Here is a 461373-nt window from a genome sequence, read left to right as displayed (position 1 = left end):
TGAGAGATATTTAGCATTCCTGCGATCTCCACTGATTTCTTCCCGTCCACATAAGCTAACGTAAAAACCTCTCGGCATCTGTCCGGTAACTTGGCTATTTCCCGGTAAACGGAGTCCAGACGCTCTTTCTCCAGCTCCGCCGCATCCGACTGATTATAATAACCTATCTCCTCTATCTTTAGTCTACGAGCAACCTCATCCGCATAAGTCATTTCTATTGATTTATGCTTTAGGTAATCGAGGCAAGCATTTTGAACGGAACGGAATAGGTATGTCTTCAAGCCTTCTTCCACGGAATAAATCTCTTTCTTTTGCCAGATCTTGATGAATATATCATGCACTAAATCTTCCGCCGTATCGCTATCCACATATTTCGAGGCATAAAAGATCAGTCTGGGGGCATTCTCCAGATATAATAATTTAAATTTATCTAACTCATGGTTCTTAATAATATAGTCTTTCATGCTCAATGTGGACATTTCTTGTATTATATTAGACAATTCAAGGCTTCTCCTTTATCTATATACGATCATAGAAACAGATCTACTTACGCCCACACGAAAAAAATAACACAAAAACAAAAAGCCCTATCCGAACTTAATCAGATAGGGCTTTCAGATTATTCTATCGCTAGATATTATCTCAACGGGATATATTGTACAAACGCCTCGATCGCCTCATAAGAAGCCAAACCTAATTGGCGATACAACTCCGCGGTAGCACGGTTGCGATCTTCGGCACGCTGCCAGAACAAACGCTCGTCGTCACCCAGATACGGAGCGCTCTCGGCCTGCGATTGATGCTTCAAGATAGCGTTACGTTTGAAGCGCAACTCCTCCGGACTGATAGGTACGGCCATCTCGATATGGTCCATTTCCCATTCTGCCCATGCGCCGCGATACATCCATACACGGCAGTTCTTCATCCATTCCTCGTCTTTCACCTCGTCGATAGCGGCCAGTACGGCATCCAGACAAACCTTGTGAGTTCCGTGCGGGTCAGCCAAGTCACCGGCGACAAACATTTGATCCGGCTTGATCTCGAGCAACAGCGCCTTTACGATATCCTTGTCGGCCTCACTCAAATCATTCTTTTTCACTAATCCGGTCTCGTAGAACGGAAGATCCAAGAAATGAACATGATCGTCCTTCACGCCCGAGTAGCGGCAACCGTGACGGGCTTCCTCACGACGGATCGTTCCTTTCATAAAGAGGACATCCTTTCTCTCCGGCTCGCCGTTCTCCACCTTCTCGTAACGCAGGTAGTTGATGATCTCGTTCGCTTTATCCTTTACGGCCGAGTCGGGAGAGTATTTCTCACATACATCACGCAAATACTCGCAATAACGGATTACCTCCTCGTCGCCTACGGCAATATTACCGGAAGTCTCGTAAGCCACATGCACATCATGATGTTGGTCGCACAAACGGCGCAAGGTACCGCCCATGGAGATCACGTCATCATCCGGGTGCGGACTGAATACGATCACTTTCTTCGGATACGGGTTAGCACGCTCCGGACGATTGGAATCGTCGGCGTTCGGTTTACCACCCGGCCATCCGGTAATCGTATGCTGGATATCATTGAATATCTTGATATTTACATTATACGCCGAACCATACAGGGCTAACAACTCACCCAATCCGTGCTCGCTATAATCCTTGTTTGTCAATTTCAAGATCGGTTTGTCCGTCAACTGACACAACCAAACGATCGCACGGCGGATCAACTTATTATCCCACTCGCAGCTAGTCACCAACCAAGGATGGCTGATACGAGTCAAGTCGTAAGCGGCTGAAAGATCGATCACGACCTTGGCGTTCGGATGATTCTGCAAATAGCTGGAAGGAACGGCATCGCTAACCTTGCCTTCAACGGTCTTAGCGACAATGCTAGCCTTATCCTCGCCCCAAGCCATCAAGATCACGCTGCGGGCGTTCATCATCGTAGAGATACCCATCGTGATGATACCTGCCGGGACATTCTCCTGCGAAGGGAACGTACGGGCAGCCTCTTTGCGGGAAGCGCCTTCCAACAAGACCATACGGGTACGCGAGCTGATCGTCGTTCCACCCACGTTGAACATGATATTGCTGGAGTTACCGATACCAAGCAACATGCAATCGATACCTCCCACGGATTGGATCGTCTCCTCATACTGGCGACAGAAATCTAGGATAGCGTCTTTCGGCATGCTTCCGTCCGGGCAATAGATATTCGCAGGATCGATATCGACCTGATCGAATAACTCCTCTTTTAGGCGAGCCAGATTTCCGGCGCTGGGATTAGCCAATGGATAGAACTCATATTCCACGAAAGCAATCACGTTGCGGAAACTTAAATTCTCCTCTTTATGCATACGGATCAACTCCTTGTAAACGCTTAGCGGAGAACGTCCGCCGGGTAAAGCGATCACGAAGGGCTTACCAATATCTTGTTTTTTACGGATTTGTGTTGCTATCTCTTTAGCGATAGCGAAAGAACCTTCCTCGGCCGATTCGTAAATGTTTGTCGGAATCTTTTCCAAACGAGTTAAAACTGAATGCTCGAAAGCATTTTCCGGGCGATAATACCGCAACGGTATACGCGTCAGAGTAATTTGAGAACTAAGGTTCGTTTTCATGTTTAATTATTGATTTAGTATTACAATCTTACTTGAATCACAAATATATGAAATAAGTACTGATTTCGCCATACGTTGATAGAACAAATTTATTAGCCGAAAGGTTTGATCTATATCGCCTAAAAATAAAAAAGAACCGTCCCGGCCAGCCAAGACAGTCCCTTCCTTATATTATTAACGAGCTTAGACCAATGTATTTGTCTCCGGAACTAAGTTTCCCATGCTCCATACCGCACGCACATTCAACTTACGATCCAAGATCACGATATCCGCGTCCTTCCCTCTTTGCAAGGTTCCGGTGCGATCGCTTACCCCCATCAGGCGGGCCGGAGTCTCGGAAGCCATACGGACAGCGTCGGCCAAAGGAATATCGGCCTTCTGCACCATCGTACGTACCAGTACGTCCATCGTGGCGATACTTCCCACCAATGAGGAATGATCCGCCAACTTGCATACGCCATCCTCAATGATAATGCGGGGATCGGATAACGGCTTACCCTCGTTGGCTGCGCAAGAAAGAGCATCCGTAACCAAGCAAGTACGTTCCACTCCTTTCAGCTTATAGACCAATCGGAGAATCGTAGAGGGTAAATGACGCCCGTCAGCGATCACCTCTACCGTCATATCGTCCATCAAGAAAACACTTTCCACCGTTCCCTCGTACTTATATTCACGACGCTTATGGAAACCGGGCATAGCGTTATAGAAATGAGCCGCATGCGTGAAACCGGCATTGTAAGCGGTCTTAATATCATCAAACTCCGCTTCCGTATGCGAGATAGCGGATAGGATTCCCCTCGACTTCAAGTATTGGGCGAACTCAAGCGCACCCGGTATCTCCGGGCTGGAATCCCAACGCTTGATGCAATCCGTACGTTCCAATATCTCTTTATACTCTTTCGGGTCGGCGGGATTCTCCTTATCGATAAATAAACTCGCCGCCATCTTCGGATTCAAATACGGTCCCTCAATGTGCAATCCTAAGATAGGACCGTCTTTTTTCCTCATCATCTCCTCGCATACAGTTACCGCCTTATCGATCACCCCGATTTCTGGAGCCAACACGGTAGGGAATATCGTCGTGGCCCCATGTTTCTGATGAGCAGCTACCGCACCATGGAAAGCCTCTTCCGTACATTCGGAGAAGTCGAAGCCCCCACCGCCATGGATATTCATGGCGACAAAGCCCGGGACGATAGACATGCCTTTCGCATCCACCACCTTGGCGCCAATCACCGCTAAATCGCTATTTGTAACCTCTAAGATCTTCCCGTCGCTAATCAATACGGAACCATCCTTCATCCATCCTTGCGGCGTAAGGATATGGCCATTTATAATCTGTGTCAACATAATCGTTCTTGTTTAGAATAGTTTATTCGTACCTTCAACCAACTTACCCATCGCCCAAACCGCACGGACATTCAAGTCACGGTCCAACAAAACGATATCGGCGTCTTTGCCCCGCTGCAAGGTTCCCTTGCGATCGGATACGCCCATGATACGGGCGGGAGTCTCCGAGGCCATACGCACGGCATCCTCCAAGGGAATCTCGGCCTTTTGCACCATCGTACGGATCAAGCGGTCCATCGTGGCGACACTACCCGCCAAGGCCGAGCGGTCGGCCAACTTACACACGCCATCCTCGATGATGACACGGGGATCGAAAGCGACTTGGCTATCACTGGCGGCGCAAGCCAAGGCATCCGTGATCAGACAAGTGCGTTCCACACCTTTTATCTTATAGACCAGACGAAGGATCGTAGGCGGCACATGGATACCATCCGCAACGACCTCGACGGTCATATCATCGAGCAGATAGATGCTTTCCACCGTTCCCTCATACTTATACTCGCGGCGTTTATGGAAGCCCGGCATGGCGTTATAGAAATGGGTGGCGTGGGTATAACCTACCTCATAAGCGGTCAAGATATCCTCAAACTCGGCTTGGGTATGCCCTACCGAGGCGAGTACGCCTTTCGAGGTGATATATTTACCGAACTGCATCGCTCCCGGAAGTTCCGGAGCGGCGTCCCAGCGCTTGATGCAATGCGTTTCCTCCAACAGAGGGATATATTCCTCGGGATCGGGATTCTTGATGTTCTCCGGGATTTGGCCACCGGCCATTTTCATGTTGAAATAATGTCCTTCTAAGTGAAGCCCCAGAACCGGGCTATCTTTCTCGGCCATCAGTTTCTCGGTGGTCTCGGCAGCGGCACGGATCATCGGGATGGTAGAAGAGGATAAGGTGGGGAAGATACTCGTCGTACCGTGTTTCATGTGCGTGGCTACCGCCGCACGGAAAGCTTCCTCGGTACCTTCCATAAAATCACGGCCTCCACCTCCGTGCACGTGAATTTCCACACCCCCGGGGACGATATACATACCTTTGGCGTCTATCAAGGTTGCCCCTACTACCGCTAAGTCGCAGTTTGTTACTTCTAAAATCTTACCGTCGCTTATCAGTACCGAGCCGTCTTTCAGCCAGCCTTGCGGGGTAAGAATCTTTCCATTAATGATCTGTGTTAACATGATATGTGCTTTAAGCTTTCGCGTTTTTTTGGATAGCAAAGTTAAGGACTTTCTTTTTAAAACGAGTAAGCTATTAAAGGTTATTTTCAAGGAATAATCAAAATGACACTTTGTAATCCGAACCTCCGGAGAACCGAATATTCCGGGCCTAAGTACTGCTCGCCTCCAAATCCGAAAGAAAATTTCAGCAAACAACTAATAGCCAACTCTATACCCAAAAAGAGCCTTTTATTCTAGCGAAATCAATTCATCCTAATTCATATCAAAGGGAAAGATTGGTATCATTTATAGGGTTACAATAGGGTTCTAGCAGGGTAAGAATGCCTATTCACGAGTAGTCATAACCCTATTCTTGAGTAGTCACGATGCCCAACGGCGGCATACGCATCGGCCGATGGCAGTACTGGCGTAGCCCAACGCAGCCTATCACGCATGAGAAAAGGGATATTCTCCCCCTTTAAAAGCCAGCTCTCGTACTCTCCCTTCCGCTATTTTGCGTCATCAACGGCAAGCGCTTGTCACGAAAACAGGAGTATTTGGATCAAAAAGATCAGATAAGCAGTCTTTCACTGACTAGCAGCCTTTTCATGAATCCTGTGTATTCAGCTCTTCCAACTCCATTGTCCGTTCGGTCCATAGATCCATCGCATCGGAAAGTTCTTTTTTTAGGGCAGAATATTCACCGTAGAGAGAAGCGTCGGAGGCACCTTCCGGCGTAGCCAGCTTCGCCTCGATAACGGCAATGCCATTCTCAAGCTCCGAGATACGGGCCTCGGCCTCGGCAACTGCTTTCTCCGCTTTCTTAATCGCTTTACTCAGTTCCTTCCTTGCCTCATAGGAGAGCTTGTTTTGAGATACCTGAGCCTCACCGGTACCGGATGTGGAAGTGCTCGTCCCGGTAGAACGTTCCAATTCACGCAAGCTATCCATTTTCTTATGCTCCAAGAAATTATAGATGCCGCCTAAGTGCTCGACGACTTTCTGGTTACCGAACTCATAGACCTTATCGACTAGGCCATCCAAGAACTCACGGTCGTGAGAAACCACGATCACCGTGCCGTCGAATTCTTTCAAGGCATCTTTCAGCACGTCTTTCGAACGCATATCCAAGTGGTTCGTTGGTTCATCGAGAATCAGCAGGTTGACTGGTTCCAATAACAAGCGGATCATCGCCAAACGGGTACGCTCGCCACCCGACAGGACTTTCACCTTCTTATCGGAAGCCTCGCCACCAAACATGAAAGCGCCTAGGATATCCCGTATCTTCAAGCGGATATCTCCTTGCGCTACGTAATCGATCGTATCAAAAACGGTAAGATTCTCGTTCAATAGTTGCGCTTGGTTCTGGGCGAAGTAACCGATCTTCACGTTATGACCTAATTGGAGCTTTCCGGTGAAATCGGCAATCTCTCCCATGATACATTTCACCAAGGTAGATTTACCCTCGCCGTTCTTTCCGACGAAAGCTACTTTATCGCCCCGGTTGATCGTCAAGGTCACATGGTCGAAGATCAGATGATCGCCATAACGCTTCGCCACCTCCTCACAAATCACCGGATAGGAGCCGGAACGGGGAGCGGGCGGGAATTTCAGCCGCAGCATGGCTGTATCCACATCGTCTACCTCGATACGTTCCACCTTCTCCAATTGCTTGATGCGGGATTGTACCTGTACGGACTTCGTGGCTTTATAACGAAAACGCTCGATAAACGCCTCGGTATCGGCCAATTTCTTTTGTTGGTTCTCATAAGCGCGCTGCTGCTGCTCACGGCGTTCTTGGCGAAGTACGACGTACTCCGAATATTTCACTTTATAATCGTAGACCTTGCCTAATTCGATCTCCAAGGTGCGGAAAGTCGTATTATCAATAAAGGCACGGTCGTGCGAGACTAAGATCACGGCGTTGGCACGGGTAGCGATAAAGTTCTCCAGCCATTGGATGGATTCTATATCCAGATGATTCGTCGGCTCGTCCAGCAACAACACGTCCGGTTGCCGGAGTAAGAGCTTTGCCAGCTCGATACGCATACGCCAGCCTCCGCTGAACTCAGACGTCGGGCGGTCGAAATCGCTACGGCTAAAGCCTAATCCGACCAATGTACGCTCCAACTCCGCATGGTAGTTGTTTCCTCCCATCATCTGGAAATGCTCGGATAGGTACGTGACACGATCGATCAGCTTTTGATAGCTCTCGGAGTCATAATCCGTACGCTCCGCCAATTGGGTATTCAAGCGGTTGATCTCCTCCTCCATCTCATGGATATGCTCGAAAGCGCATTCCGCCTCCTCCCGCACCGTACGGGTATCAACTAATTGCATGTGCTGGGGCAAATACCCGATAGTAACATCTTTCGGTACGCTAACAGTTCCGGAAGTGGGTGATTGCAAACCGGCGAATATCTTCAACATCGTCGATTTACCCGCACCGTTCTTACCTACCAAGGCTATACGATCCTTCTTGTTTACTACAAATGAAATGTCATCAAAAAGCGTAAAACCGCCAAACTCAACTGTTAGTCCTTCAACCGAAATCATACTGTCTCTTTAATTTATGACCGCAAAGATACAACAGTTCAAGGTTTACTCACAAACTTTTCAATTAATATCAGCACATCCTTATGCAACGGAAGGGCGGGATCGGTATAGGTAGCCATTTGCCTCTGCTGGTCCATCGTATCGCAGGTCTTCATCAGATGGTTCATATTTCCAATCAAATGATAATCCGCCGAAGGCTGGGCTTGCTTCAATAGTTCGGCATCTTTTACGGATACTTGCATATCCTTATCCCCTTGTAAGATCAACACCGGCACTTTTAATTTTTTGATGATTTCTTGCGGATTATACGTATACCATGAGATCATATAAGGCTGTACCGACGAACGGAACAAGGATTGTAAGCCGATCGGCACGTCCGGTACGAGCTTCCCTTCCTTCAAGGACGCATTTATCGACTTTACCATGTCCCGGATCACTTCCGGCTGACCCTCCATTTGCTCCTCCACGATCTCATAGGCCGGACGCCCCGCACCCGCCACCGAAATGTATCCTTTCACTTTCGGGTTATCCACCGAAGCCGCCATACCGACCAACGCTCCCTCGCTATGCCCCAACACATAGATTCCGGAAATACGTTTATCCCGGCTCAAATAATCGATCCAGCCTCGTGCGTCCTTGATCCCGTCCTCGAAACGCATGGAATACTCATCCTTTCCCGCTGAGGCGCTGGAGGCGATACCCCGTTTGTCATACCGCAAGGAAGCGATACCTTTTCCCGCTAGCCCTTCCGCCAAGTATTTAAGGGAGTTATTCTTACCCGGCAAGGCGGCGGAGTTCCCGTCCATATCCGTAGGGCCGGAACCGGGTATAATCAATACCACAGGATAACCGGACTCCTGATTGGGAGTTACCATCTTCCCTTTTAATGCCCCGGTAGACGTATTTAGCACCACCGAACGCTCGTTCAACCGTACAGGCAACTGCGGCAAACAAGACAAGGATACGAGAAGAAAGCAGGCAAAAACTATCAGTTTCTTTTTCATAACGGAATCAATTTATATACTTAAGCACATGAGACATACAATCTCAATATTCGCCAAATGTAACTAAAAAAGGGGAGAACCTCTCGGCCTTCCCCCCCTTTTTATCTAACATCTCATAGGAAACTAATACCCCGGATTCTGTTTCAAGTTTGGATTCTTATCCATGCTTGTTTGAGGAATCGGCAAGTAACGGTTACGAGAAGAGAACTGGCGAGTCTCAATAACAGCCGTACCCGTGATTTCCGCACGTTTAGTAGGCTCAGACTCCCCATAATTAATCGTTCCTGTAACACGTAACAAATCACCATTCATGACTTTCTCGGCAAGCATCTTTCCATCTTCCTGCCAACGGACGATGTCCGCACGGCGCAAGCCTTCGCCGGCCAACTCTACCGTACGCTCACGACGGATCAATTCACGAAGTTTATCCTTCGTCCCATATTTAGCCTTATCCACTTCCCCCATTCCTACACGCTGGCGGATCTGGTTCAAATAACCATAGATCTCATCAGAAGGACCGCTCAGCTCATTCGCGGCCTCCGCATACGTCAATAGAACCTCCGCATAACGGAATACGATCGGACAAGCTCCCGAACTCCAAACATCTCCATATTGATCCATCGGATCCAAGTATTTCGCCCAAGTCAAAGCACTCTTGGAAGCATTATCTGTATAAGTCGGGAAGTTCTTGTTGACAGTACCATCTTGAAGTTTCTCATCCAAAGTATTCAAGACATCACCTCTCCAGTCACGTCCCGGATATAAAATGGTCATGGCCATACGAGGGTCGCGATTCGCGAACGGATGCTTTGCGTCATAAGTCTTCGACTCTTCTTTCGTCAATCCATCTGACATTTCATACATATCCACCAAATTCTGGGTCGGGACGATAGAAGACCAACCTTGGTCAACATTATTATACATTTGCCCGATGGTTCCCAATCCGTCCAACGTCTCAATATTCTGATCCGCTAGGATTATCTCTTTAGAATCCACTCCCGATACCTTAAAAAGATTCGTATAATCCGGATCCAACTCATACTGCTTCAAATCAATGATTGCCTTAGCTGCGTCTTTTGCCTTTTGCCAATCACCATAATACAAAGCCTCACGCATCTTGATAGCTAAAACAGCACCTTTAGCGATATAGCCACGAGCCTCCGGAGCCTCCGCAATCCCAGCTAAGGCCTCGTCTAAATCCTTAGCTATATAATCGCGTACCTCTTGTTCCGTATTACGTTCCACTTTAGCCTCGTCCGCACTTGAATAAGAACTAATAATAGGCACACCACCATACCACCAATTCATCAAGAAATACTTATAAGCACGGATCGCTTTAGCTTGAGCCACATAATTAGCTTTTACAGCGTCACTAGAAAACGTCACCTTGTCTACATTCTCCAAGAATGTATTCGCCTTACGAATCGACTTGTAATCATAAAGGATCTGCCCAGGATTAGAACTAGACAATGACCCATCCCCCCACGGGCGGAATCCTTCCCAAGGGAAATTATTATAGCCTATATCTGAGCCACAATCCAGATAAAGCAACGTATTTCCATCTAGCAAATCCTTATAACAGCCTACTATGAAGCCCTTCGCATCCGCCTCTGTCTGCCATGTGGTAGAAGGAGCCAACTGATCCTTAGGCACCGTATCCAGAAAATCCGAACACGAAGTAGATAACGCAGCCATACCAGCCGCCAACATATATATTGATAATCGTTTCATAAAATCTTCTATTTAAATGGTCTTAACTAATTAGAATGTCACATTTACGCCAAAAGAATTTGTCATCACTAATGGGTAGCTAGACAAACGGGAACTAACCGTCTCCGGGTCTACGTTCAATGGCATAGAATCTATCGTAAACAAATTCTCCGCAGAATAATAAACACGTACATTCGACAAACCGATAGCGTTCAGCACACTCTTTGGAAGCGTATATCCCAATTGCAATGTCTTCAGACGCAGGTAACTGGTATTAATTACCCAGAAATCAGACATCACGTTAGAAGCCTCACTCGGAGATTTTCTAGACTCCGCTACACGCGGCATACTTGCATTGGTATTTTCCGGTGTCCAGCTATCCAGCCATGCAGTAGAAGGATGTCCGGCACTACCCGAGAACTCACCAAACGCTTCTTTCGTAAACGCACGGCCTACATTAGCCGCACCGGTGAAGTTCAAAGTCAAGTCAAATGCTTTATAGCCTACATTCAAGTTCAAACCAAATGTAACAACTGGATTGATAGTCTTAGACAATACACGGTCATCCGCATCCAGCTTTCCATCTCCATTCGTATCTACATAACGTAAATCACCGGCTTGGAAATCCTGTCCGAACGGGTAGCCGTCTTTTCCTTTATAGGTATCCATCCATTGTTGTGCCTCCGCGTCAGATTGGAAAAAGCCATCAGCCTTATATACATAGTAAGAATCGATTGGCTTTCCAACAAAACGCCACAAATCACCGTCATCAGGATTTGTCATACGGTCTACACCTCCTAAATCCTCGATCTTGTTCTTATTATAGGCCATATTTCCCATCACATTCAATGACCAGTCATTCCACTTATTGTTATAACCTAGCTGTACCTCGACACCTCGGTTACGCATAGAACCCACGTTGTCGAAATAAGGATCCAAGCCAAACTCAGTCGGGACCGGTACCTCCATGATGATATCCGTAGTCTTGCGATCATAGTAATCAAACGTGAAAGTCACATGATTAATAACCGCATCCAAGCCAATACCCCAAGTCGTAGATTTCTCCCATGACAAATCCTCGATACGATAGGCTTTCTGGTAATATCCCGTCGTCAAGTTGCCTCCCATAGGATAATTACCATCCAAATTATAAGTCTGCATCCAAGGATAATATTGGTTCTCCCAAGGGTTCGATTTATTCAAGGCGTCTTGATTACCTAACATACCCCAAGAAGCACGAATCTTCAAACTGCTCAACCAATCATGCGTACTTTCCATAAACTCCTCCTCGCTGATACGCCAAGCACCGGAGAAAGAAGGGAAATATCCCCAACGATGTCCCGGAGCAAAACGAGAGGAAGCATCCGCACGGAAGTTTGCCTCTAATAAATATTTTCCCGCAAAATCATAATTAATACGCCCAAAATAGGAAAGCATGGCAAGCTCTCGGCTCAAACCATCATTTGTTTGTGTAGAAGCCCCACCGGCATCCATATCATTCAGGCTATTACTCGGGAAATTATTCCTCTGCATCTGATTCTTGCTAACCTCATACTTCTCCGCATGATAACCTACCATCACTTTCAAGCCATGCTGACCAAAGTTCTTGCTGTAATTCAGCAAAGCATCGAAATTATAACGTTTCCAATTCACGAAACGTTCAACCAAGGAAGTGGTACGAGACGCAGATGCCGGATCATCCGGTATGCTCAGAACTCGCTCCGTATGACGTTGGTCCTCGTTCACATAGGCACCCGTCACAGTAGCCTTCAGCCCATCAATAATATCATAATCAACAGAAAGTGCCCCCGTAAAATTCTGGTTACAATTATCCACCGTCTGCCCGGAATCCAACCATGCGATAGGGTTACCATCGTTAGTTTGTCCGTATTTGCCATCCTTATCCTTGACAGGGATCATCGGACTAATAATATTCAATTGACGGATAATCTGGTCGGAAGAACCACCATAATAGCTAGCATTCGGATCCGAGAAGTCATTCTTGATGAAAGACATGTTCATCCGAACAGCCAGTTTCTTCGTCAACTGCATATCCAGATTCGTACGTCCGTTAAACTGTTTACGATCTGAGTTAGGAAGGATACCCGTCTGCCCTAAATATCCGGCCGAAGCCATATACTTCACGTTCTCCGCACCTCCTGTAATACTAACATTGTGCTTATGCAACAAACCTGTCCGATAAGCCTCATCATTCCAGTCCGTATTAGGATGTCCGTAAGGATCAGAGCCATCCTCAAACATCCGGATGTCCTCGTCACTATAACGTCCCGGCTCGAAACGATTCCACAAACGTGCGTAATCGGCTGAGCTGACACGATCAATCATGGAAGTAGCTTTCGAGGCACCCACATATCCGTTATAAGAGATACGAGGAGCACCCGTCTTACCACGTTTTGTCGTGATCAAGATAACACCATTAGAAGCCTTCGAACCGTAAATAGCGGCGGAAGAAGCGTCTTTCAATACAGAAATACTCTCAATATCATTCGGATCGATATCATTCATAGAGCCACTCTCGATACCATCGATCAAGATATATGGGCTGGCAGAGTTCAAAGTACCGACACCACGGATACGGATCGTACTACCATCCTGTCCCGGACGGCCTTGACCCGAGGTAACGGTTACACCCGGCATCATACCTTGAAGACCGGAAGACACGTTGGAGATAGGACGGCTTGTCAACTCCTTGCTATCCAATTGGGCTACCGCTCCCGACAAGTTCGCCTTCTGTTGCGTACCATAACCGACAACGATCACCTCATCTAATTTCTGGGTATCTTCCTGCAAGGATACATTGATGGAAGGCTCTCCATTATATTTGAATTCTTGAGTTAGATAACCGATAAAGGATACTTGGATCACATCCCCTTTCTTCACATCCAACACGAAATTACCATTCATGTCGGTTACAGTACCATTCGTAGTACCTTTTACAACTATTGACGCTCCGGCCACAGGGCCAAAACTGTCACTAACCGTTCCCTTCAAACTACCTTCTTGCTGGGAAATACCTACCCTCGGAGTTATCGCCGCACGATCAGAAGCATGAACCACACCTCCGGAACAAAACGCTGCAGACAATAGAACAAAACTGACAGGTCTTACAATTTTCAACATAAGAATCGTTTTTTGTTTATTAAATAGCTGTTACTATTATAAGACTTAAGGCATACTATTTTAGATCTCGTTTCTTATAATATTCACTCTTCTAAATCATTAATGTATAATTATAAATCCTCGGTTAACTACCATGAAAGCACTTCTTCATCGTTCTGGCGGAACTTATAATCATTAGACGCAGCAAATATAGCACTATTTTTAATTATAAAACAAAAAAGACTAATTTTTTGCATACGAATCTAAAACAACACCACCTAGTTATTAAAATATTTAACAAACAATCTTTCCAACCATAATCTTTTTTAGTATGGAGCTATGGACATCAAAGAGGTATATGGTTTGAAATTCAAACATGAAGTTAGTGTATATGAGTAATAAACGGAGTTCCGCCAGAACTATGATATTTACTTCTACTATGCAAATATGATATAAAACAACAAGGAAACAATATGAATATAGTTAATAAAAGCTAAATATAAAGAGAAGAAGATTGCTACTTTTCTACCGAAGTTCTACCAAAATAATAGGTCGAACATTTGCGGTCTACGACCGATGAGAAAAACGTTATTACTTTCAAAAGTTTGGTTTTGGTTAAATCTAAAAGAGGCGAACGGTAGTGTAAGAGACATACGTAGTACCATTTTCGAACCGAATCAGTATTTTCATGATAGGACGATCATTCAAGAGAATATCCAAACCTTGATACTGCCACAAGTAAATTGAAGGAAGATTGACAAGAAATTCAAATATCTCGCGTAGATCATGAAAGGGAATAGGACACGATTTAATACGATATTCCATACGCTTAAAATAGAATCCTGTCACTTTTCGTATACTAGGACAAGAAAGGAGGACAGCCGAGAATAAAGATTAATCGGCTGCCCTTCGGGAAAGTGACTAAGGTTTCACTTAGATTTACGATTTAAATAACGTATCAAGGCTATTATAAGCCAGCATAAGAGAACAAGAGGAACTAAAACAAACAAAGAGAATAATACAAATAAATAAGGCATCATAACAAAATAGATTAAATAATGCACAAATAAACAAAATATTATTCATATTCATACATATAATCCTTACCGGAAAAAGCAGCACGGCCAATATCATAAAGATGAAATAAACCATTAAAAGCAGGAGTAAAACGACCGGAAGAACCAAAAGGATGAACATCAAAAATAGCCTTGCGCATTTCAGCAATCAACTTATTCTTCTGAAACTTATAGGTATCAGCGAAATACTGCTGTTGTTGAACGGCACCATTATTAGCTATAGAAGTAGCATCCGTTTGCGCACCGATCAAACCACGTTGAGCTATAGTATTAACAATTTTTTCAACTTCATGATCAACCTGTTTCTTAGTTAAATCACGTTGAGCGTACTTAACTGCGATATTAGCGGTTTGCTCAGCAAGAGAATTACGAAGCTGTTGAGGAAGCACCTTAAGCGTCTCAGACTTCATAAGATTGTCTACAGCGGCACCGCGAGCGAGAATAGCGTTATAGGTAGTCTCGCCCTTAACCTTATCCGTCTGAGCACGAATAAGGTCTTTTTGAACACCTGTCATAATAGTCTCTAAAGCAGTCTTAGCGGCTTGAGACTTCGTATTCTGCATCTTATTAGCGATCTCAGCGATCATTGAGGCAGCCTTATACTTACCTTCAATACGGATATTATTTTCCTCAGCGCTTATCTTACCTTGTTGAGCTTTTTGGAGGCGAATCTGATTATAAGCATCAATAGCCTGTCCTACACCTTGAGCCAAGCCGGAGTAATCAGCGGCATAAGGAGAGGCGGTAGGAATATTAACACCTTGTCCAGCGGGAGCGGAGCCGGAAGGAGCAGAATTAGATGTAGCGATACCAGCGTTACCACCAGACATCATAAGGTAGGGATTCAGTCCAGCGGCCTCAAGACGTTCACGTTGAGCGGAGGCGGAATTGTATTCCTTAGTATCCTCATACATCTGCCATTGATTCTCCTTAGCATCATTATAGAAAGACCATTGATCGCCTAACTGCTGCTGATACATTTCCTTATTATAATTCATCTGCTTTTGCAACATCTTCTCATTGAACTCATTATTCATCTGAGCGATCTGCTTATTAGCGTTATTAGTCATAACGGTAGCGGCGGTATTAGCACCGGCGGCAATACCAGCGCCAGCAAGCCCTGTCAAACCTTGTATAACACCCATAATATAAAATATTAAATAAATTAAACTTGATAAAGAAAAGGGCGGTATTAACCGCCCTATCAGAAGTAACATATAAACTTATTCCGCAGAAGACGGAGCAGGATCACCAGCAGGAGCAGAATCATCAGCAGGATCACCATACGAAGCCACAGAAGCCAACTCAAGACCAACCGAATCAACAAGATATTGACTATAAGACATCAATTCGGAAGGAGTCTGAATATAACGAGACTTAACAATAGAACACAACTGATCATCAGAAAGTTTCGCACGCAAATCGGCGAACCGAGAGTCCTGAACAGAAAAAGAGTTAAAATGCTGAAGCAAAGCCTCACGAGACATCTTATCCAAACGCTGCTGATTAAACAGCATAGTAATATCAGTAGTAAAAGTAACCGAATCACAGTCCGAATAGGGAGATTTATTCTTAACGAACAAAAACTCATCAATTGCGGAAGGTTGATAAAACTCACTCTTACTCAAGTCTACAACGCCCTTCTCAAGAGCATTATAGACATGCGGGGTTAAACGTCTTTTAGCAAACATAACATAATCAATTAATAAGGTAAACCATCTACATCAAGATTACGAACCGCTTTCACATCAAAGAAAGCACTACATAAGAACTGATCAGTGTCAACACTTGAATCAGCTTGCACGGCAAATATCGGATCAACCGAGTTCGGATTAACCTTAAAAGCCGAGTAATTCACATAAACATCGGAATAAGGAGGCTCTGGTTTAGTAGCACCGGAACCAATCTGATCAATGAGAGAAGCATTGTTATAGGACATCACCCAAGAGTTCAAAGAACGTTTAAAAGCGCCAACAGAAGAGTCAAAAGCCGTCTTATATTCAATATAACGGGGAGCGTAACCAAGCTTCATATAAGGAGCGGAGGCAACACTACCGGGGGGGTTCGTAGCCCAAACAAGAGGGACAGCCTGCATACCAATACGATCAAATTCCGGAATAGCGTAATCAGTAGCATTAACCTTAGTAAAAGTAGGCTCAACAAAATCAGTAGTATAATCCAAGACAGGCAAACAATGATAAATACACATTAATAAACCATACTTACCACGAGAATCAAAGCGAATATTACCACGAGAAACACCGGTACCTTTACCAGCAATATCAGCGGCATTATCAGAGGTAATATTAGTATTAACAACCTCATTGATATCAATATTCGAGTTAACACCGCCAAGATATTGGCAAACCTCAGAAGCGTAATCACCGACAGAGACATTCCAATGTTTCTGAACTTGATCCTTATAATCCTTATTACCAGATTGAGCTATCTCACGCCATTTCAGTAAAAACTCATACTGACGAAGCATCAAAACATCAAGCGAGGAATGAGTATTACCTGCAACAGTACCACTAGTCACAAGACCGGTGAAATAGCCTTCAATAGGATAAACAGTAGAACCACCTCCATATTGCGCAGAGGGAACAACACCGTGGAATAAATCCTTTTGCCAATTACAATACCGGAGATCAAACATATTATAAGAATTAAAAAAATTCACATCAGGAGTTTGACCTACAGGAAGAGCCATCTGCAAAGTATCAACACCGGTCATGTAATCAACATTAAACGTAGAAGGGCTAATTTTTTCCCATTGAGAATCACGAAAAAAGTCGGCATAAATCTTTTGATAAGCCAACAAGCCAAACACGTTAAGATTTAAATTACTCATAAGAGGATTCTTAGACCAAGTATTTTTCTCAGTATTAGATCCAACATAATCAAAAAAGTTGCCATATCCAAGATATTCCAACAACTTAGCGGAGAGAGGGCCACGCTGATAACCAAAATAATTATTCTTAATAGAAGAAGAAGTAATACCCAAAGAACGCTGTACACTAAAATAATTAGCAATTTGCTCACAGGTGATATAAGGCATCTCACCTTTCAAAGTAAAAGAGTCTGTTGGAAGCAAAGAATTCGCATGCTGGGGATTATCATACATTTGGGTCAAAAGCGTATCAGCCTTGTTCCAAAGTAGATTGTAAGGAACAAAAAAGAAATCATAATACTCACGCATACGAGCGAAAGCGGCGGTATTAACAGGCTGGGTACGTGTAAACGAGGACAAATCAATATTAAAGACATCACCGGGAAGCACTTCCTTTACCATAACGGGAAGAAGCTCACCAGCCTTAGCGGTAAAATTCCGCTTAAACGAAAGATCGAAGCCATTACGAGAAGGTTTATTACGTAACGACTTTAAATTCATAATGTTACTCATTGAAAAATATTTTATTCTTATCGTTAAGATACTTATGCTTAATCCGGTCCTGCGCAAGCCGTAAGGTATTAGACTCAAACAACTTATAAGCGACCAATTCTTTATAACACTTCATAGAATAATTCAAATTATCATAGAAGTAAGGAACAAAACTATTACCATACTGATCAGAAAGCAAAGGTTCATCACCGACAAAATCCGACTCGTAATATTGGGATTGATTCTCAAAAAACTCAGTCAAACGGAGATATTCCAATTGCTTATAAAAATCCTGTATAAGACGAATCTTGCGATTTATCTCGTAGGTAGTCGGATGATCACAAACATAATACAAAAAATGTTTAGAAGTTAATAACTCAATATAAATACGATTAATCCAACGCTGGAAAAGATCTGAATCAATATCCATATCACAAACGGGATCATAAAAATATGACAATAAGTCATTCATTTTAGAAACCTCAGAAAGAGGAAGATCATAAGTAAGACCCTTAACAGAAGGACCAAAAAGGCGAACACAAGAAGCTATCTCACGCGCGAGTTCCGCAGCTGTCTCACAGTAAGGGAACAATTCTTTCGCCGTAGCATAGACTCTGTAAGAGTAAGAAAGATCACGTGCAGATTTATCAGAGAATCCTTTACACTTGGGGTAGAAATAACGGTAACACGACCGCCACAAACGGAATTCCTTATAAGTTCCATTGAACACGACGCTTCTTTGAATAAACTCCGAAGCGGTAAGCGAGTATACTTTCTCTCGTTCACCTTGCAAAAAACCTTGACCCAATTTTTGAGAATGTAAACAGAACCCACGCGTGGAAGGTAACGTAAAAACTTTGGGTACAGACACAGAGCTATTAACGTAACTCGCAACATACGAAGAGCACTTACCTTTGGAGAGCTGACAATCGACACGACCAAATCTCCATGACGAAAGTACAATCTCTGAACATGCCTGTAGGAGGGTCTCAGAGTTGAAGTATAATAAGACATGATAATGCGGTCTGAAATGGACGGGACCATACTCTCCGACAGCAAAGTAACGCACTTTCTCTTTTGTAATTTTTCCTGCATAATAACGAAATCTTTTAAAAAATAGTTGTAAATCAGACTTTCTCAAATAAGGTACATCACCAAACAAATAAAACTTATCCAACAAACGTTGGCGATCCTCTTCTAACATATCGCAAGCGCCGAGTAACTCACCAGTCTCCTTATCATAAAGATCACAGCCAAAAGGGCGATCGGTAGTGTCAATGAAATTAGAACGAGGTATAAAGCGATTAGCATAAGTAAGGGTGATAAACACGCAATACTTATTAGAAACAGATTCCAAGTCACATTGAAAGGCAAGCCGAGAATTCTTATTCAAGAGGCAAGCCTTACAATGACCACAAGGAACAACAAGACTATCCTTGGAATAAGGATTAAAAACCTTGCGAGGTTCAAGACAACGACAATTTAAAGGCAAGACAGACTCCATCACTTAGACTCATTATCCTTACCACCAAAAACAGCCTTAATAGCAGAAAGCAACGCTTCCGCTACGTAAAGAACTACTTTCCAAACAGGTTTCATAATAATCAATGTATTAAATAATTAAATAAATCAATATTAGAAGAATCCATAAGAGAAAAACCAAGATGAGGAGTTTCAACAAGAACAACAGAAAACGACAAAATAGGCGTAGAATCATAATAATAAAGAATCTTACGAACAAGGTAAGAGACTGTGTCAGAGTAAGAAAGAAACTCAACATAAAATGACTCAGTTTCTACCGAATCAAAATTAATTTTTAGACCGAATAATTTAGCTTCCATAAAATCAATAGTTTATATGTTAATAATGTTACTTAAACCATGGTTCCGCCAGAACTACGTACTTATAGAAGCCTGACTAATATTAAGGCACTTATTCCATTTATTCCTTTATAACCACTATTTATCATGAAAAAGTTGTTATCTTCGTCCCTTGTAATAACTAATTATTAAATTATGAAAAAGAAAAGCTTAACTTTATTACTAGCGACTACGGTGGCAAGTAGTATCCTATTTTCGTCCTGTATAGGATCTTTTGGTTTAACAAACAAACTTTTAACGTGGAATAGAAGCATCGACAGTAAGTTTGTTAATGAGCTAGTGTTCATTGCTTTCTGGATTGTCCCGGTTTACGAGATTTCCGCTTTGGCTGATGTCCTTGTGATCAACTCTATCGAATTTTGGAGCGGAAGTAATCCTGTAGCGGATGTAGGTAACGTTAAAACAATCGATGGTAAAGACGGCGTTTATACCGTAGAAACAAAAGTTGATGGATACCATATCCAAAAGGAAGGCGATGAGAAAGCGGTTGACTTAGTTTTCAACGAGGCTGACCAAAGCTGGAATGTAGAAGCTAACGGAGAAAGCACAAAATTATTAAAATTCAATGGTGATGACGAAGTTGTCATGTATTTACCCGATGGCAAGGAAATGAATGTCGAGCTAAACCAAGCAGGTGTTTTAGCTTTCCAACAGGTAGCTGACGGATATTCTTACTATGCAGCTAAATAATTGAAAATTGAGAATTGAGAATTGAAAATTACGTAGAGTCACTTCTAATTCTCAATTCTCAATTTTCAATTCCCCAGTGCTAATCTAAATAAAATACGATGAATATGAACTCTATCAAAAAAATGATGCTTTCCGGAGCATTAGGTTGCCTTATTTCCGGAATGGCTTATGCGGACGGTTCTTCACCCCAACCCGTAAAACCTTATTGGCAAGACATTCAAGTCGTAGCCGTAAACAAGGAAAAACCCAGAAGCTCCTTCATGAGTTATGCGGACCGAGAAACCGCCCTCACCTCTCGATTTGAGAAAAGCCCGTACTATTTCCTATTAAACGGTACTTGGAAATTTTTCTTTGTCGACTCTTACAAAGATCTTCCTCAAAATATCACAGATCCTTCCGTTAATACCTCTTCATGGGATGATATAACCGTTCCCGGAAACTGGGAAGTACAAGGACATGGCGTAGCCATTTATACGAATCATGGTTACGAGTTTAAACCAAGAAATCCCCAACCTCCGTTATTGCCGGAAGCGAATCCGGTTGGCGTATACCGCAGAGACATCGAGATACCCGCAAGTTGGGATAACCGGGATATTTATTTACACATCGGCGGAGCTAAATCCGGCCTTTACGTATATTTAAACGGGAAAGAAGTGGGTTATAGCGAGGATTCCAAAAATCCCGCCGAGTTCCTGATCAATAAATACCTGCAACCCGGAAAGAATGTGCTTACATTAAAGATATTCCGTTGGAGCACCGGTTCTTATTTGGAATGTCAGGATTTCTGGAGAATGAGCGGTATCGAACGTGACGTATTCCTTTGGTCTCAACCCAAGGCCAGTATTCAAGATTTCCGTGTCGTCTCAACCTTGGACGATACGTATACGAATGGAATCTTCAAACTGGCGGTAGACTTAAAGAATCATACCCAAGAAACGAAAAATTTAAATGTCGGATATGAGCTTTTGGACGCAAAAGGTAATCTTGTGACCTCCGAGGCTAATGATATATGGGTAAGTCCTGCAAGTCCTCAAACAGTATCTTTCGAGTATGATTTAAAGAACGTAGCCCCTTGGAGTGCCGAGCATCCGAATCTATACAAATTATTGATGACGATAAAAGAAGAGGGTAAGGTAATCGAGGTAGTTCCATTCAACGTTGGTTTCCGCCGGTTCGAGATGAAGCAAATTGACCAAGTAGCGGAAGACGGAAAACCTTATACGGTCTTATTGTTCAATGGGCAACCGGTTAAGTTCAAGGGTGTCAATATTCATGAGCATAACCCGGAAACCGGACATTACGTAACCGAGGAACTCATGCGTAAGGATTTCGAGCTGATGAAGCAAAACAATATCAACGCTGTCCGCCTATGCCACTATCCGCAAGACCGTAAATTCTATGAACTCTGCGACGAATACGGATTGTATGTTTACGATGAAGCGAATATCGAGTCTCACGGTATGTATTACAGCCTGAAAAAAGGCGGCACTTTGGGTAATAATCCGGAATGGCTGATCCCGCATATGGACCGTACGATGAATATGTACGAACGAAACAAGAATTATCCGAGCGTTACTTTCTGGTCACTCGGAAACGAGGCTGGAAACGGATACAACTTCTATCAAACTTATTTATATCTGAAAGACAAGGAAATAAATAGCATGAATCGTCCGGTGAACTATGAACGTGCCCTTTGGGAATGGAATACGGATATGTACGTACCTCAATACCCGAGCGCTGAATGGCTAGAGGAAATCGGGCGTAAGGGTAGTGATCGTCCGGTAGCTCCTTCGGAGTATTCACATGCGATGGGAAACTCTTCCGGCAACTTATGGGATCAATGGAAAGCTATCTATAAATACCCGAACCTGCAAGGCGGATTCATCTGGGACTGGGTGGACCAAGGTATCTTGGAAAAAGATAAGAATGGACGTGAATATTATACCTATGGTGGTGACTATGGAGTAAACGCCCCTAGTGACGGAAACTTCCTTTGCAACGGTATAGTAAACCCGGATCGTACCCCGCATCCCGCTATGGCAGAGGTTAAATACGCCCATCAAAATATCGGGTTTGAGGCGATCGATTTAGCGAACGGTTTATTCCGCGTCACGAACCGTTTTTATTTCACGAACCTAAAGAAATATATGGTCCACTATAGCGTAACAGCCAATAATAAAGTTGTACGCTCCGGTAAAGTCTCTTTGGACATAGAACCCCAAGCTTCTAAGGAATTTACGGTTCCCATAGGCAACTTAAAGCCACAAGCCGGTACGGAATATTTCGTAAACTTCAACGTAACGACCGTAGAAAAAGAGCCGTTAATCCCTATCGGACACGAAATCGCTTGCGATCAATTCCGCTTACCGATCGAAAGCCCCAAGAAGACGTTTAAGACCAGCGGCCCTAAATTAACGGTTTCGACAAATGGAGATAACTTATCGGCATCCTCCTCAAAGGTAAACTTCATGTTTAACAAGAAGACAGGAATCGTTACTTCTTATAAAGTGGATGGTACGGAATATTTCAGCGAGGGTTTTGGTATCCAACCGAACTTCTGGCGTGCGCCGACCGATAACGATTACGGAAACGGTATGCCAAAACGCTTGCAAGTCTGGAAGGAAAGCAGCAAGAACTTCAACGTGACAGACGCTACCGTCACTATGGATGGCAATAACGCCGTGGTTAACGTGAACTATTTATTGCCGGCAGGAAATCTATACATTGTTAATTATACGATCTATCCAAGCGGAGCCGTAAATGTGGCCGCCCGTTTCACATCCACGAATATGGATGCCGCCCAAACCGAGGTATCGGAATCTACTCGCACGGCAACTTTCACTCCGGGACGTGACGCCGCCCGTAAAGAGGCTTCCAAATTGAATGTTCCCCGTATCGGTGTTCGCTTCCGCTTACCGGCAAGCATGAATCAAGTGGAATATTTCGGACGAGGACCTGCTGAGAACTACTTGGATAGAAACGCCGGTAGTATGGTCGGCTTATATAAATCTACAGCCGAGGAATTATATTTCCCATATGTACGCCCGCAGGAAAACGGTCATCATACCGACACTCGTTGGGTATCACTTAGTACCGGCAAGAAAGGCTTGTTGATCCAAGCGGATAATACGATTGGTTTTAACGCTTTGCGTAATTCCATAGAGGATTTCGATGACGAGGAAGCGACTGGCCTATCCCGTCAATGGAGTAATTTCACACCAGAGCAAGTAGCGAATCATGATGAAGCCGCAGCAAAGAACGTATTACGTCGCCAGCATCATATCAACGATATCACGCCTCGCGACTTCGTTGAGGTTTGCGTCGACTTGAAACAACAAGGTGTAGCAGGTTATGATAGCTGGGGTTCACGTCCGGAACCAGCTTATACATTACCCGCAAACCGAGAATACAACTGGGGCTTTACCCTTATTCCGCTTAAATAAAGAAAAGTCATAACTTATCCATAACAAAGGGAGTGTATTAGGCTTAATCCAATACACTCCCTTTGTTTATACTACTGCAACGGCTTTGCTGTAACGTATCCTTATTTAATCACTTCCTTCAAGGTATTCTGTAAGTCTTCTCCAGTGATATTCTTGGCGATGATCACCCCATTCGGACCCAATAACACATTTGCCGGAATACCCCGTACCCCATAAAGAGCAGGGATCTCAGAATCCCAATATTTCAAGTCGGAAACGTGAGTCCAAGTCAGATGATCGTCTGCGATCGCTTTCTGCCATTTAGCCTTATCCTTGTCCAAGGATATACCTACGATCGTAAAGTTCTTATCCTTATATTGCTGGAAGGCATTTACCACGTTAGGGTTTTCCTTGCGACACGGGGGACACCAAGAGGCCCAAAAATCCAATAACACATATTTTCCCCTAAAGTCCGACAAAGACACAGAAACTCCTGCAGTATCCGGCAAGGAAAACTCCGGAGCGACTTGTCCGATCTGTACGTGTTCTAATTGCTTGATAATACCGTCCAAGTCCTTCACATAAGGACTATTCGCCAATGCCGGGGAAATCTTCGCACGAGTCGCCTTCAAATCATCCAAAGATAATTGGTAGGTAAAATAACGATATAGATAGAACGCCGCCGCCGGAGAATCCGGATATTTCGAGATCAAACTGTCAATATCATACCCTTCCTCAAATACCTTCTCCGCATTTTCTTGAAAGATATCATTCACCGGCGAGTTCCGTACGGTGATGGTCTCCCCGTCATTCCCGATCTTGACATTCATATCCGTATTCTCCAAGAAAAGTTGAACCGGATAGTTCATGCTCTCGGTTGCCAAACCGAATAGTAAAGGCTGATCTACCTCACCCTTAAAGGTGAATTTCCCGTCTTTTACCTCTGCCGTATCCACGTCAAAGAACATTTTATTACGGAATGACCTCAAGTAAATCTTGCCGTCGGGCATATTCTCTACCTCACCATTGATAACATATCCTTTTGGAACTTCTTGGCAACCAACCACCAAAAGGCCGGCAAGCGCCATCATACAAAATTGCTTCATTTCTCTATTCTATTTATTGATTACTTAAACTCTGGGTGATGATAACGTCCCTTTTTCAACGAGATCGTCCCATATTCTATCGCACGCACCGGACAACGATGAATACAGGCAACGCACTGAACGCAAGTATCAGCCCATTCCGGTTTTCCGTCACCCGACAGGGAAATCGTACCGGTCGGACAGACCTTCGCACAAATACCGCAAGAGATACAGGTATCCGTAGCATAAAATCGGTTGCTGCCTATCGCGAAGTGAGTAAATAACGGATAGACCATATAGCTCTTCAAAAGAGGGACACTTCCCACACAATACAAAGAGGGATTTTTCTTCTGCCGGATCGCCTCTACGATCTCGTCTACACGTTCCGGTGCTTTTTTCAGTTTTTCAGTCTCTACCTCCTTACTATCCACGTCGAAGCCGGGCATTAAGATATAATTATTCGGCATTTGTATAGAGAATCCTCCGGTTACGGCAATTCCCCGCCTCGCCAAGATGCTCCGCATGATCCGATCCGTATATCCACAATCATCACCACAAGTACAGACGAAATAAACCTCTTGCCCCTTATATCCGGACAGGATCAACCGGGAAATAAAGCGGGGCACCAATACAGCCGGCCCCCAAGAATGGACAGGGAACACAAAAAACACTTTCTCCCTCTCCCCCAATGGATAAGCATTCTTACCCTCATTCAACGCATCGGCAATGGAAACCAACGGCTCATCGAAAGCCGTCCCTAACGCTTCCGCAACCCAACGGGAGTTTCCTGTCCCTGTAAAGTAGAATATCATGCGCTCATTTTTTAGATGCAAAAATACATAATATCCAAACATATACGCTATCTTTGTCTAGTTTAAGAAACCTAAAAAACAAATCTTATGACAACGATGGAATTAAATTTACGGAAAGAATATCTCTATGACCTGATAAAAGGCATGGATGAGGAAAGATTATCGAAAGTGGAGACCTATATAAAACGTCTATGCCTTGCCAAGCAAAAGGAGAGTCTTTATCCTTGGGCACCAGACGAGGCTGAATTAACTTGTAAGATAGCTGAATCTGAAGTAGATTTCAACAATGGGGATTATTGTACGCAAAAAGCGCTGAAGAAAAAACTACAAAAAAAGTTGGCTTCATGGTAAAAGAAATCCAATGGTCTAAACATGCAGAAGAATCATTTACTGAAATCTTACTTTATTACCATGACGAGGGTAATAATTCTTATGCTTTTTTATTGTTGCAACGGATCCACTCATGCAACGGAACTATTAATAACTAATCCTTATTTAGGATTTATTGAACCATCACTACTCCAACTTAATAAAGAATATCGTTCCTTGATCGAGGGATATTATAAAATCATCTATAGTGTTGAATATGATTGTATCCGTATCTATCAAATATTCGATACTAGGCAATCACCGGATAAACTGATGGATTTATTCAGATAAAATAACAAGGAATAGAAATGTAAGCGTCTTACAATTTATCCCTTGTTACTTTTCTGAATTATAGCGCAAATCAAATCTCAATATCCCAAATACCCGCCGAACGTTCTAATTCGACCAAGGCTGAGCTGTAATTAAACAGCGTCTCGATATACTGAGCTTGTACCTCATCGTAAGTACGCTGGGCGTCCAAGACTTCCAACAAAGAGACTTCCCCCCTATTATAGCTGTAAATCTTGCCATCCATCACCTCACGGGCTTGCCTTAAAAGCCCATCCTCATAATGATTAACTTGCTCGGCGAAAGATTGATAATTACGATATGCCTGCATCACCTCCGTCTGTACTTGCAAAAGAGCCTGCTTATATTGCGCTTCCGCCTGTTGCTCCCGATAACGAGCGGCACGAACCGTTCCCTTATTGAAATTAGAGAATTTCAAAGGAACAGCGATACCTGCCGTCACTCCGGTAAAAGGAGGTGCCGGGGCTTCCTCATTATAAACCCGGGCGTTACGGCTTACGGCGATAGACAAATCCACATCCATATTCCGCTCCCGGCGAGCTACTTTCAAGGCTCTAGCGGCCACTTCCTTGTTTTTTAAGGCAGCTACCAAATCCGTACGCCCCTCGCTTGCCGCCGTGATTAAGTCGGCAAGGATAAAATCCCGAGGCTCCGTACGTAACTCAGCCTCTGGGTGAAATAAAGTATCCGTACTGAAAGTCCCCGTCAAGAAGTTTAAGTTCGAGAAAGCATTCTTTAATTCCGCTCCGGCTTGCAGCAACTCGTTTCGTAAGACCCCGGCCTCTACCCGGCTCTGCGTAGCATCCACCTCACGGATTTGCCCCAATGAGAAACGGATACTGTCGCTCTCCGCCAATGTCCGGATATTCTCATAGGCATTCTCCTTTACTTTATACAACTCATGTTGCTTCAAGGCTTCCATATAAGCAATCGTAGCGTCTGCCCGGAGATTCCGGAAATAATCGGCCAACAAAGCCTCGGTCAACTCACTCTCGCTACGTGCCAATGAGATATTCGCACCCCGTTTTCCAAAAGAGAAAGTTTTGCTCAGTTCTACTTCAACACCTTCTCCCATTTGCAAGGAATTATTCTCATTATTGAAATAAGACACGGAAAGGTTCGGATCGTTAAACACCTTTGCCGCCGTTACCTCAGCCTTAGCGGCCGGCACATTCAATTTCTCCGACGCATACTCAAGGTTGCCTTCCGCAACCCGCTCCATATATTGCCGATACGTAAGCGGAACCATGGTCTGAGCATTCACGGATAAGCATCCGCAGAGTAATGACAGGATTATATATTTCTTCATATCTTCTAATCTAAACATAGTATATCTTTTTAATTCCACCTCCGGATTAAGCGTGCAGCTCTTTTTCCTCCGATACCGGCGTCAAATCCTTCCCCTCATAATGTTTCTCGATCATATAGTATAAAGCGGGAAGTACATAAAGCGTAATAACCGTAGCAAATAAAAGCCCGTAAACGATTACCGTAGCCAAGGGACGCTGCACGTCCGAACCGATACCTGTACTAACAGAGGCAGGAAGCAATCCCAAGACCGCAACCGTAGCCGTCATCAAGATCGGACGGAAACGGTGCTTAGTTCCCGTTATCACCGCATCTTTCAAATCTCGTTCCCTTGTACGTAAGTTATTGATATGGGAAATCATGATCACGCCATTTTGGATAGCGACACCGACCAAGGCAATAAAACCAACCGCCGAGGAAACATTCAATGTCATTCCCCGCACATTCAACGCCAACATACCACCAAACAAAGCCAAGGGAACGACACTCATCATTAAAGCCGCCTGCCGGAATTTACCGCAAGCCGCAAACAACAGAAGCAGCATCAGTCCCAACGCCAAAGGAACCACAGCCCCCAAACGGGCATACGCACGATGCTGGTTCTCGAACTGTCCGGCCCATTTCAAATGCACGGAATCATGATCGTATTTCACCTCTTTATCAATCAACGCATTCGCATTATTCAAGAACGCCGTCAAGTCCACGCCACGTAAATTAACCCGTACCGTCAAGTGCCGCTTATTCATCTCACGGGTAATCGTACTGGCACCGGTTGTCATCTTAATCTCCGCTACTTGCGAAAGAGGAATCTTCGTTCCGGAACCGGTAGTCAGCAATAGATTACCGATACGTTCGGGAGAATTGCGGCTAGCGTCATCGAAACGACAAATCACGTCATAACTTTTACTTCCGACAAATATCTGGGAAATAGAGGCTCCACCGATCGCTAACTCAATCAAATCGGCCACATCCGACACGTTCAAGCCATACTGGGCGATACGGGCACGATCCGCGATAATCTGCAACTGCGGCAACGGAGGCTCTTGATCCACCGCTACGTCGGCAGCACCCGGTATTTCCTTCAACACATTAGCGACTTGATCCGCAATATGGCGACTTTCCGTAATATCATCGCTATAAATCTTCAGCGCCAAATCACTATGAGCCCCAGCGATCTGATCCATCACCATATCGATGATCGGCTGGGAGAAACCGACCGAGTAGCCGGGCATGGTCTCCAACTTAGCCGCCATTTCCTCGATCAGATCCGCTTTCGTCTTACCGAATTTCCATGTACTATAGGGTTTCAATCCCACGCCACACTCCACATGAGAGAGTGAGAACGCTTCCGCCCCCTCATCATCGCGACCGACTTGAGTCATTACATATGAGACTTCCTTAAACTCTTTCAAAGTCTTCCGAAGCTCCGCCCCCATCTCCTTCGATTTCTCAATGGAAATACCCGGAGGAAGCTGTACCTGTATCCAGATCGCCCCCTCATCCAACGGAGGCAAGAAGTCTTTTCCTACGGTATAACTTAAAATCCCCGCTCCCAGCAATATCGCCAGTAACGGTACAATAACCCGTCTTGGCTTCTCCATCAATCGGGCAATTTGTGAATGATAAGCCGTGGAAAGTTTCTCCAACCAACGATTATGGTAAATCTTTCCCGGCTTACGATACGCATAAAAGGCCAATCCCGGAATCAAGAACAAGGCCACGCACAAAGCGCCCAGCAAAGCATACCCTACGGTATAAGCCATCGGCGTAAACAATTTCTTCTCAATATGCTCAAAAGCGAACAAAGGAAGATAGGCCGTTATAATAATTAATGTAGAGAAAAAGATCGGGCGAGCCACCTCAGTCGTACGGCGCAAGATCGAATCTTCCGTCAATACCTCATCCGGATGCCGTTCCCTTTTCTTCAAGACCGTCTCCATCATCACGATCGCTCCGTCTACCAAAATACCGAAGTCTATAGCGCCTAGGGAAAGTAGGTTCGCAGGAATATTCGTAACATGCATCAAGATAAAGGCAATCAATAGAGACAAGGGAATGGTTAAGGCCACCAACAAAGCGCCACGCCAACTCCCCAAGAATAAGATCAGTACTAAGACAACCAGTACCATACCCTCGAACAACGTATGCGATACAGTATGCAAGGTCGTATTAACCAAATCCGTACGATCCATAAACGGATGGATACGGGTTCCCTCGGGAAGTGTCTCGTTATTTAGTTCGTCTACCGCCTTATGCACATCATCCAACACCCGGGACGGATTCTCCCCCCTAAGCATTTGCACGATACCTTCCACGCCATCGGAGTAATCACGGGTATCGTCCGTAAAACCTAAAACGCCCTTACGCTCCAAGTTTCCGTATTTCAGTTTACCGATATCATTCAAGTAGACCGGGACACCATTCACGGTCTTGATCACGATATGTCCCAAGTCTTCCAAGTCCTTAACCAGACCGATTCCACGGATCACATAACTCAAATCCCCCCGGCTTAACATACTACCACCGGCGTTCACGTTATTCTTCTCTATCTTTTCCGTAATATCCCCTAAGGTAATGTCGTATTGCTCCATCTTATAAGGGTTCACCTCGATCTGATATTGGGTAGTGATACCGCCGTAATTACTTACATCCGCTACACCCGTAACCTGTTTCAGTCTCGGAATAATTACCCATTTATGCAAATCGGTCAACTCCCTCAAGTCTAAACGGTCACTTTCCACCACATAACGAAAGATCTCTCCCGTCGGCGAAGTCAAAGGATTTAAGCCGGGAACCGCATTATAAGGAAGCTCCACGTCTACCAACCGCTCTTGTACACGTTGCCGGGCCCAATAATCCTCAATACCATCATCAAAAACCAATACGACCGTAGATAAACCAAACGTATTCTTGCTACGCATTACGTTTAGTCCCGGCAGACCATTCATAGCCCGCTCGATCGGAATACTGATTTGTTGCTCGATCTCCTCGGCGGCCAATCCGGGAACTTGCGTCACGACTTGCACGGTGGTATCGGCGATATCCGGATAAGCATCTATCGCCAACCGCGTCCAAGAATAATAACCAACGATCGCTAAGAACAGAAATAACACGAACATCAGTCCTCGCCGATGTATCGCCAAGTAAATAATCCTTTTCATAATCCGTTAGCGTGCGTCAAGTAAATAAAACGCTCCCGTAGCTACGATCTCGTCACCTACGTTCAAGCCGGATAAAACCACCGTCTTGCCATCTTCAGTAAGGCCGGTCTCGATCTTTTGTTTCCGATAATCGTTATTCCCCAATTCCACCAATACGTACATATTCTCCTCTTCCTGCAAGATAGCGGAAGTAGGTATACGGATTACCTCCGCCTCACGGTCGCTCAACTTGACCGTGCCGTACATCTCCGGTTTCATCAAACGGGTACTGTTATCGCACTCGATCAAGACCTCCACCGAACGGGTATCGGGGTCCAGCATCTCGCTGATATGATAAATCTTTCCCGATATCGGTTTATCCGGCATGGCTACCAACCGAATTTCCACCTCATCCAAAGCCTGTATTAAACTCAAATCCTTCTCTTTTACATGGGCGACCACCCATACCTTGCTCAAATCGGCGATGACAGCTACTGGCTCGGCGTCCTCTTTCATATATTGCCCGATTACGATCCGATCTTTCACGACCTCACCGGCTATAGGCGAGCGAACGATCAATGGTTGCCCCAAAGCCATTTCATCCGGATTAATCTGAAAGACTTTCAATGCGGCTACCATATTCTCATAGTCTTTTTTCTTTAACTCGTAATTCACCTCGGCCTCTTCCAATTCCTTTTGGACACCAACCTTGTTTTTCATCAAGTCTTTCTCCCGATTCAAGCTTTTCAAGGCCAGTTCCATCTCTTGGCGAGCTTGGTAATAAGATTTCCCCGCCTCATAAACAGCGGGAGCGCTAATCTCGAAGATCGGACTACCCGGGGCCACTTTCTGCCCTAAGCGAACGAACGATTTCGTAATTCGCCCGCTTACCGGTGAAGCCACCTCTGCGTAATTAGAAGGAATCGCCTGTACGACCCCCGAGGTGGTAAACTCCATACGGTAAGGTTCCCGTTTAACCGTTTCCTTTGTCAACTTGGATAAAACAGGAGATTCGGAACCGATATGTATAATATCCCCTTTGAGTGTTACGGCATGCGCAGACTCATCCTCTTGCTTTTGGGTATGGCAAGAGCATAGTACTATCGCTGGAAGCAATAGTAAAAATATAGATTTCATATAAGATGCGTAAAATGTTTAGTATAAAAAGTGATTCTAATGCTTGATTCAAATTACTATACCAAACGAGGGAGGCGCACGGGATTCGCCACGCCGCACAAGACGCAAGACAACCTCTTTCTTTAGAAAGACGAGCACTACCATCAAAAGCGCCCAAGCCATAACCAAAGGTAAGTACGGAATTAACTCCATACACAATTCGGTCAGCTCTTCAATCGTATTAAACGCTACCGTACTATGCTCATGATGAGGCAAGCCATCGGCTCCCGGCAGATAGGGATGAGAGTGAGTGATACTATAGTTTAGGAAATGATGCGTATGGGTAAAGGCCGTGCCACCCACGTAGTAACTCATAAAGAGTACTACCAAGAGGGGTCTTAACCACTTCAAGCTACGCATTGTTTTCATTCACCATCTGTTTACTCCGCAAAGTTATAAAAGAAACTGCCATTTCATTTGCAATAAGTCAAAATTTATTCCTTTATTTGCATACACTGAATAATAAACAGTCATATCAATGAAATAAACACTACTTTATGAGAAAAATCTTACTTGTTTGTGCGGCATTAGCCTGCATGACAGTCTCCCCTGTACCAGCTCAGGACGCTGCCGTAAAAAAAATCATCGAGATGGGTCAGAACGATAATCAAGTGATGCATCAGCTGGATATCCTTACAAACCGCTTTGGCGGACGTTTAATAGGTTCCGACGCTTATGAGAACGCCGCCGAGTGGATGGTGCGTGAGTTTAAGAGTTGGGGACTCGATGTCCAATTAGAAGAGGCCGGTACCGTCCCTGTCGGCTTTAATCGAGGACCTTGGTTCGGACGCTTGTTGAGCGACAACGGAATGATCCTGCATTTCGCCACCCCTTCCTACACTTCCGGAACGAAAGGCGTGCAACGTGGGCATGCGGTGATGGAGCCTCGTAACGACGAGGAGTTCCAGCAAATCAAAGGAAGATTAAATGGTGCTTGGGTTCTTATCTCAGGGAAAAATGTAGGTTGGCCTATCGACCGCTCCGCCTCGGGAGATTCCATCCGTGCGGAGATCAAGAAAGAGAACAACGAGATCATGAAGAAAAACAATGATCTAAGACGCCGCAACTGGGAAAACGGGGAGAAAAACGAGATGTTGCCTTATAAAGAATTCCCCGGATTATATTATAAGGAAATGTGCGAGGCCGGAGCTTTAGGTTTTATCCAATCCTCCACCGTACCTATCCGTGCGTTATACGACCGGAAAATGATGAACGACCCGAATACGAACTTCGACAATCTGCCGGAACTTCCGGATATCAAATTAGACGAGCATCAATTCGCGATCATCGAACAAATGGTGAAAGAGAGACGTACATTCGAACTAGAGTTCGATATTCGTAATCATTTTAAATTAGGCCCGGTTAAATACCATAATGTCGTAGCGTCTATCAAAGGCAGCAAATACCCGGACGAATATGTTATTATCAGCGGTCACCTAGATGCTTTCGACGTGGCTACCGGAGGCATCGATTGCGGTACTGGAATCGGACCGATGATGGAAGCCGCTCGCATGATCGCCAAATCCGGAGCCAAGCCTAAGCGCACGATCTTATTTATCGGATTCGCCGGTGAGGAATTTGGCTTATTAGGAGCACAAGCTTGGGTGAAAGCGCATAAGGATAAATTACCCAAAATCGCTAATTTGTTCAATCGTGACGGTGGCCCGGAACCTCCTGTCGGTATCTCCGTCCCTCAAGCCATGTATGATGATTTCGTGAAGATCAGCGAACCCATCCAAAAAATCCGTCCGGACTATCCTTTCGAGGTAAAAGTTCGTGAACCCCGTAAACGCCCGACACGCATGGGGGGAACAGACGCATCAGTTTTCGCCATCGAAGGTGTCCCCACATTAGGTTTCACCACAGAGGATTTCAAAGGATATGATTTTGATTACGGCGAAATCTGGCATACGGAACGGGATTTATACACAAAGAACATCCCCGAATACCAAGAACATACGGCTACTGTTACCGCTATCATAGCCCTCGGTGTAGCGAATCTGGATAAGCAATTATCAAGAGAAGGTTTATATACCGAAGAGTAGGTCAGCACGATCGCTATTATAAGGAGTTTACAATGCCTATTGTAAGCTCCTTATGATGGGCATCATAAAAGACTTACAATGCCCATTATAAGAAATAGAAAAAGGATATGCCCTAATAGACATATCCTTTTCTCATTCTAGGGTGAAAGATGGGGCTCGAACCCACGACCCTCGGAACCACAATCCGATGCTCTAACCAACTGAGCTACTCTCACCATATAAAAAAACCTTTCATTCTTCACAGACGCCTTGGTTCATAAAACCTTGTTTTATTCATAACAAGATTTTTATCTAAAAAACCACAATGGGTGAAAGATGGGGCTCGAACCCACGACCCTCGGAACCACAATCCGATGCTCTAACCAACTGAGCTACTCTCACCATATCCGCCTTTCAAAGGATTCTCCCTTTAAGACGGCGCAAAGATAGGTATAAATTCTGATTACACAAACCTTTTGCGAACTTTTTTATCCATCCACTTACTTATAGATCGCTTTCTTTCCCGCTAACAATGTGTTACGCATCAAAGAAATGATTGTCATAGGCCCTACGCCACCCGGAACCGGAGTGATATAGGAACATTTAGGAGCGACCTCGTTAAACAAGACATCTCCCGTTAACTTAAATCCGCTCTTGGTTACGCTGCTTGGCATACGGGTTGTTCCCACGTCAACGATCACGGCGCCTTCCTTCACCATATCCCCTTTCAAGAATTCAGGAACACCTAAAGCCACGATAATAATATCAGCAGACAAGCACATCTCCTTCAAGTTCTTAGAACGGCTATGGCATACGGTCACCGTACAATCGCCCGGATAAGATTTCTGCATCATCAAGGTAGCCATCGGCTTGCCGACAATATTGCTGCGTCCCAAAACCACGCAATGCTTTCCTTGCGTCTCGATATGATAACGCTTCAATAATTCCAAGATACCGGCAGGCGTAGCCGATACGAAACAAGGCAAACCGATAGACATACGTCCCACGTTAATCGGATGGAAACCGTCCACGTCTTTACGATAATCGATCGCCTCAATCACCTTCTGCTCGGATATATGTTTCGGAAGCGGAAGCTGTACGATAAAGCCATCCACATCCGGATCATTATTTAACTCATCGACCTTACGAAGCAATTCTCCCTCCGTAACATCCTCCTCAAAGCGAATTAAGGTAGACTTAAAACCAATCTCCTGACAAGTCTTGACTTTACTAGCCACATAAGTCTCGCTACCACCGTCATGGCCCACCAAAATAGCAGCCAAGTGAGGGATCTTACCTCCGGCAGCCTTGATCTGGGCTACCTCCTCAGCCATCTCCTTCTTCATCTGAGCGGAAACGGCCTTACCATCCAGCAATTGATAATGTTGTTCTTCCATATTATTGATTGTCTCCTGTTAATTAACGTCTGAACGAAGGCTTCATCGAAGGTAGCTTCATCTTCCCCGACTTTGCGGAAGTAAGCATACGCATCATCTTACGGGTCTCATCAAATTGCTTGATCAGCTTGTTCACCTCCTGGATGCTCGTACCGCTACCTTTAGCGATACGCTGACGGCGTGAGCCATTCAAGATAGCCGGGTTGCTGCGCTCATCCGGAGTCATCGAATAAATGATAGCCTCGATACTCTTGAACGCGTTATCATCGATATCCACATCTTTCAATGCCTTTCCTACACCCGGGATCATGGATGCCAACTCTTTCAAGTTACCCATCTTCTTGATCTGTTGGATCTGGGAGATAAAGTCGTTAAAATCGAACTGGTTCTTAGCGATCTTCTTCTGCAAACGTTTCGCTTCTTCCTCGTCATATTGCTCTTGCGCACGTTCCACCAAAGACACGATATCACCCATGCCTAAGATTCGATCCGCCATACGTTCAGGGTGGAAAATATCCAAGGCATCCATCTTCTCGCCCGTACCGACAAACTTAATCGGCTTATCAACAACCGTACGGATCGACAAAGCGGCACCACCACGGGTATCACCATCCAACTTCGTAAGTACGACGCCGTCGAAGTTCAGCCGCTCATTAAATTCCCTTGCGGTATTCACGGCATCCTGACCCGTCATGGCATCTACCACGAACAAGGTCTCATCCGGCTGGATAGCGCTCTTGATAGCGGCGATCTCGTTCATCATCTGCTCATCGATAGCCAAACGACCGGCGGTATCCACGATCACGACGTCATTGCCTTTAGCCCGTGCCTCGCGGATAGCGTTCATAGCGATCTCCACCGGATTCTTATTCTCCAATTCCATGTATACCGGAACACCTACCTGCTCTCCGACTACACGCAACTGCTCGATAGCTGCCGGACGATACACGTCGCAAGCGGCTAATAATGGTTTCTTATTTTTCTTGGTCTTTAATAAAGACGCTAGTTTACCAGTGAAAGTAGTCTTACCCGAACCTTGCAAACCGGACATCAATATAATGGCGGGATTTCCCTGCAAATTCACGTCGACAGCCGTACCTCCCATCAAGCTGGCCAACTCATCGTGAACAATCTTAACCATCAACTGACTAGGCTTAACCGATGTAAGCACGTTCTGTCCTAAAGCCTTCTCTTTTACCGTATCCGTAAAACTCTTGGCAACCTTATAATTGACGTCGGCATCCAACAACGCTTTACGCACATCCTTCAATGTTTCCGCCACATTGATCTCGGTAATCTTGCCTTCGCCCTTCAACAGTTTAAACGATCTGTCTAACCTTTCGCTTAAGTTCTCAAACATAATTCGTATGTGTATTTATATTATTTTCTACTGGATTAAGGGGCAAAGGTACGAAAAAGAGATGAGTATGCGATGAAAGCGATCTCGAAATTCTTCACTTCTCAACGTTTTAGTATACGGATCGAATTAAGAACCGCCAGCAAAGATACGCCTACATCCGCGAAAACAGCTTCCCAAAGCGTGGCAAAACCGAAGGCTCCCGCCACAAGGACTATCACCTTCACGCCAATAGATCCCACGATATTCTGACGGACGATATTCCGGGTAGCACGTCCGATAGAAATAGCTTCCGCTACTTTAGAGGGCTGGTCCGTTTGGATAACCACGTCCGCGCTCTCGATGGCCGCATCCGATCCCAATCCACCCATCGCAATACCGACATCACTTAAAGCCAGTACCGGCGCATCGTTCATCCCATCGCCCACAAAGGCAACCGACTTATCCGGCTCCGCCGTTAATCGCTCTATATAAGCGGCTTTATCCTCCGGCAGCAGATTACCATACGCTTTATCGACACCCAAACGCTCAGCGAATTGATTCACGATCTCTTGCTTATCCCCGGACAACAAGCAAATATCTTTAACATCCAGATCCTTTAACCGACGAATCGCATCCACGGCATCCTTCTTCAAGGTATCCGAAAGGAGAAGATGCCCCGCATATTTCCCATCGATCGCACAAACCACCACGGTAGAAACACTATCGGATAATTCCTTCGGGACAGGAATATCACGTTCGGCCAATAAACGAATGTTACCGACAAGCACCTGCCGACCGTTCACGATAGCCTCGACACCATGCCCTGCCAATTCCCGCATGTCAGTGATTTCCATCGGCACGCTATCTTGTTTTTCCGCATAGCGAACTACAGCCTGCGCTACCGGATGGGTACTTTTCCGCTCTACTGATAACAAAATACTCAAAAGATCAGAAACCGGGATCTCCGTGCTTTCCACCGTTGTGACCTCAAAACGCCCGGTAGTCAATGTACCGGTCTTATCGAACGCTACCGTATTTACCCGTGTGATCGTATCTAAATAATTACCGCCCTTAAATAATATCCCGGCACGAGAAGCGGCGCCTATACCACCGAAATACCCGAGCGGAACACTTATAACCAAGGCACAAGGACAAGAAATAACCAAGAAAACCAATCCCCTATATAACCAATCCGAGAAAACATACTGGAAAGAAGGCGTCACCATCCCTACCAAAGCAGGAACCGACACGATTAGAAACGACAGAAGAATCACGATTGGGGTATAAATCCGTGCGAAACGCCGAATAAACAATTCCGCCGGCGCTTTCCGCTCCGAGGCATCTTTCACCAAAGCCAAAATACGGGCCAAGGCACTTTGCTCGTACGGCCGATTCACTTGTATACGTACCGCCTGCCCCTGCACGATCATTCCGGCAAGCACCTCCTCACCCTCACGGATAGAACGAGGCATACTTTCCCCGGTTAATGCCGAGGTATCGAACTGTGCCTCGGCTTCCAATAAAACGCCATCCAAAGGCACACGTCCGCCGGGCTTCACCTCGATCCGCTCGCCTACTTTCACATCCTTCGGAGATACATTCATATATGTACCCGTCCGCCATACATCCGTTCGTTCCGGCCGGACATCTAATAAGTCACTGATATTCTTCGAGGCTTTATTCACGGCTAGAAGTTGCAACCTCTCTCCTACCGTATAGAAAAGCATCACGGCTACGGCCTCGGGATACTCCCCAATACAAAACGCCCCGATCGAGGCGATCGCCATTAACGAGAACTCACTAAAAAAGTCTTTCCGCAAAGCCGCTTCCCAAGCTTCTCGCATAACAGGAAGTCCTACCGGCAAAAAAGCGACCAGAAACCAAATGGCCTCTATCCAAGACTCAGCAAACCAACTTATCCCCGAGTACTTCCCGATAAGTCCTATCACCAACAAAACGAAAGAAACCGTCGGCATCCATAAACCGGAACTTCCGTGCGAATGGCAATGTTCACATCCACATGTTGTACTCATAATCTTATCTATTTTAATTATTTACTTCTTGATTACGGTACAAAGGTAAGAGAAGGGAGTTGCAACTTGATTGCAAATTATCAGGGTTTCTGAAAACGTCGCTTATTACACAATGGGCAAACACCCTTTACCGTATAATTAATGGTATCCATTATATATCCTTCCGGCAATTGAGCGACCGGGATCTTGATATTATTTAAACAAGAGGTTTTACGGCATACCTCGCAGAAAAAATGAATATGCCTATCACCCACTGGGCATGTCTCCGAACGGCTCTGGCATATCTCATATTTTATAGAGCCACTACCATCTTCGAAAGAATGGATCGCATGATGTTCCAATAACAAGGCCAATGAACGGGAAATGGTCGATTTATCCAACGTCTCCAACTCCGCCTCCAATTCGAACAGGGAAGCCGGGCTGGTTCGTTCTGATAATTTTTGCAAGACAAGGATCCGTGCGGCAGTAGGCCGTACTCCTTTTCCTACCAACATATCTTCACATTGCTTCGTGGACATGAGTTACCTTTCTTATTTGATTACAATACAAAAATACGAACAATTTCCCAATATTCACAGTTCAAAAAAACACGTACATGTTTTTCAGAATTCACGTACGTGTTTTCGAAAAAAGACGTACGTGTTTTTTTCCCCTCATATACTTATATTCTCTTATTTTGCCAAGAGGCTTTCTTTAAATAGATTACGCTAGCGACGAGCAATCCACTATAGTAAATAGCCTCTGTCAAGAAGCATACGGCTACCGACAAACGCAAACGTATCCCCGCGACATATACAAAAAGCACATACAGAATCAATACCGCCGCTTCCATAAAAAGCGCAGAACGTGTATTTCCCGTACCCGACACCCCGTTGAACGCCACATTAGCTACCGATCCGATCAATAAAGAACCGACAATCACGTAGACGGATGGAACCGAGGCCGCCACTAATGAAGCGTCATTCGTATAAACAGACACGACCCATCCCGGCATCAAACTGACAATAGCGGCAAACACGACCATAATGCCCAACGATAACTTACAGATCTTCCAGATAGTCGGTATAACTTGATTGATCGCTCCCGCCCCGATACTATTACTCACGAACGTGTTTGTCGTGGTCGCCAAGGAATTAACGGGAATCAACATCACGACGTAAATACTACGTACGATATTCGCCACCGCCAACTCCCGTTGCCCCAAATGCTCCACAGCGATAAAGAACATAAACCAAGTAGCGATAGACAAGAAATATTGCAGCATCGTGAACACAGAAATATCCAGCACCCGTTTCAACAAGCCAAAATCGAAAGAACGAATCTGGTTAAGCGCATATTTACGTATATCTACGGTAAGTCTCGTGTAAACCACGAAAAAGAGAATCGATACCGCCTCGGCTATGACGGAAGCGATAGCCGCCCCTTGAATACCCATCTTTGGGAATCCGGCATGTCCGAAAATCAAAAGATAATCCAGTAAGACATTCGTCATTGCCATCAAGACAGCGTTCAATGTCAACACCTTTGTACGGGTAATACCTATAAAAAGAGCCCGGAACATCACGTTCACGAAAGAGAAGAAGAAGCCAAACACACGCCAATCCAAAAATTCCTCCGTGGCATTCAAGATAGCGTCCGAAGAAATCAATACACGCATCACGTCTCCCGCAAAAAAACGAGAAAACAAGAACAATATAGCAGCCAGCGACAATAGGAAGAAAACGCCTTGTATCATGACAGGCCCTATCTGGTCATAACGTCCCTCTCCGTTTCTACGGCCAATCACGATTTGAGATCCCGTACTAAAACCAAAGGCGATCGTAAAAGCGCAGATATAATAAAGTCCTCCCATAGCGGAAGCCCCCAACTCGACTTCACCAACCCTACCTAGAAAAGCCGTATCAGTCACGTTTATCACGTTTTGCGCCAACAAGCTCAAAAAGATCGGGTAGCTAACATTCCATATATTCCTGTTCGTGTACATAACTCGCTTATTACTTAAATTTATGAAAATAAAAAAAGCCCGCCGCATCCCGACGAGCTTTTCTTATGATTAGAGATCTCTACAAAGCCTAGCGTCTGCTATATCAACTTATTTGTCGCCGTATCAGGAAATACCACGGAAGGCTTGAATGTTTTCGCCTCCTCGAAATCCATCATGGCATACGACATAACGATAATAATATCTCCGGGTTGAGCCTTACGGGCAGCCGCTCCGTTCAAGCAAACCACTCCCGAGCCACGTTCGCCCTTGATAATATACGTCTCAAAACGTTCTCCGTTATTATTATTCACGATCGAGACCTTCTCGTTCGCGATCAAATTAGCGGCGTCCAACAAATCCTCGTCGATAGTGATGCTACCGATATAGTTTAAGTTAGCTTCCGTTACCGTTACCCGGTGAATTTTTGACTTTACTACCTCTATAAACATGTATGACTTATAATTAGTATTTGATATTGTCGATCAAACGTACCTCTCCGCAATATACCGTGATGCAACCTACCGGATAATCGGTATCCGACCAGTTCTTGATAGACTCTAACGTATTGCCATCTACGATCTCGTAATACTCAACTTCCATGACAGGATCGCTATTAATCGTATTGACAACATAGTCAATCACTTCTTGTACGCTTTTTCCGGGCACAAAGGTAGTACTTTCTTTTAACGTACGAGCAATTAACGGAGCTTTTTGACGTTGTTCCGGTGTCAAACGGGTATTCCGGCTACTCAAGGCCAAGCCATCGCCCTCACGAACGATCGGACAAGCATTGATCGTTACAGGGATATTCAATTGTTTCACCATCGCCCGGATCACAGCGATCTGCTGGAAATCCTTTTCTCCGAAATAAGCGTTATCCGGCTCCACGATATAGAACAATTTACTTACCACCTGCGCTACACCGTTAAAATGCCCCGGACGCTTAGCGCCTTCCATTACCTCAGATACCGTTCCCAAATCAAACGTACGGGTATCTGGCTCCGGATACATCTCTTCTACAGAGGGAGCGAATACATAGTCACAGCCGGCAGATTCTAATAACACACAATCAGCCTCCAACGTACGGGGATACGTTTCCAAGTCGTGTTTGTCATTAAATTGGGTTGGATTTACAAAAACACTGACTACACATACATCATTGTTTTTCACGCAATGTTGTACCAAGCTAAGATGTCCATTATGCAGTGCTCCCATGGTAGGAACAAAGCCAATTTTCTTATTATCCTGCTTTGCCTCAGCAAGATAAGCCTTCAAATCTTTAATACTATTTACTATTTTCATCAGATAGATGCTTAATTGACGGTGCAAAGCAACTAAATAATTACCGTAAATAAAAGATTTTTCGTATCTTTGTAGCGTCTTTATAAAACTAGTTTACAGAATGGATGCAAAAAAAATCTTGTTTATAGCCCAAGAAATCACTCCCTACCTTCCCGAATCCGAGATCGCGACAATATGTAGAAATTTGCCGCAAGGAATTCAGGAGCGTGGTCGCGAAATCAGGACATTCATGCCAAAATTCGGAAATATCAACGAGCGCCGCAATCAGTTGCACGAGGTTATCCGTCTGTCTGGTATGAATCTTATTATTGACGACACGGACCATCCTCTGATCATTAAGGTAGCATCCATTCAATCGGCCCGGATGCAGGTTTACTTTATTGACAACGAGGATTTCTTCCAACGGAAATCCACGGTCAGCGATGAGAATGGAAATGAGTATGAAGATAATGACGATCGTTCGATCTTCTATGTACGCGGAGTATTGGAAACCGTAAAAAAATTGCGTTGGATTCCTGATGTAATCCATTGCCATGGCTGGATGTCAGCGTTAACGGCTCTTTACATCAAGAGAATGTATGCCGATGACCCGTGCCTGCGTAACGCGAAAATCGTTTATTCGATCTACAACGATGACTTCAAGAACCCGCTAAACAAAGATTTCGCGACAAAACTGAAGGCGGACGGAGCCAAAGAAGCTGACTTGAAGTTAATCAAGGCAGATACAAGTTTTGTGGCCTTAACCAAATTAGCGATTGATTTCGCTGATGGTGTAATCCAAGGTAGCGAGACGATCAATCAAGAAGTCCTTGATTATATCTCTGCCAAGAAAGATACTCCTTTCCTTCCCTATCAGTCACCGGAAACTTATATGGACGAGTTCAATAAGTTCTACGACGTGGTATTGGATTCTAACACGAAATAATAAATGTAGTAATGAAAATCAAGCTTTTAATACTTGGACTTGGCCTTGGTGCTAGCATTTTGGCCGGGTGTAATGATGATTTTAGTTCGATAGGAACAAGTATTCAGCCAGGCGACGATACAATTGCGGTATATATGGACACGTTCCAGATACAAGCCACTACGGTGCAATTAGATTCTATTTACGCAAGGTCTACTAGCGCCCAGTTGGGTGAACTCTACGATCCGCTGTATGGTAACCTTGTATCGGATTATATGTGCCAATTCTATTGTCCGAGTGATTTTCAATTTGCGCATACACCTTATGAGGGAAAAATTGATTCGGTGGAATTCAATATATATTATAATGGTTCCAATAAAAACGGTGTATGGGTAGGAGACTCCTTGGCGCCTATGCGTGCGGAGATCTTTAAAATTACAAGTCCATTACAAAAGAATTTTTATACAAATATTGACCCTAAGCAATATTGCAATATGCAAGAGTCAATGGGTGCTCAAGCTTATACAGCTTATAACACAAGTATATCCGACTCCCTTAGAAACTCTGATGGTTACAGCCCTCATGTAAGCATTAAAATGCCTACTGAGTTCGGACAAAAATTTTATGATGAAACGATTAATAATCCGGGTACATTCAAGAATCAAGAAACTTTCAATGAGTTTTTCCCGGGGCTTTATGTAACAACTACCTTCGGTAGTGGTAATATATTGTCCGTGGCTAGCTCTGTCCTTAAGATATATTATAATTATGCGGTTAAAAGCACAGCAGGAAAAGACTCTTTAATAACCACGTGGGAAGCTTTCTCCGTCACTAAAGAGGTTATTCAGCTAAGTCGTTTCAAAAATACGGATATGAGTCAATTGCTACAACCGAACGACAGCTATGCATTCTTTAAGACTCCTGCCGGCGTTTGTACACGCATTGTTCTTCCGACAAAGGAAATCACTCCGATCATGAAAGAGCGTATCGTGAATAATTTACCACTCGAGTTAAAAGCGATGCCGCAAGAAGATTGGCAATATGCATTGGCTCCTCCTCCTTATCTATTAATATTGCCAGAGGATTCGGTAAAAAGTTTCTTTGAGGGCAACCAGATAAACAATAATGTAACCTCGTTTTTATCGGAAGCTTACAATGAGACGACTCGCACTTACTCTTTCCCGAATCTCGCCAATTTATTGAAATATCAGATAGAGAAAGATCCGGATAAAGATATGGCGTTACTTATCATACCGGTTGATTGGACTTATACCCAAAGTAACAATTATGGTAGCGTACAAACAATCACAACCGCAATCACGAACTATTTGGCCCCTTCAGGAGTAAAAATACGGAAAGATGAAGAAGTAATGAAAATCGGTATCACTTCATGTAAATATGCCAGATAATAAAAAGTATTCATACAAAAAAAGCGAGAAGAAGAACATCTCGCTTTTTTTATGCACTGTTCCAAAGCAAAAAATAACGGGCCCCCTAAAGGACCCGTCACTCTCCAAAAATAGTCTAGTCAAATCAATTAACGACTTATTTCTTCGCCGCCTTCTTTTTTAATTTATCTAATTCTTTCTGTAGACTCTCGATCTCCTCTCCTTGATTCTTAATCGTAGAAAGCAATGAATTCAATTCCTCATTCTCTATGTTTTCCGGGAATTCCGCATTCACACGAACAATGAAATCGGAAAGAACATTCATATAGTTATTAAATGCGTCATACGGATTATCGTAAGGGCTAAAGCCTCCCTGTCCCATATGCTTTGTACTCATATAATAGAAATGGTCACTGCTCTGCAGATAGTACCAGTCCTGACGGATACGACGAGTCTGAGACAAACGAACACGCTCACCGATCTCGTTAATCTTACGGAATGCTTCCTGCTGCAATACATTTCCTAACCAAGAACTACAATCTCTCTCCTCATCTACCCAAGAGATCGGATAAGGAACGGAGATAGAATCTACCGGCTTGATCAATGTAAATACTTCCGATGGAGTAGAGAAACTAATACCCTTATCTGCGGCAAAGCGAGGCAAAGCCTTGAAGAACTCAAAAATACCGGTTGAAGCTGGATGCAAAGATCCCAGCACCTCATAATTCATAAACAAATTAATGATTTGCTCTGAATCCGGAGTAGCAGCGATCCATGACATATACTTATCGGCTGTCAAAGGATACTCATTCCAACTATAATCACTGAAACGGTTCGATAAATCCTCGCTGAAACGGTCATTCTTCAATAATAAACTCAACTTCGGAGCTACGCAAGAAGAATACATATAGTTCGGACTCTTCCAACCTAAGATATGCTTAGCACCCTCCGTCAACATCCCCTTATAGCCCATCTCAGAAACCATAGCGGAAATATCATCCGAGTAAATCAACTCCGTATTACGGAACACTTTCGGTTTAACCCCGAATAAAGTCTTGATCTTATCTTCTTGTTTCTTTACTTGATGCTTGAACTCCTCCGGATCTCCCAAGGAAGAAAGAGAATGAGCATAAGTCTCAGACAAGAATTCCACATTCCCCGTAGCCGCCAATTCCTTAAAGCTATCGATCACTTCCGGAGTATAAATCTCCATCTGCTCCAACGCTACGCCGGAAATAGAGAACGCTACCTTAAACTTACCACCACTGGTCTTAATCATCTCCAAAATAGTCCGGTTAGCCGGCAAGTAACATTGTTCAGCTATACGATGGATAATCTCCTCATTCTGGAAATCATCGTAATAGTAATGGTCGTTACCTATATCGAAGAAGCGATATCTTTTTAAACGGAACGGCTGATGTATTTGAAAATAAAAGCAGATCGTTTTCATAATATTGTTTGTTTTATTTTTGTCTTGTCGTTAATTTATTTGTTACCTATCACATTGTCGTAAATACGACGAACCTTTTGTCCGGCATACTCCCATTTGATATTATCCACCTCTTTCTTACCTTCCACTTTCAAGAACTCATGCATGGCAGGATAAGTAATAATAGAATACATGGCATCCGCTAACGCCTCAATATCCCAATAATCCACCTTAATCGCATAATCCAAGATCTCGGCGCAACCGGATTGTTTAGAAATGATAGAGGGTACACCACATTGCATGGCTTCCAACGGAGAGATACCAAAAGGCTCGGAAACCGAAGGCATCACATATACATCACTGGCTTTCAACACCTCATAGACCTGCTTACCCTTCATAAATCCAGTAAAGTGGAAACGATCTGAAATATTACGTGCCGCAGCCAAACGAATCATTTGATCCATCATATCACCACTACCAGCCATCACGAAACGTGCATAAGGAGCCTTAGCCAAAACCTTTGCGGCAGCCTCAACGAAATATTCCGGCCCTTTCTGCATCGTGATACGACCTAAGAATGTAATAACCTTATCCTTTACACCCTTTTTATCTGGGATCGCTAAAATCTCAGGACTTAAAGGCTCTACGGCGTTATGTACGGTCGTTACCTTAGAGGGATCTTGATGATATTTCTCAATCACCGTCTGACGAGTCAAATTACTCACCGTTATGATATGGTCTGCATTGTCCATACCATTCTTCTCAATCGCATAGACATCCGGATTCACATTACCGCGACTACGATCGTAATCCGTAGCATGAACATGGATGACCAAAGGCTTACCACTCACATTTTTAGCGTGAATACCCGCCGGATAAGTCAACCAGTCGTGCGCATGGATGATATCATACTCTTCCGTACGAGCGATTACTCCCGCAACGATCGAATAGTTATTGATCTCTTCCAGAAGATTATCCGGATAACGTCCGGAAAACTCAAGGCACCCTAAATCAGTCACATGACGATAACTGAAATCCGCATAAATATGATCCCTGTACTTATAATACTGGTCAGCGTTCATTCCCGCTTTGGAAACCCGTTGCTGCACATATTCACGGTCAACATCCTTCCAAACAATCGGAACTTGGTTGACACCCACTATCTTTAGAAAGCTCTGGTCTTCATCGCCCCAGGGCTTCGGTATACAAAAAGTAATATCCATATCGGGCTGCATTGCCATGCCTCGTGTCAAACCGAAACTGGCCGTTCCTAAACCGCCCAAGATATGAGGAGGAAATTCCCATCCAAACATTAATGCTTTCATAATGGTACTTAGTTTTATTCGGCGTTATACTTCTTCAACAAATCCACAACACGGAGGATAGCCGCAACATTCATCGCAAAAGAGACAGCTCCACGTCCGGTAAACGGTGGGTTACCATCAAACAATTCCGGGATCGTCCCGATACAGTGTAATGACATCTCCTCCTCCAAGCTTATCAACATACGTTCAGCAAAAGCAACGCCACTCTTTCCGAATACACGCAAATAAGCTTCCAAATAGGCGCCTAACAACCACGGCCAAGCAGTACCTTGGTGATAAGCCAAATCTCGTTCATATTGCGGCCCCACATAATACGGGCGATATCCTTCGCTCTTCGGACTCAAGGAACGCAAGCCCTTCGGGGTAAGCAACTCTTTCGTCACGATGTCCACCACGGCACGTTTCTGCATCCTCGTCAATGGGGAATAAGGCAATGCCACAGCGAAAATCATATTAGGCCGTACGCTCCAATCTACCGTAGAACCATTCACGGAATCGAACAAATAATTATACCCGTTCACAAAGGTTTCCGGGAACGATTTATCCATCGACTTGATAATCGGATCAATACCCTCGACAGGTACTCCCCCCATCAATTCCGTATAGAAACAAAGAGCATTATACCAAAGAGCGTTAAATTCCACTATATAACCGGAACGAGTTACGACAGGTTTTCCGTTTACGGTAGAATTCATCCAAGTAATCGCCTTATCTTTTCCATTAGCGAAAAGTAAACCATTCTCCATCAATTTCATATCGGGATGTTTCTGGTCCCGTATATAATCGATAACTTCTTTCACGAAATCGCTGTATAGCTCACGTGCCTTTTCAACGCCCTCATGTTTAGCATACTGTTGGATCGCCCAGATCGCCCATAAAAAGACATCCGGATGCTCGATCTCACGAATCACCGCATCGAAACGCCCATTCGCCATATACGCCCGCATCGCCGGCATCGCCGTATGCATGATCTTCTCAAAACGAACCGGATCATCGATAGACAACGTACTACCCGGAAGAGCTACGAACAAATCTCTCGCACGTACTTTAAACCATGGATAGCCCGCTAATAGATAAGCGTCGTCTTCCTTGGGACGAAAATAAAATTGCTGAGCGGAATTCTTCAAGCAATTGAAGAAGCTAGTACGAGGCGTACGAGCTACGACCTCATTCTCATACAGTGCCTTCAAGCGGGTAGTTGCCACTGCACTATCGCCAGCGCTGAAAATAATAGTCTCCCCTTTTTTGATAGGGACCTCGAAATATCCGGGAACATACAAATCCTCCTGATAAGGATATCCCCTCTCTTGTTCTTTCGGATACTCGATGCCATTGTACCAATACGGCTCATACACAAATTTAACTTTCTTGTTAAATTGCATATACAGTTCCGGATAACCGGGATACATACATGTCTTGATTCCGTTTGTGACTTCCTCGTAAGATTGGTTCACGTTACCATTGGCTTGCGTTAAGTTCTTCACGCTACGGAAAGCAAGGAAAGGACGGAAACGTAAGGTCGTAGCGGAATGAGCATCTTCCAACGTGTACTTGATCATGATACGATTCTCGTACATGGAAAACACTTTCTCTTTCGAGAAGATCACACCTCCTACACGGTAAAGCGTACGAGGTACTGTCTCTGAGCTATACTCGCGGATGTACTTATGTCCCTTGGGGCTGAAATTATCGCCTGCATATTTATGCAACCCAAGATTAAATTCGGCACCATGTTGAATTACCGTCTCATCAAAAGAAGACAGTAACACATGGTTGTCATCATCAATCGCAGGCACAGGCATAACGAGTAGTCCGTGGTATTTCCTGGTATTACAATCAACAACAGTAGTGCAGTGATAGGCTCCCAAACGGTTGGTTCGAAGCACCTCACGAGTCAGCGACTCTTCCAGGTTTATCATTACTGTTTTGTCAAATTTAAGATAACTCATATGTGTATTTGGGTTTTAAGTTACTTTCTTTAATATCAAAATGAAATTATTTTCGTTTCTGAGAATCAAAAGTATTATTTAATAACTAAAAAAACAAACTGTCTTTTATATTTATTTAGAAAAAAAGGCATCCTTCTTCTACGATAAACTTATAGATCAAGGCTTTAAAAAGAAAGGTGCTCTAAAGGAGTGTTTTCAAACATATAAATTTTTGTTAAATCAATCCTATCATCATATTCATCAAAGCTCAAAATCAAGGTACAGCCCCCCGAAAACAAGCCTCGGTTTAGTCATAGGAAATGTTCTATTTTTCATTTTAAATCAATCTGAATATAAAAACAGATGCCTATAACGTTCCTGTGATTAAAATGCCTACCTTTGCGGAAATTTTCAAACAATTTTTAATATGAGGAAGTTATTATATAATGTAGTAATTTTATTAAGCGCAATTCAAATGACACACGCAGCAAATAACCCTTTCTTCGGGAAGTTTAAAACACCGTTCGAGACCCCTCCTTTCGATAAGATCAAGATCGAGCATTATGAGCCCGCTTTCGACGAAGGAATCAAGCAAATGGAAAAAGAGGTGCAAGAGATCGCCAATAACCCGCAACCGGCTACTTTCGAGAATACGGTAGTAGCTCTGGAACGTAGCGGCAAATTATTGGAAACAGTCTCTTCTGTTTTTTTTAATGTATTAGGGGCAGAGGCTAACGACGAGATGATGGAAATCTCGCAACGTGTCTCCCCGAAGTTATCCCAAACCTCCAATAACATCTTCTTAAATGAGAAGCTACTTGCTCGGGTCAAATCAATCTATGATAAAAAAGAACAATTGAACCTTTCTACCGAGGATGCTAAATTGCTGGAAGACCTTTATGAGTCGTTTAAAGCGAATGGGGCTACGTTAAATAAAGATGACAAGGAAAAATACCGCAAGCTAAGTATGGACCTAAGCATGTTAACCTTGCAGTTCGATCAAAACGCCTTGAAAGATAAAAATCGGTTCGAATTACTAATAACGGACGAGAACGAACTATCCGGTTTACCCGAAAGTGCTCGTGACGCAGCGGCCATGTTAGCCAAAAGTAAAGATAAAGACGGATGGTTATTCAATCTCTCGGCTCCGAGTTACATTCCATTCATGCGTTATTCCGACAAGCGTGATTTGCGAGAGAAAATGTATCGTGAATACATGAGCGTAGGAAATAAAGGGGATGAGTTCGACAATAAGGACATTATCAAAAAGATCGTTAATATCCGCCTAGAGATTGCCCAGTTGATGGGATTCAAGAATTACGCCGAATATGCGCTGGAACACACAATGGCTAAAAACTCAGCGAACGTATACAAATTATTGAATCAGTTACTCGAAGCTTATAAACCGATAGCGATCAACGAATACAATGCGGTAGAAGGATTTGCGTTAGGTACAGAGAAAGAGAATATCACCGTTATGCCTTGGGACTGGAGTTATTATTCCGAGAAGTTACGGGATATCCGCTTCAAGGTAAACGACGAGATGACTCGCCCTTATTTCGAGTTAAGCAACGTAAAGAAAGGCGTATTCGGATTAGCTACCCAGCTCTACGGTATCACCTTTAAGGAAAATAAGAAAATCCCGGTTTATCATCCGGAAGTAGACGCTTACGAGGTATACGATGCCGATGGTAAGTTCCTTGCTATCCTTTATACGGATTTCTTCCCTCGTGACGGAAAACAATCCGGCGCTTGGATGAACAATATCAAGGCTCAATACAAAGATAAAGACGGAAAAGATAGCCGTCCTCAGATCGTTATCGTGATGAACTTTACCCGTCCGACAGACACGAAGCCCTCTTTGTTAAGTTTCGACGAGGTGAACACACTCTTGCATGAGTTCGGGCACTCCTTGCACGGCATGCTAGCGCAAGGAACATATTCCAGCCTTTCAGGAACCAGCGTTTATCGTGATTTCGTAGAACTACCTTCCCAGATCATGGAGAACTGGTTGACCGAGAAAGAGTTCTTAGATCAGATCGCCGTTCATTACCAGACCGGAGAGAAAATCCCGCAAGAGATGATACAAAGCTTGGTAAACGCCTCAAACTTCAACGCCGGCTACCTTTGCTGCCGCCAATTAAGCTTTGGCTTGCTGGATATGGCATGGCATACGTTGGAGCAACCTTTCGACGGTGACGTAGCGGCATTCGAGAAAAAAGCTTGGGCTCCGACCGTAATCATGCCGGAAGTACCGGAAGCCTTGATGGGCACAAGCTTCGGACATATCTTCTCCGGAGGATACGCGGCAGGCTATTACGGATATAAATGGGCCGAGGTATTAGACGCCGACGCTTTCTCCGTTTTCAAATCGAAAGGAATCTTCAACAAGGAGGTCGCGAAATCTTTCCGTGACAATATCTTATCCAAAGGTGGTACGGAAGATCCCGCCGTGTTATACAAGCGTTTCCGTGGACAAGAGCCTACGATAGACGCCTTATTAATCCGTAATGGTATTAAGAAGTAATAATTTACCGGGCGATAAGCCCGGTAAATCTAAATAATCACTACCTTTGTGTCTGGATTAAAAGACAAAAGAGTAAACAAATGTGCGAGAAAACAGAAAAACAGCACGAATTAGATAAACGTTACCTGCGAATGGCCGCTATCTGGGCCGAGAATTCGTACTGTAAACGACGCCAAGTGGGCGCATTATTAGTAAAAGATAAAATGATCATATCCGACGGATACAATGGAACACCCGCCGGTTTTGAAAATGTTTGCGAAGACGAGAACAATGTCACCAAGCCTTATGTTCTACATGCGGAGGCTAACGCCATCACAAAAGTGGCAGCCTCATCGAACAGCAGTAAAGGAGCGACCATTTATGTTACCTCCTCCCCTTGCATTGAATGCGCGAAATTAATCATACAATCCGGGATCAAGCGAGTGGTCTATTCCGAGAATTATCGAATAGCGGACGGCTGCGAATTATTGAAGCGTGCCGGTATCATAGTAGATTATATAGATTTGAACGAATAAATAAAACGTTTTTATGGATAAAAACAAAAGACTGACCGTATGGCTCCCGGTTATCATCGCAGCTAGTATCGCTTTAGGTATCTTTATTGGGAACCATTATTTATCTATCAGTCAAGGAAAAAAACGGTCCTACTCCAGCGGCAACAAGATAAATGCCATCTTGGACATTATCGACGAGCAATATGTTGACACGGTTAGCATGTCTAAGTTGGTAGAGAGTACGATCCCGAAAATATTCAGTGAATTAGACCCTCATTCTGTATATATCCCCGCGGAAGACGCTTCCGTGGTGAATGAGGAGCTGGAAGGTTCTTTCAGTGGTATTGGCGTATCATTTAATATGCAAACCGATACGATCCTAGTGATTAGCGTAATTAGCGGCGGTCCCGCAGAGAAAGCAGGTTTACTGCCCTTCGACCGGATCATCTCGATCAATGATTCTATTTTTTCCGGAAAGAAAAAGAACCAAGGAGAGATCATGAAGACACTTCGGGGCGCAAAGAACAGTACGGTGAAACTAGGCGTACAGCGAGGGAATTCTCCTGAGTTGCTCTATTTTGACGTAACCCGTGGAGATGTCCCAGTTAATTCGGTCGATGTTTCTTATGAGGCGGCTAAAGGTATAGGTTACATCAAGGTTAGCAAATTTGCCCGGAATACTTATAATGAGTTCATCACGGCGATCGCCAAGTTAAAACAAGCGGGCTGTACCTCTTTCGTGATCGACTTACGGGGTAATACCGGCGGATATATGGATGCCGCTATCAATATGATTAACGAGTTTATGCCGGAAGGACGCTTGATCGTCTACACGGAAGGTAAGTCGTTCCCCCGTTCCGACGTATACGCGAACGGAACCGGAACTTGTAAAGACGCCCCGATCGTAGTATTGACCGATGAGATCTCGGCTTCCGCCAGTGAGATATTCTCCGGAGCGATCCAAGATAACGACCGTGGTACGATTATCGGACGAAGAACGTATGGCAAGGGTCTGGTACAAACTCAAATGTCATTGAGCGACGGTTCAGAGATGCGATTGACCATCGCCCGTTATTACACGCCGTCCGGTCGCTGCATCCAGAAGAAATATGAGATGGGTAATACGGACGCTTACGACCAAGATATCTATAACCGATATATGCACGGCGAGTTCGACTCGGCTGATAGCATCAAGATGGATGATTCCTTGAAATACCAGACCGTAGGCGGACGTACCGTATACGGCGGGGGCGGTATCATGCCGGATATCTTTATCCCTCGCGACACGAGTGGCGTTACCTCTTACTACTCAAATGTGGTAAATAGCGGCGTGCTTTACCTGTATGCGCTCGAGTACTCAGACCGACATCGGGAGAAACTAGGCTCATTCAAGACTTGGGAGGAATTATATAATTACTTGCAGCAACAACCGCTCCTTTCCGACTTCGTGAACTTCGCCGCTACCAAGGGCATCAAGAGACGTCCCACATTAATTAATATATCCGGCAAGTTAATCGAGAACCAATTGCAAGCGTATATCGTAAGGAATTTCTTCGACGAGGCGGGCTTCTACCCCATTTTCCTAAAAGATGACGTTACCTTATTACGTGCGATCAATATCTTGCAAGAGGGAAAATCCGTGCCGAATGCGGAACTATTAAAACAATCAGCGAATGGAGACTTACACAGCCAAGCAGGCCCTACGAAAAGATATGGCCTCTCGAAAGAAAGAATATTCGAGGATTACCTTGTGCGAGCTATCGGATAAGATCATGGACCGCTTGGAGCAGACAGAACTGTTCCAAGCAGCTTCTTGTATCGCCCTTTATCACGCCATACCGGGAGAAGTACAGACCGCCGGCTTTATCGAGAAATGGTACCGGAAGAAAAAGCTTCTGTTGCCCTTGATCGTCGGTGATGATTTGAGATTGCTTCTTTACGAAGGGCCGGAATCCCTAAAACCCGGACCTTTCGGGATATTAGAGCCCAAGGCGGACGGCATAGAAGTTCCAAAGAATGAGATCGACTTGATTATCGTGCCCGGAGTCGCCTTTGACAAAGACAAGAACCGCATGGGACGAGGGAGGGGATTCTATGACCGCCTTCTTTCCACGCTCAACGCTCCCAAGGTCGGGATATGCTTTGGCTTCCAGCTGATACCACAGGTTCCGGTAGAGCCGTTCGACAAGAAAATGGATTACGTAATAACAGAAGACACCATCTATTGATCTCTCCGCAGAATATATACTTACTGGGTCAAGCCATATATACTTACCGGGGCTGGGCAGTATATGTTACTTGCCCCAGTAAGTAATATTGCGAATGGTAAAGCCACACTCAATGAAAAACGATATTGGTAATGACCGAGGCACCCGCGTAATCATTCAAGCTTTTCACCAACCGTTCCCGGCAAAGCGTCAACTCGCTACGAAGTACGGAGGAAGTCAATGAGACATGAAGCACCTTATCACGTACATATATATTACGTGTGTACTGCATGATCGTAGGCCCTAAAACTTCTCCCCACGCACGCTGAACCCGGATCTCCATCATTTTCTCGTACAACTCGGTATTATCCTCGAAAAAGTCACGAAGCACCTCACCCAATGTCTGTGTATTTCTTCTCTGCATCCTTATTCCTCCATAGGTTGTACCTCGCCACGTTCCACACGGAAGAGGGCATAGTCATGATTCATAGCCAATAAGATCTCATCCAGATACTTCCGGTTCGTATCCGTAATAAAAATCTGCCCGAAGCCATTCTCGCTGACCAGTTTGATGATCTGCTCCACACGGCTAGCGTCCAGCTTATCGAAAATATCATCCAACAGCAAGATAGGTGTAGTCCGTCCCCGTTTATTTAGGAAAGCGAACTGAGCGAGTTTCAAGGCGATCAGATACGTCTTATTCTGTCCTTGCGAACCAACCCGGCGAATCAGGTACCCGCCCAACGTCATTTCCAGCTCATCCTTATGGATACCGGAAGAGGTATAGCCCAATATACGATCCCGTTCCCGGCTCATCGCCAATTTACCGGCAAGCTCCGTTTCCTCCAATTGCGAGATATAATGTAGCCCTACCTCCTCGGCAGAGCCGCAGATCGTCTGGTAGTACTCATTAAAGATCGGGGTAAAATCCTCCACCAGTTTTTTCCGCTTCTCGTAAACGATTTGGCCGTACATACCCAGCTGCATCTCCAATACCTCATAAAGAGAGGCATCCATGCTCTGATCTTTCAGCAACGTATTCCGTTGGAGCAACGCTTTATTATATTGGATAAGCGCATGCAGATAAGGCTTGTCCTGCTGCGAGATGATTAAGTCCAAAAAACGGCGTCGCTCATCGCTCCCCCCCCGGATCAAGTCGGCATCAGCCGGAGAGACCATGACCAACGGTAATAGGCCGATATGCTCGGACAGCTTGTCGTACTCCTTCTTATTCCGTTTGAACTGTTTGCGTTGCCTACGCCGCATGGCACAGAAAATCTCCTCCTCACGTCCTTCATAATCATAGTTACCCTGCACCACGCAAAGATCTTGATCACTGTTTATTATCTGGCTATCAGGCGTATTGACATGACTCTTGCAAAACGAGAGATAATGAATGGCATCCAATAGATTCGTCTTCCCCATCCCGTTATTGCCGAAAAAGCAATTCATCTTGGGCGAGAAAATAACCTCGGACTGAAGTATATTTTTGTAATTGAGAACAGAAAGCTTCTTTAGTATCATCTAAACCGTATTAATCGTACAAAATTAAAAAATATACTTCTAAGTATAGATTATATCAGCAAAAAAAACTACTTTTGCGCTTTGAATCGCCAACCGTATGGTATGGCTTAAAATCAGCGATAAAATTAATAAATAACTATAACACATTATGGCTACTAAAGAAAAGGACACCAACAAGGAGTTAGAAGTAGAAGAGATTGTCTCCAAATCGGAGCAATTCATTGAAAACAATTCAAAGAAGATTATTTACGGTATAATAGCTGTCGCACTCGTTGTTGGAGCTGTTTTGGGAATCAAGCATGGTTATTTAGTTCCTCAGGAGAAAAAAGCCGCCGCCGCCATGTTCAAGGGCGAGCAATACTTCGCCAGAGATTCTTTCGCCTTGGCTTTAAACGGCAATGGAGCTGACTATGAAGGTTTCGAGGCTATCATCGACCAATATGGAAGCACGGACGCCGGAAACTTGGCAAAGGCTTACGCAGGTATCTGTTACTACAAGATGGGCGATACACAGAAGGCGCTCGATTTATTGAAATCTTTCAGCGGAAAGGACCAAATGGTATCTCCGGCGGTTACAGGCTTGATCGGTGATTGCTACGTGAACATGGGTAATACGAAAGAAGGAATCAGCTATTTCGAGAAAGCCGCTAAGGAGGCCGACAACGAGGTAATCAGCCCGATTTACTTGAAGAAGGCCGGTATCGCTTACGAGAACTTGAAAGAGTATGACAAGGCTGTAAAGGCTTACACGACTATCAAGGACAAGTATTACACTTCCATGGAGGCATCCGATATCGATAAGTATATCACCCGTGCTTCGGCAGGAAAATAAATAAACAGTATATTATATAGTATAACAGAGGATGTCTCGGTCAAACAAGGCATCCTCTTCTTTTAAAGAGACAAGTATGGCTACAGCTTATCAGAATTTATCCGAGTACGACTTCAACAGCGTACCTGATGCTTCAGAGATGAACATCGGCATCGTAGTTGCGGAATGGAACAAGAACATTACCGAGAAGTTATTGGAAGGTGCTTGCAACACGCTTGAAAAGCACGGGGTGAAACCGGAGAACATCGTAGTTAAACGAGTTCCGGGTAGTTTTGAACTGACTTTTGGAGCCAAAAGATTGGCCGAGACTAAAGAATTAGACGCTGTGATCGTTCTGGGATGCGTCGTAAGAGGCGATACGCCACATTTTGATTACGTTTGTTCCGGCGTTACGCAAGGCATTACAGAATTGAATTTAATGTACGATATTCCTTTCATTTTCGGCCTGTTAACTACCGACACCATGCAGCAATCCGAGGATCGTGCGGGAGGTAGATATGGCAATAAAGGGGACGAGGCAGCGGTTACCGCAATAAAAATGGTAAATTTTTCTGCCTAAACGCTTGCAGGTTTCAAAATAAATCGTACCTTTGCACTGCAATTAAGAACAAGGGGGCAGTTACCAGAGTGGCCAAATGGGGCTGACTGTAACTCAGCTGGCTTTCGCCTTCGGTGGTTCGAATCCATCACTGCCCACCTTTTTAATTCGCAACATATTATTGCGGAAGTAGCTCAGTTGATAGAGCATTAGCCTTCCAAGCTGAGGGTCGCGGGTTTGAGCCCCGTCTTCCGCTCTAGGAAAAGAGGAAAATCGAAAGGTTTTCCTCTTTTTTTATATCCTCGTATTACTATATATCCGGGATAATGTCTACTTTAGCCCCCAATACAACAAATAACAAAAAGAGAGATGAAGATGGTGAAAGGGATATACGTGTTGCTGACAATGTTCCTATTGATGGGATGCGCTACGGTAATGAATCCTTATAAAATGGACAACCGAATGCATAAGATAGAGCTAGGGATGACCAAGCAAAAGGTTATATCGATACTAGGAAAGGATTTTGAGTCGGCTGGCGCACGGATAACCCCCGACGGCCCGATAGAGAGTATCAGTTATAAGACGGTAACCATGACGATAGCCGACTACTCTGAAGGCTACTACATCCTAAGCTTCAAGAATGGGATACTAGTGGAGTGGTTCAAGGAAAAGACACCGATCAATAACAATACAGCGAACTAAGGTCTCCTTTTAGGCCACTAAAAACAAATAAGGCAGATGCCTCTGGGCATCTGCCTTCATTCTTTTACGATTATAAACTTTCTTCGATACATGAATCCGGTTATGACTGACCGGCCTGCCGTGGTTTTCTAACTCGGCCTCACGACTGCCTTTCCGGTTAGCCTTTATGTACTCGACTAACGGATCTTGCTTTTTTCTCTTTGTCTTCATAGCTTTATTGCTTTTATATCGCTTTCACGAGCGCAAAGATACGAAAAGAATTCATTTCACCTCACTATCGTCCCAAGGGTATTTTCTTTTCGGATTTCTAGGGAACCAACCTTTCTGCACACGCTCCTCCTGCTCGAAAATCTCCTTGATCGTCCAGAACGATGAGAAGGCGAATACGCCGCAAATAGCGGACACAAACACGCTGTCTATAAACAGGGAGGCTATCACTCCTAAAATCCCCAAGACAAGGAATATCCACCAGCATTTCGTCCCCCAATAATACTCGGCCTTCACGACTACCGGATGAAACAGACCGATAATCAAAAATGTAACGATACCGATCAACAACCCATCAAAATTTATCATATCCATATCTGAGTATTTATACTTATTACTATTATATGTAACAAATATACGAACAATATTCCACTTAACTGATCATTTCTTTCTATGAAGAGATAGAAGCCCCTATTCGCAATAATCGTCTCACAAAGATGAAACGATCTTTTCATATACGTGATACGATCTTTTCACCCTTGTGATACGATCTTTTCACATAAGTGAAAAGATCAAGACCTAAAGAAGCTTCCACTTAAAGTAGCACAAAAAAAGCCACATCCATTGTTAGTGGATATGGCTTCTATATTATTCTCAAATACAATCTTATTTGTTGCTTTCCTCCGCAGGTGTAGTAGCGGGAGTTTCCTCTGCCGGAACTGCCGGTTGTTGCGCTGTACCAAAGTCCGGAGCGATCGTGTTAGGATCGATAGAGACAGCGTCGTTCACTTGTTGCTTGATCTCTGATTGAGCGGCATGCTCAGTTCTGGGGATAAATGCGGTAATCACGATACTCAGTACGATTACGGCACCCGCCAAACTCCAAGTAGCTTTCTCCAAAAAGTCTGTGGTCTTACGTACACCCATGATTTGGTTAGAAGAAGAGAATCCTGAAGCCAAACCTCCACCTTTTGAGTTCTGGATCAACACGATCAAGATTAATAGTATAGAGGCAATCAGGATTAAGATAGAAATAAATACGTACATCTTAGTTTTATTTTTTAGTGTTAATAATCAACTTTTCCAAAAATCTGATTTGGTCTGCAAAGTAAACATTTTTTTCTGGATATTTCAAGCTTAAGTTTTTAATAATTTGCAAAGCCTTATCATATCGCTTCTGTTTTATATAAATCCGGGCTAAAGTTTCCGTAAGGCACGAGTCTTCCAGCGATTTGGACTGCTCATCATCCAAATCTTTCACCGACTCTGGAGTCTCCGCACGGCTGGTTTCCTCACGGATTTCCAGCCCACTACCCGGCATACGCTGTTGGTCATTTTTAATGAACGAATCGATCAAGTCGTGATGTCGAAGCCTATTCTCCGTATCCTCTCCAGATGGCTTCTCTTCTTCCTCTTTCGATAATGACCAAAACATATAATCTGACGATACCGATGGCTGGAACAGGAACGGGGCTTCTTTCTTAGGCTCCGGTTCCTCGTTACGGTTAGAGAGGAATGCGTCTATCAAGGAGAAAGTATCCTCTTTTCGCATATCCGGCTCATGCTCCACACGGGAGTTCAAGCCATATTTATCTCCCTCTATCAGTTGGAACAGCATTTTCCGGTCCGGCAAGAATATCGCCATCTTCTCCAGCTCCGAGGTAAAACTCATATCATTTAATACGGCCAGATTCTTTAGATACAACATCCGTGCCACTTGAAAATACGGGTAATCCTCCACGATTCGTCGCAACTCAAGAAGAGTCCCCTCGGTCAATTCCGAAGGCTCCTCCATCAAACGATATAAATCCTCCGCCCTCATTCTACCAATTGGCAACCGTAGCGTTATAGATTTGGTCTACTATTTCCTCTATGATTTCCTCGCATAATGTTCCCTCTACCTGCTGCGGCATCAAGTTACTGTCGAACTCGCGGTAAGCGGAGAACGACTGCTCGAAATCCTCATCCGGGTTAACCCGGTTGGAGTAACGAACCCGCACCGTGATCGTCAACCTCGTCTGCGAGGCGATAGCATCCTCCTTCACGGCCATTGGAGCGAAGTCGTAACCAGTGATCTCACCCTCCAACTCAAGGTCGCCATTGCTCGGAACCAGTTGCAGACGAGTCTGACGGATGTAAATATCCTTCAAATCCTCCGTAAACTGCGGCGCAAGGGTCGGATTCACGTAGGGAGCTTGGTTCGTGAAGTCACGAATCGTAATGGTCTTCACCTTCGTATAATCGATAGAGGCTCCATTAAACTTATAGGAAATAGAGCAAGCCGTAGCCAATACCGTCAAAAATGAGAGTATAAGCCAATTGGCTGCCGACAAACGTATGTTGACAATCTTCTTTAGCATATTTTTATTCCAAATTGTATTCCTTGATTTTTCGATATAACGTACGCTCCGATATCTTCAAGTCGGCCGCCGCGTTCTTCCGTCGCCCGTTATGCTTCTCCAAAGCCTTACGGATCATCTCCTTCTCCACCTCTTCCAAGGATAAAGTCTCCTCTTCCACATCCTCGGCATCTTGGATCGTCGGGTGCATGGCATGAACCGCCGCCGGATGGATCGGATGCGCATAAGGGGTATCGTCTGCCACCGTTGGCATCGGGATATTCCCTCCCATGATATCATGCACTAATTTCTTTAGCTCGTTCACGTCCTTTTTCATATCGAACAAGACTTGATAAAGGATCTCCCGCTCGCTGTTAAATATCTTTTGATCCGGATCTTGCTTCACCAATACCGGATATTTCTCAACATTCACGTTCGGCAGATAAAGGCGCAGGACATCCGCCGTTATATCCCGTGTCTCCTCGATTACGGAGATACGTTCCGTGATATTTTTCAACTCACGCACGTTACCCGGCCAACGGTAAGAAACCAATAATTGACGGGCCTCATCATCCAAGCGGATCGGCGGCATCCGGTATTTCTCGGCGCAATCACTGGCGAACTTACGAAATAATAAGACGATATCTTCCGGACGCTCCCGCAAGGGAGGCACTTGAATAGGCACCGTATTCAAACGATAGTACAAATCCTCCCGGAATTTACCTTCCGAAACCGCCTGCACTAAATTCACGTTCGTAGCGGCAACGATACGCACGTTCGTCTTCTGTACCTTGGAGGAACCGACCTTGATAAACTCACCCGTCTCCAACACACGAAGCAAGCGTGCTTGCGTAGGAGTTGGCAGCTCTCCGACCTCATCCAAGAAGATCGTTCCACCGTCCGCTACCTCGAAATACCCTTTACGGTCGGCCAACGCCCCGGTAAAAGAACCTTTCTCGTGCCCGAAGAGCTCCGAATCTATCGTCCCTTCCGGAATGGCGCCACAGTTTACGGCTATATATTGTCCATGCTTACGCTGACTGTTCTGATGAATAATTTGCGGGAAAGTCTCCTTTCCGACACCACTTTCTCCTGTAATAAGAACAGATAAGTCGGTTGGCGCTACCTGGAGCGCAACATCGATCGCACGATTTAATCCGGGGTTATTACCAATAATCCCAAAACGCTGTTTTATCTGTTGTACATCAACCTTCATCACTCTTTCACTTTTAAAATCTGTAATTATTTCAGTTACTCTGCCAAAATTACAAATCTTAATTCAAACTACCACTATTGATAACAGATTCTATCGGTCGTTTCTTATTTTTTAGCACCATATGTACGTTTATACAAGAACTCGGCAAGATCCTTGTCTTCCGGGATGGCGGCGATCTCTTCCGGCGAGATAGGCTCACCGATATATACATCCGCTTTCTTTCCACGCTTATTGAAAGCCTCTGTAGGAATACGCAAGGTACGTATTTGCCAGCTGATATTCCCTAGCCAATAGAAAAAATGGGTATTTTGGAAATCAAAATAAACAGGGTATACCGGTGCTTTCGCCTTACGAACTAAGCGGATCACGCTATGCGCCCACGATAAATCCCGTACCTGTTTCTCTTTTTTATTATAAAATGAGATCGCTCCAGCAGGGAAGAAACCCATCGGATGACCTTCTTTCAGGCGTTGCAGGGATAGTCGCACGCCATTGACATTCGCCGGATTCGCCCCTCGCTTGTGGGAATCGGGCACCACGGATATGAAATTATCCTCCATCGCCCCGATCTTGGTCAAGATGCCGTTCACCATCACCTTAAAGTCCGGACGGCGGGAAGCGAAAATATCAATCAGCATGATTCCATCCAACGACCCGATCGGATGGTTGGAAACGGTAACAAAAGCCCCTTCCGGCAGATGATCTAAAATCTCTTTATTATGAACCTCATAGCTGAGATCGATAATGGGGTCATGCAATAAAGCGGAAGTAAACTCAGCGCCCCGTAAATGACAATTCCGGGCATGTACCTTATTAACCAGATCCACACGTAAGCACTTTATCAGCAACTTACCCAACCATGTCCCCACTCGCCCCTTGAAGAACGGGGCCATCTCTTGCAAATCGTAAATGTCAACAACACTCTTCTTCATACTTTATCCTAAAAACGAGGCACACATCTTCTCGTGTTTCCTCATCACTATCGCTAGTACGATGTTCAACACGATGATCTCGTATAGGTAATAAGCCCAGACCTGTCCCGTTAGTACGATCACAAACATAACCATCGTCCGGCCATTAAAGGTCAACAAGTCTATGTAACGCATTAAATGACGACTCTGTTTACGAAAGTCCACACGGATATTCTCCGGAATATTATCCCCATACTTCGCGTGCAAATTTTGTAACATACTCTGTAAGGTAGGCGTAGCCTTCACTTGCAACATCGTATACCAACGATATAAGAAGTAGAAAAACTTGTTAATGCCATACTTCATCTCCTTATGTTTCGCCTCCACCTGTTCCAAAGACTGAAACTCCGATCCTTTATCCTTACTGATAAAATAAAGGTGAAGCGTCTTATAATAATCCGTGATATTCGCTTGGACTAAATGAGACAGACCGGATAAGACCGCCAAGGCAAAGAACCAATCCGTACCGTAATCATGAGACAGACGAAGAGCGAATCCGATATAGATCGAAGCGAACCAGATATCCCCGGCGAATCCGTCCAAGATACGCCCGATAGCGGACTTGATCCCTGTAAGACGTGCCAGCTGCCCATCCACGCAGTCGAGGATATTGGCAAATACCAACAATAATATACCGCAGATATTATATGTCAAATTATCGTGATAAAACATAAATCCGACCGCCGCACCCACGAAGATCGAGATAACCGTAATCATATTCGGGGTAATCCCCGTGCCTCGCAACATACGAGCAATACGAAATCCTATCGGACGATAAAAAATTCGGTCTATCTTATTTTCTGTTTCTATCGACTTTAACGATGCTTCGTATTCCTTATCCAACTCGCTCATTTGTTTCTTATTTATACGAGTAACCGCCATCCACAACGACTACCTCGCCATTAAAATAACTATTCTCTATCAACATTTTATAAACTTCCGCCAATTCATCCGGGTCGCAGAACCGTCCCAAAGAGACCTTGTTCTCTATATTCCGACGGATCTCGGCAGGCTTTGTTTTCTGCCATTCCGTATCGACAAAACCGGGAGCCACGGCATTCACACGCAGTTCATAGGGAACTAAGAACTTCACCATGTTTTTGACCAGCGCATGAACAGCACTTTTCGTCACCCCATATGCCAAGGATACCGAATGAGGCTGTATTCCCATCAAGGAACCCGTAAACACGATACTTCCCCCCTTATTAATCCGTCCAACAATCTTCTGTAAAAGAAAGACCGGGAAATGGATATTAGCAAAGAAAACCCGTTCCCAATCCTCGAATGAAAGTTCCTCAAAAGGATCCCGACAGGTCATTCCCGCATTGAACACAAGGCCGTCCAAACGTAGCCTATTCTCCTCCAAGAAAGAATCGATAACCCCGATCGTATTCCGATCCGAGATATCGGCCCGCAGAATAGAAACCTGTATATCGAAACGCCCCACCAACTCGCTACGTACCTCCTCGGCCGCCGCTTGGTCGGAAGCATAAGTCAGTATAAGGTTATATCCGGCCTTTCCTAAACAGGACGCTACCGCCTTTCCTATCCCTTTTGTCCCACCGGTAATTAAAATAAATTTATCCATGAAACTGATCGTTATTTAGCGGCAGATCCTTTCACTGTTTCCGGCTTCGCCTGACGTTGGGTTGTCAGATTCGCCTCATAAGAATCATGTATCGTTTTTTTCAGATTCGAGGAGGAAACCCCCGTTCCGTAAGGGAAATAAAATACCTGAACGCCTAAATCCTTCAGATAGTCGTACTTTCCGAACCAGTCATCACCTACCACGAAAGCGTCGATATTCAGCTTCTTCACGATTTCCGTATGATCTAAGGAATGTTGTGGAATAACGATATCGGGAGTCTTCAACGCCTCGATGATCTGCAAACGTTCATGGAACGGAATGATCGGCTTCGCTTTATAAGAAGAGACCAACTCATCTGTACTAACCCCGACGATCAATATATCCGCCAAACTACGGGCGTAATTGATCATCCTAAGATGATTATAATGGAACATATCAAACGTCCCGGATGTATATACTATCGTTTTGTCTTTAAACATAATCGTAATTTTCGTTTTAAACCGCAAACTTACGCAAACTTTTCCTATCTTAAAAGTTTAAAACCAAAAAGCGTCCCACGCCCCATACAAAAATGTCATGTCAATAACATCCATTCGTTATTAACATGACATTTTATGTATTTATTGAAACTTGTCAGGAAAGATCTACTATAATCCGTCCGTATCGTCCTCTTTCGTCAAGTCCAGTTTCTCATTATCTCCCCCCCTATCGAAATATTGCTTACGCAACGGATTGGCGGTAGCCTCTTGATAACGCAACCGGTTCCGGAAGATATCCAACGCCGCATATAAGGCTTGGCGGAACGACTCTTCCGAAGCCACGTTCTGCCCGGCTATGTCATAAGCTGTTCCGTGTGCCGGAGAAGTCCGTACGATCGGCAATCCTGCCGTATAGTTCACCCCGTCATCCATCGCCAACGTCTTGAAAGGAGCGAGCCCTTGATCATGATACATCGCTAAGACACCATCAAATTTATCATACATCTGCGAACCAAAGAAACCGTCAGCCGCATAAGGGCCAAATGACATTACGCCTTTTTTCTCCGCCTCTTGCATTGCCGGTATGATAATCGTCTCCTCTTCCGTACCCAGCAATCCGGCATCACCGGCATGAGGGTTTAAGGAAAGAACCGCGATACGTGGCTTCACAATACCGAAGTCTTGCTTTAACGACTGATTGAAAATACGCAGCTTATTCACGATATCGCCCACGTTGATGGAAGACGCAACTTGCGACAATGGAATATGCCCCGTCACCAAAGCGACACGAAGATCATCTTTCATCAAGATCATCAAGGCTTTTTTATCCAAACCACCGAAGCATTTCTCCAAATACTCAGTATGCCCGGGAAAATGAAAATCCTCGTTCTGGATATTATGTTTATTGATCGGGGCGGTAAGCAGTACATCCACTACTCCCCGCTTCATATCCGTAACTGCCGCTTCCAACGCCTTGAAAGCCGACTCACCGGCAACCGGCGTAGATTTCGACAACTCCACCTTGGTCTCGTCCTCCACGCAGTTAATAATGTTCACCCGGTTTACTCCTGCATCCTCCGCATGTGAAATAATATTCATATTGATAGGAGGAAGCTCCAATGCCTTCCGGTGATAAGCGGCTATCTTGGACGAGCCATAGATAATCGGCGTGCAAAGCTCCGCCATGCGGGTATCGGAAAAGGTCTTTAATATTACCTCATAGCCGATACCATTTATATCTCCGTGGGTGATCCCCACTTTAATCAGTCGTTCTTCCATATATTTTGTTTGTTTATTACTTTTTCTCTTTTGGGATATCTAATGTCTCAGTTACCGGTTCATCAAATTCACCCGGCAAACGTAACGTAAATAAGGCAGCTTCTATTCTACGCATGAAATTACGCTTGTCTGTCTCCGGAGCATACACAAATCCCTCGGCTACAACCACACGATGATTCTTTTCATCCAAGCGGGTGTGGCTTACGAACGGGCCTCCCATCATATCGCCTTGCATTCTCCACAAACCGCGCATCACGCCACAATATTTACCATTTAAGGTTATTGGCGTATACTCCACTCCCGCACGCGTTTCTGTTTGCATATAGGAACCCGGGAACGAACCCGGCAGATTCGCCTTCAATACAGAATCTCGTTTAGCGACCAGATATTCCTCCGTAAACGTATTCGGATCAGTATAAGGGAAAGTATATACGATTAAGTCCATACGGCCTGTGTTAGCGTTATTGGAAGACCAGAAGAAATCTGTCGTATCCTTATAGTACGTGAAGTTTGCCGGAGCGTTTAACATCACGTTCAGGTCGCTTTTCAGGTTATCCATAACCACCATACTATATTCCTTTTGTAATTGCTCTATCGCACGATTCATCTCCACCTTTACGAAGAAATCGACCAACGCCTTCTCATGGGTCTTTGAATACTCGACGATCGACTCCGTATTAGGAGCTTTCAGCGAAACAACCACCTGCCCTCTAGCCCAGACATTATTCTCGTAGCCTACAGAAACTTTCGTATAAGCGGTGGGGTCTATCGTAACCACTAATATATTCCTTACATACCGTAACAGACCTGTAAAATCCTTTGGTTGTACGTAGGTAATCTTCAAAGAAGGCTCGGCTTGCGGAAGTCCGGGCACCGAAGAGGCCAACTCAGACTTTATGGCTTCTCCCGCAGGGCCTTTCCAATCCTTTTGATCCATAACCACGACAACCTCATATGCGAAGCCCGTAGCTTGAGTCATCACAGAACCTGAATTACATGCTCCCATCAAAACAAGAAGCAGCAACATACCGATGAATAAAGAACGTGTTTTCATACCTGTGTGTTTTATATTATACAAATGTAACATTTTTCGCGGTAGAAAGCATTCCACAAGCGGCGAAAATATCCTCCCCACGTGATGCCCTTATCGTGCATACAACTCCTTTGGCGTTTAAGAAATCCCGAAACGCCTCCATTTTAACGATATCGGAAGTCTCTAAAGACACATTCGGTATCGCATGAAAACGGATCAAGTTTACCCGACAAGGAATTCCACCTAATAAACAACTCAAAGCTTCGGCATGTTTCAAGCTATCGTTCAAATTTTTAAAAACAATGTACTCAAAAGAGACACGTCGTTGATGCGAAAAATCATATTGTTCGATTAAATCGATCACCTCCCTCGCTGGGAATGCCTTTTCAACCGGCATCAAGGAAAGACGTTCCATAGGATAGGGCGAGTGCAGACTTACGGCCAGATGACATTCGCTCTCCTCTAAAAAGCGTTTCAAGCCTTTCGTCACACCAATGGTTGAAACCGTGATACGCTTCGGGCTCCACGCATATCCATACGGGGCCGTGAGTATTTCCAAAACCTTGAAAAGCTCGTCTACGTTATCCAGTGGCTCCCCCATTCCCATGAAAACGATATTCGTCAATGAATCGTTTTCCGGCAAGGACTGGATCTGGTTCAATATCTGGTTCGCTGTCAGGTTTGCCGTGAAACCTTGTTTTCCCGTCATACAAAACAAGCAATTCATTTTGCATCCGACTTGAGAAGAGACGCAAAGAGTCGCCCGATCATCCGTAGGAATATAAACAGACTCAACAAAACGCCCCGGTCCGGCAGCATATAGATATTTGATCGTACCGTCTTTCGACTTTTGATACTCAGATGGCGGATAAGCCCCGATCTCGAATGAATCCTCCAATAAAGCACGTTTGGCTACCGCTATATTTGTCATCTCCGAAATCCGGGTTATTTTCTTCTTATAAATCCAATCGGCCATTTGCTTAGCCGCATATGCGGGAAGACCCACCTCAGACGCTACACCTTTCAGTTCCTCCAAGGTCATCCCTAATAATTGTCTTTTGTCAACCATGCTATCGATATTTTCTTATTCGCGAAAGTACGAGAAATATTCCACAAAATAAAGATCCCCTGTTTTGCCGTCAAAATAAATATATCTTGACGACAAAACAGGGGATCTTTTTTATCTTAAGTATAAATACTCTTTATTAATAGAAACGGATACGGTTGTCTTCCACCTTAGCGTTGTTGACCATAGATTGGATAGCTTGGAATCCTACACGATACGCGTTCGAAGCATCCAACGCACGGATTTCCTCAGCCTCGTTGAACTCCTTACCATCTTTATTTCTTGCGTATACCTTGAACACATATACACCGTTGTTACCTTTAACCGGAGCACTTACTTGGTCAACTTGAGCCATAGAAACCATAGCGTTCAAGTTCGGTTCGATACCGATACCAGCGATACGGCGAGTACCAAAGTTCACGAACTTTACAGAGTCTACAGAAGAACCCATCGTTTCAGCATATGCCTCAACTGAAGTTAAATTCTTAGCAGCCAATTCCTGAGCGATCTTATCGCCTTTTTTCTGGGCAGCCAATTCAGCTCTCAAAGCCGGAGCGACCATATCAACCGGACGATACCCCTCGGAAATACTTCCTTCTACAGCAGCCACGACAAATTTATCACTACACTCGAAGATCTCAGAGATAGAACCTTTATCGTTCTGGAACGCCCAACGAATTACCGGACGTGAATTCTTGATAGAACCTAACAACTGATCATCCGTAGTAACCGTTGCACCTGAAATCAAGTTATAACCGGCTTCCTTCGCATTCTCCTCCAATTTAGCCATAGAGTTGTTCTTCGATACGAATTGATTCAACTCATTGTAGATGTTGCTATAGGTCTTAGAGCTAGGAGATACAGTCATGTCGATATCTGCGATCTTATATTTTTCAACATTTCCTGTTTTCTCTGTTACTTTTACAAGGTGAGTACCATATAAAGATTTCACAACCGCTACCTCATTCAATGGAGTTGAGAAGACAGCCTTCTTAAAATCATCATTCACACCTCTCAAAGCGGTAACCTCTGTAAACCAACCTAGTTCACCACCATTCTCGGCGGCTTGGTCTGCTGAGTATTTCTTAGCTAATTCAGCGAAATTAGCGCCACCTTTCAACGCCCCCATCAAGCTATCAGCCAAAGCAGTTGTCTCAGCCTCAGATTTACCGGCCAACATGATGTGGCTAACTTTTACTGAGTCCGGAGCAACCGTCTTATCGACTAACTTAAACATTCTGTATTTGTCATTCTCGAATACAGGACCATAAACAGCGCCAACCTCAGAAGTCGTAGCGAATTGTTTCATCTCCGGATCCAAAGCCTTCTCCGTGAAGAAAGCGTCAACATAAGGAACCTCAGAGTTCTCGTTTACTACATCAGCCACTCTTTCAGACGTAGCCAGCTCCTCTTTCAAGCTCTCGATCTCGGCCTGTGCCTTATCATAATCCTCTTTACTCGGACGGATATCTACGGCGATATATTTAATTACCTTAGATTCTTTTTGTTTATAAAGCTCCTTGCGTTGGTTATACAATTTCTCGATCTCGCTCTTGCTTACCTCAATCGTTGAATCCGGAATCGTAGCATATGATTGCATAGCGTAAATGATATCCGAATTCTCGGCATTATCATTATAAGCTTCCTTAGCGTCCAATGAATTCGCGGAAATAGCCTTGCTCAATAATGTCGTATATTTTTGCTCCAAACGTTGACGTTTGATGTTCTTCTCCCAGAACAACCAGAAGTTCTTAGCTTGAATCAGCTGTGCCTGTTGATCTGCCGGATAGCTAGCGATATTATCGGAATCGATTTGTTTCAAGAAATTCAACAAAGCGGCCTTATCAAAAGCACCAGTCTGAGGATTCGTAAACATTTGCATTTGTTGGATCAACGGAGAGATATTCTCACCTTGAACCATATCAAACAATTCTTCCGGACTTACTCCCATACCTAATTTAGCAGTAGCCTCGTCCAACACGACCTCTTGTACCATCGCATCGAATACGGACTGGCGAATCTGTGTCATATATTCCTCGGGCAGGCTGGCTGAACCGGATTGCATCTTATACATCTCGGCCATCTCATCAACGCGACCTTGATAATCTTGAATTTTTACAACCTCTCCATCAATCTCGGCGATCCGTTCCTGTGATTGCCTAAAATAAGTAGAACCAGAGTTTAAAAAGTCTCCAATGATAAAAGCGAACAATGCCAAACCCACCACGAGTACCAGCAGTCCTGCTTTGCTTCTAATTTTTTCCAGCGTAGCCATTTATCTTTATTATTTTTTAAAGTTTATTATTTCACATTTTAAGGGCACAAAGATATGAAAAAAAGGAAATTCCACAGCATATAATCCTTTTTTTTATCAAATCCCTACTTTCATACGTACAAGTTCGATCTTCGTAGCCGTTACTTTGATTATCTTAAACGAATATTTATCGATCTGGACAGTCTCGTTCAATTTCGGGAATTTTTGATAGAAGTGCAAGATAAAACCGGCGATGGTGACATAATCATCCGACTCCGGAAGATCCAACCCGAACATTTCGTTCAAGGTATCAATCTCCATCCTACCCGACAGCAAATACTCATTGTCCGATACTTTTTTAGCCACATGCGACTTCATATCGTGCTCGTCCTCAATCTCTCCGAAAATCTCCTCCACCAAATCCTCAAGTGTCACGATACCCGACGTACCGCCAAACTCATCCACGACAACAGCCAAGCTCTTCTTCTCTTGCATCAGCAGTTTCATCAGTTTATTCGCCGCCATCGTCTCCGGAACGATCGATACGCTACGGATATGCTGGGTCCAATCCTCCGGATTCTTGAAAAGCTCGGAAGAATGGATATACCCGATAATATCGTCAATATTCTCGTTATACACCAATATCTTCGAAAGTCCTGTCTCGATAAACTTAGAACGCAATTCCTCTATCGTAGCCGACGTATCACAGGCTACAATCTCCGTCCGGGGCACGATACAATCCCTCAAACGGACATTCGAGAAGTCTAAGGCGTTTTGGAAAATCTTAACCTCCGTATCCATATCCGAATTTTGCGGAGCATCTTCCAGACTTTGCTGTATAAAATAATCCAAGTCTACCTTGCCTAATGCCTGAGGTGAACTTTTCAAGTTCTTCACGCCCCCTAACTTCAAAATCAAAAAAGATAGCAGGGATGAGAACTTGGAGACCGGATACAGGATGATATATATGATAAATAATGGTATCGCAAATATATTGAGTGATAAATTAGGATTCAACTTAAATATGGTCTTGGGAATAAACTCCCCGGCAAACAAGATCAAGATCGTAGATATCACGGATTGGATAAAAACGATCAATGCCTCATTCGCAACCACCTTGGCTATAAACGGCTCCAATACGATTGCCATCTGAAGACCATAAACGACCAACGCAATATTATTTCCTACCAACATGGTAGAGATAAACAAATTTGGATTACGATAGAAAATACCCAGTATCTTACTGGATAGACTACGTTCCTTCTTATCCAGCTCGAAACGAAGCTTATTGGAGGAGATAAAAGCGATCTCCATCCCGGAAAAGAATGCGGAAAATGCGAGGGAAATTAAAATATAAGTCAGCGTCCCCACCTTAATTACTTTTTATTGAATCTATTTGTGACACATCTACCCGGGCACTATCCCCCTGAGCTGTCCGTGTCGTATCGGCCGGAGCATCGCTCACCGGGAAAATACCTTGTGAGTTAAATATCTTATACTGAGTCATATCTTGGTTCGACTCAAAACCTATACCTGTTATGATCTTATCTTCTTGCTCGATACGCATAAACTTATCAGAATAAACCTTCTCTTGCTTCTGGTCCCAGAACAATTGGGAAGTCTCAAAATGCTCCCCTTGCAGACTTTCCACCTCTACATTACCGATCAGCTCCCAAAGCCCCTTTTTATCATAATAATAGGCTGTATCCGCCTTAATACTCGCTTCTGTCTGGAATAAGGTATCGAACTTCTCCACGTAGATCCCCTCGGGGAAATACCAATGGGGTTCCGCCGCCTTCCCATAAATCTGCCACTCTTTCGCTTTCAAGCGATATCTCGTGATACCAGAATCGGAGATCAAGGATGACACATCCGTAGCCTTCATCGTATAAGTCTTGTCCGGGTCAAACTCAACATCAACCACCTCCTTATGCTCCTTACTGCAAGAGGCAGAAAACAAAAGAAGCATAACAACCACCACGAAGGTAGTTGTTATGCCCATATTTTCCGTTTTACAATGAAAACGATTTCCTATCATAATTACCGAATCGTTGTACGCTCTCCGATCCAACCACCGACAGTGAAAGGTTTTCCCTTCTCCAAATCCGGGTGCATGAAGATCTCCTCCGTAGAAGGAAGGTGAGCACGATAAGATGATATCAAAGTATTAGCCTCTTCAGCAACACTCGGATCTACCTGTTTCGCTTTCTCAAATTTATCGATAGCGGCATTATAAGCAGCTCTTGCCAATACTCCATCATTCGGGAAGACAGATTTAGAAGTAGCGGCATACATCTTGCCGATCAATAAATAAGCATTGCCATAGTTAGGATTTACCTCCAAAGCTTTCTGGCAATATTGTCTAGCCTTTGAATAAGCATTTTGCTCAAACAGCAACAATGCGATCATATAATAATCATCAGCTTTTGAAGTCGCGTCCGTTTCTAAATTCGCGGCCTCATCAAAGTATTTAATAGCCGTATCATAATCCTTTATCTTAACGGCTTTCTTTCCTAGCCCAACAGCAGCCTCGGCACTAGGTTCTTGACGATAAGCATAGTCTGATGCCAAAAAGTAAGCCTCGATTTCTTGGCAACCTGTTCTTCTCAACAAGGATATAGTCTCTTTCAAATAAGGTAAGTTGTCCTTATTCTCCTCGATCTTAGCAGCATACAAATTCTGCAAAGTCTCGCAATCGGCAGCACCACTATTCGCAAAGGCATTATCAACACCACTCTTATATGCGGTCAAGGCATTCACTTCTTTTTGATTGTTTGCAGCCTGCGCAGCTTTTAACTGAGCATCCAAGCCACCAGAAACCTTCAAATAATCTTGAATATACTGCTCTTTGAAGTTCGGATCGTTAACCATTTTCTTCATAGAAGAGAAACTAAACAAGGAGAGACCTAGAGCCTCCGTATCAGCACCTTTCTCATCAACGATCTCTTTCAACCAAGTATAGGCCTGATTATAGTCGGCATTATCGCCAGTTTGCGCTAAATAATCTTGCACTTTTCGAGCAACGATCCAGTCTTTTCCATACCGGCGATCATTTCCAAAATATTTCACACGCTTGTCGTAAACTCCCATCAAATCATCAATAAGAGCTTTCTTCTTAGCGGGATCTTTCTCTTGGGCGATCTTCCAGCCCATAATTTTCACACCGTACAAATAGATATCTTTTGTAGCGGCAGGACACTCATCGTACACGATCTTCCAGAAATCAAAGGCGTCTTTGAAGTTTCCGGCTTTCGCGTAAGGAACGAACAAGCTGATATTGGTAATACAACGCACGCTATCCTCACCGGAACCGAACTGTGTACCATTATCTACTCCTTTCTGCGCATAAGCGCCTAACGTACCCATAGTACATCCAAGCGCTAGTAATAAAACTTTGATCTTCATATCTCTTTCTATTAAAGTTAGCTATAATATTTATATTCCTTCAAAAAAGTATCATACTCATTAGACCCTTTCGGCCATTCCCGGTTTAATCCACTTTTCGTTTAAAAAACCATAATTCGTTAAATGTATAGTTCACCGTAAACCGGAAATACTGCTCATCAATCATTGTACGTAATTCCGGACGGATCTTCACGTATTCAAATGACAGGTTCACTAATGAACGGTTATCGATCAATGGAAGCCCAAAACCGACACTCGCCCCATATTCATTATAACCATGTCCTTTATAACCATTCTCCTCGGAGCGACTGACTCTTAAGTACGAATTGCTATAATGAAAACCGGCACGGTATCTGATACGTCCCAGATAATTACGATTATCATAACGAGGAATAAATTCGGCACCAGCCGCTACACGTGTACGATTCTTGAATTGACCTTTCTCGTTATCAAAATAAGCGTTCGCCCAGTCCTCATATAAGAAGTCTGCGGCTAATGTCAACCGATTCTCTTTCACATAGGAAATACCCGCTCCGTAAGAGTTCGGCATATCAAACCGATAATTCTTAATTGTATCGTTCCTTGTATATCCGGATGTAGCCGAAGAACCGACAAGCTGAGTATCATACACAGTCGTATTCAGCTTTTTCCCGGGAGAATAAACGAAACCTACCGTGACATGCTCCGTCTTACTCAAAGGATGCGTATATTGAATACCAAAATCTAACTTTAAATCACGAATCTCATAACGTTGGTTTCTATACACATCGTCCGCCCCTGTCGAGCTCGGGAAAATCAAGTTGCGGGAATGTGTTATATTTCCAAATAAAAATCCGGCGTTCACACCAATGGAAAGACGCTTCTTCCAAATATCATAGGAGAGCCCTAAATAGGCATCGCTTAAGCCACCTTCGCCACTAAAGCTTTCTCCCCAACTTAAACCGCCCTCGGTACGGCTCTCGCCGAAATCATATCCTACATATGAATAAGGTAATAAACCGATACTCATCGCTAAACGCCGGGTGATCGGAAATTGCATGGCGATATACTCCACGTTTCCATTCATCTGTCGTTGCTTGTTCGTACCGTCATAGAACCAAGACACCTGACCGGACGCACCAAAATCAAAAAGGAATGTCAACGAATCCATGCAACTATAAGATGCTGGATTTAATGGATTTATCTGTTTAGAGGACCTTAATCCATAACCGACTCCACCCATCGCCCTTCCGGCACCAAAAGATCGATCCGCCAACTCTCCATATCCAAATCGCGTATAAGGCGAGTTCGTGTTATTTTGAGCCCACAATGGCAATTGTGTAAAGATAAGAAAACTTATTATTACTACCTTATTAATTTTCAACATTATACTCTAAGATTCTGTTTAATCCTGTCAACACTAAATTAATGTCTGCAAAGATGGAGTTTTTTAGCCGTCTTTCAAAATAAAACGAATGACCGCCTGTTAAAAAAACCAAAAGATCCGGATATTTTACTTTCAGCTCGTCAATATATCCGTCCATCTCGTAAACAATCCCATTCACCACACCCGCTTGGATAGCCGTTTCCGTACTTCTCCCGATAAGCGGTATATCATCCACTTCCGTTACCAAAGGCAGTTTCTTCGTAAAATGGTTCAACGCTCGAAAACGGGTTGTCATCCCCGGAGAGATATTCCCCCCCAGAAAGATACCCGGCGCTTCTATCACCTCATACGTGATAGCGGTACCGGCATCGATAACCAACAGATTTTTTCCCGGCCGCAAATAATTCGCCCCCACGACAGCGGCCAAACGGTCCTTGCCTAGCGTTTTCGGCGTCCCATATTCCACCTTGATCGGTAAAGCTACATGTTCATCCAGAAAGACAAAACACTGAAGCTTATTTTTTAGATAAGCGATCAACTCATCGTCCGTATCTATCACCGTCGATAAGATGCCTTGCGTAAAAGCGTACTTCTCAAAAAGAGCAGCGACCACAGATACACCGAATTGCTTGTATACAAAAGAAGCCTCTATATGCCCATTTTTATACACAGCGACCTTTGATGACGTGTTACCTTGTTCTATAATAAGATTCACTTCTCTGATATTTTCCGCAAAGAAAAACAAAAATGATGAAATAACACGCAAAAACATCGTATAACCTCTAAAATTCTTCTTGAACAAAAAGGATCGCATCTCTGTTTGAAGAAAAATCTAAATAAAAAACAAGTTATGAATTACGGGATTAGTGTCTTATTCAGGGCGATTCCATTGCTAATGGCCCTCTTTTGTTTCGGTTATGGATTTTTTGTCTTTAACTATGGAGTGGACTCCAGCAGATTCGTCGCCGGACCTGTCGTATTCTCTCTTGGCTTTATTTGTATAGCTTTGTTCGCTACGGCAGCGACCATTATTCGTCAAATTATCCATACATATAATAATGTAGCCAGATTCGCTTTGCCTATCCTTGGATATCTCTCGGCAACCATCACTTTTCTGGCGGGCTTTATCTTACTCATGTCCTCACCGGCGCCAGCAGACTTTGTCGCGGGCCATGTCATTTGCGGGGTGGGCCTTATAACCGCATGCGTAGCGACAACGGCTACCGCCTCTACCCGATTCACCTTAATACAAATGAACGCCAAAAGCGACGATCCCAGAATACCAGACAAAGCGTTCAACTTTTGGCAGGGGGTATTCTTGATCCTTGTAGCATCATTTATATCCATAGTCGCATGGATTTGGGCTTACCGGTTGCTAGCGCATAGCGACGAGCATTCCCAATACTTTGTCGCCGGGCACGTGATGGCCGGACTAGCATGTATTTGCAGCAGCTTAATCGCTTTAGTCGCCACGATCGCCCGACAAATAAGAAACACATATTCCCGATTGGAAAAAAGGCTATGGCACCGTTTTGTCATCCTGATGGGATCTATCAGTCTGATATGGGGTCTCTTCGTATTAGGAGATAGCGACCCGGCTAATGCCTCAACCGGATATATCATGATCGGCCTTGGATTAGTTTGCTATAGTATCTCCAGCAAGGTGATCTTGCTGTCTAAAATATGGAGGGAAGAATTCAAGCTTGCCAACCGGATTCCATTAATTCCTATATTCACGGCTTTATTCTGCCTTTTCCTCTCCGCTTTCCTTTTCGAGATGGCGGCCGAGCATAGTTATTATGCCATTCCCGCACGGGTATTGGCCGGACTGGGAGCGATCTGCTTTACGTTGTTCTCCATCGTCAGCATATTGGAAAGCGGAACCTCTTCCAAGTAAACTGTTTTTTCATCGTGATGAAAATACTTTTTCTTCATGATGAAAATGTTTTTTCCTCACAATGAAAAAATCAACATTCTTTGATAAACCATCGGCCACAACACATAAAACATTCTTTAACACTACCAAAAGCATAAGGTTTTCAATTCTTTATAAACAATTATCATCCCAAGAGTAAGAAAACGCTTGCAAAGTAAAAAATAATATCTACTTTTGCACCCGGGTAAGTCCTACACGGCATGCTCCCTCGGAATCCCCCAGGGCTTGACCGCAGCAAGGGTACTTGGTTGTAGCGGCGCGATGTAGTAAGCTTACCCACCTGCCTCTTTAGCTCAGTTGGCCAGAGCACGTGATTTGTAATCTCGGGGTCGTTGGTTCGAATCCGACAAGAGGCTCAGATAAAACACAACTTAAAAGGAAGCTTATACGTAGGCTTCCTTTTTTCTATTTTAGACATAATATAGTTGCGCATTTGCATTAATATATTAACTTTGCTGATAAGAATTCAAAACAGCAACATCATGGAAGAGAATAAGAATTTACTTTTAAAAGGCGCTATGACTTATGGTTTGGCCATGGGTATATATTGGGTAGTGAAATACATCTTTTTCATCTTCAGCGTTTCCGTCCCCTCCTTGAGTCTTGTCTATTGGCTATTGACGCTCGCCGTCCCTTTCATCGCCTACTACATGACGAAAAGATATCGGCACGACATCGGTGGAAGGATCAGTTTCTTTCATGCATGGAGATTCGGCACGATGTTGTATTTTTTCGCCGCATTGATCGTCTCGCTTGAATACTTTGTCTTTTATCAGTTCATCGCTCCGCCTGATTTCGTGGCAAATGCGATCGGGCAATTAACGACTGTACTAAAGGATAGCCAAGTCAGCTCGGAGATGATCGACTCGCTCAGCAAGATTCGTATCTCGCCAATCCACATGGCCATACAAGGAATATTTAATAACGTATTTTACGGCATCATACTTTCTATACCGGTAGCGGCTCTCTTGTGCAGGAACAATTCGACAGGTTCCATCACTGAAAACCGCTAAAAAGTTAATTACAGACAAATAATGGACATATCAGTTGTTATCCCGTTGTATAACGAAGCCGAGTCTTTACCCGAGTTATTCTCGTGGATAGAGCGGGTGATGAAAGAACATAATTATACCTATGAAGTCATTTTCGTGAATGACGGCAGTACGGATAATTCTTGGGAAGTGATCGAGGAGTTGAAGCAACGTTCTCCACATATCCGGGGAATCAAGTTCCGTCGCAACTACGGCAAGTCGCCGGGATTGCACTGCGGATTCCAGCGGGCTAAAGGTGACGTAGTCATTACCATGGACGCCGATCTACAGGACAGCCCGGATGAGATACCCGAACTTTACCGGATGATCACCGAAGACGGGTACGATCTGGTATCCGGTTGGAAAAAGAAAAGATATGACCCGTTGTCTAAGACGATCCCCACGAAATTATTCAACGCAACAGCTCGTAAATTCTCGGGAATAAAGAACTTACACGATTTCAATTGCGGATTGAAAGCGTATAAGAATGTTGTCATTAAAAATATAGAGGTGTATAACGATATGCACCGTTACATACCTTATTTAGCTAAGATTGCCGGATTTCACAAGATTGGCGAGAAAGTAGTGAAACATCAAGCCCGCAAGTACGGAACTACTAAATTCGGGTTGGATCGCTTCGTGAACGGTTATCTTGATTTGATCACGCTTTGGTTTACTTCCAAATTCGGAAAGAAACCGATGCACTTCTTCGGTTTATGGGGAAGCGCTATGTTCTTCATTGGTTTTATCGCTCTAGTAATCGTACTCAGCATGAAATTGATCTCGATGTACTCTGGAGATCTAAGACCTTTGGTTACAAGTTCCCCTTATTTCTATATTTCATTGACAGCGATGATTCTGGGAACCCAGATGTTCCTAGCGGGCTTTATCGGGGAGTTGATTTCCCGCAATTCTCCGAATCGCAATAACTATAAAATAGAGGATGAGATATGAGTTTCCTAGAATTAGCGAGAAAACGTTGCTCTATCCGAAAGTATGCCCCCAAAAATGTAGAGCAAGAAAAGATTGATTATATCCTAGAAGCAGCTCGTTTGGCCCCTTCGGCGGTAAATTATCAACCTTGGTATTTTGTATGGGTTCAAAGCGCGGAAGGAAAAGCTAAATTACAAGAATGCTATCCCCGGGAATGGTTCAAGCAAGCGCCTTATTACTTGATCGTTTGCGGAGATCATCAGCAATCTTGGAAACGGGGCGATCATAAGGATCATATGGATATCGATACGGCTATCGCCACGGAACACATTTGTTTAGCCGCTGCCGAACAAGGATTGGGAACTTGTTGGGTTTGCAATTTCGACACGGAGCTTTGCCGTAAACATTTTAAAATTCCGGAAACGATCGAGCCTGTTGTACTGATACCATTCGGCTATCCTTCCGACCCGGCATTATTCGATGAGACTCCAAAGAAACGTAAGCCCATAGAAGAAATTATTAAACGGGAATCATTCTAGTATGTTATACATTGAAGTTCTGCTACTAGCGATCGGCTTATCCATGGATAGCCTAGCAGTATCAGTTACCGGCGGCGCAGTTCTTAAGAACAACTGCACCGCCGGTAATATTATTAAGATAGCGAGCGTGCTCGGTATATTCCAAGCCGGAATGACCGTGATCGGTTATACGATGGGATTAGGATTCGAAAAATACATTTGCGCCTTCGACCATTGGATCGCATTTACCCTCTTGCTTTACTTAGGTGGAAAAATGATATACGATAGCACGAAGGAAGAGGAGGAAGACGGGAAATTCGATCCTCTATGTAACCGGACATTATGCGGATTGGGAATAGCGACAAGTATCGATGCCCTCGCCGTAGGAATCTCTCTGGCGATCTTAAAATCACCGCTCTTGCTGCAAGCCTCGACTATCGGTGTTGTCACCTTCGCTATCTCTGCCTTCGGTGTCTATTTCGGTAACCGATTCGGCAAGAGAATCGACTTGAAGCTGGACCTCATCGGAGGTTTAATCTTAATCGGTATCGGTACAAAGATTTTGATAGAGCATGTATTCTTTAGCTAGGGATACCTTATTGAATAAATAACCTTATACATTAATTAATAGACATGAAAAGCCAGCAATTACGAAAACTAGCGCCGGAGCTGGATTCACTCCGGCTAGGCAGCGGTTGGAAAATCGACGAATTGAGTAAACCGCAAATCATTGTAGAAAGCAGTTACGGACATAGCCATCCGGGAAGCGCCCATCTGGATAAATTGGTGGACGAGGCCGGAATCGGTATAAAGGAAAAGGGGGGACGTGCCGCAAACTACTTCGTCACTGATATTTGTGATGGAGAGGCGCAGGGACACGATGGTATGAACTACTCATTAGTCTCCCGTGATATCATGGCCGCCATGATAGAGATTCATGTAAAAGCGACTCCTTTCGACGCTGGTGTCTTTATAGCCAGTTGCGACAAATCCGTCCCTGCGCATTTGATGGCGATAGCCCGGCTAGATATGCCTGCTATATTCATGCCCGGTGGTATAATGAAAGCCGGTCCCAACCTACTCACGTTAGAACAAATCGGTACCTATAGCGCCCAATACGAGCGAAAAGAAATAACGGAAGAACAATTCATGGTTTATAAGCGTGACGCATGTCCGGATTGTGGAGCTTGCTCTTTCATGGGTACCGCCTCTACGATGCAAGTAATGGCAGAAGCGCTTGGCATCGCTTTACCGGGCTCCGCCTTGATCCCCGCCCATTTACCCGAGTTAAAAGAAACCGCCCGTAAAGCCGGAGAACATGCACTCGGACTGGCGAAAGAAGAGTTAAAACCCTCCGATATCATGACGATACAAGCGTTTGAAAATGCGATCATGGTACATGCCGCCATAGCGGGTTCCAGCAACAGCCTGCTTCATCTTCCAGCTATCGCCCATGAACTGGGAATCCAGTTATCACCGGATTTGTTCGACAAGATACATCGTAAGATCCCCTACCTTTTAAATATACGTCCCAGCGGTTTTTGGCCCGGCGAATATTTCTGGTATGCGGGAGGCGTACCGGCGATCATGGAAGAAATTAAAGAATTCCTCCATCTCGACGTCATGACTGTTACCGGCAAAACATTGGAAGAAAACTTAAAAGATTTACAACTCAACGGCTTCTATAAGAATTGCCATAAATATCTTCCTGCCCTAGGAGTAAAGGTTGGCGATATTATCAAACCTCTTCATACACCGATCAAGGCACAAGGAGCCATCGCTATATTGAAAGGAAATTTAGCGCCCGAAGGGGCAGTCGTAAAACATTCGGCGATTTCACCCCGCTTGATGCAAGTCACCCTGAAAGCGAGGGTATTCGATTGTGAGGAGAACGCTATTGAGGCGGTATTACAAAAGAAAATCCATCCGGGAGAAGCGGTATTTATCCGTTATGAAGGACCGAAAGGAAGTGGAATGCCAGAAATGTTTTATACGACAGAAGCGATCGCCTCCGATCCTGAGTTGGTAGAGACCATCGCATTGATCACCGACGGTCGTTTCTCCGGAGCGACCCGAGGCCCGGCGATCGGACATGTATCCCCGGAGGCTTCCGAGGGGGGACCAATCGCCTTGGTCGAGAACGATGACTTGATCCGTATCGATATTCCAGCGAGAACATTGGATATAATCGGTACCGACAGTATTGAGAGAAGCGTGGAAGAGATAGAAAAGATCCTATCCGAAAGGCGTGCACATTGGATAAAACCAGAGTCACAATATAAAAAAGGAATCCTTGATATTTATACACACAATAGCATCTCCCCCATGAAAGGGGCATATATGGAATTTTTTATGTAAGTTCGCGACATAAAATTTCATAATGATGCGCAAGAATATTTCCATATTAGTCAGCCTGTTGATCTTATCGCTTACGGCTTGCTCGGACAAGGGCCAATATTTCGAAGAGAGTGGTTCTGTTTTTCATACAAGTTACCACATCAAATACAAGGCCAAGCAAATCCTAACCGATAAGATCGACAGCGAGCTGCAACGTTTTAACCTCTCCTTAAATCCTTTCAACCCCAACTCCACGATCGCTAAAGTCAATAATAACGAGGATGTGGAGGTAGACGAATGGTTTACCGAAGTATTCAATAAGGCGGAAGAAATCTCCAAAAAATCAGGAGGAGCTTTTGATATTACTTGCGCTCCATTAATTAATCTATGGGGATTCGGATTCAGTAAGATGGACAGCGTAACCCCGCAGATGATCGATAGCATCAAGGCTTTCGTCGGTTATCAAAAAGTGAGATTGGAAGGAAAGAAAATCATCAAAGAAGATCCCCGGATTCTATTGAATTGTTCGTCCATCGCAAAAGGTTATGCTTGCGATGTTATCGCCCGCCTGCTGGAAAAGGAAGGCGTAAAGAACTACATGGTAGAAATAGGTGGTGAGGTTACCATGAAAGGCGTAAATCAACAAGGTGACTGTTGGCGAGTCGGCATCAACAAGCCGGAAATAGGGACAAGTGGCGTAACAAATGATGTTGAAGAGATCGTACAATTATGCCAAAAAGGGGGTGTGGCTACTTCTGGTGACTACCGAAACTTCTACATCAAGGATGGTAAGAAATATGCCCATACGATCAATCCGGCGACCGGTTATCCCGCTGGACAAAATATTCTTAGCGCGACAATCGTGGCGGAAGATTGTATGACAGCAGACGCTTACGCTACGACTTTCATGGTTTTGGGAGTCGAGAAAGCGAAGCTACTGGCACAATCCATCCCCCAAATAGAGTATTTCATTATTTATGCGGACAACAACGGACAACAGAAAGTCACCTACTCAAAAGGTATGTTGGAATACCTTCCTAACAGAAAAACATTGGCTATCCTCGAAAATCCTTAAGTTCCTACATGAAGCGTTATCTAAATCAACTTGAATGCAAAATACTGAGAGCCGGAGATTCCCTGTTTAATACCACAACCACGGATAACCTATTAATCTTCGTATTTTCGGGAAAACTTATTATTTACAGCCAAGAAGGGACACATATAGCGGAAGTGGCAAAAGATCATTTCATGCTACTTGCGCAAAACACCAATCATAAGGTTATAGCCTCAGCCCCTACCCGCCTTATCTTAATACATGCGGGCAGTCTATCCGACATGATCATAAATGACCCGGAATGGAATGTGGAGAAACCGGTCGTCTTACCGATTCCCCCAGCCTTAGCGCACACATTAAATCAGATAGAATATTATATGAAGGATAAATACTTTACCTTGAATTGAGATTAAAAATGTTTCAATTCCTGATAAAGCTTTTGCACAGGTAATCCCATCACGTTATAAAAGCTACCATTGATAGCCTCTACCCCGATATAACCGATCCACTCCTGAATGCCATACCCTCCCGCTTTATCATAAGGTTTATATTTATCCAAATAATAATTAATCTCTTCATCACCCAATTTTGCGAAACAAACCGCAGATTCGACGGAAAAGCCTACATTTTTGTCCTTCGTCATGATACAAACGCCAGTTATTACCTGATGTACATGATCCGACAAAGCATGAAGCATAGCATAAGCTTCCTCCCGGTTCGCAGGCTTCCCCATAACCCCGTCAAACGTCCAGACGATCGTGTCCGCCGTGATCAGCAATTCATCATCTGCCATAGTCGATTTATAGGCCTCCGCTTTCGAACGGGCAATATATAAAGGGATCTCCATGGAGTCAATAGAATCCGGGTAAGACTCGTCAATATCCGGAATTACCCTCACCTCGAAGTCGATATCCAGACCAGATAACAAATTCCGTCGTCTCGGAGAATTAGAGGCTAAGACGATCTTGTACTTTTTTAAATTCTCTAACATAACCTATTCGATTAAGCGTTACACATTCACCAAAATTTTACCACCCAAAAGCCTCCTCGCCGAACCAGTGTCCTTGAGCCCGCATCGTTTGCTCGATCACGTCCCTAGCTACGCCTTCGCCACCTCGCCGGGAGGATATATATTTCGCTATCTCCTTGATCTCCGGAGCCGCATCCGCAGGTGCCACCGGCAATCCGACTCGCGTCATTACCTCATAATCAGGAATATCATCACCCGCATACATGATGTGCTCAGGAGACAAGCCCGTTTTTTCCATGAAATCCTTAAAGTCATGCACCTTTACAGCGCTACGCATATAAATATGTTGTATTCCTAAACGAGAAAAGCGAATCTGTACGGCTTCCGTATATCCGCCCGTAATTATAGCGACCTCATAACCTTTCTTCACGGCCAATTGCAAGGCATAGCCATCCTTGATATTGACAGTACGCATCGGATCGCCATTCGGGTGAAGCGGAATCACATCGCAGGATAGCACCCCGTCTACATCAAAGACAAAAGCCTTTATTTTTCTCAAATCATAGTTTATACTACTCATGTCGAGCCTCCTTATGTATACTTCGGCTAATCAGCTCATATAGATTTCGCATACCCGGATCTTTAAGCATAGCCATATGTTTGTTTATCACATTTTCGTCATATCGTATAGCTGGTCCCGTTTGGGCTTGCGCCGGCGACATTACATGTACCTTAGCGGCTGTCTCGTCTATCAAAGGTAGCAAGACCTCTCCCGGTATTTGCTGTTCTTCCAAGATCTTTTCAGCTAGCGCATACATATGATTCGTAAAATTACAAGCGAAAACCGCCGCTAAATGTAAGTTCTTTCGCTTCTCGGAGGAGAGGAAACGGACATCACTGGAGAGCGCCCTAGCCACCTCTCCCAGCACCGTCTCATCTTCAGACGAGTTCGCCTCTAAAAAGAACGGTATTTTCTTGAAATCCACCTCCCTACTCTTACTAAACGTTTGTAACGGATAAACCACCCCATATCTAGCCGTAAAACCCTCAAATACAGAGATTGGCATACTCCCTGCCGTATGCACCCACAAACCGTTATTCGGTTTTACACGGGCGATAACATCTTGGAGCACGGCATCTTTCAAAGAGAAAACATACAAGTCGGCATCTTCCACAATATCTTCCGGGACAACAGTCCACCCACATCCCAATTCATCGGCTAAAATCTTAGCATGCTCACTTGTGTGACTATACACTTGCCCGATACTCATTCCGGACTTACGCATTTCCAACGAAAGCCGGGTAGCTAAGTTTCCAGCACCAACAAATACGACTCTCATTCTTCCGCCTCTTTATTTTCTTCCGGAAGAGAGAACTTTCCTATATGTATCTTCTCCCATTGTAAATGGGATTCATCAAAAGGCTTACGAACCTGATCCTTATAACCGATACCAATGATAGACAAGACATCCAATTGATAAGGGATATCCAGCAACGAACGAACATAATTATTCGAATCCGCCTCGTCCTCTGTTACCCGGTTCCGGATCTGACACCAGCAACTGCCCAATCCCAAATCCTCCGCTTGCAATTGCATATAAATAGAAGCGACCGAAGCGTCCTCGATCCAAACATCGCTTTCCATCACATTCGCCAAGACAACCACGGCCAAGGCACAACCCTCCAGAAAAGCAGAACCATTTTTCTTACACCCGGCAAGTTTCTTCAACATTTCCTTATCTTCCACGACCACGAACTGCCAAGGATTACTACGTTTTGAGGCCGGAGCCATCAACGCCGCTTTCAAGATCAGTTCTACCTGCTCGGGTGAAAGTAGTTGTTCGGTAAACTTACGTGTACTTCTTCTATTTTGTATAAGTGTTGCAAAACTCTCCATTTTTTTCGTTCTTTGTACTCTTTTAATATTAAGATTCGCAAATATAAATATAATTTTTTGCACCCATATATACGTATCGTTCTTTTTTCTCGTTAGTATTTTTATAATTGAACAATAGATTATGAAGATTCGTGCGATAGCCGCGCTGCTATTTATACTTATTTCCGTGAGTGCCTTTGGCGAAGGCCGCATAAAAATCACTGGTTATGTCCGTGACGCCGACGGTAACCCTCTGGAATTAGTGAATGTCCGGGTTAAGAACACGTTGATCGGCTCCATGACCAACGAGAAGGGATATTATTCCTTTTCCATATCGCCGGGGGATTCTATCTCCATTATTTACTCTTGTCTGGGATATAATAAGGCTGAACGTATCATTCCCTCGGCACAAGCGGATATGCGCCTGAACGTACAGATGAACAATACCTCATTTGATTTAGGGGAAGTATCTGTTACTGCCATCCGCAAGCAGACCACGACCATGGAGTCCCTAAATGCGGACAAAATCAAGTTATTGCCCGATCCCTCCGGAGGTAGTATAGAGAGCTTGGTCGTTACGTTTGCCGGAGTATCGTCCAATAACGAGTTAAGTTCCCAGTATTCCGTACGTGGAGGTAGTTATGATGAAAATATCGTTTATGTGAATGGGATCGAGGTATTCCGTCCGCTTCTGATTCGCTCGGGACAACAAGAGGGCTTTAGCTTTATCAATCCGGACCTGACGGAGGCGGTCAATTTCGCCGCCGGTGGCTTCGAGGCTCGTTACGGAGACAAGATGAGTTCCGTGCTGGATATTACCTATAAAAAGCCTAAGATATTCGAAGGCTCAGCTTCCGCGAGCTTGTTGGGCGCGAATGCTTATGTAGGCAGTTCTATCGGTAAATTTACCCAAGTAACGGGTTTCCGCTTTAAAAGCGGTCGGTCTATCTTGGGTACCATGGATACAGACGCTGAATACGACCCTAAATTTATCGATCTGCAAACTTACATCACGTACCAATTGGCCCCTAAATGGGAAATCAATTTCTTGGGAAACCTCGCTAACAATAATTATAAATTCACCCCTTATAGCCGGGAAACCTCTTTCGGTACAGCCGAGCATCCCAAGAACTTCAAAGTCTATTTCGACGGAAGGGAAAGAGACCGTTTCCAAACCTTATTCGGTGCGCTTACATTGAAACACAACCCCAATGAGAACACAGAGTTGGGACTTCAAGCCTCCGCTTTCAAAAGCAAGGAAGAAGAGGGATACGATATCGCCGGAGAATATTGGCTGAGCGAGAACGGAGCGGAAAATCCGGATGACGACGCGTCAGCCGCCATGTCCGTAGGCCGTTATCACGAGCACGCACGAAACCGTTTGAACTCCACCGTCATGAATGTCGGGCATTATGGGATGGCCCGCCTTTTAAACAATACGTTGAAATGGGGAGCCACGGTACAAATGGAGAAAATCAATGATAAGATCAGTGAATGGGAAAAAAGGGATTCCTCAGGTTATTCTTTGCCCCAAACCGGTAATAACGTAAGTGTATATTCGAACCTCTTTTCTGATAATCAGATAGAAAGCACACGCTTTTCCGCTTATGCGCAAGACGCGTTCAAATTCAGGACTAAGCAAGGTCTGTTCACGTTGGTCGCAGGGGTTAGAGGTAGTTATTGGACTTATAATAAGGAGCTCCTTTTCAGTCCCCGTGCCTCATTGGGCTTTATCCCGAACTTCGACCAAGACTTGACGCTCCGTTTCGCCACCGGACTGTATTATCAATCGCCCTTCTACAAGGAATTACGTAGAGTAGACAAAGACGAGAACGGCAATAATATCACGGTATTGAACAAAGATCTAAAGTCACAACGCTCCATCCATTTCATATTGGGAGGAGATTATACGTTCCGTGCCGTAGACCGGAATTTCAAGGTGACCGCCGAGATGTACTATAAAAAGCTGGACAATCTGAATCCCTACACCGTAGATAACGTCAAGATCCGCTATTACGGCGAGAACTGCGCCAAAGGTTACGCCATGGGACTCGATGTCAAATTCTTCGGAGAATTCGTACCGGGTACCGACTCATGGATCAGCTTCTCCTTGATGAAAGCCCAGCAAACCATCCGGGAAACAACGACCGTTCCTATGGCCAATAGCCAAGGCTACAACATCTCACTCTTCTTCCAAGATTATTTCCCGGGCTATAAACGAGTCAAGCTAAATCTGAAAGGAGTTCTATCCGGAGGACTTCCCCAGACAATCCCGGGCAAAGGATACGAAGCCGGCTATTTCCGTACGCCCGCCTACAAACGTGTAGATATCGGACTCTCCTATCAATTGGCAGGAGGCACGGACGCTATCATGGACAGGGGCTTCTTCCGCCATTTGAAAAACATTTGGCTAGGTCTGGATGTATTTAACATATTAGACATCAAAAACGTTAGTTCCTACTATTGGATAACAGATGTATATAATGTCCAATACGCAGTTCCAAACTATCTGACCGGACGTCAATTGAACGTTCGTCTGATTGTCGATTTTTAATAAAATGTATCTTTAAACACATTTACTGGGAGATAAAAACAAAAAATTATTTCCTCATTCATAAAAAGTAGTGTACATTTGCACACAATAGAAACAAACATTTACTAAATCTTTAAATTATTATTGACATGGAACTTACACATATCGAACATTTAGGTATCGCAGTGAAGAGTATCGAGGCTTGTTTACCCTATTATGAAGGCGTTCTTGGATTAAAATGCTACAATATCGAAGTAGTAGCAGACCAAAAAGTAAAAACCGCATTTTTCAAGGTAGGACAGACTAAGATTGAATTACTAGAGCCGACCAGCGAAGATAGCACGATCGCAAAATTTATCGAGAAAAAAGGTGAAGGTATCCACCATATCGCATTCGCGGTACCTGATGTACAGGCAGCTTTGAACGAGGCTGAGGAAAAAGGCGTTAAATTAATCGACAAAGCTCCCCGTGGTGGCGCGGAAGGCTTGAACATCGCTTTCCTTCACCCGAAATCAACTTGCAGCGTATTGACAGAGCTTTGCATGCCGGGCAACAAATAATTAATCCGTTCATTTCTAACAACAAATCAAAATACAATGAGTAACCAGCTTGAAAAAGTAAAAGAGCTCATCGCACTTCGTGAGCAAGCTCGCTTGGGTGGAGGAGAGAAAAGAATCGAATCACAGCACAAAAAAGGCAAATATACCGCTCGTGAGCGTATCGCCATGTTGCTTGACGAAGGTAGTTTCGAGGAATTCGACATGTTTGTTCAACACCGTTGTACAAACTTCGGTATCGAGAAAACTAAATATTTAGGCGATGGTATCGTAACAGGTTATGGTACGATCGACGGACGTTTGGTATATATCTTCGCTCAAGATTTCACCGTATTCGGTGGAGCCTTGTCTGAGGCTTTGGCTATGAAGATCTGTAAAGTAATGGATCAAGCCATGAAGATGGGCGCTCCCGTTATCGGTTTGAACGACTCCGGTGGAGCTCGTATCCAAGAAGGTGTAAACGCCTTGGCAGGATACGCAGAGATTTTCCAACGTAACATCTTGGCTTCCGGTGTTGTTCCCCAGATTTCCGGTATCTTCGGCCCTTGCGCCGGTGGAGCCGTTTATTCTCCGGCTTTGACAGACTTCAACATCATGACACGTGGTACCAGCTATATGTTCTTGACTGGTCCGAAAGTCGTAAAAACCGTAACAGGTGAGGATGTAACCCAAGAGCAGTTGGGTGGAGCCAGCGTACACACTACCAAATCGGGTGTAGCCCATTTCGCTGTCGATACAGAAGAAGATGGTTTGCAATTGATTCGTAAATTGCTCAGTTTCTTACCTCAGAACAACTTAGAGGAAACGCCGTTAGTTGAGTGCAAAGACCCGATCGATCGTCTGGATGATGTATTGAACGATATCATTCCCGATAACGCCAACCAATCTTACGATATGTATGAGGTTATCGGTACGATCGTCGATAACAACGAGTTCCTAGAGGTCCATGCGGACTACGCTAAGAATATCATCGTAGGTTTCGCTCGTTTCAACGGACAATCCGTCGGTATCGTAGCTAACCAGCCGAAGGTTATGGCAGGATGCTTGGATAGCAACGCATCTCGTAAAGCAGGTCGCTTCGTTCGTTTCTGCGACGCTTTCAATATTCCTTTGGTAACATTGGTTGACGTTCCGGGATTCCTTCCGGGTACAGGTCAGGAATACAACGGTGTAATCCTTCACGGCGCTAAATTGCTTTACGCTTATGGTGAGGCTACCGTTCCTAAGATTACCGTTACATTGCGTAAGTCTTACGGTGGAGCTTATTGCGTGATGAGTTCTAAACATTTACGTGGTGATATGAATTACGCATGGCCGACAGCCGAGATCGCCGTTATGGGCCCGAGCGGTGCCGTAGAGGTTATCTTCGCCAAGGAAGTAGCAGCCGCTGAAGATCCGAAAGCATGCGCAGCAGAGAAAGAAGCTGAATATAAGAAAGCATTCGCTAATCCTTATAACGCAGCTCAATACGGTTATATCGACGATGTTATCGAACCGCGTAACACTCGTTTCCGTATTATTCGTGCTTTGCAGCAATTGCAGACTAAGAAGTTAAGCAATCCTGCTAAGAAACATGATAACCTGCCTCTATAATCCGTAAAACAGGAGATGAATATGATAAATAAGAAAATAGGGGTATTGCTACTGTTAATGGTTCTCTTCAGTATGGGAGCCAAGGCACAGTTGACTACCTCCGTTAAATTAAATGAAGTGCTAGTTGTCAATGAAGATAACTTTGTTGATGACTATGGAAAACGCCATCCATGGTTTGAGTTATTTAATAACTCAGCAGGTACGGTGGATTTACGAGGATGCTTCTTAACGAACGATAAAAGTAATCCCAGAAAATATATGATCCCGAAGGGAGATGTACTTACCAAAGTTCCTCCCCGCCAGCATCTTCTTTTTTGGGCAGATGATCAGCCAACAAAAGGGACATTTCATGTAAACTTCACATTCGATCCAAACAAAGATAATTATCTAGCCTTATATGATTCAGATGGTACAACTTTGATCGACGAGGTGACAATCCCTGCCGGGCAAAAAGCAGATGTTAGTTACGGTCTGGATCTTGATGGAGTAGGTAATTGGAGTATCCTTGACAAAGTGACTCCTAGCACCAATAATCTGACGTTAGATTCGAATGCGAAACTTGAGAACTTCCAACGGAACGACCCATGGGGTATTGGTATGACCATAACAGCCATGGCAGTCGTATTCCTTGGCTTAATCATTTTGTATCTAGTATTCAAACAGATCGGTAACGCAGCGATCAAAGCTAGCAAGCGTAACGCCCAAAAAGCCGCAGGAACAGGTGCTGCCGTATCAGCCAATATCGGTCAAGAATCAGGTGAAATTTTTGCCGCTATCGCTACCGCTCTTTATGAGATGAGCGATGACAACCACGATATCGAGAACACGGTATTGACTATCCACAAGGTTCAACGCAGCTATTCACCATGGAGTTCTAAGCTTTATTCTCTGCGTCAGACTCCAAATAAAAAGTAATCATCCTAAAATCCAATTGACGAATGAAAAGTTTTAAATATACCATTAACGGTAACACATATAAAGTACATATCAACTCAGTTGTAGATGATGTGGCAGAGGTAGAGGTAAACGGAACCCCTTATAACGTAAAAATGGAGAAACCTGCGAAAAAACAAATGGTTACATTGAAACGTCCGGCTCAAGCTCCGACCAATGCCAGCGGTGAACCTGTTATCACCCGTCAAGCAGCTCCAAGTGTAGCCGGCGCTGTTAAATCTCCGCTGCCAGGTGTAATTTTAAGTGTAGACTGTAAAGTCGGCGATACAGTTAAGAGAGGCCAAAAGATCTTGGTATTGGAAGCCATGAAGATGGAAAACAACATCAATGCCGATCGTGACGGTAAAATTGTAGAAATTAAAGTAAACAAAGGCGACTCTGTATTGGAAGGTGCAGATCTCGTTGTAATCGGTTAATGATATGCAAGAAAGTTTCTTACAATTCCTAGGAGAAAATATCCAAATATTTCTCTCCTATACAGGATTTGCGAACGCGACTCCAGGGCATATCGTGATGCTATTGGTAGGTTTGCTGTTCATATTCCTAGCGATTAAATATGAATTCGAGCCGATGCTTCTGATCCCTATTGGTTTCGGTATCTTGATCGGAAATATCCCTTTCAAGGATGCCGGATTACAATTAGGTATATACGAAGAGGGTTCTGTATTGAACATTTTGTACCAAGGAGTGAAACAAGGTTGGTATCCCCCCTTGATATTCCTCGGTATCGGTGCCATGACAGACTTCTCCGCTTTGATATCCAACCCTAAGTTAATGCTAGTCGGAGCTGCCGCCCAATTTGGTATTTTCGGTGCTTATATCATTGCATTGCAAATGGGATTTGACCCAAGCCAAGCCGGTGCTATCGGTATTATCGGAGGAGCTGATGGTCCAACTGCAATCTTCTTGTCATCCAAGTTAGCTCCTAACTTGATGGGTGCTATCGCTGTATCCGCATACTCATATATGGCATTGGTTCCTATTATCCAGCCACCGTTTATGAGATTGCTTACAACGAAGAAAGAACGTGTGATCCGTATGAAACCTCCAAGAGCCGTTTCACAGACGGAGAAAATCGTTTTCCCGATCGTTGGCTTGTTATTGACAGCCTTCTTGGTACCGTCTGGTTTGCCATTGTTAGGAATGTTGTTCTTTGGTAACTTGATCAAGGAAAGTGGTGTTACTCGCCGTTTGGCAGAGACAGCCCGCGGCCCGCTGATCGATGTTATCACGATCTTATTAGGCATCACGGTAGGTGCTTCTACACAAGCTACCCAGTTCTTAACATTGAACTCTATCAAGATTTTCGGTTTGGGTGCGTTGTCATTCGTTATCGCTACTTGTGCCGGTGTATTGTTCGTTAAGTTCTTTAACCTGTTCTTGAAAGAAGGCAACAAGATCAATCCGTTGATCGGTAACTCCGGTGTATCCGCCGTACCTGACGCTGCCCGTATTTCCCAGAACGTAGGTTTGGAATACGATCCAAGTAACTACTTATTGATGCACGCTATGGGTCCGAACGTAGCAGGTGTAATCGGTTCCGCTGTAGCTGCCGGTATCTTGCTAGGATTCCTTGGTTAATAAAAACAACTATCTATATTAAAAAAGGCGAGGTCCGAAAGGATCCCGCCTTTTTATGTTATTGTTCTCAGTTAGCTTGCTCTATAGGAACCGGACTAATCTCCGTACTCGTATCCTCCACCAACGTTGTCCCGAGGAACAACCAGATCATCAAAAGGATTATAGCGACAACCACACCAAATACCAATAGCGTATTCACACTTTTCTTTCTCATGTCTTTAACTGATTTATTCATTTTAGAATAAACAGCCGGAACATGAATTTGGTTGTGTACCCTTACTCTTATTTGTTTTTCCCTAACGCCTCGTTCAGCACTTTGTTCTTAGCGATCGTTGCTTGGAATTCTTTCAAATAGAAAGGCTCAAAATAAGCCACATTCTCAAAACGGCCATCATCATATGCTTTCTGCGACAAGGATACCATATTTACAGCTAATGGATAGATACCATCTATAAAACAGGCGTTCGGAGAAGTGATTACCGTCTCACATTTAGCGGCACCGTCTCCAAAGAAACAAACCTTACCGTTCTCTAAAAAAGAAGCATACGAATCAGCATCTACGATATCAGCAGTCGTGGCACGTATCGTGTTGAGATGGGAATCATAAATCGAAGAGTAGACTTCCATACGACGGGCATCCAACATAGCGCAATACAAGCAATCGGCCTCCTCCTTATTTTTCCGGATAGCGGCAGACGCTAAAATATCCAGCGTATGAATACCGATCAAAGGAATACCATACCCAAAGCATAATCCTTTAGCCACAGACACCCCGATGCGTAACCCCGTATAAGATCCGGGTCCGCTACTTACCGCCACAGCATCCAGTTTTATCCCTTTCGACTTCGCGGCTTCTAATGCCTCTTCCATATAAACGCCCAATAACGCCGCATGAGACGGCCCCTCGAAGGAAGCCTTCTCAAAGACCACCTCCTCCCCTTCCGACAGGGCTACTGAACATACGGAAGTGGATGTCTCGATATTTAAGATCAATGACATAATAATTAACTATTAACAATTGATAATTGAACGAACAAACAATCTCAATCCTTCAATCTGATTAGGCTGCGAAGGTATACAAAAATTCATTATACTATCAAGGCAGCCCTATGAGAAACATCTATTTATGAGAAAATAAACATCAAATCTAAAAGGAAACCACTATCTTTGCGCAAACTTTTGAGAAAAATGATACAATCAATGACTGGGTTCGGTAAGGTTACTGCCGAGCTCCCTTCAAAAAAAGTAACCGTAGAGATAAAGGCTTTAAACAGTAAGCAATTGGATTTGTCCACCCGTATCCCTTCCATATACAAGGATAAGGAAATGGAGCTTCGGAGCCTGTTACTTCAATCTTTGGAGCGGGGAAAAGTTGAGTTCAATATCTTTATAGAATATATAGGCAAAGATACTCCTACACAGATCAATCTTGCCGCCGTAGAGAATTATTACAACCAAATCAAGGAGATCGCAGAGAAACTGAATATCAGCGTTCCGAACGATTGGTTCCAGACCTTGCTCCGGATGCCGGACGCAATCAAGTCTGAGACCGTAGAACCGGACGAATTCGAATGGGAGGTGGTTTTAGAAACGGTAAAGGACGCTATCAAGCACCTGTGTGATTTCCGTATCCAAGAAGGAGCCATGCTTCAAAAGCTTTTTGAGCAAAAGATAGCCAATATCGCCACTCTGTTGAAAGAAGTGGAGAAATACGAGGGGGAACGTATCGAGAAGATCAAGGCTCGTATCATGGATAACCTGCAAAAGATAGCCGAGAAGGACTACGACAAGAATCGTTTCGAGCAGGAGATGATCTATTACATAGAGAAGCTGGATGTCAACGAGGAAAAGAACCGTCTGGACAACCACTTGAAATATTTTATCTCAACCATGGAATCCGGTCACGGCCAAGGCAAGAAGCTCGGTTTTATCGCTCAGGAAATGGGGCGTGAGATCAATACGCTCGGATCAAAGAGCAACCACGCCGAGATGCAGAAGATCGTGGTCCAGATGAAAGACGAGTTGGAACAAATCAAGGAACAGGTACTAAACGTATTATAATAAGATTAACGAGAATGGCTGGCAAATTAATTATCTTCTCCGCACCCTCGGGTTCCGGAAAATCAACCATTATTAATTATCTTTTGAAACAAGATTTACACCTTCGTTTCTCCATCTCGGCTACCAGCCGGGCTCCGCGGGGAACCGAGAAGAATGGTGTGGAATATTATTTCCTTACGCCGGAAGAGTTCCGCAGTCGTATCGCTAATGGAGACTTCTTGGAATATGAGGAGGTGTATACCGATAAATATTACGGTACGTTAAAAAGCGAGGTAGAGCGTATCTTGAATGAAGGGGACAACGTGATTTTCGATGTGGATGTGGTAGGCGGATGCAATATCAAGAAATTCTATGGAGACCGTGCCCTGTCTGTCTTTATCCAACCTCCTTGCATCGACGACCTACGGAAGCGATTGGAAGGACGGGGAACAGACAGCCCGGAAGTTATCGAAAGCCGTATCGCCAAGGCTGAGTATGAATTAGGGTTCACGGGACAGTTTGATAAGGTTGTCGTAAACGATGATCTGGAGACTGCCCAAAAAGACGCGTTGAAGATCATTCGTGAGTTCTTAAACAAATAGTCTATGCCTAATATATTCAAGAATACCCGTTTTATGATGGGGCTTTCTATCGTTTGTGGGATAGCGAGCCTCGTATTAGGTGGTATCAGCCTGTATTATAAGGAGTATATCATCGGGAGTGCCCTGATATTTAATATATTCATTTGTTTTATCAACTATAAGGGTTGGCAAAAGAAGGGGTAAGTATAAATCGGATGAGACTCAAGACCGGCATCTACAGTGGATCGTTCAATCCCATTCACATAGGCCATCTCGCCTTGGCGAACTGGCTATGTGAGTTCGAGGGACTGAATGAGGTGTGGTTCGTGGTCACGCCTCATAATCCGCTGAAGAAAAAGGATGACTTGCTAGATGACTCACTACGGTTGGAAATGGTCCAAGCCGCCATTGACGGATATCCGAAATTCAAGGTCTGCGATATTGAGTTCCACCTGCCGAAACCTTCTTATTCCATTGATACCTTGCGAGCCTTATCCAGCAACTATCCGGATAGGGACTTTTATTTTATCATGGGAGCCGATAACTGGCAGCTTTTTCCCCGATGGAAAGAATATGAAAAAATACTCCAAAACTACAAACTGCTGATTTATCCCCGCCTAGGATTCGATATCTCGATCCCAACCATTTATCCGAACGTGAAAAAGGTAGACGCTCCCTTGATGGAAATCTCCTCCACATTTATCCGTAACGCTTACCAAACCGGCAAGGATATCCGTTTCTTCCTGCCGGAAGGAGTGCGGCCTTATTTCGGGTCAGTAGCAAATCAGTGACATACCTGCGATAGAAGATATACTTACTTGGGCTATGAAGTATATATCCTATGCCACTTGAAGTATATATTCTTCAAGAAGGGAAGTTATACCGTGATTATTTACAGCTTTGCCATCTTAGGGCAATCTGCCAAAATTCCCATTAAAACATGTTTTACAGCACAGCCGTTAAAGATGATCCCCGTAACATCAAAACAGGCTCACCCGATAATCTTTTTGGAGTATCCAAATATATAATTTGAGCCTTGTCAAGTGATTAGTTATTCATTTGGGAGGCTTTGTGCCTATGGCTTACGCTATTACATAAAATACTATTACATAACAAATTACATCAATACAACAAGTCATTTCTCGAACAAATTAAACATGGGACAGAACAATCGAGTTCGCATAGCTAACTTATATACATATCTCCACTAATTTTCTACTGTACCAATAGAAAGACAATATACATTAAACAACAATAAAAAAGACATAATATACCCCATGTTTGATATTTTTTAATTTTCTTTGTAAATATCAAAGCATTACACATCTATTAACTTTTTAAATCTTTCAAATTATGGACAAACTCAAAAAACTGACAAAAGTCGTACTAAACCAACAAGGTAAAGTTCTTCCAAAAGAGCAAATGATGAAAATCTTAGGGGGAGGAAGTGCGTATTGCCACTGCTGGAACAGTTCTAATGCCATTGATGCCTCTAACTGTTCTCAATGTCAAGATAAATGCAATGGTCTTGGAGGAGTACAAAACTGCAATACCGTAGGAGGTTAACAACAAAAGAAAGGGTTGGCTTTAGCAGAGGTCACCTCCTACCGCCAACCCCTTGTTTCTTAAAACAATATACAACCATGATCTATCTTTTCTTTTTAATCCCCCTTTTACTTATCAGTTGTAACCAGGATCGAGTGAAAGATAATAGTAAGAACGAAATAATCGAGTACTTCATTCCACTCTCACATCGGGTAGAAAAAGATGTGAATGAAGTATTTGAGGAATATTGGTATGTCCCCTTGGAAACAAGGGATGACGCATTGATAGAAGAACTTTACAATATCAAGAACATTGTTATCTATCAAGAAGATATCTACATAGGCTCGGGAAATCAATTAATCATATGGGATAAATATGGAAAAATCAAACGCTATTTATATAAAAAGGGAGAAGATCCTCAATCGTACTTCTTCTTAGGAAATTTTACAATATGGCCTAATGGAGATATTTTGATTTCTTCTGCGAACGATATTACGACTTATTCTAATTCGTTCAAATTTATTCGCAAATGGGCAGATCATGAAAATATAGGATATATAGAGGCTATCACCCAATTTAATGACAGCTCATACATTATAAAAAACATGCCTATACAGGGGCAGTCGCGTTACAGGATAATCAACCCAAAGAGCGGAAATCTTATCAACTCGTATGATTCCATAGAAAAAGCGAACAAATATATCAGCTCATACACAAATTCGTTCGAACGTTTTGAGGGGCATATCCTCTCTCATGGCTATCAAGGCAATGAGATACTTGAGTGTACAATGGATAGCACTAAAATTCGATATCGAATAAATATCGACAATAAAATTCCTCCAGCGGGATTTTGGGCACAAGACGGAAAGGATTATGTGCAAATAGTAATGGAGGAGACAGAGAAAGGATACATCGGGCATATCCCGGATTACGTGGAATCAAAGGAAACAATATTACTCTCCTTCAAGGGAAAAAGGGATGACCTGAACGGAATAGCCTTAATCGACAAAAAAGACGGGAACGCAAGAGTTTTAGAGAACATCAAGTTCGATGACAACTTCCGGTGGTTGCCCAAACAGTTCTTCTCGTTAGATGAGGGCTGGTGCGCCATGCTGATGTATCCGGAAGACGTTTTGAAGAAGGAAGAGTTCGCAAGGCGTTTCCCCGGACTGGACGAGGAGAGTAACCCGGTGTTGTTCATTGGTAAACTAAGGTAATCATTAAAGACCTAAAGCAATGGAACATGACAATCTATTCATCCAAATTTTAGAAATCTTATCGATAAAGCACACGGAAGATTTTACCATAAGATTCTACGAGAGCCATCCACACAAAAACAATCTGTTTGGACTGTCCGAGATGCTACGTTATTATAATATAGAGAATGTAGCGGCCGAAATTCAAAAAACACAAGAAAACTTATCCTCATTGGATGTACCCTTTGTGGCTTACGTAGATCATGAGTTTGTATTGGTGCGACATGTTTCTACCGAGGCAATCATCTATTCATGGCGAGGTAAAAACATCACATTATCTATCCCGGTATTCTTGGAACGATGGTCAGGAATCGTCCTTCTTTTCGAATCCACCGATGAATCTATTGAACCGGATTATAAAGAGCATAGAAAGGAATACTTACGACAGCGGATAGTAATCGCATGTTTCGTTTCATTACTTCTATCATTAATAGGGTGTGCCCTTATCACCAACAGAGGAATGGAGATAGGAATCTGGGGGTTATGGGGTGTTAATGTGATCGGAGCATCTTTCTGCGGTATCCTGCTTTCTCGAGAGATCTTAGGCTCGGATAAATATGTCAACAAAATTTGTTCCCTGTTTTTGAAATCCAGTGATTGCAACGGGACATTGGATTCCCAAGCATCTCATTTCTTGGGGATCAGTTGGAGTGTCTTCGGCTTAGGATATTTTCTTTCCGCAATATTGTTTATCGCCTTGTTGCCCCAATATGTTATATATGCAGAGACTCTGAATATAATCGCATTACCTTATACAGCGTGGAGCGTATGGTACCAAAAATTTAGGGTAAAACAATGGTGCGCTTTATGTTTATCTGTACAAGCTACCGTATGGATCACCTTTCTTATCTCTCTATTTGCGATAGGCATGGATTTCAATCAATGGGATTTATTTGATTTCACTACCATTGGATGCGTGTATGGGCTCGTCATTCTATCGCTCCATTTTACTGTTACATTATACGTAAAAGAAAAGCAAATCCAACGAAGCAACAATAAACTTAGCAGCATAAAACTGAATGCCTCTGTATTTAAGAGCTTATTAAACGAACAGCCTCAATATGACATTGACAAAAATACAGGAATATTATTGGGCAATAGGGATGCCAAAGAGTGGATTACCATTATCTCTAATCCACATTGTGCTCCTTGCGCAAAATTACATCTCCAAATAGAAAAGTTACTCAAAGAATATAAAGAAGAGATTTGCATACAAATCATCTTGACCTCTTTTAGCAAGGAATTAGAACCTAGCGCCATGCTACTGACCTCCATGTATCTACTAAATAATGAATCGGATTATTTACGATTCCTATCTGACTGGTATGCAAAAGGGCGTCATAAAAAAGAGGATTGCTATAAAAGATACAGATTAAATCCTAATGACAAAGATATGTTAGCCAATTTTCAAGCACAAAACGAATGGGTTAGGCGCAATACAATAAGTTCCACTCCAACAGTTTTGACAAATGGTTATTTATTGCCGGAAGAATATGAGTTAAAGGATATGTCGTATTTAATAAATTAAGTACTATGAATAAATTAGCATCACAAATAGATTCGCTAAATAAGCATTTGATAGGCTCATTACATACAAGCTACCCTTTCGGGTTGGCTCACGGCAAAATGGGATTACTCATCTATTTATACCATTTGTATGATTATACGCAAGAAGCTATTTATAAAGAGAAGGCTGAGCGATTGCTGGACGATCTCTTGGAAAACGATCTCTCTAAAAACGCAGAACTTACTGTGGAGGAAGGTTTATGCGGAGTTGCGTTAGGATTGGATTATATTGTAAAAAAGCAATTTGTAGACGGTGATATTAATGATTTGCTAAGTGGTATCGATGATTTGCTATTCAAGAAGCTGGTTTTCGGAAATATGGAATCTAGGTATTCCCTGTCTCAACTCATCCATTTCTTATATTACATTTATAAAAGGCTGGAAATCCAGACAAACGATAATGAGCGTTTCCCTTTCGAGGGCTTAGCAATCAAGTTAGTTAATCAATTGGCCGATTTGATAGACGCCTCCTTTTTCGAGGAATCCTATACGTTTTCCATTTACCAATATCACGTACCGATATTGATGAAAACCCTGTCCTGTCTTATACAATATGATTTTTACAAGGATCGGATACAAAAGGTTTTGGAACAACTATCTCTGTATATGTTCTCCCATTTGCCTCATCTGCATTTGAACCGACTATATCTGTTATGGGGCATACTACCTTTACGGGATTGTTCGCCGGATTGGCAAAGATATGTGAACGAACTAAGAAAATCAATCAATCTAGACATAATATATAATAGAGAGATCAAAGGCAAGGATATCTATATCAGTAATGGATACGCTTCTCTATATTTCTTGTTAGAGGGATTAAAAAGGGACTTCCCCGAATACACCATCCCTTTCAATCCGCACCTAATTTACGATCGGATCATCTCGTCTGACGCTTGGGATGCCCTAATGGAGAACGAATACTACTATAATATACACCGAGGATTGCTGAATGGTTTCCCCGGTACGGTGTTGGCATTGTTAAACATTAAGCAAAGATATTTATGCGAATAGACTTGACAGATACAACATTTATTATTCCCGTACGGATCGATTCCATGATCCGTTTGGAGAACCTGTTGATGTCCGTGGACTCAATAGTACGTTATTTCCGGACACGCATCTTAATTCTGGAGGCCTCATCATACCAAAATGAGATTATCCCCTCGTTAATAAAAGACGATACGGTGAAGTACACTTTCCTCGTGGATAAAGATCCTGTATTCTACAAGACCAAATACTTGAATATCCTCGCAAAGCAGGTTGATACTCCACTTGTTTGTATTTGGGACGCAGATGTGATACTGGACCACCTTCAAATATTGGATGCGGTGAAACAACTTAGAACTAGGACTTCTGATGTCGCTTATCCATATGATGGTAATTTTTTAGATACGTCAGATATATTGAGGGAACATTATTGGCTCCATCGTGACTTAGATTTCCTAAAAAAACATCAAGCAAAGATGAACTCTTTGTACACAGTAGAGGGAGTGATAGGCGCAGTCGGGGGAGCGGTCTTCGCCCAAACGGAAAAATACCTGCAAGCGGGTATGGAGAATGAGGATTTCTATGGCTGGGGCTTGGAGGACGGAGAAAGACATTACCGTTGGTTGAGTTTTGGCTACCGGATTTATCGGAGTGAGGGCTGTTTATTCCATTTGTCTCATCCCCGGGATCAAAATGGGATGTTCCGTTCAAGGATACATAGCGAAAAAGCGATGCATGATATGAATGAAGTAGTAAACTATTCCAAAGAGGAACTTCGAGAAAAGTTCTCCTTGGATTCAAGATAGAGAATTGTATTTAGTGATGAAAGATAAAATTATTGGGTCTTAAGTTCATTGGCCTACAAACCTAAGATACTTCACCAAGGATCCTAAGATACTTTACCGATGAACCTAAGATACTTTATCCATGAACAAACAAGATCGGTGACCTCAACCTTTTACCACATAAGTCAGCATAAATCAGAAATATTTTGTACTTTTGCGCCGTATTATACAAAATAATAGCATAATGAATCTATTAGAACTGAGTGAACAGGAAATAATAAGACGTAATAGCATGGAGCAGTTGCGTCAGATGGGGATAGAGCCTTATCCCGCAGCTGAGTATGTAACGAACGCATTTTCCAAAGAAATAAAAGAGACATTCAAAGACGACGCTGAGCCACGCCCGGTAAGTATCGCCGGCCGTATCATGAGCCGTCGTATCATGGGTAAGGCTTCCTTCATGGAATTGCAGGATTCCGAGGGCAGAATACAGGTCTATATCTCCCGTGACGATATTTGTCCGGATGAGAATAAGGACACCTACAATGTCGTTTTCAAGAAATTACTGGATATCGGTGATTTCGTCGGGATCAAGGGATTCGTTTTCCGTACTCAGATGGGAGAAATTTCCGTTCATGCTCAAGAATTGACAGTTTTGTCTAAATCACTTCGTCCGCTACCGGTCGTTAAATATAAGGACGGTGTCGCTTACGACGGTTTTAATGACCCGGAGCTTCGCTACCGTCAACGTTACGTGGATTTGGTAGTAAACGATGGCGTAAAAGATATTTTCATGAAACGTGCGGCTATCATCAAGACCATGCGTACCGCTTTGGATGAGGCCGGATACACGGAGGTAGAGACTCCGATCCTGCAATCTATCGCCGGAGGAGCTAGCGCACGTCCGTTCACGACACATCATAACTCCTTGGACATCGATTTATATTTACGTATCGCTACCGAGTTGTATTTGAAACGATTGATCGTCGGTGGATTCGAGGGTGTATACGAGATCGGTAAGAATTTCCGTAACGAGGGTATGGACCGTACGCACAACCCGGAGTTCACCTGTATGGAACTTTATGTCCAATACAAGGACTACAACTGGATGATGAGCTTCACCGAGAAGCTGTTGGAGCGTATCTGTATCGCCGTGAACGGTACGAGCGAGAGCACGATCGACGGTAAGACAATCAGCTTCAAGGCTCCTTTCCGCCGTTTGCCGATCTTGGAGGCGATCAAGGAAAAGACGGGTTACGACTTGGAAGGTAAGAGCGAGGACGAGATCCGTACGATCTGCAAGGAATTGAAGATGGAGATCGACGATACGATGGGTAAAGGTAAATTGATCGACGAGATCTTCGGAGAGTTCTGCGAGGGTACGTTTATCCAGCCGACCTTCATCATCGACTATCCGGTTGAGATGAGCCCGCTGACTAAGATGCACCGTAGCAAACCGGGATTGACCGAACGCTTCGAGTTGATGGTAAACGGGAAGGAATTGGCGAACGCTTATAGCGAGCTAAACGATCCGATCGACCAAGAAGAACGTTTCAAGGAGCAATTACGCTTGAGCGAGAAAGGGGACGACGAGGCGATGTTCATCGATCAAGATTTCTTACGCGCCCTTCAATTCGGTATGCCTCCTACGTCGGGTATCGGTATCGGTATCGACCGTCTGGTTATGTTGATGACCGGACAGACAACGATCCAAGAGGTATTGCTTTTCCCGCAAATGCGTCCGGAGAAAACCGCAAAGAAAGATAACGCCGACAAATACGTAGCCTTGGGTATTTCCGAGGAGTGGGTTCCCGCTTTGCAGAAAGCCGGCTACCTGACGGTTGACACGCTGAAAGAAGCGAACGCCAACAAATTAAGACAAGAGCTTTGTGAGCTTAATAAAAAATATAAGTTAGAACTGCAAAATCCTACGATCCAAGAAATAGAAGCTTGGATAGCCAATGTAGGAGAATAAAAGCGTGATACGATGGATTTGCCCGGAAAAATCGCGATAATGGGAGGTGGTAGCTGGGCTACCGCCTTAGCCAAGATCGTACTTTCAACTCAAGATAGTATCAGCTGGTACATGCGTAGGCCCGATCGTATCGAGGAGTTCAAGCAGTTGGGACACAACCCGTGTTACCTCACCGCCGTGAAATTCGACACGAACAAGATAAACTTCTATTCCAATATCAACCAAGCGATCAAGGACTCGGATACCTTGATCTTCGCTACGCCTTCCCCTTTCTTGAAACAACATTTGAAGAAGGTGAAGACCTCTTTGAAAGATAAGTTTATCATCTCGGCGATCAAGGGTATCGTACCGGATGAGAATATGTTGATTACGGATTACTTCGCGGAGTATTACAAGGTTCCGACAGAAAATATAGCAGTTATCGGTGGTCCCTGTCATGCGGAAGAGATCGCTCTGGAGCGGCTCTCGTACATTACGTTGGCTTGTTCCGACATTGAGAAGGTCCGTACGATATCCCCCGTTTTCAAGAATCAATACTTAAAGAATTCCTTCTGTAAGGATGTGACCGGTATCGAATACGCCGCCGTACTGAAGAACGTGTACGCTATCGCCGCCGGTATTTGCCATGGGATGAAATATGGCGATAACTTCCAAGCCGTATTTATCTCGAACGCTATTGAGGAGATGCGTAATTTCGTGGACGCCGTACACGGGCTGGAGCGGGATATCACCGACTCCGTCTACCTTGGCGATTTGCTGGTTACCGCTTATTCCCGGTTCAGCCGTAACCGTACTTTCGGAACCATGATCGGTAAAGGATATTCCGTGAAGACAGCGCAGCTGGAGATGGAAATGATCGCCGAGGGATATTATGGAACCAAGTGTATGCGTGAGATCAATGAGAAATATAAAGTGAACATGCCGATACTGGACGCTGTTTATGATATATTGTACGAGAAGAAATCGCCAACAACGGTCATTCGTCAATTAACGGAAACGTTTAAATAAAATAGCATATGAAAAACATCAGTTTAAACATCGACAAGGCTCTGGGCACTGTCTCCAAGGAACAGGTTTACGCTCAAGAGGCCAAGGCAATGGAATGTATTGCCACATTACATAACGGTAACGGAGCAGGTAACGACTTTTTGGGTTGGTTGCATCTCCCCTCTTCTATCACGGACACAGAGTTGGCCGACATCGAGAATACGGCGAACGTGCTTCGTTCTAAATGTGAAGTGGTCGTAGCCATTGGTATCGGTGGTAGCTATTTGGGTACCAAAGCGGTAGTAGAAGCGTTAAACAACAGCTTCGACTGGTTGCAAAACGACCGTAAAAACCCGGTTATGTTATACGCCGGACACAATATCGGAGAGGATTATCTTTATGAATTAAGCGAAGTTTTGAAAGGTAAGCAATTCGGTATTATCAATATCTCCAAGTCTGGTACGACTACAGAGCCGGCTTTGGCTTTCCGTATCTTGAAGAAACAATTGGAAGATGCTGTTGGCAAGGAAGAGGCTAAACATCGTATCGTAGCTATCACGGACGCTAAGAGAGGCGCTTTGCGTACCTTGGCGGATCAAGAAGGTTACAAGACTTTCATCATCCCTGATAACGTAGGTGGACGTTTCTCTGTTTTAACTCCGGTAGGTTTGCTTCCGATCGCCGTGGCAGGTATCAGCATCTGCGACTTGGTTGCTGGAGCTGTTTCCATGGAAAAAGCTACAGACGCGAGCGTTCCTTTCGCTGATAATATGGCCGCTATCTATGCCGCTACTCGTAACGAGTTGTATAAGAGCGGTAAAAAGATTGAGATCTTGGCTAACTTCCATCCGAAATTGCATTATATCGCAGAATGGTGGAAACAACTTTATGGAGAGAGCGAAGGTAAAGACGGTAAAGGTATTTTCCCCGCATCTGTAGATTTGACAACCGATTTGCATTCCATGGGTCAATGGATTCAAGACGGTGAGCGTACGATTTTCGAAACGGTTATCTCCGTGGAAGCTACAGATCATAGCGTATTGGTTCCTACAGACGAGGCTGATTTGGATGGATTGAACTTCTTGGCAGGCAAGCATGTAGACGAGGTAAACAAGATGGCTGAGTTAGGTACTCAGTTAGCTCACGTAGATGGTGGCGTTCCTAATATCAAGGTAACTATGCCGGAAGTAAGTGCGTTCTATATTGGTCAGTTGTTCTATTTCTTCGAGAAAGCTTGTGGCATCAGTGGTTATATGTTGGGCGTTAACCCATTCAATCAACCGGGTGTCGAGGCTTATAAGAAGAATATGTTCGCCCTGTTGAATAAGCCGGGATACGAGAAAGAAAGCGAAGCTATCAAAGCACGTTTATAATACGATTTACCCCATAAAAAAACGGTTTTCTCATCACGAGGAAACCGTTTTTTCGTTTGAATAGTTTTTATTACTCATTTAATTCTTTAAGTAAATCGCTCCCGGCCTTGAATTTGACCGAGACACGTGGAGTAATCATTACTTCCTCCCCTGTTTTCGGATTACGTGCCAATCGCTCGGATTGTTGCCAAGGTACAAAAGATCCAAATCCTTTCATGGAAATAGATTCTCCTTCCCGTATTCCTTTCGCCACAACAGTCGGTAACGCATTCACTACGGTTCTAACAACATTTTTCGGCAATCCTGTTTCTTCCACAAGAGATTGTACTAATTCTCCTCTATTCATACTAGATAATAAATATACCATTCTTCACCAGAAAAGAGTCCGGTGAGAACTCTAGTAAGCGCATTAATAACGAATTTTCAAAGGCTATAACTTGCTATGAATAAGTGATATCATAATACTGTATACTATTTCTTATTAATTATATTTCTACCAAAGTCTCACTTGTCTATCTGAAAGGGGTTCAATTATACCTACATTTAGGTATATAATATTTCTGTATGCATTGATTTTTAATATATGTTATTTTGATATTCCCCAAATATTCATATATTTGCAATGATTAAACAACTAAGTTCTCACCGAACTACGTCATAATTTATTGATTAATTATCTCAACGAAATAAATTTATATCCCTTATTTTTCAATACATCTATCAACTCATCCAGATAATTATAGAATTTATCAATCCGGTTAGGGTGTACATGTAGGTGGATCAAAAGTAAGCACCCATTTAAACCATTTTTGTTTCATAAAATGAAATTCCATTATATATCATATTTATTTAATTTCAAGAAGCTTTCCTCCCATTTCTGTTAATTCCGATTTATTACGTACCTTTGTATTGGTTTTTAAGAAGGTAATAACATGATTCAAGAAGCGATTATCCGATATCTGCGTAAACACAGGCAGGAATCCCTTTCTCCCAAAGCTGTTCTTTTCGATATGGATGGTGTATTATATGACTCTATGCGTTTTCATGCACGGGCATGGCATGAGGTAGCGACCCTCCATCAGCTAACTTCTCGGCCGGAAGACTTTTATATGTTCGAAGGACGTACTGGGGAAAGCACGATCAACGAGCTATACCAACGCACTTTCCAACGAGACGCTACCGCCGAGGAGAAGCAAACGATCTATAAAGAGAAAGCGGATCTATTCAATACCTATAATGACGGTGCCCCCATGACCGGCGCCGCAGAGGTTCTAAAAGAAGTGGAAGCATCCGGACTGCAACGATTGGTTGTCACCGGTTCCGGCCAACATAGCTTGATCGATAAGCTAAACCATACCTATCCGGGACATTTCAACCGAGAGAAAATGGTTACGGCTTTCGACGTGAAATATGGCAAGCCACACCCCGAACCTTATTTAATGGGACTTCAAAAAGCGCATGCGAAGCCTAATGAAACTTTTGTGGTAGAGAACGCTCCCATGGGAGTAGAAGCTGCCGTGGCAGCCAATATCTTTACGATAGCCGTAAACACCGGACCTCTCCCCGATCAAGTTTTATTAGATGCCGGAGCGGATTTACTATATCCGGATATGGAAAACTTAGCTAAAGATTGGAAACAAATCATCGAGCTTGCGAAATCCACCCGATTGAACGAGTATTCCAAATAAGCAAACATAAAAAAAGAGGCTACCCGATAATGAAGTAGCCTCTTCTTTTTTATCATCGAACGGATTATTTCACATAATCAGCCTTATTCAAGAAATCATAGCTTTGCTGAACGCTGGCAACCGGATCATTGTTAGTATATTGTTCCACTTCAACATACCAATCCTTTACGTTATTAGCGTACATTTGATCGAAGATAGGCTTGAAATCCATCTTACCGCTTGCGCCGATCTCTTTCTCATCCTTGATATGGATAGCCTTGAACTGGCTCGGACGGTTCTTCAAGTAAGCGACAGGATCACCGCCACCCATCATTACCCAGTATACATCCATTTCGAAGAATACGTGGTTCGGGCTTACGTTATCCAGCAAGAAATCATAGATCAATTGATCGTCGATCTTACGGAACTCGAAGTCGTGGTTGTGATAACCGAACGCAATGCTAGCGGCAGCGGTCTTATAACCAACCGTATTGAAATAATCGCAGTACATCTTCAAGTCATCCAATGTAGTCTTATCGTTAACCGGCATCCACGGTTGAACCATATATTTAACGCCTAACTCATTATGAGCATCGATCGCTTGATCCCACCAACTCATAACCTCGGCTTCTTTTTCTTTCGTAAAGGCCTGTCCAAGGTGAGCGCTCGTACACTTCATACCTAGGTCATTCACCATTTTCTTAAATTCAGCGGGAGCTAAACCGTAAATCTTACCGTTATCATAGCTTGCTGTCTCCAGATTCTTATAACCCATCTTAGCGGCGGTTTCCAATACTTTCTGGATACCTTCTTCTTTTACAAGGTCTCTTAAAGAATACAATTGAAGCCCTATATATTTAGAAGACTCCGATGCTGTAGCGGCAGCTTGTCCTGATTTACCGCCACAAGAAGATAATAACTGCGGGGCTACCAACCCACCCGCAAGCATCAAAGAGGCTTGCTTCAAAAAATTACGTCTGTTCTGCATAGTACTATTAATTAAGTTTGATTGAGAATTTTTACAAAAGTAAGACTATATTCTTAGGTTTATATCTTTATAGAAGTTAAAATCTTCAAAAAGGACATTGTATTTTAATTTTCGTTATCTTTGGAGGATATATTATTACTTAAATCATTTATATCATGAAAAAATTATCAATTCTAGCGATGGGCCTTCTCTTTGTCCTGACCACAGCCTGTAGTGTTTCCGGCAGTGGTACCTTATTCGATGGCAAAGATAGTAACAAATGGAAAATGACAGGCGATGTCTCCGTTCAAGACGACATAATGACCTTGAAAGGTACGGATGCGCTGGCCATACTGAAAAACGGCAAATACAAAAACTTCGATCTAACCCTTGATTTACGTACTACCCCGGGAGGCAAAGGCGCCGTCTGGTTCCATACGGACCCTACATTGAAAAAAGGATATCGTATCGCTATCAATAATGACAGGGCTGATAAGGTTTGGTGGAAAATGACAGGAAGTCTTGTTTCCGTGAGGAATTTGACCAAAAGCTTCGTAAAAGAAGATCAATGGTTCAAGATGGATATCCGGGTAGCCGGACAAGAGATCGATGTAAATATAAACGGCGAACCGGTTGTAGAGTATATCCAACCGACCGCACCGTATCGTACGGACGCTAACGCCTATGCCTTATTATCGGAAGGGACATTTGGCATAGAGAGTGATGGTAGCGGTGAGATCCAGATCAAGAACATCACCGTGAACGTAATTGATGAATCCACGATCGATATCAACGCACAATTGGCGGAAGCTAACGATGAGCAAAATGACGAGATCATAAAATTACATCAATCGGATTTCCCTGTATTGGATTATCACGTGCATTTAAAAGGTGGATTAACCAAGGAAGTTGCCGCTAAGCAATCCCGCAAGACCGGTATCAATTATACGATCGCACCGAACTGCGGCATCGGTTTCCCGATCACGAACGACCAACAAGTCATGGATTACCTAAATGAGATGCGCTCACAGCCTTTCATCCTTGGTATGCAAGCGGAAGGACGCGAATGGATAACCACATTCTCTCCCGAGACTCTTAAAGAATTCGACTATGTGTTTACGGACGCTTTGACGTTCAAGGACAATAAAGGTCGCCGTACCCGCCTATGGATTCCGGAAGAGACTTGGATCGAGAATGAGGAGCAATATATGGACATGATCGTAGATCGTATCTGCTCCGTATTGGAAGAGCCGGTAGATATCTATGTAAATCCTTGTTTCTTGCCATCTCCGATGGATAAGCGTTTTGACGAATTCTGGACGGAGGCCCGCATGAACCGTTTCGTCGAGGCATTGGCAAAAAGCGGAAAAGCTTTAGAGATCAACGAACTATACAATATTCCAAATAAAGCGATCATTATGAAGGCGAAAGCCGCCGGCGTTAAATTCACGTTTGGAAGTAACAACGTGACACCAAACGTCAGCGATCTGTCTTACAGTATCCGCATGATGAAAGAATGTGGCCTGACGGCTGAGGATATGTATAAACCGAAAGTTAAAATCTAATCACACATTTACCCTCACCCTAATCCCCCGTTTAGGGACACCCTAAATGAGCGATTAGGGTAGACCTAAACGAGGGATTATTCTCTTTCTCGCAACATCCGTCGCATCTTCATATACCGATATTGCTTTATAATCATCTTGCGGCTACGTATGATCTGATAACGGTAAATGATACAAGACAAGATGAAATATACACCTGCCTGAATCCATAATACCCGATATTCATGCGCCACCTCATGCAAGGAAGCGCCAGCCGTATTGATACGGATAAATCCCTGGATACCCGGAGTAGAAGGAAACAAATAACCCACCACTTTCCAAAACGGAGGAATAGCCGCCTCCGGCCAAGAGACACCCGAGATAAATAACAAGATGACAGACGTGAAAACGAATACCAACATAGGCGATTCGCGACTCGTCATAAATTCCGATAGCGTCATAGACATAAAAATACAGGCAAACAGGTAAGGCAGTAAAAACAACAAAATAGTCAGTGGCTCACCAACCTGAGGTAAGGAGAATAACTTAGGGACAATAGCCAATACCCAGATGCAAACCACCACATACAGCAAAAGATAAGTCAGCGACTTGCCGAACACGATACGCAAAGTCCCGTTAAAATGCCTGCAAATAGGTACCAGACTATGAAAGCGGTTCTTTTCCCGTGCCGTTCCTCCCAACATTCCGATGCCCAATATCAAGGTCTGTTGCAATACCAAGATCAAGATTGCCGGTACCAAAAAACTGGCAAAACCATTCTGGGAATTAAACAACGCTACCGATTCATACGGGATCGGGTCTACCGTGATCTGGTCCATCTTATCCGTAGACGACGGATTATTATGCATCCGAAGTTCCTTACCCATATCCAACGATACCTCTGTCGCCGCCAAAAGGAAAGCCTTATAAAACAATAAGGCGCTCATATCGCAATACAACGAGACGGTTGTCTGTCGCCCTTCATGCAGGTCCTTACTATAATCCGGGGGAAAAAGCAAAATTCCATAGGCCTTCTTCTCATCTAACATCTTCTTGGCTTCCGCCATATCCGGACAAACACCCACTACTTCCACATCCGGCGTGGCGTTAACCCGTCTGGTAAACTCACGACTCAAATAGGAATCACTTTGGTCTACCACCACCATCTTCGCCTCGTGTACTACCTCGTTATTATATATAAATGAATAAAGCAGCGGATATACGAAAGGCACCAAGAAAAAGAAAATCATGACCCCCACATCTTTAAACACGTTTCTCAATTCATCCTTCCAAATATAAAACGTATCCAGAAGACCTTCCTTTATGATATATCGTAAACGATGTTCTCTTTTCATCACATACAGTTTTTACGGTAGATATTTGAAATCTAACAACGCCCTCTTCAAGTTCCGCCCGATAAGGAACGGCAAGATCAGAAATCCCAACAACCAAGCGTACTCGCCCAACGTATAGAATAGTGCCCGCCCGTTCAAGGCTTGATCGACATAAATCAAGAAATAATGCCGCAGAGGAAACAAACGTGCCAACGCTTGCAACGTAGGGTCCATACCTTGTACCGGAAACGAGAATCCGACAATGGAGAACGAGATCATTCCGAACAGACTGGCGAAACTAAGCCCTAAACGGGGAGTCGGTAATACGCCGATCATAAATACGCCTACCGCCTGAGAGGATATAATCAGCAAAAACATCGCCAAAAGCATCGGAAACCAACCGCTATTTAACGGGAAAGAATTAATTCCATACAACACCGCACAATACATAAAGCCTACGACCGTGAAAATAGCTGTCTGCGGCAATAACTTTCCCAACAAACTAACTGCGATGGAATTCCCTCCCAGATCCAACCATTTACGGGATGTGGAATATTTAATTTCCGTACCGATACTGAATACTGTCACCAGAAATACCATCAACTGAATGATACCCGGCAAAACCGTATTATTCAAATATACCGAATAATTCAACCACGGATTGCCGATCGGATGCGTATCGATCACGATCGGTTGTAGCTGTCCCATGATCTGCGCTTCGGTATATCCTTTAGCTTGTCCGGTCTGTAAACCCACAGCGGCCCCCGCCAATACCGACATCGTTTTCATATCCCGAAACAGCAAGGAAGCGGCGATCAAATAGGTACCATTCGTATAGAAAGACAACCGGGGCTGCTTTCCAGATGTGGCGTCCACGGCGAAACCGGATGGAATGTAAAAAATTCCATATACATTCCCTTTCTGCATTTCCTGACGAGCCTCGGTAAACGACATGGTTTTCATATACACCTCTGTCTGCTCAAAGGCATCCAACTGGCGAATCAAATTGCGTGAGGTAGCGGAGTTTTCCATATCCACCACTGCTATCGGCAGATCGGTCGGCAATCCCTCATGCATCAACGATACAAAGAAAATGACACAGATAGCCGGAGCGATCAGCATACAAAAGAAGTAAATCGGTTGAGCCACCAGCCGATGCACCTCACGCTTCGCGATAAGCCAGATTCTATGCAAACTTTCTTTATAGGTCATACGATCTCTTTCCCTTTTTTCTTTAAGATCACGGACATTCCCGGACGAAGATCAGCGACTTTCTCCAACGGACGGGCACGCACCTCGAAAGTCTTCGAGTCATATTGTCCATTCGTCTTTGTCGCTTTCCATGCGGCATACGAGCCCATATCCTTCATATAATAGACTTTCAACTTCACCGGTAGGTCCCCCAACGCCGGTATAAAAGCATTTACTTCCGAGCCAATCTTGATATCTTTCAACAGATCCTCACGAATACTGAAAGTTACCCATACATCATTTAAATCAGAGATATTCATGATCGGAGCGCCTGTACCAACCAACTCACCGACTTCCGGGAACCGTTCTGAAACCTCCCCGTCAATCGGAGCCACCAAAGCGCTCTCGCCCACATACGACTCCACTTCGGCGATAGCACCTTCCGCACGTTGGACCATAGCGGCAGCGGCAGCCTTATCTTCCTTACGGGCACCTTCTTTTGCCATCTCATATTGAGAACGGGCAGCCTTCTCTGTCGCTACCATAGCGTTATAATTAGCCTCCACCTCGTCTCTTTTTTGAGCGGACATCACCCCTTTCTCGTATAAATTCTGAATACGATCGAAAGATTTCTTAGCGATAGTTAATCCAGCTTGCGCCTTTTGCCACATCTCATAAGCGGCCGTGATTTCCTGTTCACGGGCTCCTTTAATCGCTTTAGCGTTCTGCGCCTCCGCTGCCGCACGAGCCGCCTCCGCTTGTTTCAGCTTCGCCATAACCTCGGGCGTATCTAAAAAGACCAAAGTATCTCCGGCTTTTACCTGATCGCCTTCGCCAAAACGATAAGAAGCGATACGTCCGGGAACCTTACCGGAGATACGAACTTGGGTGGCCTCGGCCTGCCCCATTATAATATCGTCAGGCGGTGTAAGCAGGAAGAAACCCGCCAAGGCTACCAATCCGATCACGACCAATACCGTGATAAAAGCTAACATCATGTTACTGATAGAAAACTTCTTGTTCTCATTCATCTCTGTGTATATTTTTATTTGTTATTACTCTTATTCATTTGCGGACAGTTTACCCAAAGCCTTGCTTAGATAAACTTCTGTTAATTTCACCTCGATTTGAGCATCAATCAAACTAGAGCGAGCAGAAACCCATGCTGTCTGCGCCTCCATTAAGTTCAAAGCCGGGATAACCCCTTCCTCAAAACCGAAATTCGCACGCCGCAAATTCTCTTCCGCATTTTCCATATTACGGGAAGAAGCGATCAACTTTTTGCCCGCTTCATTCACTTTATAAACGGATTGATTTACCTGCAACTCGATCTTTTCACGAGCATCCTGCCATTCCAGTGTTTTTATGCGCGTTTCCGCTTTCGCCGAGTTACGCCTATAAGTGCCTTCCCACCAACCGGACAAGGGTACCTTTACCATAACTCCGACATTAAACATACCGGCGAAATCATTTTTAAAACCATTAAAAACATTCGGATTCGTGACGAAGTAATTCGCCGCTAAAGCGACATTAGGCAACATCTCTGCCAAAGCAATACGTTCTTTTCGCTTATAGATTTTCGTTGCCAGATCCAAACTTCTCAGTTCATTACGATTCATGAAAGCCTCATTCAGATCAGCCGAGGCTTGTGTTGTCTCTACCGGAAAATTATCCAGCTTCTCGTCTGCAAGCGATAAATCCTCCTCTAAAGACAGACCACAAATTTGCGCTAAAAGCATTCGGGTTAAAGCCAGACCATTCTCAACCTTAGTCTGAGCCATCTCCGCCTCATTCAGTTTCACCTTGACAGAAAGCCCATCGGCCTCGGTAGCGACTCCCTCATAGATCATAGCGGTCACATCACTATCCATCTTACGGAGCAAATCCACATAAGCGTCCGCCAATTTCTTCTTATTCACCAAAGATATGACCTGCCAATAGGTCTCGTCAGTCTTATAAATCAAGTCCTGCAACTGTAAATTATTCATTGACTCCGCTAATTGCTTGGCAAACTTAGTGATTTGGTTATAATTAACGATCTTCCCGCCCATGAATACAGGCTGCACCAACGATACATTACCCACCCAGATATTCTGCACATCCAAATGTTGCATATCGTTCACCCCACTCATCAAATGTTGGATCATCGGTAATTGGGCCAAGCCACCTAAAGAAGAGCTCAAGGATGAGGATAAAGCGCCCATGTCCAGTAAGTTTATATCCTTCTGGTTCCACATATAGGCACCGTTTGCCGATAATTGAGGAAAATACTTGGTAAAAGCGGCTTTCTTCTCGTTATCCGCCATCTTGATCTTTTCGCCAGAGATTTGTAGCTCCTTATTGTTCTGGATCGCCAGATTCCGGCACTCTTCCAATGTCAACATTCGCTGAGCGTGCATACAGCTCACCGTGACTACAAATGCTAATAGTAAGATAGTTCGTTTCATCTTTATATCGTTTTAACCTACCTATATAATGCCATCATATTCCCTATGTGACAAAAATATAAAAACCCGCACAAAAGTATAGGTTTAAAGCGAATATAAAATTGAACTAATTCAATAAAGGATACGTTTCTTCAACTTACAATACCAAGAATCACTAACCCCCATATATTGAGCTATATATTTATCAGGTACCCGGCTTACGATCCATTGGTGGTTCGTATAAAGATATTTCAGGAATTCTTCCGCCTTACAGGTTTGACGGACAGCGAACATTGAATAGAGCTTGGAAATAATCATCAGCATCACATTCTGATAACAGGTAGCGAAAGCTGGATATCCCAACGACAAACGTTCGATATCCGTCCGGGAGAAACAGAGCAATTCACCATCCTCGATAGCTTTCACCTCAAACTCGGAAGGGACTTGTGTAAAATAACCGATTGTAGAAACAAAAGGGTACATACTGTCCGAGGAGAAACCGGTTACGCATTCATTCCCATTCTCATTAATATATTGATTGATAAAAAGTCCTTTATTAATAAAATAGGCATCTTGGCACAACTCGCCCGTACGAATCAAATAATCCCCTTTCCGGATTGTCACACCTCGAGTACAACTTTCCAAATCCCTTAGGAAAGATTCATCTCGAGACAGAATCTCCGGAATAAAACTTAGGAACTTCTCAAAGTCAGGAGATAATTTCATAGTTAATCATCCAAGGTAAATCTCTTCTGTCCGATCAAATTACCGTCAGAGAAAATATCCACACGGTAAGTACCCGGAGATAAGAATTCCTCGATATTCCAATACATGGTCACAGCCACCTCCTCACCTTCATATTCTATCATTTTCTTCATAGAATAATTGATTTCCTTTCCTTCAAAAGCGAATACGTCCGCACGGCTTTTCACCAATACATCGTCATCCGGTTTCATGATCCGTACATATACCATCTTTTCGCCGACAGGAGCGGTAATGTTCTTCGCTATCTTGAAAGTCACGACAAATTGCTGCATCTTTTTAATACGCTTAGCTAGTTTACCTCGAGAGTTCACAGGAGTCACGTTAATATCCGTCGCATCCAAACGACTAGCTAACGTTACTCTTTCCGTCAATTTCTCTTTTTCCTTTTTCAAGGTAGCAGCTTGTGAAGTAGCCCTCTGATATTTCTGAACAGCCTCTTTCTTCTCAACCTTCAATTGCTCATTCTCACGATTCAAGGAATCGATTTGGACAACATAGTTACGCATGATTTTACGTAAGGTATCCAATTCCTTTTTCAAGCGAGCTATTTCCTTCGCATTCGTAGCCTTCACCGTACGCAATTCTTCCAATAAACGTTGTACCTTTGCTTGCTCCGTAGATAATAGGGCAACAAGGGAATCATTGCCTACGCTAAACTTATAACCTTCATATTGAAGAGACAATTCATTATATTCATCCTCCAAAGATTCTTTCTCAAGATCAAAGGTTTCCACCAAATCAGTCATTTGCTGCTTTTGATGATAAATATAATAACCGGCACCAGCAATAATCAGTACCAATACTATAACTGCTACGATAAGTAGCGAAAGTTTATTTACTTCTTTATTCTCTTTCTTTTCAGTATCCATATGAGGTTCTTAGCTATTACAAAAGCACAAAATTACAATTTCTTATCCATCCGAACAACAAAGTACACCTAAAAATAGAAAAAGACAGAGAGGATATATACCAAAAAAAGGAGCCAATCTTTCGACTGACTCCTTTCACCTAAGACGGCGGCTACCTACTCTTCCACTGTTACGCAGTACCATCGGCGTGACGAGGCTTAACTTCTCTGTTCGGAATGGGAAGAGGTGGATCCCTCGTGCTATAGCCACCTTAATTTCATTATCAAGATTTTGACCGGACATCAACCCGAAGAGACCAGCTTCGCCTTATCGTCTTAAAATATATCAACCCTCACGTGAGGAAAGTCCCGGGCTATTAGTACCACTCGGCTCGGACGTCGCCGCCCTTACACCTGTGGCCTATCAAGGTCATCGTCTATAACCACCCTTCAGGGAGATCTAATCTTGAGGCCGGCTTCGTACTTAGATGCTTTCAGCACTTATCCGATCCGTACTTAGATACCCGGCGGTGCCCCTGGCGGGACAACCGGTAAACCAGTGGTACGTCCGACACGGTCCTCTCGTACTAGTGTCAGAGCCCCTCAAATCTCCTGCGCCCACGATAGATAGAGACCGAACTGTCTCACGACGTTCTGAACCCAGCTCGCGTGCCACTTTAATGGGCGAACAGCCCAACCCTTGGGACCTTCTCCAGCCCCAGGATGTGACGAGCCGACATCGAGGTGCCAAACCATTCCGTCGATATGAGCTCTTGGGAATGATCAGCCTGTTATCCCCGGAGTACCTTTTATCCTTTGAGCGATGGCCCTTCCATGCGGAACCACCGGATCACTATGCTCTAGTTTCCTACCTGATCGAGTTGTATCTCTCCCAGTCAAGCGCCCTTATGCCATTACACTCTGCGACCGGTTACCAATCGGTCTGAGGGCACCTTTAGAAGCCTCCGTTACGCTTTTGGAGGCGACCACCCCAGTCAAACTACCCACCATACAGTGTCCTCCTGCCTAGGAGTTAGAACTCAAACAACCGAAGGGCCGTATTTCAACGGCGGCTCCAAGGATACTGGCGTACCCCCTTCAAAGCCTCCGGCCTATCCTACACATCGTCTGCCCAAATTCAATGTAAAGCTATAGTAAAGGTTCACGGGGTCTTTTCGTCCCATCGCGGGTAATCGGCATCTTCACCGATACTACAATTTCACCGAGCTCACGGTTGAGACAGTGTCCAGATCATTACACCATTCGTGCAGGTCGGAACTTACCCGACAAGGAATTTCGCTACCTTAGGACCGTTATAGTTACGGCCGCCGTTTACTGGGGCTTCAATTCAACGCTTCTCTCGCGATGACATCTCCTCTTAACCTTCCAGCACCGGGCAGGTGTCAGGCTGTATACGTCATGTTTCCATTTAGCACAGCCATGTGTTTTTGTTAAACAGTTGCCTGGACCTATTCTCTGCGCCTCGCCTTACGACGAGGACCCTTTATCCCGAAGTTACAGGGTCAATTTGCCTAGTTCCTTAACCGTGAGTCACTCGAGCGCCTCAGTATTCTCAACCCGACCACGTGTGTCCGTTTACGGTACGGGTGCCGCATGGATAAGTTTAGCGGATTTTCTTGGGAGCATGGTTACGTCCATATTACGTTGCGCAAGCGCTCCGTATACTCTCAGGTTCGACTCTCCCCGCGGATTTGCCTACGGGAATCAATATCTACACCCTTCAACCGGCTATTCCGTCAGCCGGCAGGACTGTCACTTCTCCGTCTCCACGTCACTCCATGAGGCAGTATGGGAATATTAACCCATTCTTCCATCGGCGTCGCCGTTCGGCTTTGCCTTAGGTCCCGACTCACCCTGATCCGATTAGCGTTGATCAGGAAACCTTGGTCTTTCGGCGGGGGGGTTTCTCGCCCCCCTTATCGTTACTCATACCTACATTTGCTTTTCCATGCGCTCCAACAAGGGTCATCCCTCATCTTCGACGCCGCATGGAATGCTCCCCTACCATGTCTTACGACATCCACGGCTTCGGCAGATCGTTTATGCCCGATTATTATCCACGCCAGATCGCTCGACTAGTGAGCTGTTACGCACTCTTTAAATGAATGGCTGCTTCCAAGCCAACATCCTAGCTGTCTCTGCGATCCGACCTCGTTAGTTCAACTCAACGATCATTTGGGGGCCTTAGCCGGTGGTCTGGATTCTTCTCCTCTCGGACACGGACCTTAGCACCCGCGCCCTCACTCCCTGTAAATATATATCGCGCATTCGGAGTTTATCTGGACTTGATAGGCGGTGAAGCCCTCGCATCCAATCAGTCGCTCTACCTCACGATATACTATAAAGAGGCTGCACCTAAATGCATTTCGGGGAGTACGAGCTATCTCCGAGTTTGATTAGCCTTTCACCCCTACCCTCAGCTCATTGGAAAGCTTTTCAACGCTTACCCATCCGGTCCTCCAGTTGGTGTTACCCAACCTTCAACCTGGCCAAGGGTAGATCACTCGGTTTCGCGTCTACCCCCCCCGACTGGCCGCCCTCTTCAGACTCGCTTTCGCTTCGGCTCCGTACCTTAGGTACTTAACCTTGCCGGGGAAGGTAACTCGTAGGTTCATTATGCAAAAGGCACGCCGTCACATATTGCTATGCTCCGACCGCTTGTAGGCAGACGGGTTCAGGGTCTATTTCACTCCCCTGCTCGGGGTTCTTTTCACCTTTCCCTCACGGTACTGGTTCGCTATCGGTCTCTCGGGAGTATTTAGCCTTACGGGATGGGCCCCGCTGTTTCACGCAAGATTTCTCGTGCCCCGCGCTACTCAGGATGCCACTAGGCTTCAATCGTCAGTCGTGTACGGGGTTTTCACCCTCTATGACCGCCTTTTCCAAGGCGTTCCACTTGACTCTATCTTGCCACGTCGTGGTCCTACAACCCCCGTGTCGCCTAGACGACATGGGTTTGGGCTCTTCCGTGTTCGCTCGCCACTACTTACGGAATCATTGTTTATTTTCTCCTCCTATGGGTACTTAGATGTTTCAGTTCCCCACGTTCGCCTCCCTTACGGGATGGCAGGCCTTCAGCCTGCCGGGTTGCCCCATTCGGATATCCCGGGATCAAGGGCTATTTGCGCCTCCCCCGGGCTTTTCGCAGCTTATCACGTCCTTCGTCGCCTCCGAGAGCCAAGGCATCCACCGTCTGCCCTTGCTTACTTTCTCTCACCTCGTACATACGTACGGGTTGATATATCTTAAGCTCGCTCTACTTGTTTCTTCTTTTTGATGTCCAATATGTCAAAGATCCTCTTTCCCTCGCGGGATGCGTGGAGAATAACGGATTCGAACCGTTGACCCTCTGCGTGCAAGGCAGATGCTCTAGCCAGCTGAGCTAATCCCCCTCATTCGGAGTAGTCCCAGGCAGAGTTGAACTGCCGACCTCTACATTATCAGTGTAGCGCTCTAACCAACTGAGCTATAGGACTGTCAACTTTGCCAAGACTTACGTCCCAGCGTCATCTTTCTCTCTCCGACCGGCCTTCCGGTCATTGATCTATATAATAAACATAATCTCAACAGCAGCACAAGGCGATCGATACCTCGTATGACCTCGGTACGGAATCCTAAAGCTCCAGAAAGGAGGTGTTCCAGCCGCACCTTCCGGTACGGCTACCTTGTTACGACTTAGCCCCAGTCACCAGTTTTACCCTAGGCCGATCCTTTCGGTTACGGACTTCAGGTACCCCCGGCTCCCATGGCTTGACGGGCGGTGTGTACAAGGCCCGGGAACGTATTCACCGCGCCATGGCTGATGCGCGATTACTAGCGAATCCAGCTTCACGGAGTCGGGTTGCAGACTCCGATCCGAACTGAGACGTGGTTTGGGGATTCGCTCCCTGTCGCCAGGTGGCATCCCTTTGTCCACGCCATTGTAACACGTGTGTCGCCCCGGATGTAAGGGCCGTGCTGATTTGACGTCATCCCCGCCTTCCTCGCAGCTTACGCTGGCAGTCCCACCAGAGTCCTCAGCCTAACCTGTTAGTAACTAGTGGCAAGGGTTGCGCTCGTTATGGCACTTAAGCCGACACCTCACGGCACGAGCTGACGACAACCATGCAGCACCTCGCAAATCGCTATTGCTAGAGGCTCTGTTTCCAGAGCGGTCGAAATGCGTTCAAACCCGGGTAAGGTTCCTCGCGTATCATCGAATTAAACCACATGTTCCTCCGCTTGTGCGGGCCCCCGTCAATTCCTTTGAGTTTCACCGTTGCCGGCGTACTCCCCAGGTGGATCACTTAACGCTTTCGCTGTGCCGCTTACAGTGTATCGCAAACAGCTAGTGATCATCGTTTACTGCGTGGACTACCAGGGTATCTAATCCTGTTTGATCCCCACGCTTTCGTGCATCAGCGTCAGTCATGGCTTGGCAGGCTGCCTTCGCAATCGGGGTTCTGCGTGATATCTAAGCATTTCACCGCTACACCACGCATTCCGCCTGCCTCAAACATACTCAAGCCTCCCAGTTTCAACGGCAATTCTATGGTTGAGCCACAGACTTTCACCGCTGACTTAAAAGGCCGCCTACGCACCCTTTAAACCCAATAAATCCGGATAACGCTCGGATCCTCCGTATTACCGCGGCTGCTGGCACGGAGTTAGCCGATCCTTATTCATAAGGTACATACAAAACAGGACACGTCCCGCACTTTATTCCCTTATAAAAGAGGTTTACGATCCATAGAACCTTCATCCCTCACGCGACTTGGCTGGTTCAGGCTTACGCCCATTGACCAATATTCCTCACTGCTGCCTCCCGTAGGAGTTTGGTCCGTGTCTCAGTACCAATGTGGGGGACCTTCCTCTCAGAACCCCTATCCATCGTCGGTTTGGTGGGCCGTTACCCCGCCAACTGCCTAATGGAACGCATGCCTATCTATCAGCGATGAATCTTTAGCAAATATCCCCATGCGGGGCCCCTGCTTCATGCGGTATTAGTCCGACTTTCGCCGGGTTATCCCCCTCTGATAGGCAAGTTGCATACGCGTTACTCACCCGTGCGCCGGTCGCCACCCGGTATTGCTACCTGTGCTGCCCCTCGACTTGCATGTGTTAAGCCTGTCGCTAGCGTTCATCCTGAGCCAGGATCAAACTCTTCGTTGTTTAAATTGTTTTATTATCCTCGCTCCGGAATCCGTTATTGTAGTCCAAAGTCATACTTCTTTGACGGTATCAATCCGGAAAATTTCTTCTCCTATACTTGTACTACTTGTTGAATTATGTAAATCTATCAAAGAACTCTTGTCGCTATCGTTTCTCGATTGCGGCTGCAAAGGTAAGGACTTTTTTTTAATCTCCAAATTTTTCGGTGAAAAATTCTCGATTTATTTTCTCTCGTCGATCTCCGGGCGGTTGGAAATTATCGCTTGGCCCAGCCAACCTCATCCCCTACCCAAGGATACCTCCACGTTTCCATCATTTCTGAAGCGCCGTTCTCTCTCGAATGCGGGTGCAAAAGTAATGCTATAAAACATACGATCCAAATTTATCAGGCATTATTTTTTAGGCTTTTTTTCAAGACTTAACAAGTTATATAATGTACGTACGATAAAACACAATATATAGTATCCTTTTTTCCAAAATCCACTCATACCCCCTCCTATTTAAATAAAATCTGTTTTCTGTTCACCCCATGTTTTTTTAATGAAAGATGTATGAATCCCTCCGTACGATAAAGGATCGCCTGATCAAAATTTAGGCAGCTTGCCACCAAGTCCTCCAATAGTCGGTTGCGATCCACCGTGTAAATGTCTACCGCCTCCCCCTTCATATGTTGCGAGCTAGGGGCACCTCCCACCAATCGGTTTAACTCTTCGCTTCGATAGCCACTCATGATATACATAGGCTGTCGATGATATATACGCAAAGGTTCCAACAACCGTACCGTTAGATTCCGTATCGCCGGTATTACCTCCGAAGGTAACGCATTATTAAGTCCAAGTTCCACCGCCATCGCACTATAAATAAACTCGTCCATACGAAAATGCTCTGTTAATCTCTTCTCATCCTTTTCCATCTTAACTCAAATTTTCAATTTTCAATCCTTAATTTTCAATTTATAAGAGTAGTCCACCCCAAACAACGCACCGGCAAACGTACAGATCTCCCCAAATGCGACCAGCACGCTGTTATCTATCTCACCGGAAGGAGCCACCCAAAAACCACAGAATACTAAGGCAAGGCCGGCCACGCAAAGCAGCACGGCCATTACCAGTTGCACGTTAAATCTCACTCGGGCTATCACTATCAGAGCCACCAGCCTCCGCAGTGGCACCATCTTGGGAGATCCGTGAGTACTCCAGTGTCTTCTTCGTATCCTTCAACTCACCTCCCGGAGTGAAAATGATACGCGGCGGGCGCAGCATACTCGAATTGAAATCCCTTTTATCTGTTACACCATCACTACTCACCGAGATCCGAAAACTCCCGAAATCGCCGAACTTTACGATACGACCCTCCTGAAGTTCCATATCTAATACGAAATTAAGGTTATCCAATACCGCCTTCACATCTGCCGACGACACCGTACTACGTGCCGAGATCAACTTACATAGCGTTTTCATACTGGAGGTACCATTCGTTTTCGACACCGCATAAAACTTTTTCTCTGAATCCTTCTCGCCCGGCTTCGACGGACGCAACACCAACTTAAAACCTTGTGCCATATCTTTTAATTTTTATGGTTATATACCCCTTATGGAGCACGACACAAAGATAAGATGGCCCAGAAGAGACGAACGTCCGTAGTTTTATCCATCAAACAAGTAATATTCAACTAATTAAAAATAAAAAAGCCCCAAAATTCCCCTTTTCAAAGACAACAAAAACCTGCTATTCTTAACTAACATTCAAATCCATATCTCTTTTAAAACTCATCCGTCACCTCCCTCTTTCCGGCAAGCACCAAGACTGCTTCCGCAGAATGCCCCGCCTCTCGCAAATGAGAAGCCAAGCCACGCACCGAGCCCGGATAATCAAACCCCATCAACAGGCAAGAAGCTATTTCCAAGGAGGAAGGGGGAGTCTCACGATCCGTAAACTCCACAAGCTTCACTAGCTCCAACAAGAGTTCCGGACGAAATGGGGAATACAACAAATCACCACGCACCGTATACTTACGTATATAACACCGTTCGCACTCCCGGTCATGCTCCATATACTTCCGGATAAATTTACGGTACGCCCCGGGCATCTTCCTATAATAATCTCCATATCCCAAACTACACACATCCATTTTCCAAGACTCCCGCTCATCCGGCCCCAACGTTACCAAGAACGCGTCAAAATTCTTCACCGTGGGCTTATGCCCCAATCTCTCTCTCAAACGCTCATAGATCTTTTTCATCATGCGAACGCAGGGGGAATGTTTATCCCTGCGCCGCATATGGCCGGACACCGTACTTACATACGGATTTTCAAACACATATATAAAAACAGAACCGGCCTTCTAAATCCCTTTACGGGAAAAGAAGACCGGTACAAAACCTTGACCTTATATCGATTCTACAAAATCTCTATCATCCTATCTTTTCATCACAAAACCCACATGGTTCCTTCTCTTTTCTTGCAAATGCCTCTGGGGAGGCTCTTCTTTTTTGACGCTATATTTAAATCAACATTAATAGCATAGGCCCTCACGGATAAATCCATAATTTACTTTTTATTTCGCTCTATTCATCCAACACCTCATATTTAGAATGCTGGCTCTTGAACTCAGGAACGATCTCCTTCATCCGCTTCACGATCTGCATATCCCCCTCCACGGCACAAGCACGTACCAAGGCATCAATCCGCAGATTGGCGTCAGCATAATCATACGCACGGACTTGGGCGATCTTGATCTTCGGATGAAAAGTAGGCTTGGAGGTCTCATCCTCATTGAGTACCTCCTCATACAACTTCTCCCCGTCTCGCAATCCCGTGAACCGGATCTCGATTCCCTTCACCCCGCTCAGACGGATCATACGCTCCGCCAGATCCACGATCCGTACAGGTTTACCCATATCGAACACGAAGATCTCGCCCCCATTACCCATCGTACCGGCCTCTAGGACTAGCTTACAAGCCTCCGGTATCAGCATGAAGAAACGAATGATATCCTTGTGCGTCACCGTAACAGGACCGCCCCGCTTGATCTGCTCCTTGAATAACGGGATCACAGAACCGTTCGATCCCAGCACATTGCCGAAACGAGTCGTCACGAATTGCGTACGCCCCCTCACCTTCCCATCCTTGATAGCCTGATCCAAGCTCTGCACGTAGATCTCGCAAATACGTTTCGAGCAGCCCATCACGTTCGTGGGATTCACCGCCTTGTCAGTCGATACCATCACGAACTTCCTCGTGCCGTATTTCACCGCCAAGTCAGCGATCACCCGGGTACCGTCCACGTTGTTGCGGACACTCTCCTCCGGATTATCCTCCATCATAGGCACATGCTTGTAGGCCGCGGCATGAAACACGTAATCCGGACGATGCTCCTCGAACAATTCCTCCATGCGTTCACGTACACAAATATCGCTCACAACCGTATAGGATTCTATATCCGGCCACCCACGAGCCATCATCAAGCGGACATCGTGCAAGGGGGTCTCCGCCTGATCTATCAAGACCATACGTTCCGGGGCGAACTGGGCTACCTGCCGCACGATCTCGCTACCGATACTCCCGGCGGCTCCTGTTATCAGAATCCGCTTACCGGTAAGCTGCTTCCTCACAGCCTCCAAGTCTATCTCGATCTTATCACGGGGCAGTAAATCCTCTATATTCACCTCCCTCAACTGGGTATGGCTCAAGTCGCTCCTCCCGTCCCACTCTTGGGCGGCAGGAGTCATATAGATCTTTATATTCGCCTTGATCAGCCTGTCCACCATCTCCTGATTATTCCGGATCGCCTCAACTTTCAATGGAGACACCAGCAAGACATTAGACCGTTTTTTCCTCATCACAGAAACCAATTCCTCATCATTCGGATAAACCTTGACTCCCATTAAATATCGATACTCTATCTCCGCTATGTCCGAGATAAACCCCGCCAGCACAAACCGGGCCGGATCCTGATTCTGGATACTCTTCGCCAAACTCACCCCACCTTGCTTCACGCCATAGATAAACGCACGCTCCGCCTTAGCCACCCGGAAAGTACTCACATAAAAGAATTTAACGAACACACGCATCATCCACATCAAGCTCATAGCCAACAACGCGGAGAGGATCAGATCCCGTTTACGGATATACATCAAATAAGGAGAGAAATCGGTCAGTGCCTGAAACACGACCACACAAATCAAGCCAAACAAGACGGCGAACCCCACCTTTTGCAAGTCCACGAAAGAGGAATAACGTATAATCCCCGAATAGGTATGGAACAGGCGAAAGCCTACCAGATAAGGAATCAGGCATACCAACAGCGTGACCAATAGATGCCCTAAGATATCCAAGGTTGATAATACCCCGTTATTCAAGGTATACACCAATAAGCCGGAAAATAGGATCAAGCAGCAATCCAGCAAGATAATACCCCAATAGGGTAAGGATTTCTTGGAAAAGTACCAGGTAGATAGTCGAGAAAAAAGACTCATAATAATCTCAATATATTTTTCTTTAAACAATTAACGATATAGGCCATATCCTTAGCACATAAGGATCAGGGGGGTATCACTCATGTAAGCAAGTAAAATCCACATAAAAACCATAACTTAATTCTCTTTTATAATCGAAGCTAAATATTCTTCATGTAAACAATAGTATTTTTTCATAAATACCACATACAACAACGCCACCACCACTACTACCGCCAACAAATACAACCAATGTGCCGTTACGGTATCAGGTATCACATAGATAAATGCCAAAGAAACCGCCAACTGTAAACACATATATACCAACGACACTTTAACGTGACCAATCTTAAGTTCATTCGCCATCAACTGATAAGCATGTTTACGATGCGCTTGACCTAGATTCTCATGCAGTAGGACGCGATGTATTATCGTCAAACAACCATCCACACCATAAACCAATAAAAAGACCAAGTAAGTCACGTCCGTTGTCTTAATAATCAGACTGCCTATCATAAACAGCAAAATATAGGCTATACTTATAGAACCTACATCTCCGGCGAAGCACTTAGCCTTTCCCTTGGGACGAAAGTTAAAAAGACAGAACACCAAAACACTAAGTGCCGAAACGTAGATCAAAGACGGATCAACAAAACCGGACTTCTCGTTTACCAGCATCAATGGAAGCAATACTGATAGAGAATAACCAGCCGTAATGCCATTTATACCATCCATGAAATTAATGATATTCGAGGCTCCCACACAAACGATAAGCGCCAACAACAACACCCACCACATATTCAGGCGCAATATATCCAATTGATAAAACATCATCACCATGGCAATGAATTGGGCCACCAAACGCACAAAATCAGGCAAGCTACGTACATCATCTATAAAACTTACGCCCCCAATTAAGGTAACGGCCATAAGAAACCACGGCGTAGAAAATCCAAAAAAGAAAGCCCATGTCCATAAACCCAGTAAAAAGATAATGCCACCACCTCTCAAGACAATAGAGGCATGGGAACTGCGCTCGTTGGGTTTATCAATGATATTAAACTTATCCGCTATATGGAAATAAAAAAGCTCCGCAAAAAATAGCAAAGCGAAAATCAGTACATAAAGCAAGCCGTTCATATCTTATCACTTCTTAAAGCTAAGAATAGTACAAGCCAATCCCTCTTTTGCGGATACCGGCATCTTTTGTAACCCCAAAGCCTTTTTTATTTTAGCATTACTTACCACATAATTCTCTGTCAGCTTCTGCATACGAAACGGATTGAGTGGAAGATGTAGCCATCCACCCATCTCTGCCATCACGTTCATTACCCCTTTAGGGATATACAAAATTCTCGTCTTCTTACCCAACGCCTCACAAATCACCTCGATTAATTCATTAGTAGACAACGGATCGTCATCAGCCATATGATAGATGCCGCTCTCTACCTTTTGAGTCAAGAAACCTTCTATCACTGTACAGAGGTTCTGTACGCTAGTGAATGAACGACGATTCTCAAATGCCCCAAGCGGCCAAGGAATCCCTTTACTCACTACATTATATAACAGATTCAAATTCCCCTTATTTCCCGGGCCATGAATCATACAAGGACGCATGATATATACCTGTTTGCCGGGATAGATAGAACTATCTCCAAACGCATGATACAAATTGCCTAACGCTTCAGGCGCAAACCTCTCGATGATATAGTTCTCAGCCTTGATTTTACTTTCACCGTACGGTCCTATGGGAACAGGTACACATTCTTCGGTTAGTATATCTCCTTGTACAGAATCAGCCGCACTTTTTACCGTAGAAAAAAAGATAAATTTCTTGATAGAAGGCCGAGACAAAAACCAATCAAAAATTCGTTGGGTCAATCCCGTATTAATCTTAAAATAAGTATCTGCGGCACTCCTATTTTTAGTATCATGCGCTTTCCCCGCCAAATGGATCACCGCATCAAATTCCGGCATCTCCTTATCTAAGTCATCCCAAGAAAAAGTCTTTATCACACCGTCCTTTTCCGGGGTAACAATATCCAAACCATAGAGGCCATGACGCTCCTTCAAGGCAACAACCAGATTGGAACCCACAAAACCGTGGATCCCTGTTATTAATATATTCATTGCAAATTTATTTATGATAAGTACCCCAATTAGCCCCCCCTTAAAAAGAACTTTGTCAACACTTCGGCTTGAGTACTTACTACTAATTCAATCCTACCAACGGGTTATTTATTTTCCCATACGTCACTCTTAGACACTGACATTCAAAAATCAGAAAGCCGATAAAAAACGTTTGTACGCCTCCAGTTGCCTTTCAAAACAGAAAGTTGTCTGGGATAATCTTAAGCAGTTCGCTTTTAGCTGTCGATACTCCTCATCCGGCAAGTGGCTCATGGCTTGTATATTTTTAGAAAGTCCCTCATAATCTCCGGGGGCCGAGACAAAACCCAACAGATTCTCCTTTACAATCTCCTCGCCCTCGCCGCCTCCGCAAAACAAGATAGGAACGCCTAACGGCAGCAAGTCAAATAATTTAGAAGGTACGGCCCCCCTTATACGAACCGTCAAGGGGATAATGGAGGCATGGTAACGTGTAAGCTCCTCACGCATCCGTTCCTTGGGCAAAGAGCCATGATAAAAGACCCCTTTATCATGTGTCCTCACATAATCCTCTATCTCCAAGGCTTGATTGCCCCCTCCAAATAAATGAAGCTCCGCTCCCATCCCTTTAAAATCGATACGCTCTATCAACTCCAATATATTCTGCGCCACGCCCAGCAAACCGGCATAGACGATCCTGAAAGGCTTCCGAGAAGAAGGGGGGTGATTCGGTAAAACAAAACGATGCTGTAAATTCCGATACAAGAACGAGGCCTTGCCCGGCTCATACCGTTTTATATAATCCACGATCTCCTTACTCTGCCCTTGACAGGCCGTGGCCTTACGATAAAGGAAACGCTCGATACGCCCCATCACCCCATGATAAACGCCACCCTCTTTCATGGCCCCCAGCTCCACGGCCGACAATGGCCAAAGGTCTGAGACGTTCAGTACCACCTTTTTCCGGTAGCAACAACGAAAAAGCAACATGGCCGAGGCCGCCGCCAAAACAGGAGGGGTCTGGATGATCACCTTATCATAAGATTTTATACGCTTACGCTTGAGAGCGAAACACCAAAGGGTCGTGGCGAAAGCGCACATACTGGCAAGACGGACCAACGGCCTCCTCGAGATCGAGGCATACGTCCAGTACCTGAAGACCGTTATCCCGTTTACATCCTCTGTCTTGGAAAAAGCCCCCCTATATCCATCAAAGATACGTCCCTTGGGATAATTGGGTAGGCAAGTCAACACATCCACCTTTATCCCTAAGCCGGACAGTCCCTCCGCCATGTTCGTAATGCGTGAGGGTGCCGCACCGATCTCCGGAAGATAAGAGGGAGAAACGATCAAGACCCTCATTCCTTCCGGTTCAAAAATTCCACGATCCTTCCGCAAGCCAATCCATCGCCATAGGGATTGACCGCCTTGCTCATCGCATCGTAATAAGCCGTATCATCAAGCAACGCCGAGACCTCGCTCACGATCTTGTCATAGTCCGTTCCGACCAGTTTCACCGTACCTGCCGCGAGAGCCTCCGGACGCTCGGTCGTATCACGCATCACCAACACGGGCTTGCCCAAGCCGGGAGCCTCCTCTTGGATACCGCCGCTATCGGTCAGCACTATCGTTGATTTCTCCATCAGATAGACAAATGACAGATATTCCAATGGCTCAATGAAGAACATATTACCCAGATCAGATAAATCCCCGCCGAATACCTCGTGAATCGGCTTGCGCACATTGGGATTCAAGTGCATAGGATAGACAAAATCCACCTCCGGATATTTCCGGGTCAAGTCCTTGATAGCGGTACACATATGGATGAATCCATCACCAAAGTTCTCCCGGCGATGACCCGTGATCAACACCAGTCTCTTACCCTCAACCAGACGGTTCACGTCATACCCCGAACGCAAAAGCACGCCTTCCAGCTCCTTGTCCAGCTCAGCGTCCGTCTTTATCTTAGTCACCACTTGACGCAAGGCGTCTATCACCGTATTGCCGGTAACCAAGATTGAGTCCGGACTCACGTCCTCCCGCATCAAGTTCTGTTTGCTCAACCGCGTGGGTGCGAAATTATACGTGGCGATACGCCCCGTGACCTGCCGGTTCATCTCCTCCGGCCATGGGCTATAGATATTGTGGGTACGAAGGCCGGCCTCTATATGACCTACGGGTATCTGTTGGTAGAAAGCGGCCAAGGCGGCCGCCGTGCTCGTGGTGGTATCCCCATGCACCAGCACGACATCGGGTGTCGCCTCACGCAACACGTCACGCATACCGGTAAGGACACGGGCGGTCACGTCATATAAGTCCTGACCCTGCCTCATGATATTCAAATCATAATCCGGCGTGATCTCGAACAATTTTAACACTTGATCCAACATCTCCCGATGCTGTCCGGTAACGCACACGATGGTCTCGAACGACTCCGGATGTTTCTGGAACTCCTTCACCAGCGGAGCCATCTTGATCGCCTCGGGACGGGTCCCGAAGACTAACATTATTTTCCTCATTACAGCGTATTCTTCTATTTAGCGAACGATTATTTCTTGAATGTCCCGCAAAAGTCCAGCACCTCCACGTCATCCCGATAATTCAACCCCGCAAACTCCCTATGGTTCACCAAGAAAACCACTATATCCGCCTTCTCGTATGCCTCCTTATAAGGGGTCAACTTAAACAGCTTATGCTCCGAAACGTTCGGCTCCACCACCATGATATCAGCGTTGTTGCACGATTGCAACACCTTCGTCGTTATTCCCTTGGCCGGAGACTCGCGCAAGTCATCGATATCAGGCTTGAAAGCCAAGCCCATCATTGCCACCGCCGGCTTACGCCCATGCTTCAGCTCAAACCGTAGCATGGCGTTCCTCACTTTCTCAGCGCACCAGAAAGCCTTGTAATTATTCGTCTCACGGGCCGTCGAGATCATACGGCTCTCCATCGGAAACTCCGCCGTGATGAAATAAGGGTCCACCGCTATGCAATGACCACCAACACCGCAACCCGGCTGTAAGATATTCACACGGGGATGCCTGTTCGCCAAATCGATCAGCTCCCACACATTGATTCCCGCTTTATCGCAGATAAACGACAGCTCATTGGCGAAAGCGATCTGCACGTCCCGGCTTGAGTTCTCGGTCAATTTACACATCTCGGCCGTCTTGCTATTCGTTGGGTGAAGCGTACCCTTCACGAACTGGCCGTAGAACTCCATCGCCTTGCGGGTAGAGGCCTCATCCATGCCGCCGATGACCCGGTCGTTATGCACCAACTCATAGATCACGTTACCTGGAAGCACCCGCTCCGGACAATAAGCGATATAGATCTTGCCCTTCAGCTCCGGCCGTTCCGAGAAAATCAAACTAGCCATCCGTTCGGTCGTCCCCACCGGCGAGGTAGACTCGATCACGTACAAATCCCCCTCCTTCAACAAAGGAAGCACCATACGGGTAGCCGACTCCACGAACGATACGTCCGGCTCATGATCCCCCTTGAAGGGAGTGGGTACCACCATGAAATAAGCGTCGCTCACCTGAGGCTCGGTGTAAGCCTTGAAATGCCCGGAGGCCAGTACCTCCCGCAACATCTCCTCCATACCCGGCTCAATGATATGCAATTTCCCTTGGTTGGTAACCTCCACCACCTGGGCGTTGATATCCACTCCGGCGATCTCCACCCCGTGCTTTGCGGCAATAATAGCCGTGGGCAGGCCAATATAGCCCAAACCCATGAAACATGCTTTCATAAGAAATATGTGTTATTTTTTAAAAGTAAGATCTTAGGCTGATCAAGAATGGTCCAACAACGATCAACCTATTGTATAAGAAAGTTTCTTCACAAAATGAATACGAATTGTCTTAGATAGGTGAAAACGGTTATACGTAAATGACACTTGATCTTCTACAATCTCGACAGAGGATGCGCCGGCCACTCTTATCGCTGCGATATTCGTCACGATCTCAGTCCGTGAACAAGACATGATCTCCACATCCGGAGCCAGATGGATCAAGCTTACGGCTTTCACGCCAGTTGAGACAGAGTCCTCTATCCTAAAACGATCCTTATCGATCATAAATCTTCGATGATGCTTACCCAAGGAACCAAAGCCATCATGCCAAGCCTCCACCTCATTCGGAGAATCTTTGAGAAGCGTCACCCTTGCCCGTCTCCCCACACGAAAGCCACCCCATACCTCGCTAGAGTTCTTATCCCCTATCATCACCGTATTATGGGCCGCCGTGCCACGCTCGTATTGCCTACGGGCTGTCTTTTCATACGTAGAAATTCCGGTATCTATAACGAAAGGCTTACCCCCTATCCGCAACTCATAATTGAACATATCCGCATGCGAATGGCCGGGTTGGTAAGAGGCCTTTATGTCTCCAACATCCACGATAGCCTCCCAATGGCCCGCCATCAATTTTCGATAGCCACACGCTCCCATCGGAAGCTTTTCCCAATCCATATCCAATCGCTTAGCGTATTCAAACAATTGAGCCGGAGAAGGTGCGATTCCCTCAGCGGAATCATTCAGGAGAGGTATCGTATTATCTTTATAAACGACAGAGGCTACATGCCCCAACATGCTACGAGCCTTCTCCCGTAAGCGTTCATTCAGACCTTCCTGCCCTATAAACCTTAAATTATTCATAGAGACATTATAGCAATCCAGCAACCGATCCAATAATATACAATGATACATCGGTGATTGCTCGTAATGAGCGCCATCCGGAAGGAGTTGTTCTTCCAGCTCTTTAAATAATAGGTCTTTCGCCTTTTGATAGATCGGCTCATCCTTAAAATAAAGCCCAGCCCATAACAAGGAGAAAGCGTCTTCCAATAAGTGATTCCCTAAAAGATGATATTCCAGATTATCCAGTAAAATCTTATATTGGGCATACAAGGAGGAGTCCCATTCTCGCTTATTCTCTGCCGGAATATAAGGATGATATTTCGACAGGAACTTGATCCAATTGATGCCTCGTAAAGCGATCGGATAAGGTTCCAGACCATTCCTATTCCCCTCTATTTCATCGACAAACTTATCGATCCAGCAAACGGCCTGTTCGAAAGATATAGTTTCTTGATGAAGGTAGTCCATATAATTTAGATTATAGGACCATAACTTACCAAAGCTCTCATCGTTCCATCCTAGAAAAGCGGATTCCTTACCCAAGAAAGAGAAATGCCCCGTAACACTATCCAAGTCCGTATATTTCGAGATGAAAAGTTTAAAAGACAAAGGATGTCCCACTCTCGGTAATGACAATACATACCGAAAGCTCCTGTATTTCCTAATATATGCCCGTAGCCTATACCAGACTTGATAACGAACTTGGCGAGATCTCAAGTTCCGAAGAGTAGAAATATATAATTTTAGAGATTCACCCAACATCTTTCTTTCAAGCTCGTAATGCAAGCGAAAGTAGCTTTTGTCGTATTCAATATACTCCCAAATGGAATCAAAGGCTCACCGCCCTCCCGGATACGTTCATTCAACAACGTAAATTGACGTTTTTGCCCTTTATCCATACCGGCCTTCATCGATGAGAAACCCTTAAAACCATACCCGGTCAATTTACGCCAGTTATCCAAGACCAAGACCCTCTCCTGAGAGAAAACCTCCACACGTTCCTTCGCGTACGACTTTGAACCATTTGAGAAGTAATTGATCACCGCATTCGTCCCGTTCGCATAACGAAGTAATATACTAGCGTTATCCGTATTCTCCTCCGGATTTTCTCCTAATGCGTTCATACAAACAGCCACGACCTCCGAGCCCGCCAAGAAAGAACATAGATCAATAAAATGGCAAGCCTCGCCAATAATACGTCCCCCACCAATCTCAAGATCATGTACCCATACCTCCGGCGGAATAAAGCCGGCGTTCATCGTTGCCACTATATTCTTTGGTCCATCACCCAGCAATTGCTTCATCTTCTCGGCGAACGGAGAGAAACGGCGATTAAAACCAACCGTCAAGGTCGTGCCCTTAGGAACTTCTTGATAGGCCTGTACGATATCATCCAATTCCGTTTTATTCAAACATAACGGTTTCTCCACGAATACGCTTTTCCCATTCCGTAAAGCCTCTATCACCATACGGGCATGCAGGTTATGCCGTGTCGTGATCATCACCAGATCTACCTCCGGATCTCGCAATATGTTTTGATAATCCGAGGTAGCGTTCTCCGCTCCCGCCTTCTTCGCCAATATCTTGGCAGACAAGCCTTGGGCGCTAGCTATATACTTGATTCTCGCTTTGGCCTTAGCCAAGCAAGGTATGATCATGGCGGAGGTATAATTACCCGCCCCTATGATTCCGATCTTGCCCTTTCCACTCACAAAAGCATTACTGCCGATAGAAACAACCGACTCCATTTTTGAATCAGCGGGAAACCGCAATATAGAGGCGATCGATCCTTTCTTGCGCATATCGCCATAGATCTCCTCATAATCTGCCAAGTCAACCTCTTCCGTTATCAACGGCCTGACATCCAACGATCCGGATGAGATCGCATGGAGTATCGTCTCAAAATTACGCTTTTCCGTCCAGCGGACATAAGCCAACGGATAATCATGCCCCTTGTTCTCATATTCCTCGTCATAACGTCCGGCCCCATACGAGCAAGATACCTGAAAACTCAACTCCTTCTTATAGAAGTCATCCCTTCGCATATTCAATCCGATAACACCCACCAGCACGATCCGTCCCCGCTTACGGGACATCTCACACGCTTGATGGATCACCTCATTGCTTTGCGTGGAGGCCGTGATCAAGACACCATCCACACCGATACCACCCGTATAATCCTCCACGAGCCTTACCGGATCCGTACCTTTGCCCGGATTAACAGCCACGATTCCCTTCGAAGCGGCCATATCCACCTTCTGCTGGTCAAAATCCACCCCAATAACCTTACAGCCGTTCGCTCTCAACAACTGCGCCGCCATCAGACCAATCAATCCCAGACCGACCACCACGACCGTCTCGCCCAACTGAGGATTCAATAAGCGGATTCCTTGCAAGCCAATCGAGCCAATCACCGTAAAGGCCGCTTCCTCATCCGTTATATCATCCGGCACCTTCGCCACCAAGTTCTTCGGCACGCAAACAAACTCCGCATGATTCCCGTTCGAGGCCACCCGATCGTCCACCTTGAACTCAGCGACACCTTTCCCTACAGCTACCACACGTCCGACATTGCAATATCCCAAAGGTAAAGGCTGCCCTAGCTTATTGAACACGGCCTCCAGTGTCGGCTGCAAACCATCCGTCTTGATCTTGTCCAAAACTTGCTTCACCTTATCCGGTTGTTGCCGTGCCTTATCAATCAGGTTCGCCTTGCCGAACTCCACGAGCATACGCTCCGTTCCAAGAGACACCAACGTACGAGTCGTTTGGATTAAAACATGACCGGATTTCACTTGAGGAACAGGAACTTCCTCCAAGATGGTTGACCCGGATTTGAGGTCTTGAATTATTTGTTTCATCATCTATCCTATTTTACATCTGAAATTACCAGTCTCAATTTCCCTGATCTTGTACGAGAAATCTTGTCTACGTAAGAAATTGTAATTTTAATTGAATCTGTGATCCGTGAACGAATCTCAGACCAAAGCAATTGTTCATCCGCAATGCTATAAAATTGCCCTTTTACAATTCTAAATTCTATCTCTGAGATCGATTTTTGATAAATCTGAGCCTCTTGAATATTTACTAAATCTTTAAATATATGGTCTAAACGTCCAAGTTTAACTCCATTAGGTAACGATATATAATCTTCTTTTCGTCCATCTATAGATAAGACATTCACTGTGCCATTCGGTAATCGTTCAATTTTTGCGATATCTCCCGTATCATAGCGAACCAAGGGAAACGCATAATTTGAAAAACCAGTACCAACAATCCGGCAGATTGTTGGATCTTCCTCAGAAATCGGAACAAACTCCACATACGCAAAATCCTCATCAATTTTCCATCTTCCATGTACATCTTGGCTCAAATTAGCTACCCCCTCTGCCAAACCATAATGCTGTGTCAATTTTGCGTTAGGAAAAACTTTACTAATAATTTGTTTTTGGCCTTCCAATAAATTCTCGGCTCCAAATGTCACATGTGTAACAAAATGTAAAGGAGTCAATCCTTGATCCGCAATAAGGGACGCTAATAAAGATATTTGAGAAGGATATCCATGCAACCAAGTTAGTCCCGATCTTTTCAGTTTTTGATAATACAACTCCACAGTATCTTTATTCAAATGATACGCACTAAACATAACCTGTTTGCCCGGATAATTAATACGCCAAAACGGAGCCTTTGTATTCTTTGTAGAAATAATCGTACGACCTCCAAACCATCCACACCAAGTATTCAAGTCAATCCCATGCCAACCACGGTATCTCCACCATACAGCCCATTGCTTGTTCTCCATCTCCCGGCTACAAGGAAAGACCAATCCCCCGCCCGTAGTTCCACTTGTATGCAACAAATAAGTCTCTCCTATAAAATTCAGATTTACAATGTCATTATGATGAGTTTTAACATCTAACTTTGTCTGTATAGGTAATTTCAACAGCTCCTTATACAGATTAGTTGCTGTTACATTAAAGCCAAAATCTCTAAACAACCTTTGATAATAAGGGACAGTTCGAATCTCCTGCAAAAACAAACGAAGCTCCGCCTCCGGCTGATAAGCATATTTATCAAAAAGGGACAACTGCTTCTTAAAATTCTTATTCAATCGCTTTCTACAAATCAAGAAACCTTTCAATGAACAAAGAAAGTTCTGTATTATAACAGGAGATAGATAATATAACTTTTTTATCATAAACTTCTTATAAAATATTTCACTAAGTTCACAAACGTTCCCCTAAACAATACCCACTTGGTTTTAAGATCCAGCAACACTTTACTATCGGAAAAATAAAAGATAGGAAGAAATTTCTTATGATATCTATTTTCTTGAAAAAAGTAATTATAATCGGACTCACCATAAATTGCCATGATATTATTTGAATCATCAAAAGCCTCACACATATCAATAGCACGAACGGACATGTTCTTTACATCATAAAAGAAACGATATATTTTAAATTGATTATCAGGTAATATCTCAAACACTAATTCATTATAAGAGAACCTTGGATATCTCAATTTTCCATTCCAATATATATTTTGAGGGAATAAAAAATTACCCAATCCATAAACGATCGGACGTCCTTTGTAAAATTCTATTTGTTGAACCCTATGAGCATGACAACCCAAAACCGCATAAACTCCCAGATCAATTAAAACCTTAGATAGTTCCCGATCAAAAGGTTGAGGATATAATTCCAACTCATAATTCCAATGAAAAAAACAAATAAGTTTTCTCTTCGGATATTGAGATAATGCTTTCCTAACAGAGGATAAAACATGTTCTTTTTCATAAGGATTTACTCCCTCTTTTGTTTTCGATGCATATACACACTCTATTACATTCCAACCAAAAGCAAGGATAGCAAAAGACTGCCCATACTCATCCTCTACCAACAATGGACGTTCTGCCTCCTCTAAAGTTTCCCCCGCTCCTACAGACTCGACATCCAGCCTAGACAATAAATCAACAGTCTGTTTATACGAACAAACATCCAACAAATGATTGTTCGCCAATCCGAATCCCTTAAACGAAAAGCTCTGGCATAAATCCCTTACCGCATCATAATCATTGAAAACAACCTTCCGAGACAAATAAGCGGAAGAATCGATCAATAAGCTACCCTCCAAATTTCCAAACCATGTTTTTTCTCTAATAGATAGAGGGATAGACGAATAGTCAATACTTCCCACAAAAGGTAAAGCGATATCACCACAAAAAATCATAATCCTATCACGGTTCGTAATTTTCCACCCTTACCTCTAATCAACTCCCCACTCAAATCAAGAGAAATCATACAACCCTCAAAAATCTTAGAAAGCTCTTCCTTAAATAAATACGGAGTACTTACGTCCTTCTTATCGAGCAAGACTAATTTTAAAAGGATATTTGCCTTATTTTTTTGGATAATTTGATACTGTTCAACCTTGCCTATAAAACCATAATTAGCTATGCGCATATTTATATTAGCCGCAGAATATTCTTTTCCATTGGGAAGTTTGATAACATCCGCAGAGCGTCCAAGAAGCGAACTGATCTTTTTAAGTCCCCGCCCACATGCGCAAGGCGTTAAGTCCCATTTAGCACGATCACCTATTTTGTAACGAATCAAAGGAAAATCAAAAGTATGCAAGAATGTCAGTACCACATCTCCTACTCCATTCTCATCTTGATTAACAATCTCAACAATACACTCCTCCATATCGACATGCAAACCACCGCAAGGACATTCATGGGCGATAGACCCCTCTGTCGCCACATAATCCGAACGAGGAATCACGCCAAAGGTATCCTCTATCTGTTTTCTCTGAAGTGGATTTAAAGATTCGGAATTAGTAAAAATGGCTAATGGCTTATGAATATCCAACCGGCTATTTTTTAATTTTATAGCTAAAGATGCAATACCGCTTGGATATCCCATTATTACTTTGGGTGAAAGGAGATCTATTGACTTTGCCACGTCTGTTATATTTTCATCCGTTATTTCCGATGCGTAAATCTCATGTTTTGATGTCGCCTTATAATGTAGATAATGAACCAAATCCTGAACAACACCATGTTCTTGGGGAGGAATCCCGGACACATTCAATAGACGATCACATCGTCCTACCCCATACCAGTTACGGAACCTCAACCTACTAGCTATTTTATAACTTTGAGCAAGACGTGTTCTCACAAATTTAAAAGGAACCCCGGTAGACCCTGTCGTTTTTAACCAGACAATTGGTTTTGTAGCGGATTCGCTCACAAAACTATTCAATTGCGAGTTGATGCACGTCTTATCTATAATAGGTAATTTCTTCAAATCGTCCAATGACTTAAAATCCTCACAAGTCAATCCATGTTCCTTGAAATAAGCTTGATAGAATGGGACAGATTGTGCTACAAAGGACAATAACCTTCTTAGAGAAGAAAGTTGAATCAACTCAAGTTCCTGCATCGATAACCACTGCGATCCATTTATTTTATCTAAAATAGGATAGGGAGAAAATCCATTGTATCTATCCGCTAACGATATCAGTAACGATTTATTTTTCATTTTTCCAACCCTCTGGTTTTTTAAAAGACAAACTTTCCAATTCTTTAATGAGTAATGTATTCTTTGTTTTCACTTCCGGATCTTGTGCCTTTAAGATACGTATAGGAATAGAAGAAAGGTCATCTATGTCTGGCAATAGGTCAAAACGATGTTTTTTTACACCTTCCACCAATAATTTCATATGCCTTAAGTCATAACCCATTAGTTGAGCCGCTATAGCATCAGCTACTAACGGATTATGGGTATGGATTAGAAGATTTGTATATTTTTCCGAAACACACATAGGTCCCTCCCCTTCACCACTGATAACACCATCCACAATATTAATATACTTCCTAGAAGTCATTGGATTCAAATTCCCTTTTTTGTCCGTAAATAAAAGACAGCGGTTTAAGTCTAAGGTCATTCGCCACACAGTATCATTACCATGCCAAGCTCCACCCGCATAAGGATTTTTTCCTCCTGATTTATGAACGAGACCTAAGAGTATTCCCCAAAATTTCATTAGCAGATAACTTTTAGCTAATAAAGGAAGTAGATATCTTAAAACATAATATCTCAACAGCAATGATGGTGTTTTTTTCGGGTATTGATCGCCTCCTTCTTCCTTGAAACCAAGTCTAAAGTGCGGAAGATAATTTTTGTTTCCATTTATGCCTACCAAATTCTTCATTGCGACAGTCAACCCCAACAAATGATGAGTCTTCAATTTTGGTATATTTATAAATAGATCACAAACAATTGGTGTACCTGCAATTAGATATTGATGTCTTCCCTCCGAATGGGCATGTATGGTATCTTTATTGTCATAGCCAGATCCATAAAACAACTTAGCATCAAGAGAAGAATCATTAAACATACTGTCCTTACCTAGATCAACCAAATAATAGCCATTAGGGTCACCCTGCAACTTCAGTCCCTTCTTCGTGTTAACAACCCCAGATGCCTCAAACCACTCTGGCCTAAAATCCACAAAGTGAACCTGTCCCGAAGCGTAAGAGTCATAAAATTTTCTAAACTCTTCGATATTCAAGATCGTTTCCAATTTGGAAAAATCACAATCCCAATGAGGAGCATCCCCAACATAAACTTTACCATTAGGTCCCACGGCCAATAAAGCATAATCTATAACGACTCGAACTATAGACCAATGCGTAATTACACTAAAAATATCTGAATCCTCTTTCTCATTCCAGTGGCGAACCATATTGGGCTTGATCGTCACGACACCTCCCTCTGGGACCAAGATGCGTAAAGGATTCCAATACGTAAGGTCTTCGTCATCTTTGGGTGGATAATTCTCTAAAAATAATCTCCTAACCGAATCATATACAAGATTAGGACTATCACTAATCTCCAAATGAGGATTATTCGAAAATTCAGGATATACTCTATCCGGATGAAAAGGTACTCTCGATGGATAGCCTTTTACATTATAAATTATACTTCCATGCATATAAACTCATATTTTAAAATTATCAGATATTAATCATTTTCTTTCGTTAGCTATTATCTATTTTTAATTTTTACCCAAGAGCTTATGATATACATTTAAAACCTGTTCATTAAAACTTAACCGATATTTATATATGTCTTTTTTTTGACAGCTTACGCAATATCTTTTTTCCTCCAATTTATCAGCCAAGGCATTCACATTACCCGCTTCAAAAAGAGATTCCTCATCTAACATAGGATTACTCTTGAACATAGGGATATCTGACGCTATAACATCCGTTCCCAAGGAAATAATAGTAGATACCACTCCACTATTTGTGTCCCTCCAATAAGGAAGGACAACACATTTGGATGTATATATCAATTTACAGTACTCCATATCTGATAAATACTGCAAACGAAATGTAATATTCAAACCAGCATAATCATCAACTCGCAAATGAGAATAACCGGGAAGATTTCCTGCTATACAAAGGGTATAGTCTGGATAACGAATATGAAATCTTTTCCAAGCTTCTAATAAAACATCAAGACCCTTTTCTTTCCTGAGATACCCGATAAACAAATAATCAAATTCTTTATTACAAGGTCGTGTAATGTCAAATATCTTCGATAAGTCCATAACAGGGAAATCATGCTTCAAAATCTTTAGTTCCGAAATGCCAAAATAAGAAGATAGATCTCTTTGTGAATTTAAATTATGCACCAATAAGAAATCCGGGATAGCCAAAGTCTTATGCATTCTAGTTATAGCAGAATGGCCATGTGAATATTCTGATTGAAAAGGTAACACATCATGGCAAGTCAATACAAGAGTAGATTTAGAAACAATACGGATCATCCTAAAAAACAACTTCTCAACAAAAAATCCATAAGTAATAAGCGAATAATTTACAACACGAGGTCGATATATCAATACATAAAATAATGTCACCATCAATCCCCAAGTCAATTCCGCATATCTGATACAAGGACTCAACCGATTACGTTTCTTTCCGCTAATTAAATCCGTATATTTAAAAAACACTTTCTTACCATAAGCCAGAGGATAATAATAGCTAACGAAAACATCTTGTGATATCCCCACAGATTTCAACACTTGATAGATCTCATCTAAATAAAGACCTCCATTACCCTGCGTACCCCAATAAACATGAAAAACATCCTTTCTTTTCATTCGATATTATTTTTGTTTTATGCAAAATCTACTACATAGGAACATGCGTTGAAGAAATTCTTGATTTTAAAGCATACACACCGTTAAAAAACACCACATAGCCACTTGATTTCCAATTGCCTAACTTACTCCTTAAGCGCTCGCTTTCCAACTCTTTCCTTACATCCTCAATCTTGTTATCCAAACGGTCCTGATACTTGGTGATCTTCGCCCATTCGGAAGCGAAAGACTGATTTTTCTGATTCTCTGTCATAATCGTAAATATATAGATTAGACTGGACGGCATTGGAAAACAACAATATCACCTCCTCACGACTGATACGATGACAGGCTTTTATAGCCTCAAACTTCGGACGGAGAAGTTTGCCGTCATCGAACCATTTCTGGTAGACGACATAACCGTTCAAGTCAAAAACACATGCGCACTAAATCAGCCAGGCTGTCACCCCCTTTTCTCATATCGGAAGGAACGCTGCTGATATAGAATCGAGTCCGATTAGTAAAGTTCAACATCTCAAGAGGTCATTTTACGAAGCAGATCCAAGACCGCTGCCAGATTATTACTGCAGATTTCTATATCATCCCCACAGGGGGTAGACAAGACAAGCGGTCTGATATACCAACCACCCGTAGAGGAAGGAGCGCTGGTAGGACACTCACAACGCTCTTCAATAATCTGAAGAGGAATAAACGAGGCACCGGAAGAGGAATCAGCCGTGCCGGATGAATGGCAAGCTCCATAATTTTTCTTATACTCAACCAAACATTTATAGTCAATACCCTCATCTGTACAATACTTACGGAGATTACAGCCTTTGCGGTGCTGGTTGTAATCCTGCATAATCTTTTCAAAATACTCTTTTGTCTCCATACTTTTTGGGGGAAGACAAAAATAGAAACTAACTAGCAAAACAACTTACGCTGTAAGGGTCGAATACGGGATAAGTGCAATCCATTGCTTATGCGAATCTCTACCCAAATACGAACCGGTTTATCCGCACCACCAGATGGCTTCTGAACCTCAACCGAGGGAGAAGCCTCTTGAACAGCCATATTCTCTGGGACACCGTCAACCTTAACCACGACTATTTTACCACATATTCTTAACGTAGCCATAGGACATATGGAATAAAAGCTCTCCCATGCTTTTAATAAGAATTCTATTCCTTTTTCTTTTCTTAAATGGCCTATAAATAGAAAATCTACAGGTGAATATTCTTTTGTTGAATAGTTTCTTTTCAGTTTATTTAAATCCATTACAAGAAAAGGATGTTCGATAATTTTGTTTTTTATTTATAGAAAACAAATTGATTAAATCATATACTGATTTTTCTGTATGAACTAAAAGAAAATCTGCATGATGAAATATTTGTTTCCTATATTTCATTTCAGAATCCCAACCACTATTACGTGCTACATCATGACAGGTAATAACGAGTTTCGAACCAGATATCACCTTAAGTAATTTAAAAACCAAGATACAAAGAAAAAACTATTACCAGCATGTAAATAATTAATTAAAACGGGCCTATTAATAATTGATTTGATTAGTATAATTACATAAGCTTTAAGAACTTCAAGTAGTAAAAAAAAACTTTCTTAATCTTCCTTTTTTCTAACCCATATGCTACATCCCCCTTAAAAAAACATTTTTGATCCATAACTAAATATATAATAGTAATAAGCAAAAGCCTTCTGCTTATATCCATTTCATTCTAGCACCTTATAAATCTCGTCAAAATATAGGCTAGCGTTGCCACTAGTTCCCAAATAAACATGACATATCATAATTAAAAATACTATCTACCATCTTCAATATAAAACTTTATTCTATCCTCTATATACTCTTTTTGGAAAATCGAATTATAAGGATAGTAACGAACATACATAGAAACGCCCTTATCACTCGTTCCTGAATTAATCATGTAAAATGGTAAATATGTTATAAATATTAATATTGTCAATTTCAAAACTTTTTGATGATATGTCCCTCTACAAATAACAAATCTATATAAACCTTCAACAATTACGACCAAATATATAATTTCAAAATAATTAAATACACGGTCAGCAATAGGGATGGAATAACGCATTAAAACCGTAGCAAAATAAGCATATAGAATTTTTTTAAGATCATTATTACTTTTTGTAATCAATAGAAAAGGAGAATCATTATTATTATTCTTATTCAAATACAAGAAATATATAAGAATTAAAGCAACAGAGGACTTAAATGCAAATCCCAATAAGGAAATATTTTCAAAGCCATCTCCATATCCTGTAGGATCGCCTAAAAACAGGTAGTTTGCGATAAAATCCGTAGCGTTTATTTGCGAATTAACAAAAAAAGCAAAAAACAATCCACCTATTGCCACAACCTTTTTACTTATACCAAAATAAAGAAATGACATAGTTACAATAAAGAAAATAGAATATATATGAATACTAAAACCGATAAATAACAAAATAATCGATAATATTTTTTTGTTTTTAAAAAACATTATCAGGGCCACTAAATCAATACCTATAGCCAAAGATTCACGTAAAATATCTGTCGAAAAATATAGATAGTCATAAATAAAAAAAAGAAAAAGAGCTGTAAAAACTTTTGTTGTAGTGTTTTTTATAAAGTAAAAAATACATATATTAAAAACAAAACTACATATCAATTGAAGTAAAACAAAATCACCGACGGTTCTACAAAAAATATTTAAACCAATCCATAAAGGAGGATAAAGTCTACCTAATTGAGGATAATACAAAGTTTCAGTTCCAATAGGATTATATAATGACGAAAATTCCTTTTCATAAGAATAACTATCAGGACCAAATTGATACCTTAAGCCAACCAATAAAAATAAATAAAGTAGACATATGTAAATATGACGTAATTTATTATTCTTTTTTAAGCATATGTCATATCTAAAAATAAGATACAACAGATACATTCCAAATAATATATATGGAAGCATTAATTTCTAGGTTTATTAAAGAAGAAGGAACACTTACAAGCTAAAACATATTTTTTATCATTAAAGTGAGTACTTGACAATTCATCAGTCACCCAAGTTAATTGACTTTCAAAAACTCGAATTTTATCAATGGAATAATTTGAAGGGTTAATCAACCTTTCTGCTTCCAAGAGGATATCAAATACCCAGGAGCAATAGCTATTAAACATATTCCATTTCATTATGAACATATTATGACCATAAACAAAATTATTAAATTTAAACAACTCATCAAAGGCGTTGTCGTAATCGGGATATTTATCGTGAATATTTTTTTAAAATTTCAAAATTCTCAATATGATAATTCATACGACATACATTTCTTAAATTATATGCATACCAATATTTTTTGGGCATTATTACATCGTATTTTGATAATAATACTAAAATATCATGGATATTAATATCGTTCACAAAATCATATGAAATATTTGGTAAAATTTTGATCATAGATTAGGAAAAACCATGTGAGAAATTAAAAAAACGACGATAACTACAGAGACCTACATACTTTGTAGGTTCCATATTTTTCCATGCCCAATATAGCCCTGTGATTTCAGACCAGTAAGTATTACGAATACTAATATTATTACCAGTGCCATCACCAGAAATACCTAATTCTAGTTTAGTAAATGCCTTACCACATTGGATAGGCATATATATATCACTATTAGGAACAAAATCATTGTCCTTATAATAGCACATCAATAATTTAACATTTCATTCATAATCTTTAATATTTAATAGGGTGTCCAGTTTTACGTTCCCAAAAACGTAGTATTAAGCACCCTTGTTATTGTTAACACAACACTCTCATTTTTAACGCTTTAGTTAGCAAAATAATTCTTTGACAGTTTGTATATATCATTGATTTTTAGCAACTAAGTAAAATAATTAAGCAACTAAAAACAATGAAAAAGATAGATTCAAAACCCGATAAAGAAACCCTCGAAGAGGAGGTTAAACGTCTTCGTAAAGAGAATGCCTAGCTTAAATCTCAGAAAGCGACCGACAAGGCCAAGCTTAAAGAGGTGAAGAAGGAAGTCAAAAAAAAGACGTAGCGACCGTGACCGTGACCGAAGAACAAAAGAATTTGTTATCGACCCTATTCCCAGACATAGATACTCTCTTCTGATCGTTCTGCTTTGTGTATTGATCTACATTCGTACCAATTGTGGCCTTCGCACTGTGGTGAAGATACTTGAAATCTTCAATGAGGTGCTTGAAGGCAAATGTGGAAAGGTTCCATGTTACAATACCGTAGAGAACTGGGTGAAGAAGTTGGGCTTATCTGCTTATGAGAATGACAACAAACCAACCGATAAGAAGTTTGCCTACATCATGCCCCCCACTTAGTAGTTTATATCGCAAATAATGGATAAAAAGCCTAATATTATTTGGCAATCCTCTTTTTAATCTATTATAGGCCTTTTATATCGTGTCGATAGCAATAGTATAATAGCAGAAGACCAATAAAAACATAGACCATATCTTAAAATCTAATTTCTTGGTTTATTGAAGAAAAAAGAGCATTTACAAGCAATTTTATATTTCAAGCTATTAAACTGAGATTTACTTACTTCGTCTGTGACCCAATTAATCTGACTTTGATAGTTCTTCAGATTGTTTTTGAAGATATACAACGTAAGCAACAGTTCATGCATATAGCCAAATACTCTAATTTTATCTATTGGATAATTGCTTGCATCAATTCTGCGTTCAGCTTCTAATAATATATCAAATACCCATTTACAATAATCATCAAATAGGCTCCACTTCATTATAAACATATTATGTCCATATACAAAATTATGTTTACGAAGCAATTCTATAAAAGCGACATCATACTCAGGATACAATTCATGTATTATATCTTGCAATATTTTGAAATCATCAATATAATAATTCATTCTATTTACATTATACAAGCTATATGCATACCAATATTTTTTCGGTGTCACAATATCGTATTTTGATAAGATCCTAGCAATATTAGGGATTTTAATATCATTAATTTTTGCATAATTAGATTTTTGTAAAATCTTTATCATTGGCATAAAACGACTATGATTAAAATTAAAAAAACGTCTATAGCTGCACAAGCCAACACAGTCAACAGACTTCATATTCTTCCAAAACCAATATAATCCTGTAATTTCAGACCAAAATTGATTTCGGGCACTAATGTTATCACCTATATCATCACCCTGCATTTTTAGGTTTAAGCCTGTTGATGCTTTACCACATTGTATTGGGAAATAGATATCATCTGATGGAACAAATTCATTCTCCTTGTAGTAACAACAAAGAATTTTTACATTTTCATTCATATTCAGAAATATTTTTTATTAAATAAATAGCTTTTTTATGATAGATACTATACAGATAAACTGACTTCCCTAAATACGCAATTGTCACAGATATTATAGCACCTATTATACCAAAAAAATGCACAAAAGCAAAGCAAAAAAAAACGAGTATTACTCCTTGAACTAAAGTTGCATATTGGATATATTTAAAAGCAGAAGTAGTCATAATTATCAACTGTATTATTTGACTATAACACATAAAAACAAATGCCGGGAATAACCATAAATAAAAATCAACTGATTGTAAATATTCATATTTTCCTATCAAGTTTAAAAATGGAGTCAATAAAAAATATATTAATAAATATACAAATGATAAAGCACCAACACCCATAGCGGTATTCCTTCTTATATTTCTTATTAACTTGTCCTTATTTCTGGAGCCATATATCCATTGCGGAATTATTATCACACAAATAGCAAATATCGGAGTAAACTCGCTAAATAGTTTATATGCAACATTATACAAACCTATATCGGATACGCTTATGTTCTCAATTGCATAAACATAATTAACACCCAAATTTGTCAGATAAATACCTAAGACCCCCAATATTTGCCAAATAGAAAAATATAGCGTTTTATTAAAGCCACTCCAACTTATATTAAGTTTATCTTTTGTAAAAAAGTTCCAATAAAATATTGATACAAGTACAGCATAAGCCAGATTTAGCACAAAGAATATATATACGTATGACTTAATGCTTCTGCAAAAAAAAACATACGATTAAAACGAATAATATGGTATAAACAATATCAAACATAGATTGCAAATTATTCTTTGAGCAAGGATATAATAATTGATTGAAGAAACTTTGAATGGAGAATCCAAGAAAAAGAATGAAAGTTTCTCCTATATATGATTCATCCTTTATTAGATCCGTTATTCTTTCTTTAAATATTACGTAAGATAAACTTACCAAAATGAAACATATAAATACAATTATCAGCCTATATAAAACAATGTTTTTGTAAGACCCTTTTTCTATATACTCTTTTGTTCCAATATTAACAATAGTCGGGTCAGTCCATCCAGTAGTTAATATATACAACAATTGCGCAACGGTAATCACAAGAGCTAATTGTCCATATTCATCTGGACTAAATAAATATATAAGGAAAAGAGAGACAAGTTGTGTTCCAAAAGAACTTCCTAATTTAAAAATATAGAATAGCTTAAGCTTTTGCCTGATAATACTAAGAATGTTCATAACAAGTTCTCAAGTGTATAAATATTACTTTTCTTAATAAACATGCTTGAGGTATAGATATTTTATATTTAATATACTCTCCTCTCTTTAAAGATGATATATACGCTTCTGCGTTAGTCTCAAAATCAAACATCTTTCGAATACATTCATATGACGACTTCGCAGAATTAAGATAATCACCTTCTATACTTGATATTGTCTCATCAATAGTCGGGAATTTATTCAAATCATTGTCATAGAATAAATCCACGCCAACGTTACCTTGGCTCTTATTAACATATAAACCACCACAGATATCTTTGCTAAACAACTTGTAGTCAGGACTAGCCATAGCCATAATTACAGGAATTCCATATTGAGTCATCTCAATTATCGAAGTGCCCATAGCATAGCCAATAGCATGACCTTGTATTACTTCGCCCAATTTATCATAATTGATTTTGTATAAATTACAACACTCTGATAATCAATAGTGATATATAGGTAAATAATTTATGCGTAACAAATTCGCAACAAACAAATGGAGAAATATTGTTCTTACGGTAAAACATAGGAATTAACAACATGGAAGTTCATTACCATTATGAATAAAGAGGCGACAAGTCTCTACTTCCCTAAATCTTTGATTTAGGTATGGTATTTCGTTTCTTTCCACGGAACAACAACCCAGAAGTTGTGCAATTTCGAATATTTGTGCTACCTTTGCAACTGAATTAAGCAATGTAATCGTTTCAATGAATACAGTGACAGACAAAATGCCTCGCGTGGGTTTGGAGACCGAATCGCAGACAGTCAAATCAGGACAGGATAAAAGGGACTGGGCGCAATGCTCACGGACTATTGCCGTCCTTATGTCAAAGCGAATGTCGGAACTCGGCTTGTCGCAACGGATGCTTGCCGAAAAAATGAATTGCACCCAGCAATATATCTCCAAGATGCTGAAAGGGCAAAAGAACATGTCACTGGAAACCATTTGCAAAATAGAAAACACATTGGGTATCGAAATTATCAAAGGTCTGGACGAAAGCGAACAATAAAGCAGAACTATGGCGAAAGAAAGGGAAAATATAAACGGCATGGCAAAAGAGCCGGTCGCAAATTGCGACCAGTTGCCCGAAGTAATTAACATCCAGCCGATGATTCGGATTATAAGAGAGCGACAGGTCATGCTTGACAGTGATTTGTCCGCATTGTACGGTGTGGAAACACGAAGGCTGAACGAACAGGTGAAGCGTAATATGGAACGCTTTCCTGATGATTTCATGTTCCAGCTTAGCAAAGACGAGCTTGATAACTTGATGTCGCAAAATGCGACATCAAGTTGGGGCGGAACCCGAAAACTGCCTTACGCGTTCACTGAACAAGGAATAGCCATGCTCAGTTCGGTATTGAAATCAAAGACGGCTGTCGAGGTGAACATCCGCATAATGAGGGCTTTCATATCCATGCGCCGCTTTATTGCGACCAATGCCCAATTATTCCAACGGCTTGAGACTATAGAGTATCACCAACTGGAAATGAAACAGCATCAGGACGTGACCGACAGACGCATCGACGAGGTTTTCAAGCGTTTGGATGCCGACGTTCCTCCTGTGCAGGGCATCTTCTATGACGGGCAGGTGTTTGACGCTTACCGTTTCGTTTCTGATTTAATCCGGAAGGCTGAACAGTCCGTTGTACTGATTGACAATTACGCGGATGACACCGTGCTGACTTTGCTTGATAAAAGAAAGGAAGGGGTATCAGCCACTATCTACACGCAGCGTGTCAGCAACCAGTTCCAACTTGATGTTGACCGCCACAACGCCCAATATCCGCTTATCGAGGTAAAGCGATTCAACAAGGCACACGACCGGTTTCTGCTCATTGATGATAAAGTGTATCACATTGGAGCATCAATCAAGGATTTGGGCAAAAAATGGTTCGGTTTCACCTTTATGCGTGACATTACGGCAATAGAACTCATTAACAGGATTCAGCTTTAGTCCGGTTTGGCTTCAAAAGAACGTATCAGCATAGTGTGAACTTAATCCGTCTTTTTCATTTGTCGCACCAGTTCCTTATGCTGTTCGTGCAGTTCGGGGAAATGTCTTCTGATGAACTGGCCGAAGGAGCAGTCGTTGAATCCGAACCGCCGCGCCAATGACTTTATGCTTTCGGTTGTCGTAGAGTACAGTTGTAGGGCTTCGGCATATTTCCCCATGCTGTGCGGTGCCATTATTCCACCGTTTTCCGTTTTTTTCATTCCCAAACTTGCGTGCAGTTCCGGCTCATGCTCTTTCAGGTACATCCTGAAACAGTCGGGGTGCAGGCCAAATTCCTCCGCCACCTTTGTCATGGTCATTCCACCCTCTTTCAGCCGGGCGATGGCATCGGCGTATTTGACGGCGGTCGCAGGATTGTATCTCCGCACCTGAGACCAGTCCACGGGCTTGCCTTCCTCGTAGGGGATGCCTTTCCGTTGGCAGACCAAGTCCTTGTGCTAGGTTTGCAGGTATTCGTAGAAGCCTTTTATCGGCACATCTGTCTGTTTGGCTATCTTGCGGGCGGACATGGGTGTGGTACGGTACAGGTGCAGGGCTTCCGCATACTTCTTCGTTATCTCGGCGGTGGGGGCATGAAGCGTTCCGCGCCCCGTTATCTCTCCCTTGCGCTGCCGCCTCACAGCCTGTTTGCGTACCTTGATGCGATTGTCTACCAGCTTCTTGTGGTAGAATATCAGGTGTTGCTCCAGCCCGGAATAGGATACGTCGCACCGCTCGGCGGCTTCCTGTACCGTGATATAGCGGTCGGCACGCAAAAGCTCGATCGCCTCGGCATATTGCTCCTTGCACCACGGGCGTGTGCCGCGTGGCAGACCGTCATCCAGACCCAGGCGTTGCCGTGCCCGTTCCCGAAACTCCAGCACTTCGGGATAATGTGTCCGCAACTGGCGGCCGAGATTCGTACCGCTCAATCCGAACTCACGGGCGATTTCCGATACGTTGCACTCGATATATTCCATGCTGTCGCACGCTGCGATAGCCTCCTTGTATTTGGCATGGGTCGCAGGCAGTTGTCCCCGCCGCTGGTTCAGATTGATGCTTTTTGCTTCTTCAGGGCTGCATTTGATACCGTTGCGTTCCAGCATCAGATGGCGATGGTAGGTACCTACATAACGGGAAAATCCGTTGACGGAAACCCCACACCGTCGGCATATCTCTACATTGGAGAGGTCGGTGGATGCGTACAACTCCAGAGCCGGGCGGTATTTCGCTTCCGTCTCCAGTCGAATTCCCCGGGAACGGTTGCATGGACTATCTTTGTTATCGAGAATGTTCACAGCAATATCTTGTTTTATGTAATGAGCTACTAAACGAAACAAGCCAGCTCTCCTGTTTTTAATCGAAAGCTGGCTTGTTTGTGTATAATATTTTTTTGTTATGAATCTTATTGTTTCATACGGACGGCACGTATCTTTTTGTTAATCATTCTGTCTATCGTTGTTGTATTCGACGTGGCATCGTATGTAATAGCATTTATATTGTCATTTGCCGCTGTTGAGCTCCAATAAATACCGCTTAACGGATATTCCACATCTGATAAGGATAATTGTTCAGATGATGCAGGAAGATACCAATTTATATCCTGCTCTGTTATGACTGGGACATAATAAGTCAGAGTTTCTCCATTGTTAGTTTCTGTTCTTTCCTCTTTTGAAAACTTATTCTTCATTACGGCCATTTTTACAGCAAAATTTTGGACAGATTGGTAGTCTCCACCATTTATAGTCTTACTATCCCACGTTCCTGATCCGATAGTTATCGCATCAAGATTTGTTTCCATTTCACTTACAGCCCCAATACCCTTAAAAAAGTACAGGTTTCTGGTATTAGATAAGCCATTTCCGGTATCCATTCCAACATTCAGACTATTGCCGATTGTCGTGTAATCTATGGTTACAGTTGTCAAGGATTTCGGTGGAATAATAGATGTAATTTGCCATGTAGTAGTCAAATAGGACTCTGTTTCAGTATTTTTATAAGCATCTGCAGCCCATTTAAACAGGAATGCCCAAAATCCTTCATAACTATACACTACCTTTCTATCCCATTTAAAACCGAACGGATAGTTTCCACCGTTATTTTCCTCGATACGTTCATAACCTACGCCCTGTGCATTCCAACTCGGACAGAGTTGTTGAACGGTGGCTGTGATTGGAGTAGCACCGTTGACAGCAGGGGTGATTTGGAATTGGAGGTCACGGGCGGCATCACCAATGCTTTCGGTCACATACACGTGGTATGTGAAATTACCGCTGCCTGTACCGGATATTGTATTTGTCCCTTTGTCATCATCAATCCAATAACCTTGTTCTTGCAACTCTGTCTTGGTCTGGGTGAAGAATACATCGTTCGTAAGGTTGGAAGTCAATGTCCATGCGCCATCGTAGTCTTTCACGTTTACGGTAATCGGAAATGTGATATAATGAGCATCCTGTGCCTCAGTCGGGACTTCAATATTCATTTCATATTCCGGCGTAATAGACAGCTTGTAAGTCACGGTTGTTCCCATCGTCCATACCGTATTTCTGATAGAGGCGGTGAGTGTGCGGTCAACACCGGAAGCATTGGTGAACACCACTTTTATCGTTGCCCCTGCAGGCAATGTCTGCGGCAGCATCATAAAGGTGCCTTCCGAACTGGTAATTTCCGCACCGGCGGTTTCGTTTCCGGTCATTGATTTGTTCAAATCATCTTGCGAGAAATCCGTGGTCGTCTCAGCAAGAGCCCATGTACCGGTAGCCATATCGTAAGTACCGGCTTTTTTGACACCTTCCAAAGCCACGCTCTTGATAAAGCCGGGCTGCATCTGGCTGCCCACGGCAAAGCGGACGGCGGTGCAGATGTGTTTGAAGGAGAGAGGCACAGCCGCATTGTTGTTGCCCGGTATTTCATTGGTGGTAGCCACCACAATGTCTTTCTGGTCGGCAGCGGCGTCGGGAACGGTATATGCAAGAGACTTATCTTGGGGAGAGGACGGAGTGGTCAAGCCACCGGCATCCGTTGGCGCCCAGGCATAGAATTGGAACGAATGATCCGCTCCCGGCCAATAGTATATTTGTTCCGTGCTCCATATAGCACCTGTTCCGACGGAAGCACCCACATTGGAAGCATTCGTGTTCATGTAGAACTGATCCACGGGCGTACCATTCTTACGCCAGTATGCCAGCACATGGAACTTGGTATAGAAATTGTCTTTGCCAACAGGCGTTCCACGTGTCAAGGCCTGTTCGCCCTCGAAGCCGGACACGTTGATACCGTCCGAAACAATGGCACGGACACAAAGCGTGTCTGCCGAGTCGTTCGACCGCAACACGAAACGGTTTGCGGTATATCCTTCGTCATCACTACCGGCATATCCCCTTGTCTGCACGTTCTTATCGGACGATATGCCAAAACAAATGTTGTCACAGGCTTTCTCCGGATTCCCGCTTTCGAGAAAGTCCTCGTTATTGCACGAGAAAAGTAGCGTGCACAGCAACATCGTCGCCATGCCGCCCGCCATCCAACTCGGATTTTTCTTATGTACCTTCATTTCTTCTGTTTTATATTTGTTTGCCTGAAGCAATACGCCCCGGCTGTTAGTGAGTGTAAGTGGACATTCAACCCCTTACACCCTGTAGGTAAATCGTCTATTCCATGGATGATAATTCCAGAATACACGATGCTAAACCGGTCTTATAAAAGATGTTGGATTAGTTGCCGCTCTGGGTTGTGGGAACTTCCAATGTCTGGTCAAGATTATCCTTGTTCCAGTCTGTGATACCGTCAACCGTAAATTCGATAGGCTTCAACGGATTCTCCGGATCCACGATGTTCTCATGTGTCAAAGTAGCCTTGAAATCATAGCAGTAACCGAGTTTGAACTCAACATTCTCGATTTTTACATTGTGGTCGTAAGAGCCCAACAGTACGTCACCATGATACAATTCTGCCGTGAAAGTTACAGTATATGTAGCGGTAGAAGCCATCGGAATCATCAGCTTTTCGTTATAGCTTTCAAGAGTTGCAGCGTTGGCAATGAAGGCAGCTTCATCAGCGGTAGCATCGTCGGCTGTTACATTACCGAAGTCCAATTCAAGTGCGTTGGTTTCCTGATTACTCCAAGTGTTACCGGCAGCGGCTACTGTCAGGGTACCGCTTGTGTAAGCATCCGTGATTTTCACATTGCTTACTTTTACGTTGTAACCCTCACCCACTGCATTCTCGAACGAGAATTTCACTTTTGAAAGCTGGTGGCTGAATGTCATGGGAACAGGAGTTTTGTATGTCTCTGTTACCTCTGTTCCGGCAATTTGCGCGGGAGCTGCGTGAAGCAAGTCAACCTGATCCGCATCAGTGTTGGTGAAAGCAACCGTCATTTCTACCTTTGTGGCATTTTCAGGCAATACTACATTGGAAACATTTGTCGCTACACTGTAAGGCGCAATGGCACCGAAAGTGTAAGTGTTGCCAGGAACCCAGTACTGCAATACATCGTATGACCATCCGGTAGAGGCAGAACCTCCTTTATACACCTTGTCACCCTTGAAGATCTGACCGTTCTGTGTGAAACCATATACGGCAAAGTCTTCCAAAGAAGTTGTTGTGAAACTCGGGTCCACGATACTGCGTGTTCCGTTGTTCACGAACGCGTTGCTGAAACCGATGGCCTTCTGCTGTGCCATTTCCACGGTCTCGTCGTTGCTGCAGCTTGCCAACATGGCTGTTGCTGCCAATCCAATCAAAAAGATTTTTTTCATTTGATTAAAAATTAAATTGTGAATAAAAATGTTTTGATAACTCTCTATGCAAATCAAAGAGGAAGTTCTATGTCCTCGTAATCTCCCCAGTCATCCACGTCCACGTCGAAGCCGGAGCCGCCTTCCGTACCCTCTTCATCGGATATCTCGATGCCCTTCACCACGATGACACCTCCCTGCGGTTGCGCCGCCACCTGGTCGGTCACGTCGAAATCGAACGACTTGATTTTTCCGTTCTTCAAACGTACTTCCAGATTCAGCCCGTACTTACGTCCGGCCCTTGTCCCGTAGTGTTCGTTAGGGAAATCAGGTATTCCGAAAGAACGCACCAAAGCCTGTGTGCCGAAATCTTCCACCGTACAATCGTACAGTACGGTTGCGGCTTCATCTGACGTGCGCCCGCTGTTCAACCATACCGCCTGCGCCATGCCCGCCAAGGCACCGCGTGCCAGCGACACGTATTCCACCCCGTGGCTGAACTCGTAACGCACCAGATAGGTGAACACCAGCGGGTGCATGGTGACAGGTATCACATCGGTCTCGGTCGAGCGTTCCGCCACGTATGACTCCATGTAACTGCCGTAAAGCATATCGGGCTGGTTCACCGTGTTCTCGTTTTTCGTGTCCATATAAGAATTACCGAGATAAGAGGAACGGGTACGGGTTCGTGTGGTGGCCTTTGCCGAAGCGAACGACTGCATCTCGTCGAACACGATGTATTCCGTGTCGTTGTTGTAGAACAGCAGGGAGTGTTCCCCCGGCCGCATATACACGACCTCCCCCTCGGGGGCGATGTTGACGATCTCATCCGAGCCGTCCGCGTTGTACACCTGCATACGCAAGCCATCCGGTATTCCGGGACGCAACGCGTCGTATTCCATACCGAACGATTCCTGCCAAGTGGGGAAGTTTTTCCAATCCGTACTGCCTTCATAGGTATATTGCCACTCCTTTTCGTATTCCGCTTCTATGCGCACCTCCGATTTCGGGGCATGCGGGTCATGGTCAAAGCACAAGTCCTTGTGCTCGCAAGATGAAAGCAGCATGAGCATTCCCGCGAACAAGGGGACATATTCTGTTATAATGTGTATCTTTCTCATTTCACGCCTCCTTTCTTATTGTTGCTGTTGCCTCTTCCGAGAAGCCATACCAGAGAGATTTCCGCCTTCGTGGGACCGAACCAGTGCCGGTTTTTAGTGGCCTGCCATACATAGTGGCCGTCCAAGGGGGTGTACGTGTAGTATTTTCCTCCCCAGTAGCCCACGCCAAGCATGAAGTCGATGTTCAGGCGGTTTGCGACGGGCAGCGAGTAACCGTATTCCACGCCTGCCGCGTAATTCGTCTTGTCCCAAAGCGTTCCGCCGGGTTCTCCGCCCATGTAACCTTTGCCTCCCCACTCGAAGTCGTAAGTGAACGCCTGCCCGTAAACACCCACGTGATGTCCCGTGAGCGGCTTTTCACTGGCCTTCTTCCCGAACCAGTAGCGCACGGCGATGTCACCTCCGTATATGCGCCAGTAACGGTGGCTGCTGTTCTTTTTCCACCAGCCGTACATCCAGTTGCCACTGATTGACCAGTTCTTGCCTAAGTAAAATTCCACCCCGATGTTGGGAACGGCCAGCACATCGTAGAGCATGTTGGTCTTGAGAGCCATGTAGAAGGGTTTTGAGGTTTCAGGGGAAACCACCACGCCCGTGTCCGTTTTCTCCACAACGGATGTCGTGTCTGTAGGAACCGGCACGACCGGCTCTTCCTTGACAACCGATTTTTCCTCGATTACCGGTTTTTGACGGACTGTCACGAGAATGACACTGGCATTGCGGATTTGGTCAAAGAAATGCTTGTGCATGTAATGCCAGGTACGGCCATATTGCAACTCCATCAGGTGTTTCTTGCGGCTGTCAACCAGTACACCTTTATTGTCATAGGTAAATTCGGGCACGTTGCGCATCACGTCCACCGCCTCTTCCTTGTGGGGCATGTCGGACACCTCGACCAGCTCCGCGAGACGTTCCCACGCGATAAATCCTTCGGGACGTGAAATGATGCCGTCCGGAAGCGATACGCGTTCACGTACATAACGCTCAAGGGAATTGCGGCGTTTTTCCGCCAATCCCCTGTTTATGGCAAAGCCGCCCTCGGGTGAGGCGGAACCGCAGAAAGACACCTCGACCAGTTCGAGCGTGCTGTCTTTTTTCACACTTTCCAGAAACGACACCACTTCGGACAGGCGCATGGCGTTGTCACCATAAGCCGTGTCCAGTGTCGAGTTGCCGACCGGAAATCCGATGCAGACCTCCTTCCGGCTCTCTTGCCCGAACATCTGGATGCATCCGAGCAACATGAACGCTGATACTATTAAACCTCTCATGTGCATATTATCTTTACTTTAAGTCCGTTTCTTCCTAAGAAACGGATGTAAAATATAATTGCTTAATAATCAGGTTTATAAGTAATCAGCTTACTCTTGGTTTGTTTTACGGAATATTATTTTTTATGTGTAATCCCTTGAATATTTTCGTTCCAACAGTTTGATATTCAGGATTTTTATTTACTTTTGCATTCGGAATCCGTTTCTTAGGAAGAGACGGATGTTTTTGTCTCACAGCTTATCCTGTTATAATTCACTCACAACCAGTTCATTGGCATTGTCTATGACAGACGAGTCTATCGACGCGAGATAGATTTGCGTTGTAGAGACCGAATCATGCCCGAGCGCGTCGGAAATGACATTGACAGGGACGTTCTTCGATTTGGCGACGGTCGCCCAGGTATGGCGGGTGACGTATGTCGTGAGTGTAACCGGCAGTTTTGCCATTTCCGCTATGGTTTTAAGGGACTTGTTTATGCGGCGTAACGCGGATTCGTACTGTTTGCGCTCGTCCTTGCCGGGAACGGTTATAATCGGGAGCAGGTACGGCTGCCCGTCGGTCGGATAGCGCGCGAGCAGTTCTTCAATTTGCCTTATGACTTTGACATGGAGCTGCTGGCCGGTCTTGTGGCGCCTGTAGGAAAGCACCCCGTTATGAACATCCGACTTTCTCAGGAAAGCGGCATCGATGAATGACATCCCCCTGCAAAGGAAAAGGAAGAGGAACACGTCACGGGCAAATTCAAGCCCCGGCCTGTGCGAGAGGTCGAGGCCTTTGATCCGCTTGATGTCGCTGATTGAAACAGCCCGTTTGAGCGTCTTCTCCGTTCCGGTAAACACGGTCCGGAAAGGTCTGCGGTCGACGGTCAGTTCCTGCTCGACCGCCCGGTTATAGACCGCCCGGAGGATGCGCATGTAAAAGGATGTGGAATTGGGTGCGAGCCCTGCAGCGTTCAGGTGCGCCTGATAGTCCTCCATGACGGCAGGATCTATTGCCCCGATTGGAATATCCTCCTGGGCACGGAACCGCTTGAAACTCCCCAATGCCGCGCGGTAATTGTTGGCGGTGCCGGTGTGCCCCAGTTGCCTTAACCTGACAATGACATTCTCCATAAAAACAAAGAAGGTATTCCCCTTGCCGGTACGTTGGAACTCCGCAACAATATCGTCTGCCGAATAGGCGCGTTGCCGACAGTCGAACCTTTCGATGATTCCACGCAGCCTCTCCAAGTCCCAGGACAGCCTTTGCGCCGTCGAATTGACGGCGGCCATGCGGTCACTCCTGGCAGTGGGGACAAGCCGGGACTGCTTTTCGTCCCATTCACAGGGAAACACTTTGTAACCGGTCGTGATTTGCCTCGCTACACGGTGACGGGTTACGTTGATGACGATGCTGCCCGGACGGTCTGCGACTGTTGACGGGCGGAATTTTACTTTTACTGTTGCCATATCTATTATTGTTTAATGTGAGTACTTGTAAAAGATAAGGGCGACAACAACGAGGGTGGCGGTAATCAATACAGAGAATATGGCAATCATTCCGGTCAGCGTCCCGGAATGGAGCAGTTTCACGTTGGCGAATACGATGACGGCAAAGAATGATGCAAGGTTCAGCAACAATGCAATCATGCACCAGAATGTCACCTGTGTCATGGATATGCGGTTCTCGTTACGGCGGATGTCCTTGTCCGCCTTTTCACGCTCCCTGCGGATACATGATATGGCATTGTCGGCAATGGCATTGATTTCATCCAGCAATGCCTGTATGTCGTCTTTCGTAAGCCTTATCGGAAATGAAGTCTTAAGCAGGTCATGGAGATTTATCATTGTACCTGCGTATGCACCGATTCCTTCAATGAGCTTGTTCAACAGTCTGTATGCCTCCGCAATCTCCGGCTTGAGCCTGCGGAACTCGTCGGCAAGCGCGTCATTCCGCTGCTCAAGTCTTTGCCGCCGTGCTTCTTCCGCCTTGATGTGACTGACAGAGCATTGGTTTACCTTTTCCAGTTCTTCCTTTACCGTATTGATTTCCTTGAGCAAGTTGCGTATGGCAAGGATTTGGTCGCTCACTTCTTGAAGCAGTCCTTCAAGTTCCTGCTTATCCTCGCTCAGTTCCTGTCCGGGTGTATAATTGTTAAGCCGCTCCCGCAGGGCTGATGTATCGGGTTGTCTCATTGTCACTGATTTTTTTAGGTTTGTCATTTACGTTTCATTCCTGATTTCTTTTGCAGGCCGAGCCTGTGCGAAGCCTCCAGCGCACAACGACGCATGAACTCTATCTCGTCCTCTTCCGGGTCGCGCCCCCATTTGAGGTCGGACTGCGAGCCGCCTCCACCACCGCCGGTGACCTCCCCGTAAGGAGAAGCGACCAGCGTAAAAAAGGCAATAGCCAGATTCTGCAAAGGCTGCCAGTTGGCCACTTCCCGGTGGTCGAACTCGTCATTCAGACAGTCAAGCACCTTTCCGGGGATATAGCGGTCGTAGTTCTTTCCGTTATGTTCAAACTCAGTGCGTAGGCGGTCGGGCTGCCATGCGGTGTAGTCCTCGTAAATCGGATTATTCCGTCCGGCATTGGTCTGTGTCTTTTGTCCGGCTTCATTATGAACAGGCGGCTTCACTGTCGTTACAACAGGCTGCTTCGGTGTCGGGCTTTCCTGTTTGGTCTGTTCAGGATGCAGCTTTTCCCAAGTCCGCTCGATACGGGATGCGGTCAGGTTGCGTCCCTTTCCAAGTTCCGAACCCTTGAACCTTGAACTGCCCTTGTGAAGCACATATCCCCGTATCACCTTCTCTTCATCCTTGCGCAGATGCAGTTTGTAGCCTTTGGCGGCAAGTTTCTCCGCGTAGCCCTCCCAAGACCACGCGTCCAGTTCACGCAAAGCCTCCATGCAGTCCTCGCTGACTTGCGGAATACGGCTTTCGTGTATGTGTTTGGCTGTTATCCAGCCCCTTTGCAGGGCAACCTGTTCCGCCGCCCGATGTGCGCGGATGTGGATGGCATGGTCGTTGTTGATGTTCCCGTTCTCGTCAATCCTGCACACGACGGCATGGAGGTGAGGTATGCCGCTGTCGGATTCCCTGTGCAGCCACACGCTGGACTTGCTGCCCGATATATTGGTCGGCACGGAAATGACCTCGCCGTCCTCATTCAGGATTTCCTGATTGTCGAAAGCCGCCGCGAAGTCGTTCCATAGCTGCTGCCAGTCCTTGACCGTGAAATCTTCGGTATGTTCCATTGCCGGGCTTATCTCCAAGCGTATGACATTGTTCTTGATGTCGGGGCGGTCCATCGTGGCGAACTTCATTTCCGTCCAGATGCCCGAAGCGTCCATGCCCTGCGGCATGAAGTTGTCGCAGATGCGCGTTATCTTTTCGGGGTGTTTCTTGTTTCTCGACTCTCCCGACACGTACAGCGTCGCCCGAATGCCGTGACTGATGGATTTTGCCTTGGCTATCATACGGCATCCTCCTTACTATCTTCGTCCGTTGTCCCTGCCGGGTAACTGTTCGCCTTCTGCGCGGACTGCAGGAAGTCGGTAACGTGGTCTGTCACCCGCGCCACTTTCTCGTACCATTCAAGCATGGTGGGCTGATGGTGGAAAAGACGTACTTTCTCGTCATCGTTCAGCCCGTGCAGGGCGTTGGCGAAGTTCACCATGTCCGTCCTGCACGCCGCAAGCTGCCGCAGACCGTCCACCTCCGCAACCGAAAGCCGCTGTCTGGATCTGTAATTGAGTGCCCTTGCCCGGATGAAGTCACTGCGTGTCATGCCGCACTGCCCGGCGGTGCTTTTAATCTGTGAAAGTTCCTGCTCCGTGACCTTGGTGACTACCACCTTGTCACGCCTTATAACGGGCTTTTCCTGCCCGGATTCCTGATTCTCCTGTATTAAAATATCTTCGTGTTCCATATATAAAATAATCGTGAAACTGTGTCTAAAAAAGGGAAGGTGCGAGCCTGCGAGCGGCTGGGACAACGACCTTTCGGGAAGTTGCGAGAGCGTCGTGGTAATACCGTCCGAAGGCGGTAATACCTCGGCATATCTCGTAACTCAACGCTATCGCTCCATGCCACTCCACCCGTGCGTCTGCCACTTCCTGCACGGGACGGATGCCGCTTGTTGCCGGACTGAGGAACAACAGGAAAGGCGGTTTTAGCCCTGTCAGTATTGGCTCGGCTGTTTTCCCGGCTGTCATTCGGCTATTACTCTTCCCTCTGTTCATGGGTAAATGGATTGGTTATGCAACCTCCGTCAGATGTTCTCCATTCACGGACGCACGGGAAGGTCATCACGGATGCCACCCTTGAACGGTGGGTGTCGATAAGCCCCATGTCCGTGAGTGCGTCCAGCAGGTTGCGTATGCGCTTCCTGCCCATGTTCCATTGCGCGGAAAGCTGTTCCTCGGAATACTGCGCCTGTCCTGCGGAAAGCGTAAGCGGTCTTCTGAATCCCTTGCCCTCTCCGGCTGTAAATGCCATTCTCGCCAGCAGGTCGCCAAACAATATGAAGTTGCCTGTTTCCCTGCCGTCATCATCCCTCGTTGTCCCGTACAGCCATTGCAATGCCTTCTGAGAAAAAACTAATGACAGCGATGCGATACCTGCCGGGTACATGAATCTGTATGTTTCCTTGTCCATAAAACTTTGTCTTTATAAGTGTGATATTTCTGTCTTTTGAAAAGAATGAAACCGTGCAGGAACCGGTATGGAAATACCAATTTGTTTTCTTGTTGTTCCCGGCACGGCTTCATCTTCCCGTAATCGTGTGTCGGATGAAAAAGCAATAGCCATTGATACCAAACGCCAAATTGTCTTATCCCGAAAAAAGGGAAGAAAAAAAGAGGCTGTATGAACGCAGGTCAAATTCCTTTCCGCCTTTTGCATACGGTTACTTGCCAGCTCCGTTGTTTCCTGTGTTTGCCTGTGTCGGTTGTACGGATGCCGGACGTTTGTCAAGGCTTGACACGGCACGGTTGATGTCCTCTGCGTTTACCGCAATGGAGAGCAATGCCCTGTTTACCGTCACCAGTTGCTGCTTGTCGCAGAACTCCGCCACACGTTCCAGCAACCCGAATGCACGGTTCAGCCGATGTCCCTGCGCGTTGTCTGCCGTCAGGCGGTCGTTGTCCGTACTGCTGTTGAGATAGCGGTTGAGCGCGAGGCGGTCATCCGCTGAAATGTTGTCTGCCGACACCTTGCCGTCGGCGATGGCGATGCTCACGCGCAGGGCGTCCGCCTCGTAGATGCCTACGCTCTCCAAGAATGTGCGGATGATTTGTGCGTCCTTGCCGCTCACCTCACGTTTACGGTTCTCGTTTTTCTTCTCTGTCAGAACGGCTGCGGCTGTGCCGCCCTGTTCCATGTTCCTGTTCTGTTCCATACTACATTTTTTTTGATGTGAATAAAAAGGTTGCTTACTTCCGTCCTGCCAGATAGCGTCCGGCTTCCTCCGCGATTTCCTCCTGTGAGGAGATACGGACACCCGTAAGGAAAGCGTCCAGATCCTCCTTCTTGAAGAAGCACAGTTTGCCTGTCGGCTTGTACATCGGGATAGCCCGGCGCATCATCAGCTTGCGGAAATAGGAGAGCTTGAAGCCGCAATACTCGGCCGCCTCCTTAGTGCTTAAAAGTTTTCTTTGCTCTGTCATGTGCGTATATTTTAGTGAATAATCTGCTTCGCCTTTGTCGTGGCGACAGTGCAAATGTATGGCGGATTTTTCTCGAAACAATCAATATAAACGACACAAACAGAGAACTTTGCGAATTATAAATGCAACTATAAACGGGGTGGAAACGAAGTATAAGGGAACTATAAACCCTCTATAATCCCGGATAATCCGCACATGGTAACTTATAAGTGCGGAAAGAAACAGGCCAGTTCGCGGACGGACATAAAAAATCCCGCCATCGGGTTACGGTGACGGGAACAAGGAAGAGAATTGTATAATGATTATATATAGAAAGTGGAGGTCAGACCTTCTTGAACTCTTCGAGGTCGTAGGTGTCGAGCTTCGGACGAAGGCGGGTCGCCTTGCGCAGCAGTTTGGCGATATGCCGCTGGTGTTCGGACGGGTTGTCCCTGTAGGCGGTCTTGAAGTTGCTTGCCAGTTGTGCGCCATTGTTGAGCGGCCAGAACTTCTCGAAGATGATCCATTTGCCTTTCCTGATTTTGAGGGCGGCGCAAAGGGCACTGGCGATATAGGCATAGAGCGTTTGGTTGATTTCGTCATCCTCCTTTTTCATCAGCGGCCGGAAGTCCGTGCCAAGATAACCGTCTTCCCGGAACAGCACCAACAGGAACAGAGCATCGTTGGTCTGCAATGTTTCGGGCAGTTTCCTTATAAGTTCCGGCTGCACCTTTGAGACAAGGCTGTCGTAGTGCCTGATTTCATCCTCCTGCTTCATCATGGAAGGTGGCGTGGATGCTGAAAGCAAGGCTTCGATTTGCTTTTCTCCTGCTTCGTCCGTGTGTTGTTGTTTCTTTGGAACAAGGCTGTTCCACCGTTGCAGCATCCATGATTTTATCTGTTTGCCGTATGCCATCCCGATGATGCAGGGCAAAAGGAAAAGCACGGCGAAGAGCGAGACCATGACGATGCACGTGCTCCAGTCCATGCGCTTGTCCGGTGTAAAGATGAAAGCGAGCAACAGCGAAAGCACGAACCATGAGGCTGTCAGGACGGAGCGGTCTTTGGAGAGCCACTTGTCTATGATGATGTCATACAAAAAGAAAAATTCGGCAATCAGTCCTATCCATCCGATAATGGACAGGGTGGCAAACACAAATCCTGCCGTGGCCGCTCCCATGCGGAAAGCGACGGCGGCAACCAGACTGAATGCGATTGCGGCTACTACTGTAAGCGGCAAAAGCATCGTAAGGAAATTATCGGAGATTCGTTTCATAAAAGGGTCTTATCGAATTTAAAATATGCCATTCAGTTTATTTACGGCGGCTATCTTGTCTTCCATCAGCACCTCCGCATAAATCTGTGTCGTTGCGACAGAGGTGTGCCCAAGCAGTCGGCTTACCGTAGCTATGTCATTCGTGGCGGCAAGGGTCAGCGTCGCGAAGCTGTGCCTCCCGGTATGGAATAAGATAGGCAAACAGAGCACCGGAAACGAGAAGAAAGGATAACGTAATCCGCTGGAAACTAACCATTTTTCTATATTCTTCCACTTATAAAAAAAGCAGGAAAGTGGAGATTATTGAAGATGTTCAGTTACCAAACCGTTAGCAGGTCAGTTACCGAAAGGAAACGAGGTAACGCGAAGCAAATCGGATAATTAAAAACGCCGATATATTACACTGATTGTCATTGTTTTGCATGCCGAAGAACGCTTATAAAACAGGTAATTTTGCAACTAAAGTTATAAGCGTATGAAAGTAGAAAAATTCAAGGTTTTGCTCTACCTCAAAAAGAGCGGACTGGACAAGTCGGGCAAAGCTCCGATAATGGGACGCATCACCGTGAACCGGACGATGGCGCAGTTCAGCTGCAAGCTCTCCTGCACTCCCGGGCTGTGGAATCCCCGTGAAAGCCGGCTGAACGGCAAGAGCAGGGAGGCGGTGGAGACAAATGCGAAAATCGACAAGCTGCTGCTTGACATCAATGCCGCCTTCGATTCCCTTCTGGAGCGCAAGGGGGATTTTGATGCCGCTTCCGTCAAGGATGCCTTCCAGGGCAGCATGAAAACGCAGATGACCCTGATGAAAATGCTGGATGCCCTCAGGGATGAGGTGAAGAGCCGTATCGGGATAGACCGGGCAAAAGGTACCTATCCGGCATACGACTTTACCTGCCGTACCATGCGCGAGTTCATTGAAACCAAATTCAAGACGAAAGACCTGGCCTTCGGGCAACTTACGGAACAGTTCATCCACGACTATGAGAATTTCATCCTTGACGAGAAAGGGTATGCCGTGGACACTGTACGGCATTACCTAGCAATTCTCAAGAAAACGTGCAAAAGGGCTTATCAGGAAGGACACTCCGAGCGGTTCATGTTCCAGCACTACGTCCTCCCGAAACAGACCGTCAAGACTCCCAAGGCACTGTGCCGTGAAAGCTTCGAGAAAATCCGTGACGTGGAGATAGCCCCGCACCGCACGACCCACCGTCTGGCAAGGGACCTGTTCCTCTTCGCCTGCTATACCGGGGTCGCCTACAGCGATGCCGTGACCGTCACCCGGGAAAACCTGTACACCGGCGAGGACGGCAAGCTATGGCTGAAATACCGCCGTAAAAAGAACGAGCTCCGCGCAAGCGTGAAGCTGCTGCCGGAAGCCGTCGCCCTGATAGAGAAATATCATGATGACAGCAGGGACACGCTGTTCCCGATGATCCACTATCCGAGCATGAGAAACCACATGAAGGCGCTGGCCGTACTGGCAGGGATAAAGGAGAACCTGTGCTACCATGTCGGACGCCACTCGTTCGCCTCGCTCGTCACCCTTGAAGCGGGCGTTCCGATAGAGACCATCAGCAGCATGCTGGGGCATAGCAACATACAGACGACCCAGGTCTATGCCCGCGTCACCCCGAAAAAGCTCTTCGAGGACATGGACAGGCTTATCGAGGCTACCGGAGATTTGAAACTTGTTCTATAACCCATAAACAATGAGAATCATGAGAAGTACCTTTTCCATACTGTTCTATATCAACCGCGGCAAGATAAAGGCTGACGGAACCACGGCGGTCATGTGCCGCATCACCATAGACGGCAGGAACACCGCCATCACCACCGGGATATGCTGCAAGCCGGAAGACTGGAACGCCCGAACCGGGACCATACGCACGGTAAGGGAAAACGCCAGACTGCAGGAGTACCGGAAGTATATCGAACAGACTTACGAGGAAATTCTGAGGACACAGGGTGTCGTCAGTGCGGAGATTATCAAGAATCGGGTGACAAGGCAGTTCGTCGTTCCGACACATCTGCTCCGGATGGGCGAGATAGAGCGTGAACGTCTCAGAATACGTAGCAGGGAGATCAATTCCACTTCCACCTACCGGCAATCACAGTATTTCCAGAAGTACCTGACGGACTACCTTGTTTCACTGGGGAAGAAGGACATCGCCTTTGAAGAAATAACGGAAGACTTCGGCAGGAACTACAAGGCATTCCTTATCAGGAACAAGAATTTCAGCACCTCGCAGACCAACCGCTGCCTCTGCTGGCTGAACCGCCTCTTGTATCTTGCCGTGGACAACGAGATCCTGCGCACCAATCCGGTGGAGAATGTCGAATATGAGAAGAAAACCGCACCCAAGCACAAGTATGTCACCCGTGAAGAGATGAAAAGGATACTGGCCATGCCCCTGAATGAAGGACGTGCGGAACTGGGCAGGCGTGCATTCATCTTCTCCTATTTCACCGGGCTTGCCTATGCCGACATCAAGCAGCTCCATCCGTGCCATATCGGGACGACGGCGGAGGGTCGGCGGTTCATCCGCATCAACCGGAAGAAGACCGGGGTGGAAGCGTTCATCCCCCTGCACCCGATAGCCGAGCAGATACTGTCCCTGTACAATACCACCGACATACACAGTCCCGTGTTCCCGTTGCCGAGCCGGGATTCCATCTGGCACGAGATACGGGAAATCGGCGTGATCCTGGGCAGGCACGATGACCTTTCGTACCATCAGGCCCGGCACGGGTTCGGGGTCCTGCTCATTTCAGAGAGCGTATCCATCGAGAGCATAGCCAAGATGATGGGACACTCGAACATTTCCACCACACAAGGGTATGCCAGGATAACGGAAGAAAAAATTTCAAGGGAAATGGACAGACTGATGGAAAAGAGAAGCCAAAGCCGCACACATTCCGGCTCTGACAGCCAATGACAATTTCGCAGCCGCCTGCTTCCTCGCCGTTCATGAAGTTAGTACAGACTTCATTGAAAGTGAAAAGGTCGAGCGGCCGTGCCGTTTCGGGCAGAATCTTCCTTTGCAGGCAAAGCGTATTCAGCCCGAAAACCTTTCCCCTTTCACGTCTGTACAAGGAAGGCTGACGGCAGCGGAAACAAGCGACTGACGGAAAAGTCGATACAACAAAAAAAGAAACAGCATACAGACAGTAGGAAACTACCGGTCCGTATGCTGTTCTGATTTTCTATAGGAGGGCGTTTTTTTGAAACACAATGAAAAAGGCAGGCGGCAAACTGCGCTCCCTCCAAAAAATCAATCCTTTTTTTCGACCACCTGCCAATATCCGCCCTTGTCCGGTCCGATTCGTCGGAGCACCCCGTCCGCTTTCAATGCGGCAATCTGTTTTTCCACCGCTTTGGCTGTTATGCCTATCCGTTCTGCGAGAGTTGCTGCACTCAACGTGTTGTCCTGTGAAAGCAGAGTCATGATTTTCTCCCTACTTTTCACTTTCTTCTCCCTACTTTTTTGTGGTTTCTCCCCACTTATGGGAGTATCATCAATGGATTTACGGTAAACCTCTATGTCACGGGTGAGATTTTTAATCATGGTAGCTGTCATAAATTCCCTGAAAACATTCAAATCCTCGTTCTCGCGGGTTTCCACCAGTGCCTTGATATATTCTTCCTTGTCCTCCTTGAGGATTTTTGTCGGTATCAGTCCGAACTCGAATTGCAGCATGTTCATCAGCAGGCGGGCCATCCTGCCGTTCCCGTCTGCCCAAGGGTGTATTGTCACCAAGTCATAGTGGGCATCAAAACTGATTTCATATAACTGTGTCATGCTCTTGGCGGCATGATTTTCACGTTCCCTGTTCAGCCGGGTACAAAATTCCGACAGTTTAGCCGGGACCTTGCTGTAGTTCATGTACGATTTTCCACCGGGTCCGGCCGTGACATTCAATAGGCGCAAATCACCCCGTGCCGATGAGAAATCCCCCAATACGGTCTTGTACTCCTGCCCCGTGTTTTTCAAGACAAGGGCAGAGAGGCTTTTCAGCAAATCAACGGTTATGTCGGTATGGGCATCTGCCAGCCTTATGGCATGCTCGTATGCGTCTTTCAGGTCGAGATTCATGTGCTGTTCCACGATGCTCTTTCCTTTCAGACTGATTCCCTGATCGAACATGATTTGATTCTCAAGTTCGGTAATGGTGGAGCCTTCAATGGCCGTAGAGTGGGTAATGAGGGAATAGAGATAGAATTTGTCATAATCTATCTGCCTGTCTATTCCCAATTCTCTGTACAGAGATACAAGTTTTTCGAGTTCGGTCTGCATACATTTTCACTTTGAACGCAAAGATACGTTTTTCTCCCCACCAAACTGCCGTTTTCTCCCTACTTTTTTACGCTTTTCTCCCTACTTTTTATTGAAGTTACCATGAAAGTTGCCTTTAATCCGTAAAACGACTCTTTGAGTATAGAATTTACGAATAAGAGCAACTTTACCGGTCAGTCCATCATATATCCCGTTTCAAGCGGTACGCCTCCTTGTACCCGTCCATCAACGTACGTTCAATGTCGGAAGCCCTGTACAGGATCCTGCCGCCTATCTGGATATAGGGCAGTATACCGTTGTTGCGGTAATCCTGAAGGCTCCTGCGGCTGACCTTCAGTCTGACGGCTAGTTCCTTGTCGGTATAATAGCGTTCCCCGTCCAGAGACGGCTTGTTGTTTTCACGTATTTTCTCCACCTTTTCCGATAGTTCTTCCAGCGACGAGAGGAAGGCTCTCACGCGCATGTCGTTTTCCGGTGTCAGCAGCCGGATATTGCCATTGTCATTCATAAATCAGATATCTGTTTGTTGGTTTGTTGGTTGATTGGTTTGTTGGTTGGCTTGTTGGTCACATTGCATTTTCTTTCCTTGCCGGCTGTTATACACCGCTTCATTTCAGCCACGGGAAAGACGGCCTTCACGTCCTCCGGTCTGTAATACACCTTGTGGCTTATTTTGGTGTAAGCCAGCGTTCCGTTCTCCCGCATCGTCTGCAAGGTTCTCGGACTGATGCAGAGCAGCCTGCACACGTCATTGCTGTCAAGCCACTCCTTTTCTCCCAAGTCTTCCTGTTCCCGGCAGAGCCGTTCCACCTTTTCCGCGAAAATCTCGAATCCCGAAAGCATCCTCTCGAAAGTCGCCTTGTCTATGACCACTACTTCCATAATTCTTAAATTTTAAGTTTGACATTTGTTTTTTTCTATAGCTGGAACGGCGGACAGATGATACCGGAAAGGGGCTCTGGTGTCCGTAAAAGCGTTCCGCAAGCGAAGGAAACAAAAAAACAGAAACAGACCGCAAACCGGACGGCATGTGTCACCGTCAGACATTCCTTTTCACAGCAAGAGGATAATTGCAGGCGGTAAAAAGCAGAAAAGGACACACTCATTTCTTTGAAGCAAAGGTAGCCGTTCCCCACCGGAGCGCAAGGCCGGGCCCTGCGGGTCGGCGGGGAAAAAATCATCCTCGCGCTTTGCGCTCCGGTATTTTTTCTTGCCGAGCCTTGACGCTTTTCCGGTGGGAGAACGGCTGTAAGGCATTCAAAGAAACAAGAGTGCCCGTACTACGGGCCGGATGTCTAACAGATAAAAGCAAAAGGATATGGCAACAAAAGACGTGAAAGAATTCAACGGATGGTTTAACCGTTCATACGCGAGATTGAAGGAGAGACTCTCCATCTATGGAAAAATCGACGAAGACGCGTTCCATGACGCATATCTGGCTGTCAGGAAGCAGATAATGTTCTCAAGTGTCGGGATAGAAGATCCGGAGTCCTATTTCTTCGGATGCTATAGGAGAATCCTGCAGTCGGGCGCAAGGGATGAAAGCCGTTACGACAGCCCCGGAGACGAGTATTTCGCAAGACTGGGTGAGACGGACTGCGCGGAAGAGACAGAGGAACGGGAAGAGATGCTGACCGGATGCGACAGGCTGGTAAGGGACATACAGAAGTTCCTCAGGCGGCATTTCTCCTATGAGGATTACAGGATATTCATGCTGCGGTTCTACGAGACCGGAAGCTCATTCCGCACCATAGCCAGGCACATGGGCGAGAAGACCTCGGTGGTGACACGCAGGGCGCAGGCGATGATGGAATCCGTCCGGGCAAACAGGAAGTTCATCGCCAGAAGAAGACTGATCATGGCCGGAGAGGCGGCATGACAAGAATAAAGGACAACAAGGTATAACAATAAAATATTGATGATTATGAAACTGACAGTTTATGACAAGAGCAATTCCCATCCGGCACTGACCTACAAAGGCAAACGGATCATCACGGTATGCCGTGACGGCAGCATGTACCTGAGCAGGATACTGAGCAGGGAACTGAGCCTGCACGCAGGAAACAGGCTGTGTATCGCCAGGGACGAAGACAGGCCCAAGGACTGGTACATGTTCGTCTCGGATGACGAGAACGGCTTCACGATCTGGAACGACCCGCGTTGCGCCCGCTTCTCCAACAGCTTCATCGCCGGCATGATACTCGATGTGGCAAAGGTCGAGAAATGCGCCGGTTTCATGGTGGCGAAAGAGCCGGTGAATGTGGACGGCAGACTATGCTACCGGATAATACTTGACAACCCGATACCGAAAGGGGTAAGTGTAAGGACCACCGGTACGAAATAAGCCCGACACCTGAAAGAAACAGCAAGGGGCATCCGGAGGAAGGAAGAAGAAGAACCGACCTCCGGGTGTCCCTTTTTTCATGCGGCCACAGGCAGAAGGAACGGGATGGATTTTCATTTCCTTGAACGGTATGCCTCCCTATAGCCGTCCATCAGGGTACGCTCTATGTCTGAAGCCCTGTACAGAATCTTGCCGCCCACCTGAATATAGGGCAGTATGCCGTTGCTTCGGTAATCCTGCAATGTCCTGCGGCTCACTTTAAGCAGGTGCGACACCTCCTTGTCAGTCAGCAGCTCATCGCCATATACGGGAGGTCGGCGTTGGCTGAACAACTTTTCGAACGAAGCCAGAAGCCGGTCGAAATTCGAGTGGAATTTACATACCCACTCATGGTCTTTTTCTCTGATTTCACTACTCATACGGTTTGTCTTTAATTGATACTTCAACTGCTAAATGCTTTTGCCTTTCCATTTCGCCTCTTTCCGTCTCTCTTCCACATCCACAATGACCCGTTCCACGTCTTCCAGACGGTAGTAGGTGCGGTTGCCAATCTTGGTAAAGGCGAGTGTGCCGTTGTCACGGAGGGTCTGCAATGTCCTCGGGCTGATACGCAGTTTCCGGCAGACGTCATGACTGTCCATCCATCGTTCTGCCTTCTTCTCCCCGTGCTGTCGGCAGAGGTCATCCATCCGCTGCACGAAGTAATCCAACTTGGCAGCTATCTCCTCAAAGGTTCTTTTTTCAAAACTTACTATTTCCATAATCTCATTGTTTATTTCCATTTGATACTGTTTCCATCTTGTACCGCCAAGGCAAAGCCGGCTTACTGCCTTATCCGATACATCTGACAGGAGGGAACAAGTGGCATGGCTGCAGCAATTTCCTGTTCCCGGTACAAATTAAAGCAGTAATAATCACACTGCAATGGATTTGCAGACGGCTGACGGTCTGTTTCATCATCTGTCATCATGTTGCATGGCCGGTGGACAGTATGACCCGACTGAGCAAAGCCGCCATGTGATTATTACTGCCTGAACTGACTGTAGCAAGTATACCGGTACGATTGCAACGGGTTATCCTATATCCGGTAAAGTGTCCGTTGGATTCAGTCTCCATACTGCCATGAAATCATTGCCAGATTCCATGGACGCCCGTGCGGGTGTGGCAAATCACAGCAGTCGCCACCGTTTGTCCGGTGCATATAATGCAGAACCGGTCATAATTGTCACACTCACTCCATTTGCTTGACACAGTGCACTATACATACTTTCTTTGCTGCCGATAACCGGTCAAGGTACATACCAAGACCACTGTATTGACTTATTAAAATTCAAAGATTATGGCTACAAGAAAAAGCTTTGACAAAGAGCGGTGGGAAGCTATGACAGGTATGGAAATGTCACAGCTCCTTCCTGAGTGTGAAAACCCTGAAAGTGCAGGAGAGGTTACTGAGCATGCCGGGAATGAAATCCTGCCAACAGTCACGGAACAATCCGGGATCCAGGAGCCGGCAGAGAAAGACGGTTCCGCTCCTGCATCCAAGTGCCGGATTAGTGGCAGGCAACGCAGGCTGTCACTGGAAGAGTACCGCAGCACATTCCTACAGGTTCCCAGAATAGAAGACCGCAAGCCCGTATTCGTGAGCTGCGAGGTAAGGGACAGGCTGGACGAGTATGTCCGCAAGCTCGGAAGCCGGAGGATGAGCGTTTCAGGACTGCTGGAAAATATCGCCTGGCAGCATCTTGAAATCTATTCGGAAGACTTCGATCGGTGGCGCAAACTGTAAAAGACACCCGGTGCAAAATCCATCCGCATCATGGAATGATGGCATTCCAGCATTCAGAACCCGCCAGAGGCGGTCAACGGACGGAACATCAGTTTCGGGAGTTAGCGAGGTTATCTTTCGGGCATCCCGAAAACCTCGCTCCACTCCCGGAGTCGCGGAGGCAATCCGCTCCCAACGGTCGCAGATTGCAGGACATATCATCACAGTAAAATGACCAATCACAGTAAACCAAGTAATATGAGTGTCAAGGATAAAACCAGACCCAGAGGCAGACCGAAAGCAAGTGGTATCCGCAAGCTTTCCAAATCCGTGACGGTAAAGTTCTCCAGGATTGATTACGAGCGGTTGCTGCACCGCAGCAGACAGGCGAACCGCACATTGGCGGAGTTCATCCGGGAAGCCGCATTCGAAGCAAGGATTGTGGCCAGGCATTCGACGGAGGAAGCAGCCGTCATACGCAATCTTGTGGGAATGGCGAACAATCTGAACCAGCTTGCCAGGCTGTCCCACCAGACAGGATTCTACCGGACAAGGAATGCCGTCATGGAACTGCTCGAAAAGCTGAAAGTGATCATGAACGAATATAAAAAAGTGGAAAGGAGAAATACATGATAGGCAAAATCAAGAAAGGCAAATCCTTTGGCGGTTGCATCCGCTACGTGATGGGAAAGGACAATGCCGAGATAATCGGTTCCGATGGCGTATTGCTGGGCAATAACCGTGAAATAGCGGACAGTTTCAACTGCCAGTGCCTGCTTAATCCGAAGATAAAACAGCCCGTCGGACACATCGCGTTAAGCTTCAAACCGGAAGACAAGCCGGTATTGAGCAATGAATTCATGGCTAAGATAGCGATGGAATACATGGATCTGATGGGCATCAGGAACACCCAGTTCATACTGGTAAGGCATCACCATACCGACAATCCGCATTGCCATCTGGTCTATAACCGCATCGGTTATGATGGTAAAGTAATCTCCTCACAGGGCGATTACAAGCGTAATGAGATTGCCACCAAAAGACTTAAAGACAAGTACGGACTGACCTATGCGGAGGATAAAGGCAAAACCAATGTAACGAAACTGCATGATTCGGAACGCATTAAATACGAGATTTATCATGCCGTGAAGCAAGCGTTGAAACGCGCCAGGACATGGAAAGAACTTGTGGTCGGTCTGGCCTTGCAGGGTATAAAACTGGAATTTGTCGGAAGAGGCGGCAAAATGAAATCCGCCGGTGACATTCAAGGCATACGCCTTACCAAAGACGGCCTGACCTTCAAAGGCTCGCAAATCAGCAGGGAGTTCAGCTTTGCAAAACTGAATGCCATTCTGGGCGGAAACAGTCCGGATACCGGAGTGGATTTAGAGGTTAAAAAGCAAAATCAAGCTCCGTCAAACCGCAACCGGAAGGAACAGGAACCATCCAATATGGCATTTATTGAAAGCAACGGACTGGGGTTGTTTTCTTCTTTTGGCGAGTCTGTTCCGGAAGAACAGATCCCGTATGACGAACTGCTGCGCAAGCGCAAGAAGAAAAAAAAACGGAAAGGGCTTGGATTATAAGTCTGCCCCAAACAATCAATCATTAAAGTGTAAAACGTTAAAATCAATGAATTTATGAAACAGGAAGAGTTTATGGAAAGCATCTACGGATGCCTGGAGAGAATCGAAAACAAGATAAACGGGCTGTCCATGCCTCAATCGGCGGGCGGTGATGCCGAAGCGGACAAAGAGGTCATACAGGAACTGAATGCCTTAAAGACAGGCTTCAAACGTGTGCTGGAGGCTCTTGTCATGATCAAGGGCGATACAGCCAATCTACAGAAAAGAAACTCCATGCCGGACAAGTTCATGGAAACCCTGTCTGTATTGAAAAGCGAACAGCAGGCGTACCACAAGAATCAGAACGAGTTCCTGGAACGGTTCGCCCAAACAGAGAAAGACACCATCCTGCATATATCGGAGAAGATGGAATCGCTTTCCACTTCCGTCAGAAACAGGATGGAAGAACCCGATGTTGTCTGTCACAGACACAGCATCAGCATAGATACACCTTATATATTCTGGACCCTGATCATACTGGTAACGTACTCGATAGTTGTATCTGTGGCTTTCTGTCTCGGGAAGCAGCTTGACTACGACTGCTCAGACAATGACTTGAAATACCGCTATATCAAGATGAAAGGCGAAGCTTCGCCCGGGCAGATCGGGGAACTTGAAAATCTCTTTGAACTGAACCGTGACGAGGCCGGAATTGAACAGATGCGCGAGGACGTGGAGGCATACGAGGATGCTGTCCGGAGACAAGCCACGCTTGCCGAACAGGCAAGGCTAAAAGAGCAAGCTGCAAAGGAACAGGAGAGCAAAGCCAAGTTCATAAAGATGAAGCAAGGGCAGCCAAAGGGTAACCTTAAATCGAGGAATTAAAGAGGTGGCACATATTAGAATTACAGTAAAAAGAGAGTTTCAATTGCTGTATATCCCGTAGCCGTTATTTAAAGAGCTTTCCCTTAGGCAATTGAGTGAAGGCTCTTATTGTATCATTTCAAATTATTTATCACGCTTATGGCAACAATTAAAGTAAAACTACGCCCCTCATCAGTCGTGGAGCGTGCAGGAACTATATATTATCAAGTGACTCATCGTAGAGCAACACAACAGATAACAACTAATATCCGATTGCAGCCTGACGAATGGGATACAATAGGTGAACAGGTTGTTGTAAGTGTTGCTGACAAGAACATTATTCAGAATCGTATAGATAGTGATATTGCGCTATTGAAACGAATTGTCAAAGATTTGAATAATAGCGGAGTAACTTATTCTGTTGGCGATATTGTAAAACGCTTTAAGTCTCCGGAATGTCATGTACTAGTCTTAGACTTTATGCAGAATCAAATACGATTGATGCGTAATGCAAACCGCTTGGGGACGGCTCTGAACTATGAGAAAACGATGAAGAACTTCGTCAAGTTTCTTGGCGGAGTCAATCTGCCATTTTCGGCAATGACGGAACAAGTTATTGCAGACTATAATGCCTTTCTCGTACAACGAGGAATGGTACGGAACTCTATTTCATTTTATATGCGTATAATGCGTGCTGTTTACAATAAAGCAGTTAGACAAAAACTCGTTGAACAATCACACCCATTTACAGAGGTTTATACGGGCATTGATCGTACTCGCAAGCGTGCTGTATCGGAATCAGTAATATCACAGTTGTATAAACTCAATTTGGCAGAAGGAACGCCACTCGCCCTTGCAAGGGATATATTCATTTTCAGTTATTGTACCCGTGGAATGGCATTCGTAGATATTGCCTATCTGAAAAGAGAGAATATCCAAAACGGAGTGATATGCTATGCCCGCCGAAAGACAGGACAATTGTTGAGTGTAAGGATAGAGCCAAGTATACAACGAATAATTGACCGATACTCATCGGCATTATCTCCTTATGTTTTCCCAATATTGACCTCAACGGAAACAAAACCAGCATACGAAGAATATCAAGTCGCAATCAACAACCATAATAGACAATTGAGACGATTATCAAAGATGTTGCCTGCTGGTTGCAAATTGACATCATACACCTCACGCCACAGTTGGGCCACTGCTGCAAGAAACCACAATGTACCTATTTCTGTCATCAGTGCTGGTATGGGACACACCTCTGAACAGACAACGCAGATTTATCTAACAATGTTGGAAAACTCGGTGATAGATGATGCCAATCAAGGACTTATTAGGTCATTATTGGAGTAGTTCCACGAAAGAACTATGACTCGTTTGCAAAATTACTAAAAAATGTTCAAAGAAAGGTAGAAACAGGCGATTATTTTTTCCTCTTCAAAGAATTAAATGATGACACCAAATAAATTTATATTCAACGGATTATGAAATTTTTGTTATTTTATAAAGATAAAAGATGGATGTTTGTATGGTTTGTATTTTTTATAAATCAGCAGACTGTGATTAAAAATGTTATGAAAATATCAGTTATTTATTTTGCATTACATTTTTAATCAAGGTCTTACATTACGATTATAGTTCTTTCGTGGAACTATTACAAATAAACGAATCAAAAAATTAAAATATGAAGCGCTTGATTTTATCTGCGGCTTGTACCCTAAGTTTAGCTAGTTGTGGAGGTCCTCCCACTGGACCTAACCAAAAGTTGGGAAATGAAAGTTCACAGACTGAAGTGAAATTACCAGCACCAAAAATCAAAGTATTTGTTGAAAATTCTGGTAGTATGGATGGCTATGTTAAGGGCGCAACAGACTTTGAAAATGCTGTTTATAGTTACTTATCTGATGTACAGCATGCAGATTTAGGAACTCGAATAGACTCATTAGCAACCAAGAATATATTGGTTCTGAATTACATAAATAGTGAAGTCTTACAGCAAAAACCAGATATCAGAGAGTTTATAGAGGCCTTGGAGCCTGCTGATTTTAAAATGAAAGGCGGTAAAAGAGGTACGTCTGACATGTCTAATATTCTTGATACAATTATATCTCAAACAGACGATGATGAAGTCTCTATTTTTGTCTCAGATTGCATTTTCTCGCCAGGGAAAAAATATAAGGCCAAAGATAATGCTGATGAGTATATTGTAGCACAACAGATAGGCATAAAGAATCATATCGTAGAGAAACTGGCTAAGAATCCTAATTTTTCCATTGTGGTTATGCGTTTAACATCTCAGTTTAATGGCATATATTACAATAAATTCGATGATAGACAGCCTATTAATAATGACCGACCTTTCTTTATGTGGTTGATGGGCGATAAAAGTTTCCTCAATACTATTCTCAAAAAAGTGGAACTAAATCAAATAAAAGGCAAAGGGGTGCAGAATATTTTTATGATTTCTAGACCTTTAACGGCTATACTGTACAATATCTCATTACCTCAGCCAGGTAATGGTAAATATGAAATAGCCAAATCTGAACAATATGCGATTAAAAACGCTAAAACAGACGGCAGAGGTGGCAATAGTCGTTTTCAGGTTGGAATATCCGTTAATTTCTCTAATATTCTACTTCCTGATGAGTATTTGATGAACCCAGACAATTATGTGGTTTCAAATAAAGCATATGGGCTTGAAATTACCAAATATTCAGGTCCTAGACAAGATTTATATACACACACAATCAAACTTAACTTGTTGCAACCTGTATTGAGCAAGGGAACTGTTAAAATATCACTTAAAAACACCTTGCCCCAATGGATTAATGACTGTACTGATGAGAGCGGATTGGATATCAACGCACCAGGTGCAATGGAAAAAACATATGGTTTGAGTTATCTACTTGGCGGCGTATATGATGCGTATGCATCTGATGGACAATATGGAAGTATAACAATTAATATTAAATAATATGGAAAACTTACTCGGACAGATTTATTGTTGGTTTCAGTCTTTTTATGGACAAGATTTAAGTTATTATTTGTGGGGATATGATCCCGGAACAGAGGCCTACACTAATCCAAATATCTATAACTTGGTGGGATTAATCACATTAGTTGGTTCACTTGTTCTAGTAGTGGTTTTCTATTACATTATTAATCATCCGAGACTTTGCAAGTGGTGGAGCTGGTTGATTACGTTGGGCATTAATGCTGTAATAGCCTTGTTTGTTGGCTATGGCATTGTGATGTCTAAATATGTAAATGGATACATTCATGATACCTTAATGTATCAGAGGGACGCTGATGGTAATATTATTTCTATACTCATTGGCGAGTCTAATTGTTGGGGATTTGGTATTGCAAATATGTTCGTTGCAATGATTGCCTTCGTTCTTTTAAGTTTTATGTTGAAATGGTGGAGTTCAAGCGCAAAGCATGTGCCTTTTTTGTAACTTTTTAATTAATGTTTAGTATGAACGGAAAATTATATATATTCGGTATAGGTGGCACAGGCTCTCGTGTCATTAAATCATTGGTTATGCTTGCCGCCTCAGGCGTAAAGATTGATGCCAGTGCAATTGTTCCAATCATTGTAGACCCAGATTTTGCAAATGCAGATGTTACAAGAACAATTGAGCAAATCAAGGCATATGTAGCAATTCGTAGCCAATTAGCATTTAATGATGCTACAAAAAATAGATTCTTTGAGGTCCCTATTGAAAATGTTGTGAATGATCATAGACTTGCCTTAAAGGATACTAAAAATAAGAAGTTTAGGGAATTTATTGAATTCAGCACTATGTCTAAGGAGAATAGAGCATTAGCATCTATGTTATTCTCTGAAGCAAATCTAGAGTCTGATATGGAAGTTGGATTCAAAGGAAATCCTAATATAGGAAGCGTCGTACTCAATCAGTTCACAGATTCTCAAGATTTTATAGATTTTGCAGATGCCTTCAAGCCTGGAGATAGAATTTTTATCATTAGTTCGATCTTCGGCGGAACAGGGGCAAGTGGATTCCCTTTACTACTGAAAAATCTCAGAGGATTAGATGCGAAGGTGTCTAATAACGATGCAATACAACATGCTCCAATAGGCGCTATTACCGTGCTGCCTTATTTTGCGGTTAAAACAGATGAGGAAAGCACAATTAACTCATCTACCTTTATAGGGAAAACTAAGGCTGCATTACAATATTATGAGCGCAATGTGAATGGCGACGAATCATCTGTGAATGTCCTTTATTATATTGGAGATGAAAGAACTAAACAATATGAGAATGAAGAAGGAGGAACAGAGCAACGTAACAACGCTCATATTGTTGAATTAGCAGCAGCAATGTCTATTGTAGACTTTGCAAGTATTCAGAATGATGATCCAATACTTGTTTGCGAAGAGAACTCGAACGGTAAAATTTATGCTCCGAATCCTGATTTTAGGGAGTTTGGTATTGAAAAGGATGTTCAAGAAGTTCTTTTCAGCAATCTCACTCAATCAACGAGGGACTATCTGTGTACACCTATGACACAGTTTGTGTTATTTGCTAAGTATGTGAATGAGCACTTGAGAGGCGCAACCTCTCTTCAATGGGCAAGAGATAATAAGTTTGATGATGCGTTCTTAAAATCCTCTTTCATTAATAATATTCAGAAATTCGTAAACTCTTACATTGAGTGGCTAGAAGAGATGTCTGATAATGATAGAGCATTTAAGCCATTTAAACTTTCTGTAAAATCTTCTGACTTGTATTCAATTGTAGATGGTGTAAAACCTGGATCTATTAAAGCTTTATGGGCATTCAATAAGTCAGGATATGATTTATTTGATGCGGCTCTTAATGAAGAGCACTCATCACTATCCAAGAACTTTACACTCCCACATAAGTTCACGGAGTTATTTTACAATGTTACAAAATTGTTAGTTGGTAAGAAATATAAGTTTTAAGTGATATGGCTAAGGTTTTAAGACTACATAAAGGAGCTGCCGACACAATCGGCAATTGGGACACTTCCGTAAAGATAGGAACTAAAGCGATTGACTCTATCGCAGATCCTATAGGTGCAAATGATAAGCATGAAATTACATCAATTCCTTCTCCTTTCTCTAGAATGGATTTGGTGAAGCGCGCTTTTAAGATTGTTGCGGAAGGTTCGCTTGAAGGCAAGACAGCATACCATAAACTAGTATCTGACTGTCTAGATGTTGGCCAAATTTTCTTCAATATAGAGAAGTATCGTGATAAGATAGAAATCATCGTGTGGGATAAGAAGAATTGTTTGGCAGAGCTTTCTGATTCTGATTACGAAGAGCACACTCGTTTGGGTAAAACTTACAAAACATATCTAGAACAGGATTGTGATGAGTACAATTTTGATCAGATGGATTGTATATATCTGCTTAATTATATAGACCCGTCGGCACCAGGCGTAATGAATATCATTGGTGCTACTTCTCCTGCAACCATTTTCTTTACTTCTGCGAATGATTTGCAATATGTTGGAAAGAAAATAAAGTTCGGTAATGATTGCCCATTTGACACGGAGTATAAACCTCTTTACAAAAGGGATTTTGAGTATATAAAATATTGGTGGGGACTAAAGAAGAGCAGAAAAGATTTTGCAAGAGTGTTCCCCGAGGTTGATTTATATCTTGAGAAATGTTTCAGAATGCTGACTGATGAGCAACGAAATGAATTGCGTCAGAATATTGTTGACGAAACATATTATCGAGGCAATTATGATGATATACCTGTTGTTCCTACAGCTCAACAGTATGTTATGGTACTTGATGAGAAACTTCGCAGGAAACGCACAGTAACAAATATTTCGAGTGGATTTGAGATGAAAGTATCAGATTCGCTTAGAAATGGCAATGTGCCTCTTGCTTTGCCAGTAGAAATGTATACAGAGCCCACACATTATGTTGTCGCCAAATGGGATAAGAATACGTACGTTCCATATTACGACGCAAGACCTATTGATGACCGCACTTTACCGGATGATGGTTCAAAGTATCCATATGTTACAGTTGGAGACTTCTTAGAAGATACAATCGTTAAGGTTCCTTATAAGTTTAATTCAGAGGCTTTCTTTAATGGAAATGATGAAAATCCAGATTCAAAGTTCAGCTACATACTTCCGTTAAAGAGAACATACTTTAACTACTTCACAACCAAAGATCTTACGGAAAAAGTATGTGGAAAAAATCGTATTGAAGTTGTTCGTTTGAATGGTGAGGCTGTAAAGGTAGTATTACGCATCCCGATAAAAGATGGCGGATATATCCAGTATGAACGAATCTATTATAAAGATGGTAAGGCTGAGGCAACCGCCAACAAGGGTGCCATTATTGAGAAAGAGTTTACTCTTGGATTGTATCCTAGCATTAAGTATGCAGATGGTGTCAAACCATACTACAAAGTTGCATTCTTAGATCGTGATTCAGTAGATAATCCAGACAGTGCATATTCGTTATCATTCTATGATTACTCAAACAAAGAAGTGTCTGTTGAAGGTGTAGTTAGAAGAAATAGGAATGCAGACAATTCAAGATTTGATACGAGTTACATTGACTACATTACTTATGCACTAGAGTCTGAATATCAGTATATAACCTTATCTAATGATAATGAGAGTGGTATTCATGGTGTTATTATACCTAAATTTACAGCTCGCAATGGAAGTCACAAATTCCGTTTTGCTATAGATTTCGGTACAACAAATACGCATATTGAATATAGTGTTGATGGTTCAACTTCTTCTAATCCTTTTGATATTACAGAGAAGGATATGCAGATTCAAAAGTTGCACATCACAGATGACTATATGATCAATGATGTGTTCAACTCAGACTTTATTCCGGCAACAATTGGCGGAGAGAGTTTGTATGGATATCCAATGCGTACGGTTATATCTGAGAGTAACAATACAAACTGGGATAAGGCTGTTTTAGCAATGGCAAATGTTAACATCCCTTATACTTATGAAAAGAGTTTGTCATTGCCGTACAATGTATTACATACAGACTTGAAATGGTCAACAAATACTGAAGATAAAAAGAGAGCTTCAAAATATATTGAAAGTATTTTGTTGATGCTAAGAACAAAGGTACTTCTTAATAATGGAGATTTAAGTAAAACAGAAATCGTATGGTTCTATCCTGCAAGTATGACACAGAACCGCTTTAATAAATTTAAAGCTGAATGGGAAAATACTTTTGCAACTTTATTTGGTGCTCCTATTTCAAATATTATTGCAGCGTCAGAATCTGTTGCGCCATATTATTATCATAAAGCCAAGAAAGGTGCAACCTCTACTGTTGTATCTGTCGATATAGGTGGTGGTACTACAGATGTTTTGATAGTTGACAAGGGCGAACCAAAATACCTAACATCTTTCCGTTTTGCAGCTAATACGATTTTTGGAGACGGATACTCATACGATTCTGATTCAAACGGTTTCGTAAATAAGTATAAAGATATAATCACGAATCAGTTAGAGACCAACAATTTAAGAGGCCTAAAGGCCGTATTGAAGTCTGTACTTGATAAACGTGTATCAACTGATGTTATTGCGTTCTTGTTCTCATTGGCATCCAATAAAGAGATCAAAAAGGAAAAGGTGGAAATCAATTTTGCAAAGATGCTTGCAGATGATAACAGAGGTAAATATGTTGTAATATTGTTCTATGTAGCAATAGTATATCATATTGCAAAATTGATGAAAGCTAAAGGCTTTGATATGCCTCGTCATATGACTTTCAGTGGTAATGGTTCAAAAGTGCTTAACATTTTGAGCACCAATGACGCAACGCTAGTAAGACTTACTAAAATCATATTTGAGGAAATCTATGCTCAGTCTTATTCAATAGATGGACTAGATATTATCCGTCCTGCAAATTCAAAAGAGTCTACTTGTAAGGGAGGTATCATTTTAACTCCATTCCAATCTCAGGATTATGGGGAAATTAAAGACATGAAAACAATCCTTATTGGTACAGATAATGAGAAATTTGCAGATGTACACATGACTTATAATGATGTGACAGAAGCGGATTTGGATTCTGTTGTAGACGTAATTAAGGAATATATAGAATTTACCTTCAAACTTGATAAGAAATTCTCATTCTATGACAATTTCGATGTAGATCGTTCTATTATGAATAAAGTCAAGGACTTATGTTATAGAGATATTAGAACATATCTTGAGAATGGTCTAGCAATCAAGAAGAGTGAGATAGCACAAGATGGTGCAGATGACAATTTGGAAGAAACATTATTCTTCTACCCGTTAGTTGGTATTATCAACGCTGTAGTACGTAACATTTATCAAATGTAAAACAAATGAAGAAGATTATAATTTTATTGTCAGTAATAACGCTTGCTAGTTGCTCATTATTGCCTAATAATGGTGAAAATGATAATGAGGCCATAAAGAAGGCTCAGCAAACTGCACAAGAAAATATTAGTCAATATACTGACCAGGAAATAGATCGTGCCAAGAAAGAAATCGACAATGCTGTAGCATCTGTGATTAATAGGGCAGACTCAACATTAACAAACCAATTCACTGCAGTTGAAAAGTCATTTAATGCAAAAGCAGAGGAAACAAAAAAGGAGTTGAGTGGAAAAATTTCAGGAATCGAGGATAATATAACGAAAGCTAAAGCAATTAGTTTTATAGGAATTGCTATTGGAATTTTGGGTATAGTTTTGGCGTTTTTTGCATATAGAAAAAGGCCTAGAACAAATGTAAATAAAGTAAAAGACATAATTACAGAGGAAATCAATACAAACGACTATATCCGTAATGAGATTCGCAGAATCGCAGGAGGACAAAGTTCGTCTTATCGACCGCAAACCAGTGCCCCGTCTCAGGCAACAATTGATCGAGCTATAGAAGCATATTTGGCAAGTAAAAAATTTAAGGATATTTTACAGCAATATATTGCATTAGCAACAGCTCCTACTCAAAGTGTGACAGAAAATATAAAGATGGAGCCGGCTACTACAGCTAAACCTGTATATCAAATTTATGCAAAAGAGTCTAATTCAATGATTCTTTCAAGCATTCAAGATACATATCAAAAAGGAAAGTCAATTTATAGACTTACTATGTCAGAAGCTAACGCATATACAGCCGAGGTAAGTATATGTATTGAGCAAGAGGAAGTAAAACAACGTATCCTAAAATTTGATAGTCAGTATCTCGAACCTATTTGTTCTGTTACTCGCTCATCAAATGATCCCACTCAGGTACTCATTAAGACAACAGGAACTGCAGAACGTATCGGAGAAGAGTGGAAAGTCATTAAACCTATAACAGTTGAAATAAAGTAAACAATGGAACTTCATTATATTCTAGTGGTTCTTGTAATTATAGCAATTATAGTTGCACAGATATACATATACAGGAACACTAAAAAGAAGATAGCGACCTATAAATCAATATTCCCCAATAGTACATCATCGTACTCTATCGTTGAGAAAGAAATTCAGACAGAGAGTTGTAGCGATGATGATGATGTCTATGTTGAAGATATTGATACCATAAGTGTTTCTCAGTTAAATATCAATACAGATAATGAAACACTTAAGGAGATTAGGGACGCCTTGAATATGTACCTTCAAAAAAACAGAGGAGCAGCGAGCGATTTTTATTTAATGAAGGATGTCGTAGAGCGTTACTGTGATGCAGAGGAAGAAGAAATCAATATACAACAGCCGATACCGCTATACCTCGGTTTGATGGGCACAATGGTCGGTATCATTGTCGGTATTGGCTTTATTGCCGTAAGTGGAGGTTTATCAAGCGAATCACTTATGGACAACATCACCTCATTGATGACTTGTGTCGCAATTGCTATGGCCGCAAGTTTAGTGGGTATTTGCTGTACAACTCTAATTTCTTGGTCAGCTAAAAGTGCTACATCCAAGGTAGAAGCTGATAAGAACAGATTCTACTCGTGGTTACAGACAGAGTTGTTACCTGTTCTGTCTGGAAATGCAGTAAATGCTTTGTATCTATTACAGCAAAATCTTATGACCTTCAATCAAACTTTCCAATCAAATATTGAGGGTTTGGATGGTGCCTTGTCTAAAGTTGAAGAGTCGTCTAGGGAACAAATAGAGTTGATTACTCTAATCAAGGATATTGACATTAAACGCGTAGCACAGGCAAATGTTACAGTTCTCAAAGAACTTAAAGAATGTACTGGTGAAATAGCTGTGTTTAATAAGTATTTGCACAGCGTCTCAGGATATTTGCATTCCGTAAATGAATTGAATAGCAACATTAATGAGCATCTTAATCGAACAGCCGCCATTGAGAACATGGGTGCATTCTTTGAAAGAGAGATCAATCAGGTTGCCGCTCGCGAACAGTATATCAACGAGGTTGTTGCAAAAGTAGACGACACGTTGCGTAAAACATTTGAGAAACTTGCTGAAAGTACAAGAGAAAGCGTAACTCAATTGCGTAACAACTCTGTTTCAGAGTTCGATGCACTGCTCAAGCATTATTCAGAGCAAAAGGAAGAGTTTGCAAGAATGCTTCAAGAGCAAAGAGAAGAGTTTGCTGCTAGAAATGCTGAAACTACTGAGTTGATGAAAGAGATTCGTAATCTTGCCGATATAAAGGCAGTTATGGGACAGCTCGTTGAGTCAACGAAGGGTCAGACAGCAATACTTGAGAGATTGGTTAGTAGCCTTAAAAACCAGAATAATGGTGGAAGAAGAGAAGGTTTCCCCATCGAAAGTGCAGTGCAACATGTGTCCGCTCCAGTATTCCCTAAGAGCATAACTTATATGGTTGCAACTATAACTTTGCTTGCTTTTATGGCGTTTGGCTTATATGTATATAACTCTTTTATTGCAGAACCAAGGATTGAGGTTGTTGGCGTTTCTAATGAGCCTCAACAAACTATAGTTCCAACATCTACGCAGGTAGAGCCAAATATCAGTAATGACCAAACTGTTAATGTAGATTACTTAGAGTCGACTCAAAGTGCAACACAGGAGCAATAGATATGGCAAAGGAAAGCAAATCATTCTTTTGGGCTAGTTACGCAGACCTTATGACAAGTCTATTCTTTGTTATGCTAACACTATTTATAGTTGTTATCATAGCATTGAATAATGCTCGTATTGATGCGATTGAGCAGACCGCTGAGCTGCAAGCGAAAATTGACAAAGCGGATGAGATAAACAATGCAACTCGAGAACTCGATACACAGCATTCGCAATACTTCCAATACTTCCCTGAATTCAAAAAGCACAAACTTGCAGTAACTGTGAGTTTTAGAAGTGGAAGTGCAGATATGAATAGTCTTCCATCAAGTACAAAAGAAGATTTAAGAACGACAGGTAAGATCCTACAAGATTTTATTATTAAAACGACACAAAGTAACCCTCATATCCAGTATCTCCTTATTATTGAAGGACAAGCATCGAAAGATGGATATGCTTATAATTACGAGTTAAGCTATCAAAGAGCATTATCTCTTAAAAAATTTTGGGAAGATAACGGGTTGAATTTTAATGATAAAAATTGTGAAGTACTAATTTGTGGTAGTGGTGATGGACGTTTAAGTGGCACAGGACTTATGAGAGAATCAAAGGAAGTACTTAACCAGCGATTCCTTATACATATTCTTCCTAAACCCGGAAAAATTGGTGATTAATAAATGGGAAAAGATAAACGAACGCACTTTTGGGCAAGTTATGCAGATCTAATGACTAGTTTATTTTTCTTGATGGTTGTATTGTTCATCATATCAATCGTTGAGTTAAAACAAATTGATGCGACACCTCTTGAAGTGAAAGAATTAAAAGCAGAAAGAGACAGTTTATTGAACCTCAACTCTCGTATGGTACTTCGTCAAAAACAATATAGTGAAGAGTTGGATAGTATGCGATATCTTGCCAATGCAACACAAGCCCATATTGATAAGATAAATGAAATTAACGATGCTACCAAAAATCTCGACCAAAACTATTTTGTATACGACTCAATTAATAAAAAACACAAACTGAATTTTGTTGTACGTTTTAAAATTGATGATGATCAAATATATAACATTTCTAAAGTTGAGCGAGAAAAATTATTGTCTGTTGGTCAAGAGTTAGTAAGATTCATTCATAGTGCCGCTGAAAACACGCCGGAGGTTCAGTATCTTCTCGTGATTGAAGGTCAGGCATCAAAAGATGGAATAGATAAAATGGATTATAACTATGATTTAAGTTATCGCCGAGCAAGAAATCTTAAAAAGTTTTGGGATAATAACAATATCCATTTTGATAGAGATAATTGTGAAGTACTAATCAGTGGTAGTGGAGATGGAAGGCTCAGCGGCACAGGACTAATGAGAGAACTCGAAGAAAAAGCAAATCAAAGATTTTTGATTCATATTTTACCCAAACCAGGACAAATCCAATAATATATGAAACAAATACTATATATACTGCTCATACTACTGTTATCTGTAGGTTGCGCTCAAAAACCAGCAGCTCCTAAGGGTAATAATAACTATCCTGTTTCTAGTCCATCTTCTCGACCAGGTTCATTCTCTAATAATGGTCGCCCACCACTACCACATCAACAAAAAGGAACTTCTCAGACAAATAAAACTTCAGATGTCGGTAATACTACAAATGGTAGAGTTTTGTCTCCAAGTGAGATCTTTGAAAAACTATCATCTGCGGTATTTAAGATTCATACATCTACTGCGTATCAAGGGTTCCAAGGTTCTGGCTTCTTCATATCTAGTAACGGTATTGCAGTAAGTAATTACCATGTTTTTCAAGGTACCGCTGTTGGCTATGAAGACATAATACTTTCCGATGGAAGCTCATATAAGGTAACGGAAGTTTACCATAAGAGTCAGGACAACGACTTTATAATATTCAAGGTTGGAGTTAGCAGAAAAGTAAACTACATTAAGATCGCAAATAATACACCAAAAGTAGGAGAGAAAATATATACTATCGGAAGTCCAAGAGGCTTGGATAACACTTTTTCATCTGGCGAAATATCACAGATAAGGGAGAACGGAAAGATTCTACAGATTAGTGCTCCAATTGATCACGGCAGTAGTGGAGGTGTTTTGTTAAATTCAAAAGGAGAGGCAGTCGGTATAACATCTGGAGGAATAGACGATTCTGGCGCCAATCTCAACTATGCCTGGAATATACAACTTATAAAATCATACATCCCATAGACTATATTTATATGTAAAATAGAATGAATATGAAAAGGTTTCTTATTTGGATTCTTTTATAAGGTTGTCTGTTGTCAACAACAGAGTGCTTAGCTCAAAAGTTTCAATTTAAAGTAGTAGAAATTTCTGATGGTTTTGTTGGCCTAAATAGAGATAACTTGCAAATAAAATTTAGGATTTGGGGCATTGATGCTCCAGAAAAAGAAACAGGCTTTTGGGACAAAAACCAAGGATTATTTGTAAACCCTTATTTTTGGGGGAAAATATTATTGTTGATGTTCAAAAACAAGATGGTTGGGGTAGATATATCGCTTATGTTTATACTCTAGAGAATAAGGATGTCGCCCTTGAAATGTTGAATGCAGGAATGGCGTGGCACTATACAAAATATGACCAGTCCGAGAAATATCATAATGCAGAAATAAAAGCAAGGAATAATAAAGTGGGGCTTTGGGTATATCCACGACGAATTGCACCATGGGATTTTAGATAGTAATAGTATTTGGTACACTTAGAACGCTATTTCATACATTATCAAGAACATGGCTTTGCCATATGGATAAACCTGTATATTTTTGTTTGGAAGAACAATCGAATGAAAAAAACAATTGGTCATATCAACCTCTATTGATTTAGTTCGTATAGTACCAGATTAAATCGTCTACATTGCATCAGACGGAAACTATTCTACGCTTGTACAAACCGATAACGAGGTACGTATGTTATCATACCAATTGGGATAGATTGAGAAAATGATCTCACACCAACTCGGTAGTAAGGTTGGTAAATGTGTGAATGCTACTATTATTTTATTAGTGTAAAAAACAACTATACAATTTTAATAGCTAATTGACGATTTATATTCGGGTTAAATTAGTATCTTTGCAAAATAAATAAGGTGTTCTTTTCAATAATGCAAAATAAGACAGATAAGGGAACTTTTCTTGTTTCTAAGTCGTTACCTATCACAAATTAAAATTCTGTAAATCGTTTGTCTTCAGCGAGAAATAAAGTTATCTATGTCTCGCATGGTGGAAGGAGACCCGTTTGTTGATTCCGGCTCTTTTCGCCATATTCTTCAGGACGGCGTTGCAACCTCCGCATGTGCCTAAATCAAAGACAAAATCGTCAAGTGTCTTGTCGCCACGCTCAGGCAACCATGCCATCGCGTTCGTGCCCAAAGGGACGGTCACAGGTTTTTCTGTCTTTTTCATCGCCTCTATCCTTATCACCATTCCGGACTGTGACTTCTCGATGTTGCCCCACTTCAATTGCTTCAGGTCGCTGTAGCGCAAACCTGTGAAACAGCTGAACAGGAATGCCATCTTGGTTGTGGTGCTTCGTGTCTCCACCTCCATCAGCCTGTGCAGTTCCTCACGGGTCAGGAAATCACGTTGGTCAGTCGGCTTCTTTATCCGCTCGTCCCTTGACAGCAGGTGATAAGGATTGCACTTGATGACACCCTCCCTTGCCGCCTGGTTGAGCATCGTGTTCATCTTCAACTGGAACAAGTGCATGGTCGATTTTGCCAGCCACCTTGTCCCGCCGTCAGAAGTCCGGCACTTATAGACATCGGCCATGTAGTGCAGGAATCCCCTGTAGAACTCCCGGCCTATGCAGTCCATCGTGAGACGCGGGCTTTTGATGTGTGCGAGATAGTCGTTCACCATGCGGATAAGGGTGTCGAAGTGTTTTAGATAGGTAAGGGAAAGTCCTGCGTTCGCGTGCATGGCTTTGGCGTATTCATCCATCCATGCGCTCACAAGAATCTTGTCGGCCTCCTTCAACGGGCTGCCGTCCTCTTCCGGTGTCTCGCCGAGCAGTCGTCTGGCTCTGATGGCAATTGCCTTGTCCATCGCATTTTTATTCAAATCCTTTGCATGTGGAGCGGAATCAGGGACAAGGTACAGTTTGGGATATTCATACCACCTCTTGCCCTTGTCATAATAATCAAGGTATATTGTCCTGTTGCCGTTCTTCAGCTCGCGTGTCCTTATTTCTATTTTCATGCCTGCCTGTCTTTGCCGAAGAACCTGTCCATCATGTTGACGGCATCAATCTTCTTCTGGTCGATTATTTTCGCGTATATCTGTGTGGTCGCCACGTTTTTGTGGCCGAGCAGTTTGCTCACCGTGTAGATGTCAACTCCTATGGTCAGCATCATCGTTGCGTAGCTGTGGCGGCTGACGTGAAAGGTCACGTGCTTCTCTATCCCGGCTTTCTTCGCCCATTCCGCCAGCCTTTGCTCTATGACGGAAGCCGCGCTTGACAGGCGGAAGATTGGCTCGTCCCCGTCTTCCGTCTCACGGAGATAGCCGAGGGCATCCTTTGAAAGCGGCACATTGACGACCTGTTGCGTCTTAAGCATCCTGACCCTTATATAACGGGCGGAATCGTTTGGCGTTGTAAGCACCTTGTTCCATGTGAACGTGCGGATGTCGCTGAGACGCAGACCTGTAAAACAGGCGAACAGGAATGCCTTTTTCAGTTCCCCGTCATCGCAGGGAGTGGCCATCATTCTTTTCAATTCATCAATGGTGAGATAGACCCTCGTGCTTTCCTGCTGGTGGAAGCGTTCCTTGGATGTCAGCAAGGTCATAGGGTTGCGTTCGATGATACCGTCACGCAGTGCCGTGTTCAATGCGGCTGTAAACACGGCCTGTGTCTGTAGTCCCGTACAGTTGCTTATCGTCCTTTCTTCGCTTTTCAACCGCCTGTTCTTCGCTGTGCGGAGGAAATTGATGAAACCACGGCAGAAATCCAAATCGACCTCCAGCATGGCTATGTTAAGCCGTCCGGTTGAACGTAGGTATTCCTCCACCTTGCGCCGCATGAACTTACGTCCTTTCATGGTCGATTCGGTCAGGCCGTTCCCCTCACTGGCGTATTTCTCAAGATACGCGAGAAGGGGCATCGAGGCTTTCATCACCTTGTCAAGGTTGGCTATGCCGTAGTACTGCAGCGCGATAATGCGCTCGGACTTTATCTTCTCGGCAACACTTCTCGCATGTTCGTTCTGTATCTTGTCAAAAGGCGTGTTCTCCGGGACAAGGTACACACCAAGCGACTCCACCTTGCGCACACCTTTTGAATAGATGTCAAGATAGAGGCTTCTGTTGCCGTTTGCGAGCTCGCGTTCCCGGATGCGCACTGGCTCTTTCGCCTTGGTTGTCTTCTTCGGTCTTCCCATAAATCATTCAAAATTGTTCTTGCCGTCAAGCAGCATATTGTTTTTCGTCTGCAAAGGTACAACAATTGTTTTGTTTCACGTAACAAATACGCAACAAATATAAGGAATTTATGGAAATTTATGCTTCGCCAAAGGAATTAAAAAGTATAATCAATTATAATTGAATACCAATATATTACGTTTCTTTTAGTTGCTTTGTTTTCACTTGTTTCGATTTTGTTTTCTTATCGCAAAACTTAATATCCATAAACTTTGCCTAAGAAAACAACTTGATTGCGATCAATGCAATTTTTATCCATATAATCTTGAACAAACTTCTCTGCGCCATAGCCTACAACTGATAGAGAATAATCGGGATGCCTTTTCAAGAAATTCAGCATTGCGCACAATGAAGGAAGCTTAAAATTTACAAACCGGCCAATCCACAAGATTTTTTTATTGTTAACAGGCTTGAAAGAGTAGTCAGGGAATGAGCATGTAGGTAAGGGTACAATATTATCTTTTGGTATTTGAATTCCATATCGCCCCCATAATCTTACGATAACTTCGCTCATCGGGATTAATACGCCTTTGCTTTGCACCTCACGGAAAAGATTCGTATTAAACTTCATCATCTTCTTAGAAGAAAAATTTCTTTTTCCTCGCAGTTTGAGGATTAATTTATCAAGAAGTGTTTGACAACAATACAGATTGTCTTGATCATGAAGAATTAAATGAGCCAATTTGATATGATACGATTCTTCCTTTGTTAAATCTGTAGTCAAATACAAATCTCGTGCACAAAATGAGAAAACCTCATATTTAACATCTCTATCGAAAGAAGATAATATGGCATTTCTTAAATCTTTTCTCTCTGCATCATTAAGATAATAATAATCAACTGGAAGATTAATAGGACAACAATGTTTCTTATTAATACCTTTCTTTTTTATATCCGATTCTATGTAACTTTCACTTTTATAAAATAGTAATAATTCAGGACATTTCTTCTCGAAATACTCTGCTAGCCGTACAAAAAGTGTCTCTCCACCTCCAAGATAGGTATTGAAATTAATTAGTGCAATCATTTGAATGAATTAAAAAAATCAACCACAATCTTGACCTCCTCAGCAGACACAATTTGATTCATTGGAATAGACAATTCCTCGTCATGAATCTTTTCTGTAATAGGATATACACGATTATTCCACTCTTTGTAGCACTCCTGCTTGTGAGGAGGAATAGGATAGTGTATCAATGTCTGAACACCATTTACCTTGAGATACTCTTGTAATTCGTCTCTACGCTCGCAGAGAATAGGAAATTGGTGATATACATTGTTCTCGTTAGGGATGCGTGAAGGCAGAGTAATGAGTGGATTCTTAATATTATCGTAGTAGTAAGCAGCTAACTCTTGTCGCTTTGCATTGTCCTCATCAAGGTATTTCAACTTCACATCGAGTACTGCAGCATCGAGCTCAGACATACGGCTGTTCACGCCAACATACTTAAATACATATTTCTTTTGGCTACCATAGTTTGCGAGCGCACCAATCACGCTTGCTAGTTCTGCATCTGATGTTGTAATAGCACCTGCATCTCCAAAAGCTCCCAAGTTCTTACCAGGATAGAATGAGTGAGCCGCAGCATCGCCAAGTGCACCGGTTTTTACACCCTTCCATGCACATCCATGACTCTGAGCACAATCCTCCATCAGTTTAAGATTGTGCCTCTTACAAATATCACCAAGCTTGTCATTGTAAGCAACACGACCATAGAGGTGAACAATCATCACTCCCTTTGTCTTTGCTGTGATAGCCTCCTCAATGCGATCAATGTCAATCTCTAGATTATCCCATGTTGGCTCAACAAGCACTGGAATGAGATTATTCTTGGTAATTGCAAAGATAGTAGCTATGTAAGTATTGGCAGGAACTATAATCTCATCACCTTCGTGAAAGACACCCATCTCAATATAACCTTTCATAATGAGATAAAGTGCATCAAGACCATTTGCTACAGCTATACACTCACTAGTACCTATATATTTTGCATAATCAGCCTCAAACTGCTTGTTCTCATTGCCTTGAAGAAACCACCCCGACTCAATAACTCTATTGACTGCGGCTTTGTATTCATCACCATACTGCATGGTGATTGCCTGAAGATCTAATAACTTTATCATTTTGATTAATTTCAATTTATAAACTTCTTAAATATTTTGCAGGAACTCCTACATATATTTGGTTGTCAGGTATGTCTGTTGTAAGAACACAACCTGCTCCCGCCATTGCACAAGAGCCTATTTTGTGTTTTTCTAGAACTCTGGCTCCAATTGCCACATCAGAGCATTCTCCCATCTCAGAATATGATCCAACTATTGCACCCATTGCCACATGACATAACCTTTTTATAACTACATCATGTCCTATACACGTATTGGCTTTAATCATCGTGCCTTCACTTATATAAGTTCTAGGACCTATGTATGCATTATACATAACAAAACAACCTGATTCTATCACAGCACTTTCTGCAATAAATGCAGTATAGTGAATTATTGTAGCCAACCTATCTTTTGGTATTTCAAGTCGATCATAAGCTTCAATTGTTTTGTGATTTTTAGCTATCAAATGAATTCCCCATGAAAAATAATAATCCTCTGAAACGAAACGCTCGATGTCGGATGTACCTCCCAACACAGGATATCCATCTACTGATTCAACAAAATCATTGATAAATCCAGCAACTTCCCATTCGTAATTAGGGTCATGTGAAAGATTGCTATTTATACATGACGCTATTACACTTCCATGGCCCTCTCCACCTAATATTAAAACTCTTTTTTTCATTACGCAACCTCCTTTTTTCTGATCAGTTGTGAATGGAAAAAAATTAATACTTGAATACAGATGTTGCAATTGGCTCCAATTGTAGCTTCGGGTAAAACTACACAGAATTGCCTAATCCGTGTTCCAGTACCAATCTTCTTAGATTGGACATCTGCTAATGAATGTATCATTTTTTGTAATCTAAAAATTCATTGTAATCACGAATGTAGTCCTCCTTTTCATAAAGATCTGAGGCCAAGACCAAACAAATGGAGCCAGAAGAGAAACCTTGTTCCGCAGCCCAAATGCCGGGAGGAATATGCAAGCCATAAAAAGGACGATTCAACAAAACCGTACGCTTGTTTACCCCATCATCCAACATCACCTCAAAGCTACCACTTGCAGCAATCAGAAACTGATGACATGCCTTATGAGCATGAGCACCCCGTGCCTCACCTCCCGGTATGTCATACGAATAGAATACCCGCTTGATATCAAATGGCACATTCACATTCCCATGGATCGGTGTGATATTCCCCGCCCGGTTCTCAATCTTAGGAAGCTCCACGATCGAGCAACCATAAACCGTTACTTTACACATACTATTTTTCGTTTTAAATATTTCGAAACAGGAATCTCATAATAATGATACACCACATAACTGGTCAAAAGGATAGCAAGAAACAAACAGCCATCTTCAATTGCCATAAAGAACAAGACTCCACAAGAACCACCAGCCTTAAACCATCCAGTTCCATCCACGGGATAATGATGAAGGAAAATCATGATAGCAAATATGAAACGAAGAGATTGTAGCAAGGATATCATGGATTCATTATCCTTAGGAATTCTTGATAATCATAAATGTAATCCTCCGCATCATAGGGCGTGGATGCCAATACCAAGGCCAAGGAATTGGTAGAGAAATTATTCATCTCACGCCAAAACCCCTTGGGAACATACAAGCCATAATAAGAGCGGTTGAAGGCATAAGTGGTACGCACCTTACCAGTGTCTATCACCACATCAAAACTACCCGAAAGGGCTACGATGAACTCTTCGTTCTCCTTATAGGCATGACCGCCTCTTCGCTCACCACCGGGAACGTCATAGATCCAATACGTCCGTGCTATCTTGAAAGGAATGTGTCTCAATTCCTCAATAATAGACAGGTTGCCTCGCTTGTCCAAGATCTTGGGCAAGTCGATAATCCTAACTCTATCTTCCATATTGTTTGATAAAAATGATTGGTCAAGTAACATGGTTACTTCTTCCATGTAAACGATTTATACAGTGCACCCGTTATCCATTAAGCATTTACACACAGGGATGTAAGCACTCTATTTAGTTAAAAATTACATCTTTTAACATTGGCTGCTAGCCAATATGATTTTGTCAGGGACCATATTAAGGTAGATTGCCGCCATCTACCCTTCCCCCAGCACATACTTCACGATCGCCCACCAGATATTGCGCACGCTCCCGCCATGGATATGAAGCACACATTGACTTACTTTTTCTTTGGATGAAAAAGACCACGCTCAGGACAGACAGGGCGATGCAACACAGTCCGGAGGCCAAGCCATCAATGCCGTCGATCAGGTTGATGGCGTTCGTCACGTAGACCACGGCGAAGACCGTGACCGGGACGCCCACCAACGCCGAGACAGAATAAATCCCGAACAGGCCACCCAACGAATCGATCCAGCTGCCGGACAACACCAGCAGAAGAGCCGACACGACCTGCACGACGAACTTGTAACGGTAACCAACACCCACCAAGTAAAGCAGCGTCATGCCCACGAACAGGAAAAGGTACTCATAGAGCATACCAAGCGACAGACTCGACACGTCCGAGGGCCACAGGTAAAGGCGAAAGCATCACCAAGGCCATCGACATCAAGATAACCGGGAAGAACGACAACCCGCCCAGACAGGGAACAGGGGTCGTATGCACCTTACGGGAGTCCGGAATATCATACAGGCGTTTCTTGTGGGAGATCACCAAGATCCTAGGGATGATAACCATGCCAAAAAACACGGAGGTCAGGAAGCCGGACAGTAATAATAACGGTATTTGCATCGCACTCATACGCTCTCACTCAATAAAGGCAACCCCTCCACCTCGCTAGCGTGCCATTCACGGTAGTCCGACAAGGGAAGCCCGGGGACGGTCAATAGCTTGTAATCCAACTCATCCCTACTCAATATATGTTTGCGAACGTACGAACGCAACGAACGATCCGTCACGGAGACCATCACGATCGGGAACGGGTAGGCGAATAGGCACAGCGGCGTGGTCTCGCTATCCGGGAACGCACGACGCAACTGATAGGCAGAACGCTCGAACGCAACCCAGTAGAGACCCGTACAATACAGGTGGATTGAGTTCTGGTTCGCACGCTCACGATCCATGATCTCTGTCAAATGATCACGCAACAGGTTCATCAAACGGATACCCGAAGGAACCTCGCACATATCTCTCTCTTTTCTCATATCTTTTATTTATCGCTATGCGCAACTGTCAACTGTCACTTGTCAACTCCCTACGTGCCCGAACCAACGGTCGTAATCACGCAAACGACGTATCAACACGGACTTGCTCTTCTTGGGCGAAGCCTCGTCCTGCCAAGGGTCAACCAACTCGTGCGCCATGCGCTGGTAGAGGCTGCTGTCCGTACAGCCGTACAGCGTGACCAGCAACAAGGCACGGGATTGCCCCGCTTTGATCACCGGGAGCATGCTGTGCATCGTGGAGTGCAAACGATCGAACTCATCCTCATCGCCCAACAACCTATAAGCAGGAAGGAGCAACGAGTAAAGCTTGCAACGGATCACGTCGGTCTCAGCACGGAGCGAGGCGTAGCCACGCAGGACCTCACGGGCCAGACAGGCATCCTCCTCACCTACGTCGCCGCAGGCATGGTAACGGCCCAAGGCCCCGTGCAAGCCTTCCGACAGACGGTCGTTGTCCAAATGGGTATAGACGTACTTGCCCCTCGTGTTCAACTCGATCAACTCGTACTCCCCCGCTCTCACCTCGAACAGGGGAACCCATATGCAATCAAGGATACGCACCATCACGTCCTTATGGCCACCGCCCGGCTGTACCACCACCTCGGCCTCCATGTCGGTAAAAGGGCCGGAGGTGATGCGGACACGGTCACCCCTCAACAGGCGGCCGCTATCCGGAACGTACACCGGAAGTTCGTTGGAGTAAGACGCCGCAATCCAGCGTAAGCTATCCATCTCTCGATCGGAGAGATAGGGGAAATAAGATTGTCCACCGTCAGATACCCGGGGGAGGAAATTGTACAGGGGAAGCGTACGCTTCAGGCTAAAGATCTCGTTCTCGGAGGCGTGGATGAACACGTAGTTGTACAGCAGCGGTTGCCTCGTGTTGACCATCTTACCGCCAACCTTCCTCGCCTCGACATACGAGGGGGAGAAATACTCGAACAACGTCTCCCCACGACGCTCACGCCGCAAAAGCTCAGCGTCCAGTCCCTTCGAGGGGCTGATCCTGTCACGCTTCCCACCGGCGGTAGGGAGCGTGAGCACGTACCAGCGGACGGCCTCTTGGTCACGTCGCTTGCGAACATGTGCCATGAACCTATCCGAGCACTTGCTTGTTAATATATCCATCTCTATGATTATCTTTTCTAGTGGTTATCCCGTGGCCCGAAAACAGACCCCACGGCAATTCAGAGCCCTACCAAGAATCTTTTATATCATCTTGATAAACAGTACTTTATATTTTCGAATATGGCATTACTGAAAATTACCATCTCTTGAAATCTTAGGCTACTTGGGGAGTAGCCTAAAAGGTGCGAGAACGGTTATCACCCGGTTGTAGAGACGGGGCGTGCCCCGTCTCCCACTGTCTGATAGTATCTTTTAGTTACCATTTGGAGGGGATGAGACGGGGCACGCCCCGTCTCTACAGGAATGTATGTTCGATTTTTTAGAAGGGACGTGATGATGTAGGAAATACGAGATCATTTCGTCTCTATTGCCATGTCTATACACTAGGAATAAGAACGAAGATTTAAGGAGAATCAAGGCCGGAGCACAAACTAAAACTAATGATTGCTTGTTATTTGCTATTTTTTGCTACATTTGCACCGTGAAATGAACGCTACTCCCCAAGTAGCCTCACCCCACCTCTGGTATATAATTATATACATTCTCAAAGCAAGACTTATTTACCACCGTCATTTTCTCCAACGAGAAACTTCTTAGATAAATCTGGGTTGTCTTGATGGATTTATGGCCTAATAACTCGCTGATCATCTCTATGGGGACATTTTGTACCTTCAATGACATGGCAAAGGAATGACGGATCGTGTAGGAAGTCACATCCGAGACTATTCCGGCAACCTCTTTCAACGTCTTCAAGTTCCGGTTAAACCGGGACAAGGCCGCATTGTACTCGAGATATTCCTCATGGCCGTTCTTCGTCCCACTTAAAAAGGGAAATAAATAGCCGGAGTCTCCCGCCCTCTCACCTGCCAGCTCCTTATACATAGCTTCCGCCGTATCCAAGACCTCCAACCGCATAGAGGTCCCGGTCTTCTGGCGATTGTAATCCAATATGCCGTTCTTGATATTACCCCTATTCAAATGGGCGAAATCAACGAACGACATCCCCCCATATTGAAACATCAAGCAAAGTGCCAGTTGTGTCTTCCTCAACTTCTCTCCTTTTACAGGGACAGCATCAGGCGATTCAAATCCCCCAGAGGCAAGGATTTCTTGCGCAGGCTTTCCACACCCGTAAAAACCCCCTTGAATAATGAAGGGATAAACGCCGCCTCGCCATTCTCCACCGCCTTGTTATAGATACAACGCAAACGGCGGATATACGTGGAGACCGTATTACGCATGCAGCCTTTCTCCAACAAATAAGCCTCGTACCGGCGAAGAGTATCCTTATTTATATATGTATATGGGATACGATCCGTCCCGCTATACCGTATAAAAGAGTTCATCGCATCCTGATAACTTTTCGCCGAGGAATACCGTCCTTCCTTTTGTAACAGACTTATATACTCTCGCATCCCTTCCACCAAATCTTTCTCATCCATATCTCTCTATTTTAAATTCCAACTGAAAACAAAGACGCAAAGTTAGACATCTTGACGATTACTAATTTACAAACAAGCATTTACAATTAAAACATCTTCATATATTCTTTTCACAGTAAAGAGTCATTTATTTCATAGTTATGACTTTTTATTTCATAGTTATGATTTTTCCAAATCATAACTATGAAATTTTCAATACAAAAAAACATATAAAAACGTGGATCTAAATCTATCGTCCGGAAATGCCACAACTACGAATTTCTCACTTCAGACAGGATAGAAATTTCAAATTAAAAGTTAAAGCACAGATTGTCGAAAAAATAAAAATCCTAAAATATGAACGTTTTCAAACTTTTTAGAGGCTCTCTATGTTTATTATGAGATAAAAATAAAAACCTATGCGATTTAAACTAATAGGCCTCATCTGTCTTATAATGCAGTGTAATTTATCTTGCACTCAACGTATTATAAACAAAGAAACCGTCCAGACTTTGGATTTACACCGCTATATGGGGAAATGGTTTGAAATAGCACGCTTTGATCATCGCTTTGAGCATAATCTCGTAGGGGCTACCGTGGAATACTCATTTCTCCCGAATGGAGATATAGAAGTTGTTAACAGCGGATATTGGGGTAATTTTTCCGGTTCCTTCAAACGAGCGAAAGGTATAGCCAAAATAACAGATCCTACGTGTCCTAGTAAATTAAAAGTGTGTTTCTTTATGCGGTTCTACGCCGAGTACAACATTATGGAAATTGACGAGGATAATTACTCATACGCTCTCGTAGGCAGTAATACCTCAGACTATTTATGGCTACTTAGTCGTACGCCTACACTCCCAGAAGAGGCTATTCTCTTTTTATTGACTAAGGCCAAAGAAAGAGGATATAACACATCAATGCTCAAATGGGTCAAACAAAAACATGAAAATCAAAAATAATTTCTTCAAATTTCGCTATAAGCATTGAAAATATTCAACTTATGGCTAATTTTGTTGTTATAATATAAAAAGCGTTGTTTTATGAAAAAAATATTACAAGAGTTTAAGCAGTTCGCCATGCGAGGTAACGTAGTGGACATGGCGGTAGGTATCATTATCGGTGGTGCCTTTGGAAAGATCGTATCTTCTATCGTAGCGGATCTGATCATGCCGGCGGTAGGTTTACTTGTAGGTGGCGTCAATTTCACGGATTTAAAAATCACCTTGAAGCATGCTGTAATGGAGGGAGACAAGGTGATCTCTCCGGCGGTCTCCATTAACTACGGAAATTTCATACAAGTGACACTGGATTTCATAATCATAGCTTTCGCCGTCTTTTTACTTGTCAAAGGTGTTAATGCTTTAAGCAAGAAGAAGGAAGAGGCCCCGAAAGCTCCGGCCGCTCCCCCTGCGGATATCCAATTACTTACCGAGATTAGGGATTTACTGAAAAATAACAAATAAACACCAACCTTATTGGTTGACTTGCTGTTTCATAACTACAAAAAATAATGTTTTAACTCATAAAAAGTAGTAGTTATGAAAAATGTATTATTCGGTTTAGCCGTAGGTGTAGTTGTTGGTTACGTACTTCGCAGGATGGAAGATCAAGGACAGTTCGAATGTCTGGAGAACGAACTCCACGGTCTTACAGATAAGGCAAAGAAAAAAGTAAAGGACGTGGTAGACACGGGTAAAAATCAAGTCGAATACGTCAAAGACAGAGTAGAACATATGGTTGAAAAACCTAAAAGTAATTAATCGACCTCCCTGTTATTAGGGTAAGAAAAAGAAGCTATCACAAAAAAAGTCAATGATAGCTTCTTTTTTTTCATTTTAGATGTAACGTTTTTTCAACTCCATTCGTCTTATAAGAAAAGAGTATAAATTAATTACACTTCATATGAGAACAAGAATGATGGCCTTATTTGCGTTGATCGCTTTTTGCGTGATGCCTATCGAGGCGAAGAAAGTAAAAGGGAATGGGGATATTATCACGAAAGAAATCTCCGTCAGAGACTATTCAGCGATAAAAGTCGGCTCAACCGCCATGGGTTATAGCGACAGTTGGTTCAGCCTATTCAGCCGTGGGGGAAATCCGTCGTACGTTTTCGGATATACGCAAGGAGAATCAGCGTCCTTACGAATCACGATCGACGAGAACTTATATCCTTATATAAACGTTCAAGTAAAAAACGAAGAACTTTCAATCTCCACAGAGAATGGTACACAATTAAGCCCTACCCGATTTAAAATAGAGGGCACTTCCAAGAAGCTGGAAAAAATCCAGATGTCCGGTTGTATGGATTTTGTCCTGAGAAGCGCTTTATCCGGAGATGATCTGGAAATTATAGCGACAAGGGGTAGCGACGTGAAAATGGAGAAACCGGTCAACGTATCTAATTGCATAATTGAGGCGACCAGCGGTAGCGATATCATCATCAACGATCTTACTACCCGAATAATACGAGGCCGTGCCAGCGGAGGTAGCGATCTCAAGCTTACGGGAAAAGCGGAGAACGGCGAATATTCCGCCTCAGGTGGCTCGGATATCAAGGCTTATGATCTTATCTTAAACCAGTTGGAATGTTCCGCCAGTGGTGGCTCCGATATTTATACGCACGTAACCGATTATATCAAGGCTTCGGCAAGCGGAGGTAGTGATGTACATTACAAAGGTTCGGCAAGATCGGATACATCCACTTCCGGAGGAAGCGATATTATAAAAGAGGGTAATTAACACCCTCTTTTTTTACCCTCTTATACATTGAATTTTATAACAAAAGTACTTCCTTTTCCAACTGCGCTATCAACAGAAAGTGTTCCTCCATGAGCTTCCACGAAGTCTTTACTGATAGCCAGCCCTAGACCACTCCCTTGTACCTTCGTTCCCGGCACACGGAAATAGCGATCGAATATACTTTGATGATATCGGGGATCAATGCCCTTACCGAAATCTTGCACATAGATCTCCACGCTATGATCTTGCTGGCGGGCACCGATTATGATACGGCCATTCTCCGGGGTATAATGAATTGCGTTCGACAATAGATTCGTCAAGACCCACGCGATTTTCTCGCTATCCACAAAAAGCTTGGAAATCTTCTCCGGGTATTCCACCTCTATATGGCAATTGAAGCGATCAGCTTGCACTTGGTTCGCCTTTATCGCATACTCGATCAATTCGATCGGTTTGGTTATTTTCGGATTCAATTGTAGCTTGCCAGCCTCCACCTGCGTCATTTTCAATAGCTCACTGGTTATTTCCAGTAATCGATTACTACTTTCCTTGATACTTTCCGCCAGTGCTTTTTGCTCGTCGTTCATGGCTCCCACACGGGCATCCTCCAACAATTTCAGGCTCATCATGATCGCCGATATCGGAGTTTTCAATTCATGGGAGATCGTCGAGATAAAAGTGGTCTTAGCGGAATCCAACTCCTTAAACTCCGTGATGTTCTTCAATAAGATCACGTCTCCCACATACACCTCCGCCTCGCCATTCTCCAACACACGGATCGGTATATATTGCACTTGAAAATAACTTTCCTTATTATCCGCGTAAATTTTAAGCGGCTCTTTTTTCTCGCCCGGCTGGATCAGTTCCCGAACTAACCTGCGAAGCAAATCGTTCCGTAAGGATAATTCCGAGGCAGACTTTCCGATCACGTTTTCCCGCTTGAGATTCAAGATCGTCAAAGCCTCGTTATTGGCGAAAAGAATCTTACGATCCCGATCCAAGCCTATGATTGGCTCCGTGATACTATTCACGATAGCCTCTATATATTTCTTTCCTTGAATAATATCCGCCAACGTACTTTTCCGGTATTCCGTAAGCCGTTCCGCCATCCGGTTAAAGGATTTCGCTACCCCCTCGAATTCATCATATTTAGCGAGATCCAATCGTTTCTCGTAATTATGGTTAGCGATCTCCATGATACCGTCCATCAACATACGGATAGGGGTATTTATCGAACGGGGGAAACGTATTAAAAAAGCGAAAGCGACCACCATACAAGAGAGGCCAATCCCCCAAATCCAAAATAAAGCCTTTTGAGACGTAGACTCCGCCACTTGGCTTTTCCTGTAGATAGAAGCCATATTCAAACTCATGACTTGATTTAAGGCGAGACGTACACGACGGATATTCTCCTCATTACGCTCTTTCGCCAATTGCTCGTATTGAGCGACTAGATGTGAGGTGGCCACGTTCTCATCGACCTCCGTGATATTCTTTTTCTGTAGCCCTAGGTTTTTCTCGAAATCGGCTTGAGCCGAAGGATCGCTATCGATTCGTTCCAGCGCATCCAGCATCCGGCGTGAATAGAGTAAAGAATTATAATTATCGGCCAATATGTTCCTTGTGTCGGCAGACATATCGGAGATGTTCTTTACCGATAGACCTCCCAGCAAAACGATCATGGCAAACAGCAGCCCGATTCCGTATCTTAGTTTTGTTTTAATCTTCAGACTCATAGGTGATGTATTTTAAGCGATTATTATTAAGTTTACGTTCAGCAAAAATAAACTATTTAGCAATGTCCGTTTCTCCTTGCATATCTTCAAGATGCTTTCGGGTATACATATAATGCAGAATATGAGATTAAAGCCCATACTCCTCAATCTTCCGATAAAGAGTAGTGAGGCCTATACCTAGAAGGCGGGAAGTTTCGGTTTTATTGCCTTTTGTGTATTTGAGCACTTTTTGGATATGCATTTTCTCTACGCCACTCAGGTCAAAACCGCTATAAGATTCCGTACTCGCCGCAGAGGAGGTTTGCATATTCAAAGGGAGAGCATCCAAGGTTAAGGTATCTCCATCGGCAATAATCAGGCTACGCTCAATTGCATTACGCAACTCACGTACGTTACCTTTCCAAGCTCGTTTTTTCAGGGCATCTATATATTCGGGCGAAATTGTTCGGATATTCTTTCCCATCTTGGAGGAAAAAGCGGAAACAAAGGCTTTTATATGGAGAGGGATATCCTCGACCCGTTCACGAAGCGCGGGAAGATGGATCTGGAAAACGGAAAGCCGATAAAATAGATCTTCCCGGAAATGCCCTTGCTCGATCTCTTTCTCTAAATCACGGTTGGTAGCGGCAATAATTCGTACATCCACTTTCGTAGGTTTCGTATCGCCGATCTTGATAAACTCCCCGGTCTCAAGGATACGGAGCAATTTCGCTTGCAAGTCGAAAGCCATTTCCCCGATCTCATCCAAGAAGATCGTACCTCCGGAAGCTTCCTCAAACAAGCCTTTTGTCTCTTTCAAAGCACCGGTAAAAGCCCCCGCTTTATGACCGAACATCTCGCTTTCCAATAAATCCCGACTAAAAGAGGAACAATTGATAGCAACAAAAGACTTCCCTTTCCGGGTACTATGTTGATGGATGGATTGAGCAAAGACCTCTTTTCCCGTACCGGTCTCACCAGTCAACAGAACTGGAACCTCCGTAGCCGAGACTTTCTGAGCCAACGCTATCGCCGCTTGGATAGCGGGTGATTTACCGACAATCGTATCAAACGAATATTGCCTCCCGACGGACGTAGCTTCCTTCTTTTGCTGCTGATAAGCGGCAGAAGCTTTCTCCATCGCTTTGGCTACCAGAGGAATGATCTTATTATTATCATCCCCTTTCGTAATATAATCGAAGGCTCCATTCTTGATTGCCTGTACGCCATCCGGAATATTACCATGCGCGGTAAGTAGGATGATCTCGGATAGAGGGCGGAGTTTCTTTAAGTCCGACACCAAATCCACGCCATTACCATCCGGCAAGAACACATCGCACAATACCACCTCTGGCGAATGTTGCTCCATCTGCCTCAGCCCCGCCTTACAAGTAGCAGCCTGTAAAACCTCGTATCCCTCCAAACCGATAATGCGTGAAAGTAAACCTAAAATCTGCTTCTCGTCGTCGATAATTAAAACTTTGCCCATACACCGGAGTTATTTATTTGGGCACAAATGTACGCTTTTTACCTTTTTCCCAAAAGCATTAAAGCATACATGTTAACGCCGTCTTATTTAAAATCGTCACCTTTCTCCTTGTAATGCTGATAAATCCCTCATCCACCAATCTCCCGATTTCCTTCGATAAAGCCGGGCGGGTAACACCAAAATACTCTGCTAACTGCTCTTGGGTATGTTCTAGTTCCACGACATTCGAATCCTTTTGCTGATGTTCGAATAAGTAATAAATAAAGCGGTTCCGGATGCCACGAAACGAAAGCACCTTCAAACGAGTCATCGTACATTTATTACAGCTAGTACTGACGCAAAGGAAATTATGCAGGAATAACGGCATAGAATGCATTAAGGTAAATACAGACTCCTTGGTGCCCTTAAGCAATACCACATCCTCGTCGACGGTAAAAGTAGCGGGGAATTGGTTTTTCTCGGAAAAGATATGAGGCGTAGCGAACGTGCGTGGAGCCTGTATCGTCTCCACGCGCACGATGTTACCCGATACGTCCAAAACATCCACGTTCAATTTTCCCTCCAATAAAACATGAAGGGCGTTACAAGTCGTCCCTTGATGAATTATGGTTTTTCCTTTTGGATGCTCCTCTACTGTATATTCAAGTTTATCCAAAAACTCTTCCCGCATCTTAAGCGTAAAATTCTTAAAAAGCGGGATTTTAAACATATCGGTTATATCCATCGTATCTTGTTTTGAAAAAAGGTTTACTCCTGCAAATATACCCTTTTCCTTGAGAACTGTTACCATTTCGTCGTGAATATAGTTGGATTAATATTTATTGATAACCAACCCCAATCTTGCCAATGAGACGGATTTCCACCCTTCACGGCCTTCATGGTATTCGTACCCAACATCGTAGAATATCCCGCGGATAATTTCACGTCTTTCATAATTACCCAATCCACTTGGAAATCCAATTCCGAACCTAAACCTTTACTCAATTTATCATTACCTTCGTATACGTCGCCCGTGATGGAGAAATAATGATAGGCTAAAGACAGGTTTACCTTGGAAGAAGGTTTATAAGCTACATTTATCTGATTATCCCATAAACCCGGATTCAATCCGTTGACAAAAGAGGAGGCGTAGAAATAATCCATGGCACCATAAAACTTATGATGGGTTCCGTACAGAGGATCAAACGCCTTATATTTCCCGTCGGCCCCATCCGAGCCACTCAGATAATCACTACCTACACCGATCTTCCATTGCGGATCGATTTGATAAGCGGCGTTTACCGCCCATAAGAAAGCGGAAACATCCCGTCCGCTTTTCGTCTTGCCGAATTGATAATAGATAGTACCACCTATCGTCCAGTTACTAGGCGTATAGATCAAGTTCGTTCCTAAGGTTTGCAGGTATTTTGTATCCGAGTTTTGTTTCTCGGCATCACCGCCTTCCATCCCTAAGTTCATAAACAAGAAGGATGCGTTAAAACTCTTGTCGAAGAGATGCTTATACCAAAGGGTTTGCATCGTTTTATAGGGTTGCGCACCCGGAGCGTAATACGTTCCTCCGATCGTTTTCTCATCATTCTGGTTGAATGCGAGAATTAAATGCAGTTGGTTATTCGTGTTCTCGTAGCCTAGCTTCAAAGCATCATGATAACGACCGGCCACGTTCCAATCCAACGCACCCATGATACGCTCGTCATCGTATACCAATGACTGGCGACCTAACTTAGCGAAGAAACCCGATCCGAAATCCAGCTTCGCCCACGCCTCATTCAAGATAAAACGGCCATTCTTATCGATCTGAGGATCCTGCCCCCATACTCCAACATGTTGCGCGGACAAGCCGATAGACAAACGATCCCGCTCATACCCCAAAGAAAGGCGGGCACGGTTATTGATAAACCCGGTGGACTCGGCATCTTTAGGCCGGGGGAATAAGACCCCGTTCCGGTACTCGGCTCTCGGACGTATCTGTACTTTCATCGAGAACGTGTTCTCTTTCGTATTTTGTGTTTCTTCCGCTTGCGCGAAAAGGGCCACGGAGAGCAAGCCCGCTACTAAAACAACTAGTTTTTTCATATACCTCTGATTTTAATTATTCCATATTATAAGTATGTACACTATATCCTTGCGCGGAGGGTAGATAATTCACGCCAACCCAACACACCTGTAGCAAAAGAAAAGAGAAAACCAAAAGCCCCAACGCCGCTGAATAACGCAAACGGTGGTGAAGGCGATAATGGATATAAATCAAGTACCCCAACCAAGTGGCAGCCGCCCATGTCTCCTTCGGGTCCCAATTCCAATAATGCCCCCACGCCTCCTTGGCCCATAAAGCGCCGAACAGCATCCCAATCGTGAGAAAGGCCATACCGACATATACCAAGTTATCGCATAAACTCATCATCCCCTCGTCAATCCCCTTCTTCCTCGCACGGATCAGCAGGTAAATGGCGATAAGGGCAGCGGCGCCCAGCATGGCGTAAGAGAACATATAGACTATCACGTGCGGAGCGAACCACGGGCTTTGCAAAGCGGGCATCAAGGTCTTGTTATGTATCTCCGGCTTAAACAGATTGACACAGATAAAGACAAAGGCCAACAATGTACTAAAGGAAAGTATCCATTTATACCGCCAACGGACATAAGTGATCACGCCCGCCACCGGCAAGAAGAAAGAATACCATAGACGAGTCTCTCCCATCGTGCGCAAGGGCGGCCTCTCCAACGAGATCCACATCCCTATGATAAAAGCGGAGAATATAGCCAAGCCAAACACGGTCCAAGCGACAGCCCCCTTGGAAAAAGAAGGACGATAAGCCAACCATGCCCCACCTATCCAGCAAAATAACGCCGGAGCGGCGAAATAAATAAAGTAACTCCAATCCATACTATCCTTTTTTTACTGGAGCGGATAGGAATAATCCGATCGCCCCGGCTATCATCATTAAGATCCCTGTATAAACGATCGGCAACCATGGATCTCTCACCAACTCAAATACACTCATCCGGCTCCATTTACCTTTCGTCTCGTCGTAACTCAATTGGTAGATTTTCCATCCGGCAATAGAGAGTGGCTTATTCACCTCGATACACGCCTCCTTGGTCTGTTTATCTTTCGTATAGACCATTACGTCCGAGGCAAAGCGTCTCGGTTCCCGTTCCGGCATCACCATACTGACCGCATCATCCAGTTGGAGCGATATGTATGGAAAGATATAGCTGCCACAACTCACCCAGCCTTCCTTCTGCCGTCCGGTAAGTTCGTTACGTGCTTTTACGTATAAAGCGGTGGTCGCCCCCTCGGAGTGAAATTCCACGAAGTTTACCGTATCCTGCCCCATCACGCAAGCCGCCATCGGTAGTGAACGGGTAACCTCAACCTTCCAGCCTTGCAGGTTTCCGGCTAAGGGAATTTCCTCCACCAATATGTTCTCGGGTTGCTTTTCAGGAAGCGCTTTTCCGGTCGTATTGTCGATTAGCATTAACTTAGGAGGATATTCATCAATCGTAAACGAACGAAGCTCGATGGCAAGCGGTAGTTCTATCATCTCGTTCTTCTCGTCCGAAGCCCTCCACTCAGGATTCTCCAGCGGAACCGTCATCCGTAAACGGCGTAAATCCCCGTTTCCCAAGATCGCCGCCAGCAGCGTGATAAATAAACCGACATGGTTCAGCATAAACGGAACATCCCTCCAGCGAAACGATACGATACGCTTCAATGTGACAAAGCCCAAGACAAACAAGAAATAGAGAAACAGCAGGATAAAAGGCCACGACACCGTAATCCGCTCGATACCCGGACCCACAAATCCCATAACCAACACAACTGACAAAAGAGCCGACAAAGAGGTAATGCTCGCCGTTAACCCGGAAAACCACTGGACAACCGTGATTTTCCGGCTAACAACAAACCCTATACATAGAACCAGCAGAAAAATCAATCCTCCGGCCACATTCACCGGATATTGGAACAACCCTGCCTGAACCGGGCCGGTGATCAGTTGCAAGCCAAATCCCGTAATCAGTAAACCGGCACAAATGGCCCAGCCTTCAGCATATCCCCAAGGTTGTTTCCACATAATCAAATGTTCTTCGCTAAACGATTATTTTCTTGCGCCTCTTTCACCCATTGAGGAACGATCGTATTCAGGAATTTTTCCTTGGCGGTACGTTCAGCGGCCATATCCAAACCGATATATTGCTGAGCCTTTTCTTTCGTAGAGAAGTCCGGCATCGGAACATCATCCGTATAACCTAATTTCGCTAACACTTTCGCGGTAGCCAGACGAGCCTGCATCGCCTTATCCAATCCATTGCCTAATATCCTTTGAATCTCTTGCGGAGCGTGGAACGCGCCACCATGAGAAGCCACGCCGAAATCCCAACGCCATTGTGCCTGACGGATCAGTTTCAATACATCTTTCATCTGATCCTCGGTAGCCCCCTTATCCCACGCAAACTTCGCCTCGATATGCGCTTTCGCCAACTCGGTCTCCAAACGGTTACGCATCTCGTTCGCCTTATTCTGACGCTCGTACACATTATTGCGTAAGGTCTCCTCGCTCTCACGGTGGCAAACCTGACACGTACGGTCGATCATAGCCAACGGGCTTTGGATATGGTGGTCACTATATTTCACGCCCCCCTCGCTCTTATACGGCATATGGCAATCGGCGCAAGATACACCCCGCTGCGCATGGATACCCATCTGGGAGATCTCATAATCCGGATGCTGTGCCTTTAAAATCGGAGCACGGCTTAGCTTATGCGTATAATCGGCGAAACCGGCCTCATCGTAATAAGCCTCCATATCCTCAACCGTAGAACCTTTATCCCAAGGGAAAGTCAAGTATTTACCATCACCCTTGAAATAATATTCCACGTGGCATTGCGCGCAAACCAAGGAACGCATCTCTTGTTGAGTCGCTTTCGTGATGTCCTTGCCTTGACGCTGGAAAGCCTCGATCAAAGCCGGGCGACTGATATGCAGGTTCATATTCTCCGGCTCATGGCAATCGGCGCAACCGATCGGATTCACGATCTCTTTACCCAGAGAAGCCCATTTGCCCTTATAGAAATTATCCACGCCCATCGCTTGCATCATACGGGGAACATCCGGGCTTTTGCAAGTCCAGCAAGTAGCCGGTTGCGGCCCCTCGTTCTCTGTCATCGGAGCGCCTACACGCAACGTGTTACGCATATCCTCGATCGCATGCATATGCCCTCTCGGGGTAGAATAATCCTTAGAGAAAGCGTAACCAGCCCAAAGGATCACCATTTCCGGACGAGCCTCCAGAACATCGACCGCCTGATTTCCATTGTATAAACTCTTGAAACTCGTATCCACCGTAGCCTCCCAAGTCTGGTACTCACGTGGATAATTCGATTCGAACTTATCATTGCGAGCCTCGATTCCTGTGATCTCCGTCTTCTTATTATTCATTACGCTAGTGACCTCCGCATGTCTCTCGTTCACGGAAGCAGCGATCATACCCAAAACAAAAACAACGACCATGGTTCCTCCAAACAGCAACCAACCTTGCCATGATTTTAATTTCTTTTCCATAACTATACTGATTTATTATTATTTACTTAGCATATCTTTTAACCAGTCCGGCGATACGGACTTCGGATAAGGCACCAACGCATTCGGTGTAGAAGACAGGCTGTTCGTACCTCCGTGCGGCACCTCGCGATGGCAATCCCAGCAAGCTTTCCCTTCTCCCGCCATTGCCATCTCATGATCGATCCTTCCGGTATTCACGAATTCCGTATTCAACTGCGTATGGCAACGGATACAGTTATTCATGATTACCTCCGCGCTCTCGTCGATCGCCTGTATCACTTGCGGTTCCCCTCGCATCATGAATACCGAGGCATGGCGCATTCCGTCCATACCTTTGAAGAACCACTTCTTCACGGCGTTCTCGTGCGGCACATGGCAGTCGTTGCAAGTGGCGTTACGGCTGTGCGAGCTATGATTCCATGTAGCATAATAAGGGCCCATAATGTGGCAATTCACGCAAGTAGCCGGGTCGTCGGACAAATAAGTCCACGCCCGGGAAGCATATAAGGTATAAGACCCCAGCCCGCAAAGGACACCTCCGGCTATGATAGCGGCTAGTTTCCAAGTTCTTGTCGGGAACAGCGTTTGTATTATTTCTCTTATTTTCATACCGCTGATTCTTTAATATTGGTTTATGAGACACAAATATCCTAAACTTGCGTGTAGGAAATTGTAATAAATATTACATTGCACGAAATTTTATGCGTAAAATGAAAAGATTGTTATTTATCTCGGTCTCCGCACTCCTTTTATGTTCTTCGTGCGTGAGTAAAAAGAAATACCTCCTTGCCGAGAACGGCCGGTTGGAGGCGATCGGACGTGGCGACGCCTTGAAGGAGGAATTGATTAAATGCAAGGACGATAACGACGCGCTCAACAACCGGATCGCCGCCTTGATAAGGGATACGACCACAATGGGGCGTGATATCCGTAATTACCAGACCATGTTGAATACCAATATGGGTGAGCAGGACAAGCTGAATGCCTTGTTACAGCAAAAGATGAGTGAGCTGGACGAGCGTGAGCGTACCATCAACGAGCTACAGGATATGATGAACGCACAGAACGCAAAGGTACAGAATTTGTTGAGTAGCGTGAAAGACGCTTTGCTGGGTTTCAACAGTGATGAGCTGACCGTAACCGAGAAGAATGGTAAAGTATATGTAGCCATGTCGGATAAGCTTCTGTTCCAATCGGGTAGCGCAAAGGTCGATAAACGAGGCAAGGAAGCGTTGGCTAAGTTGGCCGAGGTGTTGAATAAGCAAAACGATATAGACGTTTATATAGAGGGCCATACGGACAGCAAGCCGATCAATACCGCCCAATTCAAGGATAATTGGGATCTAAGCGTGATCCGTGCGACCTCCGTAGTGCGTATCCTTACCAAGGATTACGGGGTGAATCCGCTACAGATACAACCTTGTGGTCGTGGGGAGTTTATGCCGGTCGCTGATAACGAGACCGCCGATGGGCGTAGCAAGAACCGCCGTACGGAGATCATCATGGCTCCTAAGTTGGATAAGTTGATGCAGATGTTGCAGTGATAATGTATTGTCAAGCTCCGGGTATTATCTACTGCCGGAGCTTGGCTAAAACGTTCACTCTTCCAAATGATAGACAACACACCGATACCTCAATTCCGATGGTTTACAAGGAATCCATACATCCATATCCTCTCCATTCGCGGAACGAATGATATGGAGGAGAGCCGTATCATACATATCTGTCCTTTCCCCGACAGAGACCGATCCCCCTTGAGCGCACGACCGGATATGGAACTGAACATCCGCAAGATCATATACCTCAGATCTAAGATAAGGATAAAAACCTATTATTGAACTCAATGTATCCTCCCAAACCCAAATACTATTTCCATCATCCTGATACGTATATTCCGTCCTTACCACATAGGACTTATAGGTGTAAGAACCCGTATAACCAAACTCATCCCCTACGTTATAAGGCAAACGCCCTTCACTAGTAGCCAGCTCATGCGCAAGAGTGAACCCTACAATATCCAAGGTATCACCACTTACGATCTCTATCGTCGGTTCAGAATGCAAATCATCCTTACCGAGATCTTCCACCCGTGAGCAAGCCACATTAAGGCCCATCATAAAAGCTAGACATACAACTATTAAATGTCTCATATCATTCTACATTTTTTAATTGATCAAAGTCTTCTATTCGGAGATAACGCCACCGCAACTCCTCCGGTCGTACAGGAAGCCAGCGATCGATCTTCTCTCCATCTGAGTTCTTCTCTACATATATTAAATAGGTACACGCCAGCACTTGCTTCTTATCCTTTTGCACGCCAAACGTACTGATAACGAAGCCATACGAACTCAAATCCTCCGAGAATCCAGCTTTCTCATCCCAAAAGTGTCCTATACCTATGTCATAAATGCTATCTTCCAATAAAACCACCCTTGCCTCATACGAGAAATAGAGATAAGAGGCATTCATATCAAACTCTCGCGCAACATCCCCGGGCAATGTTCCCCATTTCGCGTCATACGCCTCACAAGCCGTGAAGCCCTTCACCAATATGGAATCCATCCCTAAGTCACCCCCCAGATGAATCGTATCCGGCCTTGAATATAAAGTCATCTGATTAGCGATTTTAACCTCATCATCCCCACAACCAGCCAGAAATAGAGCTATAAATAGCCCACACAAAAACAAACCTTTATTCATATCCACTCTCTTTTATTTTATTTAAAATGAAAACGATATAGATAAGCAGATATTACTTGAGCGTAACATTTATCCCATGAAACCCAAGCCTTCATACACAAGCCATACTGGTTTATTATCCGGATTCCATAAGTAAAAAACAGCATTCCAAATTTATCGATTACATTTGATAGCGAAATACAAGATATACAAGAAAGCGATCAACGGGACGATGAAACCCAGCGCCATATTCTCCTCGCCGATATATCCCATCAGCATCGGACTGAAAGCGCCGCCGGCGACTCCCATCACGATATAAGAAGAGGCTTTCTTGGTATAAACGCCCATACCTTCCAGCCCCAAGGCGAAAATCGTAGGGAACATGATGGACATGAAGAAAAAGGATAAATAAAGAGCGTATAGCGAAAGCGTACCTACGGAAGCCACCACCAAAGCCATACAAACGGCACTCAACAAAGAATACCAAGTCAGCAAGCGGCCCGGAGCCAACCACTTCATCGTAAAACTACCGCTCAAACGCCCGATCATAAACAAGGCCATTCCACCGAATGCCAAAATACGAGACGCTCGCAAATTACTGATACCCGGGTCCATCTCCGTCACGTAATTAATAAAGAACCCGAAGATTCCCGTCTGCGCGGCGCAATAACAGAATTGGGCGACCACGGAACGTACAAACTGCCTACGTTTCCATAGGAAGGCAGCGGGTTTCTCCTCGACAATAGCGGTCACCTCCTCCTCTTCTTCCGGCTTAATTTCCGGCAACTTCGTGAAAAAGAAGAGCAACGCTACGAACAAGACGATACCACCTACCAAGATATAAGGTTTAGTCAACGCCATCGAATCTCCCTCCGGTGCCCCGAATATCAACAAACCACCTACCAAAGGCCCTAATATCCAACCTAACCCATTAAAAGACTGGGATAAGTTCAGCCGTTGGGCAGCGGAAGCGGACGGCCCCAATATCGTAGAATAAGGATTCGCCGCCGTCTCCAAGATACAAAGCCCGCAAGCGATCACAAACAAGGCGATCAGGAAAGGCGTAGCCGAATGCAAGAAAGCCGCCGGGATAAACCCGAAAGCTCCGATAGCGAACAATAGCAAACCCATGATAATCCCTTTCCTATATCCGTAACGTTTCATGAACGCTCCCGCCGGCAACGCCATCAAGAAATAAGCGATATACGTAGAGAATTGCACCAAGCCGCTCTCCGCCTTGGTCATCGTGAAGACTCCTTGGAAATGCTTGTTCAGCACATCCAAGAGTCCGTGGGCGAATCCCCAAAGCAAAAACAAACTCGTGATCAAGATAAACGGGACCAAATAAGATTTCCCTCCCGGGGCGGCCACCAGCGACTGTTTCTTTTGTTTTTCCATCCTTCCGTCTATTTACTCGCGCCCGGCAATTTAAACATACATTCCATTAACTGCCATTTCTCCGACGAGGAACTTCCCGGAACGGCTTTCTGATACTTCGCCACGAAGTCCTCCCATTCCGCTTGCTTATCCATCGTCGCCAAACGGGCGAACGACGCATCCCAATCAAAATCATCGGGCGTCTCCACGATCATGAACAACCGGGTTCCCAAACGGTAAATCTCCATATTCAAGATCCCTACCGCACGGATTCCTTCCGGTATCTCCGGCCAGATATGTTCCGGCGAATGCCAATAGCAATACTCTTTTATCAACTGCTCGTCCTCTTTCAGATCCAAGGTCTGACAATATCTTTTCATAACATTGTTTTTAAAATGAAGTCGCAAAGGTACAAAAGTATCCTTAATCCAGATAAACATCTTCGCCCGGATGCTTATAATAGGCGTACATCCGTTGGATCTGCTCCGGCAGCACACGCTCCAAGGACAACGGGGGCAACTCCTCCAATCGAAAGAAGCCTTTCCCCAAGATATCGAAGGTCTCGGTAAACGACCCGCCCTTCAACTCGCAAAGGATAAAAAACTTATATACATAATAAGGTATAGCGGGATGCGGATGCTTGCTCATATCCATCACGGCCAGCAAGCGGACCGGAAGCACATCCAAGCCCGTCTCCTCTTTCACCTCTTTCGCCGCTACCTCTTTCGGGGAATACCCCACATCGCTCCATCCGCCGGGCAACGACCAACATCCGTCCATTTTCTCACGGACCAGCAAAATCTCGTCTTTCTCGTTAAAGACAACCGCACGGATATCGACTTTCGGGGTTACATACTCTTGGGCCGGGCGGTAACCACTCGCCACATCATCGGGCTTCAATCCGGTAGCCAGAGCCGTTATCTCATCACTTAGGCGGCTCAACTCTTCATAACGTTCCGTATCGTACTCGCTTAATGAATAAACCAACCCCGTCTGAGACAAGGCCCGGATACGCTGGGCCAATAAAACCAACTCCTTACTTCTAGACATACAATTTTACTGTTTTAGATAACATGATCCTATGATATAGTTAATATGATTGGCGGAATCTCTCCGCAAGTCTATCGCCTCCAAAATAATGGCGGATGAATCCAGATCGATCCGGAGAAGATCGGGATAGACGGACTCTGGGATAGGAGCCAGCCGCGAAAGCCCGACTTTCCGCAATTGCCCGTCCAAAAAACCATCATAGGATTTTTGATAGACCAAGACATCCTCTTCATCGAAAACCGCGATCGTATCATTCTCCGCCACTAACCGAGCAGCATCGCTCATTTTATAACTCCGTAAGCTCTCCATCGTATTATATCCCCGGATATCAATGGGCTTATCCGAGGAAATATGAATACACTCCACCTCCCAAGCCTTCTTCATCGGATCATCTTTTCGAGACATTTGGGAGATATGTTCAATATTTTTGGCCGTCATCCCCGGGATATAAGTTACGCTCGCCAGCAAAAGGATCGCCCAACAGGCTACGTATAAATAAGATGCCCAACGTTTGACGGAAAATAAAACGGCAGCCCCGGTCAATATCAACCCCACGACAACTAAATAAACCCTTGGTTCGGTAAACCCATACTCACGAATCCGATAAAGCGTGCCTATCCAAAACATCACCAACGCCGGAAACACGGCAAGGCTGGCATGATCATAAAACCAATCGTAATACCTCCGGGTAAGAAAAACCTGACATCCTTTTAATATAAATGCGGCGGCAGTAAAACTTACCACTATAGAAGCAACCGCTCCCTTAGGCAATGACCACAGGACAGCGATCTTAATAAAATACAGATACAAGATCACCGCATAAATAAGCAATGCCGGAGAAAGCACATAGTTTAGCAAAACATCAAATAGCTTGCTCTTGAAAGGAAGCCAAGATCGCTCCCTTCGTTCATTAAACATCAAGAACAATAGTGGGAAAATGATGCTAAAAACGACAAAGGCCGTATAAGCGATTATTCTTTCTGCCTCATCTTGCCAGATCTCGAAAATATATTGGATTGACTTATAGATCGATCCGGATAACAGATAAATAACCACCGAAAGCCCGCCCGCATATAAAAGCGACCGGACAAAGAAAAGCGTATTTTCCACAAAGCGCTTGTTATCTTTCATCCATCCACTTCCCAAATAAACGAGTATCACAATGATCAACGAAACCAGATGCGTAGAAGAGAAAGATCGCTCTACCGGCATCATTAAAAAAGGAATCCATAACAACGCCGAGAAATAATACAACAAACGTCTCCTCATCCTCGCGCAACACCTGTTCAAGGTATAAACAAACAAGAAAACAACTGGCATATACTGTAGTACCATGTCGAAAAAACTACCCTCGCTTTCATAATCATAACATCCCATCGCACAGGCCAAAACCGAAAGCGACACCTCTACCGGATGGCTCTGTACCGCAGCTTTCATTCGCAGTCCAAACAGCTCTATCTTTTTTCTCATATACGAACCGATTTACTATTAAAAACGTCTAAAGATAAAAGTTATTATCCAACCCGTCATTCTATCGTGCCAAAATAACGTATATTATGCCAATATTACAGATTTCCGTTTCATTGTATTTTATTCCAGTTTCTAAAAGATATTATTCCCTGCACCCGCATCCCCCGAATCATAAGTTCCCCATGCGTGGGTTAAACCTTATTCAATCTCTTTTATCCGCATTAACACACACATTATCAGATTGGCATGCCATTTGAAGTATCTATAGCGAATTCGAGATTAAAAAGGACGAGTTCAGAAATAAGAATAGTAAATAGAATGTTTAACTAATAATTGGAGGACTGTATTATGACACCGATGAGAAGAAGTCAAAATTGGTTACCGTATGTATTCAATGATTTATTTGACAACGACTGGATGATAAAAGCAAACTCTACAGCTCCAGCCATCAACGTGATAGAATCCGATAAGGATTATCGAGTTGAGGTAGCCGCTCCCGGTATGACGAAGAATGATTTCAACATCAAGATCGATGAGAACAACAACTTGGTCGTATCTATGGAGAAAAAAGAAGAAAAGAATGAGGATAAGAAAGACGGACGCTATCTGAGACGCGAATTCTCTTATAGCAAGTTCCAACAAACCATGGTTTTGCCTGACAATGTAGAGAAAGACAAGATTGAGGCGAAGGTTGAGAACGGCGTCTTGAGTATCAGCATACCGAAAAGAACTGAGGAAGAGGCTAAAATGGCCGAGAAAGTAATCGAGATCAAATAACCTCGATACACTTTCCTTCGTAAAAACTCAACAAAACCGATAATGGCTTGTTCTATTTATAAACAACATAAAATAGAATAAGCCATTATGATTTTAAGCAGAAAATTATCAGATGCTCTCAACGAGCAAATCAACATGGAGATGTGGTCATCCAACCTATATTTATCCATGTCGGTACATTTCACTCAGATAGGGCTGGATGGTTTTGCGCATTGGACGTTAAAACAATCGCAAGAGGAACTTGAACATGCCTATAAAATGATCGATTACTCAATCAAGCGTGGCGGACAAGTGACGATCGGAGTAGTTAATTCCGTTCCTACAGCATGGGGAGAGCCGTTGGAGATTTTCCAGCATATCTACGAGCATGAGGTGCATGTATCCGGATCAATCGACAAGATTGTCGATATCGCTTCCGAAGAGAAAGACAAGGCGACACAAGATTTCCTATGGGGCTTCGTCCGAGAGCAGGTAGAGGAAGAGGCTACAGCGAAAAATATTGTCGAGAAACTTAAATTATACGGAGAACATCATGCCGTATTAATGGATCATCGATTAGGAAAAAGATAAACGAATACCTGCTTGTCATGCCTATAAATGGGCCTAAAAAGCCATGTCGTCTTCTTGGGATGGCATGGCTTTTTTATAGAGATCAAAGCCCTAAAGCCTGACGAATCGCCTCACTCCACAATTCGCCTAACCGGACCGCTCCTTTCTCATTCGGATGAAGATAGAACACTCCGGCGTTGCCCTTCTCCGCTTGGAAATCCGTTAAATGTTTTTCCTTAAAGTAATCAAATCCTTTCGTATCTCCCAGAAAGACTTGTCCGGGAAAATGAGACGCATAATAATCGACTAATCGTTGTATTTGCGGATAATAATCTTGGAGCCTTCGCAAGCCTTCTTCCAAATATTTAGCTCCATTATACGTATTCGGGCTATACCATAAAGGACGATGTACCACAATACGGCAATTCGGGTATAAAGCTAATAAGCGATTGATAATTGTCTTCATGTTCTCATAATACCGCTCGGGCGCTACCGGGCAGCCGTTCGTGCCTTCTATCGCGCTATCGTTCGTCCCCAGCATAATAGAGAACACCAAATCCGCCCAAGTCTCATCCTTAAATTTATCGGCAGCACGTACGGCCCACGGGAAGAGCGTATTCGTATCCGGCAAATAATCAACGGTAGTACAGCCGCTCTGTCCTCTATTGGAATACTTGACCGAAGCCACTTCCGGGCACTTGCTTAAAAACAACGCAGCCTTTACAGGAGGCGCATCATGGACAGGCTTCGGTAACCCGGCGCCAAACGTGATACTATTCCCGATAAATACGATATTCACATAACGTTTATTGTTTGCGGCTGAAGCAGACCAACACATAACGATACTTATTAAAATACATATGACTCCCTTAATTTGTCTCATGGCTCCCATTCAATTGATTCTCCTGCGAAGGTAAGAATAATTTGATTATCTCGGGATGTTTTTCAAGCCAAGCACGGGCTGATCGCAATTCCGTACGTGTCCCGTCTTCCATATAATACATCAATTCGCTCAGTTGTTCATCGGTTAACTTAAAGTTCTTGAAAAAAGAGGCTGCATATGGATCTTTCTCAGAGAATCCTTTCGTAGCGATAACCTCGATATGCTCCGAGTCTCCAAATTCCTCTTTCGGGTCTTCCAAGAATTTTAACGGATAACGTGAGAACATCCAATGAGGGGTCCATCCGGTAACCACGATCCATTCGTTCGCATCAATCGATTTCTTCAAGAAAGCAACCATCGTAGCCCCACTGGAAGATTTCAAATCAAAATCCAAAGAATAATCTTGAACCGCCTTATCCGCCGAGTTCATCAAACCGGCGCCGGCATCGATCCCTATAATCTCACCTTTAAATTGATCTTTATGGGCATTCAAATCCTCGATGGAACGAATGGTAACGTACTCCGGAACTACCAAGCCCAATTTCGCATGCTCATAAACCGTTCCGAGTGTCTCAAGCCGGTCCCCGTATTGTTCCATATAATCCGCATGGGTCACCGGTAACCATGCATCCATGAACACATCCGCTTTTCCCGAAGCGACAGAAGTAAAGATCGGGGCAATATCCGCATTTTTTAATGTTACCCGATATCCTTGATCCTCTAATATCACTTTGGCTAAGTTGGTCATAGCAATGCCCTCCGCCCAATTAGCGTACGCTATCGATATTTTCTTTCGATCCTTGCTATCCACACAACTGAAAATAAATTGCAAGGTCACCAAAAGCATACAGCATCCAATAATAATCGTAAATCGTCTCATATATCTATTTCTTTCTTTTCTATGTTTCTTATTTCTTTTGTTTATTCACTTTACCTTTCGCCCAGCCCTGCGTAATACGATCCAAGATAATAGCCAAGATAACGACCGCTATACCTCCTTCGAAACCTAAACCTATTTTCATTTGGGTAATTCCTCGCAAGACAATCTCACCCAATCCTCCTGCCGAGATCATGGCCGCTATCACTACCATAGAAAGTGAAAGCATGATCGTTTGATTCACTCCCGTCATGATCGTTGGCAAAGCCAATGGCAATTGCACCTTATAGAGTAACTGAGTGGAAGTAGCGCCAAATGAGCGGGTAGCCTCCACAATATCGGCCGGGACTTGACGGATTCCCAGATCGGTCAACCGCACAACCGGAGGCATGGCAAAAATTACCGTTGCAAAGGCGCCGGGTACCGGACCTAAACCAAAAAACAAAACGGCTGGTATCAAGTAGACGAAAGCGGGCATCGTTTGCATCAAATCCAAGACCGGATGGATGATCTTATCCGCCCGGTCACTACGTGCGGTCCAAATTCCTAACGGAACTCCGATCATCAAGGCGATAATGGTAGAAGACAGTACCAAGGCCAAAGTCTGCATCGTTTCCACCCAGAAACCCATTCCGTAAATTAACAATAGACCCAATGCCGTGAACACGCCGACTCCTTTTCCTGCCTTGAACCAAGCCAACAATGCCAAGCCCAAAATCATCACATAAAACGGAATCCAAGTCAGCCCATCTTGAAAAGTATCGATAAATCCTCCGACCCCATCATTTATCACATCAAAAAAACGAGCGAAATGCTCAGTCAGCCAATTAATGGCAATCTCTATATATTTTCCTATATTTATCATAATTCTATCGCATTTTGAACAATTTGATCTATTTCCTCTTTATCCTTCCCCGTCATCTCGATTATAATCGATGAAGTAGAAACCAAGCCAGCCAATTGGTTGGCCTCATTAACGACCGGTAAGGCCTGCCGGATCTCCGGTAACAAAGGAAGCATATCCTCAACCGTCGTGTTTTCCAGAACCGAAGGCACCTCTTTCATCACAATCGATGAGAGATCATGATTCCCCGCTTTCCGAAGAGCCAAGACATCTTTCAAACGAACCTCGCCCAGAAATTGCCTATTCCCATCCACGACCGGCAATACATATAAGTTTTTCTCTTTCATTTTCCTCAACACGGTCTCCGGGCCATCTTTACGGATACGAGCGAAAACCGGCTGGGTTATCATAATCGATGAGGCCGTAACGATACGTCCACGATCTACATTTTCCGTAAATCTAGAGACATAATGATTGGCCGGATCTGTCAAGATCTCCTCAGGGGTACCTACTTGCACGACCTCCCCGTCTTTCATAATGGCGATACGATCCCCCAACTTAATCGCCTCGTCAAGATCATGCGTAATAAAGATGATCGTTTTTTGCATCTTCTCTTGTAGTTTCAATAGCTCATCCTGCATCTGTACACGGATCAATGGATCTAAGGCAGAAAAAGCCTCATCCATCAAGAGCACCTCGGGATCATTCGCGATCGCACGGGCCAATCCGACACGTTGCTGCATACCTCCAGACAACTCGCTAACCTTCTGGTTCTCGTATCCTTTTAACCCTACTAGGGCTACACTTTCCACAGCTTTCTGGTCTCTTTCTTTTTTAGGAACCCCTTGTAACTCCAAGCCAAAAGCGATATTACTCAATACCGTGCGATGGGGCAGCAATCCAAAATGCTGGAAAACCATAGCCATTTCCTTACGCCGTATATCCAATAATTCTTTATCCGAGGAAGTCGTTATGTTTTTTCCGTTGATAAAGACTTCTCCCAAAGAGGGTTCGTTCAATCGGTTAATACAACGTAACAGCGTAGATTTTCCACTTCCGGAAAGTCCCATTATCACAAATAACTCCCCTTCCTCAATCTTTAGGTTCGCATTACGTACAGCTACCGTGCAACCCGTTTCTTTCAAAATGTTTTGTTTACTTTTTCCCGCTACTAGCATTCTTTTCGCACGCATTTTCTCCGGGCCGAAAAGAATAGATAAATTCTTTATTTCTATTTTCGTCATATAAAATCCTTGATTACAGGTATGATACAAAAAGATTAGGCCATAAGTCCAGAATTTCTTATGGCAAAACATAAACCAAAAGCATGTATAAGTTAATGCTTATTATGGAAATTGACTACAACCTAAATCATCTCTTATATAGACAACCGAATTTCAAAGAGTTTTGTTCACTAGTTTTTCCAACTATTGGGTCTTTTCATAGGTAAAGTGAAAATAAATGTAGAACCAAATCCTTCTTCGGAAATCACTGAAATATTACCGCCCATTTTTAATACCAGACCTTTACAAATTGCTAATCCCAATCCGACTCCTTGCTCAAAATCGCTTAATTGCACGAATCGGGCAAAGATATTATCCAATTCATCCTTGGGAATGCCACAACCTGTATCCGAGACATAAAACTTAATCATTTTCTCCTCAGCCTCAATTGTATATCCAAACCAGATACGACCTTTTTTAGTATGCTTAACCGCATTCGTCAATAAATTCATGCAGATTTGCCATAATCGATTTCGATCTATATTAAATATGAAATCGGGACATGCATCCAAGGTCATTTCCACCCCTTCCGGTCTACGTAATTGTATGGAGTTATATAGATCTTTCATAAAGGAAGGTAAATAAACATCCATATAAGTAAACGTCATCATATCAGACTCGATTCTGGAAATATCCAAAACATCATTTACTATACTTAAAAGTAAATCATTGTTCATCTTGATCAAACTAATATAATTTTGGCGCAATTCCGAATCCTCCTCCACTCCTAACAAATCAGAGAAACCGACAATAGCGTTCAATGGCGTACGGATCTCATGGGTCATATTTGCTAAGAAAGTTGACTTAAGCATATCCGCCTCCTCCGCTTTTTCCTTGGCACGGATCAAGTCCTCCTCAAACTCCAATCGTTCTTGATCATCGATCATACAACCAACAATCAAATTCGGGAAGCCATTCTCATCTTTCTCATGCGTCTTACCGATCACCTCATAGATCCGATAGGTGTTATCATCGTTCTTTAGACGAAAATCTATTTTATATTCATCCAATTTATTCGTACGGATCGTATTGAATAGATAGAAAAAGTCGCCAGAATCGTCCGGGTGACGAAGTTGCGGCAAAGCCTGACAGATGAACTGATTACGTTTCAATAAACTATTGGTCGTGCCATAAAACTGGAAACAACGGTTACAATGTACTTTATCGCAAGACTTAAATCGGCTGAAATTAAAAGAATAAGTCGTAATCTTGCTATTCTGCAAAGCAAGCTCCATCATCATCCGACTTTCGGACAACTTACTGCTTAACGCCTCATTCGCTTTCTCCTGCTCAACGAGCTCCGATACATTCCGTATATAAATAATCACATACCGGTCATGTACAGGTACCAACCGTAGTTTAAAATAAACGATCGGAGCGTTATGTCCCGGAATCGATAAATCTAAATTCATGATCTCCGACTTATTCAAGCAACTTTGCACGATCGCAGCCACACGACGCTTAGTCTCATCCGGATAAATGAAACCCGGAAGATCATCGATACGCCGATTGATCGACTCTGGTGTTATACAAGTCTCCATAGCATAAGCGATAATCCTCTCTACAACCAGTTGCTTGTTTACCAAAAGGATCGTATCAGGAACCGCTTCCGCCATCTTTTGCGACATGTCCGTCAATTCCTTCAATTCCCGGTCATAACCGGCTGCCTCCTGCCCGACCGCCGGATTACCCGTTAATAATAAGGTATATCCAAGAATCTCTCTATTCTCATTCATTGAGGGGATGATAGAATACGGTACAGGCAAAGAACCGGAAACCACGCTTCCCCCACGCAGATATTGTTTTTGAAGATCGGTCAACAAATCTGTACGAAAAAGATTATTTAATAAGAAGTCCGCTTCATTCGTAAAAGGAAATTTCTCGTTTAAGGACTTATTTATATCAATTAGCGCACCGTTTTTATCATACAGAGCACCTCCCATGGGATAATATGTAAAAAAATCTGTCAGCAAACGCTGTTTTACCTCGGAAACCTCCATATACTTTCTTTATTAACATCAATAAGTTACAAAGAAATAAAATCTTTGAAAATCAGAGAAATTTTAAAGCATAAACTTTAGGTCTATTTCACAAGAAAATCAGTCTCTTTACTAAAAAGCAACAACAAACCTTCACTTACGCTTGTTACTTAACAAACAAATTAATTATAATATGAAAGCATTAATAGGTAAAAAGGCACCGGAATTCCACGCTCCGGCAGTAGTGAATGGCAATGAGATCATCGAGGATTTCTCTTTGGAACAATATGTAGGCAAGAAGTATGTAGTCATGTTTTTCTATCCGATGGACTTTACATTCGTTTGCCCGACAGAATTACATGCCTTCCAACAAAAGTTACAGGAATTCGAAAGACGTAACGTAGCGGTGGTTGGTTGCTCCGTCGATTCTCAATTTTCTCATTTCGCATGGTTAAACCAAGATAAGAATAAAGGAGGTATCCATGGGGTGACTTATCCACTCGTATCCGATTTTTCCAAAACCATCTCTGAAAACTTTGGCGTATTGGCCGCTGATTATATTACGAACGAAAGTGGAGAACTTATCTCCAGAGGAAATCCGGTCGCTTACCGGGGTCTGTTCCTGATTGACAAAGAGGGCTTGATCCGTCATTATGTAATCAACGATTTACCATTAGGCCGTAACGTAGACGAGGCTCTCCGTATGGTCGACGCCTTACAGCACTTCGAAGAATATGGCGAGGTTTGCCCGGCAAATTGGTCCAAAGGAAAAGACGCCATGAAAGCGACAAACGCAGGAGTCTCTAATTATTTAAGCCATCATTGATATATTGCAAGAAAGGGGGCTAGGCCCCCTTTTTTATACTATTGAGACAATCGTTTACACTTTCCCGAGATATGCGAGATATCTAGACGTAAGATATTAGTCCGGTAAAAAGATTTCTCAATATACTTTTCGCCGATCTCCTTAAACGCCGATGAATATTTATTCACGAGTAGCCGCAAGGCATACCGACGCTCTTCTTCCGGCAAATCCAAATGCATCTCTCCAAAAGCGATAGTGCTCTCGTAACCTGTCGTGAATTTTCCCGGAACGATTTGTGTAGCGCCAACTACCGTGAAACTCACTTTCGGGTTTTCTCGTAGACATTCCAGCTTATACCCTTCCGGAGCGCAATGGAAATAAATAGAATCCCCTTCCTTTACATAATTGATCGGGATTCCATACCCATACCCATTTATCCCCGACATGGCCAAAAAACCATATTCCGCCTCCTCCAATAAACGAATTGCCAACTCATTATCCAAAATCCGGTCTTTTCGTCTGATCTCTCTAAACATAGGTCTAATTTATTTATAAACGAGTATAATACACTAATCGTGGCAAATCTAAAAAAAAATAATATACATTTGCGTCATAAAGTTGACACATGATAAATATTATAGATCTATGAGAGCAAGAATAACCTTATTATTATTCGCCATTCTTTACAGTTTCACTTGTCTGGCACAAACTAATTTTGAAAAACACTTCACGAAGAAAAGTCTCCGGATTGATTTCGCATTGAGTGGGAATTGGGATTTCCAAGCCGCCGCCATACAACAACTCCGGGAAGAACCCGTCTGGGCAGGGCCGGTCAAAAACTTGATCGATCCGTTTGGTTATGGAGGGTATTATATTAATGTATATGATAAAGCCGGTAAAGAGTTGATCTACTCACGAGGATTCAATACGTTATTCGAAGAATGGAGAAGTACGGAGCAAGCGAAGACCGAGACACAATCTTGGACAAATAGCATCTCTATCCCCTATCCGAAAGCTCCTGTCATCATTGAGATTACGGCAAGAGACAAGGCCGACATGCAGTTCCATCCTTTATTGAAACAAGAGATTGATCCGGCCAGTATTTTTATTGACCGGGGGAAACTCAAGGAAAACCGGATCACAAAAATCCAATATAACGGGGATTCCTCCGGGAAAGTAGACCTCGTATTCTTAGCGGAAGGTTATACGGCGGATGAGCAAGAGAAATTCGTAGCTGATGCCAAACGTTTTACGGAGGCATTGTTTAAGACCCCGCCTTATGACACTCGCCGGGAAGATTTCAATGTCTGGGCGGTAGATGCCGTTTCGGAAGAATCGGGAACAGATGTATCCGGTAAAGGTATATTCAAGAATACCGCATTGAATTCCGGCTATTATACGTTTGGGGTAGATCGCTATTTAACCACCCCGGATATGAAATCTATACGTGACGCCGTATGGAACGCTCCTTGCGACGCAATCTTCATCTTGGTAAACACGGACGCTTACGGTGGTGGCGGTATGTATAATTTTTATGCCATGGGAACCGCCGATAACCCACGTACCCCGGTCGTATTCGTTCACGAGTTCGGACATAGTTTCGCCGGCCTAGCCGATGAATACTTCAGTTCCGAGGTCGCTTATCAAGATTTTTATAATTTGAAGTACGAGCCTTGGGAACCGAACATCACGACCTTGGTTAACTTCGATGCTAAATGGAAAGATCTTCTACCGACTAATACACCGATACCTACCCCATTAGATGACGCCCATAAGGATAAGGCAGGCGTATTCGAGGGAGGCGGTTACATCGCTAAAGGCATTTATCGCCCGATGGATCACTGTATGATGCGTGATTACGCTCCATTCTGTCCAGCTTGTAGCCGAGCGATCTTACAGATGATCGATTACTTCACGGATAAACCGATAAAACATTAAAAGGAAAGAGCGGGTACCCTAATAGCTTTGTTACATCAACTATTAAGATACCCGCCAGCACTAACCTATCAACATTTATTTCATCATCGGAACTTCTATCAAAAGAACTTTAGCGTGCTTCAAGACTTCTATCGTAATGCTATCGGTTTCCCAGAATCCGGCCCCGTCACGCTTAGACAGGATCGTATTACTTACCTCCACCTCTCCGTCGATCACGAATAAATAAACCCCATTATTTTTACTATGTAGCTTGTACTCTTTTACTTGACCGGCATCTAGGTTTCCTAAAGAGAACCAAGCGTCTTGGTTGATCGACGCAGGAGCGCTACCTTCCGGAGCGATGATCAAGGACAACTTATTCTTTTCCGAAGTAACTGGACGCACGTCATAACTGGCATAATGAGGCTTGGTATTCTCCTCACGGGGAAATACCCATATTTGCAAGAACTCCAATTGTTCATTACCGCTGTCGTTGAACTCGCTATGCACGATACCGGTACCGGCGCTCATCACCTGAATATCTCCCGGCGTAATCACCTCGCTATTCTTTATGCTATCCCCATGGCGTAAATATCCCTTTAACGGGATGGAGATAACCTCCATATTCTTATGTGGATGCATATCGAATCCCTCACCCGGCGCCACGGAATCATCATTCAATACACGTAGCATCCCGAAATGAACCCTTTCCGGATTGTAATAATTAGCAAAGCTAAACGTGTGATGTGTTTTCAACCAACCGTGATTCGCATACCCTCTGGATTGAGCCTTATCAACTACAACTCTCATATTTTCCTCCTTTTTAAATCTACATTAATAACAAATCCATAACTATAAATGTTGCGGGACGCATATTTCGAACATTTCATGTAAACATGTGATTCATATATGAACAGAAATCGCTACTTTTGCACAATTAAAAAAACTCATCCTGTAAATATAAAATCTTATGGCAATCTACTTAAACGATGTATCGAGAACATTTGGTGAGTATTTACTTATTCCCGGTTTAACCACCAAAGAATGTATTCCCGCAAACGTTTCATTAAAAACGCCGCTTGTGAAATTCAAGTCTGGCGAGAAATCCGCTATTGAATTAAATATTCCTTTCGTTTCAGCGATCATGCAATCGGTTTCCGGTCCTAAACTGGCAATCGAGTTGGCTCGCAACGGAGGACTTTCCTTCATCTTCGGCTCGCAACCGATCGAGAGCCAAGCGGATATGGTTCGCAAAGTAAAGAAATTCAAGGCCGGATTCGTTATCAGCGACTCTAACCTTACGCCCGAGAATACCTTGGCCGACGTGCTTGAGCTAGTCCACCGGACAGAACATTCTACGATTGGTGTGACAGATGACGGTACGCCTAACGGCAAATTGCTAGGTATGGTAACCAGTCGCGATTACCGTGAAGGCAAAGACCCGATCGACATGAAAGTGAAAGATTTCATGACCCCGTTCGCTAAACTAATCGTTGGCGAGCTAGGCATGACCTTGAAAGAGGCGAACCAGATTATCTGGGATCATAAGTTGAATACATTGCCAATCATCGACAAGGATCAGAAGCTTCAATACTTCGTATTCCGCAAGGACTACGATAGCCACCGTGAGAATCCGAAAGAGTTATCCGGCGGAGATAAGAAATTATTAGTAGGTGCCGGTATCAACACCCGCGACTATAAGGAACGTGTTCCGGCATTGGTAGAGGCTGGCGTTGACGTATTGTGTATCGACTCTTCCGACGGCTATTCCGAATGGCAGTACGAGACCTTGCACTGGATCAAGGATACCTACGGAGACAAGGTACTGGTTGGTGCCGGAAACGTGGTTGACCAAGATGGTTTCAACTACTTGGCTGACGCCGGAGCGGATTTCATCAAGGTAGGTATCGGTGGTGGTTCCATCTGTATCACCCGTGAGCAGAAAGGTATCGGTCGCGGACAGGCTACCGCCTTGATCGACGTAGCGAAAGCTCGTGACGAGTATTTCAAGAGACACGGCGTTTATATCCCTATCTGTAGCGATGGTGGCTTGGTACACGATTACCATATGGTATTAGCGTTGGCTATGGGTGCCGACTTCCTGATGATGGGCCGTTATTTCGCCCGCTTCGACGAGTCTCCTACGAAGAAGATGAAAATCGGAAACAACTTCGTGAAGGAGTATTGGGGTGAGGGATCTAACCGTGCGAAGAACTGGCAGCGCTATGACATGGGTGGAAACGAGTCCTTGAAATTCGAGGAAGGCGTGGACAGCTATGTACCGTATGCCGGAAAATTGAAAGATAATTTAAACGTAACATTGGGTAAGATGATCGCTACGATGTGTAGCTGCGGTTCCATCTCTATCCAAGAGTTGCAGCAGCATGCCAAGATCACGCTTGTCTCCTCTACAAGTATCGTTGAGGGTGGCGCTCACGACGTGATCCTGAAAGAGCAGAATTAATTACAATATGTATTCTAGTAGAGGCGTGGCACGCTACGTCTCTACTATTTACACATTCAAATAATTTACCATGAAAAATCTATTACTTACAGTTATCCTTTTGTGTTTTTGTTTGCCATTCGTAAAAGCCGCCGATCAAAAGATGATCTTAATCTCGACCAACGAGACGGACTTGATTTTACAAGTAGCCCCCAACGGACGGCTCTACCAAACTTATCTGGGAAATAAATTAGTGGACGAATCCGAATTTGAGAACCTCTCATGGAATATCCAAGCCGGAACGGATGGCAGCGTATCAACCCGTGGATGGGAAGTGTATCCTTGTTCAGGAGCGGAGGATTATTTCGAACCGGCTTTCGCCATCCAGCACAACGATGGGAACATGACCAGTATATTCAAGTATGTTTCCAGCGAATCCAAGAAACTAGACAATAACGTTACGGAGACAATCATCTCCCTGAAAGACGACGTATACCCAGTGGAGGCTAAATTGCATTATGTAACTTTCGCTAAAGAAAACGTCATCAAGGCTTGGACCGAGATTCGTCATATGGAGAAAAAACCGGTCACGATTACCCAATACGCTTCCAATATGCTTTATTTCGAGAGTCCTCGCTATGTATTGACCGAGTTTAGCGGTGACTGGGCCAAGGAAGTACAGATGAGCAGCCAAGACTTGAAATTCGGGAAAAAGATTATCGATACGAAACTAGGCTCCCGTGCCGCCATGCACGCTTACCCGTTTTTTGAGATTGGGTTAGGTGCCCCGGCCAGCGAGAATACAGGAGATGTTTTAATGGGAACGATCGGTTGGACTGGAAACTACCGCTTTACGTTCGAGGTGGACAACGCCGGTAACCTTCGTGTCATCTCCGGCATCAATCCCTATGCGTCCGCCTATGAATTGAAGCCGAACGAATGGTTCGTCACCCCTGAGTTTATCTTTACGTTGAGTAACCAAGGAACCGGAAAAGCCAGTCGTGATATCCATGATTGGGCACGTAATTACCAGATCAAGGATGGTAAAGGCGATCGCCTTACCCTACTGAACAACTGGGAATCGACCGGTTTCAATTTCAACGAGAAGAAATTGGAGGAACTAATGAAAGAAGCCAAGCATCTAGGTGTAGATATGTTTTTGCTGGATGATGGTTGGTTCGCTAATAAATACCCTCGTCAAAACGATAAGGCCGGATTGGGAGATTGGGAGGTTACCCATGATAAGTTGCCGAACGGCATTCCTCATCTGGTGCAGACCGCTAAAGATGCCGGTGTGAAATTCGGTATCTGGATCGAGCCGGAGATGGTAAACCCCAAGAGCGAACTTTTCGAGAAACACCCGGATTGGGCGATCCATCTACCGAATCGTGAGACTTATTACTACCGCAATCAACTTGTCTTGGACTTAAGTAACCCGAAAGTACAGGATTACGTATTCAGCGTAGTGGATAATATCATGATCGAGAATCCGGATCTGGCTTTCTTCAAATGGGATTGCAACAGCCCGATTACCAATGTCTATTCTCCTTACCTCAAGGAGAAACAGAATCAATTATATATTGATCATGTACGAGGAGTCTATAACGTATTCAAACGGGTAGCCGAAAAATACCCTCACCTACCAATCATGCTTTGTTCCGGAGGTGGAGCCCGCTGTGATTACGAGGCATTGAAATACTTCACGGAATTCTGGTGCAGCGACAACACCGATCCGATCGAGCGTTTGTATATCCAATGGGGATTCTCCCAGTTTTTCCCGGCAAAGGCAATGTGTGCCCACGTGACTAGCTGGAACAAGAATACCTCCGTCAAGTTCCGTACCGACGTGGCCATGATGTGTAAGATGGGCTTCGATATCAGCTTGAAGGAAATGAACGACGACGAGATGAAATACTGCCAAGAAGCGGTTGCCAACTACAAACGTCTAAAGGGCACGATCCTCGACGGCGATCTTTACCGTCTTGTTTCCCCCTACGAGACCAACCATTCATCCGTGATGTACGTGGATAAGGCAAAAAGCAAATCCGTCCTATTCGCTTATGATATCCACCCTCGCTTCGGAGAAAAGACTTTCCCCGTAAAGCTACAAGGATTGGACCCGAATAAGAAATATAAGGTACAAGAGATAAACCTCATGCCGGGCAAGAAATCCGCCTTGGCTACCGACGGAGGAACCTTCAGCGGAGATTTCTTGATGAAAATAGGTCTGAACGTATTCTCTACGGCCCATGCCCGTAGCAAGGTCATAGAGCTGACCGAGGTTCATTAACTGTCAATTGTCAACTATCAACAGTCAGCTAAACATGGACATTATCCACGAAATAACCCCACTATCGGAAAAGGATTGCTTCTACATCGTAGACCGACGTAAGACAGAATTTACCTATCCGATCCATTGCCACTTGGAGTACGAGCTCAATTTCATTGAGCACGCTCCGAGGGTAAGGCGTGTGGTCGGTGATTCCGCGGAAGTGATCGGAGAATACGAGTTAGTATTGATAACCGGGAAAGAACTGGAGCATGTCTGGGAGCAGAACGCATGTAAATCGCCTCTGATCCATGAGATCACGATCCAGTTCTCTCCCAATCTCTTCGGGAATAATATATTGGAGAAAAACCAATTCAACAGTATCCGGAAAATGTTGGAGAAAGCTCAATGCGGCATCAGTTTCCCGATGTCTTCCATCTTGAAGGTTTACCATTTACTGGAAAAACTGGTTTCCGAGGAGCAAAGTTTTTATGCGGTCATCAACTTCTTGACCATCTTGTATGAGCTTTCCATCGAGGAGGACTACAAAGTATTGGCTAGTTCCTCGTTCGCTAAAATAACGGATATACATTCCGAGAGTCGTCGTATCCAAAAAGTACAAAATTACATCAACGAGCGATACCAACAGGATATCCGCCTGAACCTACTGGCTGAACTCGTAGGTATGGCCCCTTCCGCTTTCAGCCGTTTCTTCAAGTTGAGGACCGGGAAGACCCTCTCCGACTATATCACCGATATCCGTATCGGTTACGCCGCCCGCATGCTGGTGGACACGCAACGATCCATCGCGGAGATTTGTTATGACTGCGGCTTCAATAACCTCTCGAACTTCAACCGTATCTTTAAGAAAAAGAAAAACTGCTCTCCCAAAGAGTTCCGGGATAACTACAAAAAGACAAAAATCATTGTATAAGAGACCTTTTTAACAGGGATAAATACATATCCCCCCCTATTTCTATACAAAATCCCCCCTTCTCTTTTCCTTCACACATCTATCTTTGCGACCAGTCACAAAGGCTTTCATGCCTACGGCTACCCCATCGATGTGTTAAAAATACACTCCGGCAAAAAAGTATTATTCTTGGATAAAATAGTATTTGAACGCACTTGGGATCCGACGTAATTTTGCGACAGAAATTAACAATACATATTAACAACAAAAAACAATTGCCTATGAGGAAGGACCGAGAATCTAATGTTTTTAGCAGTTAACCGCTAATGACCCTATTGAGTAAATGAATTTTAGTTTAGCCTTATATGATTTAATGTAAAAAATAATGAATTCAACAATTAAGAAAACGACGCTGTTTTTAGGCGCATGTATGGCCTTCCAGCTAGGTGGCATACCACAAATGTTAGCCGCCCCTAGTACTTCGATGGAAGTCATGCAACAAACAAAAAGAATCACTGGTACCGTGAAAGACGCAACAGGAATGGAAGTCATCGGTGCCAATGTTATCGTAAAGGGAACGACAAACGGAGTGATAACCGATTTGGATGGTAAGTTCAGCTTAGAGGCCGTCCCCGGCTCTATCATAGAGATCTCCTACATCGGTTATATGACCCAAGAGATTCCCGTAACCGCCCAAACATCCGACTTACAGATCACCTTGAAAGAGGACTCACAGAGTTTGGACGAGGTAGTGGTAGTAGGTTATGGTGTACAAAAGAAAAAGTTGGTGACAGGTGCTACCCTTCAAGTAAAGGGAGAGAATATCCAAAAATTAAACACGACAAACCCGCTAGGTGCCTTGCAGAGCCAAAGCCCGGGCGTCAATATCGTAGCGAACTCCGGCCAGCCGGGTAAGAGTTTCGATATCAACATTCGTGGTGCCGGAACGAACGGCAGCACGACTCCGCTATACATTATTGATGGCGTCGAAGGCGACATCAATTCCTTAAGTCCCGCCGATATCGAGAGCTTAGACGTATTGAAAGATGCCGCTTCCGCCGCGATCTACGGTTCACGTGCGGCCAACGGTGTTGTATTGATCACGACAAAGCAGGGTAAACAGGGAAAATTACAGGTTAGTTACGACGGCTATGTAGGTTTCCAGAACGTATATAAGATGCCGGACTTGCTGAATGCAAAGGAATACATGGCAGTCATGGACCAACTGAACTTCAACACGGGTAACCAACCTTACACGTGGACGAATTACATGTCACAAGAACAGTACAACCGTTACATGAGCGGCGAGGATGAGGGTACCAACTGGCTTGACGCAATCCGCAACAAGAACGCCATCACTACCAGCCACTCCCTAAACTTGGCCGGTGGTACGGAACGCTCCAAATTCTCCACGGGTGTATCCTACACGAAACAGGAAGGTACGCTAGGCAAGCCGGTCGCTTCCGACTACCAACGTTTCACGGTTCGCATGAACTCTGAACATATTTTGTGGAAAGAGGGTGACTTGGATATCATCACATTCGGCGAGAACCTGTACTATAATCATAATGAATCTTCCGGTATCTCCGAGGGTAATCAATACGGTAACGACATCTCTTGGATGTTACGTGCCAACCCGCTGGTTCCTATCTATAACGAGAACGGGGATTACTATATGTATGACGACTTGAACAAGGCCGGTTGGTTCAACTACAACTCTTATACGAGTAACCCGATCGCCGCAATGGTCAACTCCTCCCGTGGAAACAACAAGAGCAAAAACTACGGATTAACTATGGTTGGCTACTTGAAGGTACAACCAATCAAGGGACTCGTCTATAAAGGACAGGTCAGCTACAAACAGAACTCCAGTTCTTACCGTGGCTACAGTCCGGCTTATAAACTAACCTCTACCGATCAAAAACTAACCAATGAGGTTACCCAGAACATGACGACTGGTTGGGACTGGCAGATCGAGAATACGCTTAGCTACACCTTCAACATCGAGAAACACAACTTCGATGTATTAGTCGGTCAATCCTTCAAGAAGAGCGGTTTCGGTATGGGCGAGTATCTGGAGGCAACGGCGAACGACCTTCTGTTCTCCGACTGGGACCGGGCTTATATCAGCAATAGCATGGCTTCGCAACCGACCTCAGCCAAAGGATATCCGACAGGGGATAACGCCTTAGCGTCATTCTTCGGACGTATCAACTATAACTTCAACGAGAAATACATGGCTAGCGTGATCTTACGTACGGATGGTTCCTCGAACTTCGCCCGTGGTAAACGCTGGGGTACGTTCCCTTCCGTATCGGCTGGTTGGGTCGTGAGCAATGAAGATTTCATGGAAAACACGCACGACTGGATGGACTTCTTGAAGATCCGTGCCAGCTGGGGTCAGAACGGTAACTGTAATATCGATAACTTCCAATATTTCTCGACCGTAGCGTTCGACCACCTCGGACAATATTCCTTCGGCAACAACAAGGGTACGGCCACGCAAGGCGGTTATGCCAGCATCATGCCGAACGAGGACGTGACATGGGAGACTTCCGAGCAGCTAGACCTTGGTCTAGATGCCCGTTTCCTAAGCGGCCGATTGAGTTTGAACTTCGATTGGTACAACAAGAAAACCAAGGACCTGTTGATCGTTGCCCCGATCCTAGACTCTTACGGAACGAACGCTCCCTATATCAACGGCGGTACCGTGGAAAATAAAGGTGTCGAGATCGGCTTAGGCTGGAACGACCAAAAGGGCGACTGGACGTATGGCGTGAACCTAAACCTTGCCCATAACAAGAACGAGGTTACGCAGATCAACAACAAAGACGGTTACATCCTAGGTCCGGACAAGGTACTGGCCGAGAACACACGTCCTGTATCCCGTATGGAAGTAGGACACCCGATCGGTTATTTCTGGGCCTATAAAACGGAAGGTGTCATGCAAAACGCCGCCGACGTGCAGGCTTATCTGGATAAGAACTGTAAAGGCAACGCAGCCAACTCCCTGCAAGGTAGCTCCATCCAACCGGGCGACTTGAAATTCGTAGACGTGAATGGCGACGGCGTGATCAACGAGGACGACAAGACCGAAGTCGGCAACCCGCACCCGGATATCACGATGGGTCTAAGCTTCAACGTTGGTTACAAAGGATTCGATTTAGCGGTAACCACCTATGGGGCCTTCGGACAACAAAATATGCGCTCTTATCGTAAGTTTACCGACGGCAACGTGGAGAATTACACCTCCGAGGTATTTGAGTACTGGCACGGTGAGGGAACCTCCAATCGTTATCCTCGTCTGGTTCCGGGTAACACAGGTGTCAACTTCCAACAGATATCCGATATCTTCGTGGAAGACGCCAGCTATTTCCGCATCCAGAACGTTACTTTGGGCTACGACTTCAAGAACCTATGGAAGAACTGCCCACTGCCGCAATTACGTCTGTACGTAAGCGCCCAGAACCTCTTCACCTTCACGGGATACAAGGGTATGGACCCCGAAATCGGTACGAACGATAGTTATCGCGAGGACAATCCTTGGGCAAGAGGTATCGACTTAGGTTCTTATCCTTCACCCAGAACTTATATGGTAGGTGTTAACATTAAATTTTAAGAGAAAAGCAACATGAAAAAGTTAATATATGCAATATGTATGGGCGCTGCCGTAGCCTTCTCCAGTTGTGAGGACATGCTCGACACGACCAATTACACAGAGAAGACAACCGCTACATTCCCGGAGTCGTACGACGATGCCCAGCAGATGATAGCAGGCGTTTACGCCAGCATGGCATCCGTTTGCGCCAACCCCGAGAGATCGTTCCTTTATTACGCCCAACTAGCCAGCGATGACGCGCTAGGCGGGGGCGGCTCGAACGACAAGCTGATGCAGGCCATGGACCTGCTCTGCAACTATCAGTCCGACATGACCCGCCAGTTCTGGAAAGACCGTTATGCCGGCGTATTCCGTGCCAACAGCGCCATAGAGACCTTGGATAACTGTCCGGACTTTCCTTCCACGGAAGCACGTAACCAATTGATGGGCGAGGCTCTCTTCATACGTGCCTATTTCTACTACGAGCTAGCCTCGATGTACAATCGTGTACCCCTAATCACTACATCCCAGACAAGCGACGTGCCACAGGCAAGCCCCGCCGAGATCTGGGGACAGATCTTGCTAGACCTTAAGACAGCCGCCGACATCATGCCCGCATGGCGTGGAGGTACGTCATCCCTTGAGGCAGGACACGTCGACAAGTACACCGCCGAGGCCATGTTAGGCCGTGCTTGGTTGTTCTACACCGGCATGTACGGGAATGGCGAAGATATAGCCGCCTTGACCAGCGCCACTTACAACCCGCTGACCTCCGTCACCTTGGCCGACGGCTCTACCCTAACGAAGGATCAAGTGATCTCTTATATCGATGATTGCGTGAACAATTCCGGATATTCCTTAGCATCCGACTTCCGTAGCCTTTGGGCTTACACGAACCGTTGCACGGTGAACGATTTCGAATACACCGCCGGAAAAGGATTGAAATGGGTAGAGGATGATAACGCCGTCAACCCGGAATCTATGTTCGCCATCAAGTTCAATAAGCTGGCCAGTTGGAATACTACCATCGCTTTCGCCAATGGTTACGCGCTTCATTTCGGTCTTCGCGGAGATCAAGACGTAGCAAATACCTTCCCCTTCGGACAAGGCTGGGGAGCCGGGCCTGTAGCACCGAATTTCGTGAACGATTGGGCAAGCGCAGAACCAAAGGACATGCGTCGCGACGCTTCCGTATATCGTACGGACAAATTACCCGCTTATAACAAAGGCGGTTGGGCGGACTTCGTACAGGAAACGGACTACTATGCCATGAAATGGTCTCCTGTCGCATGCAAGACATCCAATGACGAGAGTGGCTACTTCAAGACCTTCGAGAACGAGATGTACGGAATCGATGGCTGGACGCAAGGTGCGAATAACCAAGCTTTGGACAACATCCACGACTTGGTATTGATCCGCTTCGCTGACGTTCTCTTGATGCAATCCGAGCTCAAGGGAGATGCCACCGGTATGAATAAGGTGCGGGAGCGTGCCGGCCTTCCGGCTATCGGCTACTCGCTCCAAGCTCTGCAAAACGAGCGCCGTTGGGAATTAGCTTTGGAGGGTACCCGTTGGAACGACATCCGCCGCTGGCACATTGCCGCCGCTGCCTTGCAGAAACAGATAGGTACGCCTATCTACATCGCAGGTAATCCAGCCACGAACAAGGCGCAAAATGGTGGTTACGCCTCCCGCTACAACACCTCCGCCGGTTTCATGAAGATACCTGAGAGCCAGATCTCACTCTCCAGTGAACTCCAGCAGAACGAAGGTTGGGGAGCGGACGCCGAGTACAATGGCTGGGCTAATTAATAACCTTTTAATTCAGAATATACAATCATGATAAAGAATATATATTATATAGTAATGGCATTGATCGCAGGAATGATGGTTTCCTGCGACCCAATCACAGAAAGTGATCCGGGCATGTCCGCCAACTTAACCGAGGCGGATCTGCAAGCCCGTGTAGCGCTTACGCAAACGACGGTCGGACAAAACAAGTTCACCTTCTCCACCAATCCCACACTGACGGTACAGGTATTGGATCAAGACGGGGCCATCCTAGCCACCGGAACCGAGGGTTCCATCATCGGCACTCCTCCCCTCACGAGCTTGACCGTCCGGGTTATGAACCAAGACGGCTCCATCACCTCTTTCTCTAACGATGTGACGATCTCCGAGTATGTGGATGTGCCTTCTATTTATGAAGGATTATTCGGACCGGAGTATAATTCTGTAACTTGGGTTTGGGATACAGATGCCAGCAACGGCCTTTGGGGAAATGGTGCTTATATGGAAAGCACAGGTCCGGAATGGTGGCAAGTTCAAGCCACAGACATCGACCAACAATGTACTGAGAAAGGATATGCCAAAGATGGGTTAGAAGGTTGGATGACTTTTACCTTGGCTGGCAAGAAAGTAGAAACCAGCCGCGGTCAATCCGGAACAATCGCATGGGACTTATCCGCTGTAGCCAAAGAAGGTTGGGATCAAGGTACATTAACGTTCACCGGAACCATTCCTTTATTAGGACTGGTGAAAATGGGAGACACTGATGATACCTTCGCTCCTCAATATGAATATCACATCTTGGAAGCGGATGGTGAGCATCTTAAACTAGCGGCTCCGAAACCCGGCGCAGGTGATTGGGGAGAGGCTTGGTTCTGGAATTTTAAAACAAGAAAATAAAGAAAATATATCATGAAGAAAGTATTATTCATTCTATTTGCACTATTAACAACAACTGTTATTAATATCAATGCTGACGTAAATGGTCCATCACCTTCCTATGCCGCAGAAAGAGAAGGGTATTCAAAAATGTACGTTACAGCTCAAAATCAGGACGCCCATATATCAATGGTTATTGAAGATCAAAATTTCATGGAATATACTATCACCAGTGGTTTTTATAGTGGAGGTCCATGGGTTTACTTTGTTGAACATGGAAAGTATAAAGTTGTTTCCATAGATAAGGGATATAGAGTCTCTTGTAATGGATCTACAGTTCAAGTAGGATCTGTCATAACTTTTAGCGGCGCAACTGGGCATATTGGATTTTACGTAAATAATTGATCTAAAAATGAATATCACGATACTCAATGTTCTCCGTGACATTGAGTATCTCTGATCGGATAAATGAAGAAGATGTATCTCACTAGCAATATTTTATGATGAGATTATCCCAATAATTCATTCATTCTTGTTATATAAGAGGGGCGGAGCGTTTATCGTTCCGTCTCCTCTCTTTTTATCTTACACGGTACTCGCCCTGCAAATATCCTTCCGTCAACCAAACCGCTCTCCGGCCATCTTTTTGATTACCATAGAGCATTTACCTTGACACACCTATTTTCCAAACCTAGCGAAATAGCGAGAAAGCAGTAGCAATAAGCACCCCTTTTTGTTAAAATACAGCGTTTTCCACACACAATAGGTGCCGGAAGCCTGCATAACTAGTCGTATTAGGCAACGCCGATACTGCCGTTGGGCATCGTAAGTAGTCAAGAATAGGGTTATGAGTAGTCGCGAATGGGCATTCTTACCCTGTTATAACCCTATTGTAGCACCGTTTTTCTTCCCTTCCTGCCCCCAAAACATGAAATACGATGAATAAATTCCGCTAGAATAAAAGGCCGTTATTCAACATTAGCCTATCAACCAATCGATTGTCGTTTTTTTCTTTCGTTTTCGGGAGCATACCTTACCTTTACCCGAAAGAATCGATTCTCCATGACTTAAATTTACAAACTGTCACTTTGCTAAAAGACGCAAGACAAGGAGATGTCAAGTATCCGTGAAAGATGATACATCCTACAACAGTAAGATCATACATCTTACGGCGATAAGATGCTACAACTGTATCTTGCATCCTCAATGGAAATAAGTTCGTGCATTAAACTCCATAATCAGACGTTTTAAGCTGAATAACGTCGTGAATATTGCGACGTTTCTCCTGTTCTAATGTCGCATCAAGTACTTAAAATATGTAAGCCATTATGACCGGCCGCTGACTAAAGAGAATATTTGTGCATGGCAGGCCGCATTCTTCCAACCGGTTTCAGTGAGGGCTCGCAAATAGAGATTGGCCGGTATCGCACCCATGAGGAGCATATCGTTTCCTGTATGTTTGGACGGGAGAAAGAGGGCATGCGAAACAGACGCATCCGAAAATTCTCATTCGCATCCACAAACAGCGTCTAATCCGCATCTGAAAGTTCCTCCGAAACAAGTGGCACCTATACCACTCAAATCGATTTATCCCAAGGAGATACTTACTCAATCATCCTAAACGCAGGACCTCGTAGTGTTATACCTGTCTTGAAGCTATATGCCTCAAACGGAAAAGAAGAAGCTTTTAAGGTGGTACTGAATTAGTCCCCAGACATGTCCCCATGAGAGAGTATATCTTCTCTAATACAGTCCCCACACATAGGTACAAGATCTGTATTACAAAAGAGAAAAGTTTATAGCACAAGAAAAACTTGGTGAGGGGTATATAAAAACAAACCAGATAGCTTGACGAGTCAAGGGCTACCAAAAGTAAAGAAGTAAACTATCGGGGTGCGCTTTAAGACGCAAAGTTTGCTATTTTTCTCGCCAAACCGGGAGGGATTGCCAATACTTCGGGAATCCCATATCTTTAAGTTCGAGCAGATGACAATCAGACTTAAGCAATTCTTTGATATGCTTTTTGAAGTCGCTACCGGGACTAATGATGTCAAGGATATAGGCGATACAGGAAAGCACGGCAAACAACTTGTTTGTGCGAATTTGTCCGATTGTGGTTCTATCCATAAACAGATAAAGAGTGTTGTATGGTAAGGTCACGCTGACCATAAAGCGGCGATTCCAAACGCGGCTGTGGTGAGCGCAACAGTTGCGAAGATTGGATATGGCGTGTAGCCAATTCTCCAAGATAGCCACTTTCTTCAAGCCGAATTGTTCGGTGATATCCTCTTTGCGGTTGTCTAACTTTAAGGATTGGAACAAACGACTCAATGTGGTAAACGACACCACTTCGAGCGCCATCCAACTTGGTGGCATCGGCGGGTCATTGTATTTGGAGTTGTAATGCTTGATAAAATCCTCGTTGCTACGGTTTACGTCCGCTTCGATATGTTCCATCAAGTCGTCATAGCCGAAGCGATACAAACTTTCATCATCGTACCAATGGCTATTGCCTGTGCTTTCGGCATAAACTTGTACAACCTTTGTGCGTACTGCCACTTCAATCTTTTCAATTGCATTGAAAATGAGTGAGCGCAGTCTGCGATCGAAGCAATAAAGGGCAATGATGTCCTCAAAGTGAATATCTTTACGGGTAAAGTTATGGTCGCAATCTTCACCGTTCTCTTGGAACGGATAAGTGTAAGCACGAAGCCGATAGTAGCTAATGTTGAAAAGATAAGAGGTTGCCTCGCTTTCATCATCGAAAATAAGTCCCCGTTGTTTTAGCCGTGCAATTTGCTCGGCGATAGTCAACGGCTTCTTTGTATAATCAATTTTATCGGTCAATTTTATCAGAAGTTACCATATAAAAACTCGAAGACCTCCCCGGGTGCGCTGTTCTACGGGAAGCGTGGGAGGTCATATTGCTTGCGAAGGTAATACTTTTATCTGAATCTACAAAGGTTATACAAAAAAGTATTTGTGCATTACGTTTTTTCTATAATTCAGTCCCCTGCAAGGGCAAGGCATTTTGAATAAGTAAATAGTGGTTCATCACACCATCCCCAACGTCTCGAACATCCCCCGGTAAACGGCGGCCTTCTCCTCCAACGGCCTCGGATAAGCTCTAGAGGATGAAGGCATACGGAACAGCCTCATCGTCCTTCCCATACAAGAAAATTCCGACGAGAAGCCCACTTTCGGCTCCTCCGTGCCGGGCAATACGGAGAGGAGGGTATCCATCGCTTTCTGCCCGGTTACCACGATCGCCACGCATTCCGGTATCTGGGACAAGACCTTCTCCAGATCGATCGGCCGTACCACCTCAAGGAACTTATCGGAGGCGTTCGCTTTCAAGCGGATCACCTCCATGGCGGTATCACCGATCCCGATCCCCTTCTCCCGGCAGAAAGCCTTCGCCTTCTCCTCGCTGAACGCCTTCTTGTCTCGCAGGAACGCATCCTTGTTCCCATAGAAAATCAAGCCAAGGATGCGCCACATATCATTCTGGATATTCGGGTAATAAAAATCCATGCTCCAACGAGCTTTTGGAGGCGGGAAACTTCCCAGCATCAGCAATCTCGTATTCTCCGGGAGGAAGAAACCTAGCGGATGCAGCTCGGTGGTCATGCTTCCTTGTTCTTTTTGAGTTCCTTCTTCTGGTCCTCTTTCGCCAGAAGCACGACGTTATACACGAAGTCCGTGATCCATTGCTCGGAGTAGCCTAGTTTCTCGGCATACTTACGCACGCTCCACGCGGCCTTCTGCACGCTGATATCCTTCCACTCGGACTTGGTCAAGATATCGTGAACCGTCTTCGTCGTCATATTATACAGCAACTTCTTCACCAGCATGGAGAAGCGGAACTTCCACTGCATCAGATTACCAAGCAAGTTGAACAAGTCATTGCAGAAACCTTGGAACATGAAGAAATACGTCTTGATATCGTTCTGGTTCTTGCAGTTCTTCTTCACCGAGCTGTCGATCTCCTTGAAGAAAGCCTCGCTTAGGCCGTAATCCTCCATCAACACCTTGCGCACACGGGATTTCTCGGCGACACCCAATTTGTTATTCTGGGTCGGTATCTTCAACATGCGTTTGAACAAAGCCATATCGGCGAGCATGTTCAAGTTGGTGATACCCAAGTTCACAGCCATAACGGCTTGATAATATACACGGATTAAAGATACGAACTCCTCCACGGAACCTTTGCCGGCCTCTTCCGCCTCAGATACGTTCTTCTTGAATAGCTTAGAAATAAAATTCATCGTACGATTATTAAATAGTTTCGAGCCGCGAATATACGAAAACTTACCGCCAATGCAGAATAACTATTCAATTCTCTCCACCGTAACCTCCGGAAATTGCTCCATCAATAGCAACAGTGGACTTTCCTCCGTGTTTTTACGGGCCTTCAACACGATGCTGACGACGTACTCGTCCTTCTCCTGATGCCCCAGTCTTTTCATGTCATAGCTTACCAGCAGGAAACCTTTCTCGTAGATAACACGGGCGATCCGGTTGATCGCCTCCTTGTCGGAGGTAGAGAATACCACCAAGGAACTTCGCATCCCAATGCTTTTAAAAATAACGCTCAACAGCTCCAGCCCGGCGAGCGTCAACAAAGTGGCGGCGATACCGAGCCCGTACATGCCTGAGCCGACGGCCAGACCGATACCGGCGGTCGCCCAGATACCGGCGGCGGTAGTCAATCCCCGCACGAATTGTTTCTGGATGATGATCGTACCCGCCCCGATGAAACCGATGCCACTCACCACTTGGGCGGCCACACGGCTCGGATCGAGACTTACGCTATTCTCTAGGATGACATCTTGGAAGCCATATTGGGAGACAACCATGATCAACGCGCTACCCAACGAAACAAGGAAGTGAGTCCGGTAACCCGCCTCCTTCGCACGGTACTCACGGTCTAGCCCGACAACGGCGCCCAGAATACCTGCCACGAAAAGTCTTAGTATGAAATCCCACATCATAATCAACGATCTTTTAGGTTTTACCCCGAAAGATAGGAATTATTTATTGATTCAGCCGCCATTCACGGTGATAAGAATCGATCGCCTCCCGAACGGAGCCATGTAGGAGCAGGAGATTCTTGCTCTGCTCGTAATCCAGACGAAGCTCTTCCATGATCATACGGGTGCCACGATCCACCAATTTTTGGTTGGTCAGTTGCATGTTCACCATCCGGTTCCCCTTCACCCGGCCAAGCTTGATCATCGTGGAGGTCGTGATCATATTCAGCACCATCTTCTGGGCCGTACCGCTCTTCATCCGCGTACTTCCGGTGACGAACTCCGGACCTACTACCGGCTCGATGGCGATCTCCGCCTCCGCCGCCATCGGGGAGTCCGGGTTGCAGGAGATAGAGGCCGTCAGGATTCCCTCGGAGCGTGCCTTACGCAGGGCGCCAATCACGTAGGGAGTCGTACCCGAGGCGGCTATCCCCACCAAGGTATCGTTCGTATTGATATGATATTGTTGAAGTTCCTCCCAAGCCTTATCCAGATCGTCTTCCGCCGACTCCACTGGATTCCGGAGCGCCCGGTCACCGCCGGCGATCAAACCGATCACCAAGGTATTCGGCATACCGTACGTGGGAGGGATCTCGGAGGCGTCCAAGACACCCAAGCGACCACTCGTACCCGCCCCGATATAGAAGAGCCTGCCGCCTCTCCGCATCCGCTCTACGATACGGGTTACCAGCTTCTCGATCTTCGGGATCTCCCGGCCAACGGCGATCGCCACTTTCCGGTCCTCGTTATTGATGCCTTCCAGCAACTCCCGGACAGACATCTGATCCAGATTATCGTACAACGATTCCGACTCGGTTATCTTTTGAAATGCCATAACTCATTCATTTTTTTCTTCGTTCGTAAAATGATACCGGATCAATCCGTTCATGGGAGCCTGTACGACCGTACCGACCTTCAAGTCTAAGGATAAGGCCGCAGCTTTCAATACCTCCTGATAATAATAGGCGATAGAGCCTACGAAATGAATCGGGTACGTATCAGCTCCCGGATATAACGCCACGTTACGGAGGAAAAAGCTACGGAAACTCGTATAGACCAAATTATAAATCGGTTGCTCGGTGATATTCTCCAACAAGAAACGGGATAAGGTAGCCAAGAAACGATTCGGGAAAGGTTGTTTATATACCCGCTCCAACAATAAGGCGGGCGTCAACTCATATTGATCCATAAACTTCTGAACCAAAGGCGCCGGCAACTGACGCTTCAAGCAATCCCCTACCAATAACTTCCCGAGCACGGCGCCACTACCCTCATCCCCCAGAATGAATCCCAAGGGAGAGATATGCTCCGTTATCTCCGTCCCGTCATACAGACAAGAATTCGATCCCGTCCCCAATATACAGGCGATTCCCGGACGGCTCCCGCATAAGGCACGAGCAGCCGCCATCAAGTCACTATACACCTCTATGGGAGCCGGGATATAAGGCGTAATCGCCTCTTCCACGATCCGGTTCTTCTCCGGGAAGGCGCAACCGGCGCCATAGAAGTAAATGGCATCGATCCGCTCACCCCTCAACGCAGGCAATAAGGCACCCCGGATTTCTCCGGCAATCTCCTCCCGTGTCTGGAAATAAGGATTGGTACCCGCTGTCACGACCGTACGGACCGGTCTGCCTTGATCCGCCAGGCACCACTCCGTCTTCGTAGATCCGCTATCCGCAATTAATATCATATACTTATTTAGAATATTAAGTTCTGGAGAATATATACCACCGCGCCGGACAAATATCCCGCCAAGGCCAACAGAGAGATATTCTTCAAGTACCAAATAAAATTGATCCGTTCCAAGCCCATCACGACGACTCCGGCGGCGGAACCGATGATCAACATACTTCCACCTACTCCTGCGCAATAAGCCAAGAACTGCCAGAACACGCCGTCTTGCACGAAGTTCGCCAGATAAGCCGGATCAGTCGCCGCAGCCACCATAGCGTCCGTAGCCACCGGGTACATACCGATAGCCCCCGCTACCAACGGAACATTATCCACGATAGACGATAAGGCGCCGATAATCAGGTTCACCGCATACACATTGCCTACCGTATCGTCCAGCCAGAAAGCGAAATCCGACAATACGCCGCTGCAACGCAAGGCATCCACCGCCAAAAGGATTCCGAGGAAGAATAACAAGGTCGCCCCGTCTATACGGTGAACCACCTTGGACAAACGCAATTTCAAGTCCTCGTCGATCGGTTTACGAGCGTATAGCATCTCCGTATAAAACCAAAGAATACCCACTCCCATCAAGATACCCATAAACGGGGGAAGATGAGTAACCGTCTTGAATACAGGCACGAACAATAAACACAACACACCGATGATCAAGATCGATAACTTCTCCTTATCCTTCAATTTCTTCAGCAACTCATTGTCCGCCTCCATTTGCGAGAACGCATTAGGGGGCGTCACGTTGCCATGCAAGAAACGCATGGCGATCAAGACCGGGATCAACGCCGATACGATACTCGGCAGGATCAAATGGGGGATCGTGGATGAGGTGGAGATATTTCCCCTTACCCAAAGCATGATCGTAGTCACGTCGCCGATCGGTGACCAAGCGCCACCGCTATTCGCCGCTATAATAATGATACTGCCGAACACCCACCGCTCTTTATAATTCCCGAGCAACTTACGGATCAACATGATCATGACGATCGAGGTCGTAAGGTTGTCCAACACGGCCGACATAAAGAACGTGATCACGGCAATCAACACCAGCAGTTTCTTCTTTTTCTTCGTGGTAATATGATTCGTGATAAACATGAAACCGCCATGGGCATCGATCAGCTCCACGGTTATCATCGCCCCGATCAGGAATATAAGCGTCTCGGCGATCTCTCCGATACTATCCAGAACCTGATGCTCCACGACGAACCGGGTACATTGTTCCTTAAACGTTAAAGAACCCAAAGAGGGGAACGATTCCAAGAACAAGCTGAATTCCTCTGCCGAGGCCCTCGGGATGAAAAACGGGGCTGCGTACGTGTACATAACCCATAAGACCGTACCGATAAGCAAAGCCGTTCCCGCCTTGTTTATCTTTAGAGGATGTTCCAATGCGATCATCAAATAACCGACAAGGAACACAATGACCATTGCTGTCAACATAACTTCATGATTTAGGTTTAAACGCTACAAATGTAGAAATAATAACTCTGTAACACGATAGAAAAACAGAATGTTTTTTAAGATAATTTTACCAAACATGCGAAAGGAACCGGACTGCTCCGATTCCTTTCCTATTCTCTCGAGGGAAAACTATAACCCCGAGACAACTCACTCTACAACCAACATCTTATCACCCACGGAGACCTTGTCCGTCTCATTGACATACACCTCTTTCACCACCCCATCGATCGGCGTACGAATCTCGTTCTCCATCTTCATGGCAACCAATACGCAAAGCGGGTCTCCCGCCTTGACCTCATCGCCTACCTTGACATATACCTTCTGGATCACGCCCGGCATCTGGGCCTGTATGACCTGACGGCCGACCGTCTTGGAACTGGTTCTCGACAGGCGTAATTTCTTCAACTCGTCAATCACCTGTACTTGGAAATAATCACCTTTATTCTTTACCTCATAGGTGGAATCTCCAACACTGGATATTTGTACGCCATGAGATTTATGGTTCATGATGATCGAGTGGATCGTATCTCCGCCCAGATTGTAATCTACATCATAAACGGTACCGTTTACGGATACTTTCTTGATAGGCCCGTCTTCCAGAATCTCTACCTTGAACTCTGTGTCGGGAATATCGTTAACCGTGGCAAAATAAGTCGCTAAAGCCTTTGACATAATCATTCCTCCTCTCATTAAAAGTTATTGGCCAACATTTGTAACTTCCCGTAGTGTTTCCACAGGGACTCCCCTACCAGCGGAACGGTCGTCGCACGGGCGGCCGCCTCTTTCTCCTCCTCGTAATGCTTCAAGGCGGCGGCGATCACGGCTACGGTCGGATCGCTGTTCTGGCGACGTTTCAAGTCTTCCTTATCGAACTTGGTGTCGATAAAGGTCGTATCGTAATTCCCCTTCAAGAAGGTCGCGTTATGCAACACACGCAGGTGGAAGGGAATCGTTGTCTTGATTCCCAAGATCTTGTATTCCCGCAAGGCACGTATCATATTCGAGATGGCGGACTCACGGGTCCGGCCCCATGTGCAAAGCTTGGCGATCATCGGATCGTAATGCAAGGACACCTCGAAACCGGCGTAAGCGGCGCTATCCAGACGCACGTTACGTCCCTCGGGAGCCTCACGCACCTTGATCACGCCCGGAGAGGGCATAAAGTTATTTTCCGGGTCCTCCGCATAGATACGGCATTCCAAGGCATGCCCCCGGCAAGCCACATCTTCCTGCTTATAAGGCAGACGATTTCCTGCGGCCACCAAGATCATATCGCGAACCAAGTCCACGCCCGTTGTCTCCTCCGTCACCAGATGCTCCACTTGAAGGCGGGTATTCATCTCGAGGAAATAGAAGTTCTGGTCCTTATCCATCATGAACTCCAACGTCCCGGCACTGTAGTAACCGATTTTCTTGCAAGCCTCCACCGCTACGGCCAACATCTTCTGGCGAGCGGCCTCCTTCACGAATGGAGAGGGCGCTTCCTCGATCACCTTCTGGTTACGGCGCTGGATAGAGCACTCACGCTCATACAGATGGATCACGTTCCCATATTTATCCCCGAGTACCTGCACCTCGATATGATGGGGGTTCTCGATATACTTCTCGATATAGATGGCATCGTTTCCGAACGAGTTGGCCGCCTCGGAACGAGACATACGGAAAGCCGCTTCCATCTCATCCTCGCTATGTACCAAACGCATACCCTTTCCACCGCCTCCGGCAAGCGCCTTTAGCATAATCGGATAACCCACCTCGGCGGCTACCTTCTTGGCATCCTCTATGTCCGTCACCGGTTTTTCCGTTCCGGGAACAACCGGCACACCGGCTTCTTTCATGATCTTACGGGCCTCGGTCTTTATACCCATCTTCGCGATCACGTCGGCGCTCGGGCCGATAAAGATCACGCCCTCCTCCTCGCAACGGCGGGCGAAGTCGGCGTTCTCCGACAAAAAGCCGTAACCCGGATGAATGGCGGCTCCTGTCTTCTTGGCGATCTCAAGGATCAAGTCCGGCTTCAAGTAAGAGGTATCCGCTTCATCTTCCGAGATGCAGTAGGCTTCCTCCGCATAACGTACATGTAATGCTCCGCGATCCACATGCGTATAGATCGCTACGGTCGGGATGTTCATCACCCGGCAGGTGCGGAATATCCGCATCGCTATCTCGCCACGATTGGCTACTAATACTTTCTTTATCATAAGGATTCGTTTTTAAAGAGGAATATTGGAATGCTTCTTCGGAGGATTGGATTGCCGTTTGTTGGCCAGCAACTCAAAACTACGGATCAAGCGGCTGCGTGTGATAGACGGCTCGATGATCTCGTCTACATAGCCTAACTCAGCGGCCCGGTACGGGTTAGCGAACTTCTCCCGGTAATCGGCTTGCAATTCCTTCCGTTTGCCTTCGGGATCTTCCGCGGTCTTCAAATCCTTACGGAACAAGATATTCACGGCACCATCCGGTCCCATGACAGCGATTTCGGCGGTTGGATAAGCGAAGTTGATATCGCCCCGGATATGCTTGGAGCTCATCACGTCGTAAGCGCCGCCATAAGCCTTTCGGGTAATGACGGTCACTTTCGGCACGGTAGCCTCGCAATACGCGTACAATAACTTAGCGCCATGACGGATAATCCCCTCGTACTCTTGGTTCACGCCCGGCAAGAAACCCGGTACATCCACCAGCGTCAACAGCGGTATATTAAACGCGTCGCAGAAACGGACGAAACGGGCGGCCTTTACGGATGCGTTGATATCCAGCGTACCGGCCAACGCGGCAGGTTGATTCGCCACGACACCGATCGTCTTTCCATTCAAACGGATATAACCGATAATGATGTTCTTGGCATATTCCTCTTGTATCTCGAAGAAGTTTTGATCATCAGCCACGGAAAGGATCAGTTCTTTCATGTCGTACGGCTGGTTGGGATTAGTAGGAACCAGCAGATCCAATTGCGGATCGATGCGGTTCGGGCTATCGGTAGTAGGAACGAATGGCGGCTCTTCCATATTATTATTCGGCAAGAACGACATCAACTCACGTATCTTCAAGATACAATCCATATCGTTATCCGCCGTGCAATGAGCCACTCCGGAACGGGTGCTATGCACTTCCGAGCCTCCCAGATTCTCCATCGTAACCTCTTCTTGCGTCACGCTTTTCACGACCTCCGGGCCGGTGATAAACATATAGCTCGTTTGTTTTACCATAAAGATAAAGTCCGTCAACGCCGGCGAGTAAACCGCTCCACCCGCACACGGGCCCATAATGGCGCTAATCTGCGGGATCACGCCCGAAGCCAACGAGTTCCGGAGGAATATCTCGGCGTATCCCGCCAAGGAACGAACTCCTTCTTGAATACGTGCGCCTCCCGAATCGTTCAACCCGATCACCGGAGCGCCTAGTTCCGTTGCCATGTCCATGATCTTACAGATCTTACGGGCATACGTCTCGGACAAGGCTCCACCGAATACCGTGAAGTCCTGAGCGAAAACAAATACCGTGCGTTGCCCGATCATTCCGTAACCGGTGACCACGCCATCCCCTAATGGACGCTGTTTTTCTAAACCGAACTCATGGCACGTATGTGTCACGAACTTGTCGATTTCCACGAAACTACCTTTTTCCAATAGTAGTTCGATTCTTTCTCTAGCGGTTAGTTTACCTGCCGCATGTTGCTTCGCAATGCGGTCTTCTCCGCCCCCTAACTCAGCTTTGTGGTTGAGAGCTTTTAATTTTTCAATTTTTTCCTTCATGGCGTATCTCTTTAATTATCCGGGAAACGTTCAATATATTAGAAAACAAAGTCTGTAAATGTATTGTTTCCTAAAGAAACGAAATGTATCATATATTACATCTATCGCCCGATCAATGAGATCTATCAAGAAGGATATTTTTTAGTAAATACTGAAATCTTGCGGCTTGATCACGAAACCGATCCGCAGCATGCTTTTGTATTGATTGTATTCCAAAAGGTTCTCACCGTAACCATTATAATATTGCAGGAAGAAATATTGGTTCTCGTTATTATTAAACTTATAGCTCAACTCGATCTGAGTGTTAAAGCTGAACCAAGTCTTTCGTTTGGTCAAGATAACCCCGCAGTTAAAGCGCCTGTTGTCTGTCCGGTAATTGGCGGCTACTTGGAATATACCATTATATTTAAGGATGTCTTTATTTTCCTTACCGTCCACGATCGGTATCCAGCCCTTGAATTGAACTTCCCAGTTCTTATTCAACAGGACAGCCGCCGCTAGGGTGATCTTGTTCCAACTTCGGGAGAAGATGCTATCTTTACCGTTCGACTCGTGCTCGACCATCAAATAGCCTTTCCCGATATATTTATTCTTATGCACGATAAGGTGCCCCAAACCGATACCCGGATTAAAATTCAAGTCGCGCATCGGCAAGGACTCTTGAAAGACATTCCAAAAAGCCTTTTGCGTGTATTGCAAGAAAAGATAGGTATCGAAGGGGAGTTTACTTTTCGTAAGACGTTGGGCGATGCTCAACTGGAATTTAACGTCGGAGTTTCTCGCCGTAGGCTTGTTGCCGATAGGGATACCGCCAATAAAATAATTGTCCTTGAATAAGGTAAAATAAGGTGACTTATCCAAAATCGCACGAATACTATCCGCATTATAACTCTCTTCCGGCCCTTTCGCTAAAACTTGCGAATGTGCCATACCGCAAACAAGAAGGAAGAGAAAGGATATAATCGTTTTTTTCATAAATGATCTTAAATTATAAATATGTCTGCGAATATAGGGGAAACGGCAGTTGGCTTTATCGCCCAAATTACATGAATAATGGTCATTTCACCTATGAATATAATATATAAACCAAAATTCAAGAGGTTAGTTCATTTTTCCTATATTCGCGGCTATGGAAGAAATCTATAGTTATTACAAAGAAAATATCGACGCTTATACACGGCGCTTGGGTAATTTGAAAAAGAAGATCCATTTGATGGGGAGTATCCGGTTGGCTTTAGTGGTGGGAGCGATCCTCTCCTTATGGATATTCAGGGATGAGAGTTGGCAATGGCTGACGGGGATCACCTTCGCTTATATCATCCCGTTTGCGCTCCTGATGTGGTACCATAATAAAATGTACGCACGAAAAGTATACGCCGAGACCTTGATTAAACTAAACGAGGATGAGCTAAAAGGACTGGACTATGATTTCAGCGCGTTCGATGGGGCGGCCGATAAGATCTCGGGCGAGCACTCTTTCTGCTTGGATCTGGATGTGTTTGGAGACCGCTCCTTGTTTCAATCGCTCAATCGTACCGTAACCGGGTTCGGGCGGGAACGACTGGCCGGTTGGCTCTCGAATCCCTTGACAGATAAGAAGGAGATCGTCAAACGGCAAGAGGCTGTCAAGGAATTAGCGGCTTTATCCGCCTTACGGCAGCATTTCTATGTGACGGGAATCATCCGGCAGGACACGCAAGATACGAGAGACAACGATATCAACTTTATGGACCGACTCACTCAGCGTAAGCATAAATTCGTTGATAGCCTACCGTGGAAACTATTGATCTGGGCGGTCCCAGTGTTGTGGATCGTATTGGGTATCGCTTACTCGCTGGATTGGATCAGCGGGAGTTTATTGAATATTTATTTCTTAATCACGTTAGTGATCGCTTACGGACGAGCCAAGGAAATCAATGCGCTTTACGCGACCGTCAATAAGATGGAGTCTATTTTCAATCGGTACTCAAAGCTGATGCAATGTGTGGAAGAAGATAATTTCCAGTCGAAAGAGCTGAAAGAGATCAGCGGACAATTAGCGAATGAGAAGGAATTGGCCTCGCATGCTATCAAACGCTTGTCGTCGTATATCGGAGGATTAGACCAACGATTCAGTTTGGCGGGTATCATTTTCAATCTCTTCTACTTGCGGGATACACGCCATGCCATCCTTTTGGAACGCTGGATTCAGACTTACTCCGATAAACTTCCGCTTTGGTTCGACGCGCTGGCTCGTTTCGACGCGCTGAACTCGTTGGGTGGTTTCGCTTTCAACCATCCGGAATACATCTATCCGGAGATTGCCGACACTTATTTCCAAATGGAAGGCAAGGCTTTGGGACATCCTCTTTTGAACCGGGATGTCTGCGTAAAGAACGATATCGATATCCGCAAAAGTCCTTGGTTCCTGATTATCACTGGAGCGAATATGGCCGGAAAAAGTACATACCTCCGGACGATCGGTGTCAATTACTTATTGGCTTGCGTAGGCGCTCCGGTCTGTGCCGCCTCCTTGACGGTTTATCCCGCCCACATGGTTACCAGCTTGCGTACCTCGGATTCCTTGGCTAGCAACGAGTCTTATTTCTTCGCGGAGTTGAAACGGCTGAAAATGATTATCGACAGGCTGCAAAACGGGGAGAAGCTATTTATCATCTTGGACGAGATCTTGAAGGGAACAAATTCTATCGACAAGCAGAAAGGCTCTCTTGCCCTTATGAAACAGCTGGTCGCTTATAAGGCTTGCGGCATCATCGCCACCCACGATTTAGTGTTGGGTACTTTGGAGGAAGAGTTCCCGGAACAAATAAAGAATTACCGCTTCGAAGCGGATATAAAAGACGAGGAGCTATCCTTCTCTTATCAACTAAGAGAAGGGATAGCCCAGAATATGAATGCTTGTTTCTTAATGAACAAGATGGGAATCTTGTTTAATTGAAAATTGAGACAAGTGGTAAAATAACTGTCACTTGTCAACTGCCAACTACTTTTTGTATTTGGTTTTGATTGCGGGTAGGACTTTTTGGATTTCCGCTATACGAGTGGCATCACTGGGGTGCGTACTCATAAATTCCGGCGTAGAGCCACTCTTTCCGGCGGACATCTTTTGCCAGAAGTTGACTGCCACGTCCGGATTGTATCCCGCCATAGTCATGAATACCAATCCCATATAATCCGCTTCCGACTCGTGCTTACGGGAGAAAGGAAGCATTACGCCATACTGCGCTCCCACACCATATACTGTATTGGCCGCTTGCTGTACCGCCGCGCTCTTATTGCTTACAGCCGCACCTAAAATAGCCGCCCCGTATTGGGCCATTAGTTGCTGGCTCATACGCTCATTGCTGTGTTTAGCTACGGCATGGGCGACCTCATGCCCGATGACCACCGCCAATTCATCGTCCGAGGAAACTAAAGGCAGCAATCCCTCGTACACCACGATCTTGCCTCCCGGCATACAGAAGGCGTTCACCTGCGGATCATTCACCAAATTAAACTCCCAAGAGAAGTTTTTTACCTCATCCGCCATCCCGTTCGCCCGCAAATAGTCCTCCGTAGCGGCGGCTATCCTCTTGCCGACCCGGGTTACCATAGCGCTCTTGTTCGCGTTCGTCGACTTCTTCGCCGTCTTTATATAATCGTTGTACTGGGTAAGGCTGGACGATAACACCTCTTGGTCCGAAACCAACAGCACTTGCTTACGTCCTGTCAACGGTACGCTGGAACAGCCTGCCAATAAAAGCAAGGCCACGAATAAACTTGCTATTTTTCTCATATCCTTTTACTTGAAATTAAACCTGATACTCTCTTTTTAATAACGCAAAGATACTACCATTTTGTTCAAAACGACCACACCCTTTCGTTCTTTCTATAGGAAGTATTAGCCTTTTCTTTGAATGACATTCATCATCTACCATCCGTTGCATAATCATCTACCAATTGGTACATGATCTTCTAACAGCTGTTGCATGATCCTCCAACGGCTGATAGAAGATGAATATAAATAGATGAAATGCCTAACACTTACAGTGATTAAACCTAGACTAAGCAGGAAAATCCCTTACCCCCTACTTATATCAGAAAAAAAAGCCCTTGATTGTATATTTATTCAACAATACTCTTTATATTTGCAGCCTGTTTTGCATAAATATACAACATGAGTACAAAGAAGGAACGATTGGATGCCATTTGCGGTATTATACAGACGAAAGTGATAAGTAATCAAGAAGAACTGCTTAAAGAACTGGAAGATAGCGGATTCTCGGTTACGCAAGCTACGCTTTCCCGCGACATCAAGCAACTGAAAGTAGCCAAGGTACACGACGGAACCGGAGATTATGTATATCGCCTTCCCGAAGAGAGTATAAGCAAACAAGCACAGCCTGAAGGCAAGAAAAAGCCGAATATCGAGTTTTCCGGAAACTTGGCGGTGGTGAAGACACGACCGGGTTACGCCATGGGAATTGCCTCGGACATAGACTCCCATGCCCCCAGCGAGATACTGGCCACCATAGCCGGAGACGATACGATCTTGGTAATCCCCCGCAACGGTGTGAGCCAAGAGAAGGTGATTGCCGCTTTATCACATTTTATATAAAAGGAAAAAACTAAGAACAAACAATAAAATGGAACAAGAAATAGAAATTGATGTTATGATCGCTGATGCCTCTCACGAGGTATATGTGGATACGATCCTAGATACGATCGAGTCTGCCGCTAAAGTCCGGGGCACGGGTATCGCCAAACGTACGCACGAGTATGTGGCCCAGAAGATGAAAGAGGGCAAAGCGGTGATCGCCTTGGCGGGAAACGAGTTCGCCGGGTTTAGTTATATCGAGTCATGGGGAAACAAGCAGTACGTGACTACCTCCGGCTTGATCGTACATCCGAATTTCCGGGGCTTGGGTATCGCGAAACGCATCAAAGACATGACTTTCCAACTTGCCCGCATGCGCTGGCCGAAAGCGAAGATATTCAGCCTTACCTCCGGCGCTGCCGTGATGAAGATGAATACCGAGCTGGGATATGTACCGGTTACGTTCTCCGACTTGACGGACGATGAGGCTTTCTGGCGAGGTTGCAACGGTTGCGTGAACCACGATATCTTGGAACGCACCGAACGTAAGTATTGCATCTGCACGGCCATGCTGTTCGACCCGGCCGATCCGCATCGTGCGCAACGAGAGCGGGAGGCCCGTAATCAGACTAAAAAGGACTAAATTAATACGATAGAAAAACAACATAAAATAAAGAAACGATGAAGAAGAAAGTAGTAGTAGCGTTCAGCGGAGGTTTGGATACCTCATTCACGGTCATGTATCTGGCTAAAGAAAAAGGATACGAGGTATACGCCGCTTGCGCTAACACAGGTGGTTTCAGCGAGGAACAATTGAAACAAAACGAGGAGAACGCCTATAAGCTAGGCGCCACGAAATACGTGACGATCGACGTTACGAAAGAGTATTACGAGAAGAGCTTGAAGTACATGATTTTCGGAAACGTGCTGCGTAATGGTACGTATCCGATCTCCGTAAGCTCCGAGCGTATCTTCCAAGCCTTGGCGATCGCCCGCTACGCGAACGAGATTGGCGCCGACGCTATCGCCCATGGTTCTACCGGAGCCGGTAACGACCAGATCCGGTTCGATATGACTTTCTTGGTATTGGCTCCGAACGTGGAGATTATCACGTTGACCCGCGATATGGCCTTGAGCCGCGAGGAAGAGATCAACTACTTGAAGGAACACGGTTTCGAGGCCGATTTCACGAAGTTGAAATATTCCTATAACGTAGGTCTTTGGGGAACCTCTATCTGCGGTGGCGAGATTCTTGATTCTGCGCAAGGATTACCCGAGAGCGCTTATCTGAAACAAGTGGAGAAAACCGGCAGCGAGCAATTGCGCATCGAGTTCAAGAACGGTGAGGTTCATGCCGTGAATGGTGAGGTGTTCGAGGATAAGATCGCCGCTATCCAGAAGATCGAGGAGATCGGGGCGGCTTACGGTATCGGCCGTGATATGCACGTGGGCGATACGATCATCGGCATCAAGGGACGGGTCGGTTTCGAAGCTGCCGCTCCTATGTTGATTATCGGGGCGCACCGCTTCCTAGAGAAATATACGTTGAGCAAATGGCAACAATACTGGAAGGATCAGGTAGCGAACTGGTACGGCATGTTCTTGCACGAGAGCCAATATCTGGAACCGGTGATGCGCGATATCGAGGCGATGTTGCAAGAGTCTCAGCGTAACGTGAACGGTACGGCTATTCTGGAGCTTCGTCCGTTGTCCTTCTCTACCGTTGGCGTAGAATCTGAGGATGACTTGGTGAAGACGAAATTCGGTGAGTACGGAGAGATGCAGAAAGGCTGGACCGCCGAGGACGCTAAAGGCTTCATCAAGGTTCTTTCCACTCCGTTGCGTGTTTATTATACGAACCATAAAGACGAAGAGATATGATTAAATGCGGAATTATAGGCGGAGCGGGTTACACGGCGGGTGAATTGATCCGCCTGCTCCTAAACCACCCTGATGCCGAGCTTACATTTATAAACAGTAGCAGTAACGCCGGTAACAAGATCACGGACGTGCATGGCGGTCTTTATGGCGAGACGGATTTGGTGTTCACCAGCGAGTTGCCGTTAGATAGCATCGACCTTCTGTTCTTCTGTACCGCTCATGGCGATACGAAAAAGTTCATGGAGAGCCACACGGTTCCCGAGAACGTGAAGATTATCGACCTGAGCATGGACTACCGGATCGAAGGCCCGGAGCACGATTTCGTGTACGGCCTGCCGGAATTAAACCGCCGCCAGATTTGCAACGCCCGGCATATAGCGAACCCCGGTTGTTTCGCTACTTGCATCCAATTGGGCGTATTGCCGTTGGCGAAGCACTTGATGCTGAATTCCGACTTGCATGTCAATGCCATCACGGGATCGACGGGAGCGGGCGTGAAGCCTTCTTCCACCTCTCACTTTAGCTGGCGCAACGACAACATATCGATCTATAAGCCTTTTACGCATCAGCACTTGGCCGAGATCAACCAGAGCTTGAGCCAGTTGCAGAAGAGCTATTCAAGCCGGATCAACTTCATCCCCGTACGCGGTAATTTCTCCCGTGGTATATTCGCCACGACATACATCGATTGCAAGATCGACTTGGTGGAGATCCGACGTATTTATGAGGAATACTATGATGATCACAGCTTCACGTTTATCACTGATAAGAACCCGGATTTGAAACAAGTGGTAAATACGAATAAATGCTTGATCCACTTACAGAAAATAGATGATAAGCTTCTTATCATCTCTATGATCGATAACTTATTGAAGGGTGCTAGCGGCCAAGCGGTCCACAACATGAACTTATTGTTCGGGTTGGAGGAGACGGTTGGCTTACACTTAAAACCCTCAGCGTTTTAAAAAATACGACAAAGATGAATTTATTCGACGTATATCCATTATTTAATATAGAGATCGTACAAGGCAAAGGATGCCATGTATGGGATAGCGAGGGAAACGAGTACCTCGACTTATATGGCGGCCATGCCGTGATCTCGGTGGGGCACAGCCACCCTACTTACGTAAAGGCGATTACCGAGCAGGTAAATAAATTAGGCTTTTATTCGAACTCGGTTATCAATAGCTTGCAACAAAAATTAGCGGATAAGCTAGGGAAGGCTTCCGGCTACGATGATTATTCGTTGTTCTTGATCAACTCCGGAGCGGAGGCGAACGAGAATGCGTTAAAGCTCGCCTCTTTCCATAACGGGAAGAAGCGGGTGATCGCATTCAAGCACGCCTTTCATGGGCGTACCTCCGCCGCCGTACGTGTCACGGATAACCCGAAGATCATCGCTCCGGTAAATGAGGATCTAGCGGTTACTTATCTTCCATTGAACGACGCTTCCGCCGTAGAGGAAGAGTTGAAGAAGGGGGATGTATCGTCCGTGATCATCGAAGGTATCCAAGGTGTAGGTGGCATCCAATTGCCAACGGATGATTTTATGCGTGAGTTACGCAACCTGTGTACGACTTATGATGCCTGTCTGATCTTGGATGAGATTCAATCCGGATATGGAAGAAGCGGTAAATTCTTCGCGCATCAATATGCCGGTATCAAGCCAGATTTGATCTCGGTAGCGAAAGGTATCGCCAATGGCTTCCCGATGGGTGGGTTATTGATCAGTCCGAAATTCAAGCCGGTTTATGGTATGCTCGGCACTACTTTCGGCGGTAACCATTTGGCTTGTGCAGCCGCTATCGCCGTTCTTGATATAATGGAAGACGAGCGTTTGATTGATAACGCAGCGAAAGTGGGTGCCTATTTATTGGAAGAGCTTCATAAACTTCCGGGTATCAAGGAAATTCGGGGCCGTGGTTTGATGATCGGTATCGAGTTCGAGGAATCTATCAAGGAAGTGCGTAGCAAACTTCTCTTTGAGGAGAAAGTGTTCACGGGCGTAGCCGGAACGAATACGATCCGTCTGCTTCCTCCGCTTTGTTTGACGATGGATGAGGCCAAGGAATTTATCCATCGCTTCAAGAAAGTCCTAAACGCTTAATTGTTCTTTATTTCATAAAAAGGGAGGATGTCTTAATCAGCGTTCTCCTTTTTTCATTCCTCCCCAACAGCTACGTAAATTAAGTATCACCCTTTGTCAAAAAAACATCATTCCTTTTTCCGAAAAAACACTAACTTTACGCAGTCTAAACTTTGAGTCTCTAATTACTAATGAACACGATCGATGAAATATCTATTTATAGGAGTATTCACTTTGTTGTGCCTATTTGCCTGTCAATCTAACGACTCCCAATACATCATAGAAGGCACCTTACCCACTGCGCAGCAGGATGGGGAATGGATTTATCTGGCACCCATGGAAAACGCCTCGATCGAAAATATCGATTCTACGAGAATAGAGAACGCACGGTTTACTTTCCAAGGAACGGGAGAAGAGATGAAAGTCCTCCGTATGCGCATCCTTTTGCGTCTCAAGTTCCAAGAGCTACTGGTCGTAACGGAACCGGGTGTGACCTCAGTACGGATAGACTCCATCAGCTCGGCCTCCGGTACACCGCAAAACGACGCCTTGCAGCATTGGAAAGACCGGAAGCAAAAGACCAATAGCGAATCCTATGCCCTATGGACAGCGCTTAAGACTTGCTCGCCGGAAGATTCCACCCGCATCAAGCAGACATGGGATTCCTTGAGAGTAGAGACGCAAGCTTTTAATTATGCGTTCATGAAAGAACATATCAACCAAACGGTCGGGAAATTCCTCTATAAGATGATAAAAACCTCCTTGACCGAAGAGCAACGAAAGGAACTGGATGAAGCGAATCATTAAACAGGATCTGTCGATCACGCTAGCGGTACTGGCGATAGCGATCTTCGCTTTCTTCTTCTGGATGTACCCCTATCATTTGTTCCACAAAGAGCAAATGATGCTGTTCTTGTACAGCGGTGAGTTTCTCCGTGGATATTTTCAGGAGGAAGCGTGGCTGGCTTGTCTCACCGGCGATTTCCTCACGCAATTCTTTTATTATATCGGGGGAGGCCCGTTCATCCTAAGCGTTGTCTTAACTTTATTTGCCCTGCTTACCTATCGGACATTCCGGCAATTCGTCAGCAAGAGATACGCCCTTCCTCTTATGATACTACTTGTATTATGGGAGGCCGGAAGGTCTTGCGGACTCGCCTATCCGTTATCCGCAACTCTCTCCTTGATCGGAGCAGAAGGTGTTTTCCTGTTATATAGCCGGAGCCAAACTGAGGGGCAACGTCTTCTTACCTGCATTCCCGCCATGCTTCTTTGCTATTGGTGCTTCGGGTACGGGGCATGGCTCTGTCTGGCCCTTATGCTGGCCGCCGGAATCATAGCGCACCATCAAAAGCTAAGTGCCCTGCTCGCAGTTGGTATATTGCTTCTTCCAGCGACCCAATATCCCGCTACCACTTGGTGGAGTAAGCCGGATCTCGACCGGGAGTATGTACTCAGCCTCGATGTGGAACATTATTTCGGAAATATACAAAAGATGAGGAAACATCTCGAGACAGACCGTCAAATCCTTTGGGTGACCTATTACCGGAACCTGTACAATGCCACGCATCCATCCGAGATCAACTCACCCGTATCTCTCTCCCGGAACCTCCTAGCGTGGAATCAACCGGGTACGAATGGGTTGATCCTTCCCGTGAACCCATCCGCTTCTTTTCTCTCTATCCTATTCGCCAACGAGTTATGGTTCACGTTAGGAGATATGACTATGGCCGAGCATTGCGCCATGCTAAGTATGATCTTCTCTCCTCGCAATTCGGGTAGCCGTATGATCAAACGGCTGGCTGAGATCAATCTGGTCAATGGGGATGATGAGGCAGCTCTTAAATATCTACGTATATTAGACAAGACACTCCTTCATAAAAGCTGGGCCGAAAAGAGAATACCCGGTCAGCAAACCCCGCAAGTAAAGGAGTGGCTGGAGAAGAAACGCAGAGACATCCCGACCCAAGACCAACTACGTTCCGGTAACGATGCCGTGACTTCCTTACAGAACTTAGTCGCCTCGAACGCCGGCAATCTCCGTGCTTACGAATATTTACTCTGCTATCATTTACTCTCCAAAGATCTCCGTTCTTTTGTAGAAGATTATGTACCGGGTAAGGTCTCTAGTCCCATTTTCGCCGAGGCCCTGCTGATCCATCTCGCCCGCCAAGGTAATATCCGTGCGGAAGAGCTTATAAAATACCAAATCCCGGTAGAGATAGCGAAAGAATTCGCCGATTATACCCGGCTTTATGAGGCAAAGGACACGAGTTTGAAAGAGAAATACGGCAAGACCTATTGGTTCTATTATCATTTTGCGACCACAGAGCCCGGAAAGGAGAGTAAGCCATGAAAGAAGTAAGAATCATGAAAGAGAACATAACCTATTACCTCGTCTGGATAATCTGCTTGCTGGCAGGATGTGCCCCTACCCCGAAGCAAATAGAGGATACCACAGACCCAATCCCTATGTATCCCGATTATACGGATATCATGATTCCCACGAATATCGCCCCTCTCAACTTCTTATTGAGAAACGATGCGGACGCTATGCAAGTAACTTTGAAAGGGGAATCAAAAGAGATACAATTATCTTTCGGAAAGAAAGCTATTTTCCCTTTAAACCTATGGGAAAGCCTTTTAGAGCAGGAAGTGGGCAACCGCCTGCAAATAACCGTAGTCGCCCGTATCAAGGGTAAATGGCTCCGTTACCCCTCTTTCTACTGGCAAGTAGTTCCGGAGAAACTGGATAGTTATATAAGCTACCGGCTTATCGAACCGGGTTACGAGGTATGGAACAAAATCCAATTATGCGAACGGGAGATTAATTCTTTTGAAGAACGGATTATCGCCGACAACAAAGATACCGACGGTTCTTGCATGAACTGCCATATTTACGGAAATAAGAAAGGAAGTTTATCCATGTTCCATTTACGGGGAAAGCAAGGAGGCACCCTGCTGAACCGTAACGGACATTTGAGGAAGTTGAAACTGAGCAACGACAGTCTGCCGAATGGGGCTGTCTATGGCGATTTCCATCCATCGGGGCAGTTCGCTGTTTTTTCCACGAATATTATCATCCCTGCTTTTCATTCGTTAGGGAGTAAGCGGTTGGAAGTCTATGATACGACCTCCGACCTAATGGTCGCAGATTTCAGAAAGAAACAACTCATCACCTCCCCATTGACTAGCCGGAAAGATGAGTTAGAGACTTTCCCAACTTTCTCGCCCGATGGGAACTGGATCTATTATTGTTCCGCTCCTCTCCAGCCGTTGCCCGATAGCATCCATAGCCTAAAATATTCCCTATGCCGCATATCTTTCCATAAAGATACCAAAGAATGGGGCCAACGGATCGAGACCGTATGGGATGCCCAGAAGCATAATGGCTCCGCCTGCCATCCCAAGATATCGCCCGACGGTAAATACCTGCTTTTCACGGTAGCCGATTATGGAACCTTCCCGATCTGGCACCGGGAAACAGACCTGCATATGATGAACCTCCAGACCGGGAAGATAGATACCTTACCTTCCGTCAACTCCGATAAATCGGATACCTACCATAGCTGGTCCTCTAACAGCCATTGGTTTGTCTTTGCCAGTAAGCGGGATGACGGACTATACGGAAAGCCTTATTTCTCTTACGTGGATAGTACGGGAAAAGCCTATAAACCGTTCGTACTCCCGCAAGAGGATCCGGAACATTACGATATCACGTTAAAATCTTATAATATACCTGAATTATCCACTAGCGAGCTTCCTTTCGACGCTGAAGATGTACAAGAGATCTACTACGACGAGGAAGCTGAGACTTTTAAATAATAGAATCATGGAAAATACACGTAAATATAGATACATAAGAGGAATCGCCTCCTTATTATTCGGCTGTGCGATTTGCCTGTTTTGGGGACTTTATTATCCTCATCATTTACATTACCACGAGCAATTCCAGTTATTCCTATTCACGCCGGAATATGGAATCGACAAATGTCTCCATCCCGGAGGCATCGCTGAATATATAGCGGAGTTCCTGACGCAGTTCTATTATTTCGCTTGGGCAGGGGCTACGATCTTGGCGATCGTTCTCGTGCTTATCCAACGGCAAATAAACTGGCTGGCCAAACAAATGGGGGCTTCCGACTTTTGGTATCCGCTCAGCTTTCTCCCTTCCATCCTGCTCTGGGTATTTTTATGTGATGAGAATGCCCTGCTGGCATTCCCCGTCTCCATAACTCTCGCCCTCTTCGCTCTAGTCATCCAGCGAAAAACCGCTCATTCATGGGGACGAATTATCTATACGCTCCTAATGATGCCGGTGCTCTACTGGGTGGTAGGTGGTGGGGCCTATTTCATCTTCGTGATCGGAGTAATAATCGGGCATTGCATCAAATCCGTGCCAGCCACATACAACAAATCCTATATTTGGATTCCTATCTACATCTTGCTTGGAATCCAATGCCCCCTATTGGCACAAAACCTCACGCAATATCCATTGCTTAGCCTCATGACCGGCATCGATTATTATCGTTTCCCCATGATCGTTCCCAACACCCTATTACTGACAATCGCTACCGTAGCCATAATGCCCGGGGCACTAGCCTTGCTACCCCCACCGGCAAAGGGTACTAAAGTTTGGATGGCTGCTATCCCCACCCTGCTCCTTATCGGTGGTGGCACATGGATCTATGCCGCCAGCAATCCGGATAAGGAAGAGGCCATGAAATACGACTACCTCACCCGCATGAAACAATGGAACCAGATCATCAAGGCGGCAGAAAACAAAGAGCCTAATTCCCCCTTCTCCGTGACCTGCTTAAATCTGGCTCTCGCCAAGACCGGACAATTAGGGGATCGCATGTTCCATTTCTACCAGAATGGAACGGAAGGATTGATCCCGACCTTCCAAAGAGATTTTACCTCACCGCTCCCAACCAGCGAGATATTCTATCATCTAGGAATGATCAACTCCTCACAGCGCTATATGTTCGAGGCGATGGAGGCTATCCCCGACTATAAGAAAAGCGGACGTGCCTATATGCGTCTGGCCGAGACCAACTTGATCAATGGACAATACGCAGTCGCCGCCAAATACCTGCGGGCTTTGCAGCATACCTTGTTCTATAAGAAATGGGCGACCAACGCCATGAGCTACCTAAATAACGATGAAAAGATAGAGAAGCATCCCGAATGGGGATGGTTGAGAAAAGCCCGATATACGGAAGATTTCTTGTTTAGCGACACGGAAATGGATGTCATGCTAGGCTTATTGCTGCAACATAACAAAAGTAACCGGATGGCTTTCGAATATATGTTAGCCTATGTCTTGCAAAAGAAGGATCTGGAACGTTTCATGAAATATTATCCGCTGGGAAAAGATCTGGGCTATAACCACATACCCATCTCTTATCAAGAGGCATTGATTTTCATTTGGACACAGCAGCATCCTAATTTCCAAGGCCTTCCTTGGAGCATCTCCCGCAACGAATTAGAAGGGGTAAGCGAGTTCGCCCGTGTCTATATGACGCAGAAAGACTCCGAGCCTATCCTTCGCCCGAAATACGAGAAGACATTTTGGTATTACTTATTATTCAGAAAATAAACGGCCATGAGAAAGCTTATCTTATTATATAGTATATGTATAGCGTTATTTACCGCCTGTGGGGATTCGGTGGTATCCCCCGAACAAATAGAGAAATACCCGTCCATCTATCCGGATTATATCGGGGTAACAGTTCCCGCCACGATAGCTCCAATGAATTTCTCTTATACGGATACCTCCTATGAGCGGATAGATGTTATCGTAAAAGGGCACCAAGGCAAAGAGGTACATATAAACGCGAAGCATGTCAATTTCCCGGAAAAAGAGTGGAAGCAACTGCTCACCTCCAATCAAGGCGATAGTTTACTCTTTACTGTCAGTATCAAGCAAAAGGGTAAATGGAGTACTTACAAACCTTTCCCCATGTACATCAGCCCCCACCCGATCGATTACGGCCTAGTATACCGAAAGATCGCTCCCGGTTATGAAGTCTATAGCCGTATGGGTATTTATGAGCGTGATCTATCGTCTCATAAAGAAAGACCTTTGGTGGAAAACACGCTGGTCAAAGGTATGTGCGTAAACTGCCATGCCTTCAATCGTACGGACCCGAGCCATTTCAGTCTTCACATCCGAGGGACGCATGGAGCCACTTTTATGAGAACCGGCAATAAGGATGAATACCTCAACACGAAAACAGATCAGACAATCGCCGCTTGCGTCTATCCCTACTGGCATCCCGGAGGCGAATATATAGCGTATTCCACGAACAACACCCGGCAATCGTTCCATACGGTTAAGGACGAGCGGGTAGAAGTCTTGGATTTGGAATCTGATGTAGTCGTTTACCATCCGGCAGATCATCGTCTACTTCTTTGCGATCCTTTGCAAAAGAAAGACAGGTTCGAGACCTTCCCCGCATTCTCCCCGGATGGTCGTACGCTTTACTTTTGTTCCGCCGAGGCTAAAAAGATTCCCGAAGAATATAAAGAGATAAGATATAATTTATGTAGTATAGATTTTGATCCCTCTGCCGGTACATTCGGGAGCCGTATCGATACATTGGTGAACGCTGAGGCTTTAGGGAAAAGCGTATCTTTCCCCCGTCCTTCCTATGACGGCAAATATATTATGTTCACCTTATCCGATTACGGAAACTTTTCGATCTGGCATAAAGAGGCGGATCTATGGTTACTGGACTTGACAAGCGGAGACCTCCGCGAGCTATCCGAAGTAAATAGCGATGATACCGAAAGCTTTCACAACTGGAGTAGCAACTCCCGCTGGTTTGTCTTCAGTAGCCGCCGGGGTGACGGCCTTTATACCCGCCTTTATCTGGCTAGCATGGATGAGAATGGCAAGATAAGCAAGCCCTTTCTCCTTCCCCAACAAGACTCGGAAACCTATTACGATCGTTCTGTCTATTCCTATAATGTCCCGGATTTCGTCAATGCCCCTATTCTGCTGGACACGAAAGTATTTGAGAAGAGGATAACTTCAAAAGAGCGTATACAGGTTCAAGTTGGGAACTAGAAACCAAGGGTTACCAAAAACAATACACGGATCTTATAGAAAAAATAAATAATTCCATAAGATCCGTGTATTGGGTATAGTTCTATATCTAGATGTTCACTATAGGTTCTTCAGCCATTTCTTACCGGATTTGGTATAAGTCCATGCAAGAAATATCCCCATTACCACGATAATAATTAAAAACAAAAATGTCATGTTATTCATATCTGTTATTATTTAAATATTCTATTTGCACAAACCGCAATCATTCCTGTACCTCCTAAACCTGTTATGAGCATTACCCACTGTGAAAAATCATTCGGATTCTTATACAACGGGATAACCCCACATATAACTACACCCGCAAAAGTCAGTTTCGCCAAATCATAAAAGAACTTTCCCAAATTCTCCTTTCGGGCTTTCTCTCGTTCTCTCCCTTCCTTCACTTGTTCTTGTAAATCATTCCATTTTCCCATAGTCATTCTATTTGATTAATTAACATGCACAAAGATAACAATGAATTCCAAATCAAACAACCGTTCCGGTTAAAATAAAAATAATATCGCTATCCGATAAAATAATACTAGATTGTCTGCCCGATACCTCTTACATTCGCGTTCATAAAGAAAGACAGTTATCATGAAGAACACGAAATTAATCACTATGTTATGCCTAGGGGCACTAATCGCCTGTTCACCATCGAAGAAAGGACTAGAGCCGACAAGCGAACAGGTTTCGCCGAGAGAACGTTTAATAGAGAACCTACGTGCGATTCCACAAAAAGGAATCATGTTCGGACACCACGATGATACGGTTTATGGGATCGGATGGGAATTTGACGAAGGAGGCTCAGACGTGCAAAAAGTATGCGGCGATTATCCGGCCGTTATCAGCTTTGATCTTGGAGAGATCGAACTCGGGGGAGATAAAAGCCTTGATAAAGTACCTTTCGAGAAAATACGCAAGGAAATCATCAACCAATATAACCGGGGAGGCTTGGTATCTTTAAGTTGGCATCCCCGTAACCCTAAAACCGGAGGGGACGCTTGGGACGTATCAGACCATGCTGTCGTGAAATCGATCCTTCCGGAAGGGGAGAACTATGAGAAATTCCAAAGTTGGCTAGGCAAAGTGAATGATTTCATCCTTTCCTTGAAAACAAGCGATGGCACCAAGATTCCCGTCCTATTCCGTCCTTGGCACGAACACACCGGAAGTTGGTTCTGGTGGGGACAGAATTTATGTACCACGGATGAATACAAGGCGCTATGGCGAATGACCGCCGATTATCTAAACGCTCACGGAGCAACAGACCAGATCGTATACGCTTATTCCACAGGTACAGAGCCGCAGGATCAAGCGTCTTATCTGGAACGTTACCCCGGACATGACTTGATCGACGTCCTAGGCTTCGACGCTTACCAACGGGAAGATAAGGATTTCTTCTTGAAAAGCATGGATACCAGTCTTTCCGTAATAGACAGCATAGGCAAAGCCAACCATAAGATCATAGCGGTCACGGAGACCGGCTACGAAGGGATACCAGACTCCACATGGTGGACGGGAACCCTGCTGCCTGCCATGGAGAAATATCCGGTCGCTTATGTATTGGTATGGAGAAACGCCCGTGAAAAAGTCACTCACTTCTTTGGCCCTTATCCCGGACAAGCCTCTGCCGAGGATTTCAAGAAGTTCTTTGAAAATCCGAAAACATTGTTCGCCTCCGATATCAACCTATATAAATAACATCATACATAACCAGATAAATCACGTCATATCCAGTTGTAGAGACGGGGCGTGCCCCGTCTCCCACCATCTGATAATATCATTTAAAGCAAAAACATCATGGAACAATTTCAAGAAAAAGTAAACGAACTCTTCGCTAAACACGAAACCTTGTTAAGCCGGAAAAATATCCCTTTAGAAGACGGAAACGGAATCTTCACCCGTTATCAACACCCTGTACTGACAGCCGCGCATACCCCGATCTTCTGGAGATATGACTTAAATGAAAAGACAAACCCCTACTTGATGGAACGCATCGGCATGAACGCAACCATGAACTCCGGCGCGATCAAATGGAATGGTAAATATATATTAATGGTACGTGTAGAAGGAAGCGACCGTAAATCCTTCTTCGCCGTAGCCGAAAGCCCGAACGGAGTAGACAATTTCCGCTTTTGGGATTACCCGGTAACCATGCCGGACGATCTTGTCCCGGCCACGAATATTTACGACATGCGCCTAACCGCTCATGAAGACGGCTGGGTTTACGGAATCTTTTGCGCCGAGCGCCATGACCCGAACGCAGCACCCGGTGATTTGTCCTCGGCAACCGCCACGGCAGCTATCGCCCGGACAAAAGACTTAAAAAACTGGGAACGTCTCCCGGATTTAAAGAGCAAGAGCCAACAACGTAACGTCGTATTACACCCGGAATTCGTAAATGATAAATATGCCCTTTACACCCGCCCCCAAGACGGATTTATCGACGCGGGAAGTGGCGGTGGTATCGGATGGGCCTTGATTGATGATATCACGCACGCCGAAGTCAAGGAAGAAACCATCATCGACCAACGTTACTACCATACGATCAAGGAAGTGAAAAATGGCGAAGGCCCCCACCCGATCAAGACACCGAGAGGCTGGTTACATCTCGCCCATGGCGTACGGGGATGCGCCGCCGGATTACGTTACGTGCTTTATATGTATATGACCGCGCTGGAAGATCCCACGAGACCTATCGCCACACCCGCCGGCTATTTCATGGCTCCGGAAAATGAGGAACGGATCGGCGATGTATCCAACGTTTTATTCTCTAACGGATGGATCGCGGATGAGGATGGAACCGTATATATTTACTACGCATCCTCTGATACCCGTATGCACGTGGCTGTATCCACAATCGATAAATTGGTAGATTACTGCATGAACACTCCGGCCGACGGGCTGACTACGACCGCATCTGTCGAGACGCTGAAAAAGCTAATCGATCGAAATCTTCCACTCCTGAAATAACCTACAAAAACCACTCATATGATTAAACTAACAGAGAAGATAGGCTACGGTTTCGGGGACATGGCATCGTCCATGTTCTGGAAACTGTTTGGCGCTTACTTGATGATTTTCTATACGGACGTATTCGGATTACCGGCAGCAGCCGTAGGTACGATGTTTTTGATAACTCGTATATGGGACTCGGTCTTTGACCCGATTGTCGGCGTTGCGGCGGATCGTACGCAAACACGCTGGGGAAAATTTCGCCCTTATTTGCTTTGGCTGGCGATCCCGTTCGCCGCTATCGGAGTGCTCACTTTCACGACTCCTTCTTTCGGACAAACAGGTAATTTGATCTATGCCTATATCACCTATTCCTTGATGATGATGGTGTACTCCGCCATAAACGTGCCTTACGCATCCTTGCTTGGAGTAATGAGTCCATTGCCGCAAGACCGTAATACCCTTTCTACGTACCGCATGGTATTCGCCTATATCGGCAGTTTTATAGCCCTGTTGCTATTCATGCCGATGGTGCGTTTCTTTAGCGGAAATAGCGATGAATTGGCGGATCAACAACATGGATGGACCCTAGCGGTCGTAGTTATCGCTATCCTGTGCGCCATTCTCTTTTATGGATGTTTCGCATGGACAAAAGAACGGGTAAAACCGATTAAAGAGCAACAAGGCTCGTTAAAAGATGACTTGAGAGACCTATTGCGCAACAAGCCTTGGTGGATACTATTGGGAGCAGGTGTCTCCGCTCTGGTTTTCAATTCCATCCGCGACGGGGCTACCGTATATTATTTCAAATACTTTATCGTTGAGGAAGCCTATGCCAATGTATCTCTTTTCGGAGTCTCCTTCGTCTTAAGCGGATTATATCTGGCGGTAGGACAGGCGGCAAACATTATCGGAGTAATCTTGGCCGCCCCATTAAGCAACCGGATCGGAAAGAAAAGAACCTATATGGGCTCCATGCTGATCGCCTCGGTCTTAAGCATCCTCTTTTTCTGGCTCGACAAGACGGATCTAGCCCTGATATTCACGTTCCAAGTGTTCATCAGTATTTGCGCCGGTAGTATTTTCCCCTTACTTTGGTCCATGTACGCTGATTGCACGGATTACTCAGAACTAAAAACCGGGAACCGTGCCACAGGATTGATCTTCAGTTCTTCGTCCATGAGCCAGAAATTCGGATGGGCGATCGGCACGGCTATCACAGGCTGGCTGCTCGCTTTCTTCGGATTTCAGGCCAATACCGTACAAAGCGAGGAAACGATTAGCGGAATCAAGATGTTCCTCAGTTTCTTACCGGCCGTAGGTACGATCCTGTCCGTTGTATTTATCGCTTTCTATCCGCTTAGCGAGACAAAGATGAAGGAAATCACCGCAACATTAGAAACCAAAAGAAAAGAAACAAATGAATAAAATCTCCGAAGATTTACAAAACGAGGTTCAATGGGAGCTAGAGAACAATATCCTCCCTTTTTGGATGAACCGAATGATTGATAATGAGTATGGTGGTTTCCATGGGCAAATCACGGGAAACGGCCAACGAGTCGTACATGCCCCTAAAGGCGCCATCTTGAACGCCCGTATCCTATGGACATTCTCCGCCGCATACCGTTTATTACGAAAGCCGGAATATCTGGAAACGGCGACCCATGCAAAACGCTACCTTATCGATAAATTCTACGACCAAGAATTCGAGGGTATTTACTGGGAATTAGACTATACCGGTCAACCGGTGCAAACCAAAAAGCAAATCTACGCCTTAGGATTCGCTATCTACGGATTAAGCGAGTACAACCGGGCTACCGGAGATAAAGAAGCGTTGGATTATGCGATCCGTCTCTTCAAGGCAATCGAACAATATAGTTTCGACCCGGAAAAGAACGGTTATATGGAAGCCTTTAGGAAAGACTGGAAACTGATAGAGGATATGCGACTCAGCGACAAGGATGAGAATGAGAAAAAAACAATGAATACCCACCTGCATATCCTCGAACCTTATACCAACTTGTACCGGGAATGGAAAGACGAGCACCTCAAAAAACAACTCCGAAACTTGATCCTGATTTTCACCGACAAGATTTTGGATCACCGTACCTATCATTTAAACCTCTTTTTCAACGAGGATTGGGAAAGCAAATACCGTATCATCTCCTACGGTCATGATATAGAGGCATCTTGGTTACTGCATGAGGCCGCTATCGAATTGGGAGACAACGAGATCCTTCAGAAAGTAGAGCCTTTGGTTCAAAAGATAGCGATAGCGGCCGAAGACGGGTTATTAGCGAACGGTAGCCTCATTTACGAGTATCACCCGGATGAGAAGAAAGCCGACACAGACCTGAATTGGTGGGTGCAAGCCGAGAATGTAGTGGGTCATTTCAACTTGTATCAACATTTCGGAGATGAGCCTGCCTTAGGCACAGCCTATACATGCTGGAAATTCATTCAGCGTTATTTGATCGACAAGGAACAAGGGGAATGGCATTGGAGCGTATCGCTCGATCACGAGATCAATCGCGAGGATGACAAGGCCGGTTTCTGGAAATGTCCCTATCACAACGGACGGATGTGTATGGAGATTATCGAACGACTTGCCGGCGAATAGCCGTCCGAAAGACCGCCTGCCGGCTCTTTTTTATCAGATTAACAACCGTCGGAAGCTTCCGACATCAAAAAAACAAGCGATATGAACAAATTCTATTGGATGGCGATCGGCCTCCTTCTCGGTTTGGTGAACCTCCGGGCCGAGATCAAGCTGCCAGCTTTGGTAGGCGACAACATGGTACTCCAACAAGCCACTAAAGTACGGCTCTGGGGAAATGCAACCCCAAATTCAAGCCTGAAAGCCCGTAGTTCTTGGGACAATACGGAATACACGGCCCAAGTAAACGATCAAGGCAGATGGGAAATCTGGGTTCAGACGCCCTCGGCCAGTTTCGAAAAGCAACAGTTAACATTAGAGAATGGACAAGACAAGATTGTCTTGCATGATCTTCTGATCGGCGAGGTATGGTTCGGTTCCGGCCAATCCAATATGGAAATGCCATTAAGAGGTTTCTGGCACTGCCCTATCGAGGAAGGTAACCACGCTATCGCTACATCCGGGAAATATAAGAACTCGATCCGTTACGCTACGATCCAACGGGTCGGAGCCTTGGAACCGAAAGATTATCCGGTAGGTGGCGAATGGAAAGTATGTGATCCGCAAAACGCACCGGAGTTCGGAGCTACCGCCTATTTCTTCGCGACCCTGTTGACCGAGGTGTTGAACGTGCCGGTAGGTATCATCAATTGTAACTGGGGCGGCTCCACAGTGGAAGGTTGGTTGCCCAAAGACATCCTGCTAAATTATAGCGATATCGATCTATCCTTAGCGGGTAACGATGAGAAAATCCATCCGATGCTACAACCCATGATCATGTATAACGGAATGCTGAAACCAGCCAGCAAATATACGGTCAGAGGTTTCCTATGGTATCAAGGAGAGTCAAATGTCGGACACCCGGACTACGCTAAACGCCTAGCGACAATGGTAGAACATTGGAGAGGATTATGGGGACAAGGAGAATTACCTTTCTATCTGGTAGAAATCGCCCCTTACGAATATGGAGAAGGAGCCCAAGCCGCATACCTTCGTGAAGAGCAATACAAAGCCACCCGGTTGATCCCCAATAGCGGTATTGTTTCCACGAACGATCTGGTACAGGATTACGAGAAACGGCAAATACACCCCAAAGAGAAACAAAAGATCGGTGAGCGTCTTTGTTATATGGCTCTAAACAAAACCTATGGTTATACAACCATCGCTTGTGAGAGCCCCCAATACGATCATATGGAAATAGATAAAGATAAAATCATTCTTTTTTTCAAGAATGCGGAAGATGGCTTCAATCGAGATAACGGGATCATAGGCTTCGAGATAGCCGGAAAAGACATGCGTTTCCACAAGGCAAACGCAACTATAGACGCTAACAAGAAAACCGTTATTATCTCAGCTCCGGGCGTAAAAGCCCCAATAGCCGCTCGTTATGGTTTCCGGAATTTCCAAATTGGCAACTTGCAAAACGTACAAGGATTACCGGTGCTTCCATTCCGCACGGATAAATAAAACGACTTAGAAAATAAAACACAATACGTTATAATATTCAAGCTTGTTCATACGTAATGTCTTATTTTCATTTGTAAGACGTATTTAGTTTTTATTTCATTCTATTGTGATAATAGAAATTACCCTCCTAAAGTATTAGTAAACTTAATTCTTCCCTTAAAAAAATGGGAGATCTTATTTTACAAGGAATCAGAGACCTCCTCTGATTCCTATTTATTTTTCATTCATATCATAATGTATACAAAAAATGATAGTTTGTATACAGACCATACTAATACATTGCGCTTTTTTTGCATCTAGATTTACTGAAGGGGGGAAATATTTGTATAACAAACTAAATAACAATAATTTCATAAACAAGCTTATTAACAGAATTTCTCCGGAAACATCTGAAAACCGAATCTTACACGCTGGCTTTAGTATCATATTGATGTCAGAGGAAATAACACAAACCTTATCTGGTTTATCCAGCGATATGATTATTTTTATCTTAAGCGGATCCATAACTATATATTCCACTAAAGAAGAAAAGAAAACAATCGGTGAACAGTATATGATCTTTCTAAGATCATTTGAAAATTACACATATGATATCACACTAGGTTCAAAAATCATCATTTTCTTTTTTGACAGTTTAACGATGAATGAGTTACCGTATTACCAACATCCGTACGGAATATTACCTCAACCTATCTCTAAGTGGATAGAACTGAAAATAGTGGAACCTTTATACGGTTTTCTAGAACTTGTCGGACAATATCTTGAAAATAATTTCCTGAACTACCCTTTGTATGAATTAAAGAGAACGGAATTATTCTACTTACTGAAAAAGCTTTATAGAAAAGAGGAATTAGACTACTTTTTCTATTTATCAAGTACGCATTCAGCAGAGTTTGAGAGACTCATCGCCGAGAATTATATAAAAGCTAAAACAGTAACAGATCTAGCTCAAATGATAGGTTACGGAGTAAATTCCTTTCGAATGAAGTTTAAAAAAGCTTTCGGTATTCCAGCCTACGAATGGCTGATGCAAGAGAAATCCAAACGACTATTGGTCGCCATAGCTAACAGCGAGGATGATTTTAAGAACATAATAGATGAATTCGATTTCTCCTCGCATTCGCATTTCTACAAATTTTGCAAGGCACGCTTTGGATATAGTCCCACGGAGCTAAGGAAAAAACTTAAATCGTTGTAGAAAACACCCCCTATCAGAATATACATTTAAATTGTCAAGTTGTATAACTCCTAATAAGTTATGCTCATTTATCTTTGCCTCATTGATTTTAGACACCTATCCGTATGGATGATCTAATAAAAGATAGTGTATAATGACCACCATATTTTTTTATGTTTTACTATTCCAAATTAAAGACTGGGATAAAATTTGTGAAGAAGAGGGTAAAATGACATCGCCGATAATTTGCTATATTTTGCTAGGGGTTATCTTATTCATAATCTTGATGCGTATACTTTCCATATTGCAGTTTTTGCGATTGAAGCGGAAGGTAAAGAAACGTATTTCCCCGAAACACGATAAACCTTCCTGTAAATAAAGCCTCTACCCGCTTACATACATTAATAATTAACGGAAGAACCAATTCGCTTCTTTCTATGTTTATATAGGAAAAGCGTTTAGATCATGGGCTTCAACATTCCTTACACAGACAAAAAGCGGGTCGTAATTATCGGGGGCGGATTTGGAGGGTTAAAACTAGCTGAGAAATTGAAAAAGAGCAAGTTTCAAGTAGTCTTAATCGACAAGAACAACTATCACCAGTTTCCTCCCCTGCTTTATCAAGTAGCGTCCTCCGGCTTAGAATATAATGAAATATCCTTTCCATATCGAAAGATATTCCAGAAGAGAAAGAACTTTTACTTCCGGTTGGCAGAGGTATATGGCGTCAATCCGAAAGGGCATACCATTCAAACCTCCATCGGCGAATTGGAATATGATTATCTTGTAATCGCCGCTGGAACTATCACCAACTTCTTTGGAAACAAAACGATCGAGGAACAGTCTCTACCCATGAAAACGGTAGAAGAGGCGTTAGCTTTACGAGACACCTTATTAATTAATTTAGAGAAAGCGACTACTTGTACGGACCCAGACGAGAAGCAAGCTTTGCTAAATATAGTTGTTGTAGGTGGAGGGGCTACAGGTGTAGAAGTATCCGGCGCTTTATCCGAGATGAAACGGTTTGTTTTGCCAAAAGACTATCCGGATCTAGGAAACTTTCATATGAATATCTATCTGATAGAAGGGTCCCCTAAATTACTAGGGGCCATGTCTCCGGAAGCCTCCTCCAACGCTAAACGCTTCCTTGAGGATATGGGCGTTAACATCATTCTTCAGAAGCGTGTCGTGGACTATAAGGATGGGAACGTTTTCTTAGATGACGGACAAACCATACCCACTAGAACCTTACTTTGGGTAAGTGGTGTGAAAGCGGTGCATTTCGATCATATCGAAGGAGAACTCTTGACCCGGGGGGAACGGATTATCGTCAATGAATGTAATCAAGTAAAAGGCTTATCCAATATATTCGCCATAGGAGATGTCTGCTGGATGGCAGAACCGGATTACCCGAACGGACATCCGCAAGTCGCTCAGGTAGCGATTCAGCAAGGTGAGTTATTAGCCGAAAATCTACAACGGATCGAGGCTCTAAAAAAACCGAGACCTTTCCATTATAAGAATTTGGGAACTTTAGCTACTGTCGGCAGGAATAAAGCGGTTGCCGATTTAAATAAGGTGAAATTACACGGATTTACGGCATGGTTGGTTTGGATGCTCGTACATTTACGTTCCATCTTAGGAATCAAGAATAAGCTAATTGTACTGATCGACTGGATCTGGAATTATTTCACGTACGACCGTTCCATGCGTTTCATCTTGTTCATCCAAAAGCACAAACAAGATGGAACACAGGGCACGGAACCTACTTTATAAACGATAAGTCAACGTAAGCCAAGCTACCCGGGCATCACGATTGCGCTTTTGCGTCATTTCTAAGTTCGGGGCATCAATAATCGTTGTTTCTTCTAAACTATCGAATATATTGTTGATACTTAAGTTCGCGCATAATTTACGATTGAGGAAATATTGAGAGAGACCGGCATTTACGCTATAACGGCCTTTGATCTTACCTTGAGGCGTAAGCTGGTCGGAAACGTAGAAGCCGTCTACCTGAAAATCCGTAGTCGGCGTAATACTTACGTTTACATTCCCCTTCACATCCCAGCAAACCAAGGATTTCTTCTCGTCATAGCCTATCGTACGCCCATCGATCTCGTCCCGATAGATATCCCCGGAGAAACCGACCGTCAAGATACGTACCGGATTCCAGCTACCGGACAAGTCGGCTCCGACTGCTTGGCTATGTCCGATATTCTCTTTCTTCCAAACCGTCTCGTCATTTACTTGGCTAGCGACCTCCATGATACGATTCGTACGATTCCGGTAATAAATAGCCGGAGTCAAACGAAAACGGGGAGCCGAAAACAGATATCCTAGCTCTACGTTATGGATAAACTCATCCTTCAAGCCCGGATTCCCCTGTATGATATGGGTAGGATCACTGTTATTCAAGAAAGAGCACAAATAGCTGCCATTCGGACGAATCACCCGTTGCTGATAACTCAAGCTTAAACGATTGCTCTTATTCACCTCATAAGTAAAACGGGCACGAGGATACAAATGAAAACGAGAGCTCTTGTTCTCTTTGCCTTTTATCCCCTGCCAATAAGGGTCGTTGATCCAAGAAGGGCTAAACTCATTCATCTTAAAATGACTAAATTCCGCCTGTATCCCTATCTCCGCGTTAAAAGCGCCCCAATTCTTAACCACGTCCGCATAGATCAAATTCAGATAACGTTTGAAATCGTAATTATACGATTTCGCCGGACTTAGCTCAAAACTACCGTCCACCTTATCAAAAGCAGCCGTCAGATAATCCTCGTTTCGCGCACGACCTATATAACCAAGCTTGAAATCCCAACCATCGATCTCCTGCCCATATCCAAATCCCCAGAAATAATTATGTTTCGTATGGTCGATAGATTGGTTATCCTCCGAGACGATATTCCCGTTTTGAGGATTCTCATTCTTGAAATCATTATCCTCATCATACGAGAAATTATTATAGTTGAATACGGTATAAAAACCTTGATTCTCCGAAATCTCATGGTTCCAATACGCTTCGGCGGCATAAGCTTCCTGACGCTGGTCGTTATACCGGTTACGGATCACGTACTTCATTTGCTCCCCTTTCGGGTTGAATACCCGGTTGTTAATGCGTCCATACCGGCTATAATCCATCAAATGATACAGGCCATGCACGGTGATCCGGTCTTTCGCGGAAAGATCATAGTCTACTTTCATATCCGCCACATGTACGTCCGGACGAGCCGTGGCATTATTATTCATCTCCGTCCGGTTTTTAGCGGTCGCGGTCGATTTGCTGAAAGATCGTTCCCGGTATTCCCTCCTATAATTGTATTTCGCGTTGATATGGAATTTTCCGGGATGCAAATTCAATACCGCTCCTGCGTTATATCGCTCATTCCATCCCGCCCCAAGCGTAACATATAGAGGGGAATCTCCCGTTCCATACATACGAGGCACCAGATTGAGTATGCCCACATCACCATCCGGCACCGCATTAATCGGAGGAAACGCACCTAATGAGATCTGGTTAAAGAACAGGGCGGGAAGTTGGATCAGCACGTCACCGCTATATTCTTCCAGCAAACCGTAAGGAACTCCATCGACAAGCATCCCGACATTACCGGAGCCCCTGTATATAACGGCTCCTTCCATATCGGTTATGACAGAAGGCAATTGGCGAAAAGCATCCGCCGCCGTATTGGTAACGCTACTCAAGTTATTATCTACCCGCAAGATTTTCATCCCGCCCCTCTCGCTCAACCCGGCGAAACGGGTACCCTGAATCTCTATATTCCGGATCGTAAGCGTCGTATCGGCAGGAGTCTGCGAGAATACCGGCATAGCCAATAGAGCGGCCAATGGAAGAAGTAAAATTTGTCTCATATCATTATCTATGGTTTATAAACAAAAAAAGTCTGTATGTTCAACGCATACAGACTGTCCTCAAAACTCGTTTACTGATTATTATTCAGCAGGAGCAGCTTCTACGGCAACAGAGTCAGTAACCTCAACAGCTACAGAATCAGTAGCGGCAGCATCCTCTTCTACTACAGGAGCTTCCTCAACTACAGTAGCCTCTTCTGTTTCAGCAACAGATTCGGTAGTTTCAGCAGATTTGTTGCCACAAGATGCGAATGATACAGCTGCGATAACAGCAGCAAATGCAACTAACTTTTTCATTTTGTTCTTAATTTAAACGGTCTATAATATCTTGTTGTTGTAAAACGATGCAAATGTATGTATTAATCATATATGTTGTACAACATAAGACGTTTTTTTTTGAATTATTTTCTACCGCTTTTACAATATGCTGAATATTAGCTGCGTTTGCTTTCTATTTATTTATCAATAATTACTGTACAGGTAACGCTTAATGCTTTTCTTCGGTGTTTTCTCGAATTCTGTCGGATACAATTGTATCTCCGAGATCGTTTCGTAAGGAGCCAGGAGCTTGTTCAACTCTATCCTATTTTGTTCCATGATAACTGGAAGATCCGTATGCGAGATACCCGTACTATCCACCGTATCGTAATCCGGATACACCATCCCGATCAATTTCCCGTTTTTCTCCACGACCAAACTCTCCATCACGAATGGCAAATTGTTCAATTTGGATTCAATCTCTTCCGGATAAATATTTTGTCCGCTAGCGCCCAAGATCATCGTCTTGCTACGTCCACGTATAAAAATACGGTTGTCATGATCGATCGTACCCAAATCACCAGTCCTTAGCCAGCCATCTTCCGTGAAGACATTTTGGGTTGCCTCATCATTCTTATAATAGCCTTTCATTACGTTCTCGCCCGATACATGAATCTCGCCTACCTTATTATAAGGGTCTTCCGAATCGATACGGACTTTCATGATCCCTTTCAAGATCTGTCCGCAAGAACCGGGCACATACTCATTATTATGGTCATAACTGATCAACGGGCCACATTCCGTCATACCATAACCGATCGTGAACGGGAATTTGATCTTATACAAGAAATCCGTTACTTCTTGATTCATGGCGGCGCCCCCCACGATCACTTCACGGAAACGTCCTCCCAAGGCATCCACCAAATGTTTGCGGATCTGCGCATAGATACGTGAATCCAACAGTGGGATATTCAAAGCCAACTTCAAGGTTCGCTTATTCAACTGAGGAAGGATCATCTTCTTATAGATCTTCTCCAAAATCAGGGGAACCATCAAGATCAAGTTCGGCTTCACCTCTTCGAATGCCTTTAATAAGATTTTAGGAGACGGCACCTTACCTAATAAATAGACATGCACACCGAATGCCATGGGTACCAATAAATTGAAAGCGCAACTATAGGCATGGGCCAGAGGCAGGAAACATAACTCACGTTCACCCCGGAACAATAGATCCAGTGTCCGGGCATACGTCACGTTTCCGGCTAAATTATTCCCCGTCAACATAACCCCTTTGCTAAATCCGGTCGTACCCGATGTATAGTTGATCTCTACCACCTTGTCATTATCCAGCTCAGCGTATTTGATATCCTCTTGGGTGAAACCATCCGGATATTTCTCGGTCATCTTCTCATCCAGCGATTTCATCAACTTCTGGATATTCTCTCCATCCCGTTGATGCAAGCAACGATAATCGGAAAGAGAGAATACGCCGCGAACCTCCTCGATCTTATCTTCCTCCAAAGAATCCCAAATCCGATCGCTAACGAACAAAAAGACAGATTCCGAGTGATTAATAATATGATGTACATCATTCGGATTAAAGTCCTGAAGAATAGGCACGATAATCGCCCCATAAGTAACAACCGCCATATAAGCGATGCACCAACGGGAGCTGTCTTTACCGATCAACGCGATCTTGTCTCCACGACGGACTTGGCACTCATGGAATAAAAGATGAATACGTGCGATCTCCGTTGCTACATCACAGAAAGTAAAGGTTTTACTTTTCCCGTAATCCGTTAATGCCGGCAAGGCCCAGTTTTCCTTGAAACTCTCCTCGTAAATCTTAATGAAATTCTCTTTGATCATAGCACACTTTTGTGAAATTCGCGTAAAAGTAAAAACAAATCCTTACTTTTGCCATGATATAACCTATAAATTTAAAATAAGAATGAAAAGAATCACTCTCGCATGGGCATTGACCCTCTGTAGTTTTATTACATTTATCGCCTGTTCATCCCCAGATGTTGGAGAAAGAAGCGTAAGCATTATCCCCGCTCCGGCCCAAATGACAGTAGGCGAAGGTACATTCACGATCCATCCCGGCATCGAGATCGGTTATGCGGACGAATCCTTAAAGGGTATGGGCGAGTTGCTATCCAACGAGATAGAAAAGCTATCCGGCATCAAGCTGGCTTCCGCCTCAGACAAAGAATCGAATTGCATCATCTTCCTCGAGTTGACAGATCCGAAAGAGTTCGCCGACCTGCCAAAAGCTTATGGATTGAGTCCGAAAGATAGTGTCCCCGTAGATGAGTCTTACTCCCTCTCCATCCAAAAGAGAAACATCTACATCAAGGCCACTACCCTAGAAGGTATCTATCGAGGTATCACTACCTTGAAACAAATCGTGGGTGGTAATCTACAATCCGGAGGCGAGAAGATTTATCTACCGCTACTGGAAGTGAAGGACTCACCTCGTTTCGCTTGGCGTGGGCTTTCTTTCGATGTATCTCGTTGCTTCTTCGATCCCGAGGAAGTGAAACAAGTGATCGATATGATCGCCTTATATAAGATGAACGTACTGCATATGCATCTTTCCGATAACCAAGGCTGGCGTATCGAGATCAAGAAATATCCCGAGCTAGCGGAAATAGGAGGTCAACTTCCCAACAACGGCAGAAAAGGAGGCTATTATACGCAAGAGGAATTCAAGGATCTCGTTAATTACGCGAAAGAACGCTTCATCACGATCATACCGGAAGTAGATATCCCGGGGCATACAGCTGCCGTATTCGCCGCTTATCCAGACTTCAAGAACGCTGTCAAATTCAAGACCAAGGTTAACATCCCGGGGCAGGCCTTCAATGCGCTCGACGTAGATGATCCGAAAGCGATGCGATTCACGGAGGATGTTATCGCGGAGCTAGCCGCTTTAGCACCCGGAAACTACATCCATATCGGAGGCGACGAGGCGATCGGCTTACCCCATGATAAGTTCGTCCGTTTTATAAATAAGACACGGGAAATCGTACTGAAGAATGGAAAGAAAATGGTCGGCTGGCAAGAAACCGCCCGTGCGGATATCTCGGAAGGCGATGTCATCCAGCACTGGATTTATCTGAAGCAAAAAAGCGAGGACTCTTCTAAGAAAAAAGATAATATACCTGCCGAATATAAAGAGATCATGGCCTTATTCGCAGAATTCATGAAAGAGGCACCAAAAGATCCGGGACTTGGTATATCCAAAAAAACGAAAGTGATTCTCTCGCCGAGCGGTTACGTTTATCTGGACCATAAATATCTGGAACCAAGTGCGGACTCCACCCAAAACGCGGAGCAAGAACGTCTGGGCATGGCCGCCTATGAGAAACAAACGATCCAAGAAATGTACGACTGGGACCCGATGACCTTCAACCCAACTGTAGAGAATCCTCAAAAAGATGTAGCGGGTATAGAAGCCGCTATCTGGTGCGAGACGATCACCAATTTCAGAGATCTGCAATTCCTGTTAATGCCCCGTTTGGCTGGTGTCGCCGAAAAAGGTTGGTCCAAAGTAGAGAACACACATTGGGACGAATATAAAGTAAGACTTGGCGCGCAAGCCCCCTTATGGGAAAAGGCCGATTGGAACTATTTTAAATCATCCTTAGTGGATTGGAAATAACAGTACAAAACCTTCATAATATTACGAATATTTCGAAATAAATTAAATATCTTTGTCCTATTAACTTTAGGACAAAGATATTTTTATGAATAAATGGCTTATTATATTTGCGATATTACTAACCGCTTGTACCGGCACAAGCGAGAAATCAGAGGAATGTATAACAATTGACCTAGCAACTGTTTTTGACCATCAACCTCAAGAAGTAGCCTTAAAGAAATGGGCGAAATCCATCCAATTCATCCCTCTGCAAACGAATGACTCAATCTTGATCAAATACATCTCCCGCATTATTAAACACGGCGATAAGCTATTGGTGCAGCATGATAACAGAGCTTCTGTTTTCGACTTGGCAGGAAAATATTTATACGATATCGGCAAACAAGGAGGAGGTCCGGATGAGTTTAGTCGTATATCCGGACTAGAACCTCATGATCATCTTATTTATATAAAAGATAGCCCCATCCGAATAAAGGTATACGATTGGCAAGGGAAATTCCACCAAACCATTCAAATTCCGGATAAGAACATCCGGGGATTTTATCCACTCCCTAAGACGAACGTTATCCTAGGTCACGTACCCAACCTCTCTGGCAACGCACCCATTCGGTTCTATTTTTGCCAAGATACAGTCATATCGGATAGCATACCTTACTATAAATCTTATACAGAACCTCCTTTCGTCATGACATTTACCTATGAGTTCCGTCCTTTCGACGGAAATAAGATTGCCGCATTTAAGGAGTTGTTCTGCGATACGATATTTAAAGTTTCCAACGACATGAAGCTAACTCCTTATGCCGTCCTCGATCTAGGTAAATACCGAACGCCCGAGGAACTCCGTTATAATATCACGATAGACGATATAAAAAACGACCTGTTCAGGACAAAGACGATCCCTGTCATACCCGGGCAAATCGGAGACCGGCTCTATATGCATAACTTCTCCGATAAAGATACCTATACATTATATTATGATATAGCGGAGAAGCAATTAGCCTATGTACAATTCATATACCCGGAAAACTCATTTGAACTTCCCGAAGAAGCCTATTTCACTCCCAAATACATCTCAAACGACAACCGTTACCTAATCGATTGGGAGCAACCCGAGAATGATAACAATCCGGTATTAATCTTAGTGGAGCCCTAGTTACCGTATTTCCTCTATCGGCACAATAAACAAAACAAGGCCGCAGCAAGGACTATTCGATAACAAGTCTTCATAAATAATGTTGCTTGACTGTATCTATTCCTTAGTTCACGGCATGGTTTTTACAGACCACGTCATGGTTTATACAGACCACGACGTGAATCGCACAGACCACGACGTGGTTTGTAGAATATATCCAATAGTAAAGAAGAATAGATAGGCTTCCGGAAAACTATTTATGCAATAGTAAAGAGTTTTTAAGTCCATCTCAATCCGAACTCTTTACTAATCCGGGCTTAATTAGTACCTTTGCACTCTAACTAAATCGAAAATGATAGATCAGACCGTATTTAACAATAAAAAGGCCGCTTATTATACGCTGGGTTGCAAACTAAATTTCGCGGAGACCTCTACCATTGGAAAGCTATTAGCCGAACAAGGGGTACGCAAGGTGCGTCCCGGGGAAAAAGCGGATATATGCGTGGTGAATACTTGCTCCGTAACGGAACTGGCCGATAAGAAGTGCCGGCAAGCGATCCGTCGGATCAGCAAGCAACACCCCGGCGCTTTTATCGTGGTGACCGGTTGCTACGCACAGTTGAAGCCGGAGGAAGTCTCCCATATAGAAGGCGTTGACTTGGTTCTTGGCGCCGAACAGAAATTAGAGATCCTTCAATATCTGGAGAATCTGGAGAAGAAAGAACACGGAGGAACTGTTATCGCCTCACAAAGCAAGGATATACGTTCCTTCTCCCCTTCTTGCTCGGCCGATGACCGTACACGTCATTTCTTGAAAGTACAAGATGGATGCGATTATTATTGCTCCTATTGTACCATTCCTTTCGCCCGTGGAAGAAGCCGGAACGGGACGATCGCCAGCATGGTGGAACAGGCGCAGGAAGTCGCTCGTAAAGGAGGTAAGGAGATCGTATTGACAGGCGTAAATATCGGGGACTTCGGCAAAAGTACCGACGAGACCTTTATCGACTTAATCCGGGCTTTGGATGAGGTAGATGGAATCGTACGATATCGTATCTCTTCCATCGAGCCGAATCTGATTACCGACGAGGCCATAGATTTCGTGGCCCATAGCAAACGTTTCGCTCCTCATTTCCATATCCCTTTACAAAGCGGCAGCGATGCTGTCTTGCAATTAATGCGCCGCCGTTACAACACTGCTCTTTTCCGTCATAAGATCGAAAAGATCAAGGAAATAATGCCGCATGCTTTCATTGGCGTAGACGTAATCGTTGGAACCCGTGGCGAGACAGACGAGTACTTCGAGGAGGCCCGCCAATTCATCGATAGCTTGGATATAAGCCAACTGCACGTGTTCAGTTATTCGGAACGCCCGGGTACCCAAGCGCTGAAGATCGATTATGTAGTAGACCCAAAGACCAAACACGCACGCAGTCAACAACTCTTGGATATCTCAGACCAGAAACTTCATGCCTTTTATGAGGCCCATATCGGACAAGAAGCGAATGTCTTATTCGAACACACCAAGAAAGACGGCAAGATGCACGGTTTCACCGAGAACTATATAAAGGTAGAAATCCCTTATGATGCCGCTTTGGTCAATGAGACCCGCAAAGTCGTACTAGGCGGCTGGAATGAGGATCGCACCGCATTAATAGTCAACAATCAATCATCAACCGTCAACTAAGATGTGGGATAAAATACAATATGCCTTTCTTTATAGCTGGGTAAAAGTACACGCCTTACTTCCCATGCGAGCTTTATACGTGTTATCAGACATCCTATATGTCCTTATCTATAAGATAGCCGGATACCGGGTAAAAGTAGTGCGCCGTAATATAACCGCCTCTTTCCCGGATAAATCCAAGGCAGAATTACGCCAATTAGAACGTCGGTTCTATCATCATTTCGCCGATTATATCGTAGAAACGATTAAACTAGCCCATATCTCTCTGGATGAGATACAACAGCGAGCCTATCTGAGGAACCCGGAATTGGTTGACCAACTTATGGCGAAAGGCCATACTTGCTTCATCCTCACGATGGGGCATTATGGCAACTGGGAATGGTTTTCCGGCTCGACCACTCGCTTTGAGGACTCACGCATCTATCAGATATACCGTCCGTTAAACAACAAGGCTTTTGATAAGCTATTCGCCAACCTCAGGACGCAATTCGGTTCTTTCGGCATCAAGAAAAACGATACGATACGGGATATCATCAAGTTAAAACAAGACAAGACCCGCTCTGTCGTCATCTTCTTGGCGGACCAGACACCCAGCAAGGCGAACCTGCATTATTGGACCGAGTTCCTTCATCAAGATACGGCCATATTAACTGGTCCGGAGCGTATCGCACGCAAACTGAACCTGCCTGTGATCTTCCTCGATACCCAAAAAGTAAAAAGAGGATATTACACCGTAGACATGAAGCTGATTACGGAGAATCCAAAAGAGACTCCGGAAAATTACATCACCGAGCGATACGCACGACTTTTAGAGAAAATGATCTTGCGTGATCCGGCCTACTGGCTATGGACCCATAAACGTTGGAAACATAAACACGAGCAACAAGGATGAAAAAAGTAGCGATTGTCATCTTAAACTGGAACGGAAGAAAGCTAATGGAGGAATTCCTTCCTTCCGTCGTATCCAACTCTCCGGAATGGGCGGAGGTTATCGTAGCAGATAACGGTTCTACCGATGACTCGATCGAGATGTTGAAAGCAAAATTCCCGACCGTCGGCATTATCTCCTTCAACCAGAATTATGGTTTTGCCGAAGGATATAATCAAGCGCTCAAAAGGCTCGACCATGAATATTGCGTTTTATTAAACAGCGACGTAGAAGTTACTCCCAATTGGTTAGATGCCCCGATTGCCACTCTCGACTCTGATCCGTCAATCGCTTGTGTCCAACCCAAAATACGGGCTCAACGAAATAAAGAATACTTCGAGTACGCGGGTGCGGCCGGAGGATACATTGACAAATACGGCTATCCATTTTGTCGGGGGAGAATCTTGCATATCGTGGAAAAGGACGAGGGGCAATACGACACTCCCGCCGATATCTTATGGGCGACAGGAGCCTGCTTATTCGTTCGTACGGCTACGTATAAGGAAGTCGGGGGATTAGATGCCGGATTCTTCGCACATCAAGAAGAAGTCGATATGTGTTGGCGTTTACGTTCCCGGGGATATCGGTTGGTATGCGTCCCACAATCCATCGTTTACCATGTCGGTGGAGCCACCTTGAACGCGGAAAGTCCCCGCAAGACTTTCTTGAATTTCCGAAACAGCTTATTGATGCTTTACAAGAATTCCCGGGAAGAAGATCTAAAGCATGTGATGTGTGTCCGCTTTTGGCTGGACTATATCGCCGCCGCGAAGTTCCTGCTGGAAGGACATTTCGCGAACGCCAAAGCTGTTTATGAGGCAAGAAAAACCTATCACCAACTCAAACCGGAATATACGCCTAAGCGTAAAGAGAATCTGGAGAAAAGAACACTGAGCACCATCCCGGAACTTATGCGGGACAGTTTAATTCTGGCATTTTATCTAAAAGGGAAAAGGACATTCAAAGCGATAAAGAATAGACGATAAAGAAACCGGCCTTCTTACTTCCCCCAAGGAGAAAAAGAAGACCGGTTCGCAAAAAACATATAAGATTTTAAGTATCAATCCCTGTAAAATGGATATCAAAAAGCCACCCGATAAAAAAAGAAATCCCGGGAGAGAGCCAAAGCCGATGAATAAGACAGGTCAAGTCTCTGCAACTTCAAAATGGTCTTTTCACTAACGGCACGTTTCGATGTCTTGGCAATCCCGGTATATACCTCATGAAAAGGAAAAGCTTGCTCCACAAGTTGCTCTTGTACAGCTTTATTATAAGCGGCACGCAAGATTCTCATATAAAATGAGCTACTATTCTTACTCACTCTCCTTCCCCATAGCCATTTCTCATATTTGCAAGCCGTATCGGAGTCTAATGCGGTGAGAGGTATATCACAATTCTCTAAAAAAGAGGAAAAGCTGTTCAATGTTCGTAAATAATTACGGGAAGTACTGAATTGACCGCTATCATGAAGGAACCCAATCTCTTTTCTCAAATAGTCCAACATTCCGGTTTCAGTTTTTGGAGATCGGCAACTAACACTTAATTATTTCGACGATATTCGGTTGGAGTGACCCCATAGCTTTGTTTAAAAGCCGTACTAAAATAACGAGCGCTGGAAAAACCGACACGGTCCGCTACTTCCTGAATACTCATATCCTTATGAGATGAAAGCAACCGAGAAGCCTCGACCATACGAAACCGAATCACATAATCACCAACCGAGACATCCGACAAATGACTGAACTTGCTATAAAGCGTCGTTCTACTCATCGCCATCGCAGAGGCGATAAAAGGCACATTCAAATCCGGATTACTCAAGTTCTCCCGAAGCAACGTATTCAATTTACACATGAATTGTTCGTCCGCATTGCTTGTCGCATCCTCTTTTGGAGAGAATAGACAACCGGACTCACGATAACGCACACGAAGTAGGTCTCGCTGTCTCAATATATTCCGTAGAATCACCAACAAGGAATCTATATCAAACGGCTTCGCCAAATAGATATCCGCCCCTGATTTATACCCCTCTACCGAACTTGCTTGATCCACCCTAGCGGTCAATAGAACCACAGGAATATGGCCAACCGCTACGTCGTTCTTGATTCGGTAACACAGCTCAAAACCATCAGTCCGAGGCATCATGACATCACTGATTACAATATCCGGCTGACATTGCCCCAAGATTTCCCAAGCCTCTTCCCCGTCTCCGGCTACAAAAACCTCCTTAAACTCTGCCTGCAAGACACCGAGTAAGTAGTTACGCAGCTCTATCTCATCTTCAACCACCAACAATGTATATTTAGCAAGCTCCGTATCTACCTGTACTCCGCACACATCTGTTTCCGGCATGTCAGCGCCCTTCACGCTTAAATCGATAACCCTATCCGGTTCCGCGGCAACAAACGCTTGCGTGAAAGGAAGGTCGAAATAGAAAGTGGCACCTCCATCCTCATTATTGTAAGCACCTATACTTCCGCCATGCAACTCTATAAGTTTCCGGGCATAAGCCAACCCGATCCCACTCCCTTTACGGTCGTGTTCACCTTGGTAAAAACAGGTAAAAAGACGGTTTATATCCACATGTCTCAATCCGATCCCCTGGTCCGCAAGGAAAACCCGCACATTCTTATCCATACGCTCCGTACCAATGACTAATGAGGTATCCGGATCGCTGAATTTCATCGCATTTATCAATAAATTAGATAAAACGACACGGCATTTGGAAGTATCAAAGGGTACTTTCTCTACTGAAGCATCCAACTGGAACCGCACAGAAATCCTACGGGCTTCGAATTCCATGATAAAATCATCCGTTACCGATCGTATCCAATCGTTAAGATCGTAAAAACGAATATCCATAACATCGCCGTTCGTATCAGACTTCTGGGCATCGAGCACCATATCGACGATCTCCCGCATCCGGCAAGTTTGCAACAACAAACCATCCAATTGCCGGGATACATCTTTATCCGTCACCTTTCCGGATTTCAGCAAACGTTTGAGCGGAGCATAGATCAAAGTAAGCGGCGTACGTAATTCATGGCTGATGTTCACCATGAAACGGACTTTTTCCTCATAAAACTTTCGTTCATGTTCTTTCATAGCCCAAGCAAGTTTCCGTTCTTTGCGTCGCATGACAGACCAGATCATCCCTCCAATTGCCGCAAACACAATCACCCCCATCGCGATCAGGAACCAAGCGCGTCTCCACAAAGGAGGCTCCACATCTACTGTCAATAATCTCAAAGGAACACTCCAGTCTCCATTCTTCTTGCTATAGGAAACCCATAATTCATAGTTGCCCGGAGAAAGCGCCGGAAATGTAAATGCATGGCTTGAAGTCTCCAACAACTCCTCACGGTCTCCCTTGATGTAAAAACGGAATAATTTCTTCCGCATCAAATCTTTCTCTTTCACGATAACACTTAACCCAAAAGAAACATAATCCCACGGAATGGAAATAGCCTGTTCCCCGGATATACCATCGGGATGAATCGGAGCCCCATCTAAAGCCAAATTAATCATGCTTACAGAAAAATCCTCTTCCTCATGAATGTCATAGTCGGGCCGTATCCTAACCAGCCCTTCCACCCCAGAAATATAAATATTACCGGAAGAAGCCTCAAAAGCAGGTTCCGGAAGAAACTCACGTGTAAAGACACCGTCAGATTCCCCAAAAACGATTACACGCTTCTCATCCGGTACATACGCATACAACCCTTCATGAGTACTTATCCAAAGGCGATCAGAACGATCAAACGCAAGAGACGTTACCCCAATAAAACGATCCTGATCAACCGTGTCCAATCTTTCCGAGAGACGGTCATAAACATATAGACCGGAAGATGTCCCCAACCAAAAACGGTTATCTTTATCTTGTTTTACCGCAAGTATCGTACCGATATCCTCATTCCTCACAAATAACGGACGTAGTTGCTTATGCGGGATATCCAACACATACAAAGCCGCGGAAGAACTTATGTAACAAGAATCGCCTTGTATGAAACGGGGCGCAAGCAAACTTTGCGGTAACAGATCTTCCGGTAAAGACTCAAATTGTTGTTTCCGCCGATTATACACAGACAAATGATTATCGGATAAAAGACAAAAACAGTCCTCGTCTAAAGGAAATAAACGAATCGAATTACCTCGTAAGAATAAATCCTTTCGCACATGCCCCCAATTTAACAAAAACTCCCGGCATTCTCCTGTATTTTTATTAAAATGATAAAGCCCTACACCAAACAAAGATAACAACAATTCTGAATCGCTATACGGCATGATAGACACCACCTTCATCCCCGCAGTCTGAGGATATTTCCGGAAAGTCTCTTTTTGCGGATCAAACAAGTCAAGACCTCCCCCATCCGTTCCTACCCAGATTTTCCCATCACGATCTTCATACATGGAAGTGACCGACTGAAAACTCAAACCGTAAGAAGCCCCGGGAGGAGCATCCCGATAAGTCGTCATAAAAACAGGTTTAATGCCGATCAATCCTCCCCTGATACTGCCCGCCCAAACATTATCCTCATCATCGATATACAGACAGGCGAAAGAATTTACCGGCAACGAATGGCGATCGCCCGGAAGATGCATAATCGCTCTTACGGTCTTATTTTTGTAATTATATATATTGATACCACCTCCGTCCGTCGCCAGCCAAAGTTCGCCATCTTTCTCGCACATATCTTGCACGATATTATGAGTCAATCTCTCCGGGGTTTCCAAATGCTCCTGCAATCTCCCCTCTCGATCATAACAAAAAACACCTTTATTATAGATAGCCACCCATATTCTCTTGAATGAATCTATATACATGGAGGGGATATTCCCTTTGGGGATAAACGACACACGTTCCAGATCTCCGGTGTCTAGCGAATACCACCAAAGCCCTTTTTCCAGAAAAGACAGAATGACCTTCCTCTCTTTTTCGTCATACAAATAAACATAATTAGGCGAAAAATCAAACGGACTTTCCTTGAACTTACACCGGATCATTTTCTTTTCCGCATAGGAATAACAAAAAACACCTTGCTTCCCTAAAAAATAGATTCCTTCCGGCATGAGGAGGCTACAAGCAGCGACCATAGGTTGCCCGTCTATTTCCTGACGTATAAATTTTTGGGTATCACGTTCGAAACATGCCAATCCGCGACTAGTCCCCACCCAAATATTTCCTTCCGCATCTTCCTCCAAAAAAACTATATCATTATAAGGAAGAGAATGCGGGTTCTCCCTCTCCTCCTGATAAACGGTAATCTTTTCCCTATCGAAACGATTCAACCCAAACCGGGTACCAATCCACATAACACCTCTTTCATCTACCAGTACACATTTTACGGAAGACTGCGATAATCCGTTTTCCAAAGAAATTTGTTTAAAATAATACTTAGGAGCTGCATAAAGAGACTCCGCTAAACACACAAAAAACAGCAATAGATATAATTGTAAAAACCTCCAAAATACTCGCATAGTTGTATATCACCCATTGTTCGGCAAAAATACTAAATCGTCCGAAATATAAGGCTTGCAGAGTATAAAAAAACGTTTTTTGAATTTTCACGGACGATTTTGGACCCAAGAAAATATCCTTAAAGCATAGATTTGCAGCAAGTGAAAAATTAAACAAAAAAGCATATCATTAAAAATTATTCTTATGTTACGTACAACAGGTATATATTTTATTATTTTGGTTATGATACTTGTAAAATGTTTCCTTCCGGACGAAAAACCGGAGATCATTCCTTTCCCCTTGCAAAGTGTATCAGACAAAGGTGATTTCACCTTCAATAAGGCAACTCTCATCAGTGTAGAAAATGAAAAACAGGCTATGATCGCTCGGGAGTTGACCGATCTGTTCACGCTTTCCGCCGGATTCACCCCGGAAATAAAAATACAAGACAAACGAGCCAATATCATATTCCGCACAGATAGAGAACTAGCGACCGAACATTATAAACTGAATATAGCCCCCTCTTGTATTCTAATAAAAGCATCCGGACAAAAAGGTTTCTTTTACGCAATGCAAACCTTACGTTTTCTGCTTCCTCCAGCAATAAACAGCCAAACTCAGGTAGAGAATATTCAATGGAACGTACCGGGAATGACCATACTAGATGGCCCCCGATACAGCAATCGGACCGTGGCAATACACACACCTTTCACTCTCATCTCGAAGGATAATCTCAAAGAATTGATCGATCACCTAGCCATGTTAAAAATAAACAGACTTCATTTCACACAAGAAGTTCATGATACGACACCTGAAGGACAGCAAAAAATGAAGGATATGAACCTGTATGCTAAATCCAAGAAGATCACGATCTCAAACGGGACAACACACACCCATGATATCATATCGTATCTCCCGTTCCAAGCAGAGCGACTTATCTGGAAAGCAAATATCTCCGATTGCGATGAGGATAAGAAAAGGTTATTCCAATATTTAGCGCCCATCGCAGAAAGAAGCTGGTCTGGTAATTTGTTAGCCCATCGCCTCACGCAAGATATCGATCAAGATAGGCTTCAATCCGCTTACGAAACATTCCACGGCGATCACCATCAGTATCAATCCCATCAAACGCATCATCACGTTATTTCCAGTCTCTCCCAATATACGTACCAGCCGGGTAGAAGCTTGCAAGATCAAGAATGTGATAAAATAGACCAATGCGATTATTCCGATCAACGTACCCTTTAAGGTGAATGTCGAAGCGTCATCCATAAGCATGATTGCGTTGGCGATCGCTCCCGGACCACACAACATCGGAATCGCCAGAGGAGTAATGGATATATCATCCGCATAGGTTTTCACCTCTTCCTCTTTCAACTTTGCGTTGGAATAGCGTGCCTGAAGCATATCAAACCCGATCTTGAAGATAATAAAGCCGCCAGCTATGCGAAAGCCGTTTGAGGAGATACCAAAGAACTTAAACAGGAACTGACCGGAGAAAGTAAAAACCATCAAGGTGATGAACGACACGATCGTGGCCCTTCGGACAATCGCTTTCCGTTCATGGTCATTCATACCATTGGTCATGGTCAAGAAAACCGGCATCGTACCGAGTGGATTGGTCAACGTAAAAAACGAAGTGAAACATAATAGGGCGAAAGGTAACAAGTCTTCCATATCAATAATTTTTTAATTGGCTAATGTGCCAATATGCCAATTAGTTGAAGAGAGAATGATTGGCACATTGGTACATAACATATTATCACATTATTTACTCATCCCAGACCAAATAGGCTGAGACCAACCAATGATTCAGCTTATTCCCATCCACTTCTGCCGCTTCCGGAATACTCACCGTCAGCGTATGATGGCCGGGTTGGATATCTTTCAACGCTACCTCTTCCGGTATCACATCCGATCCGGGACACCAATTAGAGCGGGAAAGATCCGAAGACGCCAAGGGTTCCTCTACTTCTTTCTCCGAATATCCCTTCTCGGTGATATAGGAAGCCAGACGCTTTCTCAACCAAACCCCGGTAGCCGGATTAAAACGACGGAAAGAAGCGCAGTCCGTACGCCAAGGAACAAAATCCAAGACTGGAACTCCATCAACGGAAACAATATTCTGTTTTTCCACGAACTCATCCCCGCCGGAATGACCGCCATGTCCCGTAACGATATATTTCAGACGGACATCACGTGCGCCTTGAGGAATATCAAAATCCAATGACACGTCCTTCCGGGCGAATATATCCGGATATTCCTGCCCGATATAATAAACCGTATTCATCAACGGCTCTACATGTTTCTTCGGCAAAGCGTCGCAAGTCAGATCGGACTCATCCACATCAATCGTCATGCTTGCGACGTATCCTTCCGGTGTCCATGTATCGATAAAGATTCCAACATAAGCACCACCTTCCAAAAGAGGATACAAATCGGTTATGTCTTGCTCCCAGCTTACGCTATCTTCCCAATGGTCGACATACACCGGTTTACGATGTTTCGTCAAGCTATCCTCGGGACTACTGTAATGCCCTACTCCGAACGGAGTCATGAAACGCATCAATTCCACGGTAGGTTGATAATCCGTCCCGGGGATGATACCGATCATCTTCTCCAGTTTCACGCTATCCACCGCAGGAAACTCCTTCTCGCCTTTAGCGATATTCAACAAATTAATGCCCGAGGCATTTGGCAATACAAAACAAGACCCGGATTTATCCCAGCGATCTCCATTCGAAGCTACCGTAACCCGGAGTTTGACGGAAACGTTTCGCTTATATTTCGGCAATGTTACCTTCTTCAAGATAATACGGCCATTCACCAAATGATAGATACTGTCCGGTCCCGGAGCGTTAAAAGCGGCGGGATATACATCCGGAGCGAAACGTATGCGGGTATCATTAAATACCTGTACGGAATAATCTCCCATCGACGGTAATTCTTTATGTCCGCAAGAAGCGGTACATAGAAAAACTCCCGTCAAGGAGACAAATAAAGCCAATTTTTTAATCATTTTGTCTAGAATTTAGTAAGCTCCTTAATAAGCTGCTTTTGTCCGGCAGTCTTATCGGCGTGCGTACAAGGACCGGTCACACAACCGCCCTCGCAAGCCATCACTTCTATAAACTGCGCGGGAGCCTTTCCGGTTTTAGCGTAAGCGCGTAATAATGCCACATTTTTCTTTGTCAGGTTGGCTACCTGCACGGCATTTACGTTCTCGTCCTTCAAATAAACCTTAACGGCGTTGATCACACCACCACTTTGGGCGAAGCCATGCGCCTCACGGACAGCGTTAAATAATACGGAGAAAGGCTGGGCCTCCTCGATCTTGATACCCAATCCCTCCAATACGGAGCCTACTTCCTCAAACGTAAGTGTAAAATCCACGCACGGATCTAGTTTCACCTCTTTTCGTTTCGCCACGCACGGGCCAACAAACACGATCTTCGCATCCGGATATTTTTCCTTCACGATACGGGCCGTATAATACATCGGAGATCCAGTAGAAGAGATGTATTTCTTTAAATCCGGGATATGTTTCTCGGCCAATTGCACGTAAGACGGACAGCAACTAGTGGTCATGAACGGTTGTCCTTCTTTCAATTTCTCGATCAATTCTTCCGCCTCATGACGGGTGGTTTCCATAGCGCCTTGCGCCACCTCGACCACTTCCTCGAATCCCAAGGACTTGATAGCGCCATACACTTTTTCCTTCGGAGCGCTAAACTGAGCTAAGATAGACGGAGCGACAATCGCTACCATCTGTTCCTTATTCCGCAAGCGTTGCAAGATATCGAATACTTGCGAGATCTCGAAGATAGCACCGAACGGACAAGCATTCACACATTTACCGCAATATATACATTTAGACTCGTCGATATGCTCCCCCCCATACTCGTCCTTGCTGATCGCCTTAACCGGACAAACTTCCTCGCAAGGGATCGGGATATAAACGATGGCATGGTACGGACAGCTTTGGTGGCATTTACCACAGCTGATACAAGTTTCATGATCAATCTCGGCCTGACCGTTTTTCTTGAATCGGATAGCGTCCTTCGGGCAGTTCATATAACAACTACGAGCCACGCACCCCCGGCAAAGATTCGTGATCTCATAATTCACGGAGACACAAGAGGAACACGCCTCATCCACTACACACATGATATTTTCCTTCTTATTCTCCGAGCGGAACAAGGCACGCTTCGCATACTCTGAAAGCGGTGTCAACTCATCTTCCTCGTCCTGCATATCAAAACCAAGCAAAGGCAAGGTTTTGTATTTCCAGACGGCACGTTCCTTATGTACACAGCAACGGCCCCTCACTTTCGATTTTCGGGGACTCAACTCGATCGGCAAGCGATCAATTTCTTCTAGAAGACGGTTTTCTTTCCAGAGCTTTACTAACTTCGCCAGCAATCCGTGACGAACAATCATTACGTTGTTGGTAAATGCCATAATGTTATCGTATTTGTGCTTTTAGTATATCGTATATCGCATCACTTCTTTACAAACGCGAAGGTAAATAAAAGTTTCTAAACAGAAAGAAAGCTTTCTTTAAGAATTATCGAAGCACTATGAATATCTCCGCCAAACGGAGGATTTAATTTAGACAAGACAAGTTCCACCTCCGTGATCTGTGGAAATCTCTCTTTCAAAGCCTTCAAGATACGCCCCGCCGCGTGCTCGAGAAGTCTCGAGGGGATAGCCATTTCTGCTTTCACGGTTTCATATACTGTGGCGTAATTGATCGTATCGCTTAAATCGTCGCTCCATACCGCGTTCTCCAACGGAGCTGTCAGTATCAAATCTACGATAAAAGTATTCCCAACCCGGGTCTCTTGGGGTGCCACGCCATGATAGGCATAGAATGTCATCCTTCGTAATTCAATCTTTGTTGTCATAATCTTTTAATTTATCTGTAAATGTATAGAAAGTAAACCTTCCTGCAAAAAAATAGTCTTATATTTGTCAACCAAGTAACAACACATTATGATGGGAATAAAACAAAAAGATGAAAATTCCGCAGGCGGATTACACAACGCCTTGGCTGCGGGGACAACGATAAAGGGTAATATTATCACAGAGACAGACTTTCGCTTGGATGGAAAAGTAGAGGGAGATATCAGTTGCAACGGCAAGATCGTTATCGGCCCCAAAGGTAGCGTAACAGGCAATATCGTATCCGAGAATGCTGAGATTCTCGGTGAGGTAGATGGCTCCGTAAAAGCAAGCGCAAAGCTTATTCTAAAATCAACAGCAATTATCAAGGGAGATATATATACCCAATCCCTAGAGATCGAACCAAACGCACGGTTCAACGGAGCCTGCTCGATGTGTTCCGAGAAAAAGAAAGCGGACAAATAGACTGAGGGCCGCACTTTTCGATACGGCCCTTAGTCTTTCTTATTTTCGTCCAGCCTCTTTTATCAACGAGACTATCTTATTATTCAGGTTATCAGCCTGTAAAAGCTGTTCCAACGTAATATGCATCCGGTAGCGCCAATAATGCGTTGAATTCGCAGGAACGTTAATACGCTCGGATTCTATATCCTTTCGCTTGATAGAATCATCCATAGCAAACCAATCCTGCAACGGAATAATCGTCAGCATGGAACGAGTCTTCAAATGATTAGAAATAATCTGGGCAACAATTTCAGCCGTACATTCATCCGGGGCCTCACCGATCCGTTGCAATACATGGTTGTAATAACGCTGTGTCTTCTCCGGATCTTCTTTCCACCAATTACGAAGAGGAGTCATATCATGTGTAGAAGTCGTACAAACGGAATGATAAGGCAAATTAAACATATCGGAAAATTCCCGCTGCGGACTCTTCGGCATACGCTCAATCTCAAGGCTTAGTATTTGCAACTTATTCATAACCTCGGGAACAGAGGCGGGGATCATACCTAGATCCTCTCCACAAACCAACATCTCCGTGGACGCGACCAACGGTGTCAAACGCTTAAACGCTTGCGCCTTCCAAAAATCATTATGGCGATGATAGAAGAAATGCCAGTATAACTGATCGAACGCATAACGGTCGGAACCACTCAATTCCCGATAGATATAGGATTGATTCGCCGAGATCCGGGGATGGAACTTATCGGTCTCTCTTGGGTCACGAAGAAATAATACCTCATTCGCAATCGTAAACAGGCCATTCTTGATCCGTAGGGAAACTGGATCCGCCTTATCCGCAAACAACGCCTCAATCTTCCTTTGCGTATCACAGAACGGTTTTAACACATAATGCCGGGAGGAGGATTGTGCCAAATAAGCACCTATCACCTCTTCTGTATTTTCCTCAAACAATTCCGATAAGAATTGTCTATTGATATGTGGGGTCGTGAAACGAGACTCGTTAAAATTCAATCCATACTGCTCGATCTCTTCTCTCGAGAACGGCAACGCTGGATTGAAATGACCACAAAGCCCTTGCACATATTCACAAGGAACCTCCCATATTCGGAAAAATCCCAAGATGTGATCTATACGGAAACAATCGAAATAATCACTTAACTTAGCGAAGCGTTTTTTCCACCAAGAGAAATTATCTTTCTCCATCGCATCCCAGTTATAAGTCGGGAACAGCCAGTTCTGACCGTTCATGGAAAAGTCATCGGGGGGAGCACCCGCTTGACCATTCATATTAAAATATTTCGGTTCCGTCCAAGCCTCTACACTAGTGCGGCTCACGCCAATGGGTAAATCACCTTTCAATACAACTCCATTCTTACGGGCATAATCCGATACCGACTTGAATTGGTTATGCAATACATATTGCAAGAAATAAGTGAACGAGATCTCCGGCCATGCGTCACTCTCTTCCCGGCAAAGAGCCCGGACACGTGTCTTATTGTAAATAGAATTACCTTGCCATTGAGAGAAATCAGATGTCCCATAACTTTCCCGCAAGAAGCAATAAGTAGCGTAAGGCATCAACCATGACTCATTTTGCGCCAAGAACTCTTTAAACTCCGGCGTATCTAATACGGCCTTACCCTCCCCTCCGAAATATTCTTGACAATAACCCAATTTATATTTCAGTACTTCCTCGTAATCAACCGTATCTTTTGCGTTTAATTCTTTTTGCTTCCCTGCATAAAAAGCAGCTCTCTCCGGATCTTGCAAGGTCCCCAAAGCCGATAAATCCACATACATGGGATGAAGGGCATAAATAGAAATAGCGCTATACGGATAGGAATCCACCCAAGTATGGGTCATTGTCGTATCATTCATAGGTAATACTTGAATGATACGTTGGTGCGTCTTTCTAGCCCAATCCACCAACATGTGTAAATCTCCCAAATCACCTACCCCAAAGCTCTTTTCCGAGCGCAAGGAAAAGACGGGGATAACCGAGCCGGCACAACGCCATAACGGTAAGCTATCCCGGAAGTAAAGACCAGATATAACAACGGTCTCACCCTGTTTCTGGGGAACAAGACTTAGAATACGATTCTCATCACTCTCCCAATACAAAGGTTGACGGGAATCATTATCCCAAACCAAAAATTTATATTCTAAAGGATACCGTATCTCCGCAGCGTCTAAATCAATATGCCATTCCGGGAAAGTATCGCAACTCAACAATAAAGCCTTGTCCGGATGCCAGTTACCTAAGCATTCTTGATTTCCAGTAATGGCTACACACTGATTCTTTTCCACCCGGGGAGCGGATATCTTTATCACCAATTTTCTTCCACTTCTAACGACCCTCTCATGTGTATTGCAGGGATGAGCGAATAAACTTTTGGTGAAAGCAGAAGAATAAAAGGCTAGATTATCCGGACGGATTTGCCAATAATCATAAAGGATGTAAGAATCAGATTGTCCATCCAATACAATCCGGTGATTCTTCTCCCACTCCTCAAAGATCTGCTTATCATTAACACTTAAGAAATATCTATATTCTATATCTTTTATATCGGGTGGAAGATCCAGTTCCAGTTTCCAGTTTCCATCCCCAGAGTAATTCATCTCCTTAGCCAAAGCAGGTTCCCAAGAGCCTAATTCCGGTATGGAGCCCACTACACATAACTTCTGTCCCCAAACGGTATGGAAGTTTATATTAAAAGTGACTTTCATGGTATATAGATTTAGTCAATTATTTAACCGCATTTAGAGGCTCCGCAATTCGTGCAGATCAAACAACCTTCTTGATAAATTAAGGTCTCCAACCCACAGTTCGGACATTTCTGCCCTTTCGCTTCCATGCCGTTCGGTAAATATTTCTTCAAGGCCCGTTCCACGCCATTCTTCCAAGTATTGATAGACTCGCTATTCAACTCCATACCCTGTACCAGTTTTATAACCTGATCAATAGGCATTCCGTAACGGAGCACACCGGAGATCAATTTAGCGTAGTTCCAATATTCCGGATTAAACTTGCCATCCAAACCTTCGATTGTCATTTTATAACCGCGTTTATTCTTGAACTGGAAGTCGTAATGCTTATTACCATCCTCATCATAGCTCTTGATGATCGTACCTTTAGAAACGTTTTTAGGTAACATGATACCCTCGTCATCATCGGCCAAACCGGTAAAGATCTCATACGGACGGCCATTCAACAAGCCGACGAAAGCGATCCATTTCTCACGGTTATTCTGAAATTTTACCACATCCGCATCCAATTCACGAGGACGGGTAGATACGATAACCGGTGGTTGCATGCAGTTACAATCCTCTTTTTTCTTCTTTTTATCTGTCGCAATCAAGACACCGGAACGAGAACCATCTCGATAAACAGTACATCCTTTACATCCGCATCTCCATGCCTCAACATACAAAGAGTCTACCAACTCCTCACTTACATCGTTCGGCAAATTGATCGTTACGCTGATAGAATGGTCCACCCATTTCTGAATGCGTCCTTGCATACGGACTTTTTGTAACCAATCGACATCATTGGAAGTCGCTTTATAATAAGGAGACTTAGCAACTAGCTCCTCCACTTCTTCTTGTGTATATTTCTTACTTGCCGAATAACCATTCGCTTGCATCCACGTTACAAACTTATGATGGAATACGATATACTCCTCGAAAGCGTCGCCTGTCTCATCCACGAAATCCACACGAGCCTCGGAATCGTTCGGGTTTACTTTGCGGCGGCGCTTATATACCGGCAAGAATACCGGCTCTATACCGGAAGTGGTCTGTGTCATCAAGCTAGTCGTTCCTGTCGGAGCGATTGTTAAGCAAGCGATATTACGACGGCCGTATTTCAACATATCCTCATATAAAGCAGGATCAGCCTCACGCAAACGGTTGATGAACGGATTTTTTTCCTCACGCTTCGCATCGAATATCTCAAAGGCACCACGTTCTTTCGCCAACATTACGGATGAACGATATGCGGCCAAAGCTAATGTCTTTTGTATAAGTTCCGCACAATCGGTTGCTTCTTCTGTTCCATAACGCAAACCTAAAGCGGCAATCATATCGCCTTCCGCCGTGATACCCACACCTGTACGACGTCCTTGCAAAGTCTTTCGTTGGATCTTTTCCCACAAATGACGCTCTGTTTGTCTTACCTCCATGGATTCCGGATCCGAGTCGATCTTAGCCAAGATCATCTCGATCTTCTCCGACTCCAAATCAATAATATCATCCATAATCCGCTGGGCCAAACCTACATGCTTCTTGAACAAATCATAATCGAAATAAGCGTCCGGAGTGAACGGATTTACCACATATGAATATAAATTGATTGCTAACAAACGGCAACTATCATACGGACAAAGAGGTATCTCGCCACAAGGATTCGTGGAAACCGTACGGAACCCCAGATCCGCATAGCAGTCTGGTACAGACTCACGTAAGATCGTGTCCCAGAATAACACACCCGGTTCAGCGGATTTCCAAGCGTTATGAATAATTTTTTTCCATAAGCCAGAAGCATCGATATCCTTCACATAAACGGGAGAATCCGAATCAATTGGATATTGTTGCTTATAGGTACCGCCATTAACCGCGGCATTCATGAAATCATCATCAATCTTCACAGATACATTTGCACCTGTAACCTTACCTTCCGTCATCTTAGCGTCGATAAACGCCTCCGAGTCCGGATGTTTAATAGAAACGCTCAGCATCAAAGCTCCACGACGGCCATCTTGGGCCACCTCACGGGTGGAATTCGAATAACGTTCCATAAACGGAACCAACCCGGTAGAAGTCAACGCGGAATTCTTAACCGGAGAACCTTTCGGGCGGATATGCGAAAGATCATGGCCTACACCACCACGGCGCTTCATTAATTGTACCTGTTCTTCGTCAATACGAATAATCGCACCATACGAATCCGCTTGCCCGTCCAATCCGATAACAAAACAATTAGAGAGTGAGGCAATTTGATAATCATTGCCAATTCCCGTCATCGGACTTCCTTGCGGAACGATGTAGCGGAAATGATCAAACAGGTCGAAAAGTTCTTGTTCCGACAACGGATTCGGATACTTTTTTTCCACACGGGCAATCTCACTTGCCAAGCGATGATGCATATCATTCGGAGATTCCTCATAGATATTTCCAAACGCATCCTTCAAGGCATATTTATTTACCCATACTTTAGCGGCGAGCTCGTCACCGGTAAAGTAATCCAATGAAGCCTTAAACGCTTCGTCAAAAGTGTAAGTTTTACGATCCACAATTATTATATTTATTTTGCGACTGCAAGTTTACGCATACTTTACCAGTTATCCAAATTACCCTACGTTAAAAAGAATACTTATTGAAAAGTTTTCCAAAACCAAACTCGCAACCCCACATTTTCAATTACTTAAACAAAACTAAACATCAAATAGTTTTCCAAAAAGAAAACTTAACACTTACACGGATCTCCCAAAACAAAGAAGGACGCCTCTTTAGAGAGACGTCCTTATCCTACTATATAGGGATTCTTAATTTAGTTCTTGAGCAAGACCTCGATTTCCTCTACGGAAGACCGGAAAGACTTACTAGTCTCAATCTGGTCTTTGATCGTCTTACAAGCATGCAAGACCGTCGCATGGTCTTTCTTTCCTACGATCTTTCCAATATGGGAAAAAGAGGAGTCCGTATATTTCTTCGCCAAATACATCGTGATCTGACGGGCTTGCACGATCTCACGTTTACGGGAATTAGTCTGGATAACCGATTGCTCCAAGTTGAAATACTTGCAAACGATCTCCTGAATCATCTGTACGGAGATCTGTTTCTTCTCCAACCGAACCGCTTGGCTAACCACACGTTTCGTCAACGGCAGATCGATCTCACGATTATTGATAACCGCATTAGCCATTAAAGAGACGAGAATACCTTCTAAGTCACGGACATTCTCCGTCACATTATTAGCGATAAAGTTAAAGACCTCATCCGGAATCATGATTCCGTCATGGTTGATCTTATTCTTCAGTATCTTTTTACGTAGATCCAGATCCGGACGGCTCAACTCAGCCGTCAATCCCCATTTTAAACGGGTGATCAAGCGCTCTTCCATCCCTTGCAAATCCACAGGAGGTTTATCAGAAGTCAAGATAAGCTGCTTACCTAACTGGTGCAAGTGGTTGAAAATATGGAAGAATGTATTTTGAGTCTTATCCATACCGATCAACTCCTGTATATCATCCAACAGCAGCACATCGATATTTTGATAGAAATTCAAGAAGTCATTAGTCGTATTCTTACGGATAGCATCTGTAAACTGTACCCGGAACAAATGCGAAGATACATATAACACTTTCTTTTCCGGATGCAACTCCCGGATACGAGTTCCGATCGCATGGCATAAGTGAGTTTTACCCACTCCTGACGGACCAAAAATAAACAACGGGTTAAACGTAGTCTTTCCCGGATTCTGGGCAACAGCCTCACCCGCCGTACGAACCAGCTTATTGCTCGTACCCTCGAAATAATTATCAAAATTATACTTCGGGTTCAACTGAGGGTCCAAATCCTGCGGAGCAGTCGTCATAAAAGGATTCGGAGCTTTGTTAGCGTCCTTGGGAGTGACTTTCTTTACAGCGGTGGAAGCATTCTCCGCCGGATAATCAACCGTACCACCAGTGGTCTTATCCACCATGATACGGTAGTTAAGAATGGTTCCTTGACCGATTACACGATACAATGTAACTTTCAAAACATTAACATACTTCTCTTCCAGATACTCATAGAAGAATTGACTAGGCACCTGTATGGTAAACTTCTTGTCTTCGTATGATAACGGAACGATAGGTACGAACCATGTGTCAAAAGCTGCCTTAGGCACAATATCCTTTATGACCGCAAGGCACTTATTCCACAATGTTTGATAATCAGTCTGCATGTTTTCTTTCTCTCCCACTAATACTTTTTACATTCGGACTACAAAGTTTAGAAATTAATTCCGAAAAAAAAAGTGCTATTTTGTTTGGTAAATATGAATTTTCAATATCCCTTTTAGATTCAGATAGTTACTAATACCTATCTGATTTACTGCTATTTAGATCGACCAACGTTCAAAAACCCTTTATTTTAGAGACCTCTACAAAAGCGTAAACGCTGACGTCCGGTGACGGAATAAGGCCTCAGGAAGTATCTATCTCACTTTACCTAAAGGCCTTATGCGTATAATCAGCAGGAGTCCCCTAACTTTTTGTCTAATTAGAATGATTCTAAATAACGTCTTTTATACTATGATTTTTTAACATAATCAAAAAACAGAGAAATGGACGTATCTTTTCGGATTCTCCCTCAAATCTAGCAATAGCTTGGAGGCGTTGTCCATCGTGCTGTTCAGATTATCATACAATCCTTTGTCGTTCAACAATAAGCCGATGCTATTATCCGTCGAGTTCAATTTATCCGTAGTCAACTTCAAGTTCGCCAAGGTCGCATTGATGGAATTGACCGTTGTAGCCAAATCCAATTCTTTCAAGTTGGCGCTCACCTCCGAGAAATTATCCGTCATCGTCTTCAAGTTATTCACGATACCCGGTACATCCTTACTCAACATCTGATTCAACTGACGGGTAGACACCTCTAGGTTGCTAGTCGTTTTTTCGATATGATTCAAGGATTGAGCCAAGGCCGGATGAGCGATCAAGGTTTGTAAGCTACCCAAAATCGTGTCGATCTTCGGCAAAAGGTTCTCAACGCTTGGCAAGATCTTCTCCTGTACGGATTGCATCATATCCTCTTCCATTCGTCCCTCGAGCGTAGAACCCGGCTTCAAAAAGTCATCCACGTAAGTGTTCAAATGAATATGCAACTCAGCTCCGCTTAAGAAAGTATTGACAACCGCTATATAACTTCCCTTATTCAGCCTCATCTTATCTTCCAAACTAACCTCAACGATGATCTTACCGGTCGTATCATAGTCATAAATAATATCACGAACCAATCCCACCTTAAAACCATCCACAAATACAGGGCTGGAAATCGTCACCCCCTTTACGTTGCTGAATGATACGTAGTAATGGTTCACCGGTTGAAACAGGTTAATACCCTTCAGATAATTAATGCCTAAATACAATAACGCCAGACTTACGATCGTCACAAGTCCGATCTTCGCCTCTTTAGTGAATACACTTTTCATTTCCTTTATTTATAATGTATAATTTATTCCTATATCATTAATATTTCACCTTCTTCCCATCCTTAAAAGCGATGATGAAGGCATCTTTAAAATCCTTAGCGATCGTTCGGCGCATCTTCCGGATCGAGTTAAAATCCGAAGTCTCGCCATACGTGTATTTATAGATACCTTTCTCCACATAGAAATCCACGTTCTTGTACCCCTTAAATAACCGGGAGTTCGCAGGAAGCTTCTTATTGGAAGTCAAGAATTGTATCTTATATATAACCTTTCCTTTCGTGTTCCTGTTCACGGAAGTGGTAGAAGAAACTGAGGTTTTCTGTCTTGTGGCTTGCTGTTTTTTATTTAAGATATCAGCCTCGCTCCCCGGAGGCGGAGTTTCCTCATTCGCTACGGGAGCAGCGACAACTCCGGAAAAATTTCCTTTACGACGATCGTAATTCTTCTTATATTTGCAAAAAGCATCGTACAACGCTTCCGCCAATTTATTTTGTCCGGCGGCGGTTCTCATGAACTGCTCTTCTTGACGATTCGAGATATACCCCAACTCGACCAGAACACTGGGCATGCTCGTTTTGCGAAGCACCAAAAAACCAGCCTGTCTTACGCCACGGTCTACCCGCTTACAAGCCCCGAACGATTTCTGTATCTCGGAAGCCAGACTAATACTTTGCTCCATATGCTTATTCTGCATAAACTCGAAAATGATATATGACTCCGAAGAGTTCGGGTCAAATCCCTCATACCGTTGTTGATAATTATCCTCCAACAAGATCGCTGAGTTCTCGCTCATAGCCACCTCTAAGTTCTCTTCGCTACGGGCCAAACCCAGCGTATACGTCTCCGTACCTTGCACGGTACTTCCACGCTTTACGGCATTCGTATGGATAGACACGAAAAGATCCGCCTTATTCCGGTTCGCTATATTCGCACGTTCGTCCAACTCGATAAAACGATCCGTCTTACGAGTATAGATCACACGCACATCCTCCGCGTTATTCTCTATCAATCGACCCAATTTTAAGGCGACAGCGAGATTTATCTCCTTCTCATTAATATTCGCCCCTCTAGCGCCCGGATCCTTCCCGCCATGCCCAGCATCGATCACGACCGTAAAAGTCTTCTCTCTCGCCTGAAGTCCGGGCAAGAAAAAAAACAACGCAAATAGCAAGTTAATATATAGAAAAGACTTTTTGCTCACTTTCTAAAATTATTGCAAATTCGGGAACAAATGTAGCGCTTTTTTGCTGATTGACAGATGTCTTTTTTTATAATTAAAACAAAAAAAGAGGGCAGTTTCGAAACTACCCTCTTTTATGATATATTAAAGTATCTATTATTCAGAAACAACCTCGAAAGGAACCTCAACGGAAACCTCTTTGTGAAGTTTCAAAACAGCCTTATAGCTACCTACTTCCTTAACAGACTCCTTGATATAGATAATCTTACGATCGATATTCTCGAAACCAGCCTTAGCCAAAGCCTCAGCAACTTGGATATTCGTTACAGAACCGAAGATCGTACCTGTAGAGCTAGTCTTAGCGCCAATCGTCAAAGCTACACCCTCTAACTTAGCGGCCAAAGTCTGAGCGTCTTCCTTGATCTTAGCCAATTTGTGGGCACGTTGCTTCAAGTTCTCAGCCAATACTTTCTTAGCAGACTCTGAAGCGATCACTGCCTTACCCGTGGGGATTAGAAAGTTACGTCCGTAACCGTCTTTTACTGTTACGATATCGTCTTTGTAGCCTAAATTCACTACATCTTCTTTCAAAATAACTTGCATATTCTGTCTCCTCTTAATTAATTATTTCATCAAATCGGTTACGTAAGGAAGCAAAGCCAAGTGACGAGCACGCTTTACAGCCTGAGCCACACGACGTTGGAACTTCAAGGAAGTACCAGTGATACGACGCGGAAGGATCTTACCTTGCTCGTTCAAGAATTTCTTCAAGAATTCAGGATCCTTATAATCGATATACTTGATACCGTTCTTTTTGAAACGGCAATATTTTTTCTTCTTAACGTCTACTGAAGGCGGAGTTAAATATCTGATTTCTGATTGAGTTGCTGCCATAATTAATTATTCTCCTTTACTGTTTCTTTAGATGATTTCAGATTTCTTCTCTTAGCTGCATATTCTGCGGCATACTTGTCTTGACGGAAAGTCAAGAAGCGGATCACACGCTCGTCACGACGGAAGTTCAACTCCAACGTAGCGATAACACTAGGATCTGCCTTGAATTCAACCAACTGGTAGAAGCCTGTTGTCTTCTTGTCGATAGGATAAGCTAACTTGCGCAAGCCCCAGTTCTCTTCATTCACGATCTCAGCTCCTTGAGCTTTCAGAAGGTTCGTGAATTTCTCTACCGCTTCCTTCATCTGAGCGTCAGACAAAACGGGAGTCAAAATGAAAACGGTTTCGTAATTGTTCATAAAACGCTGTTTAATATTGATTAATAAAAAATTTTGCGGTGCAAAGGTAGTGATTATTTGATAACTGCCAAATAGTTATACAACTTTTTTCAATCTCAGACTCATTTCACTCGTTTTAGCACCAACATCCAAAAATTCATGGCCTCCTCATTCCGGATCGTTTTCGCTTGCAAGGATAAAGTGGCCGTACCTTTCGATAGAGGAATCGTACCGACAGAGCAAGGAGCAAATCCTTTCACATAAGACTCCTCCCGGAGAACCCTATCCAAATCCGCACCGAGCATGGGTTGGTCATTTACTTGATCCAATGTAAATACAAGATTCTCGGCATCCCGGTCCGTACGAAGTTCAAAAGTAGAGCCTATATTTCGTTTATCGCAAGTATAATAGATAAAAGCCTCGAACAAGCCGGATTCCTCAACCCCCACATTCCAGCTTATCTCCGCTTCCGGGCTTTTCCAATTCGTAAAATAAGAACAATTCGGATAACGGTTGGAGCGTTCGATCGGGCCAGATATCCTCGCGTCTCGGGCCGGTAGCTTTGAATAGGTTTCCTGCGGATGACCGATTATAAACGGACGGGTATCCTTCTTCGGGAAATCCGCCAGTAACTCATCCTTAAACCAATTCAAATAACGCTTCATCCGCTCATATATCTCGGGTTCTTTATCCGATACATCCTTCCGTTGCGCACGATCTATATCCGTTTTATATAAATGATCTTCCGCATCCAATAGATAATATGAGATACGCACACTCGTCTTACCTCCCCAATAACTATATAAAACCCGATCCATAGCAGGAGCTTTCTCATCCAGCAATCGCTGTCCCCAATCGATTCCGTCCAGTTTCCTTAACGGGGTATATTCTATTCCCGCCAAACCTAATAAAGTAGGGATTAAGTCTATAGCCCCGGACAACTGGGTTTCCACGGCCCCTTTCCTTATGTGTCCCGGCCAACGGATACAAAACGGCGAACGAACACCCCCTTCATCCGTAGAGCCTTTTCGCCCTTTCATCCCACCATTCCACCGGAAACTATTCGGGCCGTTATCCGAGAAATAAATAACAATCGTCTCTTGTTCCAAATCCAATGAATGTAACAAAGACAATACACGTCCGATATTCCAATCTAAATTCTCGGCCAAGGCCAAAGCCGCTTTCGTAAACGTAGTATCTTCTTGCTCCGGGAAAGTAGCTCGCTGCGACAAGGTACGATCTTTTACACGGTTCCACCAACTATCCGGGACTTGCATCGGACTATGAGGTGTGTTATAAGACAAGAACATAAAGAATGGATGTTCTTTATGATCACGTATATAATCCAAGGCTTTATCGGTCAGATCATCTATGATAAAGCCCTCGCCCGAAATAATCTCTCCGTTATGTTCCAACACCGGGTTCCAATAATTCCCCCAATGCCCGGAACAAAAACCATAGAACTCCTCGAAGCCCCTTGCGTTCGGATGGTAGGGATATTGCGTACCACTATGCCATTTTCCAAATAGAGAGGTAGCGTATCCGGCCTCCCGGAAATATTCCGCGATCGTTTTCTCTCCCAGATTAAAGCGCTCGCCTCCCCCGGTCGTAGAATTAACGCCACTCCGTACATGATAGCGTCCGGTCAAGAACTCCGCCCTTGTCGGGGATGACACCGGACAGACATAAAAATTCTCCAAGATCGTTCCCTCATGAGCGATACGATCTATATTAGGAGTTTGCACGAAGGTATTCCCCGTGAAGCCCAAATCGCCCCAACCTTGGTCATCCGATAACATTACGATGATATTGGGGAGCTGTTTTTGAGCGAAAGCCGGAATACAACCGGCCCCCACCCCCAAAACACTAAACAATACGCCTAACTTTGTCATTCGATTCAACTTTTTGCCTAATCAAGATTACCTTTATTGCGGACGGCTATATCCTTGATCCAACAAATTCTTCAACAACGCGGAAAGCTCATTCGCAATGCCTTTCTCACGCAAGAAGAGATTATTACTCTCCAAAGAATCGGTCCGCATATTATAAAGTTGGCCTTTCGGTCCATTCTTCACCGGGGATAAACAGGCGGGAGCCGTAAAACCACCGGAGCCCAGACAATCGATATATTTCCAATCTCCCTTCTTGATCGCTAATTTGCCGGAGCCGGACAAGTACATGATCTGGTCTCTCGTCGAGGCATTCATATCACCATCCAATACTTTCTTAAAGCTAAAGCTATCCTCTGCCTGTCCTTTAGGAAGGGATTGCCCGGTTAAATCCGCCAATGTAGCCAATATATCTACCAAGCCAACCGTTTGGGTACAGACTCCGGGGCACTTGATATGATCCGGCCAATGAACAATCAGCGGAACATGATGACCGCCGTCCCACGCATCACCTTTCTGCCCACGGCGGCTCCAGTTACTTTGATGCCCGTATTGCTGGATATCCTCCTCTTCCCATGCGCCTCCGTTATCACTGGCGAAAATGACAATCGTATTCTTCTCCAGACCTAATTCCTTTAGTTTGGCATTCACCCGAGCCACGACATTATCGATATCGCCCATAAAATCGCCATAGGTACCTAACTCGGTAAATCCCTTAAACTGAACGGTGGGCAGCCATGGGGTATGCGGACCGGTTAACGGCATATATAAAAAGAATGGCTTGTCCTTTCGTCCTTCCCGATCGATAAAAGCGATACCCTCATCTACGATTGTCGGGAAACATTCCTCAAACTTAAAGGAGCGCGACATCTCTCCGTTACGCCACCAAACGCCCCGTTCCCAATAAATATCATTCTCGTTCGTATGTTTACGATCCCAAGCGTAAACCGTCTCATCCTGTTTCTTCGGATAAGCGTCCGCCGTCAAGATGACATCCGGGTCCACGACACGGTCATTGCGCACGAACGCATAAGGCGGCATATCCAAGGAAGCCGGAAGGATGAAAGAATAGTCAAACCCTAATTCCGTAGGGCCTCTTTTTACAGGGGCGGAGAAATCCGTATTCGTATAACCAAATTTCTTAGGGGTAAGAATCTGTGGTTTCGAGTCATCTTTCAACTGCCAGTCGAGCCCTAGATGCCATTTCCCGACACAAGCGGTCGTATAGCCGGCATTACGCATCAAGGAACCGATCGTCAAACGCTCCGGTTCGATATATGGAGACAAGTACCCCCAATACTCGGACTTCTTCGGCGTACGGAAAAAATAACGTCCTGTCACTAAACCGTAGCGTGAAGGCCCACTCAACGCACCCGCAGAATGGGCATCCGTAAAACGGATACCGTTCCGGGCCAATTGATCGATGGCCGGCGTACGTACCCTAGCATATGGATTATTGCATCCAACATCCCCGTAGCCCATATCATCCGCCAGAATGATCACGACATTGGGGTGCTTTTGGGCGAACACCACCGGCACATATAGTAAACCGGTGGCTAATAAAGACAACTTGATCTTCATATATTATTTTCTATTCGTTAATAACCTTGATTCTGAGTCAGGTTCGGATTCGCCTGCCGTTCGCTTAATGGAATCGGGAACAATAGCTGGGTTTCCGTATACACCTTACCCCAATTCGTCTTATAGCCGATAAAGTCCACATATTCCCCGGATTTATCATCCCGGATCTTACGGGTACGTAGCATATCAAACCACATCTTATTCTCATAGCATAAGTCAAAGTAACGTTGGTCCCAGACTTCCTCCAAGAATGCGCTTGCGTTGGTCTGCTTAAACGGCGCTAATCCGGCCCTTCCTCGTATTTGGTTCACGATATCGATGGATTGCTGGTTCGGAGTACCATCCGCGTTCACTTGCGCTTCCGCATACATTAATAATACATCCGTGTAACGATATACACTCCAGTTCAAGTCTGACTTCGCCGTATTATCAATAGCCACTTGATCAAAAAACTTATAGATATAATAGCCATTCAAATCCATAAACTCCAACTCAGCCGCTCCCGGAGAGAACTTACTCGGATGCCCCTTGTAGTTCGTAAAGAAATATTGCTTCTCTTCCGTACGCTTATCCCCTTTCTCAAAGCTTTCCACGAATTCTTGAGTCGGGATTAAACTACCGTATTCCAAATTATAAGCAGACATTCCTGAACGAGACGGCAAAAATAAGCATACCGCATCATTATGCAGTTTATTCAAAGAAAATTGTACTTGATAAATAAATTCCCCCTTATTGTTATTTGCTGGAAGTCTCAAACCCTCGTAATCTTCAAAAAGAGTGTATTCTGTAGAATTTATAATTTCCAATGAACGTTTGGCTGATTCCTTGAAATAGGACTCACCTCCCAACAAAGGATAACCCGCATAAGTTAAATATACATCTGCCAAAAGAGCTTTAACAGCAGCCATCGAGATACGTCCCGTATGATCACTAAACACCAAACTGGATTGTTCTGCTTCCAATAAATCCGGAATAATAATTTCATCATAAATTTCCTTTACAGGAGAACGAAAAACTTGAAGTTCATCCAGCTCAGATTGTACCGTTGTAATTTTAGGCACATCTCCAAAAATCCGTACTAAATAGAAATAATATAAGGCTCTCATAAATTTTACTTCAGCCAAATATCCATCAATAAGTGAAGCTTCTAAACTTGTAAACTCCTTAAGTTTTTGAAGAGCCAAATTACAATTTGCAATTCCGGCATAACAACCTACCCACCAATCCTCAATATACAAAGATCTATCACTTACCAGTAAATCTTGAAAATCTTTATAACTTGTTTGAGAATTTTCCGACGTAGCTTTACCTGTCATATATTCTAATAACAAGACAGTATTACATCCCCACCCAGGTACAGCCTTGTCAAAAACCGTATTTTCTAAATAGACAGAATTAGTCAACGCTAAAGCTGATTCTTTACTTGTTAATTTAGAGTCCGTTGTCATTGTTCCCGTAGGTTGTTCATCTAAAAAGCTATTACAAGCAGTCAATAGAAAAACCCATAATCCAATAATATAAGATTTATTAGTCTTCATAGTTTTAATATATTAGAATTTAACATTCAACCCAAATGTAAAAGTCCGAGCTTTTGGTTCACTAAAAGTATCTAAACCTTGCCCAAAAGCAGCATCTTCATAAGAAGTTACTTCCGGATCATATCCTTTATATTTAGTAATACAAAATAGATTTTGGGCACTTGCATAAATTCTTAAATCTTGTATCTTGATTTTTTTAAGCAGACTTTTACTAAAAGTATATCCAAGCACAAAATTTTGTCCTCGCACAAACGATCCATCTTGCATCCAATGCGAATCAGGATAAGAATCATAATAAGATTTCATCGGACGACGCTGAGCTATCATTGTATTTTGATTAGAGGGAGTCCAAGCATCAAGACATGACTTGAATCCACCAGCAACACCAGAACGATCTTCTGCAGTATGCGTAACACAATTAACAACATCATTTCCAAAGACAAATCTAATATCAAAAGAAAAATCAATATTTCTATATATAAACGTGTTAGACACCGTCATGGTCCAATCAGGAGATGTACAACCTATAATCGTATTATCTTCACTATTAATAACACCATCATTATTCAAATCCTCATATTTCAAATCTCCCGGTAAACGATTATATTTTGCAGCCTCTTCAGCCTCATCTTCTCCCCAAGTACCTAAACGACGTAATCCCCAAAGGGAACCAACCGGTTCACCGACACGTAAAATAAGCAATTCTCCTTGAGGGTGTCTTGGTTCCGGATAAATGTCTTCATCATTCTTTCCTAATTTCAAAATCTTATTTCTATTCACGTTAAATAGCACGCTAGATGTCCAATTGAAATCATCTGTTTTTATATTATGAGTATTTAATGTTAACTCAAATCCTTGATTTTGTACAGAACCTATATTTCGCATAACTGTATTTAATCCCGAGGAACTAGGAATAGGAGCATTCAATAATAAATCATTTGTTCTCTTATAATAGTAATCTAAAGATAAATCAATACGTTGATTCAACACGCTTATGTCAACACCTGCGTCCCATTGTAAAGTCTTCTCCCATTTCAAATCCGGATTGCCAAAAGAGCTGCGATACAAAGCAGAATTATATGCATTATTAAAAATAACATTATTCGTTCCTAAATTTTGATAGAAAGCATAATTCCCAATTTCTTGGTTACCTGTTTCACCTATACTTGTACGAACTTTCAAGTTATTTAGCCAATGGATACTTTTCAAAAAGCTTTCCTCTGAGGCTCTCCATGCAAAAGCGAAAGAGGGGAAAAACGCATATTTATTATTCTTTCCAAATTTTGAAGAACCATCATATCTACCTGTAGCTGTAAAAAGATATCGTTCTTTTAATGAATAATTTACACGTGCAAAATAGGAATTAATAGACCAGCCGTAGTCACTCGACTCCGATGGCATGGTAACTGTTCCAGCCCCTAAATTATGCCATTGGTAGAAATCATCACTAAAATTTTGAGAAGTAGAACTTACCATTTCCGCTAGACGTTGTTGCCAACTCAATCCTAGCATCACATTTAAGCGACTCTTATTATTAAATTCCTTATTATAATTAAAGTAATTCTCATTCTGCCAATAGATTTGCTTTTCCGTATCAATTGTCGCAATACCCCCTTCTGTTTTTCCAGACATAACCAATTCTTTCCCCGCATAATAATTACGTTTCTTAAAACTAGCATCGACAGCGAAAGTCGTTTTAAAATTTAAATCCTTTGTTATTTTAAAATCCAAGTAAAGATCTGCGATAGTCTGTGTATTAGACGTCTCATTCACCATTTCCTCCAAATACCTAGAAGGCGTATCTTGTACCGCTCCCGGAAAATCACGATTACTTCCCCAAGAACCATCAGGATACTTTACAGGAATTAAAGGTATTGCTTCTTGAACGAATCGTTTTACCCCGCCAAATTGATAATTATCATTACCTTTATTATAGTTAAAAGACATATTAGCCCCCATCTTTAACCATTCACGAAGCTGTGAATCTAAATTAATTCTACCCGTGTAACGATCCAAGTATCCATTACGCATCAGGGCATCCTTATGTAAATAGCCCAGATGAACACTGTATAAAGTCTTATCAGCTCCACCGCGAATACTGACTTGATGGCTATGATTAATAGCTGTTTGATAGGTTTCATCCTGCCAATCCGTATCATATAGAGGATTTCCATTCGCATCAAATAAATTAGGCAAATCTGCCGGAGTCACTTTTTTATATTTACCTTGCATATAACCTACCGGATCATATTTTTGGCCATTATCCATCGTTATGTTATAATTCTCCCACCATTCTTCCGCATTCATCAAGTCTAATTTTCTGGCTATTTTTCCTATGGAAATATAGCCATCATAGGATATTTGAGCTTTCTCATTTTTTAATCCTCGTTTTGTCGTAATCATAATCACACCATTCGCTCCACGAGCTCCATAAATAGCTGTAGCAGAAGCGTCTTTCAAGACTTCCAACGACTCAATCTCACTAGGATTTAATAAATTGATATTACTTACCCCAATTACACCATCTACAACATACAGAGGTTCATTTGAAGAATTGATTGAATTATTACCCCTAATACGAACCCTTACTTTTCCATCCGTTGTTCCACCATTCTCAAAAATCTCTACTCCTGCCGCTTTTCCAGATAAAGCTTGTCCGACATTCACTACAGGTTTACTCAGCAAGCTTTCAGCTTTTACATTAGATACAGCTCCTGTCAAGTCACTTTTCTTCATTGTACCATAACCAACAACAACAACCTCATCCAAAGCCTGAGTATTCTCACCTAGCTTAATAGAAAAACTCGTTTTTCCCTCAGTTGGAACTTCTTGAGTATTAAAACCTATAAAAGAAACTTGAAGTACGGACTCTGCTCCTATTTCCAGCACGAAATTGCCATCTATATCTGTAATTGTTCCATTACTCGTTCCTTTTTCAACCACATTTGCTCCAATAACAGGTTCACCTGTCATATCAAGAATGATACCCGAAACCTGCTTCTTCGTTTGTAAAGATTCTTTTTGTTTAGGTATTATAATTACATAATTCTCATTTATTTTATACGTATGTCCTGTGTTCTTCAACAAATCAGATAAGACTTCTAATACATCCTTGTCCTTTTGATTTATTGTAACAATCGCAGACATATCTATCTGGCTATCATTATAAGCTATTTTATACTTCGAAACAGCTTCCAGTTTCTTAAATGCTTGTTTCAAAGATATGCTATCTTCTTTTAATGTTATTTTTTGAGCTTGTACAGAAATAACAGAAAAGGCACTAACAAATAAATATATAAGATGTTTTTTCATACTATAATTCATTTTATTATTAGAATTAGTTAATAATATCCCTGATTTCTATGGTCATTATGAGGGCGTTCTGTTCGTTTCAAAGGAATTGACATACCGCCAGTAGACTCTAGCCAATCATACAGATCATGATTTAATTGCTTGATTATTTCTTGATATTCCGGAGCTCCTATCAAATTAGTAGTCTCATCCGGATCATTCTTTAAATCATAAAATTCATTGGTGTCCCAAATTCCATGATAACGAATATATTTATAATCATCCGTACGCACACCATGCATAGTTGGAGTCTGTGGAAATTCATGCTCCCAATAATACTCATAAAAAACACGTTTTCTCCATTCCACCTGCTCGTTCCTCAGTAGGGGTAGAAATGAATGCCCTACCATTTGCTCAGCTTTATCAAGTCCCGCACAAGCCAGTATAGTCGGAGCAACATCTACATTTTGTATCATTTGCTCTATCACTTGCCCTCCTTTAAATAAAGAAGGAGACCACACTAACATCGGTACACGTACAGATTCCTCATAAAATTGACGCTTATCAATCAATCCATGTTCACCCCACGCAAAGCCATTATCCCCCATATAGATCACTAGTGTATTTTCAGCTAAACCATTTTCTATTAGATAATCTAATACAGATCCTATACTTTCATCAACCGAACGTAAAGTCTCACAATAATTTCGGACCTGCGTCTCCCAAGATTTCCCATGATAAGCATAATCTATTCCATGCCAGCTTTCTCGTTGATTCTTCACCCAATTAGGACTCATATTCTCACCATAGAAATTTTTACCATGAGCAGCTTTACCCGTTTGAGGGTCAATCGTAGGTAATTGAGTAATCCCATATTTGGGTGTATTAATAGTCGCAGGTAGTATCAGTTCATTATCCTTATAACAACCCTTATGACGCTTTGCCGGTAAGAAATGCCCATGTACTCCTTTATGAGATAAATAGACAAAAAAAGGATTATGGTTCTCATTCTGTTTCTTGATAAAATTTATAGCATGCTCTGTCAACAAATCTGTGACATAGGTACTATCTTCATATTGAATCCACTTTCCATTTGTATTAATACGTGGATTATAGTATTCTCCTTGTCCCTTAAAACCCTCCCAGTGATCAAATCCAGGCTGGGGATCTCCAGAATCATTCCCCATGTGCCATTTTCCAAAAAACGCTGTTTTATAACCTGCTTCTTGCAAATATTGAGGAAAGAAAATAAGGCCTTCCGGTAACGGAGCTGTATTATCTACAACTGTATGCGAATGTGAATACATACCTGTCAAAATAGATGCTCTACTTGGCGATGATAATGAAGTAGTAACAAACGCATTTTTTAAATGTGCGCCTTGAGCTGCCATTCTATCCATATTAGGTGTCTGTAACCAAGGAATAGTATTCATGAACCCCATATAATCATAACGATGATCATCGGACAATATGAACACAACATTCATTGGTTTACAATCTACATCTAACTTTTCTAAGTGAAGCTTTTGAGATTCTTTTTTTGTACATCCCATAGCTAATACCCCTAGGCAAAGAATAGCGACACGTATAGATTTATTCCTGTTCATGCGATATTAGATTTTTTAGTTAAACATTTATATCTCCTTTGTAGTACGTACTCGCTATTAGGACAAGGGAAACGAGGAGCGCACCCAACGGAAAAACGTTAACGAATTATAAAAGCCTAATATCTCCTTAACTCAATCAATATAGATCCCATCCTCTTTGATCTGATACTCCAAGCCGGGTATCATCTCCTTGACCAACATCATGATGTTCTCCAACGACTCATGCTTATTGAAATGGATCGTAAGCCGGTTGGAATGATAAGCGGAAGTACGCAAATGCACCTTCACGTTGTAGACACGTTCCAAGGTTTTCAAGATTTCCTCGAAAGAGTCGTTGTTAAACAACAAGCCTCCCTCTTTCCAATCCGAGTAATCCGAGGCCACCACCTGCCGCACGTCCATCTTTCCCCGGGAAGGGATGTAGACAAGCTGCTCGTTAGGTCTCAATATACATGGAGCCACCGAGGGATCATCGGGAAGGATCTTCAAGGAACCTTCCTCCAAGGTCGTTGTTATTTTCTCTTGGTCCGGGTAGGCGGATAAATTGAACTCGGTGCCCAGCACCTGTACCCGCATCGCTTTCGTCCGCACGATGAAAGGTTGCTCGGGGCGTTTTCGCACCTTGAAATATCCCTCTCCCACCAGATAGATCTCCCGCTTATCCCCAATAAAGTCAGAAGGATAAAGCAGCAAGGTACCGGAATTCAACCAAACCTCGCTACCATCGGGCAAGGTGATCCGCTCCCGCTTGCCGGAAGGCACGAACTGTTCCATAAAAGCCAGTTTCTTGACATCCCGCGCATCCCTGTATAGATAATAAGAAACACCCAACGACAACAAAGGAATCAGCCAGATAGCGGCGATACGTACCCATGCCGGGATACGCAGACAGGGACGGGGCCTCACGTCCAATGTATTCTCCAACCGGGCGAAAGCCATCTCGCTTCGTTTATCCGCCTCCGGAAAACCGATCTCATTCCAGATCTCCCGTAAAACCTCTTCCTTTTCCCGTTCGTCTCCCGGCTCCGCCAATCGTTGATGTACCCGATCCACCATCTCCCCGGAGAACGAATGATGGAAAAAGTATTTTAATATCTTTTTTATAGGACTCATTCCTGCTTTTCTATTTTATCTTGTTTATAGGACCTACTTTTCTCACTTCACCCTCAATTCATTAACATATCATAACAAGAAGGAAAGTCAATACTACGTTCCGCAATTCCTTTAACGCTAGATTCAAATGTTTTTCCACGGTCTTTTTTGAGAGTTGTAAATTCTCGGCGATCTCTGTGTTCGACAATCCCTCATTACGGCTCATCCGGTAGATCATCCTCCGCTGTGGCGGCATGGTCTCTACAATCATATCCACCAACAATCGCAAATCCTTAGCGACTAAATCCTCATAAGGCGTACTTCGCTCCTCGTCTTCCTCCGAAGCACTCTCCAAGCTCACGAGATTCACCCGGCGGGATTCGATATAATTGAACGCCGTATGCTTCGCCAGCACATAGAGGTAGGAACCGAACGTCCTCACTTCCGTGAAACGACTCCGATGTGTCCAAAGCTTTAGGAAAATCTCTTGGGTCAAGTCCTCGGCATCGCTCTCGGACTTCACGAGTCCCAGCACGAAATAATAGACTTTCAGATGGTAACGCATGAACAATTCCCGGAAAGCGGTATGATTTCCAGCGGCAAATTGTTCTAAAATGGATTTTTCATCTGTCATCTCGATTAACTCCTTTCACGATACGGTGGGAGCAAATAAAGTAATAATAACCGGCCGTAAGAACGCTTTTCTTGTTAATAAATACAAAATTGAAAGAAATCCCCCGTATATCAAGCCCTCCCTTCCCGAAGATTTAAGGCTTCTAAAGGCATCCTTTAGCCGTTTTCTCCGTACCTATTCATCTTCTACCATCCGTTGTATGATCATCCACCAACTGTTAGAAGATCATGCAACGGATGGTGGATGATCATACAACAGCTGATAGAATATGAAAGTCTACGCTCGAAATCCTTTAAATGTAGGTTTCTTTCGCCTAATGTGTGATGAAGAATCGCTTACCGCTTCCTTATGTTCTTTTTTTTGTCTAAGTTTGTTCCTTCAATGACATTCAATATGTATTGGTTACATCATTCTATCAATTTACTCAAGATCGTGCCCTTTTTGGGCGGTTGGTTATCCGACCGGTTGCTGGGAGACCCGGAAGGTTGGCCCCATCCGATCGTATGGTTTGGCAAAGCGATCAGCGCCGGAGAGAAAGAGTTGAATAAAGGCTCCGAGCGGGTCCTAAAAGGCGGCATACTGGCAGTCGTGCTTATCCTTGGCGTGTATTTAATCTGCGAGTGGATATTGTCGTGGGCTTGGATCATACATCCGCAGTTCAGTGGGTTGCTGACGGCTGTCGGCGTATTTTATTGCCTATCCGGAAAGACGCTTATCAAGGAAGTGAAGGCGGTGTTCGAGGCCGTGGACCGTAGCACGGAAGAAGGACGGCGGCAAGTGGCGCGGATCGTTGGGAGGGATACCTCGAACCTGTCGCCGCAAGAGATACGGGCGGCGGCGTTGGAGACCTTGTCCGAGAACCTGAGCGACGGCGTGATCGCCCCGATGTTTTGGTTCGCCCTGCTGGGGTTGCCGGGGATGATGGCTTACAAGATGGTGAATACACTGGACTCGATGATCGGTTATAAGAATGAGCGTTACCTAGAGTTCGGACGGATAGCAGCGCTAATCGACGATATCGCCAATTACATCCCGGCCCGCCTCACGGCCTATTTGATGTTGCTGGTCTCCAATAATTGGGGGAAAAGGGATTTCGTACGGCGTTTCGGCCCTGAACACGCAAGCCCCAATTCCGGTTATCCAGAAGCGGCCTTGGCGGCGGTCTTGGACTGCCAGTTCGGGGGGACGCACGATTATTTCGGCAAACCGGTGGAGAAGCCTTATATCGGGACGAACGCGAGGCCTTTCACGACCGAGGATATGCGTATCGCCATTCAAGTGAATAGCAATACGGAACTGTTGATGGGTGTGATCGTCACCCTTATTTTACTAATAATATAATATTAATAATATGGAAATTAGATTAAACAAACTGATAAGCGAAGCCGGTGTTTGCTCACGCCGGGAAGCGGACAATTTCATCGAGATGGAACGGGTAACCGTAAACGGCAAGCAACCGCACGTAGGCCAGAAGGTCACGGCAGAGGATGTCGTATTGGTGGACGGTGAACGCTTGAACGTAGAGAAATATATCCGCCTGCAAGAGGAGGAGAAAAAGGAGATGCAGCAAGAAAAAGAATTACTCGGCACGCTCCGGAAAGCGAAACCCGAGAACAAGGGAGGCCATGAAGGCGCTAAAATGGAGAAGTTCGGAAAGTTCAATAAATACGCTGCCGCCCGTAAGGCGCAGAAAGAGGGAGGCTGGAAATCCAAGACCGCCAAGCTTACCGACGAGGAGAAGTTATTGCGGGATGCCTTACGCCCCAAGTTCGGAAAGGCACTGAGCAAATCGGCGGTGGCGCAGCGGATCGCCGCCAACCCGAAATCGGCCGCCCTTCGGAAGACGAGCAAGAACAATCCGATCAACAAGGCTAAACGTGCCGCCCACCGGAAAAACAGGAATCACGAAGGCGATGAGTAAGAAAGTGATCTTAGTGACTGGAGGACAGCGGTCCGGCAAGAGCGGATACGCACAGAGGCTCGCCTTATCGCTGTCGCCCAAACCGGTTTACCTAGCTACCTCCCGAATCTGGGACGAGGAGTTCCGGAAGCGGGTGGAACGCCACCAGCGAGACCGTGGACCCGAGTGGACCAATATAGAGGAGGAGAAATACCTAAGTTGTCATGATCTTACCGGTCGTGTCGTGGTGATCGATTGTGTAACCCTTTGGGGGACGAACTTCTTCTTCGATAATCAAAGCGACGTGGAATTATCCCTCTCCCTCCTGAAAGCGGAGTTCGATAAACTCTCCCGGCAAGATGCCTGCCTGATCTTCGTGACAAATGAGTTGGGTATGGGAGGTGTGCCGATAGACGAGGTGCAACGGAAATTTACCGATATGCAAGGCTGGCTCAACCAATACATCGCCTCGAAGGCGGACGAGGTTGTCTTGATGGTCAGCGGAATCCCCGTCAAGATCAAGGAATAAGAACAACGACTTATATAAAATACTACTATCATGATACAATTTCACATCGAGGCCCCGGACAAAGGGCTGGAGGCCGCTTTACAAGACAAGATCGATAATCTGACAAAGCCGAAAGGCTCATTGGGAACGCTCGAGGCGCTCGCCCTGCAAGTGGGATTGATCCAGCAAACCTTATCGCCTGTCTTGCGTCATCCCGTGAACGTAACCTATGCATCGGATCACGGCATCGCCGACGAGGGCGTAAGCAAATCTCCCAAGGAGGTAACTCGCCAAGTGATCCATAATTTCTTGAACGGAGGAGCGGGAGTTTGCTACCTTGCCCGCCAGCATGGGTTTGAGTTGAAGATCGTGGATGGCGGCGTGGATTTCGATTTCCCCGTTATCCCCCAACTTATCGACCGCAAGGTGCGCAAGGGAGGAACCCGTAACTTTCTTCACGAGGCGGCCATGACCGTGGAGGAAATGGAGAAAGCCCTTCAATACGGAGCCGATATCGTGACGGATTGTTACAACGAAGGCTGTAACGTGATCAGTTTCGGAGAGATGGGTATCGGGAATACGGCGGCTTCCAGCATGTGGATGACTTGCCTCACGCAAATCCCATTGATCGACTGTGTGGGGGCCGGTAGCGGACTGGACAGCGAAGGCGTACGGCATAAATACAACGTACTGAAACGCTCGTTGGAGAATTACAAAGGGGATGGAAGCGCCTTGGATGTAATGCGCTACTTCGGAGGGTATGAGATGGTTATGGCTGTAGGAGGCATGTTGCGTGCCGCCGAACTGAAGATGATTATCCTCGTGGATGGTTTTATCATGACGAATTGCGTATTGGTGGCTTCCCGCTTATATCCGGAGATGCAATCGTATTGCGTATTCGGGCATTGCGGCGACGAGGCCGGGCATAAACGGGTACTGGATTTCTTGGGGGCGAAAGCATTGCTCGATCTAGGGCTACGGCTGGGAGAAGGTTCCGGCTCGGTATGCGCTTACCCGATACTCGACTCCGCCGTTCGCATGATCAACGAGATGCATAGTTTCAAGCAAGCGGCAATCACCAAATATTTCTGATATGTTGCGGATACTCGCTGCGTTTATATTCTTTACTCGGTTACCGTTCTGGCGGTTGGCGGAGGTTCCGGCGGCCTGTTTCAAGAATATCGTGAGCCATTGGGCGTTGGTCGGTTGGCTGACGGCTGGTTTGTCGGTATTGGTATTGTACGCTACCTCCTTGATTCTTCCGCCATCCGTGGCGATCTTATGCGCCATGATTGCCCGATTGCTGATAACCGGCTGCCTGCATGAGGACGGGCTGGCGGATTTCTTCGATGGTTTCGGCGGCGGCACGAGCCGGGAACGCATATTGGCGATCATGAAAGACTCGCATATAGGCAGCTATGGGGTAATCGGACTGATTTTCTACTTCGGACTGTTCTACCTACTAGTAAGCAGTCTCCCGATCGAGCTAGCGGGATGTGCCATACTGGCTGGAGATCCTTTTTGCAAAGGCGTCTCCAGCATGATCATCAATCGCCTGCCTTACGCAAGGAAAGAGGAGGAAGCCAAGAACAAGACCGTATATAGCCGAATGACCTCTCGAGAATATGTATTTAGCATCATTTGTGCTTTCTTACCATTATTATGGCTTCCCCAACCTGTTTACTTACTAGCGGGTATATTCCCGGTTATCACTTGGTACTTCCTCACCTCTTTCATGAAGAGAAAGATACAAGGATATACGGGAGACTGCTGTGGAGCGACTTTTCTTCTTTGTGAGTTAAGCTTCTATATGGGTTTCGTGATCATCTATCAAACTATATAATTATGGAGATTTATTTAATCAGACATACCTCTGTCGATGTTCCCGCCGGCTACGCCTACGGGCAAACCGATGTTCCATTGAAACCGACCTTCGAGGAAGAGGCGGAAGAGGTAAAAAAAGGCTTGAGCGATCATACGTTCGATAAGGTTTGGACAAGTCCCCTTACCCGCTGCGTGCGCTTAGCTAATTATTGCGGTTTTCCGGAGGCGGAAAGAGAAGACCGTATCAAGGAGGTGAATTTCGGGGAGTGGGAAATGAAGTCATGGAATGAGCTATCCTCCGATCCCCGCTCAGAGGCTTGGTTTAAGGATTGGGTTAATAACCCGACTCCAAATGGTGAATCCCTACAAGATCAATACGACCGGGTTAGCGACTTCTTGAATGAGCTTCGCAAAAGCGGGCTGCAAAAGGTATGCCTGTTCGCACATGGCGGGGTATTGACTTGTGCCCGGGTCTACGCTGGCGAATATCCTTTGCAAGACGCTTTTAAGAACGTACCCTCTTACGGGGCTATCGTAAAATTAGTGCTGGATTAACCAAAATCCGGCACATTTCGAAAGGATAAGATGGCTCACCCGATAAATCAGGGGGAAAATTCTTTAATTCTATAGAAAATTTGCACCTTTGTACCATGAACAATCAAGGACTATTAGCATTGGCACAGTTGATTCTGCCATCAGAGATACTTTCAAATTTTGAAGTAGTACGTGTAGAAGAAGAGGCATCCCTTATCCGCATCTATCTTGATGAATCGGTTAAGGCTGAATATAAAGAGAACCCAGAGATTGAATCCAAAGGGTTCTGTGAAGCCGTAACTATACGTGACTTTCCAATCCGCGATAAAGGTGTTGACCTAATTGTCAGAAGACGCAAATGGTATGACAAGCAGAATAACCGATACTTCTCCGACTCTTACGACCTGAAGGCTGAAGAAACCCGCTACTCCAAGGAGTTTGCGGCTTTTTTAAAAGGAGTGTATGGAGACGATTCCTACGACCTCCCGTTCGCTTGACCGCTATTATCACATAAACGGGGATACGTTTGAAAAGCAATACAAGGAAGTGCTCAGCGGCTATCGTGAATGGTCAGAACTCTCACATGCAGAAGACTGGCTTGTCTTTCCAGAGAACATTGGTGAAAGCATCTGCATTGACGAAACGGCTCCAAGCAACGGTGAGCTGTACACTATAGTAAGCAACAGATCTTCACGTGGAGGTAAAGGTACCATCATTGCTATTGTAAAGGGTGTGGCGGCAGATGCTGTCACGGAAGCACTTATGCGCATTGACGAGGACAAGAGACTGTTGGTTAAGGAGATAACAATGGATATGTCGAATTCCATGCGACTTATAGCCAGACGCTGTTTCCCGAATGCAATGCGTACCATAGACCGCTTTCATATACAGAAACTTGCATGTGATGCCTTGCAGGAGATGCGTATCGCGCATAGATGGGATGCCATTCAAGCAGACACGGATGCCAGGGAAGAAGCCAAATGCCTGGGCGAAGCATACACTCCAATTGTGCTTGCAAATGGTGATACCCACAAGCAGTTGTTGGCTCGCAGCAGATATCTGCTTTTTAAATCTGCCGACAAATGGACGGAAAGTCAGAGACAAAGAGCTGAGGTGCTCTTTGAAACGTATCCTGATCTTAAAGAAGCCTATTCGCTTACACATTCCCTAAGAATGATATTTTCCAAGAATACCGTCAAAGATGCAGCAAGACTCTCGCTTGCACGATGGTACAACAAAGTGGACGACTCTGGCTTTAAGAGTTTCAATGTTATTGCCGCCACACTTTACGAGCACTATGATGAAGTCTTGAACTTCTTTGTAAACAGGGCAACTAATGCATTTGCAGAGTCTTTTAATGCTAAAATTAAGGCGTTTAGAGCTGCTTTAAGAGGAGTAACGGATATAAAATTCTTTCTTTTCAGACTTACAAAGCTGTATGCTTAATCCCCCAGGTTTATCGGGTGAGCCGATAAGATGCGGCACGCCACATCTCTACAACGGCTGGTGTATATACCAAAAAAAGGAGCCAATCTTTCGACTGACTCCTTTCACCTAAGACGGCGGCTACCTACTCTTCCACTGTTACGCAGTACCATCGGCGTGACGAGGCTTAACTTCTCTGTTCGGAATGGGAAGAGGTGGATCCCTCGTGCTATAGCCACCTTAATTTCATTATCAAGATTTTGACCGGACATCAACCCGAAGAGACCAGCTTCGCCTTATCGTCTTAAAATATATCAACCCTCACGTGAGGAAAGTCCCGGGCTATTAGTACCACTCGGCTCGGACGTCGCCGCCCTTACACCTGTGGCCTATCAAGGTCATCGTCTATAACCACCCTTCAGGGAGATCTAATCTTGAGGCCGGCTTCGTACTTAGATGCTTTCAGCACTTATCCGATCCGTACTTAGATACCCGGCGGTGCCCCTGGCGGGACAACCGGTAAACCAGTGGTACGTCCGACACGGTCCTCTCGTACTAGTGTCAGAGCCCCTCAAATCTCCTGCGCCCACGATAGATAGAGACCGAACTGTCTCACGACGTTCTGAACCCAGCTCGCGTGCCACTTTAATGGGCGAACAGCCCAACCCTTGGGACCTTCTCCAGCCCCAGGATGTGACGAGCCGACATCGAGGTGCCAAACCATTCCGTCGATATGAGCTCTTGGGAATGATCAGCCTGTTATCCCCGGAGTACCTTTTATCCTTTGAGCGATGGCCCTTCCATGCGGAACCACCGGATCACTATGCTCTAGTTTCCTACCTGATCGAGTTGTATCTCTCCCAGTCAAGCGCCCTTATGCCATTACACTCTGCGACCGGTTACCAATCGGTCTGAGGGCACCTTTAGAAGCCTCCGTTACGCTTTTGGAGGCGACCACCCCAGTCAAACTACCCACCATACAGTGTCCTCCTGCCTAGGAGTTAGAACTCAAACAACCGAAGGGCCGTATTTCAACGGCGGCTCCAAGGATACTGGCGTACCCCCTTCAAAGCCTCCGGCCTATCCTACACATCGTCTGCCCAAATTCAATGTAAAGCTATAGTAAAGGTTCACGGGGTCTTTTCGTCCCATCGCGGGTAATCGGCATCTTCACCGATACTACAATTTCACCGAGCTCACGGTTGAGACAGTGTCCAGATCATTACACCATTCGTGCAGGTCGGAACTTACCCGACAAGGAATTTCGCTACCTTAGGACCGTTATAGTTACGGCCGCCGTTTACTGGGGCTTCAATTCAACGCTTCTCTCGCGATGACATCTCCTCTTAACCTTCCAGCACCGGGCAGGTGTCAGGCTGTATACGTCATGTTTCCATTTAGCACAGCCATGTGTTTTTGTTAAACAGTTGCCTGGACCTATTCTCTGCGCCTCGCCTTACGACGAGGACCCTTTATCCCGAAGTTACAGGGTCAATTTGCCTAGTTCCTTAACCGTGAGTCACTCGAGCGCCTCAGTATTCTCAACCCGACCACGTGTGTCCGTTTACGGTACGGGTGCCGCATGGATAAGTTTAGCGGATTTTCTTGGGAGCATGGTTACGTCCATATTACGTTGCGCAAGCGCTCCGTATACTCTCAGGTTCGACTCTCCCCGCGGATTTGCCTACGGGAATCAATATCTACACCCTTCAACCGGCTATTCCGTCAGCCGGCAGGACTGTCACTTCTCCGTCTCCACGTCACTCCATGAGGCAGTATGGGAATATTAACCCATTCTTCCATCGGCGTCGCCGTTCGGCTTTGCCTTAGGTCCCGACTCACCCTGATCCGATTAGCGTTGATCAGGAAACCTTGGTCTTTCGGCGGGGGGGTTTCTCGCCCCCCTTATCGTTACTCATACCTACATTTGCTTTTCCATGCGCTCCAACAAGGGTCATCCCTCATCTTCGACGCCGCATGGAATGCTCCCCTACCATGTCTTACGACATCCACGGCTTCGGCAGATCGTTTATGCCCGATTATTATCCACGCCAGATCGCTCGACTAGTGAGCTGTTACGCACTCTTTAAATGAATGGCTGCTTCCAAGCCAACATCCTAGCTGTCTCTGCGATCCGACCTCGTTAGTTCAACTCAACGATCATTTGGGGGCCTTAGCCGGTGGTCTGGATTCTTCTCCTCTCGGACACGGACCTTAGCACCCGCGCCCTCACTCCCTGTAAATATATATCGCGCATTCGGAGTTTATCTGGACTTGATAGGCGGTGAAGCCCTCGCATCCAATCAGTCGCTCTACCTCACGATATACTATAAAGAGGCTGCACCTAAATGCATTTCGGGGAGTACGAGCTATCTCCGAGTTTGATTAGCCTTTCACCCCTACCCTCAGCTCATTGGAAAGCTTTTCAACGCTTACCCATCCGGTCCTCCAGTTGGTGTTACCCAACCTTCAACCTGGCCAAGGGTAGATCACTCGGTTTCGCGTCTACCCCCCCCGACTGGCCGCCCTCTTCAGACTCGCTTTCGCTTCGGCTCCGTACCTTAGGTACTTAACCTTGCCGGGGAAGGTAACTCGTAGGTTCATTATGCAAAAGGCACGCCGTCACATATTGCTATGCTCCGACCGCTTGTAGGCAGACGGGTTCAGGGTCTATTTCACTCCCCTGCTCGGGGTTCTTTTCACCTTTCCCTCACGGTACTGGTTCGCTATCGGTCTCTCGGGAGTATTTAGCCTTACGGGATGGGCCCCGCTGTTTCACGCAAGATTTCTCGTGCCCCGCGCTACTCAGGATGCCACTAGGCTTCAATCGTCAGTCGTGTACGGGGTTTTCACCCTCTATGACCGCCTTTTCCAAGGCGTTCCACTTGACTCTATCTTGCCACGTCGTGGTCCTACAACCCCCGTGTCGCCTAGACGACATGGGTTTGGGCTCTTCCGTGTTCGCTCGCCACTACTTACGGAATCATTGTTTATTTTCTCCTCCTATGGGTACTTAGATGTTTCAGTTCCCCACGTTCGCCTCCCTTACGGGATGGCAGGCCTTCAGCCTGCCGGGTTGCCCCATTCGGATATCCCGGGATCAAGGGCTATTTGCGCCTCCCCCGGGCTTTTCGCAGCTTATCACGTCCTTCGTCGCCTCCGAGAGCCAAGGCATCCACCGTCTGCCCTTGCTTACTTTCTCTCACCTCGTACATACGTACGGGTTGATATATCTTAAGCTCGCTCTACTTGTTTCTTCTTTTTGATGTCCAATATGTCAAAGATCCTCTTTCCCTCGCGGGATGCGTGGAGAATAACGGATTCGAACCGTTGACCCTCTGCGTGCAAGGCAGATGCTCTAGCCAGCTGAGCTAATCCCCCTCATTCGGAGTAGTCCCAGGCAGAGTTGAACTGCCGACCTCTACATTATCAGTGTAGCGCTCTAACCAACTGAGCTATAGGACTGTCAACTTTGCCAAGACTTACGTCCCAGCGTCATCTTTCTCTCTCCGACCGGCCTTCCGGTCATTGATCTATATAATAAACATAATCTCAACAGCAGCACAAGGCGATCGATACCTCGTATGACCTCGGTACGGAATCCTAAAGCTCCAGAAAGGAGGTGTTCCAGCCGCACCTTCCGGTACGGCTACCTTGTTACGACTTAGCCCCAGTCACCAGTTTTACCCTAGGCCGATCCTTTCGGTTACGGACTTCAGGTACCCCCGGCTCCCATGGCTTGACGGGCGGTGTGTACAAGGCCCGGGAACGTATTCACCGCGCCATGGCTGATGCGCGATTACTAGCGAATCCAGCTTCACGGAGTCGGGTTGCAGACTCCGATCCGAACTGAGACGTGGTTTGGGGATTCGCTCCCTGTCGCCAGGTGGCATCCCTTTGTCCACGCCATTGTAACACGTGTGTCGCCCCGGATGTAAGGGCCGTGCTGATTTGACGTCATCCCCGCCTTCCTCGCAGCTTACGCTGGCAGTCCCACCAGAGTCCTCAGCCTAACCTGTTAGTAACTAGTGGCAAGGGTTGCGCTCGTTATGGCACTTAAGCCGACACCTCACGGCACGAGCTGACGACAACCATGCAGCACCTCGCAAATCGCTATTGCTAGAGGCTCTGTTTCCAGAGCGGTCGAAATGCGTTCAAACCCGGGTAAGGTTCCTCGCGTATCATCGAATTAAACCACATGTTCCTCCGCTTGTGCGGGCCCCCGTCAATTCCTTTGAGTTTCACCGTTGCCGGCGTACTCCCCAGGTGGATCACTTAACGCTTTCGCTGTGCCGCTTACAGTGTATCGCAAACAGCTAGTGATCATCGTTTACTGCGTGGACTACCAGGGTATCTAATCCTGTTTGATCCCCACGCTTTCGTGCATCAGCGTCAGTCATGGCTTGGCAGGCTGCCTTCGCAATCGGGGTTCTGCGTGATATCTAAGCATTTCACCGCTACACCACGCATTCCGCCTGCCTCAAACATACTCAAGCCTCCCAGTTTCAACGGCAATTCTATGGTTGAGCCACAGACTTTCACCGCTGACTTAAAAGGCCGCCTACGCACCCTTTAAACCCAATAAATCCGGATAACGCTCGGATCCTCCGTATTACCGCGGCTGCTGGCACGGAGTTAGCCGATCCTTATTCATAAGGTACATACAAAACAGGACACGTCCCGCACTTTATTCCCTTATAAAAGAGGTTTACGATCCATAGAACCTTCATCCCTCACGCGACTTGGCTGGTTCAGGCTTACGCCCATTGACCAATATTCCTCACTGCTGCCTCCCGTAGGAGTTTGGTCCGTGTCTCAGTACCAATGTGGGGGACCTTCCTCTCAGAACCCCTATCCATCGTCGGTTTGGTGGGCCGTTACCCCGCCAACTGCCTAATGGAACGCATGCCTATCTATCAGCGATGAATCTTTAGCAAATATCCCCATGCGGGGCCCCTGCTTCATGCGGTATTAGTCCGACTTTCGCCGGGTTATCCCCCTCTGATAGGCAAGTTGCATACGCGTTACTCACCCGTGCGCCGGTCGCCACCCGGTATTGCTACCTGTGCTGCCCCTCGACTTGCATGTGTTAAGCCTGTCGCTAGCGTTCATCCTGAGCCAGGATCAAACTCTTCGTTGTTTAAATTGTTTTATTATCCTCGCTCCGGAATCCGTTATTGTAGTCCAAAGTCATACTTCTTTGACGGTATCAATCCGGAAAATTTCTTCTCCTATACTTGTACTACTTGTTGAATTATGTAAATCTATCAAAGAACTCTTTTGTCGCTTTCGTTTTGCGAACGTGGCTGCAAAGATAAGGACTTTTATTTTAAACCTCCAAATTATTTCGGAACTTTTTTTCTAAAAGTTTGTTTCATCATTTTGTACCAGCGTTCTCTCTCGAATGCGGGTGCAAAAGTAGTGCTATAAAACATAACCTCCAAACTTTTCCGGTATTATTTTTCAAGTTTTTTTTCACGAGGGGGATCGCATACATTAAATAATACGTGATGCTCTTTTTTAACTTACGAGTCACCGCGTGTACCGAAAACAGGGCTCTCACGAGTGCTTTTACACGTATAAAAACGATAAACAGGGTCCTAGCGACGAGAGGAAATCACACGGGAAAAACGGCTTTCTGCTCATGGAATCACGAGAAAATCGCTCTGTACACGTGCTTTTGGGCCACGTAAATGTGAGTTTAGGCCGATTATATCGCCCCAAAGACTAAAAAAGGGCTAAGAGAACAGTATTACATAAACAACTGTCTATCTATACTTTAAGACATCAAGAAAATCTTCCAAAAAAATCACAGGGCGCATTAGGGCGCATCTTTACGTGTTCGCAAAAACATTTTACAAAAAAAATATATTACTCCATCTATATATAAGTAAGACGCTAATTTTTTTATAATATAAAAGTTTTACAAACCTCGCAAAGATGCGCCCTTTGCGCCCTGAACCATCCCCTACCAACTTATCCGGGATACAAAAAAAGCCTATGGGACACGGCCGTAAAGTCATTGAGATAACACCTCTATCCCATTGACTTTACCACCGTTTCCCATTGAGATACTATCGCAAACCCGACACTTCAAGAAGGGATAATCATTCCCCAGATAGGCGTCTTGACCATGAACACGAATAGTTCGCTCGCAACTGAACTGAACCGCACCATCGTCCCGTTAATCGCTACCCGTCCCATGATAGGGACAAATCCGTTCTTCTCCTTGCTGCCGTTCACATAGATTTGACTTCTCCCAATATCCACAATTTGCCCCTACCTTCTTCATATTCAATTTTAATTGCGCCAATCTGGGCTTTTTATAAGGTTATTACGGAGATTTTCCGTAAATTTGTAGAAATAAGACAGCCAATAATATTTATAAAAATATGCGAGAAAAACTCTCCTATCCTGTTAGGATCATCATATCCTTACTATCCATTTTTCTCTGGAGCTTTCCGGCAGAAGGGCAGGATAGTGAAAGCTTAAAAAAGCAATTGGATCAAAAGCTAAACTCTTTCGCAAGGCAATATGTGTCTTCACGCACCATTAAGATTGACTCCATCCTCATACAGAAGAAGAAAGTCACGCTTTTCGCCAATGAAGCTTTGGAGGACATCCCTTTTCAGGAATATAACGTTTCTGAGCTTTACGCAAGTATAGCTCCCCTATTCCCCAATGCCTCCAAGATCGTCATCTTGACCCGAGGTACAGACATTGAGAGCCTGATTCCCGAATACGACAGAAAAGGACGTCCCAACAAAAAGAGGCTATACTCCATTAAAGAGAGCAAATACCCGCTAACCCGTAGCCTATCCAGCCCTCATGAGATAAAAAACGGATTACAAAACCGTCATATCGCCCTTTGGCAAAGCCATGGTTTATATTACGCCCAGACCGCCCATCGCTGGGAATGGCAACGGGCTCGCATGTTCGGCACCGTGGAGGACTTATTTACGCAGAGTTTTGTTCTTCCTTATCTGACCCCGATGCTTGAAAACGCAGGAGCGACTATTCTTATCCCCCGGGAAAGGGACACTCAAATACACGAAATCATTATCGACAATGATCGCTCTACTCCGGGATCCGAGTATAAGGAATTGGATGGAGAGAAAGCTTGGTCGGATGGGGAGAAAGCCGGATTTGGGCATATTCAAGCTACTTATACGAATGGGGAGAACCCTTTTACGCAAGGTACCTATCGGCAGACGGTCACACAGAGGAAAGGAAAAGAAAGTCTCATCGAGTGGATTCCCGAAATTCCGGAATCGGGGAATTACGCGGTCTATGCCTCCTATCAATCTTTTCCGAACAGCACAGAGCAGGCACTGTATACCATCCATCATGCCGGAGGGGAAACCACAATCGCCGTCAATCAAACAATGGGGGGTGGGACTTGGATCTATCTGGGAAACTTCAAATTCACGGCACATGAACAAGCCCATGAGAGAATCGTATTAACGAATCAAAGCAATAAATCGGGAAAGATTATCACGGCAGATGCGATCAAGATCGGTGGCGGCATGGGGAACATCGCACGTAGCCCGCTAGAAAGTCCCTATCCGATAGAAGCAGAGACAAGCGGGTATCCACGGTTTACCGAGGCGGCCCGATATTGGCTACAATGGGCGGGAATGCCAGATAGTATCTATTCGAAAAGCGCTTTCCACAATGATTATCAAGACGACATTTACGCACGTCCCCGATGGGTTAATTATTTAAAAGAACAGACCCATATCCCTATCGACATGGCCTTCGCATTCCATTCCGACGCAGGAACCACCCCGGATGACTCAATTATAGGGACACTCGGCATCTATATGTCTAAAAGCAACGACGGAATCTACACCAACCGGAAAAGCCGGGAGATCGCCAGAGACCTAACCGACATGATCCAAACACAGATCCTGTCCGATGTCCGCAAGGTTTACAATCCTCAATGGAGCCGCCGGGGCATGTGGAATCAATCTTATATAGAGGCACGTATTCCCGATGTCCCAACGATGCTATTAGAATTACTATCCCATCAAAACTTCGCCGATATGCGTTACGGGTTAGACCCACGCTTCCGTTTCCTTATCTGTAGGGCGATCTATAAAGGGATGCTCCGTTATATCTGTTTCCAGAATAAACAGGAGCCTATCGTACAACCGCTCCCACCCGATCGTCTGTATACGGAGCTCGTAGAAACGAATAAAGTGAGAATCGGCTGGAAAGCCGTACAGGATACTCTTGAGGAGAGTGCCTCACCAACCGCCTATATCCTTTATAGTCGAAAAGACAGCGGTGGATTCGATAACGGGACGCTCGTAAAAGGAGAAGAAATCATTCTTCCAATTGAGACGGGTATTATCCATAGTTATAAGGTAGCTGCCGTAAATAAGGGAGGCATCAGTTTCCCTTCCGAGATCGTAAGTGTTTACCGGTCTCCTAAAGGTGAAAAGGATAAGACGGTATTAATCGTCAATGGATTCGACAGGATCAGCGGTCCAGCCAGTTTCGAGAGTGCGGCGGATAGTTTAGCCGGCTTTCTTTATGCCGTCGACCGGGGAGTGCCTTATCTGAATGATATCGCATTTATCGGGGATCAATTCGAATTCCGCCGTTCCGCCACATGGAACAGCAATGATAATAACGGGCATGGGGATAGTTACAACAATTACGCAGGCCAAGTCATAGCGGGCAATACCTTCGATTATCCTTTCATACATGGGCAGGCCATGGCCGGGACCGGTTATTCCTTTGTTTCATGTAGCCATAAATCTTTGGCCGAGGGAGTCGTAAAGCCGGATACGTATCCGATTATTGACTTGATTTTAGGAAAACAGCGCCAACCGGTTATCACTCCCGTTTTACAGGATACGCTTCGCAGTTACCTTGCCCAAGGCGGCAACTTGCTTGTAAGCGGGACGAATCTTTTCTCCGACAGCTGGGGCAACGCACAAGACCGTACGTTCGTCGAGGAGGTACTAAAAGGGAAGTTGGCTAGCCGTAATGCCAGCAAGGAGGGAATCGTAAACAGTTGCGCATCCCCTTACGGATATATAAACGGCAGATACACGTTCCGGACACGTCCGAACCCTATTTGCTACTCGATCGAGTCGGTAGACGGTGTACTTCCGGCGGATAAGCTCGCCCATACCATCTTGAGATATCCGAAGAACAATATCGGGGCGGGAATCGTTTATGAAGGGAAATATCGGACTTGTTTGCTCAGTTTCCCGTTTGAGGCGCTTCAAACACCGTCGGAACGAAATCGACTCATGGAGTCCATCTTACGCTTTTTCTCCATTCAACAACAAAATAAAATACAGTATATACAATGAAACGAATCAATTGCTTTATCCCTTATGGAAAAATAGAGGCTACACGACAAACGGTAGCGCAATTGGCCGAGTCGTCCTTAGTGAGTCAGATCTATCTAATCACGGACGATCCCCACGCCAAGGCTATTTATCCCTGCAACTTAATCCGCACGAAGAATATATGGAGCACGAAGACCCTCCGGGAAATAGCCGGCTATGCCAGTGCCCATTATACGTTAATTTATACGAAGACTGAAGAGCTTCAATTAGGCATGTATGCCCTAGAGCGTTTTGTCGCCATCGCCGACGATACGAGATCCGGTATGGTTTACTCCGATTATTACGAGCAGAAGGAGGGCAAACTCAACCCCCATCCGGTGATCGATTACCAGAAAGGAAGTCTTAGGGATGATTTCAATTTTGGCTCCCTCCTACTCTATCGTTCTTCCACGCTACAAAACGCCATAGCCTCCATGGATACGGAATATACATTCGCCGGACTCTACGACTTGCGCTTAAAAGTCTCCCAAAACGCTCCGCTGACGCATATCAACGAATATCTATATACAGAAGTAGAGAATGATTTACGGAAATCCGGAGAGAAGATGTTCGACTATGTAGATCCCAAGAACCGCTTTGTACAGATCGAGATGGAAGCCGCCTGTACAGATCACCTAAAGATGATAGGCGGCTACTTGCCCCCTCATTTCAAGCCAGTCCGTTTTGACGAGCAGACATTTCAAACGGAAGCCTCCGTTATTATCCCTGTACGTAACCGTGTACGGACGATCGAGGACGCTATCCGTTCCGTACTGCGACAAGAGGCGTCCTTCCCTTTCAACCTAATCATTATCGATAATCATTCCACGGATGGCACCTCCGAGCGAATCCAAACGATCGCCGCCACGGACCCTCGTATTATCCATATCCAGCCGGAGCGTGACGACCTCGGCATCGGGGGTTGCTGGAATATAGGAATACACCATTCGGCTTGCGGCAAGTTCGCCATCCAATTGGATAGCGATGATGTATACAGCGACGAGCATACCCTGCGTAAGATCGTGGAAGCCTTCTACGAGCAGCGATGCGCCATGGTGGTCGGAACCTACCGAATGACCGATTTCGATATGCGAACCATCCCGCCCGGAATTATCGACCATAAAGAATGGACTCCCGAGAACGGCCGCAATAACGCCCTCCGCATCAACGGGCTTGGAGCGCCCCGAGCCTTTTATACACCCTTGCTACGGAAACTAAACCTCCCGAACACCAGTTACGGAGAAGATTACGCCCTCGGCCTGCGCATCAGCCGCGAGTACCCGATCGGGCGGATCTACGACGTGCTGTACCTTTGCCGCCGTTGGGAAGATAACTCCGATGCCTCATTGGATGTCGTGAAAATGAACAACCATAATATATATAAGGATAAAATCAGGACTTGGGAACTCGAGGCCCGCTTAAACATGGAAAGACAATGAAACCAAACAACTGGGTCAGCTCATCGCAAGCGACCGAATTACTGTCCAAGCAACTCGTGACATGGCCATTGGCCGAGAAGAACTATAAGGCACTGGAGGCCGTGCAAGTAAAATCCTTCGATATGGAAGGGTTCTCGATACGTGCGCAATTCAATCCCGCCCGTATTGTTTCCACCGGGGCCAAGGTAGATGCCCGATCCCTAAAAGAACGCAAGTGCTTCCTATGCCCCGAGAATCTGCCGGTGGAACAGGAGCGACTGCCTTTCGGCTTTCGCCATCTGGTATTGTGCAACCCCTACCCGATCTTCCCACAGCATTTCACGATCCCTACCCGGAAACATTCTCCGCAACTGATATTGCCGCAATGGAATGACTTCTTGGAACTGACAAGGAGACTCGCTCCCTTCACCGTCTTCTACAATGGACCCCGTAGCGGAGCCTCGGCACCGGATCATGCCCACTTCCAAGCGGTGACACGGGGCATCATGCCGCTGGATGAAGAGGTAACCCAATTTATACGACAATCGTATGCGAGTGTATACGACAACCGTATATACCCACTCACCGGCAACCTCCGCCCCGGCCTCGTCATCCAAGCCGCCACCGAAGAAGCCGCCACCCGGCTCTTCAAAAAGATCTACGCCGCTTTGCCGATACTTCCCGGTGAGCCCGAGCCGATGATGAATATCTTCGGCTCCTATTACGATAATAATTGGGTAATCACGGTTATCCCTCGTAAACGCCACCGCCCGTGGCAATACGAGGCCGAGGGCGACGACCATCTCCTGTCCAGCCCGGGAGCTGCCGATATCGGAGGTCTTTTCATCACCCCTTTAGAAAAGGATTTCAAAAAGATCAACCCGGAGCTTCTGCGAGATGTTTACCAACAAGTATGCCTCAGCGACCGGGACGTAGAGGAAATTTTCGTACATTTGTCATCTAATTAGTTTTCAATAGATATGAAACAATTCTTTAAAATGATGTTTGCCTCAACGCTAGGCGTTATGTTGGCAATGGGAATAATCCTGACGGTATTGATATCCATGACTATAGGATATATCGCCACCGTAGGTAGCACACCTGATTACACCCCCAAGAGCAATACGGTATTCAAGATCAAGCTAGACGGGACGCTAGCGGATAACCCGACGGAGAATCCATTCTCCGCCTTGATGGGCGACAAGGAAAACATGCTGTCACTGAAGGACCTGCTCGAGACGATCCGGATAGCGAAACAGAATGACAAGATCGCAGGGATTTATATCGAATCGGGGCTTCTCTCCTCGGGTAGCGCCAGCTTGGAGGCAATCCGCCGATCGCTGATAGACTTCAAGGAAAGCGGCAAGTTCGTGGTAGCTTACGCCGATAATTTCACGCAAGGGAATTACTTCCTTTGTTCCGTAGCCGATAAGGTATTCTTGAATCCGCAAGGCATCCTTGAGTTGACGGGACTCGCCTCGCAAACCCTATTCTACAAAGGACTGATGGATAAGGTCGGTATTGAGATGCAGATTTTTAAGGTAGGTACCTACAAAGGTGCCGTGGAGCCCTTTATGCTGGATAAGCTGAGCGAGGCGAACCGGGAGCAAATCCAATCGTATATCTCCACCATCTGGGATAATATAACCGAAGGCATCGCCGAATCACGCGGCATCAGCGTGAACGATATCAACCATTACGCCAATGAGGGGCTTTTCTTCGCGGACCCGGTGAAAACGGTAGAATGTGGCTTTATAGACGAATTGAAGTATAAGCCGGAGGTAGAAGCATATGTCAAAGAGTTAGCCGGACAAAATGGAGAGAAACTGAGATCGGCCAACTTAGCTCAAATGAAAACCCTCAAGGCATCACCCACCAAAAACGCCCCGGAGATAGCTGTACTTTACGCCGAAGGCGAGATTAAGGCGCAAACACCCGGCAACTTTTACGATATCGAACAAAGTATCACGGAGAAAATGGCCGATGAGCTTATCAAGCTAAAAAACAATGACGACGTGAAAGCCGTGGTATTCCGTGTGAATTCCCCGGGAGGTAGCGCTTATATATCCGAGCAGATATGGCGTCAAGTTGTCGAGTTGAAAAAGGTGAAACCTGTGGTCGTTTCCATGGGCAACGTAGCTGCCTCGGGAGGCTACTATATCTCATGCGCCGCTAATAAGATCATCGCCGAACCGAATACGTTGACCGGTTCCATCGGTATCTTCGGCATGTTCCCGAACGCCTCCGGATTATTCGGGAAACTAGCGTTGACCACGGACATCGTAAAGACGAACACATTCTCGGACTTAGGAGACCTCTCCCGTCCCATGACCGAGAGTGAGAAAGCACTGATACAAGGATACGTGGAAAGAGGCTACCAAACGTTCCTTTCCCGCTGCGCCGAAGGTAGAGGTATGACTACCGAAGCGGTCAACGCTATCGGACAAGGACGGGTCTGGACGGGTGAGCAAGCGAAAGAAAGAGGTTTGGTCGATGAGCTGGGCGGTATTGAATTAGCTATAAGCACAGCGGCGGGGTTGGCTGATCTGGATCAGTATAGCGTAACTACCGTCAGCGGTTCCAAAAATTTCTTGGACGAGTTCTTGGAAAGCCAGCTCGGAGAGGTGAAACTCTCTATCGTCAAAAATGTATTGGGTAATGAGTTCGAGTACTTCAAGACGTTGAATAATATCAAGACGAATTGCGGAATCCAAGCTCGTATGCCTTACGATATGAAACCGTTATAATAACTGGACCATGCTGACAGATCATACGATTAAGTTCAATAAACTCCTCACTCCATTCTCTTTCCTTTATGGAATCGGGGTGAGATTCAGGAATCAGCTGTTCGACTGGAAAATCCTTCGGACAGAGCGGTATGATCTGCCTATTATTTGCGTGGGGAACCTGACTGTCGGGGGGACCGGAAAAACCCCTCATACGGAATACATCATCCGTTTGATAAAAGACCGATACCGGGTAGCTGTACTCAGCCGTGGCTATAAACGGAAAACCTACGGTTTCTTGTTGGCCGATCAGCGAAGTACCAGCAAGGATATCGGTGACGAGCCGTACCAAATGAAACGTAAGTTTCCGGATATTCTCGTTGCCGTAGACGCTGATCGCCGCAGGGGTATCCGCAATCTATTGGCTCTGCCAGAGAATAAGCGCCCGGAAGTGATCGTGCTGGACGATGCCTTTCAACATCGATACGTCGCCCCCACACTGAACATCCTTTTAACCGATTGCCACCGTCTTTATACGCAAGATAAGCTCTTGCCCGCAGGCCGTTTAAGGGAACCTGTGGATGGCGCTCGACGTGCGGACGTGATCATTGTCACGAAATGTGAGTCATGTATACAACCTATAGACTTCCGGATCATAGAGGAGGATATACATCTCTCAGCTTATCAAGAGCTCTATTTCAGCCGTATTCTTTACGGGGAGCTGGAACCCGTCTTTTCCGGTAAAGCCCCCAGACGCACATTAAAAGGGCTGGCCTCTACTACAGAGGTTTTATTGGTATCCGGTATCGCATCCCCGGCACCTCTCGAAAAAGAGATCCATAAATATACGGAGCATGTCACCTCATTGATCTTTCCGGATCATCACGCCTTCGATCGGCATGACATCCAGAAAATACAAACGGCCTTCAAGCGGTTGACTTCTACAAGTAAATTGATAATCATCACGGAGAAAGATGCCGCCCGACTCCGTGACCTTCCTTCGCTTCCCATGGAATGGTTTTCTCATTTATATTGTTTGCCTATTACGGTGGGTTTCTGCATGGACCGGGAAAAACAATTTCAAGAATTAATAGTTAAACATATTGATACAAGAATAAAGAATCATCCTATATTACGTTAACAATCTTATGAGCAATAGAACAGAAATATCGACTTTGGGAGAGTTCGGGTTAATCCGTCATCTCACCGATAAAATAGAACTTAAAAATCCGAGTACGTTGAAAGGTGTTGGTGACGACGCAGCCGTACTAGATTACACAGACAAGCAAGTATTGGTTACGACAGACCTTTTGCTGGAAGGTATTCATTTCGATTTGATGTATGTGCCGTTGAAACATCTCGGCTATAAATCCGCAGTCGTAAACTTCTCCGATATTTACGCCATGAACGGCCGCCCGAAACAGATTACGGTATCATTGGGTATTTCCAAACGTTTCTGTGTAGAAGATCTCGAAGAATTCTACGAGGGCATTAAACTCGCTTGTGATATCTATGACGTAGATCTCGTTGGTGGCGACACTTCCGCCTCACGCACAGGGTTAGCGATCAGCATCACTTGCCTAGGCGAGGGAGAGAAAGGTAAAGTTGTCTATCGAAACGGAGCCAAGGAGACCGATCTTATTTGCGTGTCCGGCGATTTAGGGGCCGCCTACATGGGTCTCCAATTACTGGAACGGGAGAAAAGCATATTTAATGGGGAGAAAGATTTCACGCCCGATTTCTCTGGTAAAGAATATTTGTTGGAACGCCAATTAAAACCGGAAGCCCGCAAAGACATTGTCGAGGTTCTTGACCAAGCTGGAATCGTTCCGACCTCCATGATGGATATCTCCGACGGCCTCTCTTCGGAGTTGCTTCATATATCTAAAGAAAGTAATGTAGGTTGCCGAGTTTACGAAGATCGTATTCCTATCGATTACCAAACCGCAGCCATGGCAGAGCAGTTTAACATGAATCTGATAACCGCGGCATTGAATGGAGGTGAGGATTATGAACTCTTATTCACTGTTCCTTTAGCAGATCATGATAAGGTGTCGGAAATGAAAGGTATTAAGGTGATCGGTCATATAACAAAGCCGGAGTTAGGCAATTATCTTGTCGGTCGTGACGGAGGTGAAGTCGAGCTTAAGGCGCAAGGTTGGAACTCACTAAACTAAAAAGAAATATCCGCTCTGAATTCACGAATGCAAAGCGGTCCGTCTCATTTTTATTGGGGGACGGACCGTTTTCCTATTATTTCACTTCAATGGATCCTAAATAATTATAGAAGAGTTCAAAATCACTTATCTTCAAGAAAGGTAAGTGATAAACATCCATCTTTATAATTTGCGCCTCTATAGCCATTTTCCCATACAAATCAGCCAAAGACATACTCTTTATATCACCGTTATGATAGACCTTATTCTTTTTCTCGGGAAGCTGTACCTTCTTATCCAAGAAACGGATATAAGTATAAGAAGTAGCCAGCGGCTTATTATAAGTAGGCACTTTTCCGACTTTCCTCATATCATAAAACCCTTTCGCACGAGCCGTCTCACAAGGGACATTCATGAACTCTGGTATATTCACAAATCGAAAGGCACAATCATCCCATTTACAAAAGCCAATCTTAGCCAACGCATCCGGCTGGTCTGTCTTAATTTGTGGGCACCACAACCCTTTTAATGGAAAGATCTGCTTATCCATATCATATTGTAACATCTCCGACTGACTCTCAATACGAAACACCTTACTAAAATCAACGTCCCCTAACGCCTTTTCCAATTTAGCGGCATATTCTTTCTTAAGATCCGCCATAGTAAATGGATCCGCTTGATTTTTCTCTACCAGATTCTTGTCACAATGAGCCATATACCTTACTATCACATCGTCATCAACTGTCACATTATTTAATTTAAGCGCATAAACAAATAAGAGATCAGACGTTAAATCGACCACACCCTCAATTTCGCTTTTAAAATATTCCGAAACAATATTCCCTTGACTAAGCGCATCATTAATATTTATACAAAGACGCCGTCCATCCAGCTCTACCACGACAAGAGGATGCGTTTCTACCTCAGAATAAACGCCCATACTCTCAAAGAGTTTCTTATCGTAATCCGGAATATCAACGATCACCGCCTCTTGACTAGCCAGATTCTCTTTCGGCATCGTAGAAATCTTCCCATCCTTTGTAAACGTCCTAACAAACAAATATCCGGAAACCTTAGGGACACCAAACATAATCTTATCCCCTTTTTTATACACTTTCCCATCACAGGCAGACACCGCATCACGAGTTCCTATCCCAGCAGCAGCAAATGCCAAACATACCCAACTTAAAACAATACTCCAAATTACTTTCTTCATATCTATAGCTTATTAATCATTCTCTACCCGCTTCCAAAAATAAGTAAAAATCCATATTTATCTACACGCTCCCCCTATTTACCCTGCTTATAGCAGCTAATTTCACCTCTACCCTCAAATATTTTCAAAAAATCCACCGCCACCTATTGCATATATCAAAAAAGTCCGTATCTTTGCACCCGTAATCGAAACAACGATATACAAAACGACATGATGGTGCCATAGCTCAGTTGGTAGAGCAAAGGACTGAAAATCCTTGTGTCCCCGGTTCGATTCCTGGTGGCACCACTTAGAAGAAAAGCAAAAGACAGTAAAATCCTGATTTCCAAACGAAATCGGGATTTTTTGTTTTCCGAGAGGACGCAAAAAATGGCAGAATATTACAGTTGCTGGTGTTCCAAAAGGTGGAGCAAAAGAGGTGGAGCGCAAATCTCCACCGAATAAGATTACTTCTCTCTGATTTGCAACATTTTGCGTATCAAGAAAGCGTGCATGGTTTCCTACTTTTGTACAACGAAAAACTGTAGGAACATGAAAAGAGACTCATTCAATGTGCTTTTCTTTATCAAGAAAGCCAAGTTGCTGAAAAACGGGGAAGCCTCCGTATGTATGCGTATCACCGTGAACGGTGTGCGAGTAGAAAACAATATCCGCAAGAGCATCGAACCAGCCTTGTGGAATCAGGCGAAGGAGTGCGCTAAAGGCAAGAGCCGCAAATCCTGCGACTTGAATGCTTATATCGAGGATGCAAGAATCAAACTCCACCAGACTTTCAATGAACTGGAAGAACAAGGGCAGTTCATCACCGCCCGCCTGTTGCAGAAAAAGTTCTTCGGACAAGACCAAGCACCGGAAGTTGTCCGTACACTTATTCAAACTATCCAAGAACATAACGACCAATGCCGTGAACTTGTCGGAAAGGACTATGCCCTGATTACCGTCCGCCGTTATGAGAGTTGCAAGCGTTACCTTGCTGAAATTATCAAACTGAAATACGACAAGGAGGATTTGCCTTTGTCGGAAGTCAATGGAGAACTGGTACGTGCTTTTGAATTCTATCTCAAAACGGAAAAGGAGTGCCAGCAGAATACGGTTATCCGCTACATGAAGTGCTTGAAGAAGATAACCAATCTTGCGCTTGCCAACGAATGGATTACCAAAGACCCGTTCATCGGCATCAAGTTTCATGAGAAGGAGGTTATCCGTGAGTTCTTGACAATGGATGAACTACTCACTATCTATCACAAGGAATTTCCGTTAGAGCGTATCACCATTGTCCGTGATGTCTTTATCTTTGCAGCGTTCACTGGGTTAGCCTTCATAGACGTGCAACAACTGGCACCGGAACATCTCGTAGAAGACTCCAATGGCAACCTATGGATTCGCAAGCCTCGCCAAAAGACGAAGAACATGTGTAACATTCCTTTGCTTGATATTCCATTGGAGATTCTCCGCAGATATGCGGAACATCCGGCTTGCCAAAAGAAAAACAGGTTGCTGCCAGTTCCCTGCAATCAGAAAATGAACAGCTATCTGAAAGAAATCGCAGACTTATGTCTGATAAACAAGACCTTGACCACACACGTAGCCCGGCACTCGTATGCGACCTCTGTATGTCTCGCCAACGGTGTGAGTATTGAGAATGTAGCGAAAATGCTCGGCCATTCCAATATAAAAATGACGCAACACTATGCACGTGTGTTGGATTCCTCTATTCTGCGCGATATGAATAATGTAAAGAACGTGATGTCTAAAGTAATGCGATAGATATGGATAGAGGAATAATATCAATCAGTAAAACGGGTGCAGTCACAATGCCGACCACACCTGTGTGGATGACACAATTTGAGATAGTGGACTTGTTCGGGATATTCTCGTGCGATGTACGCAAAACGATTCGTACCATCTACAAGAACAGGGAACTGGATGAAATTGAAACGCAGAAGTATGTCAAGCAGCCAGACGGTATCAGTTACGATGTTTATAACATTGAAGTGATTATAGCCGTTGCATTCAGGATATGCAGTAAAGAAAGTATCCTATTCAGACGGTTTGTAATAAATGAAATCTGTGCCACCAAGAAAGGGAATCCGATAACATTGTTCTTCTCTTGTGGCAAGGGAAGCAACCTATGGTATAGTTGAGGTTCATCCCGCCAGCCACTCGTTCCCGATGCACGGATGCAAAGGTAGCGTTTGGTTTTGAGGGCATTGGCAACGGAAACAAGCGACTGGCGGGGAATCAGAAGATAGAAAGGAACGGCTTACAGGTGAAGCGGAGTATTTATGCTTCATCCGTAAGTCGTTCCTTTTTTGCCAGAAGTTCATTGTTCCGCAATCACAGGGCAGACGGCAAACTGCGCTCCTTCAAGAAAATCATGTGCCTGTCAGCCGATAGGCGGAGCGGTAGCCGCCAGCAAGCATCCTTTCGATGTCGGATTCACGGTAAAGTATTTTACCGCCTAACTGGATATAGGCTATGCGTCCTTCATTCCGGTAGTCCTGAAGTGTCCGGCGGCTCACTTTCAGCCGTGCTGACACTTCCTTGTCGGTGAAGAAACGCTCTCCGTTCAGTGTCGGGCGGTAATTGGCGGTCAGATGCTCGAAGTTGTCCAAAAGACGGTCGAGACTTCCCATAAAGTGGTTTATCCACTCGTTGTCCTTGTTAATCAGTTCATTCATGTTACTTTGGATTTAGTGTAATTACTTTGTTTACTATAAGCAGGTGATTAAATCGTCCTGCCCTTGAACTTTGCTTCTTTGCGCCTGTCCTCCACAACGGAAACAATGCGCTGTACGTCATCGGGACGGTAATACGTCTTGTGGTTTATCTGCGAGTAAGCCAGCGTCCCGTTGTCCCGAAGCGTCTGCAATGTGCGTGGGCTGATGTTGAGTATCCGGCAAACGTCCTGATTGTCCATCCACTCGCCCATTGTCTTCTCTCCGTGCCGCCGGCAGATGGCATCCATGCGACTGACGAAACGGTCGAACTTGGCGACCATCGCCTCAAAGGTCTTTCTTTCAATAGATATGATTTCCATATACATAACTTTTTATTGTTACTGTTTTCTTTTGCCACAAAGGAATATATAATCTACTGCCTTGCAATGGATTTCCAAAAAGTGGCAGCGTGTTGCGCCGATACGGCAGCCATTGTCCGGGGAGATTATACAGAAACGGTTCTTTTCGTATGAATGCCGTCCAAACGGAAAGGCTGGCTATTTCATAATCCGCTTATTTAATAGTGCTCTATATGGTTGTGTGTTGAAACAAAGTTTTGGTTGTTTGGAGAGTGACAACATTACGTCATGAAATCATTAAATCAATGTATCACCAAATTGTCGGACAACCATTGTTTTATTTTCTTCAATACTCGTTTTGGCAGGTATTCGATAAATCCTTTTGATAAGTGTTTGAATTTCTCGTTTTTCATGTATTCCGGTTTTTCATTTTTTGAATTATTGTCCACTTGAATAAGGAAATGATTGAACCTGCATTTCGACAAGTGGCAGCATATTGCGCTGATAGGCAGCCATTGTCCGATTCAAACCTCTGTCCGATACTGTATTAAGAGCGTAACTTTGCATCCAAACGGTAAGGGTCTCGCTGATGGAGCAATCCGGAGTTTGAAAAGTTTTCTTCCAATCCGACAAGCGGAGGATTCTTGTGTCCTCAAAGACACAGCAAGATATATTTTCAGTTACCCGAATAATTCTAAGTAACTGAAAACACCTTCACCGCCGTGGGCAGAATTATCCTCCGCAGTCGGATAATTTCGGGGTTCCTTAATCAAAGATTAAACAATGGACAAGCCATAAAATTAAAAGAGTAAGAAGAATGAAAAAGAAGAGCAAGTACGGGAGAAATCCCAAATTGAACCCGAAGACGCACTGCGTGATGGTGCGCTTCGACGATGTGGAATGGAACAGGTTCCTGACGATGTACGAGGAATCGAACGTGTATGCGAAAGCCGTCTTTCTCAAGGCGCATTTCTTCGGACAGAAATTCAAAGTGTTGAAGGTGGACAAGGTGATGTTGGAATACTACACCAAGCTGTCGGACTTCCACGCCCAGTTCCGTGCCATCGGTACGAACTACAACCAGGTCGTTAAAGAGTTGCGCATCCACTTTTCGGAGAAGAAGGCGATGGCGTTGCTCTACAAGTTGGAGAAACATACCATCAATCTTGTGAAACTGAGCCGGGAGATCGTGGAGCTTTCAAGGGAGATGTATGCCAAGTGGGAACAATGGAAAGAATAATTCTGTTACATACCCAAGATACACATTACAGATACGTAATTTGGTAAATGAACGCATTTTTACTGACAATTTCATTGTCAATCATGTTGTAATCGTGCATTCGGAACTTTAGGACAAAGACAAGTATTACTTGACAGACTTGAAAACTAAATTCTTATAATTGAAACGACTGTATCATTTATAATGGTGCAGTCGTTTTATATTCAAGAGGATAAATGGTTGCAACTGTTCACTTAGCTATCAATATGAAATTAGTATCTTTCCTCTAAAAAGAAAAATCCCCCGCTCTTCTATTCGTATGTAACTTACTTGTATCTAATTAATTATACTTATAGTCCGTACATTTTCCCACAAAACGCCTAAGGCGACAAGTATTTTGTCGTCTGAACTAGTAAAGTTTGTTACTTTCCTCTTCAGCCTGAAAGGACTACGCCGGTGTCCAATCCCTCTATGGATACAATAATTTTGTAAACGCGCTCATGTGGCAGCACAAAGATAATTATGTTGTCGATAGAGGTATATCGGAAAGGTCTATCCGACCAATAACGATTCTAATGCTTGAATATCATTTTGCCATTCCGCCTGCTTTTCAAGCCGCTTGAGGTAAACATCTATAAAATCCTCGTCTTTTGTCAGCATGTGCCATACTGCAACCAATAGCTTTCGGGCGATGGCCACTTGTATCTTCATCTTGTTCTTATGGCGTTGGGTGCATTGCACGTAGCTGAAATTTGAGAAAAAGCAGTTTCGGGTTCTTGATGCGACCCAGGATATTTCAATCAATATCTGACGCAGGAATCGGTTCCCATGCGTCGTCCTGTTGCTTTTGACTTTATTGTTGCTTATATCATTACGTGGTTTCAATCCACACCATCCCACAAGGTTTGTTGCTTTTTCAAACGATTTCATATCAGCCCCGGTCTCCGCAATTATAGCCGAAGCGGCGCGTTCTTTAACACCGGGGATACTCTGTAGACGTTTGAATTGTTTCGGGAAGTGTTCCTGGCACATGGCAATGAGAGCATTCCTGCATTCTTCGATTTGTCGCTCGATTACCTCTATAAGCTCTGCGTATTGCTTTAACAAACAGATGTCTGCCTGATGAAAGTCACCCGTTACGGCATCCTTTATGATGTTGCGTCCGTATTTCCGTAGAGTTTTTCCATGAATGAGTTTCACCAGCTCCTCAGGGTCGGTTATCCCGGTTATTATTGCACGGACGCATTTCTGATAGCTTTTTCCATTGACTCGGGATACATAGTTACTTAACCGAAAACCACATCGCTGTAAAGCAGCGTCCTGTTTATTGCTGTTATACGTCAGGTCTTCATTCAGGTCGAAGATGCGACGGTTATACTTGCGCATGTCCTGCACTCTCTTATCCGGCACAAAACTTCCACGAATCAGATTCTTCAACAAGCATTCCGCTATCCAGTGGGCATCCTTCACATCACTCTTGCGACCGGGAAGCTGCTTTATAAAATAAGGATTTACCAATTTGAGAGACATGCTCTCGCACAAGGCATTCCACACAGGGACCCAATAGGTCGAAGTGCTTTCCATTGCTGCCTCTGTCACCCCATGAGAAACCATCTCGGAACACATAAGTTCTAAATCAGGAGTCAATGTACCATAAACTTTTGCAAAAATAACGACCTCGGTATTATCAATCACACAGAGATAAATTGTATCTTTGTGGACATCAAGGCCGGCCACAATTCTGTCTTTGTCCATATTTGAAATTTTTTATTACACTCCTTAAATATAGGACATTCGTAACAATTAAACGAAGTATGAAGCAGAATTTGCGCGCTGGCCTCGGTTTTTATTGTGCCGGTGTAGAAAAACTCGATTTTTCTATATAATTTTGTAAAATGATTCAAGAGAAGTTCAAATTTTACAAGCCATGTAAGTTGCTGCAACCTTATATAAGATATTATTGGGTATTCAAAAGTAACCAGTTTTTGAATACCCTGACTTTTCCTATCGGTTGCCCTCAAATCATCTTCCATAAGCAAACACCACTATGTATTCCCGAATTGAATGTTATACAAGACAAACTTACCATCAGCGGACAAGTTAATTTCTCATCCCATTTGTATGCTGACGGCAATACAGAAATGATAGTGGTCGTATTCCACCCTCACGCCATGAGTATGTTTCTGAACATGCCGACTTCACTCTTTTACAATCAAGAAGTGTCCGGTTACAGCCTTGAAAACAAAAGTTTGAATGAACTGGCTACACGAATATTCGACTGTGAGAATAATTCTATTTGCATAAGCTATATAGAAAAATGGCTGTTGTCACAAATTGCCGATAATTTAGCTGATACCACATACAGAATTAAAAGAATAGATGCCGCCATACAGCAAATATATATCACTCCGCAAATCTCTGTAAACGAATTATCTTCCATTGCCTGCCTGAGCAGAAAGCAGTTCGAGCGGTTGTTCCGTTCATTTGTAGGCATCAATCCCAAAGAATATACCCGTATCGTCCGCTTCCAAAAGGCTTTGGCGCAGATGCAGCATCAAGCGGGCAAAGAAATTAATCAGGCACAAATAGCATACGCCAGCGGCTATGCCGACCAGTCGCACTTTATCCGGGAGTTCAAGAAACTCTGCGGATATACGCCCGTGTCTTTGCTGAAAGTATCAAATCCGTATTCCGATTTGTTCACCAATCCCGTGTAAATGTCCCGTTTGTTCTATTCGGGGGCAAACGCTTCTCCTACTTTTGCCGCCTGATTCATTGAATGAAAAATAGCATTAAGTATGAAAGAAGTAAATCCCCAAGAAACCGGCCGGGCATACGCCTTTGAAATGTGGATGAACGCACCCATGCCAATGGTGACGTTCTTTAAGACACTCAACGTGTCACGCCTTGTGAAAATTAGCCGGAAATCGGGCATGAAGTTTAATATGTTGATGTGCTGGTGCATCGGCAAAGCCGCAAGGGACGTGAAAGAATTTTATCTGCTGCCCGTTGGCGGTAAACTGATGCAGTACGACACCATTGCAGTAAACATCATTGTCGCCAACAGAAAGGGCGAGGTAAGTTCGTGTGATATTCCTTTCTGCGATGATTTATCTGTGTTTAATCAACACTATCTGCGACTTACCAAACAAGTGGCTGAAAGTTGCGCCAATCACGACTTGACGGAAAGCATGGTTATCGGAACTTCCGCCTTGGCACAATATGAAATAGACGGTGCTGTCGGGATGTATAGCGGCATTTTTAATAATCCGTTCCTTATTTGGGGCAAATACAAGCGCCGCCTGCTGAAAACGACACTTACCGTTTCTTTCCAGTTCCACCACACGCAAATGGACGGGGCGCACGCTTCCCGCTTTTTGGACGGGATTCAGAAAGAAATTAATAAATTGAGAATATAAGTTCAGGGAAAAACGCTATCTTTGCAGAACTAACAGAAAAAGAAATAGTTGTTCAACAATATGAAATGGCAGTTGTGCATATAGCTACGCTCAACGAATAGCACTTCCAATTATTGCTATTCAGCAATAGACAGGCTTATGTTTTAAGTTTGCCTGTCATTGTTTTGTCATTATCCCTTATTATAAATCTATAAGATTGTCGTGCTGCTTAAAGCGGCAGGATATATTGTATCATATTGGTTTGAACAAATGAATTATACCTATAAGAAAATCTGGCTCATCGCTTTTCCTGTAATGATGAGCATCCTTATCGAACAACTGATAAATATTACCGATGCTTTGTTTTTAGGGCACGTGGGTGATGTGGAACTGGGCGCATCTGCCCTTGCTGGAATATGGTTCTTGGCAATTTATATGCTCGGCTTCGGGTTCAGTTTGGGGTTGCAAGTGGTAATTGCCCGCCGTAACGGAGAACAGCAGTATGCGGAAACGGGAAAAACGTTCTTTCAGGGATTGTTTTTCTTGCTGATACTGGCAGTACTCCTCTGTCTGCTATCCAAGATATTTTCTCCCGTTCTGTTGAAACATCTGATAACTTCGGATGATGTCTATAATGCGGTTATCCGCTATTTGGATTGGCGTATTTGGGGATTGTTGTTCTCTTTCCCGTTCCTTGCCTTACGCTCGTTTTTGGTAGGCATTACACAGACAAAAGCTCTGAACATGGCAGCTTTCACTGCCGTACTGGTGAACATTCCGCTGAACTGGCTCCTGATATTCGGCTTCGATATGGGTATATCGGGGGCGGCTATCGCATCTTCATTTGCCGAAATGTGTTCGCTGGCTGTATTGGCTGCATATATGTTTCGGCACATTGATAAAAAAGCGTATGGCTTATACTGGCGTATTGATATAACTATATTGAAAGAGGTATTTTCTATCTCGGTATGGAGTATGCTCCAGTTCTTTACAAGTGTAGCCATTTGGTTTCTGTTCTTCGTGGCTATCGAACGTTTGGGAGAAACTGAATTGGCTGTATCGAACATTGTAAGAAGTGTTTCCGCACTGTTTTCCATTATCGTCAATGCATTGGCAGGTGTCACCGGTTCTTTGGTTAGTAACCTGATTGGAGCAGGTGAAAAGAAACAGGTTTTTCCGCTTTGCCATAAGATTATCCGTTTAGGATATGCGACAGGCATTCCACTGATTGCTTTTGCGTTGTTCTTTCACCAGCACATTATAGGGGCTTATACGGAAAATCCCGCTATCGTACAGCTTGCATGGCCGCCTTTTCTTGTCATGCTATTGAATTACTTCTTTGCACTACCCGGTTACGTCTATCTGAATACAGCAACAGGAACGGGAGCAACACGGACGGTATTCATTTTTCAGGTGACAACAACTATTGCTTATCTGTTCTGCTTATGGGGATTAGGTTATTGTAATGTCCCGTTAGCGGCATATTGGGCAGTGGAATACTTATATGTAATGCTGCTTGGTACACAATCCGTCATTTATCTTAAATATAAACAATACTAAGAACTGAAAGTTATGATGAACAAGATATATCCCCGTAAGGGTGACACGCAAACCGTTTATTTGAACGCTGTCGTAAAAGACCCGTCTATCAAAATAGGCGACTATACCATTTACAATGACTTTGTTTCAGACCCGTGTCTGTTTGAGCAAAACAACGTATTGTATCATTATCCCATTAACCATGAACGGCTGATAATTGGAAAGTTCTGTTCTATTGCTTGCGGTGCAAAATTTCTGTTCAACTGCGCCAATCATACCCTGAAATCACTATCGACTTACACGTTCCCGCTGTTTTATGAAGATTGGGAATTGGATAAGGCAAATGTGGCTTCCGCTTGGGACAACAAAGGCGACATCGTAATAGGCAATGATGTATGGATAGGCTATGAAGCCGTTATTATGGCTGGTGTCCATATCGGTGACGGGGCTATTGTTGGCACAAGGGCGGTTGTGACGAAAGATGTGCCGCCCTATACCATTGTAGGTGGTATCCCCGCAAAGGAGATACGAAAGCGGTTCAGTCCTGATATAATAGAACAGATGCAGGCTTTGAAATGGTGGGACTGGCCGGTAGATAAGATACGGGAGTTTTTGCCTTATCTGAAAGGTGGACGTTGGGATAAATTACAGGCAGTATGAAATCTATTAAGAATCTAATTTCGCTCGGATATTTGCTGATGGCATTATTGGTTATCGGCATAATGTATATTTGGTATAAAGAATGGTGCGATTTAGAGAAATTGGAAGTTCAAAATCATCATATAGATACTTTTCGCCAAGAATCGCACAAAATATTTGTTTTTCTTATTGAACTTTCTTTATCAGGCGAGACAGTATTGGAATGGGAATATGCAGATTTGGAACATTACCATTATCAACGAATGGCAATGGACAGTATGCTATGCCGTTTCAAAACGATTTATCCGACAAAGCGTATAGACAGTGTACGCCATCTTCTTGAAGATAAGGAACGACAAATGCGTCAAATCGTGCAGGTACTTGAACAGCAACAAGCCATCAACGATAAGATCACTCGTCAAGTACCCATAATCGTACAGAAAAGTGTGCAGGAACAGCCGCAAAAACCGAAGCGGAAAGGATTTCTCGGCATATTCGGCAAGAAAGAAAAGCCAAAGCCAACCGTGACCACAACAATGCTCCGTTCCCTTGACCGGGACATGATAGCCGAGCAACGGGCGCAAAGCCGCCGTCTGTCGGAACACACCGACAGCCTTGCTGCACGGAATGCAGAACTTAACCGTCTGTTACAAGGTTTGATTTGTCAAATAGACAGGAAAGTACAAGCCGACCTTCAAAAGCAAGAAACAGAGATAGCCGCAATGCGTGAGCAATCATTTATACAAATCGGTGGCTTGACAGGGTTCGTTCTTCTTCTGTTAATCATTTCATATATCATAATTCACCGAAATACTAACCGTATCAAGCGGTACAAACGGGAAACGACAAATTTAATCAAACAGCTACAACAAGCGGTAGAGAAAAACGAGGCACTGATAGCCTCCCGCAAGAAAGCGGTTCATACCATCACCCATGAGCTGCGCACACCGCTGACGGCAATCACAGGCTATGCTGGGTTGATGCAGAAAGATTGTAACACGGACAAAATCAAAGTGTATGTCCGTAACATCCGGCAATCTTCCGACCGTATGCGCAAAATGCTTAACACACTGCTTGACTTTTTCCGTCTGGACAACGGCAAGGAGCAGCCGAATTTCTCTCCTTGCCGGATTTCGGCAATCACGCACATTCTTGAAACGGAGTTTACGCCCATCGCCATGAACAAGGGACTGGCTCTTACCATAACCAATCAGACGAATGCAGTCATCCTGACCGATAAGGAATGTATCCTGCAAATCGGCAACAACCTGTTGTCAAACGCCATCAAGTTCACGGAGAACGGCGGCGTTTATCTGACAACGGACTACGATAATGGCGTCCTGACACTTATCGTTGAAGATACGGGTACGGGCATGACCGAAGAGGAACAGCAGCGGGTGTTCGGCGCGTTTGAACGTCTGTCAAACGCCGCCACAAAAGACGGTTTCGGGCTGGGACTGTCCATTGTGCAGCGTATCGTGGCAATGCTCGGCGGTACAATCCGGCTGGAGAGCGAGAAAGGCAAAGGCAGCCGTTTCACGGTGAAAATACCCATGCAGACAGCCGGGGAACTGCCGGAAAGGATAAATCAGACACGGATTCATCATGACCGTACATTCCATGATGTCATTGCCATCGACAATGACGAGGTACTTCTCCTGATGCTTAAAGAAATGTATGCACAGGAAGGGATACACTGCGACACCTGCACCGATGCTGCGGAACTGACGGAAATGATACGCCGGAAAGAATACAACCTGCTTCTGACGGATCTGAATATGCCGGAAATTAACGGCTTCGAGCTGTTGGAACTGCTGCGCACCTCCAATGTGGGCAACTCAAAGACAATCCCGGTAGTCGTGACAACCGCTTCGGGCAGTTGCGACAAGGAGGAGCTAATGGAACGTGGATTCGCCGATTGCCTGTTCAAGCCGTTTTCTATATCGGAACTGATGGAGGTTTCAGACAAATGCGCCATGAAAGGCAACCGGAATGAAAAGCCGGATTTCACCTCCCTGCTGTCATACGGCAATGAAGTCGTTATGCTGGAGAAACTGATAACGGAAACCGAAAAGGAAATGCAGGCAATCAGGGAATCGGGTCTAAAGAAAGACCTTCAAGAACTGGACGCACTTACACATCACCTGCGCAGCTCGTGGGAGATACTCCGTGCCGACCAACCGTTAAAGGAACTATACAAATTGCTTCATAGCGATGGCACGCCTGACGATAAAACAATTGGCAATGCTGTAAAAGCTGTGCTGGATAAGGGTTCGGAAATCATCCGGCTGGCAAAAGAAAAAAGGAGAAAATACGAAAATGGATAAGACAAGAATCATCGTGGTGGAGGACAACATCGTGTATTGCGAGTTTGTCTGCAACCTGCTGGCACGCGAGGGATTCCGCACCGTGCAGGCTTTCCACCTCTCGACCGCGAAGAAATATCTGCAACAGGCCGCAGACGGGGACATCGTGGTTTCCGACCTGCGCCTGCCCGACGGCAACGGTATCGACCTTTTGCGCTGGATGCGCAAGGAAGGTATGATGCAGCCGTTCATCATCATGACCGACTATGCCGAAGTGCATACGGCTGTTGAAAGCATGAAACTCGGCTCGCTGGACTACATACCCAAGCAGCTTGTGGAAGACAAGCTCGTCCCTTTGCTACGGAACATATTGAAGGAACGGCACACCGGACGAAGCCGTATGCCCCTGTTCTCGCGTGACGGCTCGGCGTTCCAAACCATCATGAAGCGGATAAGGCTGGTAGCCCCCACCGACATGAGCGTGCTGATATTCGGGGAGAACGGCACGGGCAAGGAGCATATCGCCCACTTGCTGCACGACAAGGGCAAGCGGGCAGGAAAGCCGTTTGTGGCTGTGGACTGCGGTTCGCTCACCAAAGAGCTTGCGCCGTCGGCTTTCTTCGGACACGTCAGAGGCGCGTTCACGGGTGCGGACAGTGCCAAGAAAGGTTATTTCCATGAGGCGGAAGGCGGCACGCTGTTCTTGGACGAGGTGGGCAACCTCGCACCGGAAACACAGCAGATGCTCCTGCGTGCCATACAGGAACGACGGTTCCGTCCCGTTGGCGACAAGTCAGACCGTAGTTTCAACGTCCGCATCATCGCCGCCACCAACGAGTATCTGGAAAAGGCGGTCTGTGAAAAGCGTTTCCGGCAGGACTTGTTGTACCGCCTGCATGACTTCGAGATAACCGTCCCGCCGTTGCGCGACTGTCAGGAGGACGTCATGCCGCTGGCTGAGTTCTTCCGTGAAATTGCGAACCGGGAACTGGAGTGTGATGTCATCGGCTTTGACGGAGAAGCCCGTAAGACATTGCTGACCCATGCGTGGCCGGGCAATGTCCGCGAGCTTCGTCAGAAAATCATGGGAGCGGTGTTGCAGGCACAGACGGGTCTTGTCACGAAAGAGCATCTGGAACTTGCCGTGACGAGGGCGACCTCACCCGTCAGCTTCGCCCTGCGCAGCGATGCGGAAGACAAGGAGCGTGTCTTACGCGCGTTGAAGCAGGCGAACGGGAACCGCAAGGTTGCCGCCGAACTGCTCGGAATAGGACGTACAACGCTGTACAACAAACTAGAAGAATATGGATTGAAGTATAAATTTCAGCAACCATAACCGGTAATTTATTAATAGTGAAATGAATGCTCAATTTTACAGGTTATTCGATATTGATGAAAAGAATCAACAGCATATACTGGAAGTTTTAGCTTAAAAGAGAGACATTCAGTAAATGTCTTTAAATACTGACTATAAAATTTCGCATCGGAATGAGGTTGCCATTCCGATGCGGTTATATTACGTTACGACTGTAATAATTCTATTTGACATTATTCGTCAGCCATTCCTTAGCCACTTCTGTTAGTCGGTATTGTTGTTTGGGGTGCTTCGGCTGATTTGGATAAAGCCGTTCTATCAATCCTTCTTGCAATGCTGGGGTAATATAGCTCTCACGAAAATACTTTAAGTCTTTAATATCGCATACATCCGCCATATTCCTCATTGTCATGTAAGAATCTTCCATTTTTTGAATGAGCAATTTCACTTGAGGGGTACTTAGGGGATGCTTAGGGGGTGCTTGAGGGGTACTTAGGGGGTACTTGCCCTCCTCTGTTATCTTTTTGTCCTCTTTATCATTCTCTATGATATCGGATTTGAAATCAGGTCGTTTGAACGTGATAGTAACGAAACCTCCATCCGAAGACCATGTGGGAGTTTCCACACCTTGCGCCTGGCAAGCATCCATGATACGCCTTGCACCGCTACCCCAGTTTTCCAGATAAGTCATTCGATAAAGTGCTTCCGCCACTTTCAGGTTATGCGGATATGACTCATGAGGCTCCTTTATGTTTTCAGGTGTTATCTGAGGTGGAAATGTACCAGGACTTGCTATTTCTATACGGTCATCATATATGGCAAGACTGATAGTCAGATTATATCTTTTCCAATGACGGTGGCAAAGGGCATTGATAAGAGCCTCACGCAACGCATTATAAGGCACTTCAAGCTGTTCCTCCCGTTCCAAACTATGATTGGTGATTCTACCACTGAGAGAAAGATGTTTAAAACAGAATGCAACTCCGGCATCTAAAAGTTGGAAGAAATTACCTTCAGCACGTTGATTATCACGGAACATATTTTTATTCGTACCTACAAACCGCACCATTCTTAGCGTAAATTGTGGATACTCGTCTATGTTATTGGAAAACAGCAATACCGCACCATTAGTCGGCACGCCATTCTTAAGCAATTTCCATTTTGAAAGAATATCTCTAGTCGGTTCATACAATGCAGATTCCGGAATACGCCCGCCATCAATACCTCGACGGATGCAATTACGGATTAGATTCTCGTTAAGGTCTGCCAAAGTCACACCATCAGCAGCTAACCTTTCCCACGCATACAACTGAGGTTGATGCGCACGGATACGCTCGTCATACATATCTTGTGGCATCACTTTCGTGGTGCTCTCAACTTTGTAATAGGGGCAACCGTGGAATGTATGCGGACGCTCGCCCCATACCCAACCGTCAAAGTGCATGACAATTACGTGGTTGCTAGGTTGCTCAGGAACATCGACATATGCCACCCATACATTTACCGTAGGTTCCAGCCCTACCAAAGCCTGAGCGTTCTCTTGTTGCGTTTTGTCAGTTATCTCTTGGCTTATTATCTTTACATTGTTGGCTTAGCTGGATAGAATCCCGACCTTCCACTTTCCGAAAATTCAATATAATGAATATTTGACAAAATTTCACGCTCTTCCTCGTTTGGAGATTTGTTGTCAATTATAATGAGTTGATAATTTTTTATATTATCATTACAGTAGCGGAAAAACTTGTTTTGTGTAGTTTCCTCTGGCTTTAGACTTACATCAGAAAAATGAGCCGTAATAGGAGAATCTATGATAAGTGTTCTTGTGAAAGGAATATCGTGCAGGATACAATATTCTACAAGAGTCATTAGTATTGCAGTACAAGTTACTCCTCTAGTCCCTTTTCCGCAGGATAAGCGTGGTTTTCCTCCAAGAATAAAATCAAAGGTTTGCTCATCAAAAACAACAGTTTGAGAATCTCCGACTTCCCAACCTGCCAGTTTCTTCTGTAGCAAATCGCAAAATTCGTCTTTAATATTAGTTTCTCTGATATAGCGCGATGCTACTTGTCCAACTTTTTTCAATTCATCTGCTAAACGTTTATAGTCTGCGCGAAGTCTTTGCGTTTCTTCCTGTAAATCTGTCAAACGAGTCTTTGACTCAATATTGGCCTGATAGCGTTCTAAAATGGAACGTATATTGCCAATCTGAATCTCAATAGTTTTAATTTCCTCAAAAAGAGACAGTTTTTCGCTATGTATCTTATCAATCTCCAACTTTAAATTTGACAGTTCCTCCTCTTTAACCGTGATTAACTGCTCTGATTCAGCCTTTCTCTGTAATATCGCCTCGTATTCTGCTTTTAGCGACTCTGCGAATCCTGCTTCAGTAAAGTGCTTAGGGTCAAGGTGGGATTTACACAATGGGCAAATTGCATTATCTCCAAGTGCCTCAAAAATTTGGTGTCCTTGATAGAGAAAGTCATATCGTTCAATATCCAAAGTATAGTGTTGATTTAATAGCTTTATGCGAGATAAAAAAGCCTCAACAAACATTTGCTTTGACATCAACTTACTTCGCCTTTTTTCAAGCTCATTCCGTTTCTGATATAGATCATTCAATGTGCTGTCTGTTTTAGCTAATTCTGTCTTGTACTGTTTTACAAAAGCCTCGTCCGTAAAATCTGCATAATTGACATCACCTATTTTGAAAATCAACTCTTCTTTCTGTTTAATAACATCATTAAGAAGTTCCATTTTTCCATGAATCTTCGCCCTTTGAATATCTTTTTTGTCTTCGGGCTCAAAATTCGAATCATCCTCCCCTGATGTTAATAAATAAATAAGGCTTTTTTCTCTTGTTGCCTCAGCAAATTGGCTAGTGGGATTAAAAATAGGCGTCTCTGCAATTACTCTATTTTCGCTGGCTAAAATAAGATGTCTAATAGTACTAAATGATAATTGGGCTTTATCGGTTGCACTCTTCTTTACCTCAACTTTATTATCGTAGCCAATTAAGCGAAGAAGAAAATCGGAATAGGCATTCTTCTTGCTCACAGTACTATATTCATCGCTTCTAATTTCAGGGTCAGAAAAAGACGTGTATTTTACTGGCTTGACATATACCGATTTGCTATTCAATTTTCGTTGAATAGTATATGGTTCGTCATTTTCATATTTGGCTATTTCCAAATAGAAGCAATCATATCCTTTTCCCTCGGGAACCATTTGGGGATTTGTTCCATCCTTAGATCGATTCTTTTTCCCAAGCAAAAATTCTATAAGATGAAGGACATGAGTCTTGCCTGTTTCTGATTTTCCAAAAATTAGATTACATCTTTTCTCGAAATCGATTCGTGAATCGGGAACTCCTTTACCGGTTGCAATAAGGGCTGTTATGTAAAATCCATTATTCTTCATCGTCATAACTGTTTAGCAAATACTCATTTTCAAACTCACTTCCCCATAAATCTACGGCAGGAGAGAGCTTAGATAAAATATATAAGTCATCTTCATCATGGAAGATTGAATCAACTTCTTTAATCGCTTGAGATAATTTTTCTTTATATGATCCAGTAAGTAGATTAAAACAATTCTTGCCCAATTCATTAACAGAGAAACGGAAACCTGTTGGAGTATTATGGCATTCCAATAGACCCTTACTTAACAAAAGGTGAATAGCAGGATGCATAACCATTTTGATCCCAATATAATTATTGAATCGATATGGCAAATCTGGATGGGTACTAATTTTTGAGCTATCTAAATCTGAGATATGTATTGATAAATAAGAATAGGCTCGCAATCTCTCTTCTGAGAATTGGAGTGAACAATTCGACATGATTGCAAGGAATCTCATTGCAATATCGAAAGTGCTATTTAGAATCTTTACTGCTTCCATATTAATTTATTATCGTTTGATAAATGGTAGCAAACGCCTATCTTTTCTCCAGAGCTAATTTCTCCGCTAATTACTCTGTCTGCTTTTGGAGAGAAGGTTGTTGCCTCTTTTATTACAGCTTTATTTCTCGCTAGAGCATTGGGAAAGAAATCCTCATAGGTATCAGCAACATGATATTCCATATCTTTTTTAAATTCGCCAAATTCGTCAGTATCTCCGGGAGCATTTTCTTCGCTCATTTTTCGCAATGATTCCGATATCCAAAAACAATTACGTGCTCTATCAAAATGATGAGCATAAGAAGAATGTGAAACATTCTCAATCGTTATTGACTTTGCCTCCTCTGAATCATTATAAGCATCAACCAAATGATTTATATAATTAGATTCTTGAACTTGCACCGTATCTGGTGGAGTTATTGGCATTCTGGAAATCAACTCTTTCCTAATTCCGAAGTATTGTGCATACAGATGCTTATTCTCACGCAACCTAGTTAAAAAATCATCTGGAGAAATATACTTAAAGATAGAAAAGTCTAAAGAATCAATGAAGGCTGATAGTTCCGAATTCATAGGGATTGTTTTCCCTTTTATTATATTCTTAGAATAGCTACCCCAATTTGATTTAATGGCCTCTTTAAGGTTGTTACTATTTGTATATGATCTTATTAAGCCCGAGGTAAGATTCTTTGGAGCTAAAATAAAATACGACTTAGGAAGAGGTATTACTCCATTGAATATATGATATAGAATTTTACAAACTTCGGGATATACCACTGATGGAGTTAAACTGTTTTCGTAATGTTTACATTGATAAATGTCATATTCATTATTCGACTTAGATATGACAGCTAAAATGTCAATGCCATTATCTCCGGCACCTCCAATTCGATAAGTTTGCTCATATTTGCCACTTAGACACGAAAATGCCCATGAAGCTACCAATTCCTCATAGGTATCTTCATCCATAGCGTATAGAATCTCTTTATCTGTTCGATTCTGATTAAACATTTGTTGTTCTGTTAGATAATGTTTACGTTCAACATCCTGTAGTGGCGCAAATGTTACATCCGTGTCAAGCCTCAAATTAGTTCTACTTTTCATGAAATTTCTTTCTTTGAGATTTCGGAACATTTGTGATGAAATTATTCGTATTACGGACAACTTCATTTAACAAATTGTAATCGCGTAATTTAGTCATCATTCAAGTTGCAGGATTTATAAGTTGTAACTAAACAGGCATATCTTCTGTTGGATTTAACAGCCTACGAACGTCGATATTCAAAAGTCCAGCAATCTTCACGAGCATATCAAGAGAGGGTTGCATCTTGTTGGAACACCATCGCGAAACAGTTGCTTCGTTCTTACCGACTTGCTCTGCCAACCATTTCCCAGTTTTACCATTCTCAACTAACACAACTTTCAACCTATTTATTTTTTGCGATTCCATACGTCTTGATTTTGCCTGTTAATTACAATACTTTGATTTACTATGCAAATTTAACGATATTATCTGAAAATACGGTGTTAAGTCTCAGAAAAGTAGCATAAACGCCCTTAAAACCAAGTATATTGAGTATATTTGCATTCAAAGAGAAGAGAAACAAGCTAATGAACAAAGAAAACCAAATAATACTCTATCAAGACGATAACGATATAACTCGTGTGTCTGTGCGCTTTGCTGATGAAGACTTGTGGCTGACTCAGGGGCAATTAGTTGAGATATACCAAACAAGCAAATCGAATGTAAGTGAGCATATTAAGCATATATTTGAAGATGGAGAGCTAACAAAGGAAGCAACTGTTCGGAAATTCCGAACAGTTCAAATAGAAGGTTCTCGTAAGGTTGAACGAGAAGTGGAGTACTACAACCTTGATATGGTTATCGCCTTGGGCTACCGTGTGCAGTCTCAGGTTGCAACCCGTTTCCGACGTTGGGCAACACAACGGCTTCACGAATATATTCAAAAGGGGTTTGCAATGGATGATGAACGATTGAAGCAAGGCGGCAATCGCTATTTTCGTGAACTCTTACAGCGCATCAGGGATATTCGTAGTAGTGAGCGCAACTTTTACCAACAAGTCACAGATATTTATGCTACGGCCACGGATTATGACCCACGCGATGAGATGACGAAATTGTTTTTCGCAACCGTACAGAACAAGTTGCATTACGCTGTCCACGAGAATACGGCAGCTGAGGTTATTTACAATCGTGTGGACAACGAGAAGCCGTTTGTGGGCATGACGAACTTCAAGGGAAACTATGTGACCAAGGATGATGTAAAGATAGCCAAGAACTATTTGTCTGAGATTGAACTCCAACGTTTGAACCTGCTTGTTTCCAGTTTCTTGGACTTTGCCGAGTTCCAAGCATTGGAAATGAATCCTATGACAATGAAAGATTGGATAGAAGCACTGGACAACCAAATTATAGCACACAAACGAAAGGTTTTGATCGGTAAGGGAAACATTTCGCATAAACAAGCGATTGAAAAGGCAGAAAAAGAGTTCGCTATCTACCGCAAACGCGAAATGGAACTGCTTGAAAGTGATTTTGATAGGGAAATCAAGAAGTTGAAAGATAAATAATTTCAGCACACACATGATTACCATATATTTTGACAAACAACTTTTTAGTCATCTGTTCAAATCGCAAGAAGAAAAATATCTTGTTTTGCGTGAGAAAATACTGTCACATCGTGACGAGTTTATTTTCCTGTATTCAAATGCTCATTTATTCGATCTTCAGCAGGATACGACTGATATTAAGTATGACGAGATGGATTTCATGCAATCGATTGTGGACGGTAATCATATCTTTTATGAATCTCCTAATATTGGCGTAGCAAAAGAATCACCACGTTCCGCATTTAATAACGTAGCAAAAGCGGATGATTTTTCTTGGCTTTACGATCTTGATTTGTCACAGATTACAGAAGAACAATGTGATGCCATTAATAATACAATAGACATAGCCATCAAAGATTTAAGAGGAGAATTGGAGTTTGATTGGTTAAAGAAAAGGACTCCAATACACTCAAAAGAACTAACAATAGATAAAGGAAATCTTATCTCATTCGTGAAGTTTGTAAAAGATAATTTTTACAAGGACAAAAATTCATATAAAAACATCAGGGATAATGCTGTCAAAAATTACAACCCAACATCAATAACTTCAGACAATGAGAATGTTTTCAACGATCAATTGGAAGCGGCCCCATTAGGATTATCTTTTATAGAAACGATTAAAGCTGTCATAAACCAATTTGGGCTTAAATCATCTGATGCGACTATTGTATATTATGTATCCTATATGCTCCTTGATTTACTTGGAGTTAGTAAGGAAACTCGAAGAAAAGTTAAGTTCCGTAATATGCAAACTGACAGCATGCATAGCTTCTTTGGTGGATATTGTGATTGCTTTGTAAGTGACGATGCGGGTATACTCAAAAAAAGTAAAACGTTATATAAGCTCTTTAATATTGAAACTCAAATATATTCAATAGACGAATTTATAAAAGTATTTGATGAAGCTATAAAGAATAATCAAAAATCTGCTTCTGAATACTTTAATGAAATTTGTGGTGATTACCAACGAAGAATTGTTACAAAGACAGAAACGATTCCTCCATATGCCTTGACATATTTGGGCACATCTCACATGTATTTTGGATATTTCAATTATATGCTGGAACGAACATCAAAAGATGAAACTGTAATAATGCTCGTGAAAAATAAAAAAGCAAACCAACTTTTACTTATTCAAGAAATAGAGATTATTGTTAATAGGCTCGTATATGTTTTTAATAATTTGGGAGCAACATTCGCTTTATTCAATAGAGAATTGGAAATTCCTCAAATACAGACAGGTAATTGGAATAAAATTCTAATATTAAATGATGTAGATATATGTCTAACAAAAGTCAAAGAACCCTCTATGCTTTGTTTATGGATAAAACTTAAGCAGCCTATATCTACTCAATCGTAAAAAGCATTATCTAAAATTGGACATCCTTTACACGACCTACATTTTCCCTTTTATTTCCATATTCATCAATAAATCACCCCAAGCATACTAATTTATCAAACTTATTCACTACCTTTGTATTCGGAAACTTTCACGCAACCTTGCGCAGAACAACGCAAGTCATTGGTGGAGCAAACGGAGGAGATTACAGTTGAGTAGTTTTTAGAAAAGAATGATATTCAACCACTTGGAAATAAATTACGATTTCTGGTGGCACCACTTTTAAGAAAAGAAAAACGATGTAAATTCTTGAATTTCAAAGAAATTCAGGAATTTTTCATTTCCAAGAATAAGCAAAATAAGTGGGACTAAAGCAAACTATACATCCTTATTCGGGGGATAGTTTTAGAAAGCCTAAAATGTTACACAGCACAAGTGCTACTTCGTTTTTTTACAGCACATTGATCTATTTTACATAACCGGGTTCTCGGTTCGATTTCCTAACTTTGTATCATTAAAAATTGAGCCGTATGGAAAGAGAAATATTCAGCGTGTTGTTCTTCATTAAGCGTAGTAAAACGTTAAAAACGGGAAAGTACCTCTGTGTGTGAAATTCTATCAGATTTACCAAGACTTGGAATTGGAGGAAAAGATTGTCTCCGCACGTGCCATAGTAAACCGCTATCAGGGAAAGGACGAAACTTTCAAAACATTATATAATGTGTTCAAGGAGTATAACGACAACTTGGAAACTCGAATGAAACAGATCCCCAATATCCAACTTAAATTGACCCCCGATTTATTTTTCCTAAAATACAAAAAAACATCACATAATCAGTTTATTAGTTTTCGATTTGTGCTGGGTTTATAATTTTTATTTACTGCCAATATAGTCATTCATTTCTTCCCGCAAATTTTGCGTATGGACTCTCCGTGCAGCTCAATTCTTACGGCTAGGTGAGTTATTCTGTTCATGACTGCGCCGGCTATTGTCTCCTTGCCGATGACATCATACCTGTCTTTGACCGGCAATTGTGATGTAATCAGTGTTGATTTCTTACCATATTGGTCTTCGATGATGTCCATCAGATGCATTCTGCTTCCGTTGTCCAACGGCTGCAAGCCGAAATCATCCTGTATAAGCATATCTGTCCTTTCTATTTTTTTCTGCTCCTACAGGATGCTACCTTTTACCTTGGTGGCCTTCAACTGCCCTAAAAGTCTGGAAGTATTGGCATACAGTACTTTCAATCCTTTCTGGCAGACTCTGTATCCCAAGGCTGTGGCAATGTAGCTCTTTCCTGTACCGGAGCTTCCCATGACAAACAAGTAGCACACCTCCTTGACAAATCTTGTTCATGCTGATTGATTTATTGGGAATACTATCTGTTTTGTCTATTTAATAGATTAATGTAGAATTATGAACTGATTCTGTAACTCTTTTAATGTTTTTTGGGTGGGGCAATTTAAATTGGATTTTGGGGAACTCTTTAGATAGGACAATGGGGGGACAGTTTATACCAAATTTTCCACCTGTCAATACACAGAAGAATTTTCATTGTTTATTACCGAAAAATAGAAGCAGTCTCTACAAAAAAAGACTGCTTCTGCTTCATTTCTAAAACAAATCAAAAAACAAATATGCTCAACTATTAATCTTAATTTTCTTTTAAGAAACGGATGATAACACAGGTTTGTCTGATACGGAAAACAAGTGTTCACTAAGCGCCTTCAAAGCATGCACTTTATCTTCCGCTTTCATCACCAACGATACATTACTACTACTTCCGCCGTATGAAATCATCCGTACGGGAATATCTTTCAATGCATTGATGATGCGTGCCTCAAAACCGACATTTTGCCATTCTAGGTCACCAACAACACAAACAATCACCATATTCTTTTCGACTGTAATCGTTGCGTATTTCCGTAATACACCCACAATCTCGTCTATATGCTTGTCATCATCAATCGTTACGGAAACCCCGATATCGGAAGTGGTCACCATGTCCACCGGCGTATTGTAATTATAGAACGTATCAAACACGATGCTCAGAAAATGAGGTGTCGGTATCGTATGGAGCGACTTGATCTTGACATACGTGATGTTGTCTTTGGCGGCAACAGCTTTGATCGTACCCTTTTCCACCGTATTCGAGATCAATGTACCCGACGCATTTGGCTGCAATGCGTTCAAGAGGCGTACCGGTATGTTCTTTTCCTTGGCAGGCAGGATGCAAGTCGGATGTAGTATCTTGGCACCGAAATGTGCCAACTTAGCGGCTTCGTCGAAGTTCAACTGCCTAACAGGAGCGGTGTCATTGACAAACCGTGGATCGTTGTTGTGCATCCCGTCAATATCCGTCCATATCTGTATCTCTTCTGCTTGGATAGCCGCTCCAATTAGAGAGGCGGTGTAATCGCTTCCTCCTCTTTCCAAGTTGTCAATGCTGCCGTAAGCATTCCGGCAGATGAAACCTTGCGTAATATATATTTCTGCCTCTTTGTTTTGCTCCAAAAGTGTATTTAGGTGTTTAGCGATATATTCCATGTCCGGTTCATTGTCCATTGTAATTCGCATGAAGTTCAACGCAGGCAATAAAACTACCTTCACTCCTTGTTCTTCCAGATAGCAGGTCATCAGAAAGGTTGATATTAGCTCACCCTGCGCCAAGATTTCCTTTTCATCGAACATGCTGAAAGGCATATTAGAGAAAGACCAGACATGTTGAGACCGTTCAAGCATGTATTGCATGGCCCTTTCTTTGTAGGTATCGCTTTGGTATAATTCTTCTATATGATTGACATAAGCTTGTTCCAAAGCAGAAAGGATCGCATTGGCTTTTCCCGGATCTTTCTTATGGAAACACTCAGATATCTCCACTAAAGAGTTTGTTGTCCCTGCCATGGCAGAGAGTACTACTATTTTCTGTTCCTGATCGCAAATGATTGATGCGACATTCTTGATCCGCTGGGCAGAACCGACTGAAGTACCACCAAATTTTAATACTTTCATTAGACTATCTGATTTTTGATTTTACTTTTTATACATTGAATCTGATCACGAACGTGCTACCTTTACCGACTTCGCTTTCGATACGGATCGTACCACCATGAGCTTCCACAAAGTCCTTGCTGATGGCAAGTCCCAAACCGCTACCTTGTACTTTTGTTCCCGGCACACGGAAATAGTGGTCGAAAATACTTTCGTGGTAACGCGAGTCAATGCCCTTTCCGAAGTCCTTGACATAGATCTCGACGGCTTTGTCGATCTGTCGTGCACCGATGATAATCCGTCCGTTCTCCGACGAATAACGGATGGCGTTCGATAACAGGTTGGTCACAACCCAAGCAATTTTCTCGCTGTCGACAAACAATTTGGTGATCTTTTCAGGATACTCCACTTCGATCTGACAGTTAAAACGCTCGGCCTGTACCCGGTTCGCCTTGATGGCATAGTCGATCAGTTCGATCGGTTTGGTAATCTTCGGATTCAGGTAGAGCTTACCGCTTTCTACCTGTGACATCTTCAACAATTCGCCAGTGATCTCCAACAAACGGTTGCTATTTTCCTTTATGTTCTTGGAAAGGCTCTCCTGTTCTGTATTCAGTTTTCCGATCCGATTGTCTTCCAGCAGTTCCAAGCTCATCATGATAGCCGATATCGGTGTCTTCAGTTCATGAGAGATCGTTGAAATAAAGGTTGTCTTTGCAATATCTTTTTCTTTAAATTCGGTCACGTTCTTCAACAGGATCACATCCCCGACATACTTACCCTCCAGTCCAGTCTGCCTGTTAACGTTGATCGGGATGTATTTTACTTGAAAATAGCTTTCCTTGTTGTCCGCATAGATTTTCAACGGATCCTTATTGTCATCGGGATGTACCAACTGGCGGATCAAACGGCGCAGCAGATCATTTTTTAACGCCACTTCGGGAGCCGGTTTGTCGATAATGTTTTCCCGTGTCAAATTCAAAACAGTCAAAGCCTCGTCATTGACAAACAAAATCTTCCGTTCCTTACTCAAGCCTATGATAGGTTCTGCAATGCTGTTGATAATTGTTTCTATATATTTTTTCCCTTGCAGGATATCTTCCAGCGAACTGTTCCTGTATTCGGCCAAGCGCTCGGCCATCTCGTTGAACAACGTGGCTATTTCCTTAAACTCCGGTTCATTGCCCAAATTGAGCCGTTCGCTGTAATTGGCATTGGTGATTTCCTTGATGCCATCCGTCAATTTCCGGATCTGTACGCTGACCGAGCGTGGCAGGCGAGCCAGAAAGAGGAAGGCGATCACGATACAAGCAATCCCTACCGTCCAGATCCAAAAGAGAGACCTTTCCGCCGTGTAGACAGCCACTTCATTCTTCTCATAAATGGCAGACATATTGACTGCCATAATGGTATAAATCGTCTGGCGTATCTGCCGAATCGATTCATCATCCATGTCATCCAACGCCTTTTCACAGTTCGAACTTAATCGGTTAGTCAGTATGTCTTCATCCTTCTCTGTCAGATTTTTTTTCTGAGCTTCCAACCCGGCCTCAAACTCTTTTCGGGCATTCGGATTTTCCCGAATGGCATCCAGTGACTCGAGCATCTGACGGGAATAAAGGAGTGAATTATAATTATCCGCTAGGATATTCTGCGTGTCATCCGATACATTATGAATGTTTTTTATAGCCAATCCACCTAATAAAGTGATCAGGACAAATAAAAGTCCTATCCCATAAGTCAACTTTGTTTTTATATTCATATTCATGGAAGGATTTTTATGCTAATATTATTAAATCAATGCCTAATTGAGCCAACTCTTCTAACATGTTCCGATAGTGAACCATCGCAAGGATAGCGGAAGGATATTTTAAAGCTGGTCGTCCGATACATAGCGTACTGATTTGCTTTTCTTTACAAACCTGTACGATCGCATCCGTTATATGTGGGGATTGCACTTGAATGATTTCTCCTCCAAGTTCCGTTGCCAACTTGAAATGGTTAAGCAAATGCCTTTGACTTGCCAACGGAATCCTGTCGGAACTTTCTCTTGGGGTTTGTACATACAGTACAAAAAACTTGGAATTATATCGGGTTGCCAACCGTGCGACTTTCCGTATGATCTTACGGGGAGTTTTCTCATTACTGCTGATGCAGGCCATAAACCTTTCGTGGCGTACACCGAGATTCTCTGGAATGGTATTCTCCACTTTTTTTTCTACCCGCAAAGCTACCTCTTTCAATGCCAACTCCCTAAGCTGAAGAATATGTTCAGCCTTAAAGAAATTATTTAATGCTGTTTGTATCTTATCGGGTTTGTATATTTTTCCGGCTTTTAACCGAGCCAGCAATTCGTCAGCGGTAAGGTCTATGTTGACCACTTCATCAGCCTGCTCCAGTACGATATCAGGAATACGTTCCTTGACCTCAATGCCAACCACGTCCTGCACCATCTCGTTAAGTCCTTCTATATGCTGAATATTGACCGCCGTGATCACACTGATACCGGCATCCAGTATATCCATGACATCCTGCCAACGCTTTTCGTTCTTACTGCCTTCGACATTGGTATGAGCCAATTCGTCAACGATGACAACTTCAGGATGGATACTGAGAATCGACTGCAAGTCCATCTCTTCGATCTCTTTTCCTTTATAAAATATCTTGCGGCGGGGGATGATAGGCAATCCTTCCACCAATGCCTCCGTCTCGACTCGCCCATGTGTTTCTATATAACCGATCTTGACATCGATACCGCTTTCCAGTAATTGGTGGGCATCTGATAGCATCCGATACGATTTACCTACACCGGCAATCATGCCGATGTAGATTTTAAAATTGCCACGACGAGACTTTTTCAACAAATCTAAAAAATGTTGTACACTTTGTTCTCGGTCCATGCGTATTATTATATCAAGGTCTTAAAGAAATTCCCAAGACAAGATGGGCATCCTCCATACGAGGGTTCCAAATTGCCTGTGTAAAAATAGGTAATGAGAAAGAATCCGTGATTTTGATATCTTTCGTTGCTTTCAATGCAACATTCGTTACTGCAAATCCACTATTTACATCACCTCCATACGTAGTTATTCCCGCATCATACGGAAGAACACCACAAGTTGCATTCAGATCGACGCCCTTCACTGTGAATGGAAAATTCAACTCCACATAAGAAGAATAGTTTTGGTTTCCATTTTCATCTTTGTCTTGACCGGCAAACATGAAATTCCAAGTGATAGACAAAGGTAACTTCTCAATAGGCAAAGTGTAAGCCAAACCTGCTTCAAAATGGTGATCTGTTTCATGGCTTTTGAAGTTAAAATAACGGCAAGAGCCTTGCCCTGCCCACCATAAGCTAGCGACAGACAATGTAGGACCAGCTGATCCGAATGTATACGCTGCCGTTAAATCTATCTCTTTAGCAGCAGGCATAGATGTAGAGTTTGCTCCCTGAAAATCGGTAGATCCCCAGGCTGTCAAAGAGAAATTACCTACCCCCAGTGATAGTGTCGGCTGGAAGCTAGCACCAGTCTGGTAGAAACCACGCCAAATATAGGAACTTACCAAATCTCCCTGTACAGAAAAACTTACTTTACCATCCTCTTCCTGTGCATTAGCCAACGTAGAAGATGCCATTGAGAATACAACTGCCAAGGCTGCTACTTTTTTTACGAATGATTTCATAACCTAAATCTAATTGACTTATTAAAAATTTGTTATTTGTTATTTGATGCTTGATCAAGCGCAACATTTAATTTCAATACATTTATTTTCTCCGTTCCGAACATACCCAATAACGGTTTCTCAACATGAGAATTGACGATACCCATTACCTTTTCTTCCGACCATCCACGAGCGTCCGCTACACGTTTGGCCTGTGCATAAGCGGCTTTCGGTGAGATATGGGGATCCAAACCGGAACTGCTGGCCGTGATGATTTCAGCCGGAACTTTTTCACGGGTTAGGTAAGGATGATGAACCAAGAATGTATCAATACGTTCTTCCAACAAAGCTAAATGTTCTTCATTGGAAGGTCCCTTGTTACTACCTGCCGAACTGGATGCATCGTAACCGTCACCGGCATGGGAAGGACGTCCCCAGAAATAAATATCTTGCGTGAAATTCTGACCAATATTGGCGGCCCCCACTACTTTTCCATTCAATGTAACCAGTTCGGCATTACCCTTATTCGGTCCTGCCACTTGGGCAAACAACCACAAAACGAAAATGTAGAAAACACTGAAGAACAAACAAAATGCAATTGTCAGTCTTAATGATTTAAAAAGATTTGATATCATAATGAATTATTGTTTTATTTTTTTAACCTTCCTCCTATCTTCATACAGAGGGAGGAAGGTTTTTAATATTGATTTTACTTTTACATGAATAAACTTACAATCATATCTATCAACTTGATACCAATGAACGGGGCAATTACACCGCCCAAACCGTAGATCAGCAAGTTGCGACGAAGCAATGCGGAAGCACCAATCGGTTTATAAGCCACACCACGTAATGCCAGAGGGATCAGAATCGGGATGATGATCGCATTAAAGATGATCGCACTTAGGATCGCTGATTCCGGACTGTGCAGGTGCATGATGTTCATCGGGGCCAATGCCGGGATCGTAACCATGAACAGAGCTGGTACGATAGCGAAATACTTGGCCACGTCGTTAGCGATACTGAAAGTAGTCAGCGTACCGCGAGTCATCAGCAACTGTTTACCGATTTCGACAATCTCGATCAGTTTCGTTGGGTCGTTGTCCAAATCAACCATATTACCAGCTTCCTTGGCAGCCTGCGTACCACTGTTCATTGCGACACCAACGTTTGCCTGAGCCAAGGCCGGGGCATCGTTCGTACCGTCCCCCATCATGGCGACCAGCTTACCGTTTTCCTGTTCCTTACGGATATAGTTCATCTTGTCTTCCGGTTTGGCTTCGGCGATATAATCGTCTACACCAGCTTTTTCAGCGATATATTTTGCGGTCAACGGGTTATCACCGGTTACCATTACCGTCTTCACACCCATCTTACGCAAACGTTCAAAACGTTCTTGAATCCCCGGTTTGATGATATCCTGTAATTCGATCACACCGATGATGAAATCATCCTGTGAAACAACCAGCGGAGTACCGCCGTTACTCGTGATCTTCTGAACCAAATCGGCCACCTCTTTCGGATATTTGTTGCCGGCAGCCTCACTCATCTTACGAATAGCATCAAAAGCTCCTTTACGGATGCGAGTACCGTTTGCCAAATCCACCCCTGAACATTTAGTTTCTGCCGTAAACTTGATCATCTTTGATCCGGATGTATTCAGATCATGTACACGTACACCTTTTTCACGTCCCAGTTCCACGATTGACTTACCTTCGGGTGTATCGTCAGAAAGAGAGGACAGTAGACAAGCTTGTACAAAAGAGTGTTCGTCAATGCCGGATACCGGATAGAACTGGGTTGCTTTACGGTTACCGATCGTGATCGTACCGGTCTTGTCGAGCAGCAAAGTATCAATGTCACCGGCTGTTTCAACCGCCTTACCGGATTTGGTGATCACATTAGCAGACAACGCACGATCCATACCGGCAATACCGATGGCAGATAACAAACCACCGATCGTAGTCGGGATCAAACAAACGAACAAAGAGATAAAGGCTGCGATCGTAATCGTCGTGTTGGAATAATCAGCAAACGGCTTCAAGGTACCGCAAACAACAACGAATACCAATGTAAAACCTGCCAGCAAGATTGTCAAGGCGATTTCGTTCGGAGTTTTCTGGCGAGAAGCGCCTTCCACCAAGGCGATCATCTTATCCAAGAAACTTTCACCCGGTTCGGTCGTCACTTTCACCTTGATCTGGTCGGACAATACTTTCGTACCGCCTGTTACAGAACTCTTATCTCCACCCGCTTCACGGATCACCGGAGCAGATTCACCTGTGATGGCGCTTTCATCGATAGAAGCCAGACCTTCGATAATTTCACCATCGGAAGGAATCGTGTCGCCGGCTTCACAAATAAAGATGTCGCCTTTCTTCAACTGAGAAGAACTGACCGTTTCGATCTTGTTACCGACACACAATTTGGCAGGAGTTTCTTCCCGGGTCTTACGCAAACTGTCGGCCTGAGCCTTGCCTCGTGCCTCTGCAATCGCCTCTGCGAAGTTGGCGAAAAGCAACGTGGCGAATAATACAATAAACACTAAGATATTGTAACCGAAAGATCCTTGCGTTGTATCACCGGTGGCAGCAGCCCAAATCGTAACAAACAACATGACGAACGTCACCACCTCCACGATAAACATGATCGGGTTACGGAACATCATCCGCGGATTCAACTTAACGAATGATTGCTTCAAACTTTCTATAACGAGCTCCTTTGGAAATAAAGAAGCAGTTTTGTTATTTCTCATCTTCTTAATCTGTCAATTAGTAAATACTAAAATATTCGGCGATCGGGCCTAATGTTTGTGCCGGGAAGAATGACAAGGCAGCAACGATGACGATTACGCAGAATGTCATCACACCGAATGTAACCGTATCAGTCTTTAATGTACCCGCACTTTCCGGAGTGTACTTCTTGTTTGCCAAAAGACCTGCAATAGCTACCTGTCCGACAATTGGCAAATAACGTGAAATGATCAGTGCCAAACCGCAAGTGTAGTTCCAGAAATAGGTATTGTCGCCTAATCCTTCAAAACCGGAACCGTTGTTAGCAGAAGAAGAAGTATATTCATATAACATTTCACTGAAACCATGGAAACCGGGGTTGTTCAACCAGCCACCCTCGCTCTCTACGAATTCAGGGGCATATACCCATACGTAGGAAGAGATAGCCGTAAAGATCAAAATCACGAACGGGTGAGCCAACGAAACGATCGTCGCAATCTTCATTTCTCGGGCTTCTACCTTTTTACCTAAGAATTCCGGCGTACGTCCGACCATCAAACCGCTGATGAATACGGCTATAATCAAGAATGCATAGTAGTTCATGAAACCTACGCCGACACCACCAAACCATGTATTGATCTGCATGTTCAACATCTCCACCATACCGGAAAGAGGCATTGTGCTGTCGTGCATACCGTTAACGGAACCATTAGAGGTGACGGTCGTAGTCACAGACCACAAAGCGGTTGCGCCCGGACCCAGACGGGTTTCCTTACCTTCCATAGCACCGCAAGACTGGTCAATACCCATCTCGTCGATTTTCGGGTTACCTGCCATCTCATAGTGAACGTTACAGAATACCCCCAAAAGATAAGCAAACAGCATTACACCATAGATCACATAACCTAACTTTTTACGTTTCAGATAAAATCCCAAAGCAAATACCAATGCCATCGGAATGATCAGAATAGACCAGCATTCTACAATATTGGTCAGGTAAGTCGGGTTTTCCAATGGGTGAGAAGAGTTTACTCCGAAGTAACCACCACCATTCGTACCTAACTGTTTAATCGGAACGATTGCAGCTGTAGGGCCTTGTGAAACAGTTTGTTCTGCTCCTTCCAATGTCGGGATTGTCATTTTGGAGTCGAAGCCCATCGGCGTACCTTGTATGATCAGGATGAAACCCACGATCAGAGACATCGGGAAAAGGATACGTGTACAGCTGATCACTAAATAGTGCCAGAAGTTGCCGATTGTTTTAGTTGTTTTGGTAGCCATCGATTTCATAATTCCAGCCATAGCAGCCATACCTGTTGCAGCAGTGATGAACTGGAACAACATGATGACGAACAACTGTGTAAAATAAGTCAAACCGCTTTCTCCGCTATAGTGCTGCAAGTTACAGTTAACCATGAAACTAATACACGTGTTGAACGCCAAATCTGGACTTTGTCCGCTGTTCCCATCAGGATTCAAAGGAAGATATCCTTGCGATACCAACAGGATCATACCCCAGAAGAACCAAAATACGTTTATAATAAGCAGAGATTTCAAGAATGCCTTCCAATCCATCTCTTCATTGGGGTTGATACCCGCCAGTTTGTAAATAAATCTTTCAATTGGAGCCATGAAACGCATGCAGTCGTTTCCATCCTTATACACCTTGGCGATATGCTTTCCCAGCGGGTAACTGATAACCAGCAGCAGCAATATCTGCAATGCTACACCTAAAATTTCTGTATTCATCTTTTCACTTAAAAAAATAATTACCATTAAAACTTTTCGGGCTTAATTAGGACATACATCAAATACCCGAAGATCAATAAGCAAAGTATAAACAGTGCTAAAAACATAATTTAATTCTCCTTTCTTACATTAAATTTTCTCAAACCAGTCCACACACTTGAAGAAAAACCAATAGCATACTACACCGGTAGCACACAAGAACAAAAATGATAACGTATCTTCCATACTTGTCTCTTTTAATTGTTAATACTATTTATTTGTTTTCCGCCCTACTATATGCCAAAGTTGTGCCAAAAAATTGAGTTTATGCACAATATATTGTTTATCAGTTATATAATCAAAAAAAATAATATTATTATGTAATATGCTCAATCCTTTTCAAAATGAAAATATCCTTTTCATTTTGAAAAGGTATATAAAAAGGCAAGCTGCCTGTTTTAGGTAACCTACCGGGTATGCAAGAACAAAGTGTTCCACATTATAGTCCATAGGCTTCCATCTTCTTATAAAGTGTGGTTAAGCCTATCCCAAGAAGACGAGCTGCTTCGGGTTTGTATCCGTTGGTATGTTGGAGAACTTTCTGAATGAGGTGCTTTTCAATGCTGATTAAGTCCAATTCAATATTATTCCCCATATTTTCAGATAATTGACATTTCCTTTCCATGGACATCGTTTTATGGCTGCCATATATTTTTTATGATTACTTTAAATCTCACCAAAATCTTTAGATATCTGCCCTGCACAGACAGGCTTCCAACAATCGAAATTTCTCTTTTTAGCTAAAATCGTGTTATTGATTATAGGCAATTCGCAACTTTCGCTGATATATAAAATAGCATGTCCCCGAGCTGTTGTTTTCAATTGTTTTCTTAATGTGTTCCAAGCTTCTGTATCAGAAATAAAATATTGCGATGCGGTAGACTCCGTTTCATACACCAGTTTGTATTCATTCAGCACCAATTCATTTTCCTGATTTGTCTTCTTTTGAGGATAGCATAAATAGGCAATTCCTGTCAAAAGGATGATTCCTGTAAAAGTATTCAGCAGATATTTAAAATAATAATCATTTTCGAAGAAATAGAATTCATTGATGTTACCACATATACATACGCTAGCCACAAACAGTAATATTACCGTTATCCGTTGCTTCAAAAATTTCATCCGCATATTCTTTTCCATTTGTATCCTAATTTTTGAAATCAAATCCTTTAAATAAGCCGTGAATAAATTATATCCACGGCTCAAAAAGAAAAAAACAATTCAAATCTTTACATAATGAATGGAGAAAAAGATTTTGGTACACATAAAACAACTTTAATTGCAATAATATATAATATGAAACTTATATCCTTCTATGGGCAACCAAATACTTCTTGCAAGGCCACCATTTTTCAATCCTGTTTTTCAAAATGAAAAAATATCCAAAAACACCAATCCAGCTTGTTACTAGTAACAGAACGATAATCTTGTTTTTGATCCTTTGAGGAACATCTTTTTTTATTAAATTGCTGATTGCCCATACAGAGGCAAGCGAGCCTAATTGATAAATAAAAAATACCATTTTGTTTCTTTGTTGTTCTACATTGTTTCTTATAGCAGACAACCGAAGATGAATATTAATGATACTTTCTTCGGAAATCTAAACTGATAAAGATAATGCCAAAATCAGACCAATTTAAGAATAATAAACATAAATCACTATATATCAATTGATTAAAAATATCAATTCTAAATTGAAAGTAAAAAAAACCAACTAAAATGAAAAACACTTTTTCATTTTGGTAATATTACTTAGGCTTCCCTATTTACAAACATCTGTTTATCAATGACAAATACAAATTGGTATGGATTTTGCTTTGTGTTGTATATAATATTTCAAATATGAGATTATTTATCATTTCGAATAGGTTGCCTGTAAAAGTTACACGTTCCTCCGATGGAAAATTTGTTTTTTCACGGAGCGAAGGAGGGCTGGCTACAGGTTTGAAGTCATTGGACGTTGATTGTGAAAAACATTGGATCGGTTGGCCTGGCGTCTGCGTAGAACAAAAGACGGAAAAAGATGACATTTGCAGTCAATTGGAAAAAAATAATTATCATCCGGTATTCTTATCCGACAGGCAGTATGAAAATTACTACGAAGGATATAGCAACAGTACCCTATGGCCCCTCTGTCATTACTTTTTTGCTTATACGTTATATAAAAAGAACTTTTGGGAATCATATAGGGAAGTCAATGCTGTTTTTTGTGAAGAGATATCTCGGATAGTTGAACCTAATGATTGGGTTTGGGTACAGGACTATCAGTTAATGCTGTTGCCGGGCATGCTCCGTGAGAAGTTTCCCAACCTTCATATCGGGTATTTCCACCATATTCCGTTTCCTTCACATGAACTTTTCCGGATTCTGCCCGAAAGGGTCGAGATCCTGAACGGACTTTTGGGAGCCGACTTTGTCGCTTTTCACATTCACGATTATATGCGTCATTTCATCAGTGCGACGGAATGCGTCCTTCATAAGAATTTCAATCTGGATGAAGTTCAAATGAATGATCGTGTAACCCGTGTGGATGCATTACCGATGGGGATAAACTATGATCTTTATCACAATGTGATAGCTGATGACAAAGTCCACCACGCAGTAGAGAAAACACGACTTCTATTTGGAGATCATAAGTTAATCATATCGGTAGACCGACTGGATTACAGCAAAGGAATATTGCACCGTCTTTACGGATTCGCCTCTTTTTTGAAAAATCATCCGGAATATCACGGGAAAGTGACATTGGCGATGGTTATCGTCCCCTCTCGCGACCATGTAGGCAGTTATGCCGAATTGAAAACCAAAATAGACGAGGAGATCGGTTCTATCAATGGAACTTACTCTACCATGAATTGGACTCCGGTATGTTATTTTTATCACGGTTTCTCTTTTGAGGAATTAGTAGCGATGTATTATGTTGCCGATATAGCCTTGGTAACCCCTTTGCGCGATGGTATGAATCTTGTGGCAAAAGAGTATGTCGCTACCAAACAAGATAATCCGGGGGTACTCATTTTAAGTGAAATGGCCGGTGCTTCGGTTGAATTGTCTGATGCTTTATTGATTAATCCAAACGACACGGACCAGATCGAACAAGCCATTTGCCGTGCATTGAAAATGCCATTGGAGGAACAAAGAGAAAGGCTTCAGCGAATGCAAGCCATCCTTTCGGTTCAAACCGTAAACAAATGGGCTGCGGATTTCATGAGAGAATGGCGGCAGACCGCAGAGAAAAACAAACGATTACAAAAGAAAAAGATCTCCGCACAAGACCAGAACGAAATCAAAACATTATATGACCAAGCGAAAAAGCGCTTGATTTTGCTGGATTACGACGGAACATTAACTGCATTCAAAAATCATCCGGAAGATGCAGTTCCAACACCTGCATTACGAGACCTGTTACAGCGTTTTTGTTCCGATTCTCGGAATCATGTAACCATTAATAGCGGGCGGGACCACTATACATTGGAGAAATGGCTGGGAGATCTTCCTCTGTCTTTTGCCGCCGAGCATGGTGCATTTTACAAGGAAAAAGGCGCATGGCATAAAAACATAGGCAATCGAGAGTGGGATTCGGAGCTATTGTTTATTCTAAATTTGTTTGTAAGCAAAACCCCGTACTCTCATCTTGAGACAAAAGAAGCTGCTCTTGCCTGGCATTATAGAGAATCGGACGCCTGGCTGGGAGAGCTGAGAGCGCAACAGCTAACAAAGGCTATAATGCCTGTTTGCCTGAAAAAGGGATTACAAATCATGCAGGGCAACAAAGTCGTGGAAATAAAATCTCCAGAATGCACAAAAGGTTCGGAAGTAGCTCGCCTATTATTGGCTTCCCGCTATGATTTTATACTAGCAATGGGAGATGACACGACGGATGAGGATATGTTCCGGGCTCTTCCAGTATCCGCCATAACAGTTAAAGTTGGAATTGTATCTGAAAAAGCCAAATACAATCTGTCCTCGCAGGAAGAAGTATTGCCTTTTTTGGAAAAACTGTCGGGTGAAGGTGTTAGTTACGGAACGACTTCCAAAAGCATAAAAGGTCAACTGAAAGCCACCGTTGATTTTTTTAAAGGATTGTGGACAAATAAAAAATAATTTTTATGGACAAGTTAAATTACGGAGTAATAGGAAATTGCTGCACTGCGGCTTTGATTTCGGATAAAGGCAGTATAGATTGGTTATGTTTCCCTAACTTCGACTCACCTTCCATCTTTGCATCATTGCTCGATCGGGAGAAAGGGGGATATTTCGGCTTCGAGGTTTCTCCGGATTATCAAATATCGCAATCGTATGTTCCTCATACAAATATTCTTTCGACCAACTTCGTATCAGAAGAAAATGAATTTGCCGTTGTAGATTTCATGCCTTGTTACCATCTGAGCGATGCGAGCAATTGTTATCGTCCGGCAGAGATCTACCGATATATCCGCAGAATCAAAGGTACTCCCCGTTTTAAAATCAACTATGAGCCGGCTCCGGACTATGCCCGTGGAAAGACAATTTTCAACACGACCTCGGAATATATAGAGACCTACTCTACTTCTAACAGCAAAGATAGGCAATATCTTTATTCCTCACTACCTTTGCACAACATCTTGGAACAGAAAGAAATCGTACTGGCTAAGGACGAGTTCTTGCTACTTTCATATAACGAGAAAGTAATACCTGTCAACATTGAGCGTGAGAAACTGGAATACTGCCGGACGCTGGTTTATTGGTTGAATTGGACTGACCGAACCAAGAAGTTTACGGTCTATAACGATGTCATTGAGCGAAGTCTCCTAGTTTTAAAATTGATGTCTTTTTATAATGGAGCCGTATTGGCGGCCATAACAACTAGCCTACCGGAAACGATCGGAGAAGTCCGTAACTGGGATTATCGTTTTTGTTGGCTGCGCGACGCCTCCATGTCCATTGAAACTTTGTTCCAGATAGGCCATGTGGAAGCCGCAAGGCGGTTCATGAGATTTGTCCAGTCTACTTTTGTTTCTCAACACGATACTTACCAGATCATGTACGGTATTCGCGGAGAAAGAAAATTGACGGAAGTTATTCTGGGACATCTTTCCGGTTATAAGAACTCACGACCCGTTCGGATCGGTAATGATGCTTACCACCAGCTTCAAAATGACTCGTTCGGCTATTTAATGGACCTGATCTACCAATACTATCGTTTGATGCCCGGTACATTGGACGAGGTGGAAGATATGTGGGAAATGGTAAAAAGTATCCTGACGAATGTGATGATTGACTGGAAAAAACCAGACAAAGGCATTTGGGAGATTAGAGGAGAAGGACAGCATTTTGTTTCCTCCAAAGTTATGTGCTGGGTCGCATTAGACAGGGGAGCTCGTATTGCAGATTTATTAAACAAACCGACATACCGGAGACGTTGGTCGGAAGAAGCGACCGTAATCAAAGAAAATGTCATGAAAAACGGTTGGAAAGAAGAGATGCAAAGTTTCTCGCAAACCTACGGTAATTCCGACCTTGATGCGTCCTTGTTGTTAATGGAACCGTACGGATTTATCGATCCGAGAGACATACGCTACCATAAAACAGTGCAAGCGATAAAGAATGCGTTACTTTATAAAGGGTTGATGTACCGTTATAAATCTCATGATGATTTCGGACTCCCCTCTTCCGCCTTTACTATTTGTACGTTCTGGCTCATCCGTGCTCTTTATGTCATTGGAGAAAAAGAAGAAGCACGTAGTCTGTTTGAGGAAATGCTTCATAATTCAAATCACTTGGGACTTTTCAGTGAAGACATTGATTTTGAAACCAAGGAGCAACTGGGGAATTTTCCTCAAGCATATTCCCATTTGGCACTAGTCAATACCGCTATATTGTTTTCGGAAGAGGACATACGACTGTTTTTTAAATAAACCTTCTGTATCTCTTTCATTTTGGAAATATTTTTTCACTATGAAAGAGATTTTATTCTCTTTTTATAGGACAAAGCTCATAGATATCTCATTATTAAACAATTATATATCTTCGAACGCTATTGGCTCAAAAATTGCCAGTTCCTTGCAGTTAAATAGTGAATCTGTATTGATAGGGTTGATGGGAGGTGCGATTTTAAAATTCGGATTAAAAAAGATGCCTCTTCCTTACACGGTCGGGCTATTTGCCTTTGGATTATTGATCGGTACGTTTGACCGGATAGGCTGGTTAGAAAGCATTCCTATATTAAAATCATCGATCGATTTTGCCGGAAATGCTAATCCCGATATGATACTTTATATTTTTCTTCCGATCTTGATATTCGACGCTGCTTATGAACTGGACGTGCATATCTTTCGAAAAACATTGACAAATGCCACTATATTGTCCGTACCGGGTGTCATTATTGCGATGTTGCTGACGGCTGCCTTGATGATAGGGATCGGAACGTTCGCCCCTTCTTATGAAGGGTGGAACTGGACATTTGCATTGATGTTCGGAGCCTTGATAAGTGCGACAGACCCAGTGGCCGTTGTCGCATTGTTGAAAGAGCTAGGCACCAGTAAACGTTTCTCGACGCTAGTGGATGCCGAGTCGATGCTAAACGATGGAACCGGTATTGTCCTTTTCATGCTGTTTTTCGGAGCCTATACCGCTACTGGTGTTTCGGATTCTCCCGTAGCGGACTTTATAATTGTATCAATAGTTCATTACTCGTATAAAAACCAATAATCCATAGATTACACAATAAAGCAATCGCAACCAAGGGAAATCCTATGGCATAACCTAATTTCAGAATTTTACTACAGATTGAAAATAGTGCCTTCCCTTCTCCCGCACCAATCGCATTACTGACTAATGAGCCTGTTGTAAGCGCAAAAGAATTCGCTATCACAAAAAATATAGCCGATACGCTCCGGGTTATATTGGAAATTGCTAACTCTATTTTTCCCAAATGTTCAATTGAAACGAAAAACAAGAACCAAGGGGCTACACTAATAAACGCATGAAGCATACTCCATGTTGATAACTTCAAGACTTTTATAAGTAAATTACCATTATAGACCGGCCTTAACCCATATTTTTCTTTATCCAATCGTATCCACATATAGAAGGAAAGCATCATAAAGGAGCCCATCTCTGCCAAAGAAGAGGCAATTGCCGCCCCCGAGATTCCTAATTCCCTAGTGAATATCAAATAAAAATTTAAAGGAATATTGATTAATACCGCTATGGCAGCAGCCCAAGATAGAGCTTTTGTATGCGTTATCCCCACTAAAAAAGAACGTATCGCTAAAAATGGGAATGAAAACAACAATCCAAAGCTACGCCAATCCAAGTATAGGATTACCGCTCGATAAATATCCGAGGAAACGATCAGCTTCTTTAGTATAAATGGGGAAACCGTATGAATGAGAAGGTAAAGAAAGATAGCCAATCCCAAAAGGAAAAATAAGCCTTGAAAAAAGGTCTTGCCGGTTTCCTTGTAATCTTGCTCTCCATTCCTTCGAGCTACCATTACTTGCAACCCAATGCTAAACCCAAAACCAAGCATATAAATCGCCAAATAATAAAATCCGGCGATAGCGGACGCTCCTAATTCTATCTCTCCAACGTGGCCTAAGAAAACAGCATCCGTAATATTGATTAATTGTTCCATTAAGATGCTCATCATTACAGGAAAGTTGATGAGCCATATTTGTTTATATGTATAATTCATTGCTCAACTGTATAATAGTGCGATACAACATACCGCTTTTATGCAGTATGTTATTTCGTAATCCATAAAATAAAAGGATATAAAATCTCCGTGACAAATAAAGCTGTATTTGTCAAATAGCTGAATAGCTTTATTGGATAGGGCTAAAAGAAAAAACGGCTAAATAGACGTCTCTATCCAACCGTTCAAAAGATCTTCGCGATAATCTTTTGTGCTCACAGTCAAGGTTAAACTCGAAAAACATATAACTTCAAAATGAATTTATAACATCATTTTGTTTTGATGTTGGCAAAGGTAAGCCTTTATTTGTAAATAACAATTTTTTATCATGTTTTTTTTACTATTATATCTTTTTTTCTTCTCTAGAATATTTTCGTTTTAATTTATGGTCTCTTTTGTGCTCGGATATTCAAAAAAACACAATGGAAAGTTCAAGAGATGAAAGCAGGACATAAAAAGGGTGTGTCATGACACACCCTCTTGTGAAACCATAAAAAGGATTTTCAGCCACAATGGAAATAAGTATTGACCAGCTTCAACATCTCTTCCGGATTATTCTCTAGGTCCTTGCGTAAAGAAGCGTCATCATAAGATTCCAGTTTATGGATGATGCCGTCTATCATACTCGGACTAAATACGTTATATTTTTCAAAAACAGCACGCTGTTGTCTTAAACGGGCGGCTGAGGCTGCGCAACTGTCTGGGAGTTGATCCAATGTCTTTAGGCGATCTTGATTCTCTTCCTTATGAATATTCACGTTTACATAAGTCTTCTCAGCGATCTCCAAAGCATCGTTGATCTCAAAACCATGGCGGCACGCAACTGCCAATCCTGCCAATAATTGGTATAAATCAGCGGAGCCATCCGGTGAGCGCATCTCGACCGTTTGCTTTTGGCTCGTATCATAATGGCTGGCAGGTTCCAATGGGTTCGCCAAAGCACACATGTCCGTTTTTGCGGCCCAACCTAGCGGAACACGAACTAAAACTGAACGATTCCGATCTCCCCAACAAATATTCGTAGGTGCTTCTTGGTGTGGAACCAAGCGGAAATATGAGGTTGGGTTCGTATTTCCAAAAGCCGTAATAGAGGAAGCTAAGCACATCATTCCAGCGATAGCCTTACGGGCGGTTTCGGATAAGATACCATTCGCTAACATCTGATTCTTGCCATCTTTCATGATACGCATATGGACATGCAGACCGGAACCTGCTTTTCCCACCGTAATTTTCGGAGCGAAAGTGATGTTATATCCATATTCATGCGCTAGATTGCGGATCGCCCATTTAGCGATCATCAATTGATCCGCTGCATTTTCCGCAGGACATGGTAAGAACTCGATCTCATTTTGCTCATAGATCAAACCATTTAACGTAAAGTTACCAACTTCTGAATGACCATATTTAATTTGTCCCCCGGCTTGCGCTATGCAGTGCATGCACTCCGTCCGGAACTCATTGAACTTAGCGTAAGGAGCGGATTCATGATAACCTTTTTGGTCGGTAGCAGGGAAAACGCCTTCATCCGGTGCGATTACGTAATATTCTAATTCACCCATTGCCTCAAATTCCATTCCCGTCACCTCATGAAAAGCCTTACAAGCTTTATGCAAGGTATATTCCGGGGAACTTTCTAAGGGTTCTCCATCCTTATTGAAGAATGAGCAAAGCATGGTAAGCGTAGGTAATTCCGCAAACGGATCCTCGAAAGCCGTACGGAAACGGGGCACCACATACAGGTCACTACTTCCCGCCTCGATAAACGAGAAAAGACTAGAGCCATCCACACGCTCACCGCAAGTCAAGATCGCATCCAGATAGGCCGCATTGTTGATTACAAAGTTTAGTGTTTTCAAACGTCCGTCGCCTGCAGGATACATAAAATTAACCATCTGGATATCTTTCTCATAGATATAACGGATAATGTCCTCTTTCGTAAACTCGGACGCTGGCTTTTGTAAAAACTCCACTAATACGTTGGGAGTCATTTCTAGTTCTTTGTTCATGTCTTATATTGATTATGTTTATAGTGTAGAGAAAAACTTTCCTTTGGAACTGCTAACCGGAATCAAGCTAGAGATCGCTTCAGCAACCTCTATAGGTCGGTCAGACTCTATGATGTCCACACCTTGACGGATGATCATACGGTATGCTTCAGCACGACTTTCGGGTATGGATAGTTTATCGTCGGAGGGAGCGGTAGATATCATGCACATGACACCTCTTTCATGTAACATATCGATCACCTCACGGACTTCGGGGGTAATCTTCGGACCTACGTAAGCCATGATATGATTCCAAGGTATACCGTTATCCTCATAGTCTTGAACCGCCTCTTTCGTTTTCACGAAAGCCTCAAACATGAAATTCGGATTTTTCTCGTAAAAGAAACGAGCCGAGGCACCATCATGAACCGTAATCATTACATAAGGTTCCGCTTGCATATCGGTAATCAACTGAGCAGTGCGCTCCATCGGAACATCCTTCTTATCAAGGATTAGGATTGTTTTTCCACGGGCCCAACGAATCGCTTCCTCTAAAGTCGGGATACGATAGTTTGTGATATTTCCTTCGGGATCCTTCAAACGGAAATTTTGCAATTCTTCCCAAGTATAATCAGAAACTTTCCCAGTCCCATTACTGGTACGCTCCAGTGTATCATCGTGGAAAAGGACGATAACACTATCTTTGGTTAACCTCGGATCTATCTCGAACGTGGCAGGAGTATAAGAGAGGGTATTTTCAAAGGTTTCCATACTGTTCTCAGGATAGCCTTTTCCCCGTCCACCTCGGTGTCCACTAATTAAAGGAATTCGGTCATCGGCATATTGGTAGAAAGATATCAAATCATCTACATTTGATATCTGTAGCGTATTCATTCCGTTGTATTCAAGCTCCTCCTTTGGCGTGTTCAATACGCAAGAACCACAAAGCAGGGCCAGCATTAAAAATCTGGCGGATAAATTGATTTTCATTTCACGATCGTATTTTAGGTGAATGATTCTTTCTATCCGCCAAACTTACACAAAATAAATGATTTTACAGAGTTAGCACCTTAATATTCGTCAACTTTCTGGTCTACACGGAACTTATCCAAACGTGCTTGCAGGCGAGTTTGGATATCAGCATATTCCGGATTATCGTATAAATTATTCAGCTCATTCGGATCACTTTGCAAATCGTAAAGCTCATTGCAATTAATCGCGTCATTATGCTCATTCTTCTCTCCATAGAAATGGATCAATTTATAACGACTGTCACGTACGCCATCGTGGCGACGTACCATATGGATAGCTGGATAATCATAATAATGATAATATAGATACTCACGCCAATCTCTTGGTGTCTCGCCTCCAAACAAGGGGACTAAAGAAGTTCCTACCATATAATCAGGTTTCTCGATACCGGCTATATCCAGATAAGTCGGGGCATAGTCAATGTTCTGTACTAAGGCCGTACATTCACTTCCCGCCTTGATTTTAGCAGGATAACGGATAATCAACGGCGTACGGAAAGATTCCTCATACATGAAACGTTTGTCGAACCAGCCATGTTCACCCATGTAAAAACCTTGATCCGAGGTATAAACGATCACGGTATTATCCATAAGCCCTTCTTTTTCCAGATAGGCGATCAAACGCCCTACCTCATCGTCAATCGATTTGATGCAACGTACGTAATCCTTGATATAACGTTGATATTTCCATTTAACCAAATCCTCACCTTTCAGGTTCTCGTTAATGAATTTTTCGTTACGAGGCTTATAAGAAGCGATCCAAGCCTCCCGTTGTTCCGGGGTCATACGATCCAAAGAGGCCTCCCAACCACCAATATTCCATTCCTTTTTATAAGCCTCCTTATCTTTAAGCTCATCTACCTTCAAATCATAAACCAAAGTCATATTTTTGTCTATACTCATCTCTTGTGTACGTGCGGCATCGCAACGAGTAGCATAATTATCATTGAAAGTATCTGGATATGGGAACTCTACATCCTCATATAAATCCATATATTTCGTATCCGGCATCCAGTTACGATGTGGAGCCTTATGATGAACCAGCAGGCAGAAAGGCTTATCCTTATCCCTCTCTTCCAAAAACTCGATAGCGTGATCGGTCGTAAGGGTCGTCGCATATCCCTCTTCTTTTACATACTTGCCATTCGATTCATTGCTTTTAAACTCTGGATTATAATAATCTCCCTGATCCCATAACACATGATAATAATCAAAACCTTTCGGCTCACATTGCATATGCCATTTACCGACAACACCTGTTTGATAACCGTGCTGTTGTAAGATTTCAGAGAAGAATACTTTTGTCGTATCAATACCTTTTCCTAATTGTCTTTGTCCGTTTTGATGGCTATAAAGACCGGTCATCAAACAAGCACGGCTAGGAGTAGACAGAGAATTCTCTACAAAGGCTTGCCTGAATAACATACCTTCCGCAGCCAAACGATCTAAATTTGGTGTAGGAGCCAATTTACCTAGCGCATGTCCATAAGCGCTAATAGTTTGATACGAATGATCATCCGTCATGATATGAATGATATTGAGCGGCTTCTCTGCCACTTCTTTTTGCCCTGTTCCGCATGCGGAGAATAAAAGGGCAGGGGCTAAGAAGACCCCATAGTTAATCGCATTCTTCATGTATTCAAAATTTTAAAATTACACAAACGTACAAAAAACAGAAATTATCACCAATAATACTTCCGGGCTATCTCAGCCATAGTCGGATATTTACTATCCTCATCGTCATATTGTTGTTTCAACATCAATAGTTTTGTCTTCAACTCTTTAATCAACGCCTTTTTCGATGGGTCGTTATACAGGTTCTTCATTTCCATTGGATCCTCTTTCAAGTCATACAATTCCCATTCGGGAGTTCTGGACTCATTCTTGGTCCCGGTCATTCCCAACGACTCTCCATAATAGAATATCAATTTATAGCGATCCGTACGGATACCATAGTTGGCTGTCACGTTATGGTCGTTATCTGCATTCATCCAATAGCGGTAATACATAGCCTGTCTCCAATTAGCTGGGGTCTCATTTCTCAAATTCGAGCGGAAACTTTCTCCCTGCATTTGGCTAGGCTTGTCCACTCCGGCATAATCCAAAAATAGAGGAGCGAAATCGATGTTCAATGTTATATCCTTATTATCCGTGCCGGGTTTGATTTCTTTCGGATAACGGATAACGAATGGCATACGCAGGCACTCCTCATACATCAATCGCTTATCAAACCAACCATGTTCCCCCAAGAAGAAACCTTGGTCACCCGTATACATGATAACCGTATTCTCAGCCAAGCTATTATCGTCCAAATATTTCAAGATACGCCCTACGTTCTCGTCGATGCCAGCGATACAGCGTAAATAATCCTTGATATATAATTGGTAAGCCCAATGACGCAGCTCATCCCGGCTCATGTCCGTAGGTATATCCGTTTTCACATCCGTCTGCCTCAAATGCTCCATGCTCATCCGTAGCAACTCCGCATACTCTCCCTTGCCCTCATATGTGTCCAATAAATTCTCCGGCTCCGGGATCGTTACATCTTTCAATAAATCCTTGAAACGCTCAGCGGGTGTCCACGGTCTGTGAGGAGCCTTGAAATGGCACATCATAAAGAAAGGCTTGCTCTTATCTCGATTTTCCATATATTTGATAGCCTCGGAACCAATCACATCCGTGGAATGTCCTTTATAAACCTTTCCACCTTTGTGATCCACTCTTGGATCGTCTCCCCATTCTCCCTTCTCTATCAATTGTGGATCTATATAACGTCCCTGTCCCGGAAGGATGTTGTAGTAGTCAAATCCGGTAGGTTCAGCGTGCAAATGCCATTTACCAAAGATGACCGTTTGGTAACCTGCCTGCTGCAAACATTTAGCCACATTGGGATGATCCGGATTCAGCGGATCTTGCAAGGTATAAACCCCATTCTTTTGACTATATTGACCGGTGATAATCGCTCCACGGCTAGGAGTGCTTATCGAGTTTGTCACAAAACAATTCCGAAGGATAGCGCCTTCATGCGCTATCCTGTCGATATTGGGTGTCGGCAAAATATTAGATAAGATGCCGCCGTAAGCACTTACCGCCTGCGAAGCATGATCATCAGACATGATGTAGATAATATTCGGTGCCCCATTCTGTGCTATTGCTGTTTGAACGGCACTAAGGTCATACAGACAAATGCTTGAAAGTAAAAGATATTTGTATCTCATGACATTTTGTATTAATTTATTACAACTAAACTTCTAAATAACAAATCTTTAAAAGATTCATAAAACGACTAATACAAGGCTTCCCAAGTGAATAACTTATCACTTCCAAACTCGTAAGCTAACGGCTGGGGGTAGCCGCAAGCTTGCGGCTTGACAAACCGTAAGTTATTCACTTGACAAGCCTTGAATCATACATTCACAGATTAATAATTCCCTTGATTCCTATGATCCGTATGAGGTCTCACAGTTCGTTTCAAAGGAATATTCATTCCATCCGTAGATTCCAACCAATCATAAATGCGACCATTCAATTGCTTGATAACCTCTTTATATTCAGGCTCTGCAATTAAATTAGTTGTTTCATACGGATCATTTTGTAAATCATAGAATTCATTCGTGTCCCAAACCCCATGATAACGTATGTACTTGTATCGGTCGGTACGAATACCATGCATCGTAGGTGTCTGCGGAAATTCATATTCCCAATAATATTCATAGAAAATATGATCTCGCCAATCCACCAGCTCTCCTCTAAGCAATGGCAAAAAAGAATACCCTACCATTTGCTTAGCCTTATCCAAACCAGCACATGCCATTATTGTAGGAGCCACATCAACATTTTGCACCATGTTTTCTATAACCTTACCACCTTCAAATAAGCCGGGACAACGAACTAGCATAGGAACCCGGACAGACTCCTCATAAAATTGTCTCTTGTCAATCAATCCATGCTCTCCCCATGCGAAGCCATTATCACCCATATAAATCACCAACGTGTTATCATCCAATCCTGCCTCTTTTAAATAATCTAGGACAGAGCCAATACTTTCGTCCACGGAACGCAGGGTCTCGCAATATTTGCGGACTTGAACATCCCAAGGACGACCATGATAAGAATAATCTACCCCATGCCAGCTTTCTCTTTGATTTTTAACCCAATTAGGAGACATTTTCTCTCCATAATAATCTTTTCCTGAAGCAGCTTTTCCGGTTTCCTCATGAATAGTCGGTAAATCTTTAACACCATAATAAGGGGTATTGATTGTCTGAGGTAATACTAACTCCTTGTCTTTATAACAATCTTTATGTCGTTTTGCCGCAGAGAAATTATCATGTACGCCCTTATGAGATAAATAAACGAAAAATGGTTTATCCGCTTGTTTCTGATTCTTCATAAACAGGATCGCATGCTCAGTTAACAAATCCGTAACATAGGTACTGTCTTTATACTGAATCCATTCTCCATTTGTATTAATACGGGGGTTATAATATTCTCCTTGTCCTTTAAATCCTTCCCAATGGTCGAATCCTGGCTGGGGAGCACCCGAGTCATTTCCCATGTGCCATTTTCCAAAGAAAGCTGTTTTATATCCGTTCTCTTGCAGGTATTGAGGAAAAAAGATCAACCCTTCGGGAAGAGGGGCGGTATTATCAACAACCTTATGACTATGCGAATACATACCTGTCAATATAGAAGCCCGGCTGGGTGAGGAGAGAGAAGTCGTGACAAACGCATTTTTAATATGCGCTCCCTCTTTTGCCATCCGATCCATACTGGGTGTTTCCAGCCAAGGGATAGTTCCCATGAATCCCATATAATCATACCGATGGTCATCCGAAAGAATGAAAACGACATTTAAAGGCTTTATACCAGAAGAAGTATTTTCCGCTTTCTGATTTTCAGGCTGTCCTGCTAGACATTGACTTGCGATAGTCAATGCCAACAGCGTGTTATTAAATCTTGCATCCATAGAAAAGAATTATTTTGGAGCTGTAAAATATACAGCTCCGAATTCATAATTAGTCCCAACCCGGATTTTGAGTTAACTCAGGATTCAAATCTAATTCTCGTTGAGGAATAGGCATTAGAGTCATGTGATCTTTTATGTTACTAGCGATATCCGTCTTATTTTTTTCGGCAACTTTCGCTTCGTATGCACTATGCTCTTTCATCCGTTTTATAAATGTACCTGTACGAACTAAGTCAAACCAACGATGCCCTTCTATCGGAAATTCCAAAAAACGCTCATTCAGTATTGCTTCCCTAAATGCATCTTTGGACAAGCCCGAATAATTCCCAGAGGAATCTCCAAACGCACGTTCCCGAACACGGTTAAGAATTTGGTGGGCCTTTGCGGACTCTCCGATTTCATTTAATGCTTCAGCATACATAAGCAAGGCATCTGAATAACGAATGATATGCATATTGATTTCACAGAATTTAATGGCAGTTATACCCTCTTGCCAATACTTGCCAAACAAAGGAATGCTTGATATTAATTCTTTTCCATTTGTAGGATTCGTATAATGAGTCCTTAAATTCACAGCTTTCCGCTTGTCATTTTCTTTAAAAGCATTATTTAACTCCATTGTTGGAATATCAGCTTCATTCGAACCTGTTACACCAACAGTTTCAGGTATAGAATATTTCGGGCCTGTCAAGCTCATCTCATCATTGTGAGGAAATGGGTCTGGTTTATATTCTATATAAAGCACAGCTTCTTTCCCAACTTCAGTATCCAAGTTCCAATTATCCCCATAATTCGTATGCAGACCATATCCATAAGCACCTTCCTGCTCTACTACTTCCGCTAGTTTTTCCTTCGACTTAGCAAAATCGCCTTTTGTCAAATAGACTTTTCCAAATAAGATTTTTGCGGCACCTTTGGTTGCTCGTCCAGCATCCGTAATCTTATATTCAGAAGGAAATGGGAGACTATTCTCTGCTTCTGTCAGATCTGATATGATTTGCTCATAGATCTGCTCTTTCGAGACTCTTGGTCCCATTGCGTCATCAATATTTTCCAATTGAGTTATTAATGGAACATCCCCAAAAAAGCGAACCAAGTTAAAATAATAAAGGGCGCGCAAGAATTTAGCCTCTGCGATAAATCTTTTTTGCAAATCAGGATTCATTGTAATGGATGGAATATTATTAATCGCGGCATTTGCTTTCATAACCCCCATATAATTATTTTTCCACATATCCCTGATAAATGTATTCTCGGGTGTATGACGCAGAAATTCTAAATTTTGCAAAAAGGCATTTGGCATTCCTAGACCATTCTTCATTCCGTCACATGTCAGATCACATAGCATATACATAGCACGGCTATAAATGCTATTAAGCTGTTGATAAGTCGCATCAACCGCCGCTTGTGCATCTTTCTGGCTTGTGTAAAAATTATCTACAACCAACCTATCTATAGGCTTTTCATCTAAAAATGAGCATTGTGTATTGAATAATGCGATTATTGATATGCAGCTGCATATTATGATTTTTTTCATGACTATACAATTTAAGAGTTACTTAATATCTAACTTTACACCGAGCATAAACGTACGAGATTGGGGATAACCTCCGAAATCCTCTCCACTTTCAAGCGTTGAAGCACCACGATAACTAACTTCCGGATCATATCCTCTATACTTCGTCCATGTCAACAAATTCTGTCCGGTCACATATATACGTAGCCCTTGGATATGTTTGATATTTACTTTCGGGAAGCTATAAGAAAGAGACAAGGTTTTTAGTTTCAGATAGGATCCATCTTCTATAAATCGGTCGCTTACCAACACATTTCTATTTGTTGTTGCCTTTGGATAAATATTGCTGGGATTTTCTGGTGTCCAACGATTTACCATGTCCGCATAAGCATTTTGTCCACCGGTAGGAGTCTCCAGTTCCATCGCATTATAATTAAGGATCTTGTTTCCAACCGAATATTGCAAGAATACATTCAGTTCAAATCCCTTATAAGCAAAAGTATTCGTTAAACCTCCAAAAAACTTCGGATTCGCATTTCCTAATATTTCCCGGTCATTAACAGCATCAACTTTACCATCTCCATTCAAATCCTTATATCTCCGTAAACCCACTCCTATGGGCGCAGCCGAGGAAGTTTGTTGTTTGCACTCTTCCTCATTTTGGAAAATGCCATCAAAACGATATCCATAGAAAACACCGACAGGCTCACCAACAATTAAGCGACGCACAGATCCTGTTTTTAAGTGTCCGTCACCTTCTGCCATCTCTTTATACTCTTCTCCTCCTAACTCAAGCACTTTATTTCTATTGAAAGAAATATTAAACGCTGTTGTCCAGCTAAAAGGACCTGTCAAATTATCGCTTTCTATTGATAACTCATAACCATGATTCTCTAAGCTTCCGATATTTTTCAGCATGGTATCATAACCAGAGGTATAAGGAATCGCTACATTATATAAAAGGTCGGTTGTTTTCTTCTTGTAGTAATCCATAGTTACACGTAACCGATTATTGAATAATCCAAGATCCAAACCGACATCAAACTGTCCAGTACGCTCCCATTTCAAATCGGGATTAGGTATCTTATTCGGGAAAAATCCAGATACCAATTGATTACCCAGAATCCAATTGCTTGTACCTAGTGTGGCAAGAGACTCATAAACTCCGATCTCCGTATTTCCCGTAAAACCATAACTGGCTCTTAACTTCAAGTTTGAAATCGTTTCTTTTACTGATTCCATAAAAGCTTCTTCGGATATACGCCATCCTGCGGATGCGGAAGGGAAGAATCCATATTTATTATTCGCGCCAAAACGGGAAGAGCCATCAACACGAGCATTTAGAGAAAATAGATACTTATGTTTCAATGTATAGTTCACACGTGCCAAATAAGACATCAAGCTCCATTGTGTAGCATTTGATTCCGGTTTATTGTAAACGGAACCGGCTCCTAAATTATTCCATTGCATCACATCATTCACGAAATTAGAAGAGGAAGCCATGACATATTCCCTATTGTTTCTTTGCATTGTGAAGCCACCCAACAAACTCAAATCATGATCTTCCGCAAATGTCTTATTCCATGTCAATGTGTTTTCATTCAACCAATTTATGCTTTTATTTACACCTACATAAGCAGATGCCACACCTCCTGACTGATAGATATTGGAGGGGGTATATCTATTTGTTTTATGATACATGATATCCGTACCCAGAGATACCTTTAAGCGTAGATCCGGAATAATCTCCCATTGAGCGTAGATATCACCTAACAGGCGAGATGTAGCATTGTTGAATTTTTGCTCTTTAGCTGTCGCCACAGGATTGCGGTACAACGTACCCGGCACATTGACCTGCGTATATGCGCCAGTCAATTCATCCTCAAAAACAGGCTGTATCGGATTCATCTTAATCGCACCGGAAACAACGCCATCTTCTCCTCCCGTATCAGTAGCTACCGCATTATTAATCGTATGGCTTGCTGTCATATGGGTTCCGACATTGAAGTTCTTAAATATTTTGCGATCTAAATTTAGACGGATCGAGTAACGTTTAAAGTCCGAATTTTCAATAATTCCCTTTTGATTCAAATAATTGCCTGATATCGCATATTGTGTCTTCTCGTCACCACCCGAAAAACTTAATTGATATGTTTGCGTACTTCCTCCACGAAAGATCTCGTCTTGCCAATCCGTCCCATTACCGATCTTTGCGATCTCAGATAAAGCCGTAGCATCATAATAGGGTTTCAATCCATCATTTGCATAAGCCTCATTCACTAATTTCGCATAATCTTGCGCATTCATGACATCTATCTTTTTGGATACGTTTGATATTCCAAAACTTGCCTCAAAAGAGATAATATCCCGTCCCTTTTTACCGCTTTTTGTTGTGATCAATACGACACCATTCGCCGCACGTGCTCCATAGATCGCCGTGGCGGCGGCATCTTTCAAGATCTCTATAGACTCAATATCTGATGGATTCACTGTAGACAAACCACTCATCTGTGTCTTACCACCCGTATTACCGAAACCACTACCACTATAAACAGGGAAACCATCGATAACATATAGAGGCTCGTTTCCACCTTGCAAAGAACTACTGCCACGTACCCGAATAGAGGCTACGGCTCCCGGCATACCAGAGGTTTGGATTACTTGCACACCAGAGGCTCGACCGACTAAACCTTGATCGATAGAAGTCATGGGCGTTTGCTGTAATTCAGCTGTTTTAACAGAAGATACAGCACCCGTTAAATCACTCTTCTTCACAGAACCATAGCCAATGACAACAACCTCATCAATATTTTGGGTATCCTCAGTCAGTTGGATTTTAAGGGAACGTTGCTTGCCTATTTTTACTTCTTTAGTCATGTAACCGATATAAGATATCAGAAGTATATCCTTTTCCGACGCATCTAAACTGAAATGCCCATTCATATCGGATATGCTACCTATAGAGGAACCTTTTACGATAACATTTGCACCAATGATGGGTACATTCGCTTGATCGGTAATGATACCTGTAATTTTACCATCTTGTTGGACCATCCGAGGCTGTTCATTTTTCTTGTAGATTATGATATGTTTATCATCGATTGTATAAGACAAACCTTGTTTACCAAGAATGCCATGCAATACTTGGTTGATACTTTGCTTATTAGCCTTCACAGAGATCTTCTCATTAAGATTAATCTCATCATTCTTATACCAAAAAGAGTATTCACTTTGGTGCTTGATCTCTTCAAGCGCCTCCGAGATAGTAACATTGTGCAGATTCAATGATATTTCCGCTACTTGAGAGTAACCCGTTTTCGCGGATGCGCAAAATAAGCTGAGCATACATAGTACAACAGATAGTCTCATGATGTTATATGTTTTTTTTAGGTTAACATTAGGCATATAATGCCTTGTGTGTGAAATAAATTTCATACTTTTGCAATGATTTAAAGTTTTTAATTGTGTTGCGATAATTAAGACTTGAGTCTTTAGAAACGGAAGATGTTGGTAGCATTTTCCGTTTTGTTTTTCTCTATTCCCTCTTTTTTCTATTTCATAGGCATATCGATTTAACGTTTATAACTCATTTGATTTACTTTTTCGAGATCGTGATTTGATCCCCTTCTATCTCATACTTTATAAGTCGATTAGCGGTCATGACCCGGAGGATTTGGTCTATGTTCTCTCCCCGTACGAAATCACCGGTAAAAGCTGCGTTCCTCAAATCATTCCCGAGGATCTGTATCCTTACGTTGAAACTCCTTTCCAGTTGCTTAGCGATTTTCTCTAGTGGATAGTTGGTGAAATAGAATTTACCACAAATCCACGAAGTATAACTTTGTAATCTCACTTCTCTCTTGATAAAGCGATGTGAGGCTTTCATATATTTTATTTGCTGTCCCGGCATTATCTGGATGAGATTTTTAGTGTCAAGTCCGACACCGACTTTCCCTTCCGCTAAAGTCACCTCTATATTATCATCGTCATCATAGGCCTTCACATTAAACTTCGTTCCTAATACTTTCACCTTAACATTTTCAGCGCTAACGATAAAGGGATGCTCCTTGTCGTGCGATACCTCGAAGAATGCCTCACCGTTCACCTTTACCTCCCTCTGCCCGGAGACGAAAGCTGTCGGATAACTCAATGTCGTACCGGCGTTGAGGATCACTTTCGTGCCGTCAGACAGGACTACGGAGGATCGCATTCCCATCGGATTCACCATCTCTACCATTTGGCTGTTCAGTTTCTTGTAACCTTCATGGAAAGAGATATAATTGGAGATGCTGAACAAAAGCGTGACGGAGGCGGCGACCGCAGATATTCTCAACCAAAACCTTCTGCGCAAGCTGCGTTCGATACGGTTGTTGACCTCTAGGAAGATATCTTCCCTCATTGCGTCACCCATTTGCTTTATGATCTCTTTTCTTGTCTCCATATTTCGTCTTTCTTATAATGAGGAGTAAGGATCGATGAAATTCGTTTAAAGAGAAAGACGTTTTTTTTAAAATGTTTGAAATATGTCCTAGATGCATAAAACATCCAAATAATTGTCGTGTAGAAAGTCATTTTCACCTAGTATTACTCCCTTCTGTGTAGAATATATACTTTAAGTGCTATAGGATATATACTTCAAGTGCCTTGAAATATATACTTCATTGGCTAATTTGATTTTATTGGAAAATGGATATTAATATGAAAACAAACGAAATATCAGGAAAATCCGATTTCAACCGTTTTATTAACTTCTCCACCGCAATCTTCATTTGCACTCGGACCGTACTCTCTTGGATGGATAGGATTTTAGCGACCTCCTTGGTACTTAATCCTTCCTCACGGATCATCAAGAATATTAGGCGACATTTTTCGGGAAGCTCATCAATTGCCAGATTAAAAAGTTCCCGCATTTCTTGCGATTCCAACATACCCTCAGGAGTAGCTTCTTCCTCTGGTTCAAATGAATATAACTGATCCATCTGGATTTTATTGACACTATTGCTTCTTGAAATATGACGAAGCGCTTCGTTGCGTACCGTTATATACAAGTAAGTATCTATATTGTCTATCTCTTTTAAGCGTGCTTTTGATTTCCAAATGGAAAAGAACACGTCGGACACGACCTCCTTGCAAGCCTCTTTCTCTCCAAGGCAATAATACGCAAAACGGAATACCTGATCGTAATACAAATTATAAAAGCGCTCAAATGCCCCTCTGCCGTCTGAAGAAACAGAGGATAACAAGTTCATAATATTTTGTTTAGATACTTTCATGCCCTTTTATACTTAGAGAAAAAGCGGGTTGTCGCCTACACTTCGTAAGGTATCGCCAGAGACCTATGCACACGTAGACAAGCAACCCGCAGATATAGCGAGGGCTTGTGCCTTGTGTGCTGTTAAAACTGGCGATTTCAACGAAGTAAGGCACTTCCAAAATTTTCACGATACAAATATAAGGTTTTTATCACATTTAAATCTCTTTAAAACGTACTATTGATTTCTGTGAGATCATTATCTTTGTACGAAACATATCGGTGAAATTATGGACGAGAAAGTGCTCGAGAAATTGAAAATCTTGGCCGAGTCGGCAAAATATGACGTATCCTGCGCTTCCAGCGGAACCTCCCGTTCGCATAAGAGCGGGGCTATAGGAAGTGCCGCGGGATGGGGTATTTGCCATAGTTTCGCTGAGGACGGACGGTGTATCTCGCTTTTAAAGATCATGCTGACGAATTATTGTATGTATGATTGCGCCTACTGCATCAACCGGCGAAGTAATGATTTACCGAGAGCTACGCTTTCCGTTACCGAGTTGGTGAATCTTACGATCGAGTTTTACCGACGTAATTACATTGAAGGATTGTTTTTAAGCTCCGGCGTGGTCCGAAACCCGGATTACACGATGGAACGGTTGGTGAGAGCCATCAAGGATTTGCGCCTCGTACATCACTTCAATGGATACATACATATGAAGAGTATCCCCGGAGCCAGCCAAGAATTGGTAAATGAGGCTGGGCTTTACGCCGATCGTTTAAGCGTGAATATAGAGATCCCGAATGAGGCGAGCTTGCGGACTCTAGCTCCGGAAAAGGATTTTAAAAGCGTATTTGCCCCTATGCGTTATATCCAACAAGGTGTATTACAAAGCGCCGAGGAACGCAAGCGTTTCCGGTATGCCCCACGATTCGCTCCCGCCGGGCAAAGCACGCAGATGATCGTTGGCGCTACGGCGGATACCGACAAGGATATACTTCGTCTATCATCGGCCTTATATCAGAGACCTACGATGAAGCGTGTTTACTATTCGGGATTCATTCCGGTAAATGCGTATGATAACCGTCTTCCGGCACTTACCACGCCTCCGCTGGTCCGTGAGAATCGTTTATATCAAGCGGATTGGTTATTGCGTTTTTATCAATTCAAGGTAGATGAGATTGTCAATGACGCATATCCGGATCTGGATCTAGACGTGGACCCGAAGTTGGCTTGGGCCCTGCGGCATCCGGAGGTCTTCCCGGTAGATATCAATAAAGCGGATTACGAGATGCTTCTTCGGGTTCCGGGAATTGGCGTGAAATCGGCAAAGATCATAATCGTTTCCCGGCGTTACGCTAATCTCGGTTCAGAGCAGTTGAAGAAAATAGGAGTGGTCATGAAAAAGGCTAGCTATTTTATTACTTGCCGGGAACTCCCGACGCAGACCGTGAATGAGGTCAGCCCTGAAACCGTCCGGCAACTATTGACGAGAAAGAGCGGAAAGAAAGTAGACGATCGGCAGCTTATACTGCCTTTTATAGATTAACGCCTGTTTTATAAGAAGGATTGATAATGATTATATTTGTTTACGACAAGACTTTTGAGGGATTGCTTACCGCTGTATTCGATGCCTATTCCCGTCGAACTTTTCCGGATTTGTTAGTAACCGAGGGCGAGCCATTTCCATTGTTCTATGACGAGGCGATCCGGATTTATACGGACGACCGGAAAGCAGAACGGGTATGGAAAGGGCTTGAGAAGAAAATCTCCAACTCTTCTCTTTCCGGGCTGACGGTAACTTGGTTGTCGGAATTACCGGAAGTAGACCTGTTGTTATTCAGATATATCCGCAAAGCGATCGACGCTCCAGCCACGATTGAGTTCAATCTTGGTGACCCGGACATATTGGAAACGGCCAAGATCTGGAAGAAAGTAAACAACGAACGCTTGCGAGTGATGCAATTCTTTCGTTTCCAAAAAGCGGCGGATGGAACTTACTTTGCTGCCATCGCACCTATATATAACGTATTACCTTTGGTATTACCTTATGCGCAAGACCGTTTCGCTGATCAGCAATGGCTCATTTACGACTTAAAAAGAGAGTATGGATATTATTATGATCTTAACGATACGATAGAAGTCCGTTTCGAAGAGAAAGATTCACACTTATTGACCGGATTGCTCAGTGAGGATATCATGGATAAGGATGAGAAACTTTTTCAAAGTATGTGGAAAGAGTATTTTAAGTCTATCGCTATCAAGGAGCGTTTAAACCCACGGCTTCATCGCCAACATATGCCGGCTCGTTTTTGGAAATATATGCCGGAGAAGAGATAATAGTATAATTGCTATTAATCAGCCAATTACAGTTTTTGTTAATTTCTGTCTTATGCTGATATAGGTAGACACATTCAATAACAATAAAATGTGTAATTATTATGCGCAAAAAACATGAGCATTACAGCGAAGAAGAGAAATTGCATCTTCTTCATTCTTATTATCAATCCGGCATGAGCAAAACCAGTTTTTGCAAACAACATGGTATTAGTGGGATAACTTTGTTAAATAAATGGCTGGCGAAGTATGAATCAGTGGTAAAAGAGGTATCTTTGGCTCCGTGTCAAGCCCCTACGGATATGAGCGATCGAAGCAAAGAGGATTACCATGATGAAAACGCGCGACTCAAGAAGCGTGTTAAGGAGTTGGAGAAGGCCCTTGCCTTCTCCCGGTTGGAAACCGAGGCCCGTGATTTAATGATCACGCGTGCGGAAGAGTATTTTAACATTCCCATCAGAAAAAAACCTGGGGCCAAATAGTAACGGAACTGGTCAGGCTTCGCAAGATGAAAGTAGCGCCAGCCTGCCGTCTGTTTGGCCATTGTCGTCAAGCCTATTACCAGTCCAAGGCTGACATAGGGAGCCATGTGAAGAATGAACGTCTCATGCTGGATACCGTACGTGAGATACGTGGCGAGGATCCCGGTATCGGTGGTTACAAGCTGTGGATCATGCTCACCGCCCTCTTCGGAGAGAGGTTCATGCCCGGTCGCGACAGCTTCTACACGCTGCTTCGTCGACACCGCCTGATGCTTCCTCCGCGCAAAGCCAGGGGCACAACCAATTCCAACCATCGTTACCATAAGTGGAAGAACTTGATAAAGGGCTTTGTCCCAACCTCTCCCAATCAACTGTGGGTTAGCGATATTACCTATATACCGCTTGCCGGCGGAGACGTCTGTTACCTGCATCTGGTCACGGATGCTTATTCCCATAAGATAGTGGGATGGGTACTGGCTGATAGCTTGCGTGCCTCAGCCACGCTTGAGGCGTTGCGGCAGGCCATAGACCAGGCCGTTGAGATGACAGGGAGTGAAAATCTGGAGGGCCTGATACACCACTCTGACCGTGGCGTGCAGTATTGTTGCGACGCGTACGTGGAGCGCCTTCGGCGGCATGGCATTGCCATCAGCATGACGGAAGACTACAAGCCCACGGACAATGCCGTGGCGGAACGTATCAATGGGATAATTAAAGTGGAACGCCTCTATAGGCAAGGGCTGTTCGAGACCATCGAGCGTGCCGCGAGCGTGATAGAGCGCTACATCTACTTCTACAACTACCGCCGACCGCACATGAGTGTCGGTTATAAAACCCCGGGCATAGTGCACGGGGAGAAGGAAACGCAAATAAAAATGTGGCGGAATAAAAGAAAACCCGTGAAAAGTAACGAGAAAGAGATGGATACGATAGCTTTGCAAAGCCGAACAACTAATCTCTCAGAAGGGCTCTGTTCGGCCCAGAGGTAATGTGTCTATGTTATCAGTATGAAGTTAAAAGAAGTGACTACTATATCAGTATTACTTTATAACTACTGTCTACTGATTACGTTTATAAACAAAAAAAGTGTCTAGATAAATCAGGAAAAGACATTCATTATCGAAAAACTAAAGTTTTTTCAGCAGGAAACTAGAGTTTCTCCATTGGAAAACTTTTGTTTCATCTAAGGAAAACTAAAATTTCGTGCTATAGAAAAAAATGTTTCTCTCATATAAAACCAGCCTGTTATTTAACGAAAAAGGGATGAGCTTAATATCAAGTCCATCCCTTCTTATTACAATCAACACGTTTCTCTTATAGCTCACGAATCCAGATATTACGGAAGCTGATCGGCTCGCTAGGATCGCCATGGCTCTGTAGGATGATAGGGCCTGCGCCATGTTTCTTCACTTGTGGGAAACCGATCCACTCTGTCGTACCCAATATCGTCGTATGGTTCTGCAAAACCACGCCGTTCTGGATAACCGTTACGGTTGGATGCGTGCGATAAGAACCATCTTCCTTGAAAGTGGGGGCGGTATAAATGATATCGTACACGTTCCATTCGCCCGGTTTACGCATGGCGTTGGCCAAAGGAATGGATTGTTTGTAGATACTACCCGTCTGGCCGTTCACGTAAGTCGGGTTATTGTAGCAGTCTAACACTTGAACCTCATACATCCCTTGCAGGAAAATACCGCTGTTACCTCTCGACTGGCTCTCTCCAGTGATATTCGTCGGGACCTGCCACTCAATGTGCATCTGGAAATCGTTGAATTTCTGTTTGGTCTGGATATCACCTTTCTTCTTGTTTACGGTAAAAACGCCATCATGTACATCCCATTCGGCCGCACCGCCTTTTACGCTCTCCCAAGCGGAAAGATCCTTGCCGTCAAACAAAACGATAGCGTCGGAAGGAGCCGTGAAACCTCCACCTTTTAAGTCTGTACCCGGAGTGACAACGGGAGGAACCGGTTCGTAAAACTCGGACATCTCATGCGTGATACCGGCATAACCTGTAGGCATCTTGAACTCTTTTTTCTTGTCTTGAGCGACAACGGTAACGCAACCCGCTAAAGCGAAAGCCGCAACTGTAAGCAATCTTTTGTTCATGGTCTAAAATGATTTATTAGTTAGTTAACATTTCTTGCTGCAAATATACCGTTTTTTGCCGAGACTGATAACGATTTGTCAGAAATCTTATTGATTATGATCAAATAATCTTTTCTCGGCCAACTGCTCAAACTTGGTGTTCGGACGACCGTAATTGCAATACGGATAAATACTTATACCGCCTCTTGGAGTGAATATACCAGTAACTTCGATATATTTCGGATCCATTAATTTTATCAAGTCCTTCATGATAATATTCACGCAATCCTCATGAAACGCCCCATGGTTGCGGAAGCTGAATAAGTAAAGCTTCAAGCTCTTGCTCTCTACCATTTTCACGTCGGGGATATAATCGATATGAATCGTAGCGAAATCCGGTTGTCCGGTAATCGGGCAGAGACTGGTGAATTCCGGGCAATTAAACCGTACCCAATAATCATTTCCTTGATGCTTGTTCGTAAATGCCTCCAATACCTCCGGAGCGTAATCCTGTTTATATACGGTAGAGCCACCTAATAAATGCAACTCTCCTTCTTGTTTTCTCTCGTCCATTTCTTTCATTTACTTTTGATTCTCTTCTTTCCTTTTCAGATATTTCTCCAATCCGTCCTTACGAAGTTTGCAAGCGGGGCAATGCCCACATCCCTCAGCCATAACACCGTTATAGCAAGTCAGCGTCTGCGTACGTACTAGATCAAAGACGCCCAGTTCGTCCGACAATTCCCAGACTTCGCTCTTATCCCGGTCCATAAGCGGGGTATGAATTACGAATTGCTCATCCATCGCCAGATTTAATGTTACGTTAAGAGAACGCACGAACGTATCCCGGCAATCCGGATAACCACTATAATCAGCCTCGGAGACACCCGTTACCAAATGATAAATCCCCTTACCACGGGCTAAGATAGCGGCGAAAGTAAGGAATACCATATTACGGCCGGGCACAAACGTATTCGGATAGCTATCCTCCGGCTTCTCTTGATCCATCTCTATGCTCGCATTCGTAAGCGAGCAATTGGGATCTAACTGGCTGATAAGCGATACGTCCAATAACTGAAAAGGTACGTCCGCATCCGCGGCGATCTTTCGAGCGACCTCTATTTCCAAGGAATGTTTCTGTCCGTATGTGAAGCATACGGCCTCTACACGTGAAAAATGCTTCTTCGCCCAGAAAAGGCAAGTCGTGGAATCTTGTCCACCCGAGAAGCATACCAAAGCGGCATCTTGTTGTTTCATATCTTTCTTGTTTTTAATACGTGGGTTAGCAAGCACACGGAAAAGACATCTTTTCAGCCACAAAGATACGCTTTTTTTTAATTCTTTCGAGCGGCGATAAGCAACATCATCGGACGGCGAAGTTCGTCTCGCATCCCGGGAACCGTATCCAGCATCGATTCGTCCGGTTGAGGCTCCACCAGATGGGTGATACAGAAACCCGCCTTGATCAATCCGTTCACGTAAGTCGTAAGTGTCTTATGATATTTGGTTACATCCTCTCCCAAAAAACGAGCATGCCGGATTCCCTCTTGAAAATAATGATCCACCGGCCAATGCGCAGGTTTCCCTTCCGAATCGTAAATCCAATCTTGATTGCCATAAGCAGTAAAAACGGGATGTTCCACAGAGAAGACAAAGACACCCTCTTGCGTTAAACATTTATATACCTCTGTACAAACCGTATCGAACGACTCGAGATAATGGAATGTCAAGGAGCTGATCACGATGTCAAAAGAATTTGGAGCAAAATCAAAATCCTCGATTGCTATTCTTTTATATTCGATCAACGGGGAGGGATTTATCTCCCGTGCCTTGTCTAACATCTTCCCGGAAAGGTCAATGCCTAAAGCGAAGGTCGCCCCTCGCTCTATGGCATATCGACAATGCCAGCCAAAACCACACCCTAAATCCAATACACGCTTTCCGTTAAAATCAGGCAACATCTTCTTTAGCTCATGCCATTCTCCTGCTCCTCTCAGCCCTTGTACAGAGCGAGACATCTGACTGTATTGACCGAAAAAGCGTTCATCATCATACTTATTTTCTTTCATATTATATATTGTAGGGATATCTTGGCCGAAGATACTTATTTTTCGTAGATACCGACATGATTTCCTTCGCTATCTTCTAAAACGGCGAAGTATCCTTTATTTTCCGCTTCAATCTTTGTCTTGGGTATAATAATTTTACCCCCTTTATCCAATACTTTAGATAAAGTGTCCTCGATATCTTGGCTATTAAAATGGATTAAGATACCATCCGGCGAAGGTTGATAACTAGGAGCGTAGAACAAAGCCCCAACCGCTTCTCCTTGCTCGATAAAACAGGCCATCTTCTCTGTCTCACATTCGGAAACCGATAGTTTTAACCCCAAAATAGTTTCATAGAAATTGATCGCTCGATAAAAGTCTACAGTTGGAATCTCGAAAAAAGCAATTAAATTGTTCATTTTGTTTTCTTTTTATAGTTACTGTTAATGTCCTCGCGAAGACATCACAAAAGTAGAGCGTATCGTATCTATAGGATAGAAGAAAAAGGACATCTTGATCACTCCGAGAAATAATCAGAATAAGGAGCGCATAAGGAAAGATACTCCGTGGGTGTATAGCCGGAAAACAGTTTAAACTCTTTTATCATATGTGACTGATCTGAAAACCCACATTCATAAGCTAATTGAGCGAATGAAATGGATGGATTCTGTTGTACCTTAAATAAAGCTCGTTGCATCCTAAAGATACGAAGAAACTCTTTGGGCGTAGCTCCTACATAATCTAAGAAAATGCGGTTGAACTGTTTAGAGCTTAGGCATGCGGTTTCAGATAACTCAGAAATATTAGTTTTCGCTTGTTCATTTATTTGATGGAGGACTGCGGATATTCGCTTTAAGTTATATTCATAGCCTTCAAACCTATAAAGACGGTGAATCAAAAACTGCTCGATCAAGCGGATGCAAGTTTCATGATCATCAGCCTCTATCACTTTTCTGGATAATATTGATAATTCCAAATCTGCTATAGCATCCACCGCTATAAGTTCTCCATAAAAGAACTTAAGGGGAAGTTGAAGGATGGCTCTTGCCGCGTACGGCTGAAAAACAACCGTGATCATTTCAATCTTTCCGGCTGACATCACATCTGAAAAGTTGAGGCATTGCCCACAGATGAACGCTTGAGGCTGCGATTCTTTTTTTCCTACTAATAAAAGCCTTTTACCCCTATGAAATACTAATTGTATGCAGCCCGTTGGTAAAGTCCGTTCAGATACAGAAACATCCGCGCCATCTTCCAGTATCCAATAATATCTCACATAAGGAGTTAATATATGAATAGGCTTTATTATTTTAAATGACTGCATCTTATAGAATTTAATTTATCGGGGCAAAGGTAAATAACCCCTAATCAATTCTATAGTAAAAAAGAGACATTTTATATAATACTGCGACATTAAGCTTCAATCAACTATTTTTGGGTATATTCAAAACTGTAGTATGCTTGATTTCATTAAGCACAAAAGAGCTTTGCATCTTCACGATGCCATGAACCTTGGTTAATTTCTCGAACACAAATTGATTATAGGCATCTAAATCCTTAAGAACCACTTTGACAAAGAAATCATAAATACCTCCCGTCGAGTAACATTCCATTATTTCATCGATATTCCGTATTTCTTCTTTGAAGCGTTCGATATGCTCATCATCGTGTACAGCTAAAGATACATTACAGAAAATGATCAAGGGTAATCCTATTTTTTTATTGTCGACCAATGCCACATATCCTTTTATATATCCTTCGTTTTCTAAACGTTTGATTCGTTCGTAAATAGGAGTCTTGGAGATATGAAGTTTCTCAGAAAGCTCTTTTGTATTGATCTTCGCGTCCTTTTGCAAAGAATGAAGAATTTCAATATCTGTCTCATCAAGTAGTGCCATAGTTTTTTTTCCTGTTTTATTTGATTTAATATCCCCGAATTAGAATTATAGAATGCAAAACAGGACAAAAATAGGAAAATTATCGTATTTAAGCTTGACGTATAGGAAAACAATCTTCTTTAAATAACTTTGCAGCAAATAAAAATCTAATTCTAACACAATTATGTTTAAAAGTAAAGATCTTCTGTATCATAGTATCGCCATATTGACAGTCATTATATGGGGAACAACGTTTGTCTCCACAAAAATACTGATTAATACAGGATTATCACCGGTTGAGATATTGTTATACCGTTTCGTGCTTGCGTATTTTTGTATTTTGACTATAGCGCATCGACGGTTGTGGGCTAATTGCGTAAAAGATGAATTCTTATTGTTCCTGTCTGGATTATGTGGTGGTTCCCTATACTTCATAGCGGAGAATACAGCACTGGGCATCACATTGGCTTCCAACGTTTCATTATTGATTTGTACAGCACCGATCATTACAACGGTATTGTCTCACCTATTTTATAAAGAATCTCTTAGGAAAGGACTGTTATATGGATCTTTAGTTGCCTTATTTGGAGTCGGATTAGTTGTTTTCAACGGCAGTGTTCTTTTAAAAGTAAATCCACTTGGTGATTTTCTCACTTTAGTTGCCGCTACGATGTGGGCTTTTTACTGCCTTATCCAAAAGCGTTTGAGTCGTTCTTATCCCACCTTGTTTATTACACGAAAAGTATTTTTTTATGGGATACTTTCTCTTTTCTTCTATTTTGTGATCTACCCTTTAAATATCAAACTAGAGTTATTGAAACTGCCAGTCGTATATTTAAATATATTATTTCTGGGTGTCATCGCCTCAATGCTTTGTTATATCATGTGGAATACGGCAGTCAGAGCCCTCGGAGCATCAAAAACAGCCAATTATATTTACATTGTCCCTCTGGTCACCTTGATAACTTCTGCGATTTTTCTATCAGAAACTATTACGATAGCTTCTGGTATTGGCGCTTTAGCCATTATTAGTGGAGTTTATATCGCAGAGAGGTAAAAATAAAGAAGGGTTACTCATATGAGTAACCCTTTGATTTTCAGTGGTGCCACCAGCAACCGAAAATCAGTTTGTATAGCACTATTTCTCAATAAGTTATATCTTTATCACGATGTTAGTCCCTTGAATAAGGTTTTCACAACTTTGCACCGTTCGACATCAGTTTGTTTCTTGGGTACGATTTCTGAATACAAAGATAGAGATTTTTTGTTATAGTTACTATATTTGTATAAAATAGTTTTTGCAAATGAATGGATATAAATACAGGGCAAATATTGCCGTTGATGATAAGGGAAACCTCCGTGATATAGAAACTTTGATAAAAGATGAATTATGGGCTTCTTCTTTAACTGCTTTAAATGACCCTTTTGAAGCAACTTATATAGATAATATAAAAAGAGCACTTGCCCTTTTTGAATCAGTTTTTGGAGCAAATATTAAAGACGTTAAAAAATATTGGGAGGAATTGATTCTGTTCAAAAATAATATAGGAATATACTCATTAGCATTATCTCAAGCCGATTATCCTGATAATGAATTGATGTGGGCACACTATGCAAATTCTCATAAAGGATTTTGTATAGAATATGATATTGAAAAATTGCAGGACAGTGAAAATTATACTTTTGATGTAAACCGAATGAAAATCGAATATAAGAATGAACCTCCAATAATTGGATTAGATGATATTTATAATAAAGATGGATTTTTGATTAAAATGTTTAGAACAAAATCTAAATCATGGGAATATGAGAATGAGATAAGGTTAATATATTCAACTTCAAAACGGAAAGAATATAATCCTTTTGCATTAAAATCGATTTATTTTGGTTTAAATATGGACGAAAAGCATCAAATACAAATAATAGAAGGATTAGCAAATAGGGATATAAGATTCTATAAAATGCAAAGAAAAGCAGAATCATATAAGCTTATTCCTATATTGATTCATGAAAACAAGCGTATCATTAAGAATAAATTGTCACTATCTCAATATGAAATATTAAAAGAAAACCACAATCATGCCGTTGAAAATTTTCATGTATTATATAAAGGTGAAAGTATAAATAAAGAATTATTGCATAATTTTGTCTTGAAATTCAGAGAAGAATACACAACAAAAAATGCTAATATTTATGTCTATAATAAAAGTGACATAGCTAATTTAATTGATAAATATCCATTAAATGATAAAGAAGCAGAGCTGTTGCTCTCTTGTACTATTGCTGAATCATGGTTCACTAATCCTACAGAAGTCTATGTTAATCTATCTTGAATCAGTTGCAGTTATTAAAGTGATAATAATACGGTATAATATCCTCCTGTTTTGGGTGCACCTCTAAATTCTACTATACCTTTTTCTTGTAAGGATTTAATATATCGCATTGTTGTTCTTACACTTTTGCCTATATGATTTGCTATTTCGGAAGCATTTAAGCCGGGAGTTACTATCAGTAAATTGATTATAGCTTGTTCATTCTCGTTTATAGCATCATTTACTATGTCATTTACTCTGCCATTTACTGTGTCATAGTTGGCAGAGTTAGAGATTTGACGTTTGAACACTGCTGTAAACATCCCCTCTGTGTGAAATTCCGGTTCGGGCAGATTCGCCTCTCTCATGGCTTCCTGCATACGGGGAATACCGGATGCAACTCTTTCAACCAAGTGCATACGGGTAAATAAACCGAAAATTAGCGGATTACGTGTCATACTTTTATGTCCGAAATCTTTAGCTACAACAGGTAGAAGTCCTCCGGGATTGGAAATCTCTACCCGGTCGTCAAACATTTCTATCATAATGCTTGCGCCTTGTTCGTAATAATCACGGTGCGACAGGGCGTTTATAATGGCTTCTTTAAATACGGTCAGAGGTATTTCCCAGATTTCCTCTCTTGGTCCTGCACCCTCTATTTTATAAGCTACTTGCAGTTTGCTTTCCAGCCAAGACATAGCCTGTAAATATTGTTGGTACAATGAACCTCCGAAAGTTTTATCATCTATAATATAGACTTTATTTGTTCCCTTGAAAAGAACACATCTTGTAACAGCGTGTGGAAATTTTCTTTCAGGTTGTTTTCCGAAGAACATCGCTGCTCCGTTCTTTGCCGTTCCATTTTCGGTAAACAGTTCCAAGTTCTCAAATATTTGTTTGTCGGGTGTGGACGGACTTAGTTTGGCTTCTGTTCGAAAGTCTTTAATCATTTGTTCGTCTGCATCCGTGTAGATATTGAACCAATGACAGGGTATATGGTCGAAAAAGATTTTGTTACATTCCTGAAAGAAGCTACGCATTTCTTCGGCTGTGCGAAGTTTCTGTGAGTTTGCCCCCTCACGCACATAGATAGAACCGGAAAATATATAAGGTTTATCCTTGCCGGACGGAACATCAATTACCCAAACAGTTTTATTCCCAACATTTACGGAATACAATTCACAGTGGAGTGCAGGAGATATTTCGCTGATAGAACCTTGAATGGCAGAACGTTTATCGTTTTCTAAATTAGTATCTACTACTTGCCCGTTATCATCTACTCCAATAAGCAAATATCCTCCGTCTGCATTGGCGAAAGCACATATTTCCTCTGTCAGTTCACGAACTTTTGAAGGAACACGGACTTTAAATTCCACATTGTAGCCTTCTCCGCTATCAATGAGTGATTGTATGTTTTCTGTATTTAACATGAACTTTTATAATAGTGCCACAAAAATAGTTATTTGTTACGATTGTAAGTTGTTAGTTTCATTTTATTTATGGCAAAACATCCCTCTTCTCGCTTTTATCAATGCTGCATTTATTGAACAAGCCCAGTCTTTGAGCGAAGTTGACAGCTTCAATCGAATTGTTAGCTTTTAATTTTTGTAATATATTCTGTCTATGACTATTCACTGTATTAATGCTAACTTTTAATGCCTCTGCTATCTCTTTACTTAATAAGCCTTTCTTCATAAATCGTAAAACTTCTAATTCCCGGTTTGTCAAAGGTTCATCCAGTGTGTCAGATAAATCTATAAATATCTGCTCTCCAGTTTTAAAGTTATATAGGTGGCTTTTAATAATTTCTGATTCATGGCTTGCATCAACATCAATAACCGATAGCATAAGCCAAATATTTCCTGATTTATCTAACTCAAGAACTTGTTCTTGTTCTATTATGCGTATGTATTCACCCCGCATATTTCTTATCCTCATTTCATGAATGGCTTTATAGTTCCTCTTTTCTTCATTGGAGAATGAGCGTAATATCGAATAGATTTTCTTTCTTACAAGTAACCCATAATCTATATCGTCCGGATGTATAACCTCAATAACTGGCTGATGTCCAAGAATAAACAACCTACGGGAGTCAAGTCCATATAGTTTAGGAATATTATCAGAAACAAAAACGAATTTATTAGTGTAGCAATCAAATACCAATACGATACTATGCGTAACTTCTGAAAGTTTAATCCAGTCATTTTTCCTCTTTTCAAGAATGGAATAATCAATTTCATCGAACTCTATGCTTGATGTTGGTAGTATATTTATGACTTTCTTTTCTATTTCATTAATTATCATGCTTGCTATGACGTTTATTGTTAAATAGTTAGGTTGCATCTCATTATAAATGACTATTGTCTTTAGAGTATCTTACATCTAACTTTGCACAAAGTTAATAAAAAGAGCATAAGTGTAAGGTAAATAGATGTTTAATGTTTTAATTATTCCTATATGATAAAAAAGATTTGTTTAGTGACACGGAGAGGTAAAAGAGTTATGGGTCGCAAAGTTGTAGTGACATCAGTATTTGAAACTGACATTGAAAATATTTGGTGCAAGATTCAAGATATTGAAACGCTAAGAGAAATTTGTAAACCCAAAGCAAGTTTTATATCTTATGGCAATATTCCTCCTGTTTGGAAAGAGGGGGAAACATTTTATTTTAAGATGTTTCTTCATCGATTTATTCCTATTGGAAAACATACAATCAACGTAATTAAGATTGATAAAAAATCAAGAGAAATAGTTTCAAATGAGTATAATAAAAGAGTAACTATATGAAATCATTATATTCAAATGGAAAAGATTACCGAAAATGTTACAAAATATACCGATAGTGTTGAATTGTATGCTGGTTATCTAACCCCGCTTGTTGCTTGGTGGACTCTTTATTTTTATAAACACAGACAAAAGAAATGGCAGAAAATTGCAAAGAACTTATAAAATGCTCACGATAGCTACTTAAGTTAATTATGGCAAACTGGAATTTAGCAGAAAAAAAGATATATAAATTATTAAAACATCCTTTCCAAAAGGAAAAATCTGATATAGAAGCTATTACTGCTGCATATCTTGAATTTGTAGAAGAATTGTTCGATTACCTTAATAAAGAAAATGATAACAAAACACGTATTAGGCAATTAAATATGAGTTATATAGATTTTGGTACAATTAAGGCTTTAGAAGAAACTTCACCTACGGAAAATAGCAAGTTAAAAATTATATATCTTGACAAACTGTTATCTTTAATAAATATGGAGCAAGAACTAATCTATCGGCAAATGGAATACCCCAAATTTTTCATTAATATTGAATCAGATTGGAAATCTCCCTTTTATTTAAACAGTGAGGTAATTAAAATTATAGATATAATGGAATTAGTTTGTGGTATTTTTTATATCAAAGATGGTATTATTCGCATTGATAACAAGGATATTTTTCTAAGTGATATATCATGTATTTTTGAGAAAATGTTTAATATCAGTTTTGGTGATATATACAAAAAAGAAATAGCAGTTATTAAACGAAAACCTACTAAAATCACAGATTTTTTAGATAGGTTGAAATTAGCTATTATTAAAAAGAGTAAAGACAATGGTTACGATTATTTTTAAATATTTTTATTTGATAATCAATAAGATATAAATAATTTATAGGGGAGTGGATGTACCATTCCCTTATTTTCTTTGCTCTCGTTTTCTGAACTTTGCTTCATCAATCGATTGACAAACCATAATGTATAATCAGAAAAATGAAGCAATCATGTATATAGACAATGACGATTTCAGCGTATGGATGCAGAAGCTGTACGCCAAACTGGAAGAACTCTGCAAGGATGTACGGGTACTGCGCAATGCCGACAGGGTGCTGCCTGAAGATGACAACCTGTTGGATAATCAAGACTTGTGCTTGCTGTTCAAAGTGAGTATCAAGACCCTGCAACGTTACCGGGCTATCGGTGCGCTGCCATACTTTACAATCAGCGGAAAAGTATATTACAAGGCTTCCGATGTCCGGGAGTTCATCAAGGAGCGGTTTAGCGTCACCACGTTGCGCCAGTTCGAGAAAGAACACTGTACGAAGAAAAAGAAGTGAATTTGAAAGCCGGGGCGGTTCTGCTCCGGCTTTGCTTTGGTTTATGGTTTGCCCAACTTGTTGGCTTGCTCCTTCAGCTGCTCGGCTTGCTCGTTTAACAGCCTTGCCCGTTCCAACGCTTCCGCCTGTTTTCTGCTACGGTATTCAAACCCTTTTACCGAATCGGTCAGGCTTCGGATGAAAGCGTTATCCCGTTTCCGGCTGAACTTCGTTTCCAGCAAATCAAGGCTGCTGCCGTCTGCCTTTCCTTTCATCAGGATATAACGGTATTTTATATCGTTATCCTGTAACCGCTGCATCCGTTCCGTAAAACGAATATTCAAGATTAGCGAAGTGATACAGATAATAAAACCTGCTGAAAGAAGAAAAAACTTGGGTTTCAGGTAGGGAGTTATCCGGTATATCAGTTTACCATGCCATGAAACGGGCGTTATTTCTCCGGCTGGTCTATCATCAGCCGGGAACAACACTTTTAACCGCTCCTTGAAATATCGGTGAGAGGTCACGATAAGCCCCTTAATATCTTCAAGGTCTTGTTTTTGGTTCTCGGACTGCCCTTTTCTGATACTGCCGATTTGGTTTAGAATCTCCTGCATCGTGTTTTCAGCAATGCCGGATTTGCCCTGCATATCCGAAATGCGCTGTTCGATAACGTCCAGTCGGTTAATCGTTTCCTCCCGGCTGGCTGGTGTTACCTGCTTCTCCTGCCGTTCTTTCAATTCCGTAACCATAGAGAGAAGCCCCTCCAAAATTAAATTATCTTCCATGTTCCTATAATTTTAAGTGCCGTTTCTTTTTCTTCTTTTTTCTTTCATCGGGATTGTCGGTCGTTTCATCAGCCGGAGAGGATGAAGCGGAGAACAGACCGCCCAAGCCTGCCAGTAACGGACTGTCAGCTTTGCCCGGTGTTTGCGCTGGCTCCTGAACAGGTGCGAAAACCGTCTGTCGGTTGTTTCCGGCAGTGTTCAGCCCTGCATCCCCGAAACACTTATCCAGTTTGGAAAAACTGAAACTGCGGTCTATCTCCGAACCCTTGAACGTGTATTCGCCTTTGGAAAAGGAAATGCCCTGCACTTCGCCAGTCTGTCCCCTGTACTTGAAATGAATCCCGATACCCTTTTCCACCAGCCGGGTTTGTAACTGCTGCCAGTTCTTGGACTTCCCGATTTCATCCTTTACGGCATTGTAAATCTCGTATTTGGATTTGTCCGGTTCTCTCAAACGGTGCTGTTTTACATGCTCCTTGCCTTTAGCGAAATAAAGCCCGTGTTTGGCTTTCAGCTTCTTGCATACCTGTTCGTTGCGGTACATGTCGTTCCTGTCCGAAATGGTCTTGCCGTTGTTGTCTATGCGGTTGAACACGATATGCACATGCGGATGTTCCCGGTCTTGGTGGCGCACGATGATGTACTGTGTATCGGTGATTTTCATTTCACGCATGTACTCCTGCGCAAGCTGTATCATTTTCCCGTCTGTCAGCTTGGGTGCGTCCACCGGGGAATAACTTAGCGCAATATGCCCGACCGGCTTTTTCAGGTCGGGGTTCATCCCGGCTTGCAGTATGAAACTGCGTATGATGTCCCGGTTGCTTTCCGTCAACACTCCCTCCGCATGAAGCAAAGCTGCCTGTTCCTTGCCGAGTACATAGTTCACGCAGCCTTTAAATCCGCTTCCCTTTTTTATTTTTCCAATCATCCGACAACTGGTTAATGATTTCGACAATCCTGTTTTTGAGTTTCACCAGTTCCACCGCCACCAGTGCGAACCCTCCGGCATTCGCCCGGTGCGCCAGTTGGTTGATGTTGTTGGCTTCACCCGCCAGCTTGCGGATAGTGTCCGCATCCTGCCTGTTCAGCCGGGGTGTCACCTCTGCCGAAACGACCGCCTGCCGGACGTATTCGCTGACGTGCAGCCCGGCTTCGGTGGCTCGCTTCCTGATTGCGTATAACTGTAACTCGGTCAGTTTCGTGCTGACTACCCGGTTCTGCTTGTCTATCCGGCTTTTTGCCGGGCGACCTCCCGGTTTGTTCCTTATCTCTGTCATGTGTTTTTGCTTTTAGGTGGTATCTTAAAAATTGCGACCAACGGGAGAAATTTTCTTTGCGTTAAGCAAAGCAAGGTGTTTCGGTCTACCGAAACATAACCTTGCTCTCCCTAATCACACAGCCTGCCGTCTGTTCATGCCGCCAGTCTTGCAGGTCACATCCTTAGCCCTCTCTTTCTTTTTTCACCCGGATTTTGTCTGTTATCCTGCTCCGGCTGGGGCTTGTCGGTAACTGTCAAGTCTTGGGATTGTTTCACTTTAAGGCTACGCAAATAGTCGTTCAGGTCATTGTGACCGCTGTACAGGTGTGATACGTCACGTACACGCCATTTGTATTCCTGCCTTATGGCTTCAACCGCTTTCCTCCCGGCTTCGTCATTGTCAAGCATACAATGTATATGCCCGTAATCAGCCAACGGATATAAGGCTTTATCCGTGTTGGCGGTGGAGTTTAGAATAACGTAGTCCTGCCAGTCGGTGCAGGGTATATCCGGACTTTTCTGTTGCCGGATAGTGAGGAATGAGAGGAAATCCAAAAAGCCCTCGAACACGAAACAGGTATCTCTCGGCTCTCCCTGCTGCCGTATATGGGTGATGTCTTTCGATGTGCTGCCCTTGAAACGGGGATTGCGAAGCTCGTAACCTCCTGAATCATTCCTAAACGCCAGCGCAAAATAAGGCTTGCCACCGATGCGGTAATACATTTCCTGCACGTAAGGGGATGCCGTTCCGGGAGAAATCCCCCTTTCCTGCAAATAGCGTATGAGTGCCGGATTCTGTAACGGCTGTATTCTGTGTATCTCTATCGGGCTGGCTGCTTGCCTTTTCGTCTCCCTTTCGGGCAGTTCTTTCCCGTGAAAGGAAAAAGAGGCGGTGTCGCCCTGTTCCAGTCGGCAGATAGCACCGTAGGCGTTGCACTGGTGTTGCTTCATTACAAGGTCGATGAGCGTCCCGCCCTCACCAGTTCCGTAGTCACACCATAAATTGGCGTTATAATCCACCTTGAAACTTGGCGTGTTGTCCTCCCGTAAGGGGCTGCGGTACATCCCGTAGCTTCCCTTTTCCTTGGCTGGCTGGATTCCCAAAGAGTTCAGGTAATCTTTGATACTGATATTGTTGGCTTCCTTGTAGGTCATAATTTTTATTTTTTGATATTCATTGATAAATTGCAGTAGCACAGTAAGAAGTCAGTAAGAAGAAAAGTCACCATGTTTCTGCGCATAATTCTTTTTTTTTCAGTGGATTATCTCTTATGCAGTAAGATAAGTAAGTTATTTCTTCAAAAGGAAATAGAAATACAGCCTTATATTCCTGCTTGCTCTTTTCTTGTTTTTCTTTTTTCCGGTTTTCCAAAAAGTTTTGGATTTTATCTTACTGCTTATTGTGTATTGTATAATAGGCTGATTTTTAACAGTTTGAGTGATTATGTGATACTTTTGCAGTAATTACTGCACGGCTACCTATCCGTAATCGTCATTTGTATAGGATGCAGGAATAGGCTTTATTCTGTACCCATATACCGAATAATTCTGTTTGTTGATACGTTTCTGCACTCGTTTGAACCCGGCTTTGCGCAACGCTTCCCCCAGCCGTTTTTCAGATAGCTGCATGGCGCATATATCCCGTAAACGTGTCAGTATTTGTGCCGTTGTCATAAAGAACAAGGGTTCTTCCTCCTCTGTCGGCTTCTCAAAATATTGTGTCAGCATTTCAAACTCGACCGTCTGCACCTCAAATCCCGCATTTGCTAAATGCAATTCTCTAATCTCCATATCATTGAACCAGTAGCGCACGCCCTGACGGTACAGGTACATGATTTCGGAATAGACGTTATCCATGTGAATACTTTCTGCCGTGGGCTTGTCTATGTGCAGTACCTCGAACGGCAAAAAACGCCTGCTGCCTGTCGGGTCGGTCAGGAACTCGTTGCCGTTCACCGAAGCCATGAAGCTGGCGAGGTGGGGGTATTCCTCTATGTAAACATCATACGGTCTGCGGTATTTCACTGCCGGGGTGGTGATAAGGTTCTTCAAGGCGTTCTCGTTCTGCTTGTTGAGTTCCTTTAGCTGGTCGTCAATGTTGATGAACAGGTATTCGGCTATCAGTGTCAGGATGTCTTTGCCCTGCGGGTCTATCTTTCCGGTGAACAGGTAGTTCTTAAGCGGTGTCGGGCAAAGGTTGTCCAGCCACCACGATTTGAACTGTCCCTGCTTGTCCCCGGTTAGCACTAGACAGGTATGATTCTGACACCCCGTGTCGTTCATTGCGTTGGCTACCACACCGATAAGCCATTTCGTGAAATATTCCTCCCATTTGCCGGGATTGGCTACCTGTACCGTGTTCAGAAGCCTGCCGATATGCCCATGTTCGGCAGGATTGAGAAGCGGCAGGGCGTTAAAGTATTCCCGTATGGGATGTACCTTTCTTGCGAAGTCGCTTTCCAGTATGGTACGGATGTTCTCGGCAGAGGTGACAATACCAGCGGTTGCGTCCAGCCTGCGCCTGAACGAGTTCAGGACAAATTTCGTAACGGGCTGGTACAAGTCCGAAGAACCCGCAGCCCGGTATTCCGTCCGGTTCTTTACGGTGTTGAACCGGAAATCGTACAGGACGTTCAACAGGCTTTCGATGCGCTCGTTCTTCGACTGCCAGCCCTCGATATGCCGTGTTTCATCACCTCTTTTCTTTTTCATCGAGAAGTCTGTTAGAAGCCGGGACATACTGCTGCTGCATCCACTTTTTGAGTTCCTCCATGTCGAAACGCAGGGTACGCCCACGCTTGACGCAGGGTATCAGTCCCTTGCTGGCTAAATGATACAGGTAATTGACCGAATACCCGGTTATGCCGCTGGCAACGGATATTTTGACTAACACGGGCTCTTTTCCGTCCTGCCGTTCTTCGGGCTGTGCGCCCATGACCGGGGCAATCATCTTTTCGATGTTCTCCAGCCGTTTGAAAATTTCTTCGAAAGGATTATTCATAGGTGCTTGTTTTTTGAATTAGCACCACAAATAAAATAAGAAAAATCGGTAAAAAACAAAGCGTCAGCCGTTTGGAATCGCTTTGCTGCGCTCTGCACCAAATTAATGTCGGTAAATAGAAAACGGCTTTGTGTTCATTACCTTACTTATTTAGTAAGTGGGGGAAACCGGGGTTTCTGTTCTCTTATTGTTTCTTTCCTGCTCGTTTGGGTTGGTGGTGGACATTTTTGGACACGCAAGGTCATTTGCGGACAGAAAGAAACAACCTGTCATTCAGTCTTATATATTTGCACCAGTGAAGAAAAACGGAGTATTGATAATAATAAATATATCGGTTATGGAAATAGTGACGATTGAAAAGAGAACCTTTGAACTTTGGAAACAGAGGTTTGAAAATTTTGTGGGGCGTGTGGATGCGCTCTGTGTGCCTTTACGCAGGAAGCGTGACAAGTGGCTGGATAACTGCGAGACCTGCCGTTTGCTGAATGTTTCAGCCCGGACGATGCAGACCTACCGTGATACGGGGAAACTGCCTTATTCGCAGATTAACAATAAGATTTACTATAAGGCTTCGGACGTGGAAACATTTCTGCTTAGCCAAGTAAGGGACAATTCTAAAAAGTAGGCGTATGGATTTGATAACGAAAGATTCCGAAACCACGCTGGTACTGTTTTCCTCCCTTGACAGGGTGCTGGAAAACGTGGAGTACGTGGAAATGAACTATCGCCCGGTATTGAACGGTGAACACTACTTGACAGGCGAGGAAGTGTGCGAGCGGCTTTGCATCAGCAAACGGACGTTGCAGGATTACAGGGACACGGGACTGCTGGGATATGTGCAGCTTCCGGGAAAAATCATCTACCGGGAAAGCGAGATTTTAGACCTGCTGGAAAGGTATTACAGAAAATGAAATCTTGAAAACGTGAAATCTTGTTTTCTGTATTTATTGATTTATTGTTTGATTAATTAAAAGCCAGCAATCATGGTTTCTTGAAAACTGTGTTGCTGGCTTCTTCATGTTTATGCGGATAGTCTTTTCAATATCTTGTTAATTTTGAATTTTTATGAATGCTTTCCCATTTTGATTCTCTATAATTTTCATTGCAGGTGTTGATGAAAATGTATGAGTTGTAGCATGAAACACAGACAGAACTAAATCTTGTAATTGAGAGTCTTTTTCAAGATATTCTATTTTTAACCCTTTTGATTCTGCTTTTTCACGGGATATATGGCGACCATGACTTTTAAAGTTATCGTGATTAGCCAAAAAAGATGCTATATTCTCTATAATAGGAGCTTTGACATCTGGAGCTTCTGTTTTGAACATGAATCTATTAAGCCAATCTCTAATTAAGTTTTCAGACATTTTGATATAATTTTCACATTGTGTAATGACAGAAGGACCATATTGATTAAGTAATATAGCCCATGCTTGTTTATTGGGTTCGTTTACTTCTTGTAATGCTTTATAGAATTGGTCAATTATTGCTTTTGCAGGATTACTTGTGGGACCGTTAGGACTATTAATAATCAACTGTGGGTCTACGGGACCTATATTAGAATGTTTTCCCATGACAATACTAGCTCCTGAACATGCAATCATTGTGGCAGCAGACATTGCTATTTGGGGAATAATAACTCTTACTTCAGGAAATTGAGCATGCAAATATTCGACAATACCTTCTGCTGCTTCGGGAGAACCTCCCGGACTGTGTATAATTAAATCTACAGGCTTTTTTTCAAGTCCGTATGAAACTTCCATCATTCCTTGCACATCTTCCTCTGTTACCGAAAGTAATTCGGGAGCTCCACCTTTTTGGGTAAAAGCAGTTGCGTACAAAATAATATTTCTGTTTGTATATTTAGATAGTTCAGAAAGGTATTTGCGTCGAATAAAATCAAAAGGAGCAGAATTCCCTTGGGCACTTTCGACTTTTAATTCTGTTAATATTTCACTCCATGTTGGCATAATTGATTCGGTTTAGATTTAATGTTATATTCAATTGAAGAATTTGCAGAAACAGTGTCACTGACGGTTTTATAACGAGTTCCACTAGTTATTTCCCATTTTTGTTTTTCTTGCTCTTGCAATATTTGATATATCGCAGGATTATTTACTTTTAAGTTTTCTATGATTCTGTTCATGGCTGTTATAACGATTACTTTAAATGCAAATATAGGCCTTTTTCCTTTTAAAAGTTTACAATTCAGCATTAAAGTTGCTGAAAAATGATATTTTTCTCTCTACGTATTGCATATCCCTTAGTATCGTTTGGTCTAATACCTTTGCGTAGTGCTGCGTCATTCGGGTGGATGAATGCCCCAGCATTTTAGCCACGTTCGGCAGTGACACGTTGTTAGCCAGCGCAATAACCGAAGCGAAACTGTGCCGGGCTGTGTGCGTGGTCAGGTTCTTTTTAATACCGCAAAGGTCGGCAATCTCTTTCAGGTAGCTGTTCATCTTCTGGTTGCAGGGAACGGGCAACAAAGTTCCTTTATCCATGCAGTAGGGGTTATCCTTATACTTTTCAAGTATCTGTTTGGGAATGCTCAAAAGCGGGATGTTACAGAGGTTGTTTGTCTTTTCACGGGGTTTCACTATCCACAGGTTGCCGTTGCTGTCCTCTGAAACGTGTTCGGGGCGTAAGTTATACACGTCTATGAATGCCAGCCCGGTATATACGCAGAAGATAAAAACATCCCGTACCAGTTCCAGCCGTTCAATCCTGAACTCTTTCTGCCATATCCGGTTTATCTCGGCTTGGCTTAGGAACTGTTTGTTTACCTCCACCTCGTGAAACTTGATTCCTGCAAACGGGTTCTTTGTCAGCCACTCGTTGGCAATGGCAAGGTTTATCACTTTCTTAAAACATTTCATGTACCGGATAACGGTATTCTGTGCGCAATGCTTCTCCGTCTTTAGGTATAAATCGAATTTGCGTACCAGTTCCCCGTTTACCTCACGCAGTAACATATCATCTACCTTGTAATCCCGTTTAACCAGTTCCATGAGGTATTTAAGGCAATTGTCGTAACGTCTTACGGTGATGTCGGCATAGTCTGTCCCGATTAGCTTCCGGCAGTTGTCATTATGTTCCTTGAATACATTATACAATGTCTTGAAAGTTTCGTCCTTTCCCTGATAGCGGTTCACTATGGCACGTGCGGAGATAATCTTTCCCTCCAGTTCCAAGTCTTGGTAAATCTGATAGAATTTCACACGCAGGGCGTCAATGTAATGGTTAAGTTCTACGGAGTTTCGGTCTTTGCCTGTCGATTTCTCTTTTTCCTGCGACCAAAGTGGGACTTTTACACTCCGCTTTAGTTGAAGTTCCACGTATAGGCGGTCATAAGTGACACGCACACGCACGGGTGCTTCCCCGTTTTTTAACAGTTTGCTACGCTTGATGAAGAACAACACGCTGAATCTTTTTCTTTCCATACGGCTCAATTTTTAATGATACAAAGTTAGGAAATCGAACCGAGAACCCTGTTATGTAAAATAGTGCAACGTGCTGTAAAAGAATGAAGTAAATACCTCGCAGTGGAACATTTCGGGCTTTTAAAAACAGTCCCTTGAATAAGGACGTATGGTTTGCTTCAATCTCACTAATTTTGCCTATTCTTGGAAAAGAAAAATCCCTGAACTTCTTTGAAATTCAGGGATTTACATCGTTTTTCCTTCTTAAAAAGTGGTGCCACCAGGAATCGAACCTTTTGCTTCGGTTTATTCTAATCCCTTGAATGACTGTACACTTATTACTTTATCTTTTATGAAAGCCATTGAATTAGCACTACACTAAACTCATTACTTTTCTTCATTAATCTAACAACCATCATCTCTTTGACACCGCAAAGATAAATAGAAGGTTCGATTTCTGCAAATATTAGTAATAGGATTTTTCTAAAATATTTTTTCAGGTCAGTGGAGATATTCTTTGGAGTTGTTTAAAAAAAGGAAAGCGTGATTGTTATTTCCAAGTCTGAGCATTAAAAAGCCAGTAGAAGTTATCTACTTCAACGTTTTTTATAATCTTGTATAGCAAAAAAACGGAAGAAATAATATTTTGGTATTTTTTAAGAGAATATTAATTGTCTTTTTAAAAATGTATTCGTACTTTTGTCTTATTTATAAAATGAATAAAATATGCAAAAGATTATAATAAAGAATTTCAGGCAAATAAGTTATGCAGAAATAGAAATTAAGGATTTTCTTTTTCTGATAGGTGAGCAAGCGAGCGGAAAAAGTACGATTGCTAAATTAATCTACTTTTTCAAGTCTCTAAAACAGGATTATTTTAATTTACTATACGAGACAAACAAGCGTTCGTTAGTGGAATTACAGAAGAAATTAATATCTAATATCCAAAATAAATTTGCCATATATTTCGGATACACATCTAGATTGAATGACGATTTTTGTATTCAATATATTTTTTCAATCGAGAAAGAATATAAATTAACTCTCTTTAAAAAGAGATCATTACAAATACAATTTGATAATGAATATTGGGACTTTATAAATAAGAAGACCATTGCGTTACAAAAGAAAATAGATTCTAATAATGAAAATAGAATGAATTTTATTTTGCAGGAAAAGGCAAAGAATGCTTTAATAAAGAAGATGACTACGGAAGTGAATAAAATATTCTTTGACGAGAAAGAAACTTTGTTCTTACCTGCGGGAAGGAATATTACAGTTTCGTACCCAGAACAATTTCAGCTATTGTTTTTTGGAGAACTTAAGTCTGCGTTATATAGCAATAACGAAACAAATACCATAGATATAAATTTAATTAAAGAGTTTATTAGTTATTCTAAATTTCTTGTTGACTATTTTAACGGGGTAAAAGATAATATTGAGAACACTCCGTTTACACAATTAATATATAATATTATATCGCAGATTTTACATGGAGATTATAAGAATGAGAATGGTATGGAGAAAATTTTCTATAATGAAAAAGAATTCGTTCCATTAAGTATGTCTTCATCCGGACAACAAGAAGTTATACGTATTATTCAAGATGCCATCTATATATTGAATGAAAAACAGAAAGCGTCACGTATTATAGAGGAACCGGAAACACATCTTTTCCCTAAAGCACAGAAGATGTTGGTGGAATTATTGATTTTGGTTGCCAACAAAACTAATAGCCAGCTTATTATTACCACACATAGTCCTTATGTGCAAGCAACATTCAATAATATGTTGTATTATACTAAAGTTATTAGAATGCAACCAGATAAGAAAAAAGAAATTGAGGAATTCTTTTTAACCGAGAATCTGAAAACAGCGGCTAATGAATGTATGAATATTTCTCCTGAAAAATTTCAGGCATACGCATTAAAAGCTAATTCTAATGTATATTGTAAATCTATTCTTGATGATGTGACTCAGCTTATTGGGGATAATTTTATTGATGAGGAAACAGAAAATATTAATAACGAATTTGATTTTCTATATTCAATTATTTAAAATATGAGAAATAACTTTTGCTCTATAATTCAGACAATTTACACGTCCAATCCTTATACAATAGACCGTCTTTGTAGTACGCTTTTGTATGCTTATGACTGTGGTTTGTCCAAGCGTACCTTCCTTGTCGAATCAGATACGAATAAAGATAAGTCGTTGAAAATAAAAAATGATAAGCGGAGTGAAATCGTTCATATCTGTATTGATGGAGGAATCATCAAACACGGTTTAGAGGATTATGTAGGAGATGGCATTCCAAGGGGACGATGTGATTGTATGATTTTTGATGACAATAAATTACTTTTAGTTGAGTTTAAAATGGATGTTGAACCATTGACCAAAGATAAAACACTATGGAAGAATTTTAGCCATGCGATGAAACAAATAAAAGACTTTTTTCTTTATTTAAAGGCATCTTTACAACAAGAGGGAAAAGGGATAAATACGTTTTATTCTAATGATAATATAATTCCCATTATTTGCATGAAATACGGTCCGAATATACATCCTAGACGAAATGTTCAAAGAAATAATGAGAAAGAAAAATTTAGAGAAGAAACACAATTGAAAATACAATCTATTTGTGAATATGAATTTTTTTGAGATAAAGAAGTGTAAAATTGTGTAACTTTTGCTTCTTTTTTATTTGTTATTCAGTTTGTTTTTTAGATGATATTGTAAAAAAAATGTAGAAGTCTTTAACAAAAGGTCCTTAACAAAAGAAGACCTTTCAAGAGATTAAAAACAAAGGTGTCTACATATGGCAAAGAAATCAAGCAATCAACAGAAAGGAGACTCTTTTGAGAAATTAGTTTTCACAAAATTAAAAAAAACTTATTGAAAGCCAAGATATACCTGGTGTATCACGATACAACGAGATTTTTTTGCATAAGCAATATACCAGTAAAACTGCGCCTGATGTTATGTTGAATCCTGACATAACTATAGAAATATATTCTAACTCAGACAAGAAAATATGGAGTAATCTTCTTGTGGTTGAATGTAAGAACCACAAAAGAAAAATAGATAATTCTATCTATCGTGAGTTTGTGGGGAATCTTGCTGATTATCCACGTTCTGGGGTTCGTGGTATAATGATTTCATCAGCAGGCTTTACACAACAAGTAATAACATTAGCCCAAAGTGATAATATTGCATTAGTCGTATTGTCAGAACATAGTGATTGGGAAACAATTATTTGGAGACAAATAAATAGTTTTGAACAAAATCAATTCAAATATAAAATATTAACAGGTGAAGCATCAACCAACTATCCAATAGTGTATTGTGAGAATTCGTTTATTACAATCTCGGATTTATTATTGGAATGTGGAATTCCGATGTCAAAGGCGTTACAGGTACCATTTATGGATGATGATGAGATTTGTAAAAGAGTGGATGATATCTTGCAAGATACCAGGTACTTGATAAAAGAAAACTTCATAAATCGTTGTTTTTCTCTAATTGCAGCCAATTATAAATTTGATTTCGTTGAAATGCAAGAAGATTGTTTAGGCAAATGTGATTTCAAAGAACATGTGATTACTATTAACTCTGCTTTGAGCGAACATCGTCAAAATTTTACTATTGCTCATGAATTAGGACACATTGCCTTACACTCGTCCATCGTGAAAGATTTACTCTCAATTGAAGACAGGGAAAGTGACAAGGATACAATTATTAGTAGATCTACTCATGGTAGAATGGAGTATCAGGCTAACACCTTTGCATCGTTCCTTCTTATGCCTAATATCCCGTTCTATATAGAAGTAAACAAACTTTTCAAAGAAAATAGAATTACAACAGGTAGGCTCTATCATGATTATCAGCCATGCAATATACGAGACTGCAACGTTGTGGTTGGAGCATTATCATCCAAGTTTAATGTTTCCCAAGAAGTGGTTATTGTTCGTTTGAAACGCGCAAAACTTTATATAGAGGGAGATCGTTGTAATCCATTAAAGGAACATTTCAGACGTGTGACTATTGGTAGTAACGAAACATACAACCAATATCTATGCAGAAGTTAGCATGGATACTAAATCCGAAGCTCTTGATCGTTGTGAAGTTCTTAGTTCAGGACGACAAAAATGCTGGAAAGAAAGATACTGGAATCATGACTTCCTTCAATAAGTTATACAAATAAATTTGTTGCCTTAATTTTGTTAAATAGACTGTTTGCAAGTACAATACGATTCTTGTACAATCTGAAAGTTTGTGTCCTCTAAAAAATGTAACATTATCCTTAAATTATCATCGAAAAAGTGTATTATATACCAGTTCCCATCCTCGAAAAAATGCATCTTTGCAAGAGACAAATGAATAATTCTCATTTTAAAGGAATCGATGAAACGGAAGATTATACAACAGTTGAAACTTTGGAAAGATAATCCTGCGAGAAAACCTTTGATATTGTTGGGTGCTCGTCAGGTTGGTAAAACTTGGGTGATGAAACATTTTGGTCTGACTGAGTTTGAGAATGTAGCCTACATCAACTGTGATGTCGAGCCACTGGCCAAGGAGTTATTTGCAGCCGACTATAACGTCCCCCGTATTTTGCTGACCCTTCAGGCTATCACAGGAACGAAGATTGAAGCAGGAAAAACATTGATTGTATTCGATGAGTTGCAGGAAGTGGAACGGGGATTGCATAGCTTGAAATATTTTCAGGAAAATGCGCCTGAATATCATGTGATGGCGGCTGGCTCCTTGTTGGGAATTACTTTGGGGAAAGGTATGTCCTTTCCGGTGGGTAAGGTAAATGTAATGCATCTATATCCGATGGATTTTGAAGAATTTCTGATGGCTGCCGGTGAAACTGATTTGTGCGATTTGTTGCATCAGCCCGATTGGGAAATCTTAAAAATTCTCAGTTTAAAATATATTGATTTGCTTCGTCAATACTACTATGTAGGTGGCATGCCTGAAGTGGTGGATTGTTTCTTTCAGCATCAAAACTTACAGGAGGTACGTGGCAAACAGACTGAAATCCTGGATGCTTATCGGTGGGACATCTCCAAGCATACGACACCTACTGAAAGTATGCGTATCGGACAAGTGCTGCAATCCTTGCCTTCGCAGTTGGCCAAGGAGAACAAAAAATTCATCTATAATATATTGAAGAAAGGTGCTAGAGCTACGGAATATGAACTTGCCATTCAGTGGCTGATGGATGCAGGCCTAGTGCATAAAGTCATCCGGGTAAAAGAACTGCAGATGCCCGTCAAATTTTACGAAGATCTGAGTGCCTTCAAATTATTCCTACTTGATTGCGGTCTTTTAGGTTGTGTTAGTAGGAGATAATATATTCAAGGAGTTCAAGGGTGCCTTTACTGAACAGTTTGTCTTACAGCAATGGTGGCCCAAGGCTTTTCGCCCTATTATTGGAGTAGCGACAAAACACCTGCGGAGATTGACTTTGTGGTACAGACGGAGCATCGCATGATACCGGTGGAAGTGAAAGCCGAAGAGAATGTACGTGCGCATTCCATGTCGGAATATATTAAAAATCATCTTGATTATCAGTTGAAAGGACTGCGCATCTCCATGATGGGTTATCAAGATCAGAATTGGATGGAGAATACTCCGCTGTTTGCCATTACGAAGTTCTTTGGATAAATGGCACTTTTATGGATATGAGATACACCTATGAAGAACTTTGGGATGCTTATCAAAACCTTCTGAGGGAGAATGCTGTTTTGAATCAAGAGATTCAGCGTCTCAAAAGCGAAAATACAGGGGTGGCCAGGGAGAAAGAACAGCCTGATATCCGCCTGTCTTTAGAGGAGAAAGTGGCTTTGTACCGGACTCTGTTCCGAGGCAGGGAAGATGTGTTTGTTCAACGTTGGCATAGCCGTACTTCCAACAAATCCGGGTATCAGCTGGTGTGCCTGAATGAATGGAATTGAGCATTCTGTTATAAGAAGAAGTTCAAGTGTGCGGAATGTCCCCACCACCAATTTCAACGATAAATCCGCCATATCTTAGTTTGGATGTTTCCCTCGTTTTGGCCGTCAAACCTTGTTTTCGGGGGAATACCTAAAGATACAAAAAAGCCAACTAATTCGCAATATTTTGTGTATGAATTAGTTGGCTGATTTTATAATATTTAATGAATGTCCCTAAATCCTGTGTCCATGGCTATCAGACTGATATACTGGCCTATGTGAAGGTTTGCAAGTTATGGGAGATACACTGTTATATGGAACATTCCCGTTCAGGAAATGGAGCCCATTTTTGATTTTTTTTCGGACAACCTGTACCTGCCGTAAAGGCAAGAAAGTTAGGCTTTGCCTTGTTGATTCATGCCATAGAGCGGGGCGTAAAGTTGACTTTCAAGTCTTACGAACGTTTATTTCCGAATCAGGATTATCTCCCAGAGAGTGGATTGGGGGAACCTAGTTGCTTTGCCTTTGCAGGGGGGCAAGCCCGTAAACTGGACAATAGCGTCTTTGTCAAAAAGAGTAGATCAAGAAAAAAGTTCCCGGCAGGGGTTAATTGTTGCTGCAAATCTCAGAAGAAGGGAAAGAAAGTGGCATCCAAGCGGTTCAGACGAAAAGTGAAAGTGCTGATGCACCAAGAAAGTTATGAGCAATTGCCTTTTCTCTCCATCGAATTGACTTCTCCGTGGAATTTGGGTGGAGACGGAAATTCTTTCTATGGTTTTTCGCATCGAGTATGACAGGAATGAAAAGGTAATGCGAAAATGAAGGAAAGCTCTGATTCCACGGTAGATGCACCTTTTCATAAGGAGTGTGCTTGCTAACCCAACCTCAACACTCCGAAAAATCAGCCTTTTTCGGGGCGCTTTTCTTGCAAAATTGTTGATTCCCAATATTTCATTTTTCTCCGAGGCATTTGTAGTATCCAAGCATAAAATTTTAAGTGTGTAACTTTGCGGCAAATACTTCATATTGAATCAGAGAACCCATCCTGCACACAAGGAAAAGTATAAATAATATCGTAGCACTCATAAACAGGAAAGCAGACGACATGGAAGCCATTGAAAAGGGCAGGAAAGCTGTATTTTTATTCCATCAATTTCCCTGAACGGATTTTTATACTGAAGAAATGGAGATAATTCATTGTACCCGTTGTTTCCGTCTTACAGCTTTCTGTTTTCTTGGTCTGAATCAGGGTTTTCCTCTTGGCATTTATAACTAATTGGACACCACTTTAAAAGAGGGGCTGTCCTTACCTTTTTGTTAAACACATATCTTTTCACCAATTATCATCATGATAATATCAGCGAATCGGTACCATTTTTAGCACTCTACTGATAAAAAATCACAACAATTCTTACATAGGGGAATGTTAATATCCATAATTTTGTTATTCGATTTTTTATAACATAATTATGGCAAATACCCCAGTTAGTATGACTAAATTAAAACATATGCTTCAATTACTGGCATCAGGCAACAGCCAAAGAGGTGTTTGCGGAATCCTTCATATGGGCCGCAATGTATTAAGTACTTATGTGAAACGTGCATTGGCTACCGACAAGGATTATAAGACCCTGAGTAACCTTAGTGATACCGAACTGTCACTCTCTTGAAAACTCTCGTAGTTCTTCCGATGAGGACGAGAGGAAGGCTAGGGAACTTCAGGATTACCTTCCCGTGGCTTGTGACGTAAACTTTATAAATTAGGCAATGTGATGATAATGAAGAAGACCGAGTTAAACTCTCAGTCTTCTTCATTATTCTCAAATTGAATATTATTAATAGAAAATTCTGTAAGTATTGTATCTATTTCATTTCTTCGGTCATGTAATCCTTGAAATTTTCTCATGGAAGGAGAAAATTTTTCCCGTATAAAATTTTTAGCTCTTCTTGAAAGAACTTGTATATATATCCAGTAAATGAAGAACCCTGCAAAAGGTAATAATAATCCAATGTAAAAATGAAACCGTCCTATGCTATCTGTATAATCTATTTGAGGGCGAAAAAGTTGATTTACACATGGGAATATCCATGCGAAAAATAAAGAAGAAACAGATATGAGAACCGCATTTTTTCCTTGCATATAAAAATTAAAAACCATTGGTGATCTTCTCGAAAAGAACAAAAAATAGTTGATTCCTTCTGCAATAACACATGTTGTTACAAACAATATCGTTATAATATTCAAAGCACAAAAAGACAAAATATAATCTTCCTTTCCAATTTTTATAAAAACAGACATTATTAATTCAAACAGACTGTATAATCCAAGAATGATACAAATACTATCCAAATATTTAGGAGTATAATTTGCATCTATCTCTTTATTAATATAATCCAAAACCTGATTCGTTTCTGTTTCAAGATTCTCAAATTCCTTTTTTAGGTATTTTATTTCTTCTTCATAATCCTTTCCTTGTATAGTTTGTGGAATAATATTTTCAAAGGAACTTTTATCAGTGGATATAAGTTCCTTTATTCTTCTAAATTCCACATTCATGTAATTTTCTACACGAAAAAAGTAATTGGCTAATGAACGTGCAAAACTCTTTTGACCAGAAAGAGCAATACATCCCAAATTAAATGTCGCTGCAAGTTGTATTACTGCTGAAAATTCACAAAAAGAATGTAACATATTACAAATATGTTGGTGTAGATGCTTCAAAAAGCTGATTAAACACTGTTTGATACTTACTTACTGCATTCTCATCATTAAAATTACATCTTGCTTTTCTTGTATCTGTATCATATTCAACTCGATACATTCTTCCATCTGCTATACAAAAATGCACACTGTTTTCTCCAATCTTTACTTCTCCTCTTCTGTTTTTTCTCAACTCTATTTTTGATGAATATTGTTTTAGTACATCTCTTAGACAATTACAAGAATTAATTTCATCATAATCTCTTAATACAATACGCAGATTTGTTCTTTCTTTGCTCAAAAATTTTCGTAATGATTCTATATATGACGGAGAAACTGTAACAACATTTTGATTAGAAAATATATCTTGTGCATACAAGCAAATATTTCTTTCTGCGGTTTTGAATATGTTGTCAAAAATAACAATAGCATGTTCATTGCCACTATTGGATAAAACATTATCAACTTTGTTGTTTGCAAAGTACTCAACAGCCTCCTTGTAATCAAGAAGATTGCTTAAATTTAATTCTTTCATATCTCCGTTTTTTAATAATAAAAATAGTTCTCACGTAAACGAAAACGCAAGATCCAATATAATATCCTAAATATCAGCATATTACTAATTTGTAATGTTTCTCGTCTGCAAAAATAACAATTTTACATCTATAAAAGATGGATTCATAGATGTTTTTTTTATGTTTCATAGCACAAAATATTGATTGCCTTTGATATAGCCAAAGTATGGCATAAAATATCAAAGACTTCTATTGCAAAATTTCATGTGAAAATTTCTGTTTTGCGATATTCCTTATCGTTTAGTGTCTAATTGGTTATAAATACCTTCCTTTTTTCTAATTAAACATGTCTGGCTTTTGTGAACATGTGGGGTTATCCATTGTCAAAAGCCTCCATCCTGTTTCTTTCCAACAGCACGAGGATATCCTTTTCCTTGTACAATAATTTGCCTCCCACTTTGTAATAAGGCAGTTTACCTGTTATCCTGTACTCGGCCAGTGTCCTCCGTGTCAGTTTCAGGTGTCCGGCCAGCTCGCTGTCGGTCATATAACGTTCGCCGTTCAGGACCGGCCGCATCTTTTCCGCCTGTGTGTCCAGTATTTCGGACAGGCTCTCAATATTCCGGAAAAAGCGTATGATTTCCGGGCTTTCCTTGGTCAGCATGGATTGGATCATATCATTCGATTTAGAGGTGTCACCCGATGAATTTCCGCCTCCATAAAGCGGATGATATCCTGCCGTTTGTAATATACTTTACGGTCTATGTAACTGTAGGGGATGGACCCGCTTCTCCGGAGTTGTAACATTTTTCTTGGCGAGACATCCATAAGCGTACATGCCTCCTGGTTGTCGATCCACTCATCCATGCCCCGCGTGCTTCCTCCGCATGTCTCATGCACTCTTCTGGCGATGGCTTCCAGGGCCTCATTCATTTCCATGAATGTCTTGGCCTCGATACACACAAATTCCATAAGTCTTTCCTTTTTTCGATTTGATACGAAAGTATGGAGAGGGGGACTCATATCCAAAAAGGTGTCCGCAAACGTCATCAGATGTCATCAGATGTCAGATATACATTGGTTTATGATATTTTTAGCCTGTTCCCCGGAAAGATAAGGCATGGTGGTAACGGATGACCGGTAATATGTAAAGTTTACAATCCATATTTTACAGTTTTACACTTTACCTGTTTACACCTGTTACATTCGAAAAGGAAGAAAAACATAATTTATATCTAATTATCAATATGTTATATTGCTGTTTAAAAGACATAAAGGAGGTATGGCATACATTTTTCATAATAAAATGGTATATACTCTTACAGTGCGCACCGAGGGTATTTCAGTAATAACCTTTAAAAAATACAGGAGATACATGCCATGATGTATATAGATAATGAAGTGCTCGAGAAAATGATAATGACCATAGTGGAAGGATTTGACCGCATAGAGAAGAAACTGGATAGGATGGGCCGTGTGAAGGAGTTCTTGAACGGTGACGAGCTTCTGGACAACTATGACATAGCCAGGCTGCTCAACGTGTCGCTTCGGACCGTGGCCCGTTACCGGGAAAAGGACTGATCCGTTATTATCAGACGGATGAGAACGGCAAGAATTTCTACAGGAGTTCGGATATACAGGATTTTTTGCAGAAACGGGGAAAGAAAAACTGAACGGGGCAATGTGGATATGCGGAAGTTATGCTAACTTTGTCTTATAAACGATTGTTATGAAGACAAATACCAATTCAAAACATCTCATTGCGGTTCTGATTGACGGTGACAACGCGTCCTTTGAGAGGATGGAGGATATCATGGGCTTTGTTTCCCGTTATGGGGATGCCGTTATCAGACGGATATACGGTGACTGGACAAGGAAAGCTCTTTCCGGATGGAAGGAGACCGCCCGGGAATATGGGTTCAGGTTGGTGCAGGCCTCCTCCTATGCTTCAGGAAAGAACACTACGGATATCGCGTTGGTCATAGACGCCATGGACATTCTCCGTGACGGCCGGGTGGACTGTTTCTGTCTGGTCGCCAGTGACGGTGACTACAACCCGTTGGCGCAACGGATACGGGAGGCGGGATTGAAGGTTCTGGGATATGGGGAGGGCAAGACTCCCGTATCGCTGATACGTTCCTGTTCCGTATTCCTGTATGCCGACCGTAAGGAAAACAAGACCTTGGAGAACACTCCGGATTTTTTTATCCGAAGGGATATGGAGTTTTTTGACAAGGCTTTCCAGCAGGCGGCTGACGGCAAGGAGGAGGTCTCCCTTTCCCTGATAGGCGGCTCGTTGAAGAAAATGATGCCCAAATTCAAGGTCAAGAGATACGGATGCAAGACATTGGGCAAGCTCTATGAAAGGTTGGAACGGTACGAGCTGGTCATGACGGAAAAGGGAGTGGCGAGTGCCGTACGGATGAAAGGTCGGACCGTACGGCAGGAATGACCGGGAATAAATCCACGTCCGTTTATACCGGAATGGGATTTACCCGTAGCGTGTCAAGGTTGAGATAGGCCCCCCGGTAGAATGTCCTCCCTTCTCTGAACATGCGCCAGAGGATGTCGCAACCGATTTGTGCCAGCATGGAGTTGATGAACAGGTCCTGCTTGCGCAACGCCTCCATGAGTGAGCAACTCGGGCCTGAGTCCTCCTCCCGGATGGTGGAGTAGCTGACCTCCTCGGTGATGACATTCATCCTGGGCATGGGAAGGTATTCGCTGGATGCAGGCTGGCTTATTTTGCTCCGGATATTGCCTACCAGGACTTGCCCGGTGGTTTGGGCGTTCCCGAAATCCATCCAGTATATCGGCGCTTTCTCATCGTTATTTTTATATTCCCTGTATTTCTTCAGGAACCGCCACAGATCGAGCCGGGAACGGGTGTTGTCCGTACAGGTGATGATGATGTTCGCCAGCGGGACGTTTTTATCCCTTTCTTTGGTTATGATCGGATAGCGGCATTCCCTGGCCTCCCACGCGTAACCGAAAAAACGGTTGACGCGGGTGACAAGCGCCGTCGCCTTGTTCAACCCCAGTTCCGTCTCGCTGAACAGCTGGCGGCCGATGTTTGCTTCCGTGACAGTGTCGGGGTCGAAAGCCGTCAGGTGCAGCCCCGGATGTCCCAGAGCCTGTAATGCCACGCTCATGCGTGCCAGGCTGGTTATTACCTGCGATCCGGTTCCACCCGCCCCAGCTACTAGGACGGTTACGGGGTGATAGGGACTGAGCAGGTACTTGTCTGTGAAATGGATCTTTCTCATGGCAGGATGTCTTTCAATCGTTTGTTGATCGGTTGGAGTTCGTCGTTGTCGAACGGCTGTTCACGCATCCGCTCAGTAACCAGGACCAGATTGTTTCTTGTCGGGTTCTTCCCTCCTCCAAGATGGGAAAATTCACTGAGCCAAAAACGTTTCTCCCAATATTCCAACAGGGTGTGAAAATCCAGGCTCTCCGGTTTCTCCAGTGTGGAGTTTCCCAGGCATACGCTTCCACCGGTCACGTTGAAAAAAGGGGCCAGATAGAGTGGTGTCCTCCCGTCCGGTTTTTTCCCCTTGTAGGCGAAGATGTCCATCCTTTCATTTTTAATGATATAAATGACTCCCGGCACGTGGAACATTCCATCCCCGATGTTCAGGTCGTTCTTGAAAAACATCCGCCGTTTTCCCGGCGGATTATACCACACATAGCTTTCATGCCCCCTGCGGGTATCGCACCACAGCATGTTGGGTGGCAGCCACCCGTGCGGGATACGCCGGTTCCCGTCCGAATAGGATTCCACCAGGGAGTCCATGAATTCATATGTAACCGGAATGCCGGCTTCCATTCTTCCCTTTTTGTTGATAGGGCGTAGTTCCAGGTAGTGACTTCCGCTTGCGTAGTGACCTTCCTGGTACTCATAGGCGATCAGCGCCGCTTTGGGCACCATTATCTCTTGCAGTTGCTTGGTAAGTTCGTTCATATCCTGTATTTTTTTGTTTTCGTTTCTTTATTTATTGGGAAACGGGCACTTTAAAATGCCTGTTTATGCATTGCGTGAACCGTTCCATCCATCCGGACAGTCTCTCCGGATAGTCGTCCATCCGGAACAGTCTGTCCGTCTCAGGTGTCAGATACATGCTTGTGACCGGGGTGATGGCATACGTCTCCCGGTAGTCCGAGTTGAAATAGCATTCCATGTTCTCCGTGAGGGCGTCATTGTTGGAATATGCCAGCATGATCTGACAGTCCAGGTCGATCGGGGGGAAATCCGGTGATCTTTCATACGCCCAGTCGTAACCGTATTGCATGATGCACGGATTTCCTGGGGTAATCAGTCCCATCCCTTCCCGTATCAGTTCCAAAAGCTCCCGTTCCTCCTTCACTGCCGCCCGGTATTTCCGAACCTTTTCTTCCAGATCGGTACAGAACGGTTTCCCTTCCATTCGTTTAAGTGTTTTTGCGATTTTCCCGGATTGATAGGATTCCGCCAGGCGTTTGTATTTACGGATTGTCTGAGGGGAAGCCTCGGGATCGCGGTTCTTCCAGTCATCCAGTTCCTCCACCGCCAGCTCATAATACCATGTTTCCGTGACGGCGTTCAACCCGTGGTAACGTACGAACTGCCGTATGAATTCCCGGACGATACGCCGTAACGGAACAGGAAGGCTCTCCGTGAAATCGACGGGTAGCCAGAACAGGGTATGGTCCGGCCAGTCATGGAACCTGTACAGGCAGAAATGGAGCCTCCCGGCCCTTTCCTCCAGATTGACATGTTCCGGCAAGGTCTCGTCCAGGGCCTTGTACAAGGCGGTGATGTTGATGCGGGGACCGCTCCCTTTCCTCGCGCGGAAAGGGAGTCTGACATTCATGAGATCGGCATATCGCAGGGCGGACCGGTATAGATAGTCAAAGTTTTCGGACGTGGTCAGGTTGATGCATGCCCCTCCCATTTCGTCCTCCACCAGATAGTCCTCCGCGATGGGGATGAATCTGCTTGTCAGAAAAGCGTTACGCTCCCCGGTGGCGGCAGTCTTCTTTTTTCCCGGCCCATCGTACCCCGTCCGATGTACGAGAGGTCGGCGGCCCTGATGATCAATACGGCCAGTCCCGCCATTTGTGATTCTGATAGCGTTTTGCATGTATCCTCCTTTTTTTTGATGGAAATTCTCTTTGCCATATATCTACCCTTTTGTTCCGATGGTCGTCTTGAACCGGTAGACCACGCTGTCATCCTCGCATTCCGGACCGTGTACGCTCGCCGTGGTCAGTTCTGGATAGGTCATGGAATAGAAATCCATCACCTCGTTCGGGGACAGGCTGTCGTCCGGATCGGCCAGTTCTATTTCCGACGAGCCTTTCCTGAATTTGAAAACTCTCTGCAATCCTTTAATTTCTAGTGCCATAATTGTATTTTTATAGGGGTTAACAACATATCATTTCCATTTGTGCCTCGTCTTTCATGCGGTATTCCTCCGGGAAGTCGAGATATTCCGCGTAAGGGTCCTCACGCAGGAGCTCCCTGTCATGCTCGTCGTCCTTGTCGAAGCCGTACTGTCCCATGTCCTGCGCTCGTGCCCCGTATTCGTTTTCCCCTTTGTTATCGGGAACGGTTTGCGTGGAAGCCGTTTGCGGTTGCGAAAGGACGGGTTGCAGCCATTGACCGTCGTATACCTGTGATTGCGGCATCTGTACCGGCTGGTGGAATTGTATGGTCTGCGGTCGGTTCACGGGCTGCTGACAGTCGGCCGGTGTACCATCCGCTCCTGGTCGTGAAGCCGCCTGTCCGTGTGGAACCTGTTGTGGTCGCGTGCCTTGTACCGACCGCGAAATCTGGTGGGGAGATTGGCGGGACGGTTGTTCGGGTGCGAACATCCGTATCTGTTCCCCTCCCTGATATCGGGGGGCATGACCGGGTACCGGTTGCGGCGCCACCGGTTGGATAACCTGCGCGGGCTGTGGTTCCGGCATTACCGGTTCCGCTCCGAAGAGACTGCCCTCGGACGCTTTTTTCTGTACCTCCGCTATCTTCACGTCAATCTCCTTCTGCTTGTCCGGCATGGCCAGCCGTTTTGCCTGTCTGAGCCAGGTCAACGCCTCGGAATAGCGTTTGCCGCCTGTGGCGTCCTCCGCCTTTTTAAGCAGCTTTTCCATCTTCTCCCGTTTCTCGCATACCTCTTTTGATTCCTTCTCAGCTACGGACTTGGCCGCCTTGCTTTGTGATACGGCCTGTTCCGCTTGTTTCTCGAATGTTTCCAGGTTGGTAAGGATGCCCTGCGCCTTCTGTACGGGCGCGGCGATCGCTCCCAGGAATTCCATGTCCAGCTCTTCCGGGGTACCGTTCAATACCAGCGGGACGATTTGTTCCCCGGCCTCGTCTTTCAGTCCCGCACGCCGGGGCATGACGGCCACGGTCAGTTTGTCATTCACTTGTCTGATGTTGATACTCAGGTCTGTGCCTGCCGTAATCATTCGGTTGATCGTTTGAAAAAACATAATGGTAAAATATTTGTAAGTTATACATAAGTTTCTTGGAAAAACTCTTTCAGGAGTCTCTGCCTGTCGGGATTGGACGCGATGTCCTTTAATGGCTCCAGGTAGTGGCCTATTGTTTTCGGTTCGTCCAATATGCAGGGGAACCGTTTTTTGACAGGTTTTATGCGCTTTGTGACGGGCCATGCGACCGGCATGACCGGGGCTGAGGGGGTGGATGTCGCGGTTCTCATGTTTTTTGTATTTTAGGAGTTATGCAAGCATGCCCATGACGGACAGGATAAGGATGACTTTTATCACAAGGAGGAATGCCCTGAAGAGGAATCCTATGATTGTTCCCGATAAAAGGAACAGGACGATCAGGTACACGGGAATGATTCCCTTGCTGTAGAGCAGGCATATTCCCGTAAGCAGGACCAGTGAGACCACTCGCTTGCAGATGTTTTCGATGAGTCGCAGTTTCATATCTTTAAATTTTTAAGAATGAATAATCCCATCGGGATATGTTTTCCCGATTTTATAGGCCTCCGGCCCTTGGATTGCCTTTTTGCGCAAGGCTTGGCAAAAGAAAATACCGCAGCGTAGCGAGGATGATTTTCTTTTGACCAACCAAGCCCCCAAAGGGGGCCGCCTTGCGGCAAAAACGAGGCAATCCAAGACCTTTGCCGGTTAAAAGCGGAAAAACTATCCAATCTCCCATGAAAAAAGGAGTACGGCATTGAAAGCCTGTACTCCCTGCTCTTTTGAGAATCGTCCCGTGCCGGTGGCGTAATATTCTACGGGTTGTTTTTAGCCTGATAGATCCGGAATATCTCACCGGTCACCTCCTTCACCTGTTCCAGTACCCCTCCCAGGAACTCCTCTTGCGTGAGTTTTCCCTGTTCTATCCGTGCCACTTCCGCTTCCCATCCGGAAGTGAGGGAGGTGTCGGCCACTTTCATCCCACGTACCGTTTCATAGAAGAAAAGCCCTTTTGGGGTGGGGATGACATATTTGCCTGAATAGCGGATATATTTACGCTCCAGCAGTGTGCGGATGATATTGGTACGCGTGGAGACGGTCCCTAATCCGCTCCGGTCCATATAGCCGACCAGCTCCTCATCCGTATAGGGGGATACCGGAAGTGTTCTCTTGCGGACGATATTGCATCCGCTTACCGGTACCGGCTCTCCCGGGGAGAAATCCGGTAGTGCGGAACAGGGCATCCCCCCCCTTGCGATAAGATGTTCCCGCCCGAAGATGCTGAGCCACCCCTTTTTCAGGACGCGGTACGTTTGGACGCTGAACTTCCGTGCGGCACATACTACGTCGATGGTCGTATATTCCACCCGGCAGGATGGCATGAAGGCTTCGAGTGTCCTGCCGAGAATGAGCGTATAGACCAGTTGTTCCTCCTTGTTCAATGTTCCGGGGGGCATGCCGGTGACAATGATCGCGTGGTGATCTGTCGTCTCCTGTGCGCTGATGTCGCTTGGCGGCGCGGCAAAGTCCGTCATTTTGGCGTATTGGCGGAATTCCTTGCGGGAAAGAATCTTTTCCATGACAGCGGGCAACGTGTCATATACGTCCCTTGTCAGCAGGCGGCTGGCGGTACGCGGATAGGAGATCAGTTTCTTTTCGTACAGGCCTTGGGTGATATCCTGTACCTGTATGGCTGTTAGGTTGTGGTAACGGTTCGCGTCCTTCTGAAGTTCGGTCAGGTTGTAGGGAGCCGGTGCCCGGATGTCCTCGCTCTCGCGGCTGACCGTCGCGATACGTGCGTTCCGTACCGCCTTGCAGTCACCGTACAGTTCTGACGCGTACCGGTACTCCTGAAAATCTTCCGTGTGGCGCAGTTTTATGATTTGTCGGTCCTTGCAGAGACTGACGAATACCGGCCAGCTGTCGGCTGGCAGGAAATTCTCCCTCTCCCGGTACCGTCTGCATATCTCCGCCAGTACGGGGGTCTGTACCCTGCCCAGCGAATTGTTCCCGAAGCCTACCGCCTTACAGATGGCATAGCTTGAATTGACCCCCAGGAGCCAGTCCGCCCGGTTACGGCTGTCCGCCGCCAGGAACAGGTTGTCGAACCGGTCACATGGAAGGAGGTTCGCCATGCCTTCCGTGATGGCCTCGTCCGTCAGAGACGAGATCCAGAGGCGGAAACAGGGTTGTTTGCACTCCAGAAAGCCGTAAAGATGACGGAACAGCATCTCTCCTTCCCGGGAAGCGTCGGTTGCCGCGATGATGGTGTTACACGCGTTGAGTACCTTGGCTATTATCTTCAATTGGAGGAGCGCGTTGATGTCGGGATTCCATCCGGTATCCGTCTTCACGTGCCTTACTGTCAGGAAGGAAGGCGGCAGCAGGGGAAAGTCTTTCCATTCCACACGGGCTGTCCCTGAATCCTTCGGCATTGCAAGGGAAAGCATGTTGCCATATGTCCATGTCACCATGTAGCCGTTCCCGGTCATATAGCCGTTCTCTTTTCTGTCGGCTCCCAACACTCTTGCTATCTCTCTGCCCACGTTGGGCCTGTCAGTCACTATTGCGATCATATTCTTCTTTTTTGATGTCCCGTACCGGATTGGGCGGTACGGGGGATAGGTTAAACTTGTTTTATTTTTTTGTTATTTCTTTGAAGGTTCCTCCTGGCGGAGGCCGTTGATTTCCATGATTGGCTTGTTGTTGTCACCGGGTACCAGTTTGAGTGTGGCGTCCATGGTCAGGCTGATAACCGGGGTACAAAGTCTCAACGGGATGATTTCCGACTCCTTGCCTTGCAACAACAGGTCGAGGCTGCCGTCCGCTTCCAGTTGTTCCTTGCCGATACCCACGGCTTTCAGAGCGGTCCAGTCAATATCTTTTATATTATAAATATAAGGGATGTTCCGATTCGTATTCATACGGTTTGGGGATTTGATGTTTGTAAAACTGATTTTGTCTCTCTCCGATCGGGGTTATACCGCTTGTTTTGCCCCTTTCTTTTGTTCCTGCTGCTGGCCTTGGGCGGTATCCGCCTGTGCCGCCTGACGGGAAGTGTCCCTGCGGATATCCGGATTCTCCTGGAAATACTGCAACTGTCCGGAATAAGGGTTTACTTTCAGGTAGGAGCTGAACGTTTGCCCGTTGTTTTTCAACCCTTCGACAAGGAGGGTCTTCCCGTCCTGGAGGTTCGCCTTTTCCTGCGCCGTGAACACATGGCCGTAAACTTCCGCCGGGATACGTGGTGCCTGCTGCTCGTTGAATCCATCCGGCGTGCGTGAGTACATCGTCCTGCCGGTATTCATGTCCAGCTTCACAAACGCGGAGAATTCCTCTCCCTTACGGTTGATCATGTTTTCCAGATAGACGGCCTGCCCCTTGCGCAGGACCTCCTTGTCCTCGGCTGTCAGCTGCACGTTGCAGATTTCCTTTGGAATATAGATTTCTCCGGTTTCCGGATTATGGCGGGTGTAATTCGGCCGTCCTGTCGTCTGGTCTATCGTGACAAACGCGGAGAAAGCCCCGTCCCTGTTCTTGAACTTCATGTCCTCGACCAGGATGGTATGTCCCTCGCTGAGCATCTTTATCTGGGTAGGCGAGAGCGGTACGCCTCCGATGGACTTCTCGTTGAATACCTGATTCTTCGGGAAGATGAACTCCAGCCCCCTGCGCTCGGCACTGTATTGGAGCGTGGCGTCAAACTCCTTTCCCGCCTTGGAGGTCATCCCCTCCACCTTGACGGGTTGTCCCTCCTTCAGCAGTCTGATCTCCTCGTCCGTAAGTCTTACCCCGCTCACTTCCTGCGGAATGTAGACATGTTCCTGCCGGACGGCGACCAGCTCGTTGGTGTTCTTGTCGATGGAGATCAGGCAGGGGGTGTACTCGCTTCCACGCAGGTTGAGTTCCACCGCACGTCCCATGTTGCCGGTCTCACGCAGGTTCTTCTTGTCCTCCTCACTAAAGTTGAACCCGAAATAAGGGCGTTCCAACTGCGGCTCCTTGCGTATGCCGTGAACGGCCAGCCCCACCTGCCCGTTCTCTTGCGGTATGAGCGAGAGCCTCGCGTCCAGTTTGGCTGTCAGCACGCCGGGAATGTTAAGTGTCAGCGGCACCAGCTTGTTGGTCTTGTAACCTCTCAGCATGGAGTCAAGGAGTCCTTGCTGTTCGAGTGTCGCCTTTGAGATACCGATCTTGTCCAATCCCTCCCAGTCGATCATGTTCTCATTGTAACGATAGCGCGGGCCTTGCGGCTCTTGCGGCACCTGCTGTGCCTGCGGTTGTTGTTGCTGTGATGCCTGTTGTACCTCACTCTGTTGCAGGGGTTCCTGCGGTTGCGTTTCTTTTTTTGCCATGGCTGTTTCTTGTTTATTCATGTTTTGTTCCTCCTTGTTCTCTCTCGGACGGATCTCGTAGCGTTTGAGGAACTCCTTCACTGCGTCCGTCTTTTTCCCTTCCGCCAGGTCTTGGATCGCCTGCTTGTTCACCTTGTAGTCGTGGAAGGTCATGCGGAGCAGGCGGAAATGGGTAGGTTCCTTGAGCTGGCTCCAGAAATTCTTGATGAAGTTTTCGAGTATGCTCGAGTTCTTGTCAAATTTCAGGAATGAGTTTTCATTCTTCTCGTCCGCTGGAACCGTCTTGACCTTCCCGTCCTTGTCGATCTCGCTGACCACTTGTACACCGGCTTTCGGATCGCTCTTGTTATGAATCATCATCAGCTCGGTGATCTGTTCCACCAAAGGGGCATCGTTCATGACCTTCGGTTTCCGGGGCCGTCCAGGCTTCTCGTTTGGGCTCTTTTCTTGTGCCATACCTTTTCTTTTGGGGGTTAATAAATTGCTTTGACACTTCAAAAATATGGGCTAAATCCGAATAAAACACTGATTTTCAAAAAGGTGTCATCAGATGTCATCAGATGTCGTCAAATGTCCGAAAGACTAGTTTTCCGTGAGAGAAACATGCCGTGAAAACAAGGATATGGTATGCGGAGGAAGGGCGAAGAAGCCGGCACGGGCGCAAAGGGAGGATTATGCAGAGCAGAGGGAGCTGAAGTCCCTGTCTTCTCATGGGGCGGCGTTTTTTTCATAAGACATTGCAGGTCTGCCCATATATCCCGTACTTCCTGCCGAATTTATTAGGGATATAAAGGAGGCCCTCCTTTTTTCATCAATGACACGGTCATGCGTTGCGTCGGTCGCAGTGAGTCCCTATAATCTTTCCCGAAATCAAAACCATTGTCCGGGCGTTTGTTTCCATGTGTATTTTCCGCGACTTGTCGCAAGGAAAATACTCATGGAAAGCGAAGCCGGAACGCCCGTGACAATACGGTTTTGATTTATCTTTGATTATAGGGAACTCGCTGGTATCCGTCTGTTTTTCACGAATTTCCCAGAAAACATATACTGTCTTGTTGTTTATGCGATATAAATATTTCTAGACTTGTTCCACGGAAAAAACGTCGCTTTTCATTTTCGGACTTTGATTCTTTACGAGGCTATTCGGACTGTCTTTCAAGAAGATTTACAGAGTTTGGCATCGGCATCAGGTGATATTCGGTGTTCCAAGTGGAGAAGCGGAATCCATGACTAAATATTTTCTTCCTTCAACAATATAGCCCACGGGTTGTATCTATGTACCTATTATTCATCATAAAACAGACTATATATGGCTACCATTAAATTAAAATTCCGTCCGTCGACGGTACAGGGTAAGGCCGGCACGCTCTGTTACCAGCTTTGCCACCGTCAGGAGAACAGGCAGATTACCACCGACATGAGGATATTTCCCGAGTGGTGGAATGAGACGAAACGTGAGCTTGTCGCTGTCCCCGGCAATGAGAGGGTCCTGACCGCCTACCGGAAACGGGCGGAAAAGGAGATGCGTGACATCCGTGAGATTATCCGCGAGCTGGACTGTAGCGGAGAAACATACACCTTGTCGGAAATACTCAACCGCTATCGCTCCCTGCCTTCCGAGCCCGGTTTCCTGTACTACATGAAAAAAGAGATGGAAACGCTTTGGGAGAATGGCCAATACGGCACCTCTCGTAATTACCGGCGTGCACTGAACAGCTTTTCCGCTTTCCTGGACGGTGACGACATTCCTTTTTCATCGTTGGATTCCGCCCTAGCGTGTCGGTATGAGTCATGGTTGTGGCAACAAAAGGTAGCGAGAAACAGCAGCTCGTTCTATATGCGGATTCTGCGTGCCGTCTATAACAAGGCCGTAAAGCAAGGTCTTGCGGTGCAGACCTTTCCGTTTCGTGAGGTTTATACAGGAGTGGCTCGCACATCGAAGCGTGCCGTGGATGAGGAAACCATTCGGAAGTTACAGCGGCTTGACCTATCCGGATCACCGGCTCTGGCACTTTCAAGAGATATGTTCGTGTTCAGCTATTGCGCCCGTGGGATGGCGTTTGTGGATATGGCCTATTTGAAAAAAGAGGATGTAGGTGGAGGACGAATCACCTATTATCGTCATAAGACCGGGCAATACCTGACACTCCGCATAGAGCCGTGTATGGTAACGATATTGGAACGGTATGGGCGGACTTGTCCGGAAAGTCCATATCTTTTCCCCATCCTTACCGATGAACAGCCGGAGCTGGCTTACCGTCAATATCGGACCGGATTGAACTACCATAACCGAAAGTTGAAACGGTTGGGCAAATTGCTCGGCGAACCATTACCTTTGTCCTCATATACGCCACGCCACAGCTGGGCTACCGCCGCACGCAACCACGACGTACCGATTGCCGTCATCAGTGCGGGGATGGGACACAGCAGCGAAAGGACTACGCTTATTTACTTGGATTCTTTGGACAATGCCATAATAGATAATGCGAACGAGAAGATTTTGAAGGGTTTGAACGATACCATTTCTATGTAAGAGAGGGTAAAAACACACTGCAAAGGTAATGATTCTCAGTAAAACTGAAAAGTAAAATAAACGTTTTTATTTCCTTATTTTACCCCCCCCATTTACAAACAGTTGATTATCAATAATTTATATTACTAATTTAATATGAATCAAAATAGTGCCGTAATAAGAATATAAAATAAAAGGAGAACGTTGCATTTTCCATTCGAGCGTATTTTCGAGTCTAAAACTGAGCAAACCGAGCAAAAATGTACTTTTATAGCAATGTATATTCTTGATTATCAGCAAAAACAACATGTGTACCCTCTCTTACATAGAAACGGTACGAATACGGGGGTTACGGTATCCGCTCACTGTAGTCAGGAGCGGCCCGCATTCCGGAAGTCCTATGAAGGAAAAAACCGGATTAACCTTGATTGCTGTATCTTCCTTATTTGAAAAAGCGGAAGGTGCAGGAATGGAAATTATATCCTTTTTATCAACCCGGTAACATTACTTTTCGTTGAACATAGAAACACACACACACGAACATTGGTTCGCCCTAAAAGTATTTTATAACAAAGTTTTCGAGATTGAGGATATATTGAAAAAAGACAAGATCGAGACTTACATTCCTTGTGAGGAAACCTTGATGGAACGTAACGGCATAAAGAAGAAACTCCGTCGTCCGGTCATTAATTCGCTTATGTTCTTCCGTTCAACCGTTTGTCGTGCTTTGGAGGTGCAGCGACAATTCACGAATAAGGTGATCTTATATACAAGGCAGGAGGGATTGAGAAAGCTTCCTCTCGCCATTCCCGAGCGGGAAATGGATGTCTTCATGCTGGTCACTTCGTCCGGCGAGCAAGGGATGGAATATTTCGGGGAGGACAATCCCAAGTTTTACAAGGGAGAACGTGTACGGGTTATTGACGGGAAGTTCAAGGGAGCGGAAGGGGTTATCTGCCGGATTAGGAAGAATAGCCGCCTAGTGGTCACCGTCCAAGGCGTATGTGCCGTAGCCACCTCCTATATTCCGCAGGCTTTTCTGATGAAATTGCAAAAGTCAGAGTGAAATGAAAATAAACTGTACAGTAAAATAAAAATGAAAAAGCGATTTTTGACTCTTCTTCTCGGGATTGTGTTGCTCACGTCTTGCAACACATCGAAGGAAATTATTTACTTTCAAGACATTGTGGTTAACCAACCTGAGACGATTTCCGGAGCGCGGGACATTACCGTACAACCGAAAGACCAAATCTCCATTATGGTGTCCAGCAAAGATCCGCAATTGGCGGCCTTGTTTAATCTGACACGGGTACAATACCGTGCTGGTTCTACTGATTTGCGTACCGGCAGCAATAATGGAGAAATATCCGGCTATACGTTGGATGATAAGGGAGACATTGATTTTCCGATTATCGGAACATTGCATATTGCCGGCATGACTAAGAGTCAGATTGCCGCCTTGGTAAAGAAAAAACTAATGGAAGAGAATCTGGTAAACGACCCGGTGGTCACGGTTGAGTTTATGAACCTTTATTTCTCTGTGTTGGGCGAGGTGAAAACTCCGGGCAAATATGCCATTACGAAAGATCAGATCACCCTTTTGGAAGCCATCAGCATGGCGGGTGACCTGAGCATCTACGGAAAGCGAGATGCGATATTTGTCATCCGTGAAGAAAACGGCGAGCGTGTAACCCATTGGGTGGATATCCGCTCGAAAGATCTGTTTAATTCACCGGTATATTACCTCAAACAGAATGATGTGGTGTATGTACAGCCCAACAAGGTGCGTGCCGGACAAAGCACCATTAATGAGAACAGTGTGAAATCGGTATCGTTGTGGATCAGTATCGGTTCGTTCCTATCCTCGCTGGGTGTTTTGTTGTTCAAGTAATGTTGTTAGATATTATTTCATAAGCTATTAAAGAGAGCCAAAATGATAAAGAATAGAACGAACGCAGGCAAACCTGCCGATAACTTTATACGGATACAAGATTTATGGGGTATGTTTATCCCGAAATGGTATTGGTTTGCCCTTTCCTTATTCGTTGCGTTGGCAACGGCATCATTATATTTGTTGAGTACCCCTAATATCTATACCCGGACGGCTGTCATTTTGATTAAGGATGACTCTAAGAACAATTCTTCGGCAAGTGCCATGAATGAGTTTGCAGATATGGGCATTTTTAAATCAAACACCAATATCAACAACGAACTGCTCACCTTGAAATCCCCTACGCTGATGACAGAGGTGGTGAAGCGTTTGGGGCTAAATGAGATATATACTATTCGTAGAGGCTTGAAAAGAATAGAACTGTATAAATCAAGCCCGATATTGGTGACTTACCTTGTTGATAATAAAAAAAATGTAAGTTTTGATATAGAAGTTGACACGCAAAACAAGTTTTATCTTTCAAACTTTATCGTTGCAGGAAAAGAAACAGGGGAACGGTTTGAAGGAAATATCGGAGACTCCATTCAAACATCTGCAGGGACATTGGCTATCAGCTTAACCTCTCAATATGAGAATTCTTTTACAGGTAGCACTATTCAATATAGTAAAGAACCGGCTGATGCGGTGGCTGATAGTTATACGCAAAAATTGAGAGCTGACTTAGGCAATGAAAATGCCACCATTATTAATTTGAGCATCGATGATGCTTCCGTACAAAAGGCAGAAGATATATTAAATACACTGATTGAGGTTTATAACGAAAAATGGATCCAGGACAAGAACCAGATAGCTGTAAGTACCTCACGGTTTATCGGTGAACGTTTGGGCGTGATTGAAAACGAATTGGGTCATGTGGATGAGAATATCTCCAACTACAAGAGTGAACATCTTTTACCTGATGTTCAAGCGGCCTCCAGTCTGTATATGAGCCAGTCGGCTGAGAATAAAAAAGAAATTCAGACACTCACCAACCAGCTTACCACGGCCCAGTATATTCGTCGCGAACTGAACAGCAAGGATATGAACCAGCCATTGCCGACCAACTCCGGTATAGCTAACGTAAATATCGAAAGTCAAATTGGTGAATACAACAAGATGGTGTTGGATCGTAACCGGTTGATAGCTAACAGTAGTGAGAAGAACCCATTGGTGAAAGATTTAGGGAACTCAATGCAGAGTATGAAACGTACGATTCTTCAATCGGTTGATAATCTGATTGTATCGTTGAATACCCAGATACGCAGTATTCGCCAACAGGAAGCAACTACAACTCAACAGTTAGCTTCTAATCCGAGTCAGGCCAAATACTTGTTATCGGTAGAACGCCAACAAAAAGTAAAGGAAGAGTTGTACCTGTATCTGCTCCAGAAACGTGAAGAGAACGAACTGTCACAAGCATTTACCGCTTATAATACGCGAATGATTACAGCTCCACGTGGCAGTGCCTTACCAACGGCACCGAATAAGAAAAACATTTTGTTGGTGGCTCTTGTTCTCGGACTTTTAGTACCGGCTGTGATTATCTTTATGCAAGAGAATATGAACACCAAAGTTCGGGGTAAAAAAGATTTGGAAAACCTGAGTGTGCCCTGTTTAGGTGAAATACCGTTATATCTCAGTAACAAGAAAAAAAATAACAAATCTCCGGAACATGTGATTGTGGTGGAAGAGAGTAACCGAAACATTATCAACGAAGCTTTTCGTGTGCTCCGCTCCAACGTGGACTTTATAAAAAACAAGAACACCCAGCAGAAGGTATTTGTAGTAACCTCCTTTAATCCGGGTAGCGGAAAGAGTTTCTTGTCCATGAACATCGCCATGAGTTTTGCCATTAAAGGGAAAAAAGTGTTGGTGATAGACGGGGATTTGCGACATGGAACAGTTTCGGCTTATGTCGGGTCGCCTAAAAAGGGGTTAAGTGACTACTTGGGATACGAGGAAACCAGTTGGAATGAATTGCTTATAACGGATAAAAAATATCCTAATCTGCATACCATTCCGGTAGGAACCATTCCTCCCAACCCGACGGAATTGTTGGAGGATAAAAGTTTGGCAACCTTGATACAAGCCTTACGCAACGAGTATGACTATATTTTTATTGATTGTCCGCCGATTGATATTGTGGCAGATGCACAGATAATCGAGCAATATGCCGATCGGACATTCTTTGTTGTACGTGCGGGATTGTTGGATCGCTCGCTGTTGTCTGAATTGGAAAACATTTATCAAGAAAAGCGTTTCAAGAATCTTTCAATAATTTTGAATGGCACGGAAAGCACCGGTGGACGCTATAGTTACCGCTATGGTTATAGTTATGGTTACCACAACGGGTATGCCTCTTATTGTAGAGATAAAAAATGATATAAAATTGTAAGTTGAAATGTGGTTCTTTAAATCTTCTGTTCCTATAGCCGATAGCGGTATCCTGCATGGGATGACTGATTGCCATAGTCACTTGTTGCCCGGTGTTGACGATGGGGTAAAAACAGAAGAAGAAACATGGAGAATTTTAGATGAGATGGAACGGCAAGGAGTGCGGAAAGTATGGCTTACCCCTCATATCATGGAAGACATGCCCAATGAAACCGCTGCATTACAACAAAAATTCTTGCGCTTAAAGCAAAAGTATCAAGGGAAGGTGGAATTGGCTTTGGCTGCGGAATATATGTTGGATAACCTTTTTGAGGAACGGTTGGAAAAGGATGATCTGTTACCCCTTGAGGAAGGAAAACGTTATCTGTTAGTGGAAACTTCTTATTTCAGTCCACCAATGGGGCTACTGTCTATTTTGCAACGCACCCAAAAAAAAGGTTATTATCCATTGTTGGCCCATCCGGAACGGTATGAATACATGCAGAAGAAAGATTATAAGATATTGAAGGAAGAACATATCTCCTTTCAACTCAATGTGCCCTCGTTGATCGGGAGATACGGCAGACATGTGCAAGAAAAGGCCGAAGTCTTACTGAAAGCCGGAATGTATGACCGTACCGGTTGTGACATCCATTCCATAGGCTGTTACAAGACATTGGTCGCTTCGGCAGTAAAATCGGAAGTCATTGGAACCTTACAAAAACAAAGTGATCAATGATTGCAAATTTTGCATTAACGAAACTTGTAATCCGAAAGGATGACCGCTGAAACAAGAACGTACTGCGCATCTTGAAACAAGGAGAACAATATCAGTTCAATGGCTATGGTGATGAGCACAGTGCACTTGAAAGGGATTTCACATGACAAAGTCGTACTTGAATATTTGAAAAGCAATAAAGCGGAAGCTCTGGAGATCTACTTTGACGCACCCGGAAACAATCTTTTGAGAGAAAATCATGAAAAGTGTTTCCACATTACTCCATTGTATTCCGCATTCAAGGATGTAACGGAAGAAATTATCTGGAAACGCAAGGCATGGGATAAGACCTATATGAAGATGATGAAAAATCAATACAATGGGATGACCATAACTCCTTCCCTTCAGAAACGTATCATTTTTGGTTTTCTGGAGAATGACATTCATCTACGTCCGTTGACTAAATTGCAACAAGACTTGTACAATCAACAGGATTTGGTATAAACCTTAATTTAAGTAAATTTCGCAAATATATTTTATGAATATTCAACTTATTAGGGAAACCGAAAGTCAAAATGACGGTTCTAACATCAACTTATATTGGAATAAACAGATCGGTGCATGGTGTGCATATGGCTACTCAGCATATGGTTTACGCCTTTTTGATAAACGACAAGGCTACATGAATTTGCGTAGTTACTCAGACTGCCTTCAGATGCCATGTACGGTTACATCCGGAGAATCCCTTGGCTTATTGCTGCAATACTCAGTTGAGATAGGTTCACAAACAGCAACTTCTATAAAATTGAAAATGGCAGATACAATAAATTTCAATGCTTATCAGATGTGGTTGCATAAGTTGAAAGGGAGCTCGAATGATGACGCAATAATTGTCACCACACATGTCAGCCAATATGTGCCACGGGACAGTTTTATTCCCGACGGGATGTCTGCATTTGCACGTAATATAAAGCGTATCAGTGATTTTATCCTGTCATTGATTGCTTTGACAATTTTTTCTCCGCTATTCTTGATTTGCTACATTGTCATTCACATGGAGGATGGAGGAAGTGCCATCTTCAAGCAGGAGCGTATCGGCAGGTTCGGTCGTCCATTTTATATATACAAGTTTCGTTCCATGCGTCTGGATGCCGAGAAGTTCGGGCCACAACTCAGTCACAGCGGAGGTGACAATGATCCTCGGTTGACAAAAATCGGTCGTTTCATCCGAGCGCACCATTTGGATGAATTGCCTCAACTCTACAACGTCTTGCGTGGCGATATGGCATTCATAGGTCCGCGTCCCGAACGCAAGTTTTATATAGACCAGATACTTGAACACGACCAACGATACACCTATCTTTACCAAATCCGTCCGGGTGTAACATCGTATGCCACGCTATATAACGGCTATACGGATACAATGGAGAAGATGCTCCGACGCTTGGAATATGACCTTTATTATTTAGGGCATCGTTCATGGTGGTTCGACTTCAAAATTCTGCTGAACACATTCTGTGCAATTGTATTTGGAAAGAAATTTTGAATGATTGTACAAAATAATAACACTTATATAATAGATTGATAATGAAAGCTTGTTTTATGGGCTTGGGGTATATCGGACTGCCCACAGCCATCATTGCCGCCAAGCACGGCATTCAGATTATGGGAGTTGATATTAACCCTCAAGTAGTGGAAATGACAAATGCAGGACATCTGCATATCATTGAGCCGGGCATGGAAGAGATGTTACAGGAAGTGGTAAATGCCGGCTCGTTGAAAGCATCCATAAAGCCGGAGGTGAGCGATGCTTATTTCATGGTAGTTCCCACTCCATTCAAAGGAAATCATGAACCGGACACCAGCTATGTGGAAGCCGCTACGCGTGCCGTATTACCGTTGCTTAAGAAAGGCGATCTTTATGTCATTGAGTCCACTTCACCCGTAGGCACTACCGAAGCGATGTCCCGCCTCATTTTCAGTGAACGTCCTGAATTGGAAAGAAATATTTTTGTGGCTTATTGCCCCGAACGTGTATTACCGGGTAATGTGATTTACGAGTTAGTACACAACGACCGTGTCATCGGTGGTTTGAATCCCGAATCTACTGATAAGGCTATTGAGTTCTATTCTCAATTTGTGCAGGGCACGCTCCACAAGACTAATTGTCGTACCGCTGAAATGTGCAAATTGACAGAAAATTCCTGTCGTGATGTACAGATTGCCTTTGCGAATGAACTTTCTTTGATTTGCGACAAGGCAGGTATTAATGTGTGGGAGCTTATCAATCTTGCCAACAAGCATCCGCGAGTGAACATTCTGCAACCAGGTTGCGGTGTGGGTGGTCATTGCATCGCTGTTGACCCTTATTTTATCACAGCTGATTTTCCAGCAGAGAGTAAACTGATTGCGGATGCAAGAGATATCAACAACTATAAGTCTTTCTGGTGTGCGGAAAAAGTGAAGAACGTTATGTTGAAGTTTGGGTTGAAGCATCACCGCAAACCCTGTGTCGCTATGATGGGCTTGGCTTTTAAACCGAATATCGACGATTTGCGTGAGAGCCCCGCGAAATATATAACCACGAAAGTGATGCAAAGTTGCAATAATGCCAATATCCTGGTTGTGGAACCCAATGTGAGGGAGCACAATGTGTTCAAGTTGACAGATTACAAAGAAGCCTACGACAAAGCGGATATTGTGGTATTCCTTACGGCACACACACCATTCAAGGAACTGACGTGGAGAGATGACAAGGTAATACTGGATTTTTGCGGAATTTTCAGGGAATAAAAGAACTCTATATGGTAAATCTGCCAAACATATAAGAAGTATAGAACTTGACAGTATTATCCGTAACGAGCATAATAACGATGGATACCAGATCCATTTACATTATAAAAGCATAACAGGAATGTGGTATGCATACGGTTATTCGGCAAGACTTAGGGCTGTCTTCGTGAATATGCCAGAAGTGCTCAGACACCGTGTACCGTCACTGAACATAAATCTATTGTACCATTGCTACAGAATGCCGCAGAAATCATTGCCCAGACAGAATTCTATATAGGTTTGCAAAAGCTTGATGTAATAGGCATAAGCGCATATCAGAGAAAGGTAAACAAATTGAAAGATGGTATAGGTAAATGAAAGTAAAATCATAATAACCACTTCTGTGAATCAATACGTTCCCAAGGATTGCTTCATATCCAACAACATGCCGGTCTTTTCCCGCAATATCAAGCGTATATACGATTTCCAGTGGTCACTAGTAGTACAGATTCTCTTTTCACCACCGTTTTTTATCTGCAATATCGCCATCTTCAAGCAGGAACGTATCGGCAGGTTCTATACAAGTTTCGTTCCATGTGTCTTGATGCGGAAATATCCGATCCGCAACTGAGCCATAGCAACAGCAACAATGACTCTCGCCTGACAAAAGTCGGGCATTTCATCCGTGCATATCATTTGGTTAAGTTGCCGCAATTATACAATGCCTTGCGTGGTTATATGGCGTTAATTGAGCCGCATCCCGAACGGAAATTCTACATTGACCAAATTATGGAACATGATTACAGTATTCTTATTTCTATCAGATCCGCTTGGGCATAACATCATATGTCACGTTATATAACGGTTATATAGATACTATGGAAAAAATCTCAAATGGCAGGAGTATGACCTCTATTATTTAGGGTACCGTTCCTAGCTTTTTGACCTGAAGATACTGATTAATATATTTTACAGTATTGTATCCGGGAAAAATCTGATACTGTGTCAGCTGGGCGATCAGTATAGAAAGTGAAAGAAAAGACCGTCAACTTATGTGGTCTGGTGGAGAGAGAGGAGATAAAGTCTTTTTCTATTTATACGAAACCTTCAAGTGGTCGTTTTTCTGAGCATGAGTTCCTTGAATTTAGGCATCCTTTGCGAAGTCAGAATTGAATAATTAACGAATATAATTAAATGAAAGAACTTTACAATAAAAAAATAAACGAGCGCTCTATATTTAAATATTTCTTAGGATTGCTGTCTCGCATAAGACTGTATTTGAAATACGGCTTAATACGTATGTATGCGCGAATACGAGGGGCTTATATTGGGCGAAATAGTATTATAACATGGAAACTCGCATGTCGTGCTAACAAGAATCTCGTCATAGGTAATGATTGCATCGTAGAATCGTGGAACATTGATTTGAGGAGTAAAGTAGAAATATGTGACAATGTTATCATAAACAGAGATGTAGTTATTATTAGAGTAAGTCATTATATCGATAATGACAAGAGCTTTACCACACGTTTCTATCCCGACCTGAAAATTGAAATGTATTGTTGGTTATGTACTGGGTGTATAATATTACCGAGTGTCAATACTATTGCAGAAGGTTCTGTAGTAGGGGCATATTCAGTACTTACAAAGAGCACGATACCGATGGGAGTATATGCTGGTAATCCCGCAATTCTCAAAAGGTTGCATAACACAAATTTTGAGGACTTAGTGGTATCCAGCTTGATGGGAGGAGATTTGTTTTATTATGTGAAAGCAAAGAACTTAAACTAGTTTGCTTGAAAAGAATAAGAAAAGAAAAATGCTGAATAAATTACAAAATTCACCTATAGCACGCGGTTTTACCCTTACTATATTAGGGAGTGGATTATCTAAACTGATTATCATTATACTTACATTTTACTGTACAAACAGATTAACAAAGTCGGAGTTCGGTGAGTATTCTTTGCTCCGGAATACATTAAATATGGTGCTGTGCGTTTGCGCACTGAATTTCTCATCGCTTTGTACAAAATTTACAGTCGAAATAAAGACCTCTCTTGATTCTTATTATCGCTTGCTTATATTGACTGCATTTTCCTTGTCAGTTTGTACATTGCTTGGTTTTTTTTTAATACTACTACCTTCAAACTTTTTAGAATCAGTAATCGGGACTTCTAATCTTAACTCCTATGTTAAAATCATTGGACTGTTGCTACCTGCACTTATGTTTCAACCTCTTATAGAGGGTATTCTCAAGGGATTAATGGAGTTCAAGACAGTAGGTATGTTGCAAATAATATCCTCTTTGTTTTTTCTTGTTTCCACGATTGTCGGGATTCATCTCAACGGCCTCAATGGAGCTATTGTCAGCATGTTGCTGTACTATTCATTCTATACACTGATTTCTTTATATACAATATGGAAGACTAAACCTGATATCCAATTGCATTTTGAAAAATCAAAGTTCAAGGAGAATCTACCAGTCTTGTCATCAATGATAATACCTGTTTTTGTAATGTCCTTTATTGAAGCTCCTGTTCTTTGGATTTCACAATTAATGCTTGCGCATTATAGTTCAACAGAAGCAGTCAGCAGTATGACCATCATTTTGCAGATAAAAAATTTCACCATCTTGATTCCTTCTTATTTTTTCAGTACATTCATGGCGTTTGCTGGAAAAATGAGTGTAAAAAAGGAGTATCCCTCATATTTTAATAAATTCAGCAGATTGATTCGCCTATTCGCTATCTACGGTGTGTCAGTGGCAATTATCATTTCAATGATGGGCAACTTGATATTGTCTCTGTATGGTAAATCATATGTTTCCGACAATACGGGACTCATCTTGTCTAACATAAGTATTCCTCTACTTGTTCTTATTGGGCTAATAAAAATAGATCTGATAATACAAGAACATCAAAAGCAATTGCTTTACATTTCTATTGGCTGGAACATCATATGGTTAATACTTTTCTTTGTTGCATTAGAATATAAAGCAATGCCTCTACACGCATTTTTTGGAACACAGTTTATAGGTATATTATTTCAATTTTTGCTATTTTGGACTATTTACAATAATGACAGGAATAGGTTGTTCCCATACACATAAAATCAATTCTGAGGAAGCTCATCTACTTAAATTTTTAAAATAAAGAAATGAAAATAGCAATAGCTTTAACCGGACGTTCGCATCTGCTGAACGTCTCAAGGTCACTTATTGAAATAGGGCATGAAGTGACGTTTTATACGTGTATTCCCAAATCTCGGTGCAAAAGATTCGGTCTACCAGCAGAAAATGTAGTGTCTCTGTTTCCTCTTCTTGGTTGGTTATTTATATATCGTAAAATTAAAACGATGTGGCTGCGTGAGATGATTCTCTCGTGGTTAGATTACTTGGTTGATAGTTGTGTGGCATGGATTCTTAGACCATGCGATGTGTTTATTGGCGCAAGTACTGTGGTTGTAAAATCATCTGTAGTGGCCAAGAATAAATATAATGCAACTGTTATCTGCGACTGTGGCACGAAGCATGTACTTGAGCAAAACAAGATACTAAGTCAAATTCCAAGTGCAAGAAGAATTGCATATAGTGTTATAAAGCGGGAATTAAAAAATTACAAATTTGCTGATTATATCACAGTGCCTTCATTCCATTCGATGGAAACATTTTTAAAACATGGGATACCTCAAAGCAAATTGTTCCGCAATCCATATGGTGTGGACATCTCTCTCTTTGGACCAACAATGAAACCTGCACCAGACCAATCTTATGATGTAATAATTATTGGTACTTGGCGATACATAAAAGGTGTGGATTTACTGTCAAAAGTCTGTACCGATATGGGATTAAATTTATTGCATGTTGGTGGTCAGTTCGCTAATTGCCCATTTCCTAATACACCTTTGTTTACTCACGTTCCACCTGTTGATGAGAAGGAATTAACAAACTATTATGCGAAGGCAAAAGTATTTGTGCTTCCCTCTCGAGCTGAGGGATTGGCACTTGTTTTGGCGCAAGCTGTTGTATCCGGATTACCCGTGGTTTATAGCAAAGATACGGGAGGACACGATATAAAAAAACTGATTGAGCCGAAAGGAGATTTTATGTTTGAAATGGAGTCTTTCTCAGAAGAATCTTTGAAAGCGTGCATAGAGAAAGCGTTGATGGCATATCAGAATCAGCCTGATGGTGTTCCACGAAACTACACCGTGCCCCAAAAGCTGGAAAAACTGACATGGACTGCATATGGACAGCGCTATGAAACATTGTTTGACAAGTTAATTCATGAGTGATGTGGAAACAATAAGTTCTATAGGCTTCTTATGCTGTTGTGCAACCGGCGTTGCCATTATCCTTGATTTTGCATATAAGTACATCCGTGCATCAACAGACGAGTTTTTGTCACCTATAGTGTTTATAGAGTTGGTATTACTTTATTATACGGTAATATCGCCATTAATTCTTATTAGTAATAGCGACACATACTATGGCTACAAAGATATGAGTCCCTACATCTCACTGTCATGGTGCGGATGTTTCGTTTTTTATGTGTCACTTATGTTAGGTTACAAGGTTGCTCTATTTCCATATTTTTCAGTGGCTTTCGCTAAAGATACACAGGATAAGGTCAATCTCAAAAATGTATTTAACATTGGAGCCATTCTTGTCTTGTTAGGTCTTTTCCTCTACATGATTAATGGTGGTTACAGTTTAAAGCAACTTTTCATTGGCGGAGTAAGCGAATCTGTTGAGCTGACCAGTAGCTTTTTATCTGGCTATGGAAAACAAATGATAAATTTCTGCATTCCCGGATGCTGCCTAATGCTGATAGCGTATTTACAAGAGAAACATTCCATATATAATAGAGTATTGCTTGTTGCTGCTGTAACACTGTCTTTGAGCAGTTTTATGATTGCCGGCTTCAGATACCGTATCATATATTTGTTGATGGCATTCTTTACAATATATTACATCCAAAAACAGAAAAAACCTAATTTGGCACTGTGGGGATTGCTATTTGTCATTCTTGTGCTTTTTATGGGAGTTATCGGAGCCACGAGAAACTATCATAAAGGACTTGATTCTTCACAATTACAAAATCAGACAATTAGCGAACTAATGCAAAAAGGGATGAATGACACTCGCATATTCTATGCAACGGGAGCCTTAATGAATGATGTGTCTTCCAATTCAAATTTTGTCTATTTCACTCCAATATACACAGCAGTCTGTATGCCTATTCCAAGAAGCATATTTAGGGACAAGCCTGATGCAACATATCTCGTAGATATGAATGTAAGAATTTGGGGAACGGCCAAATATGGAATAGCTTTCATGTGCTACGGTGAAGCTTTCTACGCCTTCGGTTGGGCAGGCATAATTCTATGTGGATTATTGTTGGGCATATTTTCACGTTATGTGTATTCTTTATATCATACTAATGACAAGTCTGTTTCTGCCTTGTTATTTCTGTCAACGTATAATGGGTTTATGTACGTAGTGTTAACACGCGGATACTTTGCCCAGCAAGTTACCATATTTTTTCTTATCATAGTCATACCCATGCTTTTATATAAAGGATTAATGCGATTGAGAATATGAAAAAAAAACTTTCAAAACTCGTTTTTCTTTTACAGAAGTGGAACTGTAAAATAGCATTCCACATAAATCATCGTTTTTATATGCGTATGTATATACCTCTATTAAAAAAAAATGGAGTAAAGATAAATGGCATACCACGGTATATCGGTATTCATGTTTCTTTTGACGACTTCAGTAAAATAGAAATAGGAAATAATACCACAATCAGTGACGAGTGCCATCTGCTTACTCACGATTATAGTATCACCAATGCTTTTCGTGCAACGGGCAAGATATTAAGCAAGGACATAGCTTTAGTCCGTGGTATAAGGATAGGTAATAATGTATTTATAGGGAAAAAATCAATCATTATGCCTAACTGTGAAATCGGGAACAACTGTATCATTGGCGCAGGAGCAGTTGTACGAGGAAAGATACCCGATGGCTCTGTAGTTATTGGCAACCCAGCTCAAATCGTCGGAGATGTATTCAAGCTTGCAGAAAAGTGGGAGAAGCTTTCTTTGGACTACATAAGGAAAGATTAACAATGAATATTCTTGTCAATACATCGAACTTGAAGGCTGGAGGAGGATTGCAAGTTGCAGATTCGTTTCTTTCTCTCTTATATTTATATACAGAACATTCGTTTTTTGTTGTCTTGTCGGAAGCTCTGTTTTATTTAGAGAGGCCAATGGAAAAGTATGCCAACTGCACCATCTTAAAGTATGATATGCCTAAGAGTATAGGCGGACTTATTTGGGGAAAGAATGCTCATATGGACTCCATCGTAGAAAAATACCGAATTGATGTTGTCTTTTCTATATTTGGGCCTACATTGTGGAGACCAAAAGTGCGGCATGTCTGTGGTTTTGCGCGCCCACAAATCATTTACACAAAATCACCATTTTTCAAAAAAATATCACTTAAACAAAAGTTTGCTTACAAAATAAGTGAACAGTTTAAACTGTATAATTTTGACAAAACGTCAGATGTACTGATAACCGAAAACAAAGATGTAAGCAAGAGGCTTTCTTTGAAATTGCCACATAAAACTGTCTATACGGTAACAAACTACTATAACCAAATATTTGATAACAAAGAGAGGTGGATTAATGATATACAATTGCCACCATTTGATGGTATAACGCTTTTGACTGTCTCAGCCAACTATCCACACAAAAACCTTGACATCATCTTCAAAATTATAGATTTTTTACAAGAAAATAAACTGGATTTAAAACTGAGATTTGTGATAACATTAAGTAAAGAGCAATTCCCTATGTCAGAGAAATACCAAAAATATATCATTCTGACGGGAAAGTTAAACATTGCGCAATGTCCGCATTTGTATGAACAGGCGGATATCGTATTCTTGCCAACCCTATTGGAATGTTTCTCAGCTTCATATGCAGAGGCTATGCGTATGGGGATACCTATTCTTACAAGCGACTTGACTTTTGCAAGAGGTTTGTGTGGAAAAGCCGCTGAATATTGCGACTCTTTATCGATAAAGTCAATACTTGACGGAATCATAAAACTGCAGTATAAAAAAAGAAAAGACGAACTTATAGAAGCAGGTCATCAACAGCTAAAAAAATTCGATACAACGGAAAATCGTGCAAATAAATACATACAAATAATTAATAACGAAATATGAAGCAAATAATTCAAGATTTAAAAAACGGTGAAACTATTTTAGAGGAAGTACCTGTACCACAGGTTAAAGCCGGATATGTCTTAATCAAGACATCTCGCTCTTTGGTATCATTAGGAACGGAACGTATGCTTGTAGAATTTGGCAAAGCAAATCTTATAGATAAGGCACGCCAACAACCTGACAAGGTAAAACAGGTATTGGATAAAATAAAGACAGACGGAATACAACCCACTCTCGAAGCTGTATTCAACAAACTTGGACAGCCTCTTCCGCTCGGCTATTGCAATGTAGGAACTGTTATTGCACTGGGGCGGGGTGTTACAGAATTTAATGTAGGGGATAGAGTAGCATCAAACGGAAACCATGCAGAATATGTTAGTGTGCCTAAAAATCTTGTAGCCTTGATTCCTGATACTGTAAGTGATGAAGAAGCTGCATTTACTGTTATTGGATCTATTGGCTTACAAGGTATTCGATTGCTCAACCCCCAAATAGGGGAAACTGTTGTAGTGATAGGGTTAGGACTGATAGGTTTAGTTGCCAGTCAACTTTTACACTCGAATGGTTGTCATGTTATTGGAGTTGATTTTGATGAGCAAAAAGTACAGCTTGCTAAATCATTTGGTATTGATGCCATTAATCCGGCAAAAGGCATTGACCCTATCAAATATGTAGAAGAGGTAACGGCTGGAATAGGTGCTGATGCAGTTTTAATAACGGCATCATCGAAAAGTAACGATATTATTCATGAGGCTTGTATAATGAGTCGTAAAAGAGGACGGATTGTATTGGTCGGAGTGGTAGGATTGGATATGCGCCGTGATGACTTCTATAAAAAAGAACTGTCCTTTCAGGTTTCTTGTAGCTATGGTCCAGGGCGTTATGATGAGGAGTATGAAAATAAAGGTCATGATTATCCTTTGCCATACGTTAGGTGGACTGAAAAAAGAAATTTTGAAACCATCCTGAACTGTATTGCAACAGGACGGTTGAACGTCTCTACATTGATAACCGAACGTGTTCCACTTGAACAATACGATACCATTTACGGAGATATGCGAAGACAAGGCAGTATCGCATCAATCTTAGAATATCCTATCGAATCTAATATAGAACGTATAATTAAAGTAGAAAACAGACAATTTAAAAATACTTCAAACCGAAAATTTGGAATAATAGGAGCTGGTAATTATGCTTCAGGTATGATTGTCCCTTGTCTTATAAAAGCAAAAGCTCCTATCAAGTATATTGCTTCAAGTCAGGGGCTAACAGCAAAAATACTAGCCAAGAAAGCCGGAGCTGAAGCAGCAACAAGTGATTATCATGAAATGCTGAAAGACGAAGAAATAGGCTGTGTAATTGTTTCAACTAGGCATAATCTACATGCGCCAATACTCATCGAGTCGTTAAAAGCAGGAAAGAGTGTTTTTGTTGAAAAACCTTTATGCTTGAATCCAGAGGAGTTACAAGAGATACTTGCTGCATATCACTCTGCTCCAAATGGCACAACGATAACCGTAGGATTCAATCGCCGCTTTTCTCCTTTTGCTGAAAAATTGAGAGTTCTAGCAGGAGAAGGC

399 protein-coding genes, 10 tRNA genes, 6 rRNA genes and 13 pseudogenes (2 of these 428 only partly in view) are annotated in these 461373 nt (G+C 43.8%); 173 read left to right on the top strand and 255 right to left on the bottom strand.

Annotated features, from left to right (window positions below; genetic code table 11):
• From ACYIA1_RS02440 to ACYIA1_RS02380, 13 genes are all read right to left on the bottom strand, one after another.
• Positions 1–479, bottom strand: the 5' portion of a protein-coding gene (locus ACYIA1_RS02440; RefSeq protein ID WP_008778039.1) for an RNA polymerase sigma-70 factor. Its footprint begins 88 nt before the window's first position; only the first 479 of its 567 coding nucleotides appear in the window; its start codon is at positions 477–479; its stop codon lies beyond the left edge, outside the window.
• Between the two features lie 158 nt (positions 480–637).
• A complete protein-coding gene (locus tag ACYIA1_RS02435; RefSeq protein ID WP_005865897.1) occupies positions 638–2623 on the bottom strand; it encodes a glucosamine-6-phosphate deaminase in 1986 nt (661 codons plus the stop codon).
• A 183-nt stretch (positions 2624–2806) separates the two neighbouring features.
• A complete protein-coding gene (nagA, locus tag ACYIA1_RS02430) occupies positions 2807–3973 on the bottom strand; it encodes an N-acetylglucosamine-6-phosphate deacetylase (RefSeq protein WP_005865895.1) in 1167 nt (388 codons plus the stop codon).
• Between the two features lie 12 nt (positions 3974–3985).
• Complete coding sequence (gene nagA / locus ACYIA1_RS02425) at positions 3986–5152, bottom strand: N-acetylglucosamine-6-phosphate deacetylase (protein ID WP_008774091.1); 1167 nt, start codon at positions 5150–5152, stop codon at positions 3986–3988.
• 585 nt (positions 5153–5737) lie between these two features.
• Positions 5738–7687: an ABC-F family ATP-binding cassette domain-containing protein gene (locus ACYIA1_RS02420; RefSeq protein WP_057326374.1), complete on the bottom strand. Its 1950-nt coding sequence runs from the start codon at positions 7685–7687 to the stop codon at positions 5738–5740.
• 38 nt (positions 7688–7725) lie between these two features.
• Entirely contained in the window at positions 7726–8691 is a 966-nt protein-coding gene (locus ACYIA1_RS02415; RefSeq protein WP_211737248.1) for an alpha/beta hydrolase, read from the bottom strand.
• Positions 8692–8814: 123 nt separating this feature from the next.
• Positions 8815–10422, bottom strand: coding sequence for a RagB/SusD family nutrient uptake outer membrane protein (locus tag ACYIA1_RS02410; protein ID WP_005861734.1), 1608 nt, complete (start codon positions 10420–10422; stop codon positions 8815–8817).
• Between the two features lie 30 nt (positions 10423–10452).
• A complete protein-coding gene (locus ACYIA1_RS02405; protein ID WP_005865885.1) occupies positions 10453–13542 on the bottom strand; it encodes a SusC/RagA family TonB-linked outer membrane protein in 3090 nt (1029 codons plus the stop codon).
• Between the two features lie 1057 nt (positions 13543–14599).
• A complete protein-coding gene (locus tag ACYIA1_RS02400; protein WP_480334266.1) occupies positions 14600–15742 on the bottom strand; it encodes a hypothetical protein in 1143 nt (380 codons plus the stop codon).
• Between the two features lie 78 nt (positions 15743–15820).
• A complete protein-coding gene (locus tag ACYIA1_RS02395) occupies positions 15821–16288 on the bottom strand; it encodes a hypothetical protein (protein WP_480334264.1) in 468 nt (155 codons plus the stop codon).
• A gap of 11 nt (positions 16289–16299) precedes the next feature.
• Positions 16300–18000 (bottom strand): major capsid protein, encoded by a 1701-nt coding sequence (locus tag ACYIA1_RS02390; protein ID WP_480334263.1) that lies wholly within the window; start codon positions 17998–18000, stop codon positions 16300–16302.
• A complete protein-coding gene (locus ACYIA1_RS02385) occupies positions 17993–19483 on the bottom strand; it encodes a rolling circle replication-associated protein (protein ID WP_480334261.1) in 1491 nt (496 codons plus the stop codon). The genes ACYIA1_RS02390 and ACYIA1_RS02385 overlap by 8 nt, the downstream gene beginning before the upstream one ends.
• A 100-nt stretch (positions 19484–19583) precedes the next feature.
• Entirely contained in the window at positions 19584–19820 is a 237-nt protein-coding gene (locus ACYIA1_RS02380; protein ID WP_480334259.1) for a hypothetical protein, read from the bottom strand.
• Between the two features lie 174 nt (positions 19821–19994).
• On the opposite strand from ACYIA1_RS02380, the gene ACYIA1_RS02375 reads away from it, so the two are divergent.
• Together ACYIA1_RS02375 and ACYIA1_RS02370 are read left to right on the top strand one after the other, a co-directional pair.
• A complete protein-coding gene (locus tag ACYIA1_RS02375; RefSeq protein WP_005861730.1) occupies positions 19995–20549 on the top strand; it encodes a DUF3332 domain-containing protein in 555 nt (184 codons plus the stop codon).
• 104 nt (positions 20550–20653) lie between these two features.
• Positions 20654–23992, top strand: a complete 3339-nt coding sequence (locus ACYIA1_RS02370) for a glycoside hydrolase family 2 TIM barrel-domain containing protein (protein WP_480334257.1) — start codon at positions 20654–20656, stop codon at positions 23990–23992.
• A gap of 101 nt (positions 23993–24093) precedes the next feature.
• Here ACYIA1_RS02370 and ACYIA1_RS02365 read toward each other — a convergent pair whose 3' ends face one another.
• Together ACYIA1_RS02365 and ACYIA1_RS02360 are read right to left on the bottom strand one after the other, a co-directional pair.
• Positions 24094–25077 (bottom strand): TlpA disulfide reductase family protein, encoded by a 984-nt coding sequence (locus ACYIA1_RS02365; RefSeq protein ID WP_036631158.1) that lies wholly within the window; start codon positions 25075–25077, stop codon positions 24094–24096.
• Positions 25078–25097: 20 nt separating this feature from the next.
• Positions 25098–25868: an EFR1 family ferrodoxin gene (locus ACYIA1_RS02360; RefSeq protein WP_480334254.1), complete on the bottom strand. Its 771-nt coding sequence runs from the start codon at positions 25866–25868 to the stop codon at positions 25098–25100.
• Between the two features lie 87 nt (positions 25869–25955).
• On the opposite strand from ACYIA1_RS02360, the gene ACYIA1_RS02355 reads away from it, so the two are divergent.
• Positions 25956–26219: a hypothetical protein gene (locus tag ACYIA1_RS02355; RefSeq protein WP_008774097.1), complete on the top strand. Its 264-nt coding sequence runs from the start codon at positions 25956–25958 to the stop codon at positions 26217–26219.
• Between the two features lie 379 nt (positions 26220–26598).
• On the opposite strand, the gene ACYIA1_RS02350 is transcribed toward ACYIA1_RS02355, so the two are convergent.
• From ACYIA1_RS02350 to ACYIA1_RS02335, 4 genes are read right to left on the bottom strand one after another with little or no spacing between them, the layout of a single operon-like run.
• Entirely contained in the window at positions 26599–27873 is a 1275-nt protein-coding gene (locus ACYIA1_RS02350) for a TolC family protein (RefSeq protein WP_048928020.1), read from the bottom strand.
• A gap of 28 nt (positions 27874–27901) precedes the next feature.
• Positions 27902–31015, bottom strand: a complete 3114-nt coding sequence (locus ACYIA1_RS02345; RefSeq protein ID WP_480334252.1) for an efflux RND transporter permease subunit — start codon at positions 31013–31015, stop codon at positions 27902–27904.
• 6 nt (positions 31016–31021) lie between these two features.
• Positions 31022–32131 carry an efflux RND transporter periplasmic adaptor subunit gene (locus ACYIA1_RS02340; RefSeq protein WP_122114961.1) on the bottom strand — a complete coding sequence of 370 codons (1110 nt, stop codon included), beginning with the start codon at positions 32129–32131 and terminating at the stop codon, positions 31022–31024.
• A gap of 48 nt (positions 32132–32179) precedes the next feature.
• Positions 32180–32539 (bottom strand): hypothetical protein, encoded by a 360-nt coding sequence (locus ACYIA1_RS02335; RefSeq protein WP_005861714.1) that lies wholly within the window; start codon positions 32537–32539, stop codon positions 32180–32182.
• A 128-nt stretch (positions 32540–32667) separates the two neighbouring features.
• Between ACYIA1_RS02335 and ACYIA1_RS02330 the strand changes: the two genes are divergently transcribed.
• Complete coding sequence (locus ACYIA1_RS02330; protein ID WP_005865866.1) at positions 32668–34215, top strand: M28 family metallopeptidase; 1548 nt, start codon at positions 32668–32670, stop codon at positions 34213–34215.
• A 141-nt stretch (positions 34216–34356) separates the two neighbouring features.
• Here ACYIA1_RS02330 and ACYIA1_RS02325 read toward each other — a convergent pair.
• The 9 genes from ACYIA1_RS02325 to panC all read right to left on the bottom strand — a co-directional run bounded on the left by ACYIA1_RS02325 (position 34357) and on the right by panC (position 42249).
• Positions 34357–34430 (bottom strand) — tRNA-His (locus tag ACYIA1_RS02325).
• A 92-nt stretch (positions 34431–34522) separates the two neighbouring features.
• Positions 34523–34596: transfer RNA gene (locus ACYIA1_RS02320), tRNA-His, on the bottom strand.
• 98 nt (positions 34597–34694) lie between these two features.
• Entirely contained in the window at positions 34695–35591 is an 897-nt protein-coding gene (folD, locus tag ACYIA1_RS02315; protein ID WP_158532819.1) for a bifunctional methylenetetrahydrofolate dehydrogenase/methenyltetrahydrofolate cyclohydrolase FolD, read from the bottom strand.
• A 22-nt stretch (positions 35592–35613) separates the two neighbouring features.
• The gene (ffh, locus tag ACYIA1_RS02310) at positions 35614–36951 is read right to left on the bottom strand and encodes a signal recognition particle protein (RefSeq protein WP_005861632.1); all 1338 of its coding nucleotides are present in this window, start codon (positions 36949–36951) and stop codon (positions 35614–35616) included.
• Positions 36952–37052: 101 nt separating this feature from the next.
• Positions 37053–38963 carry a heavy metal translocating P-type ATPase gene (locus tag ACYIA1_RS02305; RefSeq protein WP_480334249.1) on the bottom strand — a complete coding sequence of 637 codons (1911 nt, stop codon included), beginning with the start codon at positions 38961–38963 and terminating at the stop codon, positions 37053–37055.
• Positions 38964–39043: 80 nt separating this feature from the next.
• Positions 39044–39481 carry a Fur family transcriptional regulator gene (locus ACYIA1_RS02300; protein ID WP_005865860.1) on the bottom strand — a complete coding sequence of 146 codons (438 nt, stop codon included), beginning with the start codon at positions 39479–39481 and terminating at the stop codon, positions 39044–39046.
• Positions 39482–39624: 143 nt separating this feature from the next.
• Entirely contained in the window at positions 39625–40947 is a 1323-nt protein-coding gene (locus tag ACYIA1_RS02295) for an MATE family efflux transporter (protein WP_122144328.1), read from the bottom strand.
• Between the two features lie 98 nt (positions 40948–41045).
• Positions 41046–41396 carry an aspartate 1-decarboxylase gene (gene panD, locus ACYIA1_RS02290; protein ID WP_005861624.1) on the bottom strand — a complete coding sequence of 117 codons (351 nt, stop codon included), beginning with the start codon at positions 41394–41396 and terminating at the stop codon, positions 41046–41048.
• 13 nt (positions 41397–41409) lie between these two features.
• Entirely contained in the window at positions 41410–42249 is an 840-nt protein-coding gene (gene panC, locus ACYIA1_RS02285; protein ID WP_005861622.1) for a pantoate--beta-alanine ligase, read from the bottom strand.
• 100 nt (positions 42250–42349) lie between these two features.
• Here panC and ACYIA1_RS02280 point away from each other — a divergent pair, with 100 nt between their 5' ends.
• Together ACYIA1_RS02280 and ACYIA1_RS02275 are read left to right on the top strand one after the other, a co-directional pair.
• Complete coding sequence (locus ACYIA1_RS02280) at positions 42350–43174, top strand: glycogen/starch synthase (RefSeq protein WP_005865855.1); 825 nt, start codon at positions 42350–42352, stop codon at positions 43172–43174.
• An 11-nt stretch (positions 43175–43185) separates the two neighbouring features.
• Positions 43186–44562, top strand: coding sequence for a DUF4270 domain-containing protein (locus tag ACYIA1_RS02275; RefSeq protein WP_005865853.1), 1377 nt, complete (start codon positions 43186–43188; stop codon positions 44560–44562).
• A 136-nt stretch (positions 44563–44698) separates the two neighbouring features.
• On the opposite strand, the gene ACYIA1_RS02270 is transcribed toward ACYIA1_RS02275, so the two are convergent.
• Genes ACYIA1_RS02270 through ACYIA1_RS02260 form a run of 3 tightly spaced genes read right to left on the bottom strand, consistent with a single transcriptional unit; the run spans position 44699 to position 49244 of the window.
• Entirely contained in the window at positions 44699–45991 is a 1293-nt protein-coding gene (locus tag ACYIA1_RS02270; protein WP_005861616.1) for a glycoside hydrolase family 57 protein, read from the bottom strand.
• Between the two features lie 35 nt (positions 45992–46026).
• Positions 46027–47295, bottom strand: a complete 1269-nt coding sequence (locus tag ACYIA1_RS02265; RefSeq protein WP_005865850.1) for a glycosyltransferase — start codon at positions 47293–47295, stop codon at positions 46027–46029.
• 14 nt (positions 47296–47309) lie between these two features.
• Positions 47310–49244, bottom strand: a complete 1935-nt coding sequence (locus ACYIA1_RS02260; RefSeq protein WP_250788285.1) for a glycogen debranching enzyme N-terminal domain-containing protein — start codon at positions 49242–49244, stop codon at positions 47310–47312.
• Between the two features lie 406 nt (positions 49245–49650).
• Here ACYIA1_RS02260 and ACYIA1_RS02255 point away from each other — a divergent pair, with 406 nt between their 5' ends.
• From ACYIA1_RS02255 to ACYIA1_RS02240, 4 genes are all read left to right on the top strand, one after another.
• Complete coding sequence (locus tag ACYIA1_RS02255; protein WP_008778037.1) at positions 49651–51750, top strand: M3 family metallopeptidase; 2100 nt, start codon at positions 49651–49653, stop codon at positions 51748–51750.
• 80 nt (positions 51751–51830) lie between these two features.
• Positions 51831–52265, top strand: coding sequence for a deoxycytidylate deaminase (locus ACYIA1_RS02250; protein ID WP_008778036.1), 435 nt, complete (start codon positions 51831–51833; stop codon positions 52263–52265).
• Between the two features lie 13 nt (positions 52266–52278).
• Positions 52279–54012, top strand: coding sequence for a S41 family peptidase (locus ACYIA1_RS02245; protein ID WP_057327076.1), 1734 nt, complete (start codon positions 52279–52281; stop codon positions 54010–54012).
• Entirely contained in the window at positions 53957–54472 is a 516-nt protein-coding gene (locus ACYIA1_RS02240) for a 5-formyltetrahydrofolate cyclo-ligase (RefSeq protein WP_057329095.1), read from the top strand. The genes ACYIA1_RS02245 and ACYIA1_RS02240 overlap by 56 nt, the downstream gene beginning before the upstream one ends.
• Before the next feature lie 109 nt (positions 54473–54581).
• On the opposite strand, the gene ACYIA1_RS02235 is transcribed toward ACYIA1_RS02240, so the two are convergent.
• Complete coding sequence (locus tag ACYIA1_RS02235) at positions 54582–54875, bottom strand: DciA family protein (protein WP_005865842.1); 294 nt, start codon at positions 54873–54875, stop codon at positions 54582–54584.
• A 2-nt stretch (positions 54876–54877) separates the two neighbouring features.
• The gene (recF, locus tag ACYIA1_RS02230) at positions 54878–55975 is read right to left on the bottom strand and encodes a DNA replication/repair protein RecF (RefSeq protein WP_009276542.1); all 1098 of its coding nucleotides are present in this window, start codon (positions 55973–55975) and stop codon (positions 54878–54880) included.
• A 148-nt stretch (positions 55976–56123) separates the two neighbouring features.
• Between recF and ACYIA1_RS02225 the strand changes: the two genes are divergently transcribed.
• The 5 genes from ACYIA1_RS02225 (at position 56124) to ACYIA1_RS02205 (ending at position 58047) form a co-directional block, all read left to right on the top strand.
• Positions 56124–56807, top strand: a complete 684-nt coding sequence (locus ACYIA1_RS02225) for a tetratricopeptide repeat protein (RefSeq protein ID WP_005861596.1) — start codon at positions 56124–56126, stop codon at positions 56805–56807.
• 76 nt (positions 56808–56883) lie between these two features.
• The gene (gene ribH, locus ACYIA1_RS02220; RefSeq protein ID WP_008774114.1) at positions 56884–57366 is read left to right on the top strand and encodes a 6,7-dimethyl-8-ribityllumazine synthase; all 483 of its coding nucleotides are present in this window, start codon (positions 56884–56886) and stop codon (positions 57364–57366) included.
• Positions 57367–57420: 54 nt separating this feature from the next.
• A tRNA-Tyr gene (locus tag ACYIA1_RS02215) sits at positions 57421–57503 on the top strand.
• A gap of 25 nt (positions 57504–57528) precedes the next feature.
• Positions 57529–57601 (top strand) — tRNA-Gly (locus tag ACYIA1_RS02210).
• 113 nt (positions 57602–57714) lie between these two features.
• Positions 57715–58047, top strand: coding sequence for a hypothetical protein (locus ACYIA1_RS02205; protein ID WP_008774115.1), 333 nt, complete (start codon positions 57715–57717; stop codon positions 58045–58047).
• A 9-nt stretch (positions 58048–58056) separates the two neighbouring features.
• On the opposite strand, the gene ACYIA1_RS02200 is transcribed toward ACYIA1_RS02205, so the two are convergent.
• The 19 genes from ACYIA1_RS02200 to ACYIA1_RS02110 all read right to left on the bottom strand — a co-directional run bounded on the left by ACYIA1_RS02200 (position 58057) and on the right by ACYIA1_RS02110 (position 76063).
• On the bottom strand, positions 58057–58257 hold the full coding sequence (locus ACYIA1_RS02200; RefSeq protein ID WP_005861590.1) for a hypothetical protein: 201 nt from the start codon (positions 58255–58257) through the stop codon (positions 58057–58059).
• Positions 58258–58308: 51 nt separating this feature from the next.
• Positions 58309–58629: a DUF4491 family protein gene (locus ACYIA1_RS02195; RefSeq protein WP_008774116.1), complete on the bottom strand. Its 321-nt coding sequence runs from the start codon at positions 58627–58629 to the stop codon at positions 58309–58311.
• A gap of 291 nt (positions 58630–58920) precedes the next feature.
• Positions 58921–59301, bottom strand: coding sequence for a preprotein translocase subunit SecG (secG, locus tag ACYIA1_RS02190; RefSeq protein ID WP_057327074.1), 381 nt, complete (start codon positions 59299–59301; stop codon positions 58921–58923).
• 7 nt (positions 59302–59308) lie between these two features.
• Positions 59309–60076: a hypothetical protein gene (locus tag ACYIA1_RS02185; protein ID WP_122383089.1), complete on the bottom strand. Its 768-nt coding sequence runs from the start codon at positions 60074–60076 to the stop codon at positions 59309–59311.
• Position 60077: 1 nt separating this feature from the next.
• The gene (locus tag ACYIA1_RS02180) at positions 60078–60614 is read right to left on the bottom strand and encodes an LptE family protein (RefSeq protein WP_005861582.1); all 537 of its coding nucleotides are present in this window, start codon (positions 60612–60614) and stop codon (positions 60078–60080) included.
• Positions 60615–60618: 4 nt separating this feature from the next.
• Positions 60619–61809 carry a sigma-54 interaction domain-containing protein gene (locus ACYIA1_RS02175; RefSeq protein WP_005865833.1) on the bottom strand — a complete coding sequence of 397 codons (1191 nt, stop codon included), beginning with the start codon at positions 61807–61809 and terminating at the stop codon, positions 60619–60621.
• A 104-nt stretch (positions 61810–61913) separates the two neighbouring features.
• Complete coding sequence (locus tag ACYIA1_RS02170) at positions 61914–62741, bottom strand: lysophospholipid acyltransferase family protein (RefSeq protein ID WP_005861578.1); 828 nt, start codon at positions 62739–62741, stop codon at positions 61914–61916.
• 3 nt (positions 62742–62744) lie between these two features.
• The gene (locus ACYIA1_RS02165) at positions 62745–63632 is read right to left on the bottom strand and encodes a CDP-alcohol phosphatidyltransferase family protein (protein WP_005861576.1); all 888 of its coding nucleotides are present in this window, start codon (positions 63630–63632) and stop codon (positions 62745–62747) included.
• A gap of 7 nt (positions 63633–63639) precedes the next feature.
• Entirely contained in the window at positions 63640–64368 is a 729-nt protein-coding gene (locus ACYIA1_RS02160; RefSeq protein WP_005865829.1) for an SDR family NAD(P)-dependent oxidoreductase, read from the bottom strand.
• Between the two features lie 11 nt (positions 64369–64379).
• Positions 64380–64847 carry an FAD synthase family protein gene (locus ACYIA1_RS02155; RefSeq protein WP_005861572.1) on the bottom strand — a complete coding sequence of 156 codons (468 nt, stop codon included), beginning with the start codon at positions 64845–64847 and terminating at the stop codon, positions 64380–64382.
• 168 nt (positions 64848–65015) lie between these two features.
• Positions 65016–66125, bottom strand: coding sequence for a 4-hydroxythreonine-4-phosphate dehydrogenase PdxA (pdxA, locus tag ACYIA1_RS02150; RefSeq protein ID WP_005865827.1), 1110 nt, complete (start codon positions 66123–66125; stop codon positions 65016–65018).
• A 16-nt stretch (positions 66126–66141) separates the two neighbouring features.
• On the bottom strand, positions 66142–67179 hold the full coding sequence (locus tag ACYIA1_RS02145; RefSeq protein ID WP_008774122.1) for a DUF4837 family protein: 1038 nt from the start codon (positions 67177–67179) through the stop codon (positions 66142–66144).
• Between the two features lie 16 nt (positions 67180–67195).
• Entirely contained in the window at positions 67196–68227 is a 1032-nt protein-coding gene (gene rlmN / locus ACYIA1_RS02140; protein ID WP_057327073.1) for a dual-specificity RNA methyltransferase RlmN, read from the bottom strand.
• A gap of 136 nt (positions 68228–68363) precedes the next feature.
• The gene (locus tag ACYIA1_RS02135) at positions 68364–70499 is read right to left on the bottom strand and encodes a peptidylprolyl isomerase (protein WP_005861564.1); all 2136 of its coding nucleotides are present in this window, start codon (positions 70497–70499) and stop codon (positions 68364–68366) included.
• A gap of 96 nt (positions 70500–70595) precedes the next feature.
• Complete coding sequence (locus ACYIA1_RS02130) at positions 70596–71849, bottom strand: hemolysin family protein (RefSeq protein ID WP_005865821.1); 1254 nt, start codon at positions 71847–71849, stop codon at positions 70596–70598.
• Position 71850: 1 nt separating this feature from the next.
• Positions 71851–72516, bottom strand: coding sequence for an LPS export ABC transporter periplasmic protein LptC (gene lptC / locus ACYIA1_RS02125; RefSeq protein ID WP_008774124.1), 666 nt, complete (start codon positions 72514–72516; stop codon positions 71851–71853).
• Between the two features lie 2 nt (positions 72517–72518).
• Positions 72519–73883, bottom strand: coding sequence for a tetratricopeptide repeat protein (locus ACYIA1_RS02120; RefSeq protein ID WP_005865816.1), 1365 nt, complete (start codon positions 73881–73883; stop codon positions 72519–72521).
• An 85-nt stretch (positions 73884–73968) separates the two neighbouring features.
• Positions 73969–75249, bottom strand: coding sequence for a BamG family beta-barrel-assembly machinery protein (gene bamG / locus ACYIA1_RS02115; protein ID WP_005865814.1), 1281 nt, complete (start codon positions 75247–75249; stop codon positions 73969–73971).
• Positions 75236–76063: a type III pantothenate kinase gene (locus ACYIA1_RS02110; protein ID WP_480334235.1), complete on the bottom strand. Its 828-nt coding sequence runs from the start codon at positions 76061–76063 to the stop codon at positions 75236–75238. Before ACYIA1_RS02110 ends, bamG begins: the two co-directional genes overlap by 14 nt.
• 36 nt (positions 76064–76099) lie before the next feature.
• Here ACYIA1_RS02110 and ACYIA1_RS02105 point away from each other — a divergent pair, with 36 nt between their 5' ends.
• The 9 genes from ACYIA1_RS02105 (at position 76100) to ACYIA1_RS02065 (ending at position 83465) form a co-directional block, all read left to right on the top strand.
• Positions 76100–77146: a DUF2776 domain-containing protein gene (locus tag ACYIA1_RS02105; RefSeq protein ID WP_005861552.1), complete on the top strand. Its 1047-nt coding sequence runs from the start codon at positions 76100–76102 to the stop codon at positions 77144–77146.
• Positions 77147–77467: 321 nt separating this feature from the next.
• Positions 77468–77541: transfer RNA gene (locus ACYIA1_RS02100), tRNA-Thr, on the top strand.
• 126 nt (positions 77542–77667) lie between these two features.
• On the top strand, positions 77668–78198 hold the full coding sequence (locus ACYIA1_RS02095) for a DUF4199 domain-containing protein (RefSeq protein ID WP_005861548.1): 531 nt from the start codon (positions 77668–77670) through the stop codon (positions 78196–78198).
• Positions 78199–78219: 21 nt separating this feature from the next.
• Positions 78220–79170: a glycosyltransferase family 2 protein gene (locus tag ACYIA1_RS02090; RefSeq protein WP_005865808.1), complete on the top strand. Its 951-nt coding sequence runs from the start codon at positions 78220–78222 to the stop codon at positions 79168–79170.
• Positions 79167–79688 (top strand): nitroreductase family protein, encoded by a 522-nt coding sequence (locus ACYIA1_RS02085; protein ID WP_005865806.1) that lies wholly within the window; start codon positions 79167–79169, stop codon positions 79686–79688. Before ACYIA1_RS02090 ends, ACYIA1_RS02085 begins: the two co-directional genes overlap by 4 nt.
• A gap of 1 nt (position 79689) precedes the next feature.
• Entirely contained in the window at positions 79690–80256 is a 567-nt protein-coding gene (locus ACYIA1_RS02080; protein WP_008774127.1) for a manganese efflux pump MntP, read from the top strand.
• 44 nt (positions 80257–80300) lie between these two features.
• Entirely contained in the window at positions 80301–82025 is a 1725-nt protein-coding gene (ilvD, locus tag ACYIA1_RS02075; protein WP_413639648.1) for a dihydroxy-acid dehydratase, read from the top strand.
• A gap of 22 nt (positions 82026–82047) precedes the next feature.
• Positions 82048–83079: an FAD:protein FMN transferase gene (locus ACYIA1_RS02070; RefSeq protein WP_085981421.1), complete on the top strand. Its 1032-nt coding sequence runs from the start codon at positions 82048–82050 to the stop codon at positions 83077–83079.
• An 8-nt stretch (positions 83080–83087) separates the two neighbouring features.
• Entirely contained in the window at positions 83088–83465 is a 378-nt protein-coding gene (locus ACYIA1_RS02065; protein WP_005865798.1) for a hypothetical protein, read from the top strand.
• Between the two features lie 2 nt (positions 83466–83467).
• Here ACYIA1_RS02065 and ACYIA1_RS02060 read toward each other — a convergent pair whose 3' ends face one another.
• The 4 genes from ACYIA1_RS02060 to ACYIA1_RS02045 are packed head-to-tail and all read right to left on the bottom strand — an operon-like array spanning position 83468 to position 85925.
• Complete coding sequence (locus ACYIA1_RS02060; protein WP_008774130.1) at positions 83468–84049, bottom strand: Maf-like protein; 582 nt, start codon at positions 84047–84049, stop codon at positions 83468–83470.
• Positions 84050–84086: 37 nt separating this feature from the next.
• A complete protein-coding gene (locus ACYIA1_RS02055; RefSeq protein WP_005861532.1) occupies positions 84087–84608 on the bottom strand; it encodes a KdsC family phosphatase in 522 nt (173 codons plus the stop codon).
• Positions 84601–85368, bottom strand: coding sequence for a Rossmann-like and DUF2520 domain-containing protein (locus ACYIA1_RS02050; RefSeq protein ID WP_413639647.1), 768 nt, complete (start codon positions 85366–85368; stop codon positions 84601–84603). The genes ACYIA1_RS02055 and ACYIA1_RS02050 overlap by 8 nt, the downstream gene beginning before the upstream one ends.
• Positions 85365–85925 carry a nitroreductase family protein gene (locus ACYIA1_RS02045; RefSeq protein ID WP_005861528.1) on the bottom strand — a complete coding sequence of 187 codons (561 nt, stop codon included), beginning with the start codon at positions 85923–85925 and terminating at the stop codon, positions 85365–85367. Before ACYIA1_RS02045 ends, ACYIA1_RS02050 begins: the two co-directional genes overlap by 4 nt.
• Positions 85926–86046: 121 nt before the next feature.
• Between ACYIA1_RS02045 and ACYIA1_RS02040 the strand changes: the two genes are divergently transcribed.
• The 6 genes from ACYIA1_RS02040 to ACYIA1_RS02015 all read left to right on the top strand — a co-directional run bounded on the left by ACYIA1_RS02040 (position 86047) and on the right by ACYIA1_RS02015 (position 93122).
• Complete coding sequence (locus ACYIA1_RS02040) at positions 86047–88458, top strand: TonB-dependent receptor (RefSeq protein ID WP_413639646.1); 2412 nt, start codon at positions 86047–86049, stop codon at positions 88456–88458.
• A 128-nt stretch (positions 88459–88586) separates the two neighbouring features.
• Entirely contained in the window at positions 88587–88997 is a 411-nt protein-coding gene (gene mce, locus ACYIA1_RS02035; protein WP_005861524.1) for a methylmalonyl-CoA epimerase, read from the top strand.
• 36 nt (positions 88998–89033) lie between these two features.
• Positions 89034–90587: an acyl-CoA carboxylase subunit beta gene (locus ACYIA1_RS02030; RefSeq protein WP_005861522.1), complete on the top strand. Its 1554-nt coding sequence runs from the start codon at positions 89034–89036 to the stop codon at positions 90585–90587.
• 21 nt (positions 90588–90608) lie between these two features.
• Positions 90609–91502: an OadG family transporter subunit gene (locus ACYIA1_RS02025; RefSeq protein ID WP_008774132.1), complete on the top strand. Its 894-nt coding sequence runs from the start codon at positions 90609–90611 to the stop codon at positions 91500–91502.
• Positions 91503–91525: 23 nt separating this feature from the next.
• Positions 91526–91957 (top strand): biotin/lipoyl-containing protein, encoded by a 432-nt coding sequence (locus ACYIA1_RS02020; protein WP_008774133.1) that lies wholly within the window; start codon positions 91526–91528, stop codon positions 91955–91957.
• 4 nt (positions 91958–91961) lie between these two features.
• The gene (locus ACYIA1_RS02015) at positions 91962–93122 is read left to right on the top strand and encodes a sodium ion-translocating decarboxylase subunit beta (RefSeq protein ID WP_008774134.1); all 1161 of its coding nucleotides are present in this window, start codon (positions 91962–91964) and stop codon (positions 93120–93122) included.
• A 67-nt stretch (positions 93123–93189) separates the two neighbouring features.
• Here the strand turns inward: ACYIA1_RS02015 and ACYIA1_RS02010 are convergent, their stop codons facing one another.
• Positions 93190–93336, bottom strand: coding sequence for a hypothetical protein (locus ACYIA1_RS02010; RefSeq protein WP_005861514.1), 147 nt, complete (start codon positions 93334–93336; stop codon positions 93190–93192).
• Positions 93337–93404: 68 nt separating this feature from the next.
• A complete protein-coding gene (tsaB, locus tag ACYIA1_RS02005; RefSeq protein WP_196009564.1) occupies positions 93405–94121 on the bottom strand; it encodes a tRNA (adenosine(37)-N6)-threonylcarbamoyltransferase complex dimerization subunit type 1 TsaB in 717 nt (238 codons plus the stop codon).
• 189 nt (positions 94122–94310) lie between these two features.
• On the opposite strand from tsaB, the gene ACYIA1_RS02000 reads away from it, so the two are divergent.
• The 12 genes from ACYIA1_RS02000 (at position 94311) to ACYIA1_RS01945 (ending at position 106217) form a co-directional block, all read left to right on the top strand.
• Positions 94311–95183 (top strand): YicC/YloC family endoribonuclease, encoded by an 873-nt coding sequence (locus ACYIA1_RS02000; RefSeq protein WP_196009563.1) that lies wholly within the window; start codon positions 94311–94313, stop codon positions 95181–95183.
• Positions 95184–95197: 14 nt separating this feature from the next.
• On the top strand, positions 95198–95764 hold the full coding sequence (gene gmk, locus ACYIA1_RS01995) for a guanylate kinase (RefSeq protein WP_005861508.1): 567 nt from the start codon (positions 95198–95200) through the stop codon (positions 95762–95764).
• Between the two features lie 3 nt (positions 95765–95767).
• Positions 95768–95947 (top strand): hypothetical protein, encoded by a 180-nt coding sequence (locus ACYIA1_RS01990; RefSeq protein WP_413639645.1) that lies wholly within the window; start codon positions 95768–95770, stop codon positions 95945–95947.
• An 11-nt stretch (positions 95948–95958) separates the two neighbouring features.
• Positions 95959–96534 (top strand): nicotinate (nicotinamide) nucleotide adenylyltransferase, encoded by a 576-nt coding sequence (nadD, locus tag ACYIA1_RS01985; RefSeq protein WP_022192874.1) that lies wholly within the window; start codon positions 95959–95961, stop codon positions 96532–96534.
• Positions 96535–97096: 562 nt separating this feature from the next.
• Positions 97097–97309 (top strand): hypothetical protein, encoded by a 213-nt coding sequence (locus ACYIA1_RS01980; protein ID WP_005865774.1) that lies wholly within the window; start codon positions 97097–97099, stop codon positions 97307–97309.
• 203 nt (positions 97310–97512) lie between these two features.
• Entirely contained in the window at positions 97513–98505 is a 993-nt protein-coding gene (locus tag ACYIA1_RS01975; protein ID WP_232044490.1) for a 6-bladed beta-propeller, read from the top strand.
• Between the two features lie 19 nt (positions 98506–98524).
• The gene (locus ACYIA1_RS01970; RefSeq protein WP_048928003.1) at positions 98525–100072 is read left to right on the top strand and encodes a thioredoxin domain-containing protein; all 1548 of its coding nucleotides are present in this window, start codon (positions 98525–98527) and stop codon (positions 100070–100072) included.
• Between the two features lie 5 nt (positions 100073–100077).
• Positions 100078–101121 carry a glycoside hydrolase family protein gene (locus ACYIA1_RS01965; protein WP_135959115.1) on the top strand — a complete coding sequence of 348 codons (1044 nt, stop codon included), beginning with the start codon at positions 100078–100080 and terminating at the stop codon, positions 101119–101121.
• Positions 101112–101903: a galactosyltransferase-related protein gene (locus ACYIA1_RS01960; RefSeq protein WP_005861491.1), complete on the top strand. Its 792-nt coding sequence runs from the start codon at positions 101112–101114 to the stop codon at positions 101901–101903. Before ACYIA1_RS01965 ends, ACYIA1_RS01960 begins: the two co-directional genes overlap by 10 nt.
• 223 nt (positions 101904–102126) lie before the next feature.
• A complete protein-coding gene (gene lysS / locus ACYIA1_RS01955; RefSeq protein WP_022192869.1) occupies positions 102127–103857 on the top strand; it encodes a lysine--tRNA ligase in 1731 nt (576 codons plus the stop codon).
• 12 nt (positions 103858–103869) lie between these two features.
• Positions 103870–104865, top strand: coding sequence for an NAD(P)H-dependent glycerol-3-phosphate dehydrogenase (locus ACYIA1_RS01950; protein ID WP_480334223.1), 996 nt, complete (start codon positions 103870–103872; stop codon positions 104863–104865).
• An 8-nt stretch (positions 104866–104873) separates the two neighbouring features.
• Complete coding sequence (locus tag ACYIA1_RS01945; RefSeq protein ID WP_146375673.1) at positions 104874–106217, top strand: glucose-6-phosphate isomerase; 1344 nt, start codon at positions 104874–104876, stop codon at positions 106215–106217.
• Positions 106218–106287: 70 nt separating this feature from the next.
• On the opposite strand, the gene ACYIA1_RS01940 is transcribed toward ACYIA1_RS01945, so the two are convergent.
• A complete protein-coding gene (locus ACYIA1_RS01940) occupies positions 106288–106563 on the bottom strand; it encodes an HU family DNA-binding protein (RefSeq protein WP_008774141.1) in 276 nt (91 codons plus the stop codon).
• A 586-nt stretch (positions 106564–107149) separates the two neighbouring features.
• On the opposite strand from ACYIA1_RS01940, the gene ACYIA1_RS01935 reads away from it, so the two are divergent.
• Positions 107150–107905 (top strand): inorganic diphosphatase, encoded by a 756-nt coding sequence (locus ACYIA1_RS01935; RefSeq protein WP_005865754.1) that lies wholly within the window; start codon positions 107150–107152, stop codon positions 107903–107905.
• A gap of 64 nt (positions 107906–107969) precedes the next feature.
• Here the strand turns inward: ACYIA1_RS01935 and ACYIA1_RS01930 are convergent, their stop codons facing one another.
• Entirely contained in the window at positions 107970–108872 is a 903-nt protein-coding gene (locus tag ACYIA1_RS01930) for a sugar phosphate isomerase/epimerase family protein (protein ID WP_121961301.1), read from the bottom strand.
• A gap of 155 nt (positions 108873–109027) precedes the next feature.
• Here ACYIA1_RS01930 and ACYIA1_RS01925 point away from each other — a divergent pair, with 155 nt between their 5' ends.
• Positions 109028–110416, top strand: coding sequence for a DUF1080 domain-containing protein (locus ACYIA1_RS01925; protein WP_122383102.1), 1389 nt, complete (start codon positions 109028–109030; stop codon positions 110414–110416).
• A gap of 77 nt (positions 110417–110493) precedes the next feature.
• On the opposite strand, the gene ACYIA1_RS01920 is transcribed toward ACYIA1_RS01925, so the two are convergent.
• From ACYIA1_RS01920 to ACYIA1_RS01755, 34 genes are all read right to left on the bottom strand, one after another.
• On the bottom strand, positions 110494–111750 hold the full coding sequence (locus ACYIA1_RS01920) for an ABC transporter permease (RefSeq protein ID WP_413639644.1): 1257 nt from the start codon (positions 111748–111750) through the stop codon (positions 110494–110496).
• A gap of 12 nt (positions 111751–111762) precedes the next feature.
• A complete protein-coding gene (locus ACYIA1_RS01915) occupies positions 111763–112941 on the bottom strand; it encodes an ABC transporter permease (protein WP_413639643.1) in 1179 nt (392 codons plus the stop codon).
• Positions 112938–113951, bottom strand: coding sequence for an HlyD family secretion protein (locus ACYIA1_RS01910; protein ID WP_005865742.1), 1014 nt, complete (start codon positions 113949–113951; stop codon positions 112938–112940). The genes ACYIA1_RS01915 and ACYIA1_RS01910 overlap by 4 nt, the downstream gene beginning before the upstream one ends.
• Positions 113952–113981: 30 nt before the next feature.
• Entirely contained in the window at positions 113982–115367 is a 1386-nt protein-coding gene (locus tag ACYIA1_RS01905) for a TolC family protein (RefSeq protein WP_008774144.1), read from the bottom strand.
• Between the two features lie 111 nt (positions 115368–115478).
• Entirely contained in the window at positions 115479–116072 is a 594-nt protein-coding gene (locus ACYIA1_RS01900) for a Crp/Fnr family transcriptional regulator (RefSeq protein ID WP_008774145.1), read from the bottom strand.
• A 2-nt stretch (positions 116073–116074) separates the two neighbouring features.
• Positions 116075–116980 carry a hypothetical protein gene (locus tag ACYIA1_RS01895; RefSeq protein ID WP_480334218.1) on the bottom strand — a complete coding sequence of 302 codons (906 nt, stop codon included), beginning with the start codon at positions 116978–116980 and terminating at the stop codon, positions 116075–116077.
• A 142-nt stretch (positions 116981–117122) separates the two neighbouring features.
• Positions 117123–117233 (bottom strand): 5S ribosomal RNA (gene rrf / locus ACYIA1_RS01890).
• An 83-nt stretch (positions 117234–117316) separates the two neighbouring features.
• Positions 117317–120192: ribosomal RNA gene (locus ACYIA1_RS01885) — 23S ribosomal RNA — on the bottom strand.
• 105 nt (positions 120193–120297) lie between these two features.
• Positions 120298–120371, bottom strand: a tRNA-Ala gene (locus ACYIA1_RS01880).
• Between the two features lie 10 nt (positions 120372–120381).
• Positions 120382–120455 (bottom strand) — tRNA-Ile (locus tag ACYIA1_RS01875).
• Between the two features lie 150 nt (positions 120456–120605).
• Positions 120606–122130: ribosomal RNA gene (locus ACYIA1_RS01870) — 16S ribosomal RNA — on the bottom strand.
• The 16S, 23S and 5S rRNA genes sit together here with 2 tRNA genes alongside, the layout of an rRNA operon.
• A 496-nt stretch (positions 122131–122626) precedes the next feature.
• Positions 122627–123043, bottom strand: coding sequence for a D-Ala-D-Ala carboxypeptidase family metallohydrolase (locus ACYIA1_RS01865; RefSeq protein WP_122380468.1), 417 nt, complete (start codon positions 123041–123043; stop codon positions 122627–122629).
• A gap of 21 nt (positions 123044–123064) precedes the next feature.
• Complete coding sequence (locus ACYIA1_RS01860) at positions 123065–123259, bottom strand: hypothetical protein (protein WP_140394020.1); 195 nt, start codon at positions 123257–123259, stop codon at positions 123065–123067.
• A complete protein-coding gene (locus ACYIA1_RS01855; RefSeq protein ID WP_413640260.1) occupies positions 123249–123692 on the bottom strand; it encodes an HU family DNA-binding protein in 444 nt (147 codons plus the stop codon). The genes ACYIA1_RS01860 and ACYIA1_RS01855 overlap by 11 nt, the downstream gene beginning before the upstream one ends.
• A 200-nt stretch (positions 123693–123892) precedes the next feature.
• Positions 123893–124375, bottom strand: a complete 483-nt coding sequence (locus ACYIA1_RS01850; RefSeq protein ID WP_008777799.1) for a hypothetical protein — start codon at positions 124373–124375, stop codon at positions 123893–123895.
• A 322-nt stretch (positions 124376–124697) separates the two neighbouring features.
• Positions 124698–126608, bottom strand: a complete 1911-nt coding sequence (locus ACYIA1_RS01845) for a polysaccharide biosynthesis protein (protein ID WP_217799817.1) — start codon at positions 126606–126608, stop codon at positions 124698–124700.
• Positions 126609–126725: 117 nt separating this feature from the next.
• Positions 126726–127727, bottom strand: coding sequence for an MraY family glycosyltransferase (locus ACYIA1_RS01840; protein ID WP_480334214.1), 1002 nt, complete (start codon positions 127725–127727; stop codon positions 126726–126728).
• A gap of 6 nt (positions 127728–127733) precedes the next feature.
• Positions 127734–128717 (bottom strand): NAD-dependent epimerase/dehydratase family protein, encoded by a 984-nt coding sequence (locus ACYIA1_RS01835; RefSeq protein ID WP_480334212.1) that lies wholly within the window; start codon positions 128715–128717, stop codon positions 127734–127736.
• A 150-nt stretch (positions 128718–128867) separates the two neighbouring features.
• On the bottom strand, positions 128868–130058 hold the full coding sequence (locus ACYIA1_RS01830; RefSeq protein ID WP_480334210.1) for a glycosyltransferase family 4 protein: 1191 nt from the start codon (positions 130056–130058) through the stop codon (positions 128868–128870).
• The gene (wecB, locus tag ACYIA1_RS01825) at positions 130055–131215 is read right to left on the bottom strand and encodes a non-hydrolyzing UDP-N-acetylglucosamine 2-epimerase (protein WP_480334208.1); all 1161 of its coding nucleotides are present in this window, start codon (positions 131213–131215) and stop codon (positions 130055–130057) included. The genes ACYIA1_RS01830 and wecB overlap by 4 nt, the downstream gene beginning before the upstream one ends.
• Positions 131216–131244: 29 nt before the next feature.
• Positions 131245–132450: a UDP-N-acetyl-D-mannosamine dehydrogenase gene (gene wecC / locus ACYIA1_RS01820; RefSeq protein WP_480334206.1), complete on the bottom strand. Its 1206-nt coding sequence runs from the start codon at positions 132448–132450 to the stop codon at positions 131245–131247.
• A 63-nt stretch (positions 132451–132513) separates the two neighbouring features.
• Positions 132514–134100: an alginate lyase family protein gene (locus tag ACYIA1_RS01815; RefSeq protein WP_122383188.1), complete on the bottom strand. Its 1587-nt coding sequence runs from the start codon at positions 134098–134100 to the stop codon at positions 132514–132516.
• Positions 134082–136199 (bottom strand): bi-domain-containing oxidoreductase, encoded by a 2118-nt coding sequence (locus ACYIA1_RS01810; protein WP_480334204.1) that lies wholly within the window; start codon positions 136197–136199, stop codon positions 134082–134084. The genes ACYIA1_RS01815 and ACYIA1_RS01810 overlap by 19 nt, the downstream gene beginning before the upstream one ends.
• An 8-nt stretch (positions 136200–136207) precedes the next feature.
• A complete protein-coding gene (locus ACYIA1_RS01805; RefSeq protein ID WP_122383187.1) occupies positions 136208–137536 on the bottom strand; it encodes a phenylacetate--CoA ligase family protein in 1329 nt (442 codons plus the stop codon).
• The gene (locus ACYIA1_RS01800; RefSeq protein ID WP_146375922.1) at positions 137533–138570 is read right to left on the bottom strand and encodes a CapA family protein; all 1038 of its coding nucleotides are present in this window, start codon (positions 138568–138570) and stop codon (positions 137533–137535) included. The genes ACYIA1_RS01805 and ACYIA1_RS01800 overlap by 4 nt, the downstream gene beginning before the upstream one ends.
• Positions 138567–139883 carry a phenylacetate--CoA ligase family protein gene (locus ACYIA1_RS01795; protein WP_480334201.1) on the bottom strand — a complete coding sequence of 439 codons (1317 nt, stop codon included), beginning with the start codon at positions 139881–139883 and terminating at the stop codon, positions 138567–138569. The genes ACYIA1_RS01800 and ACYIA1_RS01795 overlap by 4 nt, the downstream gene beginning before the upstream one ends.
• Positions 139873–141339, bottom strand: coding sequence for a DUF362 domain-containing protein (locus ACYIA1_RS01790; RefSeq protein ID WP_122383184.1), 1467 nt, complete (start codon positions 141337–141339; stop codon positions 139873–139875). The genes ACYIA1_RS01795 and ACYIA1_RS01790 overlap by 11 nt, the downstream gene beginning before the upstream one ends.
• A gap of 63 nt (positions 141340–141402) precedes the next feature.
• Positions 141403–142515, bottom strand: a complete 1113-nt coding sequence (locus ACYIA1_RS01785) for a glycosyltransferase (protein WP_480334199.1) — start codon at positions 142513–142515, stop codon at positions 141403–141405.
• A 31-nt stretch (positions 142516–142546) separates the two neighbouring features.
• On the bottom strand, positions 142547–142768 hold the full coding sequence (locus ACYIA1_RS01780; protein ID WP_122383182.1) for a hypothetical protein: 222 nt from the start codon (positions 142766–142768) through the stop codon (positions 142547–142549).
• 261 nt (positions 142769–143029) lie between these two features.
• A complete protein-coding gene (locus ACYIA1_RS01775; protein WP_122383181.1) occupies positions 143030–143386 on the bottom strand; it encodes a hypothetical protein in 357 nt (118 codons plus the stop codon).
• 32 nt (positions 143387–143418) lie between these two features.
• Positions 143419–143772, bottom strand: coding sequence for a hypothetical protein (locus tag ACYIA1_RS01770; protein WP_122383180.1), 354 nt, complete (start codon positions 143770–143772; stop codon positions 143419–143421).
• 542 nt (positions 143773–144314) lie between these two features.
• Complete coding sequence (locus ACYIA1_RS01765) at positions 144315–145487, bottom strand: EpsG family protein (RefSeq protein ID WP_122383179.1); 1173 nt, start codon at positions 145485–145487, stop codon at positions 144315–144317.
• Positions 145487–145795 (bottom strand): DUF4422 domain-containing protein, encoded by a 309-nt coding sequence (locus ACYIA1_RS01760; protein WP_122383178.1) that lies wholly within the window; start codon positions 145793–145795, stop codon positions 145487–145489. The genes ACYIA1_RS01765 and ACYIA1_RS01760 overlap by 1 nt, the downstream gene beginning before the upstream one ends.
• Before the next feature lie 184 nt (positions 145796–145979).
• Positions 145980–146231 carry a DUF4422 domain-containing protein gene (locus tag ACYIA1_RS01755; RefSeq protein ID WP_146375920.1) on the bottom strand — a complete coding sequence of 84 codons (252 nt, stop codon included), beginning with the start codon at positions 146229–146231 and terminating at the stop codon, positions 145980–145982.
• Between the two features lie 483 nt (positions 146232–146714).
• Here ACYIA1_RS01755 and ACYIA1_RS01750 point away from each other — a divergent pair, with 483 nt between their 5' ends.
• Positions 146715–146882 carry a hypothetical protein gene (locus ACYIA1_RS01750; RefSeq protein ID WP_480334195.1) on the top strand — a complete coding sequence of 56 codons (168 nt, stop codon included), beginning with the start codon at positions 146715–146717 and terminating at the stop codon, positions 146880–146882.
• 143 nt (positions 146883–147025) lie between these two features.
• Here ACYIA1_RS01750 and ACYIA1_RS01745 read toward each other — a convergent pair whose 3' ends face one another.
• The 3 genes from ACYIA1_RS01745 to ACYIA1_RS01735 all read right to left on the bottom strand — a co-directional run bounded on the left by ACYIA1_RS01745 (position 147026) and on the right by ACYIA1_RS01735 (position 149530).
• A complete protein-coding gene (locus ACYIA1_RS01745; protein ID WP_480334193.1) occupies positions 147026–147856 on the bottom strand; it encodes a DUF4422 domain-containing protein in 831 nt (276 codons plus the stop codon).
• The gene (locus tag ACYIA1_RS01740) at positions 147849–148571 is read right to left on the bottom strand and encodes a lipopolysaccharide biosynthesis protein (protein ID WP_480334191.1); all 723 of its coding nucleotides are present in this window, start codon (positions 148569–148571) and stop codon (positions 147849–147851) included. The genes ACYIA1_RS01745 and ACYIA1_RS01740 overlap by 8 nt, the downstream gene beginning before the upstream one ends.
• Before the next feature lie 521 nt (positions 148572–149092).
• Entirely contained in the window at positions 149093–149530 is a 438-nt protein-coding gene (locus ACYIA1_RS01735; protein WP_480334189.1) for a hypothetical protein, read from the bottom strand.
• A 310-nt stretch (positions 149531–149840) separates the two neighbouring features.
• On the opposite strand from ACYIA1_RS01735, the gene ACYIA1_RS01730 reads away from it, so the two are divergent.
• On the top strand, positions 149841–150143 hold the full coding sequence (locus ACYIA1_RS01730) for a helix-turn-helix domain-containing protein (RefSeq protein WP_195207739.1): 303 nt from the start codon (positions 149841–149843) through the stop codon (positions 150141–150143).
• A gap of 9 nt (positions 150144–150152) precedes the next feature.
• Entirely contained in the window at positions 150153–151091 is a 939-nt protein-coding gene (locus tag ACYIA1_RS01725; RefSeq protein WP_195207740.1) for an ORF6N domain-containing protein, read from the top strand.
• Positions 151092–151132: 41 nt separating this feature from the next.
• On the opposite strand, the gene ACYIA1_RS01720 is transcribed toward ACYIA1_RS01725, so the two are convergent.
• The 16 genes from ACYIA1_RS01720 to ACYIA1_RS01645 form a co-directional block, all read right to left on the bottom strand.
• Positions 151133–151534 carry a hypothetical protein gene (locus ACYIA1_RS01720; protein ID WP_480334186.1) on the bottom strand — a complete coding sequence of 134 codons (402 nt, stop codon included), beginning with the start codon at positions 151532–151534 and terminating at the stop codon, positions 151133–151135.
• Between the two features lie 54 nt (positions 151535–151588).
• Entirely contained in the window at positions 151589–152428 is an 840-nt protein-coding gene (locus tag ACYIA1_RS01715; protein WP_272709447.1) for a hypothetical protein, read from the bottom strand.
• Positions 152429–152535: 107 nt separating this feature from the next.
• On the bottom strand, positions 152536–154683 hold the full coding sequence (locus ACYIA1_RS01710) for a fimbrillin family protein (RefSeq protein ID WP_480334184.1): 2148 nt from the start codon (positions 154681–154683) through the stop codon (positions 152536–152538).
• Positions 154684–154843: 160 nt separating this feature from the next.
• A complete protein-coding gene (locus ACYIA1_RS01705) occupies positions 154844–155890 on the bottom strand; it encodes a fimbrillin family protein (RefSeq protein ID WP_480334182.1) in 1047 nt (348 codons plus the stop codon).
• A gap of 53 nt (positions 155891–155943) precedes the next feature.
• The gene (locus ACYIA1_RS01700; protein WP_087321778.1) at positions 155944–156990 is read right to left on the bottom strand and encodes a DUF5119 domain-containing protein; all 1047 of its coding nucleotides are present in this window, start codon (positions 156988–156990) and stop codon (positions 155944–155946) included.
• Positions 156987–158261 (bottom strand): DUF3575 domain-containing protein, encoded by a 1275-nt coding sequence (locus tag ACYIA1_RS01695; RefSeq protein WP_480334180.1) that lies wholly within the window; start codon positions 158259–158261, stop codon positions 156987–156989. The genes ACYIA1_RS01700 and ACYIA1_RS01695 overlap by 4 nt, the downstream gene beginning before the upstream one ends.
• Positions 158262–158507: 246 nt before the next feature.
• Entirely contained in the window at positions 158508–159710 is a 1203-nt protein-coding gene (locus tag ACYIA1_RS01690) for a tyrosine-type recombinase/integrase (RefSeq protein ID WP_480334178.1), read from the bottom strand.
• A gap of 12 nt (positions 159711–159722) precedes the next feature.
• Positions 159723–160436 (bottom strand): hypothetical protein, encoded by a 714-nt coding sequence (locus ACYIA1_RS01685; RefSeq protein ID WP_480334175.1) that lies wholly within the window; start codon positions 160434–160436, stop codon positions 159723–159725.
• A 23-nt stretch (positions 160437–160459) separates the two neighbouring features.
• Positions 160460–161719 carry a relaxase gene (locus ACYIA1_RS01680; protein ID WP_195207743.1) on the bottom strand — a complete coding sequence of 420 codons (1260 nt, stop codon included), beginning with the start codon at positions 161717–161719 and terminating at the stop codon, positions 160460–160462.
• Positions 161716–162171, bottom strand: a complete 456-nt coding sequence (locus tag ACYIA1_RS01675; RefSeq protein ID WP_347142680.1) for a plasmid mobilization protein — start codon at positions 162169–162171, stop codon at positions 161716–161718. Before ACYIA1_RS01675 ends, ACYIA1_RS01680 begins: the two co-directional genes overlap by 4 nt.
• Before the next feature lie 25 nt (positions 162172–162196).
• Positions 162197–162484 carry a hypothetical protein gene (locus ACYIA1_RS01670; protein ID WP_195207745.1) on the bottom strand — a complete coding sequence of 96 codons (288 nt, stop codon included), beginning with the start codon at positions 162482–162484 and terminating at the stop codon, positions 162197–162199.
• Positions 162465–162824 carry a hypothetical protein gene (locus ACYIA1_RS01665; RefSeq protein WP_230328009.1) on the bottom strand — a complete coding sequence of 120 codons (360 nt, stop codon included), beginning with the start codon at positions 162822–162824 and terminating at the stop codon, positions 162465–162467. Before ACYIA1_RS01665 ends, ACYIA1_RS01670 begins: the two co-directional genes overlap by 20 nt.
• Before the next feature lie 325 nt (positions 162825–163149).
• On the bottom strand, positions 163150–163743 hold the full coding sequence (locus tag ACYIA1_RS01660) for a hypothetical protein (protein WP_317194846.1): 594 nt from the start codon (positions 163741–163743) through the stop codon (positions 163150–163152).
• The gene (locus tag ACYIA1_RS01655) at positions 163676–163909 is read right to left on the bottom strand and encodes an excisionase family DNA-binding protein (protein WP_195207748.1); all 234 of its coding nucleotides are present in this window, start codon (positions 163907–163909) and stop codon (positions 163676–163678) included. The genes ACYIA1_RS01660 and ACYIA1_RS01655 overlap by 68 nt, the downstream gene beginning before the upstream one ends.
• 322 nt (positions 163910–164231) lie before the next feature.
• Entirely contained in the window at positions 164232–165164 is a 933-nt protein-coding gene (locus tag ACYIA1_RS01650) for a hypothetical protein (RefSeq protein WP_195207749.1), read from the bottom strand.
• An 18-nt stretch (positions 165165–165182) separates the two neighbouring features.
• Positions 165183–165428, bottom strand: a complete 246-nt coding sequence (locus ACYIA1_RS01645; RefSeq protein ID WP_480336308.1) for a tyrosine-type recombinase/integrase — start codon at positions 165426–165428, stop codon at positions 165183–165185.
• Positions 165429–165639: 211 nt separating this feature from the next.
• On the opposite strand from ACYIA1_RS01645, the gene ACYIA1_RS01640 reads away from it, so the two are divergent.
• On the top strand, positions 165640–166869 hold the full coding sequence (locus tag ACYIA1_RS01640; RefSeq protein ID WP_008764265.1) for a site-specific integrase: 1230 nt from the start codon (positions 165640–165642) through the stop codon (positions 166867–166869).
• Positions 166870–166888: 19 nt separating this feature from the next.
• A complete protein-coding gene (locus ACYIA1_RS01635; protein WP_008764264.1) occupies positions 166889–168106 on the top strand; it encodes a site-specific integrase in 1218 nt (405 codons plus the stop codon).
• Positions 168107–168442: 336 nt separating this feature from the next.
• Here ACYIA1_RS01635 and ACYIA1_RS01630 read toward each other — a convergent pair whose 3' ends face one another.
• The 3 genes from ACYIA1_RS01630 to ACYIA1_RS01620 all read right to left on the bottom strand — a co-directional run bounded on the left by ACYIA1_RS01630 (position 168443) and on the right by ACYIA1_RS01620 (position 170347).
• Complete coding sequence (locus ACYIA1_RS01630) at positions 168443–169465, bottom strand: Fic family protein (protein ID WP_008764263.1); 1023 nt, start codon at positions 169463–169465, stop codon at positions 168443–168445.
• Positions 169466–169646: 181 nt separating this feature from the next.
• A complete protein-coding gene (locus tag ACYIA1_RS01625) occupies positions 169647–169973 on the bottom strand; it encodes a helix-turn-helix domain-containing protein (RefSeq protein ID WP_008764262.1) in 327 nt (108 codons plus the stop codon).
• Positions 169970–170347 carry a helix-turn-helix domain-containing protein gene (locus ACYIA1_RS01620; protein ID WP_008764261.1) on the bottom strand — a complete coding sequence of 126 codons (378 nt, stop codon included), beginning with the start codon at positions 170345–170347 and terminating at the stop codon, positions 169970–169972. Before ACYIA1_RS01620 ends, ACYIA1_RS01625 begins: the two co-directional genes overlap by 4 nt.
• Before the next feature lie 436 nt (positions 170348–170783).
• Between ACYIA1_RS01620 and ACYIA1_RS01615 the strand changes: the two genes are divergently transcribed.
• Positions 170784–171344: a hypothetical protein gene (locus ACYIA1_RS01615; RefSeq protein WP_008764260.1), complete on the top strand. Its 561-nt coding sequence runs from the start codon at positions 170784–170786 to the stop codon at positions 171342–171344.
• Positions 171345–171389: 45 nt separating this feature from the next.
• Entirely contained in the window at positions 171390–171809 is a 420-nt protein-coding gene (locus ACYIA1_RS01610) for a hypothetical protein (protein WP_008764259.1), read from the top strand.
• A 113-nt stretch (positions 171810–171922) separates the two neighbouring features.
• Here the strand turns inward: ACYIA1_RS01610 and ACYIA1_RS01605 are convergent, their stop codons facing one another.
• Both ACYIA1_RS01605 and ACYIA1_RS01600 read right to left on the bottom strand, forming a co-directional pair.
• Complete coding sequence (locus ACYIA1_RS01605) at positions 171923–172228, bottom strand: helix-turn-helix domain-containing protein (protein WP_005651898.1); 306 nt, start codon at positions 172226–172228, stop codon at positions 171923–171925.
• Between the two features lie 30 nt (positions 172229–172258).
• Entirely contained in the window at positions 172259–172570 is a 312-nt protein-coding gene (locus ACYIA1_RS01600; RefSeq protein ID WP_008764257.1) for a helix-turn-helix domain-containing protein, read from the bottom strand.
• Positions 172571–173148: 578 nt separating this feature from the next.
• Here ACYIA1_RS01600 and ACYIA1_RS01595 point away from each other — a divergent pair.
• The 15 genes from ACYIA1_RS01595 (at position 173149) to ACYIA1_RS01525 (ending at position 189721) form a co-directional block, all read left to right on the top strand.
• A complete protein-coding gene (locus tag ACYIA1_RS01595) occupies positions 173149–173595 on the top strand; it encodes a DUF3408 domain-containing protein (protein ID WP_008764256.1) in 447 nt (148 codons plus the stop codon).
• Between the two features lie 237 nt (positions 173596–173832).
• Positions 173833–174207: a plasmid mobilization protein gene (locus tag ACYIA1_RS01590; protein WP_008764255.1), complete on the top strand. Its 375-nt coding sequence runs from the start codon at positions 173833–173835 to the stop codon at positions 174205–174207.
• Complete coding sequence (locus tag ACYIA1_RS01585) at positions 174204–175160, top strand: relaxase/mobilization nuclease domain-containing protein (protein ID WP_005651905.1); 957 nt, start codon at positions 174204–174206, stop codon at positions 175158–175160. The genes ACYIA1_RS01590 and ACYIA1_RS01585 overlap by 4 nt, the downstream gene beginning before the upstream one ends.
• A gap of 54 nt (positions 175161–175214) precedes the next feature.
• Positions 175215–176024 carry a hypothetical protein gene (locus ACYIA1_RS01580; protein WP_008764254.1) on the top strand — a complete coding sequence of 270 codons (810 nt, stop codon included), beginning with the start codon at positions 175215–175217 and terminating at the stop codon, positions 176022–176024.
• A gap of 138 nt (positions 176025–176162) precedes the next feature.
• The gene (locus ACYIA1_RS01575; protein ID WP_008764253.1) at positions 176163–177359 is read left to right on the top strand and encodes a site-specific integrase; all 1197 of its coding nucleotides are present in this window, start codon (positions 176163–176165) and stop codon (positions 177357–177359) included.
• A gap of 331 nt (positions 177360–177690) precedes the next feature.
• Complete coding sequence (locus tag ACYIA1_RS01570; RefSeq protein WP_008764251.1) at positions 177691–178980, top strand: hypothetical protein; 1290 nt, start codon at positions 177691–177693, stop codon at positions 178978–178980.
• Between the two features lies 1 nt (position 178981).
• Positions 178982–179464, top strand: a complete 483-nt coding sequence (locus ACYIA1_RS01565) for a hypothetical protein (protein WP_008764250.1) — start codon at positions 178982–178984, stop codon at positions 179462–179464.
• A 20-nt stretch (positions 179465–179484) separates the two neighbouring features.
• Complete coding sequence (locus ACYIA1_RS01560; RefSeq protein WP_008764249.1) at positions 179485–180957, top strand: hypothetical protein; 1473 nt, start codon at positions 179485–179487, stop codon at positions 180955–180957.
• Positions 180958–180962: 5 nt separating this feature from the next.
• Positions 180963–184349: a hypothetical protein gene (locus tag ACYIA1_RS01555; protein WP_480334164.1), complete on the top strand. Its 3387-nt coding sequence runs from the start codon at positions 180963–180965 to the stop codon at positions 184347–184349.
• 5 nt (positions 184350–184354) lie between these two features.
• The gene (locus ACYIA1_RS01550; protein WP_008764247.1) at positions 184355–185350 is read left to right on the top strand and encodes a hypothetical protein; all 996 of its coding nucleotides are present in this window, start codon (positions 184355–184357) and stop codon (positions 185348–185350) included.
• 3 nt (positions 185351–185353) lie between these two features.
• Complete coding sequence (locus ACYIA1_RS01545) at positions 185354–187036, top strand: hypothetical protein (RefSeq protein ID WP_008764246.1); 1683 nt, start codon at positions 185354–185356, stop codon at positions 187034–187036.
• A 2-nt stretch (positions 187037–187038) separates the two neighbouring features.
• Positions 187039–187692 (top strand): OmpA family protein, encoded by a 654-nt coding sequence (locus ACYIA1_RS01540; RefSeq protein ID WP_008764245.1) that lies wholly within the window; start codon positions 187039–187041, stop codon positions 187690–187692.
• A gap of 3 nt (positions 187693–187695) precedes the next feature.
• A complete protein-coding gene (locus tag ACYIA1_RS01535) occupies positions 187696–188448 on the top strand; it encodes a flagellar motor protein MotB (protein ID WP_007833994.1) in 753 nt (250 codons plus the stop codon).
• 3 nt (positions 188449–188451) lie between these two features.
• Complete coding sequence (locus ACYIA1_RS01530; protein WP_008764244.1) at positions 188452–189228, top strand: S1C family serine protease; 777 nt, start codon at positions 188452–188454, stop codon at positions 189226–189228.
• A gap of 214 nt (positions 189229–189442) precedes the next feature.
• Positions 189443–189721, top strand: coding sequence for a thermonuclease family protein (locus ACYIA1_RS01525; RefSeq protein ID WP_050547399.1), 279 nt, complete (start codon positions 189443–189445; stop codon positions 189719–189721).
• Positions 189722–190241: 520 nt separating this feature from the next.
• Here ACYIA1_RS01525 and ACYIA1_RS01520 read toward each other — a convergent pair.
• From ACYIA1_RS01520 to ACYIA1_RS01470, 11 genes and pseudogenes are all read right to left on the bottom strand, one after another.
• Positions 190242–191237 carry a tyrosine-type recombinase/integrase gene (locus ACYIA1_RS01520; protein WP_480334160.1) on the bottom strand — a complete coding sequence of 332 codons (996 nt, stop codon included), beginning with the start codon at positions 191235–191237 and terminating at the stop codon, positions 190242–190244.
• Positions 191234–192418: a site-specific integrase gene (locus tag ACYIA1_RS01515; protein ID WP_480334158.1), complete on the bottom strand. Its 1185-nt coding sequence runs from the start codon at positions 192416–192418 to the stop codon at positions 191234–191236. Before ACYIA1_RS01515 ends, ACYIA1_RS01520 begins: the two co-directional genes overlap by 4 nt.
• Positions 192419–192654: 236 nt before the next feature.
• Entirely contained in the window at positions 192655–193485 is an 831-nt protein-coding gene (locus ACYIA1_RS01510) for a hypothetical protein (protein WP_480334156.1), read from the bottom strand.
• Positions 193482–194582 (bottom strand): DegT/DnrJ/EryC1/StrS family aminotransferase, encoded by a 1101-nt coding sequence (locus ACYIA1_RS01505; RefSeq protein WP_480334154.1) that lies wholly within the window; start codon positions 194580–194582, stop codon positions 193482–193484. Before ACYIA1_RS01505 ends, ACYIA1_RS01510 begins: the two co-directional genes overlap by 4 nt.
• A gap of 16 nt (positions 194583–194598) precedes the next feature.
• Positions 194599–195249 carry an acetyltransferase gene (locus ACYIA1_RS01500; RefSeq protein WP_122383172.1) on the bottom strand — a complete coding sequence of 217 codons (651 nt, stop codon included), beginning with the start codon at positions 195247–195249 and terminating at the stop codon, positions 194599–194601.
• A gap of 166 nt (positions 195250–195415) precedes the next feature.
• Entirely contained in the window at positions 195416–195829 is a 414-nt protein-coding gene (locus tag ACYIA1_RS01495; protein ID WP_122383170.1) for a sugar 3,4-ketoisomerase, read from the bottom strand.
• 223 nt (positions 195830–196052) lie between these two features.
• Entirely contained in the window at positions 196053–196457 is a 405-nt protein-coding gene (locus ACYIA1_RS01490; RefSeq protein WP_480334152.1) for a sugar 3,4-ketoisomerase, read from the bottom strand.
• 292 nt (positions 196458–196749) lie between these two features.
• Positions 196750–197311 (bottom strand): annotated as a pseudogene (locus ACYIA1_RS01485) (MraY family glycosyltransferase); the annotation flags it as partial.
• A 5-nt stretch (positions 197312–197316) separates the two neighbouring features.
• The gene (locus ACYIA1_RS01480; protein ID WP_122383167.1) at positions 197317–197724 is read right to left on the bottom strand and encodes a hypothetical protein; all 408 of its coding nucleotides are present in this window, start codon (positions 197722–197724) and stop codon (positions 197317–197319) included.
• Between the two features lie 42 nt (positions 197725–197766).
• Complete coding sequence (gene nusG / locus ACYIA1_RS01475; RefSeq protein WP_480334150.1) at positions 197767–198873, bottom strand: transcription termination/antitermination protein NusG; 1107 nt, start codon at positions 198871–198873, stop codon at positions 197767–197769.
• Between the two features lie 510 nt (positions 198874–199383).
• Positions 199384–200315, bottom strand: a pseudogene (locus tag ACYIA1_RS01470) (tyrosine-type recombinase/integrase).
• A gap of 398 nt (positions 200316–200713) precedes the next feature.
• On the opposite strand from ACYIA1_RS01470, the gene ACYIA1_RS01465 reads away from it, so the two are divergent.
• The 4 genes from ACYIA1_RS01465 (at position 200714) to ACYIA1_RS01450 (ending at position 203036) form a co-directional block, all read left to right on the top strand.
• A complete protein-coding gene (locus tag ACYIA1_RS01465) occupies positions 200714–201256 on the top strand; it encodes a lipocalin family protein (protein ID WP_122382856.1) in 543 nt (180 codons plus the stop codon).
• 81 nt (positions 201257–201337) lie between these two features.
• Positions 201338–201760 carry a large-conductance mechanosensitive channel protein MscL gene (mscL, locus tag ACYIA1_RS01460; protein ID WP_005865683.1) on the top strand — a complete coding sequence of 141 codons (423 nt, stop codon included), beginning with the start codon at positions 201338–201340 and terminating at the stop codon, positions 201758–201760.
• Between the two features lie 75 nt (positions 201761–201835).
• Complete coding sequence (locus tag ACYIA1_RS01455) at positions 201836–202057, top strand: hypothetical protein (protein ID WP_005855327.1); 222 nt, start codon at positions 201836–201838, stop codon at positions 202055–202057.
• A gap of 142 nt (positions 202058–202199) precedes the next feature.
• A complete protein-coding gene (locus tag ACYIA1_RS01450; protein WP_009276823.1) occupies positions 202200–203036 on the top strand; it encodes a head GIN domain-containing protein in 837 nt (278 codons plus the stop codon).
• A 20-nt stretch (positions 203037–203056) separates the two neighbouring features.
• Here ACYIA1_RS01450 and ACYIA1_RS01445 read toward each other — a convergent pair whose 3' ends face one another.
• From ACYIA1_RS01445 to nrfH, 8 genes are all read right to left on the bottom strand, one after another.
• Positions 203057–204772, bottom strand: coding sequence for a sensor histidine kinase (locus ACYIA1_RS01445; protein ID WP_122378846.1), 1716 nt, complete (start codon positions 204770–204772; stop codon positions 203057–203059).
• A gap of 127 nt (positions 204773–204899) precedes the next feature.
• Positions 204900–206240 carry a sigma-54-dependent transcriptional regulator gene (locus ACYIA1_RS01440; RefSeq protein ID WP_008774420.1) on the bottom strand — a complete coding sequence of 447 codons (1341 nt, stop codon included), beginning with the start codon at positions 206238–206240 and terminating at the stop codon, positions 204900–204902.
• Positions 206241–206298: 58 nt separating this feature from the next.
• Positions 206299–206964: a Crp/Fnr family transcriptional regulator gene (locus ACYIA1_RS01435; protein WP_034532394.1), complete on the bottom strand. Its 666-nt coding sequence runs from the start codon at positions 206962–206964 to the stop codon at positions 206299–206301.
• A gap of 59 nt (positions 206965–207023) precedes the next feature.
• A complete protein-coding gene (locus ACYIA1_RS01430) occupies positions 207024–208316 on the bottom strand; it encodes an alginate export family protein (protein ID WP_008774422.1) in 1293 nt (430 codons plus the stop codon).
• A gap of 16 nt (positions 208317–208332) precedes the next feature.
• Positions 208333–209127 (bottom strand): cytochrome c biogenesis protein CcsA, encoded by a 795-nt coding sequence (ccsA, locus tag ACYIA1_RS01425; protein WP_008774423.1) that lies wholly within the window; start codon positions 209125–209127, stop codon positions 208333–208335.
• Between the two features lies 1 nt (position 209128).
• On the bottom strand, positions 209129–210319 hold the full coding sequence (locus tag ACYIA1_RS01420) for a cytochrome c biogenesis ResB family protein (protein ID WP_146375917.1): 1191 nt from the start codon (positions 210317–210319) through the stop codon (positions 209129–209131).
• Positions 210320–210321: 2 nt separating this feature from the next.
• The gene (gene nrfA, locus ACYIA1_RS01415) at positions 210322–211806 is read right to left on the bottom strand and encodes an ammonia-forming cytochrome c nitrite reductase (RefSeq protein ID WP_480334144.1); all 1485 of its coding nucleotides are present in this window, start codon (positions 211804–211806) and stop codon (positions 210322–210324) included.
• An 18-nt stretch (positions 211807–211824) separates the two neighbouring features.
• A complete protein-coding gene (gene nrfH, locus ACYIA1_RS01410) occupies positions 211825–212415 on the bottom strand; it encodes a cytochrome c nitrite reductase small subunit (RefSeq protein WP_008781009.1) in 591 nt (196 codons plus the stop codon).
• Between the two features lie 101 nt (positions 212416–212516).
• Here nrfH and ACYIA1_RS01405 point away from each other — a divergent pair, with 101 nt between their 5' ends.
• Entirely contained in the window at positions 212517–213350 is an 834-nt protein-coding gene (locus ACYIA1_RS01405) for an OmpA family protein (protein ID WP_011965889.1), read from the top strand.
• A 54-nt stretch (positions 213351–213404) separates the two neighbouring features.
• On the opposite strand, the gene ACYIA1_RS01400 is transcribed toward ACYIA1_RS01405, so the two are convergent.
• From ACYIA1_RS01400 to ACYIA1_RS01375, 6 genes are all read right to left on the bottom strand, one after another.
• Positions 213405–213956: an MshD gene (locus ACYIA1_RS01400; protein WP_122370082.1), complete on the bottom strand. Its 552-nt coding sequence runs from the start codon at positions 213954–213956 to the stop codon at positions 213405–213407.
• Between the two features lies 1 nt (position 213957).
• Positions 213958–214506 carry a hypothetical protein gene (locus tag ACYIA1_RS01395; protein WP_146375915.1) on the bottom strand — a complete coding sequence of 183 codons (549 nt, stop codon included), beginning with the start codon at positions 214504–214506 and terminating at the stop codon, positions 213958–213960.
• Between the two features lie 153 nt (positions 214507–214659).
• Positions 214660–215883, bottom strand: coding sequence for a sugar MFS transporter (locus ACYIA1_RS01390; RefSeq protein ID WP_480334141.1), 1224 nt, complete (start codon positions 215881–215883; stop codon positions 214660–214662).
• An 8-nt stretch (positions 215884–215891) separates the two neighbouring features.
• Entirely contained in the window at positions 215892–216242 is a 351-nt protein-coding gene (locus ACYIA1_RS01385) for an L-rhamnose mutarotase (RefSeq protein ID WP_005865653.1), read from the bottom strand.
• 43 nt (positions 216243–216285) lie between these two features.
• Positions 216286–216912 (bottom strand): NUDIX hydrolase, encoded by a 627-nt coding sequence (locus tag ACYIA1_RS01380; protein WP_034532374.1) that lies wholly within the window; start codon positions 216910–216912, stop codon positions 216286–216288.
• Between the two features lie 6 nt (positions 216913–216918).
• Complete coding sequence (locus ACYIA1_RS01375; RefSeq protein WP_217773417.1) at positions 216919–218382, bottom strand: DUF4153 domain-containing protein; 1464 nt, start codon at positions 218380–218382, stop codon at positions 216919–216921.
• 348 nt (positions 218383–218730) lie between these two features.
• Here ACYIA1_RS01375 and ACYIA1_RS01370 point away from each other — a divergent pair, with 348 nt between their 5' ends.
• Positions 218731–219159 carry an Hsp20/alpha crystallin family protein gene (locus ACYIA1_RS01370; protein WP_005855288.1) on the top strand — a complete coding sequence of 143 codons (429 nt, stop codon included), beginning with the start codon at positions 218731–218733 and terminating at the stop codon, positions 219157–219159.
• A gap of 87 nt (positions 219160–219246) precedes the next feature.
• Positions 219247–219729, top strand: a complete 483-nt coding sequence (locus ACYIA1_RS01365) for a ferritin (RefSeq protein WP_005865648.1) — start codon at positions 219247–219249, stop codon at positions 219727–219729.
• 82 nt (positions 219730–219811) lie between these two features.
• Here the strand turns inward: ACYIA1_RS01365 and ACYIA1_RS01360 are convergent, their stop codons facing one another.
• The 5 genes from ACYIA1_RS01360 to ACYIA1_RS01340 form a co-directional block, all read right to left on the bottom strand.
• Complete coding sequence (locus ACYIA1_RS01360; protein WP_121962498.1) at positions 219812–220591, bottom strand: SGNH/GDSL hydrolase family protein; 780 nt, start codon at positions 220589–220591, stop codon at positions 219812–219814.
• A complete protein-coding gene (locus ACYIA1_RS01355; protein WP_250788347.1) occupies positions 220578–221471 on the bottom strand; it encodes a glycine betaine ABC transporter substrate-binding protein in 894 nt (297 codons plus the stop codon). The genes ACYIA1_RS01360 and ACYIA1_RS01355 overlap by 14 nt, the downstream gene beginning before the upstream one ends.
• Positions 221472–221499: 28 nt before the next feature.
• On the bottom strand, positions 221500–222333 hold the full coding sequence (locus ACYIA1_RS01350; RefSeq protein ID WP_009276815.1) for an ABC transporter permease: 834 nt from the start codon (positions 222331–222333) through the stop codon (positions 221500–221502).
• Positions 222330–223556 (bottom strand): quaternary amine ABC transporter ATP-binding protein, encoded by a 1227-nt coding sequence (locus ACYIA1_RS01345; RefSeq protein WP_480334136.1) that lies wholly within the window; start codon positions 223554–223556, stop codon positions 222330–222332. The genes ACYIA1_RS01350 and ACYIA1_RS01345 overlap by 4 nt, the downstream gene beginning before the upstream one ends.
• Before the next feature lie 170 nt (positions 223557–223726).
• Positions 223727–225595, bottom strand: coding sequence for a sensor histidine kinase (locus ACYIA1_RS01340; RefSeq protein WP_057319964.1), 1869 nt, complete (start codon positions 225593–225595; stop codon positions 223727–223729).
• 172 nt (positions 225596–225767) lie between these two features.
• On the opposite strand from ACYIA1_RS01340, the gene ACYIA1_RS01335 reads away from it, so the two are divergent.
• The gene (locus ACYIA1_RS01335) at positions 225768–226400 is read left to right on the top strand and encodes a peroxiredoxin (protein ID WP_008774437.1); all 633 of its coding nucleotides are present in this window, start codon (positions 225768–225770) and stop codon (positions 226398–226400) included.
• 38 nt (positions 226401–226438) lie between these two features.
• On the opposite strand, the gene ACYIA1_RS01330 is transcribed toward ACYIA1_RS01335, so the two are convergent.
• Entirely contained in the window at positions 226439–226915 is a 477-nt protein-coding gene (locus ACYIA1_RS01330; protein ID WP_009018635.1) for a pyridoxamine 5'-phosphate oxidase family protein, read from the bottom strand.
• Between the two features lie 109 nt (positions 226916–227024).
• Here ACYIA1_RS01330 and ACYIA1_RS01325 point away from each other — a divergent pair, with 109 nt between their 5' ends.
• Complete coding sequence (locus tag ACYIA1_RS01325; RefSeq protein ID WP_005865635.1) at positions 227025–228317, top strand: M64 family metallopeptidase; 1293 nt, start codon at positions 227025–227027, stop codon at positions 228315–228317.
• Between the two features lie 75 nt (positions 228318–228392).
• On the opposite strand, the gene ACYIA1_RS01320 is transcribed toward ACYIA1_RS01325, so the two are convergent.
• Complete coding sequence (locus ACYIA1_RS01320) at positions 228393–229106, bottom strand: pirin family protein (protein WP_196009210.1); 714 nt, start codon at positions 229104–229106, stop codon at positions 228393–228395.
• Positions 229107–229266: 160 nt separating this feature from the next.
• Between ACYIA1_RS01320 and ACYIA1_RS01315 the strand changes: the two genes are divergently transcribed.
• The 8 genes and pseudogenes from ACYIA1_RS01315 to ACYIA1_RS01280 all read left to right on the top strand — a co-directional run.
• Entirely contained in the window at positions 229267–230760 is a 1494-nt protein-coding gene (locus ACYIA1_RS01315; protein ID WP_259010130.1) for an IMP dehydrogenase, read from the top strand.
• Between the two features lie 70 nt (positions 230761–230830).
• Positions 230831–233029, top strand: a complete 2199-nt coding sequence (locus ACYIA1_RS01310) for an alpha-galactosidase (RefSeq protein ID WP_250788343.1) — start codon at positions 230831–230833, stop codon at positions 233027–233029.
• Between the two features lie 34 nt (positions 233030–233063).
• Entirely contained in the window at positions 233064–233942 is an 879-nt protein-coding gene (locus ACYIA1_RS01305; protein WP_250788341.1) for an AraC family transcriptional regulator, read from the top strand.
• 364 nt (positions 233943–234306) lie between these two features.
• A complete protein-coding gene (locus ACYIA1_RS01300; protein WP_270616602.1) occupies positions 234307–237540 on the top strand; it encodes a SusC/RagA family TonB-linked outer membrane protein in 3234 nt (1077 codons plus the stop codon).
• Between the two features lie 12 nt (positions 237541–237552).
• A complete protein-coding gene (locus ACYIA1_RS01295; protein WP_250788338.1) occupies positions 237553–239331 on the top strand; it encodes a RagB/SusD family nutrient uptake outer membrane protein in 1779 nt (592 codons plus the stop codon).
• Between the two features lie 27 nt (positions 239332–239358).
• A complete protein-coding gene (locus ACYIA1_RS01290) occupies positions 239359–240207 on the top strand; it encodes a hypothetical protein (RefSeq protein WP_250788336.1) in 849 nt (282 codons plus the stop codon).
• Positions 240208–240219: 12 nt separating this feature from the next.
• Entirely contained in the window at positions 240220–240591 is a 372-nt protein-coding gene (locus tag ACYIA1_RS01285) for a hypothetical protein (protein WP_034532378.1), read from the top strand.
• 904 nt (positions 240592–241495) lie between these two features.
• A pseudogene (locus tag ACYIA1_RS01280) lies at positions 241496–241659 on the top strand (Fic family protein); the annotation flags it as partial.
• A 444-nt stretch (positions 241660–242103) separates the two neighbouring features.
• Here ACYIA1_RS01280 and ACYIA1_RS01275 read toward each other — a convergent pair.
• From ACYIA1_RS01275 to ACYIA1_RS01225, 11 genes are all read right to left on the bottom strand, one after another.
• The gene (locus ACYIA1_RS01275) at positions 242104–243033 is read right to left on the bottom strand and encodes an Abi family protein (RefSeq protein ID WP_284705626.1); all 930 of its coding nucleotides are present in this window, start codon (positions 243031–243033) and stop codon (positions 242104–242106) included.
• Between the two features lie 207 nt (positions 243034–243240).
• Positions 243241–243816: a uracil-DNA glycosylase family protein gene (locus ACYIA1_RS01270; RefSeq protein ID WP_009018630.1), complete on the bottom strand. Its 576-nt coding sequence runs from the start codon at positions 243814–243816 to the stop codon at positions 243241–243243.
• The gene (locus ACYIA1_RS01265) at positions 243813–244454 is read right to left on the bottom strand and encodes a hypothetical protein (protein ID WP_005855249.1); all 642 of its coding nucleotides are present in this window, start codon (positions 244452–244454) and stop codon (positions 243813–243815) included. The genes ACYIA1_RS01270 and ACYIA1_RS01265 overlap by 4 nt, the downstream gene beginning before the upstream one ends.
• Positions 244455–244517: 63 nt before the next feature.
• Positions 244518–245180: an MgtC/SapB family protein gene (locus ACYIA1_RS01260; RefSeq protein WP_005855247.1), complete on the bottom strand. Its 663-nt coding sequence runs from the start codon at positions 245178–245180 to the stop codon at positions 244518–244520.
• Positions 245181–245223: 43 nt separating this feature from the next.
• On the bottom strand, positions 245224–246054 hold the full coding sequence (gene murQ / locus ACYIA1_RS01255) for an N-acetylmuramic acid 6-phosphate etherase (RefSeq protein ID WP_005855245.1): 831 nt from the start codon (positions 246052–246054) through the stop codon (positions 245224–245226).
• A 3-nt stretch (positions 246055–246057) separates the two neighbouring features.
• On the bottom strand, positions 246058–246912 hold the full coding sequence (locus ACYIA1_RS01250; RefSeq protein WP_005865617.1) for an ATPase: 855 nt from the start codon (positions 246910–246912) through the stop codon (positions 246058–246060).
• Between the two features lie 8 nt (positions 246913–246920).
• Positions 246921–248348, bottom strand: coding sequence for a sodium:proton antiporter NhaD (gene nhaD / locus ACYIA1_RS01245; protein WP_288653141.1), 1428 nt, complete (start codon positions 248346–248348; stop codon positions 246921–246923).
• A 168-nt stretch (positions 248349–248516) separates the two neighbouring features.
• Positions 248517–249041 (bottom strand): biotin/lipoyl-containing protein, encoded by a 525-nt coding sequence (locus ACYIA1_RS01240; protein ID WP_029257277.1) that lies wholly within the window; start codon positions 249039–249041, stop codon positions 248517–248519.
• 17 nt (positions 249042–249058) lie between these two features.
• The gene (accC, locus tag ACYIA1_RS01235; protein WP_008774450.1) at positions 249059–250570 is read right to left on the bottom strand and encodes an acetyl-CoA carboxylase biotin carboxylase subunit; all 1512 of its coding nucleotides are present in this window, start codon (positions 250568–250570) and stop codon (positions 249059–249061) included.
• A gap of 12 nt (positions 250571–250582) precedes the next feature.
• Positions 250583–252127 (bottom strand): acyl-CoA carboxylase subunit beta, encoded by a 1545-nt coding sequence (locus ACYIA1_RS01230; protein ID WP_005865611.1) that lies wholly within the window; start codon positions 252125–252127, stop codon positions 250583–250585.
• A 141-nt stretch (positions 252128–252268) separates the two neighbouring features.
• Positions 252269–253102 carry a phospholipase A gene (locus tag ACYIA1_RS01225; protein WP_005855233.1) on the bottom strand — a complete coding sequence of 278 codons (834 nt, stop codon included), beginning with the start codon at positions 253100–253102 and terminating at the stop codon, positions 252269–252271.
• A 154-nt stretch (positions 253103–253256) separates the two neighbouring features.
• Here ACYIA1_RS01225 and ACYIA1_RS01220 point away from each other — a divergent pair, with 154 nt between their 5' ends.
• Positions 253257–255065, top strand: a complete 1809-nt coding sequence (locus ACYIA1_RS01220) for a MutS family DNA mismatch repair protein (RefSeq protein ID WP_480334126.1) — start codon at positions 253257–253259, stop codon at positions 255063–255065.
• A 45-nt stretch (positions 255066–255110) separates the two neighbouring features.
• Here the strand turns inward: ACYIA1_RS01220 and ACYIA1_RS01215 are convergent, their stop codons facing one another.
• Positions 255111–255902: a M48 family metallopeptidase gene (locus ACYIA1_RS01215; protein WP_005865607.1), complete on the bottom strand. Its 792-nt coding sequence runs from the start codon at positions 255900–255902 to the stop codon at positions 255111–255113.
• A gap of 381 nt (positions 255903–256283) precedes the next feature.
• On the opposite strand from ACYIA1_RS01215, the gene ACYIA1_RS01210 reads away from it, so the two are divergent.
• The 10 genes from ACYIA1_RS01210 (at position 256284) to ACYIA1_RS01165 (ending at position 267745) form a co-directional block, all read left to right on the top strand.
• Positions 256284–256724 (top strand): arginine repressor, encoded by a 441-nt coding sequence (locus tag ACYIA1_RS01210; protein WP_005865605.1) that lies wholly within the window; start codon positions 256284–256286, stop codon positions 256722–256724.
• Positions 256725–256752: 28 nt separating this feature from the next.
• On the top strand, positions 256753–257346 hold the full coding sequence (locus tag ACYIA1_RS01205; RefSeq protein WP_005865603.1) for a GNAT family N-acetyltransferase: 594 nt from the start codon (positions 256753–256755) through the stop codon (positions 257344–257346).
• 38 nt (positions 257347–257384) lie between these two features.
• Positions 257385–258584 (top strand): argininosuccinate synthase, encoded by a 1200-nt coding sequence (locus ACYIA1_RS01200; protein ID WP_005855223.1) that lies wholly within the window; start codon positions 257385–257387, stop codon positions 258582–258584.
• Entirely contained in the window at positions 258581–259549 is a 969-nt protein-coding gene (gene argC / locus ACYIA1_RS01195; protein ID WP_480334122.1) for an N-acetyl-gamma-glutamyl-phosphate reductase, read from the top strand. Before ACYIA1_RS01200 ends, argC begins: the two co-directional genes overlap by 4 nt.
• A gap of 14 nt (positions 259550–259563) precedes the next feature.
• Positions 259564–260691 carry an aspartate aminotransferase family protein gene (locus ACYIA1_RS01190; protein ID WP_005865599.1) on the top strand — a complete coding sequence of 376 codons (1128 nt, stop codon included), beginning with the start codon at positions 259564–259566 and terminating at the stop codon, positions 260689–260691.
• A 183-nt stretch (positions 260692–260874) separates the two neighbouring features.
• Positions 260875–261477 carry a DUF4369 domain-containing protein gene (locus tag ACYIA1_RS01185; protein ID WP_005865597.1) on the top strand — a complete coding sequence of 201 codons (603 nt, stop codon included), beginning with the start codon at positions 260875–260877 and terminating at the stop codon, positions 261475–261477.
• Positions 261461–263026, top strand: coding sequence for a DUF6057 family protein (locus ACYIA1_RS01180; protein WP_005865595.1), 1566 nt, complete (start codon positions 261461–261463; stop codon positions 263024–263026). Before ACYIA1_RS01185 ends, ACYIA1_RS01180 begins: the two co-directional genes overlap by 17 nt.
• Positions 263023–264495, top strand: a complete 1473-nt coding sequence (locus tag ACYIA1_RS01175) for a TolB family protein (RefSeq protein WP_480334119.1) — start codon at positions 263023–263025, stop codon at positions 264493–264495. Before ACYIA1_RS01180 ends, ACYIA1_RS01175 begins: the two co-directional genes overlap by 4 nt.
• Positions 264496–264502: 7 nt before the next feature.
• On the top strand, positions 264503–266272 hold the full coding sequence (locus ACYIA1_RS01170; RefSeq protein ID WP_480334117.1) for a DUF6057 family protein: 1770 nt from the start codon (positions 264503–264505) through the stop codon (positions 266270–266272).
• A 6-nt stretch (positions 266273–266278) separates the two neighbouring features.
• On the top strand, positions 266279–267745 hold the full coding sequence (locus tag ACYIA1_RS01165) for a TolB family protein (protein WP_480334114.1): 1467 nt from the start codon (positions 266279–266281) through the stop codon (positions 267743–267745).
• A gap of 212 nt (positions 267746–267957) precedes the next feature.
• Here ACYIA1_RS01165 and ACYIA1_RS01160 read toward each other — a convergent pair whose 3' ends face one another.
• Positions 267958–268200, bottom strand: a complete 243-nt coding sequence (locus tag ACYIA1_RS01160) for a DUF6722 family protein (protein WP_009018619.1) — start codon at positions 268198–268200, stop codon at positions 267958–267960.
• Between the two features lie 163 nt (positions 268201–268363).
• Here ACYIA1_RS01160 and ACYIA1_RS01155 point away from each other — a divergent pair, with 163 nt between their 5' ends.
• The 7 genes from ACYIA1_RS01155 to ACYIA1_RS01125 all read left to right on the top strand — a co-directional run bounded on the left by ACYIA1_RS01155 (position 268364) and on the right by ACYIA1_RS01125 (position 277800).
• A complete protein-coding gene (locus tag ACYIA1_RS01155; RefSeq protein ID WP_195474379.1) occupies positions 268364–269470 on the top strand; it encodes a glycoside hydrolase family 26 protein in 1107 nt (368 codons plus the stop codon).
• A 99-nt stretch (positions 269471–269569) separates the two neighbouring features.
• A complete protein-coding gene (locus ACYIA1_RS01150; RefSeq protein WP_480334111.1) occupies positions 269570–270742 on the top strand; it encodes a glycoside hydrolase family 130 protein in 1173 nt (390 codons plus the stop codon).
• A gap of 18 nt (positions 270743–270760) precedes the next feature.
• Positions 270761–272152, top strand: coding sequence for an MFS transporter (locus ACYIA1_RS01145; protein ID WP_005865583.1), 1392 nt, complete (start codon positions 270761–270763; stop codon positions 272150–272152).
• On the top strand, positions 272145–273344 hold the full coding sequence (locus tag ACYIA1_RS01140) for an AGE family epimerase/isomerase (protein ID WP_480334109.1): 1200 nt from the start codon (positions 272145–272147) through the stop codon (positions 273342–273344). The genes ACYIA1_RS01145 and ACYIA1_RS01140 overlap by 8 nt, the downstream gene beginning before the upstream one ends.
• Positions 273345–273425: 81 nt before the next feature.
• Positions 273426–274847 (top strand): sialate O-acetylesterase, encoded by a 1422-nt coding sequence (locus ACYIA1_RS01135; protein ID WP_480334107.1) that lies wholly within the window; start codon positions 273426–273428, stop codon positions 274845–274847.
• A 430-nt stretch (positions 274848–275277) separates the two neighbouring features.
• Positions 275278–276045 (top strand): helix-turn-helix domain-containing protein, encoded by a 768-nt coding sequence (locus ACYIA1_RS01130; protein WP_230327922.1) that lies wholly within the window; start codon positions 275278–275280, stop codon positions 276043–276045.
• Between the two features lie 444 nt (positions 276046–276489).
• The gene (locus tag ACYIA1_RS01125; RefSeq protein WP_005865574.1) at positions 276490–277800 is read left to right on the top strand and encodes an NAD(P)/FAD-dependent oxidoreductase; all 1311 of its coding nucleotides are present in this window, start codon (positions 276490–276492) and stop codon (positions 277798–277800) included.
• Here ACYIA1_RS01125 and ACYIA1_RS01120 read toward each other — a convergent pair.
• The 3 genes from ACYIA1_RS01120 to ACYIA1_RS01110 all read right to left on the bottom strand — a co-directional run bounded on the left by ACYIA1_RS01120 (position 277795) and on the right by ACYIA1_RS01110 (position 282027).
• On the bottom strand, positions 277795–279900 hold the full coding sequence (locus tag ACYIA1_RS01120) for a TonB-dependent receptor domain-containing protein (protein WP_413639952.1): 2106 nt from the start codon (positions 279898–279900) through the stop codon (positions 277795–277797). The two genes, ACYIA1_RS01125 and ACYIA1_RS01120, sit on opposite strands and share 6 nt — an antisense overlap.
• Positions 279901–279981: 81 nt before the next feature.
• Positions 279982–280197 carry a PG1828 family lipoprotein gene (locus ACYIA1_RS01115; RefSeq protein WP_057319968.1) on the bottom strand — a complete coding sequence of 72 codons (216 nt, stop codon included), beginning with the start codon at positions 280195–280197 and terminating at the stop codon, positions 279982–279984.
• A 165-nt stretch (positions 280198–280362) separates the two neighbouring features.
• A complete protein-coding gene (locus ACYIA1_RS01110; RefSeq protein WP_480334103.1) occupies positions 280363–282027 on the bottom strand; it encodes an AMP-binding protein in 1665 nt (554 codons plus the stop codon).
• Positions 282028–282109: 82 nt separating this feature from the next.
• Between ACYIA1_RS01110 and ACYIA1_RS01105 the strand changes: the two genes are divergently transcribed.
• The 5 genes from ACYIA1_RS01105 to ACYIA1_RS01085 all read left to right on the top strand — a co-directional run bounded on the left by ACYIA1_RS01105 (position 282110) and on the right by ACYIA1_RS01085 (position 288558).
• Entirely contained in the window at positions 282110–283825 is a 1716-nt protein-coding gene (locus ACYIA1_RS01105) for a family 20 glycosylhydrolase (protein ID WP_480334101.1), read from the top strand.
• Positions 283826–283910: 85 nt separating this feature from the next.
• Complete coding sequence (locus ACYIA1_RS01100) at positions 283911–284978, top strand: 6-bladed beta-propeller (RefSeq protein ID WP_005865567.1); 1068 nt, start codon at positions 283911–283913, stop codon at positions 284976–284978.
• Between the two features lie 331 nt (positions 284979–285309).
• Positions 285310–286644, top strand: a complete 1335-nt coding sequence (gene mtaB / locus ACYIA1_RS01095; RefSeq protein WP_217934958.1) for a tRNA (N(6)-L-threonylcarbamoyladenosine(37)-C(2))-methylthiotransferase MtaB — start codon at positions 285310–285312, stop codon at positions 286642–286644.
• A 1-nt stretch (position 286645) separates the two neighbouring features.
• Positions 286646–287536: a lysophospholipid acyltransferase family protein gene (locus tag ACYIA1_RS01090; RefSeq protein WP_087345767.1), complete on the top strand. Its 891-nt coding sequence runs from the start codon at positions 286646–286648 to the stop codon at positions 287534–287536.
• Complete coding sequence (locus ACYIA1_RS01085) at positions 287533–288558, top strand: glycosyltransferase family 2 protein (RefSeq protein ID WP_480334098.1); 1026 nt, start codon at positions 287533–287535, stop codon at positions 288556–288558. The genes ACYIA1_RS01090 and ACYIA1_RS01085 overlap by 4 nt, the downstream gene beginning before the upstream one ends.
• A gap of 95 nt (positions 288559–288653) precedes the next feature.
• Here the strand turns inward: ACYIA1_RS01085 and ACYIA1_RS01080 are convergent, their stop codons facing one another.
• Positions 288654–289076, bottom strand: a complete 423-nt coding sequence (locus ACYIA1_RS01080) for a phage integrase SAM-like domain-containing protein (RefSeq protein WP_480334096.1) — start codon at positions 289074–289076, stop codon at positions 288654–288656.
• A 35-nt stretch (positions 289077–289111) separates the two neighbouring features.
• Complete coding sequence (locus ACYIA1_RS01075; RefSeq protein ID WP_480334094.1) at positions 289112–293047, bottom strand: hybrid sensor histidine kinase/response regulator transcription factor; 3936 nt, start codon at positions 293045–293047, stop codon at positions 289112–289114.
• A 184-nt stretch (positions 293048–293231) separates the two neighbouring features.
• Between ACYIA1_RS01075 and ACYIA1_RS01070 the strand changes: the two are divergent.
• Positions 293232–293633 (top strand): annotated as a pseudogene (locus ACYIA1_RS01070) (glycoside hydrolase family 20 zincin-like fold domain-containing protein); the annotation flags it as partial.
• A gap of 426 nt (positions 293634–294059) precedes the next feature.
• Here ACYIA1_RS01070 and ACYIA1_RS01065 read toward each other — a convergent pair.
• The 4 genes from ACYIA1_RS01065 to folB form a co-directional block, all read right to left on the bottom strand.
• Positions 294060–294704, bottom strand: coding sequence for a MarC family protein (locus tag ACYIA1_RS01065; protein WP_005865493.1), 645 nt, complete (start codon positions 294702–294704; stop codon positions 294060–294062).
• A gap of 94 nt (positions 294705–294798) precedes the next feature.
• On the bottom strand, positions 294799–296046 hold the full coding sequence (locus tag ACYIA1_RS01060; protein WP_048928347.1) for a PNGase F N-terminal domain-containing protein: 1248 nt from the start codon (positions 296044–296046) through the stop codon (positions 294799–294801).
• Positions 296047–296051: 5 nt separating this feature from the next.
• Positions 296052–297488 carry a monomeric [FeFe] hydrogenase gene (locus ACYIA1_RS01055; protein WP_443899345.1) on the bottom strand — a complete coding sequence of 479 codons (1437 nt, stop codon included), beginning with the start codon at positions 297486–297488 and terminating at the stop codon, positions 296052–296054.
• A gap of 77 nt (positions 297489–297565) precedes the next feature.
• Positions 297566–297934 carry a dihydroneopterin aldolase gene (folB, locus tag ACYIA1_RS01050; protein ID WP_005855090.1) on the bottom strand — a complete coding sequence of 123 codons (369 nt, stop codon included), beginning with the start codon at positions 297932–297934 and terminating at the stop codon, positions 297566–297568.
• 91 nt (positions 297935–298025) lie between these two features.
• Between folB and ACYIA1_RS01045 the strand changes: the two genes are divergently transcribed.
• Entirely contained in the window at positions 298026–298397 is a 372-nt protein-coding gene (locus tag ACYIA1_RS01045; protein WP_480334091.1) for a bactofilin family protein, read from the top strand.
• Between the two features lie 39 nt (positions 298398–298436).
• Here ACYIA1_RS01045 and ACYIA1_RS01040 read toward each other — a convergent pair whose 3' ends face one another.
• From ACYIA1_RS01040 to ACYIA1_RS00970, 15 genes are all read right to left on the bottom strand, one after another.
• Positions 298437–301124, bottom strand: coding sequence for a 4-alpha-glucanotransferase (locus ACYIA1_RS01040; protein WP_480334089.1), 2688 nt, complete (start codon positions 301122–301124; stop codon positions 298437–298439).
• A gap of 23 nt (positions 301125–301147) precedes the next feature.
• Positions 301148–303688, bottom strand: a complete 2541-nt coding sequence (locus ACYIA1_RS01035) for an adenosylcobalamin-dependent ribonucleoside-diphosphate reductase (RefSeq protein WP_005855085.1) — start codon at positions 303686–303688, stop codon at positions 301148–301150.
• A 257-nt stretch (positions 303689–303945) separates the two neighbouring features.
• Entirely contained in the window at positions 303946–305343 is a 1398-nt protein-coding gene (gene dnaA / locus ACYIA1_RS01030) for a chromosomal replication initiator protein DnaA (RefSeq protein ID WP_008774487.1), read from the bottom strand.
• A gap of 366 nt (positions 305344–305709) precedes the next feature.
• Positions 305710–306594, bottom strand: a complete 885-nt coding sequence (locus ACYIA1_RS01025) for an MlaD family protein (protein WP_005855082.1) — start codon at positions 306592–306594, stop codon at positions 305710–305712.
• 37 nt (positions 306595–306631) lie between these two features.
• The gene (locus tag ACYIA1_RS01020; RefSeq protein ID WP_009018600.1) at positions 306632–307795 is read right to left on the bottom strand and encodes an N-acetylmuramoyl-L-alanine amidase family protein; all 1164 of its coding nucleotides are present in this window, start codon (positions 307793–307795) and stop codon (positions 306632–306634) included.
• A gap of 135 nt (positions 307796–307930) precedes the next feature.
• Positions 307931–308377: a 50S ribosomal protein L9 gene (gene rplI, locus ACYIA1_RS01015; protein ID WP_005855078.1), complete on the bottom strand. Its 447-nt coding sequence runs from the start codon at positions 308375–308377 to the stop codon at positions 307931–307933.
• A gap of 21 nt (positions 308378–308398) precedes the next feature.
• Positions 308399–308668, bottom strand: coding sequence for a 30S ribosomal protein S18 (rpsR, locus tag ACYIA1_RS01010; RefSeq protein WP_005637107.1), 270 nt, complete (start codon positions 308666–308668; stop codon positions 308399–308401).
• A 2-nt stretch (positions 308669–308670) separates the two neighbouring features.
• Entirely contained in the window at positions 308671–309027 is a 357-nt protein-coding gene (rpsF, locus tag ACYIA1_RS01005; RefSeq protein WP_005865478.1) for a 30S ribosomal protein S6, read from the bottom strand.
• 101 nt (positions 309028–309128) lie between these two features.
• On the bottom strand, positions 309129–310898 hold the full coding sequence (locus ACYIA1_RS01000; protein WP_480334085.1) for an arylsulfatase: 1770 nt from the start codon (positions 310896–310898) through the stop codon (positions 309129–309131).
• A gap of 33 nt (positions 310899–310931) precedes the next feature.
• Positions 310932–312476 carry a sulfatase family protein gene (locus ACYIA1_RS00995; RefSeq protein WP_480334083.1) on the bottom strand — a complete coding sequence of 515 codons (1545 nt, stop codon included), beginning with the start codon at positions 312474–312476 and terminating at the stop codon, positions 310932–310934.
• Positions 312477–312493: 17 nt separating this feature from the next.
• Positions 312494–313924 carry a RagB/SusD family nutrient uptake outer membrane protein gene (locus ACYIA1_RS00990; protein WP_480336307.1) on the bottom strand — a complete coding sequence of 477 codons (1431 nt, stop codon included), beginning with the start codon at positions 313922–313924 and terminating at the stop codon, positions 312494–312496.
• A 102-nt stretch (positions 313925–314026) separates the two neighbouring features.
• Positions 314027–317326 (bottom strand): TonB-dependent receptor, encoded by a 3300-nt coding sequence (locus tag ACYIA1_RS00985; RefSeq protein ID WP_233524076.1) that lies wholly within the window; start codon positions 317324–317326, stop codon positions 314027–314029.
• Positions 317327–317355: 29 nt separating this feature from the next.
• Positions 317356–318912, bottom strand: a complete 1557-nt coding sequence (locus ACYIA1_RS00980; RefSeq protein ID WP_233524074.1) for a sulfatase family protein — start codon at positions 318910–318912, stop codon at positions 317356–317358.
• Positions 318913–319044: 132 nt separating this feature from the next.
• Positions 319045–320025 carry a FecR family protein gene (locus ACYIA1_RS00975; protein ID WP_480334080.1) on the bottom strand — a complete coding sequence of 327 codons (981 nt, stop codon included), beginning with the start codon at positions 320023–320025 and terminating at the stop codon, positions 319045–319047.
• A gap of 61 nt (positions 320026–320086) precedes the next feature.
• Positions 320087–320638: an RNA polymerase sigma-70 factor gene (locus ACYIA1_RS00970; protein ID WP_480334078.1), complete on the bottom strand. Its 552-nt coding sequence runs from the start codon at positions 320636–320638 to the stop codon at positions 320087–320089.
• Between the two features lie 381 nt (positions 320639–321019).
• On the opposite strand from ACYIA1_RS00970, the gene cbiB reads away from it, so the two are divergent.
• The 8 genes from cbiB (at position 321020) to ACYIA1_RS00930 (ending at position 326850) form a co-directional block, all read left to right on the top strand.
• Positions 321020–321979: an adenosylcobinamide-phosphate synthase CbiB gene (gene cbiB / locus ACYIA1_RS00965; RefSeq protein WP_270229010.1), complete on the top strand. Its 960-nt coding sequence runs from the start codon at positions 321020–321022 to the stop codon at positions 321977–321979.
• Positions 321980–321989: 10 nt separating this feature from the next.
• Positions 321990–322559: a S4 domain-containing protein gene (locus tag ACYIA1_RS00960; protein ID WP_005865462.1), complete on the top strand. Its 570-nt coding sequence runs from the start codon at positions 321990–321992 to the stop codon at positions 322557–322559.
• A complete protein-coding gene (locus ACYIA1_RS00955) occupies positions 322552–323067 on the top strand; it encodes a bifunctional adenosylcobinamide kinase/adenosylcobinamide-phosphate guanylyltransferase (RefSeq protein WP_122297646.1) in 516 nt (171 codons plus the stop codon). The genes ACYIA1_RS00960 and ACYIA1_RS00955 overlap by 8 nt, the downstream gene beginning before the upstream one ends.
• Before the next feature lie 30 nt (positions 323068–323097).
• The gene (cobT, locus tag ACYIA1_RS00950; protein WP_443899346.1) at positions 323098–324138 is read left to right on the top strand and encodes a nicotinate-nucleotide--dimethylbenzimidazole phosphoribosyltransferase; all 1041 of its coding nucleotides are present in this window, start codon (positions 323098–323100) and stop codon (positions 324136–324138) included.
• Between the two features lies 1 nt (position 324139).
• Entirely contained in the window at positions 324140–324889 is a 750-nt protein-coding gene (locus ACYIA1_RS00945) for an adenosylcobinamide-GDP ribazoletransferase (protein ID WP_008774499.1), read from the top strand.
• 2 nt (positions 324890–324891) lie between these two features.
• The gene (gene cobC / locus ACYIA1_RS00940) at positions 324892–325425 is read left to right on the top strand and encodes an alpha-ribazole phosphatase (protein WP_005855050.1); all 534 of its coding nucleotides are present in this window, start codon (positions 324892–324894) and stop codon (positions 325423–325425) included.
• A 95-nt stretch (positions 325426–325520) separates the two neighbouring features.
• A complete protein-coding gene (locus tag ACYIA1_RS00935) occupies positions 325521–325901 on the top strand; it encodes an ISAon1 family transposase N-terminal region protein (protein ID WP_016270338.1) in 381 nt (126 codons plus the stop codon).
• On the top strand, positions 325867–326850 hold the full coding sequence (locus ACYIA1_RS00930) for an ISAon1 family transposase (RefSeq protein WP_016270043.1): 984 nt from the start codon (positions 325867–325869) through the stop codon (positions 326848–326850). Before ACYIA1_RS00935 ends, ACYIA1_RS00930 begins: the two co-directional genes overlap by 35 nt.
• Before the next feature lie 111 nt (positions 326851–326961).
• Here ACYIA1_RS00930 and rrf (ACYIA1_RS00925) read toward each other — a convergent pair.
• From rrf (ACYIA1_RS00925) to ACYIA1_RS00900, 6 genes and pseudogenes are all read right to left on the bottom strand, one after another.
• A 5S ribosomal RNA gene (rrf, locus tag ACYIA1_RS00925) occupies positions 326962–327072 on the bottom strand.
• An 83-nt stretch (positions 327073–327155) separates the two neighbouring features.
• Positions 327156–330031, bottom strand: a 23S ribosomal RNA gene (locus ACYIA1_RS00920).
• 105 nt (positions 330032–330136) lie between these two features.
• A tRNA-Ala gene (locus ACYIA1_RS00915) sits at positions 330137–330210 on the bottom strand.
• 10 nt (positions 330211–330220) lie between these two features.
• Positions 330221–330294: transfer RNA gene (locus tag ACYIA1_RS00910), tRNA-Ile, on the bottom strand.
• A gap of 150 nt (positions 330295–330444) precedes the next feature.
• Positions 330445–331969 (bottom strand): 16S ribosomal RNA (locus ACYIA1_RS00905).
• 1022 nt (positions 331970–332991) lie between these two features.
• Positions 332992–333102, bottom strand: a pseudogene (locus ACYIA1_RS00900) (integrase); the annotation flags it as partial.
• Between the two features lie 119 nt (positions 333103–333221).
• Between ACYIA1_RS00900 and ACYIA1_RS00895 the strand changes: the two are divergent.
• The 6 genes from ACYIA1_RS00895 to thiL are packed head-to-tail and all read left to right on the top strand — an operon-like array spanning position 333222 to position 342497.
• Positions 333222–336158 (top strand): golvesin C-terminal-like domain-containing protein, encoded by a 2937-nt coding sequence (locus tag ACYIA1_RS00895; protein ID WP_480334072.1) that lies wholly within the window; start codon positions 333222–333224, stop codon positions 336156–336158.
• Positions 336155–337615, top strand: coding sequence for a glycosyltransferase family 2 protein (locus tag ACYIA1_RS00890; protein ID WP_480334070.1), 1461 nt, complete (start codon positions 336155–336157; stop codon positions 337613–337615). Before ACYIA1_RS00895 ends, ACYIA1_RS00890 begins: the two co-directional genes overlap by 4 nt.
• Complete coding sequence (locus ACYIA1_RS00885) at positions 337612–338562, top strand: DUF4922 domain-containing protein (protein WP_196010089.1); 951 nt, start codon at positions 337612–337614, stop codon at positions 338560–338562. The genes ACYIA1_RS00890 and ACYIA1_RS00885 overlap by 4 nt, the downstream gene beginning before the upstream one ends.
• Positions 338563–338592: 30 nt before the next feature.
• Positions 338593–340341 (top strand): signal peptide peptidase SppA, encoded by a 1749-nt coding sequence (gene sppA, locus ACYIA1_RS00880; RefSeq protein WP_122143938.1) that lies wholly within the window; start codon positions 338593–338595, stop codon positions 340339–340341.
• A gap of 10 nt (positions 340342–340351) precedes the next feature.
• A complete protein-coding gene (lpxK, locus tag ACYIA1_RS00875) occupies positions 340352–341461 on the top strand; it encodes a tetraacyldisaccharide 4'-kinase (protein ID WP_480334068.1) in 1110 nt (369 codons plus the stop codon).
• 7 nt (positions 341462–341468) lie between these two features.
• A complete protein-coding gene (gene thiL / locus ACYIA1_RS00870; protein WP_005858417.1) occupies positions 341469–342497 on the top strand; it encodes a thiamine-phosphate kinase in 1029 nt (342 codons plus the stop codon).
• Positions 342498–342573: 76 nt separating this feature from the next.
• Here the strand turns inward: thiL and ACYIA1_RS00865 are convergent, their stop codons facing one another.
• Complete coding sequence (locus ACYIA1_RS00865) at positions 342574–343692, bottom strand: DUF4852 domain-containing protein (protein WP_158532326.1); 1119 nt, start codon at positions 343690–343692, stop codon at positions 342574–342576.
• A 215-nt stretch (positions 343693–343907) separates the two neighbouring features.
• On the opposite strand from ACYIA1_RS00865, the gene ACYIA1_RS00860 reads away from it, so the two are divergent.
• From ACYIA1_RS00860 to ACYIA1_RS00850, 3 genes are all read left to right on the top strand, one after another.
• Positions 343908–343980, top strand: a tRNA-Phe gene (locus tag ACYIA1_RS00860).
• Between the two features lie 243 nt (positions 343981–344223).
• The gene (locus tag ACYIA1_RS00855) at positions 344224–345459 is read left to right on the top strand and encodes a site-specific integrase (RefSeq protein ID WP_480334065.1); all 1236 of its coding nucleotides are present in this window, start codon (positions 344224–344226) and stop codon (positions 345457–345459) included.
• Between the two features lie 2 nt (positions 345460–345461).
• Positions 345462–345836, top strand: a complete 375-nt coding sequence (locus tag ACYIA1_RS00850) for a virulence RhuM family protein (RefSeq protein WP_480334063.1) — start codon at positions 345462–345464, stop codon at positions 345834–345836.
• Between the two features lie 231 nt (positions 345837–346067).
• Here ACYIA1_RS00850 and ACYIA1_RS00845 read toward each other — a convergent pair whose 3' ends face one another.
• Together ACYIA1_RS00845 and ACYIA1_RS00840 are read right to left on the bottom strand one after the other, a co-directional pair.
• The gene (locus ACYIA1_RS00845; RefSeq protein WP_480334061.1) at positions 346068–346373 is read right to left on the bottom strand and encodes a helix-turn-helix domain-containing protein; all 306 of its coding nucleotides are present in this window, start codon (positions 346371–346373) and stop codon (positions 346068–346070) included.
• 47 nt (positions 346374–346420) lie between these two features.
• Complete coding sequence (locus ACYIA1_RS00840; protein WP_480334059.1) at positions 346421–346732, bottom strand: helix-turn-helix domain-containing protein; 312 nt, start codon at positions 346730–346732, stop codon at positions 346421–346423.
• Between the two features lie 796 nt (positions 346733–347528).
• Between ACYIA1_RS00840 and mobA the strand changes: the two genes are divergently transcribed.
• Complete coding sequence (gene mobA, locus ACYIA1_RS00835) at positions 347529–347951, top strand: conjugal transfer protein MobA (protein ID WP_480334057.1); 423 nt, start codon at positions 347529–347531, stop codon at positions 347949–347951.
• Between the two features lie 531 nt (positions 347952–348482).
• Here the strand turns inward: mobA and ACYIA1_RS00830 are convergent.
• Positions 348483–349685, bottom strand: a complete 1203-nt coding sequence (locus tag ACYIA1_RS00830; RefSeq protein ID WP_480334055.1) for an IS110 family RNA-guided transposase — start codon at positions 349683–349685, stop codon at positions 348483–348485.
• A 140-nt stretch (positions 349686–349825) separates the two neighbouring features.
• Here ACYIA1_RS00830 and ACYIA1_RS00825 point away from each other — a divergent pair, with 140 nt between their 5' ends.
• From ACYIA1_RS00825 to ACYIA1_RS00800, 6 genes are all read left to right on the top strand, one after another.
• A complete protein-coding gene (locus tag ACYIA1_RS00825) occupies positions 349826–350647 on the top strand; it encodes a helix-turn-helix domain-containing protein (RefSeq protein WP_480334053.1) in 822 nt (273 codons plus the stop codon).
• A gap of 81 nt (positions 350648–350728) precedes the next feature.
• Positions 350729–351349, top strand: coding sequence for a CatA-like O-acetyltransferase, family 2 (locus ACYIA1_RS00820; protein ID WP_480334051.1), 621 nt, complete (start codon positions 350729–350731; stop codon positions 351347–351349).
• A 249-nt stretch (positions 351350–351598) separates the two neighbouring features.
• Positions 351599–352888: an MATE family efflux transporter gene (locus ACYIA1_RS00815; protein ID WP_480334049.1), complete on the top strand. Its 1290-nt coding sequence runs from the start codon at positions 351599–351601 to the stop codon at positions 352886–352888.
• Positions 352889–352900: 12 nt separating this feature from the next.
• Positions 352901–353527 carry a CatB-related O-acetyltransferase gene (locus tag ACYIA1_RS00810; protein ID WP_480334047.1) on the top strand — a complete coding sequence of 209 codons (627 nt, stop codon included), beginning with the start codon at positions 352901–352903 and terminating at the stop codon, positions 353525–353527.
• On the top strand, positions 353524–355833 hold the full coding sequence (locus ACYIA1_RS00805; protein ID WP_480333964.1) for a hybrid sensor histidine kinase/response regulator: 2310 nt from the start codon (positions 353524–353526) through the stop codon (positions 355831–355833). The genes ACYIA1_RS00810 and ACYIA1_RS00805 overlap by 4 nt, the downstream gene beginning before the upstream one ends.
• A complete protein-coding gene (locus ACYIA1_RS00800) occupies positions 355826–357148 on the top strand; it encodes a sigma-54-dependent transcriptional regulator (protein WP_480333966.1) in 1323 nt (440 codons plus the stop codon). The genes ACYIA1_RS00805 and ACYIA1_RS00800 overlap by 8 nt, the downstream gene beginning before the upstream one ends.
• Positions 357149–357350: 202 nt before the next feature.
• Here ACYIA1_RS00800 and ACYIA1_RS00795 read toward each other — a convergent pair whose 3' ends face one another.
• The 5 genes from ACYIA1_RS00795 to ACYIA1_RS00775 all read right to left on the bottom strand — a co-directional run bounded on the left by ACYIA1_RS00795 (position 357351) and on the right by ACYIA1_RS00775 (position 362474).
• Positions 357351–358652: an ATP-binding protein gene (locus tag ACYIA1_RS00795; protein ID WP_480333968.1), complete on the bottom strand. Its 1302-nt coding sequence runs from the start codon at positions 358650–358652 to the stop codon at positions 357351–357353.
• A 53-nt stretch (positions 358653–358705) separates the two neighbouring features.
• Positions 358706–360544 (bottom strand): AAA family ATPase, encoded by a 1839-nt coding sequence (locus ACYIA1_RS00790; protein WP_480333970.1) that lies wholly within the window; start codon positions 360542–360544, stop codon positions 358706–358708.
• Complete coding sequence (locus ACYIA1_RS00785) at positions 360534–361025, bottom strand: ABC-three component system middle component 2 (RefSeq protein ID WP_177592738.1); 492 nt, start codon at positions 361023–361025, stop codon at positions 360534–360536. The genes ACYIA1_RS00790 and ACYIA1_RS00785 overlap by 11 nt, the downstream gene beginning before the upstream one ends.
• Positions 361013–362128, bottom strand: a complete 1116-nt coding sequence (locus ACYIA1_RS00780; protein WP_289753369.1) for an ABC-three component system protein — start codon at positions 362126–362128, stop codon at positions 361013–361015. Before ACYIA1_RS00780 ends, ACYIA1_RS00785 begins: the two co-directional genes overlap by 13 nt.
• A 127-nt stretch (positions 362129–362255) precedes the next feature.
• Positions 362256–362474 (bottom strand): helix-turn-helix transcriptional regulator, encoded by a 219-nt coding sequence (locus tag ACYIA1_RS00775; protein ID WP_289753371.1) that lies wholly within the window; start codon positions 362472–362474, stop codon positions 362256–362258.
• Between the two features lie 161 nt (positions 362475–362635).
• Between ACYIA1_RS00775 and ACYIA1_RS00770 the strand changes: the two genes are divergently transcribed.
• The 3 genes and pseudogenes from ACYIA1_RS00770 to ACYIA1_RS00760 form a co-directional block, all read left to right on the top strand.
• Positions 362636–363616: a virulence RhuM family protein gene (locus tag ACYIA1_RS00770; protein WP_480333973.1), complete on the top strand. Its 981-nt coding sequence runs from the start codon at positions 362636–362638 to the stop codon at positions 363614–363616.
• 13 nt (positions 363617–363629) lie between these two features.
• The gene (locus tag ACYIA1_RS00765; RefSeq protein WP_480333975.1) at positions 363630–365015 is read left to right on the top strand and encodes a hypothetical protein; all 1386 of its coding nucleotides are present in this window, start codon (positions 363630–363632) and stop codon (positions 365013–365015) included.
• 509 nt (positions 365016–365524) lie between these two features.
• Positions 365525–365739, top strand: a pseudogene (locus tag ACYIA1_RS00760) (site-specific integrase); the annotation flags it as partial.
• Between the two features lie 152 nt (positions 365740–365891).
• Here ACYIA1_RS00760 and ACYIA1_RS00755 read toward each other — a convergent pair.
• The 11 genes and pseudogenes from ACYIA1_RS00755 to ACYIA1_RS00705 form a co-directional block, all read right to left on the bottom strand.
• Positions 365892–366332 (bottom strand): annotated as a pseudogene (locus tag ACYIA1_RS00755) (ATP-binding protein).
• Between the two features lie 331 nt (positions 366333–366663).
• Positions 366664–368010, bottom strand: coding sequence for an aspartate kinase (locus ACYIA1_RS00750; protein ID WP_005858483.1), 1347 nt, complete (start codon positions 368008–368010; stop codon positions 366664–366666).
• A 28-nt stretch (positions 368011–368038) separates the two neighbouring features.
• Positions 368039–369757 (bottom strand): sensor histidine kinase, encoded by a 1719-nt coding sequence (locus ACYIA1_RS00745; protein ID WP_480334045.1) that lies wholly within the window; start codon positions 369755–369757, stop codon positions 368039–368041.
• Between the two features lie 10 nt (positions 369758–369767).
• Positions 369768–370889 carry a sensor protein KdpD gene (locus ACYIA1_RS00740; protein WP_005868607.1) on the bottom strand — a complete coding sequence of 374 codons (1122 nt, stop codon included), beginning with the start codon at positions 370887–370889 and terminating at the stop codon, positions 369768–369770.
• A gap of 13 nt (positions 370890–370902) precedes the next feature.
• Positions 370903–371673: a hypothetical protein gene (locus tag ACYIA1_RS00735; protein ID WP_005868608.1), complete on the bottom strand. Its 771-nt coding sequence runs from the start codon at positions 371671–371673 to the stop codon at positions 370903–370905.
• 32 nt (positions 371674–371705) lie between these two features.
• Entirely contained in the window at positions 371706–372287 is a 582-nt protein-coding gene (locus tag ACYIA1_RS00730) for a K(+)-transporting ATPase subunit C (protein WP_122370205.1), read from the bottom strand.
• A gap of 80 nt (positions 372288–372367) precedes the next feature.
• Positions 372368–374407: a potassium-transporting ATPase subunit KdpB gene (gene kdpB, locus ACYIA1_RS00725; protein ID WP_005868612.1), complete on the bottom strand. Its 2040-nt coding sequence runs from the start codon at positions 374405–374407 to the stop codon at positions 372368–372370.
• Positions 374408–374423: 16 nt separating this feature from the next.
• Positions 374424–376133 (bottom strand): potassium-transporting ATPase subunit KdpA, encoded by a 1710-nt coding sequence (kdpA, locus tag ACYIA1_RS00720; protein WP_057326909.1) that lies wholly within the window; start codon positions 376131–376133, stop codon positions 374424–374426.
• 26 nt (positions 376134–376159) lie between these two features.
• On the bottom strand, positions 376160–376240 hold the full coding sequence (locus ACYIA1_RS00715; protein ID WP_080504992.1) for a potassium-transporting ATPase subunit F: 81 nt from the start codon (positions 376238–376240) through the stop codon (positions 376160–376162).
• A gap of 371 nt (positions 376241–376611) precedes the next feature.
• Positions 376612–376767: a helix-turn-helix domain-containing protein gene (locus ACYIA1_RS00710; RefSeq protein ID WP_480336306.1), complete on the bottom strand. Its 156-nt coding sequence runs from the start codon at positions 376765–376767 to the stop codon at positions 376612–376614.
• A gap of 71 nt (positions 376768–376838) precedes the next feature.
• On the bottom strand, positions 376839–377312 hold the full coding sequence (locus tag ACYIA1_RS00705) for a hypothetical protein (RefSeq protein WP_005868619.1): 474 nt from the start codon (positions 377310–377312) through the stop codon (positions 376839–376841).
• A 702-nt stretch (positions 377313–378014) separates the two neighbouring features.
• On the opposite strand from ACYIA1_RS00705, the gene ACYIA1_RS00700 reads away from it, so the two are divergent.
• From ACYIA1_RS00700 to ACYIA1_RS00690, 3 genes and pseudogenes are all read left to right on the top strand, one after another.
• Positions 378015–380276, top strand: coding sequence for a bifunctional alpha,alpha-trehalose-phosphate synthase (UDP-forming)/trehalose-phosphatase (locus ACYIA1_RS00700; RefSeq protein WP_480334041.1), 2262 nt, complete (start codon positions 378015–378017; stop codon positions 380274–380276).
• Between the two features lie 5 nt (positions 380277–380281).
• Positions 380282–382069 (top strand): glycoside hydrolase family 15 protein, encoded by a 1788-nt coding sequence (locus ACYIA1_RS00695; RefSeq protein ID WP_008772529.1) that lies wholly within the window; start codon positions 380282–380284, stop codon positions 382067–382069.
• A gap of 181 nt (positions 382070–382250) precedes the next feature.
• A pseudogene (locus ACYIA1_RS00690) lies at positions 382251–382829 on the top strand (cation:proton antiporter domain-containing protein); the annotation flags it as partial.
• On the opposite strand, the pseudogene ACYIA1_RS00685 reads toward ACYIA1_RS00690, so the two are convergent.
• The 10 genes and pseudogenes from ACYIA1_RS00685 to ACYIA1_RS00640 all read right to left on the bottom strand — a co-directional run.
• Positions 382822–383850: pseudogene (locus ACYIA1_RS00685) on the bottom strand (MATE family efflux transporter); the annotation flags it as partial. The pseudogenes ACYIA1_RS00690 and ACYIA1_RS00685 overlap by 8 nt on opposite strands.
• 503 nt (positions 383851–384353) lie before the next feature.
• Entirely contained in the window at positions 384354–385856 is a 1503-nt protein-coding gene (locus ACYIA1_RS00680; protein WP_121961338.1) for a glutamine synthetase family protein, read from the bottom strand.
• 18 nt (positions 385857–385874) lie between these two features.
• Positions 385875–386825: a glycerophosphodiester phosphodiesterase family protein gene (locus tag ACYIA1_RS00675; protein ID WP_480334038.1), complete on the bottom strand. Its 951-nt coding sequence runs from the start codon at positions 386823–386825 to the stop codon at positions 385875–385877.
• 80 nt (positions 386826–386905) lie between these two features.
• The gene (locus ACYIA1_RS00670) at positions 386906–388501 is read right to left on the bottom strand and encodes a sulfatase family protein (RefSeq protein WP_122383109.1); all 1596 of its coding nucleotides are present in this window, start codon (positions 388499–388501) and stop codon (positions 386906–386908) included.
• A 47-nt stretch (positions 388502–388548) separates the two neighbouring features.
• Positions 388549–390084 (bottom strand): sulfatase family protein, encoded by a 1536-nt coding sequence (locus ACYIA1_RS00665; protein WP_480334035.1) that lies wholly within the window; start codon positions 390082–390084, stop codon positions 388549–388551.
• A 203-nt stretch (positions 390085–390287) separates the two neighbouring features.
• Complete coding sequence (locus ACYIA1_RS00660; RefSeq protein ID WP_146376276.1) at positions 390288–391835, bottom strand: sulfatase family protein; 1548 nt, start codon at positions 391833–391835, stop codon at positions 390288–390290.
• 49 nt (positions 391836–391884) lie between these two features.
• The gene (locus ACYIA1_RS00655; protein ID WP_122383112.1) at positions 391885–393372 is read right to left on the bottom strand and encodes a RagB/SusD family nutrient uptake outer membrane protein; all 1488 of its coding nucleotides are present in this window, start codon (positions 393370–393372) and stop codon (positions 391885–391887) included.
• Positions 393373–393390: 18 nt separating this feature from the next.
• Positions 393391–396696 carry a TonB-dependent receptor gene (locus ACYIA1_RS00650; protein WP_057327965.1) on the bottom strand — a complete coding sequence of 1102 codons (3306 nt, stop codon included), beginning with the start codon at positions 396694–396696 and terminating at the stop codon, positions 393391–393393.
• Between the two features lie 250 nt (positions 396697–396946).
• Positions 396947–397792: a FecR family protein gene (locus ACYIA1_RS00645; protein ID WP_005868648.1), complete on the bottom strand. Its 846-nt coding sequence runs from the start codon at positions 397790–397792 to the stop codon at positions 396947–396949.
• A gap of 235 nt (positions 397793–398027) precedes the next feature.
• Positions 398028–398624, bottom strand: a complete 597-nt coding sequence (locus ACYIA1_RS00640) for an RNA polymerase sigma factor (RefSeq protein ID WP_057319427.1) — start codon at positions 398622–398624, stop codon at positions 398028–398030.
• A 268-nt stretch (positions 398625–398892) separates the two neighbouring features.
• Between ACYIA1_RS00640 and ACYIA1_RS00635 the strand changes: the two genes are divergently transcribed.
• The 4 genes from ACYIA1_RS00635 (at position 398893) to ACYIA1_RS00620 (ending at position 402411) form a co-directional block, all read left to right on the top strand.
• Complete coding sequence (locus ACYIA1_RS00635) at positions 398893–400152, top strand: putative DNA modification/repair radical SAM protein (protein WP_005868650.1); 1260 nt, start codon at positions 398893–398895, stop codon at positions 400150–400152.
• Positions 400153–400178: 26 nt separating this feature from the next.
• Positions 400179–400943, top strand: coding sequence for a TIGR03915 family putative DNA repair protein (locus ACYIA1_RS00630; protein WP_480334031.1), 765 nt, complete (start codon positions 400179–400181; stop codon positions 400941–400943).
• A gap of 101 nt (positions 400944–401044) precedes the next feature.
• Complete coding sequence (locus tag ACYIA1_RS00625; RefSeq protein ID WP_005862367.1) at positions 401045–401422, top strand: transposase; 378 nt, start codon at positions 401045–401047, stop codon at positions 401420–401422.
• A 26-nt stretch (positions 401423–401448) separates the two neighbouring features.
• Entirely contained in the window at positions 401449–402411 is a 963-nt protein-coding gene (locus ACYIA1_RS00620; protein ID WP_009018803.1) for an IS3 family transposase, read from the top strand.
• Positions 402412–402736: 325 nt separating this feature from the next.
• On the opposite strand, the gene ACYIA1_RS00615 is transcribed toward ACYIA1_RS00620, so the two are convergent.
• The 7 genes from ACYIA1_RS00615 to ACYIA1_RS00585 form a co-directional block, all read right to left on the bottom strand.
• On the bottom strand, positions 402737–403534 hold the full coding sequence (locus ACYIA1_RS00615; RefSeq protein WP_008772537.1) for a 3-keto-disaccharide hydrolase: 798 nt from the start codon (positions 403532–403534) through the stop codon (positions 402737–402739).
• An 87-nt stretch (positions 403535–403621) separates the two neighbouring features.
• On the bottom strand, positions 403622–404086 hold the full coding sequence (queF, locus tag ACYIA1_RS00610) for a preQ(1) synthase (RefSeq protein WP_005868655.1): 465 nt from the start codon (positions 404084–404086) through the stop codon (positions 403622–403624).
• A 9-nt stretch (positions 404087–404095) separates the two neighbouring features.
• Complete coding sequence (queC, locus tag ACYIA1_RS00605; protein WP_005858432.1) at positions 404096–404770, bottom strand: 7-cyano-7-deazaguanine synthase QueC; 675 nt, start codon at positions 404768–404770, stop codon at positions 404096–404098.
• A 77-nt stretch (positions 404771–404847) separates the two neighbouring features.
• The gene (locus ACYIA1_RS00600; RefSeq protein WP_005868658.1) at positions 404848–405582 is read right to left on the bottom strand and encodes a class I SAM-dependent methyltransferase; all 735 of its coding nucleotides are present in this window, start codon (positions 405580–405582) and stop codon (positions 404848–404850) included.
• A gap of 35 nt (positions 405583–405617) precedes the next feature.
• Positions 405618–405980 (bottom strand): VOC family protein, encoded by a 363-nt coding sequence (locus ACYIA1_RS00595; RefSeq protein WP_048928184.1) that lies wholly within the window; start codon positions 405978–405980, stop codon positions 405618–405620.
• A gap of 98 nt (positions 405981–406078) precedes the next feature.
• Complete coding sequence (locus ACYIA1_RS00590; RefSeq protein WP_057326902.1) at positions 406079–406885, bottom strand: AraC family transcriptional regulator; 807 nt, start codon at positions 406883–406885, stop codon at positions 406079–406081.
• 100 nt (positions 406886–406985) lie between these two features.
• On the bottom strand, positions 406986–407459 hold the full coding sequence (locus ACYIA1_RS00585) for an Lrp/AsnC family transcriptional regulator (RefSeq protein WP_009276097.1): 474 nt from the start codon (positions 407457–407459) through the stop codon (positions 406986–406988).
• A gap of 163 nt (positions 407460–407622) precedes the next feature.
• Here ACYIA1_RS00585 and ACYIA1_RS00580 point away from each other — a divergent pair, with 163 nt between their 5' ends.
• Complete coding sequence (locus ACYIA1_RS00580) at positions 407623–408495, top strand: DMT family transporter (RefSeq protein WP_480334026.1); 873 nt, start codon at positions 407623–407625, stop codon at positions 408493–408495.
• A gap of 247 nt (positions 408496–408742) precedes the next feature.
• Positions 408743–409771, top strand: a complete 1029-nt coding sequence (locus ACYIA1_RS00575; protein ID WP_480334024.1) for a DUF2971 domain-containing protein — start codon at positions 408743–408745, stop codon at positions 409769–409771.
• Between the two features lie 14 nt (positions 409772–409785).
• Here the strand turns inward: ACYIA1_RS00575 and ACYIA1_RS00570 are convergent, their stop codons facing one another.
• Both ACYIA1_RS00570 and ACYIA1_RS00565 read right to left on the bottom strand, forming a co-directional pair.
• The gene (locus tag ACYIA1_RS00570) at positions 409786–411180 is read right to left on the bottom strand and encodes an AlbA family DNA-binding domain-containing protein (RefSeq protein WP_038608635.1); all 1395 of its coding nucleotides are present in this window, start codon (positions 411178–411180) and stop codon (positions 409786–409788) included.
• A gap of 67 nt (positions 411181–411247) precedes the next feature.
• Positions 411248–412054 carry a LuxR C-terminal-related transcriptional regulator gene (locus ACYIA1_RS00565; RefSeq protein ID WP_196008774.1) on the bottom strand — a complete coding sequence of 269 codons (807 nt, stop codon included), beginning with the start codon at positions 412052–412054 and terminating at the stop codon, positions 411248–411250.
• A gap of 153 nt (positions 412055–412207) precedes the next feature.
• Between ACYIA1_RS00565 and ACYIA1_RS00560 the strand changes: the two are divergent.
• The 3 genes and pseudogenes from ACYIA1_RS00560 (at position 412208) to ACYIA1_RS00550 (ending at position 413851) form a co-directional block, all read left to right on the top strand.
• Positions 412208–412699: pseudogene (locus ACYIA1_RS00560) on the top strand (hypothetical protein).
• Positions 412700–412728: 29 nt separating this feature from the next.
• Entirely contained in the window at positions 412729–413370 is a 642-nt protein-coding gene (locus ACYIA1_RS00555; protein WP_480334021.1) for an RteC domain-containing protein, read from the top strand.
• 148 nt (positions 413371–413518) lie between these two features.
• Positions 413519–413851 (top strand): helix-turn-helix domain-containing protein, encoded by a 333-nt coding sequence (locus tag ACYIA1_RS00550; RefSeq protein ID WP_005645903.1) that lies wholly within the window; start codon positions 413519–413521, stop codon positions 413849–413851.
• 41 nt (positions 413852–413892) lie between these two features.
• Here the strand turns inward: ACYIA1_RS00550 and ACYIA1_RS00545 are convergent, their stop codons facing one another.
• From ACYIA1_RS00545 to ACYIA1_RS00520, 6 genes are all read right to left on the bottom strand, one after another.
• The gene (locus ACYIA1_RS00545) at positions 413893–414618 is read right to left on the bottom strand and encodes a hypothetical protein (protein ID WP_196008777.1); all 726 of its coding nucleotides are present in this window, start codon (positions 414616–414618) and stop codon (positions 413893–413895) included.
• Between the two features lie 4 nt (positions 414619–414622).
• The gene (locus ACYIA1_RS00540) at positions 414623–415546 is read right to left on the bottom strand and encodes a relaxase/mobilization nuclease domain-containing protein (protein WP_196008778.1); all 924 of its coding nucleotides are present in this window, start codon (positions 415544–415546) and stop codon (positions 414623–414625) included.
• The gene (locus ACYIA1_RS00535; protein WP_195482688.1) at positions 415512–415895 is read right to left on the bottom strand and encodes a MobC family plasmid mobilization relaxosome protein; all 384 of its coding nucleotides are present in this window, start codon (positions 415893–415895) and stop codon (positions 415512–415514) included. The genes ACYIA1_RS00540 and ACYIA1_RS00535 overlap by 35 nt, the downstream gene beginning before the upstream one ends.
• Before the next feature lie 155 nt (positions 415896–416050).
• A complete protein-coding gene (locus ACYIA1_RS00530; RefSeq protein ID WP_032586345.1) occupies positions 416051–417031 on the bottom strand; it encodes a toprim domain-containing protein in 981 nt (326 codons plus the stop codon).
• A 324-nt stretch (positions 417032–417355) separates the two neighbouring features.
• On the bottom strand, positions 417356–418588 hold the full coding sequence (locus tag ACYIA1_RS00525) for a virulence-associated E family protein (protein WP_195482689.1): 1233 nt from the start codon (positions 418586–418588) through the stop codon (positions 417356–417358).
• On the bottom strand, positions 418569–418877 hold the full coding sequence (locus ACYIA1_RS00520; protein ID WP_025866774.1) for a helix-turn-helix domain-containing protein: 309 nt from the start codon (positions 418875–418877) through the stop codon (positions 418569–418571). The genes ACYIA1_RS00525 and ACYIA1_RS00520 overlap by 20 nt, the downstream gene beginning before the upstream one ends.
• A 337-nt stretch (positions 418878–419214) precedes the next feature.
• Between ACYIA1_RS00520 and ACYIA1_RS00515 the strand changes: the two genes are divergently transcribed.
• Both ACYIA1_RS00515 and ACYIA1_RS00510 read left to right on the top strand, forming a co-directional pair.
• Positions 419215–419502: a helix-turn-helix domain-containing protein gene (locus ACYIA1_RS00515; RefSeq protein WP_025866775.1), complete on the top strand. Its 288-nt coding sequence runs from the start codon at positions 419215–419217 to the stop codon at positions 419500–419502.
• Positions 419503–419506: 4 nt separating this feature from the next.
• Positions 419507–419788: a helix-turn-helix domain-containing protein gene (locus ACYIA1_RS00510; RefSeq protein WP_480334016.1), complete on the top strand. Its 282-nt coding sequence runs from the start codon at positions 419507–419509 to the stop codon at positions 419786–419788.
• 138 nt (positions 419789–419926) lie between these two features.
• Here the strand turns inward: ACYIA1_RS00510 and ACYIA1_RS00505 are convergent, their stop codons facing one another.
• Genes ACYIA1_RS00505 through ACYIA1_RS00495 form a run of 3 tightly spaced genes read right to left on the bottom strand, consistent with a single transcriptional unit; the run spans position 419927 to position 422320 of the window.
• Positions 419927–420847 carry an SDH family Clp fold serine proteinase gene (locus tag ACYIA1_RS00505; RefSeq protein WP_005645877.1) on the bottom strand — a complete coding sequence of 307 codons (921 nt, stop codon included), beginning with the start codon at positions 420845–420847 and terminating at the stop codon, positions 419927–419929.
• The gene (locus tag ACYIA1_RS00500) at positions 420823–421023 is read right to left on the bottom strand and encodes a hypothetical protein (RefSeq protein ID WP_005645875.1); all 201 of its coding nucleotides are present in this window, start codon (positions 421021–421023) and stop codon (positions 420823–420825) included. Before ACYIA1_RS00500 ends, ACYIA1_RS00505 begins: the two co-directional genes overlap by 25 nt.
• Before the next feature lie 55 nt (positions 421024–421078).
• Positions 421079–422320 carry a site-specific integrase gene (locus ACYIA1_RS00495; protein WP_005645871.1) on the bottom strand — a complete coding sequence of 414 codons (1242 nt, stop codon included), beginning with the start codon at positions 422318–422320 and terminating at the stop codon, positions 421079–421081.
• A 705-nt stretch (positions 422321–423025) separates the two neighbouring features.
• On the opposite strand from ACYIA1_RS00495, the gene ACYIA1_RS00490 reads away from it, so the two are divergent.
• The 7 genes and pseudogenes from ACYIA1_RS00490 to ACYIA1_RS00460 all read left to right on the top strand — a co-directional run bounded on the left by ACYIA1_RS00490 (position 423026) and on the right by ACYIA1_RS00460 (position 429914).
• Positions 423026–424357: an AAA family ATPase gene (locus ACYIA1_RS00490; protein WP_349216948.1), complete on the top strand. Its 1332-nt coding sequence runs from the start codon at positions 423026–423028 to the stop codon at positions 424355–424357.
• A 3-nt stretch (positions 424358–424360) separates the two neighbouring features.
• A complete protein-coding gene (locus tag ACYIA1_RS00485; protein WP_480334012.1) occupies positions 424361–424960 on the top strand; it encodes a hypothetical protein in 600 nt (199 codons plus the stop codon).
• Between the two features lie 320 nt (positions 424961–425280).
• Positions 425281–426387: an ImmA/IrrE family metallo-endopeptidase gene (locus ACYIA1_RS00480; RefSeq protein WP_349216952.1), complete on the top strand. Its 1107-nt coding sequence runs from the start codon at positions 425281–425283 to the stop codon at positions 426385–426387.
• Positions 426388–426703: 316 nt separating this feature from the next.
• Positions 426704–427975 (top strand): annotated as a pseudogene (locus ACYIA1_RS00475) (ATP-binding protein).
• Between the two features lie 17 nt (positions 427976–427992).
• Positions 427993–428265: a TOTE conflict system archaeo-eukaryotic primase domain-containing protein gene (locus ACYIA1_RS00470; protein ID WP_480334010.1), complete on the top strand. Its 273-nt coding sequence runs from the start codon at positions 427993–427995 to the stop codon at positions 428263–428265.
• A gap of 386 nt (positions 428266–428651) precedes the next feature.
• Positions 428652–429038, top strand: a complete 387-nt coding sequence (locus ACYIA1_RS00465; protein ID WP_480334008.1) for a TOTE conflict system archaeo-eukaryotic primase domain-containing protein — start codon at positions 428652–428654, stop codon at positions 429036–429038.
• A 696-nt stretch (positions 429039–429734) separates the two neighbouring features.
• Positions 429735–429914 carry a hypothetical protein gene (locus ACYIA1_RS00460; protein WP_221729019.1) on the top strand — a complete coding sequence of 60 codons (180 nt, stop codon included), beginning with the start codon at positions 429735–429737 and terminating at the stop codon, positions 429912–429914.
• Positions 429915–430045: 131 nt separating this feature from the next.
• Here ACYIA1_RS00460 and ACYIA1_RS00455 read toward each other — a convergent pair whose 3' ends face one another.
• The 4 genes from ACYIA1_RS00455 to ACYIA1_RS00440 all read right to left on the bottom strand — a co-directional run bounded on the left by ACYIA1_RS00455 (position 430046) and on the right by ACYIA1_RS00440 (position 432432).
• Positions 430046–430936: a hypothetical protein gene (locus tag ACYIA1_RS00455; RefSeq protein WP_221729020.1), complete on the bottom strand. Its 891-nt coding sequence runs from the start codon at positions 430934–430936 to the stop codon at positions 430046–430048.
• A 1-nt stretch (position 430937) separates the two neighbouring features.
• Positions 430938–431480, bottom strand: a complete 543-nt coding sequence (locus tag ACYIA1_RS00450; RefSeq protein WP_349216955.1) for a DUF7931 domain-containing protein — start codon at positions 431478–431480, stop codon at positions 430938–430940.
• Between the two features lie 353 nt (positions 431481–431833).
• A complete protein-coding gene (locus tag ACYIA1_RS00445; protein ID WP_349216957.1) occupies positions 431834–432136 on the bottom strand; it encodes a helix-turn-helix domain-containing protein in 303 nt (100 codons plus the stop codon).
• On the bottom strand, positions 432133–432432 hold the full coding sequence (locus ACYIA1_RS00440; RefSeq protein ID WP_007219025.1) for a helix-turn-helix domain-containing protein: 300 nt from the start codon (positions 432430–432432) through the stop codon (positions 432133–432135). The genes ACYIA1_RS00445 and ACYIA1_RS00440 overlap by 4 nt, the downstream gene beginning before the upstream one ends.
• A gap of 408 nt (positions 432433–432840) precedes the next feature.
• Here ACYIA1_RS00440 and ACYIA1_RS00435 point away from each other — a divergent pair.
• Both ACYIA1_RS00435 and ACYIA1_RS00430 read left to right on the top strand, forming a co-directional pair.
• Positions 432841–433133: pseudogene (locus tag ACYIA1_RS00435) on the top strand (helix-turn-helix domain-containing protein).
• Between the two features lie 56 nt (positions 433134–433189).
• Positions 433190–433912: an NYN domain-containing protein gene (locus ACYIA1_RS00430; protein WP_195326244.1), complete on the top strand. Its 723-nt coding sequence runs from the start codon at positions 433190–433192 to the stop codon at positions 433910–433912.
• Between the two features lie 22 nt (positions 433913–433934).
• On the opposite strand, the gene ACYIA1_RS00425 is transcribed toward ACYIA1_RS00430, so the two are convergent.
• The 10 genes from ACYIA1_RS00425 to ACYIA1_RS00380 form a co-directional block, all read right to left on the bottom strand.
• Positions 433935–434726, bottom strand: a complete 792-nt coding sequence (locus ACYIA1_RS00425) for a PRTRC system ThiF family protein (RefSeq protein WP_349216959.1) — start codon at positions 434724–434726, stop codon at positions 433935–433937.
• Positions 434723–435424: a prokaryotic E2 ligase family D protein gene (locus ACYIA1_RS00420; protein ID WP_044544729.1), complete on the bottom strand. Its 702-nt coding sequence runs from the start codon at positions 435422–435424 to the stop codon at positions 434723–434725. Before ACYIA1_RS00420 ends, ACYIA1_RS00425 begins: the two co-directional genes overlap by 4 nt.
• 31 nt (positions 435425–435455) lie before the next feature.
• Positions 435456–436583, bottom strand: a complete 1128-nt coding sequence (locus ACYIA1_RS00415) for a hypothetical protein (RefSeq protein ID WP_272059057.1) — start codon at positions 436581–436583, stop codon at positions 435456–435458.
• A gap of 42 nt (positions 436584–436625) precedes the next feature.
• A complete protein-coding gene (locus tag ACYIA1_RS00410; RefSeq protein WP_195326248.1) occupies positions 436626–436847 on the bottom strand; it encodes a PRTRC system protein C in 222 nt (73 codons plus the stop codon).
• Positions 436848–436866: 19 nt separating this feature from the next.
• Positions 436867–437937 carry a PRTRC system protein E gene (locus ACYIA1_RS00405; protein WP_349216963.1) on the bottom strand — a complete coding sequence of 357 codons (1071 nt, stop codon included), beginning with the start codon at positions 437935–437937 and terminating at the stop codon, positions 436867–436869.
• A 20-nt stretch (positions 437938–437957) separates the two neighbouring features.
• Positions 437958–438167 carry a hypothetical protein gene (locus ACYIA1_RS00400; RefSeq protein ID WP_007219029.1) on the bottom strand — a complete coding sequence of 70 codons (210 nt, stop codon included), beginning with the start codon at positions 438165–438167 and terminating at the stop codon, positions 437958–437960.
• Positions 438168–438186: 19 nt separating this feature from the next.
• A complete protein-coding gene (locus tag ACYIA1_RS00395) occupies positions 438187–438399 on the bottom strand; it encodes a hypothetical protein (RefSeq protein WP_005828779.1) in 213 nt (70 codons plus the stop codon).
• Between the two features lie 311 nt (positions 438400–438710).
• Positions 438711–440471, bottom strand: coding sequence for a DNA topoisomerase (locus ACYIA1_RS00390; RefSeq protein ID WP_480334002.1), 1761 nt, complete (start codon positions 440469–440471; stop codon positions 438711–438713).
• A gap of 72 nt (positions 440472–440543) precedes the next feature.
• Positions 440544–440819, bottom strand: coding sequence for a DUF4099 domain-containing protein (locus ACYIA1_RS00385; protein ID WP_048316845.1), 276 nt, complete (start codon positions 440817–440819; stop codon positions 440544–440546).
• 54 nt (positions 440820–440873) lie between these two features.
• Entirely contained in the window at positions 440874–442706 is a 1833-nt protein-coding gene (locus ACYIA1_RS00380; protein WP_048316848.1) for a DUF3945 domain-containing protein, read from the bottom strand.
• Between the two features lie 853 nt (positions 442707–443559).
• Between ACYIA1_RS00380 and ACYIA1_RS00375 the strand changes: the two genes are divergently transcribed.
• The 15 genes and pseudogenes from ACYIA1_RS00375 to ACYIA1_RS00305 form a co-directional block, all read left to right on the top strand.
• Positions 443560–444783, top strand: coding sequence for a tyrosine-type recombinase/integrase (locus ACYIA1_RS00375; protein ID WP_005656940.1), 1224 nt, complete (start codon positions 443560–443562; stop codon positions 444781–444783).
• Between the two features lie 493 nt (positions 444784–445276).
• Positions 445277–445828 (top strand): UpxY family transcription antiterminator, encoded by a 552-nt coding sequence (locus tag ACYIA1_RS00370; protein WP_008675130.1) that lies wholly within the window; start codon positions 445277–445279, stop codon positions 445826–445828.
• Positions 445829–445858: 30 nt separating this feature from the next.
• Complete coding sequence (locus ACYIA1_RS00365) at positions 445859–446653, top strand: polysaccharide biosynthesis/export family protein (protein WP_480333998.1); 795 nt, start codon at positions 445859–445861, stop codon at positions 446651–446653.
• Positions 446654–446695: 42 nt separating this feature from the next.
• Positions 446696–449074 carry a GumC family protein gene (locus ACYIA1_RS00360; protein ID WP_057088971.1) on the top strand — a complete coding sequence of 793 codons (2379 nt, stop codon included), beginning with the start codon at positions 446696–446698 and terminating at the stop codon, positions 449072–449074.
• Between the two features lie 19 nt (positions 449075–449093).
• Complete coding sequence (locus ACYIA1_RS00355) at positions 449094–449804, top strand: tyrosine-protein phosphatase (RefSeq protein WP_008675134.1); 711 nt, start codon at positions 449094–449096, stop codon at positions 449802–449804.
• A gap of 111 nt (positions 449805–449915) precedes the next feature.
• Positions 449916–450287 (top strand): hypothetical protein, encoded by a 372-nt coding sequence (locus ACYIA1_RS00350; RefSeq protein WP_117699835.1) that lies wholly within the window; start codon positions 449916–449918, stop codon positions 450285–450287.
• 442 nt (positions 450288–450729) lie between these two features.
• Positions 450730–451329 carry a sugar transferase gene (locus ACYIA1_RS00345; RefSeq protein ID WP_258920288.1) on the top strand — a complete coding sequence of 200 codons (600 nt, stop codon included), beginning with the start codon at positions 450730–450732 and terminating at the stop codon, positions 451327–451329.
• 41 nt (positions 451330–451370) lie between these two features.
• Complete coding sequence (wecC, locus tag ACYIA1_RS00340; protein ID WP_258919576.1) at positions 451371–452576, top strand: UDP-N-acetyl-D-mannosamine dehydrogenase; 1206 nt, start codon at positions 451371–451373, stop codon at positions 452574–452576.
• 424 nt (positions 452577–453000) lie between these two features.
• Positions 453001–453588, top strand: a pseudogene (locus ACYIA1_RS00335) (sugar transferase).
• Positions 453589–454374: 786 nt separating this feature from the next.
• Positions 454375–455664, top strand: coding sequence for an oligosaccharide flippase family protein (locus tag ACYIA1_RS00330; RefSeq protein ID WP_147343204.1), 1290 nt, complete (start codon positions 454375–454377; stop codon positions 455662–455664).
• 47 nt (positions 455665–455711) lie between these two features.
• A complete protein-coding gene (locus ACYIA1_RS00325; RefSeq protein ID WP_057088977.1) occupies positions 455712–456848 on the top strand; it encodes a glycosyltransferase family 4 protein in 1137 nt (378 codons plus the stop codon).
• A 1-nt stretch (position 456849) separates the two neighbouring features.
• A complete protein-coding gene (locus ACYIA1_RS00320) occupies positions 456850–458157 on the top strand; it encodes an O-antigen polymerase (protein WP_157395950.1) in 1308 nt (435 codons plus the stop codon).
• Complete coding sequence (locus tag ACYIA1_RS00315) at positions 458154–458681, top strand: acyltransferase (RefSeq protein ID WP_258919574.1); 528 nt, start codon at positions 458154–458156, stop codon at positions 458679–458681. The genes ACYIA1_RS00320 and ACYIA1_RS00315 overlap by 4 nt, the downstream gene beginning before the upstream one ends.
• A gap of 2 nt (positions 458682–458683) precedes the next feature.
• Positions 458684–459793, top strand: a complete 1110-nt coding sequence (locus ACYIA1_RS00310) for a glycosyltransferase (protein WP_008675157.1) — start codon at positions 458684–458686, stop codon at positions 459791–459793.
• On the top strand, positions 459790–461373 hold the 5' portion of the coding sequence (locus ACYIA1_RS00305) for a bi-domain-containing oxidoreductase (protein ID WP_008675159.1). It continues 537 nt past the right edge of the window; only the first 1584 of its 2121 coding nucleotides appear in the window; its start codon is at positions 459790–459792; its stop codon lies beyond the right edge, outside the window. Before ACYIA1_RS00310 ends, ACYIA1_RS00305 begins: the two co-directional genes overlap by 4 nt.

It is taken from the genome of Parabacteroides sp. KHUB-02 (assembly GCF_056640955.1).
The sequence above is the reverse complement of the archived record's forward strand: the minus strand, read 5'-3'. Positions and strand labels throughout refer to the sequence as shown.

Bases quoted from the DNA above. Each gene is read 5' to 3' on its own strand.
- ACYIA1_RS00750 (WP_005858483.1), bottom strand. From the start codon at position 368,010: ATGAAAGTATTAAAATTTGGTGGTACTTCAGTCGGTTCTGCCCAGCGG.
- ACYIA1_RS00700 (WP_480334041.1), top strand. From the start codon at position 378,015: ATGAGATTATTTATCATTTCGAATAGGTTGCCTGTAAAAGTTACACGT.
- ACYIA1_RS02355 (WP_008774097.1), top strand. From the start codon at position 25,956: ATGACAACGATGGAATTAAATTTACGGAAAGAATATCTCTATGACCTG.
- ACYIA1_RS01775 (WP_122383181.1), bottom strand. From the start codon at position 143,386: ATGGAGACAAAAGAGTATTTTGAAAAGATTATGCAGGATTACAACCAG.
- ACYIA1_RS01700 (WP_087321778.1), bottom strand. From the start codon at position 156,990: ATGAGAAAGATACACATTATAACAGAATATGTCCCCTTGTTCGCGGGA.
- ACYIA1_RS00845 (WP_480334061.1), bottom strand. From the start codon at position 346,373: ATGAATGAACTGATTAACAAGGACAACGAGTGGATAAACCACTTTATG.
- ACYIA1_RS01075 (WP_480334094.1), bottom strand. From the start codon at position 293,047: ATGCGAGTATTTTGGAGGTTTTTACAATTATATCTATTGCTGTTTTTT.
- ACYIA1_RS01230 (WP_005865611.1), bottom strand. From the start codon at position 252,127: ATGAAGGAAAAAATTGAAAAATTAAAAGCTCTCAACCACAAAGCTGAG.
- nhaD (WP_288653141.1), bottom strand. From the start codon at position 248,348: ATGTTGACAGCAATGGTCATTGTGTTCCTTGTCGGTTATTTGATGATC.
- ACYIA1_RS00550 (WP_005645903.1), top strand. From the start codon at position 413,519: ATGTATATAGACAATGACGATTTCAGCGTATGGATGCAGAAGCTGTAC.
- ACYIA1_RS01950 (WP_480334223.1), top strand. From the start codon at position 103,870: ATGGATTTGCCCGGAAAAATCGCGATAATGGGAGGTGGTAGCTGGGCT.
- mobA (WP_480334057.1), top strand. From the start codon at position 347,529: ATGAAAAAGAAGAGCAAGTACGGGAGAAATCCCAAATTGAACCCGAAG.
- ACYIA1_RS01340 (WP_057319964.1), bottom strand. From the start codon at position 225,595: ATGGAGGTTTCCGAGGTAAAACAGCGTTTGCTGACAGATTTTTTTACA.
- ACYIA1_RS00460 (WP_221729019.1), top strand. From the start codon at position 429,735: ATGACTAAATTAAAACATATGCTTCAATTACTGGCATCAGGCAACAGC.
- ACYIA1_RS01300 (WP_270616602.1), top strand. From the start codon at position 234,307: ATGAATTCAACAATTAAGAAAACGACGCTGTTTTTAGGCGCATGTATG.
- ACYIA1_RS00355 (WP_008675134.1), top strand. From the start codon at position 449,094: ATGTGGTTCTTTAAATCTTCTGTTCCTATAGCCGATAGCGGTATCCTG.
- argC (WP_480334122.1), top strand. From the start codon at position 258,581: ATGATTAAATGCGGAATTATAGGCGGAGCGGGTTACACGGCGGGTGAA.
- ACYIA1_RS02380 (WP_480334259.1), bottom strand. From the start codon at position 19,820: ATGGAAGCTAAATTATTCGGTCTAAAAATTAATTTTGATTCGGTAGAA.
- ACYIA1_RS00590 (WP_057326902.1), bottom strand. From the start codon at position 406,885: ATGCAGTCATTTAAAATAATAAAGCCTATTCATATATTAACTCCTTAT.
- ACYIA1_RS00865 (WP_158532326.1), bottom strand. From the start codon at position 343,692: ATGAAGAAAGTAATTTGGAGTATTGTTTTAAGTTGGGTATGTTTGGCA.
- ACYIA1_RS01585 (WP_005651905.1), top strand. From the start codon at position 174,204: ATGATAGGCAAAATCAAGAAAGGCAAATCCTTTGGCGGTTGCATCCGC.
- ACYIA1_RS00310 (WP_008675157.1), top strand. From the start codon at position 458,684: ATGAATATTCTTGTCAATACATCGAACTTGAAGGCTGGAGGAGGATTG.
- ACYIA1_RS00955 (WP_122297646.1), top strand. From the start codon at position 322,552: ATGAGTAAGAAAGTGATCTTAGTGACTGGAGGACAGCGGTCCGGCAAG.
- ACYIA1_RS00615 (WP_008772537.1), bottom strand. From the start codon at position 403,534: ATGAACAAAAGATTGCTTACAGTTGCGGCTTTCGCTTTAGCGGGTTGC.
- ACYIA1_RS02040 (WP_413639646.1), top strand. From the start codon at position 86,047: ATGAAGATTCGTGCGATAGCCGCGCTGCTATTTATACTTATTTCCGTG.
- ACYIA1_RS01100 (WP_005865567.1), top strand. From the start codon at position 283,911: ATGAATAAATGGCTTATTATATTTGCGATATTACTAACCGCTTGTACC.
- ACYIA1_RS01490 (WP_480334152.1), bottom strand. From the start codon at position 196,457: ATGGAAGATAGAGTTAGGATTATCGACTTGCCCAAGATCTTGGACAAG.
- ACYIA1_RS00430 (WP_195326244.1), top strand. From the start codon at position 433,190: ATGAAGACAAATACCAATTCAAAACATCTCATTGCGGTTCTGATTGAC.
- ACYIA1_RS01990 (WP_413639645.1), top strand. From the start codon at position 95,768: ATGCCTAATATATTCAAGAATACCCGTTTTATGATGGGGCTTTCTATC.
- ACYIA1_RS01630 (WP_008764263.1), bottom strand. From the start codon at position 169,465: ATGCAGACCGAACTCGAAAAACTTGTATCTCTGTACAGAGAATTGGGA.
- ACYIA1_RS02415 (WP_211737248.1), bottom strand. From the start codon at position 8,691: ATGAAAAAGAAACTGATAGTTTTTGCCTGCTTTCTTCTCGTATCCTTG.
- dnaA (WP_008774487.1), bottom strand. From the start codon at position 305,343: ATGCAGACTGATTATCAAACATTGTGGAATAAGTGCCTTGCGGTCATA.
- ACYIA1_RS01965 (WP_135959115.1), top strand. From the start codon at position 100,078: ATGAATAAATTAGCATCACAAATAGATTCGCTAAATAAGCATTTGATA.
- murQ (WP_005855245.1), bottom strand. From the start codon at position 246,054: ATGGCATTTCAAAAGATAACCGAGTCGGAATCGTTGTACGATAATCTG.
- ACYIA1_RS01150 (WP_480334111.1), top strand. From the start codon at position 269,570: ATGGAACAATTTCAAGAAAAAGTAAACGAACTCTTCGCTAAACACGAA.
- ACYIA1_RS00515 (WP_025866775.1), top strand. From the start codon at position 419,215: ATGGAAATAGTGACGATTGAAAAGAGAACCTTTGAACTTTGGAAACAG.
- ACYIA1_RS01045 (WP_480334091.1), top strand. From the start codon at position 298,026: ATGGGAATAAAACAAAAAGATGAAAATTCCGCAGGCGGATTACACAAC.
- recF (WP_009276542.1), bottom strand. From the start codon at position 55,975: ATGATACTAAAGAAGCTTTCTGTTCTCAATTACAAAAATATACTTCAG.
- queF (WP_005868655.1), bottom strand. From the start codon at position 404,086: ATGGACGAGAGAAAACAAGAAGGAGAGTTGCATTTATTAGGTGGCTCT.
- ACYIA1_RS00400 (WP_007219029.1), bottom strand. From the start codon at position 438,167: ATGAGAACCGCGACATCCACCCCCTCAGCCCCGGTCATGCCGGTCGCA.
- ACYIA1_RS00510 (WP_480334016.1), top strand. From the start codon at position 419,507: ATGGATTTGATAACGAAAGATTCCGAAACCACGCTGGTACTGTTTTCC.
- ACYIA1_RS01360 (WP_121962498.1), bottom strand. From the start codon at position 220,591: ATGAGACAAATTAAGGGAGTCATATGTATTTTAATAAGTATCGTTATG.
- ACYIA1_RS00850 (WP_480334063.1), top strand. From the start codon at position 345,462: ATGGATAGAGGAATAATATCAATCAGTAAAACGGGTGCAGTCACAATG.
- ACYIA1_RS02090 (WP_005865808.1), top strand. From the start codon at position 78,220: ATGGACATATCAGTTGTTATCCCGTTGTATAACGAAGCCGAGTCTTTA.
- ACYIA1_RS00540 (WP_196008778.1), bottom strand. From the start codon at position 415,546: ATGATTGGAAAAATAAAAAAGGGAAGCGGATTTAAAGGCTGCGTGAAC.
- ACYIA1_RS00585 (WP_009276097.1), bottom strand. From the start codon at position 407,459: ATGGCACTACTTGATGAGACAGATATTGAAATTCTTCATTCTTTGCAA.
- ACYIA1_RS00975 (WP_480334080.1), bottom strand. From the start codon at position 320,025: ATGAGTCCTATAAAAAAGATATTAAAATACTTTTTCCATCATTCGTTC.
- ACYIA1_RS02295 (WP_122144328.1), bottom strand. From the start codon at position 40,947: ATGTACACGAACAGGAATATATGGAATGTTAGCTACCCGATCTTTTTG.
- ACYIA1_RS01405 (WP_011965889.1), top strand. From the start codon at position 212,517: ATGAAAAGATTGTTATTTATCTCGGTCTCCGCACTCCTTTTATGTTCT.
- ACYIA1_RS02260 (WP_250788285.1), bottom strand. From the start codon at position 49,244: ATGAGTTATCTTAAATTTGACAAAACAGTAATGATAAACCTGGAAGAG.
- ACYIA1_RS02225 (WP_005861596.1), top strand. From the start codon at position 56,124: ATGGCTACTAAAGAAAAGGACACCAACAAGGAGTTAGAAGTAGAAGAG.
- ACYIA1_RS01110 (WP_480334103.1), bottom strand. From the start codon at position 282,027: ATGATCAAAGAGAATTTCATTAAGATTTACGAGGAGAGTTTCAAGGAA.
- ccsA (WP_008774423.1), bottom strand. From the start codon at position 209,127: ATGGATTGGAGTTACTTTATTTATTTCGCCGCTCCGGCGTTATTTTGC.
- tsaB (WP_196009564.1), bottom strand. From the start codon at position 94,121: ATGTCATTGATCTTAAATATCGAGACATCCACTTCCGTATGTTCAGTA.
- ACYIA1_RS01530 (WP_008764244.1), top strand. From the start codon at position 188,452: ATGAAACAAATACTATATATACTGCTCATACTACTGTTATCTGTAGGT.
- ACYIA1_RS01105 (WP_480334101.1), top strand. From the start codon at position 282,110: ATGAAAAGAATCACTCTCGCATGGGCATTGACCCTCTGTAGTTTTATT.
- ACYIA1_RS01685 (WP_480334175.1), bottom strand. From the start codon at position 160,436: ATGAGACAACCCGATACATCAGCCCTGCGGGAGCGGCTTAACAATTAT.
- folD (WP_158532819.1), bottom strand. From the start codon at position 35,591: ATGGAAGAACAACATTATCAATTGCTGGATGGTAAGGCCGTTTCCGCT.
- ACYIA1_RS01000 (WP_480334085.1), bottom strand. From the start codon at position 310,898: ATGACAAAGTTAGGCGTATTGTTTAGTGTTTTGGGGGTGGGGGCCGGT.
- ACYIA1_RS01625 (WP_008764262.1), bottom strand. From the start codon at position 169,973: ATGAATGACAATGGCAATATCCGGCTGCTGACACCGGAAAACGACATG.
- ACYIA1_RS01375 (WP_217773417.1), bottom strand. From the start codon at position 218,382: ATGAGAAAAAAGATAGAGCTGTTTGGACTGCGAATGAAAGCTGCGGTA.
- ACYIA1_RS01380 (WP_034532374.1), bottom strand. From the start codon at position 216,912: ATGTCTAGAAGTAAGGAGTTGGTTTTATTGGCCCAGCGTATCCGGGCC.
- ACYIA1_RS00780 (WP_289753369.1), bottom strand. From the start codon at position 362,128: ATGAAAAGTAGAACTAATTTGAGGCTTGACACGGATGTAACATTTGCG.
- ACYIA1_RS00640 (WP_057319427.1), bottom strand. From the start codon at position 398,624: ATGAAAGTATCTAAACAAAATATTATGAACTTGTTATCCTCTGTTTCT.
- ACYIA1_RS01055 (WP_443899345.1), bottom strand. From the start codon at position 297,488: ATGGCATTTACCAACAACGTAATGATTGTTCGTCACGGATTGCTGGCG.
- ACYIA1_RS01765 (WP_122383179.1), bottom strand. From the start codon at position 145,487: ATGCTTCCATATATATTATTTGGAATGTATCTGTTGTATCTTATTTTT.
- ACYIA1_RS00930 (WP_016270043.1), top strand. From the start codon at position 325,867: ATGGAGACGATTCCTACGACCTCCCGTTCGCTTGACCGCTATTATCAC.
- ACYIA1_RS02105 (WP_005861552.1), top strand. From the start codon at position 76,100: ATGAATTACGGGATTAGTGTCTTATTCAGGGCGATTCCATTGCTAATG.
- ACYIA1_RS01755 (WP_146375920.1), bottom strand. From the start codon at position 146,231: ATGTGCTATTATAAGGACAATGATTTTGTTCCTAATAGTGATATATAT.
- ACYIA1_RS02070 (WP_085981421.1), top strand. From the start codon at position 82,048: ATGATGCGCAAGAATATTTCCATATTAGTCAGCCTGTTGATCTTATCG.
- ACYIA1_RS01310 (WP_250788343.1), top strand. From the start codon at position 230,831: ATGAAAAATCTATTACTTACAGTTATCCTTTTGTGTTTTTGTTTGCCA.
- ACYIA1_RS00505 (WP_005645877.1), bottom strand. From the start codon at position 420,847: ATGCCAACATGGAGTGAAATATTAACAGAATTAAAAGTCGAAAGTGCC.
- ACYIA1_RS00410 (WP_195326248.1), bottom strand. From the start codon at position 436,847: ATGGCACTAGAAATTAAAGGATTGCAGAGAGTTTTCAAATTCAGGAAA.
- ACYIA1_RS02270 (WP_005861616.1), bottom strand. From the start codon at position 45,991: ATGAAAACGATCTGCTTTTATTTTCAAATACATCAGCCGTTCCGTTTA.
- ACYIA1_RS00445 (WP_349216957.1), bottom strand. From the start codon at position 432,136: ATGATCCAATCCATGCTGACCAAGGAAAGCCCGGAAATCATACGCTTT.
- ACYIA1_RS01395 (WP_146375915.1), bottom strand. From the start codon at position 214,506: ATGAATAAAGGTTTGTTTTTGTGTGGGCTATTTATAGCTCTATTTCTG.
- ACYIA1_RS02135 (WP_005861564.1), bottom strand. From the start codon at position 70,499: ATGGCTACGCTGGAAAAAATTAGAAGCAAAGCAGGACTGCTGGTACTC.
- ACYIA1_RS02175 (WP_005865833.1), bottom strand. From the start codon at position 61,809: ATGAAGGTTGATGTACAACAGATAAAACAGCGTTTTGGGATTATTGGT.
- cobT (WP_443899346.1), top strand. From the start codon at position 323,098: ATGATACAATTTCACATCGAGGCCCCGGACAAAGGGCTGGAGGCCGCT.
- ACYIA1_RS01520 (WP_480334160.1), bottom strand. From the start codon at position 191,237: ATGAAAATAGAAATAAGGACACGCGAGCTGAAGAACGGCAACAGGACA.
- ACYIA1_RS01370 (WP_005855288.1), top strand. From the start codon at position 218,731: ATGACACCGATGAGAAGAAGTCAAAATTGGTTACCGTATGTATTCAAT.
- ACYIA1_RS01555 (WP_480334164.1), top strand. From the start codon at position 180,963: ATGGCTAAGGTTTTAAGACTACATAAAGGAGCTGCCGACACAATCGGC.
- ACYIA1_RS01040 (WP_480334089.1), bottom strand. From the start codon at position 301,124: ATGAAAGTCACTTTTAATATAAACTTCCATACCGTTTGGGGACAGAAG.
- ACYIA1_RS01185 (WP_005865597.1), top strand. From the start codon at position 260,875: ATGAAATATCTATTTATAGGAGTATTCACTTTGTTGTGCCTATTTGCC.
- ACYIA1_RS01345 (WP_480334136.1), bottom strand. From the start codon at position 223,556: ATGACGAAAATAGAAATAAAGAATTTATCTATTCTTTTCGGCCCGGAG.
- ACYIA1_RS00455 (WP_221729020.1), bottom strand. From the start codon at position 430,936: ATGTTACATTCTTTTTGTGAATTTTCAGCAGTAATACAACTTGCAGCG.
- ACYIA1_RS02065 (WP_005865798.1), top strand. From the start codon at position 83,088: ATGAAGCGTTATCTAAATCAACTTGAATGCAAAATACTGAGAGCCGGA.
- ACYIA1_RS01680 (WP_195207743.1), bottom strand. From the start codon at position 161,719: ATGATAGCCAAGGCAAAATCCATCAGTCACGGCATTCGGGCGACGCTG.
- ACYIA1_RS00985 (WP_233524076.1), bottom strand. From the start codon at position 317,326: ATGAAAAAACATCTTATATATTTATTTGTTAGTGCCTTTTCTGTTATT.
- ACYIA1_RS00990 (WP_480336307.1), bottom strand. From the start codon at position 313,924: ATGACAACGGACTCTAAATTAACAAGTAAAGAATCAGCTTTAGCGTTG.
- ACYIA1_RS00535 (WP_195482688.1), bottom strand. From the start codon at position 415,895: ATGACAGAGATAAGGAACAAACCGGGAGGTCGCCCGGCAAAAAGCCGG.
- lpxK (WP_480334068.1), top strand. From the start codon at position 340,352: ATGCTGACAGATCATACGATTAAGTTCAATAAACTCCTCACTCCATTC.
- ACYIA1_RS02390 (WP_480334263.1), bottom strand. From the start codon at position 18,000: ATGAGTAACATTATGAATTTAAAGTCGTTACGTAATAAACCTTCTCGT.
- ACYIA1_RS01510 (WP_480334156.1), bottom strand. From the start codon at position 193,485: ATGATTGCACTAATTAATTTCAATACCTATCTTGGAGGTGGAGAGACA.
- ACYIA1_RS02180 (WP_005861582.1), bottom strand. From the start codon at position 60,614: ATGCTAAAGAAGATTGTCAACATACGTTTGTCGGCAGCCAATTGGCTT.
- rpsR (WP_005637107.1), bottom strand. From the start codon at position 308,668: ATGGCAGCAACTCAATCAGAAATCAGATATTTAACTCCGCCTTCAGTA.
- ACYIA1_RS00570 (WP_038608635.1), bottom strand. From the start codon at position 411,180: ATGTTAAATACAGAAAACATACAATCACTCATTGATAGCGGAGAAGGC.
- ACYIA1_RS00485 (WP_480334012.1), top strand. From the start codon at position 424,361: ATGAGAAATAACTTTTGCTCTATAATTCAGACAATTTACACGTCCAAT.
- ACYIA1_RS00885 (WP_196010089.1), top strand. From the start codon at position 337,612: ATGAAACCAAACAACTGGGTCAGCTCATCGCAAGCGACCGAATTACTG.
- ACYIA1_RS00635 (WP_005868650.1), top strand. From the start codon at position 398,893: ATGGACGAGAAAGTGCTCGAGAAATTGAAAATCTTGGCCGAGTCGGCA.
- ACYIA1_RS02145 (WP_008774122.1), bottom strand. From the start codon at position 67,179: ATGAAAACACGTTCTTTATTCATCGGTATGTTGCTGCTTCTTGTTTTG.
- rplI (WP_005855078.1), bottom strand. From the start codon at position 308,377: ATGCAAGTTATTTTGAAAGAAGATGTAGTGAATTTAGGCTACAAAGAC.
- ACYIA1_RS01285 (WP_034532378.1), top strand. From the start codon at position 240,220: ATGAAGAAAGTATTATTCATTCTATTTGCACTATTAACAACAACTGTT.
- ACYIA1_RS01925 (WP_122383102.1), top strand. From the start codon at position 109,028: ATGAAAAAATTATCAATTCTAGCGATGGGCCTTCTCTTTGTCCTGACC.
- ACYIA1_RS01780 (WP_122383182.1), bottom strand. From the start codon at position 142,768: ATGACAGAGAATCAGAAAAATCAGTCTTTCGCTTCCGAATGGGCGAAG.
- ACYIA1_RS01065 (WP_005865493.1), bottom strand. From the start codon at position 294,704: ATGGAAGACTTGTTACCTTTCGCCCTATTATGTTTCACTTCGTTTTTT.
- ACYIA1_RS00895 (WP_480334072.1), top strand. From the start codon at position 333,222: ATGCGAGAAAAACTCTCCTATCCTGTTAGGATCATCATATCCTTACTA.
- ACYIA1_RS01970 (WP_048928003.1), top strand. From the start codon at position 98,525: ATGGAACATGACAATCTATTCATCCAAATTTTAGAAATCTTATCGATA.
- ACYIA1_RS00555 (WP_480334021.1), top strand. From the start codon at position 412,729: ATGGCAAACTGGAATTTAGCAGAAAAAAAGATATATAAATTATTAAAA.
- ACYIA1_RS01240 (WP_029257277.1), bottom strand. From the start codon at position 249,041: ATGTCAAAGGCTTTAGCGACTTATTTTGCCACGGTTAACGATATTCCC.
- mscL (WP_005865683.1), top strand. From the start codon at position 201,338: ATGAAAAAAATATTACAAGAGTTTAAGCAGTTCGCCATGCGAGGTAAC.
- ACYIA1_RS01670 (WP_195207745.1), bottom strand. From the start codon at position 162,484: ATGAACAGAGGGAAGAGTAATAGCCGAATGACAGCCGGGAAAACAGCC.
- ACYIA1_RS01505 (WP_480334154.1), bottom strand. From the start codon at position 194,582: ATGATAAAGTTATTAGATCTTCAGGCAATCACCATGCAGTATGGTGAT.
- ACYIA1_RS00810 (WP_480334047.1), top strand. From the start codon at position 352,901: ATGATGAACAAGATATATCCCCGTAAGGGTGACACGCAAACCGTTTAT.
- ACYIA1_RS00960 (WP_005865462.1), top strand. From the start codon at position 321,990: ATGGAAATTAGATTAAACAAACTGATAAGCGAAGCCGGTGTTTGCTCA.
- ACYIA1_RS01320 (WP_196009210.1), bottom strand. From the start codon at position 229,106: ATGAGAGTTGTAGTTGATAAGGCTCAATCCAGAGGGTATGCGAATCAC.
- ACYIA1_RS01350 (WP_009276815.1), bottom strand. From the start codon at position 222,333: ATGATAAATATAGGAAAATATATAGAGATTGCCATTAATTGGCTGACT.
- ACYIA1_RS01295 (WP_250788338.1), top strand. From the start codon at position 237,553: ATGAAAAAGTTAATATATGCAATATGTATGGGCGCTGCCGTAGCCTTC.
- ACYIA1_RS00830 (WP_480334055.1), bottom strand. From the start codon at position 349,685: ATGGACAAAGACAGAATTGTGGCCGGCCTTGATGTCCACAAAGATACA.
- ACYIA1_RS00600 (WP_005868658.1), bottom strand. From the start codon at position 405,582: ATGAAAGAAAATAAGTATGATGATGAACGCTTTTTCGGTCAATACAGT.
- ACYIA1_RS01180 (WP_005865595.1), top strand. From the start codon at position 261,461: ATGAAGCGAATCATTAAACAGGATCTGTCGATCACGCTAGCGGTACTG.
- ACYIA1_RS01605 (WP_005651898.1), bottom strand. From the start codon at position 172,228: ATGAGTAGTGAAATCAGAGAAAAAGACCATGAGTGGGTATGTAAATTC.
- ACYIA1_RS00670 (WP_122383109.1), bottom strand. From the start codon at position 388,501: ATGAAGAATGCGATTAACTATGGGGTCTTCTTAGCCCCTGCCCTTTTA.
- ACYIA1_RS00655 (WP_122383112.1), bottom strand. From the start codon at position 393,372: ATGAAAAAAATCATAATATGCAGCTGCATATCAATAATCGCATTATTC.
- ACYIA1_RS01675 (WP_347142680.1), bottom strand. From the start codon at position 162,171: ATGGAACACGAAGATATTTTAATACAGGAGAATCAGGAATCCGGGCAG.
- ACYIA1_RS01910 (WP_005865742.1), bottom strand. From the start codon at position 113,951: ATGAATGAGAACAAGAAGTTTTCTATCAGTAACATGATGTTAGCTTTT.
- ACYIA1_RS01835 (WP_480334212.1), bottom strand. From the start codon at position 128,717: ATGAATATATTAATAACAGGGATCCACGGTTTTGTGGGTTCCAATCTG.
- ACYIA1_RS00425 (WP_349216959.1), bottom strand. From the start codon at position 434,726: ATGAGAAAGATCCATTTCACAGACAAGTACCTGCTCAGTCCCTATCAC.
- ACYIA1_RS00440 (WP_007219025.1), bottom strand. From the start codon at position 432,432: ATGGAATTTGTGTGTATCGAGGCCAAGACATTCATGGAAATGAATGAG.
- ACYIA1_RS01210 (WP_005865605.1), top strand. From the start codon at position 256,284: ATGAGTACAAAGAAGGAACGATTGGATGCCATTTGCGGTATTATACAG.
- ACYIA1_RS00450 (WP_349216955.1), bottom strand. From the start codon at position 431,480: ATGAAAGAATTAAATTTAAGCAATCTTCTTGATTACAAGGAGGCTGTT.
- ACYIA1_RS01260 (WP_005855247.1), bottom strand. From the start codon at position 245,180: ATGATGTGGGATTTCATACTAAGACTTTTCGTGGCAGGTATTCTGGGC.
- ACYIA1_RS01455 (WP_005855327.1), top strand. From the start codon at position 201,836: ATGAAAAATGTATTATTCGGTTTAGCCGTAGGTGTAGTTGTTGGTTAC.
- ACYIA1_RS00350 (WP_117699835.1), top strand. From the start codon at position 449,916: ATGAGCACAGTGCACTTGAAAGGGATTTCACATGACAAAGTCGTACTT.
- rpsF (WP_005865478.1), bottom strand. From the start codon at position 309,027: ATGAACAATTACGAAACCGTTTTCATTTTGACTCCCGTTTTGTCTGAC.
- ACYIA1_RS01270 (WP_009018630.1), bottom strand. From the start codon at position 243,816: ATGACCACCGAGCTGCATCCGCTAGGTTTCTTCCTCCCGGAGAATACG.
- nagA (WP_005865895.1), bottom strand. From the start codon at position 3,973: ATGTTGACACAGATTATAAATGGCCATATCCTTACGCCGCAAGGATGG.
- ACYIA1_RS00775 (WP_289753371.1), bottom strand. From the start codon at position 362,474: ATGGAATCGCAAAAAATAAATAGGTTGAAAGTTGTGTTAGTTGAGAAT.
- ACYIA1_RS00995 (WP_480334083.1), bottom strand. From the start codon at position 312,476: ATGAAGATCAAGTTGTCTTTATTAGCCACCGGTTTACTATATGTGCCG.
- ACYIA1_RS02275 (WP_005865853.1), top strand. From the start codon at position 43,186: ATGAAAATCAAGCTTTTAATACTTGGACTTGGCCTTGGTGCTAGCATT.
- ACYIA1_RS01790 (WP_122383184.1), bottom strand. From the start codon at position 141,339: ATGCATGGAAGTATAATTTATAATGTAAAAGGCTATCCATCGAGAGTA.
- ACYIA1_RS01815 (WP_122383188.1), bottom strand. From the start codon at position 134,100: ATGTTGGGTGAATCTCTAAAATTATATATTTCTACTCTTCGGAACTTG.
- ACYIA1_RS02060 (WP_008774130.1), bottom strand. From the start codon at position 84,049: ATGTTAGAGAATTTAAAAAAGTACAAGATCGTCTTAGCCTCTAATTCT.
- ACYIA1_RS02385 (WP_480334261.1), bottom strand. From the start codon at position 19,483: ATGGAGTCTGTCTTGCCTTTAAATTGTCGTTGTCTTGAACCTCGCAAG.
- ACYIA1_RS01615 (WP_008764260.1), top strand. From the start codon at position 170,784: ATGGCAACAAAAGACGTGAAAGAATTCAACGGATGGTTTAACCGTTCA.
- ACYIA1_RS01480 (WP_122383167.1), bottom strand. From the start codon at position 197,724: ATGAGAAAAGAGAGAGATATGTGCGAGGTTCCTTCGGGTATCCGTTTG.
- ACYIA1_RS02240 (WP_057329095.1), top strand. From the start codon at position 53,957: ATGGCCTCTCGAAAGAAAGAATATTCGAGGATTACCTTGTGCGAGCTA.
- ACYIA1_RS01450 (WP_009276823.1), top strand. From the start codon at position 202,200: ATGAGAACAAGAATGATGGCCTTATTTGCGTTGATCGCTTTTTGCGTG.
- ACYIA1_RS00650 (WP_057327965.1), bottom strand. From the start codon at position 396,696: ATGCTCAGCTTATTTTGCGCATCCGCGAAAACGGGTTACTCTCAAGTA.
- panD (WP_005861624.1), bottom strand. From the start codon at position 41,396: ATGTTTATAGAGGTAGTAAAGTCAAAAATTCACCGGGTAACGGTAACG.
- ACYIA1_RS00705 (WP_005868619.1), bottom strand. From the start codon at position 377,312: ATGGAAAAGAATATGCGGATGAAATTTTTGAAGCAACGGATAACGGTA.
- ACYIA1_RS00375 (WP_005656940.1), top strand. From the start codon at position 443,560: ATGGCTACCATTAAATTAAAATTCCGTCCGTCGACGGTACAGGGTAAG.
- nusG (WP_480334150.1), bottom strand. From the start codon at position 198,873: ATGGATATATTAACAAGCAAGTGCTCGGATAGGTTCATGGCACATGTT.
- ACYIA1_RS02345 (WP_480334252.1), bottom strand. From the start codon at position 31,015: ATGAAAAGGATTATTTACTTGGCGATACATCGGCGAGGACTGATGTTC.
- ACYIA1_RS01535 (WP_007833994.1), top strand. From the start codon at position 187,696: ATGGGAAAAGATAAACGAACGCACTTTTGGGCAAGTTATGCAGATCTA.
- ACYIA1_RS00580 (WP_480334026.1), top strand. From the start codon at position 407,623: ATGTTTAAAAGTAAAGATCTTCTGTATCATAGTATCGCCATATTGACA.
- ACYIA1_RS01895 (WP_480334218.1), bottom strand. From the start codon at position 116,980: ATGGATACTGAAAAGAAAGAGAATAAAGAAGTAAATAAACTTTCGCTA.
- ACYIA1_RS00575 (WP_480334024.1), top strand. From the start codon at position 408,743: ATGAATGGATATAAATACAGGGCAAATATTGCCGTTGATGATAAGGGA.
- ACYIA1_RS01920 (WP_413639644.1), bottom strand. From the start codon at position 111,750: ATGAAAAGAGAACATCGTTTACGATATATCATAAAGGAAGGTCTTCTG.
- ACYIA1_RS01900 (WP_008774145.1), bottom strand. From the start codon at position 116,072: ATGAAATTATCTCCTGACTTTGAGAAGTTCCTAAGTTTTATTCCGGAG.
- ACYIA1_RS02250 (WP_008778036.1), top strand. From the start codon at position 51,831: ATGTGCGAGAAAACAGAAAAACAGCACGAATTAGATAAACGTTACCTG.
- ACYIA1_RS01495 (WP_122383170.1), bottom strand. From the start codon at position 195,829: ATGTGTAAAGTAACGGTTTATGGTTGCTCGATCGTGGAGCTTCCTAAG.
- ACYIA1_RS00710 (WP_480336306.1), bottom strand. From the start codon at position 376,767: ATGGGGAATAATATTGAATTGGACTTAATCAGCATTGAAAAGCACCTC.
- ACYIA1_RS01745 (WP_480334193.1), bottom strand. From the start codon at position 147,856: ATGAATGAAAATGTAAAAATTCTTTGTTGTTACTACAAGGAGAATGAA.
- ACYIA1_RS01595 (WP_008764256.1), top strand. From the start codon at position 173,149: ATGGCTACAAGAAAAAGCTTTGACAAAGAGCGGTGGGAAGCTATGACA.
- ACYIA1_RS01930 (WP_121961301.1), bottom strand. From the start codon at position 108,872: ATGCAGAACAGACGTAATTTTTTGAAGCAAGCCTCTTTGATGCTTGCG.
- ACYIA1_RS01420 (WP_146375917.1), bottom strand. From the start codon at position 210,319: ATGTGGAAACAACCTTGGGGATATGCTGAAGGCTGGGCCATTTGTGCC.
- ACYIA1_RS01315 (WP_259010130.1), top strand. From the start codon at position 229,267: ATGGCAATCTACTTAAACGATGTATCGAGAACATTTGGTGAGTATTTA.
- ACYIA1_RS00625 (WP_005862367.1), top strand. From the start codon at position 401,045: ATGCGCAAAAAACATGAGCATTACAGCGAAGAAGAGAAATTGCATCTT.
- mtaB (WP_217934958.1), top strand. From the start codon at position 285,310: ATGATAGATCAGACCGTATTTAACAATAAAAAGGCCGCTTATTATACG.
- ACYIA1_RS01120 (WP_413639952.1), bottom strand. From the start codon at position 279,900: ATGAGACAAATTTTACTTCTTCCATTGGCCGCTCTATTGGCTATGCCG.
- ACYIA1_RS00770 (WP_480333973.1), top strand. From the start codon at position 362,636: ATGAACAAAGAAAACCAAATAATACTCTATCAAGACGATAACGATATA.
- ACYIA1_RS01220 (WP_480334126.1), top strand. From the start codon at position 253,257: ATGGAAGAAATCTATAGTTATTACAAAGAAAATATCGACGCTTATACA.
- ACYIA1_RS00840 (WP_480334059.1), bottom strand. From the start codon at position 346,732: ATGGAAATCATATCTATTGAAAGAAAGACCTTTGAGGCGATGGTCGCC.
- cobC (WP_005855050.1), top strand. From the start codon at position 324,892: ATGGAGATTTATTTAATCAGACATACCTCTGTCGATGTTCCCGCCGGC.
- ACYIA1_RS00380 (WP_048316848.1), bottom strand. From the start codon at position 442,706: ATGGCACAAGAAAAGAGCCCAAACGAGAAGCCTGGACGGCCCCGGAAA.
- ACYIA1_RS02300 (WP_005865860.1), bottom strand. From the start codon at position 39,481: ATGTCCACGAAGCAATGTGAAGATATGTTGGTAGGAAAAGGAGTACGG.
- ACYIA1_RS01945 (WP_146375673.1), top strand. From the start codon at position 104,874: ATGAAAAACATCAGTTTAAACATCGACAAGGCTCTGGGCACTGTCTCC.
- ACYIA1_RS01800 (WP_146375922.1), bottom strand. From the start codon at position 138,570: ATGATTTTTTGTGGTGATATCGCTTTACCTTTTGTGGGAAGTATTGAC.
- ACYIA1_RS02400 (WP_480334266.1), bottom strand. From the start codon at position 15,742: ATGGGTGTTATACAAGGTTTGACAGGGCTTGCTGGCGCTGGTATTGCC.
- nadD (WP_022192874.1), top strand. From the start codon at position 95,959: ATGAGACTCAAGACCGGCATCTACAGTGGATCGTTCAATCCCATTCAC.
- ACYIA1_RS00345 (WP_258920288.1), top strand. From the start codon at position 450,730: ATGTCTGCATTTGCACGTAATATAAAGCGTATCAGTGATTTTATCCTG.
- kdpA (WP_057326909.1), bottom strand. From the start codon at position 376,133: ATGAATACAGAAATTTTAGGTGTAGCATTGCAGATATTGCTGCTGCTG.
- ACYIA1_RS00385 (WP_048316845.1), bottom strand. From the start codon at position 440,819: ATGAATACGAATCGGAACATCCCTTATATTTATAATATAAAAGATATT.
- ACYIA1_RS02120 (WP_005865816.1), bottom strand. From the start codon at position 73,883: ATGAAGATCAAAGTTTTATTACTAGCGCTTGGATGTACTATGGGTACG.
- ACYIA1_RS00490 (WP_349216948.1), top strand. From the start codon at position 423,026: ATGCAAAAGATTATAATAAAGAATTTCAGGCAAATAAGTTATGCAGAA.
- ACYIA1_RS01215 (WP_005865607.1), bottom strand. From the start codon at position 255,902: ATGAGAAAAATAGCAAGTTTATTCGTGGCCTTGCTTTTATTGGCAGGC.
- ACYIA1_RS00630 (WP_480334031.1), top strand. From the start codon at position 400,179: ATGATTATATTTGTTTACGACAAGACTTTTGAGGGATTGCTTACCGCT.
- ACYIA1_RS01400 (WP_122370082.1), bottom strand. From the start codon at position 213,956: ATGAGACATTTAATAGTTGTATGTCTAGCTTTTATGATGGGCCTTAAT.
- ACYIA1_RS01940 (WP_008774141.1), bottom strand. From the start codon at position 106,563: ATGAATAGAGGAGAATTAGTACAATCTCTTGTGGAAGAAACAGGATTG.
- ACYIA1_RS00855 (WP_480334065.1), top strand. From the start codon at position 344,224: ATGAAAAGAGACTCATTCAATGTGCTTTTCTTTATCAAGAAAGCCAAG.
- ACYIA1_RS01840 (WP_480334214.1), bottom strand. From the start codon at position 127,727: ATGAACGGCTTGCTTTATGTACTGATTTTCGCTTTGCTATTTTTTGCG.
- ACYIA1_RS00745 (WP_480334045.1), bottom strand. From the start codon at position 369,757: ATGAATATGAATATAAAAACAAAGTTGACTTATGGGATAGGACTTTTA.
- ACYIA1_RS02265 (WP_005865850.1), bottom strand. From the start codon at position 47,295: ATGAAAGCATTAATGTTTGGATGGGAATTTCCTCCTCATATCTTGGGC.
- ACYIA1_RS00815 (WP_480334049.1), top strand. From the start codon at position 351,599: ATGAATTATACCTATAAGAAAATCTGGCTCATCGCTTTTCCTGTAATG.
- ACYIA1_RS02160 (WP_005865829.1), bottom strand. From the start codon at position 64,368: ATGGATAAATTTATTTTAATTACCGGTGGGACAAAAGGGATAGGAAAG.
- ACYIA1_RS01435 (WP_034532394.1), bottom strand. From the start codon at position 206,964: ATGGATATAACCGATATGTTTAAAATCCCGCTTTTTAAGAATTTTACG.
- ACYIA1_RS02235 (WP_005865842.1), bottom strand. From the start codon at position 54,875: ATGCAGAGAAGAAATACACAGACATTGGGTGAGGTGCTTCGTGACTTT.
- queC (WP_005858432.1), bottom strand. From the start codon at position 404,770: ATGAAACAACAAGATGCCGCTTTGGTATGCTTCTCGGGTGGACAAGAT.
- accC (WP_008774450.1), bottom strand. From the start codon at position 250,570: ATGATAAAGAAAGTATTAGTAGCCAATCGTGGCGAGATAGCGATGCGG.
- ACYIA1_RS02365 (WP_036631158.1), bottom strand. From the start codon at position 25,077: ATGAAGCAATTTTGTATGATGGCGCTTGCCGGCCTTTTGGTGGTTGGT.
- ACYIA1_RS01960 (WP_005861491.1), top strand. From the start codon at position 101,112: ATGCGAATAGACTTGACAGATACAACATTTATTATTCCCGTACGGATC.
- ACYIA1_RS00365 (WP_480333998.1), top strand. From the start codon at position 445,859: ATGAAAAAGCGATTTTTGACTCTTCTTCTCGGGATTGTGTTGCTCACG.
- ACYIA1_RS01560 (WP_008764249.1), top strand. From the start codon at position 179,485: ATGAACGGAAAATTATATATATTCGGTATAGGTGGCACAGGCTCTCGT.
- ACYIA1_RS01225 (WP_005855233.1), bottom strand. From the start codon at position 253,102: ATGAAAAAAACGATTATATCCTTTCTCTTCCTTCTTGTTTGCGGTATG.
- lysS (WP_022192869.1), top strand. From the start codon at position 102,127: ATGAATCTATTAGAACTGAGTGAACAGGAAATAATAAGACGTAATAGC.
- ACYIA1_RS02055 (WP_005861532.1), bottom strand. From the start codon at position 84,608: ATGAGTAGTATAAACTATGATTTGAGAAAAATAAAGGCTTTTGTCTTT.
- ACYIA1_RS01465 (WP_122382856.1), top strand. From the start codon at position 200,714: ATGCGATTTAAACTAATAGGCCTCATCTGTCTTATAATGCAGTGTAAT.
- ACYIA1_RS02360 (WP_480334254.1), bottom strand. From the start codon at position 25,868: ATGATATTCTACTTTACAGGGACAGGAAACTCCCGTTGGGTTGCGGAA.
- ACYIA1_RS01290 (WP_250788336.1), top strand. From the start codon at position 239,359: ATGATAAAGAATATATATTATATAGTAATGGCATTGATCGCAGGAATG.
- ACYIA1_RS01200 (WP_005855223.1), top strand. From the start codon at position 257,385: ATGAAGAAGAAAGTAGTAGTAGCGTTCAGCGGAGGTTTGGATACCTCA.
- ACYIA1_RS02025 (WP_008774132.1), top strand. From the start codon at position 90,609: ATGATAAATAAGAAAATAGGGGTATTGCTACTGTTAATGGTTCTCTTC.
- ACYIA1_RS00495 (WP_005645871.1), bottom strand. From the start codon at position 422,320: ATGGAAAGAAAAAGATTCAGCGTGTTGTTCTTCATCAAGCGTAGCAAA.
- ACYIA1_RS01540 (WP_008764245.1), top strand. From the start codon at position 187,039: ATGGCAAAGGAAAGCAAATCATTCTTTTGGGCTAGTTACGCAGACCTT.
- ACYIA1_RS01650 (WP_195207749.1), bottom strand. From the start codon at position 165,164: ATGAAACGAATCTCCGATAATTTCCTTACGATGCTTTTGCCGCTTACA.
- ACYIA1_RS01935 (WP_005865754.1), top strand. From the start codon at position 107,150: ATGATTCAAGAAGCGATTATCCGATATCTGCGTAAACACAGGCAGGAA.
- ACYIA1_RS02050 (WP_413639647.1), bottom strand. From the start codon at position 85,368: ATGAGAGTCGTATTTGTTGGTGCTGGAAACTTAGCTACCCGGCTTTCG.
- ACYIA1_RS01305 (WP_250788341.1), top strand. From the start codon at position 233,064: ATGGACATTATCCACGAAATAACCCCACTATCGGAAAAGGATTGCTTC.
- ACYIA1_RS00665 (WP_480334035.1), bottom strand. From the start codon at position 390,084: ATGAGATACAAATATCTTTTACTTTCAAGCATTTGTCTGTATGACCTT.
- ACYIA1_RS02200 (WP_005861590.1), bottom strand. From the start codon at position 58,257: ATGAAGACAAAGAGAAAAAAGCAAGATCCGTTAGTCGAGTACATAAAG.
- ACYIA1_RS00970 (WP_480334078.1), bottom strand. From the start codon at position 320,638: ATGACAGATGAAAAATCCATTTTAGAACAATTTGCCGCTGGAAATCAT.
- ACYIA1_RS00890 (WP_480334070.1), top strand. From the start codon at position 336,155: ATGAAACGAATCAATTGCTTTATCCCTTATGGAAAAATAGAGGCTACA.
- ACYIA1_RS00935 (WP_016270338.1), top strand. From the start codon at position 325,521: ATGAACAATCAAGGACTATTAGCATTGGCACAGTTGATTCTGCCATCA.
- ACYIA1_RS01710 (WP_480334184.1), bottom strand. From the start codon at position 154,683: ATGAAGGTACATAAGAAAAATCCGAGTTGGATGGCGGGCGGCATGGCG.
- folB (WP_005855090.1), bottom strand. From the start codon at position 297,934: ATGACAACAAAGATTGAATTACGAAGGATGACATTCTATGCCTATCAT.
- pdxA (WP_005865827.1), bottom strand. From the start codon at position 66,125: ATGGAAGAACGACTGATTAAAGTGGGGATCACCCACGGAGATATAAAT.
- ACYIA1_RS02020 (WP_008774133.1), top strand. From the start codon at position 91,526: ATGAAAAGTTTTAAATATACCATTAACGGTAACACATATAAAGTACAT.
- ACYIA1_RS00785 (WP_177592738.1), bottom strand. From the start codon at position 361,025: ATGGAAGCAGTAAAGATTCTAAATAGCACTTTCGATATTGCAATGAGA.
- ACYIA1_RS00645 (WP_005868648.1), bottom strand. From the start codon at position 397,792: ATGGAGACAAGAAAAGAGATCATAAAGCAAATGGGTGACGCAATGAGG.
- ACYIA1_RS00820 (WP_480334051.1), top strand. From the start codon at position 350,729: ATGAAAGAAGTAAATCCCCAAGAAACCGGCCGGGCATACGCCTTTGAA.
- ACYIA1_RS01610 (WP_008764259.1), top strand. From the start codon at position 171,390: ATGAAACTGACAGTTTATGACAAGAGCAATTCCCATCCGGCACTGACC.
- ACYIA1_RS01385 (WP_005865653.1), bottom strand. From the start codon at position 216,242: ATGAAAAGATATTGTCAGACCTTGGATCTGAAAGAGGACGAGCAGTTG.
- wecC (WP_480334206.1), bottom strand. From the start codon at position 132,450: ATGAAAGCATGTTTCATGGGTTTGGGCTATATTGGCCTGCCCACGGCT.
- ACYIA1_RS01785 (WP_480334199.1), bottom strand. From the start codon at position 142,515: ATGAAAAGAAAGGATGTTTTTCATGTTTATTGGGGTACGCAGGGTAAT.
- ACYIA1_RS02045 (WP_005861528.1), bottom strand. From the start codon at position 85,925: ATGGAGAGTTTTGCAACACTTATACAAAATAGAAGAAGTACACGTAAG.
- ACYIA1_RS00545 (WP_196008777.1), bottom strand. From the start codon at position 414,618: ATGGAAGATAATTTAATTTTGGAGGGGCTTCTCTCTATGGTTACGGAA.
- ACYIA1_RS01335 (WP_008774437.1), top strand. From the start codon at position 225,768: ATGAAAGCATTAATAGGTAAAAAGGCACCGGAATTCCACGCTCCGGCA.
- ACYIA1_RS02095 (WP_005861548.1), top strand. From the start codon at position 77,668: ATGGAAGAGAATAAGAATTTACTTTTAAAAGGCGCTATGACTTATGGT.
- ACYIA1_RS00735 (WP_005868608.1), bottom strand. From the start codon at position 371,673: ATGAAATCATTCGTAAAAAAAGTAGCAGCCTTGGCAGTTGTATTCTCA.
- ACYIA1_RS00420 (WP_044544729.1), bottom strand. From the start codon at position 435,424: ATGAACGAACTTACCAAGCAACTGCAAGAGATAATGGTGCCCAAAGCG.
- ACYIA1_RS01855 (WP_413640260.1), bottom strand. From the start codon at position 123,692: ATGGCACAAGGTTTTAAGTTGGTGTTGCGTCCGTCGAAGCCGGGCGAG.
- ACYIA1_RS00945 (WP_008774499.1), top strand. From the start codon at position 324,140: ATGTTGCGGATACTCGCTGCGTTTATATTCTTTACTCGGTTACCGTTC.
- ACYIA1_RS01845 (WP_217799817.1), bottom strand. From the start codon at position 126,608: ATGAGTCTTTTTTCTCGACTATCTACCTGGTACTTTTCCAAGAAATCC.
- mce (WP_005861524.1), top strand. From the start codon at position 88,587: ATGGAACTTACACATATCGAACATTTAGGTATCGCAGTGAAGAGTATC.
- ACYIA1_RS00565 (WP_196008774.1), bottom strand. From the start codon at position 412,054: ATGATAATTAATGAAATAGAAAAGAAAGTCATAAATATACTACCAACA.
- ACYIA1_RS02340 (WP_122114961.1), bottom strand. From the start codon at position 32,131: ATGAAATCTATATTTTTACTATTGCTTCCAGCGATAGTACTATGCTCT.
- ACYIA1_RS00730 (WP_122370205.1), bottom strand. From the start codon at position 372,287: ATGATATCAAATCTTTTTAAATCATTAAGACTGACAATTGCATTTTGT.
- ACYIA1_RS01730 (WP_195207739.1), top strand. From the start codon at position 149,841: ATGAATACAGTGACAGACAAAATGCCTCGCGTGGGTTTGGAGACCGAA.
- ACYIA1_RS01980 (WP_005865774.1), top strand. From the start codon at position 97,097: ATGGACAAACTCAAAAAACTGACAAAAGTCGTACTAAACCAACAAGGT.
- ACYIA1_RS01570 (WP_008764251.1), top strand. From the start codon at position 177,691: ATGAAGCGCTTGATTTTATCTGCGGCTTGTACCCTAAGTTTAGCTAGT.
- ACYIA1_RS02165 (WP_005861576.1), bottom strand. From the start codon at position 63,632: ATGAGCGAGTTGGATAAGGAATACGAAGCATCGTTAAAGTCGATAGAA.
- ACYIA1_RS01325 (WP_005865635.1), top strand. From the start codon at position 227,025: ATGAGAGCAAGAATAACCTTATTATTATTCGCCATTCTTTACAGTTTC.
- ACYIA1_RS01125 (WP_005865574.1), top strand. From the start codon at position 276,490: ATGGGCTTCAACATTCCTTACACAGACAAAAAGCGGGTCGTAATTATC.
- cbiB (WP_270229010.1), top strand. From the start codon at position 321,020: ATGACATTCAATATGTATTGGTTACATCATTCTATCAATTTACTCAAG.
- ACYIA1_RS01905 (WP_008774144.1), bottom strand. From the start codon at position 115,367: ATGAAACGAACTATCTTACTATTAGCATTTGTAGTCACGGTGAGCTGT.
- ACYIA1_RS01915 (WP_413639643.1), bottom strand. From the start codon at position 112,941: ATGACCTATAAAGAAAGTTTGCATAGAATCTGGCTTATCGCGAAGCGT.
- ACYIA1_RS02330 (WP_005865866.1), top strand. From the start codon at position 32,668: ATGAGAAAAATCTTACTTGTTTGTGCGGCATTAGCCTGCATGACAGTC.
- rlmN (WP_057327073.1), bottom strand. From the start codon at position 68,227: ATGGTTGACAAAAGACAATTATTAGGGATGACCTTGGAGGAACTGAAA.
- ACYIA1_RS01025 (WP_005855082.1), bottom strand. From the start codon at position 306,594: ATGAAAAGTGTATTCACTAAAGAGGCGAAGATCGGACTTGTGACGATC.
- ACYIA1_RS01600 (WP_008764257.1), bottom strand. From the start codon at position 172,570: ATGGAAATAGTAAGTTTTGAAAAAAGAACCTTTGAGGAGATAGCTGCC.
- panC (WP_005861622.1), bottom strand. From the start codon at position 42,249: ATGAAAATAGTAAATAGTATTAAAGATTTGAAGGCTTATCTTGCTGAG.
- ACYIA1_RS00325 (WP_057088977.1), top strand. From the start codon at position 455,712: ATGAAAATAGCAATAGCTTTAACCGGACGTTCGCATCTGCTGAACGTC.
- ACYIA1_RS02155 (WP_005861572.1), bottom strand. From the start codon at position 64,847: ATGTTTAAAGACAAAACGATAGTATATACATCCGGGACGTTTGATATG.
- ACYIA1_RS01330 (WP_009018635.1), bottom strand. From the start codon at position 226,915: ATGTTTAGAGAGATCAGACGAAAAGACCGGATTTTGGATAATGAGTTG.
- ACYIA1_RS01500 (WP_122383172.1), bottom strand. From the start codon at position 195,249: ATGAAAAAAAGAGTTTTAATATTAGGTGGAGAGGGCCATGGAAGTGTA.
- ACYIA1_RS01725 (WP_195207740.1), top strand. From the start codon at position 150,153: ATGGCGAAAGAAAGGGAAAATATAAACGGCATGGCAAAAGAGCCGGTC.
- ACYIA1_RS00740 (WP_005868607.1), bottom strand. From the start codon at position 370,889: ATGGACCGAGAACAAAGTGTACAACATTTTTTAGATTTGTTGAAAAAG.
- ACYIA1_RS01705 (WP_480334182.1), bottom strand. From the start codon at position 155,890: ATGAAAAAAATCTTTTTGATTGGATTGGCAGCAACAGCCATGTTGGCA.
- ACYIA1_RS00525 (WP_195482689.1), bottom strand. From the start codon at position 418,588: ATGAAAAAGAAAAGAGGTGATGAAACACGGCATATCGAGGGCTGGCAG.
- ACYIA1_RS01565 (WP_008764250.1), top strand. From the start codon at position 178,982: ATGGAAAACTTACTCGGACAGATTTATTGTTGGTTTCAGTCTTTTTAT.
- ACYIA1_RS00415 (WP_272059057.1), bottom strand. From the start codon at position 436,583: ATGCAAAACGCTATCAGAATCACAAATGGCGGGACTGGCCGTATTGAT.
- secG (WP_057327074.1), bottom strand. From the start codon at position 59,301: ATGTACGTATTTATTTCTATCTTAATCCTGATTGCCTCTATACTATTA.
- ACYIA1_RS01170 (WP_480334117.1), top strand. From the start codon at position 264,503: ATGGAAAATACACGTAAATATAGATACATAAGAGGAATCGCCTCCTTA.
- ACYIA1_RS01850 (WP_008777799.1), bottom strand. From the start codon at position 124,375: ATGATGAAAAAGATCTATGAGCGTTTGAGAGAGAGATTGGGGCATAAG.
- ACYIA1_RS00620 (WP_009018803.1), top strand. From the start codon at position 401,449: ATGAAAGTAGCGCCAGCCTGCCGTCTGTTTGGCCATTGTCGTCAAGCC.
- ACYIA1_RS01810 (WP_480334204.1), bottom strand. From the start codon at position 136,199: ATGAAACAAATAATTCAAGACCTCAAATCCGGGTCAACCATCTTGGAG.
- kdpB (WP_005868612.1), bottom strand. From the start codon at position 374,407: ATGAGAAATAACAAAACTGCTTCTTTATTTCCAAAGGAGCTCGTTATA.
- ACYIA1_RS01695 (WP_480334180.1), bottom strand. From the start codon at position 158,261: ATGAGAGGTTTAATAGTATCAGCGTTCATGTTGCTCGGATGCATCCAG.
- ribH (WP_008774114.1), top strand. From the start codon at position 56,884: ATGGCTACAGCTTATCAGAATTTATCCGAGTACGACTTCAACAGCGTA.
- ACYIA1_RS02015 (WP_008774134.1), top strand. From the start codon at position 91,962: ATGCAAGAAAGTTTCTTACAATTCCTAGGAGAAAATATCCAAATATTT.
- ACYIA1_RS01175 (WP_480334119.1), top strand. From the start codon at position 263,023: ATGAAAGAAGTAAGAATCATGAAAGAGAACATAACCTATTACCTCGTC.
- ACYIA1_RS01090 (WP_087345767.1), top strand. From the start codon at position 286,646: ATGTGGGATAAAATACAATATGCCTTTCTTTATAGCTGGGTAAAAGTA.
- thiL (WP_005858417.1), top strand. From the start codon at position 341,469: ATGAGCAATAGAACAGAAATATCGACTTTGGGAGAGTTCGGGTTAATC.
- ACYIA1_RS00520 (WP_025866774.1), bottom strand. From the start codon at position 418,877: ATGAATAATCCTTTCGAAGAAATTTTCAAACGGCTGGAGAACATCGAA.
- ACYIA1_RS02405 (WP_005865885.1), bottom strand. From the start codon at position 13,542: ATGTTGAAAATTGTAAGACCTGTCAGTTTTGTTCTATTGTCTGCAGCG.
- ACYIA1_RS02085 (WP_005865806.1), top strand. From the start codon at position 79,167: ATGAGTTTCCTAGAATTAGCGAGAAAACGTTGCTCTATCCGAAAGTAT.
- ACYIA1_RS00715 (WP_080504992.1), bottom strand. From the start codon at position 376,240: ATGTTTTTAGCACTGTTTATACTTTGCTTATTGATCTTCGGGTATTTG.
- ACYIA1_RS00805 (WP_480333964.1), top strand. From the start codon at position 353,524: ATGAAATCTATTAAGAATCTAATTTCGCTCGGATATTTGCTGATGGCA.
- lptC (WP_008774124.1), bottom strand. From the start codon at position 72,516: ATGATAGGAAATCGTTTTCATTGTAAAACGGAAAATATGGGCATAACA.
- ACYIA1_RS01390 (WP_480334141.1), bottom strand. From the start codon at position 215,883: ATGGAAAAACAAAAGAAACAGTCGCTGGTGGCCGCCCCGGGAGGGAAA.
- ACYIA1_RS02375 (WP_005861730.1), top strand. From the start codon at position 19,995: ATGAAAAAGAAAAGCTTAACTTTATTACTAGCGACTACGGTGGCAAGT.
- ACYIA1_RS01205 (WP_005865603.1), top strand. From the start codon at position 256,753: ATGGAACAAGAAATAGAAATTGATGTTATGATCGCTGATGCCTCTCAC.
- ACYIA1_RS01080 (WP_480334096.1), bottom strand. From the start codon at position 289,076: ATGTTGGACTATTTGAGAAAAGAGATTGGGTTCCTTCATGATAGCGGT.
- sppA (WP_122143938.1), top strand. From the start codon at position 338,593: ATGATGTTTGCCTCAACGCTAGGCGTTATGTTGGCAATGGGAATAATC.
- ACYIA1_RS00675 (WP_480334038.1), bottom strand. From the start codon at position 386,825: ATGAAAATCAATTTATCCGCCAGATTTTTAATGCTGGCCCTGCTTTGT.
- ACYIA1_RS01190 (WP_005865599.1), top strand. From the start codon at position 259,564: ATGAATTTATTCGACGTATATCCATTATTTAATATAGAGATCGTACAA.
- ACYIA1_RS02395 (WP_480334264.1), bottom strand. From the start codon at position 16,288: ATGTTTGCTAAAAGACGTTTAACCCCGCATGTCTATAATGCTCTTGAG.
- ACYIA1_RS02205 (WP_008774115.1), top strand. From the start codon at position 57,715: ATGAAGATGGTGAAAGGGATATACGTGTTGCTGACAATGTTCCTATTG.
- ACYIA1_RS00470 (WP_480334010.1), top strand. From the start codon at position 427,993: ATGAGATACACCTATGAAGAACTTTGGGATGCTTATCAAAACCTTCTG.
- ACYIA1_RS00825 (WP_480334053.1), top strand. From the start codon at position 349,826: ATGATTCAAGAGAAGTTCAAATTTTACAAGCCATGTAAGTTGCTGCAA.
- ACYIA1_RS02245 (WP_057327076.1), top strand. From the start codon at position 52,279: ATGGATAAAAACAAAAGACTGACCGTATGGCTCCCGGTTATCATCGCA.
- ACYIA1_RS01515 (WP_480334158.1), bottom strand. From the start codon at position 192,418: ATGGGAAGACCGAAGAAGACAACCAAGGCGAAAGAGCCAGTGCGCATC.
- ACYIA1_RS02185 (WP_122383089.1), bottom strand. From the start codon at position 60,076: ATGAGGGCGGAGGATTTATATCGTTTGATGGAGGAGCCTTCGGAATTG.
- nrfH (WP_008781009.1), bottom strand. From the start codon at position 212,415: ATGAAAATAAGAGAAATAATACAAACGCTGTTCCCGACAAGAACTTGG.
- ACYIA1_RS00595 (WP_048928184.1), bottom strand. From the start codon at position 405,980: ATGAACAATTTAATTGCTTTTTTCGAGATTCCAACTGTAGACTTTTAT.
- ACYIA1_RS02195 (WP_008774116.1), bottom strand. From the start codon at position 58,629: ATGGATATGATAAATTTTGATGGGTTGTTGATCGGTATCGTTACATTT.
- ACYIA1_RS01440 (WP_008774420.1), bottom strand. From the start codon at position 206,240: ATGGGCAAAGTTTTAATTATCGACGACGAGAAGCAGATTTTAGGTTTA.
- ACYIA1_RS01830 (WP_480334210.1), bottom strand. From the start codon at position 130,058: ATGAGGGTCTTGATCGTTTCTCCCTCTTATCTTCCGGAGATCGGTGCG.
- ACYIA1_RS00390 (WP_480334002.1), bottom strand. From the start codon at position 440,471: ATGATCGCAATAGTGACTGACAGGCCCAACGTGGGCAGAGAGATAGCA.
- ACYIA1_RS01265 (WP_005855249.1), bottom strand. From the start codon at position 244,454: ATGAATTTTATTTCTAAGCTATTCAAGAAGAACGTATCTGAGGCGGAA.
- ACYIA1_RS00790 (WP_480333970.1), bottom strand. From the start codon at position 360,544: ATGAAGAATAATGGATTTTACATAACAGCCCTTATTGCAACCGGTAAA.
- wecC (WP_258919576.1), top strand. From the start codon at position 451,371: ATGAAAGCTTGTTTTATGGGCTTGGGGTATATCGGACTGCCCACAGCC.
- ACYIA1_RS01590 (WP_008764255.1), top strand. From the start codon at position 173,833: ATGAGTGTCAAGGATAAAACCAGACCCAGAGGCAGACCGAAAGCAAGT.
- ACYIA1_RS02080 (WP_008774127.1), top strand. From the start codon at position 79,690: ATGTTATACATTGAAGTTCTGCTACTAGCGATCGGCTTATCCATGGAT.
- ACYIA1_RS02420 (WP_057326374.1), bottom strand. From the start codon at position 7,687: ATGATTTCGGTTGAAGGACTAACAGTTGAGTTTGGCGGTTTTACGCTT.
- ACYIA1_RS02305 (WP_480334249.1), bottom strand. From the start codon at position 38,963: ATGAGTACAACATGTGGATGTGAACATTGCCATTCGCACGGAAGTTCC.
- ACYIA1_RS01445 (WP_122378846.1), bottom strand. From the start codon at position 204,772: ATGAGTCTGAAGATTAAAACAAAACTAAGATACGGAATCGGGCTGCTG.
- ACYIA1_RS01655 (WP_195207748.1), bottom strand. From the start codon at position 163,909: ATGACAGAGCAAAGAAAACTTTTAAGCACTAAGGAGGCGGCCGAGTAT.
- ACYIA1_RS02410 (WP_005861734.1), bottom strand. From the start codon at position 10,422: ATGAAACGATTATCAATATATATGTTGGCGGCTGGTATGGCTGCGTTA.
- ACYIA1_RS01550 (WP_008764247.1), top strand. From the start codon at position 184,355: ATGAAGAAGATTATAATTTTATTGTCAGTAATAACGCTTGCTAGTTGC.
- ACYIA1_RS00330 (WP_147343204.1), top strand. From the start codon at position 454,375: ATGCTGAATAAATTACAAAATTCACCTATAGCACGCGGTTTTACCCTT.
- ACYIA1_RS01130 (WP_230327922.1), top strand. From the start codon at position 275,278: ATGTCAGAGGAAATAACACAAACCTTATCTGGTTTATCCAGCGATATG.
- ACYIA1_RS01145 (WP_005865583.1), top strand. From the start codon at position 270,761: ATGATTAAACTAACAGAGAAGATAGGCTACGGTTTCGGGGACATGGCA.
- ACYIA1_RS00980 (WP_233524074.1), bottom strand. From the start codon at position 318,912: ATGAACAGGAATAAATCTATACGTGTCGCTATTCTTTGCCTAGGGGTA.
- ACYIA1_RS01160 (WP_009018619.1), bottom strand. From the start codon at position 268,200: ATGGGAAAATGGAATGATTTACAAGAACAAGTGAAGGAAGGGAGAGAA.
- ACYIA1_RS00480 (WP_349216952.1), top strand. From the start codon at position 425,281: ATGTTGAATCCTGACATAACTATAGAAATATATTCTAACTCAGACAAG.
- nrfA (WP_480334144.1), bottom strand. From the start codon at position 211,806: ATGGAAAAGAAATTAAAATCATGGCAAGGTTGGTTGCTGTTTGGAGGA.
- ACYIA1_RS00315 (WP_258919574.1), top strand. From the start codon at position 458,154: ATGAAAAAAAAACTTTCAAAACTCGTTTTTCTTTTACAGAAGTGGAAC.
- ACYIA1_RS00695 (WP_008772529.1), top strand. From the start codon at position 380,282: ATGGACAAGTTAAATTACGGAGTAATAGGAAATTGCTGCACTGCGGCT.
- nagA (WP_008774091.1), bottom strand. From the start codon at position 5,152: ATGTTAACACAGATCATTAATGGAAAGATTCTTACCCCGCAAGGCTGG.
- bamG (WP_005865814.1), bottom strand. From the start codon at position 75,249: ATGTTGAAAATTAATAAGGTAGTAATAATAAGTTTTCTTATCTTTACA.
- ACYIA1_RS00500 (WP_005645875.1), bottom strand. From the start codon at position 421,023: ATGAACAGAATCATAGAAAACTTAAAAGTAAATAATCCTGCGATATAT.
- ACYIA1_RS02000 (WP_196009563.1), top strand. From the start codon at position 94,311: ATGATACAATCAATGACTGGGTTCGGTAAGGTTACTGCCGAGCTCCCT.
- ACYIA1_RS01155 (WP_195474379.1), top strand. From the start codon at position 268,364: ATGAAGAACACGAAATTAATCACTATGTTATGCCTAGGGGCACTAATC.
- ACYIA1_RS00765 (WP_480333975.1), top strand. From the start codon at position 363,630: ATGATTACCATATATTTTGACAAACAACTTTTTAGTCATCTGTTCAAA.
- ACYIA1_RS02010 (WP_005861514.1), bottom strand. From the start codon at position 93,336: ATGAGAAAGAAAAGTGTGAATACGCTATTGGTATTTGGTGTGGTTGTC.
- ffh (WP_005861632.1), bottom strand. From the start codon at position 36,951: ATGTTTGAGAACTTAAGCGAAAGGTTAGACAGATCGTTTAAACTGTTG.
- gmk (WP_005861508.1), top strand. From the start codon at position 95,198: ATGGCTGGCAAATTAATTATCTTCTCCGCACCCTCGGGTTCCGGAAAA.
- ACYIA1_RS01135 (WP_480334107.1), top strand. From the start codon at position 273,426: ATGAACAAATTCTATTGGATGGCGATCGGCCTCCTTCTCGGTTTGGTG.
- ACYIA1_RS01365 (WP_005865648.1), top strand. From the start codon at position 219,247: ATGATTTTAAGCAGAAAATTATCAGATGCTCTCAACGAGCAAATCAAC.
- ACYIA1_RS02110 (WP_480334235.1), bottom strand. From the start codon at position 76,063: ATGCGATCCTTTTTGTTCAAGAAGAATTTTAGAGGTTATACGATGTTT.
- ACYIA1_RS01355 (WP_250788347.1), bottom strand. From the start codon at position 221,471: ATGAGACGATTTACGATTATTATTGGATGCTGTATGCTTTTGGTGACC.
- wecB (WP_480334208.1), bottom strand. From the start codon at position 131,215: ATGAGGAAAATAATGTTAGTCTTCGGGACCCGTCCCGAGGCGATCAAG.
- ACYIA1_RS02335 (WP_005861714.1), bottom strand. From the start codon at position 32,539: ATGAAAACAATGCGTAGCTTGAAGTGGTTAAGACCCCTCTTGGTAGTA.
- ACYIA1_RS01575 (WP_008764253.1), top strand. From the start codon at position 176,163: ATGGCAACAATTAAAGTAAAACTACGCCCCTCATCAGTCGTGGAGCGT.
- ACYIA1_RS01635 (WP_008764264.1), top strand. From the start codon at position 166,889: ATGAGAAGTACCTTTTCCATACTGTTCTATATCAACCGCGGCAAGATA.
- ACYIA1_RS01640 (WP_008764265.1), top strand. From the start codon at position 165,640: ATGAAAGTAGAAAAATTCAAGGTTTTGCTCTACCTCAAAAAGAGCGGA.
- ilvD (WP_413639648.1), top strand. From the start codon at position 80,301: ATGAAAAGCCAGCAATTACGAAAACTAGCGCCGGAGCTGGATTCACTC.
- ACYIA1_RS01770 (WP_122383180.1), bottom strand. From the start codon at position 143,772: ATGGATTTAAATAAACTGAAAAGAAACTATTCAACAAAAGAATATTCA.
- ACYIA1_RS01430 (WP_008774422.1), bottom strand. From the start codon at position 208,316: ATGAAAAAACTAGTTGTTTTAGTAGCGGGCTTGCTCTCCGTGGCCCTT.
- ACYIA1_RS00405 (WP_349216963.1), bottom strand. From the start codon at position 437,937: ATGTTTTTTCAAACGATCAACCGAATGATTACGGCAGGCACAGACCTG.
- ACYIA1_RS01250 (WP_005865617.1), bottom strand. From the start codon at position 246,912: ATGATATTAATTGCGGATAGCGGATCTACGAAGACGGAGTGGTGCCTG.
- ACYIA1_RS00395 (WP_005828779.1), bottom strand. From the start codon at position 438,399: ATGAAACTGCGACTCATCGAAAACATCTGCAAGCGAGTGGTCTCACTG.
- ACYIA1_RS02255 (WP_008778037.1), top strand. From the start codon at position 49,651: ATGAGGAAGTTATTATATAATGTAGTAATTTTATTAAGCGCAATTCAA.
- ACYIA1_RS02350 (WP_048928020.1), bottom strand. From the start codon at position 27,873: ATGTTTAGATTAGAAGATATGAAGAAATATATAATCCTGTCATTACTC.
- ACYIA1_RS01805 (WP_122383187.1), bottom strand. From the start codon at position 137,536: ATGATAAAAAAGTTATATTATCTATCTCCTGTTATAATACAGAACTTT.
- ACYIA1_RS01865 (WP_122380468.1), bottom strand. From the start codon at position 123,043: ATGGAAAAGGATGAGAAGAGATTAACAGAGCATTTTCGTATGGACGAG.
- ACYIA1_RS00660 (WP_146376276.1), bottom strand. From the start codon at position 391,835: ATGGATGCAAGATTTAATAACACGCTGTTGGCATTGACTATCGCAAGT.
- ACYIA1_RS01165 (WP_480334114.1), top strand. From the start codon at position 266,279: ATGAGAAAGCTTATCTTATTATATAGTATATGTATAGCGTTATTTACC.
- ACYIA1_RS01620 (WP_008764261.1), bottom strand. From the start codon at position 170,347: ATGGAAGTAGTGGTCATAGACAAGGCGACTTTCGAGAGGATGCTTTCG.
- ACYIA1_RS01795 (WP_480334201.1), bottom strand. From the start codon at position 139,883: ATGAAAAATAAATCGTTACTGATATCGTTAGCGGATAGATACAATGGA.
- ACYIA1_RS02370 (WP_480334257.1), top strand. From the start codon at position 20,654: ATGAACTCTATCAAAAAAATGATGCTTTCCGGAGCATTAGGTTGCCTT.
- ACYIA1_RS00680 (WP_121961338.1), bottom strand. From the start codon at position 385,856: ATGAACAAAGAACTAGAAATGACTCCCAACGTATTAGTGGAGTTTTTA.
- ACYIA1_RS01115 (WP_057319968.1), bottom strand. From the start codon at position 280,197: ATGAAAAAGTTAGTTGCATTTGCTGCTGTTATCGCAGCTGTATCATTC.
- ACYIA1_RS00530 (WP_032586345.1), bottom strand. From the start codon at position 417,031: ATGACCTACAAGGAAGCCAACAATATCAGTATCAAAGATTACCTGAAC.
- ACYIA1_RS01580 (WP_008764254.1), top strand. From the start codon at position 175,215: ATGAAACAGGAAGAGTTTATGGAAAGCATCTACGGATGCCTGGAGAGA.
- ACYIA1_RS01690 (WP_480334178.1), bottom strand. From the start codon at position 159,710: ATGGCAACAGTAAAAGTAAAATTCCGCCCGTCAACAGTCGCAGACCGT.
- ACYIA1_RS00800 (WP_480333966.1), top strand. From the start codon at position 355,826: ATGGATAAGACAAGAATCATCGTGGTGGAGGACAACATCGTGTATTGC.
- ACYIA1_RS02030 (WP_005861522.1), top strand. From the start codon at position 89,034: ATGAGTAACCAGCTTGAAAAAGTAAAAGAGCTCATCGCACTTCGTGAG.
- ACYIA1_RS02170 (WP_005861578.1), bottom strand. From the start codon at position 62,741: ATGAAGAAGAGTGTTGTTGACATTTACGATTTGCAAGAGATGGCCCCG.
- ACYIA1_RS01140 (WP_480334109.1), top strand. From the start codon at position 272,145: ATGAATAAAATCTCCGAAGATTTACAAAACGAGGTTCAATGGGAGCTA.
- ACYIA1_RS02435 (WP_005865897.1), bottom strand. From the start codon at position 2,623: ATGAAAACGAACCTTAGTTCTCAAATTACTCTGACGCGTATACCGTTG.
- ACYIA1_RS01545 (WP_008764246.1), top strand. From the start codon at position 185,354: ATGGAACTTCATTATATTCTAGTGGTTCTTGTAATTATAGCAATTATA.
- ACYIA1_RS01060 (WP_048928347.1), bottom strand. From the start codon at position 296,046: ATGATTAAAAAATTGGCTTTATTTGTCTCCTTGACGGGAGTTTTTCTA.
- ACYIA1_RS02280 (WP_005865855.1), top strand. From the start codon at position 42,350: ATGGATGCAAAAAAAATCTTGTTTATAGCCCAAGAAATCACTCCCTAC.
- ACYIA1_RS00360 (WP_057088971.1), top strand. From the start codon at position 446,696: ATGATAAAGAATAGAACGAACGCAGGCAAACCTGCCGATAACTTTATA.
- ACYIA1_RS01085 (WP_480334098.1), top strand. From the start codon at position 287,533: ATGAAAAAAGTAGCGATTGTCATCTTAAACTGGAACGGAAGAAAGCTA.